Origin of the sequence: Pantoea sp. MQR6, assembly GCF_022761075.1 — a bacterium.
GTDB lineage: Bacteria > Pseudomonadota > Gammaproteobacteria > Enterobacterales > Enterobacteriaceae > Pantoea > Pantoea phytostimulans.
In genome coordinates this window covers 57672-519044 of record NZ_JAKYXB010000001.1, presented here as the reverse complement: position 1 = coordinate 519044, position 461373 = coordinate 57672, and the positions used below count along the sequence as shown (strand labels likewise).

Annotated in this window: 381 protein-coding genes, 8 tRNA genes, 2 other RNA genes, 4 pseudogenes and 1 riboswitch (2 of these 396 running past the window's edge); of the genes and pseudogenes, 148 read left to right on the top strand and 247 right to left on the bottom strand. The window is 52.2% G+C overall.

What is annotated here, in order from left to right; genetic code table 11:
- The 19 genes from MUG06_RS02245 to wbaP form a co-directional block, all read right to left on the bottom strand.
- Window positions 1-488 carry the 5' portion of an ABC transporter permease gene (locus MUG06_RS02245; RefSeq protein ID WP_279233904.1) on the bottom strand. It extends 310 nt beyond the left edge of the window, so only the first 488 of its 798 coding nucleotides appear in the window; it begins with the start codon at window positions 486-488; its stop codon lies off the left edge, out of view.
- A complete protein-coding gene (cpsG, locus tag MUG06_RS02240; RefSeq protein ID WP_243077589.1) occupies window positions 485-1864 on the bottom strand; it encodes a phosphomannomutase CpsG in 1380 nt (459 codons plus the stop codon). The genes MUG06_RS02245 and cpsG overlap by 4 nt, the downstream gene beginning before the upstream one ends.
- Before the next feature lie 17 nt (window positions 1865-1881).
- Window positions 1882-3294: a mannose-1-phosphate guanylyltransferase/mannose-6-phosphate isomerase gene (locus MUG06_RS02235; protein WP_243077588.1), complete on the bottom strand. Its 1413-nt coding sequence runs from the start codon at window positions 3292-3294 to the stop codon at window positions 1882-1884.
- Between the two features lie 544 nt (window positions 3295-3838).
- A complete protein-coding gene (gene galE / locus MUG06_RS02230; RefSeq protein ID WP_243077587.1) occupies window positions 3839-4852 on the bottom strand; it encodes a UDP-glucose 4-epimerase GalE in 1014 nt (337 codons plus the stop codon).
- 52 nt (window positions 4853-4904) lie between these two features.
- Window positions 4905-5801, bottom strand: coding sequence for a UTP--glucose-1-phosphate uridylyltransferase GalF (gene galF / locus MUG06_RS02225; RefSeq protein ID WP_215846269.1), 897 nt, complete (start codon window positions 5799-5801; stop codon window positions 4905-4907).
- Window positions 5802-6204: 403 nt separating this feature from the next.
- The gene (locus tag MUG06_RS02220) at window positions 6205-7545 is read right to left on the bottom strand and encodes a lipopolysaccharide biosynthesis protein (protein ID WP_243077586.1); all 1341 of its coding nucleotides are present in this window, start codon (window positions 7543-7545) and stop codon (window positions 6205-6207) included.
- On the bottom strand, window positions 7542-8765 hold the full coding sequence (locus MUG06_RS02215; RefSeq protein WP_243077585.1) for a glycosyltransferase: 1224 nt from the start codon (window positions 8763-8765) through the stop codon (window positions 7542-7544). Before MUG06_RS02215 ends, MUG06_RS02220 begins: the two co-directional genes overlap by 4 nt.
- 4 nt (window positions 8766-8769) lie before the next feature.
- Complete coding sequence (wcaK, locus tag MUG06_RS02210) at window positions 8770-10032, bottom strand: colanic acid biosynthesis pyruvyl transferase WcaK (RefSeq protein ID WP_215846263.1); 1263 nt, start codon at window positions 10030-10032, stop codon at window positions 8770-8772.
- 152 nt (window positions 10033-10184) lie between these two features.
- Window positions 10185-12401: a phage tailspike protein gene (locus MUG06_RS02205; RefSeq protein WP_243077584.1), complete on the bottom strand. Its 2217-nt coding sequence runs from the start codon at window positions 12399-12401 to the stop codon at window positions 10185-10187.
- A gap of 88 nt (window positions 12402-12489) precedes the next feature.
- A complete protein-coding gene (locus MUG06_RS02200) occupies window positions 12490-13524 on the bottom strand; it encodes a glycosyltransferase family 4 protein (RefSeq protein ID WP_243077583.1) in 1035 nt (344 codons plus the stop codon).
- A gap of 49 nt (window positions 13525-13573) precedes the next feature.
- Window positions 13574-14326 (bottom strand): glycosyltransferase family 2 protein, encoded by a 753-nt coding sequence (locus MUG06_RS02195; protein ID WP_243077582.1) that lies wholly within the window; start codon window positions 14324-14326, stop codon window positions 13574-13576.
- 78 nt (window positions 14327-14404) lie between these two features.
- Window positions 14405-15322: a glycosyltransferase family 2 protein gene (locus MUG06_RS02190; protein ID WP_215846260.1), complete on the bottom strand. Its 918-nt coding sequence runs from the start codon at window positions 15320-15322 to the stop codon at window positions 14405-14407.
- Window positions 15323-15397: 75 nt separating this feature from the next.
- Window positions 15398-16576, bottom strand: a complete 1179-nt coding sequence (locus MUG06_RS02185; protein ID WP_243077581.1) for an acyltransferase — start codon at window positions 16574-16576, stop codon at window positions 15398-15400.
- A gap of 33 nt (window positions 16577-16609) precedes the next feature.
- Entirely contained in the window at window positions 16610-17335 is a 726-nt protein-coding gene (locus MUG06_RS02180) for an SGNH/GDSL hydrolase family protein (protein WP_243077580.1), read from the bottom strand.
- Between the two features lie 15 nt (window positions 17336-17350).
- Window positions 17351-18487, bottom strand: coding sequence for an EpsG family protein (locus MUG06_RS02175; protein WP_243077579.1), 1137 nt, complete (start codon window positions 18485-18487; stop codon window positions 17351-17353).
- A 283-nt stretch (window positions 18488-18770) separates the two neighbouring features.
- Window positions 18771-20948 (bottom strand): tyrosine-protein kinase Wzc, encoded by a 2178-nt coding sequence (gene wzc / locus MUG06_RS02170; protein WP_243077578.1) that lies wholly within the window; start codon window positions 20946-20948, stop codon window positions 18771-18773.
- A gap of 12 nt (window positions 20949-20960) precedes the next feature.
- Window positions 20961-21395, bottom strand: coding sequence for a protein tyrosine phosphatase (locus tag MUG06_RS02165; RefSeq protein ID WP_215846254.1), 435 nt, complete (start codon window positions 21393-21395; stop codon window positions 20961-20963).
- Between the two features lie 8 nt (window positions 21396-21403).
- On the bottom strand, window positions 21404-22543 hold the full coding sequence (locus MUG06_RS02160; protein ID WP_215846252.1) for a polysaccharide export protein: 1140 nt from the start codon (window positions 22541-22543) through the stop codon (window positions 21404-21406).
- A 285-nt stretch (window positions 22544-22828) separates the two neighbouring features.
- Window positions 22829-24262 (bottom strand): undecaprenyl-phosphate galactose phosphotransferase WbaP, encoded by a 1434-nt coding sequence (wbaP, locus tag MUG06_RS02155; protein ID WP_215846251.1) that lies wholly within the window; start codon window positions 24260-24262, stop codon window positions 22829-22831.
- A gap of 790 nt (window positions 24263-25052) precedes the next feature.
- On the opposite strand from wbaP, the gene MUG06_RS02150 reads away from it, so the two are divergent.
- Window positions 25053-26627 carry a TerC family protein gene (locus MUG06_RS02150; protein WP_243077577.1) on the top strand — a complete coding sequence of 525 codons (1575 nt, stop codon included), beginning with the start codon at window positions 25053-25055 and terminating at the stop codon, window positions 26625-26627.
- A 12-nt stretch (window positions 26628-26639) separates the two neighbouring features.
- On the opposite strand, the gene asmA is transcribed toward MUG06_RS02150, so the two are convergent.
- The 3 genes from asmA to udk form a co-directional block, all read right to left on the bottom strand.
- Window positions 26640-28463 carry an outer membrane assembly protein AsmA gene (gene asmA / locus MUG06_RS02145; protein WP_243077576.1) on the bottom strand — a complete coding sequence of 608 codons (1824 nt, stop codon included), beginning with the start codon at window positions 28461-28463 and terminating at the stop codon, window positions 26640-26642.
- 16 nt (window positions 28464-28479) lie between these two features.
- Entirely contained in the window at window positions 28480-29061 is a 582-nt protein-coding gene (gene dcd, locus MUG06_RS02140) for a dCTP deaminase (RefSeq protein WP_243077575.1), read from the bottom strand.
- A gap of 77 nt (window positions 29062-29138) precedes the next feature.
- Window positions 29139-29780, bottom strand: coding sequence for a uridine kinase (udk, locus tag MUG06_RS02135; RefSeq protein WP_243077574.1), 642 nt, complete (start codon window positions 29778-29780; stop codon window positions 29139-29141).
- A gap of 284 nt (window positions 29781-30064) precedes the next feature.
- Here udk and MUG06_RS02130 point away from each other — a divergent pair, with 284 nt between their 5' ends.
- From MUG06_RS02130 to yegD, 3 genes are all read left to right on the top strand, one after another.
- Entirely contained in the window at window positions 30065-30679 is a 615-nt protein-coding gene (locus tag MUG06_RS02130) for a phosphatase PAP2 family protein (RefSeq protein WP_215846246.1), read from the top strand.
- Window positions 30680-30844: 165 nt separating this feature from the next.
- The gene (locus MUG06_RS02125) at window positions 30845-34183 is read left to right on the top strand and encodes a diguanylate cyclase (protein WP_243077573.1); all 3339 of its coding nucleotides are present in this window, start codon (window positions 30845-30847) and stop codon (window positions 34181-34183) included.
- A 71-nt stretch (window positions 34184-34254) separates the two neighbouring features.
- Window positions 34255-35607: a molecular chaperone gene (yegD, locus tag MUG06_RS02120; RefSeq protein WP_215846244.1), complete on the top strand. Its 1353-nt coding sequence runs from the start codon at window positions 34255-34257 to the stop codon at window positions 35605-35607.
- A gap of 197 nt (window positions 35608-35804) precedes the next feature.
- Here the strand turns inward: yegD and MUG06_RS02115 are convergent, their stop codons facing one another.
- Both MUG06_RS02115 and MUG06_RS02110 read right to left on the bottom strand, forming a co-directional pair.
- A complete protein-coding gene (locus MUG06_RS02115) occupies window positions 35805-37148 on the bottom strand; it encodes a carbohydrate porin (protein WP_215846242.1) in 1344 nt (447 codons plus the stop codon).
- A 238-nt stretch (window positions 37149-37386) separates the two neighbouring features.
- Window positions 37387-38349, bottom strand: a complete 963-nt coding sequence (locus MUG06_RS02110; protein WP_243077572.1) for an aldo/keto reductase — start codon at window positions 38347-38349, stop codon at window positions 37387-37389.
- Window positions 38350-38714: 365 nt separating this feature from the next.
- Between MUG06_RS02110 and MUG06_RS02105 the strand changes: the two genes are divergently transcribed.
- The 13 genes from MUG06_RS02105 (at window position 38715) to MUG06_RS02045 (ending at window position 58368) form a co-directional block, all read left to right on the top strand.
- A complete protein-coding gene (locus MUG06_RS02105) occupies window positions 38715-39947 on the top strand; it encodes an MdtA/MuxA family multidrug efflux RND transporter periplasmic adaptor subunit (protein WP_243077571.1) in 1233 nt (410 codons plus the stop codon).
- A complete protein-coding gene (locus tag MUG06_RS02100; RefSeq protein WP_243077570.1) occupies window positions 39947-43069 on the top strand; it encodes an MdtB/MuxB family multidrug efflux RND transporter permease subunit in 3123 nt (1040 codons plus the stop codon). The genes MUG06_RS02105 and MUG06_RS02100 overlap by 1 nt, the downstream gene beginning before the upstream one ends.
- A complete protein-coding gene (gene mdtC, locus MUG06_RS02095; protein WP_215846231.1) occupies window positions 43066-46143 on the top strand; it encodes a multidrug efflux RND transporter permease subunit MdtC in 3078 nt (1025 codons plus the stop codon). Before MUG06_RS02100 ends, mdtC begins: the two co-directional genes overlap by 4 nt.
- Before the next feature lie 11 nt (window positions 46144-46154).
- Entirely contained in the window at window positions 46155-47561 is a 1407-nt protein-coding gene (locus MUG06_RS02090) for an MFS transporter (RefSeq protein WP_215846229.1), read from the top strand.
- A complete protein-coding gene (gene baeS / locus MUG06_RS02085) occupies window positions 47558-48946 on the top strand; it encodes a two-component system sensor histidine kinase BaeS (RefSeq protein ID WP_243077569.1) in 1389 nt (462 codons plus the stop codon). The genes MUG06_RS02090 and baeS overlap by 4 nt, the downstream gene beginning before the upstream one ends.
- 6 nt (window positions 48947-48952) lie before the next feature.
- Complete coding sequence (gene baeR / locus MUG06_RS02080) at window positions 48953-49660, top strand: two-component system response regulator BaeR (RefSeq protein WP_243077568.1); 708 nt, start codon at window positions 48953-48955, stop codon at window positions 49658-49660.
- A gap of 132 nt (window positions 49661-49792) precedes the next feature.
- On the top strand, window positions 49793-51175 hold the full coding sequence (yegQ, locus tag MUG06_RS02075; protein WP_279233903.1) for a tRNA 5-hydroxyuridine modification protein YegQ: 1383 nt from the start codon (window positions 49793-49795) through the stop codon (window positions 51173-51175).
- 216 nt (window positions 51176-51391) lie between these two features.
- Window positions 51392-52291, top strand: coding sequence for a lipid kinase YegS (yegS, locus tag MUG06_RS02070; RefSeq protein ID WP_215846225.1), 900 nt, complete (start codon window positions 51392-51394; stop codon window positions 52289-52291).
- A 161-nt stretch (window positions 52292-52452) separates the two neighbouring features.
- Entirely contained in the window at window positions 52453-53667 is a 1215-nt protein-coding gene (manD, locus tag MUG06_RS02065; protein WP_215846223.1) for a D-mannonate dehydratase ManD, read from the top strand.
- A gap of 10 nt (window positions 53668-53677) precedes the next feature.
- Window positions 53678-54688, top strand: coding sequence for a Zn-dependent oxidoreductase (locus tag MUG06_RS02060; protein ID WP_215846222.1), 1011 nt, complete (start codon window positions 53678-53680; stop codon window positions 54686-54688).
- Window positions 54689-54768: 80 nt separating this feature from the next.
- Entirely contained in the window at window positions 54769-56052 is a 1284-nt protein-coding gene (locus MUG06_RS02055) for an MFS transporter (RefSeq protein ID WP_215846220.1), read from the top strand.
- A gap of 67 nt (window positions 56053-56119) precedes the next feature.
- On the top strand, window positions 56120-57580 hold the full coding sequence (locus MUG06_RS02050) for a mannitol dehydrogenase family protein (RefSeq protein ID WP_243077567.1): 1461 nt from the start codon (window positions 56120-56122) through the stop codon (window positions 57578-57580).
- A 101-nt stretch (window positions 57581-57681) separates the two neighbouring features.
- Entirely contained in the window at window positions 57682-58368 is a 687-nt protein-coding gene (locus MUG06_RS02045; RefSeq protein ID WP_243077566.1) for a GntR family transcriptional regulator, read from the top strand.
- A 261-nt stretch (window positions 58369-58629) separates the two neighbouring features.
- On the opposite strand, the gene fbaB is transcribed toward MUG06_RS02045, so the two are convergent.
- From fbaB to thiM, 3 genes are all read right to left on the bottom strand, one after another.
- A complete protein-coding gene (gene fbaB, locus MUG06_RS02040; protein ID WP_215846217.1) occupies window positions 58630-59682 on the bottom strand; it encodes a class I fructose-bisphosphate aldolase in 1053 nt (350 codons plus the stop codon).
- Window positions 59683-59827: 145 nt separating this feature from the next.
- Complete coding sequence (gene thiD / locus MUG06_RS02035; RefSeq protein WP_243077565.1) at window positions 59828-60628, bottom strand: bifunctional hydroxymethylpyrimidine kinase/phosphomethylpyrimidine kinase; 801 nt, start codon at window positions 60626-60628, stop codon at window positions 59828-59830.
- Complete coding sequence (gene thiM / locus MUG06_RS02030; RefSeq protein ID WP_243078475.1) at window positions 60625-61413, bottom strand: hydroxyethylthiazole kinase; 789 nt, start codon at window positions 61411-61413, stop codon at window positions 60625-60627. The genes thiD and thiM overlap by 4 nt, the downstream gene beginning before the upstream one ends.
- A gap of 34 nt (window positions 61414-61447) precedes the next feature.
- A riboswitch (TPP riboswitch) is annotated at window positions 61448-61538 on the bottom strand.
- A gap of 992 nt (window positions 61539-62530) precedes the next feature.
- Between thiM and MUG06_RS02025 the strand changes: the two genes are divergently transcribed.
- Window positions 62531-63058: a DUF2778 domain-containing protein gene (locus tag MUG06_RS02025; RefSeq protein WP_243077564.1), complete on the top strand. Its 528-nt coding sequence runs from the start codon at window positions 62531-62533 to the stop codon at window positions 63056-63058.
- Between the two features lie 264 nt (window positions 63059-63322).
- Here MUG06_RS02025 and MUG06_RS02020 read toward each other — a convergent pair whose 3' ends face one another.
- Complete coding sequence (locus MUG06_RS02020) at window positions 63323-63802, bottom strand: Hcp family type VI secretion system effector (protein WP_243077563.1); 480 nt, start codon at window positions 63800-63802, stop codon at window positions 63323-63325.
- A gap of 362 nt (window positions 63803-64164) precedes the next feature.
- Here MUG06_RS02020 and MUG06_RS02015 point away from each other — a divergent pair, with 362 nt between their 5' ends.
- Together MUG06_RS02015 and MUG06_RS02010 are read left to right on the top strand one after the other, a co-directional pair.
- The gene (locus MUG06_RS02015) at window positions 64165-64362 is read left to right on the top strand and encodes a yippee family protein (protein ID WP_243078474.1); all 198 of its coding nucleotides are present in this window, start codon (window positions 64165-64167) and stop codon (window positions 64360-64362) included.
- Window positions 64363-64481: 119 nt separating this feature from the next.
- Window positions 64482-65441 carry an AEC family transporter gene (locus MUG06_RS02010; protein WP_243077562.1) on the top strand — a complete coding sequence of 320 codons (960 nt, stop codon included), beginning with the start codon at window positions 64482-64484 and terminating at the stop codon, window positions 65439-65441.
- A gap of 51 nt (window positions 65442-65492) precedes the next feature.
- Here MUG06_RS02010 and ahpF read toward each other — a convergent pair whose 3' ends face one another.
- Window positions 65493-67061: an alkyl hydroperoxide reductase subunit F gene (gene ahpF, locus MUG06_RS02005; RefSeq protein ID WP_243077561.1), complete on the bottom strand. Its 1569-nt coding sequence runs from the start codon at window positions 67059-67061 to the stop codon at window positions 65493-65495.
- A gap of 71 nt (window positions 67062-67132) precedes the next feature.
- Window positions 67133-67696 carry an alkyl hydroperoxide reductase subunit C gene (ahpC, locus tag MUG06_RS02000; RefSeq protein ID WP_215846206.1) on the bottom strand — a complete coding sequence of 188 codons (564 nt, stop codon included), beginning with the start codon at window positions 67694-67696 and terminating at the stop codon, window positions 67133-67135.
- A 339-nt stretch (window positions 67697-68035) separates the two neighbouring features.
- On the opposite strand from ahpC, the gene MUG06_RS01995 reads away from it, so the two are divergent.
- Window positions 68036-68491 (top strand): GNAT family N-acetyltransferase, encoded by a 456-nt coding sequence (locus tag MUG06_RS01995; RefSeq protein WP_243077560.1) that lies wholly within the window; start codon window positions 68036-68038, stop codon window positions 68489-68491.
- Here MUG06_RS01995 and apbC read toward each other — a convergent pair.
- Window positions 68488-69600: an iron-sulfur cluster carrier protein ApbC gene (apbC, locus tag MUG06_RS01990; protein ID WP_243077559.1), complete on the bottom strand. Its 1113-nt coding sequence runs from the start codon at window positions 69598-69600 to the stop codon at window positions 68488-68490. The two genes, MUG06_RS01995 and apbC, sit on opposite strands and share 4 nt — an antisense overlap.
- Window positions 69601-69763: 163 nt before the next feature.
- On the opposite strand from apbC, the gene metG reads away from it, so the two are divergent.
- The 6 genes from metG (at window position 69764) to sanA (ending at window position 76890) form a co-directional block, all read left to right on the top strand.
- A complete protein-coding gene (gene metG, locus MUG06_RS01985; protein WP_243077558.1) occupies window positions 69764-71797 on the top strand; it encodes a methionine--tRNA ligase in 2034 nt (677 codons plus the stop codon).
- A 160-nt stretch (window positions 71798-71957) separates the two neighbouring features.
- Window positions 71958-72347, top strand: a complete 390-nt coding sequence (locus tag MUG06_RS01980; protein WP_215846204.1) for a CidA/LrgA family protein — start codon at window positions 71958-71960, stop codon at window positions 72345-72347.
- Window positions 72340-73032 carry a CidB/LrgB family autolysis modulator gene (locus MUG06_RS01975; protein WP_215846203.1) on the top strand — a complete coding sequence of 231 codons (693 nt, stop codon included), beginning with the start codon at window positions 72340-72342 and terminating at the stop codon, window positions 73030-73032. The genes MUG06_RS01980 and MUG06_RS01975 overlap by 8 nt, the downstream gene beginning before the upstream one ends.
- A gap of 117 nt (window positions 73033-73149) precedes the next feature.
- Window positions 73150-74040, top strand: a complete 891-nt coding sequence (gene cdd, locus MUG06_RS01970; RefSeq protein WP_243077557.1) for a cytidine deaminase — start codon at window positions 73150-73152, stop codon at window positions 74038-74040.
- Window positions 74041-74331: 291 nt separating this feature from the next.
- Window positions 74332-76029 carry an NAD-dependent malic enzyme gene (locus MUG06_RS01965; protein ID WP_215846201.1) on the top strand — a complete coding sequence of 566 codons (1698 nt, stop codon included), beginning with the start codon at window positions 74332-74334 and terminating at the stop codon, window positions 76027-76029.
- 135 nt (window positions 76030-76164) lie between these two features.
- Window positions 76165-76890 carry an outer membrane permeability protein SanA gene (gene sanA / locus MUG06_RS01960; RefSeq protein WP_243077556.1) on the top strand — a complete coding sequence of 242 codons (726 nt, stop codon included), beginning with the start codon at window positions 76165-76167 and terminating at the stop codon, window positions 76888-76890.
- A 39-nt stretch (window positions 76891-76929) separates the two neighbouring features.
- On the opposite strand, the gene mglC is transcribed toward sanA, so the two are convergent.
- The 7 genes from mglC to MUG06_RS01925 all read right to left on the bottom strand — a co-directional run bounded on the left by mglC (window position 76930) and on the right by MUG06_RS01925 (window position 85176).
- A complete protein-coding gene (gene mglC, locus MUG06_RS01955; RefSeq protein ID WP_215846199.1) occupies window positions 76930-77940 on the bottom strand; it encodes a galactose/methyl galactoside ABC transporter permease MglC in 1011 nt (336 codons plus the stop codon).
- A 19-nt stretch (window positions 77941-77959) separates the two neighbouring features.
- Complete coding sequence (gene mglA, locus MUG06_RS01950; RefSeq protein ID WP_243077555.1) at window positions 77960-79480, bottom strand: galactose/methyl galactoside ABC transporter ATP-binding protein MglA; 1521 nt, start codon at window positions 79478-79480, stop codon at window positions 77960-77962.
- Between the two features lie 70 nt (window positions 79481-79550).
- Window positions 79551-80546 carry a galactose/glucose ABC transporter substrate-binding protein MglB gene (gene mglB, locus MUG06_RS01945; protein ID WP_215846198.1) on the bottom strand — a complete coding sequence of 332 codons (996 nt, stop codon included), beginning with the start codon at window positions 80544-80546 and terminating at the stop codon, window positions 79551-79553.
- A gap of 313 nt (window positions 80547-80859) precedes the next feature.
- A complete protein-coding gene (gene galS / locus MUG06_RS01940; RefSeq protein ID WP_215846196.1) occupies window positions 80860-81900 on the bottom strand; it encodes an HTH-type transcriptional regulator GalS in 1041 nt (346 codons plus the stop codon).
- Window positions 81901-82047: 147 nt separating this feature from the next.
- Window positions 82048-83208, bottom strand: a complete 1161-nt coding sequence (gene yeiB / locus MUG06_RS01935) for a DUF418 domain-containing protein YeiB (RefSeq protein ID WP_243077554.1) — start codon at window positions 83206-83208, stop codon at window positions 82048-82050.
- A gap of 49 nt (window positions 83209-83257) precedes the next feature.
- Window positions 83258-83923, bottom strand: a complete 666-nt coding sequence (gene folE / locus MUG06_RS01930; RefSeq protein WP_215846194.1) for a GTP cyclohydrolase I FolE — start codon at window positions 83921-83923, stop codon at window positions 83258-83260.
- Between the two features lie 125 nt (window positions 83924-84048).
- Complete coding sequence (locus MUG06_RS01925) at window positions 84049-85176, bottom strand: YbfB/YjiJ family MFS transporter (RefSeq protein WP_243077553.1); 1128 nt, start codon at window positions 85174-85176, stop codon at window positions 84049-84051.
- A gap of 105 nt (window positions 85177-85281) precedes the next feature.
- Between MUG06_RS01925 and MUG06_RS01920 the strand changes: the two genes are divergently transcribed.
- The 3 genes from MUG06_RS01920 to fghA all read left to right on the top strand — a co-directional run bounded on the left by MUG06_RS01920 (window position 85282) and on the right by fghA (window position 88257).
- Window positions 85282-86193, top strand: coding sequence for a LysR family transcriptional regulator (locus tag MUG06_RS01920; RefSeq protein WP_215846193.1), 912 nt, complete (start codon window positions 85282-85284; stop codon window positions 86191-86193).
- Window positions 86194-86277: 84 nt separating this feature from the next.
- Window positions 86278-87402 carry an S-(hydroxymethyl)glutathione dehydrogenase/class III alcohol dehydrogenase gene (locus MUG06_RS01915; protein ID WP_243077552.1) on the top strand — a complete coding sequence of 375 codons (1125 nt, stop codon included), beginning with the start codon at window positions 86278-86280 and terminating at the stop codon, window positions 87400-87402.
- A 12-nt stretch (window positions 87403-87414) separates the two neighbouring features.
- Window positions 87415-88257: an S-formylglutathione hydrolase gene (gene fghA, locus MUG06_RS01910; protein ID WP_243077551.1), complete on the top strand. Its 843-nt coding sequence runs from the start codon at window positions 87415-87417 to the stop codon at window positions 88255-88257.
- A gap of 205 nt (window positions 88258-88462) precedes the next feature.
- On the opposite strand, the gene MUG06_RS01905 is transcribed toward fghA, so the two are convergent.
- The 5 genes from MUG06_RS01905 to MUG06_RS01885 all read right to left on the bottom strand — a co-directional run bounded on the left by MUG06_RS01905 (window position 88463) and on the right by MUG06_RS01885 (window position 93443).
- The gene (locus tag MUG06_RS01905) at window positions 88463-89251 is read right to left on the bottom strand and encodes an ABC transporter ATP-binding protein (RefSeq protein ID WP_243077550.1); all 789 of its coding nucleotides are present in this window, start codon (window positions 89249-89251) and stop codon (window positions 88463-88465) included.
- Entirely contained in the window at window positions 89248-90321 is a 1074-nt protein-coding gene (locus MUG06_RS01900) for an iron ABC transporter permease (RefSeq protein ID WP_215846189.1), read from the bottom strand. Before MUG06_RS01900 ends, MUG06_RS01905 begins: the two co-directional genes overlap by 4 nt.
- 189 nt (window positions 90322-90510) lie before the next feature.
- Window positions 90511-91977, bottom strand: coding sequence for an amino acid permease (locus MUG06_RS01895; RefSeq protein WP_215846188.1), 1467 nt, complete (start codon window positions 91975-91977; stop codon window positions 90511-90513).
- 209 nt (window positions 91978-92186) lie between these two features.
- Window positions 92187-93053 carry a DNA-binding transcriptional regulator YeiE gene (yieE, locus tag MUG06_RS01890; RefSeq protein ID WP_243077549.1) on the bottom strand — a complete coding sequence of 289 codons (867 nt, stop codon included), beginning with the start codon at window positions 93051-93053 and terminating at the stop codon, window positions 92187-92189.
- A gap of 9 nt (window positions 93054-93062) precedes the next feature.
- Window positions 93063-93443 (bottom strand): YkvA family protein, encoded by a 381-nt coding sequence (locus MUG06_RS01885; RefSeq protein ID WP_215846187.1) that lies wholly within the window; start codon window positions 93441-93443, stop codon window positions 93063-93065.
- A gap of 103 nt (window positions 93444-93546) precedes the next feature.
- Between MUG06_RS01885 and MUG06_RS01880 the strand changes: the two genes are divergently transcribed.
- Together MUG06_RS01880 and nfo are read left to right on the top strand one after the other, a co-directional pair.
- On the top strand, window positions 93547-94602 hold the full coding sequence (locus MUG06_RS01880; protein ID WP_243078473.1) for a YeiH family protein: 1056 nt from the start codon (window positions 93547-93549) through the stop codon (window positions 94600-94602).
- A gap of 54 nt (window positions 94603-94656) precedes the next feature.
- The gene (nfo, locus tag MUG06_RS01875) at window positions 94657-95502 is read left to right on the top strand and encodes a deoxyribonuclease IV (protein WP_215846186.1); all 846 of its coding nucleotides are present in this window, start codon (window positions 94657-94659) and stop codon (window positions 95500-95502) included.
- 58 nt (window positions 95503-95560) lie between these two features.
- Here nfo and fruA read toward each other — a convergent pair whose 3' ends face one another.
- The 4 genes from fruA to MUG06_RS01855 all read right to left on the bottom strand — a co-directional run bounded on the left by fruA (window position 95561) and on the right by MUG06_RS01855 (window position 99868).
- Window positions 95561-97258, bottom strand: coding sequence for a PTS fructose transporter subunit IIBC (fruA, locus tag MUG06_RS01870; RefSeq protein ID WP_243077548.1), 1698 nt, complete (start codon window positions 97256-97258; stop codon window positions 95561-95563).
- A gap of 16 nt (window positions 97259-97274) precedes the next feature.
- Window positions 97275-98213 (bottom strand): 1-phosphofructokinase, encoded by a 939-nt coding sequence (fruK, locus tag MUG06_RS01865; RefSeq protein WP_215846185.1) that lies wholly within the window; start codon window positions 98211-98213, stop codon window positions 97275-97277.
- Complete coding sequence (gene fruB, locus MUG06_RS01860) at window positions 98210-99340, bottom strand: fused PTS fructose transporter subunit IIA/HPr protein (protein WP_243077547.1); 1131 nt, start codon at window positions 99338-99340, stop codon at window positions 98210-98212. The genes fruK and fruB overlap by 4 nt, the downstream gene beginning before the upstream one ends.
- 273 nt (window positions 99341-99613) lie before the next feature.
- Entirely contained in the window at window positions 99614-99868 is a 255-nt protein-coding gene (locus MUG06_RS01855; RefSeq protein ID WP_243077546.1) for a YkgJ family cysteine cluster protein, read from the bottom strand.
- Window positions 99869-100031: 163 nt separating this feature from the next.
- Here MUG06_RS01855 and yeiP point away from each other — a divergent pair, with 163 nt between their 5' ends.
- The 9 genes from yeiP to yejF all read left to right on the top strand — a co-directional run bounded on the left by yeiP (window position 100032) and on the right by yejF (window position 110894).
- On the top strand, window positions 100032-100604 hold the full coding sequence (gene yeiP / locus MUG06_RS01850) for an elongation factor P-like protein YeiP (RefSeq protein ID WP_215846182.1): 573 nt from the start codon (window positions 100032-100034) through the stop codon (window positions 100602-100604).
- Between the two features lie 81 nt (window positions 100605-100685).
- The gene (locus MUG06_RS01845) at window positions 100686-101663 is read left to right on the top strand and encodes a GTP-binding protein (RefSeq protein ID WP_243077545.1); all 978 of its coding nucleotides are present in this window, start codon (window positions 100686-100688) and stop codon (window positions 101661-101663) included.
- A gap of 44 nt (window positions 101664-101707) precedes the next feature.
- Window positions 101708-102415 carry a phosphatase PAP2 family protein gene (locus MUG06_RS01840; protein WP_243077544.1) on the top strand — a complete coding sequence of 236 codons (708 nt, stop codon included), beginning with the start codon at window positions 101708-101710 and terminating at the stop codon, window positions 102413-102415.
- A gap of 515 nt (window positions 102416-102930) precedes the next feature.
- Window positions 102931-103506 carry a bifunctional murein DD-endopeptidase/murein LD-carboxypeptidase gene (gene mepS / locus MUG06_RS01835; RefSeq protein ID WP_215846177.1) on the top strand — a complete coding sequence of 192 codons (576 nt, stop codon included), beginning with the start codon at window positions 102931-102933 and terminating at the stop codon, window positions 103504-103506.
- Window positions 103507-103730: 224 nt separating this feature from the next.
- Window positions 103731-105293 carry a cyclic di-GMP phosphodiesterase gene (locus MUG06_RS01830; protein WP_243077543.1) on the top strand — a complete coding sequence of 521 codons (1563 nt, stop codon included), beginning with the start codon at window positions 103731-103733 and terminating at the stop codon, window positions 105291-105293.
- A gap of 65 nt (window positions 105294-105358) precedes the next feature.
- On the top strand, window positions 105359-107164 hold the full coding sequence (locus MUG06_RS01825; RefSeq protein WP_243078472.1) for an extracellular solute-binding protein: 1806 nt from the start codon (window positions 105359-105361) through the stop codon (window positions 107162-107164).
- Between the two features lie 11 nt (window positions 107165-107175).
- Window positions 107176-108267: a microcin C ABC transporter permease YejB gene (locus MUG06_RS01820; RefSeq protein ID WP_215846173.1), complete on the top strand. Its 1092-nt coding sequence runs from the start codon at window positions 107176-107178 to the stop codon at window positions 108265-108267.
- Entirely contained in the window at window positions 108267-109289 is a 1023-nt protein-coding gene (locus MUG06_RS01815; protein WP_243077542.1) for a microcin C ABC transporter permease, read from the top strand. Before MUG06_RS01820 ends, MUG06_RS01815 begins: the two co-directional genes overlap by 1 nt.
- Window positions 109290-110894 (top strand): microcin C ABC transporter ATP-binding protein YejF, encoded by a 1605-nt coding sequence (gene yejF / locus MUG06_RS01810; protein ID WP_243077541.1) that lies wholly within the window; start codon window positions 109290-109292, stop codon window positions 110892-110894.
- Between the two features lie 13 nt (window positions 110895-110907).
- On the opposite strand, the gene MUG06_RS01805 is transcribed toward yejF, so the two are convergent.
- The 3 genes from MUG06_RS01805 to rsuA form a co-directional block, all read right to left on the bottom strand.
- Window positions 110908-111228: a hypothetical protein gene (locus MUG06_RS01805; protein WP_243077540.1), complete on the bottom strand. Its 321-nt coding sequence runs from the start codon at window positions 111226-111228 to the stop codon at window positions 110908-110910.
- A 324-nt stretch (window positions 111229-111552) separates the two neighbouring features.
- Window positions 111553-112746, bottom strand: coding sequence for a Bcr/CflA family multidrug efflux MFS transporter (locus MUG06_RS01800; RefSeq protein WP_243077539.1), 1194 nt, complete (start codon window positions 112744-112746; stop codon window positions 111553-111555).
- A gap of 11 nt (window positions 112747-112757) precedes the next feature.
- The gene (gene rsuA, locus MUG06_RS01795; RefSeq protein WP_215846169.1) at window positions 112758-113477 is read right to left on the bottom strand and encodes a 16S rRNA pseudouridine(516) synthase RsuA; all 720 of its coding nucleotides are present in this window, start codon (window positions 113475-113477) and stop codon (window positions 112758-112760) included.
- 155 nt (window positions 113478-113632) lie between these two features.
- Between rsuA and MUG06_RS01790 the strand changes: the two genes are divergently transcribed.
- Both MUG06_RS01790 and rplY read left to right on the top strand, forming a co-directional pair.
- Window positions 113633-115387 carry a DEAD/DEAH box helicase family protein gene (locus MUG06_RS01790; protein WP_215846168.1) on the top strand — a complete coding sequence of 585 codons (1755 nt, stop codon included), beginning with the start codon at window positions 113633-113635 and terminating at the stop codon, window positions 115385-115387.
- A gap of 122 nt (window positions 115388-115509) precedes the next feature.
- Window positions 115510-115794, top strand: a complete 285-nt coding sequence (gene rplY / locus MUG06_RS01785; protein WP_215846167.1) for a 50S ribosomal protein L25 — start codon at window positions 115510-115512, stop codon at window positions 115792-115794.
- A gap of 85 nt (window positions 115795-115879) precedes the next feature.
- Here the strand turns inward: rplY and MUG06_RS01780 are convergent, their stop codons facing one another.
- Both MUG06_RS01780 and MUG06_RS01775 read right to left on the bottom strand, forming a co-directional pair.
- Complete coding sequence (locus tag MUG06_RS01780; RefSeq protein ID WP_243077538.1) at window positions 115880-116968, bottom strand: tartrate dehydrogenase; 1089 nt, start codon at window positions 116966-116968, stop codon at window positions 115880-115882.
- An 18-nt stretch (window positions 116969-116986) separates the two neighbouring features.
- Window positions 116987-118312 (bottom strand): MFS transporter, encoded by a 1326-nt coding sequence (locus MUG06_RS01775; protein ID WP_243077537.1) that lies wholly within the window; start codon window positions 118310-118312, stop codon window positions 116987-116989.
- Between the two features lie 130 nt (window positions 118313-118442).
- Between MUG06_RS01775 and MUG06_RS01770 the strand changes: the two genes are divergently transcribed.
- Window positions 118443-119351, top strand: a complete 909-nt coding sequence (locus tag MUG06_RS01770) for a LysR family transcriptional regulator (RefSeq protein ID WP_243077536.1) — start codon at window positions 118443-118445, stop codon at window positions 119349-119351.
- A 115-nt stretch (window positions 119352-119466) separates the two neighbouring features.
- On the opposite strand, the gene yejK is transcribed toward MUG06_RS01770, so the two are convergent.
- Entirely contained in the window at window positions 119467-120471 is a 1005-nt protein-coding gene (gene yejK, locus MUG06_RS01765) for a nucleoid-associated protein YejK (RefSeq protein WP_215846163.1), read from the bottom strand.
- A 158-nt stretch (window positions 120472-120629) separates the two neighbouring features.
- On the opposite strand from yejK, the gene MUG06_RS01760 reads away from it, so the two are divergent.
- The 4 genes from MUG06_RS01760 (at window position 120630) to MUG06_RS01745 (ending at window position 123030) form a co-directional block, all read left to right on the top strand.
- The gene (locus MUG06_RS01760) at window positions 120630-120857 is read left to right on the top strand and encodes a YejL family protein (RefSeq protein WP_215846161.1); all 228 of its coding nucleotides are present in this window, start codon (window positions 120630-120632) and stop codon (window positions 120855-120857) included.
- A gap of 14 nt (window positions 120858-120871) precedes the next feature.
- On the top strand, window positions 120872-122626 hold the full coding sequence (yejM, locus tag MUG06_RS01755) for an LPS biosynthesis-modulating metalloenzyme YejM (RefSeq protein ID WP_215846159.1): 1755 nt from the start codon (window positions 120872-120874) through the stop codon (window positions 122624-122626).
- A 73-nt stretch (window positions 122627-122699) separates the two neighbouring features.
- Window positions 122700-122776: transfer RNA gene (locus tag MUG06_RS01750), tRNA-Pro, on the top strand.
- A gap of 176 nt (window positions 122777-122952) precedes the next feature.
- Window positions 122953-123030 (top strand): hypothetical protein, encoded by a 78-nt coding sequence (locus MUG06_RS01745; RefSeq protein ID WP_243078471.1) that lies wholly within the window; start codon window positions 122953-122955, stop codon window positions 123028-123030.
- Window positions 123031-123070: 40 nt separating this feature from the next.
- Here the strand turns inward: MUG06_RS01745 and MUG06_RS01740 are convergent, their stop codons facing one another.
- Window positions 123071-123619 carry a GNAT family N-acetyltransferase gene (locus MUG06_RS01740; RefSeq protein ID WP_243077535.1) on the bottom strand — a complete coding sequence of 183 codons (549 nt, stop codon included), beginning with the start codon at window positions 123617-123619 and terminating at the stop codon, window positions 123071-123073.
- A gap of 206 nt (window positions 123620-123825) precedes the next feature.
- Here MUG06_RS01740 and MUG06_RS01735 point away from each other — a divergent pair, with 206 nt between their 5' ends.
- Window positions 123826-124029, top strand: coding sequence for a hypothetical protein (locus tag MUG06_RS01735; RefSeq protein ID WP_215846155.1), 204 nt, complete (start codon window positions 123826-123828; stop codon window positions 124027-124029).
- Window positions 124030-124100: 71 nt separating this feature from the next.
- Window positions 124101-124829: a 4'-phosphopantetheinyl transferase superfamily protein gene (locus tag MUG06_RS01730; RefSeq protein WP_243077534.1), complete on the top strand. Its 729-nt coding sequence runs from the start codon at window positions 124101-124103 to the stop codon at window positions 124827-124829.
- A gap of 141 nt (window positions 124830-124970) precedes the next feature.
- Here MUG06_RS01730 and MUG06_RS01725 read toward each other — a convergent pair whose 3' ends face one another.
- The 4 genes from MUG06_RS01725 to MUG06_RS01710 all read right to left on the bottom strand — a co-directional run bounded on the left by MUG06_RS01725 (window position 124971) and on the right by MUG06_RS01710 (window position 128641).
- Window positions 124971-126623 (bottom strand): multidrug ABC transporter permease/ATP-binding protein, encoded by a 1653-nt coding sequence (locus MUG06_RS01725; protein WP_215846152.1) that lies wholly within the window; start codon window positions 126621-126623, stop codon window positions 124971-124973.
- Between the two features lie 92 nt (window positions 126624-126715).
- Window positions 126716-127357, bottom strand: a complete 642-nt coding sequence (gene alkB / locus MUG06_RS01720; RefSeq protein ID WP_243077533.1) for a DNA oxidative demethylase AlkB — start codon at window positions 127355-127357, stop codon at window positions 126716-126718.
- A 17-nt stretch (window positions 127358-127374) separates the two neighbouring features.
- Window positions 127375-128412 carry an FAD:protein FMN transferase ApbE gene (apbE, locus tag MUG06_RS01715; RefSeq protein WP_243077532.1) on the bottom strand — a complete coding sequence of 346 codons (1038 nt, stop codon included), beginning with the start codon at window positions 128410-128412 and terminating at the stop codon, window positions 127375-127377.
- A complete protein-coding gene (locus MUG06_RS01710; protein WP_243077531.1) occupies window positions 128393-128641 on the bottom strand; it encodes a hypothetical protein in 249 nt (82 codons plus the stop codon). Before MUG06_RS01710 ends, apbE begins: the two co-directional genes overlap by 20 nt.
- A 177-nt stretch (window positions 128642-128818) precedes the next feature.
- Between MUG06_RS01710 and MUG06_RS01705 the strand changes: the two genes are divergently transcribed.
- Window positions 128819-128962 (top strand): hypothetical protein, encoded by a 144-nt coding sequence (locus MUG06_RS01705; RefSeq protein WP_243077530.1) that lies wholly within the window; start codon window positions 128819-128821, stop codon window positions 128960-128962.
- Between the two features lie 65 nt (window positions 128963-129027).
- On the opposite strand, the gene ompC is transcribed toward MUG06_RS01705, so the two are convergent.
- The 6 genes from ompC to MUG06_RS01675 form a co-directional block, all read right to left on the bottom strand.
- A complete protein-coding gene (ompC, locus tag MUG06_RS01700; RefSeq protein WP_215846143.1) occupies window positions 129028-130149 on the bottom strand; it encodes a porin OmpC in 1122 nt (373 codons plus the stop codon).
- A 597-nt stretch (window positions 130150-130746) separates the two neighbouring features.
- Window positions 130747-131916, bottom strand: coding sequence for an HlyD family efflux transporter periplasmic adaptor subunit (locus tag MUG06_RS01695; protein WP_243077529.1), 1170 nt, complete (start codon window positions 131914-131916; stop codon window positions 130747-130749).
- Window positions 131913-134078, bottom strand: coding sequence for a type I secretion system permease/ATPase (locus MUG06_RS01690; protein WP_243077528.1), 2166 nt, complete (start codon window positions 134076-134078; stop codon window positions 131913-131915). Before MUG06_RS01690 ends, MUG06_RS01695 begins: the two co-directional genes overlap by 4 nt.
- Before the next feature lie 26 nt (window positions 134079-134104).
- Window positions 134105-135460: a TolC family outer membrane protein gene (locus MUG06_RS01685; RefSeq protein ID WP_215846138.1), complete on the bottom strand. Its 1356-nt coding sequence runs from the start codon at window positions 135458-135460 to the stop codon at window positions 134105-134107.
- A 309-nt stretch (window positions 135461-135769) separates the two neighbouring features.
- On the bottom strand, window positions 135770-137686 hold the full coding sequence (locus MUG06_RS01680; protein WP_243077527.1) for an Ig-like domain-containing protein: 1917 nt from the start codon (window positions 137684-137686) through the stop codon (window positions 135770-135772).
- Window positions 137687-138050: 364 nt separating this feature from the next.
- Window positions 138051-156287, bottom strand: a complete 18237-nt coding sequence (locus MUG06_RS01675; protein ID WP_243077526.1) for an Ig-like domain-containing protein — start codon at window positions 156285-156287, stop codon at window positions 138051-138053.
- Window positions 156288-157023: 736 nt separating this feature from the next.
- Here MUG06_RS01675 and MUG06_RS01670 point away from each other — a divergent pair.
- Genes MUG06_RS01670 through rcsB form a run of 3 tightly spaced genes read left to right on the top strand, consistent with a single transcriptional unit; the run spans window position 157024 to window position 161504 of the window.
- Entirely contained in the window at window positions 157024-158178 is a 1155-nt protein-coding gene (locus tag MUG06_RS01670) for an MFS transporter (RefSeq protein ID WP_215846131.1), read from the top strand.
- 19 nt (window positions 158179-158197) lie between these two features.
- The gene (gene rcsD, locus MUG06_RS01665; protein ID WP_243077525.1) at window positions 158198-160852 is read left to right on the top strand and encodes a phosphotransferase RcsD; all 2655 of its coding nucleotides are present in this window, start codon (window positions 158198-158200) and stop codon (window positions 160850-160852) included.
- A 1-nt stretch (window position 160853) separates the two neighbouring features.
- Window positions 160854-161504: a response regulator transcription factor RcsB gene (gene rcsB, locus MUG06_RS01660; RefSeq protein ID WP_215846130.1), complete on the top strand. Its 651-nt coding sequence runs from the start codon at window positions 160854-160856 to the stop codon at window positions 161502-161504.
- 54 nt (window positions 161505-161558) lie between these two features.
- On the opposite strand, the gene rcsC is transcribed toward rcsB, so the two are convergent.
- Both rcsC and gyrA read right to left on the bottom strand, forming a co-directional pair.
- Entirely contained in the window at window positions 161559-164411 is a 2853-nt protein-coding gene (gene rcsC / locus MUG06_RS01655) for a two-component system sensor histidine kinase RcsC (protein WP_243077524.1), read from the bottom strand.
- A 334-nt stretch (window positions 164412-164745) separates the two neighbouring features.
- Complete coding sequence (gyrA, locus tag MUG06_RS01650; RefSeq protein WP_243077523.1) at window positions 164746-167421, bottom strand: DNA topoisomerase (ATP-hydrolyzing) subunit A; 2676 nt, start codon at window positions 167419-167421, stop codon at window positions 164746-164748.
- Window positions 167422-167598: 177 nt separating this feature from the next.
- Here gyrA and ubiG point away from each other — a divergent pair, with 177 nt between their 5' ends.
- From ubiG to yfaE, 4 genes are all read left to right on the top strand, one after another.
- Complete coding sequence (gene ubiG, locus MUG06_RS01645; RefSeq protein ID WP_243077522.1) at window positions 167599-168327, top strand: bifunctional 2-polyprenyl-6-hydroxyphenol methylase/3-demethylubiquinol 3-O-methyltransferase UbiG; 729 nt, start codon at window positions 167599-167601, stop codon at window positions 168325-168327.
- Window positions 168328-168795: 468 nt separating this feature from the next.
- Window positions 168796-171081 (top strand): class 1a ribonucleoside-diphosphate reductase subunit alpha, encoded by a 2286-nt coding sequence (gene nrdA, locus MUG06_RS01640; RefSeq protein WP_243077521.1) that lies wholly within the window; start codon window positions 168796-168798, stop codon window positions 171079-171081.
- Between the two features lie 77 nt (window positions 171082-171158).
- Window positions 171159-172289, top strand: a complete 1131-nt coding sequence (gene nrdB, locus MUG06_RS01635; protein ID WP_215846127.1) for a class Ia ribonucleoside-diphosphate reductase subunit beta — start codon at window positions 171159-171161, stop codon at window positions 172287-172289.
- A gap of 2 nt (window positions 172290-172291) precedes the next feature.
- The gene (yfaE, locus tag MUG06_RS01630) at window positions 172292-172552 is read left to right on the top strand and encodes a class I ribonucleotide reductase maintenance protein YfaE (protein ID WP_215846126.1); all 261 of its coding nucleotides are present in this window, start codon (window positions 172292-172294) and stop codon (window positions 172550-172552) included.
- A gap of 53 nt (window positions 172553-172605) precedes the next feature.
- Here yfaE and MUG06_RS01625 read toward each other — a convergent pair whose 3' ends face one another.
- Together MUG06_RS01625 and elaB are read right to left on the bottom strand one after the other, a co-directional pair.
- Complete coding sequence (locus MUG06_RS01625) at window positions 172606-173802, bottom strand: nicotinamide mononucleotide deamidase-related protein YfaY (protein WP_243077520.1); 1197 nt, start codon at window positions 173800-173802, stop codon at window positions 172606-172608.
- A gap of 252 nt (window positions 173803-174054) precedes the next feature.
- A complete protein-coding gene (gene elaB, locus MUG06_RS01620; protein ID WP_215846125.1) occupies window positions 174055-174366 on the bottom strand; it encodes a stress response protein ElaB in 312 nt (103 codons plus the stop codon).
- A gap of 335 nt (window positions 174367-174701) precedes the next feature.
- Here elaB and MUG06_RS01615 point away from each other — a divergent pair, with 335 nt between their 5' ends.
- A complete protein-coding gene (locus MUG06_RS01615; protein ID WP_215846124.1) occupies window positions 174702-176360 on the top strand; it encodes a glucan biosynthesis protein in 1659 nt (552 codons plus the stop codon).
- 57 nt (window positions 176361-176417) lie between these two features.
- Here MUG06_RS01615 and MUG06_RS01610 read toward each other — a convergent pair whose 3' ends face one another.
- The 16 genes from MUG06_RS01610 to lrhA form a co-directional block, all read right to left on the bottom strand.
- On the bottom strand, window positions 176418-176867 hold the full coding sequence (locus MUG06_RS01610) for a GNAT family N-acetyltransferase (RefSeq protein WP_215846122.1): 450 nt from the start codon (window positions 176865-176867) through the stop codon (window positions 176418-176420).
- 34 nt (window positions 176868-176901) lie between these two features.
- A complete protein-coding gene (locus MUG06_RS01605) occupies window positions 176902-178248 on the bottom strand; it encodes a hypothetical protein (RefSeq protein WP_243077519.1) in 1347 nt (448 codons plus the stop codon).
- 122 nt (window positions 178249-178370) lie between these two features.
- A complete protein-coding gene (nuoN, locus tag MUG06_RS01600) occupies window positions 178371-179828 on the bottom strand; it encodes an NADH-quinone oxidoreductase subunit NuoN (protein WP_215846119.1) in 1458 nt (485 codons plus the stop codon).
- A gap of 6 nt (window positions 179829-179834) precedes the next feature.
- The gene (nuoM, locus tag MUG06_RS01595; protein WP_215846117.1) at window positions 179835-181355 is read right to left on the bottom strand and encodes an NADH-quinone oxidoreductase subunit M; all 1521 of its coding nucleotides are present in this window, start codon (window positions 181353-181355) and stop codon (window positions 179835-179837) included.
- A gap of 213 nt (window positions 181356-181568) precedes the next feature.
- Window positions 181569-183404: an NADH-quinone oxidoreductase subunit L gene (gene nuoL, locus MUG06_RS01590; RefSeq protein ID WP_215846115.1), complete on the bottom strand. Its 1836-nt coding sequence runs from the start codon at window positions 183402-183404 to the stop codon at window positions 181569-181571.
- Window positions 183401-183703: an NADH-quinone oxidoreductase subunit NuoK gene (nuoK, locus tag MUG06_RS01585; protein WP_013509877.1), complete on the bottom strand. Its 303-nt coding sequence runs from the start codon at window positions 183701-183703 to the stop codon at window positions 183401-183403. Before nuoK ends, nuoL begins: the two co-directional genes overlap by 4 nt.
- Window positions 183700-184251: an NADH-quinone oxidoreductase subunit J gene (gene nuoJ, locus MUG06_RS01580; RefSeq protein WP_215846113.1), complete on the bottom strand. Its 552-nt coding sequence runs from the start codon at window positions 184249-184251 to the stop codon at window positions 183700-183702. The genes nuoK and nuoJ overlap by 4 nt, the downstream gene beginning before the upstream one ends.
- A 10-nt stretch (window positions 184252-184261) precedes the next feature.
- The gene (nuoI, locus tag MUG06_RS01575; protein ID WP_215846111.1) at window positions 184262-184804 is read right to left on the bottom strand and encodes an NADH-quinone oxidoreductase subunit NuoI; all 543 of its coding nucleotides are present in this window, start codon (window positions 184802-184804) and stop codon (window positions 184262-184264) included.
- 11 nt (window positions 184805-184815) lie between these two features.
- On the bottom strand, window positions 184816-185793 hold the full coding sequence (gene nuoH, locus MUG06_RS01570) for an NADH-quinone oxidoreductase subunit NuoH (RefSeq protein ID WP_215846110.1): 978 nt from the start codon (window positions 185791-185793) through the stop codon (window positions 184816-184818).
- Entirely contained in the window at window positions 185790-188513 is a 2724-nt protein-coding gene (gene nuoG, locus MUG06_RS01565) for an NADH-quinone oxidoreductase subunit NuoG (RefSeq protein WP_243077518.1), read from the bottom strand. The genes nuoH and nuoG overlap by 4 nt, the downstream gene beginning before the upstream one ends.
- 109 nt (window positions 188514-188622) lie before the next feature.
- The gene (gene nuoF / locus MUG06_RS01560) at window positions 188623-189963 is read right to left on the bottom strand and encodes an NADH-quinone oxidoreductase subunit NuoF (protein ID WP_215848237.1); all 1341 of its coding nucleotides are present in this window, start codon (window positions 189961-189963) and stop codon (window positions 188623-188625) included.
- 2 nt (window positions 189964-189965) lie between these two features.
- Window positions 189966-190481 carry an NADH-quinone oxidoreductase subunit NuoE gene (gene nuoE / locus MUG06_RS01555; RefSeq protein WP_243077517.1) on the bottom strand — a complete coding sequence of 172 codons (516 nt, stop codon included), beginning with the start codon at window positions 190479-190481 and terminating at the stop codon, window positions 189966-189968.
- 2 nt (window positions 190482-190483) lie between these two features.
- Window positions 190484-192283 (bottom strand): NADH-quinone oxidoreductase subunit C/D, encoded by a 1800-nt coding sequence (gene nuoC, locus MUG06_RS01550; protein WP_243077516.1) that lies wholly within the window; start codon window positions 192281-192283, stop codon window positions 190484-190486.
- A 117-nt stretch (window positions 192284-192400) separates the two neighbouring features.
- Complete coding sequence (locus MUG06_RS01545) at window positions 192401-193078, bottom strand: NADH-quinone oxidoreductase subunit B (protein WP_215846106.1); 678 nt, start codon at window positions 193076-193078, stop codon at window positions 192401-192403.
- A 15-nt stretch (window positions 193079-193093) separates the two neighbouring features.
- Window positions 193094-193531, bottom strand: a complete 438-nt coding sequence (locus MUG06_RS01540; RefSeq protein ID WP_215846104.1) for an NADH-quinone oxidoreductase subunit A — start codon at window positions 193529-193531, stop codon at window positions 193094-193096.
- Window positions 193532-194189: 658 nt separating this feature from the next.
- Window positions 194190-195113: a transcriptional regulator LrhA gene (lrhA, locus tag MUG06_RS01535; RefSeq protein WP_215846102.1), complete on the bottom strand. Its 924-nt coding sequence runs from the start codon at window positions 195111-195113 to the stop codon at window positions 194190-194192.
- Between the two features lie 963 nt (window positions 195114-196076).
- Between lrhA and MUG06_RS01530 the strand changes: the two genes are divergently transcribed.
- Window positions 196077-197294 (top strand): pyridoxal phosphate-dependent aminotransferase, encoded by a 1218-nt coding sequence (locus MUG06_RS01530; RefSeq protein WP_215846100.1) that lies wholly within the window; start codon window positions 196077-196079, stop codon window positions 197292-197294.
- A 70-nt stretch (window positions 197295-197364) separates the two neighbouring features.
- On the top strand, window positions 197365-197964 hold the full coding sequence (gene yfbR / locus MUG06_RS01525; protein WP_243077515.1) for a 5'-deoxynucleotidase: 600 nt from the start codon (window positions 197365-197367) through the stop codon (window positions 197962-197964).
- Between the two features lie 22 nt (window positions 197965-197986).
- Here the strand turns inward: yfbR and MUG06_RS01520 are convergent.
- From MUG06_RS01520 to yfbV, 3 genes and pseudogenes are all read right to left on the bottom strand, one after another.
- A pseudogene (locus tag MUG06_RS01520) lies at window positions 197987-198644 on the bottom strand (sugar phosphatase).
- Window positions 198645-198657: 13 nt separating this feature from the next.
- Entirely contained in the window at window positions 198658-199152 is a 495-nt protein-coding gene (locus MUG06_RS01515) for a YfbU family protein (RefSeq protein WP_215848236.1), read from the bottom strand.
- 150 nt (window positions 199153-199302) lie between these two features.
- Entirely contained in the window at window positions 199303-199755 is a 453-nt protein-coding gene (yfbV, locus tag MUG06_RS01510; protein WP_215846095.1) for a terminus macrodomain insulation protein YfbV, read from the bottom strand.
- 335 nt (window positions 199756-200090) lie between these two features.
- On the opposite strand from yfbV, the gene ackA reads away from it, so the two are divergent.
- The 3 genes from ackA (at window position 200091) to MUG06_RS01495 (ending at window position 205182) form a co-directional block, all read left to right on the top strand.
- Window positions 200091-201293 carry an acetate kinase gene (ackA, locus tag MUG06_RS01505; RefSeq protein ID WP_243077514.1) on the top strand — a complete coding sequence of 401 codons (1203 nt, stop codon included), beginning with the start codon at window positions 200091-200093 and terminating at the stop codon, window positions 201291-201293.
- A gap of 69 nt (window positions 201294-201362) precedes the next feature.
- Entirely contained in the window at window positions 201363-203507 is a 2145-nt protein-coding gene (gene pta, locus MUG06_RS01500) for a phosphate acetyltransferase (protein ID WP_215846091.1), read from the top strand.
- 412 nt (window positions 203508-203919) lie between these two features.
- Window positions 203920-205182 carry a 4-aminobutyrate--2-oxoglutarate transaminase gene (locus tag MUG06_RS01495; RefSeq protein WP_243077513.1) on the top strand — a complete coding sequence of 421 codons (1263 nt, stop codon included), beginning with the start codon at window positions 203920-203922 and terminating at the stop codon, window positions 205180-205182.
- A gap of 127 nt (window positions 205183-205309) precedes the next feature.
- Here MUG06_RS01495 and yfcD read toward each other — a convergent pair whose 3' ends face one another.
- Both yfcD and yfcF read right to left on the bottom strand, forming a co-directional pair.
- Window positions 205310-205825: an NUDIX hydrolase YfcD gene (yfcD, locus tag MUG06_RS01490; protein WP_215846088.1), complete on the bottom strand. Its 516-nt coding sequence runs from the start codon at window positions 205823-205825 to the stop codon at window positions 205310-205312.
- A 112-nt stretch (window positions 205826-205937) separates the two neighbouring features.
- A complete protein-coding gene (yfcF, locus tag MUG06_RS01485; RefSeq protein WP_215846086.1) occupies window positions 205938-206579 on the bottom strand; it encodes a glutathione transferase in 642 nt (213 codons plus the stop codon).
- 181 nt (window positions 206580-206760) lie between these two features.
- On the opposite strand from yfcF, the gene MUG06_RS01480 reads away from it, so the two are divergent.
- Window positions 206761-207660, top strand: coding sequence for a TIGR01777 family oxidoreductase (locus MUG06_RS01480; protein ID WP_215846084.1), 900 nt, complete (start codon window positions 206761-206763; stop codon window positions 207658-207660).
- A 30-nt stretch (window positions 207661-207690) separates the two neighbouring features.
- Here MUG06_RS01480 and MUG06_RS01475 read toward each other — a convergent pair.
- The 16 genes and pseudogenes from MUG06_RS01475 to MUG06_RS01400 all read right to left on the bottom strand — a co-directional run.
- Window positions 207691-207894: pseudogene (locus MUG06_RS01475) on the bottom strand (cytochrome C biogenesis protein CcdA); the annotation flags it as partial.
- Window positions 207895-207926: 32 nt separating this feature from the next.
- On the bottom strand, window positions 207927-208700 hold the full coding sequence (hisP, locus tag MUG06_RS01470; RefSeq protein ID WP_243077512.1) for a histidine ABC transporter ATP-binding protein HisP: 774 nt from the start codon (window positions 208698-208700) through the stop codon (window positions 207927-207929).
- Between the two features lie 9 nt (window positions 208701-208709).
- Entirely contained in the window at window positions 208710-209426 is a 717-nt protein-coding gene (locus MUG06_RS01465) for an ABC transporter permease (protein WP_243077511.1), read from the bottom strand.
- Window positions 209423-210109, bottom strand: coding sequence for a histidine ABC transporter permease HisQ (locus MUG06_RS01460; protein ID WP_215846081.1), 687 nt, complete (start codon window positions 210107-210109; stop codon window positions 209423-209425). The genes MUG06_RS01465 and MUG06_RS01460 overlap by 4 nt, the downstream gene beginning before the upstream one ends.
- 181 nt (window positions 210110-210290) lie before the next feature.
- Complete coding sequence (argT, locus tag MUG06_RS01455) at window positions 210291-211073, bottom strand: lysine/arginine/ornithine ABC transporter substrate-binding protein ArgT (RefSeq protein ID WP_243077510.1); 783 nt, start codon at window positions 211071-211073, stop codon at window positions 210291-210293.
- Window positions 211074-211332: 259 nt separating this feature from the next.
- Complete coding sequence (locus MUG06_RS01450) at window positions 211333-211902, bottom strand: UbiX family flavin prenyltransferase (protein WP_243077509.1); 570 nt, start codon at window positions 211900-211902, stop codon at window positions 211333-211335.
- A gap of 106 nt (window positions 211903-212008) precedes the next feature.
- Entirely contained in the window at window positions 212009-213526 is a 1518-nt protein-coding gene (purF, locus tag MUG06_RS01445) for an amidophosphoribosyltransferase (protein ID WP_215846080.1), read from the bottom strand.
- A 37-nt stretch (window positions 213527-213563) separates the two neighbouring features.
- Entirely contained in the window at window positions 213564-214049 is a 486-nt protein-coding gene (gene cvpA, locus MUG06_RS01440) for a colicin V production protein (RefSeq protein ID WP_243077508.1), read from the bottom strand.
- A 259-nt stretch (window positions 214050-214308) separates the two neighbouring features.
- On the bottom strand, window positions 214309-215049 hold the full coding sequence (gene dedD, locus MUG06_RS01435; RefSeq protein WP_243077507.1) for a cell division protein DedD: 741 nt from the start codon (window positions 215047-215049) through the stop codon (window positions 214309-214311).
- A complete protein-coding gene (gene folC, locus MUG06_RS01430) occupies window positions 215039-216310 on the bottom strand; it encodes a bifunctional tetrahydrofolate synthase/dihydrofolate synthase (protein WP_215846077.1) in 1272 nt (423 codons plus the stop codon). Before folC ends, dedD begins: the two co-directional genes overlap by 11 nt.
- Before the next feature lie 95 nt (window positions 216311-216405).
- On the bottom strand, window positions 216406-217317 hold the full coding sequence (gene accD / locus MUG06_RS01425) for an acetyl-CoA carboxylase, carboxyltransferase subunit beta (RefSeq protein ID WP_215846076.1): 912 nt from the start codon (window positions 217315-217317) through the stop codon (window positions 216406-216408).
- A gap of 148 nt (window positions 217318-217465) precedes the next feature.
- Window positions 217466-218128: a DedA family protein gene (locus tag MUG06_RS01420; RefSeq protein WP_215846074.1), complete on the bottom strand. Its 663-nt coding sequence runs from the start codon at window positions 218126-218128 to the stop codon at window positions 217466-217468.
- 29 nt (window positions 218129-218157) lie between these two features.
- Entirely contained in the window at window positions 218158-218961 is an 804-nt protein-coding gene (gene truA, locus MUG06_RS01415; protein ID WP_243077506.1) for a tRNA pseudouridine(38-40) synthase TruA, read from the bottom strand.
- The gene (locus MUG06_RS01410) at window positions 218961-219971 is read right to left on the bottom strand and encodes an aspartate-semialdehyde dehydrogenase (RefSeq protein WP_215846073.1); all 1011 of its coding nucleotides are present in this window, start codon (window positions 219969-219971) and stop codon (window positions 218961-218963) included. Before MUG06_RS01410 ends, truA begins: the two co-directional genes overlap by 1 nt.
- A gap of 196 nt (window positions 219972-220167) precedes the next feature.
- A complete protein-coding gene (pdxB, locus tag MUG06_RS01405) occupies window positions 220168-221301 on the bottom strand; it encodes a 4-phosphoerythronate dehydrogenase PdxB (protein ID WP_215846072.1) in 1134 nt (377 codons plus the stop codon).
- Between the two features lie 55 nt (window positions 221302-221356).
- Window positions 221357-222136 (bottom strand): helix-turn-helix transcriptional regulator, encoded by a 780-nt coding sequence (locus tag MUG06_RS01400; protein ID WP_243077505.1) that lies wholly within the window; start codon window positions 222134-222136, stop codon window positions 221357-221359.
- Between the two features lie 94 nt (window positions 222137-222230).
- Here MUG06_RS01400 and MUG06_RS01395 point away from each other — a divergent pair, with 94 nt between their 5' ends.
- Entirely contained in the window at window positions 222231-223130 is a 900-nt protein-coding gene (locus MUG06_RS01395; protein WP_215846071.1) for a DMT family transporter, read from the top strand.
- Here the strand turns inward: MUG06_RS01395 and MUG06_RS01390 are convergent.
- Window positions 223117-224499 (bottom strand): sensor histidine kinase, encoded by a 1383-nt coding sequence (locus MUG06_RS01390; protein WP_215846070.1) that lies wholly within the window; start codon window positions 224497-224499, stop codon window positions 223117-223119. The two genes, MUG06_RS01395 and MUG06_RS01390, sit on opposite strands and share 14 nt — an antisense overlap.
- The gene (gene tctD / locus MUG06_RS01385) at window positions 224490-225161 is read right to left on the bottom strand and encodes a transcriptional regulator TctD (protein ID WP_243077504.1); all 672 of its coding nucleotides are present in this window, start codon (window positions 225159-225161) and stop codon (window positions 224490-224492) included. The genes MUG06_RS01390 and tctD overlap by 10 nt, the downstream gene beginning before the upstream one ends.
- A gap of 119 nt (window positions 225162-225280) precedes the next feature.
- Between tctD and MUG06_RS01380 the strand changes: the two genes are divergently transcribed.
- The 4 genes from MUG06_RS01380 to flk all read left to right on the top strand — a co-directional run bounded on the left by MUG06_RS01380 (window position 225281) and on the right by flk (window position 229373).
- Window positions 225281-226261, top strand: a complete 981-nt coding sequence (locus MUG06_RS01380) for a tripartite tricarboxylate transporter substrate binding protein (protein WP_243077503.1) — start codon at window positions 225281-225283, stop codon at window positions 226259-226261.
- A 12-nt stretch (window positions 226262-226273) separates the two neighbouring features.
- Complete coding sequence (locus MUG06_RS01375; protein WP_243077502.1) at window positions 226274-226705, top strand: tripartite tricarboxylate transporter TctB family protein; 432 nt, start codon at window positions 226274-226276, stop codon at window positions 226703-226705.
- A gap of 10 nt (window positions 226706-226715) precedes the next feature.
- The gene (locus MUG06_RS01370) at window positions 226716-228221 is read left to right on the top strand and encodes a tripartite tricarboxylate transporter permease (protein ID WP_243077501.1); all 1506 of its coding nucleotides are present in this window, start codon (window positions 226716-226718) and stop codon (window positions 228219-228221) included.
- A gap of 111 nt (window positions 228222-228332) precedes the next feature.
- A complete protein-coding gene (flk, locus tag MUG06_RS01365; RefSeq protein WP_243077500.1) occupies window positions 228333-229373 on the top strand; it encodes a flagella biosynthesis regulator Flk in 1041 nt (346 codons plus the stop codon).
- A gap of 10 nt (window positions 229374-229383) precedes the next feature.
- On the opposite strand, the gene MUG06_RS01360 is transcribed toward flk, so the two are convergent.
- Window positions 229384-229839 (bottom strand): rhodanese-like domain-containing protein, encoded by a 456-nt coding sequence (locus MUG06_RS01360; RefSeq protein ID WP_243077499.1) that lies wholly within the window; start codon window positions 229837-229839, stop codon window positions 229384-229386.
- A gap of 87 nt (window positions 229840-229926) precedes the next feature.
- Between MUG06_RS01360 and MUG06_RS01355 the strand changes: the two genes are divergently transcribed.
- Entirely contained in the window at window positions 229927-231363 is a 1437-nt protein-coding gene (locus MUG06_RS01355) for a PLP-dependent aminotransferase family protein (RefSeq protein WP_243077498.1), read from the top strand.
- Here MUG06_RS01355 and MUG06_RS01350 read toward each other — a convergent pair.
- Window positions 231326-232510 carry an MFS transporter gene (locus MUG06_RS01350; RefSeq protein WP_243077497.1) on the bottom strand — a complete coding sequence of 395 codons (1185 nt, stop codon included), beginning with the start codon at window positions 232508-232510 and terminating at the stop codon, window positions 231326-231328. The genes MUG06_RS01355 and MUG06_RS01350 overlap by 38 nt on opposite strands.
- Window positions 232511-232745: 235 nt before the next feature.
- On the bottom strand, window positions 232746-233966 hold the full coding sequence (gene fabB, locus MUG06_RS01345; protein WP_215846062.1) for a beta-ketoacyl-ACP synthase I: 1221 nt from the start codon (window positions 233964-233966) through the stop codon (window positions 232746-232748).
- A 154-nt stretch (window positions 233967-234120) separates the two neighbouring features.
- Between fabB and mnmC the strand changes: the two genes are divergently transcribed.
- Entirely contained in the window at window positions 234121-236130 is a 2010-nt protein-coding gene (gene mnmC / locus MUG06_RS01340; protein WP_243077496.1) for a bifunctional tRNA (5-methylaminomethyl-2-thiouridine)(34)-methyltransferase MnmD/FAD-dependent 5-carboxymethylaminomethyl-2-thiouridine(34) oxidoreductase MnmC, read from the top strand.
- 23 nt (window positions 236131-236153) lie between these two features.
- Here mnmC and MUG06_RS01335 read toward each other — a convergent pair whose 3' ends face one another.
- Genes MUG06_RS01335 through prmB form a run of 6 tightly spaced genes read right to left on the bottom strand, consistent with a single transcriptional unit; the run spans window position 236154 to window position 240758 of the window.
- A complete protein-coding gene (locus MUG06_RS01335) occupies window positions 236154-236435 on the bottom strand; it encodes a YfcL family protein (protein ID WP_215846060.1) in 282 nt (93 codons plus the stop codon).
- A 32-nt stretch (window positions 236436-236467) separates the two neighbouring features.
- Window positions 236468-237013 (bottom strand): elongation factor P hydroxylase, encoded by a 546-nt coding sequence (locus tag MUG06_RS01330; protein ID WP_243078470.1) that lies wholly within the window; start codon window positions 237011-237013, stop codon window positions 236468-236470.
- A gap of 43 nt (window positions 237014-237056) precedes the next feature.
- Window positions 237057-237860, bottom strand: coding sequence for a sulfite exporter TauE/SafE family protein (locus tag MUG06_RS01325; protein ID WP_243077495.1), 804 nt, complete (start codon window positions 237858-237860; stop codon window positions 237057-237059).
- Between the two features lie 8 nt (window positions 237861-237868).
- On the bottom strand, window positions 237869-238690 hold the full coding sequence (gene mepA, locus MUG06_RS01320; RefSeq protein ID WP_215846056.1) for a penicillin-insensitive murein endopeptidase: 822 nt from the start codon (window positions 238688-238690) through the stop codon (window positions 237869-237871).
- Between the two features lie 4 nt (window positions 238691-238694).
- Window positions 238695-239780 (bottom strand): chorismate synthase, encoded by a 1086-nt coding sequence (gene aroC, locus MUG06_RS01315; RefSeq protein WP_215846055.1) that lies wholly within the window; start codon window positions 239778-239780, stop codon window positions 238695-238697.
- A 45-nt stretch (window positions 239781-239825) separates the two neighbouring features.
- Complete coding sequence (gene prmB / locus MUG06_RS01310) at window positions 239826-240758, bottom strand: 50S ribosomal protein L3 N(5)-glutamine methyltransferase (RefSeq protein WP_215846053.1); 933 nt, start codon at window positions 240756-240758, stop codon at window positions 239826-239828.
- A 159-nt stretch (window positions 240759-240917) separates the two neighbouring features.
- On the opposite strand from prmB, the gene smrB reads away from it, so the two are divergent.
- On the top strand, window positions 240918-241466 hold the full coding sequence (smrB, locus tag MUG06_RS01305; RefSeq protein ID WP_215846051.1) for an endonuclease SmrB: 549 nt from the start codon (window positions 240918-240920) through the stop codon (window positions 241464-241466).
- Window positions 241467-241500: 34 nt separating this feature from the next.
- On the opposite strand, the gene sixA is transcribed toward smrB, so the two are convergent.
- The 4 genes from sixA to MUG06_RS01285 all read right to left on the bottom strand — a co-directional run bounded on the left by sixA (window position 241501) and on the right by MUG06_RS01285 (window position 246072).
- Entirely contained in the window at window positions 241501-241983 is a 483-nt protein-coding gene (sixA, locus tag MUG06_RS01300) for a phosphohistidine phosphatase SixA (protein WP_215846050.1), read from the bottom strand.
- Between the two features lie 200 nt (window positions 241984-242183).
- Window positions 242184-244301 carry a fatty acid oxidation complex subunit alpha FadJ gene (fadJ, locus tag MUG06_RS01295; protein ID WP_243077494.1) on the bottom strand — a complete coding sequence of 706 codons (2118 nt, stop codon included), beginning with the start codon at window positions 244299-244301 and terminating at the stop codon, window positions 242184-242186.
- Window positions 244301-245611: an acetyl-CoA C-acyltransferase FadI gene (fadI, locus tag MUG06_RS01290; protein ID WP_215846047.1), complete on the bottom strand. Its 1311-nt coding sequence runs from the start codon at window positions 245609-245611 to the stop codon at window positions 244301-244303. The genes fadJ and fadI overlap by 1 nt, the downstream gene beginning before the upstream one ends.
- A gap of 164 nt (window positions 245612-245775) precedes the next feature.
- The gene (locus tag MUG06_RS01285) at window positions 245776-246072 is read right to left on the bottom strand and encodes a YfcZ/YiiS family protein (RefSeq protein ID WP_215846045.1); all 297 of its coding nucleotides are present in this window, start codon (window positions 246070-246072) and stop codon (window positions 245776-245778) included.
- A 358-nt stretch (window positions 246073-246430) separates the two neighbouring features.
- Here MUG06_RS01285 and fadL point away from each other — a divergent pair, with 358 nt between their 5' ends.
- Complete coding sequence (fadL, locus tag MUG06_RS01280) at window positions 246431-247714, top strand: long-chain fatty acid transporter FadL (protein WP_243077493.1); 1284 nt, start codon at window positions 246431-246433, stop codon at window positions 247712-247714.
- A gap of 101 nt (window positions 247715-247815) precedes the next feature.
- On the opposite strand, the gene mlaA is transcribed toward fadL, so the two are convergent.
- Genes mlaA through ccmA form a run of 10 tightly spaced genes read right to left on the bottom strand, consistent with a single transcriptional unit; the run spans window position 247816 to window position 255583 of the window.
- On the bottom strand, window positions 247816-248583 hold the full coding sequence (gene mlaA / locus MUG06_RS01275) for a phospholipid-binding lipoprotein MlaA (RefSeq protein WP_215846041.1): 768 nt from the start codon (window positions 248581-248583) through the stop codon (window positions 247816-247818).
- A gap of 35 nt (window positions 248584-248618) precedes the next feature.
- Window positions 248619-249830 (bottom strand): c-type cytochrome biogenesis protein CcmI, encoded by a 1212-nt coding sequence (gene ccmI / locus MUG06_RS01270; RefSeq protein ID WP_243077492.1) that lies wholly within the window; start codon window positions 249828-249830, stop codon window positions 248619-248621.
- Window positions 249827-250291 (bottom strand): cytochrome c-type biogenesis protein, encoded by a 465-nt coding sequence (locus MUG06_RS01265; protein ID WP_215846039.1) that lies wholly within the window; start codon window positions 250289-250291, stop codon window positions 249827-249829. The genes ccmI and MUG06_RS01265 overlap by 4 nt, the downstream gene beginning before the upstream one ends.
- Window positions 250288-250845, bottom strand: a complete 558-nt coding sequence (locus tag MUG06_RS01260) for a DsbE family thiol:disulfide interchange protein (RefSeq protein ID WP_215846038.1) — start codon at window positions 250843-250845, stop codon at window positions 250288-250290. Before MUG06_RS01260 ends, MUG06_RS01265 begins: the two co-directional genes overlap by 4 nt.
- Window positions 250842-252800, bottom strand: coding sequence for a heme lyase CcmF/NrfE family subunit (locus MUG06_RS01255; RefSeq protein ID WP_215846036.1), 1959 nt, complete (start codon window positions 252798-252800; stop codon window positions 250842-250844). Before MUG06_RS01255 ends, MUG06_RS01260 begins: the two co-directional genes overlap by 4 nt.
- Window positions 252797-253282, bottom strand: coding sequence for a cytochrome c maturation protein CcmE (gene ccmE / locus MUG06_RS01250; protein ID WP_215846035.1), 486 nt, complete (start codon window positions 253280-253282; stop codon window positions 252797-252799). The genes MUG06_RS01255 and ccmE overlap by 4 nt, the downstream gene beginning before the upstream one ends.
- Complete coding sequence (ccmD, locus tag MUG06_RS01245; RefSeq protein ID WP_243077491.1) at window positions 253279-253512, bottom strand: heme exporter protein CcmD; 234 nt, start codon at window positions 253510-253512, stop codon at window positions 253279-253281. The genes ccmE and ccmD overlap by 4 nt, the downstream gene beginning before the upstream one ends.
- Entirely contained in the window at window positions 253509-254249 is a 741-nt protein-coding gene (locus MUG06_RS01240; protein WP_215846031.1) for a heme ABC transporter permease, read from the bottom strand. Before MUG06_RS01240 ends, ccmD begins: the two co-directional genes overlap by 4 nt.
- Before the next feature lie 58 nt (window positions 254250-254307).
- Entirely contained in the window at window positions 254308-254967 is a 660-nt protein-coding gene (gene ccmB / locus MUG06_RS01235) for a heme exporter protein CcmB (protein WP_243077490.1), read from the bottom strand.
- Window positions 254968-254971: 4 nt separating this feature from the next.
- Window positions 254972-255583 carry a cytochrome c biogenesis heme-transporting ATPase CcmA gene (gene ccmA / locus MUG06_RS01230; protein WP_243078469.1) on the bottom strand — a complete coding sequence of 204 codons (612 nt, stop codon included), beginning with the start codon at window positions 255581-255583 and terminating at the stop codon, window positions 254972-254974.
- Between the two features lie 242 nt (window positions 255584-255825).
- On the opposite strand from ccmA, the gene MUG06_RS01225 reads away from it, so the two are divergent.
- The 3 genes and pseudogenes from MUG06_RS01225 to MUG06_RS01215 form a co-directional block, all read left to right on the top strand.
- On the top strand, window positions 255826-256755 hold the full coding sequence (locus tag MUG06_RS01225; protein WP_243077489.1) for a formate/nitrite transporter family protein: 930 nt from the start codon (window positions 255826-255828) through the stop codon (window positions 256753-256755).
- A gap of 73 nt (window positions 256756-256828) precedes the next feature.
- Window positions 256829-256903: transfer RNA gene (locus MUG06_RS01220), tRNA-Arg, on the top strand.
- Between the two features lie 136 nt (window positions 256904-257039).
- A pseudogene (locus MUG06_RS01215) lies at window positions 257040-257147 on the top strand (Arm DNA-binding domain-containing protein); the annotation flags it as partial.
- Window positions 257148-257182: 35 nt separating this feature from the next.
- On the opposite strand, the gene MUG06_RS01210 reads toward MUG06_RS01215, so the two are convergent.
- The 24 genes and pseudogenes from MUG06_RS01210 to MUG06_RS01095 form a co-directional block, all read right to left on the bottom strand.
- Window positions 257183-258568, bottom strand: a complete 1386-nt coding sequence (locus MUG06_RS01210; RefSeq protein WP_243077488.1) for a VasL domain-containing protein — start codon at window positions 258566-258568, stop codon at window positions 257183-257185.
- 46 nt (window positions 258569-258614) lie between these two features.
- Window positions 258615-258821 (bottom strand): annotated as a pseudogene (locus tag MUG06_RS01205) (GIY-YIG nuclease family protein); the annotation flags it as partial.
- The gene (locus MUG06_RS01200) at window positions 258760-258984 is read right to left on the bottom strand and encodes a hypothetical protein (protein ID WP_243078533.1); all 225 of its coding nucleotides are present in this window, start codon (window positions 258982-258984) and stop codon (window positions 258760-258762) included. The gene MUG06_RS01200 and the pseudogene MUG06_RS01205, both read right to left, overlap by 62 nt.
- A gap of 64 nt (window positions 258985-259048) precedes the next feature.
- Window positions 259049-259498, bottom strand: coding sequence for a type VI secretion system baseplate subunit TssE (tssE, locus tag MUG06_RS01195; protein WP_243077487.1), 450 nt, complete (start codon window positions 259496-259498; stop codon window positions 259049-259051).
- Complete coding sequence (gene tssJ, locus MUG06_RS01190) at window positions 259491-260027, bottom strand: type VI secretion system lipoprotein TssJ (RefSeq protein WP_243077486.1); 537 nt, start codon at window positions 260025-260027, stop codon at window positions 259491-259493. Before tssJ ends, tssE begins: the two co-directional genes overlap by 8 nt.
- Complete coding sequence (gene tssG, locus MUG06_RS01185) at window positions 260008-261108, bottom strand: type VI secretion system baseplate subunit TssG (RefSeq protein ID WP_243077485.1); 1101 nt, start codon at window positions 261106-261108, stop codon at window positions 260008-260010. Before tssG ends, tssJ begins: the two co-directional genes overlap by 20 nt.
- Entirely contained in the window at window positions 261063-262826 is a 1764-nt protein-coding gene (gene tssF / locus MUG06_RS01180) for a type VI secretion system baseplate subunit TssF (protein ID WP_243077484.1), read from the bottom strand. The genes tssG and tssF overlap by 46 nt, the downstream gene beginning before the upstream one ends.
- Window positions 262827-262850: 24 nt before the next feature.
- Window positions 262851-264446: a type VI secretion system protein TssA gene (gene tssA / locus MUG06_RS01175; protein ID WP_243077483.1), complete on the bottom strand. Its 1596-nt coding sequence runs from the start codon at window positions 264444-264446 to the stop codon at window positions 262851-262853.
- The gene (locus MUG06_RS01170; RefSeq protein ID WP_243078468.1) at window positions 264446-267820 is read right to left on the bottom strand and encodes an ImcF-related family protein; all 3375 of its coding nucleotides are present in this window, start codon (window positions 267818-267820) and stop codon (window positions 264446-264448) included. The genes tssA and MUG06_RS01170 overlap by 1 nt, the downstream gene beginning before the upstream one ends.
- A 59-nt stretch (window positions 267821-267879) precedes the next feature.
- The gene (locus tag MUG06_RS01165) at window positions 267880-268995 is read right to left on the bottom strand and encodes a hypothetical protein (RefSeq protein ID WP_243077482.1); all 1116 of its coding nucleotides are present in this window, start codon (window positions 268993-268995) and stop codon (window positions 267880-267882) included.
- A gap of 2 nt (window positions 268996-268997) precedes the next feature.
- Window positions 268998-269276 (bottom strand): PAAR domain-containing protein, encoded by a 279-nt coding sequence (locus tag MUG06_RS01160; protein WP_243077481.1) that lies wholly within the window; start codon window positions 269274-269276, stop codon window positions 268998-269000.
- Window positions 269277-269817: 541 nt separating this feature from the next.
- On the bottom strand, window positions 269818-270801 hold the full coding sequence (locus tag MUG06_RS01155; protein ID WP_243077480.1) for a T6SS immunity protein Tli4 family protein: 984 nt from the start codon (window positions 270799-270801) through the stop codon (window positions 269818-269820).
- Between the two features lie 107 nt (window positions 270802-270908).
- Window positions 270909-272438 (bottom strand): hypothetical protein, encoded by a 1530-nt coding sequence (locus tag MUG06_RS01150; RefSeq protein WP_243077479.1) that lies wholly within the window; start codon window positions 272436-272438, stop codon window positions 270909-270911.
- 1 nt (window position 272439) lies between these two features.
- Window positions 272440-274965: a type VI secretion system Vgr family protein gene (vgrG, locus tag MUG06_RS01145; RefSeq protein ID WP_243077478.1), complete on the bottom strand. Its 2526-nt coding sequence runs from the start codon at window positions 274963-274965 to the stop codon at window positions 272440-272442.
- Window positions 274966-275032: 67 nt separating this feature from the next.
- Window positions 275033-275353 (bottom strand): DUF1493 family protein, encoded by a 321-nt coding sequence (locus MUG06_RS01140; protein WP_243077477.1) that lies wholly within the window; start codon window positions 275351-275353, stop codon window positions 275033-275035.
- Complete coding sequence (locus MUG06_RS01135; protein ID WP_243077476.1) at window positions 275353-275805, bottom strand: STM2901 family protein; 453 nt, start codon at window positions 275803-275805, stop codon at window positions 275353-275355. Before MUG06_RS01135 ends, MUG06_RS01140 begins: the two co-directional genes overlap by 1 nt.
- Window positions 275806-275819: 14 nt before the next feature.
- On the bottom strand, window positions 275820-278456 hold the full coding sequence (gene tssH, locus MUG06_RS01130) for a type VI secretion system ATPase TssH (RefSeq protein WP_243077475.1): 2637 nt from the start codon (window positions 278454-278456) through the stop codon (window positions 275820-275822).
- A gap of 301 nt (window positions 278457-278757) precedes the next feature.
- The gene (gene hcp / locus MUG06_RS01125; RefSeq protein ID WP_215846017.1) at window positions 278758-279249 is read right to left on the bottom strand and encodes a type VI secretion system effector Hcp; all 492 of its coding nucleotides are present in this window, start codon (window positions 279247-279249) and stop codon (window positions 278758-278760) included.
- A 15-nt stretch (window positions 279250-279264) separates the two neighbouring features.
- Window positions 279265-280980: an OmpA family protein gene (locus MUG06_RS01120; protein ID WP_243077474.1), complete on the bottom strand. Its 1716-nt coding sequence runs from the start codon at window positions 280978-280980 to the stop codon at window positions 279265-279267.
- Window positions 280981-280983: 3 nt separating this feature from the next.
- Window positions 280984-281637 carry a type VI secretion system protein TssL, short form gene (tssL, locus tag MUG06_RS01115; protein ID WP_243077473.1) on the bottom strand — a complete coding sequence of 218 codons (654 nt, stop codon included), beginning with the start codon at window positions 281635-281637 and terminating at the stop codon, window positions 280984-280986.
- A complete protein-coding gene (gene tssK, locus MUG06_RS01110) occupies window positions 281634-282971 on the bottom strand; it encodes a type VI secretion system baseplate subunit TssK (RefSeq protein WP_243077472.1) in 1338 nt (445 codons plus the stop codon). The genes tssL and tssK overlap by 4 nt, the downstream gene beginning before the upstream one ends.
- Window positions 282972-282981: 10 nt before the next feature.
- Entirely contained in the window at window positions 282982-284529 is a 1548-nt protein-coding gene (gene tssC / locus MUG06_RS01105; RefSeq protein ID WP_243077471.1) for a type VI secretion system contractile sheath large subunit, read from the bottom strand.
- A 34-nt stretch (window positions 284530-284563) separates the two neighbouring features.
- Complete coding sequence (gene tssB / locus MUG06_RS01100) at window positions 284564-285061, bottom strand: type VI secretion system contractile sheath small subunit (protein ID WP_243077470.1); 498 nt, start codon at window positions 285059-285061, stop codon at window positions 284564-284566.
- Between the two features lie 668 nt (window positions 285062-285729).
- Window positions 285730-286599, bottom strand: a complete 870-nt coding sequence (locus MUG06_RS01095; protein ID WP_243077469.1) for an AraC family transcriptional regulator — start codon at window positions 286597-286599, stop codon at window positions 285730-285732.
- Window positions 286600-286777: 178 nt separating this feature from the next.
- On the opposite strand from MUG06_RS01095, the gene MUG06_RS01090 reads away from it, so the two are divergent.
- Window positions 286778-287677 (top strand): DMT family transporter, encoded by a 900-nt coding sequence (locus MUG06_RS01090; protein ID WP_215848233.1) that lies wholly within the window; start codon window positions 286778-286780, stop codon window positions 287675-287677.
- A gap of 36 nt (window positions 287678-287713) precedes the next feature.
- Here the strand turns inward: MUG06_RS01090 and MUG06_RS01085 are convergent, their stop codons facing one another.
- Complete coding sequence (locus tag MUG06_RS01085; RefSeq protein ID WP_215846009.1) at window positions 287714-287953, bottom strand: hypothetical protein; 240 nt, start codon at window positions 287951-287953, stop codon at window positions 287714-287716.
- Between the two features lie 267 nt (window positions 287954-288220).
- On the opposite strand from MUG06_RS01085, the gene MUG06_RS01080 reads away from it, so the two are divergent.
- Window positions 288221-289441 (top strand): MFS transporter, encoded by a 1221-nt coding sequence (locus MUG06_RS01080; protein ID WP_215846008.1) that lies wholly within the window; start codon window positions 288221-288223, stop codon window positions 289439-289441.
- 67 nt (window positions 289442-289508) lie between these two features.
- Here the strand turns inward: MUG06_RS01080 and MUG06_RS01075 are convergent, their stop codons facing one another.
- On the bottom strand, window positions 289509-290384 hold the full coding sequence (locus MUG06_RS01075) for an SMP-30/gluconolactonase/LRE family protein (RefSeq protein WP_243077468.1): 876 nt from the start codon (window positions 290382-290384) through the stop codon (window positions 289509-289511).
- Window positions 290385-290647: 263 nt separating this feature from the next.
- Here MUG06_RS01075 and MUG06_RS01070 point away from each other — a divergent pair, with 263 nt between their 5' ends.
- The gene (locus tag MUG06_RS01070; protein WP_215846003.1) at window positions 290648-290815 is read left to right on the top strand and encodes a hypothetical protein; all 168 of its coding nucleotides are present in this window, start codon (window positions 290648-290650) and stop codon (window positions 290813-290815) included.
- Window positions 290816-290886: 71 nt separating this feature from the next.
- Here the strand turns inward: MUG06_RS01070 and MUG06_RS01065 are convergent, their stop codons facing one another.
- The 4 genes from MUG06_RS01065 to MUG06_RS01050 form a co-directional block, all read right to left on the bottom strand.
- Window positions 290887-291168: a hypothetical protein gene (locus MUG06_RS01065; protein ID WP_215846001.1), complete on the bottom strand. Its 282-nt coding sequence runs from the start codon at window positions 291166-291168 to the stop codon at window positions 290887-290889.
- Window positions 291169-291421: 253 nt separating this feature from the next.
- Window positions 291422-292225 carry a hypothetical protein gene (locus MUG06_RS01060; protein WP_243077467.1) on the bottom strand — a complete coding sequence of 268 codons (804 nt, stop codon included), beginning with the start codon at window positions 292223-292225 and terminating at the stop codon, window positions 291422-291424.
- Window positions 292226-292234: 9 nt separating this feature from the next.
- Complete coding sequence (locus MUG06_RS01055; protein ID WP_215845998.1) at window positions 292235-292687, bottom strand: universal stress protein; 453 nt, start codon at window positions 292685-292687, stop codon at window positions 292235-292237.
- A gap of 7 nt (window positions 292688-292694) precedes the next feature.
- Window positions 292695-293480 carry an IclR family transcriptional regulator gene (locus MUG06_RS01050; protein WP_243077466.1) on the bottom strand — a complete coding sequence of 262 codons (786 nt, stop codon included), beginning with the start codon at window positions 293478-293480 and terminating at the stop codon, window positions 292695-292697.
- Window positions 293481-293631: 151 nt separating this feature from the next.
- On the opposite strand from MUG06_RS01050, the gene MUG06_RS01045 reads away from it, so the two are divergent.
- The 3 genes from MUG06_RS01045 to ypdK all read left to right on the top strand — a co-directional run bounded on the left by MUG06_RS01045 (window position 293632) and on the right by ypdK (window position 296542).
- A complete protein-coding gene (locus MUG06_RS01045; protein WP_243077465.1) occupies window positions 293632-295233 on the top strand; it encodes an MFS transporter in 1602 nt (533 codons plus the stop codon).
- A gap of 6 nt (window positions 295234-295239) precedes the next feature.
- Entirely contained in the window at window positions 295240-296268 is a 1029-nt protein-coding gene (locus MUG06_RS01040) for an HlyD family secretion protein (RefSeq protein WP_243077464.1), read from the top strand.
- 202 nt (window positions 296269-296470) lie between these two features.
- Complete coding sequence (ypdK, locus tag MUG06_RS01035) at window positions 296471-296542, top strand: membrane protein YpdK (RefSeq protein WP_006120362.1); 72 nt, start codon at window positions 296471-296473, stop codon at window positions 296540-296542.
- Window positions 296543-296581: 39 nt separating this feature from the next.
- On the opposite strand, the gene alaC is transcribed toward ypdK, so the two are convergent.
- Complete coding sequence (gene alaC, locus MUG06_RS01030; protein ID WP_215845992.1) at window positions 296582-297817, bottom strand: alanine transaminase; 1236 nt, start codon at window positions 297815-297817, stop codon at window positions 296582-296584.
- A 118-nt stretch (window positions 297818-297935) separates the two neighbouring features.
- Window positions 297936-298460: a GNAT family protein gene (locus tag MUG06_RS01025; protein WP_215845990.1), complete on the bottom strand. Its 525-nt coding sequence runs from the start codon at window positions 298458-298460 to the stop codon at window positions 297936-297938.
- A gap of 278 nt (window positions 298461-298738) precedes the next feature.
- On the opposite strand from MUG06_RS01025, the gene MUG06_RS01020 reads away from it, so the two are divergent.
- Together MUG06_RS01020 and MUG06_RS01015 are read left to right on the top strand one after the other, a co-directional pair.
- A complete protein-coding gene (locus tag MUG06_RS01020; protein ID WP_279233939.1) occupies window positions 298739-300409 on the top strand; it encodes a sensor histidine kinase in 1671 nt (556 codons plus the stop codon).
- Window positions 300406-301128 (top strand): LytTR family DNA-binding domain-containing protein, encoded by a 723-nt coding sequence (locus MUG06_RS01015; RefSeq protein ID WP_215845988.1) that lies wholly within the window; start codon window positions 300406-300408, stop codon window positions 301126-301128. The genes MUG06_RS01020 and MUG06_RS01015 overlap by 4 nt, the downstream gene beginning before the upstream one ends.
- Window positions 301129-301162: 34 nt before the next feature.
- On the opposite strand, the gene glk is transcribed toward MUG06_RS01015, so the two are convergent.
- Window positions 301163-302128 carry a glucokinase gene (glk, locus tag MUG06_RS01010; protein WP_215845987.1) on the bottom strand — a complete coding sequence of 322 codons (966 nt, stop codon included), beginning with the start codon at window positions 302126-302128 and terminating at the stop codon, window positions 301163-301165.
- Between the two features lie 162 nt (window positions 302129-302290).
- On the bottom strand, window positions 302291-303940 hold the full coding sequence (locus MUG06_RS01005; RefSeq protein WP_243077462.1) for a thiamine pyrophosphate-binding protein: 1650 nt from the start codon (window positions 303938-303940) through the stop codon (window positions 302291-302293).
- Window positions 303941-304158: 218 nt separating this feature from the next.
- On the opposite strand from MUG06_RS01005, the gene mgrA reads away from it, so the two are divergent.
- Both mgrA and MUG06_RS00995 read left to right on the top strand, forming a co-directional pair.
- Window positions 304159-305148, top strand: a complete 990-nt coding sequence (mgrA, locus tag MUG06_RS01000) for an L-glyceraldehyde 3-phosphate reductase (protein WP_243077461.1) — start codon at window positions 304159-304161, stop codon at window positions 305146-305148.
- 175 nt (window positions 305149-305323) lie between these two features.
- Entirely contained in the window at window positions 305324-305695 is a 372-nt protein-coding gene (locus MUG06_RS00995; RefSeq protein ID WP_243077460.1) for a DUF2502 domain-containing protein, read from the top strand.
- Between the two features lie 52 nt (window positions 305696-305747).
- Here MUG06_RS00995 and MUG06_RS00990 read toward each other — a convergent pair whose 3' ends face one another.
- Window positions 305748-306989 (bottom strand): Nramp family divalent metal transporter, encoded by a 1242-nt coding sequence (locus MUG06_RS00990; RefSeq protein WP_215845981.1) that lies wholly within the window; start codon window positions 306987-306989, stop codon window positions 305748-305750.
- Between the two features lie 368 nt (window positions 306990-307357).
- Between MUG06_RS00990 and MUG06_RS00985 the strand changes: the two genes are divergently transcribed.
- From MUG06_RS00985 to MUG06_RS00965, 5 genes are all read left to right on the top strand, one after another.
- Window positions 307358-308551 (top strand): NupC/NupG family nucleoside CNT transporter, encoded by a 1194-nt coding sequence (locus MUG06_RS00985; RefSeq protein WP_243077459.1) that lies wholly within the window; start codon window positions 307358-307360, stop codon window positions 308549-308551.
- 205 nt (window positions 308552-308756) lie between these two features.
- On the top strand, window positions 308757-309842 hold the full coding sequence (locus MUG06_RS00980; protein ID WP_243077458.1) for an LLM class flavin-dependent oxidoreductase: 1086 nt from the start codon (window positions 308757-308759) through the stop codon (window positions 309840-309842).
- Complete coding sequence (locus tag MUG06_RS00975) at window positions 309842-310822, top strand: ABC transporter substrate-binding protein (RefSeq protein WP_243077457.1); 981 nt, start codon at window positions 309842-309844, stop codon at window positions 310820-310822. The genes MUG06_RS00980 and MUG06_RS00975 overlap by 1 nt, the downstream gene beginning before the upstream one ends.
- Complete coding sequence (locus MUG06_RS00970) at window positions 310819-311409, top strand: cysteine dioxygenase (protein ID WP_309140142.1); 591 nt, start codon at window positions 310819-310821, stop codon at window positions 311407-311409. The genes MUG06_RS00975 and MUG06_RS00970 overlap by 4 nt, the downstream gene beginning before the upstream one ends.
- On the top strand, window positions 311402-313015 hold the full coding sequence (locus tag MUG06_RS00965) for a rhodanese homology domain-containing protein (RefSeq protein WP_243077456.1): 1614 nt from the start codon (window positions 311402-311404) through the stop codon (window positions 313013-313015). The genes MUG06_RS00970 and MUG06_RS00965 overlap by 8 nt, the downstream gene beginning before the upstream one ends.
- 101 nt (window positions 313016-313116) lie before the next feature.
- Here MUG06_RS00965 and MUG06_RS00960 read toward each other — a convergent pair.
- Together MUG06_RS00960 and MUG06_RS00955 are read right to left on the bottom strand one after the other, a co-directional pair.
- A tRNA-Ala gene (locus MUG06_RS00960) sits at window positions 313117-313192 on the bottom strand.
- Between the two features lie 46 nt (window positions 313193-313238).
- Window positions 313239-313314: transfer RNA gene (locus MUG06_RS00955), tRNA-Ala, on the bottom strand.
- A gap of 372 nt (window positions 313315-313686) precedes the next feature.
- Between MUG06_RS00955 and MUG06_RS00950 the strand changes: the two genes are divergently transcribed.
- Window positions 313687-314475 carry a formate/nitrite transporter family protein gene (locus tag MUG06_RS00950; RefSeq protein ID WP_215845976.1) on the top strand — a complete coding sequence of 263 codons (789 nt, stop codon included), beginning with the start codon at window positions 313687-313689 and terminating at the stop codon, window positions 314473-314475.
- Between the two features lie 110 nt (window positions 314476-314585).
- A complete protein-coding gene (locus tag MUG06_RS00945; protein WP_215845975.1) occupies window positions 314586-314939 on the top strand; it encodes a YfeC-like transcriptional regulator in 354 nt (117 codons plus the stop codon).
- A 35-nt stretch (window positions 314940-314974) separates the two neighbouring features.
- On the opposite strand, the gene gltX is transcribed toward MUG06_RS00945, so the two are convergent.
- Window positions 314975-316390 (bottom strand): glutamate--tRNA ligase, encoded by a 1416-nt coding sequence (gene gltX, locus MUG06_RS00940; RefSeq protein ID WP_215845974.1) that lies wholly within the window; start codon window positions 316388-316390, stop codon window positions 314975-314977.
- Window positions 316391-316661: 271 nt separating this feature from the next.
- Here gltX and MUG06_RS00935 point away from each other — a divergent pair.
- The 7 genes from MUG06_RS00935 to MUG06_RS00905 all read left to right on the top strand — a co-directional run bounded on the left by MUG06_RS00935 (window position 316662) and on the right by MUG06_RS00905 (window position 317935).
- Window positions 316662-316737: transfer RNA gene (locus MUG06_RS00935), tRNA-Val, on the top strand.
- A 51-nt stretch (window positions 316738-316788) separates the two neighbouring features.
- A tRNA-Val gene (locus MUG06_RS00930) sits at window positions 316789-316864 on the top strand.
- A 41-nt stretch (window positions 316865-316905) separates the two neighbouring features.
- Window positions 316906-316981: transfer RNA gene (locus MUG06_RS00925), tRNA-Val, on the top strand.
- Window positions 316982-316985: 4 nt separating this feature from the next.
- Window positions 316986-317061, top strand: a tRNA-Lys gene (locus MUG06_RS00920).
- 44 nt (window positions 317062-317105) lie between these two features.
- A non-coding RNA gene (locus MUG06_RS00915) (RtT sRNA) lies at window positions 317106-317242 on the top strand.
- Window positions 317243-317286: 44 nt separating this feature from the next.
- Window positions 317287-317423: non-coding RNA, RtT sRNA (locus MUG06_RS00910), on the top strand.
- A 167-nt stretch (window positions 317424-317590) separates the two neighbouring features.
- Window positions 317591-317935, top strand: a complete 345-nt coding sequence (locus MUG06_RS00905; RefSeq protein ID WP_243077455.1) for a FlxA-like family protein — start codon at window positions 317591-317593, stop codon at window positions 317933-317935.
- Here MUG06_RS00905 and MUG06_RS00900 read toward each other — a convergent pair.
- Entirely contained in the window at window positions 317932-318852 is a 921-nt protein-coding gene (locus MUG06_RS00900; protein ID WP_215845972.1) for a LysR family transcriptional regulator, read from the bottom strand. The two genes, MUG06_RS00905 and MUG06_RS00900, sit on opposite strands and share 4 nt — an antisense overlap.
- Before the next feature lie 95 nt (window positions 318853-318947).
- On the opposite strand from MUG06_RS00900, the gene MUG06_RS00895 reads away from it, so the two are divergent.
- Entirely contained in the window at window positions 318948-319958 is a 1011-nt protein-coding gene (locus MUG06_RS00895; RefSeq protein WP_243077454.1) for a bile acid:sodium symporter family protein, read from the top strand.
- Between the two features lie 36 nt (window positions 319959-319994).
- On the opposite strand, the gene MUG06_RS00890 is transcribed toward MUG06_RS00895, so the two are convergent.
- The 3 genes from MUG06_RS00890 to zipA form a co-directional block, all read right to left on the bottom strand.
- Window positions 319995-320213, bottom strand: coding sequence for a DUF3820 family protein (locus MUG06_RS00890; RefSeq protein ID WP_215845970.1), 219 nt, complete (start codon window positions 320211-320213; stop codon window positions 319995-319997).
- A gap of 1 nt (window position 320214) precedes the next feature.
- Complete coding sequence (gene ligA / locus MUG06_RS00885) at window positions 320215-322233, bottom strand: NAD-dependent DNA ligase LigA (protein WP_215845968.1); 2019 nt, start codon at window positions 322231-322233, stop codon at window positions 320215-320217.
- A gap of 74 nt (window positions 322234-322307) precedes the next feature.
- A complete protein-coding gene (zipA, locus tag MUG06_RS00880; protein WP_215845966.1) occupies window positions 322308-323294 on the bottom strand; it encodes a cell division protein ZipA in 987 nt (328 codons plus the stop codon).
- 217 nt (window positions 323295-323511) lie between these two features.
- Between zipA and cysZ the strand changes: the two genes are divergently transcribed.
- The 5 genes from cysZ (at window position 323512) to crr (ending at window position 328469) form a co-directional block, all read left to right on the top strand.
- Window positions 323512-324279, top strand: a complete 768-nt coding sequence (gene cysZ / locus MUG06_RS00875; RefSeq protein ID WP_243077453.1) for a sulfate transporter CysZ — start codon at window positions 323512-323514, stop codon at window positions 324277-324279.
- A 141-nt stretch (window positions 324280-324420) separates the two neighbouring features.
- The gene (cysK, locus tag MUG06_RS00870) at window positions 324421-325392 is read left to right on the top strand and encodes a cysteine synthase A (RefSeq protein ID WP_243077452.1); all 972 of its coding nucleotides are present in this window, start codon (window positions 324421-324423) and stop codon (window positions 325390-325392) included.
- Window positions 325393-325781: 389 nt separating this feature from the next.
- A complete protein-coding gene (gene ptsH / locus MUG06_RS00865) occupies window positions 325782-326039 on the top strand; it encodes a phosphocarrier protein Hpr (RefSeq protein ID WP_003848868.1) in 258 nt (85 codons plus the stop codon).
- Window positions 326040-326198: 159 nt separating this feature from the next.
- Entirely contained in the window at window positions 326199-327926 is a 1728-nt protein-coding gene (gene ptsI / locus MUG06_RS00860; protein ID WP_215845965.1) for a phosphoenolpyruvate-protein phosphotransferase PtsI, read from the top strand.
- Between the two features lie 42 nt (window positions 327927-327968).
- Complete coding sequence (gene crr, locus MUG06_RS00855; RefSeq protein ID WP_215845963.1) at window positions 327969-328469, top strand: PTS glucose transporter subunit IIA; 501 nt, start codon at window positions 327969-327971, stop codon at window positions 328467-328469.
- 98 nt (window positions 328470-328567) lie between these two features.
- On the opposite strand, the gene MUG06_RS00850 is transcribed toward crr, so the two are convergent.
- From MUG06_RS00850 to MUG06_RS00805, 10 genes are all read right to left on the bottom strand, one after another.
- A complete protein-coding gene (locus MUG06_RS00850; protein ID WP_215845962.1) occupies window positions 328568-329914 on the bottom strand; it encodes an ATP-binding protein in 1347 nt (448 codons plus the stop codon).
- Window positions 329911-330591: a response regulator transcription factor gene (locus MUG06_RS00845; RefSeq protein ID WP_215845960.1), complete on the bottom strand. Its 681-nt coding sequence runs from the start codon at window positions 330589-330591 to the stop codon at window positions 329911-329913. The genes MUG06_RS00850 and MUG06_RS00845 overlap by 4 nt, the downstream gene beginning before the upstream one ends.
- 170 nt (window positions 330592-330761) lie before the next feature.
- Window positions 330762-331643, bottom strand: a complete 882-nt coding sequence (cysM, locus tag MUG06_RS00840; RefSeq protein ID WP_243077451.1) for a cysteine synthase CysM — start codon at window positions 331641-331643, stop codon at window positions 330762-330764.
- A gap of 190 nt (window positions 331644-331833) precedes the next feature.
- Window positions 331834-332922, bottom strand: coding sequence for a sulfate/thiosulfate ABC transporter ATP-binding protein CysA (gene cysA / locus MUG06_RS00835; RefSeq protein WP_215845957.1), 1089 nt, complete (start codon window positions 332920-332922; stop codon window positions 331834-331836).
- On the bottom strand, window positions 332912-333787 hold the full coding sequence (gene cysW / locus MUG06_RS00830) for a sulfate/thiosulfate ABC transporter permease CysW (protein WP_215845955.1): 876 nt from the start codon (window positions 333785-333787) through the stop codon (window positions 332912-332914). The genes cysA and cysW overlap by 11 nt, the downstream gene beginning before the upstream one ends.
- The gene (cysT, locus tag MUG06_RS00825) at window positions 333787-334620 is read right to left on the bottom strand and encodes a sulfate/thiosulfate ABC transporter permease CysT (protein ID WP_215845953.1); all 834 of its coding nucleotides are present in this window, start codon (window positions 334618-334620) and stop codon (window positions 333787-333789) included. Before cysT ends, cysW begins: the two co-directional genes overlap by 1 nt.
- A complete protein-coding gene (locus tag MUG06_RS00820; protein WP_243077450.1) occupies window positions 334620-335636 on the bottom strand; it encodes a sulfate ABC transporter substrate-binding protein in 1017 nt (338 codons plus the stop codon). The genes cysT and MUG06_RS00820 overlap by 1 nt, the downstream gene beginning before the upstream one ends.
- A 282-nt stretch (window positions 335637-335918) precedes the next feature.
- The gene (locus tag MUG06_RS00815) at window positions 335919-336536 is read right to left on the bottom strand and encodes an RpoE-regulated lipoprotein (protein ID WP_243077449.1); all 618 of its coding nucleotides are present in this window, start codon (window positions 336534-336536) and stop codon (window positions 335919-335921) included.
- An 80-nt stretch (window positions 336537-336616) separates the two neighbouring features.
- Window positions 336617-337081 carry a DUF2919 family protein gene (locus MUG06_RS00810; RefSeq protein WP_243077448.1) on the bottom strand — a complete coding sequence of 155 codons (465 nt, stop codon included), beginning with the start codon at window positions 337079-337081 and terminating at the stop codon, window positions 336617-336619.
- Window positions 337071-337496, bottom strand: a complete 426-nt coding sequence (locus MUG06_RS00805) for a GNAT family acetyltransferase (protein WP_243077447.1) — start codon at window positions 337494-337496, stop codon at window positions 337071-337073. The genes MUG06_RS00810 and MUG06_RS00805 overlap by 11 nt, the downstream gene beginning before the upstream one ends.
- Before the next feature lie 223 nt (window positions 337497-337719).
- Here MUG06_RS00805 and amiA point away from each other — a divergent pair, with 223 nt between their 5' ends.
- Both amiA and hemF read left to right on the top strand, forming a co-directional pair.
- Window positions 337720-338571: an N-acetylmuramoyl-L-alanine amidase AmiA gene (amiA, locus tag MUG06_RS00800; protein WP_215845949.1), complete on the top strand. Its 852-nt coding sequence runs from the start codon at window positions 337720-337722 to the stop codon at window positions 338569-338571.
- A 39-nt stretch (window positions 338572-338610) separates the two neighbouring features.
- Window positions 338611-339531 (top strand): oxygen-dependent coproporphyrinogen oxidase, encoded by a 921-nt coding sequence (hemF, locus tag MUG06_RS00795; protein WP_243077446.1) that lies wholly within the window; start codon window positions 338611-338613, stop codon window positions 339529-339531.
- A 165-nt stretch (window positions 339532-339696) separates the two neighbouring features.
- On the opposite strand, the gene maeB is transcribed toward hemF, so the two are convergent.
- Window positions 339697-341976, bottom strand: coding sequence for an NADP-dependent oxaloacetate-decarboxylating malate dehydrogenase (gene maeB / locus MUG06_RS00790; protein WP_215845945.1), 2280 nt, complete (start codon window positions 341974-341976; stop codon window positions 339697-339699).
- A gap of 350 nt (window positions 341977-342326) precedes the next feature.
- On the opposite strand from maeB, the gene tal reads away from it, so the two are divergent.
- From tal to ampH, 3 genes are all read left to right on the top strand, one after another.
- Window positions 342327-343277 (top strand): transaldolase, encoded by a 951-nt coding sequence (gene tal / locus MUG06_RS00785; RefSeq protein WP_215845944.1) that lies wholly within the window; start codon window positions 342327-342329, stop codon window positions 343275-343277.
- A 63-nt stretch (window positions 343278-343340) separates the two neighbouring features.
- On the top strand, window positions 343341-345341 hold the full coding sequence (gene tkt / locus MUG06_RS00780) for a transketolase (RefSeq protein WP_243077445.1): 2001 nt from the start codon (window positions 343341-343343) through the stop codon (window positions 345339-345341).
- A 150-nt stretch (window positions 345342-345491) separates the two neighbouring features.
- Window positions 345492-346655: a D-alanyl-D-alanine-carboxypeptidase/endopeptidase AmpH gene (ampH, locus tag MUG06_RS00775; RefSeq protein WP_243077444.1), complete on the top strand. Its 1164-nt coding sequence runs from the start codon at window positions 345492-345494 to the stop codon at window positions 346653-346655.
- Here the strand turns inward: ampH and MUG06_RS00770 are convergent.
- Complete coding sequence (locus MUG06_RS00770) at window positions 346652-347725, bottom strand: DUF1176 domain-containing protein (protein WP_243077443.1); 1074 nt, start codon at window positions 347723-347725, stop codon at window positions 346652-346654. The genes ampH and MUG06_RS00770 overlap by 4 nt on opposite strands.
- Window positions 347726-348216: 491 nt before the next feature.
- Here MUG06_RS00770 and MUG06_RS00765 point away from each other — a divergent pair, with 491 nt between their 5' ends.
- The 8 genes from MUG06_RS00765 to MUG06_RS00730 are packed head-to-tail and all read left to right on the top strand — an operon-like array spanning window position 348217 to window position 356158.
- Window positions 348217-349047 carry a DeoR/GlpR family DNA-binding transcription regulator gene (locus tag MUG06_RS00765; RefSeq protein ID WP_243077442.1) on the top strand — a complete coding sequence of 277 codons (831 nt, stop codon included), beginning with the start codon at window positions 348217-348219 and terminating at the stop codon, window positions 349045-349047.
- 11 nt (window positions 349048-349058) lie between these two features.
- The gene (locus MUG06_RS00760) at window positions 349059-350039 is read left to right on the top strand and encodes a substrate-binding domain-containing protein (protein ID WP_243077441.1); all 981 of its coding nucleotides are present in this window, start codon (window positions 349059-349061) and stop codon (window positions 350037-350039) included.
- Window positions 350040-350041: 2 nt separating this feature from the next.
- A complete protein-coding gene (locus MUG06_RS00755; RefSeq protein ID WP_243077440.1) occupies window positions 350042-351550 on the top strand; it encodes a sugar ABC transporter ATP-binding protein in 1509 nt (502 codons plus the stop codon).
- A complete protein-coding gene (locus tag MUG06_RS00750; protein WP_243077439.1) occupies window positions 351543-352532 on the top strand; it encodes an ABC transporter permease in 990 nt (329 codons plus the stop codon). Before MUG06_RS00755 ends, MUG06_RS00750 begins: the two co-directional genes overlap by 8 nt.
- A gap of 14 nt (window positions 352533-352546) precedes the next feature.
- Window positions 352547-353611, top strand: coding sequence for an ABC transporter permease (locus MUG06_RS00745; RefSeq protein WP_243077438.1), 1065 nt, complete (start codon window positions 352547-352549; stop codon window positions 353609-353611).
- Entirely contained in the window at window positions 353611-354303 is a 693-nt protein-coding gene (gene alsE / locus MUG06_RS00740; protein WP_243077437.1) for a D-allulose 6-phosphate 3-epimerase, read from the top strand. Before MUG06_RS00745 ends, alsE begins: the two co-directional genes overlap by 1 nt.
- The gene (alsK, locus tag MUG06_RS00735; protein ID WP_243077436.1) at window positions 354300-355196 is read left to right on the top strand and encodes an allose kinase; all 897 of its coding nucleotides are present in this window, start codon (window positions 354300-354302) and stop codon (window positions 355194-355196) included. The genes alsE and alsK overlap by 4 nt, the downstream gene beginning before the upstream one ends.
- Window positions 355193-356158, top strand: coding sequence for a ribokinase (locus MUG06_RS00730; protein ID WP_243077435.1), 966 nt, complete (start codon window positions 355193-355195; stop codon window positions 356156-356158). The genes alsK and MUG06_RS00730 overlap by 4 nt, the downstream gene beginning before the upstream one ends.
- Here the strand turns inward: MUG06_RS00730 and nudK are convergent.
- From nudK to MUG06_RS00690, 8 genes are all read right to left on the bottom strand, one after another.
- Window positions 356148-356726 carry a GDP-mannose pyrophosphatase NudK gene (gene nudK, locus MUG06_RS00725; protein WP_215845934.1) on the bottom strand — a complete coding sequence of 193 codons (579 nt, stop codon included), beginning with the start codon at window positions 356724-356726 and terminating at the stop codon, window positions 356148-356150. The genes MUG06_RS00730 and nudK overlap by 11 nt on opposite strands.
- Before the next feature lie 122 nt (window positions 356727-356848).
- Window positions 356849-357433 carry a cytochrome c-type protein NapC gene (gene napC / locus MUG06_RS00720; protein ID WP_215845933.1) on the bottom strand — a complete coding sequence of 195 codons (585 nt, stop codon included), beginning with the start codon at window positions 357431-357433 and terminating at the stop codon, window positions 356849-356851.
- A gap of 7 nt (window positions 357434-357440) precedes the next feature.
- Window positions 357441-357872, bottom strand: a complete 432-nt coding sequence (napB, locus tag MUG06_RS00715; protein ID WP_243077434.1) for a nitrate reductase cytochrome c-type subunit — start codon at window positions 357870-357872, stop codon at window positions 357441-357443.
- Between the two features lie 11 nt (window positions 357873-357883).
- Window positions 357884-360370: a nitrate reductase catalytic subunit NapA gene (napA, locus tag MUG06_RS00710; RefSeq protein WP_243077433.1), complete on the bottom strand. Its 2487-nt coding sequence runs from the start codon at window positions 360368-360370 to the stop codon at window positions 357884-357886.
- Window positions 360367-360645 (bottom strand): chaperone NapD, encoded by a 279-nt coding sequence (locus MUG06_RS00705; protein ID WP_215845928.1) that lies wholly within the window; start codon window positions 360643-360645, stop codon window positions 360367-360369. The genes napA and MUG06_RS00705 overlap by 4 nt, the downstream gene beginning before the upstream one ends.
- Window positions 360638-361108 carry a ferredoxin-type protein NapF gene (gene napF, locus MUG06_RS00700; RefSeq protein WP_243077432.1) on the bottom strand — a complete coding sequence of 157 codons (471 nt, stop codon included), beginning with the start codon at window positions 361106-361108 and terminating at the stop codon, window positions 360638-360640. The genes MUG06_RS00705 and napF overlap by 8 nt, the downstream gene beginning before the upstream one ends.
- A 174-nt stretch (window positions 361109-361282) precedes the next feature.
- Window positions 361283-362788, bottom strand: coding sequence for an L-asparagine permease (ansP, locus tag MUG06_RS00695; RefSeq protein ID WP_243077431.1), 1506 nt, complete (start codon window positions 362786-362788; stop codon window positions 361283-361285).
- A 273-nt stretch (window positions 362789-363061) separates the two neighbouring features.
- Window positions 363062-363334 carry a YdgH/BhsA/McbA-like domain containing protein gene (locus tag MUG06_RS00690; protein WP_215845924.1) on the bottom strand — a complete coding sequence of 91 codons (273 nt, stop codon included), beginning with the start codon at window positions 363332-363334 and terminating at the stop codon, window positions 363062-363064.
- A gap of 247 nt (window positions 363335-363581) precedes the next feature.
- On the opposite strand from MUG06_RS00690, the gene narQ reads away from it, so the two are divergent.
- The 6 genes from narQ to MUG06_RS00660 all read left to right on the top strand — a co-directional run bounded on the left by narQ (window position 363582) and on the right by MUG06_RS00660 (window position 371580).
- Window positions 363582-365270, top strand: a complete 1689-nt coding sequence (gene narQ, locus MUG06_RS00685) for a nitrate/nitrite two-component system sensor histidine kinase NarQ (RefSeq protein WP_243077430.1) — start codon at window positions 363582-363584, stop codon at window positions 365268-365270.
- A gap of 68 nt (window positions 365271-365338) precedes the next feature.
- Complete coding sequence (locus tag MUG06_RS00680) at window positions 365339-365959, top strand: response regulator (RefSeq protein ID WP_215845921.1); 621 nt, start codon at window positions 365339-365341, stop codon at window positions 365957-365959.
- 184 nt (window positions 365960-366143) lie between these two features.
- A complete protein-coding gene (gene acrD / locus MUG06_RS00675) occupies window positions 366144-369260 on the top strand; it encodes a multidrug efflux RND transporter permease AcrD (RefSeq protein WP_243077429.1) in 3117 nt (1038 codons plus the stop codon).
- A gap of 613 nt (window positions 369261-369873) precedes the next feature.
- On the top strand, window positions 369874-370242 hold the full coding sequence (locus MUG06_RS00670; RefSeq protein ID WP_243077428.1) for an ArsC family reductase: 369 nt from the start codon (window positions 369874-369876) through the stop codon (window positions 370240-370242).
- Between the two features lies 1 nt (window position 370243).
- Entirely contained in the window at window positions 370244-371371 is a 1128-nt protein-coding gene (gene dapE, locus MUG06_RS00665; protein ID WP_243077427.1) for a succinyl-diaminopimelate desuccinylase, read from the top strand.
- Window positions 371372-371394: 23 nt separating this feature from the next.
- On the top strand, window positions 371395-371580 hold the full coding sequence (locus tag MUG06_RS00660) for a YpfN family protein (RefSeq protein WP_047715355.1): 186 nt from the start codon (window positions 371395-371397) through the stop codon (window positions 371578-371580).
- A 31-nt stretch (window positions 371581-371611) separates the two neighbouring features.
- Here MUG06_RS00660 and ypfH read toward each other — a convergent pair whose 3' ends face one another.
- From ypfH to dapA, 6 genes are all read right to left on the bottom strand, one after another.
- Entirely contained in the window at window positions 371612-372292 is a 681-nt protein-coding gene (gene ypfH, locus MUG06_RS00655) for an esterase (RefSeq protein WP_243077426.1), read from the bottom strand.
- 73 nt (window positions 372293-372365) lie between these two features.
- On the bottom strand, window positions 372366-374342 hold the full coding sequence (locus MUG06_RS00650; RefSeq protein WP_243077425.1) for a GNAT family N-acetyltransferase: 1977 nt from the start codon (window positions 374340-374342) through the stop codon (window positions 372366-372368).
- A complete protein-coding gene (locus MUG06_RS00645) occupies window positions 374339-375205 on the bottom strand; it encodes a neutral zinc metallopeptidase (protein ID WP_243077424.1) in 867 nt (288 codons plus the stop codon). Before MUG06_RS00645 ends, MUG06_RS00650 begins: the two co-directional genes overlap by 4 nt.
- A gap of 130 nt (window positions 375206-375335) precedes the next feature.
- Window positions 375336-376049, bottom strand: coding sequence for a phosphoribosylaminoimidazolesuccinocarboxamide synthase (purC, locus tag MUG06_RS00640; RefSeq protein ID WP_215845909.1), 714 nt, complete (start codon window positions 376047-376049; stop codon window positions 375336-375338).
- 144 nt (window positions 376050-376193) lie between these two features.
- Window positions 376194-377225, bottom strand: coding sequence for an outer membrane protein assembly factor BamC (bamC, locus tag MUG06_RS00635; protein WP_215845907.1), 1032 nt, complete (start codon window positions 377223-377225; stop codon window positions 376194-376196).
- Between the two features lie 14 nt (window positions 377226-377239).
- Window positions 377240-378118 carry a 4-hydroxy-tetrahydrodipicolinate synthase gene (dapA, locus tag MUG06_RS00630; protein WP_215845905.1) on the bottom strand — a complete coding sequence of 293 codons (879 nt, stop codon included), beginning with the start codon at window positions 378116-378118 and terminating at the stop codon, window positions 377240-377242.
- Between the two features lie 143 nt (window positions 378119-378261).
- Here dapA and MUG06_RS00625 point away from each other — a divergent pair, with 143 nt between their 5' ends.
- Together MUG06_RS00625 and bcp are read left to right on the top strand one after the other, a co-directional pair.
- Window positions 378262-378843 carry a glycine cleavage system transcriptional repressor gene (locus MUG06_RS00625; protein WP_215845903.1) on the top strand — a complete coding sequence of 194 codons (582 nt, stop codon included), beginning with the start codon at window positions 378262-378264 and terminating at the stop codon, window positions 378841-378843.
- A 157-nt stretch (window positions 378844-379000) separates the two neighbouring features.
- Window positions 379001-379468: a thioredoxin-dependent thiol peroxidase gene (gene bcp / locus MUG06_RS00620; RefSeq protein WP_215845901.1), complete on the top strand. Its 468-nt coding sequence runs from the start codon at window positions 379001-379003 to the stop codon at window positions 379466-379468.
- Between the two features lie 42 nt (window positions 379469-379510).
- On the opposite strand, the gene MUG06_RS00615 is transcribed toward bcp, so the two are convergent.
- The 4 genes from MUG06_RS00615 to MUG06_RS00600 form a co-directional block, all read right to left on the bottom strand.
- Window positions 379511-380578, bottom strand: coding sequence for an AI-2E family transporter (locus MUG06_RS00615; protein ID WP_215845899.1), 1068 nt, complete (start codon window positions 380576-380578; stop codon window positions 379511-379513).
- Window positions 380579-380644: 66 nt separating this feature from the next.
- Window positions 380645-382243, bottom strand: coding sequence for a sensor domain-containing diguanylate cyclase (locus tag MUG06_RS00610; protein WP_243077423.1), 1599 nt, complete (start codon window positions 382241-382243; stop codon window positions 380645-380647).
- Between the two features lie 274 nt (window positions 382244-382517).
- Window positions 382518-383126 carry a DsrE family protein gene (locus tag MUG06_RS00605; RefSeq protein WP_215845898.1) on the bottom strand — a complete coding sequence of 203 codons (609 nt, stop codon included), beginning with the start codon at window positions 383124-383126 and terminating at the stop codon, window positions 382518-382520.
- Between the two features lie 20 nt (window positions 383127-383146).
- Window positions 383147-383752 (bottom strand): DsrE family protein, encoded by a 606-nt coding sequence (locus tag MUG06_RS00600; RefSeq protein ID WP_215845896.1) that lies wholly within the window; start codon window positions 383750-383752, stop codon window positions 383147-383149.
- Between the two features lie 756 nt (window positions 383753-384508).
- Between MUG06_RS00600 and MUG06_RS00595 the strand changes: the two genes are divergently transcribed.
- Window positions 384509-385972, top strand: a complete 1464-nt coding sequence (locus MUG06_RS00595; RefSeq protein WP_215845894.1) for a M48 family metallopeptidase — start codon at window positions 384509-384511, stop codon at window positions 385970-385972.
- A 5-nt stretch (window positions 385973-385977) separates the two neighbouring features.
- Window positions 385978-386325, top strand: coding sequence for an arsenate reductase (glutaredoxin) (arsC, locus tag MUG06_RS00590; protein WP_243077422.1), 348 nt, complete (start codon window positions 385978-385980; stop codon window positions 386323-386325).
- A gap of 10 nt (window positions 386326-386335) precedes the next feature.
- On the opposite strand, the gene hda is transcribed toward arsC, so the two are convergent.
- The 3 genes from hda to upp form a co-directional block, all read right to left on the bottom strand.
- Window positions 386336-387037 carry a DnaA inactivator Hda gene (gene hda, locus MUG06_RS00585; RefSeq protein WP_243078467.1) on the bottom strand — a complete coding sequence of 234 codons (702 nt, stop codon included), beginning with the start codon at window positions 387035-387037 and terminating at the stop codon, window positions 386336-386338.
- A 93-nt stretch (window positions 387038-387130) separates the two neighbouring features.
- Window positions 387131-388414 carry a uracil permease gene (gene uraA, locus MUG06_RS00580; protein ID WP_243077421.1) on the bottom strand — a complete coding sequence of 428 codons (1284 nt, stop codon included), beginning with the start codon at window positions 388412-388414 and terminating at the stop codon, window positions 387131-387133.
- A 190-nt stretch (window positions 388415-388604) separates the two neighbouring features.
- Entirely contained in the window at window positions 388605-389231 is a 627-nt protein-coding gene (gene upp, locus MUG06_RS00575) for a uracil phosphoribosyltransferase (RefSeq protein WP_215845890.1), read from the bottom strand.
- A 229-nt stretch (window positions 389232-389460) separates the two neighbouring features.
- On the opposite strand from upp, the gene purM reads away from it, so the two are divergent.
- Together purM and purN are read left to right on the top strand one after the other, a co-directional pair.
- Complete coding sequence (gene purM / locus MUG06_RS00570) at window positions 389461-390501, top strand: phosphoribosylformylglycinamidine cyclo-ligase (RefSeq protein WP_243077420.1); 1041 nt, start codon at window positions 389461-389463, stop codon at window positions 390499-390501.
- Window positions 390498-391136 carry a phosphoribosylglycinamide formyltransferase gene (gene purN, locus MUG06_RS00565; protein WP_215845887.1) on the top strand — a complete coding sequence of 213 codons (639 nt, stop codon included), beginning with the start codon at window positions 390498-390500 and terminating at the stop codon, window positions 391134-391136. The genes purM and purN overlap by 4 nt, the downstream gene beginning before the upstream one ends.
- A gap of 39 nt (window positions 391137-391175) precedes the next feature.
- Here the strand turns inward: purN and pstB are convergent, their stop codons facing one another.
- The 3 genes from pstB to MUG06_RS00550 are packed head-to-tail and all read right to left on the bottom strand — an operon-like array spanning window position 391176 to window position 395683.
- Complete coding sequence (pstB, locus tag MUG06_RS00560; protein ID WP_243077419.1) at window positions 391176-391943, bottom strand: phosphate ABC transporter ATP-binding protein PstB; 768 nt, start codon at window positions 391941-391943, stop codon at window positions 391176-391178.
- 12 nt (window positions 391944-391955) lie between these two features.
- Window positions 391956-393590 carry a phosphate ABC transporter permease PstA gene (pstA, locus tag MUG06_RS00555; RefSeq protein ID WP_243077418.1) on the bottom strand — a complete coding sequence of 545 codons (1635 nt, stop codon included), beginning with the start codon at window positions 393588-393590 and terminating at the stop codon, window positions 391956-391958.
- Window positions 393587-395683: an ABC transporter permease subunit gene (locus MUG06_RS00550; protein WP_243077417.1), complete on the bottom strand. Its 2097-nt coding sequence runs from the start codon at window positions 395681-395683 to the stop codon at window positions 393587-393589. The genes pstA and MUG06_RS00550 overlap by 4 nt, the downstream gene beginning before the upstream one ends.
- A 150-nt stretch (window positions 395684-395833) precedes the next feature.
- On the opposite strand from MUG06_RS00550, the gene ppk1 reads away from it, so the two are divergent.
- The 6 genes from ppk1 (at window position 395834) to MUG06_RS00520 (ending at window position 402111) form a co-directional block, all read left to right on the top strand.
- Complete coding sequence (gene ppk1 / locus MUG06_RS00545) at window positions 395834-397894, top strand: polyphosphate kinase 1 (protein ID WP_243077416.1); 2061 nt, start codon at window positions 395834-395836, stop codon at window positions 397892-397894.
- 5 nt (window positions 397895-397899) lie between these two features.
- On the top strand, window positions 397900-399423 hold the full coding sequence (gene ppx / locus MUG06_RS00540) for an exopolyphosphatase (RefSeq protein ID WP_215845882.1): 1524 nt from the start codon (window positions 397900-397902) through the stop codon (window positions 399421-399423).
- Between the two features lie 35 nt (window positions 399424-399458).
- Complete coding sequence (gene tehB, locus MUG06_RS00535; protein WP_215848230.1) at window positions 399459-400064, top strand: tellurite resistance methyltransferase TehB; 606 nt, start codon at window positions 399459-399461, stop codon at window positions 400062-400064.
- A 97-nt stretch (window positions 400065-400161) separates the two neighbouring features.
- Window positions 400162-400347, top strand: coding sequence for a YfgG family protein (locus tag MUG06_RS00530; RefSeq protein ID WP_243077415.1), 186 nt, complete (start codon window positions 400162-400164; stop codon window positions 400345-400347).
- A 123-nt stretch (window positions 400348-400470) separates the two neighbouring features.
- Window positions 400471-401904, top strand: a complete 1434-nt coding sequence (gene mgtE / locus MUG06_RS00525; protein ID WP_215845880.1) for a magnesium transporter — start codon at window positions 400471-400473, stop codon at window positions 401902-401904.
- Between the two features lie 27 nt (window positions 401905-401931).
- Complete coding sequence (locus MUG06_RS00520; protein ID WP_215848229.1) at window positions 401932-402111, top strand: DUF2158 domain-containing protein; 180 nt, start codon at window positions 401932-401934, stop codon at window positions 402109-402111.
- 35 nt (window positions 402112-402146) lie between these two features.
- Here the strand turns inward: MUG06_RS00520 and MUG06_RS00515 are convergent, their stop codons facing one another.
- The 3 genes from MUG06_RS00515 to guaB form a co-directional block, all read right to left on the bottom strand.
- On the bottom strand, window positions 402147-402920 hold the full coding sequence (locus MUG06_RS00515; protein WP_243077414.1) for a DUF3750 domain-containing protein: 774 nt from the start codon (window positions 402918-402920) through the stop codon (window positions 402147-402149).
- Between the two features lie 103 nt (window positions 402921-403023).
- Entirely contained in the window at window positions 403024-404604 is a 1581-nt protein-coding gene (gene guaA / locus MUG06_RS00510; RefSeq protein WP_243077413.1) for a glutamine-hydrolyzing GMP synthase, read from the bottom strand.
- Between the two features lie 71 nt (window positions 404605-404675).
- On the bottom strand, window positions 404676-406142 hold the full coding sequence (gene guaB / locus MUG06_RS00505; RefSeq protein ID WP_215845877.1) for an IMP dehydrogenase: 1467 nt from the start codon (window positions 406140-406142) through the stop codon (window positions 404676-404678).
- 168 nt (window positions 406143-406310) lie between these two features.
- Between guaB and xseA the strand changes: the two genes are divergently transcribed.
- From xseA to MUG06_RS00490, 3 genes are read left to right on the top strand one after another with little or no spacing between them, the layout of a single operon-like run.
- Window positions 406311-407684, top strand: a complete 1374-nt coding sequence (gene xseA / locus MUG06_RS00500) for an exodeoxyribonuclease VII large subunit (RefSeq protein ID WP_243077412.1) — start codon at window positions 406311-406313, stop codon at window positions 407682-407684.
- A 48-nt stretch (window positions 407685-407732) separates the two neighbouring features.
- Window positions 407733-408746, top strand: coding sequence for a M4 family metallopeptidase (locus MUG06_RS00495; protein ID WP_243077411.1), 1014 nt, complete (start codon window positions 407733-407735; stop codon window positions 408744-408746).
- Window positions 408743-409075 (top strand): protealysin inhibitor emfourin, encoded by a 333-nt coding sequence (locus MUG06_RS00490; RefSeq protein WP_243077410.1) that lies wholly within the window; start codon window positions 408743-408745, stop codon window positions 409073-409075. Before MUG06_RS00495 ends, MUG06_RS00490 begins: the two co-directional genes overlap by 4 nt.
- A 47-nt stretch (window positions 409076-409122) precedes the next feature.
- Here the strand turns inward: MUG06_RS00490 and MUG06_RS00485 are convergent, their stop codons facing one another.
- The 13 genes from MUG06_RS00485 to MUG06_RS00425 form a co-directional block, all read right to left on the bottom strand.
- Window positions 409123-411564 carry a glucose/quinate/shikimate family membrane-bound PQQ-dependent dehydrogenase gene (locus MUG06_RS00485; protein WP_243077409.1) on the bottom strand — a complete coding sequence of 814 codons (2442 nt, stop codon included), beginning with the start codon at window positions 411562-411564 and terminating at the stop codon, window positions 409123-409125.
- 336 nt (window positions 411565-411900) lie between these two features.
- Window positions 411901-412122 carry a zinc ribbon domain-containing protein gene (locus MUG06_RS00480; protein ID WP_243077408.1) on the bottom strand — a complete coding sequence of 74 codons (222 nt, stop codon included), beginning with the start codon at window positions 412120-412122 and terminating at the stop codon, window positions 411901-411903.
- Window positions 412123-412195: 73 nt separating this feature from the next.
- Entirely contained in the window at window positions 412196-413683 is a 1488-nt protein-coding gene (gene der, locus MUG06_RS00475; protein WP_215845870.1) for a ribosome biogenesis GTPase Der, read from the bottom strand.
- Between the two features lie 172 nt (window positions 413684-413855).
- Complete coding sequence (bamB, locus tag MUG06_RS00470; RefSeq protein WP_243077407.1) at window positions 413856-415037, bottom strand: outer membrane protein assembly factor BamB; 1182 nt, start codon at window positions 415035-415037, stop codon at window positions 413856-413858.
- A 19-nt stretch (window positions 415038-415056) separates the two neighbouring features.
- Window positions 415057-415674, bottom strand: a complete 618-nt coding sequence (locus MUG06_RS00465) for a YfgM family protein (protein WP_215845868.1) — start codon at window positions 415672-415674, stop codon at window positions 415057-415059.
- 39 nt (window positions 415675-415713) lie between these two features.
- Complete coding sequence (hisS, locus tag MUG06_RS00460; RefSeq protein ID WP_243077406.1) at window positions 415714-416988, bottom strand: histidine--tRNA ligase; 1275 nt, start codon at window positions 416986-416988, stop codon at window positions 415714-415716.
- 105 nt (window positions 416989-417093) lie between these two features.
- Entirely contained in the window at window positions 417094-418215 is a 1122-nt protein-coding gene (ispG, locus tag MUG06_RS00455; protein ID WP_243077405.1) for a flavodoxin-dependent (E)-4-hydroxy-3-methylbut-2-enyl-diphosphate synthase, read from the bottom strand.
- A gap of 37 nt (window positions 418216-418252) precedes the next feature.
- A complete protein-coding gene (rodZ, locus tag MUG06_RS00450) occupies window positions 418253-419245 on the bottom strand; it encodes a cytoskeleton protein RodZ (RefSeq protein ID WP_215845865.1) in 993 nt (330 codons plus the stop codon).
- Window positions 419235-419981 carry a type IV pilus biogenesis/stability protein PilW gene (pilW, locus tag MUG06_RS00445; protein ID WP_243077404.1) on the bottom strand — a complete coding sequence of 249 codons (747 nt, stop codon included), beginning with the start codon at window positions 419979-419981 and terminating at the stop codon, window positions 419235-419237. Before pilW ends, rodZ begins: the two co-directional genes overlap by 11 nt.
- Window positions 419982-420062: 81 nt before the next feature.
- Window positions 420063-421232, bottom strand: a complete 1170-nt coding sequence (locus tag MUG06_RS00440) for a bifunctional tRNA (adenosine(37)-C2)-methyltransferase TrmG/ribosomal RNA large subunit methyltransferase RlmN (RefSeq protein WP_215845863.1) — start codon at window positions 421230-421232, stop codon at window positions 420063-420065.
- Between the two features lie 184 nt (window positions 421233-421416).
- Window positions 421417-421848 carry a nucleoside-diphosphate kinase gene (gene ndk, locus MUG06_RS00435; RefSeq protein ID WP_003848684.1) on the bottom strand — a complete coding sequence of 144 codons (432 nt, stop codon included), beginning with the start codon at window positions 421846-421848 and terminating at the stop codon, window positions 421417-421419.
- 177 nt (window positions 421849-422025) lie between these two features.
- Window positions 422026-424350: a peptidoglycan glycosyltransferase PbpC gene (gene pbpC, locus MUG06_RS00430; protein WP_243077403.1), complete on the bottom strand. Its 2325-nt coding sequence runs from the start codon at window positions 424348-424350 to the stop codon at window positions 422026-422028.
- Window positions 424351-424365: 15 nt separating this feature from the next.
- Window positions 424366-429261 carry an alpha-2-macroglobulin gene (locus MUG06_RS00425; RefSeq protein WP_243077402.1) on the bottom strand — a complete coding sequence of 1632 codons (4896 nt, stop codon included), beginning with the start codon at window positions 429259-429261 and terminating at the stop codon, window positions 424366-424368.
- A 147-nt stretch (window positions 429262-429408) separates the two neighbouring features.
- Here MUG06_RS00425 and sseA point away from each other — a divergent pair, with 147 nt between their 5' ends.
- On the top strand, window positions 429409-430251 hold the full coding sequence (gene sseA / locus MUG06_RS00420; protein WP_243077401.1) for a 3-mercaptopyruvate sulfurtransferase: 843 nt from the start codon (window positions 429409-429411) through the stop codon (window positions 430249-430251).
- 55 nt (window positions 430252-430306) lie between these two features.
- Here sseA and sseB read toward each other — a convergent pair whose 3' ends face one another.
- The 5 genes from sseB to trmJ all read right to left on the bottom strand — a co-directional run bounded on the left by sseB (window position 430307) and on the right by trmJ (window position 435205).
- The gene (gene sseB / locus MUG06_RS00415) at window positions 430307-431071 is read right to left on the bottom strand and encodes an enhanced serine sensitivity protein SseB (protein ID WP_243077400.1); all 765 of its coding nucleotides are present in this window, start codon (window positions 431069-431071) and stop codon (window positions 430307-430309) included.
- Between the two features lie 48 nt (window positions 431072-431119).
- Window positions 431120-432406: an aminopeptidase PepB gene (pepB, locus tag MUG06_RS00410; RefSeq protein ID WP_243077399.1), complete on the bottom strand. Its 1287-nt coding sequence runs from the start codon at window positions 432404-432406 to the stop codon at window positions 431120-431122.
- 164 nt (window positions 432407-432570) lie between these two features.
- Window positions 432571-433737, bottom strand: coding sequence for an IscS subfamily cysteine desulfurase (locus MUG06_RS00405; protein WP_243077398.1), 1167 nt, complete (start codon window positions 433735-433737; stop codon window positions 432571-432573).
- 88 nt (window positions 433738-433825) lie between these two features.
- On the bottom strand, window positions 433826-434323 hold the full coding sequence (gene iscR / locus MUG06_RS00400; protein WP_215845858.1) for a Fe-S cluster assembly transcriptional regulator IscR: 498 nt from the start codon (window positions 434321-434323) through the stop codon (window positions 433826-433828).
- Between the two features lie 129 nt (window positions 434324-434452).
- On the bottom strand, window positions 434453-435205 hold the full coding sequence (gene trmJ, locus MUG06_RS00395; RefSeq protein WP_215845857.1) for a tRNA (cytosine(32)/uridine(32)-2'-O)-methyltransferase TrmJ: 753 nt from the start codon (window positions 435203-435205) through the stop codon (window positions 434453-434455).
- A 120-nt stretch (window positions 435206-435325) separates the two neighbouring features.
- Between trmJ and suhB the strand changes: the two genes are divergently transcribed.
- Window positions 435326-436129 carry an inositol-1-monophosphatase gene (suhB, locus tag MUG06_RS00390; RefSeq protein ID WP_215845856.1) on the top strand — a complete coding sequence of 268 codons (804 nt, stop codon included), beginning with the start codon at window positions 435326-435328 and terminating at the stop codon, window positions 436127-436129.
- Window positions 436130-436217: 88 nt separating this feature from the next.
- Here the strand turns inward: suhB and MUG06_RS00385 are convergent, their stop codons facing one another.
- The 3 genes from MUG06_RS00385 to MUG06_RS00375 form a co-directional block, all read right to left on the bottom strand.
- Entirely contained in the window at window positions 436218-437231 is a 1014-nt protein-coding gene (locus MUG06_RS00385; protein ID WP_215845855.1) for a TIGR04086 family membrane protein, read from the bottom strand.
- 210 nt (window positions 437232-437441) lie between these two features.
- Window positions 437442-438422 (bottom strand): nickel/cobalt transporter, encoded by a 981-nt coding sequence (locus MUG06_RS00380; protein ID WP_243077397.1) that lies wholly within the window; start codon window positions 438420-438422, stop codon window positions 437442-437444.
- Window positions 438413-439039, bottom strand: a complete 627-nt coding sequence (locus MUG06_RS00375; protein WP_243077396.1) for a DUF1007 family protein — start codon at window positions 439037-439039, stop codon at window positions 438413-438415. Before MUG06_RS00375 ends, MUG06_RS00380 begins: the two co-directional genes overlap by 10 nt.
- 155 nt (window positions 439040-439194) lie before the next feature.
- On the opposite strand from MUG06_RS00375, the gene csiE reads away from it, so the two are divergent.
- Window positions 439195-440463 (top strand): stationary phase inducible protein CsiE, encoded by a 1269-nt coding sequence (gene csiE, locus MUG06_RS00370; RefSeq protein WP_243077395.1) that lies wholly within the window; start codon window positions 439195-439197, stop codon window positions 440461-440463.
- Here the strand turns inward: csiE and MUG06_RS00365 are convergent.
- Window positions 440445-441593 carry a 3-phenylpropionate MFS transporter gene (locus tag MUG06_RS00365; RefSeq protein WP_243077394.1) on the bottom strand — a complete coding sequence of 383 codons (1149 nt, stop codon included), beginning with the start codon at window positions 441591-441593 and terminating at the stop codon, window positions 440445-440447. The genes csiE and MUG06_RS00365 overlap by 19 nt on opposite strands.
- Window positions 441594-441721: 128 nt before the next feature.
- The gene (glyA, locus tag MUG06_RS00360; RefSeq protein WP_215845852.1) at window positions 441722-442975 is read right to left on the bottom strand and encodes a serine hydroxymethyltransferase; all 1254 of its coding nucleotides are present in this window, start codon (window positions 442973-442975) and stop codon (window positions 441722-441724) included.
- Window positions 442976-443305: 330 nt separating this feature from the next.
- On the opposite strand from glyA, the gene hmpA reads away from it, so the two are divergent.
- Window positions 443306-444490, top strand: a complete 1185-nt coding sequence (hmpA, locus tag MUG06_RS00355) for an NO-inducible flavohemoprotein (protein WP_243077393.1) — start codon at window positions 443306-443308, stop codon at window positions 444488-444490.
- Window positions 444491-444553: 63 nt separating this feature from the next.
- On the opposite strand, the gene glnB is transcribed toward hmpA, so the two are convergent.
- The 5 genes from glnB to purL form a co-directional block, all read right to left on the bottom strand.
- The gene (gene glnB / locus MUG06_RS00350) at window positions 444554-444892 is read right to left on the bottom strand and encodes a nitrogen regulatory protein P-II (RefSeq protein WP_007886217.1); all 339 of its coding nucleotides are present in this window, start codon (window positions 444890-444892) and stop codon (window positions 444554-444556) included.
- A 101-nt stretch (window positions 444893-444993) separates the two neighbouring features.
- Window positions 444994-446328 carry a two-component system response regulator GlrR gene (gene glrR, locus MUG06_RS00345; protein ID WP_243077392.1) on the bottom strand — a complete coding sequence of 445 codons (1335 nt, stop codon included), beginning with the start codon at window positions 446326-446328 and terminating at the stop codon, window positions 444994-444996.
- Window positions 446328-446996: a two-component system QseEF-associated lipoprotein QseG gene (gene qseG / locus MUG06_RS00340; protein WP_215845850.1), complete on the bottom strand. Its 669-nt coding sequence runs from the start codon at window positions 446994-446996 to the stop codon at window positions 446328-446330. Before qseG ends, glrR begins: the two co-directional genes overlap by 1 nt.
- A gap of 3 nt (window positions 446997-446999) precedes the next feature.
- Entirely contained in the window at window positions 447000-448427 is a 1428-nt protein-coding gene (locus MUG06_RS00335) for a HAMP domain-containing sensor histidine kinase (protein WP_243077391.1), read from the bottom strand.
- Window positions 448428-448999: 572 nt separating this feature from the next.
- Window positions 449000-452890: a phosphoribosylformylglycinamidine synthase gene (gene purL, locus MUG06_RS00330; RefSeq protein WP_243077390.1), complete on the bottom strand. Its 3891-nt coding sequence runs from the start codon at window positions 452888-452890 to the stop codon at window positions 449000-449002.
- A gap of 269 nt (window positions 452891-453159) precedes the next feature.
- On the opposite strand from purL, the gene mltF reads away from it, so the two are divergent.
- Complete coding sequence (gene mltF / locus MUG06_RS00325; RefSeq protein WP_215845848.1) at window positions 453160-454617, top strand: membrane-bound lytic murein transglycosylase MltF; 1458 nt, start codon at window positions 453160-453162, stop codon at window positions 454615-454617.
- On the opposite strand, the gene tadA is transcribed toward mltF, so the two are convergent.
- Entirely contained in the window at window positions 454614-455108 is a 495-nt protein-coding gene (gene tadA / locus MUG06_RS00320; RefSeq protein WP_243077389.1) for a tRNA adenosine(34) deaminase TadA, read from the bottom strand. The two genes, mltF and tadA, sit on opposite strands and share 4 nt — an antisense overlap.
- A gap of 66 nt (window positions 455109-455174) precedes the next feature.
- On the bottom strand, window positions 455175-455813 hold the full coding sequence (yfhb, locus tag MUG06_RS00315; protein WP_215845847.1) for a phosphatidylglycerophosphatase C: 639 nt from the start codon (window positions 455811-455813) through the stop codon (window positions 455175-455177).
- Between the two features lie 156 nt (window positions 455814-455969).
- On the opposite strand from yfhb, the gene MUG06_RS00310 reads away from it, so the two are divergent.
- Window positions 455970-456809 (top strand): MurR/RpiR family transcriptional regulator, encoded by an 840-nt coding sequence (locus MUG06_RS00310; protein ID WP_215845846.1) that lies wholly within the window; start codon window positions 455970-455972, stop codon window positions 456807-456809.
- Between the two features lie 54 nt (window positions 456810-456863).
- Window positions 456864-457112: a YfhL family 4Fe-4S dicluster ferredoxin gene (locus MUG06_RS00305; RefSeq protein WP_243077388.1), complete on the top strand. Its 249-nt coding sequence runs from the start codon at window positions 456864-456866 to the stop codon at window positions 457110-457112.
- Here the strand turns inward: MUG06_RS00305 and acpS are convergent.
- The 6 genes from acpS to lepB form a co-directional block, all read right to left on the bottom strand.
- On the bottom strand, window positions 457109-457489 hold the full coding sequence (gene acpS, locus MUG06_RS00300; RefSeq protein WP_243077387.1) for a holo-ACP synthase: 381 nt from the start codon (window positions 457487-457489) through the stop codon (window positions 457109-457111). The genes MUG06_RS00305 and acpS overlap by 4 nt on opposite strands.
- Complete coding sequence (pdxJ, locus tag MUG06_RS00295) at window positions 457489-458220, bottom strand: pyridoxine 5'-phosphate synthase (protein ID WP_243077386.1); 732 nt, start codon at window positions 458218-458220, stop codon at window positions 457489-457491. The genes acpS and pdxJ overlap by 1 nt, the downstream gene beginning before the upstream one ends.
- A 72-nt stretch (window positions 458221-458292) precedes the next feature.
- Window positions 458293-459021 carry a DNA repair protein RecO gene (recO, locus tag MUG06_RS00290; protein ID WP_243077385.1) on the bottom strand — a complete coding sequence of 243 codons (729 nt, stop codon included), beginning with the start codon at window positions 459019-459021 and terminating at the stop codon, window positions 458293-458295.
- 4 nt (window positions 459022-459025) lie between these two features.
- The gene (gene era, locus MUG06_RS00285) at window positions 459026-459931 is read right to left on the bottom strand and encodes a GTPase Era (protein ID WP_215845842.1); all 906 of its coding nucleotides are present in this window, start codon (window positions 459929-459931) and stop codon (window positions 459026-459028) included.
- Entirely contained in the window at window positions 459928-460608 is a 681-nt protein-coding gene (gene rnc / locus MUG06_RS00280) for a ribonuclease III (RefSeq protein WP_215845841.1), read from the bottom strand. Before rnc ends, era begins: the two co-directional genes overlap by 4 nt.
- A 131-nt stretch (window positions 460609-460739) precedes the next feature.
- A protein-coding gene (gene lepB / locus MUG06_RS00275; RefSeq protein WP_243077384.1) for a signal peptidase I crosses the window boundary here: on the bottom strand, window positions 460740-461373 show its 3' portion. It continues 341 nt past the right edge of the window; 634 of the gene's 975 nt are visible here — the last part of the coding sequence; its start codon lies off the right edge, out of view; the stop codon is at window positions 460740-460742.

Below are 461373 nucleotides of genomic sequence, written 5' to 3'. Positions count from 1 at the left end.
AAACCCATAGCAAACACAACCATAACAATTAATATAGGAATCAATGATAAGAACACAACTCCCGGAAAGTTCCCTGTAACCACCAGAAAGACTGTGAAAATACCAAATACTATTGAGAAATTTAGTAATGCATTTAAAATTATAGTTACAGGTAGACACAACCTGGGGAAGTTCACTTTTTTAAGTAGATTTGCATATTCTAAAAAAACATTTTGGCCCCGACCTACGATTTCAGCGAACAATCCCCAAGTAAGTATTCCAGAACATAGGTAAATACTGTAACCAAAAACATTCCCTACCCCTGGGATTTTTGAATGCATAACTTGTGAAAAAATTACCGTATACACTACTATCATGGACAATGGATTTAAAATATTCCAAGCTGCCCCGAGTAATGAATTTTGATACTTTGATTGAAATTCTCTTTTAACATTACCAAGAACAAAGCCTCGATAGTTCCACAGCGCCCTTCCAATTGCCATTATCATACGCTGCCCTTCATAAGCAATTCAATTTCTTTGACTTTTTGAAAAATTAAATCGGAATTTGATTTGCTCTCAATATTTAGCCTAAGCAGAGGCTCAGTGTTTGAAGTCCTCAAGTTCATCCGCCAATTATTAAATTCAAAACTGACCCCGTCAGTTTCATCAAATTTTTCCGCATAACTTTTATAACTTTGCTTTATAGTTGTTATTATATTTAGCGCATTTACCACTTTATAATTAATTTCGCCACTACAAGGGAATGCTTTCATCCTCTCAGATACCATTTGCGAAAGTGATAAACTCTTCACCGCTAATAATTCTGCGACAAGCAGCCATGGAATCATTCCGCTATCACAATAAGCGAAATCACGGAAATAGTGATGTGCGCTCATCTCTCCGCCATAAACCGCATCTTCTTCACGCATACGCTCTTTAATAAACGCATGTCCAGTTTTAGACATTACCGGAATGCCACCCGCCTTAGTGACCACATCGATCGTGTTCCAGGTTAAACGCGGATCATGGATAATTTTAGCGCCGGGCTCTTTTTTCAAGAATGCTTCAGCTAACAAACCAACGATATAATAGCCTTCGATAAATTCAGCATTCTCATCAAACAGGAAGCAGCGATCAAAATCGCCATCAAAGGCTATACCCAAATCGGCTTTATGTTCACGCACCGCATCAGCCGTATCTTTACGGCATTCAGGTAACAATGGATTAGGAATTCCGTTCGGGAAGTTACCGTCAGCTGCGTGATGTACTTTAATAAAGGAAACGGGTGCATTCGCTTGCTGAAAGCGTTTTTCAATCTCATCGATAACATGCCCGGCAGCACCGTTGCCGGAGTTAATTACTAACTTTATCGGTTGGGTAAAGTTAGCGAGATTGATGTAGCTCATCAAATGGTCAACGTAGGCATCCAATACAGAAATCTGTTTGTAGGTGCCGCGTTTGCTTGCTTCAACTGGAGCAAAGTCATTTGCTTCTGCCAGGCGCTGCACATCGCGTAGGCCGGTATCGCCGCTAATTGGTCGAGCACCTTCACGTACTAACTTCATGCCGTTATAGTTCATTGGGTTGTGGCTGGCAGTGACTTCAATGCCGCCATCAATACCTAAGTGGAACGTGGCGAAGTAAATCTCTTCAGTGCCGCTCATACCGATATCTAAAACATCGGTACCCGCGTCCCTTAAACCGTTTGCTAATGCAAGCTTCAATGGCTCGCTGGTAAGGCGCACATCACCACCAACCACGATGGTTTTAGGTTTGATGAACTCGCCGTATGCGCGTCCAATACGATAAGCAATATCTTCGTTTAGTTCAGTACCAAGCTCACCACGTATGTCATAAGCTTTAAAACAGGTCAGTGCTGCCATGATCTCTTCTGTCCTTACTAACTTGCAAACTGTTCTTTTATAAGAATAAGGTCGTCATCGCCCAAGTAAGATCCCGACTGTATTTCCAGAAGCTCTAAAGGGATTTTGCCTGGGTTTTCTAGCGTATGCGGATGGCCAATTGGAATAAAAGTAGACTGGTTTTCTGTCATTAACAGTGACTTGTCTTGAATAGTCACTTTCGCGGTGCCAGATAGAATTACCCAGTGTTCTGTACGGTGATAGTGCATCTGCAAATCGAAAGCTTCACCCGGTTTTACGGTGATGCGGTTAACGTTGAAACGGCCGGTATTCACCACCAAGTCACAGCGTCCCCAAGGCCAATAGGTTTCACGATGGCGGCGATACTCACTACGACATTCCCCTTTAAGGAATTCCACCACGCGTTTTACGTCTTGTACCTGGTCCTTACGTGCCACTAATACGGCATCTTTGGTGTTTACGATGACCAGGTCTTCCACACCAATCGCTGCAACCAACTGGTCTTCGCTGTTGATGTAGCAATTTTTAGTGTTGTGCAGAAAAGTGTCGCCCTTTAAGGAATTACCATGAGCGTCTTTATCGTTAACCTCCCATAATGCTGACCAGGAACCTACATCGCTCCAACCTGCTGCAAGTGGAACCACCACAGCGGAATCGGTCTGTTCCATAACGGCATAGTCGACAGACTCATCGGGGCAAGCGATAAAGTCATCTTTATCAATGCTGATGAAGTCATTGCCTTCCTTCACGTTAGCCATAGCAAGGCGGCAGGCTTCAAGAATATCAGGACGGTATTTTTCAAGCTCTTGCAGATAACGCTTAGCGCGGAACATAAACATACCACTGTTCCAATAATACTCCCCTGACTCAAGATACTGTTCAGCGGTTTTTAAATTCGGTTTTTCGACAAAGCGCTGTACTGCATAAGGTGCGTCTTCTTCACCCGGCAACGCTTCTCCACGTTGAATGTAACCATAACCGGTCTCTGGACCAGTTGGCACAATGCCGAATGTGACGAGTTTACCTTGCTTGGCATAGGCAGTAGCCGTTTTGATTGCATGATGAAATGCAGCGCGATCTTCAATCACATGGTCTGCAGCCAACACTAACAGAACCGGATCATCACCCTGCTCAACGGCGTTCAATGCCGCAAGCGCGATGGCAGGTGCAGTGTTACGGCCAACCGGCTCCAGAATTATATTGTGCGAGAGCTTATTAATTTGTCGTAATTGCTCAGCAACAAGAAAACGATGCTCTTCGTTACAAATCACCATGGGCGCGCGCGCCTCAATACCCGAAAGGCGAATGACCGTTTCCTGTAGCATGGAGTGTTCACCGTGAAGGCAAATAAACTGCTTTGGATACAATTCTCGGGAAAGGGGCCATAAGCGGCTGCCGGTTCCTCCGGCCATGATTACGGGAAGTAACATTCCACATCCTCTAACAGATTTAAACGTGCTATTGCATTTAAAGCGGGTCAATTTTTATTCAAATGAATAAAAAGCCACGCTACCGCCCTTGGCTTGCAGCAACCAATACGCTGTGTAAAAAACAGATCTATTGATGATTAACACCTTCATGTGTTGGTTATAATTTACACAACCCCATTCGAGTATTAAGACCACCGCAAATAGTACATTTTGTGCGGCAGAAATAACATGCCTATTGTTTATTTGTTAGCGATGAAAGCATTAGGCACATTTAACAAATATAATGAGCTAACAATGGGCAATAATTATCGAAAAAACAGCATAGTAGAACATTGCCTTTTTAGCCTTGATCGACAGCACAATGCGGCTATTCATGCTCTTTTTAAGTTAGATATGCCCAGGATAAATCCGTATTTGATACTTTCATCTGCTCTGGAAATTCACGAATACTCCTTAGATTGATACTGATTTATCGAATGATTTACATATTTTAGACATTAAAAAGCCCGGCATTTAGCCGGGCTGGTTGGGTAAAGCTTAACGGTTATTTAAAACCATTAGGATTCTTGCTCTGCCAGTTCCAGGTATCACGCATCATCTCATCGATGCCGCGCGTCACACGCCAGTCCAGCTCATCATTGGCCAGCGACGCATCAGCCCAGAACGCCGGCAGGTCACCGTCGCGGCGCGGTTTGATCTCAAATGGAATCTTCTTACCAGAAGCTTTCTCAAATGAATTGATCATCTCCAGCACTGAGAAACCTTTGCCGCCGCCAAGGTTATAGGCTTTATACCCTTCCACCTTGCTTAAGTGATCCAGCGCTTTTAGGTGCCCTTCTGCCAGGTCAACCACGTGAATGTAATCACGCAGGCAGGTGCCATCTGGCGTATCGTAATCACCGCCGAACACGCCCAGCTTTTCTAAACGTCCAATCGCAACCTGCGCAATGTAAGGCAGCAAATTGTTTGGAATACCTGTTGGGTCTTCACCAATTTCGCCTGATTCATGTGCGCCAACTGGGTTGAAATAACGCAGCGCAATCGCTTTGAAGTTTGAATCGGCTTTAGCGAAGTCACGCAGGATAAATTCAGTCATCAGCTTCGAGGTGCCATACGGGCTTGTCGTTCCGCCAATCGGCGTGGTTTCTACGTACGGAACCGGCGCATCTGCGCCATAGACGGTGGCAGAAGAGCTGAAAATAAAGTTCCAGACACCTGCGCTGCGCATCTCTTCCAGCAACACCACGGTGCCCGCTACGTTGTTCTCATAGTATTCAAGCGGCATACGCGTTGATTCACCTACCGCTTTCAACGCGGCGAAGTGAATCACGGCAGAGATATCATTAGATGCGAACAGATCGCGCAAGCAGGCGCGATCGCGAATGTCGCCTTCAACAAAGGTGGCTTTCTTGCCAGATAACTTCTCTACGCGACTGATGGCTTCGCGCGAGGCATTGCACAGGTTATCCAGCACAACAACGTCGTCGCCACGCTGCAACAATGCCAGCACCGTATGGGAGCCGATATAGCCTGCGCCGCCCGTTACTAAAATAGCCATGTGAACTCCTTTCAGTCTGCCGCGTAAACACGCGGCACGTGAATGTTGAAGGTTACTTCGCCAGGATCTTTTGAATAGCTTCGCGGAAATCGCGACCTTGTGCGTTGTTACGCAGGCCGTATGAAACGAATGCCTGCATGTAACCCAGCTTACGACCACAGTCGAAGCTTTTACCCGTTAACAGCGAAACGTCTACCGTTTTCTGCTTGCTCAGGCTGGCGATAGCATCGGTCAGCTGAATACGACCCCACGCGCCTGGCTCGGTACGCTCCAGTTCTGCCCAGATATCAGCAGAAAGAACATAGCGACCTACCGCAGCCAGATCGGAATTCAGTTCAGCCGGGTTTTCTGGCTTCTCAACAAAGTTGGTGATGCTGCTAACATCGCCTGGGTTGTCGATAGGTTCTTCAGTGGTAATCACCGAGTATTCAGAGAGATCAGAGTTTGGCATGTGTTTCGCCAGCACCTGGCTGTGACCGGTTTCTTCGAAGCGTGCAACCATCGCTGCCAGGTTATAACGCAGGTGGTCAGCGGTGGAATCATCCAGCAGCACGTCTGGCAGTACCACGACGAACGGATTATCACCAATCATTGGGCGGGCACACAAAATGGAGTGACCAAGACCTAATGGTTGTGCCTGACGCACGTTCATGATGGTAACGCCCGGAGGACAGATTGATTGTACTTCGCTCAGCAATTGACGCTTAACGCGCGCTTCAAGCAATGCTTCCAGCTCGTAAGTCGTATCAAAGTGGTTTTCCACCGCATTTTTGGAAGCATGGGTGACCAGCACAATCTCTTTGATGCCCGCTGCAACACATTCATCCACGATGTATTGAATCATCGGTTTGTCGACAACAGGCAGCATTTCTTTCGGAATGGCTTTAGTCGCAGGGAGCATATGCATACCGAGACCCGCAACCGGGATTACTGCTTTAAGCTTGGTCATGTTTATTCCGTTTAATGAAGTGAAGATGTGGATCGATTATGCAGGATCGGCCAGAGCTGCAAGTATAATCTTTATCTGAAAATCCTACACTAACTGACTGTCAAATCATGGAAATTCGGCTTTTTACCTAGGGACAGAACGTGCAGAATATGAGGAAAGACAATCAGTAATCGCCAAATGAAATTCGATCCGGTTGGACACAAATCCGATCCGTCATGAAATAAGAAAACGCCCTGAGGCCAGCCAAAAAAAGAAACGGGCGACACCGTGTCACCCGTATAATTTGATGTTATATACCCTGAACTTACATCGCCGGAGCTTAGCCGGGCTTGCCAGGTATTGCTCCGTTCGTCCCCTTGTTAAGCTGCGTTTCTACACACGGACTCTTCGGGGGAACAGGGCATTACAACCAGCGCTCAAACCACTCCGGCATTACGAACAAATTGAAGTGATTAATCAGCATCATTAGCCCAACGAACACCACTGAAACTGACATCCACTGACGCGCATAGGGCATAAAGCGAATACCAATCACCGGCTTGATAAAGAAAGGATGTGCCAGCGCGGAAATCAATACCTGAGAGATAGAGAGCGTTAATGCAACGTAGAGGACATTTGGCCAAAGGAAGGTCGTGGCTAATACCCCTAATACCACCAGGCTCGCGACAATGTTCCAGTAGAACTCCACGTTAGTGCGACCGTTCGCTTGCGAAATCGCCCCGGTCAAACCACCCATTGGACGCAGCATGCCGAACAACAACATCAGCGGGATCAGATGATAAACCTGCTCATGGGATGTGCCATACAGCACACGCACGATAACCGGAGAGAAGACGCCGATAACAAAATACATGGCGCTGCTGAACAACATAATCGCCAGCGTTCCCTTCAGGAACAGTTTCTTAAGCTGTTCAGGATCCTGCTGTTTCTCTGCAAAACGCGGTAGCGCTAAACGGTTAATCACCGGTGTAACCAGCTTCAGCGGTTGTAATACCAGCTCTTTCGCCAGTGAGTAAACCCCCAGCATCTCCGCGCCCATTACTTTACCCACCACGAGCGCATCGGCTTGGGTACGTAACTGATTGATCGTCTGCGATCCCAGCTGATAGCTACCGTAACGCACCGCGCCAATAAAGGTCGCTTTATCAAATTCCCACGTGGGACGCCATGATTTCTCGCCCAGCACAATCATGCAAATGATGCGGGTAAAGGCGTTGATGAATAGACCGAGAATGGCCGCGGCCACCGTAAGCGAGGTGTATTGCAGCATCGCCACTACGCACAGAAAGGCGAACAGCTTGGTGCCCATCTCAATTTTTGCCAGCGAGACCATCCGCTTGGTTTTGATGTAGTGCGCCTGGTATTGCGACAAATGCCCCAACACCAGAAAGTTCAGGCTGGTCAACATGATCAGACCAACCAGCTCTGGCAGGTGATAGAACCAGGCAACCGGAAAGGCAATCGCTAGCATGATCAAGCCAGTACATAAACTGAGTGAGACGTTCACCCAGTAAATGGTGCTCTGCTCGCGGCGAGTAATGTTCTGACGGTGCACGAGATAGCTGCTCATGCCCATATCCTGAAGTACACCCGCTACGGCCAGAATGGCGTTAATAATGGCTAAAAGCCCCAGTTCATGGGTTTCCAGCTTACGGGCGAGAAGGCTAAGTTGTGCAACCTGCAGCACCGCCGAAAAACAGGTGCTGCCAAACAACCAAATCGCCTGTGACTTAAATCCACTCACACCAATCGCTCCAGAATCTGTGCCAGCTCGCCATAAGCGATATGCTGATTAAATTCGGTCTCAACTTTGTGTCGAGCCGCTGCCACTACCGGCACGACATCCACTTCTCCCTGTGAGAGTTTCAGCAAGGTGTCCGCCAGCGCTTCCGGGTCATCTTCTTCAACTAACCAGCCGGAAACATTGTTTTCAATCAGTTCAGGGATGCCGCTATGAAAGGTAGAAACCACCGGCAAACCGACCGCCATGGCTTCCATCAGTGCCACGGGAATGCCTTCCATGTCACCATCGGCAGCCGTTTTAGACGGCAGCAGGAAGATATCAGCCTCGCTTAATGCTTTGCGGATCTCGTTCTGCGGCTTGAAGCCTGGCATCGTCACACAATCTTCCATGCCCTCTTCGGCAATAAAGCCGCGCATCATCTCATCCTGATCGCCATTACCAATAATGGTGTACTGGAACTGGCCACCGCGCTGTTTCAAAATTGCGCTCGCTTTCACCGCGACATCCAGTCCTTTCTTCTCAGTGAGACGTGCAACCGAGACAATCCGCAAAGGTTTATGAAATCCCTGACGCGGCTGAAAATTAAATTTCTCAGGCTCAATTCCCATGCGGGTAACATGAATTTTTTCTGGCGGGCAACCCATCTCAATCAGCTTGTTCTCCCATAAATGGCTGATCGGCAACATCAGTTCGCTCTGCTCAAACAGATTGATGTAATCGTGTTTGTGCTCCTCCAGAATGTGTCGACGTGAAATGTCAGCACCGTGAAACACGGTGGCCTGTTTGCCCTTCAGCACGCCCAACTCGCGTAACTTATTGGCGAGCGCACCTGCATAGCCAAAATGCACCAGAAACACATCAGCAGTGAAAATCTGGGACGCATTTGCCACAATTGATGGCAACAACAGTTTGCTGGATTGTGCGCCATAGCGGCGCACATTGAGCGAACGAAGCAGCGAAGATTTGGTTATCTTCGGCAAGACCAGCTTGAGGCGCTGGATCAGCTTATCCACCAGCGAGACTTTCTCTTCCGGCAACAGATAATGTGTCTTAGCCGCCAGCCCATACTCATCAAAGGCAGCGTGCCGATTCACCAAATCACCGGGAAATACCGAAATAATCTCCACATCGTAACCGGCATCAATAAAATGGGTTACCTGATTCAAAACAAAGGTTTCGGAGGCAACCGGGAAACGCATGGTGAAAAAAGTCAGCTTCATCTGATTACCCTAATACTTTGAGAATCTCTTCAGTGATCCGATTGCCAATTTCCCTTTCATTCGCAACGGCCGTGTCGACCTTGTGCTTGATGTTGTCGTAATCAGCAAGAACGGTCTTAACCTTGTCGATCAGCGAACCATCCATCAGGCTTTTGACGTCCGTTGCCATCTGCGGCAAACCAAGCTGATTCATCACACCCATCGACTTGTGCTCGTAGTTGATCGCAACGGCTGGCGTGCCGAAGTTCATGGAAATAATGGCGGAATGCAGGCGAGTGCCGATCGTCAAATGACAGTGGCTTAAAAGGATTCCCAATTCAAGGTCATTGAATTCGTCCATGATGACATGGTAATGCTCAGGCTGTGCAACGTGGTCGCGTAACGTTAACGCCACCATGCGGTCATCTTTCGCGTAGCTGTCAATGCCGGTACAGGTTGAGAAAGCCACAACCTGATAGCCTTCGGCAATCATCGCGTTAATGACGCGCCCAAAAGCCTCTTCATACTCTTTCTGGGTCACACCCAGACGCTTGTCAAACGGCGCCAGTTCACGCACGGTAATGGCGATCGTTTTGCGCGCGCTGATAATAGATTGCCAGTGACGCAAGTTATGACTTGGATTTTCAACTTCACGCGCTTTAACCAAAAACGCGGTATCAACGCCGGCAGCAACTTTAGAGCTAGTCACACCATCGCGCTTCATCAGATCAAGGCTGACAGATTCACGCAATACCAGGCTGTTTACGCGGTCAAACACAAAGTTCGCCAGGGCGTTAACGCGAGGATTCTGGAACGGGCCGACTGAGTGACCAATCATGTAAATCGGCTTCTTCGCCATCAAGGCACACAGCGCATGGTCAAACTGGGTAACGCCATACAGATCGACGAAGAATGAACCGCCAACCTGAATAATTGCATCGTACTGTTTCAGGCTTTCAGTAAAGGCTTTGAGGTGCGCTGGTACAGAAAAGGATTTATACAAGCCGCCTTTGCCCAAGTGCGCCATCATGATGTCAGGCATCAGACGGTTCGCGACTTTACGCTTTACTGAACCGACCAATCCTTTACCTGACTTGCTGTTGTGCAAAAACAGCGAGTCTTGCTGAATGTGTTGTTGAAGCAAATAACCAGAGCTGGTTGGATAACGGCTAATGACATCGATATCAAGATCACTACGCGCGGACTGCATCGAATCAATCAGTCCACGAAGAATCGCGCCATCCCCACGATTCCCACAGGTATGGTTACCCACCAATAAAATTTTCATAAAAACTCCAAATAAATTTTTTTAATTCTGCAAGCCGCCATCTTCCAAACTGGCAAAGTGAACTCTGTTAAAGCACTGCAATAAGGCAAATAAACCCAAAAACCCGCTCCTGAAACTGCAGGCCGCCTCCATTGTGGCGGCCCGTTTAAATGCTATGACTTGATGGCAAAATAAGGCATCGCGACCTGCTTGCCATTAATGACTACCGAGACAAATCCTGCAGGCTTACTGGTATCAACCTGATCGTCAGAAAGCGGACGCGAGGCAATAAGCAGATCGCCCTCTTCGTTCGCGCCAATGCCCGCTTTCCCGTTGTGCAGGCTGAAACGCTGAGGCGCTTTTTTGCTTTCCTCGCCGCCCGGCGGATTGGCGGGCACCATTTTGGCGTTAACGCGGGCGCAGCGGCCGGTATCAAAGCGCGTTTTGCCAGTGCTTTTCACCAATACCACTGCGGCAGGCGTCCAGCCTGCCAGCTTGACGAAAACACGCACATCGGTGTCGTGCTGCGCAACGTAGCGCACCTCAACCACCGGGCAACTTCCTTCGGCAGACCAGCTGGCTTCCGACTTGCCCTTTTTGCGTTGAACATGGATCACCGCACGGCCACCGGTTGTTTTGTCATTCACGACATTCATTAACGGCTGCGAGTCAGTACCGTTATTGAATTGCGACTGGCCAAAAATTTCGATTTCCCATGAATCACCGACATCAGGGGAATAAAGACTGCCCAGCTCAAACCAGGTTTGTTGGTTCGAATTATTTTCCAACCGCCAGCGCGATGTGATGTAGTTATAATTTAGGCTGCCATCAATGGCGACACCGTAAGATTCAACCCGCGTCGAACCCATTTCCCAAACACTGAGCCAGCGATCGCCCTGCGAAGAGTTATCAATCCAACTACCTGATTGCAGGCTGGTTTGACGCATGTTCAAGCGCGAGTTGTGCGCTATCAGCGGGTTTTTACAATCTTCCAGGCTGAGTGCATCAACGATCCATTGCCCGTTAGAGATGTCTCCGGGATAGTCGCAATGCTCGATCCAGCCATTATGAATGATGGACTGAGCGCAGCGCGGCAGATTCAATACCTTGCCGCCACGACAGTTTTGGGCGTTGAAATTCGACAGCTCAATCGCCGTACTGTGATCCCAGTTGCCTTTTTTCTGGCCAGACCAACCGGCTTTGATGACATCACCGGTACAGCGTGACGCGTACCATTGGTCGATTTTGCAATCCAGCGTATCCAGCAGGCTCAATGCCGTGCCACCCACATGCGTGAAGCGTAAACATGAGCCGCGGAAGAATTGTCCTCCCGGACAGCTGTTGCTAAACAAGCCTTGCTGGTTGGGATGGGTATCCGTGTTGCCGTTGAAAATCAGGTTGGAGATTTCCACCCAGCGAGCATTAACTTTGAAGATAAAATCGGATTTACCGTCGGACACCAAAGTGGTCGCAGGAAAATAACCGAAGTTCACCATCGCGCCCGAAATACGGAAGAAGCGCATATTATCTGGGCCAAAATCACAGGCCGTAACAAAGAAGGTCCCTGCCGGGAACTGCACGCAAATCTGCAGATCAGCGGCTAGCGACCATTGATACATCGCTTTAATCGCAGGCGCGGTATCTGTTTTGCCATCTGCAATCGCGCCAAAATCAAACAGCGTCAGGCGGTTGTAATCTTCAATAACGCGACGCCAGTGAAAACCCTGCCCTGCAAAATTAACGCCGTCATCATCTTTCGCATCCTGGAAACTGCCGACGAACTCACCGCCGCCAACTTCAAGGCCCGCGTGCCAGCTTTTCAGCTTGATTTTTGCTCCTTCAAACAGCGGACGCGTTTTACGCAGCTCTTCCACCGAAGGAATTTCGCCAATCAGCTGATAACCCGTGGGCTGTGCCAGCCGTTGGCTAAAATCCGCCTGCCCTGGACGGCTCACATCGGCAATGTTAAACAGCGTTTGACCGTTGCTGTCCTCAACAGCCATGGAATGCGACGGATCGGCGATCAACGCGGCATTGTCATGAATGAATTGCGCAAAATTGCCTTTGTTCAGCGAAATGGGCTGGCTGATCTCAGAGACTTTACCGTTGGCATCACGCAGAAAAACAGGAATTTGGTTACCTGGTTTACTGGCATCGCTGCCCGCTTTGCCAATCCATAATTTACCTTCAAAACCTTGCCAGAACTGAGGTGGCATGGCATAGACATTTTCTGGCGTTAAGATCGGTACGTCGCTTTTGGGTACAGCGGTGGCATCAACCGGCTTAAGCGCAATACCATTACTTTTTGCTGCGTAGCTGGAAAAGGTGCTCACAGAGAGGGCACCAACAATGGCTGAGGCTGCGCTTTGCAACACTTCTCTTCTTTTCATGCAACATATCCCGTGGTTAATGAGGCCGTGTTATCGGCCAAGGCTTAGTCCCTTGAGGCATTTTGCAATTGGGTAGGATTTACCCGAGTTAAACCAACGCCAGCCAGCTTTGCTTGATTTGATTACCGTCGAATTTCAGCGCGGTTTCTTTTGTTTTTTCACTCATGGCATAGAACAGCGCATCATCACTGGCCAGCTGGTTCATGCGTGCCAGAAAGTCCGCTTTGTCGTTCATGGGAACCAGAAATCCATCTTCACCGTGATTGATGATCTCTTGTGGCCCAGTTGGGCAGTCATAGGCCACCACCGGCAGCGACCATGCTTTCGCTTCGAGTAACACCAGCGGTAAGCCTTCATAGCGTGACGTCATCAGCGCCATATCGCTGTCGCGGTAGTAATCATTGATATTGCTGACTTTGCCGACAAAATTAACACTGTCTGTGATACCCAATACCGCGGCCTGATCGTGCAACTGCTGACGCAGTTCACCATCACCGGCAATCACCAGCGTCCAGTCAGGATGGGTTTTGGCGAAGTCGCGCCAGATATCCAGCAACAGATCAAATCCCTTTTGATGATCTAAACGGCCCACAGCTAATGCCTGACGGTTACGCGTCTGGCGCTGAAAGGCTTTAAACACCACAGGATTAGGGATTTGTTTGCTAGGAATGTGCCAACGATTAAAAACCTGATGATCTTTATCGGTCAGCACAATTACGCGATCGTAGTAGCGCAGCAGCAGATACTTGAGGAATTTGATGGGTTTACTGAAGGAATTAATTGCAATGTGTTCACACGCGTAGGCTTTGCCGCGTTTTTTCTTCATCGACATCAGGTTCCAGAAAGCGAACATCACACTCAGGCGACCCATGCTGATCAGGAAAACGGTATCAAAATCTTCCTCATGGATACGGCTGACGGCGCTTTTAATCGGATTACTGTGTCCCTCAAAGCTAACGATCTCTTTCACATGCTCAAAGGGATAGAAGGTTTTTCCGCTGCCTTCCAACGAGTAAACGGTGACATCGTGCGTTTCGCCAAGACACTCTGACATGAAGTTACAGATGTTCTCGGTGCCCGCATACGAGTAGGCATCTTTGATCACCAGGACAATTTTTTTCATGTAACGCAATCCACCTCAAAATGAGTAAAAGACAATCCTGCCGATCGGCTTAACGATGCTTCAAGGTAAACAGCACACCATTCACCATATACCAGCCGTAATAGTAATAGATTTTTAACGGATTGTTTTTATAGATAATTCTTAATAATTCAAGGTGCCACTTCGCCGCTTTGTTCTTATTGCGCGAAAGTGAATCACCTAATTCGTAATAATTGACAAGAATTGTCTGAATAACGCGTGCTTGCTTGTAGCGACTGAACAATTCGTAGAGAAACAGGAAATCTTCGTGGCCTTTGCGCTGGAAAAAAATACCCTGCGGCGGACGGCGGAAACAGACCGATGAAAAACAGACGCGGTACTGCTTCTTCACGAAATTTTCTTGTTGGAGGTAGGGTTTTGAATAGGTGATGTCGTGGTCAGCTTTTTGGGTTTTGTAGTGATACTCGGTGATCACAAAATCATCCCCGGCGGCAATCGCTGCGACTTGCTGCGCCAGCTTGTCAGCATGCCATTCGTCATCGCTGTCGAGGAAAGCGATGATCTCCTCTTTAGCCGCACGCAGCCCGACATTGCGGGTCTCGGCGGCGCCCATATTAACGGCGTTATCCAAAATGGTGATGCGTGCATCCTGACAATTTTCGCGCACGAACGCCAGCGAGTCATCGGTTGATTTATCGTTTATCAGGTAAAGGTGCCAGTCTGTGTGACTCTGATTGATAACCGATTGCACGGCGCGTAATACCGTCTGACGTGCATTGTACATAGGCATAACAATGCCGACGGTTCCAACTTGATTATTCATCTTCATACCTGAATAAAAGAAAAAAGTGTATCCAAAGGGTTGCTCCTGCGTTCAGGAGCAATGATGAGCAAAACTGCGTCAGGAAAGCGCTTTTTCTCCGCCAAAGCGCGCTCTCACCTTGTCTTTCAGGCGATTCATAAAGTAAGCGCGGTTGTCTTTATTGGTGAGGAAGAAATAGCGCGCAAAGCTCAGGCTCGCCATCAGCGAATTGCCGTCCATTTTGTAGCGCAGCGGCAGTTTAAAGGCTTTATAGGTGTGAATGTCACGCGAGGTAAGGTGCGGTTTCATCGTATCCAGCCAGAAAATCGAATACTTCACTGACTCGCCTTTGTGCTTGGAACCAAATTTGGTCACCAGATGATAATTAGCTAAAGGCGCAGCGATCATAACGAAGTCGTAGCCCATGCGATCGGCGCGAATACAGAAGTCATAATCCTGATGGCGAATATAGCGCGTATCAAACTGGATTTTGGCCGCATCTTCACGCTTCAACACGATAGTGCTGGTCTGAATAAAGCCGTAACAGCCGAACAGATACTCAGCAACCGTTTCATCTTTGCCCGGCGGCTGCATCGGCATCACTTTCAGAAAAGATCCATCCTGATAAATATTTACCTGACTAAAGATGATGAAGTTCTGCTTGCCCTGCGCGTCCAGCTGAGCAATTTTCTCGCTGACATGAAGCAGTTTATCTGCATGCCATTCATCATCGGCATCCAGAAAGCTGACGTAATCGCCGGTAGCTAACTCGATGCCTTTGTTACGTGCACCGGCACCGTTGAGCTTGACCTCAGAGAGCACCAGATTAATGTCCAAATCCTGATAACGCTCGCTGCGAACCACCTCTGCCAGCGCGGCAGCATCAATGGATTTGTCATCCACAATGATCACTTCGAAATTGCGATAGCTTTGCGCCTTGACGCAATCCAGCGTCGTCACAATCGATTCTGACGCATTATAAGCGGGAATTACGATGGAGAAGCGAATATCCTTCATTACCAGCACCTCATTAAAAACATTTCCAAATTCAAAGATATAACGTATGGATGACCAAGGATAACCGGTGATGTCCTAATTTGTTGGCGACGCTTTGATCGCCACTTTTTTCTTCTTATTACTGCCGATAAACGGCTTTTCCACGTAGAGATAAGTCAGCTTGGCTACATAGAAAGAAGCGACAAAAAAGCCGGTCGACAGCAAGGTGTAAACCAGGAACGAATGAGGAACCAGCGTCAGCGGGATCTGCTTAATGAAATACAGCACCACACCATGAATGAGATACAGGCTGTAGCTAATCTCGCCAATGGACATCAGGGTCTTATTTTCCAGAATGCCAAACACGGCGTTACCGCTGCTGACGATGAAAAATATTACCGTGAGGCAGCAAAGGAAAATCAGGTAAAAGAAGGTGTTGCTGGTAAATGAGAGCGAAAACAGGGTGAGTAAAATCACCGCTAAGGCTGCCAGGCTTGAGTGCTTATAGTGAACAAACAGCTCACGGTGTTTGTAGGCCATGTAACCCATCGCGAAGCCCAGCACGGGACGTGGATCGGTATAGGTTTTACCCCACAGGCGCAAGCCCACAGCCACACAGAAAATCACCCCAATTGAGCCGAGGATCAGCAACGTTTTGTATTTGCCGTTAGTGGCACGATTGATGACATAGATCAGCGGAATGGAGAGATAAAGCAGCCATTCCAGACGAAGCGTCCATTCGACACCTGCGTTGACGTCAGCCGTTGCATAATCGCCAATGTGATAACTGCCAATAAACAGTAACCACAGTACCGCATCTTTCACCGCTGTAGCACCGACGATCAGATCGCCTTTTACCAGCCCAATCACGATGATGACGAATGCGGAGAACCAGAACATCGGGACGATACGGCGAATACGCGATTTCAAGAGCTTATAGGTGAGCTGGCCGGGCGTCATGGTGTCATTGTCTAACCAGCGATAAAACAGAAACGCCGAGATCATGAAAAACAGCAACACGCCGAATTTTCCGGAGTTAACAAAGAAGTTACCTTCCGAGAACCAGGCAAAGTAGTCTTTATCGAATATCCACTTTCCATCAAGTGAATAAATGTAATGCGCAAAGTGGGAGAACGCCACGATGCTTGCTAAAAGGGCACGTAAGCCAGAGATACTTTTGATGCCACTTTCGTTATAGACCCCTTTATGAAAGGAGAATACACGTAAAATAATAAGCGCCAGACAAAATGACAGCACCATGATTAATACATACATGTCAGCTCCTAAAGCAACATAGTCTGGGTTGGGTTAGCTGCTGTGTTTAGATAAAGCGCTATCGAAAGTGGCGCTTAATACATCGAAGGTTCTTTGTGCTTTTTGTTTATAAAGCATCTCGGAAGGATGAATGCAATCCGGTGACATCTCAGATTGCCAGTCTCGATTTTCCTTTATAAGACTGAACTGTTTCACAATAGGAACTTGCTGTTCTTTCGCCACTTCATTTAATTGATAAACGTAAGGCCAGACATTCCAGCGTTCGGCGCGCCCACAGATTGGATTAGGCTCTTGCAGCACCACCAATTTGTTATTGGCTTTGGCTACCTTGACCAGTTCCGTCATGATGCGCTTGTACTCTTCCGGGCTTTCCTGATGAGCTTTCTTATCTTTAAAAAAGTAAATGCGCGCATCGTTAATGCCATAGTTGAGCAGAATCATATTGGCATCAGACTTCGCCATACGTTCTGCCCAGTCGAGATGGGGTTTGTTATCCTGGCTGTAAACCAGTTCAGCCGCCTGTGCGCCGGGAGAACCGTGGTTTTTCAACTGGATGTCTGCACCATATTTGTCTTTCAACATCTGATGCAGATAATTCATCTCATTATTTTTAGTAATGATGTTACGACCGCCAGATGAAATAACGCCGGCGGTCGTTGAGTCACCATAAGCCGCAATAACAAATGCGGCTTTGTTATCGGCAGCCTGCGCCAGCATAGGCGCAGCCACCAACAGAACTGCCATCAACTTCTTGCTCATATTTCCTCTCATCAATTAATGAAACAATTTGAATTCACGAGCAACTTCATAGCCAACCACGGCCTGCTTGAGTGAAATCGTGTTGTAATAGAGGTAATAAACAAGGAAGAAAGCAAACATCGCAAACATCGCCGGCTTGAGTATTTTCTTCGACTGATAAATAAGCGACGTTAAAATAATCGGCTCAACCTGCAACAAATAGTTCGATAAGCGTGCGCCGGATGAATAGTTATAAAAGAAGATCCTGACACCGCCGCCGATCGCAAAGCTCAAAATCAGCAAATAATTAAGGCGATACTGCGCGTAATTGTCTCGTTTTAACTGATTGCTCAGCATGAAATAGACAAAGATAAATACCAGCATGATGTTCTTGAGGTTAGAAACCGATACCACGCTGCCATCACCCGCATTGGATGCTTCATTACTGTATCCAGCCGCCCTTTCCCCCATCGATCCTAAATGTCCGGCAATCAGTGCAATGAAGCCGGTACCCCCTACGACGGAAAGCGGAATACTCGCAACGATAATGAGCACCGGCCACCAGCGGGAATCACGAATAAACAGAAACGGCACAATTGTTACGACCATGACCGCCGTGTTGTGGCTTAAGAATGAGAGGACAAAAAAGGCAAACGCCCACCAATACTGTTTCAGGTAGATTGTCCACAACACCCCAAGGAAGAGTGCGGAACTTAAGCCAAAGCGGATCTGGTTAACGTCTTTATTGATAAAAATGTGTGCTGAGTAGAGCACCAGTGCCAGCACTGGATAAGGCGACATCTTTTTAAAGAAAATAGCGTTGGTCGATACTGCCAGAATGCTGAAAACAAACAGAAACGCACTGGCATTGTGTGAAAACAGACTGGTCAGCCAGGCGATAGCAAAAATCAGCGGTTCGTAACGGAAAAAAGCAACCGTATTCGCAAAACCATTGACTTCAATGCGTCGAACGAAATCGACAAAGAAGCTGCGGTATTGGTAATCATCCATCCCGGTGCCAAGCCCACGAATACCGCCAAAAACAATCAGTGTGATAGTAGCAATGCAAAGCAGGTAGGTAAGAATATGCGTGGTACGTTCATCTTTTTTAAGCAGGATTTCGACCAGCGAAAGCAACAACAAAAACCCTGCTATATACCAATATGGAGCCATGGTGTGATTCCTTAATTCCACAAGTTGTCACGCTAACAGTGACTTACGCTGTTTGCCTTCCCGGCTACATTCTCAGCGTGTCGCGCCATTAATCATCATGGATGCGTGGGCGGACGTCAGTTCTGTTGCTGATGCATTCTGTGATTGACGCTTGTTATGCGACGTCACGTCTGTCGCGTTTTACGCGTTAAATACAGAATCACCTGTGTAAATCGTTGCGTGTCGTCGTTCAAACAGTGCGATAAAAAGGGGCGGTCAAACCGCCCCTTTATTCACTCAATGATTAACTTTTGGTTGGTTTGCCATACTCATAATCGTAATAGTCATAACCGTAACCATAAGCATTGGCCGCTTTACGGACCACGGCGTTAAGGATCACGCCTTTAATTTCAATGCCGTTTTGTGCGAAGCGCTTGAAGCTGACATCCACTTCTTTGGTGGTATTGGTTTCAAAACGCGCCACCATCAGCGAGGTTCCTGCCAACTTACCGATGATTGAGGCATCGGTGACGGCCAGAATCGGTGGTGTATCGATCAGAACCAGATCGTAGTTCTTGCTCGCCCAATCCAGCAGCTCACCCATGCGACGGTGCATCAGCAGCTCAGATGGATTAGGTGGCACCTGACCGCGTGGCATGAAGTCAAAGCCGTAAATGCCTTTCTGAATCATTGCTGGATTGAATTCAGTTTTGCCAGAAAGAATATTGGATAAGCCAGACTTGTTCTCTGCACCCAGCAGCTCATGGGTATAGCCGCGGCGCATGTCACCATCGATGAACAGGACGCGCTGGCCCGCTTTTGCAACCAGCGTTGCCAGGTTGGCACAGATAAAGGTTTTACCAATACCCGGGCTCGCACCGGTAATCATCAGGATGTTGTTCTTGGCTTCCATCATGGCGAAATGCAGGCTGGTACGCAGGCTACGAATCGCTTCAATAGAGAGGTCAGTTGGATTCCCTAATGCCAGCAGCGTGTCGTGCGGATCGGTTTTCACCTTATTGCCACGGCGCGCCAGCGCTTCGGTATCTTTCTTACGCTGCCATTCGGAAAGCGGGACGCTGGCATAGACGTTCATGCCCAACTCTTCCAACTGGTCCGGGTTTTCAATACCGTGATGCAGCAAGGCTTTCAGCAGCACCAGGCCAACCGAAACAAACAGACCAAAGATCAAGCTTGCAGCGATAATCAAGGCTTTCTTTGGTGCAACAGGCGAGTTAGCCGTTTCGGCGCCATCGATGATACGAACATCACCCACGGTGCTGGCTTTGCTGATGCCTAACTCTTGTTGGCGATTCAGCAACTGCATGTAGATTTCCTGACCTGACTGCACATCACGCGTCAGACGTAAGATCTCTTGCTGCGTCTGCGGCATGCCTGAAATTTTCTTGTTCAGCTGCGCCTGCTCACCTTCCAACGTTTTGCGTTTTTCCAGCAATGCGCGGTAGGTTGGGTGATCTTTAGTGAACAACTGAGAAACTTCCGCTTCGCGGAACGTCAGTTCATTCAATTGACTCTGCACGCTAACAGATGAATCTAAAGCCGATTTCGCTTCCAGTGACAGGTCAACCGAGTCGTTCTGACGACGGAAGGTGTTCAGCTTGTCTTCAGCAACGTCCAGTTTAGAGCGGACTTCCGGTAACTGTTTACGCAGGAACTCAAGGCTCTTCTCTGCTTGTTCAGACTTACGTTCTACGTTCTGTAACAGGTAGTTGTTAACGATTTGATTCAGGACTTTGCTGATTTTCTCCGGATCTTCACCCAGATATTCCAGACCTAACACGCCGGTGTCTTTGCCCTTGTCCGCAACGGACAAGTTAGCTAACACAGAGTTAATCGCCTGCAATTCGTTCAGCTTAGTGACATTAAAGCTCGTGCCTTCATCAGCATTAATGCCGCTCACCAGCATGGTGACATCGCCATGCGTTTCCAGCTGGCCAACTTTACCTTTGAACAGCTCATCACCATCTTTAGAAACGGTATAAGAGTCTGGTCCAGTTACTTCCAGTTCTACGGTACGTTTATCGATGGTGCGTGGAATTTCCAGACGCGAAATAGCCAAATCAGACGGCTTATTGCCCATCAGACGCGACAAACCTTTACCGATAACCGGGAAGTAGTTCTGCTCAACAACAGTATCTAATCCCAAATCAGCCACGGTTTTACCGATAACCATACGAGACTCAAGGATTTGAATCTCAGTATCGGATGCTGGCGTAGCCGGCATGAGGCTGTCCAGATCGTTCAGTACCGAGCTGGCATTTTTCTGCTCAACCTGAACTAAAGCGTCAGCGCTATAAATCGGTGTAGCGAACAGTGTGTAGAGCGTTGCCACCAGCATAAAGAAGGCGGTAACCGCAACAATGATCCAGCGGTGATCAATAAGCTGTCCCACAAGATGCGCCAGATCCCATCCATTCGAATCCTCTCTCGGCGCGGTCATAACCTTGTTTTTTATATTCATGGATAATCCCAACTATCGGCTTAATACGTTGACCCATTTCTGGGTAGCGTTTTCCAGTAACCCGTAAACCTCTTCAAAGGCCTCACGGCTTTTTCTGTACGGATCCGCAATTTCTCGTTGATTGAGCCAGTGCCCAAGCAACATGGTTTTGCCACGTGCGGCCGGGTCGATGCGATTGACCTGCTCCACATGACGCTTCTCCATCACCAGAATCAGGTCATAGTCACGGCACATCTCTGCCGTTAACTGCTGAGCCTCATGACCTTCAAGCGACAGCCCATGAATGGCGGCCACATCGCTGGCGGTCGGATCTGCCGGATAACCTTTTAGGGCACCTAGCCCTGCCGAGGCTACCCGAGTCTGAGGAAGCGCACGTTTGAGCAAGCGCTCCCCGGTGGGAGAGCGACATATATTGCCAACGCACACGACTAACACGGACGTAATCATGGTTGAACCTAGTTAGACCAGTTGCGGAAACGCAGTGCGGCCTCGCTCGCATCGTTGATGCCCGCGATGGTTGGCAGCAATTGCGAAATTACGCGGTTCCAACGCGTGAGCGGCGTGGAGGTGACATAAACGATGTCATAAGGTTCCAGTTGGAATTCGGTACCCATCACCATCGATGCCGCATCTCGGGTATTCAACTGATAGATGTTGGCGATCTTAGTGCGATTGGTGCCGCGGATCGGACGGATAACAAACACGCCGGTTGCATCAGACGTGGTCTGATCTACGCCCTGTGCGTTACCCAATGCTTCCGCCAGCGTCATGCCGCTGCGATCCATTTTGAGGGTAGTTTGCTGTCTGACTTCGCCCATGACGAAGACTTTGAGATCATCGTTACGAGGTACGTACAGAATGTCGCCTGGATAGAGCAGATGGTTCTGGCTCAGATCACCGTTTTGCATCAACGCCTGCAGGGAAACGCGTTGCTCGCTACCGTTGTGCGTAAGCACAACGTTACGCCAGTCTGCATCTGCAGTCAGACCGCCAGCGGCATTGACAGCATCAAGGATGGTCAATGGCACGTTGGTAATCGGCTGCTGACCTGATGTCGTTACCGAACCGGTCACGTAGGTTTTCTGTGATTTGAACGAGGCGATGCTGACATCAACCTGCGGGCTTTCGATGTACTGTGCAAGTCGGCGTGCAACTTCATTACGTACATCACCCACAGTGCGGCCCGCTACGCGAACTCGACCTATGTATGGGTAGAAAATCGTACCATCGGAATGTACCCAGTTGCCGGTATCGCTGGCGCTGCGGTATTGACCTGCTGGCGTGGTTAACTCAGGGTGATCCCACACGGTGACAGTCAGAACATCGCCGACACCGATACGATACTCATAGCTCTGAATTTCATTCTGCAACGCTGGGTTGGCTTGGGCAACCAGCGGCTTAGGACGCATCTGCTCGACCAGACGCGGTGTTAATGGAAAAACGTTGACGTATTTATCGATGTCAAAGTTGCTATCCTGTTGCTCAATGACATCTTTTCCCGATGTGGAAAGGTGCTGACCTGGTTGGATCGTACACCCTGAGAGAAAAGTGGCGGATACCAGTAAAGGTATCAATTTCATTTTGATTGTAATCATTTAGATCTTCGCTATCAGTTATTGATTGATAGAGGCGAATACGCCGCTGTGTAAGCGTCCAACAAAAAGTAAAAACTACCTAATTAAGCACTGAACTTGTCGTTCATTATCCTTGCTCCTGTCTTTTTTGTAGCCGCCGGTCAACAAGGCGAAATAAGGCGAACCCATCATTACCCGTTATAAATGACGACTTAACGCGTCCTTGAATAGGGCAGCTAACGACACACCTAACAACGGCATTAAATAAGAGAGCGCCCGTGTTACGCTCTCCTTCTCGCCCTCTGATCAATACGCGCCATCCCGCTTCAGTACGACACCCACTGTTTTAAAAAGAATGGCGATATCATTCCACAGAGACCAGTTTTTAACATACCACGAGTCGAAGTACACACGTGTTTCATAATCAACGTCATTACGGCCGCTGACCTGCCACAATCCCGTCATGCCTGGCTTTGCCATCAGGTAATAATCAACATCACCGGCATAACGACAGAGTTCATCTTCAATTACTGGGCGCGGTCCTACCAGGCTCATATCGCCACGCACTACGTTCCAGAGCTGCGGCAATTCATCGAGGCTGGTTTTGCGAATAAAGTGACCGACCTTGGTGATACGTGGATCGTTCTTCAATTTGAAGTCTTTGTCCCATTCCGCACGTGCGATGGGATCGGTACGCAGGACTTCTTCTAAAACTTCTTTCGAATTAATCACCATCGAACGGAATTTAAGACATTTGAATTTACGTCCACCCAAACCTACACGTTCATGACCATAAATTGGCGGACCACCGTCACGGCCCACCAGGAAGCCAAGTACCAGTAGTGCAGGCAGCAGCATCAAGATGATTGAGAGCGCACCGACGATATCGAAAGCCCGTTTCAGGAAACGCGATGTCCGTTTTGCAAGGTTATTCTGCACACGAAGAATCATCACTTCATGGCTGAAGATATAAGCCATATCCGTACCGTAAAGCGGCACGCCACGCAGCGTTGGAATAACAGAGACTGAACGGCAATTATGCATTGCCAGCGATTTCAGCCACATATCGCGGTACTGGCTCTGTTCGAACTCAACCGCCACGATAAACTGCGTTTCGCTATTCGTCAGATTCCACAGCTCTTGCTCGTCACGCAGCACCGGCACGCCAGACATGCTGCCATGAGGGCCGCTACCGTCGACGTCATAGAAGGCGATGACATCAAAGCCCATCACTTCTTCGCTTTGCAGCGCTTGCCAGGCTTCATGGGCATTTTTGTTGCTGCCGATGATGATGGTTTGCTTTTTCCACAAGCCATATTTATTTAACAGGCGCTTAGAAAGTGCGCGGCAGCTTGGAATTAAAATCAGCGCTAATATCCAGGTTAATATCCAAAGGAAGCGCGAAGTTTGCCATTGAGACAATGCCGTGATCGACAGATCAATAACAGAAAATATAAGAATGGTACGAAAAATTTCTTTTAATTCGAACCAGAAAGGTTTGCGGTAAGTATAATGACGCAACCTTACCCAGAACCAACCCACGCTAATAATTGATAAGCAAATGTGCGTGGCTATTTTTAAATTGAGTTCTTTTTCAGAAATATCTGCCAAAGGTGAATCAGACATCATATTAATAAGCGCCATCGCAATAAATAAAGCTGCGTTGAAACAAATTAAATCTGAACAAGCTAACAATAATTTGGTGATAAGACTTTTAAACGTAAATTCTGTATCGCGCATATTTAACTCTTTATTTTATTTCCTTAAACCCGTAACGCTCCAACCTTGTGTATTAAATGAGCAGTGATGAATGTTCAGGTTGAATCGTTTCTTAGGGGAGCTCCTGCGGCGTTTACGCCAATGCTCTTACCAATAAAAACAAGAAAATTGTTATAAATACCAACAGATTAGTCCGACTTTTTCCTGCGCGGTAATCGTCTGTTTAATAAACGAGAAAAGCAATTCAGGCACGCTACCGCCCTTGGCTGTCGCTGCCAATACCGCTGTTCGTCATATTTCCTTGCCGGTTATCCACTAAAATGAGATGCAAATCGCCACTTTTAGAGGACGAGATCACAATTCATGACATTAAACGCCGAATCACTGCGCGAATTGTCTCATTAGCGCAGACATTTACTAACCCGTTGCTATACTAGTTATTACTGGCTTGTTTACAAGTAGGCCCCGCCTTCCCTGCACTATTTTAGGAAAAAGACTACCAGCCATTAGTATTGATATCAGTCACGGCGTGCAATCTTTTCTCTAATTTTCAGATTTTTTCCATATCCCTACCCCCACCAAATCGTATAAGAATTACAGACAAATAAGATCCTCATGAATTTTATTTACTCGTCTACGCGTCCTTGTATTGTTTGCCAATTTAATACAACGTGATTAGCTCGATACGTTACAAGACAAGAACAATCTCAGGTCACTTAAGAGCATGCTAAGCCAGGCGCTATTTGTAGCCTGCTTTAAGCTCCACTATCATCAGATAAAACTCATTTTTATACATTCAGGTGAATAAGGCATGTTGGAGGGAATAACCGATCCTTCGCTTTGGGCAGGATTAGTCACGCTTATCGTTCTTGAGTTAGTGCTGGGGATTGATAACTTAGTTTTTATTGCGATTCTGGTTGAGAAGCTGCCAGGAAAGCTCCGTGATCGCGCTCGCGTGATTGGTTTGTTACTTGCGCTGGTGTGTCGGTTACTCTTGCTCGCCTCGCTCTCTTGGCTGGTTACGCTGACTCAGCCGCTGGTCACCCTCTGGAACCACGCTTTTAGCGCACGTGACCTTATGTTGCTGTTTGGTGGCGTTTTTCTGTTATTTAAGGCCACAACAGAGCTGAATGAGCGCCTTGAAGGCAGCGATAACGATGATGGTCAACAAAAAGGCGGTGCTAAATTCTGGCCAGTTGTGGCTCAAATTGTGGTTCTGGATGCCATCTTCTCGCTGGATGCTGTAATAACCGCCGTCGGCATGGTTAACGATTTGCCTGTCATGATGACCGCAGTCACTATTGCAATTCTGCTAATGCTTCTTGCCAGCAAGCCTCTCACCCGCTTCGTCAACAGCCATCCAACAATTGTCATTCTCTGTCTGAGCTTCTTACTGATGATTGGGTTCAGTCTGGTTGCTGAAGGTTTCGGCTTTGCGATCCCCAAAGGCTATCTGTACGCCGCTATAGGTTTCTCAGTATTGATTGAAGCCCTCAATCAATTAGCGCAATTTAACCGTCGTCGCGTTTTGTCTGCCGGTCGTCCTTTAAGGCAGCGTACCGCTGAAGCCGTACTGCATTTATTACGGGGTGAATCTGAACGCGCCGATCTGGATGCTAAAACGTCATCGTTGATCGCTGACAGCGAATCTCATGTGCTGTTTAACCGTCAGGAACGCGTCATGATTGCGCGCGTGATGGGCTTAGGTCAGCGACATGTAAACAGCATCATGACCTCACGTCATGATGTGGAACATATCGATCTGAATGACGACCCGGCTGAGATTATGGCGCGACTCGACCGCAACCAACATACTCGCCTGTTAATCACGGATAACGCCAACGAGCCGCTGGGTGTTGTACATGTTATTGACCTGCTTCATCAATCGCTGCATCAGAATTCTTTAGATTTACGCGCCCTGATACGCCAGCCGTTAATCTTCCCAGAGCGCTTAACATTGCTGCTGGCGCTTGAACAATTTCGCCAGGCGCATACGCACTTCGCTTTTGTTGTGGATGAATTTGGTTCTGTTGAAGGCGTGGTGACATTGAGTGATGTGATGGAAACCATCGCGGGTAATTTACCCAATGAAGCGGGGGAAATTGATGCGCGTTATGACATTCAGCAAAATGGCGAAGGCATCTGGATTGCTAACGGACACATGCCACTGGAAGATCTCGCGATGTATGTAAAATTGCCGCTGGATGATAAGCGCAGCTACCACACGCTGGCGGGTTTATTAATGGATAGCCTGCAACATATTCCCCAAGAGGGTGAAGAGCTACAGGTGGGCAATTACCTATTGCGTACCTTGCAGGTGGAAAACCATCGCGTGCAAAAGGTTGAGATCGTTGAACAGAAAACAGAGGCGGATTACGAAGTGTAATAAGCGCGCCCATTAAGGGCGCAATAAACTTTTAATATTCCGCTTGTCGTCATTATCTTGCTGCTGATCAATCCACTCATTCAACCGCGACTTCGCTTCATTTTGTAGCCGATTCCGAATGACATCATCAACAGGCAATGAATATTGCACATTGTCCCAGTGCCCAAACATGCGCAGTGGAATGGTCTGCTCTGAGAGCGCAGTGACCAGTTTATCATCACCCGTCCAGCCGCTGAGTTTCAAGCCGAGCGTAATATCCAGCAGTTGTTGCTGAAGATTCACCTGCCCTTTGCCTTGCAGCGCAAGATGCGGGCCGCTGCCCGTTAGCTCGCTAAAGTCTAATTCGCCGCGATTAAGTATAACCTGACCCGCAACCTGTTTAATGCCCTGCCCATCCTTGTCTTCACTGCTTACACGATTACTGATACGTGCCACAGCGCGGCGTACCATTTGTTGCAGATTGATTTGTGCCAGGGTGAGATCGTTGGCGCTGATTGCCGCCCTGCCCTGCCAGTTTCTTTTCGCGGCCTCAACGGTCAGATCTTCACCCGAAAGTTGTCCGGACAAGCTCACCGTCCCTTGCAGCGATTCGGGTAATTCCAGCGCTTTAAGCAGCGGCTGAATGGCAACCTGCTGTAACTCTGGCTGCAGACTGACACGCGTTTCAGGCTGACGAATATCAACGGTTCCCGGCAGAGAGAAACTGCCCGAACCAAGCGCCCCTTTCAAGGTACTCACCGTCATCAGACCTTGCTGATTACTGGCATCAAGCTGTAAATCACTGAGCGCCAGACCACGCCAAACCGCACTCTTAGCCTGAAGCTTCAGTGCCAGATCCAGGGTGTTAAGCGGTGAATTGGCATTGTTTCTTTCTCGCGGCTCGGCAATCACAGGCGCGCGTGCAACCGTGGCGTGCTGAGCACCTTCAGCCTCATTCACGGGGGCATTCGCCATCAAATTATCTAAATTCAGAGAGGTAGCCTGAAGATTAAGCGCTAAACGCTGTGACAGCGCCAGGCTTCCTTCGGCATTGCCGGTGAGTGCGCTGTCATTAGCTGTCAGCTGTAAATTAGCGACTGAAAATTGTTGGTTATCACCATTCCAGCTGCCTTCAAAGCTCAGCGAACCCTTTATTCCCTGTGGCGGGATATTGGCACCGGCAAGCGCGTAATCGAGCTGATCAACTTTTCCGTTCAGGCGATGTGGATATTGCGACGCATCCAGCTCACCTTTTAGGTTCACCGTTGCGCTGCGCTGATTACGCGTCACGCTGGTATTCAACGCAATCGTGGCCTGTTTATTGTCGTCTTGATCAAGGTTGAGATTAAAATTACGGAAGTTAAATTCGTCGCCGCCCGCTTGCTGCCAAATGAGCAGGCTATCGGCGATTTGCAATTGACCGATATTAAATGACCAACCGTTAGATGAAGTGGAAGTCTGCGCATTCCGCGGCCCTTGCGGCGCGTTTTGCGGCGCTTTTGCAGCGCTATCGGGCGTTACGCGTACCACGGCGTTTTTGAGCATCACCTGACTCACGCTCAGTTGATGCGACAGCAGAGGCCAGAGCTCCACGTCGAGCCGCATGTTTTCTGCTGAAACCACCGGCTGCGCCGCGCCAGGCGCGGTTAAACTCATGCGGCCGGCCAGAATGCTCATTTTCGGCCAGACGTGCCAACGCAAATCGCCTTGCAGTTCAAGGTGATAACCACTGCGTTGCTCAACCTGTTGCACCATATAGGCACGGAAGTCGTTGGGATTCACCAGTAATACTAATGCGGTCATTCCCGCTACGACCACCACTAACAAGATGGCCAGCGTGGTTATCACTCTTCTCATGACATCCTCAGTGAAATCAATCTTTGTCGATACGGCTGGCGTCAGCACCCTGCTGGCCACGGTATTTAGCATCTTCGCGGCGGTTATAAGGTCGCGCAGCGGGGCCGGAGAGCGGCTCGAAACTCAGTGCGCCAATCAGCATGCCGGGACGTAGCGCCAGCGGCAATTTACCGGAGTTATAAAACTCAAGCACGATGCGACCTTGCCAGCCAGGATCGATACGGTGTGCGGTCACGTGCACCATTAATCCGAGACGCGCCAGCGAGGAGCGGCCATCCAGCCAACCGACTAAATCGTCTGGAATAGTGACTGATTCCAGCGTGACCGCCAGCGCCAGTTCGCCGGGATGCAAGAAAAAGGCTTCCCCTTCCGGCAGCACAATTTCGTCGCTCATGACGCGATCCAGCGCCGCGCTAACTTCCTGCTTTGGCCCACTCAGGTCAATAAATGCCGCCGTGTGACCGCTAAAAGTACGGAACTGGTTGCCCAAACGCACGTCGACCGTGGCGCCATTAATACGCTCGACCGGTGGGCGCGGCGTAATCGCCAGCTTACCGTTATCAAGCCAGGCTTCGATGTCGCGGTCGCATAATCTCATTGACGTAACTCCATGACGTAAGTGTAGCGAACGGTTACTACAGCGCACCGTTCGCGTCACGTCCAGTTGGACGTGGGTTATTCGAAAAACTGATTGATTTTGGCTTTAAGGATATCAATCGCAATACGGTTTTTCCCGCCGCGCGGCACGATAATGTCGGCATACTGTTTGGACGGCTCAATGAATTGCAAAAACATTGGGCGCACCGTTTTCTGGTATTGGCTCATTACTGAATCCATCGATCGACCTCGTTCATTGACGTCACGTTTCATGCGGCGCATCAAACAGATATCGAGAGGTGTGTCGACAAAAATTGAGAAGTTAAGTTCCTGACGCAGACGCGAATCGGTCAGCAGCAAAATACCTTCCAGGATAATGACTTTTTTGGGTTTGAGGTGAATAGATTCCTGGGTACGCGTGTGCTCAACGTAGCTGTAAACCGGCAGATGAATATCTTCTCCGGCTTTAACTGCACGCAAATGCTGCAGCAACAAATCATGGTCCATCGCACTCGGATGGTCATAATTTGTTTTAACCCTCTCTTCCATGGTGAGGTGACTTTGATCTTTGTAATAAGCATCTTCAGGAATGACCCCGATGTGCTCGTCACCAACCTGATCACGGATTTCACGATAGAGCGTGCTGGCAATTAAACTTTTACCGGATGCGGAAGCACCGGCAATGCCAACAATCACGCACTGATGAGACTTGTCAGTCATACTTTTAAAGACCTGATAACTGGAGCCAATGACTGTACACGGAATGCGCGCCCAGCCAGCGGGCCTAAATGGAGAGGGTGAGTTCGCGCTAAGTATAGGGATTTCGGCGTTTTGATGCCAGAGAAATGGCGCCAGAAGCTTTTCAGAATTTCCCCTTTGGAAGCTAATCATTTCATCGATAAACTAGCTACCCTCTCGATTTGAATTTAGCGGCGTTGGCGAAACGCTTTTTTCGCCGAATGATTGCGGAAATCATCGTGCCTGACTAATTCACAAGGAGTCGTATGCTCTGGAAGACCTTGACCTATTTTGGCGACAGTATGTTGCTGATCCCGACGGCGGTGATCATCGCACTGATTCTGCCCTGGAAAAGTGACAATCGCCGCACGGTGCTCTATTGGATCGTGGCGTTTGGTTTGGCTGGCTTGTTTGTTAGCCTGTCAAAAATTCTGTTTCTCGGCTTTGGTATTGGCAGTGCTCATTATAATTTCACCGGTTTCAGTGGTCATAGCGCCATGTCCGCCACCTTATGGCCCGTGATGTTGTGGCTGATTTCTGGCCGCTGGTCGAGTTTATGGCGTGGGTTTGCTCTCGGCGTGGGCTACCTGATTCCGCTGATGGTGGGATTCTCGCGGCTGGTTATCCATGCACACTCAAAAAGCGAAGTCGTTACTGGTTTACTGCTGGGCTTTACCTTAAGCACGGCTTTCCTGATTTCTCAGCGCCGCACTGCCTTGAAAGGCTTTAGCTGGCCGCAGGTCAGCGTTGTGTTATTAGTCCCCCTGTTGCTGCTGGGACAGGGTCGCGTCGCCACAACGCAGCAGTTCCTTGAACGCTTTTCTGCGAATCTGGCAGGCTTAGAAAAACCGTTTTCCCGCGCCGATCTTTTCCGCCAATAATCAATGTGATGGCCTTTTTTTGATAAAAGGCCAGTCAATCCGCCGAATAACGCACAAAAGTGATTTCGCGACAGTATTCTTTGCTGAATGTGCTAGCATGCCCGAAAGAGAATAACAGGTGCATATTTCGCCACTGCGAAGCGGTGCACGCAGCTGGGTTTATGCATGACCATTGATATTTTGTCCTCGCAAAACAAAACACCAAACAGCGTCTTAAACGGATTGATGCTGGGCATCACCGCTTTTTTTCTCACGCTATTTTGCCTTGAGCTGATCATGGTGAGCGGCAAAATCTCCCCGCTGTGGTTCTCTACCGCATTAATGACGGTGGTGGTTTTTCGCTGTCCATCGCGTCAGGTTCCTTTATTATTGCTGTGTTGTGTCATTGGCACAGCTTTCGCTAACGCCTTGATTATTGGCCCCGCGTTTTCCAATTTGAAATTTGCTTTACTCAACTCAGTGCAAGCAGTGCTGGGTGGGATATTACTGCGTCTGCTGCTTGATCGCCGGGCACCGCTTAACACCTTGATTGACTGGGCACGGTTTATTTTTTCCGTTGGCATTGTTACACCGCTCATTGGCGGCGTATTAGCCATGTGGATGTTGCAGGTCAGTGGTAAGGCCTCGGTTCCCTTCTTTTATACTTGGGTCATTTCTGAAGTTATTGGCATGTTGGCACTTGGGCCAGTATTACTGCTATTTCCCTGGCCCCTAAAGCGACGTAACTTTCAAGAACACCACTCAGTTGAATTGCTGATCACCTTGCTGGTGACGCTTACCGCCAGCTATCTGGCACTGCGTTTTCTGCCGTGGCCGTTCACCTTTATTGTGGTGATCCTGTTCTGGTGTGCGGTACGTTTATCGAAACTTGAAGCCTTCGTGCTGTTTTTCCTCAACGCCTGTTTTATCTCAATGCTGCTGGCATTTGACCTCGTTACAGTGGGTCGCGGTAGCAGCCAGTTCGATCAAATCAGCAGCTGGCTGCCGTTCTTGCTGGTGTTGATTCCTGGCCATGTCATGTCGCTGGTGATGGATGCGTTTCGTCGTGAAAAGAACCATATCAGTGAAAGTGAAACCCGTTTCCGTCATGCCATGGAATATTCCGCTATCGGCATGGCGTTGGTCTCACCGCAGGGTGTCTGGTTGCAGGTGAACCATTCGCTGTGCCAGACGTTGGGCTTTCCTGAAGATGAACTAAAGCGCCTGACGTTCCAGCAAATGACGCATCCCGACGATCTCAGTAACGATCTCATCCAGGTCGACAAACTGTTAAAGGGTGAGATCTATTCCTACACCCTGGAAAAACGCTATTTCCGCAAGGACAATGAAATTGTGTGGGCGCGCCTGACGGTTTCGCTGGTGCGTGATGCCGCCTATCAGCCGCTCTACTTCATTGCACAGATCATTGATATTTCTGAGCTCAAGCAGAGTGAACAAGTTAATCGTCGCCTGATGGAACGTATCACGTTGGCCAATGAAGCCGGCGGCATCGGCGTTTGGGAATGGAACTTACTGACCGGTGAAATGTTGTGGGACAAGCGGATGTATGCGCTGTTTGGCCTCGCACCTCACGAATCGCCGAGCTACGATTTATGGCTGCACTTGATGAACCCGGCCGATCGTGAACATGCTGCGCTAACTATTCAACAGGCCATTGAGAAACGCAGTGCATTCCAAATGGAATATCGCATCACTTTGCCTGACGGCGAACGCTGGCTGCGTACGCAAGCCAATCGCATCCTGAGCCAGGAAGGCCGCATTGAACGTATGCTGGGCATTTGTCAGGACATCACTTCGCTGCGCAATCTTAACGAAGCGCTGTTCCAGGAAAAAGAGCGTATGGCGATCACGCTGGATTCCATCGGCGAAGCGGTCATCAGCACCGATGAAGAGATGCGCGTTACCTTTATGAACCCGATTGCTGAGCAGATTAGCGGTTGGTCGCAAGAGGATGCCGCAGGCAAACCGCTGAGTGAACTGTTGCACATCACGCAGGGACGCCACGGTCCACAAATTGAAAATCTGCTGCTGTGCCATTTGCCAACTGAAAAAACCACACCCGATTTAGTGGAAGATTTGGTATTGCATACGCCAGCAGGTGAAAAAATGGATATCCATTACAGCATCACGCCGCTTAAATCTGAGGCAGGCGCAGAAATGGGCGCCGTGATGGTTATTCAGGATGTCAGTGAATCGCGCAAAGTCATGAAGCGTCTGAGTTACAGCGCCTTACACGACACCTTGACGCGTTTGCCCAATCGCGCCAGTTTCGAGCACCAGCTCAAACTCTTACTGATGGATGCGGCTGAGCATCAGCACCAGCATGTTCTGGTCTTTATCGATCTCGATAAGTTCAAAGCGGTCAATGACACCGCCGGACACGCCGCCGGCGATGCCCTGTTGCGTGAGCTTTCAGAGTTAATGCAGCATCGTCTGCGCAGCAGTGATTTCCTTGCACGCCTTGGCGGCGATGAGTTTGCTCTGTTAATGCCAGAATGCCAGGTCGATCAGGCACGCGAAGTGGTGCAGCGTATCGTCAGCGCGGTGAATGATTACCGCTTTCAGTGGCTTGGGCGAGTTTATCATGTCGGTGCCAGCGCCGGGTTAACACAAATTTCCGCTGAAAACTGCCACAGCAGCGAAGTGTTATCGCAAGCGGATATTGCCTGTTACAACGCCAAGCGCAGCGGCCGTGGGCGCTATGTTGTCTATGAACAACATCAGTTGCCGTTAGCGGGCAGCAATCAGCGACTCGATGCCACAACGCTCAACGACTTGCAGGTTGAGCTCTCTGCCTGGGCAATTGCCCCGCCGCAAACGCCTAAACTCACCTCATTCTGGCTACTGGACGTTCAGCTGTTCACTGCTGACGGCACGTTTATCGACGAATCGCTGTTACGCAATAATTTGCCGGATGAAGCGCTGCAGCGTCTGCTCGATAGCAATATTGTTGAAGCCTTTTTCCGCCACGATATTAACGCACTGAATGACAACAACATCTCCGTGATTTTGCCGCTGAATACCAACGCGCTGCATGATGTTGAGTTCGTACAACGTCTCTGCAAACGTTTTAACGAAGCGGGTTTGTCATCCAGCCGTAGCGGTTTCGCGCTTAACGCGGCAAACGTAATAAACGGCAGCGATCGCCTTCAGGCTTCCCTACTCCAGTTACAGCAAAGCGGCTGTTGCATTATGCTTGAGCATTTTGGACGTAACCTTGACGCCTTCAATCAACTCACCGGCGACATGATCGATTGTTTGCTGCTGGCTCCTGAACTGGTGGCTAACGTGCATACCAATTTGATGGACGAAATGCTGGTGTCGATTATTCAAAGCCAGGCCGAACAACGAAATATTGCGCTTTTGGCCGGTCCAGTTACCGTGCCTGCGGTATTAAATACCTTGGCCAGCCTGGATGTTCATGGCGTCTGGGGCAGCGCCATCGCCGAGCGTCAGCCATTGAGCAGCCTGGCGGCCAGCGTGGTTTTATCCCAGGACGATTGATCAGACAGTGTCTTGCCAGCTTCTTAAAGCTGCGCTAAAGTCGCCCCCTTTTTTCCGGCATGGGGGCGAAAATGTTCATAGGATTTGATTACGGCACGGCTAACTGTTCTATTGCGGTAAGCGAAAACGGCGCGCCGCGTCTGTTGACGCTGGAAAATGGTCAGCGCCTGCTGCCTTCAATGATCTGTGCACCAACGCGCGAATCCATTAGCGAATGGTTGTATCGCCATCATCAAGTCGCTACCCCTGACAGTGAAACCACCGCGTTATTGCAGCGTGCGCTGCGTTATAACCGCGAAGAGGACATCGATGTCCTGCCCGGGAGCGTGCAGTTTGGTCTGACCGCGCTGCAACACTATATGGTTGATCCTGAAGATGTGTGGTTCGTTAAATCGCCTAAATCATTTCTGGGTGCCAGCGGCCTGAAGCCACAGCAGATCGCGCTGTTTGAAGATCTGGTTTGCGCCATGATGCTGCATATTCGCCAGCAAGGTGAGAGCCAACTCGATCAGTCGATCGATCAAGCCGTCATTGGCCGTCCAATTAACTTTCAGGGCTTGGGCAGTGAAGACGCGAACCAACAGGCAGAAGGTATCTTGCTGCGTGCAGCGAAGCGCGCCGGTTTCCGTGATGTGGAATTTCAGTTCGAACCGGTAGCGGCAGGACTTGATTTTGAAGCAACGCTGGAAAAAGAGACACGCGTGCTGGTCGTTGATATCGGTGGTGGTACGACAGACTGCTCAATGCTGCTGATGGGGCCACAATGGCGTAATCAATCCGATCGCCGTGAAAGCTTGCTTGGTCACAGCGGTTGCCGCGTTGGCGGTAACGATCTCGATATTACTCTCGCGTTTAAAACCCTGATGCCGTTGCTCGGGCTCGGCGGTAATACTCAAAAAGGCACCGCCCTGCCCGCTTTGCCTTGGTGGAATGCAGTTGCGATCAATGACGTTCCCGCTCAGAGTGAGTTTTACTCGGCAGCCTGCGGTAAGTTGCTGCGCGATCTCGTCCGTGATGCCGAAAATGGCGATGTTGTCGCACGCCTGCTGAAAGTGTGGCAACAGAAACTCAGTTATCGTCTGGTGCGTGCCGCAGAAGAGAGCAAAATTGCGCTGTCAGATCGCATCGAAACTGACGCAGCGCTCGACTTTATTGCGCCTTCTTTGCAGGCGGCAATCAGCGTAGAGATGCTGCGCGACGCAATCAACCAGCCGCTAGAGAAAATCCTTGAGCAGGTTCATCTGGCGCTTGCTACCAGCAGCATTAAACCCGATGTTATCTATCTCACCGGCGGTAGCGCCCGTTCTCCTCTGCTGCGCGCCGCGTTGCAGCAAGCTTTACCGGATACGCCAATCGCTGGCGGCGATGATTTCGCCTCGGTTACAGCAGGATTAGCGAGATGGGCTGAAGTGATGTTTGCTTAGCATTTGCATACTCTACATAGCGAAGCGGCCCATTCAAGGGCCGCTTTTTTTTACTTTGGCTTGAGAGAGAAGCCAAAGTTAGCGCATCTGCTTGCGAAGCGAGCTCACCTCCCTGTGGAACCGCCCCGCTAACTTAACTGAAGCGCTCTGTTGCTCTCTTTATGCGTGACAGCACTGCTCGCCTTTATGCTATCCAATCAGAACGCGATATTCGCGCTAATCCCACCAATAAACGCATCCTTCACTTCGCTCACTGCACCCGGCGCGGTGACATATTGCAGGTTAGGACGCAGCGACATCCAGTTAGTGACTTTCGCGTTGTAATAGACTTCATAGTTGTATTCAGAACCCTCCTGAACCGGCAGATAGGTTGGGCTATCAAAATCGGTTTCGCCGTTAGCGCCATTCTGCTGACGCAGCGAGCGGGTGTAATCGCTGTTCACATGAATGCGTGCGGCACCGATACCAATCTCATCCTTAGGACGCGCATCAAACGGCCCCTTCCAGGTAAACGCGATAGATTGATAGTTGTCGGTTTTTGAAGTTTTGTGGTCGTTCATTACCGCCTGAACGCGTACACCTATACCGCGATTAACGTCGCCATCCTGCGCCGTCAACTGTTGTTGCAACAACAGATAGCCGCCATAGGCGTGGTCTTTATCCTGATACGCGCCGTTGCGCCAGCTGCCATACACATCACCGTTGGCTGATGAGTAATAACCGCCAAGACGATAGTTACCTGGCAATTTTTGCGGGCCAAAGGTTGGCGTCCAGCCTAATTCTGCCGGCACCATATTGCCTTCAGAATTGCTGGTATCAAGGCGGAAACCATCACCGCGATCGTAGTTCGCTGCGTTCTGGTTATAGAAACCGACCTGGAAGAAGACCTCTGGCGTAATATTCAGCTTGATGCGGCCGCCCCATTGCGAAACCGGCCAGTTGAACCAGCGATCGCCACGCCAGTTCCCTGCCTGACCGCTGCCGAGCGCCAGGTTCTGGAACAGATTGCCATCAAAGTTATCGAAATCTTCGCCCACAGTGACGCGACCCGCTTTGATATCCACTACATTATCGAACAAGCCTTTGCGCAGCCAGAATTGCGTCAGACGCCAGGTTTGGCCACGTCCATAGACCTCCTGCACGGAGGACAACATACCGGTGCGCTTGTCAGCAACCTGCTCTGACAGGTTTTGTCCGTCACGATTAGTGACTGTCATCTGGAATTCCGCATCCTGCCAGTTAAGCAGTTTTTCCAGGTCGAAATTGGTGCCAAACGACCATTGGTCGCTGTAGCGCATGGTGGTGTTGGTGTCAGCGCCGCCCGCTAAGTTTGCCGCGCTTTCCATGGTGTAATTAACATCGAATTTAATGCCATCGTTTTGCAGCTGCGTTCGGTAACCGCCCCAATCACCAAACATCCACTCTGAGTCAGAACTCAGCGCGTCGGCTGCCATCGCCGATCCGCTTAACATCGCGAACATTAAGGTGCCGGTCGCGACGCGACGCAGCGGAAAGCGTTGCACTGCTTTTTTACTTTTCATGAGAATTATTCTTATGTGAGTTACTGGGAAGGACTCACGGAGGATAGTGCTAAGAAAAGTTCAATAATTATAAAAAAGTGCGCACGATTCAGCAAAATAGCAGTGCGTTAGCACATTTGTGAATGAGATCGCTTATTGGTCATTCTATGCAGACATTTCGCATTTTTTATCACACGCGATGTTGATAAAAAGAATCGGGATGATGACGAATAAAAAGGGGCGCATCCGCCCCTGTTGCTCATTTTTGGCTGGCTGTTGCCAGTTGTTCAATTTCTGACTGCGTTAACTTCAGTTGCGTGGCACCCACCAAGTCATCCAGTTGCTTAAGCGATGTTGCACTCACAATCGGTGCTGTTATGCTCGGACGGGCAATTTGCCAGGCAAGCGCAACCTGAGTGGGCGAAACGTGATGCGCGCTGCTGATCTCATCCAGCGCCGCAAGAATTTTTAATCCACGAGGATTAAGGTATTTTTCTATCACGCTTTGTCCGCGCGCGCTTTTAGAGGCATCTGCGGCAATACGATATTTACCGCTCAGAAAGCCGCTGGCGAGTGAGTAATAGTTGATGACGCCTAAACCGTGCTCCGTCACTACTTTTTCCAGCTCTGCTTCATAACCTGCACGATCGTAAAGGTTGTACTCGGGTTGCAACGTTTCATAGCGGGCTAACCCTTCGCGTTCACTGATCTGTAATGCTTCCTGCAATCGCGCTGCACCATAGTTTGAAGCGCCAATGGCGCGTACTTTTCCTTCTTTGATCAATGAATCAAAGGCGGTCAGCGTCTCCGCTAACGGTGTCTCTTCATCATCCCGATGCGCCTGGTAAAGATCGATGTAATCGGTTTGCAGGCGACGTAACGACTCTTCCACGGCCTGGCGAATGTATTGCGGTTTCAGCCCTTTTTTATCAGGTGAAAGCTCCATGCCCACTTTGGTCGCCAGCACAATGCTGTCACGCTTGCCGCTTTTCTTCAGCCAGTTGCCAATAATCGTTTCCGATTCACCGCCTTTGTTACCAGGCACCCAACGTGAATAAACGTCGGCAGTATCAATAAACCCTAATCCTTTCTCCACCAGCGCATCCAACAACGAAAATGAGGTGTTCTGGTCAACGGTCCAGCCAAAGACATTGCCACCAAACGTTAATAACGGAACATTGATGCCGCTATTACCTAACTGCCGGGTTTCAACGTGACTCATGAGTTTCTCCTGTAAGCGAATCGAGACGGTATGCAATCAGCCTGTACTCTGGTTAATTCAAGTTGCAGGAAGGCGGCAAACGTGTGAATCCTCGCGAACTGACTTAAGTCAGTGTCCGGGGCAACGCGTGCCGTTAACGTTCATGCAGCTTGAAGTCTGAAGGGTATCGCAAAGAGAAATGAATCGTTAATGCCAATTCCAGATGGAATAGTGTCAGAAAATGAATACTTACCCTGACCTGACAGTTATCCTTATTTCCTTCAACTTCTGCCTGGCAGAGGCGATTACAATGATGTCGTTTGCAGGTTGCCCTTTTTTTCACCTGCCTGATGGGACTACGACACCGCTGGAGAGCAATTAAAACGATGAGCACCCGAAATCCTTTTACTAAAAAAAGCCTGATTGTGCTGGTGGTAATTGCCGCAGCAGCAGGCGCTTATTACTGGTGGCAACACCCAACGCAACCGAATACCGACACCCAGGCTGTTGCGCAGCCGCAGCGTGGTAAAGGCGGAGCCAACGCTCGCCGTCCGCTTGCACCGGTACAAGCCGCAAGCGCGACGACGCAGAGCGTGCCGCAATTTATCAGCGGATTAGGGACAGTCACCGCAGCAAACACCGTTACGGTACGCAGTCGAGTGAATGGTGATTTAGTGGCTATTCATTTCACCGAAGGAGAGCAAATCAAAGCGGGCCAACTGCTTGCGGAAATTGATCCGCGGCCTTATCAGGTCGCCTTAACGCAGGCGCAAGGCCAGCTGGCGAAAGATCAGGCAACGCTCGCCAACGCCCGTCGCGATTTAGCGCGTTTTGAAAAGCTGGCGAAAACGTCGTTGGTTTCGCAGCAAGAACTCGATACACAGCGTTCGCTGGTGAATGAAACGTTGGGCACGCTGAAAGCCGACGAAGGCAGCGTGGCCAGTGCTCAACTTGACCTCACTTACAGCCGCATTACTTCACCCATTGACGGACGCGTTGGCTTGAAACAGGTCGATGTCGGCAACTATATCACCAGCGGTGATACCACTGGCATTGTCATCATTACGCAAACGCATCCGATTGATGTGGTCTTCAGCGTGGCGGAAAACAACATTAGCCAAATAGTAAACGCGCAAAAAAGCGGCGAGCCCTTGCTGGTTGAAGCCTGGGATCGCAGTAATCAAAACCTGATCACTACCGGTACGTTGTTGAGTCTGGACAACCAGATCGATGTCACCACCGGCACCATAAAAATCAAAGCGCGTTTTGATAACCAAGACGATCTGCTGTTTCCAAACCAATTCGTTAACGCACGCTTGAAGGTCAACACGTTACAAGATGCGATTGTGATCCCCACCGCTGCCCTGCAAATGGGCAACGAAGGTCATTTTGTCTGGGTAGTTAACAGTGAGAACAAGGTCAGCAAAAAAAGTGTGACCGCAGGATTACAGGACAGCCAGAAAGTGGTGATCACCGCTGGGCTAGATGCCGGTGAAAAAGTCGTCACCGACGGATTAGATCGCCTGACTGAAGGTGCGAAGGTTGAAGTCATTGCGCCGCAAAGCACCGCCGCGCGCAATAGCCGCGCAACCTTGCCGTCAAAAGGAGAGCGTGATTAATGCAGGTGCAGCCTCCTGAGTCCAGCGGTGGGCCGTCACGCCAGTTTATTCTGCGCCCGGTCGCCACCACGCTGTTGATGATTGCCCTATTACTGGCGGGCGTGCTCGGCTACCGTTTTTTGCCGGTGTCGGCGCTGCCCGAAGTCGATTACCCGACAATTCAGGTAGTCACGCTTTATCCGGGTGCCAGCCCTGATGTGGTGACCTCTTCTATCACCGCTCCGCTCGAACGTCAGTTTGGTCAGATGTCCGGTCTGAAGCAGATGGCCTCGCAAAGCTCCGGCGGCGCATCGGTGGTTACGCTACAGTTTCAGCTTACGCTGCCGCTTGATGTGGCTGAGCAAGAAGTTCAGGCCGCGATTAACTCGGCGACCAATCTGTTGCCGAATGATCTGCCAAATCCACCGGTTTACAGCAAGGTCAATCCTGCCGATCCGCCGATTATGACGCTTGCCGTCACCACCAGCAGTATGCCGCTGACGCAAGTTCAGGACATGGTGGAAACGCGCATCGCGCAGAAAATTTCACAGGTTTCCGGCGTTGGCCTGGTCACGCTTTCGGGCGGACAGCGCCCGGCGGTGCGCGTAAAAATGAACGCACAGGCATTAGCGGCGCTGGGATTAACCAGCGAAACGGTGCGTAGCGCCATCAGCAACGCCAACGTCAACTCAGCCAAAGGCAGCCTCGACGGTCCGACTCGCTCAATCACGCTTTCTGCTAACGATCAGATGAAATCAGCAGAAGATTATCGCCAGTTGATTATCAGCTATACCAATGGTGCGCCGGTTCGATTGGGCGATGTCGCGACCATCGAACAAGGAGCAGAAAACAGCTGGCTGGGCGCGTGGGCAAATCGCGATCCGGCGATTGTGCTGAATGTGCAGCGTCAGCCGGGCGCGAATATCATCGCCACCGCCGACAACATTAACGCTATGCTGCCAGCGCTTACCGCCACTTTGCCCAAATCGGTTAGCGTCAAAGTACTGACCGATCGCACCACCAATATTCGCGCCTCGGTCAGCGATACGCAGCATGAGTTAATGCTGGCTATGGCGCTGGTCGTCATGATCATCTACCTGTTTCTGCGCAACATTCCTGCCACTATCATTCCTGCGGTGGCGGTGCCGCTGTCGCTGATTGGTACCTTTGCCGCGATGTATTTCCTCGACTTCTCGATCAACAACCTGACGCTGATGGCGCTAACCATCGCCACCGGTTTTGTGGTGGACGATGCGATTGTGGTGATCGAAAACATCTCGCGCTACATCGAAAAAGGGGAGAAACCGCTAACCGCCGCGCTTAAAGGCGCGGGGGAAATTGGTTTTACCATTATCTCGCTGACCTTATCGCTGATTGCAGTGCTAATCCCGCTGCTGTTTATGGGCGATGTGATTGGGCGTCTGTTTCGGGAGTTTGCGGTTACGCTGGCGATAGCGATTTTGATATCAGGGATTGTGTCACTGACGCTCACGCCGATGATGTGCGCACGCATGCTTAGCGCCGAATCGCTGCGTAAGCAGAACCGTTTTTCCCGCGCCAGCGAAGCGATGTTTGATCGCATCATTGCCGTTTACGGCCGGGGTCTGACGCGCGTGTTAAATCATCCCTGGCTGACGTTATCCGTTGCGCTCGGCACGCTGGCTTTAACCGTTTTGCTCTGGATTGCGATTCCAAAAGGCTTCTTCCCACAGCAGGACAACAGCATTATTCAGGGCACGTTGCAGGCGCCACAATCTGTCTCCTACGCCAATATGGCGGAACGCACTCGCGATGTGGCGTCCGTTATCATGAAAGATCCGGCGGTGCAGAGCCTGACCTCCTTTGTCGGCGTTGACGGCACCAACGCAGCGTTGAACAGCGCGCGTTTGCAGATCAACCTCAAACCGCTCAATCAGCGCGAAGATCGTATTCCCGAAGTACAGCAGCGCCTGCAGCAGCAGGTGAGTCAGATTCCTGGCGTGCAGCTGTGGTTGCAAGCGGTGCAAGATTTAACCATTGAAACACAGGCCAGCCGCACGCCTTATCAATTCACGCTGCAATCGGGATCGCTGGAATCGTTAAGTACTTGGGTGCCCGCGTTATTAGCTGAATTGAATACCTTGCCGCAGCTGCGAGATGTCAGCAGCAACTGGCAGGATCAAGGACTGGAAGCCTACGTCAATGTCGACCGTGCCAGCGCCAGCCGGTTAGGCATCAGCATGGCCGATGTGGATAACGCGCTGTACAACGCCTTTGGTCAGCGGTTGATTTCAACCATCTATACGCAGGCCAATCAGTATCGCGTGGTGCTGGAGCAGGACAATCACGCCACGCCAGGGCTGCAAAGTCTGGATGCGATTCGTCTGGCCAGCAGTGAAGGCGGCAGCGTGCCGCTGAGCGCGATTGCCACGGTTGAGCAGCGTCATACGCCGCTTAGCATCAGCCATCTCGACCAGTTTCCCTCAGCCACCTTCTCGTTCAACATTGGCGAGGGTTATTCTCTGGAAGATGCCGTCAACGCCGTCACCCAAGCCGAAGCACAGCTTGGTATGCCTTCAGACGTAATGACGCAATTTCAGGGCAGCACGCTGGCCTTTGAAGCAGCGCTGAGCAGCACTGTTTGGCTGATCGTCGCCGCTATTGTCGCGATGTATATCGTGCTGGGCGTGTTGTACGAAAGCTTTATCCATCCGATTACCATTCTTTCAACGCTGCCAACCGCAGGCGTTGGCGCATTGCTGGCGCTGATGTTGAGTGGCAACGAGCTGGATGTTGTCGGCATTATTGGCATCATCCTGCTGATCGGGATCGTGAAGAAAAACGCCATCATGATGATCGACTTTGCGCTGGCCGCTGAACGAGAACAAGGTATGGCACCTTATGACGCCATATATCAGGCTTGTTTACTGCGTTTCCGCCCGATTTTAATGACCACGCTGGCGGCCTTGTTGGGTGCATTGCCGCTGATGCTCAGTACCGGCGTTGGTGCTGAATTGCGTCATCCGCTTGGCATTGCGATGGTTGGCGGCTTGATCCTCAGCCAGATTCTGACGTTGTTTACCACGCCGGTAATCTATCTGCTGTTTGATCGTCTGGCTCATGCTACGCGCCGCCGTTTTCATCATTCGGAGGCGCAAGGGTGAAATTCTTTGCGTTGTTTATCCATCGGCCTGTCGCCACCACTTTATTGACGCTGGCGATTGCGCTGGCGGGCATCCTCGGCTTCCGCTTACTGCCGGTTGCCTCACTCCCACAGGTTGATTTTCCGGTCATTGTCGTTTCCGCCTCGCTGCCAGGCGCGGCGCCGGAAACCATGGCGTCATCCGTTGCAACACCGCTGGAGCGTTCACTGGGGCGTATTGCAGGCGTCAGCGAAATGACGTCCACCAGTTCACTGGGCAGCACGCGCATCATTTTGGTGTTTGATTTTGATCGTGACATCAACGGCGCGGCGCGCGATGTGCAGGCCGCCATTAATGCTGCGCAAAGCCTGTTGCCAACCGGCATGCCAAGCCGTCCAACTTATCGCAAAGCCAACCCTTCTGATGCGCCGATCATGATCCTGACGCTGACCTCAGATACCTATAATCCGGGCCAGCTCTATGATTACGCCTCAACGCAGCTGGCGCAAAAGCTGGCACAAATTGAAGGCGTCGGCGATGTCACCGTCGGCGGCAGTTCGCTCCCTGCGGTACGCGTGGCGCTGAATCCACAAGCGCTGTTTAATCAGGGCGTTTCGCTGGATGCAGTACGTGAAGCGATCTCGAACGCCAACCAGCGCCGCCCGCAAGGTGCATTGGACGACCGCGAACAGCGTTGGCAGCTGCGCACTAATGACAAACTGCAAACGGCCAGTGAATATCAGCCGTTGGTGGTGCATTACAACAAGGGCGCAGCGGTAAAATTGTCGGATGTCGCCACCGTCGAAGACTCGGTGCAGGACGTGCGCAACGCCGGGATGTCGCGCGGTAAACCTGCGGTGCTGCTGGTGGTGCGAAAAACGCCAGAAGCCAACGTTATTGATACCGTGGATCACATCCGCGCGGAGCTGCCAGAACTGCATGAAGTGATCCCTGCCGCCATTGATTTGCAGGTGGCGCAGGATCGCTCACCAACCATTCGTGCGTCGCTGCATGAAGTTGAGCAATCGCTGGTGATTGCAGTGGTGCTGGTGATTTTGGTGGTGTTTGTTTTCTTGCGCTCAGGTCGCGCCACGCTGATCCCTGCGGCGGCGGTGCCGGTTTCGCTGATCGGCACCTTTGCGGCGATGTATCTGTGCGGCTTCAGTCTGAATAACCTGTCGCTGATGGCGCTGACCATCGCTACTGGGTTTGTCGTGGATGACGCGATAGTGGTGCTGGAAAACATTTCGCGCCATGTTGAAGCTGGCATGAAGCCGCTGGCGGCGGCGCTGAAAGGCGTGCGGGAAGTGGGATTTACCGTGCTATCGATGAGCTTATCGCTGGTTGCCGTGTTCCTGCCATTGCTGATGATCGGCGGCCTGATTGGTCGCTTTTTTGCTGAATTCGCGATTACGCTTTCCGTGGCGATTGTCATTTCGTTATTCATCTCCGTCACGCTAACGCCAATGATGTGCGCCTATTTGCTCAAACCCCACGCGCCGCGTAGCCAACCGCGCCAGCGCGGTTTTGGTCGCATCTTGATGGCGATCCAGCAAGGTTATGGACGTTCTCTAAATCTGGTGCTCAATCATGCCCGTTGGGTGCTACTGCTCTTTTTGGGCACCATCGCGCTAACGGTTTGGCTGTTTATCAGCATTCCCAAAACCTTTATGCCCGAGCAGGATACCGGCCGTCTTTCTGGCTTTATCTCTGCCGACCAGAGTATTTCGTTTCAGGCGATGCGCAGCAAGCTGCAAGACTTTATGACCATCGTAGGGGCCGATCCGGCGGTGGAAAGCGTGGTCGGTTTTACTGGCGGTATGCGTACCAACAGCGGCTCAATGTTTATTTCGTTGAAGCCGCTGTCGGAGCGCAGCGAAAGCGCGCAGGAAGTAATTGCACGGCTGAGAATCAAACTGGCGAAAGAACCTGGCGCAAACCTCTATCTCAATGCGGTGCAGGATCTTCGGGTTGGTGGGCGTGAATCCAATGCCAGCTATCAATATTCGCTGCTGTCAGACGATCTCAACGACCTGCGAACCTGGGAACCGAAGATTCGCCAGGCCTTTGCTGCCCTGCCCGAGTTAGCTGACGTGAACTCCGATCAGCAAGACAAAGGCAGCGAAATGGCGCTGACTTATGACCGCGAAAGCATGGCGCGTTTGGGAATAAACGTTACCGATGCCAATAGCTTGTTGAATAACGCCTTTGGTCAACGACAGATTTCCACTATTTATCAGCCGCTCAACCAGTACAAAGTGGTGATGGAAGTGGATCCGCGCTACACCCAAGACATCAGCGCCCTGGACCAGATGTTCGTGATTAACAGCGAAGGCAAAGCGATTCCGCTGTCGTGGTTCGCCAAGTGGCAGCCGGCTAACGCACCGCTGTCGGTAAACCATGAAGGGTTATCGGCGGCATCCACCATTTCATTCAACCTGCCGGAAGGCATTTCGCTGTCGCAGGCGTCTGAAGCGATTGATCGTACTATGACGGCGATCAGCGTACCCAGCAGCGTGCGCGGCAGTTTTGCCGGCACCGCGCAAATCTTCCAACAGTCACAAAGCAGCCAGGTTTGGTTGATGTTGGCGGCGATTGCGGCGGTGTATATCGTGCTGGGCATTCTGTACGAAAGCTATGTCCATCCGCTGACGATCTTATCGACTTTGCCTTCGGCAGGCGTGGGCGCCTTGCTGGCGCTAAAGTTGTTCGATACGCCATTCAGTTTGATTGCGCTGATCGGAATTTTACTCCTCATTGGCATCGTCAAAAAGAATGCCATCATGATGGTGGACTTTGCCCTGGATGCGGAACGCAACGGCAATCTCAGCGCGCGTGACGCGATTTTCCAGGCGTGCCTGCTGCGTTTTCGCCCGATTCTGATGACCACACTGGCAGCGCTGTTTGGCGCGCTGCCGTTGATGTTAACCAGCGGCGACGGCGCGGAGCTACGCCAACCGCTTGGCATCACTATTGCGGGCGGCCTGGTCATGAGCCAGCTGTTAACGCTTTACACCACGCCGGTGGTCTATTTAATGATGGATAAGTTGCGCCGTAAAAAACGACATCACGCCGTTAACGCTACACAAAATTAGGAGACGCCTTGATGAGTACGCAGAACGCGACAGTTCGCTGGCAGCTGTGGATTGTCGCTTTCGGATTCTTTATGCAGACGCTGGACACCACCATCGTCAATACTGCAATTCCGTCGATGGCGCACGATCTTGGCGTCAGCCCGCTGCATATGCACTCGGTTATTGTCTCTTATCTGTTAACGGTGGCGGTGATGTTGCCCGTTAGCGGCTGGCTGGCCGACCGCTTCGGTGTCCGTAATATCTTTTTTACCGCCATCGTTCTGTTCAGCCTCGGATCGCTGCTGTGCGCGTTTTCTGCCACCCTCGATCAACTGGTGATGGCGCGGGTGGTACAAGGCATTGGCGGTGCCATGATGGTGCCGGTCGGGCGCTTAACGGTGATGAAAATCGTCCCGCGTGAACAATATATGTCGGCGATGACGTTTGTCACGCTACCAGGACAAATCGGCCCGCTACTTGGCCCGGCGCTGGGCGGCGTGCTGGTGCAATACGCCAGCTGGCATTGGATCTTCTTAATCAATATTCCGGTCGGCATCATTGGCGCTATTGCGACTATCATGCTGATGCCGAACTATTCAATGCCGACGCGACGCTTCGATTTCCTCGGCTTTGTGCTGCTGGCCGCCGGGATGGCCACGCTGACGCTGGCGCTTGATGGTCAACGCAGCAGCGGCGGTTCAGCGTTGCTGCTCGGCGCAATGATACTGATTGGCTTCTTCTCGCTGATTTTTTATTTAATGCATGCACGCGGCAACGAACGCGCCTTGTTTAGCCTGAAACTGTTCGACAATCGCGTCTATTCCATTGGCTTGCTCGGCAGCTTCACTGGCCGCATCGGCAGCGGCATGTTGCCGTTTATGACACCCATTTTCTTGCAGATCGGCATGGGCTACAGCCCGTTTCATGCGGGATTGATGATGATCCCGATGGTGCTTGGTAACATGGGCATGAAACGCATCGTGGTACGCATCGTCAACGTGTTTGGCTACCGCAACGTGCTGGTCGGCTCCACCATTGGACTCGCGCTGGTGGTGTTGCTGTTTCCGCTGGTGGCAATAATGGGCTGGATTTGGCTACTGCCGCTGGTGTTATTCCTGCAAGGCATGGTCAACGCGATTCGCTTCTCCTCCATGAACACCCTGACGTTGAAAGAGCTGCCCGATGAGCTCGCCTCCAGCGGCAACAGCTTGCTGTCAATGATCATGCAGCTTTCCATGAGTATTGGCGTCACCATCGCCGGTTTGTTATTGGGCGCATTGGGTCAGGATGCGGCGAGCGACAGCGCAGCCAGCCACCAGATGTTTGTCTATGCCTACTTGTGTATGGCGCTGATCATTATCCTGCCCGCGCTGGTGTTCTGGCGTGTACCCAAAGATCTCAGTAAAAACGTCGATATGCGACGTCGGAGAAGTGAATGAAACCGACCTTGCGCCTCGGGATTGGCGCCAAACTTTTTATGGCGATTTTCGCCACCTGCATGCTGGTTTTGATCACCATGCATTGGGGCGTGCGCCTCAGTTTTGAACATGGCTTTGTCGATTACATCAAGCGTGGCAATGAGCAACGTTTGAATATGCTCAGTGATGCGTTGGCAGACCAATATGAGCAGCATGGTAACTGGGATTTCGTGCGCAATAACGATCGGCTGGTGTTTAATATTCTGCGCTCGCTGGAGCAAAATCCCGACAGCAACAACCAGCTGCCGCCGCACGGCTGGCGCACGCAGTTTTGGGTTATCGATCAGCAATATAAAGTGCTGGTTGGCCCGCGATCGCCGGTTCCACAAGAGGGATCGCGCCGCAATATCACGCTGACCAATGGCAAGATTGTCGGTTGGGTGATCGGGTCGCCACCGGAGCGCCTGACGCGTAGTACCGATATCAACTTTGATCAGCAACAGCGGCGAACCAGCTGGTATATCGTGGGATTGTCAGCGCTGCTGGCCGCGCTGGTGACATGGATCATCGCTCGCGGATTGCTGGCACCCGTGAAACGCCTTGTCGATGGTACTCATCATCTGGCGGCAGGCAATTTTGCCAGCCGGGTTGAAGTCAGCAGCCATGACGAGTTGGGTCAGTTGGCGCATGACTTCAATCGTCTCGCCAGCTCTCTGGAGAAGAACGAAAGCATGCGTCGCGCCTTTATGGCCGACATCTCGCATGAGCTACGCACGCCGCTGGCTATTCTGCGTGGTGAACTGGAAGCGATGCAGGATGGCGTGCGTAAGCTGACGCCCGAAGCGATCGGCTCGCTACAAAGTGAAGTGGTGGTGCTCACCAAACTGGTGGACGATCTTCATCAACTCTCGCTTTCAGATGAAGGTGCCCTCGCCTATCGTAAACAGGCCACCGATTTAGTGCAGCTGCTGGAAGTCACGGCGGGCAGCTTCGCCGAACGCTATCGTTCACATGGCTTAACATTGAATTTGTTTTTGCCAGCACAGGCGCCGTTCTTTGGCGATCCCGATCGGCTGATGCAGCTGTTTACCAATTTGCTGGAAAACAGCCTGCGTTATACCGATTCGGGCGGCAGCGTGCAGGTACGCATTGCTTATGAAGCACCTTACTGGACGCTGACCTTTGACGACAGCGCGCCCGGCGTTGATGGCGATCATCAGACGCAAATCTTTGAGCGCTTCTTCCGTACCGAAGGCTCACGTAATCGTGCCAGCGGCGGCTCCGGTTTGGGACTGGCGATTTGTAAAAATATCGCCGAAGCACACGGCGGCAATATTTCTGCAGAGCACTCTGATTTAGGTGGCCTGAAAATCACGCTACAATTGCGCTATGTTCCTCATGCGTAGCAGATTATGAGCCAGGAAAAACAAGACCCGCTAATTCTTATCGTGGAAGATGAGCCAAAATTGGCCCAGTTAATGATTGATTATCTTCAGGCTTCCAATTACCGCACGCACCATATCGCGCACGGCAACGAGGTGCTGGATTACGTTCAGCACTCGCCGCCTGATTTACTGCTGCTGGATTTGATGCTACCCGGCACCGATGGCTTAACGTTGTGTCGGGAAATCCGCCGCTTCTCTGAATTGCCAATCATCATGGTGACAGCGCGAACCGAAGAGATTGATCGCCTGCTGGGGCTGGAAATCGGTGCCGACGATTACGTGTGCAAGCCGTTCAGCCCGCGTGAAGTGGTGGCGCGGGTTAAAACTATTCTGCGTCGGGTAAAACGTTCGCCGGAAGAGGTGCAGAAATCGTCGCTACTGAAAGTTGATGAAGGCCGTTTCCAGGCAAGCTGGCGCGAGCAACCGCTGGATTTAACTCCCGCCGAGTTTCGCTTGTTGAAAACCCTGGCGCTGGAGCCGGGCAAAGTGTTTTCACGCGAACAACTGCTAAATCATCTCTATGACGATTATCGCGTCGTTACCGATCGTACCATCGACAGCCACATCAAAAACCTGCGTCGCAAGCTGGAGAATCTCGACAGCGAGCAACCCTTTATCCGTGCGGTGTATGGCATGGGATACCGCTGGGAAGCCGATCTCTGTCATTTGATCTAGATTGATTTGGATCAATTTATCTACGGCTGCTCACAGCCTACAATTCCGCACCTTTTATAGGGCCGTTATCCACGGCCCTATACGTGCTACCGTAGTCGGCGGCATGCTGACCTGACATCAGTGAGAAAACCTTTGAAACCAGAACTTCTTTCTCCAGCGGGAACGCTGAAGAACATGCGCTATGCCTTTGCATATGGTGCTGACGCGGTTTACGCTGGCCAGCCACGCTACAGTCTGCGGGTGCGCAACAATGAATTCACTCACGAAATCCTCGCTCAAGGTATCAACGAAGCACACGCGCTGGGTAAAAAATTCTATGTGGTGGTGAACATCGCGCCGCATAACGCCAAGCTTAAAACCTTTATACGTGACTTAACGCCAGTGATAGAGATGCAGCCGGACGCGTTGATCATGTCCGATCCAGGCTTGATCATGCTGGTCAGAGAGGCGTTTCCCCAGATGCCAATCCATCTTTCCGTGCAGGCTAACGCCGTGAATTGGGCGACGGTGAAATTCTGGCAGCAAATGGGATTAACGCGCGTCATCCTTTCTCGTGAGCTGTCGCTGGAAGAGATCGCCGACATCCGTCAGCAGGTGCCAGAAATGGAGCTGGAAGTGTTTGTGCATGGCGCGCTGTGCATGGCCTATTCCGGCCGCTGCCTGCTTTCTGGCTACATGAATAAACGCGACCCCAATCAGGGAACCTGCACCAATGCCTGCCGCTGGGAGTATAAAGTGGAAGAAGGCAAGCAGGATGAGGTAGGTAATATTGTTGAAATTTATCAGCCGGTTGAGGTGCAAAATATCACACCGACCTTGGGTAAAGGTCAGCCCACCGACAAGGTTTTCTTGCTGGAAGAGAAGATGAAGCCGGGCGAAGTAATGAGTGCCTTTGAAGATGAACACGGCACGTACATTATGAACTCCAAAGATTTGCGCGCTGTGGCGCACGTTGAGCGGTTGAGTCAAATGGGCGTGCATTCGTTGAAAATTGAAGGCCGCACCAAATCATTCTATTACTGCGCGCGCACCGCTCAGGTTTATCGTCGCGCCATTGACGATGCAGCCAGCGGTAAACCCTTTGATCCTGAACTGCTGATGACGCTGGAAGGCCTGGCGCATCGCGGCTATACCGAAGGTTTTTTACGGCGCCACACGCATGACAGCTATCAAAATTATCAGCAAGGTTATTCGATCTCCGAGCGACAGCAATTTGTTGGCGAGTTTACCGGCGAACGCCGTGGCGATTGGGCAGAAGTAGCGGTGAAAAATAAGTTTATGCTGCATGACAGTCTGGAAATTATGACCCCTTCAGGCAATCTGATCTGTACGCTGGATGCCCTGCAAAATTCGCGCGGCGAAGCGATCGATGTTGCGCCCGGTGACGGACATCGCGTCTGGATGCAGGTGCCAGAAACGGTTGATTTGTCATTTAGTTTACTGCTGAGAAATTTCACCGAAGGTCTAAGCACGCGTGATCCCCATGGCAAAACGTTAACTATTGGAAACATTTAGACGAAGTTAGAGTAGGATCACAGACCGCCGCTTCGCCCTGTTTTATAGTCGCGCCTGCTTCGAACGAGTAACAATAAAGCAAGTATTACCAGGAACCACCTCATTCACCCGCCCGGCTCCCCCGCGCGGGTTTTCTTTTTCTCCCATTCGCCAATCTTTTTACAGCCTCAGCTGTGCTATAACCTTTGCTCTGAGCTGATCTTCCAGGAAAAAATAATGGACAAAAATTCGCTAACGCTACTGATCCTTAATGGCAAAGGCGCAGGTAACGAAGATCTGCGCGCAGCTATCAATACACTGCGTGATGAAGGCTTTAATATTGCTGTGCGCGTCACCTGGGAGAAAGGTGATGGACAGCGCTATTTAGATGAAGCCATTACGCTGGAAGCTGAAACCGTAGTTGCAGGCGGCGGTGATGGCACCATCAATGAAATTGCAACTGCTCTGGCCGCTATCGAGGCTTCAGCACGCCCTGTTTTAGGTATCCTGCCGCTGGGCACCGCCAATGATTTCGCCACCAGCGTCGGCATTCCCGCCGAGATGGAACCGGCGTTGCGCCTGGCGATTCAGGGCAAAGCCAGCATGATCGATTTGGCTCGCGTGAATCAGGATCGTTATTTTATCAACATGGCAACCGGCGGCTTTGGTACGCGTATTACCACTGAAACGCCAGAGAAATTAAAGTCTGCACTCGGCGGCGTCTCTTACTTTATTCATGGGCTGATGCGCATGGATACCCTGAAAGCCGACAGTTGCGAAATCAGCGGGCCAGATTTTCACTGGCAAGGCGATGCGCTGGTGATCGGCATCGGCAATGGGCGTCAAGCAGGCGGCGGACAACGCTTATGTCCTTCGGCGTTGATCAACGATGGGCAACTCGATATCAGCATTGTTACCGCACAGGAACTGTTGCCCACATTGATGCACTCATTGACCGGCGACGATGACAATCCAGGTATTGTCAGAAAGAAGCTGCAATCGCTGCATATCCTTTCGCCGCATGAAATGACCTTCAACCTTGATGGCGAGCCGCTGTCGGGCCGTGAGTTTCATATCGATGTTCTGCCCGGCGCGCTGAGTTGTCGCTTACCACCACAGTGTCCGCTATTAGCCTGATGCTGGCTCAAGGGGCGGTGCGCCGCCCTTTTCTCTTTGCAGCTTCCCCTTACCTGTTAAGCACAGTGTGATTCTGTTCACAACTTCGCTACATCAACTTGTATGGTAGTATTAATGCGCGTATTTTTTCATCATTGAACGCTGGATAAAGGCTTACATCGATGAAAATTGTTAACGCGGAAGTGTTTGTAACCTGCGCAGGCAGAAACTTTGTCACCCTTAAGATCACCACCGATGAAGGCTTAACTGGCATTGGCGACGCGACGCTGAATGGCCGTGAATTACCTGTTGCCTCCTATCTGAAAGATCACGTTTGCCCGCAGTTGATTGGCCGCGATGCGCATCAAATCGAAGACATCTGGCAATACTTTTACAAAGGCGCGTACTGGCGTCGTGGCCCTGTCACCATGTCTGCGATTTCTGCCGTGGATATGGCACTGTGGGACATCAAAGGCAAAGCCGCCAACATGCCGCTTTATCAGTTGCTTGGTGGCGCATCGCGCACCGGCGTGATGGTCTATTGCCACACCACCGGGCATTCTATTGATGAAGTGATGGACGATTACGCCAAACATAAAGAGCTGGGCTTTAAAGCAATTCGCGCCCAATGCGGCGTACCCGGAATGAAAACCACTTACGGCATGGCAAAAGGCAAAGGTCTGGCTTATGAGCCTGCTACCAAAGGTAACTGGCCAGAAGAGCAATTATGGTCAACCGAAAAATACCTCGATTTTACGCCAAAGCTGTTTGAAGCGATCCGCGATAAGTTTGGCTTTGACGAGCATCTGCTGCATGACATGCATCATCGCCTGACGCCAATTGAAGCCGCGCGCTTCGGAAAAAGCGTGGAAGATTACCGCCTGTTCTGGATGGAGGATCCGACACCTGCTGAAAACCAAGCGTGTTTCCGTCTGATCCGTCAGCATACCGTCACGCCAATTGCGGTAGGCGAAGTGTTCAACAGCATCTGGGATTGTAAACAGCTGATTGAAGAGCAGCTGATTGATTATATCCGCACCACCATTACCCACGCAGGCGGCATCACCGGTATGCGCCGTATTGCCGATTTTGCTTCGCTGTATCAGGTTCGCACCGGCTCGCACGGCCCTTCGGATCTCTCGCCGGTTTGCATGGCTGCTGCGCTGCACTTTGACCTGTGGGTACCCAATTTCGGCGTTCAGGAATATATGGGCTTCTCCGAGCAGATGATGGAACTGTTCGACGCCAACTGGACGTTCGAAGATGGTTACATGCATCCGGGCAACAAACCGGGTTTAGGCATCGACTTCAATGAAAAACTTGCGTCGAAATATCCCTATGAACCTGCCTATTTACCCGTAGCCCGCCTCGAAGATGGCACGCTGTGGAACTGGTAAGGAGAACACAATGAAAAGTGTCGTTATTGAGCAACCTGGCGAGCTGGTGCTGGCCGAACGTCCAATGCCGCAACCCGCTGCGGGTGAAGTGCGGGTTAAGGTGCAGTTTGCCAGTATTTGTGGATCTGACGTGCATATCTGGCATGGTCATAATCCGTTTGCCAAATATCCCCGCGTCATTGGCCATGAGTTTTTTGGCGTGATTGATGCTTTAGGCGAAGGCGTTGATGCTGTGCGCCTCGGTGAACGTGTGGCGGTCGACCCAGTGGTGAGCTGTGGCGCTTGCTATCCGTGTTCAGTAGGCCGGCCAAATGTGTGCAAGGAATTACAGGTCATTGGCGTGCATCGCGACGGCGGCTTCAGTGAATATGCGGTGGCTCCGGCGAAAAATGCGTATCGTCTGCCCGCCTCAATTCCCGACAAACTGGCCAGTTTGGTTGAGCCTTTCACCATTGCGGCAAACATCACTGCGTTTCTCAAGCCGCAGCAGCAAGATGTTGCGTTAATTTACGGCGCAGGCCCGATGGGTTTAACCGCCATTCAGGTGCTGAAAGGCGTCTATAACGTGGATCAGGTATTGGTGGTGGATCGTCTGCCTGAGCGGCTGGAATTAGCGTTGCAGAACGGTGCGGATCGCGTCTTTAACAACGCTGACGTGCCGCTGGCAGCGCAGTTAGAAGGGTTACAGCCAACATTGATTATTGATGCTGCCTGCCACCCTACGATTTTGGCTGAAGCGGCCGCCCTCGCCTCACCGGCTGCGCGCATCGGTTTACTCGGTTTTTCCGGCGAGCCGTGCAGCATTACTCAGCAAAGTTTAACCAGCAAGGAGCTGTCGCTGTTTACCTCGCGTTTGAACAGCCATCGCTTTCCGCAGGTCATTGAATGGATGGAAAAAGGGTTAATCCAGCCGGAGAAGCTGGTCACACACTATTTCCCTTTGCACGACATCGAACGTGCGATGACGCTGTTCGAAAAAGATCCACGTACCTGCTGCAAGGTGATTCTTCAAATGCGTTAACCTAGCCTGAACACCAGGTGTCCTCTGCCGGTACGTACCCGCCGGCCTATTACAAGTAGAAAACAGATCACGGAGTTTCTATGTTCAAGAATCTGCGCTGGACCCTCGTATTGCTGCTGTTCCTTGTCTACATGATCAACTACCTCGATCGCGTAGCGCTGTCGTTGACTGTTCCAATGGTGGAAAAAGATCTGGCGATTAATGCTGAGCAGTTCGGCATGATTTTCGGTAGCTTCTTCTTCGGCTATGCGTTGTTTAACTTTGTTGGTGGCCTGGCGACCGACAAATTTGGGCCAAAAATCGTGCTCGCCGTGGCTGTTGGCGCTTGGTCAATTTTTTGCGGCATGACCGCATTGGCCACCGGTTTCTGGTCACTGTTGATTCTGCGCGTGCTGTTCGGCATGGCGGAAGGCCCAATTTGCGCCTCGGCGAACAAAGCCATTAACGGCTGGTTCCCGAAAAAACAGGCAGCAACCGCCATGGGTTTGCTGAGCGCCGGTTCACCGCTGGGCGGCGCGGTTGCCGGTCCAATCATCGGTTATCTGGCACTTGCTTACGGTTGGCGTCCAGCGTTTGTTATCGTCTGCTGCATCGGGTTGGTTTGGATGACCATCTGGCTGTTCTTTGCGGCGGATAACCCGGCAAAAAGCAAGCTGGTGACTGAAAAAGAGCGTGCGCTGATTGATCACATGAAGGCTGAAAACCCGAATGATGAAGCTGATCTTTCGCAAACTGCTCATCCCTTTGGCTATTATCTGCGTCAGCCCATTATCCTGGTCACCGCATTTGCCTTCTTCTGTTACAACTACATTCTGTTCTTCTTCCTGAGCTGGTTCCCGGCCTATCTGGTGCAGGCGCATGGCCTGGATATCAAGGCCATGAGCATCACGACGATGATCCCGTGGATTGTTGGCTTTGTCGGCCTGGCACTCGGCGGCTTGATCTCCGATAAAATCTTCAACATCACTGGCAAGTTGCTGTTGTCACGTAAAATTGTGTTAGTGGTCTCACTGTTTGCTGCCGCCATTTGTGTCGCACTGGCGGGTACGATAAAAGATGTGGTGCCTGCCGTGATGATGATGTCGATATCGATCTTCTTCCTCTACATCACCGGCGCGATTTACTGGGCGATTATTCAGGATGTCGTGCACAAAAGCCGCGTCGGCAGCATCAGTGGATTTATTCATCTGGTGGGCAGTTTGTCGGGCATCATCGGTCCCATCGTGACCGGCTTCATTGTGCAGCACACCGGCAAGTTCGACAGCGCCTTTATCCTGGCGGGATGTGTCGCCGCCGTGGGTGCATTCCTGGTGCTGTTTGTGATTCGCAGTCCGAAAACCATCGACAAACCGGTTTCGGTTTAAGCAGGACGCGGTTAATGCATTACTGATTACGGGGCGCATGGCGCCCCGTTTGCCATAAGGACAGACTATGTTAGATATCGATCGCCTTCCCGCTGACGTTCAGCGCCCGCGCTACGACCGTAGCAAACTTAAAACGCGTATGGTGCATATTGGCTTTGGCGCCTTCCACCGCGCCCATCAGGCGCTGTGCAGCGACAAGCTGGCTGAGCAAGGTTCAGATTGGGGCTATTGCGAAGTGAATCTCAACAGCGGCGCACTTATTCAGGCGCTGCGTGAACAGGATTTGCTCTACACCGTTACAGAGATGGCCGACGACTCGCTGAATACCCGCGTAATTGGCGTGATCACTGCTGCGCTGCACGGCAAAGGCGACGGAATCGAGGCGGTGATTGACGCCATGAGCCAGCCAGACGTCGCCATTATTTCGATGACCGTAACGGAAAAGGGTTATTGCCATTTACCTGCCAGCGGTGATCTCAATCCAGATCACCCTGATATCATGCATGACCTTGCCCAGCCAGACGCGCCACGCTCTTTGCCTGGCCTGATACTGGCGGCAATTCGCCGCCGTCGCGACGCCGGGTTAGCGCCGTTTAGCGTGATGTCTTGTGACAATATGCCGGAAAATGGCCATGTCTCGCGCAATGTGATTGTGCAACTGGCGCAGCGTCAGGATGACGATTTAGCCGAGTACATTCAGCACCACATCACTTTCCCTTCCACGATGGTTGATCGCATTGTACCTGCCATGACTGAAAGCGCTTTCCAGCAGCTCACCGCGCGTCTGGGTTCGGAGGATCCGGTGGCTGTAGAAGCAGAGCCGTTTTTTCAGTGGGTGGTTGAAGATAACTTTGTCAGCGGTCGCCCAGCGTGGGAAAAAGCCGGTGCCGAACTGGTAAACGATGTACTGCCTTTTGAAGAGATGAAGCTGCGGATGCTGAATGGTAGCCATTCATTCCTCGCCTATTTGGGTTTTTTGGCGGGCTACGAACACATCAGCGATTGCATGAATGACAGCCACTTCCGGGCCGCTGCTCGCGCATTAATGGTGGATGAGCAAGCGCCAACCTTGCGCACTCAAGGGGTAGATTTGCAAGCCTACGCCGACTCGTTAATCGCCCGCTATGAAAACCGCGCGATTAAACATCGTACTTATCAGATCGCTACCGATGGCACCCAAAAGTTGCCACAACGGATGTTGGATAGTCTGCGCTGGCACCTGCGTAACGGTAGCCGCTGCGACCTGCTGCTGCTTGGCATTGCCGCCTGGATGCGTTATGTCGGCGGTGTAGATGAACAAGGCCAGCCGATTGAGATACGAGATCCTCTGAAAAATGCGCTGGCCGAGTGTGTGAAAAACAGCGAAGACGGTGAAGCTCGCGTGCGGGCTTTGTTGGGGATGAACGCGGTTTTTGGCGAAGATCTGGCACAAAATGGTGACTTTCTTGCCCGATTAACGCATTTTTATCAGCAACTGGTGCAGCAAGGCGCCCGCGCTACCGTACATCAAATAATGAACGCGGCATGATTGTGCGGTAGCAAAAGCACTGGCGCAGATGCAGCGTGCTGATTAGACTGATTCTTTCTCTACGGGCTGGCTTATGTCAGCCGTAATATGGACATTGCCGCATGACGATCGCCTATACCATTACCACCAGCGAGCCAGTGAACCAGCAGATTTACCGTTATCTGCGCAAAGATATCGTCACCTGTGTGATTCAACCCGGTTCGTTGCTCTCTGAGAAAGAAGTTTCTGCTCGCTTCAATGTTTCACGTCAGCCGGTACGTGAAGCTTTTATTAAGCTGGCAGAAGCCGGATTGGTACAGGTGCTGCCACAACGTGGCACCTTCGTGCGTAAGATTTCCGCTAAACGCGTAGCCGATGGGCGTTTCATCCGCGAAGCAGTGGAGATTGCGGTGGTTCGCCGTGCCGCAGTGGAGATCGCGTCGCCGGCTTTGATGGCGCTGGAACACAATTTGCAATTGCAAAAAATGGCTGCTGAGCGGCATGACAGCCAGGCATTTCTTAGCCTGGATGATGAGTTTCACCGTTTAATTGCTGAAAGCATCAACTGCACGCTGGCGTGGGAAACGGTGGAAAATATCAAGGCGGCGATGGATCGGGTGCGCTTTTTAACCTTGAGTGAAGTTTCTCCCCCGGAAAGTTTGATTGAGCAGCATCAGGAAATTTTCGCAGCGCTACAAGCTCATGATGCTGATGCCGCAGAAGCAGCGATGCGCCGCCATCTACAAGAGATGATTTTCTCAATAACGCCCATTGCCGAACGCAACAGTGAATGGTTTGAAGGGCCTTGAGTCGTTTGTCCCCTACCTCAATCCTCTGAAGTGCGAGGTCGTTTGTCCCCCACCTCAATCCTCTGAAGTGCGAGGTCGTTTGCCCCCTACCTCAATCCTCTGAAGTGCGAGGCCGTTTGTCCCCCACCTCAATCCTCCCCCATAAATGGGGGAGGAAGATGCTGCTTTATGTGAGTGATGAGATGGCATGTGGCAGCGTCTCCTTCCCCCGCTTCGCGGGGGAAGGCCGGGATGGGGGGCAGCGCGCAGAGGACTCACCCCTTACGCAATCGTCACCTCTTTTGACAGATAAACATCCTGCACTGCATTTATCAGCGCGACGCCATCCTTCAACGATTTCTTAAACGCCTTACGTCCCAGAATCAATCCCATGCCACCGGCACGTTTGTTAATAACGGCGGTACGCACTGATTCGGCAATATCTGTTTCACCCGCTGACGCGCCACCCGAATTGATCAACCCGGCGCGGCCCATATAGCAGTTTGCTAACTGATAACGCACCAAATCGATGGGATTTTCAGTGGTCAGCTTGGTGTAAACGCGCTCATCGGTATGACCAAATTTCACCGCATTATAGCCGCCGTTGTTTTCCGCCATTTTCTGCTTAACGATATCGGCACCAATCGTCGCCGCCAAATGGTTCGCCTGACCCGTTAAATCCGCACTGGAGTGATAATCCACGCCATCCTTTTTGAAATCGTTATTGCGCAGGTAAGCCCACAATACTGTGACCAGGCCTAATTCATGTGCACGCTCAAAAGCCGCAGAAATTTCTTCAATTTGGCGGCGTGATTGCTCTGAACCGAAGTAAATAGTCGCGCCAACCGCTACTGCGCCCATGTTGAACGCCTGATCGACGCTGGCATACAGCGTTTGATCGTATTGCGCCGGATAACTCAGCGTTTCGTTGTGGTTAAGCTTCATTAAAAATGGAATGCGGTGCGCATAACGACGCGATACGGAAGCCAATACACCGTAGGTTGATGCTACGCAATTACAGCCCGCTTCGATCGCCAGTTCAACAATGTTTTTGGGATCAAAATAGTGCGGATTAGCGGCAAACGAGGCGCCAGCTGAATGCTCCACACCCTGATCGACCGGCAGAATAGAGAGATAACCGGTTCCCGCCAGGCGACCGGTGTTATACAGCGTTTGCATATTGCGCAGTACCGCAGGAGAACGGTTGTTGTCGATCATTACCCGATCAACGAAATCCGCGCCTGGTAAATACAGGCTTTCCGCTGGAAGGGTCATGCAGCGATGTTGAAGAAGGGAATCCGCTTCTTTGCCCAATAACTGTACGATGTCCGTCATGTCAACTCCTGTTAGCTGTCGAGGGTGAACCGGCACCCGCCGATTCGACCCCCACAGCCTGGACCTTATTCACGCTATGACGCAAATTGCTGACTCCATTTTTCAGACGGATCCCCAGGAAAAAGCCCCGTTTTAGTCTCTCTCCTTACCACCATTGATGGAAGTGATGCACCGGCCCAATGCCTTTGCCCACTTCCAGTGAATCAGCGTGTAACAAGGCTTGCTGCAACCAGGCTTTGGCTTCCGTTAACGTCTCCTGCCAGTTTTGATGGCGTGGACGCAGCGCCGCTAGCGCCGCCGAAAGCGTACAACCGGTGCCATGTGTGTGACGCGTATTCACACGAGGTGCGGTAAAACGTTGCTGAGCTGAGCGCGTAATCAGCCAGTCCGGGCTTTCCTCATTGCTCAGGTGTCCCCCTTTCATCAGCACCGCCTGACAACCCAACGCCAGCAGCGCTTCACCCTGCGTCAGCATTTCATCTTCGTTGTGCGCAATTGCACAATTCAACAGCGCGGCGGCTTCTGGCAAATTCGGGGTAATCAGTGAAACCTGTGGCAATAACAGTTCACGCACGCTGGCAATCGCATCCGGTGAAAGCAGTGCATCGCCGCTCTTAGCCACCATCACCGTATCCAGCACGATAAAGGGTAAACTGGCTCGTTTCAGGCGCTGAGCCACGCGCTCTACAATCGCGGTTTCCGCTAACATGCCGATTTTCGCACTATCGATGCGCACATCATCCAGCACTGAATCCAACTGCGCCGTGACAAAGTCAGGATCCACGCGGTAAACCGATTGCACGCCGCAGGTATTTTGCGCCACCAGCGCAGTAATAACGCTAGTGCCATAAGCGCCTAACGCAGAAAAAGCTTTGAGATCGGCTTGGATCCCGGCTCCGCCACTGGGATCGGTGCCGGCGATGGTTAAGGCGTTAATGCGCTTCATGCTGCCACCTCCAGCATCCATAACGCATCAAGGAACGCGGCGACAAAGGTGCCCGGCCCTTGCGCTTGCGCCGCCGCTTTTTTCCCTGCCAGCGCCATCACCCGACATGCGCAGGCAACGTTGAGCAAGCCATCACCCGGCAGGCTACTGAAAGCGGCAACCACCGCAGATAACGCGCAGCCCGTGCCGACTACACGTGTCATCAGTGGACTACCGCCGGAAATGGTTAAGGTGCGTGAGCCATCAGTGGCGTAATCGACTTCGCCGGTGACGATCACAAGGGTGTGATAATCGCGAGCAAGCTGCTGAGCGGCTGCCACTGCGGCATCGGCCTGATGCAAACTATCAACGCCTCGCCCGCCCGCAGCTTGCTGCGCTAGCGCTAAAATTTCAGAGGCATTACCGCGAATAGCGGCGGGTTTTTGACTCAGCAATTGCTGGCAGAATGCGCTGCGTAACGTGAGCGCGCCCACCGCAACCGGATCAAGTGTCCATGGCGTGCCAGCTTGATTGGCGGCGGTAACGGCGGCTTGCATAGCGAGTTGACGATCCTGCGTTAAGGTGCCCACATTAATCAGCAACGCGTCGGCAAAACCGCTGAATTGCGCAGCTTCTTCGGGATCAATAACCATGGCAGGCGACGCGTTGAGCGCCAGCAGTACATTGGCCGTGAAGGTTTGCACGACATCATTGGTCATGCAATGAACCAGCGGCGCGTGTTGGCGAAATTGATGCAGGATACGCGCGACGTGCGCGTCAGAAAGGTGTTCAGGTTGATGTGTCATCATAACTCCCAACCGGCGAACAAGAAGGCAAATGCGGTCAGGCATCAGACTTCCCTACGCTGGCATTAATCCAGATCAGGTTCAAAGGGTATATCTCAGCCTAAAAGGCACCCCTAGTCATTGATAGATAAGCATATTTTGATAATAATTGCTCAATCACTCAGTGCAATCATAGGTGAGTTGATCCCAGCTTGTAAACCGCTTTGTATCCCACTTTGACCGCTTTGATAACCCGCAGAAGCCCTATACAAAAAATCCCCGCAGTGCGAGGATCAATCATTAAGGCGTTTACTCTATTTTCTAACTGGCGAGTTAACCGCCGTAACCAAACTCCGGTAAGGCTTCTCTTCACCATCAATAAATGTTTTGCAGGTTCTTAAGGCTACAAGTTGCGGAGTTATTTTGTAATGTGCTACTAATCGGCTGATATTAATCAAGCTAACCAACATTCTGTCGTTGATTTTGTCGATGATAAGGCTATTTTCTTCGTCATCTTGAATATCAATCTTCGCCATTATGTTAGAAGTGAGTCTGTGATTTTAACTACGTCAACTGCAATGCCAGGCATTGTGAATGTTTTAACGTTGGGTAAGATTTCACGTCTCTGTGTAATGATATTTCCTTCATCAAGTGGACTAACATATTGGAATGCACTTTTCATCGACGTATGAAAACGTAACTTGCTGTATGCATCAGAACCTGCAAAAACAATCACACGGCGAAGGTTGCTATAGCGTCCTTTAGTTCCGTCGTTAACCTGCGATAAGAAACCATCAAATACCTCTAGAACGTCGATTGATGAATCTGTCAGGAATTGGGGCTAAGGCCCCAGCTAATTTATGTATTAAAAAGACGATCCTAAATTTTATCTCAGCAAATGTAATTTATTTCCCTTGCCTCCCTACCTACCCCTTATCAGGCAATACTCACCAAACGCGTTGTGATGAGGTTAACCAAGTACTCTTTAGGGAGCGTGACTGAGCCCCTGGCAGAGCCTACCACCGTGCTAAAAGCTTTTGAAATTGTAATTAATACACTGTTAATTCTGATGATTTCTTTAAATCAACAATAAAAACCTTATAATAAGAGTGGTTTACTAATAAGGGATTAAAGCCAAATGGCAATCAACGGAAAGTTTATTCTTACAGGCGCACAATTCTCTCCCCTCATACTACCAGGTATAGGGCACTTTATGGCGTTTTCTGGCAATGATCAGTATCGCAACAATGCCGCATGTGCCGCTATACCTTTTAAAGGGCCGATCCCGCTTGGTCGCTATCACATCGTGAAACGTCCTGTTAATGGGTTTAAGTCCATGCTGTACACAATGAGCCGTGAGGCCTGGACATGGCCAACAGATACCCCCGTAATTCACGCGGAATGGTTTGGACTATTTAGACAAGATTCACACGTTGATGACAAAACATTCATTGATGGCGTAGAAAGGGGGAATTTTAGATTGCATCCAATTGGTCCGGCAGGGATTTCTCAGGGATGTATAACATTACAGCACCGTAGTGACTTCATTAAAATAAGGCAGGCGCTAATGACTTATACATATGGAAATACAAACATCCCCGGAACACAATTGTATTCGTATGGAACAATTGAAGTAATCGACGGAGGAGTTTCCGGTGTGTGCTAAATCATCAGTGATTCCGAAGAAGACGCTATCCTTCGCCTTGATGTTTTTTTTATTTATGTGGTTGAACTATAAAATATTTATACCAGTAATTAAATCTAACACCTCGTGGTTTATTGATTTTACATCTGAATTAGGCTTTCACGATGCTGAAGGAGCATTTGGTCAAATGTTGGTGGCAATGTCTCTCATCGAAACAATAATAACTATGATTGCATCTCTGTTTTTATTAAAGAAATATAAAAACCGGGCTTAGCCCAGTTTATTTTATCTTTCATTCCATGCATCAGAGTGCTGGATATTGCCATCAGTGTAACGCCAGGTCACTTTTTCATACATCATTGCAACCGATTCAACGTGATTAGTTTGCCCGCTGCTAGCTTTGATGTTTGCCATCCCCGGCAAAACAGAAACGATCTTCACGCCTTCGAAGAGCATATTGAAATATTCAACCTCTTGGCCTGCATCGCTAATGCGATACCATTTGATTTCGGCAGATTTGAGTGTTTGTCCCGTTGTCACAGCCTTGAAAAGATACGGGCTTGATGCATCGAATTCCTTCTCAAAACTGATAGGCATATGTGAGCGAGTGGCGGTGATTTTGCCAGTGGTCGGGTCAACAGGAAGAGTTACACCGTGTGCAAAACCCTGCACTTCGATGCTGTTTTCACGTCCATGAACGTCAACAGAGCCTTTGATCAATGCGCCGCCATCGTCTTTAAGCCATAGATAAGCTGGAATTGGCATATGTTACTTCGTCCTTTTATTGTTAGTCCTTTCCTGGTAGAAAGCGGCACCCCGAGTCATTGTTACGGCTTGCAGCATAAGGAAGCGTGAAAACTAAAGCAAGGTAGATAAATGTTATCTTGAAGCGTATCGCATGATCTCGATCAACCCTTCCCCCCTTAAAAACAGGCTTAATGCAGCGGGTTTAAAAACGAACGGAAATAATTTAATCAGAAATAGCTTACAACGATAATTTAATTAAACCCCAGTGTTAGCTGAATTATAAATAATAAAGAACCTGCGCAAAACACAGAGCAAAGAGCACTTATTTCATGGAGTTAAGAAGATAATAAAGACGGAACTTTATACTTTCAGGAAGTATGATGCGATTCTTAGCGTTTATTCCCCATCGGCACCGCTGGCACGAGATTAATATCACCCGTCAGGGTGCAGTTTCGCCTAATGGCCGAACTTATCTTTCTACTTATATTACTGCCAGCTGCAAAAGCTGCGGTGAGATGATCCATCGGATTTATTACCGCGATATCAGCGATGAACAAGCACGTCGCTGGTTGGGTTAGTTTTACCGTTCAAGGATAGCGTGCCGACACGTTACCTACCTTAAGCCATTCAGCAGGTTACACCTTCAGCGACAACCTGTTAGTCTTAAAACTATTGAGACACTTACCTTCAGTCGCCTATGTCTACCTTGTTGGATACGCTAAGTCATCAGATCTATTTGTCAGCCCCGCTGTTTGTACTCATTTTTATCGGCTTTTGTCTGACCCGCTTTGGTAAATGGCCTGCCAGCATCAGTGAGGGTATGAACCGCTTTGTGTTCAACGTCGCCCTGCCCTGCATGTTATTTCGCGTCATGAGCGATTTTTATAAAAGCCCACCGGTGGACTTTCGCCTGTTGCTGGCTTTTTTCGGTAGCTGCTTGCTGGTGTTTATCGTTGGGCGTGCTCTCGCGACACGCTTATTTAAGCTAGATGGGGTTGCCGGTTCGGTGTTTGCACTCGGCGGCATTTTCTCGAATAACGTGATGCTGGGTATTCCCGTAGCAACGGCGCTGTTGGGAGCCGAAGCGCTGCCTTCGGTGGCGCTGGTATTGGTGTTTAACAGCCTGATTCTCTGGACGCTGCTCACCCTTTCTGTGGAATGGGCTAAGCACGGCAATTTATCCTTAAAAGGTTTAGGTCTTACTTTGATTAGCGTGCTGAAAAATCCGTTGATCATCGGCATTTTAAGCGGCACGATTTGGAGTTTTTTACAGCGCCCCCTGCCGTTAATTGCGGCGGAACCGCTACGCATGCTGGCCTCCATCGCCGCACCGCTCTCGCTGATCACGCTGGGCATGAGCCTGGCGCATTACCGGGTGCGTGAAGGATTAAAAGAGAGTTATACCATTTGTCTGCTGAAGCTGATTCTGCAACCGATGACGGTGTGGGCTATTGCGTGGTTAACTGATTTACCGCCGCTGGAGAGCAAAGTAGTGGTGTTGTTGGGTTCAATGGCGGTGGGTGTGAATGTCTATTTGATGTCGCAGAAGTTCAATGTCATTACCGGCCCGGCAGCGGCCAGCATGCTGTTTTCCACGATATTTGCAGCCATAACCACGCCGGTGTGGATGATGCTCATGTCGTTAGCGGGATACTAAAAAAAACCCCAGAACAGAGGTTCCGGGGTTATTGCGTAGCGAGTGTGTTAATTACTCAGCTGATTGCGTACGAATTAAATAATCAAAAGCGCTGAGTGAGGCTTTGGCGCCTTCACCGCTGGCGATGATGATTTGCTTGTACGGTACGGTGGTGCAGTCACCCGCAGCAAACACGCCTTTCAGAGTGGTTTCGCATTTTGCGTCGATGATGATCTCGCCCATCTTGTTACGCTCAACTGCGCCTTCCAGCCATGGTGTGTTTGGCAGCAAACCAATCTGAACAAAGATACCGGACAGCGGCAGCTCACGCGTGGTCTGGTTGGTGCGGTCAATATATTGTAAACCGGTCACTTTACTGCCATCGCCTTTTACTTCCGTGGTCTGTGCATTCAGAATCACGTCAACATTTTTCAAGCTGCGCAGTTTATCCTGCAGCACCTGATCGGCGCGCATTTCACCAGCAAACTCCAGCAGGGTGACGTGCTCAACAATACCTGCCAGATCAATTGCCGCTTCAACACCAGAGTTACCGCCGCCAATCACAGCTGTGCGTTTGCCTTTGAACAGTGGGCCATCGCAGTGTGGGCAGTAAGTCACGCCTTTAGTGCGATATTCTTCTTCGCCCGGCACACCCATATTACGCCAGCGTGCGCCGGTCGCCAGGATAATGCTGCGAGATTTCAGCACTGCACCCGACGCGGTTTCAATCGCATGCAAACCGCCTTCGACCGCAGCCGGAATCAGTTTGATGGCGCTCTGACTTTCAATCACATCAACGTTGTAATCATCAACGTGTGCGCGCAGTGAACCCGCCAGTTTTGCACCTTCCGTTTTTGGTACGGAGATGTAGTTTTCGATATCAACGGTGTCGAGCACCTGACCACCAAAACGTTCACCCATCAAACCGGTGCGGATGCCTTTACGTGCGGAGTAAATCGCTGCCGCTGCGCCCGCTGGGCCGCTGCCGACGATCAGCACTTCGTAGGCTTCACGTTTGTTTAACTCTTCTGCCGCACGCTTATCCGCGTTGGTGTCTACTTTGCTGACAATCTCCGCCAGGCTCAAACGGCCCTGACCAAACTCTTTACCGTTCAGGTAAACCGCTGGCACGCCCATGATGTTGCGTTCCTGAATCTCGTTCTGGAACAGGCCACCGTCAATCGCGGTGTGGCTGATGCGCGGATTCAACACGGCCATCAGGTTCAGCGCCTGAACGACGTCAGGGCAGTTGTGGCATGACAGCGAATAGTAAGTTTCGAAATGGAAGTCGCCATCCAGCTCAGTAACCTGATCTAACAGGCTCTGCGCTTCTTTGGATGGATGTCCACCGGTCTGCAGCAATGCCAGCACCAGTGAAGTAAATTCGTGGCCTAACGGCGAACCCGCAAAACGTGGACCGTGATCTGCGCCTGGATTAGTAATTAAAAATGAGGGTTTACGAACCTGACGATCGTTCTCTTCACGGAAGCTGACTTTCTCAGAAAGTCCCGCGATATCGACCAACAGATCACGAATCTCTGCTGATTTCGCGCCATCATCCAGTGTGGCAATCAACTCAACAGGCTTGGTTAATTTCTCAAGATAGGCCTTGAGTTGGGTTTTCAAATTTGTGTCGAGCATAGTGAGTTCCTGGTCAAAAAATCGGGTGCCGTAGCACCCGATGAGAGAAAGATCGAAGGGCTAAAGCGGGATTAGATTTTGCCAACCAGATCCAGAGATGGAGCCAGCGTTGCTTCGCCTTCTTTCCACTTAGCTGGGCACACTTCACCTGGGTGAGAAGCCACATACTGAGCCGCTTTAACTTTGCGAATCAGGTCAGATGCGTCACGGCCAATGCCTTCAGCAGTGATTTCGATTGCCTGAATGATGCCTTCTGGGTCAACGATGAAGGTACCACGATCGGCCAGACCTTCTGCTTCACGCATGATTTCGAAGTTGCGGGTCAGCGCGCCAGTTGGGTCGCCGATCATCGCATACTTGATTTTTGCGATGGTGTCAGAAGAACCGTGCCAGGCTTTGTGGGTAAAGTGGGTGTCGGTAGAAACAGAATAGATATCTACGCCCAGTTTCTGGAATTCTTCGTGATGATCAGCAACATCACCCAGTTCAGTTGGGCAAACGAAGGTGAAGTCAGCTGGATAGAAGAAGAAAACACTCCATTTACCTTCAACGTCTTTCTCGGTTACGTCGATGAATTCGCCGTTTTTGAATGCTGCGTTTTTAAACGGCTTAATTTTGGTATTGATAATAGACATGATGGCCTCCGTTAAAAGATGTGATGCACGTTACAGAATTTTTGGGCCAACATCTAATATGCAGTCGTTATCAATCAAATAAACGAAAGCTATCAAACGCCGATCTTATCAATCTTTACTCTACCTATCCCGCGTTGCAAAAAGGCGGCAAGCGCGCAAACCCTTGGGATTTGGCTCAAAGGGGATGCGTGCGAACAGCCAGCAGATCTGCAACGGGAAGTCAGACGAGTAAATGGCACCGCTGCGCAGTTTACACGTAATCTCGCTGTATTAACGCGGTTTATCATTTCTCAACTTAGCTGCTAGCTTTGTAGAAAAGATGTTTTTAGGAGCTGACTTGTGCACATTCGATTGTTTACTGAATCCGATCGCCCTTTCCTGCGCACCCTCTTTTTAGCTTCACGCCGTGAAAACTGGCACTGGATTGATGGCAGCCATTGGAAGCTTGAGGATTTCGATGCAGTGATTATTGGCGAAACGATATTGGTCGCTGAGTTAGAGGGACATCGTGTGGGTTTTGCAGGATTGCTAGAGAACGATAACTTTCTGCACAGCCTGTATGTTGATCCCGATTATCAAGGACGTGGCGTCGGCAGCGCCTTACTGGAAGCGGTGCAAGCGCGCTTTACCTCAACGGGCGCACTGAAATGCTTGCAAATGAATAAAGCGGCGCAGGCATTTTACCTGCAACACGGCTGGCAAATGATTGCGCAGGGTGAAGGCGATCAGGGGAAATATGTCTTGATGCATTATCCGCTGGCGTCAGCGTTCGCCAGCGGATCGGGCGTGGGTTAAATCGCGCGGAAGGCGATGTCGTCAGGAATGACGTCGCCTTGCCAGTAAAGCTGAGCGGCAACCCGCCCGGCTAACTGGCGATAGAGCGCAGTAAACTCACTCTCAGGGCGACGAATAACCGTGGGTTCACCGTCGTCCAGATCCTCACGCAGATTAATATGCAACGGCAGCTGCGCCAGCAATCGCGTACCGTAATCTTCTGCCAGTTTTTCAGCGCCGCCGGTACCAAAAATCGGTTCATGGAAGCCACAGTTGCTGCAAATGTGAATGCTCATGTTTTCCACAATACCCAGCACCGGCACATTCACTTTTTCAAACATGACCAAGCCTTTGCGTGCATCAATCAGCGCAATGTCTTGCGGCGTGGTCACTACCAGCGCACCCGTTACCGGAACATTTTGCGCCAGCGTGAGCTGAATATCACCGGTTCCTGGCGGCATATCCAGCACCAGGTAATCGAGTTCGGGCCACAAAGTTTCGTTCAACAGCTGCATCAGCGCTTTACTGGCCATCGGCCCGCGCCACACCATCGCGTTATCATCGGTGACCAGATAACCGATAGAGTTGGTGGCAAGGCCATGCGCCATAATCGGTGCCATGTGCGTGCCATCCGGCGAGGTTGGACGTTCATTTTCAGTGCCAAGCATGGTGGGCACTGAAGGGCCATAAATATCCGCATCCAGAATACCTACGCGTGCGCCTTCTGCCGCGAGAGCCAGCGCCATATTGACAGCGGTACTGGATTTACCGACGCCGCCCTTGCCAGAACTGACGGCAACGATATTTTTTACCCCTTTTACACCCGACTGACCTTTCACGCGCTTCAGGGTGGCAATATCGTGATTGAGCCGCCAGTCAATGGCGCGCGTACCGGTTAAACGCAGCAGCTCAGAGCTGGTTTGCGCTTTCAGCTCCTCAAAGGCGCTGGTCCAGGCAAAGGGCATAACCAGCTCGATATGCAGTTTGCCATCCAGCTGAGCAACATGGTGCAGCGCCTTGATCGCGGTAAGGTTGCGTTTGAGGGTTGGATGTTCAAAGCTGTTCAGCACGCCGACAACAACGGCGCGCAGAGCTTCAGGTGTATGCGGTTCTCGGGATTGTGATGTCATCCCCACTCCTTTTTCATTTTTCTAACGCTGTATTTCAGCGGTGTATTGTCAATACTATCAGAAGCCCACGATGATGAAGCGTACGCCGCTTGTGTTTACGCCGGAGTAGGCTTCGGTTAACATCTAAGCCCGTTTTTTCAATCAACAGAAAGCTACGCAAACTATGACTCAAGTCGCTAAAAAAATTCTGGTAACGTGCGCACTGCCTTACGCGAACGGTTCAATCCATCTCGGCCACATGCTCGAGCATATCCAGGCAGACATTTGGGTGCGTTACCAACGAATGCGTGGCAATCAGGTTTATTTCATCTGCGCTGATGATGCGCACGGCACGCCAATTATGCTCAAAGCGCAGCAGCTTGGCATTGAGCCAGAGCAGATGATTGCTGAAATGAAACAAGAGCATGAAGCGGATTTCGCGGGTTTCAATGTCAGCTATGACAATTATCACTCAACGCATGGCGATGAAAACCGTCAGCTGTCAGAACTGATCTATGGCCGCCTGAAAGAGAACGGTTTCATTAAAAACCGCGTCATTTCTCAGCTGTACGATCCTGAAAAAGGCATGTTCCTGCCCGATCGCTTTGTAAAAGGCACCTGCCCGAATTGTAAGTCACCCGATCAGTATGGCGATAACTGCGAAGTTTGTGGCGCAACTTACAGCCCAACTGAGCTGATTGATCCTAAATCGGTGGTTTCTGGTGCGACACCGGAAATGCGTGACTCTGAACATTTCTTTTTTGATCTGCCTTCGTTCAGCGAAATGCTGCAAGCCTGGACACGTTCCGGCGCGCTGCAGGAGCAGGTCGCTAACAAAATGCAGGAGTGGTTTGAGTCGGGCCTGCAACAGTGGGATATCTCCCGCGATGCGCCTTATTTCGGCTTTGAAATTCCCGATGCGCCGGGCAAATATTTCTACGTCTGGCTGGATGCGCCAATTGGTTACATGGGCTCATTCAAAAATCTGTGCGACAAGCGCGGCGACATCGACTTTGATGAGTTCTGGAAAAAAGATTCCACCACTGAGCTCTATCACTTTATCGGTAAAGACATTGTTTACTTCCACAGCCTGTTCTGGCCAGCAATGCTGGAAGGCAGCAACTTCCGCAAGCCAAACAACCTGTTCGTTCACGGCTATGTGACCGTAAACGGTGCGAAGATGTCCAAATCACGCGGCACCTTCATCAAGGCCAGCACCTGGTTGCAACACCTTGATGCCGACAGCCTGCGTTATTACTACGCAGCGAAGCTCTCTTCCCGCATCGATGATATCGACCTGAATCTGGAAGATTTCGTTCAGCGCGTGAACGCTGACATCGTGAATAAAGTGGTGAATCTGGCTTCACGTAACGCGGGCTTTATCACCAAGCGTTTCGACGGCAAGCTCGCCAGCGAACTGGCCGATCCGGCGCTGTATCAAACTTTCCTGGATGCCTCAGAGAAAATTGGTGAAGCTTGGGCGAACCGCGAATTCAGCCGTGCTATCCGTGAGATTATGGCGCTGGCCGATATCGCCAACCGTTACGTTGACGAGCAGGCTCCTTGGGTGGTGGCGAAGCAGGAAGGCCGCGATGCTGACCTGCAGGCGATCTGTTCTATGGGCATCAACATGTTCCGCGTATTGATGACCTGGCTGAAGCCCGTGCTGCCATCGCTGAGCGAACGCACCGAAGCGTTCCTAAACTCAGCGCTAAGCTGGGATGCCATTCAGCAACCGCTGCTGGATCATCAGGTGGCACCGTTTAAAGCACTTTATAGCCGCATTGAAATGACCAAAGTAAATGGTCTGATTGAAGCGTCAAAAGAAGATGCTGCAGTCGCGAACAAACCTGCGGCCAACGGCCCGCTGGCCGATGCACCGATTGGTGATGCCATTACCATTGATGACTTCGCTAAAGTTGATATGCGTGTTGCGCTTATCGAAAAAGCTGAGCTGGTCGAAGGCTCTGACAAACTGCTGCGTCTGGAGTTGGATGTGGGCGGCGAGAAGCGTCAGATTTTCTCTGGCATTCGCGCAGCCTATCCCGATCCTTCGGTATTGGTCGGCAAAATGACCATCATCGTTGCCAACCTGGCACCGCGTAAAATGCGCTTTGGCATCTCCGAAGGCATGGTGCTTTCTGCGGGTCCTGGCGGCAAAGATCTGTTCGTGCTCTCTGTGGACAGCGGTGCAGTGCCAGGCATGCCGGTTAAGTAAGCTTTTTCACTCTCTCCCTCAGCGGGAGAGAGTGTTCTTCAAATCCGTCTTTCTCCTTTTATTCCAGTCAGTAACGCAACGTTTCCCCACGTAAATGTGACCGCTAGCACGCTAAGCAGTTAATGCGTATGATGAAGCTCAGTAAAAACAGGAGCCTGTCATGCCCACCGTGCTGTCTGTCATCTGGCGCTACCTGCGCGCCTTCATCATCATTTATCTCTGTTTATATGCGGGAAATGGCATCGCGCTGTTACTGCCTATCACTATTCCCGGTAGCATCATTGGTATGCTGATCTTATTCGCCCTGCTGGCTTGTCGAATTTTGCCGGTAAAGTGGGTTAAACCCGGGTGTCATCTCATCATTCGTTATATGGCGCTGCTGTTTGTGCCGATCAGCGTAGGCGTAATGAGCTATACCGATATTTTGACCGAGCAGTTTGGTCCAATCGTGGTTTCCTGCGTCGTCAGCACTTTTCTGGTGTTAACGGTGGTGGGATTGAGCACACACAAACTGCATACGCGTCCTGTAAAGGAGCCGCGCGATGATTGATATTTGGTGGTCGCTGCCGCTGACCATCGCGGCCTTTTACATTGCACGTCGACTGGCTAAGCGATTGAAAATCTCATTGATCAATCCGCTGCTGGTCGCCATGGCGATTATCATCCCGATTCTGCTGCTGCTGCACATTCCTTACACCCGCTATTTTGCTGGCAGCCAGATCCTTAATCAGCTGTTGCAGCCTGCTGTTGTTGCGCTCGCGCTACCGCTGTATGAGCAAATGCATCAGATTCGTGCTCGCTGGAAATCAATTATCAGCGTCTGTTTTATCGGCAGCGTGACTGCCATGGTTTCCGGCACCGCAATTGCCTTATGGATGGGTGCAACACCTGAGATTGCCGCCACCATCATGCCTAAATCTGTCACCACGCCGATTGCGATGGCGGTTTCTGGCTCGCTGCAGGGTATTCCCGCCATCAGCGCTATCTGCGTGCTTATTGCCGGCGTTTTAGGGGCGGTGTTTGGCCACATGCTGCTTAACCTGCTGGGGGTTAAAACCAAGGCGGCACGGGGGCTAGCGATTGGCAATGCTTCGCACGCGCTGGGTACTGCACGCAGCGCCGAGGTTGATTTTCAGGAAGGTGCTTTCAGTTCGTTGGCGCTGGTGATCTGCGGCATTATTACTTCGCTGCTTGCGCCCTTTCTCTTTCCGCTGATGATGCACTGGTTTGGCTAAAACTTTGCGAGAGATCTCGCAAAGTTGAAACAAGCAAACTAGGTTGCATTGTCAGAGCGACGGGGATCACATATAACCGTTATCCGGCACCTTTTCCTGATGATTTAAGAGGCTTTCATGCACCCACGTTTCCTCGCTGCTTTCGACGCGTTGCCGTCAACGCTGCAAACTGCGCTTCGCCCGATTTTGGATGATCCTGATTTTCACGCTGTGCTGACAGCCACACAGGTCGCCAATCTGCAACAGCAAACGCAACTGGATACCGATAACCTGGCGCTTGCGTTGTTACCGCTGGCGGCTGCCTGCGCGGTAGCCACGGTTTCGCATTTTAATGTCGGGGCTATTGCGCGCGGTATCAGCGGCAACTGGTATTTCGGTGCCAATATGGAGTTCGTCGGTGCGCCACTGCAACAAACCGTTCACGCCGAGCAGAGCGCTATCACCCATGCCTGGCTGCGCGGTGAGCGTCGGCTGGAAACCATCACCGTAAATTACACGCCATGTGGTCATTGCCGTCAGTTTATGAACGAATTGAACAGCGGCACCGCGATTCGTATCAGCCTGCCTCAACGCGCAATCAGCACGCTGGCCGATTACCTCCCCGATGCCTTTGGCCCACGCGATCTGGCGATCACAGAATTACTGATGGATGAAGTGGATCACGGCTACCGCGCAGAAGGTGATGCCTTGGTACAAGCTGCCGTAGCTGCTGCTAACGCCAGCCATGCGCCTTATAGCCAGTCTCACAGCGGTGTTGCGCTGATCACCGCATCAGGGCGAACCATTACTGGCCGTTATGCTGAAAATGCGGCGTTCAATCCAAGTCTGCCGCCGTTACAGGCCGCGTTGATCCTGCTGAACATGCACGGTGAAGCCTGCGATCAAGTAAAAAGCGCCGTTTTAGCGGAAGTGAAAGATGCCACGCTGAGTCAGTTTGCCGCGACACAAGCAACGCTTAAGGCGCTGGGCTGCAACGAACTGTTGCAGGTTGAATTGCACAAAGCATAACCTTTTGTCATACCGCCAGCAGTTTTGTGACCTTTTATTAACAAGTGCTGTACTTCTGCGGGAAAATTACTAGGATCTGGCGCCAGAATTCACGTTATAACAATTACCCAGATTGATTTGCGCTGCATTGCAGTACTGCCAAACGCGTCTGCCCTTGATAGTTTGCTTTGGTTATTCATTGAGATAAATAAGCGCGGCCAATGCATCAGCAGCCTGAATCAGGATGGGAAAAAAACTGGCGTTACCTTTCCGGCGTCACGCCAGACACTACCGCAACCGGAGCATCATTGCATGGAACTCGACTACGAAAGTAAACGTCCGCTTTACATCCCTTACGCAGGCCCGATTTTACTGGAATTTCCCCTTCTGAATAAAGGCAGCGCCTTCTCCCTCGAAGAACGTAATGAATTTAACCTTAGAGGTTTGCTGCCTGAAGCGGTAGAAAGTATTGAAGAGCAAGCGCAGCGCGCCTGGCGTCAGTTCCAGGACTTCAAAAATAATAACGATAAGCACGTCTATCTGCGCAATATCCAGGACACCAACGAAACCCTGTTCTACCGCCTGCTGGATAATCATCTTGAAGAGATGATGCCGATCATCTATACCCCAACCGTCGGCGCCGCGTGCGAACACTTCTCAGAAATTTATCGTCGCGCGCGTGGCGTGTTCATCTCTTACCCGAACCGCGATCACATCGAAGACATGCTGCAAAACGCCACTAAACAGAACGTGAAAGTGATCGTGGTCACTGATGGCGAGCGCATTCTTGGCTTGGGCGATCAGGGTATCGGCGGCATGGGTATTCCAATTGGTAAGCTTTCGCTCTACACCGCTTGTGGCGGTATCTCTCCCGCTTACACCTTGCCGGTGGTGCTGGATGTCGGCACCAATAACCAGCAGTTGCTGAACGATCCGCTCTATATGGGCTGGCGTCATCCGCGCATTACCGGCGAAGAGTATGATGCGTTTGTGAATGACTTTATTCAGGCCGTTAAGCGCCGCTGGCCGAAAGTGCTGTTGCAGTTTGAAGATTTTGCGCAGAAGAACGCTATGCCACTGCTGGAGCGTTATCGTGATGAAGTCTGCTGCTTCAACGATGACATTCAGGGCACCGCCGCCGTTACCGTCGGGACATTAATTGCCGCCAGCCGTGCTGCAGGCAGTCGTTTGTGCGAGCAAAAAGTGGTATTCCTGGGCGCAGGTTCAGCCGGTTGTGGTATCGCCGAGCAGATTATCGCTCAGATGAAATCAGAAGGATTAAGCGACGACGAAGCACGCGGCCGCGTCATGATGGTTGATCGCTTTGGTTTGTTAACGGATAAACTGCCTAACCTGCTCAACTTCCAGAGCAAGCTGGTGCAAAAGAGTGAAAACCTCAAAGGGTGGGACGTTACCAACGACGCTATTTCGCTGCTGGATGTGGTGCGCAATGCGCAGCCAGACATTCTGATTGGTGTTTCGGGTCAACCGGGCCTGTTTACCGAAGAGATTATTCGCGAGATGCACAAACATTGCGCGCGTCCTATCGTCATGCCGCTCTCCAACCCAACGTCACGCGTTGAAGCGACGCCTGCGGATATTATCGCCTGGACTGACGGGGCCGCGCTGGTCGCCACCGGTAGCCCGTTCTCACCGGTAAGCTGGAACGGCAAAACCTATCCGATTGCGCAGTGTAATAACTCCTATATCTTCCCAGGTATCGGTTTAGGTGTGATTGCGTCAGGTGCCAGCCGCGTTACCGACACCATGTTGATGACCGCCAGTCGCGCCCTTGCAGATTGTTCACCGCTGGTGAATGACGGCGAAGGGCCGGTGCTGCCAGAAATCAAAGATATTCAGGGTGTGTCGAAAATCATCGCGATGGAAGTAGGCAAGGCCGCACAGCTCGCGGGCGTTGCTGTTGTTACGTCAGAAGATGTGCTGTCACTGGCTATTTCGAATAACTTTTGGCTGCCGCAGTATCGTCATTATCGTCGTACCTCAATTTAACGGCTTGAGTGCCGGGTCGAATCAGATCCGGCACTGCCTAATTTTGCATCAGCCAACCGGCGCAAACTTGCTTCCCCGATGTACCTCAAGTAGCCTTGACCCATCAAATTATCCTGACGTTGAGTGCCCACGCGCATGTTGAAACGCGTTTTCATTGGTCTGCTTTTCATCATCTTATTCATGGTGGGGACTGCTATTGGCCTCGATCGCTGGATTAGCTGGAAAACCGCTCCCTACATTTATGAGAATGTTTCGGCATTGCCGCATCGTCAGGTTGGTGTGGTATTAGGCACAGCCAAATATTATCGAACCGGCGTCATTAATCAGTATTACCTTTATCGCATGCAGGGTGCGCTCAATGCGTATAACAGCGGCAAGGTGAATTATCTGCTGCTGAGCGGGGATAACGCTTTACAGAGCTACAACGAGCCAATGACAATGCGCCGTGACTTAATCAAAGCGGGCGTCGATCCTGCTGACATCGTGCTGGATTATGCCGGTTTTCGTACTCTGGATTCGATTGTCCGTACTCGTAAAGTATTTGATACCAATGACTTCATTATTATTACTCAACGCTTTCACTGTGAACGCGCACTGTTTATTGCGCTGCACTTAGGGATTCAGGCGCAATGTTATGCCGTGCCCTCGCCTAAAAATATGCTGAGCGTTCGCGCACGTGAGGTTGCTGCGCGGTTAGGCGCGTTAAGCGATCTGTTTGTCATGAAGCGTGAACCGCGTTTCTTAGGTCCACTGGTGCCGATTCCGGCGGTGCGTGAAATACCTGAAGATGCGCAAAGCTATCCTGCAGTGACGCCGGAACAGCTGCTGGAACAAGAGCAGAAGCAGAAGCCAGCCAAATAAAAAAGCGACCCGAAGGTCGCTTTTTCGTTATTGCGGAAATTACTTTTTGCGCGAGTATTTCAGTGAATCCAGCGCGACGGCAAAGATAATAATGCCGCCCTTGATGATGTACTGCCAATATGGGTTCACGCCGATATAGGTCAAACCGTAGTTGATGACGGTAAAGATCAGCACACCGGTAACTACGCCCGCCACGGTGCCGACACCGCCGGCAAAGGAGACGCCGCCTACCACGCACGCTGCGATAGCATCAAGTTCGTACATAAAGCCAAGGTTGTTAGTCGCCGAGCCGATACGTCCCGCTTCCAGCATACCGCCGAAGGCATAGAACACCCCTGACAGCGCATAGATCATGATCAGGTTTAATGGCACGTTCACGCCGGAAACTCTTGCTGCTTCAGGATTACCGCCGATAGCAAAGATGTTTTTGCCGAAACGGGTTTTATTCCACAGGATCCAGACAAACACGATGGCAATCACGGCATAAAACGTAATAAACGAAAGCTTAAAGTCGCCAAAGCGCAGGAATCCTTGCGCAAATTTAGAGAAGCCTGCATCAAAACCGGCTATTGGCGATGCGCCAACATAGTCGTAATAAAGCGAGTTGATGCCGTAAACGATAATCATGGTGCCTAACGTGGTGATAAATGGCGTCACTTTCAGGTACGCAATAATCACGCCGTTCACCAGACCAATAACACCACCGATAATACACACGGTCACAATAACCAAGGGAATCGGTACGGTATCCATGTTAGGAAAAACTTTATTGGCGTTGTCCATCGCCTGTAGCAAAGTCGCTGCCACAACAGCCGCTAAGCCCACCTGACGACCCGCTGACAGGTCGGTACCCTGCGTAACAATTAAACCCGCTACACCCAGCGCGATAATAATACGCACCGAGGATTGGGTCAGAATATTACTCAGGTTCATTAAACTTAAAAATGTCGGATCCTGGAAAATAATAATGGCCAATAAAACCAGCAGCACAACGTAAATGCCGCCCTCTTTCAACCAGGTTAGCGCATTCTTTTTTGTAGTCGCTTTCATGTTAACAGCCCTTGCTTCATTAAAGGTGTAATGACGCTAAACGCAATATTTCGTTCTGCGTGGTCGTTTTAGTTTCAACAATGCCTGCTACCATGCCGTTACTCATTACCAAAATACGATCGGTAATGCCTAATAGCTCGGGCATTTCGGAAGAGATAATAATGATGCCTTTCTCTTTTTTCGCCAGCTCAGCAATTAACTGGTAAATTTCGAACTTCGCGCCAACATCAATGCCGCGTGTAGGTTCATCAAGCATCAGGATTTCAGGCTGGGTCAATAACCAGCGACCAATAATAACTTTTTGTTGGTTACCCCCGGAAAGGGAACCAATTTGCGTATGGTGGCCTGGCGTTTTAACACGCATGGCATCGATAACCCATTGGGTATCGCTTTTCATGCGTTTATTATCCAGCAGCCCCATACTATTTTTATATTTTTTGATATTGGAGATAAGCGAGTTAAAGCCAATATCTAAATACGCATAAATCCCGGTTGAGCGACGCTCTTCCGTTACCAGCGCAAAACCATGGTTAATGGCTTCGTTGGCGCTGTGGTTATTGATCGCTTTACCGTGCAGCTTAATAGTGCCGCCCGACTTTTCACGAATACCAAACAGTGTCTCGACAATATCGGTCCTTTTAGCGCCCACCAGACCGGCAATACCGAGAATCTCCCCTTTACGCAAATCAAATGAAATATCGCGAATCGAAGGCTGACGCAAGGAGGTCAAATGACGCACCTCAAGAATGGTCTCGCCAGGTACATTACTTTTATCGGGGAAGCGCTGATTCAATGAACGCCCAACCATCATAGCGATGATCTTGTCCATATCCAGCCCTTCCAGTGGCTGAGAGGCGATCCACTGACCGTCGCGCAAGATAGTAATTTCATCACACAGTTGGAATATCTCTTCCATCTTGTGAGAAATATAAACAATGCCACAGCCGCGATCTTTCAGTTTACGAATAATGGTGAAAAGGTGATTCACCTCTTTCTCGGTTAACGAGGAAGTCGGCTCATCCATAATCACAATTTTTGCGTCGTAAGAGAACGCTTTGGCAATTTCAATCATCTGCATTTGCGAGACGGAAAGATTAGCCACTTTGTCGCGCGGATCAATATCGATATCAAGCTCATCAAATATCGCTTTGGTATCGCGATACATTTTATCCTGATCGACAAAAAAGCCTTTGCGTGGATAACGTCCGAGCCACATGTTATCCATTACGGTGCGTTGAAGAACCAGGTTTAATTCCTGATGCACCATTGAAACGCCATTTTCCAGCGCCTCTTTAGAACTTTTATAATCTATTTCCTTACCCTGAAACAGGATACTTCCCGTGTCTTTCTTATAAATACCAAACAGGCATTTTAATAATGTTGATTTACCGGCGCCGTTTTCACCCATCAATGCATGAACGGAGTGAGGCCGCACTTTTAAATTCACATTATCTAAAGCTTTTACCCCCGGAAATGATTTACTGACATCAGTCATTTCCAGCAGATATTCACGCTGCGCGGTCGTATTATCACTGGCCATAATTTACCTGGCTTAAAAAAACGGTGGTCACGTGAAAAAGGCGCGGTATTCACCGCGCCCGGATTCAAATTTATTTCTGGAATTGCGACAGGTTTTCTTTATCAACCGGTACGTAAGGTACGCGGACGATTTTATCAACCATCTTGAAGTTAGTGCCTTCAAGTGCTTGCTTGCCATCAGCCAGGTTTTTAGCGATATCCAGCGTGGCTTTTGCCTGGTTTTCTGCATCATTCAACACAGTACCGGCCAGCGCGCCCGATTTAACCAGCGCTAACGCTTCTGGCAATGCATCCACACCGAATACCGGTACAGAAGTCATGTTGTGCGCTTTCAGCGCTTCAACAGCACCCATTGCCATCGCATCGTTGTTAGCGATAACCACTTCGATTTTTTTGGCGTTAGGACCCGATAACCAGGCATCCATCTTGTCTTTAGCCTGTGCGGTATCCCACATTGCCGTATCCATCGCTAACTGCTGGGTTTTCAGGCCGTCTTTGTTCAGCGTGTCGATCACGTATTTGGTACGTGCTTCGGCATCTGGATGGCCCGGTTCACCTTTCAGCAACACGAACTGAATCTGACCATCTTTGTTCAGATCCCATGCTGGCGTGGCTTTCCAGTGCTTCTCAATCAGCTGACCCTGGATGATGCCCGATTCTTTAGAGTCGGTGCCGACGTAGTAAGCTTTGTCGTAACCAGCCAAAACTTTGGCGTTAGGTTCTTTGTTGAAGAACACAATCGGTACGTCGTTGCTGCGCGCTTTATCCACGACTACGGCGGCAGCTGCTGGGTCAACCAGGTTGATAGCCAGCGCTTTCACGCCTTTCGCCATCAAAACGTCGATTTGGTCATTCTGTTTGGATTGGTCGTTCTGCGAGTCGTTCATCAGCAGCTGCACGCCGCCCACCGTTTTCGCTTCTTTCTCAATATCCTTGCGCACCATTGACATGAAGTTGTCATCGTATTTGTAAATGGTAACGCCGATACGGGTGTCAGCTGCGTGAGCAGTTGCACCAAACATCATGCTGGCAACCAGTGCTGTGAGCGTGAAAACCTTCTTATTCATGGTATCTCCGGTTTTTTATGCAGGGTCTTTTTAGCTCTACCGCGCCAGAGCGACGGGAGAACAATCGGTAAAATAATTTGGCAAGGCGGGATACGCTAAAACGTTATGCTAAGCCGCTGGATTGCCATCCAAACCTGACTTCCCTGTGCGCTAACGCTTCCTGAAAAATGTTGTGAACCCTTTTAATCGGCTGCTGAAACCACGCCCTTCGACGTTGCGGTGGCGTTACATAATGTTTCAGTCCGGTAAGACGCTGCCATCATAGTGAGGGCCATGTTAATTAACTGTGAATACAATCACAGATTGAAAACGGTTACATGGCTGAATCGCCTGAATTAGTGACGGAGTCCACATTTTGCTTTTGCGCCACTGAGTGACGACGCACTAACGTCGGCATGAAAATGTGCGTCGCACTTTCATCCAGTAAATCTGCAGCGCCTTGCAATGCCAACTCTGTCGCCAATTTAGCCATAGAAACAATGGGATAACGTACAGTGGTTAATTGAGGATCGGTGTAACGCGAGATAGGAATGTCATCAAAGCCAATGACAGAAAAATGCTGTGGCACCTGAATACCGTTGTCTTTGAGTGCCGTGAGCGCACCTGCTGCCATGCTGTCGTTATAGGCAAACACCGCACTCAAATTAAGATTGCGGCCTAAAAGCTCTACCATTGCTGCTTCGCCGCCCTGCATATCAGGCTCCGCGCTGGCAATCCAGCTCTCCTGCGGGCGAATGCCTTGCTCGCTCATCGCCTGCATCCAGCCTTCACGCCGCTGGCTTACGTCCTCAATAGGATGACTTGAGCAGAGATAGCCAATGCGCGTATGTCCTTGTTGCAAAAGCGTTCTGGAGGCCATTAATGCACCGGTGACATTATCCAGACTGACACAGCGTGATTCAAAACCCGGCACAATGCGGTTGATAACCACCATACCGGGAACCTGCTGCATGAAATTTGCCAGTTCATGGTCTGAAAGCGTTTTCGCATGCACCACCAATGCATTGCAGCGCTGACGTATCAACACCTCAATGGCGTTGCGCTCTCTCTCCTCCTGATGCCAGGAATTGCTGATCAAGACATGCTTGTGTACGCGCTGCGCCACGGTATCCACCGCTTTAACCAGCGCGCCAAAAAAAGGATCCGAGACGTCCATGACCACGACACCAATGGTATCGCTGATCTGTGTTGCCAGGGCTTGAGCATTGGCGTTAGGGCGATAACCCAGCGCATCAACCGCTTGTAACACGGCATCACGGGTTTCAGAGGTGACCGCGCTGCTATTATTTAGTACGCGCGAGACGGTCGCCACCGACACGCCAGCCTGACGGGCAACATCACGAATCGTTATCATGCAGCAGTTCCACAGAGGAAGAGAAAGGCATCACGCCGGTAAGAATACCGGCGCTATTTTGTCAGGGGCGAAGACGCTACAGCGTGAATTGCGTCACATCAATGAAAACGGTTACATACAATTCTGCAACCTTTGTGACCTCTGTCATTATCTGTTGGGAAGTTGCGCGGAGGGTTTACCCGCAGCCAGACGGGTAAGGAAACGCCAAATCCACTCACAAGGACCTTGCGGGAAGAAGCGTAACCAGATGACAGAAAACAGAATATTAACCAGCCAAATAGCCGGAACCAGCATCAGCAAGCCGAGCCGATCAAAATGCATGAATAATTCAAAACGATAAAACAGCGTGGTGCAGATCACCGTTTGCAGCAAATAGTTGCTCAATGCCATACGGCCAACGCATTGAATCATGTAACTGATGCGCCAACGGGAAATCTGTGTCCAGAAACCGAGGCACAGCGCAGCATATCCCAGGCTAATAAACGGGCTGGCGAGATCGCGTGGTGCTTGCAGGTAAAAAGCGGTCCAGCGAAATTCCCAGTGCAGCAGCCATTGCGCCAGCACGCCGGGAATCGCAATGGTAAAGCCAATGCCCAGCATTATCGCTGCGGTACGGCGATAATGCTGCGGAGAATACTCCCCTTTCCACCAGCCGCTGCGCATCAGCGCGGCACCGATCATCATTAATCCCGCCAGCTGCCAGCCATACTGCGAGGCCAGCGCCATTAAACCGGATGAAAGATGATCAAGGCGATTTTGTACCGCTTCCCATCCACCCTGCAATTTCCAAAACTGCTCATATTGTAAGTCTGAGGCGCCAGGCAGCCACGAACGCGTGGGTTCAGGATCGGAGATTGAACCAAATACCAGCAACACCGCGCAGCCAATCAAATAAAGCAGCACGCCCGTATGAAACAAGGCACGCGTCGCGGGGACGTCGCGTAGCATTCGCCACACCACCAAACCAATAATGCCGTAATCCAGCAAGATATCGCCTTCCCAGAAGAAGACGCCGTGAATAAAACCCAGCAAAACCAACAGGGATAAGCGTGCCGTCAGCCAGCGGCTTCCACGCGGCAGCTGCATTTGCAGGCCTGCACCAAACAGCAATGCAAATAAGGTCAGGAATTTTAGCTGGGCGAAAGCATCAAGCAGCGCCCACGTCCAGATATCTGGCGTGCTGAGGCTGTTGTGCCAGGCAGGATTGAGATAGGCGGCGGCGGGTAAGCCAAAGCCGACGATATTAAGCAGCAGGATGCCAAGAATGGCACATCCACGAATGAAATCCAGCGCGAGGTAGCGTTGCATGTGGCATCCAGAAATTAGGGGCGGATGAAGAACTCATCCGCCTTCAGACTCAGCTATGACGTACCGCGCGCAGGAACTCCTGACGGGTGTTTTGACTGGATTTAAACAGGCCGCCAAGCGAGGTTGTGGTGGTTGCACTGGTGGCATCTTTTACGCCACGCGCTTTCACGCAGTAATGCACTGCGTCAATCGACACTGCCACATTATTGGTGCCTAGCAGCGTTTGCAGCGCCACGAGCACTTGTTGTGTTAAACGCTCTTGCACCTGTGGACGCTGTGCAAAAAACTGCACGATGCGGTTGATTTTTGACAGGCCAATCACTTTATCTTTGGGAATATACGCCACGGTGGCTTTGCCATCGATGATCACGAAATGGTGTTCGCAAGTGCTGGTCAATGTGATGTCGCGCACTGTCACCATCTCATCTACCTTCATTTTGTTTTCAATGACGGTGATTTTTGGGAAATTGGCGTAATCGAGGCCGGAAAAAACTTCATCCACATACATTTTAGCGATGCGATGCGGGGTCTCCATCAGGCTGTCATCTTCCAGGTCCAGATTCAGCAGCTGCATGATTTCAGTCATGTGGCCAGCGATCAGGCTTTTGCGGGTTTCGTCATCCATTTCACGCGTTGGCGCACGTAATGGCGTTTCCAGGCCTCGCGCCAGCAGCGTTTCGTGAACCAGGGCGGCTTCCTGACTTAAGGTACTCATCTTACTCTTCTCCGGCAGGTGATGCGCCCGCTGGTGTTTCCCCGCGGGCCGAATTTCTGAGCGCGTATTGTGAAACTTTCCGCAGCGGTAATCCAGCAATCAATAAGATTGGTGATGAAAGCTTTTCACGCTGATCGTCGCCAAACCAACAGTCCCGCCACCAGCAATCCCGCACCCGCCACCCACAAGGCTGGCTCGAGGCGATGTAACCACGCGGTCGAAAGCGAAGACAAAATTGGCCCCACTAACTGCCCCAGCGCGTAACCGGTGGTGAGCATGCCTGCCATATAGCGCATGTGCTGTGGCGCTAATTCGCGTGCATAAAGCAGCGACAGTTGCACCACGGCCAGGAAGCCGCCCCCCACTAATAACGCGCCAATCAGCAAACCGCTAAATCCCGGCAGCGCAGCAGCAGCAAGCACGCCCAACGCCTGCGCCCACAATGCCAGCGCCAGGCGCGTATTGCTGCGACCCCAGCCACGCGTCAAGATAGCGATAGCAATGCCAATCACCGATGCCCCGCCATAGATTGGCCAGACAAACTGAGCGAAAACGCTGTCAGGAAAGCGCGCTGCGGCCATTTGCGATAAAAACGTCGCGGGCAGAATGTAACCAAATCCCGCCAGGCTATAACTCCAGACCAGGCGTTTAAGCTTGCCGTTCATAACTAACGGCTCAGGCATTTGATCGGGCCGATGTAACTCTCCACGGCGCGGTAAATGACGAGCAATCAACGCCACCAATACCAAGGCTAACGCGCCGTAAGCCGCCCACGCCAGCGACGCGCTGACCTGAAAGCTGTGTAACAACACCGCAAGCAAACCGCTGACAAAAATGCCGCATCCTGGTCCGGCAAAGACCGCGGCGGATAAGCCTGGACGACCATGATGATGCAACTGTTCGTTGCTCCAGGCCGCGACCAATACCATTGCCCAACCGCTGGCGCAGCCAATCACGAAACGGAGTAAACCATGCAGCCACGGACCGCTGGCGCAGGCAGAAAGCAGCGTTAAAACCACCGCTCCCCAGATGCCCATTTGCAAGCGAAGTTCAACGCGTCGATGCGCGCGCATGGCATCAAACGATCCACATAAATAACCGAGGTAGTTCAGCGCGGCCACCAGACTGGCGCTGGTTAGCGTCAGTTGATTCGCCTGAATCATCAAGGGTACCTGCGGTGTAAAGGCGAAACGTCCGATGCCCATCGCCACAAACAAAGTAATAAACGCGCTAAGCGCGACACGGAACGCCATTTCCCAGCTCCTGATGTTTTATTCTGACTTGCTTATACCATGCGCGATGTTTAAACTCACGGAAAGTGAATAATATTAACCAAGTTGTTTACGAGAAGAGAAGATATGGATTTAGTTCAGTTACGTATGTTCTGTTCCGTTGCCGAAAGCGGTTCGCTGGCGCGCGCGGCAGAACAACTGCATCGCGTGCCCTCTAATCTCACCACGCGTCTGCGTCAGTTGGAAGAAGAGTTGGGCGTAGATCTGTTTATTCGTGAGAAACAGCGCATTCGCTTATCGCCCATGGGCCACAACTTCCTTAATTATGCGCAGCGCATTCTGGCGTTGAGTGATGAAGCGATGAGCATGGCGCGTACCGGTGAACCTGCCGGTAATTTTTCGCTCGGCTCGATGGAAAGCACCGCTGCAACCCGCCTGCCCGGCTTACTGGCGGCTTACCATCAGCGCTTTCCCAGCGTGGCGCTCTCATTAATCACCGGCACGTCGGGTGAAATCATTGAGCGAGTCCGTGAAGGTACGCTGGCGGCCGCGCTGGTGGATGGCCCGGTTCAACACGACGATCTCAACGGCTGCATCGCTTTTCGCGAAGAGATGACATTGATCACCAGTCTTGATCATGCGCCGATCACCAACGCGCGCGATGCACAAGCCGACACGCTGTTCGCCTTTCGCAACAGCTGCTCTTACCGCGTCAAGCTAGAAGCCTGGTATCGCGACAGCCACACCGCGCCCAACAGCGTGATGGAAATTCAGTCTTATCATGCGATGCTGGCCTGTGTGGCAGGCGGCGCAGGCGTCGCGATGATTCCCTCTTCGGTGCTGAAACAAATGCCCGATCGCGGCCGGGTTCAAGCGCACAGCTTGCCGCCGGCATACCGTGATACCGCCACTTGGTTGATGTGGCGACGTGACGCCTTCACCCCCAACGTTGAAGCGCTGAAATATTTAATCATTGAACAATTTAAGGATCGTCCGCTTAACGATGAGCTGATGCATCCATTGAAAGCGGCGGAATAACGCTTCCGCCACTATTTTTAAACCATCACGACCATCCGTACGCGATCATTTCTGGCGCGTTACATTGATTGAAGAGGGATTTGCATGAACATGATTAAAACCCGTGCCGCTGTTGCCTGGGCTGCTGGCGAACCACTGAAAATTGAAGAAGTGGATTTGATGCCACCACAAAAAGGTGAAGTGCTGGTACGTATCGTTGCGACTGGCGTATGCCATACCGATGCTTACACCTTATCGGGCACAGATCCTGAAGGCGTGTTCCCGGCCATTCTCGGTCACGAAGGCGGCGGCATTGTCGAAGCCGTGGGCGAAGGCGTCACTAGCGTCGAAGTCGGCGACCATGTTATCCCGCTCTATACACCCGAGTGCGGCAAGTGTAAATTCTGTCTTTCTGGCAAAACCAACCTGTGTCAGGCGATTCGCACCACACAGGGTAAAGGTTTGATGCCAGATGGCACCACCCGCTTCTACAAAGACGGCAAGCCTATTTTTCACTACATGGGCACGTCTACCTTCTCTGAATACACCGTGATCCCAGAAATTTCGCTGGCAAAAATCAGTAAAGAAGCGCCACTGGAAGAAGTTTGCCTACTCGGCTGTGGCGTAACCACCGGCATGGGCGCGGTAATGAACACCGCTAAAGTGAAAGAAGGCGACACCGTTGCAATCTTCGGTCTGGGCGGCATCGGTTTGTCGGCAATTATTGGTGCGAAAATGGCGAAAGCCGGTCGCATCATCGGCATTGACCTGAATACCAGTAAGTTTGATCTGGCGCGCAAACTGGGTGCCACCGATCTGATCAATCCGAAAGATTACGAGAAACCCATTCAGGATGTGATTGTTGAACTGACCGATGGCGGCGTGGATTTCTCGTTTGAGTGTATCGGCAACGTCAACGTGATGCGTTCCGCGCTGGAATGCTGCCACAAAGGCTGGGGCGAATCAGTGATTATCGGCGTGGCGGGTGCAGGTGAAGAGATTTCTACCCGTCCTTTCCAGTTGGTAACCGGTCGCGTATGGCGCGGTTCCGCCTTTGGTGGTGTGAAAGGCCGTAGCCAGCTGCCAGGCATTGTGCAGGATTACCTCGACGGCAAATTTGCCCTGAATGATTTCATCACGCATACCATGCCGCTGGAAGAGATCAACGACGCTTTTGATTTAATGCACGAAGGTAAATCAATCCGTTCTGTGGTGCATTTTAAAAAGTAATCAGGAGGCGTTATGGCATCTACACTGGAGCTTTTGGAAGAGCACCGCATCTTTGGCGGCTGGCAGCAGCGCTGGCGTCATCAATCGGGCGTGTTAAATTGCCCGATGACGTTCAGCATTTATCTGCCGAGCCCCAAAGGCGACGCGCCACCGCCTGCGGTTTGGTTCCTTGCCGGGCTGACCTGCAATGATGAAAACTTCACCACCAAAGCGGGTGCGCAGCGCGTAGCGTCGGAACTGGGATTGATGTTGATCATGCCGGATACCAGTCCACGCGGTGATCAGGTGGCAAACGACGAAGGATACGATTTGGGTCAGGGCGCAGGATTTTATCTCAACGCCACCCAACATCCCTGGTCGAGCCATTTCCGCATGTTCGATTACCTGAGCAAAGAGTTGCCTGCGCTGATCGCTGACAATTTCAAGGTCAGTGAACGCCAGTCAATTATGGGCCATTCGATGGGGGGACACGGCGCACTGATGCTGGCGCTGCGTCTTGGCGGTCGCTTTGCTTCCGCTTCTGCGTTCGCACCCATTGTTAATCCAAGTGATGTGCCTTGGGGACAAAAGGCGTTTCAGGCTTATTTAGGTGAAGATCGTGATGCGTGGCGTGAATATGACAGTTGTCATCTGATGCGTGAAGTGCAGCACCGCTTGCCTATCCTGATCGATCAGGGCGACAGCGATCAGTTTCTTGCCGATCAGCTGCAGCCGGAACGTTTAGAAACGATCGCGCAGGAGATGGATTTCCCGCTGACGCTGCGGATCCAGCCGGGTTACGATCACAGCTACTTCTTTATCGCCAGTTTTGTTGAGGATCATCTGCGCTTCCATGCGCAGCATCTGCTCGTGTAAGTGCGCATACTTTTGGATGCTGGCACTTAGGGTTAGGTGCTCGCACTTAGGGTTAGGTACTCGCTGTCCCCCACCTCGGTCCTCCCCCACGCGTGGGGGGGGAAGACGCTGCCACATGCTGTCACCGAGTTTACATGTGGCAGCATCTCCTTCCCCCGCGTTGCGGGGGAAGGCCGGGATGGGGGACAAACGACTTTTCGCTAACTCAAACTAACGCTTCGCGCACTAATCCATCAATCATTACCTGCGGCATGCCGCGTGAGCAGTGCTCAATCCGCCCTTCTACACCATAAACTTGCGCCAGCGTTTCCGGCGTAATCACTTTGTCTGGCTGACCTTCAGCAATCAACCTGCCCTCTTTCAGCATCAAAGCATGCTGCGCGTGCCGTAATGCGATATTGATGTCATGCACTACCACCACGGTAACGATATTGCGCTGAGCGGTTTCGCGTCGGACCAGATCCATCACGTGAAACTGGTAATTCAGATCCAATGCGCTAAGCGGCTCATCCAACAGCAGCAATTCCGGACGCCGAATCAGCGATTGCGCCAACCCCACCAGCTGTTTTTGGCCGCCGGAAAGTTGATCAAGATAACGCATCGCCAGATGCGCAATACCCAACTGCTCCAGCAGATGCAAAATTTCCGCTTCACTGGCGGCACTGTGTAAACCGCCTGAAGCACGCTGTGCAACAATAATCGATTCCAGCACATGCAAGTGTACGCCTGCGGGCAGCGACTGCGGCAGATAAACCACGCGTTGTGCGCGACGGGCAAACGGCTGCGTCATTAACTCTTCGTCGTCGAGCCACATCTCGCCACGGCCCTTATTCAGCCCGGCGAGCGCGCGCAGCAACGTCGATTTACCGCAGCCGTTGGGGCCTAACAGCACGGTAATTTCACCACGCGGCAAAGGCGCCACGTCAAGATTCTCAATCACTTTGCGTTTAGGATAGCCGGTGCTAAAGCCGCGTAATGTCAGACCTGCCATCATACATTCCCCCGATGACGCAAAATAATACTGAGGAAAAACGGCACGCCGACCAATGAAGTCACAATGCCAACCGGAATGATAACGCCAGGAATCAGGTTCTTGGACGCAACGGAGGCCATCGATAACACCAGCGCGCCGGTTAATGCGCTGGCGGGCAGGTAAAAGCGGTGATCTTCGCCAAACATCATGCGAGCAATGTGCGGCGCAACCAGGCCAATAAAGCCAATTGGCCCAACAAATGCCACCGCCAGCGCGGAAAGAATACTGATGCGCAGCAAGGTCGCGAGGCGCAAACGGCGTACGTCGATACCAAAGCTCACTGCACGATCTTCCCCCAGACGCAGTGCGGTCAGCTTCCAGCTGCTTAACAGGGAGAACGGCACCAACAGGCCGAAAGCGAGGCTTAACACACCCAGTTTTTCCCATGATGCGCGGGCCAAACTGCCCATGGTCCAAAACACTAAACCTTGTAACGTATCTTCGCTGGCGATGAACTGCATCATTGAGACCAGCGCGTTAAAGGTGAAAACCAAGGCGATTCCGAATAGCACCACGCCCGAAGAGGAAACTCGGGTCCAACGTGTTACACCATCTAGCATCAGCGCGGCAAACAGCGCGAATACAAACGCATTGGCGGAGATAAACCATTGTGCGGGAATACCGGGAATGCCAATTCCCATCACAATCGCCAGCGCCGCGCCGAAGGCCGCCGCTGAAGAGACGCCCAGCGTGAACGGACTCGCCAGCGGGTTATTGAGGATGGTTTGCATCTCAGCACCGGCAAGGCCGAGTGAAAAGCCGACAACAATCGCCATCAGCGCATAGGGCAAGCGAATATCCCAGACGATGACGCGCGTACCGGCGTCCACGCCAGCGGGATGCAGCAGTGCGTTCCACAATGTAGGTAATGAAAGCCCGGCGGGTCCCAACGTGAAGTCGAGAATCAGCGAAGCCAAAATGGCTAAAAGCAGTACGCCAATCCACAACATGCGGCGACGCAGCGTCTGCCGATAACGGCTAATGGTGCTGTGAGAATCCCTTTGCGTAATCAGTGAAGATTCCGTTGTCATGATTAACCCTGTTGTTCTTACCAATGGTGAATAATTCCGAACGGAGCGAAATAGTGCCAGGCCGGACAGAAAACGCAGCCACAATAGTGCAGATGATAATAATTATCAATTTGACAGGCTAATCTGGTGCAAATAAAGCAAAAAAAAACGCGGTGCCTAAACACCGCGCTTTTTATTTTGCATCATCAATTAGTCTTTATGCGTCGGAAATTCCATTTCGTTGTATTTCACAAACCGGCTGCCGCGTGTCAACTTGTAGCCAAACCAGATAATCAGGAACAGCGGAATACCAATGTAGGTGGCCGCCACGCCATACCAGTCAATGCTGTCGTTAAGAAACGCCTGATAGTTTTGGCCTAGCGTGATAATCAGGCAGAGCACAAAGGCGAAAATCGGTCCCAACGGGAAGAAACCTGAACGATAAGGCAACGCGTTGAGATCGCGCCCTTGCGCCACATAGCCACGACGGAAGCGGTAATGACTGATCGCAATACCCAACCAGGCGATGAAACCTGTCATTCCTGAGGTATTCAGCAGCCACAGATAGACCTCTTGATTACCAAACTTCGACGTCAGGAAACAGAGGCCCGCGACTACGGTTGTGGCCCACAATGCATTACGCGGCACACCGCCTTTCGACAGTTTGGCGAAGATGCGCGGCGCTTTGCCTTCGCTCGCCAGGTTGTAAAGCATGCGTGTTGAGGCGTACATGCCCGAGTTACCTGCTGATAACACTGCAGTCAGAATCACCGCATTCATTACCGCTGCCGCTGAAAGCAAACCGGCATTCTGGAACACCAAGGTAAACGGACTGACGCTGATATCTTTGATGTCGTTGTGCAGCAATTGTGGATCGGTATACGGCAGAATCAGGCTGATAATCAGAATGGCAAACACATAAAACAGCAGGATACGCCAAAACACCTGACGCACCGCACGCGGAATGTTTTTCCCCGGATCTTCTGATTCACCCGCCGCAATCCCGATTAGCTCGGTGCCCTGAAAGGAGAAGCCGACAATCATCGCCACGCCTATCATTGCAGCAAATCCACCGGCAAACGGCGCATCGCCTACCTGCCAGTTATGCCAACCCGCGTTTTCTGCACCGCGCATAATGCCCGTAATCATCAGTACGCCAACCACGATGAAGATGACGACGGTAACGACTTTGATCAGTGAGAACCAATATTCTGCTTCACCAAATCCTTTTACAGAAATGTAGTTCATCAGGAACATCAGGCAGAGGAACAGCGCGCTCCAGATCCAGCCTGGCGTGTCGGGAAACCAGTAATTCATCACTAACTGCGAAGCGACCAGATCAACAGCGATGGTGACGGCCCAGTTGTACCAGTAGTTCCAGCCAAGGGCGAAACCAAAGCCTTCTTCAACATATTTTGCGCCATAGGTCGCAAAAGAACCGGAAACCGGCATGAAGGCTGCCAATTCGCCAAGGCTGGTCATCAGGAAATAGACCATCAAGCCAATCAGCGCGTAGGAGAGCAGCGCACCGCCCGGCCCCGCCTGAGAAATGGTGGCACCCGAAGCGACAAACAGGCCGGTTCCTATCGAACCCCCAATGGCGATCATCGTCAGATGACGCGCTTTCAACGCACGTCTTAACGCAGGCTGTTGTGTTGTATTTGAGTCGTTATGCATGTGTAAACGCTACGTCAGATAAAAATGAGGCGCGATTGTAGCAGCTAAGCCTGCTCTGTATAGCAAAGGTGCGCTGTTATAAGTTACCTTCATGATAGACGCGAAATTATTAGCACCCACTCTTTTTACCGGCAATATTCAGGCTTAAGGCCAGTGTTAAGCCAGAAGGTGGAGCCTCACGCATGAGGCTTACAGGTTGCTTGAACGCGTTATTCGCGGCAATAGGAGAGGAAACGCGTCAACGCTTTTGAGATATGTTTTTGACGATGATGAATACGATAAAGGGTGCGCGTCAGGCGCGGCAGCGGAATTTTCAGCTCCACCAGCGTTCCTGCATCGAGCAAATCACTGATCACCCGACGCGATAAACAGCTAATACCCATGCCATGACGTACTGCGTGTTTGATCGCTTCTGAATTGCCAAGCTCCATGCCCAGTTGGAAAGAGGGCAAATGCGATAACAGCAGATAATCGACAATTTCACGCGTGCCGGAGCCACGTTCGCGCAAGATCCATGGCGCCGCACCCAATGACTCCAGCGTTACTGGCTGCTGCAAAATCTCTGCATCTGGCGCGGCGAACACCACCAGTTCATCTTCAAGCCAGGCTTCACTGATCAAGTCAGTCATGTGGCACGGCCCTTCGATCAGCCCAACGTCGACCCTAAAATCTGACACTGCATTAATCACGTCCTGACTGTTGCCGACGCTTAGCTCCAGCGGCAAACCGGGGAAGTCACGGCGATAACCGGCAATCATGCCCGGCAGTAAATAGTTGCCAATGGTGCTGCTGGCGTAGATACGAATAGCGCCGTTATCTTCTTTAAACAGCTGCTCAATTTCTCCCGCCTGTTCTAACAAACCCACAGCGCGCGGATAGAGCAGCCGGCCATGTTCATTCAGCACCAGCCGTTTACCGACACGGTCAAACAACTGTACACCCAGCTGTCCTTCCAAATCGGCCAGCGCGGCACTGACCGCGGACTGCGATAACGCCAGCACTTGCGAAGCCTGCGTTGTCGAGCCGCTTTTTAATACCTCGGTAAACACTTCAACCTGACGCAGCGTAATATGCATGCGTTTCCCCTACATTGCGTAATGGTTTACAAGATAAACCAATACGCCGAGCCAAATCAGCAACATCAGGATCAATCCGAACCCGCTGACCACTTTTTTGCCACGCGCACGTTGAACTTCGGCACTTTCGATACTGCTGATACGTATTTCACGCGGCAGCAACTTTAGCAAGATCATCACGCCGAGCGGGATAATAATCGCATCATCCAGCAGACCAACGATGGGGATGAAGTCGGGGATCAAATCAATCGGGCTAAGCGCGTACGCGACCAATCCCACCGAAATTAATTTGAACCACCATGGCGTACGCGGATCGCGACAGGCAAACCACAAGGTTAAAACATCTCGTTTAATCAAGGCGGCCCAGCGGCGAAGTCTTCCAAACAGCATATTCCCTGCCTTATTACTTATACCGGTTAATATTAAATATATTATCAATTTCACTTTTAAGCTAGTGAGCCGCATGATCGAACTTCAAACAGGAGCAACGATGATGACCGAACTCACTTTCAACAAAACGCAGCTACCTTTTCAGCATTGGCTTCCCGGTTTACTGCTGACCGCGTCGATTGCCGCAGCGGCAGCCTGGCTGGCAAATCAACCCTGGCTTAGCGGCATTGGCCTCGGCGCGTTAACGTTGGCGATCATGCTGGGCATTGTCGTGGGCAACAGCATTTATTCTCCGCTGGCAACGCATTGCGATGCTGGCGTGGCGCTGGCCAAGCAAAAACTCTTGCGCCTTGGCATTATCCTGTTTGGCTTCCGTATTACCCTGCAGCAAATCACCGATGTAGGTGTGAGCGGCATTGTGATTGATGCGCTGACCTTAAGCAGCACCTTTTTTATAACCTGCCTGCTCGGTAGACGTTTGTTGAAACTGGACCGCGACACGGTGTGGTTGATTGGCGCAGGCAGCAGTATTTGTGGTGCCGCTGCGGTATTAGCCACAGAACCGGTGATAAAAGCAGCACCGTCTAAAGTCGCGGTAGCCGTCGCTACTGTGGTGCTGTTCGGTACGCTGGCTATTTTTATCTATCCTCTGCTGTGGCCGCTGGCGCACGCCCTTTTTCCAACTCTCAGCCTGACGCAGTTTGGTATTTTTACCGGATCGACCATTCATGAAGTGGCGCAGGTTGTCGCGGCGGGTCACGCGCTTGGCCCGGATGCAGAAAACAGCGCAGTGATTGCGAAAATGTTGCGCGTGATGATGCTGGCACCGTTTCTGTTATGCCTTGGCGGCGCATTACGTCGCCAGCAGCGCGGTACGCAGACGCAGGGACCCGTGACGTTCCCGTGGTTTGCTCTGTTGTTTGTGCTGGTCGCGGTGTTCAACTCATTGCATATATTGCCCGCCTACGCTGTCACCGCGCTTAATCAACTGGCAAATTTATTGCTGGCCATGGCGATGGCCGCGCTGGGATTAACCACGCGCTTCAGCGCACTGCGCAATGCCGGTATCAAACCGCTGCTGTTAGGGGCGATGGTGTTTAGCTGGCTGATCGTGGGCGGCGGTGGTATCAATCTGCTGGCGCAACATTTCATGGGCTAAGCGCATCGGGTATCATGCCGGTTCATCTGTGCATAGCCACTTCAGGAGAACGGCATGAAATATATCGGCGCACACGTCAGCGCGTCTGGCGGTGTGGACCAGGCAGTGATTCGCGCTCATGAGCTTGAAGCCACCGCCTTCGCTCTGTTTACCAAGAATCAGCGTCAGTGGAAAGCGGCTCCCCTTTCCACTGAGGTGATCGATGCTTTTCGCGCCGCCTGTGAAAAATACAATTACGGCCCGCAGCAAATCCTGCCTCACGACAGCTTCCTGATTAACCTGGGGCATCCAGTGATGGATGCGTTGGAAAAGTCACGCGACGCGTTTTTGGATGAGATGCAGCGAGCAGATCAGTTAGGACTGACCTTACTTAATTTCCATCCGGGCAGCCATTTGCAGCAGATTGAAGAGGAAGCCTGCCTGAAGCGCATCGCGGAATCGGTCAATATTGCGCTGGATAAAAGCCAAAACGTGACAGCGGTGATTGAAAATACCGCAGGGCAAGGTAGCAATCTGGGCTTCCGCTTTGAGCATTTGGCCACCATCATCGAGCATGTTGAAGACAAATCGCGTGTTGGCGTTTGTATTGATACCTGTCACGCCTTTGCGGGTGGCTACGATTTGCGCACTGAAGAGGACTGCGTTGCCACCTTCGCTGAATTTGAGCGCATCGTTGGCTTTAAGTATCTGCGCGGCATGCACCTGAACGATGCGAAAAGTGCTTTCGGCAGCCGAGTAGACCGTCACAACAGTCTTGGCGAAGGCAACATCGGTAAAACCGTGTTTAGCTGGTTAATGAAAGATTCGCGTTTCGATGGCATTCCACTGATTCTGGAAACCATCAATCCTGATATCTGGAAAGATGAAATTGCCTGGCTGAAGGCGCAGCAGCAAGCTTGAATAAAAAAGGGAGCCAACCGGCTCCCTTTCATTTTTGCTGATGCATTTCCCCAGAAAATCAGGCTTTCACCAACTCTTCTTCTGAACGTTTCAAAACTGCATAACTCAGGCCCGCGATTGCCGTACCAATCACAATCGCCAGCAGATAACCCAACACCGGGGTAATCGCGCCAGGAATCAACAGCACGAACAGGCCACCGTGCGGTGCCATCAGTTTGGCGCCAATTGCCATGGAGATAGCACCGGTCACCGCGCCGCCGACAATGCAGCATGGCAGGACGCGCATGGGATCACGCGCCGCAAACGGGATCGCACCTTCAGAGATAAAGCACAATCCAAGAACCAGCGCCGCTTTGCCGCCTTCCTGCTGACCTTTGTTGAACTTGCGTCGTGCAACCAGCGTGGCTAAACCCATCGCCAGCGGTGGAACCATACCGGCTGCCATAATGGCGGCCATTGGCGCATAGGTTTGTGAACTCAACAAACCCACACCAAAGGCATACGCCACTTTGTTCACCGGGCCGCCCATATCGGTACACATCATGCCGCCAAGGATCGCGCCCAACAGGACCGCATTCGCAGTGCCCATATTTGCTAACCAGGTTGTCAAGCCGCTCATGATGCCAGCAACCGGTTTACCGACCACATAGATCATCAGCAGGCCGGTAATCAAGCTCGCAAACAGCGGGATGATCAATATTGGTTTCAACGCTTCCATACTTTGTGGCAGCTTAACTTTGCTGCTGATCAGTTTGGCAGCATAACCGGCAATAAAGCCCGCGATGATTCCGCCAAGGAAACCGGCGTTGATGCTGGTCGCCAGCATGCCGCCAATCAAGCCTGGCGTCAGACCCGGACGGTCAGCGATAGAGAAGGCGATGAAACCTGCCAACACCGGCACCATTAAGGCGAAGGCGCTACCGCCGCCAATCTGCATCAAGGCCGCCGCCAGCGTGCCCTGCTCTTTAAACGCGGTGATACCAAAGGCGAAAGAGAGCGCAATGCTCAAACCGCCCGCTACCACCATCGGCAGCATGTAGGAAACGCCGGTTAACAGGTGACGATACGCGCCTGCGCCACCCTCTTTTTTGTCTTCCTGACTGTTACTGCCCTGCGCACCAGAAGGTTTATACGGTTTCGCTTCGACTTCTGCTTTATCCAGCTCTTGTGCCGTTTTCTTCAACGCTAAACCGGTTGATGTGCGGTACATCGGCTTACCGGCAAATTTCGCCAGATCGACTTCAATATCAGCGGCGACGATCACCAGATCGGCTGCGGCCACTTCTTCTGGCGTGATGGCGTTGCCCGCACCCACTGAACCGCGGGTTTCAACTTTTACCCACCAGCCGCGTTTAGTGGCTTCAGACTGGATTGCTTCGGCTGCCATAAAGGTATGCGCGACGCCCGTCGGACAAGCGGTTACCGCTACGATACGTTTTTGACCGCCAGCCTGCGCAGTGGTAGCAGGTGCCGCCACTTCCGCTGTCGCCTGCCAACTTTTGGCTTCGGCTTTTGCCCGGCTAAGGAATTGTTCTGGCTCACGTACAGCTTGCTGCACATCGCCCAGCCAGACAGATTTGCCGTTCAGCGCCGCGTCATTCGGAATTTCATGACCGATGACGATCGCCAGTTCGGCCTCTGCCGGGTTTTCAGTGATTGTCAGACCCGCCTGCGCCGCCGCGGCGGTAAGGCGCTGTTTTGCCATGTAAGCGGAAGCCAGACCCAGTGAAGGATCTTTTATCAGCAGCGTTTTCATTATCGCTCTCCTGCTGTTAGTTAACGGGTTTTAAGTCGACGCGCGCCATCATTGCGGCCAACTGAGTACGATCGGTTATGCCCACGTTACTCTGGCTGACGGCCATTGCCGCCACCGCCGTCGCAAGACGCAGTGTGTGTTCACTGGATTCACGCATCAGCAAACCATAAATCAAGCCGCCGACCATGGAATCGCCTGCGCCTACCGTGCTGACAACGTCACACACTGGCGGTTTAGCCAGCCATTCACCTGAAGCATTGACCCACAGTGCACCTTCAGCCCCCAGAGAAATGACGACATGCGCAATGCCCTGCTCGCGCAGTTCGTGTGCAGCACCAATCACATCCTGCAGCGTAGGCAGTTTGCGACCCGCCCAAATTTCCAGCTCGCGACGGTTTGGTTTGACCAACCATGGCGCCGCTTTCAAGCCTGCTACCAGCGCTTCACGGCTGCTGTCGAAAATGATGCACGGACAAAGGGTACGTAAGTCACTCATCCATTGGGTAAACGCTGCGGGATCAACGCCTTCTGGCAGGCTGCCGCTAACGCAGACCATATCAAACTGACCGAGCCAGGTTAGCGAGTCGCTGGTGAAGCGATCCCAGTCCTGTGAAGTCACGTTAAATCCTGAAAAGTTCAGGTCAGTTACATCACCGGTTTGCTCAGTGAGCTTCACGTTAATGCGCGTTCGGCCTGGCACTACCTGAAAGCGGTTAGCGATGCCCAACTCGCTGAATAACTGCTGGAAACCATCCTGATTTTCTTTACCCAGAAAGCCACCGACAGTCACATCAATGCCGAGATCTTTCAGTACTTTCGCAACGTTGATGCCTTTACCCGCCGCGTGCAAACCGGTGGTTTTTACCAGGTTGACTTCACCGCGTTCGATCTCTGGTGTATAGCCGACTAAATCGTAAGCGGGATTTAGCGTAATGGTTGCTACGCGTCTGCTCATGCTGCCCCCTCGCCTAAACCGCTGGTGATCGCTTCTTCAATGGCGGTTAGCGCTTGTTGTGCATCTTCGCCGCTGGCAGTAAAGCGCAGGCGGTGGCCTTTTTTCACGCCAAGTGCCACAACCTTCATCAGGCTACGGCCATTAGCTGGCTTACCGCTGCCATCAAGGTTAGTCACGGTAATGTCGCTATTAAATTGTTTGATCACGCTAACCAGCGCGGTGCCCGGACGCGCATGCAGACCATGTTCGTTACGGATAGTAAATTCGGCGGTTAAGACTTCTGCCTGCTCATCGACTTCACTGGTCAGTAACGCGTAAACGCCAGCGGCATCTGCTTTGATTAAACGATCGGCTTTGTTGTTGAGCAGCAGCGTGCTGAGATAGCCCAGCACCTCCAGCGGACGATCGTCAGTGGCTGCCACACTCACCAGCATGGCAACCTGCTCGCCCTGATGGTCAAACGGCGTTGCCGCACGGCTTACTGCTACACCGCTGCGCACATTACCGCTGGCGCTGTCACTCAGCCAGATGCCTTGACCAAGGCTTAACGGCGCAGCAGAAATTACGTTGGCAACGTAGCTCGCATCCACCACACCCGCAGCCTGTAAACGTCCGGCGTTAAGCGCCTGCAACGTGATTAAATCTTTTGCTGCCACATCGACGCTGATTAATGAGGTATCAAAACTGAATTCAGCAGCTTGTTTCTCCCCCATTAACAGCGCACGCAGCTCTTCAGCCGAGGCGGTTTTTAGCTGATCGGCAATGCTGTCATCGCTTAATACATGGGTGAGTTGACGCAGCAGCGCCAGGTGTTCGTCAGACTTCGCGGCGATACCAATAGCGACATAGGCGGTTTGATCTTCGCCCCAGGCAATACCCTGCGGAAACTGAAATACCTGCACGCCCGTTTTTAACACTAAGTCACGCGTGTCGGTGGTGCCGTGTGGTATGGCGATGCCATTACCGAGAAAAGTAGAGGTTTGCTGTTCACGCGCCAGCATGCCGTTAACGTAGCCTTCTGCGACGTTTCCGGCAGCGGTCAGCGCCGCAGCAACCTGACGAATAGCGTCTTCTTTGTTTTGCGCGCTGGCCCCGGTGTGGATAGCCTGCAATTCGAGCTGGAACATAATTCTCCTCGCTTGCTGAAATTGAATCGTTTCAGCTTGATGGCAAAAATAGACGCTGCCCACTACGAAGATGGTTTCGCAGACAACGCTGAAACGTTTCAAGTATTCTGGTACAGCGCATTCAAGCAGGCAAGAAAATGCGCAAACGGCGTAGCATATTTTTGAAGCCACGCACATTTCACAGTCTAATGAGGATTTTATTGAGGGTGTAGCTGACGCCCTGCTGTAAACGCAACGCGTTTAATCTTTGAAGAATCAGCAAACTTCAGCAAATTATGGCGCGGTGTCGGTTTCCAGTTGTATCAGATAAAGCATCGCATCGTGGCGCGAATTGCCGCACATTTCGCGATCGGGCTGTAAACCCGCGCACACTGCTGGACGTAAAGGCGAACCAAAAAGCTTGCAGCGCAAATCGTCATCAAGCTGAACACAGGGCGTGTTCGCGGGTTTGCCATTGGGCATGCCAGGAATAGGTGAAGAGATGGAGGGCGCCGTACAACAGGCACCGCACTGACTACGGCATTGCATGATGCACTCCAGCAGAGAATTTCGCCGCGACAATAGCAGCCCAGTTCGCTTTTTGCCATCCTTCTCTCAGCGTCCATAAAAATACCTGCGCGGCATATTGCCTGTTTTCACCGGCGCGAGTAACGTGTCGCGCAATTCAATCTCAGAGAAAGCGAGAACTGCAATGCCAAAAGCCAATGAAATCAAAAAAGGGATGGCGGTGACCCATAATGGAAAGCTGCTGCTGGTTAAAGATATTGATGTTCAAAGCCCAAGCGCGCGCGGTGCGGCCACGCTGTATAAAATGCGTTTCACCGATGTTCGTACCGGAATGAAAGTGGAAGAGCGCTTTAAAGGTGACGATCTGATTGAAGCGATTTCACTTAGCCGCCGTAGCGTGACCTTCTCTTATATAGACGGCGATGAGTATGTCTTTATGGATGACGAAGATTACACGCCTTATACCTTTAAAAAAGAGCAAATCGAAGAGGAGCTGCTGTTTATTCCAGAAGGCGGCATTCCTGGCATTCATGTGCTGACAATGGAGGGTCAGTTGCTGGCATTAGAGTTGCCGCAAACCGTTGACATGGAAATTGTTGATACATCGCCGGGCATTAAAGGGGCCTCTGCCAGTGCACGCACCAAACCGGCAGGAATGAGCACCGGTCTGGCGATTCAGGTGCCGGAATACCTCAGCAATGGCGATCGTATCCGCATTCATATCGCTGAACGCCGTTACATGGGGCGTGCTGACTAAATCACGCCACGATTCTCGCCAGGTGAAAATGTTATAAGATAACATCTTTAGCCTGGCGATTTTGTTATCGGAGCTTTTAGCATGACACGCGTTAACCTTCTTACCGGCTTTTTAGGCAGCGGCAAAACCACCACTTTGCTGCATTTGCTGGCCAATAAACCTGAAAATGAAAATTGGGCGGTGCTGGTTAATGAATTCGGTGAGATTGGCATTGATGGCGCGCTGTTAGCTAATCGTGGTGCGACGCTGAAGGAGATTCCTGGCGGCTGCATGTGTTGCGTAAACGGCTTGCCAATGCAGGTTGGCCTCAACATGTTATTAAAGCAGAACAAGCCGGATCGCTTACTGATAGAACCCACCGGTTTAGGCCATCCTCGCCAGCTGTTATCCATGCTGAGCGCAGAGGTTTATCAACCCTGGCTGCAACTTAACGCCACAATTACCCTGCTCGATGCACGTCAACTTGGGGATGCGCGAGTGGTTGCAAACGAGAATTTTCGCGATCAGCTGGTGGCTGCCGATATTATTGTGGGAAACAAAAGCGACCGTTGGCATGAGAGCGATCGCCTGGCCTTGCAACGCTGGCAGGAACAATTTCTTCAAGGTCGCCCGTTTGTGACGACGCAATTCGGTCAAATATCCCTATCATTATTAGACACGCCTCGCGGTTCACCTCGCCCTATTCCTCAACCAGAACATCACCATCACGCCCCGGCTCCCGCCAGCGGTATTGCTGCGCTGCGCCTGGAGGGCCAGTCACGCTGGCGTCGCGCCCTTAATGAAGGCCAAGGCTACGCTGCCTGCGGCTGGATTTTTGATAGCGAAACGATTTTCGATACCATTCCGCTGCTGGAATGGGCACGTTTAGCGCCGGTTGATCGGGTTAAAGGTGTGCTGCGAATTGCCGATGGTACGGTGAGCATTAACCGGCAAGGCGAAGATCTGCATATCGAAACGCACGCTTCTGCGCCTGTTGATAGCCGGGTGGAAATGATCCATTCACAGTCATCTAACTGGAATGAACTACAATCCGCATTGTTGAAGTGTCGTTTACGCTAACCAGGTTAGGTTCTGCGGTTATTTTTTAAATCATGAGTTGGACTATGCACGCTACTCGTCTTGTTACGATCCTTTTGCTTAACGCATTGGGTGTTGTGTTGTTTTTATCGTGGTATTTACCGCCTGAACATGGTTTTTGGTTCGGCGTGGATAAAACGATATTTTTTACTTTTAACGATCAGATGGTTGCGCATCCTGGGTTTGCCTTACTGGTAGCAATCACCAATTTTCGTGGCTTTGATCTTGTGTCGCTACTGGCGATGGGATTGCTCTATCTGTCGTTCTGGCGTCGCGAGACACCGCAAGGTCGCCGCAAGCTATTGGCAATTGGCATCACCATGCTACTCACAGCGGTTATCCTGAATCAGCTTGGTCATTTAATACCGGTGCAACATGCCAGCCCAACGCTGTTTTTTGACAATGTACATCGCGTCAGTGAGTTGACGGGCATTCCAGCTAAAGATGCATCGAAAAATAGTTTCCCTGGCGATCACGGCATGATGCTCATTATCTTTGCCTGCTTCATGTGGCGTTATTTTGGCTTGCGCGCCTTTCTCATCGCCGCGGCTATCGTGATTATATTTTCATTGCCACGCGTGATGGCCGGTGCACATTGGTTTACCGATGTGGCGGTGGGCTCACTTTCGGTGGTGTTAGTCGGGCTGAGCTGGTGGTTATTAACGCCGGCCAGTGATGCAGTAGTGAATTGGTTTTATCGAAAACTACCGGGCAAATATAAGCCACAGGCGTAATTGATTAGCGCGGGCGATAAACGGCAATTATTTGTACCGCCCGCGCTTATTAAAAACTTAAATATATTATTAGCAAGCTAACCAAAAAAGGGTAAAACAAAAAAGTTATGTCCTTTTTAGTGGGTAAATCTTCTGTCAATTACCCTGTCCAGCGTAAAAACTCTTAAAAACCCAGCTAGACCGCGAATTAGCGCCAGTTTAACGCGCTGTTCCCTCCATTATTTCCTGATAATTGCTGATAAAGTAGGCACTCTGTTACAGATTGATTCATATCAAAAAAACCTATAAGAATTTGATTAAAAGCTCTCGCCACGGCCTCTGTAATCGGTTAACCTCAGTCGCAGTGAGGCAACAGCAGCAGAAAATTCGGCCTTTTTTACCGAGAAATTGTGGTCATTAACACAATTTAGTAATTAAGGAATTGTCTTAGGCTGATTCGCTTATTAATCTCATTCCGTTTTGTCATCTGGCTAGCGACAATCTTGTCGTAAGGACATCGAAGGAAAACCCGAATAATGGTCAAGTCTCAACCAATTCTGAGATATATTTGGCGGATCGTGCCCGCAATGGCGCTGGCAACTCTGCTCTCAGCTTGTAGTAGTACGTATGATGGACATAACGCGAATAACGAGAATCATGAAGTTAACAACCAGAATGGTTTTTTACTTCAAGCGTCTCAGGATGAATTTGAAGAAATGGTGCGCAACGTCGATGTTAAGACGCGCATCATGGATCAATATGCCGTCTGGAAAGGTGTGCGTTACCGTCTTGGTGGTGATACCAAACGGGGTATTGATTGCTCCGCCTTTGTTCAGCGCACCTTCCGCGAACAGTTTGGCTTAGATTTACCGCGCTCAACTTCAGAGCAGCAAGATACCGGCAGAGAGATTTCTCGCACCAAGTTGCGTCCAGGCGATCTTGTCCTGTTCCGCGCAGGTTCTACGGGTCGTCATGTGGGTATCTATCTCGGTAACGACAATTTCGTTCATGCTTCCACCAGCAGTGGTGTGATGATCTCAAATCTGAACGATAATTACTGGAAGAAGCGCTACCGCGAAGGCCGTCGAGTATTAAGTCGTAACCCTACTTAACGCCTCGCTTCGAACACCTTCTCAGCCAGAGAAAATCTAACGCTGCTTTGCAGCGTTTTTTTTCGTCTTTAAATGCTAAATCCTCCCTGTAAATGTAAAAAAAAGTGATTGTTTATCAGAAGAATAACAAGACTTTGTCCGTCATCTCGTTATATTCTCATTCGCTTACATCAGAGCAGCTGTGTGCAGTTAAATAATAAAAACAGAATCAGAGGAAGCACCTCATGCCACTGTCAGCGGCGCTGATGCGCCATGCCACTTTTCCTCGTCGTATCGCCTGGAGTAGCGCGATTATCGGCGTTGTCTTCTTTGTTTTATTTACCTCAATATTATTAAATTTGACCTGGCATCATCGCGAAAAGCAGCACCACCAGTTATTAGTGAATAGCCGAGATGCACTGCAACATTCGTTGACGACCTTGATCGATAACACCCTCAATCCCCTTCTGCCTTTTAGTCATGCTAACTGCCACGCGATTAATCGTGAGTTAACGTCGCGCGCAGCTTTTGCCGGTAATCTTCGTGCTATCTTGCTGGTCAAAGACGGCAATGCCTTTTGCTCATCTGCCACCGGCAGCTTTTTTCTGCCGCTGAATATTATCTCTGCACAGACCGATCCCGCGCGCGACACCGATTTGCAGTTATTAAGCGGCACACCATTGCAACCGTCCAAACCGGCTGTGGCGATCTGGCTGAAAAATCCCGGCAGCACGCAGTCAGGCGTGTTTGCCACGCTCAATTTAAGTTTGGAACCGTATCAGCTGCTGGCTTCGTATCATCCTGAGATTTCAGGCATGGCGCTGGAAGCACAAAACAGTGCCATCACCAGTTGGCAGCAGGCAGTCACTAAAAATGATGATTTGCCGCCTTCGCTGATGCAGCTTCAGTTATCCGGCTTTCCGCTGCAATTTGTTTTGTATGGCTCAACCTTGTCACGCAGCGATTACCAGTTCATCTTTCTGAGTGGAACGCTGCTTTCGCTGCTGGTGGGCGGCGTCTGCTGGTTGCTGTTTTCGCTGTGTAAACAGCCGGGAAAAGAGATTCTGCAAGGGATTAAACGGGGTGAGTTTCATGTGGAATATCAGCCACTGATCACTTCTTATAACGGTCAGCCTTATGGCGCAGAAGCGTTGCTCCGCTGGACGCATCCTACTGAGGGCGCCATTCCGCCTGATGTGTTTATTAATTATGCTGAAACGCAAAATCTGATCATTCCGCTGACACGTCACCTGTTCCAGCTCGTTGCACGTGATGCACATCTGCTGAGCCGCCACGTTCCTGCCGGCACCATTATGGGACTGAATATTTCTCCGCTGCATCTGGCTTCCGAGACATTTCGCGATGACGTTCTGTGCTGGATGAAAGCCATGCCTGTCGATCATTTCAGCTACGTATTTGAAATTACTGAGCGCACCATTGTGCGTGATAAAAGCGCCGGTGAACTGTTTAGTTGGCTGCATCGTCAGGGCATCAAAATCGCCATAGATGATTTCGGCACCGGCCACAGCGCGCTGATCTATCTGGAAAGATATGCCTTCGATTATTTGAAAATTGATCGCGGTTTTGTGCAAAGCATCGGGACGGAAACCGTGACATCGCCTGTTTTGGACACCGTGTTGCAGTTGGCAAAGCAGCTGAAGATGAAAACGGTCGCAGAAGGGGTAGAAACCGGCGATCAGGCCGCCTGGCTGATCAATCGCGGCGTTACCCATCTGCAAGGCTACATCTTCAGCAGACCCTTGCGGCCTGAACCGTTAATCGACTACTTTGAGCTTCACAGCGCCTGACCTGCCGTTGGGATTAGGATACTGCTACGCTTTGTTGCTATGACCGACAAGAGAGCGCCATGCTTATACTGCTTCGCTTTTTAACCTTGCTGCTTTGCACTTTTATTGCCCCGCTATACGCGGCAACAATTCAGGAAAGTTATGCCATCGCCGATCTCGGTGAGCCAAAGTATGCCGTTAATTTCACGCATTACGATTACGTCAATTCCGCTGCGCCCAAAGGCGGTAAAATCACCATGGCGGTGGTAGGAACTTACGATAACTTCAATCGCTTCGCCTCGCGTGGCAATCCCGGCGTCAATACCGACACACTTTATGATCGCTTGTTCACCAACTCTGATGATGAACCCGGCAGCTATTATCCGCTGATTGCTGAATCCGCTCGCTATCCCAGCGATTTTAGCTGGATGGAAATCACCCTCAATCCACGCGCGCAATTCCAGGATGGTACGCCCATCACTGCCAATGATGTGGCTTTCACTTTTGGAAAGTTCATGAGCGAAGGCGTGCCGCAATTTCGTGTGGTTTACAGAGGCGTTAACGTGAAGGCGCTCAATCCTTTGACGGTGCGCATTGACCTGCCAAAACCAGACAGAGATTTATTGCTTGGCCTGATGACGTTGCCTGTGATTTCACAGAAATTTTGGCAAGATAAAAAGTTTAACGAACCGCTGAGTCGCCCGCCGTTATCGAGCGGCCCTTACCGTGTCAGTAACTGGAAATTGGGCCAATTTATTGAATACAGCCGGGTAAAAAATTACTGGGCAGCCAATCTGCCGGTGAATCGCGGACGCTTTAACTTTGATCAGATACGTTACGACTATTATCTCGACGATAACGTGGCTTTCGAAGCATTTAAAGCCGGTGCGTTTGATCTGCGCGAAGAGTCATCCGCTAAAAAGTGGGCTACGCAATATCGCGGGCGCAACTTCAGTAATCACCATATCGTCAAAGAGACCACGCCAAATACTGCATCAACCGACACGCGCTGGCTGGCGTTCAACAATGAAAAGCCGCTGTTTAGCGATCGCCGGGTGCGGCAGGCGCTGGGCTTAGCGTTTGATTTTGAATGGATGAACAAAGCACTGTTTTATGGCGCTTATCAGCGTGCCAGCAGCTATTTCCAGAATACGGAATATGCTGCCAGCGGTCTCCCCGATGCCGACCAACTGGCGCTGTTGGCGCCTTATAAAGCGCAATTGCCGCCTGAGTTGTTTACACAAAAATATGCCCCCCCCCATTCCGATGGCAGTGGTTACGATCGTGGTAATTTGTTGAAAGCGCTGAAGCTATTGAAAGAGGCGGGCTGGAGCATTAAAAACCGGCGCCTGATAAACGATAAAACGGGCCAACCCTTTACGGTTGAGTTGCTGCTGCGCGGCGGCACCAACAATGAGTGGGCGTTGCCGTTTCAGCACAGCTTGTCCCGCTTAGGGATCAGCTTGACGCTGCGTCAGATCGACAGCTCGCAATATCTGCGTCGCTGGCGTGAAGGCGACTACGATATGATTTCTACCGCCTATTTAGCCATGCCAACGCCCTCCTCCAGCCTGCAAACCAGCTGGCAATCGGAATACATCGCCTCATCGTGGAATACCGCACGCGTAAAAGATCCCATTGTTGATCACTTCGTGAAAACGATTATGGCGCATCAGGGCGATGCCAAAGCGTTGTTACCGCTGGGCCAAGCGTTAGATCGTATTTTACTGTGGAATGCCTATATGATTCCGATGTGGTTCAATGCTGAACAGCGGCTAGCCTACTGGGATAAATATTCTCATCCTGCCATCAAACCCGCTTACAGCAACGGGCTCGATACGTGGTGGTATGACGTGAACAAAGCCGCACGTTTACCGGCTGATCAACGCTAAGGAGAACGCAGTTGGCGGCATATTTCCTACGCAGGTTTTTACTGATCATTCCAACATTGTGGGCAATTATCACCCTCAATTTTTTTATTGTGCAGATAGCGCCCGGCGGTCCTGTTGATCAGGCGCTGGCAAACATTCAGTTTGGACAAACTACCGGATTACCCGGCGGCGGCGCAGATAACAGCGGCGCACGCGCCAGCCTCAATCATGTCAATCCTGGCGACAATCAATACCGCGGAGCACGCGGGCTTGACCCGGAAGTGATTGCAGAGATCAAACAGCGTTACGGCTTCGATAAGCCCTTATGGCAGCGCTACGTGGAGATGCTGTGGAACTATGTCCGCTTCGACTTTGGCGACAGCCTGTTTCGCAGCGCATCGGTGCTGCATCTGATCAAAGAGAGTTTACCGGTCTCCATTAGCCTGGGATTATGGAGCACGTTGATTATCTATCTGGTTTCCATTCCGTTGGGCATCAAAAAAGCGGTGCGCAACGGCAGCGCCTTTGATATCTGGAGCAGCACCTTTATCATCATCGGCTACTCCATTCCCGCTTTTCTGTTTGGCATCATGTTGATTGTGTTATTCGCTGGCGGCAGTTATCTCGACTGGTTTCCGCTGCGTGGATTAACCTCACCGCAGTTTGATAGCTTACCGTGGTACAGCAAAGTGCTGGATTACCTATGGCACATCAGCTTGCCGGTATTGGCGACGGTTATCGGTGGGTTTGCGACCTTAACCATGCTGACCAAAAACGCCTTTCTTGATGAGATTCGCAAGCAATATGTGGTCACGGCGCGCGCCAAAGGCGTGCCGGAACGGCGCATTCTTTACCATCACGTTTTTCGTAATGCGATGCTGCTGGTGATCGCCAGTTTCCCCGCCACCTTTATCAGTATGTTCTTCACCAGCTCGGTATTGATTGAAGTGATGTTCTCGCTGAACGGGCTGGGTTTACTGGGTTACGATGCCACCATTCAACGCGATTATCCGGTGATGTTTGGCACGTTATACATCTTTACTTTGATTGGCTTGCTGATGAATATTCTCAGTGATTTGACCTACACATTGGTCGATCCGCGTATCGATTTCGAGGGCCGCTGATGACATTATCTCCTATCAATCAGCAGCGCTGGCAGCGCTTTCGTGATAACCGGCGTGGCTATTGGTCACTGTGGGTTTTTCTCCTCCTTTTTTTGCTTTCACTCTGCGCCGAGCTGATCGCCAATGACAAACCCTTGGTCGTTCACTACCAGCATCGCTGGTATGCGCCGCTGTTTTTCAACTACAGTGAAACCGATTATGGTGGGGAGCTGGCCACCGCCGCCGATTATCAGGATCCCTGGCTACAGCAGCGCATTGCGCAGCAAGGTTGGGCAATATGGGCGCCGATACGTTTTAGCGACAGCACCATTAATTATTCCAGCCAGGTTCCGTTTCCTTCTCCGCCATCCGGGCAAAACTGGCTTGGCACCGACGCCAACGGTGGCGATGTGCTGGCACGCTTATTATACGGCACGCGAATTTCGTTACTTTTTGGCTTGATGCTGACGCTCTTCTCCAGCGTGATCGGCATTGTGATTGGCGCAATACAAGGCTACTTTGGCGGCAAAATCGATCTGGTTGGGCAGCGCCTGATTGAAGTCTGGTCTGGCATGCCGTCGCTGTTCCTGCTGATTTTGCTTTCCAGCGTAATCCAGCCTGGCTTCTGGTGGCTGCTTTTGGTGACGGTGATTTTTGGTTGGATGAGCCTGGTCAGCGTGGTGCGGGCCGAATTCTTGCGAACGCGTAATTTCGATTATATCCGCGCGGCGCAAGCGCTGGGCGTCAGCGATGGACGCATTATGCTGCGCCATATTCTGCCCAATGCGATGGTGGCTACGCTGACTTTCCTGCCGTTTATTCTTTGCGGATCGATTACCACCCTGACTTCACTCGACTTTCTGGGTTTTGGGCTGCCAATCGGTTCACCCTCGCTGGGTGAGCTTTTGCTGCAAGGTAAAAATAACCTGCAAGCGCCATGGCTTGGCTTGTCGGGCTTTTTCTCGCTGGCGATCTTGTTGTCGCTACTGATTTTTATCGGCGAAGCGGTGCGCGACGCCTTTGATCCCAGCAAAGGAATCTAAATGACTTCGCCGCTGCTTGCTATTAATCATCTGTCTGTGGCATTCCGCCGGGGCGAAACGCTTCGTCCGGTGGTCAATGATGCTTCACTGCAAATCCACGCCGGTGAAACGCTGGCGCTGGTGGGGGAATCGGGTTCGGGTAAAAGCGTGACCGCGTTGTCGGTGATGCGCCTGCTGCACACCTCATCGGTTGCCTATCCCAGCGGAGAGATTTTGTTCGAAGGCAACGATCTGCTGCATGCCGAGGAACGTGTGCTGCGCGGCATTCGCGGTAATCAAATAGCGATGATTTTTCAGGAACCGATGGTGTCGCTTAATCCTTTGCACCATGTTGAAAAACAGCTGTATGAAGTGCTTTCGCTGCATCGCGGCATGCGGCGGGAAGCAGCGCGAGCAGAAATTATCACCTGTCTCGATCGCGTTGGCATCCGCCAGCCCGCTTCGCGGCTTAATGATTTTCCGCATCAGCTTTCCGGCGGTGAGCGCCAGCGCGTCATGATTGCCATGGCTTTACTCACCCAGCCAAAACTGTTGATTGCCGATGAGCCCACCACAGCGCTGGATGTAACAGTGCAGGCGCAAATCCTTAATTTACTGCGTGAATTGCAGCGCGAACTCAACATGGGCATGTTGTTCATTACCCATAACCTGCACATTGTGCGTCAACTGGCAGACAACGTCAGCGTGATGCGTCACGGCAGTGTGGTTGAACACAATTGCTGCCAAACGCTGCTTAATCAGCCCCAACATCCCTACACGCAACAGCTGTTGGCCGCCGAGCCGGAAGGTCGTGCCCTGCCCCTTGCCAGCGATGCGCCCGTGATTTTGCAAGTGGAAAATCTGCGCGTGGCTTTCCCGCTGCGCCGCGGATTATTCAAGCGTCAGGTCGGCGAAAAGGTGGCATTAAATAACCTCAGCTTTAGCCTGAAACGGGGTGAAAGTCTGGGGTTGGTTGGCGAATCGGGTTCCGGGAAAAGCACTACCGGGCTGGCGCTGTTGCGGCTGATTCAGGCACAAGGCGAAATTTGGTTCGATGGACACCCGCTGCATCACATGCCGCGCAAGCAGCTGTTGCCACTGCGTCGGCGCATTCAGGTGGTGTTTCAGGATCCCAACTCTTCACTCAATCCCCGCATGACGGTGCAGCAAATTATCGCTGAAGGATTAGCCGTGCATCGTCCTGATCTCAGCGCTGTACAGCAGGAATCGCAGGTTATCGCAGTAATGGAAGAAGTCGGTTTGGAGGCCGAAAGCCGCCATCGTTATCCGGTTGAGTTTTCCGGTGGGCAGCGGCAACGCATTGCCATTGCGCGTGCGCTGGTGTTAGAACCGGATTTGATGGTGCTGGATGAACCCACATCCTCACTCGATCGCTCCGTACAAAAGCAGATCCTGACGCTGCTGCGTCGTTTGCAGCAGCAACGTCAGTTGAGTTATCTGTTTATTAGTCATGATTTAGATGTGGTGCGCACGCTCTGCCATCAGCTGATTGTGCTGCGCCAGGGCGAGGTGATTGAACAGGGAGAATGCGAAAAACTGTTTGCTGCGCCGGGTGAAGCCTACACGCGTGAGCTGCTGGCTTCTGCACAGCTGAGTGCCGGTTAGCTTTACCTGTAAATTAGTGCCCGTGAAAGGTCTCAGCAATCGCAACACCCTGATTTTTTAAGCAACAGTTGGTGGCGCTTTCGTCGCTGCGTTGGATGAATAAACAAGGCTGCCCTTCGCACTCAGCGACTTTGCCATCGACCTGAATTGCGGCCAGTACCTCTTTTAGCTGATGCAAAATTTCCCAGGCAGGATGCCCATCGTGGCTGATTAGACGTAGCGCAATAATATCCTGTTCATCTGTCACCCCATCATCAGCTTCGATGGCACTGTGATGATCGCTAACCCAGCGAAAACGCTGTGGCAGGCGATGCACAATCGAAAGTTGCCGCATAATTAGTTATGTCTCCCAGAGATCGACTCTCAATTCACGACGAATAGCGAGTAGCGCAGTGAATCCCTTTTCCCGGTCAAAACAGAATACGGACGTCAAGGCTTGTCTTCTCGTTTCAAAACACTGCATGTCGGAAATTTTATTTTTTGCGAGTGATCTCGCAATTTAGGCTATATGTACCGCGTTCAGCAGCACTTAACAATCATTTTAGACGCAATGCTATTACTTTTTTGGTTATATTTTTTCACATAAAAGAAACATCACACCCGATTCTGGGTGTGATGACGAAAGGGTTTGGTGCAGAACGAAACGGCTGTGCCTGGATCAGGCAGCAGCGCGTGGGCGGGAAGCGTAGAGAAACAGCAGAATAGAAATCGTCGAACACAATGCAATGGTGCCGACCATGGGCCAGGCGCTGGTAAAGCTCACCAGTGAAAGCAATGCACCCACTAACGCACCCACGCCAAAACGCAGCGTTCCCGCCAGCGAAGATGCCGTGCCAGCCATGTGCGGAAACTCATCCAAAATCACCGCCATGGCGTTTGATGAAACCATCGATACGCAACCAATAAACATCGCTATGCCGAAAACCAGCGGTAAAAATCCCAGATTCAACGCGCTGGCGACCAGCAGCCAAACACCCATGCAGAACTGAATCAACAGCCCTAAACGAAACATCGCGACTGGACCGAAACGGCGCACGGCGCGGCTGTTAATCAGCGTCATCACAAACAGGAAAATCACGTTGAGGCCAAAATAGTAACCAAAGTTTTGCGGCGAGACGTGGTTAAGCTCGATATAAACAAAAGGCCCGGCATTAAGAAAAGTAAACAAGCCGGCAAATGAGAAGCCGCTCGACAACATATAACTGAACGCGCGTTTATGGCGAAACAACGTGACAAAATTGCCGAGCGTGGTGCGCAGGTTAAAGCGCTGCCGCTGTTCCGGTTTTAACGTTTCACGGATCTGGGTGGCTACCAGTATGGCGGTAATCACACCGGCGAAAGAAAGTGCCCAGAAAATGGCGTGCCAGTTCCAAATCAGCAGCAACCAACCGCCAACAATCGGGGCCAATAGCGGTGCGATGGTGGTGATCAACATGACAAACGACATCATGCGCGAAAAGTCCTCTTTTGAGTAACTGTCACGCATCAAGGCGTTAATCACCACACTGGCGGCGGCGGCAGATAAACCATGGAGAAAGCGCATGGCAATCAGCTGATCGATAGATTGCGACAGCGCACAGGCTGCCGCAGCGCAGGAAAAAATCAAGGTGCCCAAGGTGATCACCGGCTTGCGGCCAAAACTGTCGGCCAGCGGCCCGTACACCAGCTGCCCAATGGCAAAGCCGAGAATGTACAGATTCAGCGTCATTTGCACGCTACCCGCCGACACCGCAAACTCACGGGCGATCTGCGGCATTGCAGGCAGATACATATCAATCGATAACGGCATTAACATCGCCAATAAACCGAGGATAACCACTAATCCCACCGGTGAATTTTTTTCCTTGCGCACAAAAACTCCCGCTATTTTTGTTTTAGTTCATCGGGCAAGCCGACGCTGGCAATCTCTTCTTCGGTCAGTGGACGGTATTCACCCGGCGCTAAATCCTCGCCCAGCGCTATCTCGCCAATCCGCTCACGATGTAATCCCACTACACGGTTGCCGACTGCGGCAAACATGCGTTTGACCTGGTGATAACGTCCTTCACTGATGGTTAGCAGCACTTCAGTGGGAGTAATAATTTCTAACTGTGCAGGCTGCGTCAGATTCTTTTCACCATGCAGCTGTACGCCCGCCGTGAACTGCGCTTCCGTCTCATCGCTGATCGGTGCTTCCAGCGTTACGCGGTAAGTCTTATCACAATGGTGACGCGGTGAAGTGATACGGTGTGACCATTGTCCATCATCCGTCAATAACACTAAACCGGTGGTATCAATGTCCAGGCGGCCAGCTGCGTGCAGCTTGAACGACATCGGTTCTTCAATGAAATAGAGAATGGTTGGATGATCGGGATCGTCGTTGGCGCAGACGTAGCCTTGCGGTTTATTCAGCATGAAATAGCGCGGGCCAGTCTGCATCTGCAGCACATTGCCGTCGAACTCTACCGCGTGATCGGGCAGCAGTTTGAAAGCGGTGTCACGCACCACTTCACCGTTGACGGTCACTTTATGATTACGGATTTCACGTGCAGCGATGGCACGGCTGACTTCCAGTTGCTGAGAGATGAATTTATCGAGTCGCATGAATTCGTTTTGCCTGTTACTGCGGAGGGAAACTGAAACGGTGTTTTTAACCGTTGAAATTGTGCGGGAAGTATAGCCTGAACCGACGCTGCCTGACAGAGCGTTTGCTGCGCTTTCATGGCATAATTACGGCTGTTTTTATAAAAGTGATGAGCATGTCTTTTACCTTACGCCCTTATCAACAGGATGCGGTTAATGCCACCGTGGCGTATTTCCGTCGTCATAATCAACCCGCGGTGATTGTGTTACCTACCGGCGCGGGAAAAAGTCTGGTGATTGCGGAACTGGCGCGGCTGGCGCGTGGCCGGGTGTTAGTTCTGGCCCACGTTAAAGAGCTGGTGGCGCAGAACCATGCCAAATATCAGGCGTACGGCCTGGAAGCCGACATCTTCGCGGCGGGCCTGCAACGCAAAGAGAGTCAGCGCAAGGTGGTGTTTGGCAGCGTGCAATCGGTGGCACGTAACCTTGCTCAGTTCGACAGCGCCTTCTCGTTGGTCATTGTCGATGAGTGTCATCGCATTGGTGATGACAGCGGCAGCCAATATCAGCAAATTTTCACGCATCTGCGCCAACACAATCCGCAACTGCGCCTGCTCGGCTTGACCGCCACGCCCTTCCGTCTTGGCAAAGGCTGGATTTATCATTTCCACTATCACGGCATGGTACGCGGCGATGAAAAAGCGCTGTTTCGTGACTGCATCTACGAATTACCGCTGCGTTACATGATCAAGCATCAGTTTTTAGTGCCGCCAGAGCGACTCGATATGCCGGTGGTGCAATACGACTTTAGCCGCCTGACTGCACAAGCCAACGGGTTATTCAGCGAAGCCGATCTGAATCGCGAATTGAAGCAGCAGCAGCGTGTGACCCCGCACATTATTCGTCAGATCGTCGAATTTGCTGAAGATCGCCTTGGCGTGATGATTTTCGCCTCAACCGTTGAGCACGCACGTGAGATTTTGCGTTTGCTGCCCGATAACAGCGCCTTAGTGTCGGCAGAAACACCGGCTAAAGAGCGTGATGCGCTAATCCTGGCGTTTAAAGCGCAGCAGCTGAAGTTTCTGGTGAACGTCGCAGTATTGACCACCGGTTTTGATGCACCGCATGTCGATTTGATTGCCATTCTGCGCCCGACCGAATCGGTGAGTCTATATCAGCAGATCGTTGGGCGCGGCTTGCGCCTGTCGCCGGGTAAAACCGACTGTTTGATTCTGGACTACGCTGGCAATCCCCACGATCTGTTTACGCCAGAAGTGGGCGCGCCCAAAGGGGCAAGCGATAATCAGCCGGTGCAAGTTTTCTGTCCGGCCTGCGGTTTTGCCAATACGTTTTGGGGTAAAACCACCGCTGATGGCATGATCATTGAACACTTTGGTCGCCGTTGTCAGGGCGTGCTGGAAGATGATGAGGGCGAACGTGAACAGTGCGATTATCGGTTTCGCTTTAAAAGTTGTCCTGACTGCGGAGCGGAAAATGACATTGCCGCACGTCGCTGCCATCAGTGCGACAAAATTCTGGTCGACCCTGACGACATGTTAAAAGCGGCGCTGAAGCTCAAGGATGCCTTGGTATTGCGCTGCGGCGGCATGACACTGGAACAAGGCCGCGATGACAAAGGCGAATGGCTGAAAGCCACCTATTTTGATGAAGACGGCACCAGCGTTAGCGAACGTTTTCGGCTGCAAAGCCCTGCGCAACGTAAAGCGTTTGAGCAGCTGTTTATGCGCCCGCATCAACGTGCGCCCGGCGTGCCGTTGGGTTGGCAAACCGCTGCGGATGTATTGGCTTTACAACCGCTGCTGCGTCATCCCGACTTCGTGGTGGCGCGCGCCAAAGGTCGTTTTTGGCAGATTCGTGAGAAGGTGTTTGATTATCAAGGCCGCTTTCGCCGCGCAAATGAACTGGGATAATCATTTGCCCGCCTTTGGCATAAGGGCTATAATGCCGCCCGCTTTTGCATGTGCATCAGCGATTTTGAATAACCCTCCTGTTGCTGGGTCGCCTGTAGCAGGAATCATAAAGAGAAATATCAATGTTCACTATCAATGCAGTAGAACGTAAAGAGCAGGGTAAGGGTGCGAGCCGCCGCCTGCGTACAGCGAACCGCTTCCCAGCTATCATTTATGGTGGTAATGAAGCCGCTGTTGCTATCGACCTGGATCACGATTCCGTAATGAACCAGCAGACCAAGCCTGGCTTCTACGACGAAGTCATCACTCTGGTTGTTGATGGTAAAGAAGTTAAAGTTAAAGTGCAGGCTGTTCAGCGTCACCCGTTCAAGCCAAAACTGCACCACATCGACTTCGTTCGCGCTTAATCGCCGAATGGGTTGAAAGTAGAGGGGCCGGTTGAGAAACCGGCCCTTTTATTTTGCCTGCAATCTTGCCGGGTTCGGTTAACGCTTACGCGATTTCTGCCACTTGCACCTTCGATTCAATAAATGCCACTACCGCCCGCGTCACATCCGCTGTTTTCGCCGTGCCGCCCACATCTGGCGTCAATATCCCTTTTGCACACACATTTTCGATCGCTTCCATAACCAACGCTGCCGCGTCATGTTCACCGAGATGCTGGAGCATCTGCACCGCAGTCCAGAAACTGGCAACCGGATTCGCCACGCCTTTGCCGGTGATATCAAAAGCTGAGCCGTGAATCGGTTCAAACATAGAAGGGAAACGTCGTTCAGGATCGATGTTCGCCGTTGGCGCGACGCCAAGGCTGCCCGCCAGCGCACCGGCCAGGTCAGAGAGAATGTCGGCGTGCAGATTGGTCGCGACAATGGTATCCAGGCTTTGCGGATGTAGCGTCATGCGATGCGTCATCGCATCCACCAGCATTTTGTCCCACTTCACGTCAGGAAATTCCAGTGCCACTTCAGCCGCAATTTCATCCCACATCACCATGCCGTGTCGCTGCGCATTCGATTTGGTGACGACCGTCAGCAATTTGCGCGGACGCGACTGAGCCAGTTTAAAGGCATACCGCATAATACGGGTGACGCCAACGCGGGTAAAAATCGCGACTTCTGTTCCTACTTCCTCCGGCAAGCCTTTATGTGTCCGACCACCGTTACCCGAATATTCCCCTTCCGAGTTTTCACGCACAATCACCCAGTCGAGATCGCCAGGTCCGCAATGACGCAGCGGTGGCGTAATCCCCGGCAGAATTTTGGTTGGGCGCACGTTGGCATATTGATCAAAGCCCTGGCAAATCGGCAAACGCAGGCCCCATAACGTGATGTGATCGGGAACGTCTGGTGCGCCCACCGCACCAAAGTAAATGGCGTCAAATTTCTTCAGCGTTTGCAGCCCCTGTTCCGGCATCATCACGCCGTGCTGTTTATAGTAATCCGAACCCCAGTCAAAGGTTTCAACGGCAAATTTCAAACCGCTGTTTTGACGCTCCAGCGCGCGCAGCACCTCAATGCCCGCAGAGATCACTTCAGGGCCGATACCGTCAGCAGGAATAGCAGCAATAGAATAAGTACGCATAGGATTCTCCAGAATCAATTAATGGGTTTTAGCATGAGGAGTTTTAGGATGAGCCAGCTCAGCCGCCTGCGGAGTTTTGCTATTGGCAGACAGCAGGAAAACGATCACAGCAGAGAGCGCCAGCAAACCGGCGACGAAATAGAGCCCCCACGTGTAGGCGCCAGTTTGCTGGCGAATAACGCCAATCATCATCGGTCCTACGAAGCCGCCCAGATTGCCGATGGAATTAATAGTGGCGATGCCTGCCGCCGCAGCCGGGCCTGAAAGAAACAGCGTTGGCATGCTCCACAGCGGCGGTTTTGAGCAACTGATCCCTACCGTGACCAGCGTTAAGGCCAAGATCACTGCCAGCAGCGAACTGACATTACCGGCGTAGATTAGCCCCGCCGCAGCCAGCAAACAGGCCCCTATCACGTGCCAACTGCGTTCACCGGTACGATCGGAATGACGCGCCCAGAGGATCATCGCGATTACGCCGATCACCGCTGGAAACGCATTGAGAAAACCAATGTTCATCGACGACGCGCCGAAGGAGTGAATGATCTGAGGCGACCAAATGCCCAGCGTGTAAAGCCCGGCTGAAGTGCCGAAATAGACCAGCGCCAGCGCGAATACACGACGATCGGCCAGGCCGCGCCAAACGCTGCTGTGGCCCTGTTTTACTGCCCTCGCCTGCTCTTCAGCCTGCATAGTGTTCTGCAACCATGCGCGCTCTTCGTCAGTCAACCATTTGGCTTTCGCCGGACGATCGGTCAGAAAAAACAGCACCACAACGCCAAAGATCACCGCAGGAACGGCTTCCAACATGAACATCCACTGCCAGCCGGCATAACCCAGCAAGCCGTGCATTTCCAACAGCGCCGCCGAAAGCGGGGAACCCAACGCCGTTGAGAGGGGAGCTGCCGCCATAAAAATGGCCGTGACCTGCGCACGGCGCGCTGCCGGAAACCAGAAACTAAGGTAAAGAATGATGCCGGGAAAAAATCCAGCTTCGGCCACGCCCAGTAAAAAGCGCAAGATATAAAAACTGGTCGTGCCTTGCACAAAAGCCATGCAGGCCGAAACCAATCCCCATGTGATCATCACGCGGGCAATCCAAATACGTGCCCCGACTTTATGCAAAATAAGATTGGACGGTACTTCAAACAAAAAATAACCCAGAAAAAAGATACCTGCGCCCAAACCAAATACCGTTGGTGAAAAACCTAAATCCTGATTCATGGTTAACGCAGCAAAGCCAATATTTACGCGGTCAAGAAAAGCGATGAAATAAAGCAGCATAATGAAGGGCACAATGCGTAGAGTTACTTTACGCATCACCCTTTTTTCGAGGTGAGAGTTCATATTAAAGTGCTCCAGGTTTGTGTAGGGAATGTTATTTTTTTGTGTTCGAGCTCAGTATGCCGATTTGCTGAGAGTTATCATTGGCGCGGGTTTATATAAATTATTTGAATAATGAGCGAGCGGAAAATTTATGGATATAAATCAATTGCGATGCTTCATTGCGGTAGGCCAGGATCTCCATTTTGGCCGCGCAGCACAAAGAATGGAAATGATGCCTGCGTCACTAAGTCGCTTTATTCGCTTGCTGGAAGAGGACCTTGGCGTGCGGTTGTTAAACCGTTCAACCCGCAACGTGGCATTAACCCAAGAAGGCGTAGAATTTTTTGATGAAGCGGTAAAGTTGGTGACGCAATTTGATGAGCTTGCGCTGAGATTTAGAGCAGCAAATAAACGTGGCAGGAAAATATTGCGTATTGGCGCCATTGATAGCGCAGCACAGGGTTTAATTCCCCACCTGTTAAATCACTTTATGCAAATTTACCCAGATACGGATATTCATTTAAGCGAAGACAAAACGGTTAACCTTATTCCCCGTTTAAAATCGGGTTGGCTGGATATGATTTTTATTCGGCCACCGGAAAGTCTCGATGCCCGCCTTGATATGCGCTTAATTACCCGCGAAACCTGCGTGCTTGCCGTGCCGGTGAATCACACCCTGGCGAACAGAGACGTGGTTAGCGTAATGGACTTTAAAGAGGAGTCGATGATTGTGCCGGAGCGCAGGACCCGACCGCATAGCCACGATTTGACCATGAATATCTTTAAATCTGCTGGACTTACGCCCCATATTGCGCAATTTGCTGAAGAGAAGCAGACCATTTTAAGCTTTGTCTCTGCCGGGCTGGGATTAGCGATCGTTCCCACGTCGTTTCGCAACATTAACAGCGAAGGCGTGACCTATATTTCACTCAGCATTGATGAAAAAGTAAAAAAACTGCCGCTGAGTGTCGCTTGGCTAAAAGGCAACGATGAACCCAACGTCATGGCCTTACTGCAGATTTTATCAGAGAACAAAGCGATGTTGGTTCAGCCACTCTGAGGGCAATGCTGATTTCAAATCATCTTTAATTTGTTTGAGATACTTCAAAAAAGTAGGTGAAAAGAAAATGTCCTGTTTCAAAGGAAACCGGGCGAGGATGTGCCCGGCTTTTCAGTTATTTGCTGCTGGTACGACGCTGTAGCTGATCGCGCAAATTCGGTGGCGTTCCTTTAATGGTCAGCGTGTCGGTGGCCGGATCCCAAAAGATTCGCTCGCCGAGCAGCATGGCATCAAAATTCAACGTTAATCCTCCACCGCTGCCTGCAAACTTGGTTAACTGACGCAACGTGCTGCGGTCTGCGGGGAAGTGTTCCTCCAGCTCGTAACCCTGCTCTTGGGTAAACGCCTGAAAGGTTTTTTCGCCTAATGGCGGCAGTTCGCTTGAAAGATCTTCCAAAGCAATTTCTTCGCCCGCCTGCAGTTGATCGTTGCAGTAGGTGTAAACCTGCTGACGATAATTTTGACGTTCGTTTTTATCCAGGTTCGATTCGTCGCAATAATCGTCTACCGCCTGCAGCAAGCCACGGTTTTGCGCTTTGGTATCTAAACCGACTTCTGCGCCGAGGAAGTCCATGAAGAAATCAGACACTTTACGCCCAACCCGACCACGCAGGAAGGTCAGATAGCGAGTCGATTCTGGATTGGTTTCCCATTCGGTTAAATCAATGCGTGCCACAATATCGGCATGATTAATATCCAGATAATGGGTGCTGCTGATATCCATCTGCTCATTAACACGCATGCTGGACTGGCTGTTCAGCACCGTTACCAGCAAATATTCCACCGCCAGATAGCGATACTGGATAAACAGCACCACGCCACCTTCGGCAAACGGATATTTTGCCAGCTCATCGCGCAGACGGCCGGTAGCTGCACGGCTGAAGGCGAGAAAATCATCGTTGCCTTTGCGGCAGTTGCGTAGCGCTTCCGCCAGTTCGCTGTCGGTATTAAACAGGCCGTAAGCTTTACTTTTGACGCTGTAAACGCGGTGCAACTCTTCCACCATCGACTCAACTGTTTTCGTCGCGGGCAGCAAGGAATCGCGCAGCAGCAGCTCTAACTGATTCTCATCACGTTTGATTAACTGATGCAGGGCAATCTGGTCGATATCCAGACTCATGGTAGACTCTCCTTTAAGCTCAGGCGCGTATTCAATCACCGCCTGCAATGGCTTTCAACTCCATGCGTAAAACCAACGGTGCGCTTTCGATAAAAGTGCGGAAAAAACCGCGTTGTTACGGTAATATATCGCCTTTTGAAACGAGATTAGACGACGATATGCCACAATCATCCCGTTATAGTGACGAACGCGTAGAACAACTCCTCGCGAAAATGGTGCAGGTTCTGGAAAAAGACCAGGCGCCAACCGACCTTTCCCTGATGGTGTTGGGGAACATGGTCACCAATTTGATCAACAACGATGTGGCCCCGGCTCAACGCCGTTCACTGGCCCGATCTTTCGCTGAAGCTTTGCAGTCTTCAGTCCGTGACGATAACGCTCATTAATTTGATCTCATAATATGGTAACCAACCGGCAGCGCTACCGCGAAAAAGTCTCCCAGATGATCAGCTGGGGGCATTGGTTTGCGTTGTTTAATATTTTATTCGCGCTGATTTTAGGCAGTCGCTACCTGTTGGTCGCCGACTGGCCCTCTTCGCTGACTGGGCGTATTTACGCCTATAGCAGCTGGATTGGCCACTTCAGCTTTATCGTCTTTGCGGCTTATCTGCTGATTATCTTCCCACTCACCTTCGTGGTGATGTCGCAGCGCCTGTTAAGGGTGTTATCGGCGGTGGTGGCCACTGCCGGATTAACATTGGTGATGGTGGACAGCGCGGTGTTTAGCCGCTTTCACTTGCACCTCAATCCCGTGGTCTGGGAACTGGTCATTAACCCCGACCAAAGCGAAATGGCGCGTGACTGGCAGCTAATGTTTATCAGCGTGCCGCTGATCTTCCTGGTGCAAATGCTGTTCGCTACCTGGAGCTGGCAGAAGCTGCGCAGCCTTAATCGTCGATCCTTTGGCAAGCCGCTGGCGGCGCTGTTTATCAGCGCCTTTTTCGCCAGTCACCTGATGTATATCTGGGCGGATGCTAACTTCTATCGTCCGATTACCATGCAGCGCGCCAACTTACCGCTCTCTTATCCGATGACGGCACGCCGTTTTCTTGAACGTCATGGCTTGCTGGATGCGCAGGAGTATCAGCGTCGACTGGTGCAGCAAGGCGATCCTGAAGCGCTGTCAGTGCAATATCCACTCAGTGATATCACTTTCCGCGACGCGGGTACGCGCAACAATCTGCTGGTGATTACGGTCGATGGCCTGAACAGCGCCAGCATGGCAAAAGCGTTGCCTGAACTGAACCAGTTCGCCAATGATAATGTGCGGTTTACGCAGCACTTTAGTGCAGGCGATACGCCTGAAAAAGGGCTGTTTGGCCTGTTTTATGGCATCTCCTCAAGCTATATGAATGGCGTGCTGGCGTCGCGTACGCCATCGGTGCTGCTCGGCGCGTTGAGCAGCCAGGGTTATCAGCTTGGTTTGTTCTCGTCTGACGGCTTTAATCTGCCGCTTTATCGCCAGGCATTGCTGACCGACTATTCGTTGCCCGCCAGCAACAGTCAGCCAAACAGCGCCACCGTGACGCAATGGCAAAACTGGTTAAATCAGCAGAAAGGCGAAGGTAATCCGTGGTTCTCATGGGTCGCACTGAATGGCGTCAATCTCAGCAGTGATAATGCCAAGGCGCGCCAGCGTAGCTATCTTCGTCAGAGCACCGCGATCGACGATCAGATTCATAATGTGCTGACCACGTTAGAGCAGCGAGATTTGCTGAAAAACACCGTCGTGGTGATAACCGCCCAGCGCGGACTGGCGTTGGAGGGTAATGTTGACAGCTCGGGTAATCGCGCAAATCTGCAGGTTCCGTTAGTCATACACTGGCCAGACACGCCAGCTCAGACGGTTAGCCGCCTGACCGATCATCAAGACGTGATGGCTACGTTGATGCAACGCCTGCTGCATGTGCGCACCAACCCGGTCAATTATTCTCAGGGCGAAGATCTTTTTGCTGTGCAACGCCGTCATGACTGGGTCGCCAGCAGCGAAGAGAACAAGTTAGTTATCACGACACCGCAGGTGACGCTGGTGCTGAATAACAACGGCAGCTATCGCGCCTATGATGCACAAGGAAATGCCCTCAAAGATCATAAACCGCAGTTAGCGCTGCTGTTGCAAGTTCTCACGGAAGAGAAGCGCTTTATTGCAAACTGATTAATTATGAGGCAGTTAGTCTGTTGAGAACTTGCATTCACAGCAATTTTCAGTAGACTCATTTCCCACAGTTCGGCACGTAGCGCAGCCTGGTAGCGCACGGTCATGGGGTGTCCGGGGTCGGAGGTTCAAATCCTCTCGTGCCGACCAAATTCCCTGAAAAGCAGCCTTTATGGCTGCTTTTTTTATGCCTGAAAGCGGTAATACAAAAAAACGCATTATTTCTTTAATACTTTCATCTGCTTGTCACATTTATCGTTGAAATCCCTTTTAACTGAGCATTCCTGTCTATACTCAAGGTTGTGTGGGTAACGAGAGGAGAGATTATGCATTTAGTCGAAAAAGACGATCCATCCGAAGCACCAGAGTCTGGCGATAAGAGTCCACAGCCAGACAAGAAGTAACCCACTAAAGGCCGCCAACTGTTGCGCGGCCTTTTTCATTTTATTCGCCGTGGCGGCGAAACCACTCTTCGCGATTGATTTCCCAGATTTCTGCGTCCATTTCGCCCGCGACATACGCTTTACGTCCCGACCAAACCAACCGCATACCGCTGCTTTCGGAAATTCGACGTGAAGCCAAATTATCGGCGGCTTTCGGCACCCGCAGGCACGTTTGCTGGAGATCGCGGAACCAGAAATCGGTAACGCGCTGACACGCCTCACTCATCAAGCCCTGCCCTTGCCACTCCGGGATCAACCAAAACCCGCGATTGTCCTCTTCACCCAGCCGCAGCGAAATCAGACCAATTAGTTTTTCCGGTTGAGTGCGTGGCCGAATGCTCCAGTGCCAGGCAACCCCTTTTTGCATATCAGGCAAGGCCGAGCCGCAAACAAACTGCTGCGCGCCATCTTCGGGATAGGGCCAGGGAACAAGATGGGTGAGATAACGCACCAGCTCCCAGCGAGGAAAAACCTGTTGAATCTGCACCGCATCCTCTCTGACCAGAGGACGTAATAACAAGCGAGATGTGTCCAGTTGCGGTATTTCCATATCCTCTCCTTTGTTGCTGAACTCACTTTCAGAAAAGTGCCACAGGTTGCGTCCATTCATTAATACATTCAAAGAGATAGTTTCGGCAAGCAACCGTGTTCAAGATCATATAACAGACACAATGTGACAGCATTTCATTAAAGTGAAACAAAACCGTCACATAACTACCCTACTCTAAAGTCCCCTGATTTTTGACGGAAAATTTTATGGTCATCAAAGCGAAAAGCCTAAAAGATGCAGAAGAGATGTTGCATTCAGGCATTAGCAAAGTTGAGTTGGCTTACGACATGGGTAGCGACGATTTCTTTCGTTTCGCGTCACACTGGTGCGATCGCGGTGCGCGCATTAGTAAAGGCCATCACCACTTTGTCGTTTCACTGAAAAGTTTTGCCATCCCGCCCAACGACTGACTTTTCCAGGCAACTTGCCCTTGCGGCAGCAGACTGATTAAATGCCGCTTTCGCCTTAATCGTGATGCCGCATGCGTTACCCTAAAATTCCCCTGCCGCTTCCTGCAAGCGGCTTTGTGCTTTCTCAACACATGAACGACAGCGATCCGCTGCTGGCGATCGGTCGCTTTGACGTTGCCCTCTATCAGGATGCACTCTGCGGAGAATGGCAGCTTCCTTTGCCGCTGCGCATCCAAAGTGCGGTTAAAAAGCGCCGAGCGGAATATCTTGCCAGCCGGATGCTGACCCGTGAAGTCTTCACGCGATTAGGCCAACCTGACTTTATCTTAAGTAATGCAGCAGATCGCTCTCCACTTTGGCCAGCCGGTGTGCAGGCATCGCTGTCGCATAGCACAGGAATTGTGGTATTGGCTGCGACAAAGCAACCGTTGTGTATAGGTGTGGATGTGGAGCAGCAGATGTCAGCAACGACCGCAGAGGAAACGACGGAAATGTTAATGGGTTCAGCAGAGCGCAGCTGTTTACAGCGCTTACCGTTGGATTTTCCGCTGGCCGCTACGCTGCTGTTTTCGCTGAAAGAGAGTGTTTATAAGGCTTTGTGGCCGCAACTCTATCAACCGATGGACTTTCATCACGCTGAGCTGGTTGACGTTGATTTAGCGGCACAGCGCGCTACGCTGCGATTAACTCACCGTTTTAATGACGTGTTTAACAAAGGGACCGAGTTAAGCGCGGAGTTTCACTTGCAAGATCGTGAGGTCATCACTCTGCTTGCCCATGAAATTAAAAAACCGGCTTAGCAAGTAGGCTAAGCCGGTATAAACACAGACGACAGAGGAATTCCAGGATAGCAGAAAAACAGACTTCCGCTGGCCTTAACCCTAACGCACTTGGCTGTCGCCTGACCAATATCTGTTTTCGCTAAGCTTTGCCATCTGGCGTTAAAGCCCGGTATCCGTACGTTTTACCGCGTCCAGCGTGGCTATATCACGCTCATTACCGGTGAGTTCACTTAGCTGCCCGTCACGCATTTCCAGCAGGCGATCGGCATGAGTGAAGTAATGATCGTCATGACTGATAGCAAACACGGTTTTGCCCGATTCTTGTAACCATGGCAGCAGCTCACGGTAGAAAATACGTCGGAAATGCGGGTCCTGATCGGCCGCCCATTCATCCAGCAACAGCACATCACGCTCTTCTGCCGCCGCCAGTAGCAGCGCCAAACGCTTGCTCTGCCCTTTCGACAACTGCAGATTCAGGACTTTATTGCCTTCAATCTTCAGCTTGTCCTGCATCTTCAGCTTCTCCAGCCACTGCTGCACCAACGCCGGGTTTGCTGGCACACCTTCGCGACTGATTAACTGATCAAACAGATGCACATCGGTAAATACTGCCGAAAAGTGCTTGCGCCAGTTATCGAGATCGCTAGCCTCTATCGCCCTTCCATCGAGCAGCAGTTGCCCAGATTGTGGCTGATAGAGGCCCGTCAGTAACATCGCCAGCGTCGATTTTCCGCTGCCGTTGCCACCAATCAGAAAAACTAATTCCCCACGACGCAGCGTCAGGTTAATCGGTCCCACCTTAAAGCCGTTTTCGCCGTAATGAAAACGCACATCGCGCAGTTCCAACGTTTGCCAGTCAGAAAGCGCGGGCAACGTGTGAAAGTCGGGTTCAAAGGGCGCTAAGTCGAAGGCGTTTAATTTACGGAAGGCGACCTGTGCGCTGAGTAAGGTCGGCAATGCGCCCACGGCAGAAAGCAGCGGCGTGCGCAGGAACAATAGCGTTAGCGAGAACGTTGCCGCCACGGCGGTGTTGGCCCAACCCAGGCTGTTGGCCATAAAAAATACCATGCCGATAGCACCCAACGTCATGATATTCGACCAGTTCACTGCGCTGAGGTGATAGGTATCGGCACGCACAATGTGGTGACGATAGGTATTGGCGTCTTCCTGATAAACCGTTTCGTAAACCAGCCTGGCGCGTTCGCGGTTGAGCTGAAGTTCTTTACGTCCTTCAATCACCGTTTGGTAATCGCGATAAAGGTTATCTTCCACTTCACGCAATTTGGCCATGTGCTGATAAACCCGCGACACCAGTAACCACCCGCCGATCAGCGTAATAGCCAACCATACGCTGGTGACCAGCAACATTTTGGGCGAGAGCCAGGCGAGATAAAACGCAGAACCCAGCGTAATGATAATGCCTTGAATCAGCTCCGGCAGACGCACAAAGGCGATGGTAATGGCGCGCACATCGCTGGTTAATCCTGCCAGCAACTGCGCATTGCCAATCTGCTCAATGCGCTCAACGTGGGTGTCCAAAATACGTTTAATAAACTGGCCCCGCATGCGCCAGACAAACTGATGTCCAAGCAGGGTCAGCGCCAACTGCGAGGCCAGCGTCACGGCCATCAGCAGCAATAGCTGAAACAGGAACTGTGGCAACACGCTGAAAGAGGTATTAATGGCGACGATCATTTCACGGTTGATGAAGGCGATCATGCCAATACCCAACACCGCGCTCAACAAGGTGAGAAAAATAACCCCGATAAATGGCCAGCGAAACTGGCGAAAAACAACGTTTAGCAACGTCATAAAAAGATCCAGCAGACAAAAACAGCCTGCAGTTTAAAGCGATGCGGAATGATAGCAATAGTTATTCGCAGCCCGCCCGCATGCGCCAAAGATCAATGGGCGCGGCGGAAAGTCAGGTTATAACGGAAGGCACCCACCAGCGGATGCACGCCCGGTTTCAGCGGTAAAATTCCGTGATAACGCAGCCGCGATGGGCCGCCCCACACCACGACGTCGCCATGCTCCAACAACACGCGCTGCGTGCTGTCGCCGCGTTCAAAACCCCCAAATTGAAACACAGCCGGTAAACCCAACGACACAGAAACAATCGGCTGACGCAGATCCTTCTCATCTTTATCCTGATGCAGCGTCAATTTAGCGCCAGGTTCATAACGATTGATCAAACACGCGTCAGGGTTAAACCGCGAAAAACCCGCTTCCTGCGCCGCTTCCTGAGCCAAACTGCGAAACAATGTCGGCATTGGCGGCCATTTCTGGCCATTTTGATTATCCTGCTCGCTGTATTGATAACCGCGTGAATCGGTAGACCAACCGAAATCCCCGCAGTTAGTCATGGCAACTGACATACGATGGCCGCCAGGCGTAATGCGATGAGCAAAAGGATTTTGCGCTTCGATTGCCAAAATGTCCTGATACAACACGCCAGCGATTTCGCGGGCGCGACGGCGCAAAATCACCGCGCCTTCTGCCAGCGGCTCTTGCCAGGGTTCATCTTCACTAAAGAGATCGAGCATCTTGGTTCTCCAACATATTATTCAGGCTTAATCAGGAAAGCAGCAAACTGCGGTGACATCCAGCTGACAAACTGATCTCCCTGCTTGCTGATCAAATAGACCGCGAGCTGCTCTTTTATCGCCAGCGCTTTGGCTTTTTCGCTGCCCAATACCATCAACCCGGTATCCCAGCCATCGGCTTCCAGCGCAGTGGTCGCAATAACCGTAGCGGAGACCAGTTTATGTTCGATCGGGCGTCCGGTCAGCGGATCGATCACGTGGGAAATACGTTTGCCATCCAGTTCATAATAGTTGCGGTAGCTGCCGGACGTGCTGATGCCGTGACCTTGCAGCGCGACACGCGCCTGTACTGCATTTTCACGATCGGTGGGTTTCTGGATCGCCACGCGCCACGGTTGGCCGCTGGCATTGTTACCGCGACTCAAAACCGCACCGCCGACTGACACCAGATAATTATTGATGCCCTGCTGTTCCATCAGGCGCGCCAGATGATCGGTAGCAAATCCTTCACCTACCGTCGATAAATCCACAGACAAACCCGGCAGATCTTTTTGCAGCCATTGCCCGTCAACACCCTGGATTACCCGCAAATGTTGTAAACCGGTCTGCGCTCTGGCTGCAACAATTTGTGCTTCAGTGGGCATCTGTGTCGGCTGTTTGTCAGGCCCAAATCCCCACAGATTCACCAAAGGCCCCACGGTGATATCCATCGCGCCGGCGGTTTTATTGCCGATACGCAATGATTCCGTAACGATATCCGCCATGTTGCTGCTTACCGGCTGCGGCGCGCTGCTGCTGTTTTGATTAAAACGAGACAGCGTTGAGTCCGGTTTCCAGGTTGAAAGCTCGGCGTCATCGGCATCAAGCTGGTGCTGAATTGCCTGCTGCAGCGCGGCTTTACGTCCTGCATCGATGCCTGCCATGCTTACCCGCCAGACGGTTCCCATGGTTTTACCTTCTAACACCATGGCCGACGATGTAGAAGCTTGCTCACAACTCACTGCTAAAAAAGTTGCCAACAGCACCAATAGCAGATTAATCTGAATACGCATCATTCCTCACCAGTAAAACTATATTCCAATCTAATACAAAGCATAAATATCTTGTAAAGCCGTGAAAATCATCTTGATCCTTTGGCAACCTCTTGCCAGCATGGAGGCTTCCGCTCGCAGCTGGGCGCTGAATCCAAAGAGGCAAAATATGATTTATATGATTCTCATAGTGGCTCTTGGCTTGTTCGCTTTTAGTAGCTACAAAATTTGGCAGCAAAAGCGCAACAGGCATATGGCTCCTTCTCAACCGCGCCAGCATTAAGCATACCCGCACCAAAAAAGGGCATTTACGCGCCTTAAACGCGGGCAAAGTCTATCAGAATCCTCACCGAAGCCGTGGCATTGTGAGCCTTCAAGCTGGCATGAATTCTGCACTGTTGAATCAGGGTTTATCTCTGAGAGGTGTGGAATGGAAAAATCATTATCGAAGCGTACAGGCTGGCAGCAATGGCTGAGTTTTTCAGCGTTCACACTGGCAGGTGCAGCATTTGAAGGAAGCGTTCCGCCGGCCAATACCGCGCCGAAGCCGAAAAAGTGGCGGGCCGAGGAATAGAATTCGAGTGATAGCGTAAGTCTATGAACGGGGGAGCGCGGCTTGCCGCCACGCTCCCTGACAGCTTAGAACTGGTAAACCAGACCCAGCGCCACCACGTCGTCGGTATTGATACCGGCTTGGTCGGTGAAGTTGTTGTCATCCAACAGGTTGATTTGATAATCCACATAGGTGGACATGTTTTTGTTGAAGTAGTAAGTCGCGCCTACATCAATGTATTTCTTCAGGTTCTGTTTGCCCTGACCTTCAATATCGGTACCGCGAGACGTCACGTAAGCCAGTGATGGACGCAGACCAAAGTCGAACTGATACTGCGCAACCAATTCCCAGTTCTCAGCTTTATCGGCATAACCGTAAAGTGCAGAATCGCTGGAACCGAAGCGGGTTGCGTTGTAGGACTTGGTATACATCGCGGCCAGGTAGATGTTGTTGGCGTCATATTTCAGACCGCCGGTGTAGGCTTCTGCTTTATCACCGCGACCCAGAACATCGGCATAAGTTGCGCTCTGACCATTTTGATCGTTAGTACGATCAGACTGGAATACAGACGCACCGATACCAAAACCAGAGCCCAGATCATAGGTCGTGCTCAGACCCCAACCATCGCCGTTCTGACCCAGAACGTCACGGCCATTAGGTGATTCATCACCGTCGCCGTTTTTGCCTTGATACTGCACAGCAAAGTTCCAGCCTTCAACCAGGCCGAAGAAGTTAGTATTGCGGTAAGTCGCCATACCATTGCCACGCTGGAACATGAAGTTGTCCGCGCCGTAGGTATCGCCACCAAACTCTGGCAGCACGTCAGTCCATGCGCCAATGTCATACGCCACGCCGTAGTTACGGCCATAATCGAATGAACCCGCGTCACCGAATTTCACACCCGCGAAACCAACACGCGTGAAGCTGTTAGCGGTGCCTTCAGACTCTGCGGTGTTCAGCGCAGCCTGATATTCCCACTGACCATAACCGGTGACTTGATCGCTGACTTCCGTTTCGCCTTTGAAGCCAAAGCGCAGATAAGACTGATCGCCATCTGAGCCGTCGTTATCAGAAAAATAATGCAGACCGTCAACTTTACCGAACAGGTCTAATTTGTTGCCGTCTTTATTGTAGATTTCAGCTGCGTTTGCTGAACCTGCGGCGACCAGCAACGCAGGGATCATCAGGGAGAGAACGCGACGTTTCATTTTATTACCCTCTGTAATGTGCCTTTATAATTTGCCACTGCTAACTGAACGATTAAAAATTCAGCCGGCAAGCCATTGTTCTTTTATAACGGGTAATAATCCATCACGAAAATGCTACTAAATTTCCGAAACTGTTTCAGAATGCGAAACAGTTATTTCCAAGTGTAAATTTTGGGGAACTAATAACCAGCACATATCGGTAAAAAATATAGCACAAAATGACAACCCATTTTTATAGCGTTTAATATCAACCATTTAATTAACAAGCCATCTGAGCACTGAATGATAAAACTTATGAGCCATCAGGGAATACAATAGATCCCGCTATCATCATTTATTTCATTATTACCTTCATTCACCCCGAATGATATGTTTACCCTTATTATCCGCCGGACATTGTTTGTCCGGCATTTTTTTGCCTGAAATTCACTCAAACCGTATAAAACGTAAACTTAATTAATTGGGTTAAAATAATGCCGCTTGTTATTCGCATAAAAAGTTAAATTCAGCACGCATTATTAATTGAGTTAGCAAATAATTCCCAACTTAATTTATCACCGTAATAAAGCATGCTGAATTAAACGCTGGATCGATATATCACCGCTCGCGCATTGATTCTTTTACCTTGTTCAGTGGCTTAAGCAGATAGTCCATCACCGATTTCTGACCGGTTTTAATTTCCACATTTGCCACCATGCCCGGCACAATAGGAAATTTGCGTCCCGCTCGGTTGGTTAATTCCGCTTTTTGCGTGCGAACGTAAACGCGATAGTAATATTGGTCACGTTTTACCTCATCTTGCAGGGTATCTGGCGAGACAATTTCGACCTCTCCGGGTAGATCACCGTATATGGACGAATCATAGGCGGTAATCTTAACCACTGCGGCTAAACCGGGACGAATGTAGGCGATGTCACGCGGGTTGATGCGTGTTTCAATGAGCAACTGATCTTCCAGTGGCACAATCTCCATTAACTTGCCGCCTGGCTCCAGCACGCCGCCTACCGTAGTGACCTGAATATCTTTAACGATCCCGCGTACCGGCGAATAGAGCGTAGCGCGGGTCAGCTGATCTTCTTTACCCGCCGCCACCTGCAATTGCGCATCCAGTTCCGCATTATTTTTGACCTGCTCTTCGTGCGCTCGCACCAGATAATCGTTGCGCGCTTCATCAATTTTGCCGCGCAAATCACTCACCTGACGTCGCAGACGGATCACTTCAACCTGCCCCGCAGCGCCTTTGGCGACCAACGGTTCCGTCAGACGCAACTCATCCTGCACCAGCCGCATTGACTGCTGTAGATTGCTAATGGTTTCGGTCAGGTTACGGCGGCGAGATTCATACAGCTGTGTTTCACGCACGACCAGTTGCGGCTCTTGCAGGGTTTCCGGGCCGAACTTCAAGGGTGTACCCGAAAGTTCGGCATCAAGGCGTTCAGATGAGGCGCGAAGCGTGCGCACCTTAGCCTGCGCTTCGCCAAAATTAGACTGAAAGCGAGTGGGATCAAGTTTTGCTAAAACCTGCCCTTTTTCAACGATATCGCCTTCGTGCACGTTAAGCTGTTCAACGATGCCGCCATCCAGACTATCAATGACCTGTCCACGGCTCGACGGCGTTACTTTGCCTGTTCCCACCGTGACTTCATCCAGAATCGCAAAGTGGGCCCAAATCAGAAACAGCGCCAGCGCAGCGGTGCAGAGCCAGATAATGGCCGAAGTCCGGCGTTCGTGGCGCGCAAGGTCTTTATCAATCATTACCAGACTCATGCGGCATCTCCTTTGGTGGGATCGGGCGTGGGATTCGATGCCGCTGCTGGCGCGGTGGCACGACGTAAAATTTCATCGCGTGGTCCATCAGCGATAATGCGCCCGTTGTCCATGACCACAATGCGATCGACCATTTTCAACAGCGCCGGGCGATGCGTCACCAGCACCAGCGTGCGGCCACTGATCCAACCCTGCATCTGGCGAATGACATGCTCTTCCAGCTGTTCATCCATCGCGGCGGTGGGTTCGTCCAGCAACACCACTTGCGGCTGACGCAAGATCAGCCGACTGAGCATCACCATTTGTCGTTGACCACCCGACAAGCCGCGCCCGCCCTCATTAATAATGCGATCAAGGCTGGCAGCGTCTTGCTGTACCAGCGACAGCGCACCGCTGATCCGTAACGCCTGGAGCATCTCTTGTTCACTGGCATGGGGATTTCCCAGCATCAGGTTCTGGCGCAGTGTGCCGAAGAACAGCCGCGAATCGTTGGAAAGCCAACCGAGCTGGCGGCGCAAATCGATGGGATCGATGCGTTCAATATCGACACCATCGACAATCACTTTGCCCTGCGTAGCCAGCGCCTGGCCGGCCAAAATCTTCAGCAAGGTTGACTTACCTGCTCCGACCTTGCCGAGAATGGCAATTTTCTCGCCCGGTTTGATAGTGAACTGCTGCACGCTGAGAACATTTTTCTCGTTCTCTTCGTCATAGCTGTATTGCACGTTACGCAGATCGTATTGTCCGGTAAGCGTCGGACAATGGGCCAGCGTGGCGGCATCGGGCTGGTCGATCGGTTTCTTGAGTAATTCATCCAATCCTTTCATCGCCGTTTTGGCATGCTGCCAGCGCGAGAACACCATGGTTAACTGCATCAGCGGTGCGATGGTGCGTGATGAAAGCAGGCTACAGGCCACCAGCGTACCGGTGGTGATTTGCGAATCGAGGATCAAATAGACGCCAAACACCAACATGCCCGCGTAGGTCAACTGCTGCACGGTTGCTGCCCAGCCAGTTAGACGTGCGCCCCATAACCGCTGCTGATTACTGATTGCCGCGCTGACTTCGTGCGTCTGTTCCCACTGACGCTGGAAATAGGGTTCAGCCTGCAGCGCTTTGATATCTTCGATACCTTCAATGGTTTCCACCAGCACCGCATTACGCAATGCCCCTTCACGCAACCCCTCTTTCGCCAGCCGCGCCATCGGAATCTGCACCAACAGGCCCGGAATGACGATCAGCGGAATAGCCGCCAGTGGGATTAACACCAGCCAGCCACCAATAAATGACATGATAAACAGAAACAAAATCACAAACGGCAGATCTGCCGCCGCGCCGACGGTGGTAGAAGTCAGCAGTTCGCGCACCTGATCGATCTCGCGTAATTGCGAGATAAAAGAGCCGGTGGATTTAGGCCGTGATTCGTTGCGAATACTCATTGCCCTGGCAAACAGCATGGCTGACACTTTCAGGTCAATGCGTTTTCCCATCAAATCGGAGACCTGAGTACGCATCAGGCGAATCAGATATTCGATGGCTGCCGCAATCAATACACCAGCAAACAGCACCCATAACGTCGCTTGCGATTGCGCCGGGATTACGCGGTCATACACTTGCATCGAAAACAGAATGCCCGCCAGCGCCAGCACGTTACTGATGACCGAAGCCAGTGAGATCTCGGTGATGCGCCGTCCCATACCGCGAAAGTTCTTCCAGAACCAGTGTTCCTCATACGGCTGAACGAACTCATCGATGCGTGCATCACGTCCGCGTGCAGCAACGCCGACCACACCGACGTCGCCTTGCGCACGTGCTAGCAGCTGCGCCAGCTCGCCTTCACGCACCACATCGCCGCCTTCGCTCAGCCAGTAACGTGCGCTGCCTTCAGCATCAATGCCTTCCAGCACCGCCACGCTGCCATTCTCCAACACCAGCACTACCGGCGTGATCTCCTGACGCCAGCGCAGTTTGTTCTGCGGCACCATGGTGAGATGCAGACCAAGCAGGCCAGAAAGCCGCTCTAACTGCTGTGCGACGGGAAGATGTTCAAACCAACGCATCTGCTGACGCAGCGTTTTGCCATCGGCGGGCTTACCGAAACGCGCCGCAACACGCAGCATGGCGGCAATCCAGTTATCGGTATTCAAATTTTGTGCACTCATAGTTAACGCCTTTAAACGGGAACGCGCTATTGCAGCGAAGGAAGAAGATCGCCGCTGCTCTTCTGACGATCGATACCCATGATATCGAGCAGATTATCCACGGCAGCGGCATAGCGGACGGTGGCATCCCAACCATCGTAAAGCGCGGTAATGCGCGAGCTGTCCGCCTGAAACACATCCTGCTCCACGCTGAGCAGATCGTTCAGGCTTCGTTTACTGAGGCGGTATTCATCCGCATAGACGTTGCGGGTGTGATCGGCACTTTCCAGCTGTACTTCGCCTGCCTGCTGGCGTTGTTGGGCGCCAATCATGTCGGCATAGGCGGTTGAAGCATTCTGATTAATGGTGAGTTTGGCTTGTTGGATAGCGGCTTGTGCAGCTTCACGTTCGCCTTCAGCTGACTGCGTTTTGGCGTTGACCGCACCGCCCTGGTATAGCGGTGCCTCAACTTGCAGTTGGACTTCATCATCCCAATAGGATTGCCGATCATTCTCGTAACGGGTGCGTCCGGCCTGCACTTTGATGGTGGGATAATGACCCGATTGCGCCTGACGTACCCGCTCGCGCGCCGCTTCCTGCTTAGATTGCGCGCTGCGCACCGCAGCGCTGTTTTCATAGGCAATTTTATCAAGCGTGATTTGTTGAGTCAGCAGTGCCTGCGGCAGCTCTGGCAAATTCTCCGGTACTACGCCGGTCAACACGGTGAGCTGTGCTTTAGCAGAACGCAGTTGGGCGCGATATTGCTCCAGCGTGGCGTGCATCGCCGCAATACGCGTTTGCGCTTGCAGTACATCAGATTGGGAGTTGAGTCCCGCATCGGCGCGCAGTTTGGCAATATCACGTACCCGCTCCAGCGAGGCGATATTGGTTTGCGCGGTGACGGAGAGCGTCTGATAACGTTTTACTTCGAGGTAAGCTTGCAGCGTATCTTCCGCAACGGTGGTCATGGAATCAAACAGGCTATAACGATAAGCATCAGACAGCGCATGCTGCTCGTCAATGGCGCCGCCGGTGCGTCCGAAATCATATAAAAGCTGGCTCAGCGTAATACCGCCGGAACCGTTATTGTTCAGGCTACCGGCTGAGTCAGTTTGATGTGAACGTCCCGCCGCACCTTGCAGTGAGATTTGTGGATACCATGCACTTTTTGCGGCATCTAAATCGCCTTCACCGACATGGATTTGCGCCGCCGCTTCCGATATTTTTGGATTGCGGGCAAAAGCACGAAGAATGGCATCCCGCAGCGTTAAGGTGGCAATTTGTTCTTCAGTCGGCGCAGCACGCCAGTTAAATTCCGCTTTAGGTAACGGTGCGGCTACGGCCGCGGTTAACACTACGCCGTTTAGGGCGCATAAAAACAAGGTCATTCGCGCTTTGTTCATTATTAACACCAACAGGTTTTCTTATCGTCATTGTGTTTTCCCGGTGATTTAAGCGTACGAAAAGAACCCGCCGCGTACGGCGTAGTACTTGATTGAATACCTTTATTTTTTATGGTTCGAAAGCCAAACGCTAAGCGACCTTTAACATTAATAGATCAGAATACGCGCTTAGTCCTGCTAAAAATGGCTGAAATTGTTAATATTTTTGTTTTTAGCGCGATTTTTGAGCGATGCCTTTTCCATTAATCCATGCAGACAGGCTTACCAAACCTGTCTGCATAGTGGCGTTTACTTTATATAACAGCAGGTTCAGGCCATTATCTGCGCTGCGCTGTGCTGCCATAAGTGATCGGCCAGGGTATAAGGCGAATCGGCAACCAAATTGCTGTCGATTGCTGTATGTGAGGCGGCTGCGGTGGCGGGTTCTGTGGTGGAGGTTGCGGCGGTTGACGTCACCGCCGCAGAGGTGCCAAATGCATCGATCACGTCATCCATCTTCAGCGTACTGAGCGTCGTTGCCGACGCGTCATGCGTATCCACCGTGACGTTCTGACTGGCACTGGCCACATTTCCCGCACTGTCTTTCGCCGTCACCTTCATCTCATATTGACCTTCATCCAACGGCGCCAGCTGACCTGCAAGAATAGTCAAAGCCCAGTTGCCGTCCGCCTTGACCGCCGCACTGTAACTTTGATCGCCCAGCGTTACCGTGACGATGCTGCCCTGATCAAGATGGCTGGAACTGCCTTGAATCAGATGCCAGGTATTCACATCAGCGGCATCAATGACGTTGTCATCAAACGGCGTGTTGAGCGTGAGCGTGGGTAAGTCATGTACCGCAACCTTGAAGAACTGATCCAGCGTTTGTGTATCGCTGTTGCCATAATCATCCCAACGATGAGCCGTTGCGGTGACGTCGCCATCCAACAACGCCATCAAATCATCCTTGGGAAGGGTGATCATCCCCTGCTCCGGCAAGTAGGTTTTGCCGTTTATTTCGAGTTCCTTAACACCTTCGATATAGAAAGTCAGACCATGCTGCGCTTCTTCATAGTTCAGCGTCATATCACCGCCAATATTCATCTCGTAATAGATCGGCGTTAAAACAGTATGAATATTAAGGTTAAGTATGTCGTCGGTGTAATTGTTCGCCGCATCAATGGCATAAACGCGCACTTCGCCGCTTGAGATAAATTTGTCGACATCTGCCGCAGCAATCAGCACCTGCCAATGGCCATCTGCGCCGATCGTCGCGTGATGTTCAACGCCATCACCGCCTTTCAATACCAACGCCTGGCCCGCTGCCACCGTTGAAAGCGTGCCGCTGAGCAACAGATCCTGTTTTGACTCAGCCAGGTTAATCACGTTGTCATCAGTGACTTTATCGAAATGGATTTTCGGCACGCTGCTCAAGTGAGTCAGCAGCGTTAAGTCGTGAGTCACCGTGCTGGATTTGCCGTTGGCATCAACAGCCGTGACTTTCAGACTGTAAACGCCATCCTGTAACGCTTGCAGATCGTCAGAGCTGAAGTGGCCGATCCATTGCCCGTTACTGCCCACCGCGCCGGTCACGGTTTTATCGCCTAGCGTCAGCTTGATGATTGAATTCGTCGCCATATGCGTGGCACTGCCGGTGATATCCACGCCGTAAACACCTTCTGTTATGCTTACCGCGTCATCACCGCTTATGGTGTCAACCGTGACCGTTGGCTTAATGGTTTTATCCACATAAAGTCCGAAGTCCACCGTGCTTTCGGTGCTGTTACCGGCTTTATCGGTGATAGTCAGCTTTAGGCTGTAGTTGCCATCTGGCAATCCTTTCAACGCTTCAGCCGGCATTGAGGCATTCCAGTAGCCCCATTTATTCACCGTGCTCTGCCAGCTTTGATCGTTAAACGTGAGGGTCACGGTTGATCCCGCTTCGCCCACCGCCTGGCCGCGTAAATGCACCCGATTGTTGGCTTCCCAACCCGCAATGACGCCATCCATCGCGATCGGTTCGTAGGGACGCAGCGCGGTCGGTGCCTGCGTATCTGCCGCGCTGACCGCCAGCGTATTCAGGCTAACCACTGATGTTTGCCCCTCTGAATCTGAACTGGCGACCACACTGCTGGCACGCGCCACAGAAGTGGATGTTGTTGCGACATCAGGCAGGGCAAAATCGCTGACGGCAGCCTGAAAGATCGACTCTAGCCGAACAGCACGATAATCATCACGTTGGGACATAGGTAACCTCGATTCAAAAGAACATTAGCCGCAAGCCATCAGAGATATTGATATTTACTCGCGGACAGGATTAGGTTCAGGCCAGACGCATCGGCCCGTTTCCGCTGGTCGGAACGGGTTACCCGTAGGTAACAAGGATTAATGAATAAGTCTCAGCAGAAGAGAAAAGTAAAATACCAACGTCCGGTTTTATGCATCACACAGCCTTGCACTGTGCAGTTGCACCTACCCTAATCTTTCATTCAATTGATGGATAGTGGCGAAAATCTGGAAAATTGATTATCACGAACCGCAAATAAAAAAAATCAGCGAGTGCTCACACACTCGCTGATTCATCAGTACACCTTACCGTTACAATGCGGGCTTACACCACATGTACCTGCAAGTTGTGTTGCACTAACACATCGCCCAAGGTGTTATCGCTGCTCAGCGCCGAGTTGTGATAAACCTCGAAGGTTTGTCCCTCCACGGTGCGCTGTCCAGTGACTTCCCACACGCCGCCATTGGTATTTGCCAACGTCACCTGACTGCCATCAGCCCCTTTGATCACCAAATCATCACTCTGCTTATCAGTAATGTTAAGTGCTTCATTGAGATCGAGTTTCACCGCGTTGGTGCCGGTTGTACCCAAATCCAGCACTTCAATGTGCTCTACTTTCAGGCCCAGCGAGGTAAGATCCAATGTCATATGATCGCCGTTGAGCACCAGGGTATCGGTGCCCGCACCGCCATCAATATGGGTGAAGTTCAGGGTGCTGACGTTAACCGTGTCATCACCTGCGCTACCCGTTACCGATGCGCCCTCTGCCGTGGTGCCGTCCGCCAGCGTGATCACCACGCCACCGATGGTGTAACTTTGATCATCGGCAACTGCTGTCACGCCTGCGGTTGCCGTGGCATCCTGGGTTTCAGTGCTGCTGGTGGTCGAGGTATCGCTGGCAGTGTCCGCTTCCGTGACCAGGCTGGAAGCCGCCACTGCAGCCACTTTGGCGTTTGTCGTCGCTTCCGTGCTGGTTGACGCAGTTGAGTTGTGATCGGCAACGGCAGCAGCTGTCGCGGTGTCATCCACAGAAAGCGTGCTGAAAGCTGTTGTCGCAGCAGGCACCGCCAGCAACGATCCCAGCAGCAGCGTGACATTCGACGCTGAGGTGTTGCCTGCCGCATCGGTGATTCTGATTTGCGCCGCAGTCAGCGCAGAAAGAACCAACCCACTTAACGACAATAACTGCCCGGAAGTGAACCTGGCGCTGTAGCGACCCAGAGCATCGGTGGTGGTGGTAACACTGACATTAGAAAGCCCGCCGGATGAATTGAGCAGCGTGACCTTCACGACTGAGCCCTGCGCTGCATATAACGATCCTCCGTTCACCGTAAATCCGGTTAGCAGCGAGGTCACTATGTTGAGCACCGGATCGGCTCCCACCAGCGGCGCATTATGCGACAAGGCATTAAAGGCGCTGTTGGTGGTGACGGTGTTGCCACCAATATCCCGTACGGTAACAACCATGTTCTGGCTGCCATCGGGAATCGCTTTCAAGACTCCTGACGGGACGCTGATGCTCCAGACACCGTTAGCCCCTATCGTGCCGGTTAACGTTGTGCTACCCAGCGTGACGCTCACTTGCCCACCCACCGCATTCGTGCTGGTGCCGCTAATGGTTTCCGCGACATTGGACTCAGCGATATTGAGGTAGCCATCCGTACCGAAGTAGCTGTTAAGCCCAACCGTTGGGGTGCTATGGCTGGCTACGCCCAATGTTGCTGTTCCACTGCCGCTGCTGCCCACGCTGTTGGTCACGCTGGCTGACACCGTGTAGGTTCCATCTGCAATCGCCGCAAGGTTAGCCGGCGATACCGACAAGCTCCAGGCACCACTGCCGTTAACTGTGGTGCTATACGTTTGTGATCCCACCGTAACGCGAATCACCGAACCTTCCGCATTGGTGGCGGTACCACTGATGGTTTGCGTTGTTTTCACATCGACAACACTGAGCGCGTTATCACCAAACAGCGAGGTGATGGCAACGGTTGGGGCGACATGGCTAATCACGCTGAGATTGCCGCTGCCGTTTGCCACGTTGCCGTAAGCATCCGTGGCGGTGACGGCCACTGTTTTAGTGCCATCAGCGATCGCGGCAAGATCGGCTTTTGGCACGCTGATGCTCCAGCTACCACCACTGACCACTTTGGTGGTGTAGGTTACGCCGTTCAGCGTTGCGCTCACGGTTGAACCCGCAGCCAGATTGCTACTGGAGCCGCTGATGGTTTGGTTAGAGGCCAAATCGCCTGCACTCAACACGCCATCGCCAAACACCGTATTAAGGGTTAATGTCGGCTGGTTGCCAATTGCCAGCTGAACACCGGCAAGGGTGGTGGTGGTGTTACCTACGACATCAGTCACCGAGGCGCTGACGGTAAAGTTGCCGCCTAACAGCGTACTGAGCAGGTCTGGCGTTAACTGCGTCGAGAAGGTGCCATCATTGTTGACTGTTGCGGTAGCGCTAATACTGCCAATCGCCAGTCTTACCGTGCTACCACCCGCCACGCCCGTGACCGTACCACTCACGGTTTGTGTGACCAATGACTCCACAAGGTTGAGTACACCATCGCCAAACAGCGGATTCAGTACCACTTTCGGTAGGTTATGAATGCCTACAAGCGCGCCTGCCGTGGTGCTGGTGGTGTTGCCTGCGGTATCGGTGACGCTCACGCCCACCGTCAGGTTGCCATCCGCAATGCCTTGTAACAGCGTTGGCGAGAGCGAAACGCTAAAGTTACCGCTGGCATCGGTTAGTGTTGCATATTGCTGACCGCCGATGGAAACCACCACGCGCGATCCCGCTTCCGCCCCGCCAACAACGCCGCCAATCACCTGGCTCACCAGTGCATCTGCCACATTTAACAAACCATCGCCAAACAGCGGATTGACCGAGATGGTGGGCAAAATCGTATCAACGCGAATACCTGCGCTGGTTGAGGCAGTGTTGCCTGCCGCATCCGTCACGCTGGCACCCACAGTGAGATTGCCTTGCGCCAGAGTAGAAAGAATGTCTGGCGTGACCGTCGCGCTAAAGGCTCCGCCGGTGCCGACTAGCGCCGTAACCTGGCTGTTGCCCACGTTCAGCGTCACCGTTGATCCGGCAGCGACGTTGTTTACCACACCGCTGATGGTCTGATTGGTCGCAATATCAACCAGATTCAGGATGCCATCACCAAACAGCGACGTCAGGCTGATGGACGGCTGCTGGGTAAAGATGCCGATGGTTGCGCTGCTGGACGCCACGTTACCCGCGACATCTGTCACGCTCACACCCAGTGACAAATCACCATTCAACAAGGAGGTCAGATCGCCCGTCGGCAGCGTGACGCTCCAGTTGCCGCCAGCCTGCACCGTCGTGGTATAACTGCGACTGCCGAAAGTCACGGTGACCTGCGAACCTTCCGCAGCGTTTTCAATGACGCCACCGATTAATTGGCCCGCCGCAGCTTCCGCAATATTCAGCAGGTTATCGCCACCAAACAGCCCGACGAGATTCCCCACCACGGGTACCGCATCAACAATGGCGGTGACCGTTTCACCTACGGTGCGACTGTTGCCAGCGGCATCGGTCAAGGTAACATCCAACGCTAACTGGCCATCCGTAAGCAGATCCAGCACGTTTGGCGGGACCACAATGGCCCATTTGCCATCCTGACCCACCGATGCAGTGAGCGAAGTGCCGCCCACGACCACGGAGACGATCGCTCCAACGCCAGCCGATTCTGCGGTACCGCTGATGATCTGCGCGACGGTGGTATCGACGGCACTCAAGGTTCCGTCGCCAAACACCGAGTCGACCACCAGATTCAACGCTGCGTTGACCACTTTGTTAACGGTCAATGTGGCATCCGTTTGGTTGCCAGCGTCATCGCTGACACGCACGCCAAACACCAGCGCGCCTTCCGTCAGGCTGCCCAGCACCTGTGGCGAGAGATCCAGACTAAACGTGCCATCAGCAGCCACCACCGCCGAGGCAAGGGGCGCGCTGTCGCCAGCATAGAGATAAACGGTTTCGCCTTCTGCGCCAGGTGCTCTGCCGGTTAACACCTGCGTTGCCAGAATATCGGCGGCGTTAATCAGGTTGTCGCCTAAGAACGCGTCCAGCTCAATCAGCGGTGCTGAGGTATCTACAGTGATGGCTTCGTTGGCATTGGTAACGTTACCTGCCGCATCGCTGAGCTGAGCGGTGATAGTTTGCGAACCGTCAGCCAGCGCCTGCATATCCGCTGCGGGAACATTGGTAGACCAGCTACCGTCACCCTGCACAATGGCGTTGTAGGTTTTGCCATTGAGCGTGACCACCACGGTGCGCCCCACTTCCGAAGTGGAAGCCGTCCCGCTGATGGATTGACGTACCTCGCTTTCATTGGCGTTGACCACGTTGTCAGTGGCGAAGTTGTTAATCGTCAACGTTGGCGGCGTAAGATCAACCACCACATTGCCGCCGGTAGTGACAGAACCGTTAGCGCCGCTGGCATTGACCGTTACCGCTACGTTTCCATCGCTATCGCCAAAAGCGGTGGCCGGCACGGAAGTGCTCCAGTTACCGCTGCCATCAATGGTTGTGGTGTAGGTTGTTGTGCCAATCACCACCTCAACCACGCCGCCCGCGCCCAGGTTTGCGGAGGTGCCAGTGATGGCTACCGATCCCTGCGCCTGATCAACCGTGCTGACAATGTTATCGCCAGAAACTGCACCCAGCGTTACCAATGGTCCCGGTGGCGGTGTGAGATCCACTGCATAGGTGACAGTTTCCGTCGCAGGGTTACCCGCCAGATCGCTAACGGTAAAGGTGACGGTGTTAGAACCTGAAGTGAAGGTTGCCAACTGCGCTGGCGTTAAAGTCAGGCTCCATGTGCCATCACTTCCTACCGTTGCCGTACCCAACGCCGTGCCGTTTAAGCTCACGGTTAGCACTGAACCCGTTTGCGCGCCCGTTGCCGAGCCACTCAGAACTTGTGGCAGGATACTTTCGGCATAATTCAGCGCATTGTCGCCAGCAAATGTATTAACGGTGATCGTCGGTGGCGTGGTATCGACCACCAAGGTATTGCTGATCGTCGCCGTATTGCCGTTAACGTCCGTTGCTGTCACCGAAACGGGATAACTGCCATCTGCAAAACCGGCCAGTTCTTCAGACGTGATGAGCACCGTCCAGCCGCCGTTTTCATCTACCGTTGCCGCATAGCTTTCATCGCCCATGGTGACAGTCACGGTCTGACCTGCTCCCGCTTTACCGGTGGTACCGCTCAGCGTGAAGTCTTCTGCGGCTTGAGCCGCATTAATGAAGCCATCATCAAACTGTGCGTCAACCGTTGGGCGCAGCGGGGTGAGATCGGAAGTAAAGGTAAACGGCGACGTCACGCTGTTACCTGCGGCATCAACTACCGTCACGTTCAGCGTATGGCTGCCATTGCCCAGCGAACTCAGCGCACCTGCCGGTATATTGACGTTCCACTCACCTTGCTCGCTTACGGTACCGGTATAACGCGTGCCGTTAACATCGACCGTGATACTCACTGCCTGATTGGCCCCGGTGCTACCTGTGGTACCGGTTAGTACCAGGCCACTGGCGGCCTCGCTGATGTTGAGCACGTTATCATCGCCAAACTGATTGGGCGCAAAGGTCGGTGCTGGAGCAGTGACAGCGGTAATCACCTCCTGTGATGTCGTGTCGCTGTTGCCCGCAATGTCTGTCGCCGTAACGCTGATGGTGTGCGTGCCATTCGCCAGGGTCGCCAAATCGGCGGGGCTTAACGTCAATGTCCATGAGCCATCTTCAAGCACCGTGGCGTTGAATGGCTGGTCGCTATTCAGGCCCTCAATGGTCACGCCGACCACCTGACCTGCGCCCGTGATACCCGTTGTCCCACTCAGCGTTTGCGCGGTTGCCGCTTCTGTCGCATCCAGCGCACCGTTACCAAAGGGCAGGTTCAGGGTTACGTCTGGCAAGGTGTTTACCACCACCTGCACCGAGCCGTCGATTGAGGCGGTATTCCCGACATTGTCGGTGACCATTACCGTGACTGGCCAGGTGCCATCGGGCAGGGTTTGCAGCAACTCTGTGGGCAATTCCAGTGACCAGGTACCGTCACCATTAATCGTGGCGGGGTAAACCGTTCCGTTCAGGCTGACACTCACTGATGCTGCATTATCAATGTTGAGATTGCCGGTAAGGCTTCCATCTGCCGCGGCTTCGTCAGCGTTGATGCGTCCATCGCCAAACGGTGTATCGAGCGTGGGTTGAGCAATGGCGGTGATGGCCGAGGTAAAGTCTTGTGTTGCCTCGGACGTGTTGCCCGCACGGTCGGTAGTGACCACAGTGAGGGTGTGCGTTCCGTTACCCAGGCTGGTGATCAGCGTTGGCGGCAAGCTGGCTGTCCAGTTACCGTTAGCATCAACGGTGACTGTGAGTGGATTGCCATCCACATTCACCGTCACGGTTTGCCCATCACTGGCGTCGATGGTGCCGGTAATCAACTGTACCGTTCCCGCTTCCGTGCTGTTAATCACGTTATCGCCAAACTGTGTCTCGCCAATTGTTGGCAGCGCTGGCGGCGTCTGAAGAACTTCCACACTGGCAGACGCTTGTGCCGGGTTACCCGCTGCATCGTTGGCCGTTACGGTAAGCTGAATAATGCCATCAGCGACAGCGGTCAACGTATTGGCTGGCAGCGTCAGACTCCAGCTGCCATCTGCGCCAACCTGCGTGGTGAAGCTGAGTTCGCCAATATCTACAGTGATTACCGTATTTTCAGCGAGTTCGCTGGAAGTGCCGCTCAGCGTTTGTTCAATACCCACATCGGCTTGACTGAGCAAGGCATCGCCAAACGGCAGCTCCAGCGTCAGTGTAGGGAGCGTATTAAAGGCCACGTTAAGATCAGCGGTATCGGTGGCGGTGTTGCCATCGGCATCCGTTACCGCAATGTTCAGGGTGGTTCCGCCATCCGCTAACTGTTGCAGATCGGCCGCAGGAATCGACAAACTCCAGCTGCCATTCTCTGCGGCTGTGGTGGTGTAAGTGATGCCATTGAGCGTCACTGAAACCGGAAGATTGGCTTCAGTGGTGCCGCTGACCACCAAATCCTGCAGCGACTCGGCAAGATTTAAGGTGTCACCTGCGCTGAGTGAAATACCACTCAAGGCGGGCAGATCGCTGTTCACCGTAACATCGTGGCTGATGTTTGCCGGGTTGCCCGCTTCATCATTCGCCGTAACCGTCAGGGTTAATGCCCCTTGCGGTAGATCAGCGACAACGTCAGCCGGCACTGAAACGCTCCAGTTTCCGTTTGCATCAATGGTGGTGCTGTAATCGATATCATTCAACGTGACAGTCACTTCCGTGCCTTGCAGCAGTAACGTACTGCTGCCGCTCAGCACCAAGGTTTCTCCCGCCTCGCTGGCGTTGATCACATCATCACCTGCTACCACATTGACGCTGAGCGTGGGCTGAACAGCCTCGCTGGCAACCACCACAAAACTGCTGCTGCTGCTGGCTGGATTACCTGAACTGTCTGCGGCAGTCACCACGATAACCTGCTCACCATCCGCCAGCGCGCCAACATCTGCAGCGGGCACTGTCGCCGTCCAGTTACCATTCGCCTCGACTGTCCCGCTGTAGCTCTGACCATTCAGCGTGACAGTGACAAGTTGCCCTTCAGCCAGATTGGTGCTGGTGCCACTGATCGTCAGCGCCTCACCCGCCTCAACGCGATTGACGTAGTTATCATCACTGATCGCACCCACCGATAAGGTAGGAAGATCAACGGCATCGGCATCACGCGTCACGGTCTGGCTGATGTTGGTGGTGTTACCCGCCGCATCGGTCAGCGAGATCCCCACCGGGTAATCGCCATCCGTTAAGCCCTGTATTGCACTGGCCGGTAAATTCACGCTCCAGGTGCCATCTGAAAGCACCAGCGTTTGATAAGCCTGACCATTAAATGTCACGGTCACGGTTTGTCCGACATCCGCTAACGACGCGGTGCCGCTGATTGGAATTTCCTGCAAAACTTCAATCGAGTTAATGACGTTATCATCCGCGATGTCATTAACGGTCAGCGTTGGCGCAACGAAATCAACCGTCACGCTGCTTTCCAGGCTGCCTGTATTGCCGGCGGCATCCGCAACGTTAACCACAAGCGTCGTGATACCTTGATCAAGCCCTTGCAGCACGCTGCTCTCTAAGGTCAGCGTCCAGTTACCATTGGCATCCACTTCAGCAGGATAATCCGTTCCTCCGAGCGTTACCGTAACGGTTTGTCCTTCACCGGTAACACCCGTAGTGCCGCTCAGCGTTTGGTTTTGCCCCGCCTCAGCCTGACTCAGATAACCCTCCGTAAACGGCGGTTCGATGCTGATCGCCAGCTCGCCAGTGGCAACATTGATCTCGCGTGTTTCAGTGAAACTGTTGCCTGCCGCATCGCTGACCGTGGCGGTCAACGTGTATGCACCAGCAGGCACACCCGCCAGCACACCGGCGGGCAGATCCAGGCTCCAGTTGCCATCGTTACCCACGGTGGTGGTCCAGACCTGATTATTCAAGGTAATGGTTACCGTTTGGCCCGTTGCATCGCTGTTACCGGTCAGGGTAATGACCTCAGCGCTTTCAGCCACATTGACGATGTTATCCCCCGCCACCGCACCCAGGGTAAGGGTGGGTGGTGTGAGATCTATATCGACGCTGCCGTTTACCGCGCTGGTGTTCCCTGCTGCATCACTTACCGTGACAACATAATCCGTGGTGCCTTCATCCAGTGCATCCAGCGCCTCAGCAGGAAGCGTGATGCTCCAGTTGCCGTTGCCATCGACCGTACCGCTGTAGTCAGTGCCGTTTAATGTCACGCTGACCGCTTGACCATCGCCCGTGACGCCAGTTGAGCCGCTCAGGGTTTGCGCAGAGCCGACATCCGTGGCATTCAGCGTACCGCCACCCAATTGCGTGGTTATGGCTGCATCAGGCAAGTTATTGATGATCACATTCAGCGTGGCGGTGCTGCTGAGGGTTGCGCCCGTTGAGTCTGCTGCTGTCACCGTCAGGGTCTGTGGTCCATCCGGCAGGTTTGCCAGCGCCTCGGCAGGCACAATGATATTCCAGGTTCCTGTCGCAAAGACCACGCCACTGTAGCCCACGTTGTTCAGCAACAGCGTGACGATGCCGCCTTCGCCGACGTTGGCCGAGGTGCCCGTCACAATCAACGGATCCGCGCTTTCATTCAGATTCAGATAGTTATCACCGCTTAGCGCATCCAGCGACAGGCCAGATGCCGTGCTGTTAGCGGTAATCGTCACATTACCCGATGCCACGTTGCCCGCCACATCACTGACGGCCACTGTATAAGTTGCCGTGCCATCGGCCAACGCCGTCAGCACACCGGAAGGGACAGTCAGGCTCCAGTCACCACTCGCTTGCACGACGCCAGTAAAGGGTTGACCGCCAATCGTCAACGTCACGATCTGGCCCGCCTCTACGTTCGTGGTGGTTCCGGAAAGGATTTGATCGGTTTGTCGTTCTGCGCCATCCACCGTGTTGTCACCGGCAAACGGATTCAGGGCCAACGTCGGCAGGCTGGCAGCATCGGCTTTCACCGTTAAGCTGCTGACTTCAGTGGTGACATTACCTGCCGCATTGCTGGCCGTGACGGTCAGCGGATAGCTACCGTTGACTACTCCGGCAAACGCTTCTGCCGGCACAGGCAGTGTCCAGTTGCCGTCTGCATCGGCGTTAACGCTGTAAGTGGTGCCATTGAAGGTGGCTGAAATCAGCGCATTGCCTTCACTGGTGCCGGTGAGATTCAGCGGCTGCGTGACTTCATTGGCATTGAGGATGCCGTCGCCCGCTGGCTCATTCAGGGTTAACGCTGGCGGCAGCGTATTGACCTCAAAAGTGCCCTGGGCGCTACTGCTGTTGCCAGCAATATCGGTCACGGTGACGCTGTATGGCGTGCTGCCATTGGGCAGCGCTGCCAACACTTCGGCCGGGATCGAAACCTGCCAGGCGCCTGTTGCGTCAGCCAGCCCACTGTAATCCACGCCATTCAGGGAGATAGTCACTACCTGGCCCGGATTGCTGACGCCGGTTGTGCCGCTGATCGCCCCGTTAGCAGCGGCTTCATCTGCATTGAGAATGCCATCGCCAAACGCCACACCTGCGGTAGCTGGTGGCGTGGTGGTTAGAACATTCAGCGTGTCAGTTTGTGAGGCCAATGTCAGGCCGTTAGCATCGGTGACGGTGGTGGTCACCGTCAACGCACCCTCCGCAACGTTGCTGAAGGTGCCCGCAGGCAGTGTCAGTGTCCAGTTTCCATCTGCGCCGACCGTGGTGGAATAATCCGCCCCGTTTACGTTCACCGTAACGATGCTGCCCGCCGCAATGTTGCTGGTGCTACCGCCAAAGGTAACCTCACCACCAACTTCAGCGGCGTTGAGATAGTTATCGCCGCTCACCGGTGCCAAAGCCACGCCACCCACGCTGCTATCAACAGTGAATGTCGCTTCACCGCTGCTGGTATTGCCCACGGCGTTGATCACATTCACTGTCAGTGTTTGGCTACCGTCAGCCAGCGTTGCCAACGCCGCCGGAGGTAGAATAATGCTCCATTCACCGTTTGCGCCCACTACGCCGGTGTAGGTTGTACCCTCCAGCGTGACGGAAACCTGCTGGCCTTGTTCAACATTGGTGGTTGAACCACTCAGCGTTTGCGGTTGCTGCTGTTCTGCGGCGTTTAAGATGCCATCACCGGCGAAGCCTGCGCTATCAACCGTAATGGTCGGCAGCACCAGTGGATCGGTCGCCACATTCAGGTCGCTGGTGACCGTTGTTTGGTTGCCCTGTGCATCCGTAAGGGTAATCGTCAGGGGATTCGTACCCGGCGGCAGTGCTTGTAGATCGGTGGGTGCAATTTGCAACGACCACAATCCATTCACACCCACCTGCGTACGGTAAAACTTACCGTTCAGGCTCACACTCACCTGATCGCCGTTTTGACCCGATCCGCTGATAGTCAGCGGTTGCGTCAGATCGTTGGTGTTGAGGTTGTAATCGCCGCTAACCGGGTTGACGACCAATGGCGGAGCGCTGGTATCAACCGTCAGATTACGGGTCTCGCTCGCGGTATTGCCCGCAGCATCGCTGACGATCACCGTAATGGGATAGTTACCATTAGTGAGGCCCGCCAGGTTGCTGGCAGGAATATCCAGCGCCCACTGACCGTTTTCATCTACCGTGCCGGTATACGTCACATTATCCAGCGTCAGACTGACGTTATCGCCAGCGCTGCCGCTGCCGGTGAAGGTGACGCCATTTGCCTGTTCGCTGGCGTTAAGAACGCCATCGCCAGCTGGCGAATTAAAGACGAAAGTCGGCGCAGTGGTATCAATAGTCAGTGCGGAAGAGGTGGTGCCGCTATTGCCGTTCGCTGTCGTCACCGTGACGTTCAGATCGTAGCGACCCTCCGCCAGCGCTTGCAGATCGGCGGCTGGCAAGGTGGCCACCCAACTGCCATCCTGCGCCACCGTGGCGGCGTAAGTTTCGCCGTTCAGTTCCACACTGACGCTGCTGCCAGGTGCGGCACTGCCGCGCACCAGCACATCATTTTCTGCTTCAGCCGCATTAATGATGCCGTCTCCAGCAACAGGGTTGATGGTGGCTGTTGGCGTACCGGTGTCAACCGTGATCGGCACGGTGGTGCTGGTGGCATTGCCAGCCGCATCACTGACCGTAACGATAACCGTGTTAGCACCTTGTCCCAGCCCCTGTAACGTGCTCGGTGGGATGTTAACGCTCCAGTTCCCCTGCGGGTCCACCGTGGTGGGATAGCTATTATCTCCCACCGTGACGGTGACGGTTTGCCCTGCCGCTGCGGTGCCGCTCAGGGTTTGAGGGACATTCACTTCGTTGCTGTTTAACACGCCGTCATCAAACGGCGTTTCAACAACGGGTGCGGCTAATGGCGTGGTCGCAATCAGCACGGTTTGCGTCACCTCTACGCCGCCCGCGGTAACGGTAATAGTTTGATTGCCCTGATCCAACTCACTGGCAATCGCCGCCGGTACGGTGATCGACCAGCCGCCGCTTTCATCCAGCGCACTGGAATAGCTCACGCCGCCGACATTAACGGTGACGATAGTCTCTGCGGGTAGATTCGCCGAACTGCCGCTGATGATCAGATCGCTGGCCGACTCTGCGGCATTATAGGCGTTGTCTTCACTGATGGGCGCAATCGCCAGCACCGGATCGGCGGTGGTAACGACTGAAAGTTCGCCATTGCCAGTGGCCTGATTGCCTGCTGCATCAGTAATGGTAACGGTATAAGCTTTGGTGCCAACGCCGCCCAGCGAACCGGCTGGCAGCGTGACGCTCCAGCTTCCGCCAGGCTGAACGACGCCATCATAAGTTTGCCCGTTAATTGAGAGCAGTACCGGCTGTCCTGCGGGTACGTTTGTTGTACCCGTAATCAATACATCGCTGAGTTGCTCGGCGCGATCGATAACATCATCACCCGTTACCGGCGCAATGGTTAAGGTACGTGCGGTTTCTGCTACTACGGTGACATCCGAGACCACGGTGGTGCTGTTGCCATATTGATCATCGATGGTGACGGTCACGGGATAGATACCATCACCCAACTGGCTGACAGCTTCTGCCGGTACGGTCACCGACCAGTTGCCATCATTGCCAACGGTGGTGGTGTAGGTGTCACCGTTAAACACCACCGAGACATTATTGCCTGGCGTGCCGCCTGCGCCATTCAGTTCTAAATCTTGGGTGTGTTCACCAATATTGATGTAGCCATCGCTGGCAGGCTGCGTCACTGTGGCTGGCGGTGGCGTCGTCGCAAACTCCAGCGTATCAGTAACCGTTGTGGTGTTGCCGTTGGCATCGGTTGCCGTGACGGCAACCGATTGTGGCCCGTTAGGCACTTGCGCCACATCCGCCGCAGGCACACTGACGCTCCAGCTGCCGTTATCGCCCACAACCGTGCTATAGGTTTGACCGTTCAGACTCACGGTAATGGTGTCGCCGCTGCTACCGACGCCGGTCACAATTAACGGCTGCTGAGCCTCTCCCGCATTGATGACACCATCACCGCCCAAATCACCCACCGTCAGCGGTGGTGGCGTCGTCGCCACGGTCAATGTGGTGTCTTGCGTGGTGCTATTCCCCACGGCATTCGTAATTGTCACGCTAACCGGATAAGAAGGATCGGTGAGCGCGGCAAGATCGGCTGTGGGTACAGAGGTGTTCCACTGACCATTATCCGCGACAATCGCGGTATAACTTTGGCCATTGAGCGTAACGGTCACGCTGTCGCCCGGTGAACCGGTGCCGCTGAGAATCAGCGGCTCTGACAGATCGTTGGCGCCCAGAATGCCGTCCCCGCCAGGCGCATTGATGCTGCCTGCTGGGGCGAGCGTATCCACGGTCAGCGTTTGTGACTGGCTGATTACGTTACCAATGGCATCGCTTACGGTAACGGTCAGGGTATAACTGCTGCCGTCTGCCAGCGTTTGCAACGCTTCAGCCGGCACGTTTACCGTCCAGTTGCCATCGTTGCCTACTACTGCGCTATAGTTTGCGCCGTTAAGCGACACTGTCACCACGTCACCCGGTGCAGAGCCTGAACCGGTAAGCGGCAGGCCGCTGGCTATTTCCTCACTGTTTAATACCCCATCATCACCCGCGACAGGGCCAAGATTTAGCACCGGTAACAGGCTGTCCACAGTGAAATTGATGGTTTCGCTGTTGCTGTTGTTCGCGGCATCCGTAACAGTAACCGTCAGGCTATTCGGCCCCTGCGCCAGCAAAGCGAGATCGGCTGCAGGCAGCGAAAGACTCCAGGAACCGTCCGCATTCACCACGCTGCTGTAAACTTTCCCATTGAGTTCGACTTCAACCCGCTGTCCTGCACCGGGCAAACCCGTCGTGCCGCTAAGAATTTGATCGCTACCGACTTCGGCATCGCTTAGCACACCGTCACTGAAGGCGGTTTCATCCAGATTAACTTGCGGTTGAGCAGTAACGGCAACCGTTAATCCCGCCTGGTCGCTGACCACTGCACCGTTAGCATCCGTCACGCTGGCGGTAACCTGCTGCAGCCCATCAGCAATATTTGCAAAGGCTGTAGACGGCAAGGTAATGGACCAACTTCCGTTAGCCGCTACGCTGCCGCTGTAGTTCACATTATTGAAGCTCACCGTTACCAGCTGGCCTTCCGCCACGCCAACAGCCGTTCCGGTGATGATCAGATCTTGCGTGGCGTCGTCAGCGTTCAGATAGCCATCGCTGCTTAAGGGTTCGCTGATGGTGATGATGCCCGGCAGACCTTCAGCTGGGGCAACACTAAAGTCATGGCTGCTGGTGGCGGTTGCGCCAGCAACGTTGGTGACGCTCACATCAACCGTTGCCGTGCCCGCGGCCAGTGCAATTAAGTCAGCCGTTGGGACGCTGGTGCTCCAGTTACCTTCAGCATCAACCTGTGCGCTGTAAGTTTGTCCGTTGAGCGTAAGCGTAACTACCTGTCCTTCTTCGACATTGGTGGTCGATCCAGAGAGCGTTTGGTCGGTGGCTTTTTCGCTGTTATCCAGCAGATCATCGTTAGCAAAGATGTTAACGCTGATAGTCGGTTCAGCTGGCGTGCTCGGACCGGTATCGACGGTAAAGTTCAGGGTTTCAACATTGGTGTTATTGGCTGCGTCGCGGGCAGTAATGGTGACGGTGCTCGCGCCCTGTGGCAGCGCCTGCAAATCTGCTGCTGGCAGCGTTAGCGTCCAGCTTCCATCTTCACTCACGGTAGCGGAGTAATCGGTACCGCCTACATTCACCGTTACCGTCTGGCCTGCGCCGGTTGCGCCAGTACTGCCGCTGAGATTGAGGTCGCTGGCAGCATCCGTGGCGTCCAGCGTGCCATCGGTCAGTACTGATGTGCCTACGCTGACATCTGGAATGTTCTCTACGACAACATTGAGCGTTGCACTGCTGCTGGCTGGATTACCGTTGCTGTCCGTTGCGCTGATTTGCAGGGTTTGGATGCCATCTTGCAAGCCGGTCAGCGCGTCAGCAGGGACGGTGACACTCCAGTTACCTTGCGCGTCAACCGTACCGCTGTAATCCGTACCGTTGAAATTAACCGTGATAACGGCGCCTTCTGCCACATTCTCTGCCTGCCCGGTAATTTGCAGCGGGCTGGCAGTTTCTTCCGCATTCAAATAGCCGTCATCACTGATCGGATTCACCGTTAATACGCCATCCGGCGCTTCGACAGTGAAAGTCCGTGACGCGGTTGCAGTGCCTTGAGTACTGGCTACAGAAACGCCAAGTGTGGCACTGCCTGCTGCCAGCGAGGCGAGCGCCTCAGCCGGAATGCTTACGCTCCAACTGCCATTGCCAGAGACCGTGGCGCTCCAGCTTTGGCCGTCCAGGCTAACGGTGACAACTGCACCTTGCTCAACGTTTTCAGTGGTACCGGACAACGTCTGGCTACTGCTTTTTTCGCCCACATCCAGCACGTCATCACCGGCGAAGGCGTTCACTGTAATGGTTGGTTCGGCTGTGACTGGCAGCGTAACGGTGAAGTTGTAATCACTGGAGGCCGTCTCACCTGCCACATTGGTGACACTGACCGAAGCGGTGTTAGTGCCTTCCGCTAACGTGCCAAGGGTAGCGGCTGGCAGAGTCACACGCCAACTGCCATCTGCGGCAACGGTGCTGGTGAACGATTCACCGCCCAGCGTGACCGTAACGATTTGACCCGCTTCAATGTTGGTGGTGTTGCCGCTCAGAGTTTGATCGCTGCCCTGCTCGATGCCGTCCAGCACGCCGTCGTCAGTAAAAGCATTCACGCTAAGGGTCGGCAACGGGGCATTTACAGTGACGTCATGGGTAACTGTGGCAACATCCCCCGCCGCGTTGCTCACGCTGACAGCGAAACTCGCAGTGCCGGTTGCCAATGCAGTCAGCGCAGAAGAAGGAACGTTAATGCTCCATGCGCCGTCACTTTCCACCGTGCCGCTGTAGCTTTGCCCGTTGAGCGTCAGCGTGACCACTTGCCCGGCTTCGACGTCAGTGGTAGTACCGCTTACGGTTTGATCGCTGCCCTTTTCGCTGTTATCCAGCACATCATCGCCGGTGAAAGCATCAACGCTAATAACCGGATCGCCTGGCTGTGGCTCAGGCGCGGCAACCGTGTAGTTAATTTGTTGCGTGGCTTCGGTGCCTGAATTATTGGTGACGATGACCACCAGCGATGCAGCGCCCGGCGCTACATCGGCCAAGACACCATCAGGCAGCGCAATGCTCCAACTGCCATCCGGCCCAACGATGCCCGTGTAATTATTGCCGTTGAACGTCACTGACACGGTATTTCCCGCTTCTACGCCCGTGGTTGTCCCACTCAACGTCAGCGGGCCAGCCGCTTCAGTGGCATCAAGCACACCATCGCCAGCAAACACTGCCGCCGCAATCGTCGGCGGTCCCGCTTCTACTGTGACGTCCACCGTTCCGGTGGCGGTGCCGCCAGACGCATTCGAGACACTCACGGCCAGCGTCAACTCTCCCGCTGCCAGCGACTGCAACAGCGCAGGCGGTAACGTAATACTCCAGTTACCCTCCGCGCCAACGGCAGCGCTATAAACCTGGCCGTTCAACGTTAAGGTGACAAACTGACCTTCCTCAACATTGGTGGTCGTACCGCTGAGAACTTGCCCAAGACCTTTTTCCGTTTCATCGAGAACGTTGTCACCGGCGAAGTTATCCAGTGTGATGGTCGGTTCCGTTACGGCTGGCGTGCCGACCAGGAAGTTGTAATCTTCGCTAACCACGGTTCCGTTCGCGGTGGTCACGCTGATAGTCAGCGTGGCATTACCCGCAGCCAGCGCAGCCAATGCGTCAGCAGGAAGCACCACGCTCCAGCTGCCGTCCTCAGCCACCAAGGCGGTATAATTCGTGCCATTGAGCGTAACGGTAACTGTCTGACCCGCTTCGATATTGGTGGTAGAACCGCTCAGTGTTTGTGCAATCTCTTTTTCACCCGGATCGAGTACGCCATCGCCAAAAGGTGTGGTGAGTGTAACGCCAGGCTCATTAGGGATTCCTGGCGCTTCCACAGAAACTTCGCGCGTTTCTGTCACTACAATCCCTGCGGCGTTGCTTACCGTCGCGGTGATCGTGACTGAACCTGCAGCCAGTGCTGACAAAACCTCAGGCGGGATAGTGACACTCCAACTACCATTGGCGTTAACCGTGGCGGAGAAGCTTTGCTCGCCAAGGGTGATCGTCACCACTCGACCCGCTTCAACATCGCTGGTTGTGCCAGAAAGTGTTTGCGCTGTCCCCTTCTCGCTGTTGTCCAGGATATCGTCGCCCGCAAACAGAGCAATGTTAATCACCGGTGAATCAGGCTCACTGTCCACACCATCCACTGTGATATTGAGACTGCTCTCAGCTGGCGTACCGGCTGCATTATTAACCGTAACGCTAATCACATTCGCGCCGCTTGCCAGCGCTGCCAGCGCCGTGGCGGGAACGCCTACGCTCCAACTGCCATTTGCGCCCACCGTCGCGCTGTAACTTTGTCCGCCCAACGTGATAGTCACCAGCTGGCCCGCCTCCACGTTAGAGGTGGTGCCGCTAATGGTTTGTGTTGCCGTCTTTTCAGCGTTATCCAGCACGTTGTCACCCGCAAATGGATTGATGCTGATGACTGGCGTGCCGGGTTCGGTCACAGGCGGCGCTTCCACTGTGATCGCCAGATCGCTGGTTGCTACGGTGCCCGCCGCGTTGTTAACGGAAACGCTGATGCTGGTGTTACCCGCGGCTAATGCAGCTAACGCATCGGCAGGTACGTTGATGCTCCAGCTGCCATCCGCACCGACAGTGGTGCTGTAGTTCTGACCGCCCAGCGTGATGGTGACCAGCTGGCCCGCCTCCACGTTAGTGGTGTTACCGCTGAGGGTTTGCGTCGCGGTTTTTTCCGCGTTATCCAGCACATTGTCACCGGCAAAGGGATTGATGCTGATAGTCGGTGTGCCTGGCGCAGGGTTGTCTGTGCCGCCGTCATTGCCACCACCGCCACCGCCACCACCACCACCGCCCGCTGCGCCGATGGCGATACCTGCCAGACCCAGCACACCTAAACCGCCGGCGGTTAAGACACCCGCTGAGATATTGGCATTTTCAGCCAGCAGCAGCGGATCTACGCTGTTGAGAGATTCATAGGTAGGTGTAACTGACGCAGCGGCCAGGTCTGTGCCTTCCGCTGTGGTGGGAAACAGCGCGTGTTCCGGGGGATTTACGCCATCATCAAAAACCAGTTCGCTGTGTTCGCCTTCGACATCGTCAAAGAAAAATTTCTGATAGCGTACGGTGCTGCCGTCGCGCATATGCAGAATAAGATCGTCACCCTGACGTTCGTATTGAACCACCATGGCGCGCGTGCCGTTGATGCGCACTATGCTGGGTTCTGCGAGGTTAATTGTTTGAGTTAAACCGCCGTTGGACTGAGAGATCAGTGTGCCGTTTTCACGAGAAATGATATCGACTCGGCCTTGAGTGAGTTCTGCCATGTTGTAACCCCTACTCCACCAGATTAGCTAATATACTGAATTCAAAATCATAAATTAGATTTATGCTTTTAAGATCCACGCATTACCTCACTTTCTGCGATGCAGAAAGCGTCTTGCCTGGTGAATGTAAAGGCCTTATGGCCAATTATTTTCAGCGACCGGCTATGAGCCTTGCTGGCTGGGTGAATTTTTAATTTAATTTATTTTTTTATACATAAATTTTCAGATTTCTACCTGATCAATCTTTGACGTAACGAACAGAAAAATCAACTTCAATGTACAGATTTTGTTATGTTTTAATTTGGTTATCATTAACAAAATTCGCGTTAGAAAGATGAATGGGTGCGCTTTATCTTTGTTTTCTCATATCAATTTGTTGCCAGCTGTTTCCTATAACTGCTTAAAGAGGTTGAAAAAGAGTGATTAAAAAGGTGGCAAGCGGCTAATAAAATTAGTTTCACCGGGTGATGCGGCGCACATTTTTGATCTCGGTTTACTTTTTTTTAATAAAGTAACGTACTGAAATTGCGCGAAGAAATTTGGGTTAAGTCCACCTTGTGGATGACGGTGATGCCAGGAAAGTTCTGGAAAAGAATCGCGACGCGAAAAAAGTCGGTAAACTCCCTTTTTTGCCGACAGTTCGCTATTGAAAATCGCCTAATAAAAGCGAATGGCGAGCAGATAAAAGCGGCTTCGATGTTACACTTGGCCGCTTTGCTACTAATGAATTTTACCTATGACCGCACTGGACGCCGCACAGCAAAATAAACAGAACAGCCGCCTTTATTGGGGCACGCGCATCATCTTTCTGATCAACGGATTAGGCATGTCTGCATGGGCGCCGCTGGTGCCTTTTGCACGCGATCGCTTGCAGTTAAGCGGTGCCTCATTGGGCGCGTTATTGCTCTGTTTAGGCATTGGTTCGCTGGCAGCGATGCCGGTTACCGGTACGCTGGTCGGTCGTTTCGGCTGTCGTCGCGTCATGCTGCTTTCAACACTTGTTGTGTTGTCAGTTATGCCTTTATTAGCCACGGCAGATTCATTGGCCTTAATGGCAGCGTCGCTGATGGTGTTTGGTGCGGGTTTAGGTACGCTGGATGTGGCAATGAACTACCAAGCCGTTGAGGTAGAGAAAGCGTCAGGTCGGGCAATGATGTCTGGTTTTCATGGATTTTTTAGCCTGGGCGGCATTTTGGGCGCGGGAACGGTGAGTTTACTGTTAAGCGCCGCGCTTACGCCGCTGACCTCCGTACTGATTGTCATGGTGGTCATGCTGCTGTTACTGGTTTGGCGCCTGCCAAATTTTATGAATGAACGGTTGCACCAGCCCGAACAACCTTGGTTAGTGATCCCGCGTGGCTGGGTCGCCTTTCTCGGTGCGCTTTGCTTTATTCTGTTTCTGGCAGAAGGCGCGGTGCTCGACTGGGGTGCGCTGCTGCTGCTGCAAAGCCCGGAGATGGCACCCGCTCACGCAGGTCTCGGCTATGCGCTGTTTTCGGTTGCGATGACGCTGGGACGTTTCAGCGGTGACAAAATCATTAACCGCTTTGGTCGCTATCCCGTGATGCTGACGGGCGCTTTGGCGGCGGCGGCAGGCATGACATTAGCGGTATTGTTACCCTGGCCTGAAATGGCGCTGTTCGCCTTTCTGCTGGTGGGTTTTGGCTTAGCAAACACGGTGCCTATGCTCTTCAATGCGGTAGGGAAACAACAAGATATGCCGGCAAATCTGGCGATATCCGCCATGACAACACTGGGATATGCGGGTATTCTCTCAGGTCCGGCCTTAATCGGATTCATTTCCCAATGGATCAGCCTCAGCGGCGCGTTTTTGCTGATTGCGCTGTTACTGTTAGCTGTGGCCGCCAGTGCGCGACTGGTTGCGCGATAATTCAGGTATCTGAGACGCTATGTTCTACAAGTTTCCCCTGACATCCGGCAATGTCACCCGCTTCTTTTTAGTGTTTAATCTGGTGCTGCTATTAGCGCTGGGCTTTGTTATCCACAACTCGGTTAATGCCTGGCTTACTGAGAAACGCTATGCCATGACTGATGTGGCGCGCGCAATGCAAAAGCGTATTGATGCGTATCGTTTTGCCACCTGGCAGATATACGAGAACCTCGCCACCAGCGCGGCAGGAACGGCGCCAAGCAGCAGCTTGCAAGAGACGCGTCTGCGCCCGGATGTCTATTATCTCGAAAAAACCCGTCGTAAAACGGAAGCGCTGATCTTTGGCTCTCATGACAGCAGCACGCTTGATATGACCATGCGCATGTCAAACTACCTTGATACGTTATGGGGCGCAGAAAATCCGACCTGGTCGATGTATTTCCTGAATGGTCAGGATAACAGCTTGATCATGATCTCTACGCTGCCGCTGAAAGATATGGCGACGCGCTATAAAGAGAGCGCGATTAGCTCGCTGGTGGATGGCCGCCGTGCCGAGATGCTTCAGCAGGCGAATGCGCTGGATGAGCGCGAAAGCTTCTCGCCGTTGCGCCATCTGGCGTTTCAAAACGATCACTACTTTACGGTGCGCACCACCTTTAATCAGCCGGGACATCTGGCAACGGTGGTGGCGTTTGATCTGCCGATTAACGATCTGATTCCGCAAAATATGCCGCTGGAAAATTTCCAGCTGCGTCAGGATACAGCGCTGACCAATAGCAGCGATGAAGAAACAGCAGAAAGCACGCAAATCACGTTAGCGAATCCCAATCTTGAAATTGCTGCCACGTTGCCCAGCACCTCGCTGCAGCTGATTTATCATGTCCCTGTTACCCGGTTATTTGTTGATACATTGCACAACCTATTGTGGCCGTTGCTGATTAATCTGCTGCTGTTCCTGCTCTCCCTTGCCGGGATGGCGCTGCTGCGTCAGCAATCACTGCGCCCCAGTGAGAATCAGACTGCAGAGCTTGATTCTCTGCGGGTGTTAAATGAAGAGATCGTCGCCAGTTTGCCGGTCGGTTTACTGGTTTATGACTTCGCCAGCAACCGCACCATTTTGAGTAATAAGATCGCAGAACATCTTTTGCCGCATCTTAATCTGCAAAAAATCATTAATATGTCCGATCAGCATCAGGGCGTTTTGCAGGCAACCATTAACAACGAAGTGTATGAGATTCGCCACGCGCGCAGCATGCTGTCGCCGCATACCCAACTGTTTATGATGCGCGATCAGGATCGGGAATTATTGGTTAATAAGAAGCTGCAAAAAGCGCAGCAAGTTCTGGATCGTAACCATCAGATGCGTCAGCAATTGCTGCAGAATCTGGGTCACGCGCTCAACCTGCCGCTGGAAAAAATGGTGACGCAACTGGTACAGCTGAGCCAGCGCGATGAAGACGAAACCGTGCTTGACGTGCTGGATGAGAGCCAGGGATTATCGCGCCTTGTCGATGATATTGTGCTGCTGAATCGCCTTGAAGCGCATGACTGGTCGCCAGATGCCACGGTATTTAATCTGCAAGATCTGCTGGATGAGATCGCGCTGGAAAGCTTGCCACTGATGCGCCGTAAAGGGCTTTCGCTGGTGATGAATAATCATCAGCCCAACGATGAGATGCGTTTCGGCGATCGTCGCGCATTGCGTAAGGTTTTGACCACGCTGATGCATTACGCCTTAACGACCACGCGCTGGGGCAAGATTTCACTAGATGTCAAAGCGCTGGAGCAGCGTGCCGATCGTCTGACTATCGAACTGGTTGATACCGGCGCTGGATTAACGGTTGATGAACTGGCAAACGTTGATTTCCCGTTCCTTGGCGACACCAGCCAGGATCGTTATGGACAAGCTTCCGGCATGGCATTTTTCCTGTGCAAACAGCTGTGCAAGCAGATGGGTGGCAGTCTGGAAATTGTGGCAAAAGCTGACATCGGCACACGCTACAATATGCAGTTGCCGCTGGCGCTGGAGCAAAAAAGCGTTGAGGAAGAAGAGAAAATTCTCGACGGCGTGACCGCACTGGTAGAAATTGCCGTGGAGGATGTGCACAAAATCGTATGTCGCCATTTAGAGAGCTGGGGCGCACGTTGTCTCACGCCGGATGAGCGTATTTCAGGACAAGATCATGACGTATTAGTGACTGACGATCCGGCGAAACTCAGCGGCTGGGCTTTGTTGCTGGCTGAGGATGAGTTAGGTTATCACGCACTGAACGAACAGCAATATCGGGTTAATTTCAATCTCAGCAGCGCGTTACTGGATGCGTTGCTGGCGCTGATTGAGAAGCAATTGTCCCATGATGTTATGGAGGATGACGCCGAAGAAGAGGCTGCTACACCGCTTATGAGCGGGGGCTATTTCCAGCTGTTTACTGAGACAGTACCGGATGATGTAAAGAGACTGTATACTGAGTCGGCGGAAAAGGACTACGCCTCGCTTGCTCAGACAGCGCATCGCCTAAAAGGCGTGTTTGCCATGCTCAATTTGACGCCAGGTAAACAGCTTTGTGAAGAGTTAGAACAACACATTAAAGCGTGTGACGATTCAAACATTACAAATACCACCAGTGATATTGACGCTTATGTCAAACAACTGCTGCAGCAAGGTAACCAATAAGATGAATAACTTAAACGTAATTATTGCCGATGACCATCCAATTGTTCTTTTCGGTATCCGAAAATCTCTGGAACAAATTGAATGGGTTAACGTTGTAGGTGAGTTCGAAGACTCAACAGCGCTGATTAACAACTTGTCCAAACTGGATGCTAACGTTCTGATCACCGATCTTTCAATGCCCGGTGAAAAGTATGGTGATGGCATTACACTGATTAAATACATTAAACGTCACTATCCAGACCTGTCGATTATCGTTCTGACCATGAACAATAACCCGGCAATTCTGAGTTCAGTATTGGATCTTGATATTGAAGGAATTGTGCTGAAGCAAGGTGCACCAACTGACCTGCCGAAAGCACTGGCTGCACTGCAGAAAGGCAAGAAATATACGCCAGAAAGCGTGGCAAAACTGCTGGAGAAAATCAGTGCCGGTGGTTATGGCGACAAGCGTTTGTCACCAAAAGAGAGTGAAGTACTGCGTCTGTTTGCGGAAGGTTTCCTGGTGACTGAAATTGCTAAGAAACTGAATCGCAGTATTAAAACCATCAGTAGCCAGAAAAAGTCGGCGATGATGAAGCTGGGCGTGGAAAATGATATTGCCCTGCTGAACTACTTATCTTCTGTTAGCGCGACGCAAGTCGAAAGAGATTAAGCTGTTCCTGAAGGCGGTGCACTCAGCACCGCCTTTTCATTCTGCCCTACCGCTCTACCCTTCCCGCGCTTTCCGTACCCGATCCGCATAAATCGCTAACGTAACCTTCAGTACATCTAACGTCACCGGTTTCGACAGACAATTGTCCATGCCCGCATCCATACAGCGCTGCTTCTCCTCCGCTAAGGCGTTGGCCGTGACGCCCACTACCGGGAACACATGGCCCAACTGGCGTAAGCGCTGCGTCAGGCGATAGCCATCCATATTAGGCATGTTAACGTCGGTTAGAACGATATCGATCTCATTGCGGCTCAATACATTAAGCGCATCCACACCATCCTGAGCCGTTTTGACCTGATAACCTAATGTGCCAAGTTGTTCAGAGAGCAACATGCGGTTTATGGGATGATCGTCGACGATCAGGACCATAATGTCGTCGTTGTTTACCTTCTCCTCCACGGCACCGGCTAACAACAACGCATCTGCGGCTTCGTTTTCTACTGGAATACGGTAGATACGCGCCAGCAGCGTCGGCAACTCATGCAGCGTGGCGGTGCTGTGAACCCAACGTCCCGACTGACGTTCGCGCGGCATATCAGCATGCCCGCCGTCAAAGGTGATAACCGCACGCAATGGCGCATCCATTTCCAACTCATAATCGGCCAGCAGCACGTCGTCATTGCCCACTTTGCCCAGATATTCAGCCACGCGAAGGCCCTGCTGCTGCAACTGCCGCGTGATAAATTCGGCTAAGTACTCATTGCGCATCGCCAGCCAAATGGTTTTGTCTTGCATACCCTCCAGCAGTGGCGGCGAGGGTTGCTGACCTTGGTAGATCGGAATACGCACAATGAATTGGCTGCCCATGCCGGGTTCAGAATCGACCTCGATATCACCATCCATCATGTTGATCAGTTTTTCACAAATTGCCAGGCCTAATCCGGTCCCCTGGAAATTACGCTGCACGCCATTACCCACCTGGAAGAAAGGATCGAACAGCCGTGGCATCTCTTTCGCGGGAATGCCCACGCCGGTGTCGCGCACGCGGAACGCCAGATAACCGTCCAATACATAGGCATGCAGAATAATGCAGCCGGTATGGGTAAATTTGATGGCGTTGTTAAGAAGGTTAGAGATGACTTGTTGCAGGCGCAACGGATCGCCATCCAGCGCCTGCGGCACGTCGTGTTCGATGAAGCAATAAAGCGTCAGGCGTTTTTTCACCACCAGCGATAAGTAGTTGCCGACAATATGGGTGATCACTTCACGTGGCGCAAATGGGCGCGGTTCAATCTTCAACTGTTCCGATTCAATTTTCGAGAAGTCGAGAATGTCGCTGATGATCTTAAGCAGCAGGCTGGAAGAGTTATTCATTGCCGTGACCAGCGCATCGACACTGCTTGGCAATTTCTTGGTTTGTAGCAGATCGAGGTTGCCGATAATGCCATACAGCGGCGTACGCAATTCATGGCTGACCGTGGCGAGAAACATCGATTTGGACTGGCTGGCCTGCTCTGCCGCGTGCGCCATTTCCTGCAATGACTGCTCCATGCGAACACGCGCGGAGACATCCACCAACACGCAAATCGCGACGTTCTCATTGCGATAGCGAGAGTGAACAAAGCTGATTTGCAAGTTGGTATTGCTGCCGGTAAGCACATCGACAAAATTGACCTGTTGGCCGCCAATGATTTCGTTGAGTCGCTGGCGATCTTCTTGCGTCAGTAAGGTCAGATAGTTATGAGCCAGTTCATTGCTGAGGATGTTGGTGCCATCGCTGGTACGCAAAATACAGATGCCCACAGGCGCCGACGCGACAATTTTACGGTTGAACTGTTCATGTTCTTCCAGCCGATGCGCGTTCTCTTCAGCAGGCAGGAACATGCGGCGCTCAAACAGCCAGGCTAAGGTAAATAACAGCACCGCGCTAAAAATATTGAGCAGCAGTGCGTTGATCATCATCAGCTTTAATTGGTCAACCAGCACATGGGTGGAGACCGACCACACCACATTTAAGTCTGATGGCGGCAGCGGCTTTTTCAGGACTAACTGGCGATAACCGTCGAGATAACCAAACCAGGTTTTATCATCCGGCAGGTCATCCATTGAGAAACCCACGCCACCACGCCGTGAAGAGATTAACGGTCGATTATTCTCATCGAGAATAGTGGCTACAACAGGTAAATTGCCCGGCTGAATGAATTCATCCAGGCGAATATTTTGTTCAACACCCAACAATGCCTGCAGTTTATTCGCCACATAAACCGGCACCACCATATAGAAGTTGCCCACGCCCGGTTGGGTACTGTTATTAATCCAGTACATCGGATTACGTCGCTCTTCTTCATTGCTGTTGCGATAGCGCAGTACGTGTTCACGCAATGACTTTAGGCTGCGCTCACGATCAATATTGCTGCTGCCAATGGTGAAATCAGCAAGACACTGATTTTCACCACCGATAAAGAACACCCGATTGAGTTCATAAGAAGAGGCGAAATTACTCTTCCAGTAATTAATGTAATAACTCAAAGAATCCAACGAATTGCGCCAGGTATTACTCATTGAGGTGCAATCGCCATCGGAAAACAGCGGTGTGAATTGAGGCTGCGTTGATTTGCCGGGCATCATACCGGTTAAGACATCCAGCCCGTTGCTGGCATTGGTTAAGCGGTTTTCGGTGATGAATTTCAGCTCACGCATCATGTCTGCTGAGTGGCGAATATACCACTCTGTCAGGCCGTAATTACTGGCGAATTCCTGACGCACCTGACTCTCTTTATCGTGCAGTACACTGATGATGTAAAACGAGGTCAGTACCGCGCCTAACAACCAGATCAGAAGCGCCAGCGCTCTGAACAGGTAGCGCGAAATGCGAAGTGTAGTGCGAAATGAGACAGGATATTTCAAAGGAAACTCGCAGTTGGCAAGATTAATCGCATGATGAATTTGGAATGCCCATACACTAGCTTTATCACGCGAAAAAAGCCAGCCGGGTGCGGGTTTGCCGGGCTATTTGGGAATCTTTGAATGTGCTTTTAGACAATTTGCCCGTCGGGAAAAAATGCGGGGCAGCCGATCCGTTTGGATGCGGAGTTCCTTAGCAATGGGATACGCTTCTCCGCTGGATTTATTCGGATATAAAGTGACCCTCATTACGCTGAAAAATAAACCAAAAAAAACGGCAGGCCGGGTTTCCCCTGACCTGCCGTTGTTATGACGAACCTAACTTGCTGCGGAAAGATTACTCTTCTTCGTCAGCAGCCGGTGCGTCATCTTCGTCTTCAAGATCGGCTTCGTCGATATCGGCATTATCGATATCCGCTTCCGGTGCGATGTCTTCATCACCTTCCGCGACGCTACCGTCGATTGAATCCAGCTCTTCTTCTTCAACCGGCTCGGCAACGCGCTGCAATCCAACCACGTTTTCATCTTCTGCAGTACGAATCAGTATCACACCTTGGGTGTTACGGCCCACGACGCTGACTTCTGAAACGCGCGTACGTACCAGCGTACCTGCATCGGTGATCATCATGATTTGATCGCTATCGACGACCTGTAACGCACCAATGACCGGACCATTACGTTCGGTAACTTTGATCGAAATAACACCCTGCGTCGCACGCGACTTGGTTGGGTATTCCGAGTTAGCGGTACGTTTACCGTAACCATTCTGCGTTACGGTCAGAATCGCGCCATCTTCACGTGGCACAATCAGCGATACAACGCGATCGCCTTCCGCCAGCTTGATGCCGCGAACACCCGATGCAGTACGACCCATTGCACGCACAGCGGTTTCTGCGAAGCGCACCACTTTACCTGCGGCGGAGAACAGCATGGTTTCATCGCTGCCGTTGGTCAACGCTACGCCAATCAGTTCATCATCTTCACGCAGATTGACGGCAATAATACCGGCGCTACGTGGACGGCTGAACTCTTTCAACGCGGTTTTCTTCACGGTACCGCTGGCGGTAGCCATAAAGATGTTGAAGCCTTCAGTATACTCACGCACCGGCAGAATTGCGGTGATGCGCTCGTTGGCTTCCAGCGGCAGCAGGTTGACGATTGGACGACCACGTGCGCCACGGCTGGCTTCAGGCAGTTGATAAACCTTCATCCAGTAGAGGCGACCACGGCTTGAGAAGCACAGAATGGTGTCGTGGGTGTTAGCCACTAACAGACGATCAATGAAGTCTTCTTCTTTGATTCGCGCCGCAGATTTACCTTTACCGCCACGACGCTGCGCTTCGTAATCCGTTAATGGCTGATACTTCACATAACCCTGATGCGACAGCGTGACCACAACGTCTTCCTGATTGATCAGGTCTTCGATGTTGATATCCGCGCTGTTTGCAGTGATTTCAGTACGACGCTCGTCACCGAACTGATCGCGCATCAGCTCCAGCTCTTCGCGGATCACTTCCATCAAGCGTTCTGCGTTTTGCAGGATATGCAGTAACTCAGCAATCTGGTCAAGCAGCGCTTTGTATTCGTCGAGCAATTTTTCATGCTCAAGTCCGGTCAGTTTCTGCAGACGTAAATCAAGGATCGCCTGCGCTTGCTGTTCGGTCAGGTAATATTGACCTTCACGAATACCATACTGCTCGTCAAGCCATTCTGGACGTGCTGCATCATCACCTGCACGCTCCAGCATGGCTGAAACGTTGCCCAACGCCCATGACTGCGAGATCAGGCCGCTTTTCGCTTCCGCCGGGTTTGGCGCACGGCGAATCAGCTCGATGATAGGATCGATGTTAGCCAGCGCAATCGCCAGGCCTTCAAGGATATGCGCACGGTCGCGCGCTTTACGCAGTTCAAAAATGGTACGACGCGTAACCACTTCACGACGATGGCGAACAAAGGCTTCCAGAATCTCCTTCAGCGCCATAATCTTAGGCTGGCCCTGATGCAGCGCCACCATATTAATGCCGAACGAGGTTTGCAGCTGCGTCAGTGAATAAAGGTTATTCAGCACCACTTCACCCACCGCATCGCGTTTGATTTCGATGACGATGCGCATGCCGTCTTTATCAGACTCGTCACGCAGTGCACTGATGCCTTCAACGCGCTTCTCTTTCACCAGCTCCGCAATCTTCTCAATCAGGCGCGCTTTGTTCACCTGATAAGGAAGTTCATGAATGATGATGGTTTCACGGCCCGTTTTTGCATCTGCTTCAACTTCACCGCGAGCACGGATATAAATTTTGCCGCGACCGGTGCGGTAAGCTTCTTCAATGCCACGACGTCCGTTGATGATGGCGGCAGTCGGGAAATCAGGCCCCGGAATGTGCTCCATCAGCCCTTCAATGCTGATGTCTTCATCTTCGATATACGCCAGGCAACCGTTGATCACTTCGCGCAAGTTATGCGGCGGAATGTTGGTCGCCATACCTACCGCGATACCGGACGAACCGTTCACCAGCAGGTTAGGAATTTTTGTCGGCAGAACTTCAGGAATTTGTTCAGTCCCGTCGTAGTTCGGTACGAAATCGACGGTCTCTTTTTCCAGGTCAGCTAACAGATCGTGGGCGATTTTGGACATGCGTACTTCGGTATAACGCATCGCAGCAGCGGAGTCGCCGTCGATGGAGCCGAAGTTGCCTTGACCGTCCACCAGCATGTAACGCAGGGAGAAAGGCTGGGCCATACGTACGATGGTGTCGTAAACGGCGGAATCACCGTGTGGGTGATATTTACCGATGACGTCACCGACAACGCGGGCAGATTTTTTATAGGGTTTATTCCAGTCGTTACCCAGTTCGCTCATCGCGAAGAGTACGCGGCGATGCACCGGCTTCAGGCCGTCACGCACATCGGGTAAGGCTCGGCCAACGATGACCGACATGGCGTAATCGAGGTAAGAATTTTTTAACTCTTCTTCGATATTGACCGGTGTAATTTCTCTCGCAAGGTCGCTCATGGAGCCGCTATCCCTCTACTTAATCCCGGATTTTAAAGGTGCGAAAGTATATCACACTGCATTCATCTGGTGAACGTTAACCACCTATTTCACCCGCTTTTCCTTATGTCTGAGAGGTGCGCCGCAACGGCTTAAGCGTTTATACTCAGTCAACATTTTGTCAGGAGTTACGATTCAATGAATGCACAGCCGCAGAATCATCAGCAGAACGTCGATGCGCAGGAAATTGCCAAGTTTGAGGCCGTTGCCTCACGCTGGTGGGATCTCGAAGGTGAATTTAAACCTTTGCACCGCATTAATCCGCTGCGCCTTGGTTATATTGCGCAACACAGCAACGGCTTATTTGGTAAAACCGTGCTGGATGTCGGTTGCGGTGGCGGCATTTTAGCCGAGAGCATGGCGCGCGAGGGTGCCGTGGTTACCGGGCTGGATATGGGCGCAGAACCGCTGGAAGTGGCACGTATGCACGCGTTGGAAACGGGCGTGAAGCTCGATTACATTCAGCAAACCGTGGAGGATCACGCGGAAACCCACGCCGGAAAATATGATGTGGTGACCTGCATGGAGATGCTGGAGCACGTTCCCGATCCGCGCTCGGTGGTTCATGCCTGCGCGCGTCTGGTGAAACCGGGCGGCGAAGTCTTCTTCTCCACCATCAACCGCAACCCCAAAGCCTGGCTGATGGCGGTATTTGGTGCGGAATATGTGCTGCGTATGGTGCCGCGCGGCACGCACGATGTGAAAAAGTTTATCCGGCCCTCAGAGTTATTGGGTTGGGTAGATGAAACCCCGCTGCGCGAGCAGAACATCATCGGCTTGCACTACAACCCGATAACCAATAAGTTTCGTCTGGGCCGCGGCGTGGATGTGAACTACATGATCCACACGCGTCACAGCAAAAACTAATCTGTGTGGCGCGCAACCCGTTTGCGCGCCCGCTGTCATTTATACTCCTCCCCTTTGCTTAGCGAATCCTTTACCCACCGTTTAAATGCATAACCCGCGCTGATTAACGATACGTTTTTCGATCCACTGAGTGAGCCGCTAGTCCATAGATTGGAAAAACGTCAGTAATGAATGAAAAATCAGCGGTCGCTCAAGAAAGGGAATTTTTTATCAAACCGGTTGACACGATGGCGAGCCTTACAACACGCGGCCTAGGAAATTTCGCAAAAAAAACAAGCCCAGAATCATCATTTTTTCCTCTTGTTAAGCTGCAGCAAATTACTAGAATATGCCCCCATATTGTTATGAATTTCCCCCTGAACCCCTAGATGTAGTGTTTATCCACAACATTATTCACAATGAATATGCTGTGTATAAACCGGGATTTCTTTTAATTTTTGGATACTCACGCAAAGGTAAAAACGCGACATGAACCAAAGTCTGCTCGTTACTAAACGCGATGGCCGCCAGGAGCGCATTGACCTCGACAAGATTCACCGTGTGCTGGACTGGGCAGCTGAAGGGCTGAACAACGTCTCCGTTTCACAGGTTGAACTGCGTTCCCACATTCAGTTTTATGATGGCATCAGAACCTCTGACATTCATGAAACCATTATCAAGGCCGCTGCAGACCTGATCTCTCGCGATGCCCCGGACTATCAGTACCTCGCTGCTCGTTTAGCTATTTTCCACCTGCGTAAAAAAGCGTACGGCCAGTTTGAACCACCAAAACTGTATGACCAGGTGGTCAGCATGGTTGATAAGGGCAAATACGATAGCCATCTGCTGGAAGACTACAGCGTTGAAGAGTTCGAGCAGATGGACGCGTTTATCGACCATTGGCGTGATATGAACTTTTCCTACGCGGCGGTTAAGCAGCTGGAAGGTAAATATCTGGTGCAGAACCGCGTTTCGGGCGAAATCTACGAAAGTGCGCAGTTCCTCTATATCCTGGTTGCAGCGTGTCTGTTCTCCGGTTATCCGCGTGATACCCGCATGGATTACATCAAGCGTTTCTACGATGCGATTTCAACTTTCAAGATCTCACTGCCGACGCCAATTATGTCTGGTGTGCGTACGCCAACGCGTCAGTTCAGCTCTTGCGTATTGATCGAGTGTGGCGACAGCCTCGACTCTATCAACGCCACCTCCAGCGCCATTGTGAAATACGTTTCGCAGCGTGCCGGTATCGGTATCAATGCAGGCCGTATTCGTGCACTGGGCAGCCCAATTCGTGGTGGCGAAGCGTTCCACACCGGTTGTATCCCGTTCTATAAGCACTTCCAGACGGCCGTTAAATCCTGCTCTCAGGGCGGTGTTCGCGGCGGCGCAGCGACTTTGTTCTATCCAATGTGGCATCTGGAAGTTGAAAGCCTGCTGGTGTTGAAAAACAACCGTGGCGTTGAAGGCAACCGCGTACGTCACATGGACTACGGCGTGCAGCTGAACAAGCTGATGTATCAGCGCCTGTTGAAAGGTGAAGATATTACCCTGTTCAGCCCGTCAGACACGCCGGGCCTCTATGACGCGTTCTTCGCCGATCAAGATGAGTTCGAACGTCTTTACACCAAATATGAAAAAGACGACAGCATCCGTAAACAGCGCGTTAAAGCGGTGGATCTGTTCTCCTTAATGATGCAGGAACGTGCTTCAACCGGCCGTATCTACATTCAGAACGTCGATCACTGCAACACACACAGCCCGTTCGATGCCAGCATCGCGCCGGTTCGCCAGTCCAACCTGTGTCTGGAAATCGCGCTGCCGACCAAGCCGCTGAACGATGTTAACGACGAGAACGGTGAAATCGCGCTGTGTACGCTGTCAGCGTTTAACTTGGGTGCAATTGAAAGCCTGGACGATCTGGAAGAGCTGGCAACGCTGGCAGTTCGTGCGCTGGATGCCCTGCTCGACTATCAAGATTACCCGATCCCAGCCGCACAGCGTGGCGCAATGGGCCGCCGTACCTTGGGTATAGGTGTAATCAACTACGCTTATTATCTGGCGAAAAATGGCGTGCGCTACTCTGATGGCAGTGCCAATGGCCTGACGCATAAAACTTTCGAAGCGATTCAGTTCTACCTGCTGAAAGCCTCGAATGAGTTGGCGAAAGAGCAAGGTGCTTGCCCGTGGTTCAATGAAACCACCTATGCGCAAGGCATTATGCCGATCGACACCTATAAGAAAGATCTCGATACCATCTGCAACGAGCCGCTGCATCTGGACTGGGATGGCCTGCGTGAGCAGATCAAAACCCATGGCCTGCGCAACTCAACGCTCTCTGCGCTGATGCCGTCTGAGACCTCTTCGCAGATCTCCAATGCCACCAACGGCATTGAACCGCCACGCGGTCATATCAGTATCAAAGCTTCTAAAGACGGGATTTTGCGTCAGGTGGTACCAGAGTATGAGCGTTTGAAAGATCAGTATGAACTGCTGTGGGAAATGCCAAACAACGACGGTTATCTGCAACTGGTTGGCGTGATGCAGAAGTTCATCGACCAGGCAATTTCGTCGAACACTAATTACGATCCCTCGCGTTTTGCCAACGGCAAAGTGCCAATGAAGCAGTTGCTGAAAGATCTGCTGACGGCGTATAAGTTCGGCGTGAAAACGCTTTACTATCAAAACACCCGTGACGGGGCTGAAGATGCGCAGGATGACATGGCACCTTCAATCCAGGATGACGGCTGCGAAAGCGGCGCGTGTAAAATCTAACGGTCAGGCGGGAGCTTATCCCGCCTTAGTCATTTCACGGGACTCTTGCGCGTCCCGTCTACTTTTGGACAGTTTTTATGGCCTACTCCACCTTTTCACAAAACAAAAATGACCAGCTGAAAGAGCCGATGTTTTTCGGTCAGTCGGTTAACGTGGCGCGCTTTGACCAGCAAAAATATGACATTTTTGAAAAACTGATCGAGAAGCAACTTTCCTTTTTCTGGCGTCCAGAAGAAATCGATGTTTCACGCGATCGTATCGATTATCAGGCGTTGCCCGAGCATGAAAAACACATTTTTATCAGCAACCTGAAATATCAAACGCTGCTGGATTCGATTCAGGGTCGTAGCCCGAACGTCGCGTTGTTGCCGCTGATTTCGATCCCAGAGCTGGAAACCTGGATTGAAACCTGGGCGTTCTCCGAGACGATTCACTCGCGCTCTTACACCCATATCATCCGTAACATCGTTAACGATCCCGCGGTGGTGTTTGATGACATCGTGACCAACGAGCAGATCCTGGCCCGTGCGGAAGATATTTCCGGCTACTACGATGACCTGATCGAGATGACCAGCCATTGGCACTTGTTCGGTGAAGGTACGCATGAGATCAACGGCAAAACGGTTGTCGTTAGCCTACGTGCGTTGAAGAAACAGCTCTACATCTGCCTGATGAGCGTCAATGCGCTGGAAGCCATTCGCTTTTACGTTAGTTTCGCCTGCTCCTTTGCTTTTGCCGAGCGCGAACTGATGGAAGGCAACGCCAAAATCATTCGTTTGATCGCCCGTGATGAAGCGCTGCACCTGACCGGCACTCAGCACATGCTGAACCTGCTGCGCACCGGTGAAGACGATCCAGAAATGAAAGAGATTGCGGCTGAATGTCGTGAAGAGTGTTTTGAGCTGTTCAAGAAAGCGGCGCTGCAAGAAAAAGAGTGGGCGGAATATCTGTTCAGTGGCGGCTCAATGATCGGCCTGAATAAAGACATTTTGTGCCAGTACATTGAGTACATCACCAATATTCGTATGCAGGCGGTCGGCCTTGATTTACCGTTCCAGACGCGCTCTAACCCTATTCCATGGATTAACTCATGGCTGGTGTCTGATAACGTTCAGGTTGCACCGCAGGAAGTAGAAGTGAGCTCCTATCTGGTCGGCCAAATCGACTCTGAAGTGGGTGAAAACGACTTCGACGACTTCCAGCTGTAAGCATGAGTCGCTCCATCGTTATTCTGCGCACTTCCGGCACCCGGCTGGAGTGCGCAGACGATCATCCCAATCTGCTGGCAATGCTTGAAGCACAAAATATTTGTGTGGAATTTCAGTGTCGGGAAGGTTATTGCGGATCGTGCCGTACGCGCTTGCTCAAAGGCGAAGTGTATTACGCCGAAACGCCGCTGGCGTTTGTGGAACAGGGCGAGATTCTTCCCTGTTGTTGCCGAGCCAAAGGTGAGATTGAGATCGCGCTATAAACACAACGGGCGCCTTACGTAGGCGCCCGTTGTGCTTTAGTTTACTGGGTTATTTAACGCTTCACCGTTTCAAGAATATCAATCCAGCCGTGACCGGTGCTGACTTCGCTGCCGTGTAGCCAGCGGCGCAGCATGTTCATTGCCATCATCGCCACCACTTTCTGCCGCGTCTCCTGATTATGCCGTCCGTGTGTAAACTTCACTCGCTGTCCCCACGTCGCTTCAGGCGTATGCAGTGCGATAGCGACTTCCCCTTCTTCTAATGCGCCCACAGACAACGCCAGCGGCGTCTGCTGCCGTGCTGCCACGCTTGCTGTGCGTGTTACCTGATCTTCCAGTGTTTCAGCCTGCTGCGGCAGAACTTCTGCGGCACTGAGCGGCACCTCAGCTGAGGCTAGCTGCCAGTTCAGCAGACCCGCCGTGAATTGTTCACTGATCGCCAACTGCAGATCCCGATCTTTTAATTCACGCGCTAACAAGGCGGGAAATCCTTCGGTGCCTTCAAAAATGGTGCATTCAGCCAGTTGCAGCCGAACCTGTTGCCAAACCTGCTCCATCGCGATGCGCTGACTGGCCGGCCCGGTAAGTTTGATTTCTATGATCGGCATGGAAGAGCGATAACCCATCACCACACCTTCTGGCAGGGCCAGCGGTTCTAGCTCCGCTGCCAGATCGCTTTCGCCGCGACCAAAGGTGGTCAGGCGCAGGCAAAGCGGCGGTTCAGGCAGTTCAAACTTACTTTTCAAACGCGGAATGATTTGCTGCTCAACCATAGTTTTGAATTCAGAGGGTACGCCAGGCGTAAAGAACATCCAGCAGCGATTGAGCTGTAGCGCAAAACCGCAGGCAGTGCCGACGGGATTATCCAGCATCTCAGCATTGGCCGGTATTTCCGCCTGCTTGCGATTGCTCGGTGCCATGATGCGGCCTCGACTGGCAAACCAGGCTTCCATGTTTTCCAGCCATTCTTGCTGCATTTTGAGTTCTACACCGCAGGCTTTTGCTGCAGCTTGCGCGCTGAGATCGTCGCTGGTGGGGCCAAGCCCGCCATTAACAATCAATACGTCGGCTTCGTGACTGCGTGCCAGCAAAGTCTCAACCAGTGAATCCATGGCGTCGCCTACCGTGCTTCGACTGGTCATGGGTAAACCTTGCTGGAACAGCACATCGGCCAGCCAGGCCGCATTGGTATCGACGATTTGGCCATGCAGTACCTCATCACCGGTTGACAGCATCTCTACTCTAATCACGTATCGTTCTCCTTTTGCCGAGGGTTCCACTTTAGAAAGCCTGCCGACGAAACACAATCGATCGCATGCGAATAGGCGGTTTTAGTGTATAGCGGCAGAGTTGTGCCACATTGGCGGACAAAACAGCAGTCAAATCGTGAGGGGAATCTTTCGGGGTAAACATCATGATACCGACGCTGTGCGTGGGTCAAAGTGACAGGCAACATAAAGCAACGGCGGGAAAACCCGCCGTTTTATAACGTCTGACGCAGCTTAACGACGCGCCAGCAGCAGCCCAAGCACCAGCCCGGCGGTGGCGCCAATACCGATGCCTTTCCAAGGCTGTTCATGTACATAATCATCAGCGCGGTAAGCGGCTTGTTTGGCGCGATAATAATAGCTATCTGACGCCTGGCTGACGCGTGATTTAACATCATGCAGCGCCTGCTCCGCTTTAGTTTTGAGCTCAATGTATTTCTGGTCGGCCGGATCGCCCGATGACTTCAACACTTCTTCCAGCGTTTCTGTCAGCAGCGCTAAATCATCATCCAGGCCAGTCTCAAACGGTTCAGTCTCTTTTACCATTGTTTCCTCCGTGTACATTGCAAAGCAGTTCCTTAACTATAGCCACTAATTTGCGCTCTGCCGCTTTCACTTACCAGGAATCACCCGAGTTTTCATTTGTTAACGTGATTTTTCTTTTCACGCTACGCTTTTATCGATGCAAAGAAGTGCAAGCCAGGCGCGTCAGCCGACAATTTCCCTTCGCTTCTTTGATTAATCTGATAAATTTTGTTCGGACTGAATTTTTCAACTACCCGGCTGTCGTACCCTCCTGTTGCCTGCGATTATCAGGCCATGAAAGTGCATTTCGCACGACAGTCACGACAAACTCGAACAGCTAAGGAAAGATCTCTGGCATGAATCGAAGAATGTTTATGAAAGCGTCAATGGCCTTCTCCGCTGTTAGCGGTATGACTGGCCTGTCGACGCTGTTTGCGCAATCCGCCTGGGCAGAAGATGGCATTGCTGACGGAACCGCAGTACGCTTCGATTTCGACGTATTGAAGAAGCAAGCGGCCAGTTTGGCGAAGCAACCTTGGGGTGGCGCGCCGGGTGCGTTGCCTGAAACACTGGCTACGTTAACGCCGCAGGCCTACAACGAAATTCAGTACGATGCGAATCACTCCTTGTGGAACACCATTCCTGACCGCGAACTGGATGTGCAATTCTTTCACGTTGGCATGGGCTTTAAGCGCCGCATCCGTATGTTCTCGGTGGATGGCGATAGCCGCCAGGCCCGCGAAATTCACTTTCGCCCGGAGTTGTTCAACTACAACAATGCCAAAGTCGATACCAAACAGCTTGAAGGAAAAAATGACCTCGGCTTCGCCGGATTCCGTGCATTTAAAAAGCCTGAACTGGCACGCCGTGACATCGTTTCATTTTTAGGTGCCAGTTACTTCCGCGCCGTTGATGACACTTTCCAGTATGGTTTGTCGGCGCGTGGTGTAGCGGTAAATACCTTCAGCAACGGCCAGGAAGAATTCCCTGACTTCACCGCGTTTTGGTTTGAAACGCCGGATGCAGATGACACCACCTTCACCTGCTACGCCCTGTTGGATGGTGCCAGCCTGACTGGCGCATACAAGTTCATCATCCATTGCGAAGAGAAGCGCGTGGTGATGGAGGTTGAAAACCACCTGTTCGCGCGTAAAGAGATTCGTCAGCTTGGCATTTCGCCAATGACCAGCATGTTTAGCTGCGGCACCAATGAACGCCGCATGTGCAATACCTATCATCCGCAGATCCATGACTCCGATCGCCTGGCGATGTGGACCGGAAAAGGCGAATGGATTGCCCGCCCCTTGAATAATCCGCAGCGCCTGCAGTTCAACGCTTATGAAGATGAAAACCCACGCGGTTTTGGTTTGCTGCAGCTGAACCATGACTTTAAGGATTATCAGGATGTGATTGGCTGGTATGACAAACGTCCAAGCCTGTGGGTTGAACCGGTGGGAAAATGGGGTAAAGGTGCCATCAATTTGATGGAAATCCCTACTACCGGAGAAACGCTGGATAACATTGTCTGCTTCTGGCAACCCACCGAACCGGTAAAAGCTGGTAGCGAATTCAGCTTCTCTTACAAGTTGTACTGGAGTGGCTTACCACCGGTTCGCAGTGGGCTGGCGCGCGTTGATGCTACGCGTACCGGTATTGGCGGCTTCCCAGAAGGCTGGGCTCCGGGCGAACATTTCCCTGATACCTGGTGCCGCCGTTTTGCTATCGACTTCGTCGGTGGCGATTTGAAAGCTGCTGCGCCGAAAGGGATTGAACCGGTAATTACCGTTTCTTCTGGTACGTTTAAGCAGGTTGAGATTCTTTATGTCGAGCCGATCAATGGTTATCGCATTCTGTTTGACTGGTATCCCAACAGCGACTCAACCAAGCCGGTCGAAATGCGTCTGTTCCTGCGTACCAAGGATGAGACGTTGAGTGAAACCTGGCTTTATCAATATTTCCCGCCGCCGCCAGATCAACGTAAACACGTTGATGATCGGCAGATGACGCCGGGCTAAACAGAACGGCGAGGAACATTCCTCGCCGTTTTTTTATCTCTTATTTCTGTCTACCGATTATTTCTGCATATCAATGTGCGGAATATCATCTTCGAGGTACTCCTCACTGACCGGGAGGAAACCGTGTCGTCCGTAAAATTTTTGCAGATGCGCCTGGGCAGAGAGAAACAGCGGGGAGTCCGGCCACTGTTTTTTACAGCTCACCAGCACCTGCTCCATCAGACGATTCCCCAGATTGATGCGACGAGCCTGATCCGAAACAATCACCCGACCAATTTTCACTGGGCTGATCTCATCTAACGGTGAAAGAATTCGTGCATAAGCCACCAGCTCATCGCCACGCATTCCTAACAAATGCCGATTTTCAGCCATTAAATCCTGACCATCAACGTCGAGATAGGGACACATTTGCTCAACCACAAACACTTCACAGCGTAACGCCAACAACGCATAAAGCTGCTGTACGGTTAAATCGCGATGATGAAGATCCAGCCAGGTAATTTCCATCTGTTTTCCTTATTGACGGTATTCGCTTTGAACGTCATTTGATAATACTGCGCGACGGCACTCTTTTCTGCTGCCACAGCACATATCGCAACCGTAAACTTTGCCACAAGCGAATCGGCCACAACTGGCTTGACTGAGGTTCAATGACCCTTTTCAGCAAACTGACATAATCCAATACCAAACCCGGCGTCCACGTCATCTCTTCAGCACGGCCACGTACCACGCCCAATAACCAAAAGTTGGGATCGCTTAACAGACGAAATCCAGCATAGGGCTGCCTGGCTAAAATGCCTTCCAGAGCCACGTCCAGCGCCTGAACTACGGTGGATGAGCAATTACGCGCCGTAAGGTTATAGGTACTGTCGGCGCTATAGCGCTGCCAGTAATGCTGCAATGCAATTAAGTTGTAGTGCGGAAAAATAACCTGTTTGTCAGGCCGACACCAGCCAGCAACTTCCTCTGCCAGCGAAGGCAGAAAACGTCCAGCAACATCATTGTGTTCTCCGGCACGCAGCACGGCGCGAAAATTACCGCTGTCGCGATCGATTTCGTCACGCGGATAGTGGCTGACATAGAGATTATCGCCCGCTTCTAGCGCCGCGTGGCCAGTGGAAATCACCCCATTGTGATCCACCGCAGCGATATAACGGTCAATAATACGATAACGCTCGCGTACCACACTGGAACCCACCGGTGTCCAGACATAGACCGTTAACGTTTGCGACGGCGGCAAATCGGGAAAGCTGGGATGATCGTAGCGGCTACCGTGCCAGCGCCGTAATCCTGCAGCCTGAAACAGCGGCAGTACGGTGACTGAACTTTCCTCGGTAAGCAAACGCGCCTGACGCGCCATTAACAATAAACTGGTCGCAATGCTTAACAGCAGCAGCGCAAAGCAAAGTGGTACCGCAATATGATGATGGAATGGCCAGTCGCTGATGATCACTACGCTGAGCAGCAATTCTATGGCGCCCGTAAAACAGTGCTTTTGCCAACGTACGCCGCGCAGTACCAGCGCAGCCGCGATGCGAAAACAGCCGTCGAGAAAGAAAGCGATGCCAAACAGCAACGCTGAAACATCATTGTTATCTTCCGGGATATCGAAGATCAGAAAGGCGATAAATAAAAACCCCACGCCTTTGAGCAGGGTTAGCCAGTCGATGAGCATCTCCTTGGTCATGGCCAAGACCATCTGCACCACGCCTTCGATGATGAACAAAATCGCCAGCGTGTCTAACGGCACCGATAACAAGCCATCGCTGCCAATGTCGTAAAGGATCAAGAAGGCAAAGGCTAACAGAATGACGCCGCCAATCGCCAGCCAATACCAACGCCTGCGCAGCACCTGTGCACCGGTTAATAGAAAGATCAGCTTGATCACAAAACCTCTGCGCGGCGAATTTAACACTGATTAAAAATTAGCAACGACAGGCAGGATTGTCAGATTACAGGCAAAAAAAAATCAGGCCCAAAGGGCCTGATTCGGCTATTTCACGGCTTTGCTTACATCAACGGCTGAGCCATCTGCACCAGATTAATCAGCGGCTGCGGATAAATACCTAACAGCAGTACCAATATCGCGGAGATCAGTACCACAACACCGCCAGCGGTAAACGCCCAGTTAGCCGGTGTATCACGGGTGTGCAGTTCCGGCGGGCTAAGATACAAGCTCACCGTAACGCGCAGGTAGTAATAGAGGCCAATGGCACTACCGGCGACGACCGCGCCGGTCAACCACCACAGATTCGCGCTGACGCCAGAGGCGATAACGTAGAACTTACCGATAAAGCCTAAGGTCATTGGTATACCTGCCAGTGACAACATCATCACTGTCATCACCGCTGACAAAATCGGACGATGCCAGAACAGACCTCGATAAGAGTAAAGCGAATCTGCGTCCGGGCCACGATAAGGGCTGGACATCAAGCTAACCACACCAAACGCGCCAAGACTGCTGAACAGATAACCGGCCAGATAAACACCGGCGGTTTCCAGCGACAGCTGATGTGATTTCACCGCGATCAACGCGACCAGCAGATAACCGAGGTGCGCAATGGAGGAGTAGCCCAGCAGGCGCTTGATGTTGCTCTGCGAGATCGCCATCAGGTTACCGAACAGAATCGACACAAAGGCGATGATGCCCAGCACCGTGCGAACTGCTTCACTATCAGTGACGGGTGCGTACATAAACAGACGCATGATCACGCCAAAAATGGCAATTTTACTGGCGGTGGCCAGGAAAGTAGAAACCGGCGCTGGCGCACCCTGATAAACGTCTGGCGTCCAAAGATGGAACGGCACCAGCGACAGTTTAAAGCCAAGACCGATGATCATCATGCCCAGGCCCACCAACAGCAGCGGCTCCTGAATCATGGTGTCATTCAGGCTCTTGCCCAGCTCAACGAAACTCAGGCTGCCTGAATCAGCGTAGACCAGTGCAATACCAAACAGCAGGAACGATGATGCTGCTGCCGACAGAATGGTGTATTTCAGTGCCGCTTCCAGCGAGCGTTTCTGTCGGAAAGCGTAACCAATTAAGCCAAACAGCGGCAGCGACAGCAGTTCAATACCGATGAACAACGAAGCAAGATGGTTGGCACTCGCCAGCACGACACCGCCCAGTGCAGCAATCAGCACCAGCAGGTAGAACTCATCCTTGTTGTCTGGGAACCCGACCAACCAAGGATAGGCGAAGGTACAGGTTGCCAGACTCGCCAGCATCACCAGCGCGGTATAGAACATGGCATAGCCATCCACGCGCATCAGCGGCGTGACGTCCATTGGGCCAACCTGGCCAACAAAGTAAAGCGAGAACAGCGCGAGATTGAGGCCAATCACCGTTAGCGTGGCGTTAACAAAATGGTTGCGTCGCCAGGCAATGGACAGCATCACAACCACCACCGTCAATCCGACGATCAACAGCGGCAGCAACGCGATCAATTGTTGAGGAGTTATTGTCATGGCGAATTACGGCCTTGTAGTTGAAATTGAAGCGGTAAACCACTGCTGAATATTGCTCATTGCAGCGTGCGAGGTGTCCAGAATCGGTTGTGGATAGATACCCAACAACACCAACAGCACCACTAACACACCAATCGTCCCGAACTCGCGTGGGGACATGCCCGGCAGCGGCTCTTTTGACTTCGCTTCGCCGTAATAGGCGCGCTGCATCATGATCAATGAATAAACAGAAGCAAATACCAGACCGAAGGTCGCAATCACGATAATGACCGGCACAACCTGGAAACTGCCGGTGAGGATCATGAATTCACCGACAAAGTTACCGGTGCCCGGCATACCCAAATTAGCGACCGCAAAGAACAGTGACAGACCAGGAATCCATTTAATGCGCGACCATAAACCGCCCATCTCACGCATGTCTCGCGTGTGTAAGCGCTCATACAGCTGACCACACAAGATGAACAGCGCAGCGGCGGACAGGCCGTGTGCAATCATCTGAATCACTGCACCCTGGAACGCCAACTGGCTTCCGGTATAGATCGCAATCAGTACAAAGCCCATATGCGAAATTGAGGTGTAAGCAATCAGGCGTTTGATATCGGTTTGTGCAAAGGCCATCCATGCACCGTAGAAAATGCCGAGAATACCCAGCCACATAGCGATAGGTGCAAACTCTGCCGACGCATTAGGAAACAGCGGTAGACTGAAGCGCAACAAACCGTAAGCGGCGGTTTTCAGCAAAATGCCGGCGAGGTCAACCGAACCTGCAGTAGGTGCCTGGCTGTGTGCATCCGGTAACCAGCCGTGTAACGGCACCACCGGCATTTTTACCGCAAAGGCAATAAAGAAGCCCAGCATCAGCAGATATTCAACGGTTTTTGACATCGGCGTGTTCAGCAGCAGTTCGTAATTAAACGTCCAGACGCCAGTCGCGCTGTAATGTACAAATACCAAGCCGAGAATCGCTATCAACATCACCAGACCCGAAGCCTGGGTATAGATGAAGAATTTGGTTGCTGCGGTAATGCGGGTTTTGCCGTCGGAGGCTTTATGACCCCAGAGTGCGATGAGGAAGTACATCGGCACCAGCATCATTTCCCAGAAGAAGAAGAACAGGAACATATCGATGGAGAGGAACACACCGATGACCCCACCCAAAATCCACATCAGGTTAAGGTGGAAAAAGCCCTGATACTTATTGATTTCGTTCCAGGAACAGAGCACCGCCATCAGGCCGAGCAAACCTGTCAGCACCACCATGAGCAGTGACAGGCCATCAATAGCCAGATGGAAGCTAATGCCGAAGCGAGGGATCCACGGCACTGAGAAACTCGATTGCCACTGCGGAATACCCGCTGCCTGCGTGAGTGAATAGCCTCCCTGCAACCACAATTGCAGCGAAAGCGCCAATGTCAGCCCCATGGTGATCAGGGCGATCCAGCGTGGCACCTTCGCGCCGAGGCGCTCGGTTAGCCAGCAGAGCAAGCCACCGACGAAGGGGATTATGATTAGCCAAGGTAGTAACACGGCGTTTTGTTCCCTTTTATGATCCTAAGCGGGCTATCTTGCTCGCCACTTTAGTTCCCGGCAGTGCCCGCATTCCTCACGTACGTTAGTACGCTCCGGTTGCTGTGCACTGGCGTTAAGTAAACTGGCTTCGCCGATGACGCCCTAATATCTCAGGTAATTTTACAATCTCGTTCTGGGATGAGATCGAGACCTCATCCCACGCATTAACCTTTAAATCACCAACATCAGCGCCAGCACCACCACGGCACCCACGCTCATTGATGCGACATACCAGCGCAGGTAACCATTTTCACTCACCACCAATCCTTTATTGGCGATACGTGAAAGCAGCGCAGGCAAGTTCATCAAACCATTGAGCGGATCACGCTTCAGCAGCCACGCAATGCCCAGATAAGGTTTAACGAATACTTTGTCGTAGAGCCAGTCAAAGCCCCAGGCAGCAAACCACCATGTGCCGAAGAAACGACCCGGCGCACTGTTGGCGATGCTGGTCACCAGCTGGCGTTTGCCCAGCCACAGCGCAGCGGCGATCAGAATACCAACAACCGCAACCACGCCTGAGGCGATTTCCAGACCTACCTTGCCTTCTTCACCAAACTCATTGGCGGGTAACACACCCGCTAATGGCGGCGTAATTAACGCGCCAATAAAGGTCGACAGCACCAGCAACACAATCAATGGCAGATGATGGGTAATGCCTTTGCCGGCATGCGCATGGATTTTCTCTTCGCCGTGGAAAACGATGAAGATCATGCGGAAGGTATAAATAGAGGTCAGGAACGCGCCGACCAAACCGGCAACCATGAGGTTGATATGGCCGTTGGCTAATGCACCAAACAAGATCTCATCTTTACTGTAGAAGCCTGCGGTAATCAGCGGCAGCGCAGCCAAAGCGGCACCGCCAACGAGGAAGCAGGTATATACCAGCGGAATACTTTTACGCAGGCCGCCCATTTTGAAGATGTTCTGTTCATGGTGACAGGCCAAAATAACGGAGCCTGAAGAGAGGAACAGCAACGCTTTAAAGAAAGCATGCGTCATCAGATGGAAAATAGCTGCATCCCACGCCTGCACGCCCAACGCCAGGAACATGTAACCAATCTGGCTCATGGTGGAGTAGGCGAGAACGCGTTTGATGTCGGTTTGCACCAGAGCAGCAAAACCTGCCAGCACCAGCGTGATAGCACCAATAATGCCAACCAGATGCAGAACTTCCGGCGTTAACAGGAACAAGCCGTGGCTGCGGGCAATCAGGTAAACACCGGCCGTGACCATGGTAGCGGCGTGGATCAGTGCCGAAACCGGTGTTGGACCTGCCATCGCATCGGCTAACCATGTCTGCAATGGCAGCTGAGCAGATTTACCCACCGCACCACCTAACAGCATCAAGGTTGCCCATTGCAGCATATGGTTATCGGCGGCGAAGTGTGCCGGCGCTAACTCCACCATCTCGCGGAAGTTCAGCGTGCCCAACTCGTTGTAGAGAATGAACAGCGCAAACGCGAGAAAGACGTCACCGACGCGCGTGATGATAAAAGCTTTCATCGCCGCTTTGCCGTTTTCTGGATTGCTGTAATAGAAACCAATCAGCAAGTAAGAGCAGAGACCTACGCCTTCCCAACCGAGATACATCAGCATCAGGTTATCGGCCAGTACCAAAACAACCATGCTGGCGATAAACAGGTTGGTATAAGCGAAGAAGCGAGAATAACCCTCTTCTCCGCGCATATACCAAGATGCAAACATATGGATGAAGAAACCCACGCCGGTTACTACCGACAGCATGGTCAGCGACAGGCCATCCAGCGTTAAATTCACTTTGATATCAAAGTTGCCGACCTGCATCCATGTCCACAGTGGCTGGGTGAAAATCTGCTGGCCGTTGGCAAAGAAATCAAAGCCCGCATACACCGTTACCAGCGCTGCCAGTCCAACCGATCCCATGCCAACCGCTGCCGACAAGTTCTCTGACCAGCGACCGCGAGAAAACGCTAACAGCAAAAAGCCAATTAACGGAAACAGTACAGTTAAATAGAGAAGATTCATCCGCGCATCTCGCTCACAGTATCAATGTTCAGCGTCTGACGACGACGATAAAGCTGGAGCAGCAGCGCCAGGCCAATACTGGCTTCGGCTGCAGCAAGGCTGATTGCCAGGATATACATTACCTGACCGTCGGCTTGTCCCCAGTAACTGCCCGCCACCACTAACGCCAGCGCTGCAGCATTGATCATGATCTCAAGACCAATCAGCATGAACAGCAGGTTGCGACGTAGTACCAGTGAAGTCAGTCCGAGGACAAACAGCACGGCGGCGAGAATCAATCCGTGTTGTAGAGGGATCATGCTTGCTCCTTATTCGCTTGCTGTGCATCTACTGAGCGATTACTCAGCACTTCGCCCTGACGCTCTTCGCGACCAATATGGAACGCGACGACCAGACCAGCCAACAGCAGCATTGATGCCAACTCAACGGCTAAAACGTAAGGACCGAACAGGCTAATGCCGACCGCTTTCGCATCGATAATTTTGCCGTCAATGCCTTGGTCGTTTGCCGTCAGAATGGCATAGACCATTACCGCTAACAGCAGTAGCGACACGATACCGGGACCAATCCACAACGAAGGCTTCAGCCATTCACGTTCCTGGCTCTCGGTGGCTTTGCCCAAGTTCAGCATCATCACCACGAACACGAACAGCACCATGATGGCACCCGCGTAGACAATGATTTCCAGCGCACCCGCAAAGTAGGCGCCCATCGAGAAGAACACACCCGCAATCGCCAACAGTGAAATGATCAGGTACAGCAACGCATGTACCGGATTAGTGTGAGTAATAACGCGCAATGTCGTTAGCACCGCCACCAGTCCGCAAAGATAAAACGCAAATTCCATGCCTCGCTCCTTAAGGTAATAAGCCTTTGACGTCGATAGGCTTAGCTTCATTTTCAGCTTCACCTTTATCTTTACCGTCAATCGCCATACCCGCCATGCGGTAGAAGTTGTACTCCGGATATTTACCCGGACCAGAGATCAGCAGATCGTTTTTCTCGTACACCAGATCCTGACGTTTAAACTCGCCGAGTTCGAAATCCGGCGTCAGCTGAATCGCTGTTGTCGGACAAGCTTCTTCACACAGGCCACAAAAAATGCAGCGTGAGAAGTTGATGCGGAAAAACTCTGGATACCAACGACCGTCTTTGGTTTCCGCTTTCTGTAATGAAATACAGCCTACCGGACAGGCTACTGCACACAGGTTACAGGCAACGCAACGCTCTTCACCGTCTGGATCGCGCGTTAACACGATACGACCGCGATAACGGGGTGGCAGATAAACCGGCTCTTCCGGGTACATTTGCGTTTCGCGTTTGGCGAAGGCATGCATGCCTATCATCCAGATACTGCGAACTGTCGTGCCGAAGCCAACGACAATATCTTTTAAAGTCATTTGTTAACCCCTTACTGCGCTGTGTAGAGAATCACTGCGGCGGTCGCCAGCAGGTTCAACAGCGTCAACGGCAGACACACTTTCCAGCCGAACGACAGCACCTGGTCGTAGCGTGGACGCGGAAGCGCAGCACGTATCAGGATGAACATCATCATGAAGAACGCCGTTTTCAAGGCGAACCAGATGAACGGCGGCAGGAAAGGTCCATGCCATCCACCAAAGAACAGCGTAACGATCAGCGCCGATACCGTGGTAATCGCAACGTATTCGCCGACGAAGAACAGACCAAACTTCATCCCGGCGTATTCAATGTGATAACCATCGGCCAGCTCTTGCTCTGCTTCGGGTTGGTCAAATGGATGACGGTGACATACCGCAACGCCCGCAATACAAAAGGTCAGGAAGCCGAAGAACTGTGGAATGATGTTCCAGAGATGGGTTTGGCTATTAACGATGTCATTCATGTTGAATGAACCCGCTTGCGCAACCACGCCCATCAGCGACAGGCCAAGGAATACTTCGTAACTCAGCGTTTGCGCAGAGGCACGCATGGCACCAAGCAATGAGTATTTGTTGTTACTCGACCAACCTGCGAACAGCACGGCGTAAACCGCAAGTCCCGCCATCATCAGGAAAAACAGCAGACCAATATTCAGGTCTGTCACCATCCAGGTCGGCGAAACCGGCACAATCGCAAACGCTAACAACAGCGAAACGAAGGCGATAACCGGTGCCAGAGTAAAGATGAAGCGATCGGTAAACGGCGGGACCCAGTCCTCTTTAAAGAACATTTTGATCATGTCCGCCACCAGCTGGAGCGAGCCGCCCCAGCCGACACGGTTAGGTCCGTAACGGTTCTGGAACAAGCCGAGCAAACGACGCTCGGCAAAACTCATAAACGCGCCACAGGCCACCACCACCAGCAAAATCACTACGGCTTTCACGATGGCCAGCAGAATGTCGATAACGTCCGGTGTTAACCAGCTCATTGCGCCGCCTCCTGCAGTTTGTCAATTTGGCCGTTTGCCAGGAATGGCGGAACGCCCGGCATACCCAGCGGCAGACCCACCTGCCCTGCTTGCAGCGCGGTTGAAAAACGTACCGGCAGACGCAGTGTTTCGCCGAAACAGGTGAACTCAACGGCTGCGCCATTGTTCACACCCAGTTTCGCTGCATCGTCCGGGTTAATCACCAGCATCGGCTGTGACATCCGCTTCTGGAAGGTTGGCGAACGCTGTGACATCTCTTCGCTACCGAACAGTTGATAGTAAGGCGCAACACGCCATCCATCATTACTTGCGAAGGAAGCAGGCACCGTACTGAACCACGGCAATTGCGCTTCGCTGGCTTCAAACAGACGTACACCCGGATCGCCATTACGCAATTTGCCCCCCACTTCAGCCTGGAACTTGTTCCACGCCTGCGGTGAGTTCCAACCCGGCGCCCAGGCAAAGGGAATCTGCGAGCGTGCGGCTGATGGCTGGTTATTCCCTTCCATAGAGAAGGCAAACATAGAGTCTTTGTCTTGCGGCTGACGTGGTTCATGCACGTTAATATTGGCGCGTGCAGCAGTGCGTCCACTTGAGCGGTGCGGAGAACGAGCCAGTTTCTGACCACGAATACGGAAGCTCGCATCAGGTGCCGCATCTTTAATGCCTTTCAGCTGCGGCAGCTTGGCCACTACTGCATCAATGACGTGATCTAATTGGGTCCAGTCAACGCGGCGGCTTTCCAGTGTGCTATGCAGCGAGTGCAGCCAGCGCCAGCTTTCCAGCATCACGATGCTATTATCGTAGTAGGCCGGATCGTAAACCTGGAAGAAGCGTTGAGCGCGACCTTCATGGTTGATTGAGGTGCCATCACTTTCAGCAAAGCTCGCGGTAGAGAAAACTAAACCCGCTTTTTCCAGCGTTGCTGTACGTTGATGATCGACCACGATGACGTTGGTTGCGTTGGACAAAGCATTATCCACCAGCGCTTTAGGCGCATGGCGATAGAGATCGTTTTCCAGCACGACCAGCGTATCAGCTTCACCATTACGCAGCTGTTCCAGCGCACTGTCCAGCGTCTGACCGCCCATCAAGCCCAATCCCATGCTGTTCGCATGTCCAGCCAGCAAGGTAATGCCAACATCGGCGCCGCGCGTTTTCAACGCTTTAGCGACGTTGGCAGCGGCTTCAATCATTGCGGTGCTGCCTGAATGGGTGCCCGAAATAATCAGCGGTTTTTTCGCGCCAGCCAATGCCTGCACGACAACATCCAGTTTACCGTTCAGGCTCTTGTCAAAATCGCTGACCACTGGCGCGGTTTCATCCAGCGCATTGGCAATTGCGAAGCCTAAACGCGCCTGATCTTCAACCGGCGCGCGATAACTCCACGCCGCAATATCATCAAGGCGAGTTTCGTCGACGTTAGTCACGAACAGCGGATGCTTAGCGTGTTGACCGATATTCAAAATGGCGGCGATTTGCCAATCAGCAACTTTCTGTGCCGCGGCCATATCACGCGCTTTGCCTTTTACCGCCTGACGCACAGAAAGCGCAACGCGAGCACCGACTTGAGTCAGATCTTCGCCCAACACCAGCACGGCATCATAGCTTTCTATTTCGCGCAGCGCTGGCGTGTAGATTCCGCCTTCACGCAATACTTTCAGCATCAGTTCAAGACGCTCTTGCTCACCTGCTGGCATGCCGGTAGAGAAGTTTTCAGCACCCACCAGTTCGCGCAGCGCAAAGTTGCTTTCAATGCTGGCGCGTGGTGAACCGATACCGATCACTTTCTTCGCCTGGCGTAATACGTCAGCACCCGCGTTGACCGCTTGCTCAGCATTGAGCGTGACCCAATCATTGCCACGTAACAGGACAGGATGACGTGGGCGATCTTTGAGATTGACGTAGCCATAACCAAAACGGCCACGGTCACACAGGAAGTAGTGGTTTACCGTACCGTTATAGCGGTTTTCAATACGACGTAATTCACCGTAACGCTCGCCCGGGCTGGTGTTACAGCCGACGCTGCATTGCTGGCAGATGCTAGGCGCGAACTGCATGTCCCATTTACGGTTATAGCGTTCTGAATGCGTTTTATCGGTGAACACGCCGGTTGGACAGATCTCGACCAGGTTACCGGAGAATTCGCTTTCCAGCGTGCCATCTTCCGGGCGACCGAAATAGACATTGTCATGTGCGCCGTACACACCGAGGTCGGTGCCATCCGCATAATCTTTGTAGTAACGCACGCAGCGATAACAGGCAATACAGCGGTTCATCTCATGAGAAATGAAGGGGCCGAGATCCTGATTGCGATGGGTACGTTTGGTGAAGCGGTAGCGACGGAAGCTATGGCCGGTCATCACGGTCATGTCCTGAAGGTGGCAGTTACCGCCCTCTTCACATACCGGACAATCGTGCGGGTGGTTGGTCATCAACCACTCAACCACGCTTTCACGGAATTCTTTGGCTTCGCCATCGTCGATAGAAATAAAGGTGCCGTCAGAAGCCGGTGTCATGCAGGACATGACAAGGCGGCCGCGGGTATCTTCGGCATTCTGGAATTGCTTCACCGCACATTGGCGGCAGGCGCCCACGCTTCCCAGCGCCGGGTGCCAGCAAAAATAAGGAATATCAAGGCCCAGAGAGAGACAAGCCTGCAACAGGTTGTCCGCTCCGTTCACATCATACTCTTTACCGTCTACATGGATTGTAGCCATAGTGAACATGCTTCCGTAAGGCTCGTCAGAAACGAGCGTTAATCATATTCTTGTTCCTGAACGCGTCAGGAACAGCGGCGCAAGGCCTGGTTCCGTGTGCTGCGGCGAATTACCAGCGTGCTTTCAGCAGGTTTGGCTGGATACCACCGATTGAACGGGTATTGCCAAACACCTGCGGCGCAATGCCAGCTTCAAACTCTTCACGGAAATATTTAATCGCGCTTTGCAGCGGCTCAACGGCACCCGGCGCGTGTGCGCAGAAGGTTTTGCCTGGGCCCAACTGACGGCAAAGCTGCAGTAAGGTTTCGATATCCCCCGGCTGGCCTTGCTTTTCCTCCAGCGCACGCAGGATTTTCACGCTCCACGGCAGACCGTCGCGGCAAGGCGTACACCAACCGCACGATTCACGCGAAAAGAACTCTTCCAGGTTACGTACCAGCGAAACCATGTTGATTTCGTGATCGACCGCCATTGCCAGCGCCGTTCCTAAACGACTGCCCGCTTTACCGATACTGGCAAACTCCATCGGCAGATCGAGATGCTCATCGGTCAGGAAGTCAGTGCCCGCACCGCCTGGCTGCCAGGCTTTGAAACGCAAACCATCGCGCATGCCGCCAGCATAATCTTCGAGAATTTCACGAGCGGTAATGCCAAACGGCAGTTCCCAAACGCCTGGATTTTTCACGCGACCGGAGAAACCCATCATCTTGGTGCCAGCATCGTCACTTTTCGAAATGCCTTTGTACCACTCTACGCCGTTGGCAAGGATGGCTGGCACGTTCGACAGCGTTTCAACGTTGTTAACACACGTCGGTTTACCCCATGCACCCGCGCTGGCAGGGAAAGGTGGCTTAGAACGCGGGTTAGCACGACGACCTTCCAGCGAGTTGATCAGCGCCGTTTCTTCGCCGCAGATGTAACGTCCTGCGCCGGTGTGAACAATCAACTCAAAATCAAAACCGGTGCCGAGAATATTTTTACCAAGGAAACCAGCTTCGGTGGCCTCCGCAATGGCACGGCGCAGATTCACTGCGGCTTCAATATACTCACCGCGCAGGAAGATGTAGCCACGGTAGGCTTTAAGCGCGAAAGCACTGATCAGCATGCCTTCCACCAACTGATGTGGCATCTGTTCCATCAACAGGCGATCTTTGTACGTGCCGGGTTCCATTTCATCGGCGTTACACAGCAGGTAACGGATGTTCATGGACTCATCTTTCGGCATCAAGCTCCATTTCAAGCCGGTAGAGAAGCCTGCACCGCCGCGTCCTTTCAGACCAGAATCTTTGACTTGCGCCACAATTTCGTCAGGCGCCATGCTATTTAGCGCTTTCTCTGCGCCAGCGTAGCCATTTTTGCTGCGATATTCTTCAAGCCATACCGGCTGCTTATCCTCGCGCATGCGCCAAGTCAGCGGATGCGTTTCGGCAGTACGAATGATCTGTTTGATTGTCATTGATACTGCTCCAGTAATGAGGCGATAGCTTCCGGCGTTAAGTGAACGTGGGTATCTTCATCCACCATCATGGTCGGCCCTTTATCACAATTGCCGAGACAACAGGTTGGCAGCAATGTAAAGCGGCCATCTGCGGTAGTTTGTCCCGGTTTGATACTCAGGTTCTGTTCCAGCGCAGCCTGAATACCTTGATAACCGGTGATATGGCAGACCACGCTGTCGCAATAACGAATCACATGGCGACCCACCGGCTGGCGAAAGATTTGGCTGTAAAAAGTCGCCACGCCTTCCACGTCACTGGCCGGAATTCCCAGCACCTTAGCAATGGCGTGAATCGCACCATCCGGCACCCAACCGCGCTGCTTTTGCACGATTTTCAGCGCTTCGATGGACGCGGCGCGCGCATCTTCATAATGATGTTTCTCGTGCTCGATGGCGTGATGCTCTTCCGCGCTCAGCACGAAGACCTCGTTTGGGTCGATCGTTTTAACGGCAATGTGTTGATCGTGCATAATTAGCGGTCCACGTCTGACATAACAAAATCGATACTACCGAGGTACACGATCAAGTCGGATACCAGGCTGCCTCGGATCACGGAAGGGATCTGCTGCAGATGCGGGAAGCTCGGCGTACGCACGCGGGTGCGGTAGCTCATGGTGCTGCCATCGCTGGTCAGGTAGTAACTGTTGATTCCTTTGGTCGCCTCAATCATCTGGAAGGATTCATTGGCTGGCATAACCGGGCCCCAGGAAACCTGCAGGAAGTGGGTGATCAGGGTTTCAATGTGCTGCAGCGTGCGCTCTTTCGGTGGCGGCGTAGTCAGCGGATGATCCGCTTTGAACGGGCCTGCCGGCATGTTTTTCAGGCATTGCTCCAGAATACGCAGCGACTGCCACATCTCTTCCATTTTCAACATCACGCGCGTGTAAGCATCGCTGATGCCTGCGCCCACAGGAATTTCGAAGTCGAAATTTTCATAACCTGAATAAGGGCGCCATTTACGCACGTCAAAATCCAGTCCGGTGGCACGTAAACCTGCACCGGTTGTGCCCCATGCCAGCGCTTCTTCCATATTGTAAGCGGCAACACCTTGTGAGCGGCCCATCAACACGGAGTTACGTAATGCTGCTTTGTCATACTCTTTCAGACGCTTCGGCATCCAGTCGAGGAAATCACGCAGCAAACGTTCCCAGCCTTTCGGCAGATCGTGCGCAACACCACCAATGCGGAACCACGCCGGATGCATACGGAAACCGGTGATTGCTTCCACCACATCGTAAATTTTTTGACGATCGGTAAAGGCGAAGAACACGGGCGTCATTGCGCCAACGTCCTGAATGAAGGTGGAGATGTAAAGCAGATGACTGTTAATGCGGAACAGCTCGGAAAGCATAACGCGAATCACATTCACGCGATCCGGCACGACGATGCCAGCCAGTTTCTCAACTGCGAGCACGTAAGGCATTTCGTTAACGCAACCACCGAGATATTCAATGCGATCGGTGTAAGGAATGTAGCTATGCCATGACTGACGTTCACCCATTTTCTCTGCGCCACGATGGTGATAACCCACATCTGGAACGCAGTCGACGATCTCTTCACCATCCAGCTGCAATATGATGCGGAAAGCACCGTGCGCTGAAGGATGGTTTGGACCGAGGTTAAGGAACATAAAGTCTTCGTTGGCGGTACTGCGCTTCATGCCCCACTCTTCTGGCTTGAAGGTCAATGCTTCCATTTCCAAATCTTCTTTCTGCTTAGTCAGCTCGAAAGGATCGAATTCGGTTGCACGAGCAGGATAATCCTTGCGCAGCGGATGACCTTCCCACGTTGGCGGCATCATGATGCGCGTCAGGTGCGGATGACCATCAAAGGTAATGCCAAACATTTCCCACGTTTCGCGCTCATACCAGTTGGCGTTCGGGAAAAGTTTGGTGAGGGTTGGCACGTGCATGTCGTTTTCTGATAAAGCGACTTTGAGCATGATGTCGCGGTTACGCTCAATCGACAGCAGATGATAGAAAACGGAAAAATCCGCAGCAGGTAAGCCTGCGCGGTGGGTACGTAAACGCTCATCCATGCCATGCAGGTCATACAGCATGACGTAAGGCTTAGCTAATTTACGAAGAAATTCAGTCATTTCCAGTAACTGTTCACGCCTCACCCAAACAACCGGAATGCCGGTGCGGGTGGCCTGAACGGTAAAGGCATCCGGCCCAAAACGGTTACGCAACTCGCCGATCACCGGATCATCCAGGTGATCCCGGGTTTGCCATGCTGGCTGAGCGAGATCTTGCGTGGTCAAATCTGTCATACGTTACTCACCATTCCGGCCTGTAATCAGGCGCTCAAATGAAGGCGTCAGGATGGGGCCGTGCATTAAATTTTAATATTATGCTGCGGGCGCTAAATCCATCCGTGTACGGTTAGCTTAAACTTCGTCTGGAGTACGCAGGTTGGTAACCGCGATACGCTCGCCACGCTTTCTTTCGCGCTCTGGCTGCATATTGGCGCGATACACGCCCTGATCACCTACCACCCATGAAAGTGGACGGCGTTCTTTACCAATCGACTCTTGCAGCAGCAGCAACGCCTGCATATAAGCTTCTGGACGCGGTGGACAACCTGGAATGTACACATCTACCGGCAGGAATTTATCCACACCCTGAACCACTGAATAGATATCGTACATGCCACCAGAGTTGGCACAGGCCCCCATCGAGATCACCCATTTCGGCTCCAGCATTTGGTCATACAAACGCTGAATTACCGGGGCCATTTTGGTAAATGGCGTACCGGCGATCACCATGAAGTCTGCCTGGCGCGGAGATGCACGCATAACTTCTGCTCCAAAACGCGCAACGTCATGCACTGCGGTAAAGGAGGTGGTCATTTCAACGTAGCAACAGGAAAGACCAAAGTTGTACGGCCAAAGGGAGTTTTTGCGTCCCCAGTTCACCATATCGTGCAGGGCATTTTCGAGTTTGCCCATGTAGACGCTGCGATGAACATGCTGCTCCAGCGGATCGCTGACGATTTCCTGCTTTTGCAGAGGATAACGGTCGTTGTCACCACCGTTCGGGTCTATGCGGGTGAGCGTATAGTCCATCTTATTGCCTCTCTTTTACTGCTTGTGAGGATTGGTGTGACTGATCGTGGTGGTCTTAACCACGATGCGGCGACGTGCAGGAGCCCAATCCAACGCACCAATGCGCACCAGATAGACCAAGCCCGCCAGGAGCACCAAAATGAAAATTGCGGCTTCCACAAAGCCGACCCAGCCGCTTTCACGGATTGAAGTCGCCCATGCGTATAAAAAGAGGGCTTCGACGTCGAAAATTACGAAGAACATCGCAACCAGATAGAATTTCGCCGAAAGGCGGAGATGGGTATCACCAACGGATTCGATACCAGATTCAAAAGGCGTGTCTTTGTAGCGGGCGCGTGCTCTGCCACCTAACAGCCATCCTCCGGTCAACATAAAAGCGCAAAGGCCAAATGCAATGACGATAAATACGATAAACGCCCAATGCTGAGCGATGATTTCGGTGGTTGTTGACATACTCTTTGCTTACTCATCAAAAGTGGCGCTGGCATCCTGCACGGGTTCTGGCAGCAAACTCACCACATCGATTCAAGGGAAGGATGAAAAACCTTATAAACTTTGCCGTCATTATCAAATAAGCAGCAATTTTATGGGGTTTTTTACTCCTTTCTATAACCTTTTGTCAACTTTGACAAAAGTATCCAAACATTATTTTACAGCTGCATCATATTATTAACAAATGATGCCCCTCATGCCAGCTAAATCGCTTCAGTCTGTAGGGTTAATTTTAGTGTAGCGGGTATTCACATGCATGGATCGTGCATTTAACAAACATATTTTGACAGGATTCGCGTCGTTTTCCTTCCCCTTAGCAGGGGTATTTTCTTGATCCAGGACACACTTCTGGCCTTTACGCACTAAAAACCAACAATCAGCACTGCGTTTTGGAATGTTTCTTCCGTTTTTTCGGATTGAAGGTTTCAACAAGCAGTAAAAATGAAAATAATTTCATTTGAGGATTATTACGGGACGTTAAAGGGGGACAAATAACGGATACGATGAGGAGAAAGGAATATAAAAAAAGCCTCTCATTCTGATAAAAGAACAAGAGGCTTATTTTGATCGCTTTTAACAATTGCTCAAAACGGAACCAGAGACAGTATTAGCAGCGAATTTACTCTTCGTCATCCAGTAATAAAGTACCGTCTGGATTAGCGCTGAGATTGTAGGGATCATTGGTTGACTGCATTGCGTTGAAGATAGCCAATGCGAGTTCATTATCACTATTAGGATTACGACACAGCAGATATTGTGTATCTGGCAACACTGGTAAGCCTTCGGCAGCACCCATAACACGCAGTTCTGGACTCATCATTTCTACCGGACGCGCTGTTACACCCAATCCCGCTTTAACAGCCGCACGTACTGCTGCCAATGTGGAAGCCACATACGATATACGCCATGGGATGCCCGCCTCGTTGAGATGATCAATAGCCATATCACGGTACGGACTTGGCTCGTCAAGCAGAACCAATGGGATAGCTTCACCTCGCTGGAAAATGTAATCCGCTGCGCAATACCACAACGTTGGCGATGTACGCAGAACCTGATAGGTAAAGTTACCTGGACTGGAGGTGGTCACTACCAAATCCACTTCACCCTGATTCAGCATTTCCATCATGAATGGATTGCGTTTAACGCGGACATCAATAGCGAGTTTTGGATAAACCGATGTCACGCGGTTCAACAAAAACGGCAGAATGGTGTCGGATGTATCATCAGATGCGCCAATGGTCAGGACACCTTGAATATTGCTATACATCAAAGAAGTACAGGCTTCATCATTGAAGCGGAGAATCTTTCTGGCGTAACCTAAGAGCTGAATTCCGTGTTCTGTTAACAGTTTGTTACGTCCATGTCTGGCAAACAGCTCTTTACCTACCAATTGCTCCAGACGTTGCATCTGCTGACTGACCGCTGACTGGGTTCGGCAGACCGCTGCAGCTGCAGCTGCAAACGTATTCAAATCCGCAACAGCCACAAAAGTTCTCAGCAGATCGAGGTCGAGATTGAGTATCGGACGATTTGCATTAGTCATGTTTTTTCTTCACTTATTAGATTTTTACGAACTACTACCCTGGTGTTATTACACATCTCATCAAAGTGATAAGCGGTAATGGTGCTTAATGGCAGTCCTGTGTGAAGACTGCCACAAAAAGTGGTCGAACGAATATTAACGAAAGCTCAAACCCGCATAATTGGGCAAAGCAGTATCGTTTAGACAGATACAACTTCTGAGCCGAAGGCGCTGGGTGCGCAAATGCAGTAAGCTGCGTAGTTGTCTAAATCCCGCCGAAACAGCGATTGCGGGACAAAAAAAGAACGGCGTACTTTTATGATGCTCGGTAAATAGTGGCATCAAATAATAAATTATACTTAATCATTTTTGACGTCAAAATGGAAATGTTTTTGTGAAAAGCGCTGTAAATTTTGTTGTAACCCCCTTTCTCACCTATCCTGCCACACTACTGGCTATTTTTTAACCTTTTCATTTCTGAAAAAACAAACAAAGTGAGAAGACATGCCTGAAGTCTTCCTTGCTACGCCCGCGCTGGACCTTACGACAGCGTACAATTCTGGTTATTCACTGCATGAATGACAATAATTACCAGCTGTAAATCACATTACATAAGTGCATCAATTCACCACTGCTCACAAAACACCCATCAATGCAATATCGCTTAACTATTTCAATTGGCATCTATCTTACTCAAGCCTTTTTTAAAAATTGAAAATGGCAAATTCACTATTAAAAATCTGGATTAATGACTTTACAGCCCCTTTTTATGGATTGGTTAAAAATGCCAAATAAAACAATATTATTAGTTCATTTGACTAAATTAAACGACTGAGAATATTTTTTGCGCCACGGCTCGCATGAAAAGATGCTTAACGCGCCAAAACCGGTTAGCACCCTTCTTTTGTGTTCAGCAGGAGAGTACATTGTGCTGGTTTGATTTCAGTGGCAGGTAAAAGGATTCTGCCCATAAAGGCGGTAATAATGACTTTTCAAATTGATAAATCCGGAAAGCTGGAAAATGTTTGCTATGACATTCGCGGTCCGGTCTTAAAAGAAGCTAAGCGTCTCGAAGAAGAAGGTAACAAAGTCCTTAAGCTGAACATTGGTAACCCAGCACCGTTCGGCTTTGAGGCACCTGACGAAATTCTGGTCGATGTCATCCGCAACTTGCCTAGCTCACAAGGCTATTGTGATTCCAAAGGTCTCTATTCAGCGCGTAAAGCCATCATGCAGCATTATCAAGCGCGTGATATGCGAGACGTTACGGTTGAGGATATTTACATCGGCAATGGTGTTTCTGAACTGATTGTTCAGGCCATGCAAGCGCTGCTAAACAGTGGCGATGAAATGCTGGTGCCTGCACCCGATTATCCGTTATGGACAGCGGCTGTGTCGCTATCCAGCGGAAAAGCAGTGCATTATCTTTGTGATGAGTCAGCTGGCTGGTTTCCTGATCTGGACGATATTCGCAGCAAAATCACGCCGCGTACTCGCGGTATTGTGATTATTAACCCGAATAACCCTACCGGTGCGGTATACAGCAAAGAGTTGCTGCTGGAAGTGGTTGAAATCGCGCGTCAGCATAACCTGATTATTTTCGCTGATGAGATCTACGACAAGATTCTCTACGACGACGCGCAACACCACTCAATCGCTGCGCTGGCACCCGATCTCCTGACCGTAACTTTTAACGGACTCTCTAAAACCTATCGCGTTGCCGGTTTCCGCCAGGGCTGGATGGTATTAAACGGTCCGAAAAAGCATGCTAAAGGCTATATCGAAGGGCTGGAGATGCTTGCGTCTATGCGCCTGTGTGCCAACGTTCCGGCACAACATGCCATTCAGACTGCATTAGGCGGTTACCAAAGCATCAGTGAATTTATTGTACCGGGCGGACGTTTATATGAGCAGCGCCAGCGTGCCTGGGAACTCATTAATGATATTCCCGGCGTCAGCTGTGTGAAGCCGCAAGGTGCGCTTTACATGTTCCCGCGTATTGATGCAAAAAAATTCAATATCTTTGACGACCAAAAAATGGTTTTGGATTTTTTACTGCAAGAAAAGGTGTTGTTAGTGCAAGGCTCCGCCTTTAACTGGCCTTGGCCGGATCATCTTCGTATCGTGACGCTGCCACGCGTTGACGATCTAGAGATGGCGATCAATAAATTTGGCCGATTCCTGCAAGGCTACCGTCAGTAATCACGCCCGCGTATACTGTTTGTATTTCGGGGAAAGCTGGTCTTTCCCCTGCCTGCAAACAGGATCATCCATGACTCAAAGCCATTTTTTCGCTCATCTTTCCCGACTCAAACTCATCAATCGCTGGCCGTTAATGCGCAATGTGCGCACGGAAAATGTCTCCGAGCATAGCTTGCAGGTAGCCATGGTGGCGCATGCTTTGGCTGTCATTAAAAATAAAAAATTTAATGGCAATCTCAACGCAGATCGCATTGCAATGTTGGCGCTTTATCACGATGCGAGTGAAGTATTAACTGGCGACTTGCCCACGCCAGTAAAGTATTACAATGCGCAGATTGCCCATGAATATAAAAAAATTGAGAAAATTGCGCAGCAAAAACTGATTGAAATGCTGCCGGCAGAGTTCCAGGACATTTACCGCCCGCTGATTGATGAACATCTGCATGGCGTTGAAGAACAAGCGGTAGTAAAGCAGGCGGACGCACTTTGCGCCTATGTAAAATGCCTGGAGGAGTTATCTGCAGGTAACAATGAGTTTTTACTGGCGAAAGCACGGCTGGAAAAAACGTTAGCGCAGCGCCGTTCGCCAGAAATGGATTATTTTGTAGAGGTGTTCATTCCTAGCTTCAGCCTGTCGCTGGATGAAATTTCACAGGACACGCCGCTGTAATAAAGGCGGCCTTAGCCGCCCCTTAGTTCTGTGTACTCAATGTAAATTGACCGTCAGCCAATTTCGTCACGACTAATGATTCGAGTGATGTCAGCTGAATTGTCACTTCATTAAGACGTGGCGTATCCGCTGGTGCATTAGCTGCAATCACGGCGCATCCCGCATTAAGTCCTGAAAACGCCGGCTGGTGCATCTTCAACGACGACGCATACATCAGGCGATAAGCCTAATTTCTTTGCACCTAAAAGGTAAGGATCGGGCTCTGGCTTGCCTTTCACGACTTGTTCAGCGGTGATGAAAACGGCAGGCTGCGGTAAACCAGCCGCTTTATGGCGTGCGTGGGCGACCGGAACGGAACCTGACGTCACAATTGCCCAAGGAATTTGCAATTCATTCAGCGTAGACAGTAGCGCCTTAGCGCCAGGTAATGCCTGTACGCCATCCGTGTCTTTCGCTTCGGTTTGTTCTAACGCCAAAAACTCAGCCTGAATAGCCTCCTCAGACTGACCAGCCATAAAATGACGTAACGACGTAATTGCCTGTTTGCCATGAATGAACGCCAGAACGTCGTCTGCCGCGATACCCTGCCGCGCTGCCCAGTTGCTCCACGCGCGCTCTACTGCAGGCAACGAGTCCACTAAAGTGCCATCTAAATCAAACAAAAAACCGCTGTACGTCACACGTCACTCCTCATCAGGCATTGATTACTTGCGCAATTTCATTCGCGCTCAAATGGTATTGACGAGGACAAGTCTGCCACAAAGCTAGCATGCGTTGATACTTTTCCCACATTGGCGTTTGTGCATTGAAGCCGTGCGTGCCTGAATCAAACTGGGTGTATCGCCCTTCGGTATTGACCATAAAACGGACATAACCGAGATAACGTGCTTCGGTGGCTGCATCAAAGCCGAGAAAGGCCAGGCGGCGCTCTTCAAGCTGCTCTTTTTCCTTGAGGTTTGACCAGGAAACATGCAGCGCGTGGTGCAACTCCATGATATCAATGAGGGTGCGGCAGGTTTCTTCAGTGAGCTCACCGAAATCTTTATCCAGCTCACGCATCTGTAAGCCGTAACCTCGTTCGATGATAGTTTGATAGCGACGGAAGCGTTCGGCGTTTTCAGGTTCCAGCATCGCCATAATTTTATATTGATTAGTCAGGATTAATCGCTGTGCATGGGTCATTTCCATCATTTACTCCGAGGCCTAAAAGGCGCTTAAGTTTTATACGATAGAGAAATGATTACACAGGGTTAGCAATACAGGTATGACAGCATCACTTTTCTTTGATTTAGACGCGGGTTCCAGGCGAATTCTTACCTGCGAAGAACCCATGTCCAATCAAAGATCGTCGAGAAAGGTGCGATCCAGCTGTTTAAAGGCGCGTTTTAAAACATCAGCTAATGCCTGATACGTTGGCTTGCCCTCGACCGGCGCAATTGCCTGCCCCGCCTCCTCCAGCCTGGCGCGAACTTCATGAAACCAGTTCAGTAGCGTGGGCGGCAAAGGTGTAACAGATCGCTTACCCAGCCACCACAAGCCTTGCATGGGTAGCGTGCAGGCAAACAGCGCAGTTGCAACAGCGGGCCCAAGCTGGCCGCCTAACGCAATTTGCCAGGTCAAGGTGAACACCGCAAGGGGCGGCATAAAACGAATGGCGAAGCGGGTTGCCGTCGACACGCGATTTTCAGGAAATATTGGCGCAAGGCGTTTGTCACTTGGCCAGGTCTTCATATAGTGCTGGCCGCGTTGAAAAATACGGAACCAGCTGGTACTGCCAGATTCATTCGCCATAGCGGACCTCAACTATTACTGCAAACTTTAAAAGATAGTTATAACCACACAACTTTACGTAACATCCTTCAAATGTTTTTGTCTTTAAACAGGACTCCAGCTATTCTGACGCCGTTTCGATACGGTTTTGGAAGCGGCTAGCACCACCGGGAAATGGCCTGAGTCCTGTTTCGACAAATAGACTTCAAATTTTTGCGTAAAATTACCGAAATTTTTTGCGTAAAGTCATCGTTTGACTAGCGCATGATGTTTATCATTAATCTACCAGCTTTCATGGGCTACGCTGATAGTCTGACTGCGTTTTTTTTAGCCACTTTTAACAAATAGGTACTTCCATGTCGAGTAAGCTAGTACTGGTCCTGAACTGCGGCAGTTCTTCTCTGAAGTTTGCCATCCTAAATCCTGCCAGCGGTGACGAGTTCCTTTCTGGCCTTGCAGAATGCTTCCATTTACCTGAGGCACGTATTAAATGGAAACTGGATGGTCAAAAACAGGAAGCACCATTAGGTGCTGGCGCGGCGCATAGTGAAGCACTCAATTACATTGTTAAAACCATTCTGGCACAAAAACCAGAGCTTTCGGCACAAATCGCTGCAATTGGTCATCGCATAGTTCACGGCGGCGAGAAACTGACCCAATCCGTCATTATTACTGAAGATGTGGTTCAGGGCATCAAAGATGCTTCTTCTTTCGCTCCATTGCATAACCCTGCGCACCTTATCGGTATTGATGAAGCGATGAAAAACTTCCCGCACCTGTCCGATAAGAATGTCGCGGTATTTGATACAGCTTTCCATCAGACAATGCCGGAAGAGTCATATCTTTATGCTCTTCCCTACAAACTTTATAAAGAACATGGCGTCCGTCGCTATGGTGCGCACGGCACCAGCCACTTCTATGTCAGCCATGAAGCAGCAAAAATGCTTAATAAACCGCTGGAAGAACTCAACGTTATCACCTGCCATTTGGGTAACGGCGGTTCTGTGTCAGCTATCCGCAATGGCGTGTGCGTTGATACCTCAATGGGTTTGACCCCGCTTGAAGGTCTGGTCATGGGAACACGTAGCGGCGACATCGATCCCGCTATCATCTTCTTCCTGCATGACACGCTGGGCATGAGCGTAGATGCCATCAATAAATTGCTGACCAAAGAATCTGGCCTGCTGGGCCTGACCGAAGTCACCAGCGATTGCCGTTATGTTGAAGATAATTACGAAACCAAAGAAGATGCTAAGCGCGCGATGGACGTTTTCTGTCATCGTCTTGCCAAATATATCGGCAGCTACACCGCCTTGATGGAAGGCCGTTTGGACGCAGTGGTATTCACCGGTGGAATTGGTGAAAACGCCGCCATGGTGCGTGAACTGGCATTGAAAAAACTGGGTCTGCTCGGTTTTGAGGCTGATCACGAACGCAACCTGGCGGCACGGTTTGGTAAGTCAGGTTACATTAATAAAGAAGGTACGCGTCCCGCACTGGTGATTCCGACCAACGAAGAGTTGGTCATTGCCCAAGACGCTGCGCGTCTGACCGCTTAACGCTTTTCTCCGTCAGCTCATGCTGGCGGAGTTGTTTTTGACACCCTGCAATACCTGAGAGGTTCAATCGTGTCACGTACAATTATGCTCATTCCGACCGGCACCAGTGTCGGCCTGACCAGCGTCAGCCTTGGCGTTATTCGTGCGATGGAGCGCAAAGGCGTTCGCCTCAGCGTCTTCAAACCTATTGCTCAGCCGCGTACCGGCGGTGATACACCCGATCAAACCACCACTATCATTCGCAAAAATTCCTCTATCCCAGCGGCTGAACCTTTACAGATGTCGCGCGTGGAATCGCTGCTCGGTTCTAACCAGCAAGATGTGTTGATGGAAGAGATCATCGCCCGCTACCATGCTAATTCGCAGGATGCGGAGGTGGTGCTGGTTGAAGGTTTAGTGCCGACGCGTAAACATCAGTTTGCTACCGCGCTCAACTATGAAATCGCTAAAACGCTAAATGCAGAAATCGTCTTTGTTATGGCGTTGGGTAACGACTCAACCGAACAGTTAAAAGAGCGTATTGAGTTAACCCAAAGCAGCTTTGGCGGCAAAAAGAACAAAAACATCACCGGCGTTATTATTAATAAACTCAACGCACCGGTTGATGAGCAAGGCCGCACTCGTCCTGATCTGTCCGAAATTTTTGATGACTCCTCTAAAGCCAGCATCGCGAATATTGATCCTAAGCAGCTGTTTTCCGACAGCCCGCTGCCGGTGCTGGGTTGCGTACCATGGAGCTTCGAGCTCATTGCGACACGCGCTATCGATATGTGCCGCCATCTGAATGCGCGCGTTATCAACGAAGGTGACATCCAGACTCGCCGCGTTAAGTCGGTGACGTTCTGTGCACGAAGCCTGCCGCACATGCTGGAACATTTCCGCCCAGGTTCATTGCTGGTGACCTCAGCCGATCGCCCAGACGTGCTGGTTGCTGCCTGTCTGGCCGCTATGAATGGCGTCGAAATTGGTGCCATTCTGCTGACAGGTAACTATGAAATTGACCCGCGTATCGCTAAATTGTGCGAACGTGCTTTTCAGACGGGATTGCCAATGTTCATGGTGAAAACTAACACCTGGCAAACCTCACTCAGCTTGCAAAGCTTCAATCTGGAAGTGCCCGCTGACGATACTCAACGCATCGAAAAAGTGCAGGAATACGTTGCCAACTTCATTAATGCCGACTGGATTGAGTCACTGACGGCGACTTCTGAGCGCAGCCGCCGCCTGTCACCGCCAGCCTTCCGTTATCAACTGACCGAACTGGCGCGTAAAGCCGGTAAACGCATCGTATTGCCAGAAGGCGATGAGCCGCGCACCGTTAAAGCTGCTTCGATTTGTGCCGAACGCGGTATTGCAACCTGTGTATTATTGGGAAATCCAGACGAGATCCAGCGTGTTGCTGCTGCACAAGGCGTTGAATTAGGCAGTGGCATTGTCATTGTCGATCCAGAAGTGGTACGTGAAAACTACGTACCGCGCTTGGTGGAACTGCGTAAGAGCAAAGGCATGACCGAAGTTGTTGCACAGGAGCAGTTAGAAGATAACGTGGTGCTGGGCACCATGATGTTGGAAAGCGGCGAAGTCGACGGCTTAGTTTCTGGCGCGGTTCACACCACTGCCAACACCATTCGTCCACCGCTGCAGCTGATCAAAACTGCGCCAAACAGCTCCCTGGTTTCATCGGTGTTCTTCATGCTGCTGCCAGAGCAGGTTCTGGTTTATGGCGACTGCGCCATCAACCCAGACCCAACGTCTGAACAGCTGGCAGAGATTGCAATTCAATCAGCTGATTCAGCAAAAGCCTTTGGTATCGATCCGCGTGTAGCGATGATCTCTTACTCAACCGGCAATTCTGGTGCCGGTAGCGATGTAGAAAAAGTACGCGAAGCCACGCGCATTGCGCAGGAAAAACGTCCTGATCTGGTGATTGATGGCCCGCTGCAATATGACGCGGCTATTATGGAAGATGTGGCGAAATCTAAAGCACCAAACTCAGCGGTTGCGGGTCGCGCCACCGTGTTTATCTTCCCGGATCTCAACACGGGTAATACCACTTACAAAGCGGTACAGCGTTCAGCCGACCTGATTTCCATCGGGCCAATGCTGCAAGGTATGCGCAAGCCGGTCAACGACCTTTCTCGTGGCGCACTGGTGGATGATATTGTCTACACCATCGCGTTAACCGCAATTCAGTCTCAGCAAGCTGAAGGCTAAAAATGTGATGAGGGCATGCAGCAATGCATGCTCTTTTTATTTAGATGACGCAAGTAAGTGATACGCCATTCAACCACGATCGCCAACGCTTCCACCCTGCATAATTAATTTACGCAGACATCATCCCCATCCCACTTTGCACTTCAGAATTTCACACCGTTCCCGCTCCGCGCTTTAAGCAACATTACTCACCCCTTTTCGGCATACCAGAAAACAAATGCAGCCCATTTCTGTGATGTGCTATTCATTCAGAACCGCGTGAGTCGCTGACGATTTGCATCAGCAAGGCAGGCGGCTGTATATCTGCCGTAGGCGATATAGAATTTGTTCAGCGTGCCGTTGGCAAGGGCTTCTTTTACCCTGGCGCCAGCAGATCGCCCAGTAAGCTTTGCAACCACAACGAGGTCAACTTATGAGCAACAGTGAAGTGCACGCACGTCGTCTCAAAGCCACACCGCGCGGCGTCGGCGTCATGTGTGATTTCTATGCAGTGAAGGCCGAAAATGCCACGCTGTGGGATCATCAAGGCCGAGAATATACCGATTTCAGTGCCGGTATCGCAGTTCTAAACACCGGGCATCGCCATCCAAAAGTGATCGCCGCAGTAAAAGAGCAGCTCGATTGCTTCACCCATACCGCTTTTCAGATCGTGCCTTACGAAAACTACATTAAGCTGGCAGAGCAACTGAATCAGCGCGTGCCGATTGCCGGTCCGGCGAAAACCACCTTCTTTTCTACCGGCGCTGAAGCGGTTGAAAACGCCGTGAAGATTGCTCGTGCAGCAACCGGCCGGCCGGGCATTATCGCTTTCACCGGCGCATTTCATGGTCGCACTTACATGACAATGTCGCTGACAGGCAAAGTGACACCTTATAAAACCGGTTTTGGTCCCTTCGCGGGTTCTGTATTTCATGCCCGCTATCCGAACGCGCTTTACGATTGCAGCGTTGAAGACGCACTGGAAAGCTTGCACGCTATTTTCCGTTGCGATATCAGCCCGCAACACGTCGCCGCCATTATTTATGAACCGATTCAGGGCGAAGGCGGCTTCAATGTTGCCCCCGCTGATTTTGTTACGGCGTTGCGTCAGCTATGCGATGAGCACAACATCCTGTTAATTGCCGATGAAATCCAATGTGGCTTCGCCCGTACCGGTAAACTGTTCGCCAGTGAATATTACCCTGACGTAAAACCCGATTTGATTACGATGGCGAAGAGTCTGGCCGGCGGTATGCCGCTCTCTGCGGTATCGGGTCGTGCTGAAGTCATGGACGCACCCTCACCGGGCGGTTTGGGCGGGACTTATGCCGGTAGCCCACCCGCAATCGCGGCTGCGCTGGCAGTGCTGGATGTCATTGCTGAAGAGAATTTGTGTGAGCGGGCCAATCAACTCGGCAGTGAACTGATTGAAACGTTGCATAGTGCAGGCTGTAAGGCGCTGGTTGAGGTACGAGGGCGCGGCTCAATGATTGCAGCTGAATTTCACAATGATAACGGGAAACCCTGTGCTGAGACGGCAAGAGCAATCCAGCAACAGGCATTGTCGCAGGGTTTATTGTTGCTAACGTGCGGCGTTCACGGCAACGTGATCCGCTTTCTTTATCCGCTTACCATTCCCGATACTCAGTTCCGCGCCGCCCTCACGCTGCTTAAAAATATTCTGCATGAATACTAATACTGAGCCACGCATTTGATGAGAGAGATTAAGGAGAAAGAAGCGTCCACCGCAGAACAGCGGCGGACGCAGTTGGGTTTATATCGTACTGGCGAAAATGCCTTTCACTGCGAGAAGAGTAAGCGAATTATTTTTCGCCGTTGCGGCTCATCCACAATGAAAGCGCCTTCAACGAATCATCGGTAAATTCGTCACAACGCGCAGTGATTTCATCCGGAGTCATCCAGTAAATCTCATCAACTTCGGCTTCTTGCATGGCAAAAGGGCCGTGAGAAACGCAACTGAACAACCCGCCCCACACGCGACAGTGCTGATCTTCGAAGTAGAATTTGCCATGCTCCGCGAATGGGACATCAGCAATACCTAACTCCTCTTCCGCTTCACGGCGTGCGGATTCCAACAGGTCTTCACCGCTCTGCACCACGCCGCCTGCCGTAGCATCCAGCATGCCAGGCATAAAATCTTTTGTCTCGGTACGGCGCTGTACCAGAATCTTACCCATGCCATCGTGTACCACGATGTAGGTGGCGCGGTGGCGCAGGCACTGTGCACGCATTTGCGCACGCGTTGCCTGTGCTACGACCTCATTCTCTTCGCTAACGATATCGACCCACTCAATGTCGCCACCCTTTTGATCCACCATCCGTAACCCTTTCCTGTTTGGCATGCCCTGTTGCACGCACTGTTATTGCCACGTCTTTATAATAGTGTGGCGTAAGGTAATCACTTCCGTTAGCTTGAGCAAGCCTCGATCTTTACCGTTTTTTGCCGCTTTCAGCCAACCACAACTGTACAGAGGCGCGTTGCCACTGAAATTCAGCGTAATGCTGTAGCTTTATCGGCAGGTTATCGCCATGCAGCGCCAGTCTATTCAACATCACCGCTAAATCGGTATCTGCAATAGACCATTCGCCAAACATGTTCTGTTGCCCTTCCGGTAACAAGCGTTCGCCAGCAGCAATCAGTTTTTCAGCCGCCTGTTGCGCTGCGGGCGTCAACGGCGCAAAGCGTTCGCCAGCAAATAACACTTCAGTGGGACGCTCCTGACGGATCGGCATAAAATCACTGCGCAGCCACGCCTGAACTTCGCGTGCTCGCGCACGATTTTCACGATTTTTTGGGTAAAGACGTTCAAATTCGGGCGCAGGAAATCGCTCTTCAAGGTACTCGCTGATAGCGGAGGATTCGCTCAGCACCAGATCATCGATTTGTAATGCAGGCACGCGACAGGTTAATGACAGCGCACGGTAATCGGCTGAGTATTGTTGGTCTTGAGACAAGTCGACACGCTTAAGGCTGAAGGGAACGCCTTTTTCCGTTAATGCAACGTAAACCGACATGGCGTAAGGACTAAAAAACGATGAATCAGACCACAGGGTGATGGACGGGTAATTCATCTGCTACCTCAAATAGCTATCAGGGTTGCATCATGTTTACCGATTTTTATTTACAAAGGCAACGCCCGGCTGGTCCGATGTTTGCCTGTTCCGCATGAAACCTCGAAGCGGCTCACGCTACTCCTCTCGCACTCTTCTATGCTGATTACAGCGGAAAACAAAAAGTATAAGGAGTCGCAACATGCATATTCTCATTACGGGTGGTACTGGATTGATTGGTCGCCACCTCATTCCTCGTTTACAGCTGCTGGGTCATCACATCAGCGTTGTCACGCGTGACGTCGTCAGCGCACGCGAAAAGTTGGGGGATAACGTCGCGTTTTGGTCTGGATTGGCGCAACAGCAAAACCTTGATGGCGTCGATGCCGTGATCAATCTCGCTGGCGAACCGATTGCCGATAAGCGCTGGACAGAAATTCATAAACAGCAATTGTGTGAAAGCCGTTGGCAAATCACCGAGCGAATTACCTCACTGATTAATGCCAGCACCACGCCACCAAAGGTATTGATTTCAGGTTCAGCCACCGGTTTTTACGGTAACACCGGTGAGTTGGTATTAACGGAAGAGGATCCGGGCCACGAAGAGTTCCAGCACACTTTATGCGCCCGCTGGGAACAGTTGGCGCTTAGCGCACAAAGCGATCGCACCCGTGTTTGCCTGCTACGAACCGGCGTCGTTTTAGCCAAGGAAGGTGGCGCATTAAGTAAAATGAAGTTGCCGTTCAAACTGGGTATTGGCGGCCCTATCGGCAGCGGAAAACAATATATGCCGTGGATCCATATCGACGACATGGTGAATGGCATTCTCTGGCTGTTAGATAATGAGGCGTTGAGCGGCCCGTTTAACATGGTTGCTCCTTACGCGGTTCGGAATGAACAGTTTGCTGCCACGCTTGGCCATGTTATGCATCGCCCCGCTTTTATGCGTACGCCAGCCAGCGCCATCAAGTTGATGATGGGTGAATCATCGGTATTGGTATTAGGTGGACAACATGTTTTGCCGAAAAGGCTGGAGTCGTCGGGCTTCGGCTTCCGCTGGTATGATCTGCAAGAAGCCCTGCAGGATGTCGTAAAAACGTAACTCATCGGGAGCCTGACGCTCCCGTTATTTTTACTGCAATGCCAGCGGTGAATTTACTGACTCGCGCAATTTACCGTGATTCGGCTGCGGTACGTGGTGAATAAACGTCAATAAGCCAGCAAACACTCATAGCCTGGTGTAAGCCTACACCGCACCAACGATGTCGAAAAACGGCAACATAACCGCTGGAATTAGCGCCATCCAAAAGTTGTGTCCGGCATACATTGGCAGGTAACGATCCCGCGCCCGAAGACGCGGGAAAACGTTTATTTCAGTGAACCTTTGAGGAATTGCTGCAAGCGTGTGCTTTTTGGGTTGCCAAACAGTTCGGCTGGCGGCCCTTGCTCTTCGATCTTGCCCTGATGCAGAAAGATAACGTGGCTGGAAACGTGACGGGCAAATTCCATTTCATGCGTCACCACCACCATGGTTTTGCCCTCTTCAGCCAGCTTTTGCATGATACGTAGCACTTCACCGACTAATTCGGGATCGAGTGCCGAGGTGGGTTCATCAAACAGCAGTACTTCCGGCTCCATCGCCAACGCGCGCGCAATCGAAACACGTTGCTGCTGTCCACCAGAAAGGTGTACCGGATATTTAGCGCAGGCTCGCGCATCAATGCCGACTTTATCGAGATATTTAATGGCGCGTTCGCGCGCCTCTGCTTTGCTCAGGCCCAACACCTGGATCGGCGCTTCCATCACGTTTTCCAGCACTGTCATGTGGCTCCAGAGATTGAAGTGCTGGAACACCATGGTCAGGCGAGTACGCAGGGAACGCAGCTGCTCTTTGTTAGAGACTTTTAGCTGTCCATCGGTGTCGCGCACCAGCGCAATCTGCTCATTGTTAACCACAATGGTGCCTTCACTCGGCTTTTCGAGGAAGTTGATGCAGCGTAAAAAGGTACTTTTCCCTGAACCGGATGACCCAATGATGCTGATCACGTCGCCAGCATCGGCCTGCAATGAGACCCCTTTCAGCACTTCATGTTCACCGTAACGTTTGTGCAATTCGGTGACGCTTAATTTATTTTCAGCCATATGTCTTACTCAATGCGATGAAGAGGGTTTCACGTGCGCCAGCCAGCGACGCTCCGCGAGGCGGAACAAGCTGATCAACACGTAAGAGATAATCAGATAAAGCACGGCGGCAATACCAAATGCGGTAAAGGGTTGATAGGTGGCGGAGTTGATATCACGCGCCACTTTCAACAAATCGGGCACCGTGGCGGTAAACGCCAGCGCCGTGGAGTGCAGCATCAAAATCACTTCATTACTGTAGGCCGGTAAAGCGGTGCGCAGCGCAGAAGGCAGAATGATGCAGCGATACAATTTGAAATTTGAAAAGCCGTAAGCACGCGCGGCCTCAATTTCACCATGCGGCACGGAACGAATAGCCCCGGCAAAAATTTCGGTGGTGTAAGCGCAGGTATTCAGCGTGAAAGCCAGTAACGTACAGTTCAGACCGCTACGAAAAAAAGCGTTTAGCAGCTCAGTTCCTTTCACAATCTCCAGCGTATACATGCCGGAATAAAATACCAGCAGCTGCACATAAAGCGGTGTGCCGCGGAAGATATACGTGAACAGCCATACCGGCGTACTTACCCAACGGTTTGGCGAGACGCGCGCAATGGCTAACAACACGGCCAGGCAGCCGCCAATCACGACCGAAAGGATCAACAGCCACAGCGTGATCGCCACGCCGGTGAAACGATAACCATCAGTCCAGAGCAGCGCTTTCCAGTATTCCTGAATAATATCAATCATAACTCTGCCCTTTTAACACCCACCGTGTAGCGGCGATTCAGCCACCACAACACACCATTCGACAGTGTGGTAAACACTAAATAAATCACCCCAGCGACAATCGCAAAATAGAACGGTTGCCAGGTGCTTTTGCCCGCCAGCTGCGTAGCCTTAACCACGTCTTCCAGTCCGAGCAGCGACACCAGCGCCGTCGCTTTCAAAATCACCTGCCAGTTATTGCCAATGCCAGGCAGCGCATAACGCATCATCGCCGGGAATAAAATACGGCGGAAAACCTGCGAACCGGTAAAACCGAATGCCGTTGCCGCTTCTATTTGCCCTTTTGGCACCGCTAAAAATGCGCCACGGAAGGTTTCGGTAAAGTAAGCGCCGTAGATAAAGCCGAGCGTAATAATACCGGCCACCATCGGATCGATATCAAACTGGCTTAGTCCGAGTGCATCGGTGAGTTGGTTAAGAGCGATCTGCAAACCGTAGAAGATCAGCAGCATTAAAACGAGGTCTGGAACACCACGAATCAAGGTCGTGTAGCCATTAGCGATCATCGCTAATGGACGATTGCGAGAGACTTTAGCGCCTGCGCCTAGCAGTCCAAGGACAACCGCGAGCACCACTGAACTAAGCGCCAGCTCCAGCGTGACTAAGGTGCCTCTAAGAATTACGTCAGAATAGCCATACAGCATGAAAATGATCCTGTCATGGGGTGAAAACGGATAGCTGCCCGCCATTCACAGCGGGCAGCTTTATCCCGGCAATCAGTATCACAGACGGTTGGTGCGCTTAGCCTCGTGGATCATGAGAGGATGGAGCGCAGCCAGCTCGTCGGTGTCACAAAGAACCAGGGATAAAGTAGACAGGTTTTACTCAGTCACCGTATACATTGAAATCAAAGTACTTTTTAGCAATTTTGTCGTAAGTCCCATCTTTGCGCATCTCATCGACAGCTTTGTCGATGGCGGTTTTCAGCTCGGCATCATCTTTGCGCAAGCCCATACCGGTGCCTACACCAAAGATTTTGTCATCTTTCACTGCTGGACCCGCAAAGGTGTAATTCTTACCAACCGGTTGTTTCAGGAAACCTTCGCTCGCCTGCACTTCGTCCTGGAAAGCGGCATCGATGCGGCCTGCATTCAGATCCTGATAAACCAGATCCTGATTAGCATAAGGCGTTACGGTAACGCCTTTCGCACGCCAGTTTTCATTGGCGTAGGTTTCCTGCGTGGTGCCTTGCAGCAGACCAATGTTTTTGCCTTTCAGCGAATCAATGGTCGGCTGAATAGTTGACCCTTTCGGCGCGACTAAACGCGCGTTAGCGGCATACAACTTTTCAGAAAAGGCGATTTCTTCCTGGCGTTTAGCTGTGATGGAAAGTGAAGAGATAATGGCATCAATTTTTTTCGCTTTCAGCGATGGGATCAGCGCATCAAAATCGCTTTCAACGTAGGTGCACTTGGTGTTGATACGTTTACAGATTTCGTTGGCGAGATCGATATCAAAGCCGACTAACTGTCCTTGCGCGTTTTTCGACTCAAACGGCGGGTAAGTTGGATCAGTTCCAATACGGATTGAACCCGGCACCGCGGCGAACACGCTGGCGGCGCTGGTCAAGCCCAGCATCAGAGAAAGAGCCAGAACACGCTTTTTCATAGATTACCCTCAAGTGAAGTGCTTTTTGTTATGTGCTACGTGATGTGTTTGCGCAAATTAATCTGCATGTTTCATGCCAGTTCTGCAAGTTATCCGCGCACTAAACGTTACGCTACATAGGCGAAATCGCTAGGCGTGTAGGAGGAATATATCAGTGATGTCATCCAGAAAAAGAGACGGTGTTAACTTTTGGTGCATCAAATGCACGAACAGTGATCTTCGGCGCGCTTACGCACCATAAAGGTGCAATTAATTAATGCTATGCACCTTGCCAGCGCGTGAAGAGATCTTGCGGTAATTCGATGTCAAACTGGTCAATAACACGGTTAACTGTTTGATCTACGAGCTGATCAATCGTAACGGGGCGATGATAAAAAGCGGGAACCGGCGGCATGATGATCGCACCGAGCTCAGCAGCGGTGGTCATCATGCGTAAATGACCGACATGCAGCGGCGTTTCGCGTACGCATAACACCAGCTTGCGCTGCTCTTTGAGTACGACATCGGCAGCGCGCGTTAGCAAGGAGTCGCTGTAGCTGTGAACAATGCCAGATAAGGTTTTCATTGAGCATGGCAGAATGACCATGCCAAGCGTTTTAAACGATCCTGAAGAGATGTTTGCCGCAATATCGCGCACGTCATGCACCACATTAGCCAGCGCTTGTACTTCGCGTACGTTGTAATCGGTTTCCAAACCCAGCGTTTGGCGCGCCGCATTGCTCATCACTAAATGCGTTTCCACCTCAGCGACCTGCTGCAAAACCTGCAACATGCGCACGCCATAAATCACGCCGCTTGCACCCGAGATGCCAATGATGAGTCGTTTCATAGTTCAGCCTTGCTATTTTTTGAGTGCGCCATCATAACGCGGCTTAAGGAATAAATAAAAAAGGCGAGATTTCTCTCGCCTTCTCTTTTTGCATCAACGCCAGAGATTACCCTTCGTTATGCAGTTCCAGATTCTCCACTTCGTTTTGACGTGCAATTGCTTTTGCATCGTCATTACGCAGCGACTGGAGATATTCCAGATACTGTTGATCAACATCTTTCGTCACGTAGATGCCGTTGAACACCGAGCATTCAAACTGCGTGATGTCTGGGTTCTCTTCACGTACCGCTTCGATCAAATCATCGAGATCCTGGAAAATCAGCGCATCCGCTTTGATCAACTGGCAGATTTCATCCACTTCACGGCCGTGAGCAATCAACTCAGTTGCGCTCGGCATATCAATGCCGTACACGTTCGGGAAACGGATTTCCGGGGCGGCGGAAGCCAGATAAACACGTTTTGCACCCGCTTCACGCGCCATCTCAATGATCTGTTCTGAGGTGGTGCCACGCACAATGGAATCATCGACCAACAAAACATTCTTATCACGGAACTCGGCGCGGTTAGCGTTCAGCTTACGGCGAACCGCGCTGCGACGTAACTGCTGGCCTGGCATAATAAAGGTACGGCCAACATAGCGGTTTTTCACAAAACCCTGGCGATACGGTTTATCCAGAATGCGCGCAATTTCCAGCGCGATATCGGTTGACGTTTCCGGGATCGGAATCACCACATCGATATCCAGATCTTCCCATTCACGTGCAATCTTTTCGCCCAGCTTGGTGCCCATGCGAACACGTGCGCTGTAGACAGAAATTTTGTCGAGGAAAGAGTCTGGGCGAGCGAAGTAAACATACTCAAACAAGCATGGATTGCTCTTTGGGTTTTCAGCGCATTGACGCGTTGAAAGCTGCCCTTGCTCAGTAACGTAGACGGCTTCACCCGGCGCAACGTCACGGATAAATTCAAAGCCTAGCGTATCAAGCGCGACGCTTTCAGAAGCGACCATGTATTCGGTGCGGCCATCTGCGATAACGCGTTTGCCCAATACCAGCGGGCGAATGCCGTTTGGATCGCGGAAGGCAACCATGCCGTGACCGATAATCATCGAAACCACAGCATAGGCGCCGCGCACCTGCTGGTGCACCGCAGCCACAGCGGCAAAAATATTGTCAGCTTCCAGCGGATCATGCGGGAAGCGATCCAGTTCTGCCGCAAAAATGTTCAGCAGAATTTCAGAATCTGAGGTGGTGTTAACGTGACGACGGCCCTTTTCAAACAGGCGTGCGCGCAGTTCATGCGCGTTGGTCAGGTTACCGTTATGTGCCAGAGTAATGCCGTACGGCGAGTTTACGTAGAATGGCTGTGCTTCAGAGGCACTGGAGCTGCCCGCCGTTGGGTAACGTGCGTGACCGATGCCCATATTGCCCTGCAAACGCTGCATGTGGCGTGCTTCGAAAACGTCGCTGACCAGACCGTTTGCCTTACGCAGGCGGAAGCAATTCAGCGCATCGATAGTACAAATGCCTGCGGCATCCTGCCCGCGGTGCTGGAGCACCGTTAACGCGTCATAGATCGACTGGTTTACCGGCATGAAACCGGTGATACCGACAATACCGCACATGTTGTCATTTCCTCATTAAGCCGCACTCCCGATGGCGTCACCGGGGTAAAAAACTCGACGTGCTTTTCAGGTAATCAAAAAACCACCTGATTATATAACTGAACTGGGGAACGAGTTGAGACTGTTGCCAGTCGGGGCTTTTTGAAAACCCCGTGAATGTATCGAGAAAGAAAAGCATAGCGGCTACGATCAGCACACCACGCAACGCCCCGAAACAGACGCCCAATACTCGGTCGGTTCCCGACAAGCCGGTTTTTTCTACCAGCGTGCCGATAACGTAGTTCACGATCGCGCCCACTATTAGGGTAGCAACGAACAGCACACCGATGGCGATACCGTTACGAACCAGTTCGTCGTCAAAACCTGTAAACCAGACTGCAAGAAAGGCGTAATAATGACTGGCGACAAAAAACGCACATCCCCAGGTAACGAGAGATAAGGCCTCCCGGACAAACCCGCGAACCAGGCTGACCAGAGCCGAAAAACCAACTACCGCAATAATGACGTAATCAATCCAGATCATGAATACTTCCAGCGCAATTGCGCCCCTGCATCCAGTTCGGGGCGCATTCTAACAGAAAAAGAAAACGTTTGCGTAGCGGTTTTCCAGTTCTGTTTCCATAAAAAAGGCGATGAAAAAATCTTCACTCGCCCAATGGACTTACAATTTATTAACCCGTTGAAAATCAAATCATTTCACCTGATTTCCACTCTTTAACCGTAAATGCTATCACTAAAAAGATGCTGCCTATTGTTGTTATAAGCAGCATCAATAACCCTTTTTAGTGTGCACTGTATGGCTTAACCACACCGCCTAAACCGGAGATACTTTTGAGCTCAGAAACCGCCTCTTGCATCTTGGCTTTTGACGCATCCGGGCCGACATAGATACGGGTAATTTGTCCCTGCACCGGCGAAGACGGAACGGTAAAGGCGCGATAACCCGACAAACGCAGCTGTGCGACAATTTCGTTTACCTTGCTGGCATTTTTCAACGCACCGAGCTGCACCACATAAGCCTGACCCGTTGGCGCACTGCTTTCCGTGGTTTTAGGCTGCTCTGCCGCCTTGGGTTGCTCAACCGGTTTCGGTTTTGGCTGCTCCACAGGTTTTGGCTTCGGCTGTTCCACAGGTTTAGGTTTTGGCGGCTCAATCGGCTTCGGTTTAGGTTGGCTGACCGGCTGGGACGGCGCAGTCTGATGCACCGGTGGTGGTGTCACCACACTCGGCTGGCTGTCATCGCCAGGTTTGATACTGCCATGCTCAGCCACGCTATTGGATTTACCACCGTTGTTATCAACGGCGGCACCCGCGCCTTCTGGCGGTTGTGCAGGCAGTGACTGCGTTACCGGCGGTACCATTTCGCTGTCCTGCTGATCGTCTGCCTTAGGCACCAACGGGATCGCGGCAAACTCTTCTTTATAATGCTTCTTCTGTCCATCCAGCAGCCCCGGCAGCACAATCACGCCAACCGCGACCAGAATAATGGTACCGACCAGACGGTTTTGAAACTTACTCGCCACGCCCTTTCTCCGTTTCCATCGATTCCATGACCTGTGCCACGGTGTGGAACGATCCACACACCAGTACGATGTCCTGTGGCTTCGCCTGCTCGCGTGCGTGCTGCCAGGCGTGCTCTACGTCAGCAAAGGCCTGCGCCTGCTGCGGTAAATGTGACATCAGCTGTTGGGCCGTTGCACCACGTGGGCCATCCAGTGGCGCGCAATACCAGTGATTAACCTGAGGCGCTAAAGCGGCCAGCGTGCCGGCAATATCTTTATCATGCAGCATGCCAACCACCGCATGCACCGCACCTTTATTCGCTAACGTCGCAAGGCGAGATGCAAGGTAAGCTGCCGCATGAGGATTGTGCGCCACATCCAGGATAACGCGCGGCGATTCGCTTACTGTTTGAAAGCGACCAGGCAAAATAGCCAGCGGTAAATTAGCGCGAATTTGGTCTTCGCTGACGTTTAAACCGGAAGCACGCAGCGCCACGATAGCGCTGGCGGCATTCGGCAACGGCACTTGCGGCAGCGGTAAATCATTCAGCTCGCCCCACGCATCTCGCAGCGACCAGCTTTCTGCCTGTTGACGATAAGACCAGTCACGATCGCGCTGAATCAGCTGTGCGCCCTTCTCATTGGCGACCGCAGCGATGCTAAGCGGCATATCCGGCTCACCAACAATAGCGGGCTTGCCTGCGCGAAACACACCTGCTTTTTCACGGCCAATGCTTTCACGATCCGGCCCCAGCCAGTCAAGGTGATCGAGGGCAATGCTGGTGATGACCGAAACATCAGCATCAACAATATTGGTAGCATCCAGACGACCGCCAAGGCCCACTTCGAGGATCACCACATCGAGCTGCGCTTGTTGGAACAGCTTCAGCGCCGATAACGTGCCGTATTCGAAATACGTCAGCGAAATATCGCCACGCCCGGCTTCAATTTCAGCAAAGCTGGCGGTGTGCAGCGCCTCAGTCAGCTCTTGTCCTTGCACGCGTACGCGCTCGGTATAACGCACCAGATGCGGCGAGCTATAGACGCCCACCCGATAACCCGCCGCCATCAGCAGTGTTTCAAGAGTGCGACACGTAGTGCCTTTGCCGTTGGTGCCGGCGACAGTGAAAATAAAAGAGGCAGGTTTCAACAGGTCCAGACGTTGCGCCACTTGGCGAATACGATCCAGCCCCATGTCGATAGCTTGAGAATGAAGGTGCTCAAGATAATAAAGCCACGTGGCCAAAGGCGACGTGGCTTGAGGAAGGTGAAGATTGTCCATATGTCCCGTTTTGCTCAATTATACCTGGCTGAATCAGCGCTGAGGTATGCGGTGCATTGGTGAAAGGCGCGACAGGCGTGCCTTTCTATCTCCTGTCAGGCGTCGTTGCTTTCTGGCTCAGTCGTTGATGCAGACTGGTCGCCATCGAGCAGCGGTGCCGGCAGATTCATCATTTTGGCCAGCAGGCTTGCCAGTTTGTAACGCATTTCCGGGCGGCGAATGATCATATCAATCGCACCCTTTTCAATCAGGAACTCACTGCGCTGGAAACCCGGCGGCAGTTTTTCACGTACGGTTTGCTCGATAACGCGAGGGCCGGCAAAGCCGATCAGCGCTTTCGGTTCCGCGATGTTGAGATCGCCCAACATCGCGAAGCTGGCAGAAACCCCACCCATGGTTGGGTCGGTCAGCACAGAGATGTACGGAAGACCACGCTCCTGCATTTTTGCCAGCGCTGCACTGGTTTTCGCCATTTGCATCAGCGACATCAGCGCTTCTTGCATACGCGCACCGCCACTGGCAGAGAAGCAGATCAGCGGACAGTTATCTTCCAGCGCCTGCTCAACTGCACGCACAAAGCGTGCGCCAACCACAGACCCCATTGAACCACCCATGAAGGTGAATTCAAATGCTGCCGCAACCACTGGCATGCTGTGTAACTGGCCTTTCATTACGATAAGTGCGTCTTTCTCGTCGGTGGCTTTTTGTGCGGCTACCAAACGATCTTTATACTTTTTCGAGTCACGGAACTTCAGGAGATCCTTCGGTTCCAGCTCGCTGCCCAACTCCACCAGCGTTCCCTGATCGAGAAAAGTGGTGAGACGTTCGCGTGCGCGCATGCGCATATGGTGGTCACACTTCGGGCAGACCTCAAGATTACGCTCCAGTTCGGCACGATAAAGTACCTGTCCACAGCTATCGCATTTGGTCCAAACCCCTTCCGGGATACTGGCGCGGCTAGCAGGCGTAATATTGCTTTTGTTAAGAATGCGTTCAATCCAGCTCATTGATGACCTTTCTGTTGAAACTGACCTGGTCCAGTCGTCTTGATGCTGCTGAAAACGGCTTCAGCAGACGGGAAATTTCGCTCATTAAACCACAACCCGTTCAGACTGTGGATAAAAATCTGGTCTTACCCCTGAGCAACCTTGCCGCTTACGGCTGTTTTTGCTGCTTCGCCTGGCGACGATGACGCCAGACTTCAATCACGCCCGGCAAAATTGAGACCACGATAATCCCGACGATCAAGAGTTTGAGGTTTTCCTGTACCACCGGCAGATCGCCAAACAGGTAACCCGCATAGGAAAAGAGTAATACCCATAACAACGCGCCGCTGATGTTAAACAACGCGAAGTGGCGATATGACATATGCCCCATCCCGGCGACAAATGGCGCAAAAGTACGCACGATAGGCACAAAGCGCGCCAGAATAATGGTTTTGCCGCCGTGACGTGCATAGAAAGCGTGGGTTTTATCCAGATAGCTGCGACGGAAAATTTTGGAATTCGGGTTGCTAAACAACCGCTCGCCAAACAGTCGACCTATGGTGTAGTTAACCGCATCGCCGAGAATTGCCGCAATCACCAGCAGTGTTACCATCAGATGCACATTGAGATCGTTACCCGGCAATGCCGCCAGCGCACCGGCCACAAACAGCAGTGAGTCGCCTGGTAAAAAAGGCGTTACCACTAAACCGGTTTCGCAGAACAAAATCAGAAACAGAATGGCGTAAATCCAAATGCCGTACTGCGCTACCAATTCAGCCAAATGCACATCAATGTGCAAAATAAAATCGACCACAAAATGGATAAACTCCATAACGCTCTCTTCCTGTCCTAAATTTTTGGTTAATCCGCGAGGAACAACGGTCCCATCGACGGCTGTGGTAACGCAAAGTGGGATGGATAATCCACCGCCACCAGATAAAGCCCTTCAGCTTTGGCTGTCGCCGCCGCCAGCGTGCGATCTTTGGCTGCCAGCAGCGTAGCCATCCACGATTCTGGCTGATTGCCGCAGCCAATTTCCATCAGGCTGCCAACAATGTTACGCACCATATGATGCACAAAGGCGTTGGCCTTGATATCCACGATGACGTACGGCCCTTGACGCGTCACGTTAAGGTGCAACATGTTGCGCCATGGCGTACGAGACTGACACTGCACCGCGCGGAATGAGGTGAAGTCATTCTCCCCCAGTAAACATTGCCCCGCACGCTGCATTTTTTCAGCATCCAGCGGATGATAAAAATGTGTCACGCCGCGGCTCAGAACGGCCGGACGCAAGCGCTGGTTGTATATCAGATAGCGATAGCGACGGGCGGTTGCACTAAACCGCGCATGAAACTCATCCGGCACCGATTTTACCCAACGCACCGCGATGTCTGCAGGTAAATTGGCGTTAACGCCCAACGTCCATGCGCTGTCAGCACGTTGCGATGTGGTTTCAAAATGCACGACCTGACCCGTTCCGTGCACGCCAGCATCGGTGCGTCCGGCGCAGAAAACAGTGACCGGATGATCGGCCACTTTTGACAGCGCACGTTCTAACTTTTCCTGCACGCTGCGCACTTCTTGCTGACGCTGCCAGCCGTAATAGCGGCTGCCGTCATACTCAATGCCGAGCGCCAGTTTTTGCGTCTGACTGTCGGACATTAGTACATATACTCCTGCACCAGCTTTTCCGCCGTTTTCACTGCCATTAACGCACCGCCAAAACGGACGTTATCGGCGACTGACCAAAACTGCAGCAGTTCAGGAATACCGTAATCGTTACGCACGCCGCCAATGCTTAATTCATTGTTGCCTGATGCATCGGTGACAGGCGTTGGCACCTGATCTTCTTCGCTCAGGATGATATCAGCGGTGAGCGCCAGTTCAGCACGCGCTTCTTCCGCAGAGAGCGGACGCAGATTCTCAACATGAACGATTTGCGCGTTGCCATAAAACACCGGCGCCTGAATGCTGGTGACCGCAATCGGTAAGCCTTCGTCTTGCAGCACTTTACGTACCTGATCGATAAGACGACGTTCGCTCTCCACGCTGCCTTCGGCATCGGCCTGTTGTGGCAGCAAGTTAAAGGCCAGCTGGCGGCCATAAAAATGGTTATCTGCCGGGACGCCATTCAGCAAACGCGCGCTTTCACCCGCTAATGCATCCACTGCTGCTTTGCCGTGGTTGGAAACCGAAATCAAATTTGTTACCTGCAAGCGGCCTAAACCGGCGGCGTCAGTCAGTGGTTTGAGTGCGGTAAGCAACTGGCTGACCAGGCTATCGGCCACGCAGATAATGTTGCGATTGCGATAATCCGCCAAAACGTGCGCATTCACATCTGGCACTACCAGCGGAATGTCTGGTGACAGCGCAAACAGTTCGCTGCTGTCGATAACCAAACAACCCGCGTTAGCGGCTTCATCTGCATAGCGCGAAGAGGCTTCACGACCGGCTACAAAAAACGCCAACTGCGCTTGTGACCAGTCAAAACCTGCCGCGTCCTGAACCAGAACAGAACGGCCTTCATAACGTTTAGTTTCACCTGCGCCGTTTTCACTCGCCAGCAAATACAATTCTCCAACCGGGAACTGGCGTTCAGCCAGCAGCTCCAGTAAAGCGTTCCCTACTGCGCCTGTTGCGCCTAATAGCGCAATATTCCAGCCGTCAGACATGTTGGTTTACTCCAGACAATGACATAAAAACAGAAGGCGGTGATATTCACCGCCCAAGGATTCGGATTTTTCCCGGTCATATTTCGTATTGCAGATACGTTGGCTACTCGCGCTTACCCTGTCCACTTACTGTGGTAAGTGCCTGGCGTTCACTCATTTGCCGACTTTCTGCAACGGAAATTACAAGGAAATGAGATTAGCTCTCCTGCAAATGCGCATCAAAACCCAGCTTCGCCAGCATCTCGGCAGCGTCGCGATCGTTGCAGATCACCTGCAACGAAGACCATTCGCGGCGCTCTTCATACTGCTTGCGCAGGCGATCAAATTCACCGGGTTGCGCCGCCACTTTACGTAAGGGCGCGTCGTCGCGGCGCACATCATACACCAGATGCACCAGCCGTTTCAGCGTTGGCTGATCAAGCGCGCCCTGCAGCGTAATGCTGCTGAACTCCGGTGTCGGTAATAACTCGCTCAGTGGCACCTGCTGCGGTTGCCCGATAAACGCGCTCCAGGCTTCAAACACTTGCGTGGTACCTCGCGCTTTACCTTCCAGCGTGTAGCCCGCGATATGGGCGGTGGCGATATCAACTTTATCGAGCAGCGCCAGTGAAAGATCCGGTTCCGGTTCCCATACATCCAGTATCACGCTGAGATCCGATCGCATGTTCAATACTTCCAGCAGCGCGACGTTATCGACCACCGGGCCGCGGCAGGCATTAATGAGAATGGTATTGGGTTTAAGAGCCATCAACAGTGCTAAATCAGCCAGATGCCAGCTTTTATACGGTCCGTCTTTAAAGAGTGGCGTGTGGAAAGTCAGGATATCAGCCTGTTTAACCACCTCATCCAGCGACAAAAAATCGCCGTCGTCGCCACGATCGGCGCGCGGCGGATCGCACAGCACGGTTTTCACGCCCCAGGCTTCAAGACGTTTCTGTAAACGTCCGCCGACATTGCCAACGCCGACGATGCCGACTGTGCGATCGCGCAGTTGAAAACCATCGCGTTCCGCCAGTAACAGCAGCGACGAAAAGACATATTCCACCACGGCAATGGCGTTACAACCCGGCGCGGCAGAGAAAGCGATCCCCGCCTGTTGCAGCCACACTTCGTCGATGTGATCGGTGCCCGCCGTTGCGGTACCAACAAATTTCACCGGTTTACCCGCCAGCAAGGCTTCATTCACCTTGGTAACTGAACGCACCATCAAGCCATCGGCATCTGCCAGTTCGGCTTCCGGTAAAGGACGACCCGGCACCGCCAGCACGTTTCCGGTGCGGCTGAACAGTTCACGGGCATAAGGCATATTTTCATCGACGAGAATCTTCACCACGGCTTTCCTGTCTGTTGTCTTTAAGGGCGTTATTCTGGCACAAAGCCACGCGTTAGCCTAACCGTGTGCGGTAGCGATCGGGCGTGGTGCCCGCTTGATGTTGAAACATGACAATCAGCGCAGAAGCGGAGCTATATCCGAGATCGTGAGCAATAGATTGCACGCTGTTGCCCTGCTCCAGCAGCGCAATTGCCCGCAAAAAACGCAGCCGCTGACGCCATTCGCTGAATGACATATTGAGCTGCTGATGACAGCGGCGCGCCAGCGTGCGTTCTGTGGTAAAAACGCGGGCCGCCCACGCTGCTAGCGTCGTGTTATCACCGGGGTTGGCCTCCAGCGCGTGCAGCACTGGCGCCAAAAATTTATCTTCCGACGTAGGCAAATAGCTTTCCTGAACGGCTGCGAGACGCAAGCGGTCGCGCAGTACATTACACAGCCGCAACTGCTCGTCGCTGACAGGCAGCACAATTTCCTCTCGGGCGAATTCATCCATAATGGCATGCACGATCGGATCGACAATCAGCAAGCACGCTTTGATCGGCAACCCTTCACACAGATCGGCGGCCAGGTTAAAGGTGCGAAATTGGGCCTGCCGATGATTATAGCTGCTGTGTACCAGCCCCGGCGGGATCCAGATAGGGATGTCGGCAGGCGTGAGCAGCCGTTCACCTTCTACCCGCATCTCCAGCACATAACTTTTCACAAAGATCACCTGGCCCCAGCTATGCGCGTGCGGCAAATATTCGGTTTGCGCATTGGCCTGCTCAAAACGAAAGAAGTAGCGCAGCGCATTGGCATCAACTGGCGCCTGGTAAATGATTTGTGAAGTCATTATGTCCGGTCATTAAAGATTTTTGTCCGATATTAACTATCTGAATAAAACCGGACAAGCGTACACTGCGCCCATTCTGTATCGGGAGAGCGTTATGAGTTTCTTGTTTCCGCTGATTGCGGTGATGATCTGGTCGATCAATTCGATCGTAAGTAAGTTGTCGGCGGATGCTATTGATCCCGCCGCCATCTCTTTTTATCGCTGGCTGTTAGCGCTGCTGGTGTTAACGCCGTTTATTTTGCCTGGCGTATGGCGTCAGCGGCGACAGATTAAACCGCATTTGGGGCAATTGCTGCTGCTTGGGCTGCTGGGTATGGTGTTGTATCAAAGCCTGGCTTATTACGCCGCGCACAGCGTAAGTGCACTGTTTATGGGGATCATCGGCGCATTAATTCCGCTGCTTACCGTGCTGTTAAGCGTAGTGATCCTGCGCATTGCCCCGACGGTGGGGATTCTTTTTGGCAGCATCATCTCATTTGCCGGTTTAGTTTGGCTGGTCAGCGAGGGAAATTTACCGCTGTTGCTGAGTCATGGATTAGGCAAAGGTGAGTTAATGATGCTGGCGGCTTCCGCCTCTTATGCGCTTTATGGTGTGCTGACCAAGCGCTGGGCAATACCGCTGCCGATCTGGCAAAGCTTATACATGCAGATCGTGTTTGGCGTACTGCTGCTGTTACCCGGTTTTTTATTTGCACCCGACGTAACACTGAATCTGCATAATATCCCGTTGGTGGCGTTCGCGGGCCTGTTTGCTTCAATCATTGCGCCTTTCTTGTGGATTCATGGCGTACAGCGTTTAGGTGCCAGCACCACCACTATATTTATGAATCTGATTCCGATATTTACTGCGCTGATTGCCGTGCTGTTCCTGCATGAGCAGTTGCACAGTTATCACTGGATTGGCGGAGGTTTGACACTGTTTGGCGTGATTTTGGCACAGCGTTTGAAAACACCGCTGTCAGGTCGTAAACCGAGCCGTATCACTCGGATTTAAACGCGATAGTGACGCGCAGTCCGCCCAGTAGCGGACTGCGATCCATGACAATCAACGCTCCATGCCATGCACAAATATCCTGCACCAACGCCAATCCTATTCCTGCGCCAGGCTGCAAGCTGCCATGATCAAGTCGGGAAAAGGGCTGTAAGGCTTTTTCCTGTTCCGCACTGTCGATGCCCGGCCCGCTGTCTTCTATTTCTAATGTTTTCCCCTGTAGCCTTGCCGTAATTACCCCGTTCAGCGGCGTGTATTTGATGGCATTGTCCAGCAGATTGGCGCATAACTCGCCCAGCAGCAGGCGATCCCCTTTGACTTCGCTGTTCTCATCACCTTCGTAACCTAAATCGATCTGCTTGTTCCGGGCCGCCGTGTAACCGCTGAAACAGGCATCCCGCAGGATCTCCGCTAAATCGACGCGCGGCAGCTGTTTCTCTTCGCCGTGACGCGCTTTTATTTGCGCCAGTTGCAGTAATCGATCGGTGAGCAAAATAGTGTCATCCAGCGTGTGTCGCATTCCTTGTAAACTCTCTCGCCACTGCTCGGGGCAATTGCTGCTCATCGCGACACCTACCTGCGTTTTGAGGATTGCTAGCGGCGTACGCAGTTGATGTGCTGCGTCAGCGCTAAAACGATCCTGACGCGCCATCATTCCACGCAACCGCTCAAGATAGCGATTAAAAGCAATAATCAACGGCTGTAATTCTGACCAAGGCAACGATGGAAGCGGCGTTAACTCGCTAACATCGCGGCGTAAAACAATGCGCGATAGACGTCGTAATGGACGCAGTACGCGTCGCAGCATCAATCCCGCCAGTAACAGCGTCATCAGCACCAGCACGCTTTGACTCAGCAGCGCCGTACGCATTAAACCTTGGGCAAACTCCTGACGCGAATTCAGTGTTTCAGCCACGATAATTAGCGCCATACCTTCTGCCCCCGCCTCGCTGATGGGTTGCCAAAGTGCAGCAATGCGAATCGGTTGCTGTCGATAGCGGCCATCATAAAAATGCACCAGCGCGGGCCAGTCGTTTGAAAGTGCGTGATGGGGTGGAATCGGCGGCAGGTCGTCATAACCTGACAGCGTTTTACCTTGCGGCGAAATCACTTGGTAAAACAGCTGATCGTTCATGTTGCGCTCAAAGCTGTCGAGCACGACCCAAGGCACATCCACTTCAAGATGACGATTACGTACCACCAAGCGTTCAGCAACGGTGCGCGCCGAGGCCAGCAATGAGCGATCATAAGCCTGATTGGCTGCAGCCAGCCCGCTTTGATAATGGGTATAAACCGACAGACCCCACAACAACGTGAGCGGCAAGCCCAACCACGCCAGTAATTCGCCACGCAGTGAACGGATTAGCCGCATGGCACCGTTTCCAGGCTGTATCCCAGACCGCGTAGCGTCACAATCGCGACATCGCTACCGGCCAGTTTTTTACGTACCCGGTGTACGTAAAGCTCAATGCTTTCCAGGCTGACATCATCAGCCAGGGTAAACGTTTGTTCATAAAGATGCTGGCGTGAAACCGGGCGCCCTCCTCGCTGCATCAAGGTTGTAAGTATGCTGGCTTCGCGCGGGGTCAACGCCAGCGGCTTGTCCGCCAGCAAAAAATAGCCTTCAGGATCGCGTGTCAACTGGCCTAGCGCCTGGTTTTGCGCAGAAAGCGTTTGGCTACGCCGCAACAGTGCCCGTAACCGCGCTTCCAGTTCATCCAGCTCAAAGGGTTTAGTGAGGTAATCATCGGCTCCCTGATTCAGCCCGCGCACCCGATCGTCGAGCGCGCTGCGCGCAGTCAGTAATAAAACCGGCACATTTTTTCCGCGCCGACGCAGTCGCGTTAGCACCTCAATACCATCCATACGCGGCAGCGAAACATCCAGTACCACCAGAACATATTCCTCGCTGTGCAGCATGTGATCCGCCGCTACACCATCCGCAACCCAATCCACGGCAAATCCTTTTTGCGTTAGCGCTTTCTGCAACCAGCGCGCCAGCTCAACCGTATCTTCAACCAGTAAGAGACGCATATCACATCCTGTCATTATTTCTGGGCAGTGAAAGGTAAATGAAAGGTAACTGTTTTAACAATTCAGCAACGCCGAATATTCGGCAGCAATCACACTCTGGAAGAACAAGGGAGCGAAAGATGAAAAAAATAATCCGCACCACCTTAGCCTCAACCCTACTGGCCTTACTGGTTCCCGCTACTTTTGCCGCCGATGCGCCCAAACGTACTGAATGTATTGCGCCTGCCAAGCCTGGCGGCGGCTTTGACCTGACCTGCAAACTCCTGCAAGTGTCATTGCAGGAGACAAAACAGATCGATTCACCGATGCGCGTCACTTATATGCCCGGCGGCGTGGGTGCGGTTGCCTACAACGCCATTATTGCGCAGCGCCCCGCCGAAGCGGGCACGGTGGTCGCCTTCTCCGGCGGCTCGCTGCTTAACCTTTCTCAAGGCAAATTTGGTCGCTATTCAGTAGACGACGTGAAGTGGCTGGCAGCAGTCGGCACCGATTACGGCATGATTGCAGTGCGTGAAGATGCCCCATGGAAAACGCTTGGTGAGCTGATGGAGGCGATGAAGAAAGATCCCACCAAAGTGGTGGTTGGCGCGGGCGCATCTATTGGCAGCCAGGACTGGATGAAAACCGCGCTGCTGGCGCGTGAAGCAGGCATTGATCCGCGCAAGATGCGTTACGTCGCGTTTGAAGGTGGCGGCGAGCCGGTTACTGCGCTGTTGGGTAATCATATTCAGGTGGTTTCTGGCGACATGAGCGAAATGGTGCCGCATCTGCAAGGTGGAAAAATGCGCGTGCTGGCTGTGATGGCGGATAAACGTTTGCCTGGCCCGCTGGCGAATGTGCCGACCGCTAAAGAACAGGGCTTTAACATCGAATGGCCGATTATTCGCGGCTTCTATTTGGGTCCAAAAGTCAGCGATGCCGAGTATCAATGGTGGCAAGACGCCTTTAAAAAGATGGTGAATACGCCGGAATTTCAAAAACAGCGCGATCTGCGCGGTCTGTTTGAATTCAACCTGTTTGGTGCAGAACTCGACAGCTATGTCAAAAATCAGGTCGCCTCTTATCGCGATCAGGCGAAATCTTTCGGCCTGGCTAAATAACCGGAGCACATGATGAGCGATCGTATTTTTGCGGCTATTTGGCTTGCACTTTGCCTCGGCGGCATGGTGATAGCCTGGCAAATTCAGAGCGAATACAGCTACGAACCGGTTGGCCCGCGCCCTTTTCCCCTGACGATTTTGGGTTTGATGGCGATCTGCGCCCTGCTGATGCTGTTTCGTAAACCAGACACTATTCAATGGCCTACTCAGGGCACATTAAAGCGTTTAGTCGCACTGGCGCTGATGCTGATGCTTTATGGCTGGCTGTTTGAAACTCTGGGTTTCGCGCTCTGCACCACGTTGTTGACGTTTGGCATCGGCATGCTGTTTGGTGCACGTTGGTGGGCGGCAGCGCTTTCCGGCGTGATCATGGGGTTGACGCTGTTTTACGCCTTTGACCGCTTGCTGGACGTGACGCTGCCCATGGGCAGCTGGCTGAGTTAAGGAGAATATCATGGATACCTGGTCTTTTTTGATGCAGGGTTTCGCCGTCGCCATGACGCCCGAAAACCTGATAATCGCCTTGATCGGCTGTTTTATTGGCACCATTGTGGGTTTGTTGCCGGGTCTCGGCCCGATCAATGGCGTCGCTATTTTAATGCCGCTGGCTTACGCGCTGCATTTGCCGGCGGAATCGGCGCTGATCTTGCTGGCAACGGTATATATCGGTTGTGAATATGGGGGTCGCATCTCATCCATTTTGCTGAATGTGCCAGGCGATGCCGGTGCCATTATGACGGCGCTGGATGGCTATCCGATGGCGCAGCAAGGCAAAGCGGGCGTAGCGTTGTCGATTTCTGCGGTGAGTTCCTTTGTCGGCTCTACCATTGCCATTCTCGGCATTATTTTATTCGCCCCGCTCCTGGCAAACTGGTCACTGGCATTTGGTCCGGCTGAATATTTTGCGCTGATGGTTTTCGCGATTGCCTGCCTCGGCAGCATGATGAGTCAAAATCCGTTGAAATCTTTTCTGGCCGCATTAATCGGTCTCGGCATGGCGACCGTGGGCGTTGATGCGAATACCGGCGTTTACCGCTTTACCTTCGACAGTGTGCATCTTTCTGATGGCATTCAGTTTGTGGTGGTGGTAATTGGTCTGTTCTCGGTGAGTGAAATCTTGTTGATGCTGGAATCCACCCATTCTGGGCAGAAAGCGGTGCGCGCCAGCGGTCGCATGATGTTCAACATGAAAGAGGCCGCGATGACGGCCGGTGCCACGCTGCGATCGTCGTTTATCGGTTTCTTCGTCGGTGTGTTACCCGGCGCAGGTGCCACCATCGCCAGCGCCATTGCTTACATGACTGAAAAGAAAATCAGCGGCAGCGACCAGTTTGGTAAAGGTGATATTCGCGGCGTGGCAGCGCCAGAAGCGGCAAACAACGCATCGGCTTGCGGATCCTTTATTCCAATGCTCACGCTGGGCATTCCCGGCTCAGGCACCACCGCAGTCATGGTGGGTGCGTTAACGCTCTACAACATCACGCCCGGCCCTGCGATGTTTATTGAACAGCCAGACATCGTGTGGGGATTGATCGCCGCACTGTTGATTGGCAACGTCATGCTGTTGATCATGAACATTCCCATGATCAACGTGTTTGCCCGCATGCTGACGATTCCGCTGTGGTTTTTGGTCCCCACCATTGCGGCCATCTCCGCCGTGGGCGTCTATGCGGTTCACAGCACCACGTTTGATCTGCTGTTAATGGTTGGCTTGGGTGTCTTTGGTTATATTCTGCGTAAAATGGATTTCCCCATGTCTCCGCTGATCCTGGGTTTTGTCTTAGGTGAAATGCTGGAACAGAATCTGCGGCGCGCGCTCTCAATCAGTAACGGTAATTTGCCGATCCTGTGGGAAAGTCTGATTTGCAAAGTGCTGCTGATCTTAGCGGTTGCCGTCTTGGTGGTGCCTTTTGCCTGGAAGCGCTGGCGCCGTATGCGCCTGAAGCTCATCCCTGAGTAATTCCACCGAAACGCGAGCGCCCCCGTGGGATTTCCCGGGGGCTTTTGTTATCATGGCGCATTCTCATTCCGGCGCACCCCACGCTGTTCTGTTTTCCCCAAGGAATCCGCCATGCAACCTGTTAGCGGCCCCGGTGTGCCGGTCGGCGATCGTTCATCTGTAAATCCGCAAACGGGCGCACCTCGTCCCGGTTCTGCGCCTGGAGAACAGCCACTCTCTCCTGCGCAACGCACCACGTTGGAACGCCTGATTGTGCGCATTTTGTCGCTGAGCAATCTTAAAGCGCCTGAGCTTTGGTCTGGTATACGCCGTGAAGTGAATGTGAAGAGTGACGCCGAGTTGCAGTCACGTCATTTTCCTGCTGCCGAGCAATACCTCACGGTGCGCCTGACGCAAGCACAAACCGGCCACGCGACGCGCCAGTTGATGACCCAGCTAACCGATTTACTGCCGCAGGGCAACAATCGTCAGGCGGTGAGCGACTTTATTCGGCAGCAGTTTGGTCAAACCGTTTTAAGTGCCTTGAGTCAGGATCAGCTACGTCAGGTGCTGACCATGCTGCAAAATGGCCAAATGGCGATTCCGCAGCCGCAGCAAACGCGCTCCAGCGATCGCAGCCTGTTACCGGCTGAGCATCACACCCTGAACCAACAGATCATTCGTTTGGCCGCCGCAACGGGCGAATCCAGCGGCAAATTGTGGGCCTCAGCGTTGAAACTGGTGAACCTTACCAGCGGCGATCCGATCCCATCACGCCATTTCCCGCTGCTGACGCAATATTTACAGGTGCGTCAAACCCTGAGTCAGCACAGCGCGCCAACGCTGCAACTGCTGGAAGCCTCGCTGAAGCAGCCGCTGGCGCAGACCGAACAGCGCATGATGGAGGATTACAGCCAGCAGCGATTCCAGGCGACACCGCAAACTGTGCTTACGCCTACCCAAACGCAGGATCTGCTGAACTTTTTGTTCTCACGTCGGGCTGAAAAAATGTCTGAGCAGCCTTTGGCCGCCAGTGAAATCAAACCTCAGCCAATCTGGGCACCCATTGCGGCCTCCTTGCCGCCGTCACTCCAACCGCTGGCGCAGCGGCCGTTGCTGGTCATCTTCATCGCCTTGCTGGTGATTGCATTTTTATTGTGGATCGTCCTTTAAAGACGCTGCATTAGCAGCCGCAGGATGCGGCATCGCCTGTAGTTGAAATTGCGCCTGGCCATTCGCCTGGCGCATTACCCCACGCCATCGGATGGCCATCGCGCTTCCAAAAATCCAGGCCGCCAATCAACTCTTTCACCTGAAAACCCAAGGTGGCGAGCTTATACGCCGCTTTCGTTGAGCCATTGCAGCCAATGCCATCGCAGTAAGTGACATAGAGTTTACTGCGATCTAACTGTGCTGTTGATGCTTCATCCATAATGCGATGAGGAAAGCTGATGGCGCCGCAAATGTGCCCAGCGCGATAGATCTCCGCTGATCGTGCATCGATCACCACAATTTCACTCATCTGCTGCGCCAAATCTTCGGCGAGATCCCACGCATCCGTGTAATAAGCCAATTTGGTTTCCAGGTACGCCAGACTTTGCTGCGAAGAAACGGGCGGAAAACGTAATACAGATGACATGGTGATTCTCCTGTTGTGAAGTGCAGCCAGTTTACGGCAAAGTGGACTGCTCATTGATACCCATTTATCTCTCACAATAAGACCAATATGAGCACACCGCTGCTGCAACTCTTCCATCATCAAGCGTCGGGCGGACTGCGTGAACGTTTGTGCGCCACGCTGCGTCTGGCGATAGCGAATCACCACTTGTCCGTGGATCAAAAGCTGCCCTCGACGCGACAAATGGCATCGGATTTAAACCTGTCGCGTGTGACGGTGGAAGCGGCTTACGCGCAGTTGGAAAGCGAAGGATATTTACGACGTGAAATCGGGCGCGGCAGTTTTGTGGCTATCACCATGCCCAATAAAGCGCGCAGCACGGCGTTAACGCAACTGCCTCACTTCTCCCTGCGCGGTAACCGTGTATTAGCAACCGGGGGTTGCCAGGATCCGCTCTTTCCACAGGCTTTTGCCGCCGGTTCGCCAGAACTTCGCGCCTTTCCTCAGCAAATCTGGCGGCGAATCAGCGCCACTGTGCAGCGTTCGCTTGGCAGCGCGGTGATGGGTTACGGCGATCCGCTGGGTTATCAGCCTTTACGCCATGCGGTGGCAGATTATCTGGCCTTGTCGCGTGGCATACATTGCCAACCCGAACAGGTGATCATGCTCACCAGTTCACAGCAGGCGCTACAGCTTCTGGCGCTGATGTTTCTCGATCCGGGTGATGAAGTCTGGCTGGAGGAACCGGGCTATCCCGGCGCGCGTAATGCTTTTCTCGCGGCAGGTGCAAACTGTCGCGGTATTGCGCTGGATCAGGAAGGCGCGAAACCCCACTCTGGGGCAGCAAAGTTGATGTATCTGACGCCTGCGCATCATTATCCAACGGGTGTCACCATGAGTTTAGCGCGCCGTTTAGCCTGGCTTGATTGGGCGCGGCGTCATCGCAGCTGGCTAATTGAGGATGATTACGACAGTGAATTTCACTATGACGAACGCCCGACGCCAGCGCTGCAAGGACTGGATTCGCATAGTCGCGTCATCACGCTAGGGACGTTTTCAAAATCACTGTTTCCTTCACTGAGGCTGGCCTGGATGGTGGTACCCCCTGAACTGGTGATACCTCTCGGTCAGGCGCGCAGCGTCATGGATGGACACAGCGCCCTGTTGCCGCAAGCGATTACCGCCGAGTTTATGCAGCAAGGTCACTTCACCAGCCATTTGCGTTTAATGCGGCAGCTTTATCGCAGTCGCCGCGACCTGCTAATAGAGCAAATTGAGCAGCGCCTTGCGCCGTGGATCACGCCAATGGCCCGCACAGGCGGCTTGCAAATGGCGGTATCACTGAAGCAGGGAGATGAAGCGAGGCTGACCAACCTCGCCGCGCAAGCAGGATTGCAACTGCCGAGGCTAAGCCCGTTATATACCAGTGATATTCGACAGCCAGGTTGGCTACTGGGCTTTTCTGCTCTCACACCCGGCGAAATCGTTGCCGGATGTGACAAGCTGGCTAAGCTGTTTGCGGCTGACGCGCAAAGCGCCAGGTAACTAAAATCCCGAGTACCGCGCAGCACGCACCTGCCAAATAGACAGAACCGTAACCCAGCGCGGTCGCCAGCAATCCGGTGAGCGGCCCGCTGGCTCCGTAAGCGACATCCTGGAATGCAGAAAAGCCCCCAAGCGCGGTGCCGCGCACCTGCGGAGAAACGCGTTTAATCACTTCTACGCCCAGCGCCGGGAAGATCAGTGAGCAACCGCAGCCGGTCAAAGCAGCCCCCATTAATGCCATCCAACTTTGCGTTGCCAGTCCCAGCAATAGCAATCCGCAGGCTTCCACCAGCAGCGAAATCATCGCCACTTTTACGCCACCCAACCGATCCGGCAAGCCACCAAAAAGGAGACGCACCAGCACAAACGCCAGGCCAAATGCGGTAAGGGTAAAGCCCGCATTGCCCCAGTGTTGTGCAGCAAAATAGAGCGAGGTAAAAGTACCGATCACCGCAAAACCGGCACCTTGCAGCGCGAGCGCGAGCCCCGGCTGAAAAATGCTGCGTACCACGCTGAACAGCGAAGGCCGCTCGCCGCCGACAACCGGCACGGCTTTGATCCAATTATTCAACCCCAGCGCAATCAGCGGCAGCACGACGGCAACCGCGCCCAACAGCGCAAAACCCCCCTGCTGATGCAGCAGCAAGCCGAGCGGCGCGCCCGCTGCCAGCGATCCATAAATCGCCATGCCGTTCCATGACATCACCAAACCAGAACGTTTTGGCCCAACTAAACCCATGCCCCATGTCAGATTACCGGTCAGCAGCAAACTTTCGCCAAAGCCGAGCAGCAAACGACCTATCGACAGCAAGCCGAACTTCGCCTCTATTGGCACCGGCAGCAGCGCAGCAGCGAGGTAAGCCAGCCCCACTAAGGCTATCGCTAACATGCCGTGTTGCGTGGTGAGTTTTGCGCCATGCTGATCGGCTCGACGTCCGGCAAAACCGCGCGTGAGTAAAGTGGCAAAGAACTGAATGCCAACCGCGATGCCCACCATCACGTTGTTCATTCCTAACTCTTGATGCACATAGAGCGGGATAACCGGCAAAGCCAGGCCCGCAGTGAGATAAGTCAGGAATACGGCCAGCGAGGTGCAAGCCAAAGGAAAGGTCGACTGAACTTGCGATTCAGCGGCTGAAGAGGACATTAACGTAACTCCTTGTTCTGAGACGTGCCATGACGGCAAAAACCAACGACGCGCGCGCCTTCTGTCGTAACAGAAGATTTACGCGTTGGTTAACGTGAACGCTTACGTAACGAGAATGGTCGTTAAGGCAGGACTACACCACAGTCGAGCGAAAGGGAATTCTGGCAAGGGGTTAGAATTATGTCAAAGAAAAGGGCCGGCAAGCCGACCCTTGAGGTAAAGATGAGGTGAAACCTTAAGCCTGATACTTACGCATCGTCAAAGTCGCGTTGGTGCCACCGAAACCGAAGCTGTTAGACATAACGGTTTTCAGCGCTTTTTCAGTCGGCTTAGTCACGATATTCATACCTTCTGCCGCTGCATCCAGCGAGTCGATGTTAATGCTTGGCGCAATAAAGCCGTGCTCCAGCATCAGCAGGGTATAAATCGCTTCCTGCACGCCCGCTGCACCCAATGAGTGACCGGTCATGGCTTTGGTTGCAGAAATGTAAGGCGTGTTATCACCGAACACTTCACGGATTGCACCCAGCTCTTTCACATCGCCCACTGGCGTTGAAGTACCGTGGCTGTTCAGATAATCGATTGGGGTATCAACGCCCTGCATCGCCATCTTCATGCAGCGCACTGCGCCTTCGCCTGATGGTGCAACCATGTCAGCGCCGTCGGATGTTGCGCCGTAGCCTACGATTTCAGCGTAGATGTGTGCGCCACGTGCCAGCGCGTGCTCCAGCTCTTCGACCACAACCATACCGCCACCGCCTGCGATAACAAAGCCATCGCGGTCGTTGTCATAGGTACGAGAAGCTTTTTCAGGCGTTTCATTATATTTGGTAGAAAGCGCGCCCATGGCGTCGAATTCGCAGGACATTTCCCAGCACAACTCTTCACCGCCGCCAGCAAACACGATGTCTTGTTTGCCCAGCTGAATTTGCTCAACCGCATTACCGATACAGTGTGAAGAGGTCGCACAGGCAGAGCTGATTGAGTAGTTCACACCGTGAATTTTGAAAGGTGTAGCCAGACAGGCTGAAACGCCTGACGCCATCGCTTTAGTCACGACATACGGACCTACTGCTTTCAGGCCACGCGGGCTACGCATTGCGTCTGCGCCGAACACCTGATAACGCGGAGAACCGCCACCTGAACCGGCAATCAGACCCACACGTGGGTTGTTCTGATAGGCTTCGTTGGTCAGGCCAGAATCTTTAATCGCTTCTTCCATGGAAAGATAAGCATAGATGGACGCATCACTCATAAAACGCACGATTTTGCGATCGATGAGGCCGGTGGTATCTAACTTAACGTTACCCCAGACGTGACTACGCATGCCGGAATCTTTCATCTCTTGAGAAAATGTGATGCCAGAACGGCCTTCACGCAGAGATGCCAGCACCTCTTGCTGATTATTACCAATACTGGAAACGATCCCCAAGCCAGTAATCACCGCACGTTTCATTCAATAGTCCTCTTCCACATCTTTTGGATTGACGTGCACTCTAGCTTACACTTGTACGCCGAACAAGTCCGATCAGCCATTTCCTTTTGTAAATTTGCGTCATGTCACGCTGGTCGCTAAAATCGCGCCACTGCCTGAAAAATGAGCCTTTGCCGTGAAATCAACGCCGGTCGAACACGCCGAACTAAGCTGGAATGAACAGGGTACACCTGTTTCCCGAGCCTTTGAAGATGTCTATTTCTCTAACGATAACGGCCTTGAAGAGACGCGTTATGTCTTCCTTGGCGGCAACCAATTTCCACAGCGTTTCGCCCATCATGAGCGAGATTTATTGATCGTTGCTGAGAGTGGATTCGGTACCGGGCTCAATTTTCTTACGCTTTGGCAAGCCTTTGAGGCATTTCGCATTGAGCAACCCAATGCCAGATTGCAGCGTCTGCATTTCATTAGCTTTGAGAAATTTCCTTTAACGCAGAATGATTTAATCGCGGCACTGCGGCATTGGCCTGAACTCGCCCCGTGGGCAGAACAATTGCAACAGCAATGGCCGATCGCTCTGCCCGGCTGTCAGCGCCTGCTTTTTGATGGCGGACGCATTACCCTTGACCTGTGGTTAGGCGATATTAATGCATTAATTCATAGCCTCGATGACAGCCTTTATCGTCAGGTTGATGCGTGGTTTCTGGATGGCTTTGCCCCCTCGAAAAACCCAGATATGTGGACGCCAGAACTGTTTAACGCCATGGCAACATTGCTACGGCATGGCGGCACGTTTGCCACGTTTACCGCCGCTGGTTTTGTCCGTCGTGGATTACAAGACGCCGGTTTCGCCGTCACGCGACGCAAAGGTTTTGGACCTAAACGCGAAATGCTATGCGGTCAACTCGCGGCCGCACCCGCGCTACCTGTGCGCCAACCCTGGTATTCTCGACCCGCCGCGCGACAGCGGGAGATCGCCTTAATCGGTGGCGGCGTAGCCAGCGCGACGCTGGCGCTGGCTTTGCTGCGACGAGGCTGGCGCGTAACGCTTTACTGCGCCGATGACGCGCCCGCGCTGGGCGCGTCAGGCAACCGTCAGGGCGCGCTTTATCCGTTGCTCAATCAACACGACCCCGCACTTGCGACCTTTTTCCCTGCCGCTTTCAGTTTCGCGCGTCGTTTATACGATCAATTACCGGTTCAATATGAGCACAGCTGGAGCGGCGTGTTGCAACTGGGATGGGATGAAAAAAGCGCGGCGAAAATTGACCAGATGCTGAAGATGGCCTTGCCCGATGCGTTAGCGCATGGCGTGGATCAACAGCAGGCTGAAGCGTTGGCCAATCTACCGTTGGGCTGCGGCGGGATTTTTTATCCGCAAGGCGGCTGGCTTTCCCCTGCAGAGTTGACTGCCGCGATGCTGGCTCGCGGTGAAGAACAAGGCTTGCGGATTCACTGGCTGCATCGTGTGACTGATATGACTTATCAGGAAGAAAGCTGGACGTTACAGTTTGCTGATTCTGCTGCAGTGCAGCATCACGCTGTGGTGCTGGCGAGTGGACACGCCTTAACGGACTTTTCGTTAACCGAGCAGCTTCCGGTTTACGCGGTGGCGGGCCAGGTGAGTCATGTGCCTTCTACGCCGGGACTGGACGCACTGCAAACAGTACTCTGTTACGACGGCTATTTAACGCCGATCAGCCCGCAATTTGGCACGCACTGCATCGGTGCCAGCTACCGTCGTGGTGAAACCGAATCTGATTATCGCGAAGCCGATCAGCAGGAAAACCGTACGCGTTTACTTCATTGCCTGCCTGAAAGCCCTTGGGCTAAGCAGGTTGATGTCAGTGCCGGGGAAGCGCGTATCGGCGTGCGTTGCGCAACCCGCGATCACTTACCGATGGTCGGTAGCGCGCCAGACTATGCCGCTACGCTGGCGCAATATCAGGATTTACCGGCACAGCGTGCGCAAAATGGCGATATCGCTGATGCGCCACATTATCCACAACTTTACCTGTTTGGTGCGCTGGGTTCGCGCGGTTTGTGCAGCGCACCTTTGGCCGCAGAAGTGCTGGCGGCGCAACTGGCAGGTGAACCGCAGCCGTTAGATGCCGCTACGTTAGCAGCGCTTAATCCGAATCGTTATTGGGTGAGAAAACTGCTGAAAGGTAAAAAAGTGGGTTGAGGGCGGCATGCCGCCCTGCATATTCAGGCCGATTTGCGCGCCTGCAAAAACAGATTGTCCCACATGCCTACCACCAGCGCTTGATCGCGCGGTGATAACTCGCCTGCGGCAATCGCATTCTGCAGACTGCGTGTAACGTGAATCTGTAATGCTTCAGGCGTGTGCTCATCCAGTCGTTCGATTTCGGCGACAGCCAGCGTGAGGTGGCCGCTTAAATAACCGCTGGCAAACAGCTCATCGTCGCTGGCGTGTTCAACCATGTCGTCAATGAGGGCCAGAATACGCGCTTCAAATTCTGCGATCATCTCAATTCCTCTTTTTGATGTGCCTTCACAGGTCACAGATCTTCCGGCCAGGGAAACTGTGAGGCCGTCAACGAAGGCCTGCCATAAAATTTAGCTAATGCTGCAATAAAACGCGCGGGTCGTGCGGGTATACCCTGCTCCAAATAAGACATGACCTGAGCATGAACCTTACGTTGGAAAGCAATGCGATCCGGCTCACAATCTCCCTCGAGATTGTCACAACTCACGTTGAAGGGAAAGCCTGCCGCAACACAAAACATCCATTCCAGCGCCTGCGGCTTCACTTCTACCGCTTCAAACTGACTTTGCGTCAACGCGTCGCGGCCATCCGGGCAATACCAATAACCAAAATCAACCAGTTTGCGGCGTGCTTCACCGGCAATACACCAATGTGAGATTTCATGCAGCGCGCTGGCGTAGAAACCGTGAGCAAAAACCACGCGGTTCCACGGCGATTCGGCATCTGCCGGAAGATAGATCGGTTCGTCATCGCCTTTAATTAGACGGGTCTGAAAGTCGTCGCTGAAGCAGCGATCAAACAGCGTAACCAGCTGCTCATAGTGATGTGTTGTGTTCATGCTGTCATTTTGAGAGGAAATAGGCGCCATTTGGCATCATCCATTACAAGTGCAGCGTGGCGAACCACGCCATAATGCTGCTACCGTGGCTGTCCCACAATAGTTTGATACTCATTACCGCTGAGACAATCACCACCATCGGACGAATCAGCTTCTGACCACGCGTCAGCACCAATCTTGCGCCGAGACGCGCGCCGCAGAATGCGCCGAGCATCATAATCACGCCGGTTCCCCACACCACTTTGCCGCCAAACATAAAAAACAGCAGGCTGCCAAAGTTGGAGGTGAAGTTAAGAATTTTGGCGTGGGCGGTGGCTTTAGCGAGGTTGTAGCCGCACAGCGTTACGAAAGCCAGCGCGTAAAAAGAACCGGCACCGGGGCCGAAGAAGCCGTCGTAAAAACCGATAGTTCCGCCACCTATCAACGCATACGGCAAACCGTAAAGGCGACGCGCGCGATCCTCTTCACCAATGCGAGGCATTAACAGGAACCACAACCCAATCGCAATCAGCAAGATCGGTAAAACCTGACGTAACATATCAGCCTGAAGCCGCTGTATCAGTACGGCACCGATCACCGACCCGACAAAGGTCATGGCGATGTTGAGCCATTGTTCGTTTAATTTGACCGCGCCGCGACGAATAAAATAGAGACTGGCAGAGAATGAACCGCCCACTGATTGCAGCTTGTTGGTCGCCAACGCCTGCGCGGGAGAAAGGCCAGCCGCCAGCAATGAAGGCACCGTTAACAAGCCACCGCCACCCGCAATAGAATCAATAAAGCCCGCCAGCATGGCAACAAAGAACAGCAGCCCAACCAGCAGCGGGCTGACGACGAACCAATCCATGACATCCCTTACAGTAAATGTTTATCCAGTAATGCCTGACAAGCCGCTGGCAGCGGCGGCGGTTCGCGTTTTACAGGCGCTGAACCGGGTTGTTTGGGTAAGAACCAGCTCTGTAGCTCTGCGCCACAACCATCGCCCGGCGGTGGCGGAGCTTGATCGAGACATTCACTGCTGCCTTGCGGACAACGCAGACGCACATGCATGTGAGCGCGATGCGCAAACCAGGGACGAACTTTATGCAGCCATTCACGATCGTTCCCTGCATCGGCACAAAGCTGCTTTTTAATCGCTGGATTGACGAAGATACGTGATACTTCTTCATCTTTCGCCGCCAGTTTGATCAAGCTGTCAATTTCTGGACGCCAATGGCGCGCGACAACGTTTTTATCGCCGGGCGCAACCAAATCCAGCGGTTGCGGCTTCAACAACTGCTGCGATGTCCAGCGCGTTTTGGGGAGCTGCAACCAAATATCCACATCCAATCCTGATTGATGACTGGCGTGTCCGCTGCTGAAACGTCCGCCCGCTGCCATGCCCATATCACCGATCAGCACATTGCCCAATTGCAAATTATGCGTCTGAGTACTTAAGCGCTGAATGAACTGAATCAAATCAGGATGTCCAAAATAGCGACGCTGATCCTGACGCATCACCTGATAATTTGGCGCATTAAGCGGCAAAGCCTGCGCACCCACAATACAGCCATTAGCAAAGCCGCCGACTGACTGCGGCGCACCCGCAATCGGCTGCTGAATGCGCTGCCAAGGCGTTGCCGCCAGGCTGGATGCGCTAATCACCAGCGCGGAAAGCGTGAGCAGAAGACGTTTCATTGAATTACCAGCGCGGCACAGTGGAATTGACATCAGCGCACTGCGCACGCTGACGCAGCAGATGATCCATCAACACGATCGCCATCATCGCTTCAGCGATCGGCACCGCGCGAATCCCTACGCAGGGATCGTGGCGACCTTTGGTGATCATCTCCACTTCTTCACCCTCGCGGGTAATGGTTTTACCGGGCACGGTAATGCTGGACGTCGGTTTCATTGCCAGGTTAGCGCTGATCACCTGACCACTACTGATGCCGCCAAGAATGCCGCCCGCATGATTGCTCTGGAAACCGTTGGCACGAATCTCATCACGATGTTCACTGCCACGCTGATTAACGACGGCAAAGCCATCACCAATTTCAACACCTTTTACGGCATTAATGCTCATAAGTGCATGGGCTAAATCAGCATCAAGACGATCAAACACCGGCTCGCCAAGACCTGGTGGAACGTTTTCAGCCATCACCGTGACTTTGGCGCCGATTGAGTCGCCCTCTTTTTTCAGACCGCGCATCAATTCGTCCAGCGCTTCCAGCTTGTCAGCATCCGGGCAGAAAAACGGATTTTCTTCCACGATGCTCCAATCTTTTAGCTCGCATGCGACATCACCAATCTGTGCCAGATAGCCGCGCACCACTACGCCGTGCTTCATGTGCAGATATTTTTTGGCAATGGCGCCTGCCGCTACGCGCATTGCGGTTTCGCGAGCGGAAGATCGTCCGCCGCCGCGGTAATCGCGCTGGCCATATTTCTGTTCGTAGGTGTAATCAGCATGGCCGGGACGGAACAGATCTTTGATCGCACTGTAATCCTGCGAGCGCTGATCGGTGTTTTCAATTAACAAGCCAATCGAAGCGCCGGTGGTGATGCCTTCGAACACACCAGACAAAATTTTCACCTGATCGGGCTCACGGCGCTGCGTGGTGTAGCGTGACGTACCCGGACGACGACGATCGAGATCGTGCTGAATATCGGCTTCGGTGAGCGGAATGCCCGGCGGCACACCATCAACAATACAGCCCAGCGCAATACCGTGGGACTCACCAAAGGTGGTTACTCGAAAAAATTGTCCGATGCTGTTTCCGGCCATTTTGATTCCTTGTTACGGTTCTCAGAGCGAGCACTCGCCCCGCTTTCAGTCTTTGAAAAAAGAAAAATGATGTTGTGCGTCGACAATCTGCTGGCGCGTCAGCATGAACACGCCGTCGCCGCCATTATCAAATTCCAGCCAGGTGAACGGCACATCAGGATATTGTTCGATCATGTGCACCATGCTGTTGCCCACTTCGCAAATCAACACGCCCTGCTCGCTCAGGTAATTTGGCGCGCAGGCAAGAATGCGGCGTACCAGTTTCAAACCGTCGCTGCCCGCAGCCAAACCAAGTTCCGGTTCGTGGCGATATTCGTTTGGCAGATCGTCCATATCTTCCGCATCCACATACGGCGGATTGGTAACGATCAGGTCATATTTTAATTCAGGCAGGCCACGAAACAGGTCAGCGCGGATCGGCGTGACGTGATGAATTAAGCCATGCTCTTCAATGTTTTGTTCGGCGACAGCCAGCGCATCGGTAGAGATATCTACCGCATCCACTTCGGCTTCTGGGAAGGCATAAGCGCAGGCAATGGCGATACAGCCGCTGCCAGTACACATATCCAGAATGTGATGTGGCGTTTCACTGATTAAACCGGCAAAACGGTTATCAATCAGTTCACCAATCGGTGAACGCGGCACTAAGACGCGCTCATCAACGTAAAATTCGTGACCACAGAACCAGGCTTTGTTGGTCAAATAAGCAACCGGAATACGTTCGTTAACGCGACGAATTACACGCTCAACGATGCGGTGACGCTCGCTGGCGGTCAGACGCGCGTTACGCATATCTTCAGGGATGTCGAGCGGTAGCCAGAGGGACGGCAGGACTAACTGAACGGCTTCGTCCCAAGGATTGTCTGTGCCATGTCCGTACCAAATTCCGGCAGCGGAAAAGCGGCTAACCGCCCAGCGCAGCATGTCCTGAATGGTGTGCAGTTCGTTCACTGCCTCATCGACGAAAATTTTGTCCACGTAGCCCTCCGCAGGCCTTTTGCTAAATCGGCCGATAGTGTGCCATGAAGCCGGAGAGAATTCAGCGCGGTGAGGTGAAAAAGCTGACATTTAATGACACTTAACGGTAAGGTAACGCCATCCGCTGAAAACAGCCTTTTCTGACATAATTTACCCGCCATGAGTAAAAAAACGCCCCTTAGCCAGGACGATAAATCGCTGTTTCGCCAGTTGATGACCGGCACGCGTAAGCTGAAACAAGACACGATCGTGCACAAACCGGTGGTGAAAACCCGCCAAGTGCCCACGAAACGCCTGCTTTCCGAGCAGGCAGATAATAGTCATTATTTCTCTGATGAATTCCAGCCGCTGCTGTCGACAGAAGGCGCAACGCGCTATGTACGTGCCGATGTCAGCCATTTTGAACTGAAAAAATTGCGGCGTGGCGACTATACGCCAGAGATATTTCTCGATCTGCATGGTTTAACGCAGCAGCAGGCTAAGCAGGAATTAGGCGCATTGATTGCAGCCTGTCGACGAGAACATCTGTTTTGCGCCAGTGTGATGACCGGCCACGGTAAGCATATTTTGAAACAGCAAACGCCGTTATGGCTGGCTCAGCATCCGTTTGTCATGGCTTTTCATCAGGCACCCAAGATGTTCGGCGGCGATGCTGCGCTGCTGGTATTGATTGAAATTGAAGAGTGGCAACCGCCCGAGCTACCTTGAGAAGGGATTGGGCCGATCATTCGGCCCATGGGCATTAAATAGCTTTCGCCAGTTTTGACGGACTGACCTGCCACTTTAATTTGCCTTCGCTCTGGCTGGCATCAAAATCCACACAGGCAATAGCAGAAGTGGCGAACATCGGCGGCGCTTCCTGCGGGCAGAGTTCAGAAACCAGATAACCCACCAACGGCAAGTGCGAAATCACCAATGCTGATTTCACGCCTTCATTTGCCAGCGTCTGTAAGTAGCACGCCACCAAACCCGGATCGCCGCCAGGCGTCAACTCAGGTAACACGTCCTCTTCGACAGGCAGAGACAACGCTTCACGAACTGTTGAGAGCGTTTGCCCCGCGCGCAAATAAGGGCTTACTAAAACACGTTCAATGTCTGGCGCTTGACTGTTGAGCCAGCTCGCCATTTGGCGTGATTCATTACATCCACAAAGCGTTAAAGGCCTGACTGAATCGCTTGCTGCTTCCAGAGCTGCATCGCCGTGACGCATGATAAAAACTTGCATAAAGCACCGCTGTAGTTTGTCGACATCGCCCGACGCTGAGCGTCTGACTCTTCATTCTGCGAATGAACGCTGTGTTGTACCTTAATGGCTTCAGTATAGTCAACCGGTTGTTTATTAAATAAGCACATCTCAGAACCGTGCGGTGCCGCAGACTTTTGCGGCACCGGTCTAACCCGCTGAATCGGTGCGGTTATTCCATTTTATAGAGAAATGTAAAATTTCTGCTGCTGTTGCGCTGCCTTTTCCAGCGCTTCACACGGGGTAAATCGCTCGCCATATTGTTGCTTAAGGCGGTTTAATGTGTTCAGGACGTGTGCTGCGCCAAGCTGGTCGAGATAGCGAAAAGGCCCTCCCAAAAACGGCGGAAATCCAATCCCAAATACCGCACCAATATCGCCATCGCGTGGCAGGCGAATCACCTGTTCATCCAGACAACGCACCGCTTCGTTCAGCATCATCATTACGCAGCGTTCAGCGATCTGTGCTTCATCGAGTTTTGCCACCGCTTTTACCTTCAACAAGGTATAGATCGACGTGTCGGGCTTTTTCTGTCTGCGATCCGTGCCATATAAATAGAAACCTTTGCCGTTTTTGCGCCCTTTTCGTCCCTCTTTTAACACAACGTCAAAAGCGTCGGGTGCCGCAAAACGCTCGCCATAAGCCTGCTGCAAAATCGGGATGATTTTACTGCCAACATCGATGCCTACTTCATCCAGTAGCTGGATCGGCCCAACGGGGAAACCGAATTTCACCAACGCACGATCAATATGATCAATCGGCTCACCTTCAAGCAGGCAACGCATCGCTTCATTTATATAGGGCGCTAAAATACGGTTAACGTAAAAACCCGGTTTATCGGCCACCACAATGGCAGTTTTGCCTTGCTTGCGCGCCAGCGCCACGGTGCTGGCCAGCGTGTGTTCAGACGTTGCTGCGTGTGGAATCACTTCAACCAACGGCATTTTGTCCACCGGGCTAAAATAGTGCAGGCCGATAACGTTCTCGGGACGCTGCGCGTTTGCCGCAATATGAGCAATCGGTAATGATGACGTGTTTGACGCAAAAATAGTGTGCGGCAGACAATGCTCTTCAACTTCGCTGACCATTTGCTGTTTTAAAGCCAGATCTTCGAAAACCGCTTCGATCACCAAATCACGCTGCGAAAAGCCCTGATAATCGGTGCCGCCGGTAATACGCGCCATCTGCTGATCGCGCTGCGCTGCGCTGAGATGGCGGCGTTTTACCTTGTTGCTCAACAGCGCCCAACTGGTTTGCAGGGCATGATTAACGCCAGCAAGATTGATATCTTTGATACGCACCGGCAAACCCGCGTTGATAGCGCTGACGCTGGCAATGCCGCCGCCCATCAAGCCGCCACCTAATACGCCAACACGCTGAATGACCCGTGCTTCAGCCTCTCCGCCACGCTCTTTTTTCAACGCTGTCGACGCGAAAAACAGGCTACGCAGAGCCGCAGATTGGGGACTCATTGCCAGTTCGCCAAAAGCCTGCGCTTCAGCGTCATGACCGGCGCGGCTGCCCTGCTCCAGCCCGATTCGCACGACATCGATAATCCGTTTTGCTGCAGGATAATTGCCGTGCGTTTTGCTTTCGGTTTGGCGTTTTGCTAGCGCAAACAGCGCCTGGCGGGCAAGCGGCCCTTGTAACAAACGATCGCGCATCGGCAAAATGCGGTGATTGCTCTTGCCTTGCTTCACACGTGCAATCGCGGTTTCGAGCAGGATCGCCTGCGGCACAACATCATCAACCACGCCAAGCTTACGCGCTTGCTTAGCGCGCAACGTTTTACCGGTCAGCATCAGCGGCAGCGCCTGTTGCACGCCGATCAAACGCGGCAGACGCTGTGTTCCGCCTGAGCCGGGAAGTAAACCCAGCTGCACTTCTGGCAGCCCCAGCCGGGTTTTATCATCCAGTGAACAGATGCGCGCATCACAGGCCAGCGCCAGTTCAAGACCGCCGCCCAGGCACGCGCCATGAATCGCCGCCACCACAGGAAAAGGCAGCGCCGCGATGGATGCCATCACTTCCTGGCCTTGTCGCGCCAGCGCTTCGGCTTCCTGCGCCGTCTGGCAGCGATCAATCATGCTAATGTCTGCACCCGCAATAAAGTTGTCTGACTTACCCGAGATCAGCACCAAGCCTGCCAATTGTTTATTGCGGCGTGCCTCACCAATAATGGCCGCTATCTGCGCAGCGAATTCTGCCTTTAGGGTATTCATCTTTTCGCCAGGCACATCGATAGTGATAATGCCAACGTGGTCGAGGCGCATCTGCAAATGAAAAGCGTTCTGTTCCATTATTCGACCTCCAAAACCATAGCCGCACCTAATCCGCCCGCAGCACAGGCGGTCACTAAGCCTAAGCCGCCACCGCGTCGCCGCAATTCCTGCAAGGTTTGAGTGATCATGCGTGCGCCGGTGGCAGCGAAAGGATGCCCATACGCGATAGAACCCCCGAGCACGTTGAAACGTTCTTCATTGACCTCGCCTAAGGCGTGAGGACGATTAAGTACGTCACGGGCGAAACGCTCATCGCGGAACATCTGCAAATTACTTAAGGTTTGTGCGGCAAAGGCTTCGTGCATATCTATCAGGGTCAAATCATTCAGAGTAATACCGGCGCGATCCAGCGCCAGCGGTGAAGCGTAAGCTGGGCCGAGTAACATATCTTGCCAGACATCAATGGCAGTAAACGCGTAGCTGCGCAGATAGCCCAGCGGTTTAAGCGAGAGCTCACGCGCACGCCCTTCTCGCATCAAAACCACCGCAGCAGCGCCATCGGTAAGCGGCGTACTGTTGGCCGCAGTCACTGTGCCATGCTGACGATCAAAGACGGGACGCAAACGTGCATAATCTTCTGCTTTGGCATCCATCCGCACCGTGTTGTCTTGATCAATCGGCGCTTTCCACGGCGGCACAAAAGCGGCCATCACTTCTTGATTCAGCACGCCTGATTGCCAGGCTTTTGCAGCGCGCTGATGCGATCTCAGTGCTAGCGCATCTTGTGCTTCACGCGTAATGCCATGGCTTTTTGCCATTTGCTCTGCTGTGTCACCCATGCGTAGCCCAGTTGAAAATTCCGCTACCGCAGGCGGTACTGGCAGTAAATCACGCGGACGCAAGCGACGCAGAATCTGCAATTTTTGCGAGAAGCTGCGCGCTTTGTTCATATCCACCAGCGCCCGCGCCAGGGTTTTACTCACGCCAATTGGCAACACTGACGAGGAATCTGCGCCGCCAGCAATGCCCGCCGAAATCGTGCCCGCCAGTAAACTTTCCGTAACGTTAGCGACTGCCTGAAAACTGGTCGCGCAAGCACGGCTGACACTGTAAGCATCGGTATGAACACTTAAGCCGCTGCTGAGAACGATTTCACGGGCGATGTTAGGCGCTTCCGGCATCTGTACCACTTGGCCAAACACCAGTTGCTCAATCACTTCAACCGGCAATTCGCTACGCGCCATCAGTTCGCTTATCAGCATGCGGCCTAATTCTACAGCGGGAATGCCATGAAAGCCGCTGGCCTGGCGTAAGAAAGGCGTGCGTAATCCGTGGGTTATGGCGATGCGCTCACCATCACGCGTCAGCAATGACTGCGCTTTACTCATTGTTTTCACCTGTGAATCGGGACCGAGGCATCATTGCCAAAAGAGGTCTGACCTGCTCATCAGTGTTAACCACAAGCGGTTCTGCCGCCAATACGGAAAGGATAAATTTGCGAAGGGAAACACGAAAATGAAAAACGCCGCACAGGTTGCGGCGTTGGAGAGGATTAGCGCAAACCGAGTTGAAAAATCATGGTTTCGGCCTGGCAGGAGAAAGTAAAATCAATATCAAGTTTTATGCCGCCTGCTTCTTCTGTGAAACGGGCATTAATGTCACAAGGTTCTGATTCAATTTGACGTGCTTTATCGCTGAGATATTGTAATTTTTTGTCAGCATCAGCCCGTTGCGAAAACCATTCTGACCAGGTTGCGGTGCAATCACTGTTATCCATGACGGTGCCGACATCGACACAACAGCAGGCTGCGGTTTCGGTTGCGCTACATTTTTTAATGGCATCAGTCATCGTTTTCTCCTGACGATTAATTCGTCGAGTTGCGTAATTTTACGCCCAAAATTTTACGCCTTCGGTATACTTTGCGCCATGACACTCTCGCTAAGTGACGAATATCACAATAAAATTTGATCCAAAACAAATTTGAGAGATTATGCTGCGTCTGTTATTTCTGGTTTTGTTAAGTAGATCGAAATTCCATCGATCAATTTGGAAATATTTCAAAAACAATATTGCAACATACACACAGGTCAGACCTATACTTGCCGCACTGGTCTGATAAGTGCGTTTTATGTCAGACCCTGGAATCCGCCGACCCTTGTTACGCGAATTTACAGCGTTAAATAATAATTCACATGAGGTTGTGGTCATGAACCATAAAAACCTGTTTGCAAAGTCAGCCGTGGCGGCTGCAGTAGCACTCGTCTCTTCACACGTTTACGCAGCTGGATTTCAATTAAATGAGTTTTCTTCTATTGGTTTAGGACGCGCATATTCTGGCGAAGGCGCAATGGGTGATACCGCCGCATCAGCCAGCCGTAATCCGGCCACTATGGCACTTATGGATCGCCCCGCTTTTTCAATTGGCGCAGTCTATATAGCACCTGATGTAAACATCAGCGGTACCAGTCAAAGCGGACGCAGCCTGGATGCGAATAATATTGCCCCTAATCAATGGGTGCCGAATATTCATTACGTACAACCCATTAACGATCAATGGTGGATTGGCGCATCCGCAACCTCTAATTATGGATTGGCGACCGAATTCAATGACGGTTACACCGCAGGCGCTTACGGCGGTAAAACGGACTTGTTGACCGGTAATTTCAATCTCAGTACAGCGTATCGTTTAAATGAACACTTCAGCTTCGGTGTGGGTTTTGATGCGGTTTATGCCAAAGCGAAAATTGAACGCTATGCCGGTGAATCTGGCCCGGCGCTGGGCGTGCCGGCAAATACGCAAATTGCTCATCTGAAAGGTGATGAATGGGGTTACGGCTGGAATGCCGGTATTTTGTATGAAGTGGATCAAAATAACCGCTTCGGCTTTACCTACCGTTCAGAAGTTAAAATCGACTTTGATGGCGATTACAAAAGTGACTTGCCAACCTACGTCAACGCTGTGAATCAGGCGCGTAATTTAGGTCTGCCTTACGCAACAGGCGGCTCTACGATTCCGGGTGCGTTAACCTTGAATTTGCCTGAAATGTGGGAGCTTTCGGGCTGGCATAAAGTGGCGCCACAGTGGGCGGTGCATTACAGCCTGGCGTATACCAGCTGGAGTCAATTCCAGGAGTTGAAAGCCACTGGCTCTAACGGTCAAACCCTCTTTTATAAAGATGAGAGCTTCCGCGATGCCTACCGCCTGGCTTTAGGTACAACCTATACCTACGATGAGAACTGGACGTTCCGTACCGGTATCGCCTTTGATGACAGCCCGGTTCCGGCTGATAAGCGTTCTATCTCCATTCCCGATCAAGATCGCCTGTGGCTGAGCGCGGGTACTTCTTACGCGTTTAATGAAGATGCCTCGGTTGACGTCGGTATTTCCTACATGCACGGCCAACACGTCACGGTTAAAGAAGGGCCGTATACCTTTAATTCTTCAGGTAAAGCCTGGCTGTATGGTGCGAACTTTAACTATAAGTTCTGATACCTTTCTTCATCCAAAAGAAGCGATCAAAAAAGGCGACTCAATGAAGTCGCCTTTTTATTTAATACCGTTTTCGGTCAATTCATCGCGTGCGAATAAACCTATTGCGAATCAATGTCACCTAAATCGTCTTGAATCGCTGCTGCATTTGGGTTCTCTTGCGGTTTCAGCTTGCCACCGTTTGCCAGGAAATCATGGCGCTGGAAATAAGCGTTACGAATAAAGGCATAAGGATCGTTTTGCTGCTTGAGAATCGCATCGGAATCCAGTAACTGCGCGCGCGTCTCAATACCTTCCAGCGTCCACTTACCGATCGACATTGGCCAGGTTAGCCAACCCAGCAGCGGATAAAGCGTATCAACATAGTCACCACCATCCTGACGGATAGTGAAGCTGCCGTAAGCGGGTAACTCAACATACGGGCCATAACCTACGCCGTAACGACCCAATGTCGTCCCGAAACGGTGCGGCTCTTCACGCGCCAACGCCGGGTTCGCCTTGCCCGCTACGTCAATGAATCCACCCAAACCTAACACGCTGTTCAGAAAGAAGCGGGTAAAGTGAATGCCTGCATCGCGCGGTTCGCCGACCAAAATGGCGTTGACCATGCTAGCCGGTTCTTCCAGGTTACCGAGGAAATTACTTAATCCAGTACGCGCAGGCACCGGCACATAATCACGCCAGGCAACCGCAACAGGGCGTAAGACGTAAGGATCCAGCACGTTGTAATTAAAGTTAAACATCGTGCGGTTAAAGCCTTCAAACGGATCGCTGCGCTGCGCAGGCTCATCGTTGTTATCCGGCTTTGAACTGGCACAACCCACCAGAAGTACACTGGCCAAAACCAAACTGGTCAGGCGGTAAACCATTTTTATCTCCCTGTGCGGATGAAAAATGTATCGCTTCAGGGCTGCTGCTGATTAATCTCCACAGCCATGTTCTGATGACCGTCCCAAGGTGTTTTCTCGCTCAGACCAAACCAATCACCTGTCTGCGGATTGGCACTGCCATCGCGGGAAATACGCACTCGAACTTGCACCTGATGCTGCGCCGAAAGCAGGCGATCTGGCATCATAGCGTTGCTGTCATCCAGCGTCAGCGATAACGGGAAGTGGCTTAGCGGCATACGCTTAACGGCCACAGGCACCGGTGAAACACCGTCAGAAACAGAAATATACATGACTCCGCCCTGCGGTAACATTTTTTCTGCCTGCGGAGAGAGAGTAACTGTCAGTGCCAGTTGGATATTTTGCTGTCCTGCGTCCGTTTTTGCTTGTTCAATGCTGCGTTCGATCATGGTACGACGATGATCGTCAGCCGGTATCAATTTCAGCATAGTTTGCCAGGCACCAATCGCCTGAACATATTGCTGTTGCTCAAACGCATTAAACGCCAGCAGGCTTAACGTACGCACATTACTGTGATCGTCTTTAAGCAGATCGCGCAGAATTAAACCCGCCTGACGGTTATCCTGTGGATCGCTGGAGCGGGTTAATACCTCAGCATAGTCTTGTTTCAAATCGATATTATTAGGCGCGAGCTGTAAAGCATGCTCAAAAGCCTGGCTGGCGGTAGTGGCATTATTCAGCACCATGCCGAGACGGCCCAGCATGGCCCAATCATTCATATTATTAGGTTCAGATTGCAACGCACTGCGCAGCCCTAGTTGCAGTTGCGCCAGCTCCTCCATGCTAAGCGGCTGAGCTTGCGGATCCATGACGCGTGCGCGCAGTGCGGGATACGCTTGCTTTACTTGCATCCATCCACTTGTCTGCGCCAGCCCACCCGTTTTCAGATAAGTGCCCAGCGACACGGCAATCAGCACTATCACGCCCGGTAAAAGTACCCAGCGGCTGCTGCTGTGAGCCTGTGCGGCATCGTTATCTGGAATATCGGATAACAGCGTTTGTTGCAGCTCGCGCTCCATTATTGGCCGTTCGGCCACTACACCTTGGGCTTCATCCTGCGCCAACTCATCCAGTCGCTGCTGGTAAAAATCTTTGTTCAGCTGATTGCGTTCGCCATCACTGGCCAGACGTTGTCGCCAACCGGCACCGATAAACAGCGCGCACGCCGCCAGCAATAACAGTAAAAGGGTGATCCAAAATGCACTCATTGCGGCTTCCTGTCTGACTTCAAAATCGCGTCAAGACGCTGCTGTTCGCTTTCGTCCAGTTCGCTTTCGCTGCGCGAATTGCGCTGGCGACTGCGCAGAATAATCATTAATCCGCCCAGCACCACAAACAGTGCGGGCCCCACCCACAGAATAAGGGTTGAAGGCGTGACCGGCGGCTCATAGGTCACAAAGTTACCGTAACGCGCCACCATGTAATCAATAATCTGCTGACGGCTTTGTCCCTGCTTCATCAGCTCATACACCTTCAAACGCATGTCTGCAGCAATCATCGCGTTTGAATCGCCAATGCTGTTGTTCTGACATTTTGGGCAGCGTAGCGAGGCGGTTAAATCACGGTATTGCTCTTCCTGCGCCACAGAATCAAATTTGTAGGTATCAATAGCCGCCCACAAGCTGATGCTAAATAACATTCCGCAGATCAGTAATACGAGACGTTTCATACTCCCGCCTCCTTGCTGTATTTGATCCACAGCGGCTTCACTTCTTGCAGCCAGACGCGATCGTTCATATCACCCGCGTGGCGATAGCGAATGATCCCTTTGCCGTCAATAAGAAAGGTTTCAGGCGCGCCATACACCCCAAGATCGAGACCGAGCATACCGTTGCCATCATACAAACTCAGCGCGTAGGGATTGCCCAACGTGTTAAGCCAGGTTACCGCTTTGTTGCGATCATCTTTGTAGTTCAGGCCAACAACGCGGATGCCCTGCTCCGCCAGCGTATTCAAATATTGATGCTCAGCGCGACAGGTTGGGCACCATGTTGCCCAGACGTTGAGCAGAATCGGCTTGCCATCCGTTAGCACGCGCTGGTCATACATCTTGCCTGGCTGGTCGAGCGCTTCGAGTTTGAACAGCGGCACCGGCTTGCCAATCAAAGCTGATTCCAGCCGAGTGGGATCGTCGCCCTCTGCGTTTTTCGACAGCTGCCACAACAGCGCAGCCGCCAGCAGCAGAAATAATACTAAGGGAATAAACAGGATTTTCTTGTTCATGCCAGCTCCTCGCGTTTGGCTTTTTTACGCGAGCGATAGCGCGGATCAAACAAGCAGAACAGACCGCCCACCGCCATAAACACGCCGCCGTACCAAATCCAACGCACGAAGGGTTTGTAATAGATGCGCAGCGCCCAGGAACCGTCATCTAACTGTTCGCCTAACGCGGCATAAAGATCGCGACTCATGCCGCCGTCAATGCCGGCTTCAGTCATCATGTTACGTGAAGCGGTGTAAAAACGTTTTTCTGCCTGCAGCATCGCTTCCGGCTTGCCATTGCGCGTAACCTCGATGGTTCCGACGCCGCCGCTGTAGTTCGGCCCTTCAAGATTCTGTACGCCACGGAAGATAAAGTGATAACTGTGGATGTCCACGCTGTCGCCAGCATTCATACGCACGTCGCGCTCGACGCTGTATTGGGTGCTAAAGGCAATGCCGATGACCGTGACGCCTACGCCTAAATGGCCCAGCACCATGCCCCAATGACTGCGCGTTAGATGGCGCAACCCAGCAAAGAAGCGGTGACGATGCGTAGCACGTTCATGCAGTTCCATCAGCGTCAGAACAATAATCCATACTGACATCAGCAGACCCACAACAGTCATCGCTTCAATACGATCTTGCAATAACCACGGCATGAAGATTGAAAAAGCCAGCGTCACGATCAGCGCCAGTGCCAGTCGCTTCGCCAGTTTCTGTGGCTCATCACGACGCCAGCGCACCAGCGGCCCGATGCCCAGCATCAGCGCTAAAGGTGCCATCAACCAAGTGAACATTGTGTTGAAGAAGGGTTCACCGATTGAGATGCTGCCAAGGCCAAGCTGCTTGTGAACCAGCGGTAACAGCGTGCCCAGCAATACCACCAGCATCGCTGCAATCAATAATACGTTGTTCCCCAACAAGAAGGATTCGCGGGACCAGGCTTCGTTTTGTACCCGGCTGCGCACCTGACCACCTTTGATTGCGTAGAGCAGCAGTGAACTGCCGATCACGATCACCAAAAATGCGAGAATAAACATGCCACGCGCGGGATCGGACGCAAACGAGTGAACCGATACCAGTACGCCCGAACGCACCAAAAACGTGCCCAGTAGGCTAAGAGAAAAAGCCGTGATTGCCAGCAATACCGTCCAGGCTTTAAAGGTGCCACGCTTCTCCGTCACCGCCAGCGAGTGCATCAATGCCGTGCCCGCCAGCCATGGCATAAACGAGGCATTTTCAACCGGATCCCAGAACCACCAACCGCCCCAGCCAAGTTCGTAATAGGCCCACGCAGAACCGAGTACGATACCAATAGTCAGAAACACCCACGCAGCAGTGGTCCATGGACGTGACCAGCGCGCCCATGCGGTATCGAGTCTGCCTGCCATCAGTGAAGCAATGGCGAAAGCAAAGGCCACCGAGAAACCGACATACCCCATATAGAGCAGCGGCGGATGGAAGATCAGCCCGATATCCTGCAGCATTGGATTAAGATCGCGCCCATCAATCGGAAAGTCTGGCAGCGTGCGGGTAAACGGATTTGAAGTCAGGATGATAAACAGCAGGAAGCCAAGATTAATCATGCCCATCACCGCCAGTACACGTGCCAGCGCGTCCTGTGGCATGCCTCGACTGAACAGCGCAACTGCTAATGTCCAGGTGCTGAGCAGTAAAACCCACAACAGCAGCGAACCTTCATGTGCGCCCCAGGTAGCGGCGATGCGGTAGTAGACCGGCAGCAGCGTATTGGAGTTGGTTGCCACGTAGCCGACGGTGAAGTCGTTAACAATAAAGGCGTAAACCAGCACCATAAACGCCGCCGCGATAGCGGCAAAAAGTCCGTAAGAGAGCGGACGCGCCATGGCCATCAGCCGGGCATCCTGACGCAATGCACCCCATAAAGGATAAACGCTCAGCAGCAGAGAAAGGCCTAAAGCCAGACAGAGCAGGAAACTTCCAATCTCTGGCATCATGACTGTTTACCCGGCTGTTGATACATTGACTGCGGGCCGTTGTGATTCTTTTTCATTGCGTCTTCGATTTCTGGCGGCGTGTATTTCTCATCATGCTTAGCCAACACCTCTTTGGCATTCACGAGGTTGCCCTCCTCCAGCACACCCTGGGCCACCACGCCCTGCCCTTCGCGGAACAGGTCAGGCAGAATACCCTCAAAGCTGACGCTGACCACGCCATTGGCATCGTAAAGCTTAAACGAAACGGCAAGTGATTTTGGATCACGCTTCACGCTGCCCGGCATCACCATGCCACCCACGCGCAAACGCTGGCCCGTTTCTGGCTTTTGGCGAGCTTCGCCTTTGCCATACAGGATTTCGCTTGGGGTATAAAACAGGTCGATATTGGAACGCAGCGCGTACATTACCAGCGTGGTGGCGAGGCCAAGTCCGACCAAAATCGCCACCACAACATAGAGGCGATTACGACGACGGATATTCACATTTTTTCTCCTGCCGCTTCAGTGACGGCTTTTTTCGTTTTCGCCGCACGGATACGGCGCTCCCTGGATTCACGCTGGCGAATTTCCGTCAGCAAACGGCGGCGAAGCAATAGCGTGTGTAACACCAGGCCCGTTAAAGGAATAACGGTGAAGACCACAGCCAGCCAGACATAAAAGGCGTAGCCGCCCATGGCAAAGAACGCTTGCCAGGAATTGAATGCGGGCATCATGCTTTGCGTCCTCCCTTAGCGATATCAGCGACCCAAGGACGATGACGTTCCGTTAACAGAATCAGGTTACGCAAACGCATTAACGTTAAAGAGGCGAACACCAGCAGATACCCAATGATTGACCAGCGCAGCGGTGTACGCATTTCAGGCGCGATTGCCTGCTGCATCATGCCCGATGAGCCTTGGTGCAGGGTATTCCACCACTGGACAGAGAAATGAATAACAGGAAGATTGACCACGCCAACCAAAATCAGGATCCCAGCTGCACGTCCGGCAGTACGACGATCGTCAAAGGCGTGATAGAGCGCAATCACACCCATATAAAGGAAAAGTAAAACCAGTTCGGAAGTGAGGCGTGCATCCCAAATCCACCAGGTTCCCCACATTGGCTTGCCCCAGGCGGAACCGGTAACCAGCGCAATAAAGGTGAATACCGCACCCACTGGTGCCATTGCCGCCGACACTAAATCGGCCATTTTCATCTGCCAGACCAAACCGATAAAAGCGGCAATCGCCATGGAAGCATAAACACCCATCGACCACATGGCTGCGGGAACGTGAATGTACATGATGCGGAAACTGTCACCCTGCTGATAATCCGCAGGCGCATAACCGAATCCCCACACCCAACCGAATAGCAGCGTGGCGATTGCCGCCACTGCGAACCACGGCACTAAGCGACCGCAGAACTGATAAAGCCGCTCAGGCTTCGCCAGTTGATGTAACCATTTCCACATGATGAATTGCTCACAGTAAAGATAAATTCGTTATCGACACGTCTAAGGCGTGCGCGATTTAATGCAGCGTAATGCGCAGCGCTGCGGCGGTAGCAAAAGGGGCCAGGGTGGCGCTCGCCACCAGCATTGCGCCAAGAATCGCCAGATAACCACTGATGGGTAATCCCTGCCCTGCCGCATCAATCGCTGCGCTGGCAAAAATTAAAACGGGAATCGCCAGCGGTAACACCAGCAGGCTAAGCAATACGCCGCCGCGACGCAGTCCTACCGTTAATCCGACGCCAATCGCACCCAAAAAACTCAGGGTTGGCGTTCCCAGCAGCAGGGTCAGCGCCATTGCGCTCCAGCCGCGAAAATCCAGCGATAACAGCAGCGCCGCCAGCGGTGATAACACAATCAGCGGCAAGCCAGTGACCAGCCAGTGGGCAATGACTTTGCCAACCACGGTCAGCGGCAACGGCGTGGGCAACAGCAATAACTGTTCCAGCGAACCATCCATAAAGTCATCGCGGAACAAGCGCTCCAGCGCCAGCAGCGAGGCCAGCAAGGCAGCCACCCAGGCGACACCCGGCGCGATGCGCGCTAACTGTTGCGGATCGGGCCCAATGCCCAGCGGGAACAGCGTAATCACAATCAGGAAAAACCACAGCGGGTTAATCACTTCTGCGCCGCTGCGAAAGGCAATACGCAGCTCGCGCTGGATAACACGGATTAGCATCACGTCACTCCGCGCCGCTCAGGCGAATCTTACGCACGCGTGCAAGGCTGTCTGGCAGATCCTGATGCGTGGTCAGAATGACCGCGCCTCCGTTATCGGCATGTTGAGCAAATTTCGCCATTAATTTTTCTACACCCGCTTTGTCGATGGCGGTTAACGGTTCATCTAAAATCCACAGCGAAGCGTGACTTAACCATAATCTGGCCAGGGCCACACGACGCTGTTGTCCTGCGGAAAGTTGCGTCACCGGCACCTCTTCGTAACCCAGCAATTCAACGCTTTCCAGTGCATCAAAAATTAGCTCGTCATCGCAATCGCGATGGTAAAAACGCAGATTTTCCAGCGGCGACAATACCGCTTTTACGCCAGGATGATGGCCGAGATAAAGCATCGCCTGATGCCATATTTCGCGCTGTTGGCGAATAGGCTGAGATTGCCACATTACGTCGCCCTGCTCAGCGCGGCTTAATCCCGCCAGCAGACGCAACAAAGAAGTTTTACCCGCGCCATTCGGCCCTTCAATTTGCACGATATCGCCTGCCGCCACGGAAAACGTCAGCCCATGAAAAAGAGCACGCTCGTCGCGGACGCAAGAAAGATTAATGACTTCCAACATGAAGGGGGAATCGCACCAGATAAATGAGGCGCGAATAATACCACAATGATGCTGTGGGCCGAAGTCTGAGCGGCCACCGCGTCCTACCTCAAAGGGCGTATTCGTGCGCATCAGATCAATAACTGCCCAAAAATCCAGCAACGTTAAAACCTTGTTACCCTTATTCGCGAATGCAGTTACATTTTTGATTAGCAAAAAACGTCTACGCTTATTACGCGTTGGCATTGTCACCAGGAGAAAATATGAAGGGTTCATCAGGTATAGATCACGGCCATAACGATGTTGATAGCGATGAAAAAGAAGAAGGCACCGATATTGAAGTAGATGAAGAAGCACTCCCTTCCCGCGCCGCCGCCATTCACGAAGAGATACGTCAGGATGGCGAGAAAGAGCTAGAACGCGACGGTATGGCCTTGTTGTGGTCAGCGATTGCCGCCGGTTTATCAATGGGTGCATCACTGATGGCCAAAGGGATTTTTCAGGTCCATCTTGACGGCGTACCGGGTGCATTTCTGCTCGAGAATCTGGGTTATACCTTCGGTTTTGTGATTGTCATTATGGCGCGGCAGCAGCTTTTTACTGAAAACACCGTTACCGCTGTTCTGCCTGTGATGCACAAACCCACGATGAGCAATGTTGGTCTGCTGCTGCGTTTGTGGGGCATCGTGTTGCTCGGTAATCTGATTGGCACAGCATTAGGTGCGTTAGCCTTTACCGAAATGCCCATTTTTGATGATGCAACGCGTCAGGCATTTACCGTCATTAGTCAAAAAGTGATGGAAAATACGCCGGGTGAAATGTTTGCCAATGCCGTTATTTCCGGTTGGATCATCGCCACCATGGTATGGATGTTTCCCTATGCAGGTGGAGCTAAATTGTTTGTGATTGTCATGATGACGTGGCTAGTGGCGCTCGGCGACCTGGCACACATTGTGGTAGGTTCGGTTGAAGTGCTTTATTTAGTGTTTAGCGGCGCTATTGAGTGGCAAGCGTTCTTTTGGCCTTTTGCTTTACCTACCCTGCTGGGCAATATTACGGGCGGCACATTGATTTTCGCCCTGATCAGTCATGCTCAGATTCGTAATGATATGAGCGAAACAGCCAAAGCTAAGATGCGAGCAGAAAAGAAAAAAGAGGAGAAGCGTCGCCAGAAACAGCAGTCTGAAGGCTAATTGTCGATGGAATGAGCAAACGCACCTCGGCGTGGTTAATTTGGCGCATAACTGCGCTATACTGCCCGCCGACGTCTCCTTAGTTAAATGGATATAACAAGCCCCTCCTAAGGGCTAGTTGCAGGTTCGATCCCTGCAGGGGACGCCATACCACGGTTCGCCACCTTCCGAAGTCGTTTGCCAAACCCTACTCACAAAGCACTCCCTCATAAATAGCAGTTCGCCATAGTTCGTTGACAGCCTGTCTTTTGCCTGGGCAAATTCTGGGTAAGAAATTTTACCCAATGCTCACCATTAAACAAACAGACGCGGCTAAGCCGAAAAATAAGCCCTACAGGGTTTCAGACGGTAATGGCCTGTACCTTTATGTGTCTGCATCAGGCAAAAAAATAACGAACTGAATCACTGATAATTCTTAGCACCGTTTTTATTCCGATAAGTTCTGTTTTATCTCAGCATAACGGGCAGTCAATTGTTTCAGATGCATCTCCAGTTGAGCCTTAGCAGCAGCAGGTAAAGGTACTCCAGCAGGGTTTTCTGACAATACCCGCAGTTGCTCCTCAGCCGGTATGGCCTGATTAAACGACTGCATAGTTGAAAATACTACTGACTTCAGTTCACTGACCGTCATGTATTTACCCTTCTGCTCATCAAGCCTGTTTAGCCTGTCACTCAGTTTCTGTAGCATTGTCATTCCCTGATACCAGCCATTCAGCTGCTCTGTTGGCAATGCGACAGCACTAAGCTGTTGTTGCCAATGCTGTATCAGGGGCTTAGCCTGTTCCGGCCACAGAGTCTGAGCCTGTTCTACAAGTTGTCGACTGTAGTCAATATTCCAGTCAGGAGGAAGCTGGTCCAGCAGGGCAAGCTTCTGCTGTGTTTGTGCAATTACTGTTTGTGGAAGCGGCGATTGATGACGTATCACATCCAACTGTGCAGGCGTGAGTGTTGCGGGTAACGGAGCCAGTGAAGCAGCAAACTGAGTCTGTAGCGGGTCTGACCGGTGAAGATACTGCCAGCTCCACACTGCGACTATGCTTATCACCAGCATGGAACACATCCCGGCAGTGAAAGATTTCCACTTTTTTACCGGTGCAGGTATTGCCGAGAGTACTTCCACATTTAGCTGTTGTTCCGGCTCCGCCACATACACCCACTTCACCGCATTGTTCGGCACGTTTTTCTCTGCATCTGGAATGCCTGGCAGTGTATCAACGGATGTTCCTGGGCTATTTATACCCGTTGTGGGGAGTACAACACCGGGTGCACCAGTACCGGATGCACCGACACTGTTGTTTTCCAGCCGGACAGCACTGTTATGCATCAGAGTACGCAGCGTGTCGAGCTGGCTCAGGTGCTTAAGCTCCAGGCGCTGCAGCACCTCCCCCAGACTGGTAAGCAGTTGCTCCACCCGATACAACTGGCTGAGGTCGCTGTAATTTAGCGGGAGCGAGCGCATAAGTTGCTGTAGACGCTGACTCAGACTGCTGAGGATTTCCATGCGGGCATGTACTGGCTGCGGCCACAGCGTCCCCCACTGATGGCTTATCAGCGCCTCCAGTATCGCCAGACCTTCATTCAGACCGAGCAGACCGGCCTGTTGCGCACGGGCCAGCGTGTACCAGGCCGCTGTCTGTAACTCCACACCATTTTGTTCAAACAGCGAAAGACAAAGTTTTTCGGCATAACGCCAGTTCACATCCGGGCGCGCCGGATGCGTCAGTTTGCTCAGTTCTTCGCGCAGGGCGGTATAATCCGGAAGCGTGCGTGGGTCGCCACCGGTTTTTATTTTACGTGGGGGGATGTCATTCATGACCAGTTGTCCATTTGTCGTGCCGGGAGCTATTGAAGGTTATCGTTTATGCGGCTTCGCTTTCTGCATAGTCGAGACTCTGCAGATACTGCAGTGCCATTGGGTCAGCAATGTATTCAACCCGCCCGTGGTGACGTTCCACCTCGTTAATGATTTTGCTGAGCTCTACGCGGAAAAACTCTTTACGTAAGTTAATCCTGTTGATGCGGTAACGTTCCAGATGGTCGTGCAGCGTTTTCTCCAGAGCTGGCGCCAAAGAAGGTAGCAATAATTCCGGCTGGCGTTGATACCGAATCAATAAAGCGCTCATTAACGTTAATCAGTGCTCTTACCGCGACGTAAATCCCCCAGGCGATAACGCCAAGAATAACCAGAATTACGCCCAGCGCATTATCATCTTTTTTTCTTCGTGCCACGCGTTATTCCCTTAATTTTCATTTGCATTTTTTGTGTCTGTTTAGCCGCTATTGCGCACTATGATTAAAAGGCCTGCTGGTCAATAAGCTGCTGTTGTTTCAGGTGCCGCAGCAGTATTTTCCCCTCAGGCATAAACTCCGTGCCATAACGCACCAACCCGAAGCCTTTCAGCTCTGCGTCGATGGCGTAACGTAATTCGCCGGGCTGAGTCTGCTCCAGTATCACCACCTCAACGTTTTTCAAGCGCGGCTCGTACTTCAACAGTACGTCTGAAAGCGTACCCATCAACTGGTGTGCCGTACCCGGCATGCCCTGCAGGATTTTCGTCATATCCGGCAGGCCATAATCGGGGAGATGGTCCAGCGTACCGGCACGGCAGTTGAGGATGCGCTGCATGTTATCGAGAACGGACAAAATGACCTGGCTTTCTTCGCTGACCTGATGTAAATCGAGCTCACCGATGAAGTTACCGTACAATATCTCGTACAAAGACGGGCGCGGCATGTCAGTCATCTCTCACGGGTATGAGCGTCAGGCGGTTATCACCGGCTTCGATGATGCGCGGCTTATCTGGGTCAAGCTCATTGCGGGAGAGCACCATCCGCCAGGTGTTATTCATGGTGTCAGGGGACATAAACATCCCCGCTATCGCCACATACTGCGCGTGCTCGTCCATCGGCATATCCACCATCACTGCGCTGCCTGGCCGCAGGTGAATATCTTTCGCTGCCAACAGGTCCGCCTTAAGAGCCTGACTGTCATCGGCGAAAAGGGACGAGTAATCCGTACTATCAAATGCTTTACGGTCTTTCAGTTGGTAAATACGCACCACGGTGGCAAGTGCCTCCCCGCGGGCATTGCTGTTCACCGCTTCACGGGTGCGGATATCAAGATGCAGGGTTTTCACCTGCTTATAAAAAATGGATTGGGTCACGGCCACCGTGCCGTCGGTCACTTTCTGAGTCAGTCCACAGCCAGCAAGCAGCAGCGTAAGTCCTGACGACAGAACCAGTCGCATGGCTTTACCAGTGATAATCGCCATCTTCATCGGCCTCCCTTCGATAAATGTTTTCCTGAACACGCTCATAGCGCCCCAGATTGATAATGAGGTTTTTGTTTGTCTGTACCCCTGCGGCTCCCAGCGGCTTCATTACCGCCGTGCGTCCCAGTTGCGCATCGGCAGGACCGGGTGTGCTGCACATTCGGGCATCGGGCAGCAGGGTTCTGTCCACGCACAACTGCAGGCGGACATCCAGGCGAGCCCCCAGATAAACATGCAGTAAGGCCATCAGGTCAGTGTGCAGGTCGCCGCCCGGTAGCCAGCCTCTGATTTCTGCCGGGTTGGTGCTGGTGAAACGCATCAACACCTGACTGTTAACGTCAGTCCCGTATGCCCCCATGACCGGGCGGCCCTTCAGGCTGACCGGCTGACGGACACTCATCGCCAGCGGCTTTTTCAGCGCAATACGCCGCCGGTCATGGTGCCAGACCTGCGCCCGGGTATCCGGTGCGAGCAGACTCACCAGCGAGATCATGCCTTCTGCGGTGCGGCCCGGCAGCAACATCACCGGCAGCAGTGCAAGGAAGCGGGAGAGCGGTGTGGCGATGCTTTCTGCACAACCATCGATGCCAAGCCCCGCCAGACCTAACAAGTATTGCGAAGTCCTGTCTTTTCCCCCGGCCTCAAACGTGGCCGGATACGAGTACTTGCGCCAGATGCGGTAATACTGGGCAATTAGACGATGATTGAAGATATCGAGGAAATCCGCCGTAGCCTCATGCCCTTCCCGCCTTTGGGTGATATCGTCGATATAATGCGTGGGCAGCGGCGACTCCACCCCGTAGAGCCCCATAAAGGTCACCCTGACGGTCGGTGGCAGATGCGGCTGTTCCGGTAACTCCAGCCCTTTGATTTCCGATGCCGGGAAGCCCATTCCCGGATGCGGACGGAAGCGTACCGGCTCGTGACGGACCTGCCAGTGACTGCCGATAACCGGCCGGTCCGGCTGGCTTTGTTCCAGCAGCTGGCAGAAACGGTAGAAGTGGGTGTGTGGCAGCCGGTCACCCAGCTGTGCCATCAGCCGGGCAGGCGCGGACAGTGATTCTCTTTCCACCGGATGCATTTTCCTTCTGGCTGAACAATCAGCGTGAGCTGGTTAAACTGATTCATATCGGTATAGAGGGCAAAGAAACGGTTGAGCAGCTCCCCGAACAGATGCACGTCCCCTTCGCCGGTAAAGCCGTTGCCGTCGAGCGTCACCTCGATATCGAGACCGCGCAGCAGGAAACCGTCCTCAAAGCGCTGAATACGGTGGTGCTCCACGTGCTGTATGGCCTCAAGGCGACGATTATTCAGCTCATCCTCCTGCCAGTTGTACAGCGCCAGCGTACCGCGCAGCACTTCTGCACTGCTCATCATGTTAAGAAAACCCGCCCCCAAATGACTGAGCACGCGCCAGTGAAAACGGTCTTCCGCCGGCGGATACACCGGCAGCGTGGGCTTGCAGAGGTTTCTGACGGAAACGTTTGTCTGCACCACCTGTTCACAACGGTCAAGTAGCGTGCTCTGTAGGGCACGACGCGGCAGCTGACCGTTGGTACCGGTGATACGTAAGGAGACCGTTTCCCTTGCCACGCTACGGTCGTTCTCCCACTGGTGCCCGCCCAGTATCAGCCAGGTATCGTGCAGGCCGGTGACCCCACGCTTCACGCGGGTGTGGTAATAGCGCGGAGGGGCATGTCGGCGCATCATGCCGCCTTTATGACGAAAACTGCTGAACGGCACATATTCGGCATCACCGGTACGGCCAGAGCCCATCACGGCATCAACGGTATAAATCTCGGTATGCCCGTCCTGCAGGCGTTTGGGTCTGAGCAGGTAGTCACTTTCCAGCCCGGTGATGGTGAGCGGGTCTGCCTCCAGCGTGAATAAGTTGATTACGGGAACACAGTGCAGACGAAGGGCGTCATCCGTAACCGGCAGGTCTGATGGCCATGGCTGACTCAGTACCACTTCAATATCAAAGTACGCCACACCCGCTGGAGGCGTAATGCCCTCCAGTCCGTTAAGATGGACGAACATGAATTTTTCACGGAAGGTGAAATACTCCAGCAGCAGCTGGTAACCGCTGAATGCGGTATCACCTTTAGGCCACAACCCCTCTTCTTCACCAAAACCGCCCGGCGAAAAATAGCCATCAATATGGATGCGGTCAGTCTGCCCCGGCAGACGCATATACATGGCCGCCTGCCGTCGGGTGAGCATCAGGTGCAGATGGCTGCTGACCGGCGCTTCAGCCGCCAGATAGAGACTCAGACGGCTCAAGTCAGCCTGCGACCAGTCGGCCTGCTGGCTGCAGGCAAAGCGTATCCGCAACAGTGAACGCCCATCCGGCTCGGTCGTCATGGTGACACCGGCTACGCTGAGCGGATTGAGCATCATTTCGCGGGTGGTCCGGTAGCGGCAGATGCTGTTTTTGGGCCCGATGGGTTGTGAGTAAACCTCAAGCCCGGCCGGCACCCGTTCGGCCATTTTCATTGACGGTAACTCGGGGGTGAACGCGACCACGGACAGCGACGGAATGGTCCTCAGATAGTGGGGCCAGAGCATGCTGACCAGCCCTTCGGTCAGTTCCGGCAGATCATCATCAATTTTCTCGCGCAGCCGCCCCATCGAGAAGGCAAAGCCTTCAAACAGGCGTTCGACATAAGGGTCCGGGGTTCCGGCTTTATCCAGGTCGAGCATGGCTGCCCGGTCCGGGTGCGTCTGAGCAAATTCTTTCGCGGCTTCACGCAGATAGCGCATTTCCGCATCAAAATAGCGCAGGGTTAAATCGTCCATTTTATTATCTTTCCTTGATGAGTATTAACCGCACAGAACGGCGGCACGGGCCGGGTCAAGCGCTATCAGTCCGGCAAGCAGGTGTTCCATTTCCGGCTGCAGACGGGTTTTGTCGCTTTCACTGCGCCCGGCTTTCATACGCAGCAGTTTCAGATGACGCGCAAGCACTTCAAACAACAGTCCAGGTTCCCACTGCGCAAGTGTCACCCCCTCCGCCTGTGAACCCAGTTCAGAGAACAGGTGTGTCGCCAGCTCATTTTTGCCATATTGTTCGGCAACACGCGCCATCAGCAGGCGCACCAGCCATTTCTGGCGGGCGGTGGTAATACCAGGCCGGTTCTGCAGCCAGTTCAGCGCAGCCTCAGTGCCGTCACTGTCAGCAAGGGCAAGTGCTTCCGGTTCCAGCTGCAGAATATCGCTGTCAGCGCTGCTGTCCGGGACGGCGGTCACTCCACCATCCCAGGCGCTGGCCGACTCCATAACACCCTGCTGTATCCAGTTCAGGGTCACCTCATCTGCGAACGGGGTACCATCATTAAAGGCCAGCGTTTCAAGTCCCTGCAGACGAGTCAGTAGCCCTTTCAGGTCGGCGGCAATCATGTCAGCCAGCACACTCTGACCCGACTTCACCAACCCCTGATGGATATACCACTGCAGGTCGAGCCACAGGTGATTGGCACCGCGAGAGAACAGGCTGTCGGCCTGCTCCAGTATTTCGCTCCAGCTCTGCTGCAAGTACAGGCGTTTAAGCAGCGCGCGCTGGTCCGCTTTGGGCGGCTCAATGCGGGTACGCCCGTCACCCGCCATCACAGGCAGTTCCGCCAGCGTGTCGTGTCGCAAGCTTTTCATCAGGTGGTGTGCAGCAAGCCAGCCGCCGGGCTGTTCCTGAAGGTAAGCGGTTAATGTACGCCCCTGTGCCAGCAAATCCTGCCCGGAGGTGATGCGGCCCAGTTCAGATGTGTGACCGTGGGGAGCTGAAGAAGAAGCTGTCGCGTCACTGGCGTTCTGCGGGACGACGGCATTAACACCGCCAGCACTCACCAGGCGGGAGGCCAGCGCGCTGTACAAACCGCCCAACTGTGGCCTGCTTTCCTCCGGCTCCTTTTCAGCTAACTGCGCCATCAGTAAAAGTGCGCCCACAGTACGGCGCGCATCGCTCCTGACCACTTCCGGATAAAGGGACAGGCTGTCCACCATCCGTGAACCCGCTAACCATTCGAGTGCGGCTTTGCGGCTACGTTCACGCCGGGGATGCAGTTGTGCACCAAAACGTTCCAGCAACCCGGCCAGCAGTTCCAGTCCGTCAGCAAGCCCACCTTCACCTTCCCGGTGCAGTTTCGCCCAGCAGTAGTAGGTGGCGACCCGGATATCTTTTGCCGTGGTGGTGAGCAGTTTCTCGGCAAGCCGGCAGACGAGTTCCGTGTCCGCACCGGTGAGCTTATTGACCTCTTCTCGCATCTGCTGGAAATCATCGTCATAGCTGGGGTCCTCTCCGGCCGGTGAAGTGCCGGACACCGGCAGCAGCCAGTTGCCCCACAGCGCAACCCGCTCCCGCGTCTGCTGTAGTAACGACACCTGTTCTGCCTGGCAGGCACTGAGCAGGGAATGAAGTGATGGCATCAGTACATCTCCTCTGCGTCTGACCCTGACAAGGAAGCCTGCATCTGCGAGGTATCCACACTAAAAATCTTCTCCGGCAGGCGGAAGTTGCGCAGCTTAAGCAAAGCCAGCGGACCTTCTCCGGCTTCGGTACGCAACGTGTAATTGAGGTTGCGCCCGTCCTGCGCTTTCCAACGCAGGTTGTAGCTACTGGCCACGCCCGAATTGCCGCTGACAGAGGCCTTATCCAGTAGGCGTATCCACCCCCAGGCCCCCGGAACATCGGCATACAGACGGGTGCCGGCCTGGGTACTTATCCAGCTTAATGTCGCGCCCGGCGCTTCGGTATCCGCAGGCCAGCTAAAGCGTTTCCATGCTGGCATCTGATTCACGTAGGTGAGTTTCTGGCTGTCGATAATCATGTCGGTCTGCATCACCCCACTCGCCGTGCCCGGACGCAGTTCGAAATGCATCCCGGCATTGCCCTGCGGGAAGGCAACGTCAGAGAGTCGGCTCAGCGTGTTAATGGCCTTCAGAAAGGCCGGGTTAAACGTGAGCCTCTGTGAATTCATGCTGTCTGGCACCCAGCGACTCCCTTCCCGGTGCAGCACGCCTTTAAGCCGCGTCTGCAGGAACTGGGCAATACGGCCCGAGTCGGTATTCAGGTATTTCGCCAGTAACGGCAGGGAAACCTCACTGCTGGCATCACTGAAGGGATAGCGCCCACCGAAAGCACTGTTCCAGTCGCTGACCACCGCCTGTTGCCACTGGGCGTTCAGGCTGTCTGCTGCCGGCGTCAGTACCTGCTGCCAGGCCTGCTCCATCGGGTTCACAAATACTGTCTGCCCAAAACCGCTCCACTCCTGCCCGAGGCCGGCGGCAATCAGGCTGCCGTAGTCACGGATTTCGGTCAGGTCGACCGCCTTGCCCTGGAATACCGTCTGAGCAAGGGTCTGGGTCATGGCCTGCGGGTCGGCCGCGTTGGTCACCTGTTGCAGGCGCAGGCGCACCTGCGTCATCCGGGTCAGATACGACTGGAGGCTCTGGACCTGCGTGCCGGAGCGGGTTTTGTCCATCAGCGCCAGCACCGGGCCAAAGGTCGCGTCCAGTGGCCCGTGAACGCCGGCGCTCTGGTCAATCGCATCCTTATTGTCCCCAACCAGCAGATTCTTTGCCGACTTCACCAGAGAATCCGAAATCGCTTCGCCGGTCTGACCGGTGCGCCCCTGCACGTTCAGGGTGTTCATCAGCGCCACCAGAGGCGACTGACGTACATCGGCCATCAGGGTCAGCTGATCAATCGAGTCAGACAGCGTGGCCGCGCGGTTAAGCCGCAGGCTGTTGAGAAACGCAAGCCATGCGCTGCTAAAATCGGCAAAGTAACGCTCCATCAGGCGCTTTTTCAGCGCTTCCGGCGAGGTTTCATCCTGTTTACTTACCTGACGCTTACTGTCAGTGAGTACCCAGTCGAGTTCGTCCCGGCGCGCTTTCACCACTTTCTGTATCGCGGGCTGTACCGCCTGCTCCCAGGCCTGCCGGGCAAACATTCCCGGCACGATTTCTGTGGTGCTGAACAGGCGGCCGGCGTCGGTATCGCCGGTCATGTCTTCGAGGCGCATATCGACATAGAGGTGTGCCACCTGCGAGAGCATCTTTTGGTACAGGGTCGATTCGCTGTTACGCACGCCCATCAGGCGAACCAGCAGGGAACGCGCCTGGCTGACCATGTTTTCATCAGCACGCAGTTTCCACTCAGGATGTGTGACCAGCTGTGCGCCATAAAACGACAGCAGCGACGGGGCCACGCCCTGCCAGACGCCGTCTTTCACACCCTCACGCTTCGGCCAGTCATGCAGCAGCGCGGTGCTGAACCAGGCCGCATCCATATGTTTCGGGCGGGCCAGCATCAGGTAAAGTTTGAGCTGGTCATAAGTGGTTTTTGCCATTTTCTCACGCAAGGGACTGTCCGGCGGCAATGAAACAAACGCATTCAGTTGAGCTGCCAGATGGTCAGCGGCCGCATCACGTAACAGCGGTTGTGCGCTGTCGCGATAGCGAGGCCAAAGGGCGGTAAGCAGTTCATCATTACGGTTTAGACCGGCACGCTGATACCAGGGGGCTCCCTGCTCTGAGCGGTACTGCAGGCGGGCTAGTGTTTTCTGTAATGCAGACAGCGCCAGTAGACGGTCAGCCAGCGGCTGTTTTTGCTCTGAGGCCAAGGCAGCCTGCGTCTGCGTGCTGACAATCAGGCTACGGTTGTTGATAAAGGAAACCACCATCCAGGCGCCCCACAACACCATCAACAGCGCAAGTACACAAAGCATGACCCGCCACCAGCGAATACCGGGCTGACGCGGACGAAGATCGGCGGGAAGGTCGCGGACAGAATCGGGTAACACATCCCAACGCTTATCCCTGCCCCAGTGGTGCTGCACAGCACGTTCAGCACCGGCAGAAACCTGACTGAACACCACGCCCGCTAGCGGCAGCGGACGGTACGGATTGAGCAACACCGACAGCGGCGCAGTCACGCTCTCCGGTTCGCGGCTAAGCAGGTCGGCAAGCATCAGCAGGAAGTTATGTTTCACCTCGCCGCAGGTCTGCTGCAGGCCCTGTGAGGTCAAGTCCGGCGTCAGGGCGGACAGTTGTTCTACCAGCCCTTCGGTGCGACAACCGGCAGGCAACAGACAACCGGTCGCCTGAGTAATGCGTCCTTCCTGCTTACCAGCACGCGGGTGCAGGGACCAGACATACAACGGGAGTTTCCAGCCCAGCGCATCCATACGATCGCTGATGGCATGTGCCAGCGTATCCATGGTGTTTTCAGATGGAACCGGCAGCGGCTGTTCCAGCCCGGGGGCTGAGAGCTGGTCAAACGCTGAAGTGACCCACACCATGCCATCCACCGGACGACGACGCAGTTTGCGCAGCGCGGTCAGCCAGGTACTGTCTGCTGGCGTATTGAGGTCACCGCCCCACAGCAGCAATGTGCCGCGATCCTCCTGCCAGAATTGAGTGGTAAGTCCAGGGGTCAGTTGTTCGGCGTCGGTAACACTACCTGTCACCAGCAGGATGCGAACTTTGCGGGACCAGCCTCGACCATACAGAGTGCGCATCGCCTCACGGATCTCAGCGACGGATGGAAAATGACTGGCGACAGGAGTCGTCTGCAAATTTTGTTTTTCGCTATGGATGAGAACATTTTCCGAACGGTACAGAGTCTGCTGCTTTTTATAGTGGTTGCATTGCAGGAAATAAAAAGCAACAGCCAGAATCAGTAAGAAAGAGAAAAAACATCCCCAAATAGTCCATGCTGTATATTTTGTTATATTCCAGTAAGCAAATTCACCCTGCCAAATAAATAGCAGGAAAGCAGTTATCCCTGCCAGACCCATGATGAGAATGATATACCCAGTAATACCATAACTAGCTTTTGGCAATGACACTTCCGTTGTCATGAAAATAACTCCCGGGTTATCAGACAAAGTGAATACAAATTTTTCTCATTTCGGGAAATATATAACTGCATTTCGCCGGTGTGCTTTGCTGCATCAGCCAAAAGGGAAATCATCACCGGAAACATCAGAGGACCACGTGGCCCGAATGAGTGGTCAAGGGAAATCAAAGGGCGTCTTTCTGGCAGAGACCATTGTTTTGATGTGATATGTTGAACTAGCTGTGTACGCTCATCAGCATCCATACCCGATAACCAGACGTAACGTATTGACTCTTTTTCCAGTCGGTTATATTCAGATAGCATATCCAGTGCCCCGGTCAAGGAGTCAGAAGACAGACTCCTCCCCACTCCGGCGATAACGGGAAGTGCATTCTGGCTGGCGAAACGGCTGGAGGTGATTAATTGTGCGGTGACAAATTCGCTGTACTTTTCAGCCTCGCTATCTTTCCAGTCCTGCAAGCAAAGTAAAAGATCCAAGCCGCTTGGCTCGTTCTCATCATCAGCACAGAAAGATTCTGGTGCATCCGCATATTCCGGGCACAGCTCCCATTGTTGATAAACAGTCTGTTCTATCGTTTCTTTCTGATATTTTTCTTGGTACTGGATCACTATTTTACTGAGGTGATGGCGGTAGCCTGGGTATTGCTTTTCAATTTCCTGATCGATAAATTTTAAACGTTCACTCAGACCAGATAAATCAGCAGAAAGGGGGCGTGCTTTTTCAGGATATGCAGGTATATCGGCAAGGTTTCCCAGCAATGCATTAATGCCTTTTTCCTCCGGGGTCAGTGCGACATTCCCCACCACAATCTGTTGTTTTCTGCTCCAATGCTGCCAGTGTTGTTTGGTTCTCGCTGTTTCTTCATTCCACAACAGGGCAGCATTTACAGACTGTTCATAGCGATGAAATGCCAGACCAAAAAAACACAACCAGAGTAATGTTGCAGGTAACATGCCATACAGTAGAGCCTGACCGTAACTTGTCGCTTTCCCCGGAAAAACCGCGAGTAATGTTCCTGCCATTGCCATAACCAACAAAATAATGACCCAGCGTCTGTAGTCCGGTTGGGGTACCACCGTCTTTACGGGTATTTTCGGAATAGGCCATGACATAATCAGGACTCAATAGCACAGTCGGTATGTGAGCCGATAATCCGGCAACCACATTCACAGAGACAATGATCAACCACAATTGACACACCATTTTCAAAAGCAGTGGGTTCTCCTTCGGTTATTCGATTGGTTCCGTGCTCAGGGCAAGAGACCAAGTCGCCAACCAGTGCGACCTGGATGCCGTTAACATATAAGGAAGATGAAGCTGAAATTATTTTACCACCATGCGTAGTGGCATCCCCCAGACAAGCCAGTGCTGGCATAATATATTCCTTATTCATTAAGTATATTACGTGGTAATTATAAAATTAAATGGTTATAACTCACAGAATAACTAGATGTCATATTAAAACACTGAGTTAAATGCACTAAAAATAACGCCATGAAAAATTAATACTGATTATATTTTACATAGCTAGATGAGTTAAAACACTTCACTGACACATTCAATGCGAATTTTAATCAATAAAATCTTAGCGCGCCGCCACCTAATAAAACCAAAAAAAGCCATACTGAGAGAGGGAGAAAAACACATCCCAACGTCCTGACCTGAGCGGGATTGCTTCGATCTCTAAGGGCTGAAAAAGAGAAACCAAGCCCTAACATTGATATCCATGTAAGTAATACTTCCAGCTCATTAAACATTGCTTACCATTGCTCCTAAATATTTATTGAAACCACCATTTATCATCTTAACTGAAAGGCCGCTTTAAATACCTATACTATCAATTCCATAAGAGTTTTCATGGCCTGCGCCCTTAACAGCTATAAGAAGAATTACAAATAGTTATACTTCCCCCTCAACGAGAATCGTATGATTTTTCAGAATGCATTTGGCCTGTATCTGAATGTCCTGGTTATTCTGTCCCATATATCAACCAGCTGTGGACCCGTATAATTCTTCACCTCATGGCCAGAGTTATGTAATTCTAATGAAAATACCGGGTGATTATAATCAGCAATCTTTTCATTACCATAAAGTGAAAATGTATAATAGGGGACGTTTTTATCCTCTGGCCGGTAAATGTCCTGATTCGCTTTAATCAGCCACTCTTCTGCATTTATACCCGGGAGGGTAACCGGCCCTTTTCTGAGCGTGTGCGCCCCAATCCTGATCATGACCGGAGTTATTTCGTTCCCCCGCTCCAGTAGCGTTTCGCCATTTCCAAGGGTGCTATTGCTGTTTACTATCAGTTCAAAACCACCCTGACGGTACAACATGTTAATCTTTTCATCCGATTTGATATTGGCGTCGCTAATAAAACCCTCTGGAATACAGGTTCCTGGTTGCGTGGGCACTTCATTATCTGCTCTTCCCTTCAGTCTCGAAAGCAAACTTTGCATTTCCGCCAGTTTTTGAGGTACATCGTTCAGATCACTTTCCCTGGAACCGCTTTTTAAATAATCCTCTCTATCCTTTTTATATTTTGGATCGGATAAATCGGTGATCTCAGTAGTAACATTGAATGCCACTCCATTATGATACAAATGCCCTTCAATAATCCGCCCAAATCCTGGGACACTTCCATTTACATTGCGATCGAAAATAACTGTATTTTCATTTATTCGGTACACCTGTTTCAGAAAAGGCTGATCTTCAGGGTCAACTGTGTGGCTGTTTCTCAGTTCCTGCTCACGCAAGCGAATACGCTGTTCAAATGCCGGGCGATATAACCGCCTGCTGGCAATACTGACGTCATTAATTTTCACCTGGTCCGCCAGAGTATTGGTAAATGAAACGGGGACATCAAAAAGGTAGCGACCAAGGCACTGAGGTTTCATCTGCTCAAAAAGCGTATCCGTCATCTGTTTTTCCTCTACGGTCAGTGGCGATACCGGCCACGCGCGGGTTAATAACCAGTACGCTGTGGATAACACAAGCGCAACGGCAAACAATCCAAGCCATAAATGCCTTACCCGCATGGCGTCACCTCCCTGACCATTTTTATAATCGACCGTAACGTGAACTTTATTGCGACAGAGAGTCCGTTTTCAGTGCCGGGATCTCCCACGGCATAGGCCCCCTCATGATCCACTTCCGTGGCCAGCAGCGAATGAATACCGGAAAATGAGATACGCCCTGCACGGACCGGTACGGTGCCGTCTCCCGGACTGCCGGAGGAGATCAGTTCAAGCGTGCTCCCCTGCACATGACGGTAGGAGGGCAATTCCAGCGGTACGCCAAACACCGGTCTTGGTGCCGGGATCTGCCGCCATATCAGATGATCGTCTGAGGGGTGTTTATTACTGGCACCGTAAAATGCGTAAGTATGGGGATGATATTGACCGTTTAATTTTTCGATAAATTTTTCGACATCCTTTTTTATTCTGCTCTGATAGGCTTTCCACTCCCTACCCACATCATCCAGCAACAACTCTTTCTCGCACAGTCGCCACCAGTCACGTTCATTAAGATAAATTTCCGTATAAGGGTCGGACTCCGGTTTATTCATAATCCCTTTGCTGGAGTGGATTTTCAGCCATCCCGTCCCGTAGGCCTTACCCGGCAGCAGCTGTAACGGTCCGGGCGATTGGGCCAGCACCGGCATCAGATTGGCCGCGTCAGCACCAATAACTGACCCGACTATGCCCCGTTCTCCGGTTTTCATACGCCGGTAGGCCGCTGGAGACCCCAGACCCGGCATGACACCATGCACAATGCCAAGGATATTTTCCCTGCCGTTCATGTTTTCTGAATAATGCCGGGCAACCAGACCGCCCATGGAGTGCGTGACGAGGATAACTTTACTGACAGCAAGCCTGCCGTGATAGGTGCTCAACACCTGACTGATATAGCGGTCAAGATGCTGGGCAGAGTCCGCGTTTGACTGCAGCCAGTTATAACCAAAGACGTGCAAGGGAAATAAAAAATCGTAACTCTGCCTGACCTCATCTTCTGTCAGCGGTTCTTCGCCTTTTTCTGCACCTAAGTCTTCACCAATAAGCCACTGTCGGGGAGTTCGTCTGTGGGTGCCATTAACCAGGTTATCAAGCAGAATATGACCGTCATTCAGCATGCATTGCAGGGTATGGAGTGACTCGCCATAACTCTTGTAAAGCGCACTGCCCCAGCCGCGTTCCTCTCTGCTGGGAAACATTTTTCCTTCGAGGTCGCTATAAAGTACCTTACCGGTTAAATCCACTTCGGTAGTCGCTGGATCCAACAATTCTTTCCTTTCTTTTTTTGCTTTAATTGTCCATGCCAGCGCATCAATCCCCTCATACAGATCGGCATGCCAGACTTTTTTATCTGAGCCGGCCTTTTTCAGGTTCGATCCCATTACGCCTGGCAGGAAAATTATCGGGATCACTTTCTCCGCAACTTTAGGACAGACGACCACCAGATTGTCTTCAGCTCTGGCATTAGGCAGGGTATAAAATGCCCGTCCATTTTCATCATATTCGGGCAAAATCACTACTTCGTTTTCCGCTGCTCCCGTCATTTTATTTTTCGTCCTTAAACCGCATTCTGTCAGTCACCACGTCAGCTTGCTTCAGTACAACACTCTTACCATCTTCAGCTGTTGATACGATTTTGCTGGCTGCATCTTCAGCTTGCATGTGCAGTGTTTGACCAGACAATGCCGCACTATCATAGAGATGGACAGCTTTAGGGGTATAAGCAAAATCGGCCTTATCCCACTTATGTGCCATCTCGCTGGCGCTCTGCCCGCCAAACTTCTGCCATACTGCCGCCCGCTGGATAATCTTGTCCGGGGCGCCACTCTCCACCTCGCCGTTGCCTATCCGCAAATAAGCACCACCGCTGCCCACCAGTAAAATGTCCTGCTCTGCACGAATGATCACCTTGCCTTCGCTGCTACTAATACGTACATCTTTCAGCGCATCCAACGCCATCTCATCTCCCTGCGCCTGGATTTCCACCTTTCCCTTAGCAGCAAAGACTTTTATTCCCATCTTCTGCGCAAACAGGCTGATAATCTCACCCGCCGCCACAGTGAAGGCTTTCAACACGCTAAAATCGGTGTTTTTCCCACTGGTTGCCATGAGGTTTTCCCCCGCAGACAGCTGCAGGCTTTTCGCTGTGGTCTGCGCAATGCCGGCCGGTGCAGAGAACAACAGTGCGGACTGTTTAAGTTCGGTAAGTACATCACTGAGCAGTGCTTTTTGCGTTTGTAAATCTGCCAGTTCTGCTTTTGCCGTCTCCGCCGCACTACGCAGGGATTCGGTCAGCCACTGTGCCTTCTGAAGCTCGCTGAGAGCAGCCTCTATCGCCAACATTTTCCCTTGCGCCTGGGACTGAGAGTCAGCACTGATAAACACCCCGGCACCACCACGAATGGCAACATGCTTATCAGTTCGCAGCTCGGCACCTTCACCGCGCAGTTCACGGGAGGCATCCACGTTGTGGCCTAAATTCAGCTGTGTCTTGCCGCCGTACTCCGTACTGAGTTTGATATGTTCTTCGCCGCGCTTGTCTTCCATCCGCAGCTTGTTCAGACCCGCGGTACGGATGACATTTCGCGTGCTGTTGGCTTCAGTAACGTGGTCAAGGTGGCGGGAATCATGCAGAGCATGAGCAATATACGGCCGGTCCGGGTCCCCTTCGTGGAAGGCAATCGCCACTTCAGTGCCCTGTATCAGCGGGAAGTGAAAACCGTATTTATCGCCGCCGTAGGGTTTGGCGAAACGCACCGGCATGCTTTCCATGCCTTGGCCTTTGTCATCGCGGTCGGCGTCAAATTTCACCCGGTACAGGCCGGCTTCATCCTGCCAGGCATACATATCATTGTCTTTAGCGCTGGTGACGCGGGCTGTCAGCGTACCGCTGATGACCGGGCGTTTTTTAGCCGGCGGACGCCAGCAGCGGTTCTCGTAGTACGGCATCGCCGCCCACTCCACTCGCAGAGCGTTCTTGCGGCTGGCGGTGTAACCGGCGCTGATGATGACGAGACCATTTTCAGTTTCACGGGGCAGCGTTGGCGGGATGGTCGTTTCGGTGAGGGTCAGCACCTGGGCCGGACCCAGTGTATGGTCGGTGCTGCTGCCGGTCACCGTGGTCTGGGTCGACAGGAAGCGTTCATGCTCCAGGCGCGCCCAGAAGTTACCGGTTTCCGCTGTCGGGTTAATCTTGTCGCCACGTTCAAGGTGGCGCGGGCGGTGGTGGTACACCTCCCCGTAGGTGATACCCTTCCCGTCGCCCCGGGTCATATCAGCCGGTACTGACGTCAGGATTTTCTGGGCTTCACGGTGGTTATAGTCACTGGCCGTGACCGAGCGCTCCACCACGTTGTGCCGGACATATACACCCCACACCGAGTCCACTGCATTATCACTCATTCCCGACGGGCTGCTGAGTGGCAGCGATTTACCGAACGTCCAGGCGCTCTGTTTATCCGCGAAGTGCACCACTTCAGTCTGCGTATCCGGCTGCAGGGTAAAGAAGTAAAAAATCCCCACTTCGGCCAGCAGACGCTCAATAAACGCGAGGTCATTTTCTTGGTACTGGTTAATCTGCTCCCGCTTTGGATAATCAGCTTTAAAGGTGAACGCATACTCCCAGTCTTTCAGACCATGCTCCTGGAGCACCTCTGCCACCACTTCCGGCACCGATTGGTTGACGAAAAAGCGGTGAGTACGGAACTGGTTTTTCAGTAGTGCCAGAAACGGCTCAAGCGTTATCATGTATTCGGCCTGGTCGGCAGAACTGCTTATACGCTCAAAGTGCGTCACCACGCCATGCACTACTTTCTGACCGGTCTGCATAGCGAGCATCCCGGTTCCCATGGTCAGGGTCGCCGGTTTGCTCAATATCTGGCTGGCAGCAATATTTTTATCTGTGCTGGTAAAACTAATGTCATAGCGATAGAGCTGGCTCAGCGATTCAGTTCCACAGAAATCTTCGACATCCAAAGAAGAATGACAGGAGGGAATATTAAGCTGATAGCGATTAAGCGTAGTATTAACCAGACCCGAAAAGGTTTTCTGTAACATGTCTGTCAGGCTCATTATAATAACTCCGTAGTGATAATCCGTTTGATGTCACCGCCAGTTAAAGTGGGGTAATAAAAACAAATTATTTATATAACCAGCGCCCAGCCCCGGCTGATTCAATAAACATTCGTATCGTTAGTGGCGATTTACTCTGCATTATTTTTTTGCATAAAAATGCAGATTTACCCTGCCAGGGATAGTAATTATCAACGGAAAAACCATCTGCCGGGATATGAAAGTAACGGAAAAATGCGTCGGCCATTTCAGTAATATCTTCAACTTCAAAGAGCTCCTGCAATACGGCATCATCATCTATGCCCACCCTTTTCAGAAAAAGCGTTGTGACCAAAGGGAGCTCATGGAGAATAAAGTCTCTTACTTTGTCATCAGTTACCCTATTCACTAGATTTTATCCTCTTCACGAACAATGATGTTGTATCGGGCGACCGTTCGATAACTGATAACGGAAATATCATGAGCCAGAATCACCCATCCCAAAACAGGAACCGCCCTCCCCACGAAAGCACCAAGATTATTAACCCAAAAAATCTTTATTCCTTTCAATGAAAATGACTTCTTTGTAAGTGTAGGTAATACTCTTTTGCGAAATTTATAGCTGATATGTCTGCGAAAAAATAACGAGGCTGGAGATGTTCCCTTGGTTGCCGTTTCCGGTTTACCGGGAATATCAATGATGTTGTTACCCAGTATTAAAGCGGCGATACCAGCGATATCCTGTACACCCAGTTGTTTTTCTGTTTCATCAACCAGTACCCAAAAAAGCAGCTCCCAGGCGGTCAGATTATTCATGCCATCAAAAAAATACGTTCCGTTAAGTTCTTCAACAGTATCCATATTATCTGCCCTGATTAGCCCCTAAATTCCAGCGCAATCCCTTCCTCATCACTCCATCCCAGCGTCAGCGATTTTGGTTTTTGCTTCGCGGCCATATGAGTAAGTAACTGCTGGCTCAGCACCGGCAAAACTTGCTGGTTTAGCAGGCTGTCGACATTACGCGCACCGGTATCCGGCAGCAGACAGGCAGCAGTCAGGGCGTCGAACAGACTCTCGTCGATATGCGTGGTCAGACCGTAATGGCGATGTAAGCGCTTGCTGACCTGGCCGAGCTTCATTTCTACAATGGTGCGCATTGCCGGCTCGCTCAGTGGGCTGTAAATCACCGTCTGAAAACGTGCCAGCAGCGCCGGCTGGAAGTGGTCGCGCAGGATCGGTCGCAGCAGTTCGTGCAGGTCGCCTTCGGTGGCATCCGGCTGTTCATCCAGCAGCTGCATCAGGTGGTCACTTCCAAGGTTCGAGGTCATCAGGATAACCGTATTGCGGAAGTCGATTTCACGGCCTTCACCGTCGCGCATGAAGCCGCGGTCGAACACCTGGTAGAACAGGTTCATCACGTCGCGGTGTGCTTTTTCCACTTCATCAAGCAACACCACGCTGTACGGGCGCTTGCGTACCGCTTCAGTCAGTATGCCGCCCTGACCATAGCCGACGTAGCCCGGCGGCGACCCTTTCAGCTGGCTGACGGTGTGCGGCTCCTGGTACTCCGACAGGTTGATGGTGATAAGGGACTTTTCGCCGCCGTACAGCACATTCGCCAGTGTCAGCGCGGTTTCGGTTTTACCGGTGCCGCTCGGGCCGACCAGCAGGAACACGCCCTGCGGGCCGTTCTCTGAGGTGAGTCCGGTTTTGGCGGCGCGCAGCCGCTGCGCAATGGCGTTCAGCGCCACATCCTGGCCCACCACGCGTTTGCCAATTTCATGCTCCAGACTCAGCAGTTCAGTCTGCTCATCCTTCATTAATGAGGAGAGCGGCACGCCGGTCCAGTCGGCAATCACGTTGGCGACAGTACGCGTATCCACATCCACCTGAATCAGCGCATTATCCTGCTGTAGCGTTTCCAGCTGTTGCTGCAGGTCGTGGATGTCGGCCTGACGGCTGACGTCCTGACGGCAAACCATCAGCTGTTCTGCCAGCGCTTTTTCTTGCACGAAACGCTGTTCCTGTGTAGCGATATCCGCACTCAATACCAGACGCAATTTTTTAATGGTATCCAGCCGCTCACCCTGGGAATGACCGCCGACAGCGGTATCTTCCAGCAGCGCCTGCTCTTCCAGCGTGAGCGCGGTCATCTGCGCGTTTAGATGAGTGATGGCTTCCGGCACGGTATCAAGACTCATGCGCACCCGGGCGCTCGCGGTATCCAGCAAATCGACCGCTTTGTCCGGCAACTGGCGCCCGGTCAGGTAGCGTCGGGACAGCGTGACGGCAGCACGTACCGCATCGTCAGTGATATACACACCATGGTGTTCGGCGTAGCGAGATTTTAGGCCCCTGAGCATCAGGCAGGCGGTCTCGTCGTCCGGCTCGTCGACTTTCACCATCTGGAAACGGCGCTCAAGGGCAGCGTCACGTTCAAAATACTGTTTGTACTCAGACCAAGTGGTGGCCGCGATGGTGCGCAGTTCGCCACGCGCCAGAGCCGGCTTTAGCAGGTTGGCGGCATCCGCCCCGCCCGCCTGATTGCCCGCACCGATAATGGTGTGCGCTTCGTCGATAAACAGCAGAATGGGAGTAGGTGACTGCTGTACCGCATTGATGACGTTTTTCAGACGCTGTTCAAACTCACCCTTCACCCCCGCGCCCGCCTGCAGCAGGCCAAGGTCGAGAGTGTGCAAACTGACGGCTTTCAGCGATTCCGGCACATTACCCTCGGCAATGCGCAGCGCCAGGCCTTCCACCAGGGCCGTTTTACCGACACCCGGTTCGCCGACCAGAATGGGGTTGTTCTTACGACGTCTTGAGAGAATATCCACCATCTGACGAATTTCAGTATCACGACCAAACACCGGGTCAATCTTGCCCTCTTTCGCTTTGGCGGTAACGTCGAGGGTGAATTTATCCAGTGCGCTTTGCAGCGCCGGGTTCAGTTCACCCTCTTTGATGTCAGCGCCCACCGGGCGGCCAACGAATTCGACCTCGCCGCCGTGCCTCTGCGCCAGCTCTGCTGCCTGCTGAACCTCCGGTCGCTCGTCCGACTGCGCATCGAGCAGCGGTCGCAGAGGCTCCAGCTGGCTCTGCCCCAGCGTCAGCAGCGGCCATAGGCCGTCGCAGCGTGCCAGTTTTGGTTTACCGACCAGCGCCATCAGCAGATGGACACTGCGGATTTGCGCTTCTCCGTTAAGTGACGCAATCAGCCAGGCTTGCTGCATCAGCGTCTGAATATTGTCAGACAGCTGCGGTCGCCCGCGCACCGAGCGTGGCAGTGTATCCAGCCAGCCGAGCAAATCCTGCCACAGCGCGTCCATATCCCATTCGTAGCGACGCGCCAGCACCGTGAGGTCGCCCTCGCCCTGTTCCAGCAGTTTCAGCAGCCAGTGCTCCGGCAGGATTTCCGCATGGGCGCGGGTCTGGCACAGGGAGGCCGCCCCTTCCATGGCGCGGGCGCAGTAAGGGTTCAGACGTCGCAACAGGATGGCTGGATTTTCCATAACTCTCTCTCTTTATTAACTGCCGGACACGCTACCGCCCCTCGCTGTTTCCCGTGCAGGGGGACCAAAGCGCATGCGGTCAGGCTGGCAGTTTGTGGGTTTCTTTGCTCAACGTCCGTCACGCAGGCGCTCAGCAAAGAAAAAGGCGGGCAGAACGGACTGCCCGTCTAAGGGGTTACTCTAAATAGTTCGTGCGCTAACAAGGCGGCAAGTGCGCAAATCCCCGGGAGCTTACAGCGGTAAGTGACCGGGGTAAGCGAACGCAGCCAACGCCGTTACCGCACGAAATATGACGAGTAACTTAGGCGGTGGCGCGTTCGTTCCACGAGTCGGAATGAATGATGTTGCCGTCTTTGTAGGTCCAGGTGATCTTCTCGTAACGCAGTTCGATCGCTTCGAGGTGGTTATGCTTCTCGTAGCCCGGGTCTTTGATGTCGTGCATTTTCGGCGCGACTTTCACCAGTTTCACGTTCTCAAGTTTGGTGTTGAAGTACTCTACTTCCTGGCCTGCGTCGTTGATTTTGTACCACTTGAACTCAGCAGATTTCAGCGTCTGGCCTGTCGTTACCGCTTTGTACAAATACGGGCTGGACGAGTCGATTTCTTTGGTGAACAGGAACGGGGTATGAATGCGGGTTCCGGTCAGCTTGCCGGTGTTGTTATCGGTCGGGATGTACAGAGTGTGTTCCTGTGCCACCACTTCGATGCTGCCTTCGCGGTCCTTAACGTCTACAGACCCTTTAATGTCCGCACCGCCATCGTCTTTGAGCCAAAGATAAACAGGAATTGCCATGGTTTACTTCTCCATTTATTGAGTTAAAACGTCACGTTCATCCGCTGACGCTGGTGTTGTATCGGGTATCTGACAGGCATCTGCCTGCGGTACCAGACTGATTTCGACACGGCGGTTAAGCGCACGGCCTTCCGGGGTATCATTGGTTGCAACAGGCCGGCTTTCGCCGTAGCCCTGCACCGCAAAACAGCTTTCGGGCACGTCGCCGGTATCGCGCATCCAGTTACGCACCGCTTCGGCGCGTTTCTGCGAGAGTGTCTGATTGAGGGGGGGATTGCCGGTGTTGTCGGTATGTCCGCTGACAACAATCAACCAGCCCGGCCTGGCCTTGATACCCACCAGGGAGTTCACCAGCAGTTTGGTGGACCCCGCCTTCAGATCCGCTTTGCCGGAGTCAAAAAGCGACAGGTTGTCGAGGCGAACCGTTTTCGGTCCCTGTACGATTTTCTGGATAACGGGTGCCGGGGGGACTGGCGGAGCCCAGTCACTGACCGCCGCCTCAACAGGTGCCACAAGGCGCAATCCCTGGTACAGGCCCATGCGATAACGCAGCGGTTCTCCCCGACGCTGCCAGTCATCCAGCAGGCGACCGTCAGCCTGCAGGCGCTGTTGAGCCTGCGATTTTGGTGCCGGAGGCTCGCCACTGAGGCGATAGTAGAGTGCAAGATGGTCGCCCACGCTGCGGATAAGACGCTGGTTATTGATAAAAGACGCCAGCATCACCAGCGCGAGGAAAACGCCTGCGAGCAGGCCCACATGACGCCAGAACGCCATCCGTCGACTGATACCCCTGCGACGCGGCAGACCCGGAAGCAGCAGCTCTGGCAGAGGAAGCGGGTCTGCAGAATCAACCCGCTCCGGCGGCAATGCCGTTATGCTGGCAATATGCTGTTGCCAGAGGCTATTAGCCTGCCCGCTGACCGGCACCATGCAAAAACCCTGTGCACAAATCTTCAGTGCGGGCAGTTCTCCCTGCCGGGCTGTCAGCAAACTATCTATCTGACCCCCCTGCCAGCCCAGCAGGCTGTTAAGCCACAGCGCCTGACTCAGGCGACTAAAGCGCCCGGAGGGCTCGATTTCATTGAGCCAGTCAGCAAGCTGCCGGTTTCCCTGCCCGGGCTGATGGACCTGCATACCAGCACGGTGACTGACCGTGGTAAACCAGACCGGCACTTCCTGCACACAAGCCCCTGGCGGTGAAACCCAGGTCACGGACCATACAGGCGGCAAACCGCCCAGCCACGGGCGACACTGCACCACAGCACGCTGCCAGCCCCGAAGACACTGGGTAAAATCATCCGGGCTGTGATGGTGTTCAGGCAACGTCGCCAGCAGTACGGAAATCTGTGACACCAGCGCCGGTCGCACGAGGCTCAGGTGTTGCACCAGCAAAGGGAGTTGTTCTGCATCATTGACCCGCAGGTACCACCCCTGGCGGGTTTCACGGTGTTGGGTTTCGGACCCGAACAGCGCCGCAGAGTCCCCGCAGGCGAGGATGACCGCCCCCTGGAAGTCCTCCGGCGGCAGACTGTCCTCGGTCACGTGATTAACCGTTCCGTGACGGCGTTGCGATACTCGCCACTCCCGCCACAGCACGACGCCACAGACCAGGACAACCAGCAGGCAAAGCGCCACCTGGCTACTCACAGAGAGTGGCCAGAACCCCAGTATCAGCCACAGGGCAAAAAGACCCGCCAGTGCTGGCAGCAGAGCCCGGTAAATATCACGCATCGCTTACCCCGGCCTGATTATCTGGTTCACCATCTCGGTAAGAGATGAGGAGAGGAAAAACCAGAGCGCGACCAGCACCACGGTGCCGGCAAACCAGGACAGCCAGTACCACCGGCGACCGCTGCGCAGGCGCGATGCCCTGACGATAACCGGCGCATCCTGGGCAAGCTGAAACGGTGGCACCCGCTTACCCAACCTGCGCACCACATCCTCACGGCGTTCGTCATCCTGTGCACGGTACTGCCCTACAAAGCCCAGTTGCACCGTACGGTACAGGCAGGTCAGCACCGCCGTATCGGGCGCAGTTTCTTTGAGAAGCATGCGGATCCTTTCCCATAACTCCTCACCGGCGTTAAGCGTGCTAAAGAAGTACGCCTGCAGCGGATCGCGGTGCCAGGTCAGATAACCATCATCAGACGTGCCCCGGTTGAGTACGCTTTCATCCAGCAGGGCACACAGGGCATACACCATGTGATCCCGTTGGGTTTCGCTGTACCCCGCATCGGCCAGCGCGGTACGGGCCTCTTCCACCAGGCGGCGGGCCTGCCGGTAGAGCCGTTCACCGTCCCGGACTTCCTGCCCACCGCGCAACTGGCTCGCCATCAGCCAGCCGGGGTAAAAAATGCGTTCTATCTGGCTCAAATCGGAGGGTTTCATGTACGCAGCACCGCATAAAGTTCCAGTTTCACATCCCCCAGCGATTGCGGGGTGTAGAAGGTACAACTGCCGGCCTCCAGCATGGCTCGGGCGGCAGTTGTACTCAGATCCAGCGCAAAATACTGGTTCTCCAGGCGCAGCGGGATGGCCGCAGGAACATGGCTGAGCGGTTTAATCACCATGCCGCTCAGGGCCACGTTCACCACCTCGGAAACATCATCAAAACTGCCGGCCTTACATAGCTGCGGGAATTTCACCTGCAGATCATGGTTCGGCATGGAAGCACGCACGGAAAGGTAGAAGTCCGCCCCTTCACGCAAACGCGCATCGTGCAGTAATCCTTTCCAGATCTGCTCGTCTCGCTCGAGATGAATGCTGATTACCCGCGATGGCAGGCTCGCCTCGAGCAGGTTATCGAGCAGCGTCAGCAACGGCGGGAATACCTGCTCCGGCGCTTCATGCCGGTAAACCGGAATATCGGCGGCGTCATGCTCCAGTGAGAACGTCAGCAGACTGCCCACCAGACGGGCCAGTTCGCGATACAGCAGTTCGGGGTGACGGGTGGGATTTTGTAGCAGTTCTGCCAGTACCGGCTCAGCGCTGTTCAGGGCATTCAGCAACCAGAACAGAGAAACATCCGCAACGGCAAAGTCGGCCATCCGTTCGTTGCTTTCACGCCGCATAGCCATCAGGCGCTGGCGTCGTGCCTGAAGGCGTTTATAAATGTCACCCAGTTCCGCTATCAACAGCGGGCTCGCGGAAAGAGAAAGCAACGGAGGAATGAAGGTCAGATCCCGACTCCATTGCCCCTGAGCATTGCGCACGAGGCGTGTTACCGGACAGGTCAGCCAGGCGGCATTTTCCTGTGTAGACAACCTTAGTGTCATCGCATGGCGAAGGATGGCCAGTTCGCCGCGTTCGTTTCCGGCCAGTTCCTGCACCGGCACCCGCTCGGCTTTCCACCTGCGGGGGCGTTCACTGTCTCTCCCGTCATCAAGATTGCCGCCGTTGGCACTCAGCAACGGCAGCGCCAGTAGCACTTCTACGGTATCCTGCGCCTGTGCGGCGGACAGATCACAGACCGGCGGCAGATTGTCCGACAGGTCGGTATCCACCAGCGTGCCATCCGCAAATCGCACCACCAGATGGGTGGCATTGAGGCGGGACAAGGCCAGTCCGGCATCATCAAACGAAGCGGCCACCACGCCCCAGGGGTGAGCCAGCCCCATACGTGCGACCGTGTCGGTCACATGCGCATCCCACAGCGCCTGCTGCTGAAACTGTTGTGGGGCCAAAAAGGCCCCGTCTTCCCACAGTGGACGATAAATTTTCATCGTTTTCTGTCTATGCCTTAGCCTTCGGCATCTGGGAAACCAGCGACAGGTTGACGTCCATGCCTTCAACCTGGAAGTGCGGGATCGCATACAGTTTCACGCGGAAGAAGCCCGGATTATCGTCAATATCCTCCACGGTCACTTTCGCATCGCGCAGCGGGTGTGACGCCTGAAGTGAATCGCCCGGATCGGTCATTTCAGTCACCAGCGTGCGTACCCAGGTGTTTAGTTCCAGCTCCAGCAGACGACGGTCTTTCGTCGTGCCGATATTTTCACGCTGAATAAGCTTCAGGTAGTGCGCAATACGCGACAGCAGGAAGATGTACGGCAAACGGGAATTAATACGGCTGTTAGCCGTCGCATCCGCCGTGTCATACAGCGTCGGCTTTTGCGCGGAGTTAGCCGAGAAGAAGCAGGCGTAGTCGCGGTTTTTGTAGTACGACAGCGGGATAAAGCCGAGGTTGGCGAATTCAAATTCGCGGGTTTCCGGGATCATCACTTCAGACGGGATCTTCACCTGATTGCCGGTGCCCAGGTCATACAGGTGGATCGGCAGGTCCTGCACCGCACCGCCGGCCTGCGGGCCGCGAATCTGCACGCACCAGCCGTTGCTGATGAAGCTTTTCACCATATTGGCTGCAAAGGCAAAGGAGGCGTTGGTCCACAGGTATTTGTCGTGGTCTGGGCCTTTCACCTCTTCGACGTAGTTGAAGCTGCGCACCGGCACAGTGTCCGGGCCGTACGGCAGGCGGCCCAGCACGCGCGGCATCACCAGACCGATGTAGCGGGAATCGTCCGTCTCGCGGAAGGATTTCCACTTGATGTATTCGGCGCGGTCGAAGTAGTTACCAATGTCCTTGATAGCCGCGACCTCTTCCATTTTGTCCTTAAGGAAAAATTTCGGACCCGCAGAACCGATGAACGGCATATGGGCGGCAGCGGACACTTTGGAGATATTACGCAGCAGCGCTATGTCCTGTGCAGAGGCATCAAACTCGTAGGCAGAAATCAGCGCGGCAATCGGCTCTCCGCCCGGAGAATCGTATTCTGCGGTATATGTGTGCTGGTATAATCCGCTCTGAATAATCTCCGGCGCGTCTTCAAAATCCTGACGGAGGTCATCTTTCGACACGTCCAGCAGTTCGATTTTGACGTTCTGACGGAAGTCAGTTTTGTCGACCAGGGACTTCACCCCGCGCCACAAAGACTCAACCTTTTGAAATTCCTGATGATGCATGACTGCATCCAACTGGCGGCTAATCTGAAAATCCAGCTCGGCGATATGGTGGTCAATCAGGGTTTTGTCCAGCTTTTCAACTTTTGAACCCGCTTTGCTCAGGCACTCCAGAAACACCTGCATGCCGGCGGTCAGACGCTCATCGGCCGTCGCATCCGACATTGCCTGGTTGTCCTGCCAGATATCAAGCGCACTCAGCTCTGACACCGGGTTCAGGTTGATTTTTTCAAACAGGGTGGCATACACACCACCTGCTTCCAGGCGATCCGGCACGATACTTTCCCCGCCGGCAGCATTTTCATTTTTCACAAACATCAGCATCTTCTCTTCGTTAATCCGTTAAACATCACGACCGTCAGGCTTGTTTTGGTGCCAGGGCAGACAGCTCATTGCGCAGTTCTGCGCTAAGCGTTGGGTCAAGCAGGATTTTTTCCAGCTCTTTGCGGAAGGTCGCGTTGTCCAGCAAGTTAGCCTTCAGGTCGCGCAGCAGATTACGCATGGCAAGCATCGCCTTGAGCTGCGGGATTTGACGGGCTACCTGCTCCGGCTCGAAGTCTTTCATCTGAGCGAAGGAGAGGCTGACGTTTTCCTCACTGCCGTCACCGGCCAGGGTGTTTTCTACAGAAAGATTGACGGAGGGGGAGAATTCGGCGAGCACGCTGTCGAAGTTGTTTTTATTGACGTCGACTTTTTCACGCTCAGACGCCGGACGTTGCTCGGCACCGTTGCTGTAATCGCCCATCACCATCAGTTTGAGAGGTAATTCGACTTTCTTCTGTGCACCGCCGGTATGCACACTCAGTTGGATATTAACGCGAGCCTTTGGGATCTCGGATTGATAGGAATTAGACATGGCTGATCCTGTTCTATGGAGTAATAGAAACGGTCAATACCAGTGAGAAATTAATAAGAACGGCTTACCATCCCAGCACAACCCCCCTGTTCACGTCATCCGACGTGAATCAAAAATCAGGCGTCAAAAGCAAGCACATTCCATTCACCAGCATGCTGACACTGTGTTTTTTTGGTATTTATCTGAAAAGGAAAAATTCGGATAAACCCCTATGGACGGAGTTTAGAAACGTTGGTTATGTGATTGGAAGTAAAATTATGTAACATAATATTTCAAATAATGCATGTGGCAAAAAAAGATCATCTTTCTGATTTATAAGAAATTTCTTACGACACCTCTGCAAGGCCCATGGAATAAGGGTGTGCAGCAAATGATCAATTTGACTTAGGGCTAAAAATTGCACAAAAAACTCAAATCTCATGAGGGAGCTGATTTTTTAGTTTTTTATTAAAAATGAGATCTCGTCCGTTACCGGGTAAACGGAAGATAGCGTGTGACCTAAGAAGCAATAGTTTTTATTTTTTCTTAAGTTAGGCTTATTGATAGTCGCCGGGGAAATCAGAAAGGTTGACGGTGTGGCTCGCTCATATCTCTTCCCGCAGTGAGAGATATGAGCCCGATAGACACGGCGCAGAACGCCTGAAGTGCACCGATATTTCTTATCAGCTTCAGCCCATCCCTTGGCGATAAACAGAGGGTGAAACACCGTGAACCTGGCGGAAGCGATTACTGAAGTGACTGGAAGAGTAGAACCCACAGCGTAATGCAATATCAGTAAGTGAAAGCTGCGGCTGTGCCAACAATTGCTGTGCGCGCTGCATGCGGCGACGCATAATAAATTGATGAGGTGCCTCGCCAACGGCGTGACGGAACATGCGGGCAAAGTGAAACTCACTTAAGGCTGCTTCCTGCGCCAGCTCCGTGAGCGTTAAAGGTTGCTCGAGATTCGCGTCAATAAACTCCATCACCCGACGCTGTACCGCTGGCGCCAGCCCGCCACGCACCTGCGGTAATTGCCATTGAACGTCACTGTACTGCTGCAACAGATGTGTCAGAAGCAGCGTTGAGGCACTGCTCAGCATGAGCTGGTTAGCGGGCTGTTGCCAGTCGCAGCTCAGCAAAAAATGGCGATAGAGTTGGGTGATACGATCGTCATCGGCGAACACTTTTTGATCGAGCGTGAGCCGCGCAGGACTGCGATCCCACGTCTGTTCCGCCAGCTGGCGCATCTGCGTTTCGGTACAGTAAAGGTGTACAAACGACAAGTTTGCTCGCACATCCCAGGTGGATTCGGTTCCTGCGGGCATTAAACAAAAGCGATCGGGACCGCCTCCGTTACGCCAGCCGTGCGGCGTTTTATGCCATGTGTCATAACCGTCGGCAACGTAGAGACTGAGCGTGTGATGATCGCTGAGGTTGGTCACCCGCACGCCACGGTTAAACCACGCCGCCAGCTGAACACCGCTATTTAAATGCACCGTATCGCGTAACTGCGCATTGGCGCGTTGCAGAATATCAAACGTCTGGTAGGTGCTCATCGTCGCATCGGTCCCTTAAACACATGCGGTGAGTTTACGGCGGAAGGCGGACAGAAAACAGGTCTCATCGGGACGACTGCGAAAAATGCGCAAGAATTTGCAAGTTCAGCGCAGCCCGGTGCAAGCCAGCCTGCCAGAGGCGGCATACACTGCGCCCATTCTGGTGTGGAGAATCGCAATGAACCTGTTTTTATACCTTTCCGTCGTCATTATTTGGGGCACCACCTGGATTGCCATTTACGCACAACAGGCTGCGGGCGGCAGTGCTGTCACCGTGGCGGTGTTCTGGCGATTTCTACTGGCTGCTGGGGTGATGTTGGTGGCGCTGCGTCTGTTCAAACGCCTGCAGAGCTTAACGCTGCGCGATCACCTGTTTTGCCTGTTACAAGGCTGCTGTGTTTTCGGCTTCAACTTTGTCTGTTTTTATCATGCAGCCGCGTGGATCAGCAGTGGACTGGAGTCGGTGATCTTTTCGATGGCGGTGCTGTATAACGCTCTCAACAGTTGGATCTTCTTTCGTCAACGACCTTCAGCACGCCTCTTCCCCGCCGCCTTGCTGGGTATTGGCGGTATCGTCGCCCTGTTTTGGCATGACCTGCGTGACACCCAAGCTTCAGCCGAGTTGCTGTGGGGCATTGGATTAAGCGCACTCGGTACGCTGGGCTTTTCGTTTGGCAATATGATCAGTAATCGCCATCAGCGCGTGAAACGCGATGTGTTGACCACCAACAGTTACGGCATGCTCTATGGCGCGTTAGTGATGGCGGCGTTATCGCTGGTGCAAGGTGAATCGCTGCAACCCACCTGGAACGTGCAATGGTTGGGGGCATTAAGTTATCTGGCAATATTTGGCTCGGTGATTGGCTTTGCTGCGTATTTTACGTTGGTAGGCCGTATTGGATCGAGTCAGGCCGCCTATTGCACGCTGCTGTTCCCGCTGGTCGCATTGGCATTATCAACCCGCTATGAAGGGTATGTTTGGCACGCAAGCGCCATCCTTGGCCTTGTCATGATCTTGCTGGGCAATTTAGTGATGTTTGCCCGCTGGCCGACGATCCGTCGCCGCGCTATTGCTTGACTGGATTGCGGGTTTCGGCCCGCATTCTGTTGAGTGTCAGGCCCATTGTTGTTGGTTTATATTAAGTTTCTGTGGTTGATTGATGGCTTTACGCGCAATCCAGTAAAGCAACACACGCTCATCGTCACTATCACGATCGGCCATCGACAGCAGCTTCAACGCCAGAGTCGACTTTGTTACCGGCTGTTGTTCTACGCTCAGTTCAATCACAGCCTGACCGATAATGCAGCACACTTCATTCTCGCTGGTAACGGATTCATATGTACGGTCTTTCATATTTCCTCCTGATAAGTGAACCCTTAGCCTGGCAAAAAAACTACAAACCTGCTTTCACAACGCGCTGATTGAAACATTATCTTACGGCTAATTACCGTTACTTATTACTTTGCCGCTTCGGTTACATTTAGCGGTCAAACCGTTCATACCCGCTTAGTGGCATTTCATTCCGTTTACCGTTGCGTTCATTCCGTTGTTTCTCCTGCGCGCGAAAGCCTGAAGTAACCTGAATGCAGTTTCCAGATTCCCAGGCGGGAGAGATAAGTCATGAATCAGACTCAACAAGCGTCTTACCAGCGTACGCGCTGGCTTACCCTGATCGGCACCGTGATTACGCAGTTTGCACTGGGTTCGGTTTACACCTGGAGTTTATTCAACGGGCAGTTATCACAAAAACTGGATGCCTCAGTCAGTCAGGTGGCGTTCTCGTTTGGACTGCTCAGCCTGGGTCTGGCTGTCGCGTCGTCATTGGCGGGTAAATTGCAGGAACTGTTTGGCGTACGTAACGTGACGATTGGCGCGGGCATTTTAATGGCGCTGGGCTTTTGGCTGACAGCCCATGCGGACAACCTAATGATGCTCTATCTCAGCGCCGGCATTTTAGTGGGTCTGGCGGATGGCGCGGGTTATCTGATGACATTATCGAACTGCGTTAAGTGGTTTCCTGAGCGGAAAGGCATGATTTCAGCCTGTGCGATTGGTGCATATGGTTTGGGAAGCCTGGGTTTCAAATTCATCTGTGGCGCGCTGCTCACACGCTTTGGTCTGGAGCAAACCTTCATTATTTGGGGTCTGCTGGCGATGTCGATGATTATCATCGGTGCCTTGATGATGCGTGAAGCACCACAACAAAGCGCAGCGAATGCCATTCGCGAACGAACACGTGATTACACGCTGGCGCAATCGGTACGCTTACCGCAGTACTGGATGTTGGCGTTGATGTTCCTGACTGCCTGCATGAGCGGTTTGTACGTTATCGGGGTGGCGAAAGATATTGGTGAAGGCTTGGTGCATTTGACAACGCAAACTGCTGCAAACGCGGTAACGGTGATTGCGATTGCTAACCTCAGCGGCCGTTTAATCCTCGGCGTGTTGTCAGATAAGATGGCGCGTATTCGCGTCATTTCACTGGCGCAGATTGTGTCACTGACCGGTATGAGCGTATTGCTCTTCACCCAGATGAATGAAACCACCTTCTTCTTATCAGTCGCCTGTGTCGCCTTTAGTTTCGGCGGCACGATTACCGTGTTTCCGTCATTGGTCAGTGATTTCTTCGGCCTGAATAATTTGACCAAAAACTATGGATTAATTTATCTCGGCTTTGGTATTGGTAGCGTGATGGGATCGCTGGTGGCTTCGCTGTTCGGTGGATTCACTGTCACCTTCAGCTTGATTATGACGTTATTAGTGATCTCACTGTTTTTGTCATTGACCGTTCGTCTACCGCAGCGTGATGCCCCCGGCAAGCAGCTGTTACAGCGCAACTGATCCGCACATACCCTGCGGCACAATAGTGCTGAAAAAAGGGCTGCATGCGTTGCAGCCCTTTTTCGTTTTAGCCGCGAAACAGCGGCTCAGCAAGACCTGCAATATCAAGCTCCACCGAAAAAATGTCGCCTGATTGCGGGTAGCGTGCCAGCTCTTCCTCGGTACGATCTTCACGTGAACTGGTGATATAGAGCGTCTTCAAATCCGCGCCTCCGAACGCCACCATGGTGGGCCATTTCACTGGCAGGGCGATTTCATCAACAATCTCTGCGCTGTTGGGATCGATACGCACTACGCGCCCGCCATCAAATTGCGCAGACCAGTAAAAGCCTTCACTGTCGACCGCGGCGCCATCGGGCAAACCGCCTTTTGCATCAAAACGGCGGAAGAGTTCGCGTTCGCCCGGTTCGCCGCTCTCATTCAACGGATAGCGATATAACACCTCGTTCGGCGTATCGCTGTGATACATCCAGCGGCGATCGGCGGAAAAAGCCAGGCCGTTTGAGATTTTTATGTCACGCGCTTTTACTTCCAGTTCCAACGCTGAATTGACTCGGCACAGCAGGCCACCGTTTTTGTCTTGTGGTTCCCAAAGACTGCCACACCAAAAGTTGCCCCAGGGATCGACGCGTCCGTCGTTGAAACGGCTTTTCGCCGCAATGCCCGGATTGTCTGCCACTTTGCGCTGTGGCTTGCCTTGCGCATCCAGTAACCACACACCGCTACGAAGCGCTGCAATCAAGCCGCCCTCTTCCCGTAAGCCAATGCATCCCACTTCTTCAACCTGCGGAAAGGTCTTCACTTCACCACTGCGTGGATCAAAGCAGTGGATAGCGGGTGCCAGAATGTCAACGCACCATAAAACCTGCTCCTTGACTGACCACAACGGGCATTCGCCTAATTCAGCTTGTAAAGCTAACGCTGTTTTAACTGTATGTGGCATTGCTCTCTCCCAATCAGATAACCTGATAATAATGTAGCGGCAATTTCGCCCGGAATGAGAATTATTTTCTCTTGATTTTAGGACTATTCTCGCCGATAGTATTTTCTATTCAGTGAATTCTGATTGGATTATATTTTCTTGCTGCAAAAAACCGCACTTTGTAATACTCCGAAATATCTCTCTAAATAACTCTACATTTTGTGCATCTTCACTCCATTTTTCCGGCGTAATGTCGTAGTCATCGGAAAAGAGGAGAACTTTCCATGAAAAATATTATTAAAGTCGCTTCGGTGTTTGCGCTAATTACTTTACTTAGCGGCTGTATCATTGGACCGCGACACGGCGGCGGATATCATGGAGGCGGAGGTTATCATGGAGGGCATCACGGCGGTTATCATGGCAATAACCATGGCGGGTATCATCGCCGCTAACGGGCAAAGATTTCACACAGCATAAAATAAAAATAAGATCAGGGCGGGACAATGTATCCCGCCCTTTTTTATTAACTCTTCACCGCATAATTACATTGATACCAAGCCTTCTTCAGACCTGGAATATGGCTATCCTGCGCCGGTAAAGATTCAACTTTATCAAATCCTTTCTTATTGCAATATTCCGCCAGATCAATGTCCAGCGCGTCTTTATTAACTTTCTCTGGATCAAAACGATATTGCACTGTATTTGAACGGGTATCTTCATCAATGCGTTCAAATGCTCCCGGTTTGTTGGCAGTACAACCGCTCAACAGAATAAGCGCCAGTGCGCCCGTTAATAATTTATTCATTTTTTCATGTCCTCACATTGCCGCGCAGTGTAAGCCGCTACAGCAGACGCATCCATAGGATTAATGCGCGAATTCTTTCAATATCACGAGATTTCACCGATTAAATCAATAAGATTAAACGGCTATATCTATCATCAACGGCGTGACAAGATGCATTCAGACAAAACGAAGTCTGTACCACACCAGGTAAAATCCAGAAGAAAAACTCATCTTGACCTTTCTAGCCCGCGCTGAGCGGGCTTTTTTTTGCCTGCTAGCCGGAAAGTGCAATCATTCTACGAAGCAAATTGGCCGCTTGCTTGTCAGGTAATGCGAGAATCGCGCTATAAAGATCGATCGACATCACGCACATTGATGAACGATCTACAGCGGTATCGGCTGGCATGTTCAATTGCTGCAGCTTATCTCCCCATTTTTTATAGAGATGTGCCACGATATTTTGCAGATCCCGCTGGGCTGTGACTTTATCCATTGGCTGTTCCGCGCCAGTGCTGGCCAGCAACAGCTGTTCCATCGCCTGCGCGTCCAGTTTATTCAACTCGGCAGAAAGGGTTTTCTCAACATTCACACCGCCGCTAACTTGCGGATAAAGATAGCGAAAGCAGAGCTGAGGATCGCGCTGGTTCAGCGCCTGCATCTCTTGCACTGAAACACCGATATAATTGACGACGGCTTTATCTGATGCGCGCATCAAACGCTGATTAATGACGTCCGCCAGCCAACCACGCAGTTCGCCAATCGCCTGCTGCGGTGATTCACCCGCACGGGTTTTGTGCAGGAACTCCTGTACCAGCAATTGCCACAGCGCAGGTTCCTGCTGTTGTAAAACGCGATAACCGGGCGTTTGTGACAGCAGCAGCACCGCTTTTTCGCGCTGCTGCGCTTGCTGCTGCTTGGGTTGTACCCAACTGAACCAGAGTAAATTCGCCAGGAGCAGCGGAAAAACAAAAATAAGCACGCCTTGCCAGGCTCGCAGTCGCGTCGTTTTTATCAGCACGATGATAATCAACGCCAGCAGCGCAAAAGCCACCAGCGTAATGATGAACAGAGAGGTCATGCGGAAAAGTTAGTCCTTACGAACGTCAATTAAAACCGGGCAATGGGCTCGTTCAATCACAGAAGCACTCACCGATCCTTTCAGTAAGCGATTAAAGGATGAAAGATGGCGACGACCCATAATAATCATGCTGGTTTGAAGCTGTTCCGACTGGGCAATGATGGTATCAGCCGCTTCGCCCGCCAGGATCATTCCGCGCGCATTTACGCCAGCACGTAACAGTAATGCCAATGCACGGCGCACCACCATCTCGGCACTGTTTTGCTCATCTTGCGCGGCAAGGAAATCAGCGGGATCTTCACCTGCATCAATCTCAATCGGTTGGTTGCAAGAGGAATAAGATGGGTCAATGCAGCACAGCACCACAACCTGCGCGTTATGCGCCAGCGCTTCATCAGTGGCCAACGAAATAACTTTTTCAGAGACCGGCGAATTATCAATGGCCATTAACAAGGTTTTCATCAAAGGGTTATCCTTCTACAGCGGCGATTTTGCCAATTTCGCGCACCAGCGCGTCTTTGCACTTGAGTATTTCTTCACGATAGCGAGCTTCGTGCTTAAGAAATCGTGCAGTCGGTACCAGTAAAGAGACAGAGAAACGGCCAAACAGCGTATCTAGCGCCACCGCCATGGTGGAGATGCCTTCCAGCGTTTCCCCCCGATCGTAAGAGATGCCGGTTTCACGTACTTCCGCGATTCGTTCAAGCAATTGAGGCAGGGTTTTCACCGTCATTTCAGTGAGTTCACGGTAAGCTTCACCCACCATAACCCGCACATCTTCATCGCTTTCTAACGCCAGCAATGCCCGACCACCAGACGTACTGTAAAGCGGAAGATTCAACCCTATACGCGGCACTACGCGCAGTTCACGCGTTGCCACCACATAATGCACGATAGCCAATTGTGTGCCGCTGGCGCGCGCCAGTGAAACGGTTTCGTTGATGTCGGCGCACAATTTTTCCAGCAGCGGCTTCGCTAAATCCACCACATCGGTGTGCACGCTTGAAATAAGTTTGAGCAGCGCCGGGCCAAGTCGCAAACCCCCTGCGCCGGTACTGCGTACCAATTGCGCACTGTCGAGCGCCGCAACAATGCGTTGTACCGTTGAGCGGGGTAAATCAACCGCCTGCGCGATTTCTCCCAAGCTCATGCCGCCTGGGTGTTCTCCCAGGGCGTTTAAGATTTTTGCTGCGCGAGCGATAACCTGAATACCACCGGTTTTTTCATCCTCGCGGCTGGATGGAAGTTGAGCCATAGCGTCGTCCTGTTTGAGCTGCCCTACTGTAACGCGAAAAAAACACTTTTTACAGCCTGTACCACATTGCAATACAGCATATCGGGATGTAAGATTACGACCTGTATCACATCGCAATACACTGCATCATAAAAACAAGAGATCACCTGCTATGACCGTCAAGCCAGCCCCCGCGCCGGCGCTCCATCCTTTTACTCTGCGCCTTGCGCTGGGTTTGATCGGCGTATTAATTGCTGCACTGACCACGGGATTAAACGATCGCGTTACCGATATCGCTTTAGCTGATATTCGTGCGGCTATCGGCATCAGCTACGATCAAAGTAGCTGGATAATTTCTGCTTATCAGGCCGCCGAAGTGGCGGCGATGATGATCGCGCCTTGGTTTGCCGTTACCTTCTCGCTACGCCGCTTCACATTAACGGTGGCGGCGGGTTTTATGCTGACCGGCATTCTGCTGCCATTGATGCCAACCCCGGCAATGTTTATCGGTTTACGCGTATTACAGGGTTTATTTGGCGGTGCGCTGCCGCCGATGCTGATGACCGTTGCGTTGCGCTTTCTGCCGCCACCGCTAAAACTGTATGGTCTTGGTGCTTATGCCTTAACCGCGACGTTTGGCCCTAATATGGCCGCATCGTTGGCAGCGTTCTGGACCGATGATGTCAGCTGGATGTTTGTGTTCTGGCAAGTCGTGCCCGCGATGCTTATCGCAATGGTATTGATTGGCTACGGATTGCCACAGGATCCCCTGCGTATTGAACGTTTTAAGCAGATTGATCTGTTTGGCATGCTCACCGGTTGCAGCGCCATGTCACTGCTGATCCTGGTGCTCACTCAAGGCGAACGCCTCGACTGGCTCGATTCGCCGTTAATTGCCGGCATGCTGCTGACCGCGCTGCCGCTGTTTGTGGTGTTCCTGATTAACGAATGGTTTCATCCGCTGCCCCTGTTTAAGTTACAGATGCTGCAACGCCGTAATCTGACACATGGATTACTGGCGCTGGCAGGCGTATTGATCGTTTCGCTTTCAGGATCTGCCCTGCCTTCCGCTTACTTTGCTCAGGTTGAAGGTTTCCGTACTGTGCAGTTTGCACCGCTGGCGTTAACCATCGGCCTGCCGCAGTTGCTCATCGCCCCACTGATTGCGGCGTTGCTCAATATTCGCTGGATTGACTGTCGCTGGATGCTGGCGGCGGGACTGGGATGTTTAGTGACTTCCTCTCTTTTAGGGATGCAGATCACCAGCGACTGGGCGCGAGAAAACTTTTGGCTGATTCAAATCCTGCAAGCTTTCGGACAGCCGATGGTGATCTTGCCGATATTGATGACCGCGACCAGCGTGGTCGCACCGCCGGAGGGGCCTTTTGCCTCAGCAATGTTTAATACCGTGCGTGGTTTTTCCAGCATTGCGGCATCAACGTTAGTGAGCTGGTTTGTCAGCCACCGTGAGCAGTTTCACTCCAATATTTTGATCAACAACGCGGCCAACCGTTCGTGGTTAATGACCGCATCAGAGAGTAGCCAGGCCAACAGTAGCCATCCGCTGTTGCCTGACGGCAGCGTTAGCGCGACCGAAAACCTCAGTGGTTTTGCAACATTAATAAAGCATCAGGCGCTGGTATTGAGTCTTAGCGATACCTGGCTGCTGCTGATTGGCTTTGCCGCCTTCCTGCTTTTATTGACAGCCATTGTGCCGAAGCGCGTCTGGCCACCACAAACTTTGATTCAACCCGTATCACCGACGTCGAGATAATTGAATATGCGTGCTTTAGTAATGAGAAAAACTGTGCTGCTGAGCCTGCTATTGCTGGTTTTACTGGTCATGGCCTTTTTTGTCTGGTCTGCGATGACCGACAACGATCACCGCACCAATGATGCTTACGTCAATGCCGACTACACGTTAGTTGCGCCAAAAGTGTCCGGCTATATCGCCAGTGTAAATGTGCAGGATAACCAGCAGGTAAAAGCGGGCGACGTGTTGGCAACGCTGGACGATCGAGATTATCGCGTGGCACTGGAAAGTGCCGCAGCAGATTTGCAAGTGAGCCAGGCCAAACTGCTCAGCAGTCAGGCGCAGCTAGAACAGCAGCAATCCGTGATTGATCAGCAAAAAGCCAGCGTTGCGGCCAGCCAGGCATCTGCGCAATACGCCGGACAAAGTGCCGATCGCTACAATCGCCTGTATAAAAGCGGCACTGTGGCGGCTGATGATCAGCAAAAAGCCAGTTCGACCCAGCGCTCAGCACAGGCGGCGGTGCGCCAAAGTCAGGCGGCATTAGCCTCAGCAATGAAAGAAGTGGGCGTGTTACAGGCAGCAGTGGGTTCGGCAGAAGCCGATGTCGCAGCGGCTAAAGCCAGCGTTGATCAGGCGCGACTTAATCTCTCTTACACGCGCATCACTGCGCCCGTGTCGGGTATGGTGGGTCAACGATCCGTGCGTTTGGGTGCCTACGTTTCTGCCGGCACTCGCCTGCTGGCGGTCGTCCCGCTGCAGCAAACTTACATCACCGCCAACTATCTTGAGACGCAATTAGCGGATGTCCGGCCAGGTCAGCGCGTTAACGTGACAGTGGATGCGCTACCCGGTAAAACCTTTGTAGGCCGCGTTGACAGCATTGCTCCAGCCACCGGCGCCACCTTTTCTGCCATCTCTCCCGACAACGCAACAGGTAACTACACTAAAGTCGTTCAACGCCTGCCAGTGAAAATTGTGCTGGATAGCGAGCAGCAAAATCTGGCGCAATTACGGGTAGGCATGTCCGCGATCCCTGAAATTCAGGTGCGTTAAATTTTGTGAGTAATATCTCAGTATCACCCTATTTCATTTACGACTGAATCCGCGTAAATTAGCGCCCGATCCTGTTCTGAGTTGCTCAGATCGACCCGAGAAAAAGCGTTTCGTGGTAGTAAGCGGAGACCTTGTTCTCAATCTGTTCGCGTTGCGCTGGCCGGGGATCGCCATCATCGTAACCGCTCAGAGGAGTTGTTTTGTGAAATATGCCTTGATGGGAATTTCGTTTTTCGTGTTGCTGTGGGTTGGCACTTTTGTGCTGATGCTGTAACGCCGCAGGGGGCGACATCGCTGTCGCCCCAGTTGGCTTTTACGCCTCTTCTTCCAGACTTTTTACGCTGCCCGGCAGAATGCCATCGGCGCGAAACATCGCTTTAATTCCCCGCACCGCCTGCCGAATACGATCGCTGTTCTCAATCAGAGCAAATCGCACATGGGTATCGCCGTAATCACCAAAACCGATGCCCGGCGAGACGCAAACTTTCGCTTCTTGCAGCAGATGTTTAGCAAACTCCAGCGAACCCAGATGCGCATAGTGATCGGGAATCTTGGCCCAAACGTACATTGAAGCTTTTGGATTATCGACCATCCAGCCCGCCTCGTGCAGCCCTTTTACCAGCACATCACGTCGACGTTTATACTGCTCGGCAATATCGCGCACGCATTGCTGATCGCCTTCCAGCGCCGCAATGGCAGCAACCTGTAGCGGCGTGAAGGTACCGTAATCGTGGTAACTTTTTATCCGCGCCAGCGCTGAAACCAGCTCTTTGTTGCCAACCATGAAACCGATTCGCCAGCCCGCCATATTGTAACTTTTTGACAAGGTAAAGAACTCTACCGCCACGTCGCGGGCGCCGGGCACCTGCATAATCGACGGCGCTTTCCAACCGTCATAGACGATGTCAGCGTAGGCAAGATCGTGAATCACCAGCACGTTGTACTGTTTAGCCAGCGCAATGACGCGCTCGAAGAAATCGAGTTCCACGCACTGTGCGGTGGGATTGGACGGGAAGCCCAGCACCATCATCTTGGGTTTGGGATAGCTTTCACGGATGGCGCGTTCCAGTTCGTTGAAGAAATCAACGCCCGCCACCAGTGGAACAGAACGCACCTGCGCACCCGCAATCACCGCACCATAGATATGAATCGGATAGCTGGGATTTGGCACCAGCACGGTATCGCCGTGATCGAGGGTAGCCAGCATCAGATGCGCCAGACCTTCCTTCGAACCGATGGTGACAATGGCCTCCGATTCTGGATCGATTTCAACCTCATAACGCTCGGCGTACCAGCGCGAAATGGCGCGACGCAGGCGTGGTATGCCTTTGGACGTTGAATAGCCATGCGTGTCGTCTCGCTGGGCAACCTGACACAGCTTTTCCACGATATGGGGCGGCGTTGGGCCGTCAGGATTTCCCATCGAAAAGTCGATAATATCTTCGCCGCGTCGACGCGCAGCCATCTTCAGTTCGGCAGTGATATTGAAAACATACGGAGGTAAACGTTCGATACGCGAGAAACGACGGGGTGTGCTGTTATCAGCCATGGAGTCCTCTGGATTACGTTAGCGCCCGGACCGTCCGAGCGACGCTGGTCACTGCGGTGACCTGAACAAGAACATAACGTGGCGATAACAAGTTTGTCGAGAGCCGCAGAAAATTATTTTATTTTTCCTGATTCAGCCGACCCAGCACCCAATCGTTTACCCAACGACCGTTTAGCAGATAATTATCCCGCAGTGTACCTTCAAGCTGAAAACCGTTTTTTTCCAGAATCCGCCGCGACGGCCAGTTGCCCTCAATCACCATCGCCTTGAGTTTGTGAAAATCAGCTCTGAGCAAAAACTCACACAGCGCCGCCAGCGCTTCACTGCCAAAACCCTGGCCGCAATGACGGCTTAACAGCATGTAGCCCACTTCCGCCTGACGATAAGGCGCCCATTCCGGGCTACAACCAAACAGGCCAATAGCTTCACCGTTATCGCGCCGCCGCGCGACCAGACACAACATGTGAAAACTGGTGGTTTGCCATGGTGCGAGGCGCTCGTGAAAACGCTGGCGCAGGTCGGCCTCATCAGGAATTTCACTCACCCACGTCATGGTGGTGTGGTCTTCATGTACGGCGCGAAACAGCTGCCAATCTTCAGACTTCAACGTACTTAAAATTAATCTGGATGTGGTTAAGTGCATTACTCTGCTCCCGTTCGCGGCGAGTTAGTGGTTACTGGCACGCTTTGTCCTGGCAACATAGCAAACCGGTTGATTGACAACCAGCGTCTCGCACATGAAAAACAGATCCCCTTTTTATCACTCAACCTTTCCTCTTTTGTGATTTTTAAGCAGATAAATTGATCTGGCGAAGAAACATCGCGCTTAACGTTGATCGCTGCTAGCGGATCGCGATCACATTTTTTATCATGGCTATCACCTTTTCCTACCAAGGGTCGCCTGTGTCTTCCCACTTCACGATGTTGCTGGCGGTGTTTGATCGTGCCGCGTTGATGTTGATCTGCCTGTTTTTTCTGACGCGCACTCGCCTTTTTCGCCAATTGCTGCAAAAAGATGAACACACGCCGCTGGAGAAAGTGGCAGTCACCGGCATCTTTTCACTGTTTGCGCTGTTCAGCACCTGGTCAGCCGTTGAGGTAGACGGTTCACTGCTTAATGTCCGCGTGATAGCGGTGATGGCCGGCGGCATTCTGTTTGGTCCTTGGGTCGGCATCGCCACCGGTATTATCGCGGGTTTGCATCGTTTCCTGATCGATATCCACGGCGTGACCTCGGTGCCTTGCCTCATTACCAGCATCATTGCCGGAGTTGTGGCTGGCGGCATTAATCGTCGGGTGTTAAAAGAGCATCGCTGGCGCGTCGGTATTCTTGGCGGCATGCTGTGCGAAAGCCTGACGATGCTTTTGATCGTGCTGTGGGCGCGCCCCACCTCTGTTGGTATAGCGATTGTGTCTGAAATCGCGCTACCGATGATTTTAGGTGCCTCCAGCATTGGCTTGATCGTGTTGCTGGTGCAAAGCGTCGAAGGTGAAAAAGAGGCAATCGCCGCACGGCAGGCCAAGCTGGCGCTGGATATCGCCAATAAAACCTTGCCGCTGTTTCGTCAGGTAAACAGCGAATCATTGCGTAAAGTTTGCGATATTATTCGACGTGATATCAAAGCAGATGCGGTGGCAATGACCAACAAACAGCAGATTCTGGCCTATGTCGGTTATGGCGAAAAAAACTATCAGCACGGCGACGATGACATCAGCCCCACCACTGCACAGGCCATTGCCAGTGGAAAAATAATCATCAGAAACAACGATGAAGCGCATCGAACCAAAGATATTCATTCGATGATTGTGATCCCACTGTGGGAGAAGGGCAAAGTCACCGGCACGCTGAAAATCTACTATCGCCGCGCTCACCGCATTACGGGATCGTTAAAAGAGATGGCGATTGGCCTGTCGCAAATCATCTCTACGCAATTAGAAGTGTCACGCGCCGAACAGCTACGTGAAATGGCCAATAAAGCGGAACTGCGTGCTTTGCAGAGTAAAATAAATCCCCATTTTCTGTTTAACGCACTGAACGCAATCTCCTCTTCCATTCGCTTAAATCCCGATACGGCGCGCCAGTTGGTGATCAACCTTTCTCGCTATTTGCGCTACAACCTTGAGCTTAATGACGATGAAATCATCGATATTAAAAAAGAGTTGTGGCAGGTCAAAGATTACATTGCGATAGAGCAGGCACGCTTTGGTGACAAGCTCACCATGATTTATGACGTTGATGAGGATTTGCACTTTTCACTGCCGAGCCTGCTGATTCAGCCGCTGGTGGAAAATGCCATCGTACACGGTATTCAGCCCTGTAAAGGCAAAGGTGTGGTCACGCTAAGCGTCAGGGATTTAGGCGATCGGGTGCGTATTTCAGTGCGCGATACCGGACAAGGAATCAGTGACGATGTGATAGCGCGAGTGGCACGTGATGAGATGCCTGGAAATAAGATTGGCCTGCTTAATGTGCATCACCGCGTAAAGCTGCTATCCGGTCAGGGATTAACCCTTGTGCGCCACCAACCCGGCACAGAAATTTCTTTCACCTTGAGTAAAAACGGCCAGTTACTGGTGGGGAGCCTTGCGTGAAAGCGATCATCGTTGAAGATGAATTTTTAGCCCAGCAAGAGTTAAGCTGGATGATTCAGCAACACAGCCAAATTCACATTGAAGCCTGTTTTGATGATGGACTGGATGTCCTGAAATACCTGCAACAACATCGCGTTGATGTGATCTTTCTCGACATCAATATCCCGTCGCTGGACGGCATGTTGCTGGCGAAGAATATTAATCAGTTCGCCCATAAACCGTTGATTGTTTTTATTACTGCCTGGAAAGAACATGCTGTGGAGGCGTTCGAACTTGAGGCTTTTGACTACATTCTTAAGCCCTATCACGAATCACGCATTGTCACTATGCTCAGCAAGCTGGAGGCGACCTGGCAACAGCAGCATACGCAAACGCCTGCCGCCCATGTCTCGCAGACCGTAAATTTGCAAAAGGATGAGCGCATCATCGTTACTGACGTCAATGATATTTATTACGTCGAAGCGCATGAAAAATTGACGTTTGTTTATACCCGACGCGAAGCCTATGTGATGTCGATGAACATCAGTGAATTTTGTTCCCGCCTGCCCGAGCAACAGTTTTTCCGCTGCCACCGCTCTTACTGTGTGAATCTCAATAAGATTCGTGAGATTGAGCCGTGGTTCAACAATACCTATCTGCTGAAACTGCGCGATCTTGAATTTCAGGTGCCGGTGAGCCGCAGCAAGGTGAAAACCTTCCGCCAACTGATGCGTTTATAGCGAAAAAAAACGGCCCACAGGCCGTTTCAAAACGTTAAAGCTCGCGTCCCAGCGTCTGACGCAAATGCGCGCCTGCGCCTAACAAGCCCGGCTGATCGTGGGTGATCATGTAGACGGGGATATCCGCCACGTAATCGCGGAAGCGACCCTTGTCTTCAAACGCGGCGCGGAAGCCAGACGCTTTGAAAAATTCCAGGAAGCGCGGCACGATGCCACCAGCGATATACACGCCACCGAAAGTGCCAAGGTTCAATGCCAGGTTACCGCCAAAACGGCCCATGATGACGCAGAACAGCGACAATGCACGACGGCAATCAATGCAGCTGTCGGCCAGGGCGCGTTCGCTGACATCTTTCGGTTTCAGGTTTTCCGGTACGCGATGATCCGCTTTCACGATAGCGCGATAAAGGTTCACCAGGCCAGCGCCCGAGAGCACGCGCTCGGCTGAAACGTGGCCCAACTCTTCACGCAGCACTTCCAGAATTTGATCTTCTTCTTCACTGTTTGCCGCGAAATCGACGTGGCCGCCCTCGCCCGGCAGGCTAACCCAACGTTTATCCACGTGGACTAAATGGCTGACACCTAAACCGGTACCTGCGCCATAAATCGCAATCGGCTTATCTTTGATCGGTTCTTTGCCGCCAAACTGAATCATGTTTTCAGCGCTTAACATCGGGATCGCCATCGATACCGCGGTAAAGTCGTTAATGATCTCAAGGTGTTCGAAACCGATGTTCTCTTTTAACGTGCGCGTTGAGAACGCCCAGTCGTGGTTGGTCATTTCAACCCAGTCATCGGTAATGGGGCAGGCAATGGCAATACAGCCATCTTTAATGTCCTGCTTTTGTTCATCAAGATAATGGCGGATGACGGCTTCGAGGCTGTCGTATTCTGATGTTGAGAATGTTTTGGCCTGGGAGATGCTGCCGCTTTCCACCTCACACAAGGCGAGACGGGCATTTGTGCCGCCGACATCGCCGACCAAGGCATAGGTTGTCATTCTTCTGTTGCTCCGCTTGGGGTCTTTAAGAGTTGGAGGACACTATAAAATCCTGCCCATAAAACAACAACGCTCACCGGTGGGAAAGGTGAGCGTCTAACTCAAGGTGATGCACAGCCTAACCGCGATAGCACGCAGTGCACAGCGGCAACTTTCTGAATCTTATCCGCTGTTACGTTGATTCAGGCACGCCGTGACTTTACGCAGCAGGGGCGGCAGGTCATCTTTCTGCATAACGACTTCCACCAATGTCAACCGCTGCGGCTCGGCAAGTCGCGCCATCACTGCTTGTAACTGTACGGTTTCACTGATGCGCCAACCCTGCGCCTGGCCGTGCAGGCTAAGGGCTTGCGGCAGCGCCGTCCAGTTCCACTGGGCGATATCATTGTAACGTTGTGTTGCGCCATGAATTGCACGCTCAACGGTATAACCTTCATTGTTCAGTAGAAAAATGATCGGCTGCTGATTATCACGCAGCATCGAACCGAGTTCCTGAATGGTTAACTGCGCCGAACCATCACCAATAATCAAGATAACGCGCTGATCAGGTTTGGCGGTTTGTGCGCCAAAAGCTGCCGGTAAAGTATAGCCGATTGAACCCCACAATGGCTGCACCAGCAATTGCGCCTGTGAAGGTAAACGCAACGCAGCCGCACCAAAAGCAGCGGTGCCTTGATCAGCAAGGATAATGTCGCCCGGCTGGATAAATGTTTGCATCGCACGCCAGAACGCGTTTTGGCTGATGTAAGCCGCATCTTCAACGGGTATGCAGGGTAAAGCCGCTGGCGCAAGTGACCAGCGTGATGCATAACGCTGAAACAGCGTGAGCAGTACTTCAAGCGCTTCATTCATGCCGATCGCGAAGTGTTGTCCCGCCACACTGGCGCTTTCAAGTTGCAAATCAATCAGCTTTTCGGTGGTAAACTGCTGGGTAAAGCCTGCTGTCAGGGTATCGGTAAAACGCACGCCAACGCAGATCGTGACATCAACCAGCTCAATTAACGCGCTGACATTGCCTTCGCTGGCTTTACCTGCGTAGGTGCCGACATAACCGGGCTGTTGTTCATCCAGCACCCCTTTACCCATCAACAAACTGGCGCAAGGAATGGCACGTTCAGCGCGCAGATCAGCCAGCGCAGCTTGTTGCTGGCAGCGCAACGCCAAAAAATCGGCTAACAATGAGACGCGCTGAGCTGAAGATAACAACGTTTCCGCAGCCAACTGGAAATCAACGCGTGCTTGCGGTGAGGATTGAAGAGTAAAATTCAGCGGCTGGGTTGGCGGTTTAACGTCGATTTGTGCCACATCCACCGACAACATCAAATATCCCGGCCGCTTTGCCTGCATCGCGCTAATAATGACCCGATCAATTTCTGCCGTGGCGTTTTCTGCACTGAGCTGTGCGGTGGCAACGCAGACTTCCTGCGCCATACGAATGAAATGGCCAAAGTCGCCATCACCCAACGAATGGTGAACGCAATCACCCTGCTGCTGTGCCTTGCTGGAAGGCGCGCCAACAATGTGGATCACCGGCAGGTATTCTGCGTAGCTCCCCGCAATGCCATTAATGGCGCTGAGCTCACCGACACCAAAAGTCGTCAGTAACGCCGCAGCGCCGTTGCAACGTGCGTAACCATCGGCGGCATAGGCCGCATTAAGTTCATTGGCGCAGCCAACCCAGGCTATTTCAGGGTGGCTGATGACGCGATCAAGGAATTGCAAGTTGTAGTCGCCTGGCACGCCAAAAAGATGGTTCACACCCATCTCCTGCAGGCGTTTCAGTAAATAATCACCAACGGTAAAAGAGGCCATAATCAGATCATCCTTTAGGAGATTGTCCTTTTGAGTATCCAACATGACGCTGATTCAGCGAGAAATTCGACGCGCATCGCCGGGGATTAGTTGGCAAGCTAACGTTACGATGGCAGATAATTCCGTAAATGTGAGATCCATGACGCGTTGCGACTAAGTGTAAACGTATACACTGCTATGCTTTCGGCTCATTATCTCGTTTGAGACAGGAACGCTGTATGACCTCTTTCCCGCATCCCGATCGTTATCAACAGATGGAATACCGCCGCAGCGGCCGTAGTGGCCTCAAATTGCCAGCCATTTCGCTGGGGTTATGGCATAACTTTGGCGACAGTACGCGCGTCGATAATAGCCGTGCGCTGCTGCGCCATGCTTTTGATCGTGGCATCACCCATTTTGACCTGGCTAATAATTACGGCCCGCCACCGGGTTCGGCGGAAGAGAACTTTGGCCGTATCCTACGCGAAGATTTTCGACCTTATCGTGATGAATTAATTATCTCGACCAAGGCGGGCTACACCATGTGGGATGGCCCTTACGGCGATTGGGGATCACGCAAATATCTGGTTTCTAGTCTTGATCAAAGCCTGAAGCGCATGGGGCTGGAATATGTCGATATCTTTTATCACCACCGTCCTGACCCGGAAACGCCACTGGAAGAAACGATGCGCGCACTGGATCATGTGGTGCGTCAAGGCAAAGCGCTGTATGCCGCTATTTCGAATTACCCCGCCGATCGCGCGGCTGAAGCCATTGCTATTTTGCGCGATCTCGGCACGCCATGCCTGATTCACCAGCCGCGCTATTCGATGTTCGAACGCACGCCGGAACACGGTTTACTGCACACGCTGAAAGATAACGGTGTTGGCTGTATCGCCTTTTCACCGCTGGCGGGCGGCGTGTTAACCGATCGCTATTTGCAAGGCATCCCGGAAGATTCACGCGTTGCCAGCGGCAGTAAATTCCTGCAGGAAAACCAGCTGACCGATGAGAAAATGGAAAAAGTGCGTAAGCTGAATGTGGTGGCGCAGCAACGTGATCAAAAGCTGGCACAGATGGCGTTGGCTTGGGTACTGCGTGATGAAAGCGTGACGTCAGTGTTGATTGGTGCCAGTAAAACTGCGCAAATTGACGATGCCGTTGAAATGTTAGCGCAACGCCAGTTCAGCGAAGCAGAACTGGCGGCGATTGAAGCTGCTTTAGCGTAATAAATCTTGTGTAACCGCTTTCTCGCCCGGTTTTCACCGGGCATATTCCCCGCCAGAAAATTCTCAATTAAGATTATCCCTACAACATTCAGACAAAATCTAAACGATACGCTGGCAGTAAAATGGCAGAATAGCGCCACGGTAGCGGTCACAAGCTACTGATTAGGAGATAATTATGAAACGTGCAATTCTGTTTGCCGCTTTGCTGGCAAGCCTGTCGCCGCTGGCGATTCACACAGCTCAAGCAACAAGTGCTTCAATCGACCTGGCGCCTGGCGTCACGCTGCATCTTGGCGATCGCGATCGTCGCGGTTACTTTTGGGACGGTGGTCGCTGGCGCGAACCGCGCTGGTGGAACGATCGTTACTCCTATAATGATCGCCGCTGGTGGCGACATGAAGAGTGGCGTCGCCATCAAGAAAGGGAGCGCGAACGCCACTGGCAAGCAAAAGAGCGTGAGCGCCGCTGGAAACATGAGCATCGTCGTGATCATCACGACCGCCACGATCGTCATGACCATCACGATCATTGGGACCATCGTCATTAATAAAAAAAGCCCGGTTAGCAATAACCGGGCTTTTTTTGTTTTGGCGGAAGGGCTACAGACCTAACACTTCACCGACCAAAAGATAGATATTCAACGCCACCACCAGCAGTACGATTAAACGTCCGGCGTTTTGCATCAAACGTGAATTCACCATCTCATCGCCCATAATTTCGCGATTACCGGTAAATGACAGCAGCGGAATCAGCGCCAGCGCGATACCAAAACTCAGCAGCACCTGACTGAATACCAGAATGCGCGTGGGATCCCAGCCGGCCCAAATCACAATAAATGAGGGTAACATCGTCACGGTACGACGCACCCACAGCGGAATGTGGAAGCGGATAAAGCCTTGCATCACCACCTGCCCCGCCAGCGTTCCCACCACGGTTGATGAAAGACCGGCAGCCACCAGACTCAAACCAAACACGGTGGCTGCGGCATGGCCCAATAACGGTTGCAGCGTGAGATAAGCCTGATCAAGATCGGCGATTCCGCTGTGGCCGCTGAAGTGAAATGCCGCCGCGGCCGTCGCCATCATGGCCAGATTCACAAAGCCGGCAATCGTCATGGCAATCGCCACATCTAACTTAGTTGAGGAGTATCGCTCGCCTTTAGTGCCGCGCGTGTCACCTTGGGTTAAGGCTGAATGCAGATAGATAACGTGCGGCATGATGGTTGCGCCTAATACGCCAGCCGCAAGGAATACCGCATCAGAAGTCGGTAATGATGGCAGCGCCATCCCCATTACCAGTTCGCTGACTTTGGGCTGCGAGAAGAACAGCTCAACGATATAGGCCGCTGCAACAAACAGCAGCAAGCCACCAATCACCAGCTCAAGCGGTTTTTGCCCACGGCTTTGTAGCATCAATATCAGGAAAGTGGCGATACCGGTGAGCACCGCGCCTTGCATCAGCGAGATACCTAATAATAATTTGAAGCCGAGTGCTGCCCCGATAAATTCAGCCAGATCGGTAGCCATGGCGATGATCTCCGCCTGCACCCAATAAAACCAGACTGCAGGCCGGGGAAAGCGATCTCGGATGTGCTCCGCCAGGTTTTTACCTGTGGCGATGCCCAGCTTGGCTGACATTAACTGGATCAACATCGCCATGATGTTGGCCCAGACCACCACCCACAGCAATTTGTAGCCATAGGCAGCACCAGCCTGAATATTGGTCGCAAAGTTACCCGGATCGATATAGCCAATAGCGGCGATAAAAGCGGGCCCTAACAATGCAAGTTTTACTTTTCTTGCTCCGCGAGCGGCTCGCTCGGCGGCACGGCTTTCAAACATAATTTCTATCCTGTCTGAACGTAAGTTCACCCGTGCAGTTTACGGGTCCGCCTTTACCATTAAAATTTGGTTATGATTATTGTTCTAATAGATAGTGCTATAAAGTATAGCCTTTGCTATACCTTGAGGCAAAGAAAGTGCCTGATAAAATGTGAACAACCGTTTCACTCTACTCGCGGTTCAAATTATAGACAATAAGTTTGTGGATATTCGCTGTGTACTTTTTGTAAACAAGACGTGATCGGTGAGAGTTTTCTGAGAAATAGCGTGATAGCGAATACTTATATTGTGGAACAGATCTCGTTTTTAAGTAACGCGTTACATAGAATACGCAGCAAAATACAACTCTCCTCAAATTTGGAGCAAACATGTCCCCTGTTTTGCATTTTCTTTTAGCACTGGTGGTAGTCGGCGTGTTGGCCTTGTTGGTCAGCCACGATCGTAAAAGTATTCGCATTCGTTACATCGTTCAGCTTCTGGTTATTGAAGTCTTGCTGGCGTGGTTCTTCCTTAACTCCGAAGCAGGTCTTGGATTTGTGCAAGGTTTTGCCGGGATATTTGACCATCTGTTGAAATACGCCGCAGAAGGGACGAACTTCGTTTTTGGCAACATGAGTGAGAAAGGCCTCGCCTTCTTCTTCCTTAATGTGTTGTGCCCGATTGTCTTTATCTCTGCGCTGATCGGTATTCTTCAGCACTTCCGCATTCTGCCGTGGGTTATTCGTGGCATCGGTACCGTGCTGTCAAAGGTTAATGGTATGGGTAAGCTGGAATCCTTTAACGCCGTTAGCTCTCTGATTTTGGGACAGTCAGAAAACTTCATCGCCTATAAGGATATTCTCGGCAAGATGTCACAACGCCGCATGTACACCATGGCAGCAACAGCCATGTCTACTGTGTCGATGTCAATCGTCGGCGCGTACATGACGATGCTGCAGCCAAAATATGTGGTGGCCGCGCTGGTGCTTAACATGTTCAGCACCTTTATCGTGCTGTCGCTGATAAACCCGTACCGCATAGACAGCGAAGAGGATCTGCAATTACAGGATTTACATAAAGGCCAGAGCTTCTTCGAAATGTTGGGCGAATATATCCTCGCCGGTTTCCGCGTCGCGATTATCGTAGCGGCGATGCTGATCGGTTTTATCGCCCTGATTTCCGGCCTGAATGCATTGTTTGATCTTATCTTCGGCATTAGCTTCCAGGGTGTGTTGGGTTACGTCTTCTTTCCGTTTGCATGGATGATGGGTGTGCCTTCGGGGGAAGCGCTGCAAGTGGGCAGCATCATGGCAACCAAACTGGTTTCCAATGAGTTTGTGGCAATGATGGATCTGCAGAAAGTGGCGGGTCAGCTGTCGCCGCACTCAGAAGGTATTCTTTCAGTGTTCCTGGTTTCCTTCGCTAACTTCTCCTCTATCGGGATTGTAGCCGGTGCCATTAAGGGTCTGAACGAAGAGCAAGGTAATGTGGTTTCGCGCTTCGGCCTGAAGCTGCTGTACGGCTCAACCCTGGTCAGCGTGTTGTCTGCCGCCATTGCCGGCCTGGTATTGGCTTGGTCATAAATTTCGATTCATAAAGACAAAGGGCGAGCCTGACTCGCCCTTTTCTTCTGAGTTATTCCCATCGGTTATATCCGCTATAAACGTTCTCCCGCCGCCGCTCGCCGCCTTTCGCCAGATAACGCAAATCCTTTGCACAATAACGAATTTCCATCCTGTGCCGCTCAGCCCGTAATTTTTCTTCATGACTTAACATCAGGAGAAAAAAATGAGCATTCAGTTTCTCGGTATGATTGGCCATCGCCTGGCTTCCGAAATCATTCCTGCCAGCGGACCGCTGTTCGATAAAAACTATATCGCCGATTTTGCCCGCGCTCATGAGCAGGCTGGATTCGATCGTATCCTGGTTGGATATTGGTCTGATCAACCCGATGGTTTCCTCGTCACCGCTCATGCGGCAGCTAATACGTCACGCATTAAATTTTTGCTCGCGCATCGCCCCGGCTTTGTCTCGCCCACGCTGGCAGCACGCAAGTTGGCAACGCTTGATCATCTGACTGATGGACGACTGGCGGTGCATATCATTAGCGGTGGCAGCGACAGTGAACAGCGTCGTGACGGTGATTACCTCAATAAAGCCGAACGCTATGCACGCACTGACGAATTTCTCAGTGTCCTGAAACAGAGCCTGACATCTGGTGAAGCTTACGATCACGACGGCCATTTCTATCAGGCTGAAAAGGCGTTTTCAGCCATCAAACCGGTGCAGAATCATCTTCCGGTTTACTTTGGTGGATCCTCTGAGGAAGCGATTGATGTCGCTTCACGCCATGCAGACGTCTTTGCTTTATGGGGCGAACCGCTGGCGGGTGCAGCCGAAACGGTTCGCAGCGTGCGCGCTGCTGCTGCAAAACATCATCGCGAGATTAAATTTAACATCTCGTTTCGACCGATACTGGGCAGCACGGAAAAAGAAGCCTGGGAGCGCGCCGAACATATCCATGAAACCGCGCGTCTGCAGCTGGCAGAAAGCGGCTATACCTTTGGCTTGCCAAAACCACAAAGCGTTGGCGCACAGCGTTTGCTGGATGCCGCTAATCAGGGCGATCGTCACGATAAAGTGTTGTGGACCGGCATCGCAAAACTGGTAAGCGGTGGCTACAACTCCACGGCGCTGGTCGGCACGCCAGATCAGGTTTCCGATGCTTTGCTGGATTACTATCGCCTTGGCATCGACAGCGTCTTAATTCGCGGCTTCGATCCGCTGAATGACGCATTGGAATATGGTCGTGAACTGATTCCGCTAACCCGCGAAAAAGTTGCCGCGTTGGGCAGCGAAAGAAGGAGCGCCTGATGCGACGGGCGGCCCTTTTTGCTGGTTTAACGCTGGCACTGAGTCTGAATCCCCTGTTTGCAGCGGAAAAAGTGGCACTACGCTTAGGCGATGTAAAAGGCGATCGCTTCGCCGCGCTTAAAGCCTCTGGCGAGCTGGATAATCTTCCTTATGAATTGAAACTCACCGCCTTTGATTCTGGGGCGCCGGTGCAGGAAGCGCTGAATGCTGGCGCCCTGGATGTTGGCTTTACCGGCGATTTACCGTTTTTGTTTGTTTATGCTGCGGGCGCACCGGTAAAAGCGGTCGGCGCCTGGCAGAATAATCCCGACAGCATTGCGCTGCTAACCCGTCCTGATGCGGGTATCAAAAGCTTGCAGGATCTCAAGGGCAAGCAGATTGCGGTAAACCGTGGCGGATGGGGACACTACTTGATCCTTGGCTTGCTGGAGCGCGCCGGACTTAAACCTTCGGACGTTACGCTGCGCTTTTTGAGCCCGGTTGACGGTCGTGCCGCGCTGACCTCCGGTGCAGTTTCGGCATGGGCGCCTTGGGAGCCCTATATTGCCACTTCAACCCAAGTTGATGGCACCGTTCGCGTACCCAATGGCGGCGGTAAAGGCGTGATGTCTGGCTATTCCTATGCGCTGGCGCGCAAAGAGGCGCTGAGCAATCCTGAAAAACGCCAGGCGATTGCGGACTTACTCACGCGCCTGGCGAAAGCGCAGGTCTGGGCAGAAAAGCATCCGCAACAGTTTGCCATTGTGCTGGGCAAAACCTTGAATATGCCGACCCGCATCACGCAGAGTTGGATTGCCGATGCGCGCATTCGACCGCTGGTTTTTGATCAATCACTCATTCCTACGCTGCAAAAATCTGCTGATTTCTTCCATCGCTACGACGTGTTGCCACACGTGGTTAATGTCAGCGATGCGTTTGACTTCAGCCTGTCAGCGGGAGCCAATCAAATTGCCAAACACGCTGCAGGAGACAAATCGTGAGTGAATTACAACATCACCGCTTACGCGACTTTGTCGCACAGCTTGCTGCCCTGCTGGATAGCCAGCCGCAGGAGGCAGAAATTCTGGAAAAAGGCAGCGAGCTGTTGCGTCCGCTGCTGCAACAGGATGACTGGCTGGATGAAACCTTTACTCAGCCACATTCTGAACATTATCAGCAATATTTGCTGCATGCAGACGCGCAGCAGCGATTTTCAGTAGTGAGTTTTGTCTGGGGGCCAGGCCAGCAAACGCCGATTCACGATCATCGCGTTTGGGGCTTGATTGGCATGCTGCGTGGCGCAGAAGTTTCACAATCCTTTTGCCTTACGCCGCATGGTTTGGCGGAAGAAGGCGTACCGGTGAGACTTGAACCAGGCCAGGTTGAAGCCGTATCACCTCGCGTGGGTGACATTCATCGCGTGAGCAATGCATTCGATGATCGCGTTTCTATCAGCATTCACGTTTATGGCGCAAACATTGGTGCCGTGAAGCGAGCGGTCTACCGCGAAGATGGCAGCGAAAAAACGTTTATCTCCGGCTACAGCAACCGTTACTTACCTAATATTTGGGACCTTTCACATGGCTGAACAGACTTTTCCCCTGCGCGATGCCGCAGACATTATCCAGGCACTGCGCCAACAGCAGGAAATTGCGTTAGTCGATGTGCGTGATGAAGCGCTTTATGCCACAGGTCATCCACTGTTTGCCGTCAATCTGCCGCTATCCAAACTGGAACTGGAATGGCTCGATCGGATCCCTCGTCGTGATACAGCCATCACACTTTATGACAATGGCGAGGGCTTAGCCCAGGCGGCGGCAGAACGTGTAACACGTTGGGGCTACAGCAATATTACGTTGCTAAAAGACGATCTTGACGGCTGGAAAGCTGCTGGTGGCGAGCTGTTTATTGATGTCAATTCGCCGAGTAAAGCGTTTGGTGAGTTAGTTGAGCATCACAATCAGACGCCTTCGCTGACGGCTGAAGATGTCAATGCGCTGCTGCGCGAGAAGGCTGATGTGGTGGTGCTGGATGCTCGCCGCTATGACGAATATCACACCATGAGTATTCCAGACGGTGTAAGCGTGCCGGGCGGGGAATTAGTGCTGCGCGTGCGAGATTTAGCCCCTTCACCCGCTACCACGGTGATTGTGAATTGCGCTGGCCGAACGCGCAGCATTATTGGAACGCAATCACTGGTGAATGCCGGGATTCGTAATCCGGTATTTGCGTTACGTAATGGCACCATTGGCTGGAAGCTTGCAGGATTATCGTTGGATCACGCTCAAACACGACGTTATGGCGCCACCAGCGATACTGCGCAACGTCAAGCAGCAGCTCAGGCGCGACGAGTAGCCGATCAGGCAGGCGTTTTGCGTCTTGATAAATCCGCGCTGGCGCGCTGGCAGCAGGAGGCAACCACTTATCTGTTTGACGTACGCGATGGCGAGGAGTTTTCTGCTGGTCACCTGCCCGGCAGTCGTTCAGTGCCTGGTGGGCAGCTAATTCAGGAGACCGATCATTACGCTAGCGTACGGGGCGCGCGGATTGTTCTGCTTGATGATGAAGGTGTTCGCGCCAATATGACGGCATCGTGGCTAGCGCAACTGGGCTGGCAGGTGGCCGTGCTGGATGGATTAACCGCACAAGACTTTAGCCAACAAGGCGGCTGGCAACCCCAGGTTCCATCCGCACCAGCGGCAGAATTTATCTCGCCTACGCAGCTTTCCGAATGGTTAGCGCAGAACAATACGCAGGTACTGGATTTCACTACCCGCGCTAATCACGTGAAAAGCCATATTCCTGGCGCCGCCTGGTTGCTTCGCTCGACGCTTCAGCAACAGGGAAACAGCGCACTGCCCGCAGCTGATCGTTATGTTTTAACCTGCGGCAGTAGCCTGCTAGCAGGATACGCAGTAGATCACGTCGCAGCGCTCACCGGTAAACCTGTTTATGTACTGGAAGGCGGAAACGCGGCATGGCGCAACGCCAATTTACCTACCGAAACGGGTGAGCAAAACCTGTTATCACCGGCAATTGACCGTTATCGTCGTCCTTATGAAGGCACCGATATCGAACCCGCCGTCATGCAGGCTTATTTAGATTGGGAATATGGTTTGGTTGCGCAGTTAGATCGTGATGGAACACACGGATTCCGCGTATTGAAAGTTCAGCAGGAAGGTGTGCCAGCGTAACGATATGGCGCAAAAAAGAGATATCACAACAGGGGCGGCAGCAATGTCGCCTTTTTTACAGATATTTTTTGAAATGCCTGAGAAATCAGGGCTTAAATGTTTGGTGGAGATAAGCGGGATCGAACCGCTGACCTCTTGCATGCCATGCAAGCGCTCTCCCAGCTGAGCTATACCCCCACATCTGAACATCGTTTTTACCGCGCCAAACTCTTGGGAAGAAGTTTGGTGGAGATAAGCGGGATCGAACCGCTGACCTCTTGCATGCCATGCAAGCGCTCTCCCAGCTGAGCTATACCCCCGAGCCGTAAAAACTGTCGCGTGAAGCGACGGACGGCATAATATGAAACCCCCTTCGGAGTGTCAACGGCAAAATCACTTTCTGTGTTCGATCGCTGAAAAAGGCGGCAATCATCCCGCAATGGCGCGCTACCGCTGCAGTAAGCGCCTCACTCCACTCAATTTTCTGCTTACATAACTGCAAATAAAGACAGAATATTCCAGCTACCTCAAGTTAAATAGCCGTTAAATATGTTATGGGAATTTTCTTGTTTTCACCGAAATGACATGTGAAACTTAGCGTGCTAATTAAGCGGCTGCTGGGAAATCTTCCTGTGCACCGCGCTTCTACCAGGCGTTTGACGCTCCACTATTCAAAAAACGATTGAGATAATATGTCGCTGCATACACCAAAAGAGATCGCTCAACTGGCGATTCAAGCCGGCGTGGTTAAAAGCCGTGCATCCTTCAGTACCTTAATGCTTTTAGGTTTCATGGCTGGGGCCTTCATCGCCACCGGTTTTCTACTTGATCTGCATGTTATTAACTCTTTACCCGCAGATTGGGGTTCGTTCGGCGGCTTTTTAGGCGCAGCCGTCTTCCCGGTAGGATTGATTCTGACGGTGTTGGCGGGCGGAGAACTGTTAACCGGCAACATGATGCTGCTGCCAATGGCGTGGTTCGCTCGCCGTATTAGCTTAGCCAGCGTACTGCGTAACTGGTTGTGGGTGACGTTGGCCAATTTCCTTGGCAGCGTTGCGGTTGCCTGGTTCTTTGGTCACATGCTTGGCATGACTGAGGGCGACTATTTAAAGAAAACCGTCGCCATCGCCACAGCGAAGGCCAATGCTGATTTTCTGCACGCCTTTATTTCTGGTATCGGTTGTAACTGGCTGGTGTGTCTTGCTGTCTGGCTGGCTTTTGCCAGCAAAGATGTTGTTGGCAAAATCTTTGGCATGTGGTTTCCGGTCATGGCATTTGTCGCCATCGGTTTCCAACACGTTGTCGCCAACATGTTTATCATTCCTGCGGCTATCTTTGCAGGACAGATGAGCTGGGCTGAATATTTCCCTAACTTTATTGCCGTGTTTTTGGGTAATGGCGTAGGGGGTGCAATTTTCGTTGGCCTCACTTATTTCCTTGCTTTCCGCCCTGCAAGCGAGCAAGCCAGCGCTGCTCAATAAATATTCCTGCCTTTTGTCGACAGGCAAAAGGCAATTTCCTCTTGAGTTACTTTCACACGTTACGATTTGCTGTAATATGTAGAGCTAATGTATTGAACAGGGACAGCATCGTGAAAAAGGAATGGCTAACCCCCGAAGAGCTTGCAGTTGAAACGGGTTACAGTCGGCAGACGGTGAATAAATGGATCAAGCGTGAGAACTGGACCACTACACCAAAGCCGGGTGTACAAGGCGGTAAGGCGCGATTGATTCATATTGATGAACGCGTTAAAAGCTTTATCCAGTCAACACGTAACCTGAATGAGCCCGCCGCCATTTATGGTGCTCAACCTAATTCATTACCTGCGTTATTAATAAGTTCTGTCCAGCAAATGACGTCAATTGAACAAGATATGTTAGCTGCATTGATTTTGCGGGAAGGAATAAAAGGCGTTTTGCAGCGTCTTGGAATTAGCGAAGAGTGAAAGAAGCCGGAAGCATGATGCTTCCGGCTTTATTTTTAGGCTTGTGCCTCGCGCTCACGAATAAAGGCCAGCGCTTTTTCGATACGCTCTACGCTACGACTACGACCAATCGCTTCTACGGTCACATCAAGACCCGGTGATTGGCCCACGCCAGTAACAGCGACACGCAGCGGCATACCTACTTTGCCCATACCCACTTCCAGTTCATCAGCGGCATCCTGAATCGCCTGATGGACATTCTCAGCATTCCAGTCGCTAATAGCAGCCAGTTTATCGCGAACCACTTCCAGCGGCTGACGCGCTACCGGACGCAGGTGTTTTTTGGCAGCATCAGCATCAAACTCAGCGAAATCTTCATAGAAATAACGGCAAGTGGCCGCCATCTCTTTTAGCGTCTTGCAACGCTCACCCAGCAGCGTCACCAGTTTCGCCAGTTCAGGGCCGGTACGCGTATCAATTTTCTGCTCTTCAATATGCCATTGCAGATGTGTCGCCACATATTCTGGCGCCAGCGTATTAATATAATGGTGATTCAGCCACTGGAGCTTTTCCGTATTGAAAGCGCTCGCTGATTTGCTAACAGCATCCAGAGTAAACAGCTCTTTCATCTCTGGAATGCTGAAAATTTCCTGATCGCCATGTGACCATCCCAGGCGCACCAGATAGTTGAGCAGCGCTTCAGGCAGATAGCCATCATCGCGGTATTGCATAACACCCACAGCACCGTGACGTTTTGACAGTTTTTTACCGTCGTCGCCCAGGATCATTGATACGTGCGCATAAACAGGTACTTCTGCGCCAATCGCTTTCAGGATATTGATTTGGCGTGGCGTATTGTTGATATGATCTTCACCGCGAATAACGTGCGTGATCCCCATATCCCAATCATCTACCACCACACAGAAGTTATACGTCGGTGATCCGTCAGTACGACGAATGATCAGGTCGTCCAGCTCCTGATTACTGAACTCAATCGGTCCACGAATCTGATCGTCAAAGATCACTGAGCCGTCTTGTGGATTGCGGAAACGCACTACGCAAGGTTCATCCGCAGCGTGATGATCATGACTGTCGCGGCAGCGGCCGTCGTAACGCGGTTTTTCACCGTTCGCCATTTGCGTTTCACGCAGCGCTTCCAGACGCTCTTTCGAGCAGTAACATTTATAGGCCGTGCCCGCTTCCAGCATTTCATCAATTACCGCGTTGTAGCGGTCAAAACGTTTGGTCTGATAATAGGGGCCTTCATTCCAGTCGAGGCTCAGCCAGTTCATACCATCCATAATAGCTTCGATGGCTTCCGGCGTTGAACGTTCAAGATCGGTATCTTCGATACGCAGAACAAACTCGCCTTGGTTATGACGAGCAAAAAGCCAGGAATAGAGTGCGGTACGAGCGCCGCCCACATGTAAATAGCCGGTCGGACTTGGCGCGAAGCGAGTTTTGATTTTCATTGAGTATTGCCTTAAATGCGCGGGTTCTCTGTCTGAATGACAAAAAACGGGTTAGACGCGAAAAACAGTGCGCACATTCTAGCATCTGGTGGTGAATCCTCAATGCATGCGAGCTAACTGGGCCTGATGAAAGGGTTCCTTTCTGCTAATAAAACCAGCACATTGGCTAAAAGCGCTCCAGGATGTTTAAATTTAAACCGAACGAACATTTAAGTTTTAAAAACCGTTGACTCAAAATCAACTATCCCTATAATGCGACTCCACACAGCGGGGGTGATTAGCTCAGTTGGTAGAGCATCTCCCTTACAAGGAGGGGGTCGGCGGTTCGAACCCGTCATCACCCACCACTCTTTAATTAATGTTTAGAGTTGGCCCGCAGTGAACAAGAGATAAGATATGGGTGATTAGCTCAGTTGGTAGAGCATCTCCCTTACAAGGAGGGGGTCGGCGGTTCGAACCCGTCATCACCCACCATATCTTAGTCAGATGACGCTCTTGTTAAGCAGTACCGAAGTGGGTGATTAGCTCAGTTGGTAGAGCATCTCCCTTACAAGGAGGGGGTCGGCGGTTCGAACCCGTCATCACCCACCACTTCGGGTCGTTAGCTCAGTTGGTAGAGCAGTTGACTTTTAATCAATTGGTCGCAGGTTCGAATCCTGCACGACCCACCAATTCAGAGAAAAGCGCCTTTCAGGCGCTTTTTTCGTTTCTGCTGCACAGGTTTCAAACGTGCAGGATGAGAACCTGCTGCAGGTTCGACTGAATCGCCGGGAGCGATTCAGGCTGATGCGTCAGCATCACCCGCAGGGCGAGGCCCCGGATGGGCCGAGGCATATCCTGCACGACCCACCAATTCAGAGAAAAGCGCCTTTCAGGCGCTTTTTTCGTTTCTGCTGCACAGGTTTCAAACGTGCAGGATGAGAACCTGTAGCAGGTTCGACTGAATCGTCGGGAGCGATTCAGGCTGATGCGTCAGCATCACCCGCAGGGCGAGGCCCCGGATGGGCCGAGGCATATCCTGCACGACCCACCAATTCAGAGAAAAGCGCCTTTTAGGCGCTTTTTTCGTTTCTGCTGCACAGGTTGTGCAGGTTCGACTGAATCGCCCTTCCCCACCTTTTCCAAATCTTAACACTCCAGGCACTCAAGCCATGATCGCCCTCGCCGATAACGATAATGTCTATTTGCAAGGAGAAAACCATGTCCTCAATATCTGGCATTTTAAGCAGTGCCGTTAGTACCGGCAGCAGTGGTGGTGGAAGTGTCACCTCTCAAATCTCAGCGTTGAACAAACAAATCCAAAGCGTCACCAAACAGATAAAAGAGTTATCTGACAATCAGGATCTTACTGACGACCAAAAATCTGAAATGGAGCAGATGTATGAGTCGCAAATTGCCATGTTGGAAGCGCAAATTGCACAGCTTGAGCAAAAACAGGCTGAACAAGCGCAGCAGCAAACCGACAGTGCAAAGCAAAGCAGTGAAATAAAGGCGGACGGTGTAAATCGCCCGACGAGCAGTAATCAGATAGATGTCTACATTTAAAACGCCGGTTTAAGCGCGCGTTGTTGCGTCAGCAGCGTGGCTTGCTGACGCACTTCTTGCCAGATCGCTTCCGCCGCAGGTGTTAACGAACGGTTTTTACGTTTAATGAGGGTCAGGCTGCGATTAATTTCGGGATATAAGCGTCGTACCGTTAATGCACGTCCTGCGGGTAAAGGCAAAGCAAGTGCAGGCAAAATGCTAATGCCAATGCCTGCTTCTACCATGGGGAAAAGTGTGGCGGGATGACCAATCTCCTGTACTACCTCGACATCAACACCTTGTGTACGCAGCGCTGCATCAATTAACACACGACTTCCCGACGCATAATCCTGCAATACCATTACGCGCTGATTGAGCATCGCCCACTGCGCTTGTTCAACACTCGCAAGCGGATCATCATTGCGGCACAGTAATAAGAAAGGTTCATCAAGAATCGCCAGACAGCTAAAATCCGCATCGTTAAGCGGACCAATAACAATACCGAAATCAACTTCTGCATTACGAACACTTTGTAAAACCCATTGTTGCACGCGGTCATGAAGGATCACTTTGATGTCAGGAAAGTTTTCCTGACTCGATGCCAGGCATTGCGGCATCAAATGCGCGGAGATAGTTTGGCTAGCGGCTATGCGTACAGTTCCACTACGTTGCTCGCCATAACTGCGAATATCTAACAGCGTCGTGTTCATCTCTTCCAGCAAGCGCTCCATGCGTGAAGCCAGTTGGTGTCCCGCCTCAGTCAACTTAACCTCACGCGTGGTGCGGTCCAGCAAACGCACACCAATTTCTGCTTCTAATTCTTTAATGCTGTGGCTCACTGCAGACTGGCTCAGTCCGATCGCCTGTCCCGCCTGGCTAAATCCGCCGTGATGGGCAACAGCGACGAAGGTGCGAAGTTGACGTAATGTGTAATTCATAGAAATTACTCATAGATTGATGCAATAAATCAATTTTATTTCTAAACCCAGTTATCGCACAATCGGTTCATTGTAATTTTAACCGAGTTTTAACAATGGGATTTTTACGCATCGACCCGATGATGATCAAACTCATCATTACCGTGCTGCTCGCCTCTTTCTTACCGGCAAAAGGAGGCTTTGTTGATTTCTTTGAATACCTGACCACCGCCGCAATCGCCCTGCTGTTCTTTATGCACGGCGCCAAGCTTTCACGTGAAAAAATTATTGCGGGTAGCAGCCACTGGCAGCTTCACCTGTGGATCATGTGTAGCACTTTTGTGTTATTTCCTGTTCTCGGTTTACTGCTGGTGTGGTGGCATCCGGTCAATGTCGGTCCAGAAATTTATACCGGCTTCTTATATTTATGCATTCTGCCGGCAACAGTGCAGTCGGCCATCGCCTTTACTTCCATGGCGGGCGGCAACGTGGCTGCAGCGGTTTGCAGCGCATCAGCGTCCAGTTTACTGGGTGTCTTTATCTCCCCGCTGTTGGTGAATTTGGTGATGGATGTTCACAGCAGCGCGCCGACCGACGGTCTGGAACAGATTGGCAAAATCATGTTGCAGCTGCTGGTACCGTTCGTGTTAGGTCATCTGTCGCGTCGCTGGATTGCGGGTTGGGTCGAAAAACATCGTGGTTTGATTGGAAAAACTGACCAGACATCCATCTTGTTGGTCGTCTACTCCGCCTTCAGTGAAGCGGTTGTAAACGGCATTTGGCATCGCGTGGGTATTGATACGCTGCTGTGGATCCTTGCAGGTTGTGTGCTGCTGCTGTTCTTTGCACTGCTGATCAACTACTTAGCGTCACGCCTGTTTGGCTTCAGCCGTGCCGACGAAATTGTAGTGTTGTTCTGTGGTTCGAAAAAGAGCCTGGCGAACGGTGTGCCAATGGCCAATATTCTGTTCCCGGCCAGCGCAATAGGAATGATTGTGCTGCCGCTGATGATCTTCCATCAGGTGCAGTTAATGGTCTGCTCGTTTATCGCCGGACGTTATAAGAAAACCAATGAAAAGCAGCTGGCGCAGCAGGTTAAAGCGACGGTTGTTGAATCTCAGAAATAATGACGCCAATAAAAAGCCCGCAGAAGCGGGCTTTTTTTATTCACTGCGTTTTAACGGCATCACCAGCCCTTCTAAACCTTCAATCTTAATCGCTAGCGTGAACTGCATCATTTCACCCAAGCGACCTGAAGGAAAGTCACCGCAGCGGGCAAACCACAGCAGATAAGGTTCGGGCAGATCGATCAGCATCCGGCCTTTATACTTGCCGAACGGCATGGCGGTATTGGCAATCTCAACCAGTTGCTGTTTGTCCAATTTATACTCCTAGCAGGCGAATCATTTCAGCTTCGTCAATGATCTCAATGCCCAGCTCTTGCGCTTTAGCCAGCTTAGAACCCGCGGCTTCGCCAGCAATCAGCAAGTCGGTTTTCTTCGATACGCTGCCGCTTACTTTGGCACCTAACGCAATTAAACGCTCTTTTGCATCATCACGGTTCATCTGTGAGAGCGAGCCGGTTAAAACCACCGTTTTTCCGGCAAACGGGCTGTCGATCTCTTCAGCGTTGACCACTTCAACCTGCGGCCAGTGAATGCCAATATCATCAGTTAGCTGGCGAATAACCTCCCGGTTACTCTCCTCTTCCATGAAATTGCGCACATGTGCTGCCACCACTTTACCGACATCCTGCACGGCAATCAGTGCATCCAGATCGGCATCCATGACTTTCTGCAGATCGCCAAAATGGCCTGCCAGGTTCGCCGCTGTGGCTTCACCGACTTCACGAATCCCTAAGGCATACAGGAAACGCGCCAGCGTAGTGGATTTGGCTTTTTCCAACGCATCAACCACGTTCTGTGCCGATTTTGGCCCCATACGATCAAGGCCAGTTAATTTACCGGCGGTAAGGCGGAACAGATCGGCGGGCGTTTTGACGTACTCTTTTTCCACCAGTTGATCGATGATCTTGTCACCCATTCCATCAACGTCCATGGCACGTCGGGACACGAAATGCTTAAGCGCCTCTTTGCGCTGCGCCCCACAAATCAGGCCGCCGGTACAGCGGGCCACTGCTTCCCCTTCAACACGTTCTACGTCGGAGCCGCACACCGGACAGTGGGTTGGGAACGTCACCTCACGCGCATCATCAGGGCGCTCCGTTGTCACGACATTCACGACTTGCGGAATAACGTCACCCGCGCGGCGAATCACCACTTTGTCGCCAATGCGTAAACCGAGGCGCTCAATCTCATCGGCATTATGCAAGGTAGCGTTGCTGACCATCACGCCCGCTACCTGGACCGGCTCAAGGCGCGCAACCGGCGTAATTGCGCCAGTGCGCCCCACCTGGAATTCCACGTCACGCACAAAGGTCATCTGCTCTTGCGCCGGGAATTTAAAGGCGATCGCCCAACGCGGCGCACGCGCCACAAAACCTAAACGCTCTTGCAACGCCTGTGAATCTACCTTGATGACGACGCCATCAATATCAAAACCCAGCGACGGACGCTGCTGCTCGACTTCGCGGTAAAATGCCAGTGCTTCTTCAGCATTACGTGCAAGGCGAATGCGATCGCTGACCGGCAAGCCCCAGGCTTTAAATTGTTGTAGCCGCTCCATGTGGCTGTGCGGCATTTCCCCACCCTCTAACAAGCCAAAACCGTAGCAGAAGAAGGTGAGCGGGCGTTTAGCCGTAATGCGCGGATCAAGCTGACGTAACGAGCCCGCAGCTGCATTGCGCGGGTTGGCAAACACTTTGCCATCGGTGCGGCGCGCTTCGTTATTCAACTTCTCAAAACCGCGCTGCGTCATGAAAACTTCGCCGCGCACTTCAAGACGTGCCGGGATGTTATCGCCTTTGAGACGTAACGGAATGGCGTGGATGGTGCGCACGTTGGCCGTGATATTCTCACCAGTGGTGCCGTCACCGCGCGTTGCCGCCTGGATCAACAAACCGTTTTCGTACAACAAACTCACTGCCAAACCATCCAGCTTTAGTTCGCAGCAGTAAGTAATGTCATCGCTACTTTTTAAGCGATCCTGCACGCGTTTGTTGAACGCGAGGAAACTGGTTTCATCGAAAGCGTTATCCAGCGACAGCATGGGAACTTCATGACGCACTTGCTCAAATACGGTCAAGGGTGCAGCACCAACGCGTTGCGTGGGCGAATCAGGTGTAATCAGGTCGGGATGCTGCTCTTCAAGCGCTCGCAACTCACGCATTATGCGGTCGTATTCAGCGTCCGGCACTTCCGGCGCATCCATAACGTGATAAAGATATTCGTGATGGCGCAGCGTAGTGCGCAGCTCGGTGATGTGATCCTGAACAGATTTCATAAAGCCCCATCAGATAAAAAACCCCCGACAAGCGGGGGTTTGCTAAAAACGTGTGTTAATTGTGCGCGTCGAACCTAAACGTCTACCACTTCGCGAATGCGAGCTTTGTAAGTTTCCAGCTTTTGCGGTGTCATCATGCGACGTTCATCATCCAGAACCACACCACCAACATCGTCTGCGATGCGCTGTGCTGACTGCAGCATCAGCTTAAAGTTCTGATGTGCGTCGCCATAGGACGGCACCATCATAAAGATGGAGATGCCTGGCGTGGAGAAGTCAGTCATGCCATCGGGATTGAATGAACCCGGTTTCACCATATTCGCCAGGCTAAACAGCACAGGGCCGCTTCCCGCTGGACTCAAATGACGATGGAAAATGTTCATTTCACCAAACTGGAAGCCCGCCTGCAAAATACCCTGCAACAGCGCTTCGCCGTTTAACTCACCACCAGAATGTGCCGCTACGTGCAGCACTAAAACCGCTTCTTTCGGTTTGTTCGCTGGCGCTTTCGCCGGTTCAGGCGCAGCAATCACTTCTGGCTCCGGCTCCGGCTCCGCCTGATAGGCAGGTTCAGGTTGTGCAGCTTCAAGTGGATCTAAATCCAACAGCGGATCGGCCTGAATAGATTGCGGAATGAACGGCGACTCAGCAGGCTGCTGAGGAACCGGTTCAGGACGCGGCTGCGGTTTTGGCTGCGGCGCGGGTGCCAGAAGCGGATCGCTTTCAGGCTGAGGCGCAACAGGGCGTGCCGCAGGTTGGCGAACAGGCTGCGTTGGCGCTGGCTTTTGCGGCGCCTCCGGCTGTGGCTCACGAATAGTGTCAAAACGCGGTTCCTGATGGCTTGGGCGCTCGTTGCGCACACGCACTTCGCCGACGCCTTCTTCATCGTCGTCGCTCAGGTTCTCATCATCATGTTCGTCACGTTGTTTTAGACGTTTGTGCGGGCGATCGCGGAACACTGACGAGCGCTCTTTACGGCTGGTCCACAGCCCGTGAAGAAGGAGCGCTATAATGGCGATCGCGCCAACAACGATTAATATCAGACGCAAATCCTGCATCATTGTATTCTCTGTTGTTCCAATACCTTGCCACCGCGGCAAACTTTATCCTCTAACTGTATTTGCCCTGCTACACAAGTGCAAGTCTGTGCAGTATTTTCTGACAAATAAGTAGGACGCCCACGCTTTTTCGCTGTTTTTTTACCCAAACGGCATCTTACCATGAGAAAAAGCCAGGTTATTATGCTCGTGCCTTAACATCTTCAGGAGAATTGCCTTTATGGATCGTGAGAATTCTGTCTCATCGTTTAACGGCGTGCATTACTTTAGTCGCGGTTGGAAGCTGGTGCGTATGCCAGGCATCCGCCGTTTTGTGGTTATTCCTTTACTCGTCAATATCGTGATATTAGGGGGCGCCTTTACATGGCTGTTCTATCGCCTTGGTAACTGGATCCCTGCGCTGATGGCACAGATTCCTGACTGGCTGCAGTGGCTAAGTTACCTGCTTTGGCCGTTGTCTGTTATTTCCATTGTGCTGGTGTTTAGCTACTTTTTCTCGACCATTGCAAACTTGATTGCTGCCCCCTTTTGCGGCTTGCTGGCCGAACAGTTAGAAGGTCGTTTAACCGGTAAACCGCTGCCGGACAGCGGTTGGCTCGGCATGATGAAAGATATTCCACGCATTATGAAACGCGAACTGCAAAAGCTAGGTTATTACCTGCCGCGAGCTTTGGGATTACTGCTGCTGTACTTTATTCCAGGCTTCGGTCAAACCGTTGCGCCGCTGCTGTGGTTTTTGTTCAGCGCGTGGATGCTGTCGATACAATATTGTGATTACCCGTTCGATAACCATAAAGTCAGCTTCCCGCGAATGCGTAATGCGCTACGCCAGCACAAAACGGCCAATATGCAGTTTGGCGCCTTGGTCAGCCTGTTTACTATGATCCCCATTATTAACCTTGTCATTATGCCGGTTGCCGTCTGTGGCGCCACGGCGATGTGGGTTGATCGCTACCGCGCTGACCTGGTTCGCGCTGACCTGCGTTAAACTTATCAGCCTGCCTTATGCATTTTTCTTCAGGGCTTATTGCCACCTGACATATAGATATGCGATTTCTTTCCTTCCGCAGGGGAGCAGAAAAGGTATGCTCTGAGGGTTCCCAATAATTCATACAGTTAAGGGCAGGCTATGAGTAAGATCTATGAAGACAACTCTTTGACAATTGGTCATACGCCATTGGTTCGACTGAACCGCATCGGTAACGGCCGCATCCTGGCGAAGGTAGAATCCCGTAACCCGAGCTTCAGCGTAAAATGCCGTATCGGTGCCAATATGATTTGGGACGCAGAGAAACGCGGTATTTTAAAACCGGGTGTTGAATTGGTTGAACCCACCAGCGGCAACACGGGCATTGCGCTGGCTTACGTGGCTGCCGCTCGTGGCTATAAGCTGACACTGACCATGCCTGAAACCATGTCCGTTGAGCGCCGCAAGCTGCTTAAAGCGCTGGGCGCAACGCTGGTGCTGACCGAAGGTGCCAAGGGTATGAAAGGTGCAATTGGTAAAGCGGAAGAAATCGTAGCCACCGATCCCGATAAATATGTGCTGCTGCAGCAGTTCAGCAACCCAGCCAACCCAGAAATCCATGAAAAAACGACCGGTCCAGAAATCTGGGAAGATACCGATGGCGACGTTGATGTGTTCATCGCCGGCGTGGGTACAGGCGGTACATTGACCGGCGTAAGTCGTTACATCAAAAACACCAAAGGCAAGAAAGAGCTCATTACTGTTGCTGTAGAGCCAACCGATTCACCGGTTATCGCTCAAGCGCTGGCAGGCGAAGAGATCAAACCAGGTCCGCATAAAATTCAGGGTATTGGCGCGGGCTTTATCCCAGGCAACCTTGATTTGGATTTGGTTGATCGCGTGGTTGCCATTTCTAACGAAGAGGCGATCAGCACGGCGCGTAAACTGATGGAAGAAGAAGGCATTCTGGCAGGTATCTCTTCGGGTGCCGCGGTTGCTGCAGCACTAAAACTGCAAGAAGACGAAGCCTTCGCCAACAAAAATATTGTTGTCATTCTCCCCTCTTCCGGCGAGCGCTATCTTAGCACCGCATTGTTTGCCGATCTCTTCACTGAAAAAGAGCTTCAGCAGTAAGGCTGATAGTCTGAAATTGCCGAAAAAAGCACCCAAATGGGTGCTTTTTTGTGGTGTAGATCTCACTTTCACTACCCTGCAGATTGATTTCAATGATGCGGCTCTGGTATTTAGACAGCCAATTATTTCGATGCCTGAAATTAATCCATTTTTGAAATGGATCAAGCTGAATCGATTTACGGATTTGGCGAAACGGCGAATCACGGCATAATTAAAAACAGAAAAGCCCTCGACTTGTTTTGTGATGCTTTTCTGGAATGAATAACTCATTCATGCGCATTAATTGGTCAGCTTGACGCTATACCAGCGCACCTACACAGGCTAAAGTGTTGGCTCCAGGCTAGACTTTAGATTCATAACACCAATCCTGATAACGTTGGGGAAATAGAATGTTTCAGCAAGAAGTTACCATTACCGCGCCAAACGGTCTGCATACTCGCCCAGCTGCGCAATTTGTTAAAGAAGCCAAAGCTTTTCAGTCAGAAATCACCGTGACCTCTAACGGTAAATCAGCGAGCGCAAAAAGCCTGTTCAAACTTCAGACTCTGGGTTTGACTCAAGGCACCGTTGTTACTCTTTCCGCGGAAGGTGAAGACGAGCAGAAAGCAGTTGAGCATCTGGTTAAATTGATGGCAGAACTGGAGTAATCTCCTTTTCGCTTTCAGAAAACTGACTCCTCTGCGCCATTGAGTGCAAACATCTTGATCGCGGACAACTTGTCCGCGATATTGCTTCCGTAGAGTACGTGTCCCGTGACAATGGCACCGCAAAGAGTCAATCAGCCATCGTGATTAAAAGGTAGGGTTATGATTTCAGGCATTTTAGCATCACCAGGTATCGCTTTCGGCAAAGCTCTGCTGCTGAAAGAAGACGAGATCGTCATCAACCGCAAAAAGATTTCTGATGACCAGGTTGAGCAGGAAGTTCAGCGCTTCCTCGAAGGACGCGGCAAAGCGGCCATTCAACTGGAAGCTATTCGAGTCAAAGCGGGTGAGTCCCTCGGTGAAGAGAAAGCTGCCATCTTCGAAGGCCACATCATGTTGCTGGAAGACGAAGAGCTGGAGCAGGAAATCATTGACCTCATCAAGAAAGAGCACGCCAGCGCAGATGCTGCGGCTTATTCGGTGATTGATGGCCAGGCGAAAGCGTTAGAAGAGCTGGATGACGAATACCTGAAAGAGCGTGCCGCTGACGTACGCGATATTGGTAAGCGTTTACTGCAAAACATCTTAGGTCTGCACATTGTTGATCTGAGTGCTATTCAAGACGAATCCATTCTGGTGGCTAAAGATTTGACCCCATCAGAAACCGCGCAGCTAAACCTGAAAAAGGTGCTGGGCTTTATCACCGATCTGGGTGGTCGTACTTCACATACCTCAATCATGGCGCGTTCTCTCGAGATCCCAGCGATTGTGGGTACCGGTAATGTTACCACTTCAGTCAAAAACGGCGATTTCCTGATCATTGATGGCGTAAATAACACCATTTATGTCAATCCAGATGAAGCAAAACTGGATGAGCTGAAAGCCGTTCAAACACAATATCTCTCTGAAAAACATGAATTAGCCAAACTGAAAGATCTGCCTGCTATCACGCTGGATGGACATCAGGTTGAAGTTTGCGCCAACATCGGTACGGTACGCGATATCGCCGGTGCCGAGCGTAACGGTGCTGAAGGCGTAGGCCTGTATCGTACTGAATTCTTGTTTATGGACCGCGATTCACTGCCAACCGAAGAAGAGCAATTCCAGGCGTATAAAGCTGTCGCTGAAGGCATGGGTTCGCAAGCGGTAATTGTGCGTACCATGGATATCGGCGGTGACAAAGATCTGCCTTACATGAACCTGCCGAAAGAAGAAAACCCCTTCCTCGGCTGGCGCGCCATTCGTATTGCTATGGATCGCAAAGAGATTCTGCATGCGCAGCTGCGCGCTATTTTACGTGCATCCTCTTTTGGTAAGCTGCGTATAATGTTCCCGATGATCATTTCGGTTGAAGAAGTTCGCAGCCTGAAAGCGGAACTGGAGCTGCTGAAAGCGCAATTGCGTGAAGAAGGCAAAGCATTTGATGAGACCATTGAAGTCGGCATTATGGTCGAAACACCCGCTTCTGCGGTCATTGCGCGTCATCTGGCGAAGGAAGTCGATTTCTTCAGTATTGGGACAAACGATCTGACGCAGTATACTCTGGCGGTTGATCGTGGTAATGATTTGATATCGCACCTGTATAACCCAATGACGCCGTCCGTGCTGAACTTAATCAAGCAAGTCATTGATGCTTCTCATGCTGAAGGCAAGTGGACTGGCATGTGTGGTGAGCTGGCAGGTGACGAACGTGCTACACTACTGTTACTGGGAATGGGGCTGGACGAATTCAGCATGAGTGCCATTTCTATCCCAAGCATCAAGAAAATTATTCGTAATACGAATTTTGAAGATGCGAAGGAGTTGGCGGAGCAGGCTCTGGCTCAACCTACAGCGGAAGATTTAATGAACCTGGTTAACAAGTTCATCAAAGAAAAAACGCTCTGCTGATCCGCTAGATGCTGGCCCCAAATTACTGCTTAGGAGAAGATCATGGGTTTGTTTTCTAAACTTTTTGGCGATAAAACAGATAGCGCTGGGACAATTGACATCGTAGCGCCTCTGTCAGGCGAAATCGTGAACATTGAAGACGTACCAGATGTGGTGTTTGCTGAAAAAATTGTAGGCGATGGAATCGCAATCAAACCGAGCGGCAACAAAATGGTTGCACCGGTTGATGGCAAAATCGGCAAGATTTTTGAAACTAACCACGCTTTTTCAATCGAGTCTGAAAATGGTATCGAGCTGTTTGTTCACTTCGGCATCGACACGGTTGAACTGAAAGGTGAAGGCTTCAAACGTATCGCTGAAGAAGGCCAGCTGGTCAAAAAAGGCGATGTGATTATTGAGTTCGATTTACCGTTGCTGGAAGAGAAAGCAAAATCAACCCTTACACCTGTTGTCATCTCCAACATGGATGAGATCAAGGAAATGATCAAGCTGACTGGCCAGGTCACCGTAGGCGAAACGCCGGTGATTCGCATTAAGAAGTAAGCGACATCAGAATTGAAAAACGGCACCTTCGGGTGCCGTTTTTGTTCATAATAAAACGTGACTACGCTTTATGCTGGGTTAACGCAGCAAAGAGAGTTTTAAAGCTGCCAACGCGGTAGGCGAATCGTTAATTCCAACCCGCCCTCTGGGCGATTCAGCGCTTTGATTTCACCATGATGCGCCAGAACGACTTTGCGGACGATCGCCAGTCCTAAACCATATCCTTTGCCCATCAGCGGTGAATTTACCCGAACAAAGGGATCGAAGATGCTAGAGAGTTTCTCTTCATCAACGCCCGGCCCTTGATCGCAGACGCGAATCGCCAACCATTGGTTTTCGGCCTGTAAACGCACCTCAATATGCTGTCCCTTCATTGAAAAGCGCAGCGCGTTTCGTAACACGTTCTCCACCCCACGCCGAACCAACTCAGCATTGCCGCGCACGGTATAATCTGCATTTTCATCGACAAAAAAATCAACTTTCACGCCAGGAATCTGCGCTTCATAACGCACATCCGTCACCACGGCATGCAGCAGTCCGGTCAGATCAAAGTACTGCTCATCCGGCATGCTTTCATGCTCAGCGCGCGAGAGCGTAAGCAGCTCGCCGATCATTTTATCCAGCCGCCGCGCCTCTTCATCAATGCGATCCAGCGATGCGTTAACGCTTTCAGGCGTTTGTCGCGCCAGGCCGGTTGCCAACTGCAAGCGCGCCAGCGGTGAACGCAACTCATGAGAAATATCATGCAGCAACTCTTCGCGGGTACGCACCAGGGTATCAAGCCGCTCTACCATCGCGTCAAACGCCTGCGCTACGCTTGAAAGTTCGTCATGGCGCTTACGCATTATCGGATAGAGTCGCACGCTTAAATCGCCGTCTGCGACGCGGGAGAATCCTTCCCGCAGTTGACGCATTGGTCGTGTCAGGTTCCACGCCAACAGCAAACTGAACAGCAGCCCTACCGCGCCGGCAAAAATAAACATCGGTGTGGGGATATTCAGAATACTGTGCGGCATATCCATTCGGCTATCTTCGCGCATGCCTTTGACGTCGTAGCGCAGCTCGTACTGTTTACCGTCTGCGCCTTTTACCCAGCGCACAATCACATCAGGAATATGCCCTTCAAAGGGCGGGTTGAATCCTTCCGGCAGCATTTCGCCTTGTACCGGTTTGTCATGCTGAAGGATTTTAAAGAACTGGCGATCGTTGGGTTCCCAATCCGCCATCATGTCATTCAACGAGCTTGGACCACCGCGCTCAAGCACTGAAACTACCGAGGCCATCTGCAAATTCACAATACGACGAATAGCGATGACTTCTGGCGGCTCATGATGATTACCCGAAATGGAAAACCCAAGCCATATCAACTGACTAATAATAACGAACACCACCCAGAAGCCGATGAGGATCTTCCAGAACATGCGTCCGCGATAGCTGTATTTCATCGAATGCGATAACCAATGCTGCGAACGGTTTCAATATTGACGCTATCTGCGGTTAATGCGCTGAGCTTCTGACGGATATTGCTGATATGCACATCAACGCTGCGATCATAAGCTTCACGCGGACGCCCTAATCCCTTCTCTGATAACTCATCTTTTGACACCACACGATCGGGCGCACGCAACAGCAGATCGAGCAGATTAAATTCTGAGGCCGTGAGATCGAAGGCATTGCCCTGCCATTCGGTCATGCGCGTAGCCGGATTCAGCGTCAACTCGCCCCAGCGCAGCAGCTCCTTTTTATCCGGCAAGGGTGCCTGCTCTTCAAAGCGACGCAGCACGGCGCGCAGTCGCGCAACCAGCTCGCGCGGATAGCATGGCTTGGGTACATAATCGTCAGCGCCCATTTCCAGGCCAATAACGCGATCAATATTATCGCCCTTGGCGGTTAGCATGATCACTGGCATGCGGCTGTTCTGGCGAATTTGGCGTAACACATCAATGCCGCTCATGTCTGGCAGCATGATATCGAGAATAATGGCGGTATATTGCCCAGAAAGCGCGCCTTCAACACCCGCACTTCCGGTTAAAACCAGATGTGCATCAAAGCCTTCCGTAATCAGATATTGGCTCAACATGGTGCCCAGTTCTAAATCGTCATCAACAAGCAGAATTTTCATTTTTATCTCTCGTACAAAATTGCGGCTATTCTGTCCTGAACCAGCCTCGGACGCAGCTGGTTTTACGCGATCCTTACGGATTTAGCGCCAGAAGATTCTCAAGCTGACTATAGACAAAAAAGGCTTGTTGGCCCTAATTGAGCCAACAAGCCTTTTTAGAAAGCGGGAAATTAGCGATAAATGCCGGTTGAAAGGTAACGATCGCCACGATCGCAAATAATCGCGACCACGACGCTGCCAGGATGCGCAGCGGCAATGCGTAAAGCGCCGGCTACTGCGCCACCTGAGCTTACACCACAGAAAATGCCTTCTCTTCTTGCAAGCGCACGCATGGTTTCTTCGGCTTCCTGCTGCGACATGTCCATGACATCATCCACTAAATCGGGACGATAAATACCAGGCAGATACGCCAAAGGCCAACGGCGAATACCGGGAATACTGCTGCCCTCGCTTGGCTGAAGACCAATCACTTGCACACCGGTTTTATGTTCTTTGAGGTAACGTCCCACACCGGTAATAGTCCCCGTGGTGCCCATGCTGGAAACAAAATGGGTCATGCGTTGGTGTGATTGTTGCCACAACTCCGGGCCGGTAGTTTGGTAATGACCCAGTGGATTATCAGGATTGTTGAACTGATCGAGCACCCTACCCTCGCCGCGTGCAGCCATTTCTTGCGCTAAATCACGCGCCCCCTCCATGCCCTGCTCGCGGCTAACTAATATTAACTCAGCACCGTAAGCACGCATCGCATCTTGCCGTTCCTGACTCATGTTTTCGGGCATCAGCAGACGCAGCGCATAACCTTTCATGGCGGCAATCATCGCTAAAGCGATACCGGTATTGCCGCTGGTGGCTTCTATCAAGCGATCGCCTGGTTTAATATCCCCACGCAATTCGGCCTGATTAATCATCGACCAGGCGGCGCGGTCTTTCACCGAACCAGCGGGATTATTGCCTTCCAGTTTAAGCCAAACTTCGCTGCCGTTGGCGGGTGTGAGGCGCTGCAATTTAATCAACGGCGTGTTGCCGATGGTATTTTCGAGAGTTGTCACGGTGCATTTCCCGGAAAAAAACCTTTTATATCCAAGTCACAAACGCGTTTTTTGCGCATGCTGATTCCAGCCAGTGGCTTCCGTCAGCTAACTCGCTTGCCGCCTTCCTGCGACTTGAATGGTTTAGGTTTTAAAGAAGAAAAGTAAAAAAGGGCGGGATTCGCTCCCGCCCTGTGTTGAAAAGAAAATATCAGGCGCTCTGAGCAAAGGCAACAGCGCGCAGCGGCGTTTTGTCTTGATAGAGACGCGCCTGTTGTAATCCGACAAACAGGCGTTCGCCACGGATTGGCGCCGTTTGGTCACCTTCAAACACCAGCGCGAAAGGCTCACTCTGCCAGCCGCTCGGCTGCACCACCAGCTGCCAGAAATGGCCGCGTGGGCTGACTTCTAAAATTTGTACCGGCAGCGGCGTTTCAAGGCTGCTCTGACGAGAAACGTCAATTTCCCATGGACGCAGGAACAGATCGACCTTGCCTTGATGCGCTGGCGTGTAGCCCAGCGGCCAATGATGCGCACCCACATGGAACTGCGAGCCGTGGATTTCGCCATCAAAGCGGTTCACTTCGCCCAGGAATTCCAGCACAAAACGGGTCGATGGATCGCGCCATACGTCGTCTGGCGTACCCACCTGTTCGATGTTGCCTTGGCTCATCACCACGACACGATCGGCCACTTCCATCGCCTCTTCCTGATCGTGAGTCACGAACACGCTGGTAAATTTCAATTCTTCATGCAACTGACGCAGCCAGCGACGCAACTCTTTGCGCACCTGCGCATCCAGCGCGCCGAAAGGTTCGTCGAGCAGCAGGATTTGTGGTTCAACTGCCAGCGCACGCGCCAGCGCCACTCGCTGCTTCTGACCACCCGACAGCTGAGCCGGAAAACGGTTTGCCAGATGAGCCAGTTGCACCATCTCCAGCAAACGCGTCACACGCTGTTTAATCTCTGCCGCAGAAGGACGCTCGCGGCGCGGCAGCACCGTCAGGCCAAAGGCGATATTGTCGAATACCGTCATGTGGCGGAACAGCGCATAGTGTTGGAACACGAATCCCACTTGACGATCGCGCGCATGCAGCGTGCTCACATCTTTGTTATGGAACCGAATTTGTCCGCTGTTTTGATGTTCTAACCCGGCAATAATACGCAGCAGCGTCGTTTTGCCTGAACCGGACGGCCCCAGCAGCGCCATCATCTCGCCAGAAAGAATATCCAAAGAGATATCGTTCAGCACCGATGTGCGACCGAATGATTTATTGATCTGTTTAATCTCAATGCTCATGATTTTCCTCCTGTTGCGAGCGGTTGTGCTGATGCTCTAAGCGCCATTGCACAATGCTTTTCAGAAACAGCGTCACTATCGCCATCAGGGTCAACAGCGCAGCAGCCGTAAATGCGCCTACCGTGTTGTAATCCTGATGCAGTAATTCAACCTGAAGCGGCAAAGTATAGGTTTCGCCACGAATCGATCCCGAAACCACCGAGACCGCACCAAATTCTCCAATTGCGCGTGCGTTGGTCAGCACCACGCCGTACAGCATTGCCCAGCGAATATTGGGCAGCGTTACGCGGCGAAACATCTGCCAACCGGACGCGCCCAGTAACACCGCCGCCTCATCTTCGTGGCTGCCCTGGCTCAGCATCACCGGCACCAGTTCACGCACCACAAACGGACAGGTGACAAAGATTGTCGCCAGCACCATGCCAGGCCAGGAGAACATGACCTGGATATTATGCGCATCCAGCCAGCCGCCCGCCGGGCCGTTAACGCCCCAGAACAGCAAATACATCAGCCCCGCCACCACCGGCGAAACTGCAAACGGAATATCGAACATCGTCAGTAACAGCTGGCGACCCGGAAAGGTAAAACGCGTTACCAGCCAGGCCAGCAGCGTGCCGAAGACTAAATTAACCGGCACGGTAATCAGCGCTACCAGCACCGTTAACCAGATGGCATGCAGCATGTCGCCATCCATCAAGTTGCTGAAAGTCAGGCCCAATCCTTTATGGAGCGCTTCGTAGAAGATTGAAGCCATCGGCACCACTAACAGCAAAATGGAGATCAGCGCACCTGTGCCAATCAAAAACCATTTGCCCCAATTCACCGGCTGACGGTCGGCTCGATTGATTTGCGTAATCTCTGCCATTACTGACCTCCCAGACGGCGACCAAAGCGGCTCTGCAAGGTATTAATACCAAACAGCAGCAGCAGCGACGCAGCAAGAATCACCGAGGCGATAGCGCTGGCCGCAGGATAATCAAACTCCTGTAAACGCACAAAAATCATCAGCGAGGTCACTTCGGTTTTCCACGCGATGTTACCGGCGATGAAAATCACGGCGCCAAACTCGCCGAGGCTACGGGTAAACGACAGCGCGGTGCCGGCCAGCAATGCGGGCGCCACTTCGGGTAGCACGACGCGGCGAAAGCTCTGCCACGGTGTTGCGCCTAAAGTTTCTGCCGCTTCTTCATATTCCGGGCCTAACTCTTCCAGCACCGGTTGTACTGTACGAACAACGAACGGGATGCTGGTAAACGCCATGGCGATGGCAATACCAATCCAGGTGTAAGAAATTTTGATATCAAACTGAGCAAACCATTGACCGTACCAGCCGTTGACCGAGAAGAGACCAGCCAGGGTTAAACCCGCCACCGCTGTTGGCAGCGCAAAGGGTAAATCCATCAAGCCATCAAGAATGGTGCGTCCTGGAAAACGGTAGCGCGTTAAAATCCACGCCATCAACATGCCAAACACGGCGTTAAACAGTGATGCCACACCGGCTGCAATTAACGTGACTTTATACGCCGCGATCAGCTGCGGATTAGTAATCACATCCCAATATTGCTGCAGCGTCATGTGAGATAGTTGCATGATCACTGCACTGATCGGCAGCAGTAGAATTAAACAGGTGAACAGCAGGCTGGTGCCGAGGCTGAGTCCGAAGCCGGGCAGAACCCGTTTTTGGCTAGCTGCAAACATTATCCACGCCCCGCCGCTAACAGTTTGTCCAGTTCGCCACCGCTGACGAAGTGGGTTTTCATTACGTTATCCCAACTGCCGAACGCATCCTCAACCCGGAACAGATCGGTTTGCGGAAAGCGGTCTTTCTGTTCAGCCATCAGCTGTGGATTGCTCACGCGATAGTAATATTGCGTGATGATTTTTTGCGCTTCCGGCGTGTACAGGAAGTTCAGATAAGCTTTAGCGGCCTCTGCGGTGTTGTTGTGCTCGACATTTTTATCGACCCACGCCACCGGAAACTCCGCCAGGATATTGGTTTTTGGCACCACGACTTCGTAGTCATCTTTGCCATATTGATTGCGAATGTTGTTCACTTCAGATTCGAAGCTGATCAATACATCACCCAAGCCTCGCTCAGCAAAGGTGGTTGTCGCCCCGCGTCCGCCGGTATCGAACACTTCTACATTCTTCAAAAACTGGGTCATAAATGCTTCAGTTTTGGCTTTATCACCGCCGTCCACTTTATTCGCTACGCCCCACGCGGCCAAATAGGTGTAACGCCCGTTGCCTGAGGTTTTAGGATTAGGAAAGATCAGCTTTACGTCTTTACGGGTTAAATCGGACCAGTCATGGATTTGCTTTGGATTTCCCTTACGGACCAGAAACGCCATGGTGGAATAAAACGGAGAACTGTTATTTGGCAGACGGGTTTTCCAGTCGGCTGGGATCAGATTGCCTTTGTCATGTAACACCTGCACGTCAGTGACCTGATTGTAAGTCACGACATCAGCGCGCAGACCTTGCAGAATAGCCAGCGCCTGTTTGGATGAGCCCGCATGTGACATCTTGATCGACAACTTATCGTTGGGGTGAGTAGCATCCCACTGTGTGGCAAACGGCGCATTCAGGGCAACAAACAGCTCACGTGAAACATCGTAAGAGCTGTTAAGCAATTCAGTTGCGTTAGCTGCGCCTGCCAGGCTCAGTGACAACGCGATACCGCTAACGATTTTTTTCATCGCTTTAAGAGTCATTTGGCACCCTGAAAAAGTTTGATGCGGATCTCGCCCGCTGAGGCACCAGTTTATTTATAACTCAGTGAAAACCTGTAACGGTTTTATATATCGTTTGATGATTTCAAAGTCGAAAAAAGCATAAGACACTGGCAAAGTTTATGTGGGATTCAGTAATGCCTGGCGGGGAATGAGGCTTTGCGCTTTTAATGCGGCGATATTGCAGACAGCGGCGATGTTAGTTCAGTGATTCAGTCCTTTCTGCACTGAATCACTGTTGAACAGTTTTAGTTGATTAAAGCATCAGCGCTGCCAAATTATTTTGCTCAGCTTCCACTTTTTCAGCGTGTCGTCTGACGGCATCAAGCCTTCTGGACCGTGCCCTTCACCGCTATAAACATAGCGTAAATGCTGGCCGGCCGGTGCGCGACACTCAACATCCCGGCTATCCAGACCGGAAGCCAACGCACAGTTGTTGAAGGCTTTGCTGTATTTATCGCTGAAAGCATCACCGATTTTGCTGCCATCGCTGCTAACGATATTGGCGTCCATGACTTCAACGCGCTCAACACGACTCTGGCCGTAAATCACCAGCTTAACCTGGCCTTCATCTAGCGCCTGCCAAAAGGAAACAACCTCACCATTCTGACCGCGCATGCCCTGACGCAAGTCGTAATTGCCGTTCAGCCCCTCTTTAATGGCGCTTTCGGTCATGGGTGTCGCGGCATTAAGGCCGCCGACGCCTTGTTCGGTAGCGGTTAGCGATGCGCCAAACCAGTTCCACGGCAACGCCGATGACCAATGATAACTCAGCGGATTCCACCAACTTACCTGCTGGCTGCTGTTAGCGCCGGAGCCGGAACTGGCGCAGCCGCTCAGCATAACGGCGACAATCAGTAGCGTGGAACGAACAGCTTTCATGCAAACTCCTGTTAATGAAATACTCAGTAAATGAAATGCTCAGTGGCGGAACTGATTGGAGTCGTAAAGCGGCAAAAAGTTTATTCAAGATGATGTTCAGGTGAAAAGCAGTCGCGCAGCCGGGTATTGAACTGGAGCCAGAGCAGCGCCAGCAGATCAAACAGCGTTAACAGCAGCGGCAGCGGAGAACTCAGTAGATCGCCCTGTGTGAACTGAACACCTTGCCACAGCAAATTAATCCACAGTGATAACAGCAGCACGTTGCGCCAGTATTGCCACAGGCGCGGCCAGCGGGTGCGATAACCGGTCAGTAGCATACCGAGCAGCGCCGGTGTGCCTAACGCCAACCCGATCCAAAAAGCCTGTCGATCGGGATAAAATAGCGCCAGGAGATCGTTACCTTGTTGTCGTGAAGCGCCCGCCATCACCAGCAGCAGCCAGGTTCGCGCCAGCAACAGCATTATCGGCCAAAAAAGAAACGGCAGCCGAAGCTGCCCTTTGCCGTCATATTCATCCGGCAGATATTTCAGCACATTAATACTCACGATCTTCTATCAATCGTTTGCCCAGCAGCATCGCGTCAACCGGTTCGTAATCCAGCTTCTCGTAAAACGCCACCACCTGATCATTCTCTTCGCGCACCATCAGATGGATTTTCGGACAGCCGCGCGCAATCAGTTTTTTTTCCAGGCGATTCATCAGCGCATTGGCAAAGCCACGTCCCTGATAATCGGGATGCACGGCCAGGTAATAAGCAGCACCACGATGGCCATCGTAACCGCCCATCAATGTGCCAACCACTTCCCCACCCACTTCGGCCACAAGGAAAAGTTCGGGGTCGTGATTCATCTTACGTTCGATATCCATTTCAGGATCGTTCCATGGACGTAACAAATCGCAACGTTCCCAGAGCGTAATCACTTCTTCAAAATCTTCCTGGCGGAAGGCGCGGATTTCCATCGTCTTTACCTGCAATTAAGCACAATTTGCTGATTATCACGCATTCTTTGCGCTGCGCAACCCTGGAAAAGCCGAGCGCGGAGAAAAACAACGGTTTTTTCTGTTCGCGAGCTGAAATACAAAGTAAAGCCCTGAAATAGTTCCGTGCTCGCGAGTGGCATAACGTTACGATATAACACTGGGCACTATTTTCGCTGTTCTCGCTACGCTAATGGATTTGCACATGAAATTGCTCAAGCATTTGACCAACCGCCGCCAACTGTTGCTTTCCGGCATCGCGTTGGCCATTTTGTCGCCGCGCGGCGTAATGGCGAAAGAACAAGAGACGACGCTGCGCGCCTCATCGCGTCACTCGCAGCCGGCTCCATCCGCTAAAAACGGCAAGCGTATCGTGATGATCGATCCGGGCCACGGCGGCATCGATTCCGGTGCGGTCGGCGGTGAAGGATCTGAAGAAAAACATATCGTGCTCGAAATTGCTAACAATGTGCGCCGCCAGTTGCAGGATCATCCGCGCATCGAAGTACGTCTGACGCGCGACAGCGATCACTTTATTCCGCTTTATCAGCGCGTGGAAATTGCCCATCAACACGGTGCCAATCTGTTTATGTCGATTCATGCCGATGGTTTTACCAGCCCAGACGCCAACGGCGCGTCGGTTTTCGCGCTCTCGAATCGCGGGGCCAGCAGCACCATGGCGCGCTATCTGTCAAAAAGAGAAAACGACGCTGATAAAATTGGCGGCGCGCAAGTGCAGCAGCAGGATCACTATTTGCAGCAAATTCTGTTCGATTTGGTGCAAACCGACACCATAAAAAATAGCTTAACGCTGGGTAAACACGTGCTCGATCAGATTCGCCCTGTGCATCATCTGCACAGTCAGCATACCGAGCAGGCGGCTTTTGCGGTGCTGAAGTCGCCTTCTATTCCCTCGGTGCTGGTCGAAACGTCTTTTATTACTAATCCACGCGAAGAGCAGTTACTCGGCACCAGCGCGTTTCGGCAAAAAATTGCCAGTGCCATCGCCAATGGCATCGTCAACTACTTTGATGAGTACGATCGTCGCCCGGCTTAGGTATAATCACGCCAAATTTTTTAACAGTAAGCGATATGCATGTCTGATATTTCCCGCGTAAAAGCCTTTCTGCTGCAGCTGCAGGAAGATATTTGTCACCGTCTCGCCGCCGAAGATGGCAGTGCCAAATTTGTCGAAGATAGCTGGCAACGCCCAGGCGGCGGCGGCGGACGTAGCCGTGTGCTGCGTAATGGCGCGGTATTTGAGCAGGCGGGCGTCAACTTTTCCCATGTACATGGCGACCAAATGCCCTCTTCGGCAACCGCACACCGCCCTGAACTGGCGGGACGCAGTTTTGAAGCGATGGGCGTTTCGTTAGTGGTCCACCCTAACAATCCCTATGTTCCTACCAGCCACGCCAATGTGCGCTTTTTTATTGCCGAAAAACCGGGTGCCGAACCGGTGTGGTGGTTTGGCGGCGGCTTTGATCTCACGCCCTTTTACGGTTTCGAAGAGGATGCGCTGCACTGGCACCAAACTGCCTTTAATCTGTGCCAGCCGTTTGGTGAAGAGGTCTATCCACGCTACAAAAAATGGTGCGATGACTATTTTTACATCAAGCACCGTGACGAGCAGCGCGGCATTGGCGGGCTGTTTTTTGATGACCTGAATGCGCCTGATTTTGAACACTGTTTCAACTTCATGCAGGCGGTTGGCAACGGTTTTCTTGACGCCTATCAACCGATTGTGGCACGTCGTAAAGATCATCCGTGGGGCGATCACGAGCGCCAGTTCCAACTGTACCGCCGCGGACGTTATGTCGAGTTCAATCTGGTGTGGGATCGCGGCACGCTGTTTGGTTTGCAGACTGGCGGTCGCACCGAATCGATCCTGATGTCGATGCCACCGCTGGTACGGTGGGAATATGATTACCAACCTGAAGCGAACTCGCCAGAAGCGGCGCTGTACCGTGATTTCTTACCCGTTCGCGACTGGCTTTCGCTTAATCCGCGAAAGTAACGGCATCCAGCTTGCCATTGCGCGATTCACTTGCGCTCAGCCTGCCAAAATAATGGGCGCTGTATCAAGGCGGCAAAAGCAATCATTCCGATGCGCTTACTGATGTCAGTGATTCGGATGATTGCTTGCAGCCAATGCAGAGACAGCGCCAAGTATGAAGGCAGGTTATAAAGGTTGGGTCTGTGCTTCTACCACCGCCAACGCCACCATATTGACAATCCGCCGCACCGAGGCGATGCGCGTCAATATATGCACCGGCTTGGTAATGCCCATCAACACCGGCCCGACCGTGACGCCTTCCGAACAGGATACGCGCAGTAGGTTGTAACTAATACGCGCCGCTTCGACGTTCGGCATGATCAACAGGTTCGCCGTCCCTTTCAGCGGGCTATCCGGCATTACGTCGCGGCGGATGCTTTCAATTAACGCCGCATCGCCGTGCATTTCACCGTCAATTTCTAGCTCTGGCGCGCGCTGTTTAATCAGCGCCAGCGCGTCACGCATTTTACGTGCGCCTGGCGCATTGGAGGTCCCATAGCTGGAATGCGACAGCAGTGCAATCCGCGGTTCAATACCAAATCGCCGCACGGTTTCAGCGGCCATCAAGGTGATATCTGCGAGCTGGTCTGGCGTTGGATCTTCATTGACGTAGGTATCAGCGATAAACGTATTGCCGCTGGGCAGCAGCAATGCGTTCATGGCACTCGCCACCTTCACGTCATCACGAAAACCAAATACATTTTCAATCACCTCATAATGCTTACGATAATCGCCGATAGTGCCGCAGATTAACGCGTCGGCTTCACCACGATGCACCATGATGGCCCCAATCAGTGTGGGATTGCCGATTACCGCGCGCTGCGCCTCTTCCGGTGAAACCCCACGCCGCTTCATGATCTGGTAATACTCATTCCAGTATTCTTTGAAGCGCGGATCGGATTCATTGTTCACCACCTCAAAATCTTTACCCGCCTCAATTTTCAGGCCCTGCTTTTGTAGGCGCATCGCAATGACGTTAGGACGCCCAATGAGAATCGGCTTTGCCATGCCAAGCGACACCAGCTCTTGCGTTGCATGCAGCACACGAATCTCCTCTCCTTCGGCTAACACCACGCGTTTTGGCGCTTTGCGTGCCTGGGAAAAAATCGGCTTCATGAACAGGTTGGTTTTATAAACAAACTCAGTGAGCTGTTCGCGATAGGCATCAAAGTCTTGAATGGGCCGTGTCGCAACCCCAGACTCCATCGCCGCTTTAGCCACGGCGGGCGCGATTTTCACGATTAAGCGCGGATCAAACGGTTTGGGGATCAAATATTCCGGGCCAAAGCTCAAATCCTGATCGTCATACGCCGACGCGACGACATCGCTCTGCTCAGCCTGCGCCAGCGCCGCAATGGCATGCACCGCCGCCAGCTTCATCTCTTCGTTGATGGCCGTGGCTCCGACATCAAGCGCCCCACGAAAGATAAAGGGAAAGCACAGCACATTGTTGACCTGATTAGGGAAGTCAGAGCGACCGGTACAGATAATCGCGTCAGGCCGCACCGCTTTTGCCAGCGGTGGCATGATTTCGGGTTCCGGGTTTGCCAGCGCCAATATCAGCGGATCTTTGGCCATTTTTTCCACCATCTCTGGCGTCAGTGCTTTTGGTCCTGAACAGCCAAGGAAGATGTCTGCATGAGTAATCACCTCTTCCAGCTTACGCTTGCCGTTGTCCTTGATGGCGTACTCCGCTTTGGTCTGCGCCATGTTCTCTTCACGACCTTGATAAATCACCCCTTTTGAATCGCAGACCACAATGTTGTGCTTCTGCAATCCCAGCGCCACCAGCAAATTCAGGCAGGCGATAGCAGAAGCGCCCGCACCGGAGACCACCAGTCGTACATCAGAAATGGCTTTATTGACGATGGTTAAGCCATTGATCACCGCGGCGGTACAGATAATTGCAGTGCCGTGTTGATCGTCGTGGAACACCGGAATCTTCATCCGTTTACGCAGCTGCTGTTCAATATAAAAACATTCGGGCGCTTTGATATCTTCAAGGTTAATGCCGCCAAATGTCGGCTCCAGTGCGGCAATCACTTCAATCAGCTTGTCAGGATCCAGCTCATCAATTTCGAGGTCGAACACGTCGATGCCCGCGAATTTCTTGAACAAGACGCCTTTACCTTCCATCACTGGTTTACCCGCCAGCGCGCCGATGTTACCCAAACCCAGCACTGCGGTGCCATTTGAGATCACCGCCACCAGATTGCCACGTGCGGTGTATTTGTGCGCCGCCAGCGGATCTTTAGCGATTTCCAAACAGGGTGCTGCCACGCCTGGCGAGTAGGCCAGCGCCAGATCGCGCTGCGTCGCTAACGGTTTAGTGGGTGAAACCTGAATCTTGCCGGGGGTAGGAAATTGATGAAAATCGAGCGCGCTTTGCTTCAGTTGATCATCCATTTGGCATCCTTAGTCGCCAGGGAAAGTCGCACCAGTATAGGAATCATTACGCAGCAAGACGGTGAAGGCGCTCAAAGAAGCTCATTGTTAAACGGCACAGATTGTCACAGCTCCCCCAGCGTCATTTGCTTCGGCTGCTATGCTTATAGGTGGAATAAGGCGCACCCCACGGTTTAACACCGCATGACGGCAATTTCGCTCCATTCCCCTGGCAACAATCAGAGAAACCGCATTTTCATACGAAAGTGTCTGTTGCAAGGTTATGAGCCTGTGTTACCGGAAACAGAACGGCTGCGAGGCCAAAGGTGTCCCCTTTTCGCTTTAATGATTTCTTTTCAAGGAGTTTAGAGATGAACCAGCTAGAAGCCCTAAAACAGTTCACCACCGTCGTGGCGGACAGTGGCGATATCGAGTCGATTCGCAACTACCATCCTGAAGACGCTACGACCAATCCTTCCCTCATCCTTAAAGCTTCCGGTCTCGACGCCTATAAACATTTGATTGATGACGCTATCGACTACGCCAAAAAGCAAGGCGGCAGCAAAGAGACGCAGATCATCAATGCCAGCGACAAAGTGGCCATTAACCTCGGTATGGAAATCCTGAAAAGCATACCAGGCCGTGTTTCGACCGAAGTGGATGCGCGCCTCTCCTTCGATCGTGGCATGTGTGTCACCAAAGCAGAAAAACTGGTTCGCCTGTACGAAGAGTATGGCATTGATCGCTCTCGTATCTTGATCAAGCTGGCGTCAACCTGGGAAGGTATTCGTGCCGCAGAAGAGCTGGAGAAAAACGGCATCAAATGTAACCTGACGCTGCTGTTCTCTTTTGCTCAAGCGCGTGCCTGTGCCGAAGCTGGCGTGTTCCTGATTTCACCGTTCGTGGGACGTATTTATGACTGGTACAACAGCCGTAAACCGCTGGACCCGTATGTAGCCGATGAAGATCCCGGCGTGAAATCTGTGCGTCGTATCTACGACTACTACAAAAAGCATCGCTATAGCACCATCATCATGGGCGCGAGCTTCCGTAAAGTAGAACAGATCATCGCACTGGCAGGTTGTGACCGCCTGACCCTTTCACCCAACCTGTTGGAAGAGCTGCAAAACAGCGATGCGCCGTTAGAACGTAAACTTGAACCTTCTACTGAAGGCTTCCACCAGCCGGCGTCGCTCTCTGAAGCGGAATTCCGTTGGGAACATAATCAGGATCCTATGGCAGTAGAAAAACTGTCTGAAGGCATCCGCCAGTTTGCTGTCGATCAGCAGAAACTTGAAGATGTGTTGGCTGCTCGTCTGTAGTTTTCATCACATTATTCGTGGGCGAGACCTTTCTCGCCCGCAGGTATAACAAGGGAGAACCCTATGTCATCACGCAGAGAGTTGGCGAACGCGATACGTGCATTAAGTATGGATGCGGTACAGAAAGCAAACTCAGGCCATCCCGGCGCACCCATGGGCATGGCGGACATCGCGGAAGTGTTATGGCGCGATTTCCTGAAACATAATCCAACCAATCCCGCTTTTCTTGATCGTGACCGTTTTATTCTTTCCAACGGTCACGGCTCAATGCTGCTTTATAGCCTGCTGCACCTGAGCGGCTACGATTTACCGATTGAAGAGCTGAAAAACTTCCGCCAGCTGCATTCAAAAACGCCGGGCCACCCAGAAATTGGTTATACACCGGGCGTAGAAACCACCACGGGCCCGCTGGGTCAAGGTCTGGCCAATGCCGTGGGCCTGGCGATTGCCGAGCGCACCTTAGCCGCCCAGTTTAACCGTCCCAATCATGAGATCGTTGACCACTTCACTTATGTGTTCATGGGCGACGGCTGTTTGATGGAAGGTATCTCACACGAAGTGTGTTCACTGGCCGGCACCTTGGGTCTGGGCAAATTGATTGGCTTCTACGATCACAACGGCATCTCCATTGACGGTGAAACAGAAGGCTGGTTTACCGACGATACCCATAAGCGCTTCGAAGCCTATAACTGGCATGTGATCGGCGATATTGATGGGCACGATTCCGAAGCCATCAGCAAGGCGATTAAAGAAGCGCAGAGCGTTACCGATAAGCCGTCGCTGATTATTTGCCGCACCGTTATCGGTTTCGGTTCACCGAACAAGGCAGGTAAAGAAGAGGCGCATGGCGCGGCGCTGGGCGAAGAAGAAGTCGCGCTGACACGTAAAAAGCTCGGCTGGAACTATCCGCCGTTCGAAATCCCACAAGATATTTATCAGCAATGGGATGCGAAAACAGCCGGTGCAGAGCACGAAAAAGCGTGGGATGCCAAGCTGGACGCCTACAAGCAAGCCCACCCGGAGTTGGCGCAGGAATTTCTCCGCCGCATGAATGGCGAAATGCCATCGACCTGGGAAGCGGATACCGCGAAATTTATTGCTGACCTGCAGGCAAATCCGCAAAAAATCGCCAGCCGTAAAGCGTCACAAAACTCGCTGGAAGTTTACGGCAAGCTGCTGCCAGAATTCCTTGGCGGTTCTGCAGACCTCGCGCCAAGTAACCTCACCATTTGGTCAGGTTCCAAATCGATTAAAGAGGATCACGCCGGTAACTACATTCACTACGGCGTGCGTGAATTTGGTATGACCGCGATTGCCAATGGTATCGCCCATCACGGCGGTTTTGTGCCGTACACCGCCACCTTCCTGATGTTTGTGGAGTACGCACGTAACGCGGCCCGTATGGCAGCGTTGATGAAAGCGCGTCATATCATGGTTTATACCCATGACTCCATTGGCTTGGGTGAAGATGGCCCAACGCACCAGCCGGTTGAGCAGCTCGCCAGCCTGCGTTTGACGCCTAATATGAGCGTCTGGCGTCCTTGCGACCAGGTTGAAACGGCTGTGGCGTGGAAAGCCGCCGTTGAGCGTCATCATGGTCCAACCGCGTTAATTCTGTCGCGTCAAAACCTGGCGCAACCGGAGCGTACGCAAGCGCAGATCGACAACATTGCGCGCGGCGGTTACGTACTGAAAGATTGTGACGGTACGCCGGAAGTGATCCTGATCGCAACAGGTTCCGAGATGGAAATCACGCTGGGCGCTGCGGAGAAGCTGACAACGGGCGGCCACAAAGTTCGCGTGGTGTCGCTGCCGTCAACCGATCTGTTTGATGCCCAGGACAGCGCCTATCGTGAATCTGTGCTGCCATCAACGGTGAGAGCGCGTGTTGCCGTGGAAGCCGGAATTGCCGATTACTGGTTCAAATACGTGGGTATTGATGGTGCCATCGTCGGCATGACCACGTTTGGTGAGTCTGCGCCTGCCAGCAAGCTGTTCACGGAGTTTGGCTTCACGATTGAAAATATCGTTAGCCATGCCGAAGCATTACTCAAGCCGGTTTAATGCTTTCGCCCTTCCCGCTTAGCCGGGAAGGGCCATTTCAGTTCATAGCCTGAAACATAAAAAAATCTTTTCTCCCCTCTTCCTGTCTCGCCCAAACTGATTACTATAGATTTCCATCCGATTCTTATAGCGAACTCTCGTCTGTTGAAAATGCGCACATCTTATTTACTGGCCTTAATGGTTTCTCTGCTTCCATTAAAAAGCATGGCGCAGGTCGCGCCCGATCCATTACTGGCTTCGCAGATCGTTGATCGCTATGCCGAACACATCTTTTACGGCAGCGGCGCAACCGGCATGGCGCTGGTTGCCATTGACGGTAATCAGCGCGTATTCACTAGCTTTGGTGATACCCGTCCGGGTAACAACGTTCGCCCACAAAAAGATTCCCTGATCCGTATCGCCTCGCTAAGCAAACTGATGACCAGCGAAGTGATGGTAAAAATGGCGGAGCGCGGTCAAATTCGCCTTGATGATCCACTGAGTAAATATGCACCGCCCGGCACGCGCGTACCCAGCTACAACGGTCAACCTATTCGTTTGATCAACTTATCGACTCACACCAGCGGACTGCCGCGTGAGCAGCCAGGCGGGAAACCTCATCGTCCCGTATTCGTCTGGCCTACGCGCAGCGAACGCTGGAACTGGTTGCCACAGGCAAACCTGAAAGCGGCACCGGGTACCGATGCAGCCTACTCCAATCTCGGTTACGATTTGCTAGGCGATGCGTTGTCACGCGCCGCAGGCATGCCCTATCCCGCGCTGTTTCAGCAATTGATTACTCGCCCGCTGGGCATGAAGGACACAACGTTTACGCCTTCACCAGAGCAGTGCGGACGTTTGATGGTAGCCGAGAAAGGTGCCAGCCCCTGTAATAATACGCTGGCGGCAATTGGCAGCGGCGGCGTTTACTCCACGCCCGATGATATGGGGCGCTGGATGCAGCAGTTCCTGAATTCAGCCGTCAGCCGACGTACGCCGCAGGTTGATCGTATGCAGACGCTGATTTATCAGCGCAGTCAGCTGCAGAAAGTGCAAGGTATGGATGTGCCGGGCAAAGCCGACGCGTTGGGCATGGGTTGGGTTTATATGGGGCCAAAAGAGGGTCGTCCGGGTATTATTCAAAAAACCGGCGGCGGTGGTGGCTTCATTACCTACATGGCGATGGTGCCGCAGCATAACATCGGCGTGTTTGTCGTGGTTACGCGTTCTCCGCTGACCCGCTTTACACCCATGAGTGATGGCGTAAATAACATGCTGGCTGAACTGGTCGGCAACCAAATCGGTTCACCCATGATGGTTCAAGCCATTCCTTAACGCTGCTGAGGAGTGGAACGCGACTGGCTCACCCACAACGTGGGCCAGTCATCGCTGCTGTGCCACGCGTCGCACGTTGATTCCTCAGCATATTCCGCCAGCACGAAACTGTTGCCATCGAACTGCCAGCGCGATGCTGAACCGCAATCGCCCAAACCGCGACCTTTTCCGAAGGTATAAAGCTGTCCAGTTGCCGCATCGTATTCAGCATTGATCAATTCAAGTTGACGTTCATTAATAGTTGGCGGTGTAAACGGCAGCGTCAGGCTAATTCCCCGCGCCACATAAGGCTGCTCGCGCGTCACTTCGAAAGCTAAATCAATCACGTTATATGCCCCCATTTCACAGCTCACCAACAGCAATGCCTTGGTATCAGTGAGCGGCGACACGCTGACTTCACGCCGCATCGGATCAAGCGAACAGGAATCGGTGTTAACGCGCCAGGTGCCGTAATCGATTAAACCGCTGGTTTCTTCTCGCGTCAGCGCCGCAGGTTGCGGTAGCGCCTCTGGCAGCGCAGGCACTTTAGGCTGCGGCGGCACATCCCAGATTGCGCGATCGCCGCGCTTTATCCAGGCGCTCATGCCGTTAACACGCCCTTGCACATCATCCATCAGCAGCAGCGCCGCCTTCATGCCGCGCAGGGAGATAAGGGCTTTGGGATCAAACGTGAGTTGCAGGCTTTTGGCTTCCATGACCAGATCAAGAAATTCGTCGATCGCGATGGCGTTGCTGGTAGCGAGATGATGGGGTTCGACCGTCCAATGTTTCAGGTCGGGTTTCAGGCGGCGTTGATCAATCAGCAGGTTGTCTTTCAGATCACCGCCAGGCAGCTCACCACTGTAGGCGCTGCCGTAGTCGATACGCAGCAACGGGCGATCGTTCACCCCGGCATGGCGCGAAATCGTCATGACTAATCCATTGTCGCCCGGAATATTGCGTGCCACGCAAAATGCCGCATTGTTGCAGGTCATCTGCCAGTCAGAAAATGACTTTTGCAGTGGATCGGCCCGCACGCTGGCAACAAAAAGAAAAGACAACACTAACAGCGATTTAATCCAATGCAACATTAAGAAAACCGGTCCCCAAATCTTTAAAGTGGAGATGATAACGCAACGGCGAACCCAAAGAAGACCGGAATCTGTGACCGCGCCCAGAAAGCGTTATTAACTGGCTAAAAAGCGTTCATCATCGTGATAAGCCGTAAAGAGTGAAGCTTAGGAAAACATCATCGTTTTTGCAGCGCTTTCGCTCAATCAGATTCATCGGACAATTTGCTCTGTTCTCGAATCGGTCAAATACACAGAAACGGTCAAATACGGTCATGCTATAGTCATTGCCCCTTTCTCGCTTATAACGTGAGTCGATCATGGACATCGCCGTTAATACCGCCTTTTTCGTGATATCAATCACATTTTATTTGTACGCCCCCTCCAAATTTTCATAAAAACTTAATAAACATCACTTTGCTCTCGCACAGCAAATATTGCCCTGTGGAGTCGTGTCCAGGACACATTTTTGCCGTGCGCCATCCAGTACTTTATTGTCATCGGAGGCCAGCATGTTGCCGATTGAACGCCAGCAGCGAATTATTGATGAATTAACAATTAATGGTCGGGTTATCGTCACCGAATTAGTTTCACTGTGTCATGTTTCGCAGGAAACCATTCGTCGAGATTTAAACCAATTAGAAAAACGCGGCCTGTTACAACGTAGCCATGGCGGTGCAGTACTGCCTAAAAGGCAAGCAGCCAATATTCAGGGAAATATCCGAGCCATAAATGAATATGAATTATCTTTTCGCCAAAGAATAAATGAACACGTCGATGCCAAAATGGCGATTGCCAAACGTGCGCTCGATTTTATCAGCGTGGGAGATTGTTTATTACTCGATAGCAGTACCACCTGTTTTTATTTGGCACGGCAATTACCCGATATTGAATTAACGGTATTAACCAATTCATTACGTATTGTGCAGACGCTGGCAGCACGCGGCAGTATTCGCACCATTTGCTTAGGCGGGGAATATTCTGACCGCTATGAAGATTTCCACGGCATTGTTGCCGAGCAGCCGTTAAAAGAGTTTCAAATAAACAAGATCTTTTTTTCCTGTAGCAGTTTAGGTAACGACGGTTATTTACGTGAAGGCAATGAACATAACGCGCATTTAAAACAGCAAATGATTCTGGCAGCAGAAAGAAAACATCTGTTGATGGACAGCAGTAAATTTTTACGACCCTCATTCGCGCGTATTTGTCATTATCGCGATGTGGATTTTCTCATTACTGACCAATTAAAAGATAAAGAGCTGGAACAAGAACTGGCGTGGAACGGCGTGAATATTATTGATTGTTCACAACGCTCGCAGTCAATGCAGCTAATAAAAAATTAAACGGAGTCTTTATGAAAAAACATCTTATCGCCTGTTCTCTCATCGCCTTGTTTGCTGTTCAGGCTCAAGCTGCGGACAAATTACGCATGGGCATCGTCGTGAAAATTGGTGGTATTCCCTGGTTTAACGCCATGGAAGCGGGCATTAAAAGCCAGGCGGAAAAAAGTGGCATTGATGCCTGGATGGTTGGCCCAACGGCGGCTGACCCAGCGTTGCAGGTACGTGCAATTGAAGATTTGATTGCGCAGAAAGTCGACATTATTGGTGTGGTACCCAACGATCCGAAAGTGCTGGAGCCGGTGCTGCAACGTGCCCGTGACGCCGGAATAAAAGTGATCACGCACGAATCACCGGGTCAGAAGTATGCCAACTGGGATTTCGAGCTGGTTGACGCACCCACGCATGGCATTAACCACATGAAAGCGCTGGCGCAGTGTATGCACGAAGAGGGCAAATACGCCATGTACGTCGGCAGCCTGACCGTGCCATTGCATCAGGAATGGACTGACGCTGCGCTGAATTACCAAAAAGAACACTATCCAAAAATGCAGATGGTGACCGACAAGTTTGGTGTGGGCGAATCGCTGGATGACTCAATTCGCACTACCAACGAGCTGATGTCTAAATATCCCGATCTGAAAGGCATCATGGCCTTCGGCTCCCAAGGCCCAATTGGTGCCGGTCGGGCCGTGATGAACCGCAATAAAATCAACCAGGTTTGCGTTATTGGTGCGTTTAGTCCGGGTCAAGGCGCGCAGTTGGTGAATCGCGGTGCGATCAAAGGTGGCTATATCTGGAACCCGGAAACGGCTGGCGAAGTGTTTGTACGGATCGCCGAAATGATGCAGAAAAACCAGCCGATTAAACAGGGTATGACTATCGAAGGCTTAGGCAACGTCAACGTGGATGAAGCTAATCACACCATCATCGGTAACAACACCGAAAGCCTGGACAAAGCCAACCTGCCGAAACTGATCAAACTGGGGCTGTAACCATGGAACGTGTCGAACCACAGACGCTCATCGTCCTCGACAATCTGTCAAAGACGTTTGGCGGTAACCGCGCACTGAGCGATATTTCGCTAACACTACTGGAAGGCGAAGTGCACTGCCTTGCCGGAACCAACGGCTGTGGCAAGAGTACGTTAATCAAAGTCATTTCCGGGGTGCATGCCCCGGACAGTGGCAGCCAGATCCGCCTTGGCAACAGCAGCCAGGGTTTTTCCAGGCTGACATCGCGTCAGGCGCGTGACTTTGGTATCCAGGTGATTTATCAGGATCTGTCACTGTTTCCGAACCTAAGCGTCGCCGAAAACATCGGTTTCGAACACAATCTGCGTGGTCTGTTTGGCTGGCATCGCGCAGGAAAACTGCGTGCCAGCGCACAGCGTATTGTTGAAGAGCTAAATTTCGACCTGAATTTAGATCTAAAAGTGGCGGAGCTTTCCATCGCTCAGCGTCAGCAGGTGGCGATTTGCCGCGCGCTGGTCGCAGATGCCCGATTGGTGATTATGGATGAACCCACCGCGTCGCTGACGCGCACCGAAGTCAACCAGCTGCTGCGCACCGTGCGCTATTTGAAAGAGAAGAACATTTGCGTGGTGTTTGTCAGCCATCGACTCGATGAAGTGCTGGAAATATCCGACCGCGTGACGGTTATCCGAGATGGTCGCAAAATGGGCTGTTGGTCAGCGCGTGATATGACTCCGCACCATCTGACCGAACTCATGACCGGCCTAAAGCTGGATTACTCGTTGAAATCCCCTTCTCACAATCCTGACCGCGTGATGCTCGAAGTCGAGCGACTAAGCCGCGCCGGGCAATATCACGATGTGAGTTTTCGTCTGTACGAAGGCGAAGTGTTGGGGTTATGCGGCCTGCTTGGCTCCGGGCGCACTGAACTGGCGCTGTCACTGTTTGGTATGACCAAACCGGACAGCGGTAAAATCTGGCTCGACAGCAAACCGGTACGTTTTCGTGGGCATGAAGATGCCATCAAAGCCGGAATCGGTTACGTATCCGAAGATCGGCTGACACTGGGTTTAGTGCAGCAGCAATCGGTGGCCGACAACATGGTGCTGCCGATCCTCGACAAGCTGCAAAACCGTTTTCACATTATTGACGAATACCGCAAGAACAAGCTGATCTTACAGTGGATTCAGCAGCTCGGCGTACGCGTGACCGATCCCAACCTGGCCATTTCCACCCTTTCTGGCGGTAATCAGCAGAAAATCGTGTTGGCAAAATGGGTGCTGACGCAACCCCGTATTCTGATCCTCGACTCGCCAACCGTTGGCGTAGATGTCGGTGCAAAAGCCAGCATCTATCAATTAATCCACGAACTGGCGCGTGAAGGATTGTCGATCATCCTGATTTCCGACGAAGTACCGGAAGTTTGGTACAACTGCGACCGTATTCTGCACTTTCGCGACGGCACCATTCATGCCGAATATCAACCCGATACCGTTGAACAACAACAGCTGGCGGAGGTGATCAATGCCTGACTTCTCTCGTTTACGCCCACATTCCAGTCAGGGTTGGCTCACTTGGGTGCTGCTGGCATTTATTGTTTTTTTCTCAGTGGCCAGCGACCAGTTTCTCAGCGTGCAAAATTTGTTAGACCTGGCGGAAAGCTATGCCGTAACCGGCATTTTCGCCCTCGGATTGTTTGTTGTCTTGGTCACTGGCGGCATCGATATCTCCTTTGCTGCGGTGGCTTCGGTGGTGCAGTACCTGATCGCCTCCCTGTTTGTGCACTACCAGTTTGATAACGCCCTTTTGAGCATTGTGCTGGCGGTCGTCTGCGGCACGCTGTTCGGTGTGCTCAACGCCTGGCTGATTACCACGCTGCGAGTGGTGTCGATCATCATCACCATCAGTATGCAATCGCTGCTGTTTGGCCTGCTGATGTGGATGACGGGCGGACGCAGTCTGTATGCGCTGCCGGATTGGTGGATCACGTTGCGTAACGTGCTGCCGTTTGAATGGCAGGGTCAAACTTTCCAGGTCGGTTTGCCGCTGATCACCATGCTGGTTATTGCCGCACTCACCGCCGTGATGCTGAACAAAACCCATTTAGGCCGTCAGCTCTATGCGGTGGGTGGTGATGCCGAATCGGCGCGGCGCGTGGGTATTCGGGTTGGCCTGATTCACCTGTTCGCTTACGGCTGGCTGGGTGCAATGGCGGCGATTGGCGGATTGGTACAGGTCTATCGCATGGGTGAAGTGGTACCGAATGCGTTGGTTGGCGGGGAGCTGGATGTACTGGCAGCAACGGTGCTGGGCGGCGCGAGCCTGATGGGCGGCAAAGGCACGGTTAGCGGCACACTGATGGGCGTGTTCCTGATCGCCATCCTAAAAAATGGCCTCAACCTTATTGGCGTCTCTAACTACTTCATGAACATTGTGGTCGGCAGCGTAATCATGGTGGCGATTGCTGTCACTCACTACAAAAAACGCAAAGAAACTGACGTTAGTTTTGTCTGACGGAAGGAGGCGCTATGAAAAGATTTTCTGCATCGTTATCGGCATTGAAACCGGACGGCACCAATATTGGACTGATGTTACTGATCGCGTTTGCACTGGCGCTGTTCAGTATCTTGCTGCCGGGCCGTTTTCTGACTGACTCGACCTTCCTCAGCATGGCGTTTCAGCTGCCGGAGCTGGGCTTGCTGACGCTGGCCATGTTCATCGCCATTTTAAGTGGTGGCCTGAATCTGGCGATTATTACCACCGCCAACCTGACCAGCTTATTTATTGCGTGGGTGCTGTTGAGCATGCTGCCAGAGGGTGCCAGCACAGGTCAGCAACTGTTATGGCTGGCGCTGGCGGTGATTGGCGCGATGATCATCGCCCTTGTGATTGGCGTGATAACTGGCGTGATGGTAACGCGTATTGGCGCTCATCCGATTCTGGTTACGCTCGCCACCATGATGACCATCAACGGCATTGGTATTTGGCTGACCAAAGGTGCAGCGGTAAGCGGTATGCCCGCCGTGGTGCGCGCCTTGGGTTCCAACACCTTGCTGGGCGTGCCGTTGCCGCTGTGGGTATTCCTGATTGCCGCCGCGCTGCTGGCTCTGTTCCTTGGTAAAACCCGTGCAGGTAAATGCATTTACATGGGTGGCAGCAATATCAACGCCACCTGGTTTAGTGGCGTGAATACGCATCGCATGGTGGTGCTGGTGTACGTCATTTCTAGCCTGCTGTGCGTGCTGGCGGGGCTGATCATGATGGCACGCTTCAATTCGGCGCGAATGGGTTACGGCGACGCCTACTTATTGCTGACCGTGCTGGCCATCATCCTCGGCGGCACCGATCCCAACGGCGGATTCGGACGCGTCACCGGCGTGGTGCTGGCACTGGTTGCACTGCAAATCCTCTCTACCGGCTTCAACTTAATGAACATCAGCCAGCACGTCAGCCTCGCCATGTGGGGAGCGGTGTTAATCGTGGTGCTGGCCTTTAAACAGGGTAAAGCCCGACTCAATGAAAGCCGTGCCGTTAAGCGCAGCAAACTGCTGAGCACGGCGTTAAATCCTCTGACTCACAAAAAGGAAGTATGATGCGTATTCAAATCTCTCCGTCATTGATGTGCATGAATTTAATGGAGATCAAGCAGCAATTGTCTGTGTTGAACTCGCGAGCAGACTTCCTGCACGTTGACATTATGGATGGTCACTACGTAAAAAATATTACGCTGTCGCCGTTTTTCATTGAGCAGATTCGCCCCCATACGCCAGTAGCCATTGATGTGCATTTAATGGTGGAGCATCCCAACGATTTTATCGAAGCCGTGGCCAAAGCCGGGGCAGATTATATTTGCCCACACGCTGAGACCATCAACCGCGACGCGTTTCGAGTGATTAATCACATCCGTAGCCTGGGAAAAAAAGTGGGTATCGTACTGAACCCGGCCACACCGGTTTCGTTTATTCATCACTACATTCATCTGCTCGACAAGATCACCGTGATGACCGTCGATCCGGGCTACGCCGGGCAGCCTTTCATTCCAGAAATGGTGCAAAAAATTCAGGAGCTAAAAGCGCTGAAGCTGGCGCATGGCCATCGCTATTTAATTGAAATTGATGGCTCCTGTAATCAACGCACCTATAGCACTTTGCTGGACGCAGGTGCAGAAGTGCTCATTGTCGGCACATCCGGCCTGTTTACTATTCATGACGATCTCGCTACCGCCTGGACCATGATGCGTGACAGTATCGATACGGCGCAGGGCTTGCAGCAGGAGTCGGCATGAAATCACGCTGGCTTGGCATTGACATTGGCGGCACCAGTACACGCTTGCAGCTGATGGAAGAAGGTCGGGCATGGTCCGGCTTTCGTAAAGTGTCCACCGCCAGCTGGGCGCAACAACCGGATGCGCTCGCCGCGCTGGGCAATGTCATCAGTGAAACCTTAGAACAGCAGCCGGTTAGCGGTGTGATGCTCGGTTTACCCGGCATTCTCAGTCGCGACCGGCAGCAGGTTATTTCACTGCCCTTTATTCAGGCGCTGGATAACCAGCCGGTTGCCGCCATGCTCAGTCACAGGCTAAAGGTTCCAGTGGCAATGGATAAAGACGTTAACCACCTGATGCTATGGGATTTAATGCAGCTCGATCCCGTGCCAAACTGCGCGGTAGGTTTGTATCCCGGTACGGGTATGGGTAACAGCTTGTGGCTGGAAGGTCGGTTTTATCACGGTCATCATGGTGGCGCAGGAGAATTGGGGCATGTGCCGTTGTCCGGTAATTCCCTGCCCTGCCCTTGCGGCAACATGGGATGCGCGGAAACCTTAACCTCCGGGCATTGGCTGAGCCGCTGGGCCGCTAAATATGCGGCTGAAACCGACATGTCGCAACTGTTCACCCTACAGGGCGCTCACCCGGATTTGCAGGCGTTTGTGCAACGCTTAGCGGAACTCATTGCTACTGAGATGAATATTCTCGATCCAGAATATCTGATTCTTGGCGGTGGCGTGCTGTCGATGACAGATTTCCCGCTGGCTAGCTTGCGCAGCCGTATTCAGCAACATCTGCGTCCACCGGTAACACGCGAGGGTCTGAAGATTATTTTCAGCCATGCTACCGATCATACCGGTTGTCGTGGCGCCTGCCTCGCAGCCGAACGGCGCTTCAGGAGTGAAGAATGAAAGGCAAAGTCTGTGTTTTTGGATCGTTCAACCTTGATGTTGTCGCCGGTATGACGCGCTTTCCGCTGCCGGGTGAATCACTGATTGCGCAACACAGCATGATGGGGCCCGGCGGTAAAGGCGCAAATCAGGCTACCGCCGCGTTGCGGGCAGGCGCTCGGGTGCATTACATCGGTAAAGTCGGCAATGATGATTTTGGCACGTTTGCCCGACGCCATCTGGAAAAGACCGGCTTTGATGCGATTACACTGTTTACGTGTAAAGAAAAACCCACCGGCAATGCGTTGATTTATGTCGCCGGTAACGATGCGGAAAATATGATTTCGGTTTATCCGGGCGCGAATTTAACCGTGTCCGCCGCCGAAGTGACGCGCTGCCAGCCAACGGTAGCCGCGGCAGATATTCTCTTGGTGCAGCTGGAGAATAATCTTAGTGCAATAACCCGCATGATTGATAATGCCCGTGCAGCGAACACGTTTGTCATTCTGAATCCAGCACCGTTTCAGAAGATCAGCGACAGGCTGCTCGCCAAGGTTGATTTACTGACGCCCAACAGCACGGAAGCGACGCTGTTAACAGGCGTGACGATAACCGATATCTCCTGTGCACAACGCGCCGCAGAAATATTGCATCGCAAAGGTGCGCGTCAGGTGATCATTACTTTGGGTACCGCAGGCGCGCTGCTTTCTACGGAAACACAGCAGTTACGTATACCCCTGTTTCCCGCCACGCCGCAGGACACTACCGGTGCAGGTGATGCATTTAACGGTGCGCTTGCTGCACGTTTGGCGGCGGGCGAATCGCTGGAACAGGCGGCTTTATTTGCGGCGGCGTTTGCTTCGGTGTGCGTAGAGCGCGCAGGCGCGGCACATTCTATGCCGTCCTACGCGGAAGCCTTGTCGCGTCTGCACGCGCATCCGGAATGCCAACCTAATCTGCTGGCCGAAGATGTTAAGGCTTAAGCCAGCCCGCAATCTGGGCGTGCTGCAATAGCATGATGGTTTTGCCGTCGCGGATGCGCCCATCTTTCACCATCGCGAGTGCATCAGGGAATGTCATTTCCAACACATCAATATCTTCATCTTCTACGCCGCCGCCCGCGTTGTCGCGCAGCGAATCATTATATTCAGCGGCAAAGAAATGAATCAGTTCCGTTACGCCGCCCGGCGACATATAGCAGGCATAGAGTTTTTCTACCTGGCCCACCGCGTAACCGGTTTCTTCTATCGCCTCTTTACGAATGCAATCTTCCGGCGAATCGTCATCGAGTAATCCTGCGCAGGCTTCAATCAGCATGCCGCTTTCATTACCGTTGATGTAGGTCGCGATGCGAAACTGGCGCGTCAGCACCACACTGTTTTTATCACGGTTGTAGAGCAGAATTGTGGCGCCATTGCCTCGGTCGTAAACTTCGCGTTTGTGGCGCAGCACTTCACCTTTTTTATCGGTGAGTTCATAGGTGAAGTTGCGCAGAACAAACCAGTTCTCAGACAGCAACTTATCTTTGATGATATTGATCTTTAACGACATGAGGTCTCCGCTACGTCTTTAAGGGGAGCCTGACATCATAGGACGGTACAGTTCAGAAAACTATCTGAAACTGGTGCTGAAAGAGAATTTAGCGCACCGCGAGCGGCGGTGCGCTAATGAGGTTAAAAGCCGTTTGGCTGATCTTTCATATCTGGCAAGTGGTGCGCGATGCCTTTGTGACAGTCGATACAGGTTTGCCCGGTTTCTACCGCTTTAGCATGCATTTTCGACGCAACGGTTTTCTGCTGGGTGAAATCCATGTAATCGAAGTTGTGGCAGTTTCGACACTCCTGCGAGTTGTTGTTCTTCATTCTGCGCCATTCGTTCTGCGCCAACTTGATACGGTGATCCTCAAACTTCTGTGGGGTATCAATCAGGCCAAAAATCTTGGCATAAACCTCTTTGCTCGCCTGAATTTTACGGATCATTTTCGGGCCCCATTCATGCGGCACGTGGCAATCCGGGCAGGTTGCGCGTACACCGCTGCGGTTGTTGTAATGTACCGTTTGCATATATTCCTGATAAACGTTGTTGCGCATCTCATGACAGCCGATACAGAACTGCTCGCGGTTGGTCAATTCCATGCCGGTATTGAAGCCGCCCCAGAAGAGGATGCCTGCGCCAAAGCCAATCAGCAGTAAAGTGCCAAGCGCAAGACGACTTGGACGTCGCCACCAGCGCCACAGGCGTAAAAGTCGCTGTTTCATCCTCGCCTCACCGGCCAAAACCGGCGGCAGGCCGGAAGCTGTTTTCGACAATCGGCTTGGCATCGGTTTGCGGTACATGGCACTGCAAACAGAAGTAGCGACGCGGCGATACACTGCTGCTTACGCTGCCGTCGCGATCGGTGAAGTGCGTTGGGCTGACACGCGGCGCACCGGTGGTGAGATAACTTTGTGTACCGTGACATTGCAGGCAACGGTTCACATTCTTCGTTACCTGATAACCTTCCACGCTGTGCGGGATCACCGGCGGTTGGTTAACATAGTTTAGTGGCATTCTGCCCTGCTGCTTCGGCTGAAAAATCGCGCCACGGTGCCCAGCGTTAACTTCCGGCGAGGAGGAGAGATCGGCGCTTTCGTTAGCCCAGACTGCGCCGCCCAGTATCAGGGCGGCAAGAGTGATAAAGGTAATGATCGTTTTCATTGCGTCCTGCCTTAAATTTTAACCAGCTTAACGGCGCATTTTTTATAATCGTTCTGTTTTGAGAGCGGATCGGTCGCGTCCAGCGTAATGTTGTTCGCCATCACACCCGCATCAAAAAACGGCATGAAAACCAGCCCCTGCGGCGGTTGGTTACGACCCCGCGTTTCCACATGAGCGAAAGTTTCCCCGCGACGTGAAACCACACGCACCTGCTCGCCACGGCGTAAACCGCGCGATTTCGCATCCAGCGGATGAATGTAAAGCAGCGCTTCCGGCACAGCGCGATGCAACTCCGGCACGCGGCGCGTCATGGTGCCGGTATGCCAGTGCTCCAGCACGCGACCGGTACAGAACCATAAGTTGTATTCCTCATCCGGCATTTCCGCTGGTGGCTCGTACGGCAGCGCAAAAATCACCGCTTTGCCGTCTGGCTGGCCATAAAAACGCACGCTTTCACCGGTTTTCACGTAGCTGTCGTAACCTTCGCGGTAGCGCCAGCGGGTCTCTTTTCCCTCCACCACGGGCCAGCGCAAGCCACGTGCTTCGTGATAAGCATCGAACGGCGCAAGGTCGTGACCATGACCGCGACCAAAGCTGGCGTACTCTTCAAACAAGCCTTTTTGCAGATAGAAGCCAAACGCACGCGCTTCATCATTCAGGCGATCGTCTGCCACTTCACTCAGCGGAAACCGGTCAACCTGACCATTTGCGTAAAGCACGTCATAAAGTGTTTTGCCACGCAGACTGGGATCCTGCGCCAGCAGTTCTTCCGGCCACACCTCTTCTAACCTGAAGCGTTTAGAGAAATTCACGATCTGCCAGAGATCAGATTTTGCTTCGCCCGGCGCTTTGACCTGCTGATGCCAAAACTGCGTGCGGCGCTCGGCGTTGCCATACGCGCCCTCTTTTTCTACCCACATTGCGGTAGGCAAAATGAGGTCCGCAGATAAGGCGCTGACGGTGGGATAAGGATCGGAGACAACTACGAAGTTTTGCGGATCGCGCCAACCTGGCATGCGATCTTCGGTGAGGTTTGGCCCGGCCTGCATGTTGTTGTTACACATTGACCAATAGGCGTTGAGCTTGCCATCTTTCAGTGCGCGATCTTGCGCCACTGCATGTAAACCGATTTTGGCGGGAATGGTGCCGCTCGGCAGCTTCCACAGCTTTTCAGCCAGCGCCCGGTGCTTATCATTGTTCACCACCATATCAGCGGGCAGCCGATGGGAAAACGTACCCACTTCACGCGCTGTACCGCAGGCGGAGGGCTGGCCGGTCAGCGAGAACGGGCCGGTGCCGGGACGCGAGATTTTACCGGTCAGCAAATGCAGGTTGTAGCAGAGGTTATTTGCCCAGACACCGCGCGTGTGCTGGTTGAAACCCATGGTCCAGTATGAAACCACTTTCACGTTTGGATCGGCATAAAGTTCAGCCAATGCCAGCAGTTGATCCTGCTCCACGCCGCTCATCTGGCTGGCTTTCTCAACGGTATATTCGGAGACGTGTCGGGCAAATTGATCAAAGTTGATCGGCGTTGAATCACCGCTGTCCGGGTTTTTTGCCGTGCTTTGACGTGGATCGCCAGGACGCAAACCGTAGCCGATATCCGTTGCGCCTTTACGTAAGGTGACGTGACGTGCCAGGAAATCTTTGTCGACCCGATTGGTTTGAATGATGTAGTTGGCGATGAAATTCATGATCACCAGATCGGTCTGCGGCGTAAAGACCATCGCATTGTCGGCTAATTCAAAGCTGCGGTGACGGTAAGTTGAAAGCACCGCCACTTTGACGTTTTCATTGCTGAGGCGGCGCGCTGTCAGGCGTGACCAGAGAATCGGATGCATCTCGGCCATGTTTGAGCCCCACAGCACAAAGGCGTCGGCCTGTTCGATATCATCGTAGCAGCCCATTGGCTCATCCATGCCGAAGGTGCGCATAAAACCCACCACCGCCGATGCCATGCAGTGACGCGCGTTAGGATCAAGGTTATTGGTACGAAAACCGGCTTTCATCAATTTAGAGGCGGCATAACCTTCCCATACCGTCCACTGACCTGAGCCGAACATGCCTACCGATTCTGGCCCCTTGGCTTTCAGCGCTGCTTTGAATTTTTCCTCCATGATGTCGAATGCTTGATCCCAGGAAACCGGGGAAAACTCGCCGTTCTTGTCATAACGTCCGTCGATCATGCGCAGTAAAGGCTGTGTCAGACGATCTTTTCCATACATGATCTTGGGCAGGAAATAGCCTTTGATACAGTTCAGACCGCGGTTCACTTCTGCTTGTGGATCGCCTTGCGAGGCCACCACACGACCATTCTGCGTTCCTACCAGCACGCCGCAGCCGGTGCCACAAAAGCGGCACGGCGCTTTTTCCCAACGAATCGGTTCACCCATGCCAGGCGTGGCTTGCGTCACCGTCGGGATGGTTAAACCGGCGGCCATCGCGGCCGCGGCCGCCGCGTTAGCTTTCATAAAATCACGACGACTTAAGCTCATGATGCTTCCTTACTCTGTTCCAGCTCTTCGTCCTGCTGGTGATAGACCAGCGAAACGGCTAACACGCCGGGAATCTCTCGCGTTGACTCAATATTTCTCAGCAGGCTGGCGGCATCGGGTGCGCCCAACGTCACGGCCAGCGAGCCTTTCTCTTCTGATGCCGCCGCGATTGCCGCGTCATCCATTGCCAGTAACGCTGACTGCACTGCGGCGATATCCGCCGCGCGCGCCTGAATTACCAGGCCGCAAACATGCCAGCTATTTTCATTACGCATGCGCTAATCCTGTTGCAGAGACCGGGCAAAGCGCGATGCAGGCGCCGCATCCGGTACAGTTTTCGGGGTGAACTTCCGGTTGCGCTACGCCCAACCTGTTGAAGTGGAATGTGATGGCTTGCTGCTCACAACTCTCCTGACAGCTGCGACAGTTCACGCCCTGAAAAGCGATACAGCGCTCATCAATTTTTATTTTGAGTGGCCAAGGCTGAGCATCACGTAAGGTGAATAACGGCTGTGGGCAAGCATCCGCGCAGGCACCGCAAAAGGTGCATTCACCTTGTGAAAAATCTATCTGCGGCTCGCTGCCAGAAAGCAGAACAATAATTTGCGTGTCGCACGCGTCAACACAGCGTGCGCAGCCATCACAGCCGGGTTGATGACGCCACCAAGGCAAAGTGAAACCGTTCGGCCTACTCGTGCGTCGTTGCCCGGTTAAAAATCCTCTGCGTGACAGCGCCATTGCGCCCTCGTCGAATGAACAGTGTGTTGGCGCGTAAAATAGCCCGAGGGTTTACAGGGGTATATCACTCGAAGGGAGTAATTCCTGAAGGTGGATCAAAGGAAGGGGAAGCAGTATGAGGCGAGATCAAAAAAGCCAGCCCGAAGGCTGGCTTTAACGGAGGATCAACGCAAATTAGTGCGAGGATTCATCGGCCAGTTTGCTGGGTTTAACATCATCATCATGGCTGTGCAGATGATCATGTTCGGTCTGAGCGATGGCATTAACGCGCTTGCGCACGCCAAACCAACCGAGCACCAGCACCACAGCAATCAACGGAATTGAGGCGATGGTGTAGGTACCGTTTGGATAATCGAATGCCATTAACACCAGGACGCTGAACAGGAACAGCAGCGTCAGCCACGAGGTAAACGGCGCGCCTGGCAGCTTAAAGCTAACATCATCCGCTTTGCCCTCTTTGATCGCTTTACGCAGGCGCAACTGACACACCACGATAAACGCCCAGGAAGAGATGATGCCCAGCGAAGCGATGTTCAGGACAATCTCAAACACCTGCGACGGCACATAATAGTTCAGCACCACGCCAATGATGTAAACGCCAATGGTGACCAAAATGCCGGCGTAAGGGACTTGCTGTCCACTCATCTTTGACATGAATTTCGGCGCCGAGCCGCCCATCGACATAGAGCGCAGAATACGGCCAGTTGAATAGAGGCCCGAGTTCAGACTCGACAGCGCGGCACTCAGCACGACGATATTCATGATGCTACCAATGTAAGGCATACCGAGTTTCGAGAAGAAAGTAACGAACGGGCTTTGACCCGCCTGATACGCATTCCACGGCAGTAATAACACCAGTAAAACAACCGAGCCAACGTAGAACAGGCCAATACGCCAAATCACGCTGTTGATCGCTTTAGGCAGCATGGTCTGTGGATCTTTACATTCGCCAGCGGCCGTTCCGACCAACTCGATAGAAGCGAAGGCAAAAACGACACCCTGAATCAAGACCAATGCAGGCAGCAAGCCGTGCGGGAACATACCGCCATTATCGGTGATCAAATGGAAGCCAGTGGTATTGCCATCCAACGGTTTGCCGGTGCCCAAAAACACCACGCCAACCACCAGAAAAACCACGATCGCCAGCACTTTGATCAGCGCAAACCAGAACTCCATTTCAGCGAACCATTTCACACCAATCATATTCATGGTGCCAACAATGGCCAGCGCGCCAAGGGCAAATACCCATTGCGGCACATCACCAAACGCGCCCCAATAATGCATATAAAGCGCCACGGCGGTGATGTCCACGATACCGGTCATTGCCCAGTTAACGAAGTACATCCAGCCAGCCACATATGACGCTTTCTCACCGAGGAATTCGCGTGCGTAAGAGACAAAACTGCCGCTGCTTGGACGGTGTAAAACCAGTTCGCCCAAAGCACGTAAGATAAAGAAAGAGAAGATACCGCAGACTAAGTAGATGATGGCTAACGCAGGGCCAGCCGCTTGTAAACGCGCACCAGCACCGAGAAACAAGCCGGTACCGATGGCACCACCAATCGCAATCATTTGAACGTGACGGTTGCCCATCGCTTTTTGGTAGCCGGTGTCATGAGAGTTCAGCCAGCGTCTTTTCGCAGCGCGCATCTCGGCTGCTGATTTTTTTGTAGATTTCATAGCTTTCCTGTTTGTCCTGACCATCAATCCACGGCAAACCAATCGTTTGCGTTAAACCGTGCGAAATGGGGTATTTTCCTCTGTGCGCCAGCCTGTGAGTGAGAAGAAAGCGGCGCGGGAATTTACGGCGATGAATCCTACCCGTTCTGCGTGAACGAAGCAAAATATACCGCTGGGATGCACAGGTTGAATTGTAAGAAGGGTTTTTAACGCACAAAAAAACCGGCCATTGGCGGGCCGGTAAAAGCTACAGGGATGGAAAGCGGATCGAGATTAACGATAAATTTCTGCGGTGCCGGTCCACAAGCTGGAATCGCCTGGATTATCAACACCTATAACACGGTAATGGCTTGCGCCCATCTCTTCGGCTTTTTGTGAAAGTTGTTCTGTGGCGTCATCCATAGAACCTCTTACACTGGAGACAGAAACGCTACCTAAACTTTGCATGCCTTGCGCCTGCTCTCGATCAATAGGCGCGGCCGCCAGGGCTGTAAATGAAGCAGAAGCCAGCAGGGCACCGGCCAGAACTGCAGTCAGTTTTTTCATGGGATGCTCCTAAGCAAGATGATTTCGGTTATTACGGTATGAATTATTAGCGCCATAATGAAAGCCAACATGGTCACACTGTAAACTTGTTTAATCTTTAACCACCACCAGGTTTTTAATCCTGGATACTGTCAGTTTAGGTTGTTTTTTGTACAACCTGTAACAGTCTGTCTGAATATTGCGGGGCGTTGCTTGGCGCGGTACGCCGACTCTTTTATAATCCCGCGCTCAAACCAGGGATATTAAGGTGATTGTGAAACGTTCTGTTACTCGCAGTATTGCCCAAGCGCTTACCGCTATCGTTCTGCTATCACTGTTGAGCACTGGCTTGGCCCTGATCACGCTTTCCAGCAGCCTGCGCGACGCGGAAGCCATCAATCTGGCCGGTTCTTTACGTATGCAGAGCTATCGTTTGGCGTGGGACGCCACGCGTGAACCGCAACAGCTCGCGCATCATTTAACTCTTTACCAGCAGACGCTGGACGCACCGGCATTACACAATCTTGATCGCCCTTGGGTACCGCAAGAAGTCATTAATCGCTATCACCGACTGCGCAGCGCCTGGCCGCAGCTGCAACAAAATCTGCAACAGGGTGATGCCAACCTCTACCAACAGCAGGTCGCAATTTACGTCAACGAAATTGATCGTTTCGTGCTGGGACTGCAGCATTACGCTGAAGTGAAGATGCATTTGGTCGCTGTCAGTAGTCTGGTGGGCTTGATCGCCATTGTGGCGCTGGCGTTGATGACGATTCGTTTTACCCGCCAGCAAGTGGTTGGCCCGTTGAACGCACTGGTTACTGCCAGTCGCTACATTGAGAGCGGTAATTTCGCTTTTCCTCCACTGAATGTCGTGCAGGAAAATGAACTCAAGGTGCTGTCGCAAACCTTTAGCGGCATGGCATCACGGTTGCAAACGCATTATCAGCTGCTGCAAAGCACGGTACGGACGAAAACAAGCGATCTAACCGAAGCTAATCGCACCCTTTCGCTGCTGTACAACAGCTCGCAAATGTTGACCGCCAGCCCGCTGCATCCCGCGCTATTTGAAAGTGTGCTAGCGAACGTGCTGGCGAATGAAAAGGTAGAGGCAATTCGGCTGGAAAGTGACAAGTTTTTGTTTTGCGCGGGTGTGAGTCGCAGCGAAAAAGCGTGGCAGCGCGTGCCATTGCAGCAGGACGAGCAGCAAATTGGCGAACTGCGCTGGCAAGCGTCTGATAGCGAACCACCTGAAGCGTTAATGCGCAGCCTGGCGGCCATGTTGGGGCGCGCCATCTGGATTTGGCAAACTCAAAAGCAATATCAACAAATGCTGCTGATTGAGGAGCGCGCCACTATTGCACGCGAACTGCATGATTCGCTGGCGCAGGGGCTTTCATTTTTACGTATCCAACTTACGCTGTTACGCCGCACCGTGGATAAATCTGATCATGCCGCACATACAATCATCGCAGACTTTGATCGTGCGCTAGCCGATGTTTATCGTCAGCTGCGAGAATTATTGGCGACCTTTCGTCTGACTATCGAACAAGCCGATTTAGTCGCAGCAATGCAGGCGATGATTTTACCGCTGCAAGAGCAGGTTGATACGCAAATCAGTTTTGATTATCAGCCGGGATTACAAAGCCTTGATGCACAGCAGCAGGTGCACGTGTTGCAGATTGCACGCGAAGCAGTCGTGAACGCCATTCGTCATGCTAACGCGAGCAAAATTGCGGTGGAGTATCAGCGAACCGACGAGGGTGAGCATCTGCTGACCATCACCGATGATGGCGTCGGCATTGCCAGCCTCGATGAACCGCCGGGACATTACGGCTTAACCACAATGGCAGAACGGGCTGCACGACTATCGGGCAGCTTAAGCATCAATGCGCAAGCGCAGGGAACACAGGTGGCGTTGCGCTTTTCGCCGCGTCCGCCTCATCCGCTTGAATAGCGAGATAAAAAGCGTAACCGCAAACAGACTGTTCAAGGCACGACAGCGCCTTTTTACCGGGAGTAAACATGCTGACCTTAATGATTGTGGATGATCATCCGCTCATGCGCCGTGGCATCCGCCAACTGCTGACGCTTGAGCCTCGGCTGGAAGTGGTAGCCGAAGCAAATAACGGCACCGAAGCGCTGGCCGAAGCGCGTCGCCTGACACCCGATGTCATCCTGCTCGACCTGAACATGAAAGGCATGTCGGGGCTGGATACCTTAAAAGCGCTGCGCCATGAAGGGATTTCATCACGTATTTTGGTGCTCACCGTTTCGGATGCCCGTAGCGATATTTACGCCATGGTGGATGCGGGTGCTGATGGTTATCTGCTGAAGGATAGCGATCCCGACATGTTGCTTAGTCAGATTATGCAGGCGGCGCAGGGGCAAAAAGTTTTCAGTGAAGCGGTTGAAAATTATCTCGCTACGCGTCAATACAGTGCCAATCCGTTTCGCCAGCTGACAGAACGTGAACTTGATGTGTTGCAGGAAGTGGCGCGCGGATTATCAAACAAAGAAATCGCTACCACCCTGCATATTTCTGAAGAAACAGTGAAAGTACATATCCGCAATATGCTGCGCAAACTTGATGTGCGCTCACGCGTTGCGGCTACTGTGATGTGGCTGGAGAGCAGAAATAATTAACCTACCGGGCTGTTTTACACTTTCTCCACAATTTCTCCACGATTTACCATAATGTCGCACGTAGAGTAGGTTACGGCAGGAAATCGTGGATGATAGCGTTTCCCTCCCCCCTGCTTCGCGTCCTTTTCATTAAGGAACCGTTTTTTATAATAATGACGATACGCTGCTAAGGAGTGTCGATTCGATGTCGAATTTTTTCATCGACCGTCCCATTTTTGCCTGGGTTCTGGCGATTTTGTTGTGTCTTTGTGGCACGTTGTCCATCATTTCACTTCCTATTGAGCAATACCCCGATCTGGCTCCTCCTAACGTTCGTATCACGGCTAACTATCCCGGCGCATCCGCAGAAACGCTGGAAAACACCGTGACGCAGGTGATTGAGCAAAACATGACAGGCATCGATAACCTGATGTACATGTCATCCAACAGCAGCAACACCGGCCAGGCACAAATCACGCTGACGTTTACCACCGGGACCGATCCTGATGAAGCCCGCCAGCAGGTGCAAAACCAGCTGCAATCTGCATTACGTAAGCTGCCGCAAGCCGTTCAATCGCAGGGCGTTACCGTCAATAAAACCGGTGACAGCAATATATTGATGGTCGCTTTCGTCTCAACCGATGGCAGCATGGACAAGCAGGATATTGCAGATTATGTCGCCAGTAACATTCAGGACCCGCTGAGTCGTATTGACGGTGTGGGTCAGGTAGATGCTTACGGCTCACAATATGCGATGCGCATTTGGCTTGATCCCAATAAATTAATTGCCTATTCCCTGACGACAGATGATGTTGTTAGCGCCATCGAATCGCAGAATGCCCAGGTTGCCGTGGGCCAGGTCGGCGGTTTACCGGCGGTGGATAAACAAGCCCTGAACGCCACGGTGAATGCGCAATCAATGCTGCAAACGCCCGCGCAATTCAAAGCGATCACGTTGAAGAATAATCCTGATGGTTCAGTCGTCACGCTGGGCGATGTTGCAAGCGTCGCGTTGGGCGCGGAGAAGTACGATTACCTCAGCCGTTACAACGGCCAACAAGCTTCTGGCCTGGGCGTTAAGCTCGCTTCCGGTGCCAATGAGATGAATACCGACAAGCTGGTGCGCGCGCGTATTGAAGAACTGTCGCACTATTTTCCTCATGGGCTTGAAGCCAAGATCGCTTATGAAACCACCCCGTTTGTCAAAGCCTCGATCACAGACGTAGTAAAAACGCTGCTTGAAGCGATCGTGCTGGTGTTCGCGGTGATGTACCTGTTTATGCAGAATTTTCGTGCCACCTTGATTCCCACCATCGCCGTGCCGGTGGTGCTGTTTGGCACATTCAGCGTGTTATACATCTGTGGGTTCAGTATCAACACATTAACCATGTTTGCCATGGTGCTGGCGATTGGTCTGTTGGTGGATGATGCCATCGTCGTCGTGGAAAACGTTGAGCGCATCATGAGCGAGGAAGGCTTATCGCCGCGGGCCGCCACGCGAAAATCGATGGGGCAAATACAGGGCGCGCTGGTCGGTATTGCTCTGGTGCTGTCGGCGGTGTTTGTGCCGATGGCTTTCTTTGGCGGCACCGTAGGCGCGATCTATCGTCAGTTCTCGATCACTATCGTGTCAGCGATGGTGCTGTCGGTTTTGGTGGCAATTATCCTCACACCGGCACTCTGTGCCACGTTACTGAAGCCAATAGCGCAAGGCGAAACCCATGAACGCCGTGGCTTCTTCGGCTGGTTCAATCGTCACTTCAACACCAATGCTGAGCGTTACGAACGTGGCGTGGCCCGCATCCTGATGAAAGGCGGCCGCTGGTTAGTGTTATACCTGGGCATTATTGGCGTGATGGCGTTTCTGTTTATTAAATTACCGACCTCGTTTTTACCGCTGGAAGATCGCGGCGTCTTCCTGACGCAGGTGCAATTACCCGCGGGTTCAACTTTGCAGCAAACCGCTAACGTGGTGGCCCAGGTTGAGAACTACTACATGACGCAAGAAAAAGAGAATGTGTTGTCGGTGTTTTCAACCATCGGTGCAGGTCCCGGCGGAAATGGTCAAAACGTTGCGCGTCTGTTTGTCCGTCTAAAAGATTGGGAAGCGCGTCCGGGCGCCGATCGCACCTCATTCGCTATCATTGAACGCGCCACTGCCGCATTCCAGAAAATCAAGGAAGGTCGCGTGATAGCCAGTAGCCCTCCAGCGATTACCGGTATGGGCAGCTCATCAGGCTTTGACATGCAGTTGCAAGATCATGCAGGTGCCGGACATAGCCAGTTAATGGCCATGCGCGATAAATTGCTGGAGATGGCGGGTAGCGACAAATTGCTTTCGCGCGTACGTCATAATGGTTTGGATGACAGCCCGCAGCTGCAAATTGATGTAGACGAGCGTAAAGCTCAGGCGCTGGGTGTTTCAATCGATACGATTAATGACACGCTGACCACCGCGTGGGGTTCAACCTATGTTAATGACTTCCTTGATCGCGGTCGCGTTAAGAAAGTCTATGTGCAGGCCGCACCTGAATTCCGCATGCTGCCCGGTGATATTAACAAATGGTATGTACGCAATAGCAGTGGGCGCATGGTGCCCTTCTCTGCTTTTGCCACCAGCCGCTGGGAAACCGGCTCACCGCGACTTGAACGCTACAACGGCTATTCCTCGCTGGAGATAGTCGGCGAAGCGGCTTCTGGCGTCAGCAGCGGTGCGGCAATGGACCAGATGGAAAAGCTGGTGAATGCGCTGCCGCTGGGCGTTGGCTTTCAGTGGACTGGCGCATCCTATCAGGAACGCTTGTCCGGTTCGCAAGCGCCAGCGCTGTATGCCATTTCTCTGTTGGTGGTGTTCTTGTGTCTGGCGGCGCTGTATGAAAGCTGGTCGATACCTTTCTCGGTCATGCTGGTGGTGCCGCTTGGTGTGGTGGGTGCGTTAATCGCGACCTGGATGCGCGGGTTGGAGAATGACGTTTACTTCCAGGTCGGATTATTAACTGTGATTGGCTTATCGGCCAAGAATGCCATTCTGATTATTGAGTTCGCTAATGAGATGAACAGCAAAGGCCGAGAGCTGATTGAAGCGACGCTGGAAGCCTCGCGGCAGCGCCTGCGTCCTATTTTGATGACCTCGCTGGCGTTTATTTTTGGCGTGCTGCCAATGGCAATCAGTTCAGGTGCGGGTTCCGGTAGTCAGCACGCGGTCGGCACAGGCGTGATGGGCGGGATGATCTCAGCCACAGTGCTAGCGATATTTTTTGTCCCGCTGTTTTTTGTTGTGGTGCGTCGCCGTTTTCCGGCGCGTGATAAACCGCATGATTAACGTCTGGCCAGCGTAAAGCGGCATCGTGAAGTAAATTCGAGACAGAGCTCAGCGAGCAAGATCAATGTGACCTGAGTTGTGTCATGAAAAAACAAAGGCAGCCATTATCATGGCTGCCTTTTTATGTGTGTAGTCAGAATTTCAGCAAGGGGGGAAATACCCTGCTTTTTTCATCACGTGTTACTTGTGGCGTAACATCGCTTCGATAAATTCTTTCCAGTTCCCCATTTCTGTATCAATCATAAAAACCTCTCTTATTGTGCTGATAATTTTACGCCTGTTTTTTCTTCAAGTGAATACGTTTACACCTGTTATCACTATCGGCAGAGGCGAATAAAAGCTTTACTTTGCTGGATATGATTGCTGACGCACATTTCAGCAACTTATTAAGGCGACAGGATTTATTTATTTTTAACCCAGCGGTAGCATAAATTTTGTACATGAGGAAATTCTTAGAATGATAATGATGAGGTAAGTAACAATTTAGGACGATATTGAAACCGCTTTCGCAGGGTTAGTTAAGCTTTGTTTTCCCTTCTCTAACAGAGGTCAGATGCCGCATAGGATCACACTATGTTAAACTCGCGCTTTACTTTTATGACAGGAATCAGCGATGACAGCGCATTGGACGATGTTTGGAATAAAAAATTGCGACACGATTAAAAAAGCCCGCCGCTTTTTAGAGGCTGCCAGCATCGACTATCGTTTTCATGATTACCGCGCAGATGGCCTGAACGATGAGCAGTTACAGCAGTTTATTGACACGCTGGGGTATCAAGATCTCCTGAACACGCGCGGCACGACCTGGCGTAAGTTACCGGAAGCCGAACGTGAAGCGATCACGGATGCTGATAGCGCCAAAGCGTTGATGCTGGCGCAACCCGCCATTATCAAGCGTCCATTGTTACGCGCGCCAGAGGGTTCGCTACTGCTCGGCTTTAACGAAACTACTTACCAGAACTTTATCCAGGAGAAGTCATAATATGTTTTGTCCGGTCATTGAGCTGACACAGCAGCTTATCCGTCGTCCTTCTCTCAGCCCAGATGATGCCGGATGTCAGGCGCTGCTGATTGCGCGCCTGGAAGCGATTGGTTTTCATATCGAAACCATGAACATTGATGACACCCTGAACTTTTGGGCGACGCGTGGACAAGGCGAAACGCTGGCGTTTGCCGGCCACACCGATATCGTTCCGCCGGGTGATGCGAACCGTTGGATTAATCCTCCTTTTGAACCGACTATTCGTGACGGCATGCTGTTTGGACGCGGCGCAGCAGACATGAAAGGCTCGCTGGCCGCAATGGTGGTGGCGGCTGAACGTTTCGTCGCCGCGCATCCGCAGCATAAAGGGCGTCTGGCGTTTCTGATTACTTCCGATGAAGAAGCCAGCGCGGCCAACGGCACGGTGAAAGTAGTTGAACGCTTGATGGCACGTAACGAACGCCTGGATTATTGTCTGGTTGGCGAGCCGTCCAGCACTGAAGTCGTGGGTGATGTGGTTAAAAATGGTCGTCGCGGTTCGATTACCGCCAACCTCACCGTTCACGGTGTTCAAGGCCATGTGGCGTATCCGCACCTGGCGGATAACCCGGTACACCGTGCCCTGCCTGCACTCGCTGAACTGACGGCCGTGGAATGGGATAGCGGTAACGAATTTTTCCCGCCAACCAGCATGCAGATTGCCAATGTGCAGGCCGGAACCGGCAGTAACAATGTGATCCCTGGCGAGCTGTTTGTGCAGTTTAACTTCCGCTTCAGCACAGAATCGACCGATGTGACGATTCGCCAGCGCGTCGCCGAACTGCTGGATCGCCATCAGCTGCGTTACACCATTGAGTGGAAATTATCAGGCCAACCGTTTCTGACCTCACGCGGCAAACTGGTCGATGCCGTGGTCAACGCAATAGCGCACTATAATGAGATTAAGCCGCAACTGTTAACCACCGGTGGAACCTCGGATGGTCGTTTCATCGCCCGCATGGGCGCGCAGGTGGTTGAGCTGGGCCCGGTAAATGCCACAATTCATAAAATTAACGAGTGCGTGAAGGCGTCCGACCTACAAATGTTGAGCCGAATGTACCAGCGCATCATGGAACAATTGATCGCCTGATCGCGATCGTAAGGAGTGGGGAAATGGAGTTTATTAAAGATTACTGGTGGATCTTAGTGATCCTGCTGATGGTCGGCGTGCTGATGAACGTCTATAAAGATCTGAAGCGCATTGATCATAAGAAATTTATGGATAACAAACCGGACCTGCCGCCGCATCGTGATTTCAACGATAAATGGGACGACGACGACTGGCCCAAGAAAAAGTGATTCAACAGCCCTCGCCAACGCGAGGGCTGTTTCACATCATCATGATGACATCATCATCACCCGGTTTCGCCCCACTTAACGCTTCATCAAAATAGCGCTTCGGTACGGTATAACGCAGATGATTTAATGCCAGCTGCATACTGCGATCGTCAATGGCATGCGCCAAATCCTCCACAATATCCAGAGTGACATCGCCACCCAACGCGGTCAGGGACTGCGCCGCTTTTTCGGCATGTTGCACTGGAATGACGTCGTCATCTTCTCCATGAATCAAATGAATCGTGGTGCGGGTGCTGGCCTTTTCCGGCAGGCTCGTAAAACGCCCACTGAAGATAACCGCGCGCCCCGCTAAATCGGTATGGGCTTTCACGCCTTCCAGCACCATGCTGCCGCCCTGCGAAAAACCGATCAGCGCCGTTGCTTCCGCGCGTACGCCGCTTTCCTGCTGCCAATGACGAACCGTATCCACAAATTGCGGCAGTGCGGCATTCACTCGCTGCTGCTCGCTTTGATCGTGGGTTGGCGCTTCAGCGAACCATTGACGACTCAAGCCTGGCGAACCTACCGATACGACCAAGGCTTCCGGGAACGTTCGGGCAAACCAGTTGCCGATTTCACCCATCGCATCAGGATTGTCGCCAACGCCGTGATAAAGCAAAAAGAGTTGTGCAGCCTTAACCGGCTGCTGAACGATAACGTATTGCAATGCCATATTGACCTCCTTCATTTACTTTACGCCGCGGCGCAGTAAATGATATTGGGAATATTTGAACGAGTCTGTGGAATTATTGCCATTGCTGACGCAGAGCCTCCGCGCTTTTTGCATCCAGCGCGACAAGCGCATCGGCTGCCTGTTGGCGTAACGCCGAGACGATCGCTTTGCGTCCGCTTAATCCAGCTTGCTTTGCCAGTGCGCTTAGCGCATCAGGCGTCTCAACGGCAGCCCGAAGCAGTGAAACCGGCTGATCCGTCGCGCTGATTAAACGCTGCAATACCGGCAAACTGGCTTCGAAGGGACGCAGCGCCCATGCAAAACCGGCGACCAGCGGTAAATCTTGAGCAGTAAACCATTGCTTTACGGGCACCAACGCGAGTTTGATATTGATATGGCGCTGTAAAACGGGCCAGTCGCGCGCAAGCTGCAACGCTGCAGCATCTTGCAAATTTTGCCCCGCGGGTGTGATGGCACGAATCGCCATCGCCGCATAGCAGCCGCTACTGGCCTCGCGCTGGCTACCGATACGCACCAAGGTAAAACCGCAGGCGCGCCAAAAAGCCCAGAGAGATTCAGTGTAGCCGAAGCTGACCGAAAGGTAATCACAGCCCAGTTCGGCAGCGCGCGCTGCCTCGACCAAGGCCAGCCCGATCTTTTGACGGCGACATTCTGCCGCGACGGCGATACGGCTAATGCGTAATGAATGCAGCGTGGCAGCCTCGACAAATCCGCTGTGTGCAGCCAATGATTGTGCGATCAGGTTGCCGCGTGGTCGCCGTCGCCCCGCCCAAACAGCGCGCGCAAGATCGACAGATAAACCGCCCTCCTCCACCAGCCATAATGCGCCGGTTAAACCTGGCGCGTCACCGGCTAGCCACAAATGCATGCCGGGAGCATCAAGCAGTCGCCGTAAATCTACTGGCGAAGTGCGATAATGCGCGCTGGTCAGCAAGCGGTAAGCCGTCTCAAGCAGCGTTTGGTTTTCGGGCCAGCTCGCCATGTTGAGCCGTTGAATGGATGCATCACGGTTTACTGGCGCCGGTAACGCATCTTCAAACATCAGCGCCTGATTAAGCCATTTTTCGAGCGGATCGGCACGCGACCAGCGCAACGGCTCATCCAGCGTGAAATAGGTAACGTGCGCCAGTTCGGCACAAAATTTCAGTATAAAACCCCGACCTGTGCCTTCGTAGCCTTGCACCGTGGTCGTCAGCAATACCCGCGGAAAACGCGCCAGCAGCGCATGCAGCAGCGGCGCAGGAATAGCAGCGGCCTCATCGACAATCAGCCAGTCAGCGTCTGGCGTTGTCGCCTGTTCGAGAATGGCGTCAGGTGCCATGAAGTGGTAATGCTCGCCGGCAAAACGCGCCAGCACCTCGGTGGACGCTTTTGCCGGCGCGGTGATTAAACAGCGGGTATTTTGCTGTGCCAGCATGCCTGCTAAGGCAGATTTACCGCGTCCGCGCGCTGCAGTGATAACCGCGACGCCACTGGATTGATTAATAAGCTGCGCGAGAATAGCTTGCTGTTGCTGCGGTGCCTGACATTGCCAGTTGGCTAGCATCGGCAAGGGGGTAATCTGCAGGTTCTGTTCTTGACGATGCAGTACAATATGCTCGTTTACGTCAATAAGCTGCTGCAGGCGATGAATGAAATTTGGCGTCGCAATCGGTTCTGCTACATCGCCCCAGCGCACGCTGTCATTGTCAGTGTGCCCGGGCCAATCGCGCCAGGCGGGCGCCAGCAGTAACAGCCAGCTTCCTGCTTTCAGCGTACCGACGAGGGCAGCAAAGGCTTCAGCATGAAATCCCTGACGGGCATCAAACACAGCGTGAAGAAATTCGCGGCCCAGCAAGGTACGTAGTGCGCCGGGCGCGCAGTGTAGCGTGGAAAACAGCGGCGACGCGCTGATACACAGCCAGTCACCGGTTAATCTGTTGAGCCAGTTTTGTGCCGTAGATAAACACCAATCCGCTTCGCCGCTGATAACGCAAAGCCGCCGAATGCCTGCTTGCTGCATCTGGCGGCTGATTTCCTCAAGCGTCATTTATTGTTCGCGAACGTATTACACTGGCCGGGATTGCCGCTGTCATAGCCATTTTTAAACCAGGTGTAACGTTGCTGCGACGTACCGTGCGTAAAGCTGTCTGGCACCACGCGGCCTTGGCTTTGCTGCTGTAAACGATCGTCGCCAATCGCTTCGGCTGCATTCAACGCTTCTTGCAGATCGCCCACTTCGAGGATTCTTTCCTGCTCCATGTAATGACCCCAAACACCGGCAAAACAGTCAGCCTGCAGTTCCATTTTCACTGACAGCTGATTAACCTGCGCCTGACTGGCATTTTGCTGCATTTCGCGCACTTTGGGTTCAATGCCAAGCAGTTTCTGCACATGGTGGCCGACTTCGTGCGCAATGACATACCCTTGCGCAAAGTCACCGCCCGCGCCGAGTTTGCTTTTCATCTCATCGTAGAAAGAGAGATCGATATAAACCGTTTGATCAGCGGGGCAATAAAAGGGGCCCATCACGGATTGGCCCGTGCCGCAGCCGGTACGGGTAGCACCGCGATACATCACCAGTTTAGGCGGTGCATATTGCTTGTTCATCTGCTTGAACAGCTTGCCCCACGTGTCTTCTGTGGTCGCCAGGATCACTGAAGTAAATTTTGCCGCCTCATCCTGATTGCTGTTGATGCTGCGCTGCTGTTGCTGACTGGATGGCGTAACTTGCTCACCCGTTAACAACGCTGTCAGGTCATAACCATAATATCCTGCCACTGCGACCACAATCAGCAGCACGATACCGCCTTTGCCGCGCGGGATTCGAATTTGGCGTCCTGTTCCATAACCCGACGACTGATTACGTCGATCTTCTACATTGTCACTTTCGCGACGCCCTTGCCAGCGCATGCTTCACTCCATTTCGCGTTTTGCTTAGATGGCATGATTTTAGTTGCACGCCGGAGCAATCACCAGCTTTGCTGCAAAATGAAAAAGAGGAGCCGAAGCGCCTCTTTTTACCGCATCAGATCAACGTCACTCAGTCGAGTTTCACGCCCAGACGCTGTGCAACCGCTTCATAGGCTTCAATCACACCGCCAAGGCTCTGACGGAAACGGTCTTTGTCCATTTTATCCAGGGTCTCTTTGTCCCACAGACGCGCGCCGTCTGGCGAGAACTCATCGCCCAGCGTCACTTCGCCGTTGAACAGACCGAACTCCAGTTTGAAGTCGACCAGAATCAGGCCAGCATCATCAAACAGTTTGCTCAGGACGTCGTTGGCTTTGAAGGTCAGTTCCTGCATGCGAGCCAGATTCTCTTTGCTCACCCAGCCAAAGGTTTCGCAGTAAGATTCATTGACCATTGGGTCGTGCTTGGCGTCATCCTTAAGGAAAAGATCGAACAGTGGCGGATTGAGTACCATGCCCTCTTCCACGCCCAGACGCTTAACCAGTGAACCTGCCGCACGGTTACGCACTACGCACTCAACCGGCACCATTTCCAGCTTTTTCACCAGCGCTTCGTTGTCAGAAAGCAGCGCTTCCATCTGGGTAGGAATGCCCGCTTCCTGCAGCTTGGTCATAATAAAATGGTTAAATTTGTTGTTTACCATTCCTTTACGATCGAACTGCTCGATTCGAGCCCCGTCACCTGCTGACGTATCGTTGCGGAATTCGAGTATCAGCAGATCCGGATTGTCGGTGCTGTATACGGTTTTCGCTTTACCGCGATACAACTCAGCTCGCTTTTGCATTTTGTTAACTCCAAACATGAAATAACCGGTGTTCAACGGCTTGAGCCGCTGCGGCGATTGCGCCTACGCAATCGTTTACTTCGCCGCGCGCTATTATGCCAAAAACAAAATAAAAAGGCCGGAGAATCTCCGGCCTAAAGCAATTTATTTGTTTAGCGCGCCTTGGAACACCGCGACCAACGCATCGTTTTGCGACTGGGTTAGCACGTGCCCTTTTGGATCGATAAACTGCAGGCTGCTGCGGTTGTCGAGATCGCCGACCTGCACTTTGTAATCACCGTTTGGCAGTTCAGGATCTTTGGCACCTACTTCATCCCACGTACTGCTGCCCGGCGCTTTGTAAGTCACGTTCAAGCTGCCTTGTGAGCGATTGCTGTCGGTGACCTCCATGCCGACGCGTTTCATCGCATCTGGCAGACGCTGCCAGGCTACGTTGAATGGCGTGCGCAGAACCAGCATGGGTAAACCGGTGTCATCGGCGCCGCTTTGCACATCGATGGCACCATTGACACGACCTGCGGCAGCATTGGCACTGGCGGTGTCAATTTTGTCCAACCCGGTGCTGATGTCATTTAACATCTGCGCGGTATAACGCTGGACTTGTACTGGCGAAGTGATGGTTTTGCCGTTCTGCTGCAGTTCGAGCAGACGCACGGTCAACACTTGCTGATAGCTTTGTGACTGAACGCTGATCTGGTAACGGCCACGATATTGTTCGTCTTCGTCGGCACGATTCCACTGTACCCAATCAGTGCTCAGCTCCTGACCCGCATCGTTACGTGAGGCAATCGGGAATTTGTAAGACTGCACCACGTTAACCACTTGCGGCCAGACCGAGCCACGGCTGTTTTCAATCATTAATGCGCCGGTATTGCTGCTGAACTGGGCACGCGTGCCGTTCATCAACGCCAAAGGCTGTGCCGGTGGACGAATATCAAGCTGTTTGCCAACAGCCGCATTGCTGGTCGTGCGTGGAACGTCGTAGTCACCACGCTGAACCGGCAAAATCATCCCGGCTGGCGCTTTAAGTTCGTGCAATTCGCTGGCCTGCAGATAGGATTCATCCCCACTGACCTGACGCTTATAACGCTGATCGCTCGAACATGCCGACAACAGCATCAGGGTGGAAAGCCCCACCACTGTGGCAACTGTTGACCGCTTAACTGAGTAATTCATTCATTCTCCCTAAATTATCGCAAACCCGCTTTAACCAGCGCCTGCTCCACCTTCGGCTGGCCTGCTGCTGTCAGTGGCGTCATCGGCAGACGCAGCGTGTCGTTAGCGATTAATCCCAGCTGTTTTGCAGCCCATTTCACCGCAATCGGATTGGGTTCACAGAAAAGCGTCTGATGCAGGTGCATCAGACGTTGATTCAAATGGCGTGCTTCAGCAAAGTTGCCTTGCTGCGCCAGGGTGCAAAGTTCAACCATTTCACGCGCAGCGATGTTCGCCGTCACGGAAATAACGCCTTTGCCGCCCAGTTGCATGAAGTCCAGTGCAGACGCATCGTCACCGCTGACCAGGATGAATTCATCATCAACCAGCTCTTGGATCTGACTAACACGCGATAAGTTCCCGGTCGCCTCTTTGATTCCGATAATATTTTTAATTTCAGCGAGGCGCGCCACGGTTTCCGGCAGCATGTCGCAGCCCGTTCGCGCAGGGACGTTATACAACATCTGCGGCAGGCTGGTGCTTTCGGCGATAGCTTTAAAGTGTTGATACAACCCTTCCTGCGTAGGACGGTTGTAATAAGGCGTGACGGTCAGGCAACCGACAACACCGGAATTTTCGAAGCGTTTGGTGAGAGAGATACCTTCTGCGGTGGCATTTGCCCCGGTTCCGGCAATCACCGGGATACGTCCATCAGCCAGGTCAAGCGTCTGCAGAACCACATCTCCATGTTCGTCATGACTTAACGTGGCGGATTCACCGGTGGTGCCTACAGAAACAATCGCCGCAGTTCCGCTGGCGACATGATAATCAATCAGTTTTTTCAGACTCGCACGGCAGACATTACCTTTGTCATCCATCGGCGTGATGAGTGCAACAATACTTCCCGTAAACATTGGCGATCCCCTCGACAAACAAGTGCTTCATGGTACGTTTTACGCTTAGTGAAAAGCAAGCAAGCCACGCCATTCCGGCGCTTGTCAGCAGTTTTTTTTATGTTTACCTTATAGTTATTAGCGAATGCATAGGAAAACCCATTTTGCCGCAATCTCAGCCCCACCATTTGGTCATCACTGCGTTGGGTGTTGACCGCCCGGGAATCGTCAATACGATTACCCGCCATGTCAGCAGCTGCGGTTGCAACATCGAAGACAGCCGTCTTGCCATGCTTGGGGATGAATTCACTTTTATCATGCTGCTTTCGGGCAGTTGGAACGCCATCACGCTGATTGAATCGACTCTGCCGCTTAAAGGCGCGGAGCTGGAATTGCTGATTGTGATGAAACGCACGAATGCAAAGGTGCGTCCGCCGATGCCGGATACTGCGCTGGTACAGGTTGAAGTGCCCGACTCGCCACATATCATCGAGCGCTTTACCGATTTGATCGATAAACACCAGATGAATATTGCTGAATTGGTTTCGCGCATTACACCCGCTCAACACAATCAGCCGCCAACGCTCTATATTCAAATGACTGCCCACAGCCCAACGCGAACCGAAGGTGCGCCATTTGAACAGGCGTTTAACGCGCTTTGTCAGGAGCTGAATGCCCAAGGCACGCTGCGACTTTACAGTATGTCGGATGTAGAAAGTGTCGAGCAGGTGACGTCCACGCGCTAAGCTGTGCACGTGCTAAACCGGAGCTATTTCTCCGCATTGCTGTCGCTTAGCGGCCTAAAGCTATGTGGTGAAATACCCCCTGATGGTAATTTCCATTTGGCAGTTTCTCGTCAGATGGTGTATTACCCACAGCATGATTAAAAAATGGAGAGATGTGATGAATCCACTGAAAGCCGGTGATACTGCACCGAAATTTAGCTTGTCCGATCAGGACGGCGAACAAGTAAATTTGACCGACTTCCAGGGACAGCGCGTTCTGGTCTACTTCTACCCGAAGGCAATGACGCCAGGTTGTACCGTTCAGGCCTGCGGTCTGCGCGACAACATGGATAAGTTGAAAATGGCGGGTGTGGAAGTGTTGGGTATCAGCACCGACAAACCGGAAAAGCTGTCACGCTTTATCGAGAAAGAGTTGCTGAACTTCACTCTGCTCTCTGATGAAGATCACCAGGTAAGTGAGCAATTTGGCATTTGGGGTGAGAAAACCTTCATGGGCAAAACCTATGATGGTATTCATCGCATCAGCTTTCTGGTTGATGCGAATGGCAAAATCGAAAAAGTGTTCGACGACTTCAAAACGTCAAATCACCACGACATCGTACTGGATTACATTCAGTCTGCCTGATGTACTGCGGGCGCGGCGATCATCGCTGCCGCGCCCCGTTTCTTACCGTTTATGCTCCTCCAGTAAATCATCGGGCCAGGCATGCACCACCGCCTTCACTAACGTCGCGAGTGGGATAGCAAAAAACACGCCCCAGAAACCCCACATTCCACCGAAAATCACTACCGAAAGAATAATCACCAGCGGATGCAGATTAACCGCCTCCGAGAACAGAACTGGCACCAAAATATTGCCATCCAGCGCCTGAATCACTAAGTAAACAATGAACATGGTCCAGAAATCGCTGCCGAGTCCCCACTGAAACAGCCCCACGCCAATCACCGGAATGGTCACTAACATTGCGCCGATATAGGGAATTAATACTGATATTCCCACCAATACCGCCAGCAACAAGGCGTAATTGAGGCCGAGAAACAAAAATGCCAGCCAGCTGACAATACCCACCACCACCATTTCCAGCACTTTGCCGCGAATATAATTGGTAATCTGCTGGTTCATCTCTTGCCACACCACACCGGCTAAACCGCGATTACGTGGCAGCACGCGTCGCACCGCATTCAGCATCTGATCTTTGTCTTTCAACAGGAAAAACACCATCAGCGGCACCAGCACCAAATAAATCATCAGCGTCATCAAGCCAACCAATGAGGCTAGGGAATACTTGACCAGCGAATCGCCAACGCCGCTTAAGCGGCTACGCAAATTCTCTACGATCAGATCGATAATGCCTGCGTCCACCAGTGCAGGAAAACGCTTCGGCAAGCCCGCCGCAAACACATAAAGTTTGTTGAGCATATTGGGCAGATCACGCGTCAGGTTGATGCCCTGTTGCCAAGCGACCGGGGCAACAATCAAGACCAGCACCAGCAAGATACCGGCAAACAGTACCAGCACAATCGTCGTGGCCCAGCTGCGAGTGCAGCCAACACGTTGTAAACGCGCGGTTGGCCACTCCAGCAAGTAAGCCAACACCAGCGCGACCAGCAGTGGCGCGAGTAATCCGCTGAGAAAGAAAAGGATGCAGAAACCGGCCAGCAGGATCACCAACAGGGCAATAGCCTGCGGATCGCTGAAACGGCGTTTGTACCATTGAATCAATAAAGCCAGCATACCTTTCTATCCATGACGTCATAAAGGACGACGATTGTACCGGATATTACTGGCCTGAAAAGGTGCTTAGTGCGGCGTCTGGCTTAACAGCGATACGCTTTTTCCTGATACGCATACACAGTTACGGCCCGCTTGTTTTGCCTGATAGAGCGCAGCATCGGCTTGCTTAAGCGTGACCTCAAGCGCAACGTCCTCCCCGCACCACGCCGCTACGCCAATGGAAAGGGTAATGTTACCCACTTCTTCTATCCAGGCATTGGCTATGCTTTTACGCACGCGTTCTGCCATGACGCTGGCTTCATCGGCGGCGCTGCCGGGCAGTAGCATCAAAAATTCTTCGCCGCCGTTGCGGCACACTACATCCGTTTGCCGGGCGCTGGCAGTTAATGTGCGGGCGACCTGTTGTATCACGTTGTCGCCAACATCGTGACCCCACGTATCGTTAACCCGTTTGAAATGATCGATATCCAATGCCAGCACCGCAAAAGGTTGGCGCATCGTTTGGTAATAATCTAATACCGCATTGAGTCCGCGGCGATTAAACAGTTGGGTAAGGGGATCGGTTTGCGCTTCCGAGTTAAGCCGCCCGATCTTCTCCTGCACCAGGCCAATGCCGGTTAACAGTGCGCGTTTTACCTGCGCCGCTTCAAAATACCAGGCGCGAATAACGCTGATTTCTGTGGATACGCTTTGCGCATCCATCTTGCTGGCTTTGCGAGCAAGCTGCCACAGCGGCAGCGCAATCAGCCGCGCCAATATTACCGCCACCAGCAGCGTTAACAGCGCAAAGGGTACGGAATGCTTGAGCACCTTCATTAATAAGCCGGAAAGCGGTTCCAATGTGACATCCATTGGTTTGAACGTCACAACCATCCAACCGGTGGTGGGCACAATGGCATATCCCGCTAACCGCGTTTTTTCGTCACGGCTGGAAATCTGCAGCGAGCCGTTGGGTTTCTCTTCTCGTTCGTGCTCGCTAATAATGGCTGGTAGCACTTTGCCAATCAGCTGGCTGTTCTGGTGATAAAGCACCTGATTATTGCTGTCGATGACATAAACGCTGGAGCCATCGCGATAAAATTGCTGGCCCAACAGCGCGTTCAGAATGCTTTTCTTTTTGAGATAAATGGTGCCGCCAATATAGCCAAGATAGCGCCCTTCCCCATCCCATATCGGCCAGGAGACAAAAACGATCAGATTGTTGGCGGCTGAAAGGGTCGGTTTACTGATAACAGGCTGGCGCACAGCCAGCGCTTCTTTTGAGGCATCGCTGGTGAGATGCATACCTTTCAACGTTAGCGATTCGGGAGAGATCGCTTTAACAATGCCATTTGCGTCTACCACCGCCACCGAGTTGAAGCTGCTGGTTTGCTCACGCAGCCGGTCGACCTCAGTTGTGAGCAATTTAACATCCTCGAAATCATTGCCGAGCAGTTTCGCACTGTAATGCAGCTGTGACTGCGCCAGTTGGAAAAAGATTTCAGTCGTCGACGCCAGCTTTGCCGCATAAGCGCGATTCGCCTCCAGCGTGCTGTCGATCAACACCATACGCTGCACGCGCCACGTGGCGTACATGGCATTGGTCAAAGTCACCACAATGCTGGCGATAACCAATACCGCGATCAGCGTGCGCAGGTCCGTTTTTGGACGTAGTCGCATTAGCATGGCGTTGCCGCCACAGTGAAATCATTCATTATTGGTCTGCCCGACTCTGTTATTTTTGTTAGTGTTTACAGCGTGCCCTGGTCATTTACGGTGTCAGTGTACACCTTGAAACCCAATAAGAGCACGTCTAAGCCGGACGACGCAGCCCGAAAGCAAGGATTTTACTGGTGCTAATTGCCTGAAGCTCTTTTAGGGCAAAACGTCAGAAGCGGGAAAATAAGGCGAGGAAAGCGTGAAAGGATGACAGCGGCAGTGACGCCGCTGTAGAGGAAAATTACAACATCAAGAAAGCGTAACCACTGTTTTGCAGGGTCGCAACGGTAGTACCGCTGGAAATTGTATGCGTCACCATGGGGTCAATCCAGTCGCGCTGATAATTGTGGAAAGCCACAGATTGATCGCAAATTGATACCTGAACACCGGCTTTTTTCAGTTCGCTGATCAGTTTGAGGTTTGGGTTATCTACGCCGTAGGTTTTGCGGAATTGATCATTGCTCAACGCCGCAGGAACCGCATCGCTGTTGATTGAGACGACAAATTTCAGTTGATCGAGCGGCACGCCCGCTGCGTAATAAAGATTGGTGACGCGCGCTACGCGCTCCAGACCGAGGTTAGGCTGACGAATATCGCCTTCGCTGCGGTTGATCTGGAAAACAATTTTATTACTCAGGCCATCTACTGACCCAGGTTTAAAAGCTGGCGTGTCAACATAATGTATTTTTCCAAACCCCTCAATTGCCGGTGTGCTCCAAAAATCGGCAGGCTCAGATTTATTATCTGCAAATTTCCCGCTGACCTTATCCACTAATTCCGGTAATTGTAAAACATTGCCACCAATAAATCCGGCTACCGCTGCCACCACAATATACGCTGCTGGACGCATCGCTTACTCTCCTGTTTACTTTACATTTGTAGCCATGCATAACCCTGATTTTGCAGAGTCGACACCGTGGTTGGGCTGGAAAGTGCATGGACGACTGATTTATCAATCCAGTCATTAGGGTAATGGTGGAATGCCACCGATTGATCACAGACGGAAACCTTCACGCCAACTTTATTAAGTTCATTGATCAGTTTGATATTCGGATTATCAATGCCGTAAAACTGTTTGAAATGCGCGTTATCCAACATGGCAGGCGTTGCGTCGCCCGTTACTGATACCACAAACTTCAACTGGTCCGCGGGCACACCCGAGGCGATATAAAGATTAACGACGCGTGCGACGCGCTCCAGACCTAAATTAGGGTCGGTCATTGCGCCATCGCTACGCGTAATTTGGAATACGATTTTATTACTCAATCCTGCGACCGGTTTAAAGGCTGCATCCGCTTCGTAATGTATTTTACCGTAACCTTCTACCGCTGGCGTACTCCAGAAACCTTCAGGGTCGCTGGGTTGTGCCGTGAAATGCCGCATGACCTTTTCATAAATTACGCCACTTTGCGTAACGCCCGCGCCAATAGCACCACCAATAATGGCAATCAGCGCGTAAGATACAGCTGAACGCATAGATATCCTCTCATGCAAATAACGCGTTGCAGATTCATTTTTTGAATAGGGCTTATCTATATCACAGCACAATGAAAGTGAGCGCCCTCACGAAATGCGCAAAATCAAATTATAGTTTCCACTAAATATTATTATCAGCGACAATTAAACAAAATCCTGGATGGTACATCAACCCTTGCTTGTCTTATTCATGGCCCTTAATTTGCCACGCAAGCAAAGATAAACTGAGCATCAATTAGCTTTTATACTACCAATTATTATTCCTGATAATTTTAAAAGTTGACGTTCACGATAAAAAACAGCAATACAACCTCAGTTAATTCTTTATCTTTTTGCGCTATTTTTTCAGAGTAAACCTGGAAAAAAACATGCCACATTCAATTTTTTTGAGTAAATTTACATAACTTTAATTCGAAGCAATTTCGAAGCTGACGCTGTTACTTGGGCAAGAACGCATATTTAAACTTTTTTGTTAATTAGCGATAAGAATACACCGCAATAATTCTCTGTATTCCTGAATAGCGTTGCAAAATATGACAAGTGTTTAACTTTCGTTGACGTTAGCAAGACATTCAATTTTTTGCTGCAACTTAGCCCATTAGGTTAGCAAGGAGCGCGTGCTTTGGCAGAAAACCACATTTCTTTCTTACCGGGCTGTGGTTAAGATAGGCGCGAAGCGTGATTACCCCCTTAAAAAAAAAGAACATTACCGCTGCGCACCTGTCCAATCTCAGGGCTTCTCTACAGGATTACATCATGTTGAACCGGTTAAAGAAAACGCTGCTCGCCGCGCTCATTCCCACTTTGATGCTGACCAGCCTGGCACCTGCCAGCGCCGATGTCAGTGATTCGTTGCCCGATATAGGCACGACTGCCGGATCGACCCTTTCCATTAATCAAGAATTACAGATGGGCGACTTCTACGTGCGCCAGCTTCGAGCCAGTGCACCGCTGATCAATGATCCTTTGCTTAACCAATATATTAATCAGCTCGGTCAGCGGCTGGTCGCACATGCAGATTCGGTAAAAACGCCGTTTCACTTTTTCCTGATTCAAAATGATGAACTCAACGCCTTCGCCTTTTTCGGCGGTAACGTGGTGCTGCATTCAGCGCTGTTTCGCTATACCGACAACGAGAGCCAGCTGGCTTCGGTGGTCGCGCATGAAATATCCCACGTCACCCAGCGCCATCTGGCGCGAGCCATGGAAGATCAAAAACGCAATGCGCCGCTAACCTGGGTTGGTGCGCTGGGATCGATTCTGTTAGCAATGGCGAACCCGCAAGCCGGAATGGCGGCGCTGACCGGTACGCTAGCAGGCACGCAACAAGGGATTATCAGTTTTACTCAGGGCAATGAGCAGGAAGCCGATCGCATTGGTATTCAGGTATTACAACGCGCCGGATTCGATCCCCAGGCGATGCCTAATTTTCTGCAAAAGCTCGCCGATCAGACGCGTTTCTCCTCCAAACCGCCCGAAATTTTATTGACACACCCGCTGCCCGATAGCCGTCTCGCCGATGCACGCAACCGAGCTAATCAGATGCGTCCGGTCGTTGTGCAATCTACCGAAGACTTTTATATGGCCAAGGTACGTGCGCTGGGAATGTATGCCACGGGGCGCAATCAGCTGACCGACGAACTGCTCAGCCAATATGCTAATGGCAACGCACGCGAACAAATGGCCTCGCAATATGGGAAAGCGGTACAATTTTTACAGGCTAAAAGTTATGGCGATGCGAAAAAGATCATCGCGCCCTTGCTGGCGAAGCAGCCGAATAACGTCTGGTTTCTCGATATCATGTCAGATATCGAGATTGGGCTGAATCAGCCGCAGCAGGCGATAGCCTTACTCAACGGGGCAAGCGGCGCGAAAAACAGTCCGGTGGTACAGCTCAACCTTGCCAATGCCTACGTCGAAGCCAAACAGCCCGCCAATGCCAGCCGCATCCTGAATCGCTATACCTGGGCGAATAAAGATGATCCTAATGGCTGGGATTTGCTGGCGCAGGCCTCTGCACAACAGGGTTTGAATGATGAAGAACTTTCGGCGCGTGCGGAAAGTCTGGCGCTTAACGGCCAGCTCGATCAAGCCATTTCTGCGTTGAGCCGTGCCAGCACCCAGGTTCCACTCGGTAGTCTGCAGCAAGCGCGTTATGATGCGCGCATTGACCAGTTACGTCAGCTGCAACAACGCTTTAAGCAGTATCAAAAAGGATAACGATAATGGTGGCCATTTATCACAACCCGCGCTGTAGCAAGAGCCGCGAAACGCTGGCACTGCTCATAGCACGCGGCATTGAACCGGAAGTAGTGCTTTATCTGGAGACCCCACCGGATCGTGAAATACTGCAAATTTTGTTGAAAAAGCTCGGTATGACCAGCGCACGGCAGCTCATGCGCAATAAAGAAGATCTCTATAAAGCGCTGGCGCTCGGTGAGGCTGACAAAAGTGAAAGTGAGTTAATTAACGCGCTGGTGGCGAATCCCAGGCTTCTTGAGCGGCCAATTGTGATCAACGGCGAGCAGGCGCGGCTGGGTCGACCACCGGAAGCGGTGCTCGACATTCTTTAAAAACGGAGTGTTAAAGGCCGAGCGTCTCTTTAACGAAAGGAATGGTCAGCTTGCGCTGTGCGCTGATGGAGGCGCGATCAAGCCGATCCAGCGTTTCAAACAGCGTTCGCATTTCACGATCGAGACGCTTGAGCAGGAAGCGCCCCACATCTTCCGGCAGTTCGAATCCACGCAAACCGGCGCGCAATTGCAGCGCTTGCAGTTTGTCTTCATCAGAAAGCGGCTGTAAACGGTAGATTTGTCCCCAATCGAGGCGCGAAGCCAGATCGGGTAAATGTAGATTGAGTTGTCGCGGTGGGCGATCGCCGGTGATCAATAAACGCGTATTACCGGTTTCCAGAATGCGGTTATAGAGATCAAAGATCGCCATTTCCCATTCAGCTTCACCTGCAATGCATTCAATATTATCGATACAGACCAGCGCCAACTGTTCCATGCCGTCTAAGACTTCCGGTACAAACCAGGTGCGTTTATCCAGCGGAACGTAGCCAACCGCTTCACCACGCGCAGACATTTCAGCGCACGCGGCGTGCAGCAAATGACTGCGTCCTCCGCCTTCGCGTGACCAGAAATAGAGATAGCTGCCATGATGTTGAGTGAGAGCACCCTTTAACGCAGCAATCAGCGACGGGTTTTCCCCTGGCCAGAAGCTGGCAAAGGTTTCGTCGTCAGGTAAATAAAGTGGCAATGATAATTGTGCCGGCGTGTTCAGAAGCACCTCAGCAAGCGAACAAGCTAAAAACCGGGGAAGTCTACCACAGTTTTTAAAAAGAGATGAATGAGGCTTCCCTGCCTCGCTTTGGTCTTAATGGCCGCTTTTTTCTTCGGCGTCCAGCACCACTTCTTCCGGTCGCAGTAGTGAGATGACGCGGAAAATCAACGCCAGCCCAACACCAACCAGCGTCGCTAATGCCATGCCTTTCAACTCAGCCGCGCCGATGTGCACTTTCGCGCCGCTCACGCCAATGATCAGAATCACCGAGGTGAGGATCAAGTTTTGCGCTTTGTTGTAATCCACTTTGGATTCGATCAACACGCGGATACCTGAAGCACCGATAACGCCATAAAGCAGTAACGATACACCGCCCATTACCGGTACTGGCACTGCCTGAATCGCTGCCGCAAGTTTGCCAACGCATGAGAGCAAGATGGCAAAGATAGCTGCGCCGCCAATGACCCATGTGCTGTAAACACGCGTAATCGCCATCACGCCGATGTTTTCGCCATAAGTAGTGTTAGGCGTAGAACCAAAGAAGCCGGAAATCATGGTCGATAAACCGTTGGCGAACATTGAACGGTGTAAACCGGGATCGCGGATCAAATCCTTTTTCACGATATTCGCTGTCACTACCAAATGCCCAACGTGCTCAGCAATGACCACCAGCGCAGCCGGTAGAATTGTCAGCATCGCCACCCATTCGAATCGTGGGGTATAAAAGGTCGGCAACGCAAACCATGGCGCGTTGTAAACGCTGGTCCAGTCGACAATGCCCATAAAAAAGGAGAGCGCGTAGCCCACCAGCACACCCACCAGAATCGGGATAATGGCGAGAAAACCGCGAAACAGCACCGAACCAAAAACCGTGACGGCCAGCGTAACCAAGGAGATGATTACCGTCTTGCTGTCTGGCGAACTGCCTTCAGCAGGTAACAATCCCGCCATATTCGCCGCTACGCCCGCCAGCTCAAGGCCGATGACCGCAACAATAGCGCCCATGGCTGCGGGCGGAAACATCACATCGAGCCAGCCGGTTCCTGCTTTTTTGACGATCAACGCCACCAGGCAGAATAACAAGCCACACAGGATAAAACCGCCAAGCGCCACTTCATAACCCAACGGTAACAGCAGCAGCACCGGTGAAATAAAAGCAAAGCTCGATCCTAAATAGGCGGGGATTTTACCTTTACAGATGAACAGATAAATCAGCGTGCCAATACCATTGAACAGCAACACCGTAGCCGGGTTGATGTGAAACAAAATAGGCACCAAAACCGTTGCGCCAAACATGGCGAACAGATGTTGCAGGCTGAGTGGAATAGTTTGCAGTAGCGGCGGTCGTTCGCTAACGCCAATGGCGCGACGTGTCATCAGTAATCCCCTGTCTCCTGTATACCGCGCATTGCCGTTGCGTTGGCTGCTCTCGCTCACCCGACCCACTTACTTAAGTAAGCTCAACGGTTTGAGATCGTTTGCCGCCTTGCTGCAGCGCGAGATATTTGGAGATAATGTTGTTTTATTTTTGCCAAAAAAAAGCCGACTCTCTCGCCGGCTGCTTTCTTTATTTGGTTCCGAAAATCTTGTCTCCGGCATCGCCGAGTCCAGGAATGATGTATCCCTTTTCGTTTAATCCCTGATCGATAGACGCGGTGTACAGCTCAACATCAGGATGCGCTTTTTCCAGTGCGGCAATCCCTTCTGGTGCGGCGACTAAGACCAACACCTTGATGCTGCTACAGCCCGCTTTCTTTAACAGGTCGATGGTGGCAATCATCGAACCGCCGGTGGCGAGCATGGGATCAACCACCAGTGCCAGACGCTCTTCAATATTAGAAACCAGCTTCTGGAAATACGGCACTGGCTCCAGCGTCTCTTCATCACGGTAGACACCCACTACGCTGATACGCGCGCTCGGAACATGCTCCAGCACGCCTTCCATCATGCCGAGGCCGGCACGCAGAATTGGCACTACGGTAATTTTTTTACCTTTGATTTGATCGACTTGCACCGGGCCATTCCAGCCCTCAATGGTCACGCTTTCGGTTTCCAAATCTGCGGTGGCTTCGTAGGTCAGCAAGCTGCCTACTTCCGAGGCCAACTCGCGGAAACGCTTCGTGCTGATATCGTGCTCACGCATCAAGCCCAGTTTATGTTTGACCAGCGGGTGTTTGACTTCCACGATCTTCATTGGTGTTCTCCCGGAATGAGTTGAGCTAAAAAAAAATCGCGGGATTATACCGCCTTTTCTTGTTTGCGCCATATGCCCTTGCGCAAAGAGGAAAGTTTTACCGCAATAAAATAAGGATTGATTAAAATCGCATGGCGCGCAATCTGAGACTCGCAAACGTTTGCCTGCGCTGTTAGAATTGCCGCGCTTTATTTTAACCACCAACCGCAACTCGCGTGGGGACCTCGCAGTGACCGACAAGACCTCTCTCAGCTATAAAGACGCCGGTGTTGATATTGATGCTGGTAACGCTCTGGTTGACCGTATTAAAGGCGTAGTGAAAAAGACTCGTCGCCCGGAAGTAATGGGTGGATTGGGCGGTTTCGGTGCGCTTTGTGCGCTGCCGCAAAAATACCGTGAACCCGTGCTGGTCTCCGGCACCGATGGCGTAGGTACCAAGCTGCGTCTGGCGATGGATCTCAAGCGCCACGATGCTATCGGCATTGATCTGGTTGCAATGTGCGTTAATGATCTGATTGTGCAAGGCGCTGAGCCGCTGTTCTTCCTGGATTACTACGCGACCGGCAAGCTGGATGTGGAAACCGCATCTGCCGTGATCACCGGTATCGCCGAAGGCTGTCTGCAATCGGGTTGTGCGCTGGTTGGCGGTGAAACCGCTGAAATGCCAGGCATGTATCACGGAGAAGACTACGACGTTGCGGGTTTCTGCGTCGGCGTGGTTGAGAAGTCAGAAATTATTGACGGCAGCAAAGTGCAAGATGGCGATGTGCTGGTTGCGCTGGGCTCTAGCGGTCCGCATTCCAATGGTTATTCGCTGGTGCGCAAGATTCTTGAAGTCAGCAACACCGATCCGCTGGTTGAACAGCTGGATGGCAAACCGCTGGCTGACCACCTGCTCGAACCGACCCGCATCTACGTGAAAAATATCCTCAGCCTGATCGAGCAGATTGACGTGCATGCTATCTGTCACCTGACCGGTGGCGGCTTCTGGGAAAACATTCCTCGCGTGTTGCCTGACAATACGCAAGCGGTGATTGACGAGAAGAGCTGGCAGTGGCCTTCTGTGTTCACCTGGATGCAGCAAGCGGGTAACGTTAGCCGTCACGAAATGTACCGCACCTTTAACTGCGGTGTGGGCATGCTGATTGCGCTGAGCCCAGCTGATGCTGACAAAGCGGTTGAACTGATGAGCGCAGCCGGTGAGAAAGCGTGGAAAATCGGTGTGATTAACGCCTCTGACTCTGAAGAGCGTGTGGTTATTAACGGATGAAAAAACTGGTTGTGCTGATTTCCGGTAACGGAAGTAATCTTCAGTCCCTCCTTGACGCCTGCGCAAGCGGGCGTGTTCACGGCAGTGTCGCTGCCGTGTTCAGTAACAAAGCCTCTGCCTTTGGTTTAGTACGGGCTAAAGAAGCCGGCGTGCCGACACATGCGTTAGCCGCCAGCGACTTCGCCGATCGTGAAGCTTTTGATCGCCAGCTGATGACAGAGATCGATGCTTACGCACCCGATCTGGTGGTGTTAGCCGGCTACATGCGTATTTTAAGCAGCGCTTTTGTGGCGCGTTATCACGATCGCCTGCTGAACATTCACCCTTCCCTTCTGCCGAAATATCCCGGCCTGCATACGCATCGTCAGGCGCTGGAAAATGGTGATGCCGAGCACGGTACGTCAGTACATTTCGTTACTGATGAACTGGATGGCGGCCCGGTTATTTTGCAAGCCAAAGTGCCGGTGTTTGCTGAAGACAGTGAGCAAGAGATTACGCAACGCGTTCAGCATCAGGAACACGCCATTTACCCGCTGGTGATTAACTGGTTTATCGAAGGACGATTGACGATGCGCGACGGAAAAGCCTGGCTGGATGGCGAACAGCTTCCGCCACAAGGGCACGCCCACGAATGATTTTCCAAGGAGAAGCCCAGGCTTCTCCTTTTGGTTTCCTCAACCGTAGCGCCCGGTAATGTAATCTTCCGTGCGACGCTCTTTCGGCGTAGTGAAAATCCGATCGGTTTCATCAAACTCTACTAATGCGCCGTTGTGCATAAAGGCTGTGTAATCAGATACGCGCGAAGCCTGCTGCATGTTGTGTGTTACCAACACCAGCGTGAAGTGCTGCTTTAGCGTGGTCATCAGCTCTTCAATCACCAACGTGGAGATCGGGTCCAGCGCGGAGGTCGGTTCATCCAGCAACAACACTTCTGGCTCGATAGCAATCGCCCGGGCAATCACTAATCGCTGCTGCTGACCGGTTGAAAGCTTTAACGCATTTTGACCCAGCTGATCTTTCACTTCACTCCACAGTGCCGCCGCTCGCAGCGCGCGTTCGCAGGCTTCATTCAGCACGCGCTTATCGCGCACGCCCTGCAAGCGCAAGCCATACACCACGTTTTCATAGATCGATTTAGGGAAAGGATTAGGCCGCTGAAACACCATGCCGACCCGCCGACGTAAGGCAGAAAGATCCTGGTTAGGATTCATAATCGCCCATTGGTCGAGCAAGATTTCGCCCTCAATACGGCAGTTATCGATCACATCATTCATGCGGTTGAAGCAGCGCAGCAGCGTTGATTTACCGCAGCCAGAGGGACCAATCAGCGCGGTGATGCGATTTTTAGGTACTTGCAGCGAGATATCTTGCAGCGCCTGGCGCTCGCCGTACCACAGCGAAAGATGGTTTACATGCAGCGCAATGTCAGTTTCGGGCGTCATAGTTATAGCCTGTTATTGAGTCATAAGGCGATAGCGCTCACGCAGACGGTGACGCAGGCCCATTGCCAGCAGATTTAGCGACAGAATGATCAGCACCAGCAGCAGTGCGGTAGCAAACACTACTGGCCGATCGGCTTCGATGTTTGGACTTTGAAACGCTAAATCGTAAATCTGAAAACCGAGGTGCATGAACTTGCGGTCAAGATGCAGATAGGGGAAAACAGCATCTACCGGCAGTTCAGGCACCATTTTTACGACGCCCACCAGCATCAGCGGTGCCGTTTCACCGGCAGCGCGCGCCACCGCTAAAATCAAACCGGTGAGCATTGCCGGAATCGCCATCGGCAAGACCACATGCCACAAGGTTTCGGCCTGCGAGGCACCCAATGCCAGCGAACCTTGGCGCAGGCTGTTTGGAATGCGCGACAAGCCCTCTTCGGTCGCGACGATCACCACCGGCAATGTCAGCAGCGCCAGCGTTAATGCTGCCCACAACAAACCTGGCGTACCAAAGGTTGGATTGGGTAATGCGTTACTGTAAAACAGCTGATCGAGCGTGCCGCCAACGCCCCAGACAAAGAAGCCGAGGCCGAATACGCCATAGACAATTGACGGCACACCCGCGAGATTCACCACCGCAATACGCACCAGACGCGTCAGCGCATTACGTCCGGCATATTCATGCAGCCAGACGGCAGCAACCACCCCGAACGGCATCACCACCACTGACATCAACAGCACCATTAATACCGTGCCAAAAATAGCGGGAAATGCGCCGGTTTCACTTTCGCCGTCTGCGGCTGAATCGCTGACAAAATGCCAGAGCTGTTGCACAAAATGCAGCAGCTTTTCATTAAGGTTGAGGGCATTGGGTGTCCATACGTCAACAATCTGCGTCAACGGAATCACATGATTATTGCCTTCCACATCACGCAGGATCAGCACGTCGCGCTGACTTTCATGCTGCAATCTCCCCAGCGTCGCGCTGAGGTGGTCAAAGCGCCGCTGTAATGCCGCCTGATTAGCCTGATATTCTGACTGCACCTGCATATCAAACTGATTAGCCTGTCGCTGGCGCTCAGCTTGTTCATCCAACATGTCTAATTGCTTGTTGAGCCGCGCCATATCGATGCGCCGAATCTGGTTTATCTCACGAATCATGGTATGAACCTGAGCCAAACGCTGACGCAGCAGCGCATGGATGTTCTGCGCAGTAAGCACTTCATTATCTTCACGCAGGCCAACTAACCAGCCGTAAGCATTGCCGTGGATGCGGCGTTGCAATACCAAAATATCTTTAGGTCTGCTCACCTCAGCCGGTTCGCGGCTGTAGGCAACGCGAAAATCGGGCGCATCCCAATCGCGGTTACCGGTTTTTATCAGATAACGATTCACATGGCCTGCGCTATTGCCCTGCTCATCCGCGGGGGCCGGAAACTGCTTTTGATGTTCCACGGTTTCGCCCAGTAAGCGGCTTTCGCTGCCATCAGGCTGAGTGAAGGTGTAAAGATCCACAGGCTGCGGCCAAAAAACGCGTGCGCCCTGCCATGCCAGCAAGGCAATCAGGAGCGCGAACGCCAACAGGCAAACCGTGACAGCGCCTGCGGTTAGCCAGCGCCAGCGGTTATTTTGTCTTATCGCCCTCATGCTTGTTCCTCATGCTGGCTGTAGCGCTGACGCAAACGCTGGCGGATCAGCTCGGCGATGGTGTTAATCACTAAGGTAAAAATCAATAGCATCAACGCACTTAAAAACAGAATACGATAATGCGCGCTGCCTACCGCCGCTTCAGGCATTTCAATAGCAATATTGGCGGATAAGGCGCGCAGGCCGCTAAATAAGCCACCCTCGCTTTGCGGCGTATTACCCGTTGCCATCAGCAGAATCATGGTTTCGCCAACCGCACGCCCAAAGCCGATCATCAGCGCGGCAAAAATACCGGCTGAGGCACCCGGTAAGACCACGCGGGTTAAGGTTTGCCATGGCGTTGCGCCTAACGCTAGCGAGCCCTGCCCGAGCTGAGCGGGCACGCTGAACAACGCATCTTCGGCGAGTGTGAAGATCAGCGGCACCAGCGCAAAACCCATGGCTAATGCGGCGACCAGCAAATTGCGCTGCTCGTAATGCGGCATCCACTCGCCTGCATCACGCATCACCAGGGTCGGCAGCCACAGCGTCAGCAAGGTGACAAGCAGCAACAACGGCAGCAGCAGCAAGACTTCACGTCCCGGTTGACGCCAGCGCGCGGGTAGACGCGCGCTGAGCACGCCACACAGCAGCAGGCTGGCGGCTAAGGTAAGCGGCAGCAACAGTACGCCAATCAGCGCCTGGCTGATATGCGGTGCCAGCCATAAACCGGCAATCAACCCAATCACCACGCTTGGCAGCGCGCCCATCATCTCAATGGCGGGTTTAACCCAGCGGCGTAGACCCGGCGCCATAAACCAGGCGGTGTACATCGCAGCGGCTAAGGCCAGCGGTGTGGCAAACACCAACGCCAGGCTGGCCGCTTTTAAAGTACCAACCACCATCGGCATTATGCTGAACTTGGCTTGATAACTGTCGCCTGCGGCGGTGGATTGCCATACCCAATCAGCTTTCGGATAGTTTTCGTACCAAATTTTCTGCCAGAAACTCCGCCAGGTGACATCGGGCCAGGGATTATCCAGCTTAACGGTCTGCCAACTGCCTTTGCGTTCTATCAGTAAACTGTTGCCACTCGGCGAGAATTGCGCGTGCAGAATTCCGGGTTCAAGCTGACGCTGCAAAATGGGGCCATTCTGCTTGCTGGCAAACAGCTTCACCCTGCCCGTTTCTGAGTAGGTGGCGAATACACGGCGCTGAGATTCGGTAATGATCTGCGTGTTGCCTGCGCTGTGCTCAAAGGTGCGAATTTGATGCAGACGCGGGCCTTGTTCTCCCGCAATTGAAAACCATTGAGTAATTCCCGTTTCATCCTGAATCAGCAATGTTTTTCCGCCGGTTAATATGTGCAGGCTCTGCGGCACCTGCGACAGCGTTTGGGTTTCACGCAGCAGCGCTTGCTGATTATCCAGTTGCCAGACGCGCAGGACATTGCCTTCGCTGGTGTACAGCAGATCGCCTTGCGGCGAGAGAATAAATTGATCGACATGGGACAGCGGCAAATTGATGGCATTTGCCTGACGATCGGTGCCTAGCGTCAGGATGCTCAGCCCATTTTCGGTCAGGGCCGCAATACGCCATTGGCCTTGATTCAGCGACGCCAGCGACATTTTCTTTACCGCGCCCTGCGGCAGATGAAAGGGTTTATCACCCAGCGGGAAACGCCATTGCGCCTCGCCGCTTTGCATTGTCGGTTGCAGCAGCAATAAATCACCCTGCAGGTTGAGCAACAGTGTTTGCCGATCGGCGCTGGATACCACGTCACGCGGCGCAGGCGTCAATGTCAAAGCATGATCGGCGGGTTGCCCATTGAGCGGAATAAAACGGGCGGTGCCTGAAGTACTGATACGCCAACCATTGCTGCCATCATTACCTATCGCCAACGCAGGCGCACGATCCCACAACTGTTGCGTATTAGCCGGCTGCATGCTGGGCGCGCTGAACAGCGGCGTCACCACCCAAATCAGCCAAAAGAACAGCAGCAACATCAGCAACAGGATTGCGATGCCACAAGACGTGACCAGTCGCCGCGTTAAACGGTCGATCGCACGACGTCGGCGGTCGCTAAACTGGACGGGAATGTGGTTTACGCTCATGCGGTCCTAAATGCAGCGGAAAATAAGCCGCTATGTTGCCCGTAGCTGGTTGATAAGACAACTATTGACGTTGGACAAGCTTGCCATACTCTCGCCATAATGATGTTGGATACTGGATCTTCAGTCCTGCAACCGCGATACGGAGTAAGAATGGGTCAGGTAAAGCTATATATTGAAAAAGAATTAAGCTGGTTATCCTTCAATGAACGTGTCTTGCAGGAAGCAGCGGACAAAAGCAATCCACTGATCGAACGCATGCGGTTTTTGGGCATTTACTCCAACAATCTTGATGAATTCTATAAAGTGCGTTTCGCCGATCTCAAGCGCCGCATTCTTATTGGTGAAGAGCAAGGTTCCGCCAGCACGCCGCGTCATTTATTCAAAAAAATCCAACAGCGAGTGCTTAAATCTGACCAAGAGTTTGATACGCTTTATAACGATCTGCTGCTGGAAATGGCACGTAATCAAATATTCCTGATCAATGAACGTCAGCTTTCACCGAATCAACAAGTCTGGCTGCGCCACTACTTCAAACACGAACTTCGCCAGCACATTTCCCCGATTTTAATTACCCATGAAACTGATCTGACCGAATTCCTTAAAGACGATTACACCTATTTGGCGGTTGAAATTATTCGTGGCGAAAACATTCGCTATGCGCTGTTAGAAATTCCATCAGATAAAGTACCGCGCTTCGTTAACTTGCCTGCTGAATCACCGCGCCGACGCAAGCCCATGATTCTTTTAGATAACATCCTGCGTTATTGCCTGGATGATATTTTCAAAGGCTTTTATGACTACGATGCGCTCAACGCCTATTCGATGAAGATGACGCGTGATGCGGAATATGATCTGGTGACAGAGATGGAATCCAGCTTGCTGGAACTGATGTCTTCAAGCCTGAAACAGCGTTTAACAGCAGAACCGGTGCGTTTCGTTTACCAGCGCGACATGCCCGATACCATGGTAGAACTGCTGTGTCATAAACTGTCGATTACCAACTTTGACTCCGTGCTACCGGGCGGTCGCTATCACAATTTCAAAGACTTCATCAGTTTTCCCAATGTCGGTAAAAACAATTTAGTCAACCGACCGTTGCCGCAAATTCGCCATATTGGCTTTGATGGATTCCGCAACGGCTTTGATGCAATTCGTAACCGCGATGTCCTGCTCTATTATCCGTATCACACCTTTGAGCATGTCCTGGAATTGCTGCGTCAGGCTTCGTTTGATCCCAGCGTGCTGGCGATAAAAATCAATATCTATCGCGTCGCAAAACACTCACGCATTATGGATGCGATGATTCACGCTGCTTATAACGGTAAAAAAGTCACGGTGGTGGTTGAGCTGCAGGCGCGTTTTGATGAAGAAGCCAACATCTACTGGGCAAAGCGCCTGACTGAAGCGGGTGTACATGTGATCTTCTCAGCGCCGGGCCTGAAAATCCACGCCAAGCTCTTCTTGATCTCGCGCCGCGAGGGTGAAGATATTGTGCGTTATGCGCACATCGGCACCGGCAACTTTAATGAGAAAACAGCCCGTCTTTATACTGATTATTCTTTACTGACGGCAGATGCGCGCATCACGAATGAAGTGCGTCGCGTGTTTAACTTTATTGAGAATCCCTATCGTCCGGTGACGTTTGAGCATTTGATGGTTTCCCCGCAAAACTCACGTCGGATGTTGTATCAGTTGATCGATGAAGAGATCGCTAACGCGCAGCAAAAATTGCCGTCCGGCATTACTCTGAAAATTAATAATCTGGTGGACAAAGGACTGGTTGACCGGCTTTATACAGCGTCCAGCGTTGGGGTTAAAGTCAACTTGCTGGTGCGCGGAATGTGCTCGCTGATCCCTGATCTGCCCGGCATCAGCGAAAATATTCGCGTCACCAGTATTGTTGATCGTTACCTGGAACACGATCGCGTTTATATTTTTGAGAACAACGGCGATAAGAAAGTGTTCCTCTCTTCTGCGGACTGGATGACGCGTAACATCGATTACCGAATTGAAGTGGCGGTGGCGATTCTCGACCCGCAAATTAAGCAGCGCATCCTCGATATCATTGCTCTTCAGTTAAGTGATACGGTGAAAGCGCGCATTATTGATAAAGAATTAAGTAACCAATACGTTTCGCGCGGCAACCGTCGTAAAGTGCGCTCGCAGCTGGCGATCTATGATTACATCAAGAAACTGGAACAACCTGAATAAATCCTATGCCAATTTCCCAGAAGAGTACGCCTAAACCTCAAGAGTTTGCGGCGATTGACCTCGGTTCGAACAGTTTCCACATGGTTATTGCCCGTGTGGTTGATGGCGCTATGCAGGTGCTGGGCCGCCTGAAGCAGCGCGTGCATCTGGCTGACGGGCTTGACGCGAATAATCGTCTGAGCGAAGAGGCAATGGAGCGCGGCCTGAGCTGTCTGGCGCTGTTTGCTGAGCGTTTACAAGGCTTCAGAGCCAGCAATGTCACCATTGTCGGCACCCACACGCTGCGTCAGGCCGTCAATGCGGAAACCTTCTTGCAGCGCGCTGCGGACGTGATCCCTTATCCGATTGAAGTGATTTCCGGCCATGAAGAGGCGCGTCTGATTTTCATGGGTGTGGAACATACCCAGCCGGAAAAAGGCCGCAAGCTGGTGATAGACATCGGTGGTGGTTCAACAGAACTGGTGATCGGTGAAGATTTCGAACCGCAGTTGGTGGAAAGCCGCCGCATGGGTTGCGTCAGTTTTTCTCAACTCTATTTCCCTAAAGGGGAGATCAATCGCGACAATTTCCGCCGTGCGCGTTTAGCCGCAGCGCAAAAGCTTGAAACGCTGGCGTGGCAATATCGCTTGCACGGTTGGCAGTATGCGCTGGGCGCATCTGGCACCATAAAAGCTGCCTGTGAAGTGCTGCAAGAGATGGGCGAGAAAGAGAAATTGATTACGCCTGAACGCCTTGAAATGCTTTATGACGAAGTCATGAAGCATAAATCTTTTGCAGCCTTGAGCCTGCCCGGTTTATCCGAAGAGCGTAAAAGCGTTTTCGTGCCGGGATTGGCGATTATTTGTGGTGTGTTTGATGCGCTGGCGATCCGCGAATTACGCCTTTCTGATGGTGCGCTGCGTGAAGGCGTACTGTATGAAATGGAAGGACGCTTCCGTCACCAGGATATTCGCAGCCGCACAGCGCAAAGTCTGGCTAATCACTATGCAATAGATAGCGATCAAGCCCGTCGCGTACTGGAAACCACCGAGCAGCTTTATCTGCAATGGCGCGATCAGCATCCCAAGCTGGCTAATCCACAATTAGCTGCGCTGCTGAAATGGGCGGCGATGCTGCATGAAGTCGGGTTAACCATCAACCACAGCGGCTTACAGCGCCATTCGGCCTACATTCTGCAAAACACCAACATGCCGGGTTTTAATCAGGATCAACAAATGCTGCTGGCAGCGCTGGTAAGGTTTCATCGCAAAGCCGTCAAGGTAGATGAACTGCCGCGAGTGACGCTGTTTAAGAAAAAGCAGTTTGTTCCGCTTATCTTTCTGCTGCGCCTGGGCACGCTGCTGAACAATCAGCGCCAGGCGACAACCCGCCCAGATTCACTCAAACTACGCTGTGATGATGGACACTGGACCTTAACGTTCCCGACGGGCTTCCTTAGCCAAAATAATCTGGTACAGCTCGATTTAGAGCGCGAACAGATTTACTGGAATGATGTAACCGGCTGGAAGCTGATTCTCGAAGAAGCCTGATGATGTGGGCGTTTAGCGCCTACAACACTGAAATAATGACTATGACGACATTAAAACAGAACATTTTTACTGAAAAATATGGCCTGACGCCAACCCACTCCGAAGTGCTGGAAGCCTTTCCTCAGCTCAAGGTGGGTAAAGCGTTGGATCTTGGCTGTGGCAATGGCCGCAACACGCTGTTTCTCAATCAGCAAGGCTTTGATGTCACCGCCTGGGATCATAATCCGCAGAGTCTGGCGCGCCTGAATAGCATTATCGCGGAAGAGGGTTTACAGGGGATTCATACCGAACAGCGCGATCTCAACAACACGCGTTTTAATGGCGGCTACGACTTTGTGCTGTCTACGGTGGTGATGATGTTTCTTCAACCAGAAACCATTCCGCAGTTGATCGCAGACATGCAGGCCAGCACGGTAAAATATGGCTTCAATCTGATTGTGGCAGCCATGAATACTGATGATACGCCCTGCCCGGCTGATTTTTCCTTTGCCTTTAAATCGGGTGAACTCAGCAATTATTACCGCAACTGGCACATTCTGAAGTACAACGAAAACCTCGGACAGCTGCATCGTACTGATGAAAATGGCAATCGCATTAACTGCCGTTTCGCTACGCTGCTGGCACAAAAAGCCAGCTACTGATTATTTTCGCTGTTTTTTTAGACAGCGATTGATTTCATCCGGCGACTGTGACTAAATATTGCAATCGCCCATTTGGGTCATTACAGGAACCACCCGCGTGAACAGCGCTTTATCCCCTCGAAGACGTCAGAAAACCGGCACCATGACCCGGATTGTTCTGTTGATCAGTTTTATCATCCTTGTTAGTCGCCTGATTTTTCTCCTGCCTGCTGCTTTCGAACATCATCAGCAAAAAAAATCCATGCATGAACCGGTAAGCCTTAGCGTCAACAATTCCCGTTAGCTAAACGTGTTTTTCACATGAATAAGTAAAACGCTGTCCAAATGACAGTGTGATTTTTTGCATCCCTTTTGCAAACGAAACGCTACACTTCGTGCTGGTGCTTTCAGACAAAAGGGACTCAATATGTCTGCCTCTCACTCTCAACTTTTAAGTGAAATACGTCATCGTATTCTGACGCTGCTGCTCAATGAGCACGATCTGGTTGATGCGCTGCTGGAGAAATCCACCGACTTCAGCCCTGAACAGCAACGTGAAAATTCGATTCAACGCGAAAAGCTCGAACAGGATATTATCCAACTGCATGCCGCAGATTTGGCCGATATTCTTGAAGCGTTACCCGAAGAAGAACGCCAGGCGTTGTGGCGTTTAGTGCCGAATGAACGACGCGGTCATGTGTTAGTTGAAGCCTCTGAAACGGTGTGGGCCAGCCTGACCGAAGAGATGAGCGATCGCGATATTTTGCGCGCCATTGAGCCGCTGGATATTGATGATCAAGTCTGGCTGGCACGCTATCTGCCGCGCGATCTCACTGGACGCCTGCTCACCAAGCTGGAACCCGGATTGCGCGCTCGCATGCTCAACGTGGTGCAGTTTGACCGCGATCGCGTCGGGCGAGTCATGGATTTCAATATCCTGACGGTCCGTGCCGATGTCACTTTAGCCACCGTGCAGCGTTTCTTACGTCATCGTAAGAGCATGCCGACCGGTACCGATAAACTGTTTATCACGACCAAAGAAAATCAGTTACTAGGCGAGTTGCCACTAACTGATATTCTGCTTAATCAACCGCAAAAACGTGTTTTTGAAGTGATGAACACGCGCCCCACGACCTTTCAACTCAATGACAAAGCCGAAGACGCTGCCAGCGCCTTTGAACGCTATAATTTAATATCCGCAGCGGTCATCGACGCCAAAGGCAAGCTTATTGGCCGCGTCACCATCGAAGACGTTATCGATTTGGTGAACGAAGAGAACGAAAGCAATATCCGTAAAATGGGCGGTATCAGCCAGGAAGAAGACGTTTTCGCGCCGGTGCGTAAATCTGTTCGCAATCGCTGGGCGTGGCTGGCACTTAATCTGTGTACCGCCTTTGTCGCCTCACGCGTTATCGGCTTGTTTGAGTCAACTATTTCACAACTGGTTGCGTTGGCAACGTTGATGCCAATTGTTGCCGGCATTGGCGGCAATACTGGTAATCAGACCATTACCATGATTGTTCGCGCCCTTGCTCTGCACCAGGTTGAGCCTGGTAACTTCTCTTTTCTGATTGTCCGTGAATTGGGCGTTGCCTTGATTAACGGTCTTTTCTGGGGTGGCATCATGGGCCTGGTAACGTGGCTGATGTATGACAATGTTGCGCTGGGTGGCGTGATGATGCTGGCGATGGTGCTTAACCTGCTGCTTGCAGCATTAATGGGCGTGCTGGTGCCCCTGGTGATGACCAAAATGAAGCGCGATCCGGCGATTGGTTCCAGCGTGTTGATTACCGCTATCACCGATACAGGCGGCTTCTTTATCTTCCTTGGACTGGCAACCGTTTTCTTAATAAACCATTGATTCACATAACAACAGGATGGAGAAATGATGTTTAATATTGATGATTTTGTACAAGCAAAAACCGGCGGACCAAAGATGTTAGTTCTGCGAGTGGAAGGCGATACGTTATGGTGCGCACGCGTAGACGACGCGACAAAAAAGGAAATTGAAGTAAAGGCCGACAGCGTGAATGTGTATCACGAAGACGGTGATTTCGGCGTCTGTTAATCAAAAAAGCCCCGCTTTTACGGGGCTTTTTTGCATTACGGATTATCTTGCTGAAGGTTGTCATTACCTATCCCGCCAATGAACGGTAAACGCAGACGAAATGGCGTAAAATCCAGCCCCATATTCAAGCCTAAAATGTTAAGTTCAAAGCCCTCTTCCGCACCAAGCGTAATGCCCGCCACGCCCAAAACAGAGACTTGCACACCTCTGCCAGACGGCGGCAAGCCAATCGGGCGCCACAGCGGACGGTAATCTTTTCCCAACGCATTAGCGGGCAGATCCAGTTTTAGCGCAGGAACGTCGCGGCCAATGTGCGCCAGAAAAGTGTTGCTGTTGGGCCCAGGCCACGCATGATATGTCTGCGGCCAGGGATACGATTTAATGGCTGCTTCAATCTGAGGAATCATCGCTTCAGCCTCAGGTCCGCGATGATTTACCAGCAAGCGCGGTTTCGCACCGTACCAATATCCATCGGCGATGTTGGTGTTGCGTCGTACTTTATCCCCGCTGCCCCAACTGATCACCTCGTAGCGGTTGTATTGCGTTTCCCCGGCACGTTTAAAGATAATCCATGGATGCACCGCCACCGCGCCCTTCCAGCCATAGGTCGGCGCAGCATAAACCTGCACAATCGCTAAGTTGGCGTAAGCACGTGGATCGGGCGCAATCCCGGCAGAATCACGTCGTGCAGACCACCAGCCGCCCTGACTTGGCGCGTCACTATGCCGTGTCGCCTGCGCAATACTTGCACCCAGTGATAGCAGCAATACAGCAAGAAAACAGAGACTGAACACTTTTAGTGGAAGCATGTGGTTATCCCGGTAAGTAAAGGCAGAGAAAGAAAATCGCCAGTCAATCTGGCGATTGAACTGGCGATTTAATCATCAACGCATCTCAGGATAAGTCAGAAACTTATTCCCATTCAATGGTCGCCGGTGGTTTGCCGCTAATATCGTAAACGACGCGGGAAATACCGTTAACTTCATTGATAATGCGGTTGGAAACACGGCCAAGGAACTCATAAGGCAGGTGCGCCCAATGTGCGGTCATGAAGTCGATGGTTTCAACAGCACGCAGTGAAACAACCCAATCATATTTACGGCCATCGCCCATCACACCCACTGAACGTACCGGCAGGAACACGGTAAAGGCCTGGCTGACTTTGTTGTAGAGATCGGCTTTGTGCAGCTCTTCGATGAAGATCGCATCGGCACGACGCAGCAGATCGCAATACTCTTTCTTCACTTCGCCCAGTACGCGCACGCCCAAACCTGGACCCGGGAACGGATGGCGGTAAAGCATGTCGTAAGGCAGGCCCAACTCCAGACCAATTTTGCGCACTTCGTCTTTGAACAGCTCTTTCAGCGGCTCAACCAAACCCAGCTTCATCTCTTTCGGCAGGCCACCCACATTATGGTGTGATTTAATCACATGGGCTTTACCGGTAGCAGAAGCAGCAGACTCGATAACATCAGGATAAATGGTACCCTGCGCCAACCATTTCACTTCAGTCAGCTTGGTCGCTTCTTCGTCAAACACTTCAACGAACACGCGGCCAATGGTTTTGCGTTTAGCTTCTGGCTCGTCAATACCTGCCAGCGCGTCAAGGAAGCGCATCTCAGCCGGTACGTGAATGATGTTCAGACCGAAGTGGTCACCAAACATATCCATTACCTGCTCTGCTTCATTGAGGCGCAGCAAACCGTTGTCGACAAATACGCAGGTCAGGCGCTCGCCAATAGCGCGGTGCAGCAGCATAGCGGTAACGGAAGAATCCACGCCACCTGATAAGCCAAGAATGACTTTATCGTCACCAATCTGCACACGTAGACGTTCAACAGCGTCTTCGATGATTTTTGCCGGTGTCCACAGCGCTTCACATTCACAGATATCGATGATGAAACGCTCAAGCATGCGCAGACCCTGACGCGTGTGCGTCACTTCTGGATGGAACTGCACGCCGTAAAAACGTTTCTCTTCATTGGCCATGATGGCAAACGGACAGGTTTCAGTGCTGGCAACGGTCACGAAGTCAGCGGGGATTGCCGTGACTTTGTCACCGTGGCTCATCCACACATCCAACAGCGGCTTGCCTGTGGCGCTGATCGCATCTTCGATGTCGCGAACCAAGGCACTTTTGGTGGTCACTTCAACCTGAGCATAACCAAATTCACGCTCGTTAGACCCTTCAACTTTGCCACCCAGCTGAATCGCCATGGTCTGCATGCCGTAGCAAACGCCCAGCACCGGTACGCCAGCGGTGAAGACATATTCAGGTGCGCGTGGGCTGTTGAGTTCGGTGGTGCTTTCCGGGCCACCGGAAAGGATGATGCCGCTGGGATTGAACTGGCGGATCTGCTCTTCGGTGACATCCCATGCCCAGAGTTCGCAGTACACACCCAGTTCACGTACGCGGCGTGCAACCAGTTGAGTATATTGAGAACCAAAATCGAGAATCAGAATGCGATGCTTATGGATATTTTCCGTCGTCATTGAGGTGTTTCCAGAACGGTGACTTGATAATAAAAGCGCCCGGGTTGAGCCGGGCGGGAAATCTTACGGGATTATGAACCCATGCGGTAGTTCGGTGACTCTTTGGTGATGGTCACATCATGTACGTGGCTTTCATTGATGCCCGCGCCGCTGATGCGAACAAATTCAGCTTTGGTACGCAGATCGTCAATGGTTGGGCAACCTGTCAAACCCATGCAAGAGCGCAAGCCGCCCATCTGCTGGTGAACGATCTCTTTCAGACGACCTTTATAGGCTACGCGACCTTCGATACCTTCCGGCACCAGTTTGTCTGCGGCGTTGTCAGTCTGGAAGTAACGGTCAGATGAGCCTTTAGACATCGCACCCAGTGAACCCATACCACGATAAGATTTGAATGAACGGCCTTGATACAGCTCGATTTCACCAGGTGATTCTTCAGTACCCGCCAGCATGGAGCCGACCATCACACAAGATGCGCCCGCTGCGATAGCTTTCGCAATGTCGCCTGAGAAGCGAATGCCGCCATCAGCAATAACAGGAATGCCGGTCCCTTCCAGGGCTTCTACTGCGTCGGAAACTGCAGTGATCTGAGGAACACCCACACCGGTAACGATACGCGTAGTACAGATTGAGCCAGGGCCGATACCGACTTTTACTGCGCTTACACCTGCTTCTACCAGCGCTAATGCGCCCGCTCCGGTTGCCACGTTACCGCCAAGGATTTCGAGATCTGGGTATTTTGCGCGGGTTTCGCGAATACGCTGAAGTACCCCTTCAGAGTGTCCATGGGAGGAGTCGATAAGCAGCACGTCAACACCTGCCGCCACCAGCGCATCAACACGCTCTTCGTTGCCAGCACCGGCGCCAACAGCAGCACCCACACGCAGACGGCCTTGAGCGTCTTTACAGGCGTTTGGTTTACGTTCTGCTTTCTGGAAGTCTTTTACAGTGATCATGCCCAGCAGGTGGAAGCTATCATCCACCACCAGCGCTTTCTCAACACGTTTTTCATGCATTTTTTGCAGAACCACGTCACGCGCTTCGCCCTCTTTCACCGTCACTAAACGCTCTTTCGGCGTCATGACCGCAGAAACAGGCTGCGTTAAATCAGTCACAAAACGAACGTCACGACCGGTAATAATACCAACCAGTTCGTTGCGGGTGTTTACAACCGGGTAGCCTGCAAAGCCATTGCGCTCAGTCAACGCCTTCACGTCTGCCAGCGGGGTAGTTGGCAGCACGGTTTGTGGTTCGGTTACTACGCCGCTTTCATGTTTTTTAACTTTGCGAACTTCATCCGCCTGGCGTTCAATCGACATATTTTTGTGAATGAAGCCCAGGCCACCTTCCTGCGCCAGCGCGATGGCCAAGCCCGCTTCAGTCACGGTATCCATGGCAGCGGAAAGCATAGGAATGTTTAAACGGATATTTTTGGTCAGCTGAGTGCTGAGGTCAGCCGTATTTGGCAAGACGGTGGAGTGTGCAGGAACGAGCAAAACGTCGTCGAAAGTGAGTGCTTCTTTAGCGATTCTTAACATGGCAATACTCCACCTCGGGTGAATGAGAATAGATAAAATATTGCCGCGGCATTATACAGGCCGTAATCGATTGCCTCCAGCTTTATTTAAGAAAAAGTCTTGATCCGCTGTATCAGCCCTGTAGTATCGACTAATTAACCTGCTGATTTGGAATTTGATCTTCGTCACATGTCGCTACCTCCAACTGCCAATATTTTTACTGTCAGCCGCCTCAATACCACGGTGCGTCAGCTACTGGAAAAAGAGATGGGCCTGGTTTGGCTGAGCGCGGAGATCTCAAACTTTACTCAACCCGCTTCGGGTCACTGGTACTTCACGCTTAAAGATGACGGCGCCCAAGTACGCTGCGCCATGTTCCGTAACAGTAATCGTCGCGTTACCTTTCGTCCGCAACACGGACAGCAGGTTTTAGTTCGCGCCAATATCACGCTGTATGAACCACGCGGCGACTATCAGCTCATTATCGAAAGCATGCATCCCGCAGGTGAAGGTTTGTTGCAGCAGCAATTTGAGCTGCTGAAAACCAAGCTAGCGAGTGAAGGCCTGTTTGAGCCACAGCATAAACAAGCCTTGCCGGACCCGGCGAAACAGGTTGGCGTGATTACCTCTTCCACCGGCGCAGCGCTGCATGATGTGCTGCGTGTGTTGCATCGCCGCGACCCTTCCTTGCCCATTGTGATTTATCCGACCGTCGTTCAGGGTGTAGACGCCCCCGCCGCGATTGTTCGTGCGATTGAAGTAGCAAACCTGCGCAACGAATGTGATGTCTTGATCGTGGGCCGCGGCGGTGGCTCACTGGAAGATTTATGGAGCTTCAACGATGAGCGTGTCGCACGCGCTATTTTTGCCAGTCGCATTCCTATCGTCAGCGCGGTAGGCCATGAAACTGACGTGACCATTGCCGATTTTGTTGCCGATCTGCGAGCGCCAACGCCTTCTGCTGCCGCAGAAATTGTCAGCCGCAATCAGATTGAACTGCTGCGTCAGTTGCAGGCTCAGCAGCAGCGGATGGAAATGGCCATGGATTATTATCTGGCGCGTCAGCAGCGCCTGTTTAGTCGGCTGGATCATCGCTTGCAGCAGCAACATCCACAGTTGCGTCTGGCGCGTCAGCAAACGGCCCTGTATCGCCTCCAGCAGCGTTTGGATGATGCCATTGACACACGTCTGCGTATGGCGACGCGCCAGCAAGATCGCTTAACGCAGCGGTTAAATGCGCAGCAACCTCAGCAGCGTCTGTTTCAGGCGCAGCAATCACTGCAAAACTGCCATTATCGTCTGCAACAAAGCATGGAAAAATTGCTGAACCGCGATAAACAGCGCTTCGGCACCTTAGCCGCTCAGCTTGAAGGCGTTAGCCCTTTGGCCACGCTGGCACGTGGTTTTAGCGTCACCACCGATACCGCCGGCCAGGTAGTAAAAAACCGTGGTCAGCTTCATGAAGGCGATTTGCTTCGCACCCGACTCGATGATGGTTGGGTAGAAAGCCAGGTCACAAAGCTTCTGCCCGAAAAACCGCGTCGCCGCAAAACAACTTCCTGAGGTCGTTACTATACTTTTTGGCACATTCATCGTGCCAAGGAGTTGGAAATGGCTTTCAGTGTTATTCCCCCTTACATCTTAAGCAAAATCATTGCGCACGGTTCTGGCCATCAGCAGGAAGAAGCGCGCCGTACATTAACCCATGTCCAACATTTGATGGCTGAACCCTGGCATAAACCCACTGGGGTAAAAACCGCTGTAGGCGGTCAGGTCGAACGTGAAATTTACGACGCGCAAAATGAGCAAACGCTGCCAGGCAAACTGATTCGTCAGGAAGGTCAGTCGTCAAATGGTGACATTGCGGCTGAAGAAGCCTGGAATTATCTTGGCACCACCTATGATTTTTTCTGGCAGGTTTATAAGCGTAACTCCCTCGATAACCAAGGGCTTAAGCTGCCAGGCACCATTCATTACGGCAAAAATTATCAGAACGCCTTCTGGAATGGTCAGCAAATGGTGTTTGGTGATGGTGACGGTGAGATTTTTAATCGTTTCACCATCGCTATTGATGTGGTCGCCCATGAACTGGCGCACGGCGTGACTGAAAATGAAGCCGGGTTAATCTATTTTGAGCAGGCTGGCGCACTGAATGAGTCACTTTCAGACGTGTTTGGCTCACTGGTCAAACAGTTCAGCAAGAAGCAGAGCGCCGATCAGGCTGACTGGATTATCGGTGAAGGCTTGTTGGCAGAGGGCATCAAGGGTCGTGGATTACGTTCCATGTCAGAACCCGGCACGGCTTATGACGATCCGATGCTTGGCAAAGACCCGCAACCCGCACATATGAATGATTACATTCAGACCCGCGATGATAACGGCGGCGTGCATCTCAATTCTGGTATCCCTAATCGCGCTTTTTATCTCGCGGCAAAAGCGCTGGGTGGTTATGCATGGGAACTGGCTGGTCAGGCCTGGTACGACACCTTGTGCGATAAAGAGCTGCCACAGGATGCCGATTTTAAAACCTTTGCTCAATTTACTGTGAAGCACGCTGAAAAGCGTTTCAATCGTTCAGTTGGCAGCGCAATTGAGAATGCATGGAAAGAGGTTGGCATATTATGAGTGACCTTCCCCCACTCACCGACGATGCGGTCATTGTCGTGGCACGTGAAGGCGGTATCGCTTTTTTCCCGGGTCTACGCGGTGAGCGACGTTTCACGCTAGGCCAGCTTCCTGATCCGCAAAAGCAGCGCGTGTGTCATGTGCTTGAACAGGCAATGCCATTGGGCGAGCCGGAGGAGAAAGCCGCTCAGGTTGGGCGCGGGGATCAGCGCTATTTTCGTATTCAAATTCACTATGCCACGCATCAAGAGGTCGGTACCCTGGTCCTGTTGATACCGGAACAGGTTGCGCCACCCGAACTCGAATCGCTCTGGCGTGACGGCGAATAGCCATAAAAAAAGGCCGACATTGCTGTCGGCCTTTTCATTACTTCACATTACTTGTTATCAGGTAATGTGTAAGCAATTACGTAATCACCACGATCTGGCGACTGGCGTGCGCCACCGGCCGAGATGAGGATGTACTGCTTACCGGTTTTCGGTGAAACGTAGCTCATTGGGCCGCCTTGGCTGCCCACTGGCAGACGAGCTTTCCATACTTCTTTACCGGTTGAGCTGTCGAAAGCGCGCAGATAGTAATCCTGCGTACCGGCGATAAACACCAGCCCGCCCTGCGTCGCCAGCGTACCACCCAGCGTTGGCATACCGACTGGCATTTTCACGCGCATTTTGATGCCAAATGGACCGGTATCCTGCACGGTACCCACTGGCACCTGCCAAACAATTTTCTGCGTTTTCATGTCAATCGCAGAGAGCGTACCGAATGGCGGAGCCTGGCACGGAATGCCCAGCGGTGACATGAAGCGGTTTTTGTTAACCGCATATGGCGTGCCTTTCAGCGGAACCGCGCCCATACCCGTATTGATGGCTTCACCGCCGTTGCTACCGCGTGAAATCTTACTGGTATCAGCTGGGATCATCTGCACCCACAGGCCCAGACGCATATCGTTAACGAACAACAGATTGTTATTCGGATCGGTCGACATGCTGCCCCAGTTCATCCCACCCAGTGAACCTGGGAAGCTCAGGGATTTATCCGTATCTGGTACAGTAAACAGCCCGTTATAACGCATTGATTTAAAGCCGATACGGCACACCAGCTGATCAAACGGCGTTGCACCCCACATGTCAGACTCTTTCAGCGTCTGGTTGCCAATCTGTGGCATACCGGTCGAATGAGGCTGAGTTTTGGTGTATTGCTCGTTCGGGATGTGGCCCTGCGGCATTGGCAGCTCTTCGACCTTGGTCAACGGCTTACCTGTCATGCGATCCAGCACGAAAATCATGCCAGTCTTACCACCGATAACCACAGCAGGTTTCGTGCTACCGTCCTTCATCGGGAAGTCGATCAGGCTAGGCTGCATCGGTAAGTCAAAGTCCCACAGATCGTTATGAACGGTCTGATAAACCCACTTCTCTTTACCAGTAGTTGCATCCAGTGCCAGCACAGAGGCGCCATATTTGTGATCAAGCTCGTTACGGTTAGCCCCCCACAAATCCACTGACGAACTGCCCATTGGGATAAACACGGTGTTCATAGCCGGATCATAGGACATAGGTGCCCAAGAGTTCGGCGTGCTGCGTGCAAAATCTTTACCTGGCATCAGGATCGCATTCGGATCCACATTACCTGGATCGAACGCCCAACGCATTTTACCGGTGATAACGTCAAATCCACGCAGTACGCCACCAGGCATATCGGTTTGAACGTTATCCGCCACGCGACCACCAACGACAACGGTGGTGCCCGCAAGCGTCGGGGCAGAAGTCAGCTGATATTGTGGATCAGGCGCCTGGCCCAGACCCGCTTTCAGATCGACCTGACCGTTGTTGCCAAAGGCCTGGCACAATTCGCCGTTGTCAGCATTGATAGCAATCAGGCGCGCATCGATCGTATTCATCAGGATACGGCGCTGACAGGTATCGCCGGCAGGCAAATTCACTGCAGTCACCGGCGTTGAGTCCGGTTTTGACGGCTGGGTCAAAGGTTTGGTCGCATCAAAGTACGCCAGACCGCGGCAGCGAGGCCATACTTCAGCCTGTGCATTGATCTCACGTTTCCAAATCTGCTTACCGCTGTCTGCTTCTACTGCAATGACGTTGTTATGCGGAGTACAGATATAGACCGTGTTTCCTACCTGCAACGGCGTTTCCTGATCTTCTGCACCGTTACCGGTTGGACTGTCTGGAATATCACCCGTGCGGAAAGTCCAGGCAACCTGAAGGTCTTTTACGTTGTCGCGGGTGATCTGATCCAATGCAACAAAGCGGCTACCTTCCGGCGTATTGCCGTAGTTATCCCAGTCTTTCTGTTGTTTCGCTTTATCAACAGGGATAAGCGGCAGCTGCTCGCCAGTGGCGGCGACAGTCGGATGAGGCTGGAACATTTGAACAAATGTCACCACCATACCAACAGCTAACACGGCAGACAGCACATAAGAAATCTTAGCCAGCGAGGCTTTGCCTTCACGCTTACGCAGCGCAGGCCACGTTAAGAAGGCCAGGATCATCAGCCCTGTTGGTACCATTAGACGCGAAACCAGCGGCCAGAACACCAAACCAGCGTCAAAAAGCGACCAAATCAAGGTGCCGATAAACATCAGCAGAAACAGCGTCACTGCGGAAGATTTACGGCGGAAGAACTGAATCGCCGACAAAATCGTGACGATACCCGCAATTAAGAAGTACCAGCTTCCGCCAAGACCGACGAGTTTACCGCCGCCGATAGCGAAGAACAGACCGATGGCAAGCAGCACCAGTCCGAGCAGTACAGACCATATTCCCAATCCTTTGCCGGAGCGGGACGATGTTTCAGCCATAACACTAACTCTCCTGAAAAAATAAAGCACCCGCGCCTCAGTAAACGAATGAAGACGTAACTGAGGCTAATGCATTGGATATCACTTTATTTTAAATCGAATTTGAACGGACTCGCGTCCGTGATGCAGGCTATGTGAGCCAGTAGACATAAAGAATCGTCTGGCTCTGCCTCACAAAGCGGCAGGATTGTACCACTTGGTACATTAAGAGGTGAACATCTATAACGCGGTAGTTACGATGCAATAGCATTTTTGCTACAAAGATGAGGTTAAGTGTTTAAAATTACACGCTTCCCGCCAACGGCAGCGTTTTGTTTATAGAAGTAAAAAAATGTGTCACGCGCTAAGCGGTATAAATTTCACTCTTTTTTTGGAAATTAACCCATGACCCTGAGGGCAAAAGTAATCCACTGCACCGCACGCTTTTAGTACGTTCAGTGGCTGGAGACAATCTGGACAGACCGCTTGTGCCGGCAAATGGAAGCCGCATGCTTCACAGATAAACACACCTTCTCTCAGCGTTAGCGTCTGCTGACATTTTTCACACGTTACATTCATAACCGCACCTCGCCTTATGAGTTGGCTGCTCAAACCAAAAAAAGAGGGCCAATTGGCCCTCTTTTATTAACGCTTATTTTTTATTTTTCTTGAGGTGCGCCATCAAACGTTTACGTTTACGCATCTGCGTTGGATTAAGCAGGTTACGTTTACCTTCGTACGGGTTATCACCCTCTTTGAACTGAATACGAATCGGCGTTCCCATCACATTCAGAGAACGACGGAAGTAGTTCATCAGGTAGCGCTTGTAAGAGTCTGCCAGGTCTTTCACCTGATTACCGTGGATCACGACGATTGGCGGATTATAACCACCAGCATGCGCATACTTGAGCTTCACGCGACGACCACGTACTAACGGCGGCTGATGATCTTCAGCAGCCATGTTCATGATACGCGTCAGCAACGAGGTGTTAACACGTTTAGTCGAACAGTCGTAAGCTTCGGTAATCGATTCAAACAGATTACCCACGCCGCTGCCATGCAGCGCAGAAATAAAGTGGATGCGAGCAAAATCGATGAAGCCCAAACGGAAATCGAGCGTCTCTTTCACTTCGTCACGCACTTCCTGTGACAGGCCATCCCATTTATTGACTACGATCACCAATGAACGCCCACTGTTCAGAATGAAGCCCAGCAGGGAGAGATCCTGATCAGAAATACCGGTACGCGCATCGATCACCAGCATCACCACGTTAGCGTCTTCAATCGCTTGCAACGTTTTAATAACTGAAAATTTCTCTACGGTATCGGAGATTCTGGCGCGCTTACGCACACCTGCAGTATCGATGAGTACGTATTCGCGCCCATCACGCTCCATTGGGATATAAATGCTGTCTCGCGTCGTGCCCGGCATATCGTATACCACCACGCGATCTTCGCCGAGGATACGGTTAGTCAGGGTAGATTTACCGACGTTAGGACGCCCTACAATAGCCAGCTTGATTGGCAAACCGGTTGGGTCGAATTCTTCCTCTTCCTCTTCCGCCAGCTCATCGCTCTCTTTCGCCGCCAATGCTGCCCAGTAAGCTTCGTTTTCTTCCTCTTCCGTGACTTCAACTGGCTCAACCTGCTCCATCCACGGCAACAGCGCGGTTTCTAACAGGCTGGTGACACCGCGGCCATGGGAAGCAGCGATAGCGTGAATTTCACCCAAACCCATCGAGTAGAAATCGACAACGGCTGAATCAGGATCGAGTCCGTCAGTTTTGTTCGCGACCACGAAAGTGGCTTTGCGACGTGAACGCAGATGATTTGCGATCTGTTGATCAGCTGGCATCATGCCTGCACGTGCATCCACCATAAAAAATACGACGTCAGCTTCTTCAATCGCGAGCAACGATTGCCCCGCCATACGCACTTCGACACCATCTTCAGTACCGTCAATACCGCCGGTATCGATGACAATAAATTCGCGCCCTTCCACTTCGGCGCGACCATATTTGCGATCGCGAGTCAGTCCAGGAAAATCCGCTACCAGCGCATCACGTGTGCGGGTTAAGCGGTTAAATAGCGTAGATTTTCCCACATTGGGACGCCCAACTAGCGCGACCACAGGTACCATAACAATGCCTCAATAAATAATTAATCGCCTGAATGGCGTGATTATAACGGTTCTTGCCGCTAAGTTCAGGCTTAAGGCGCAAAGAATACCATGCCTGACTAAAAACGAAACGGCCCCTGATCAGTCAGGAGCCGTTTTCATGGAAGGATTTCACCTACCTGACGCTTACCCTTTAGCGGGTAATCGCATAAACCTCACCATCTTTTGACTGGATCAGTAACTTGTCGCTGGCCACCACAGGTTCTGTCTGGAAGCCAGAGCTGTCCAGCTTCTGCTGGGCAACAAAGCGGCCATCCGTGGTGTTCATCCAGTGCAGATAACCTTCGCTGTCACCCACAACGATGTAGCCGTTGTACAATACTGGCGACGTTAGGTTACGGTGCAGCAGATCGCTTTGACGCCAAATCGCTACGCCACCATCTGTGTTCAACGCTATAACGCGGTCATCCTGATCAACCAGGTAAATGCGGCCCGCATCAACAATCAGATCTTTCACACCGCCGATTTCACGTTTCCACAAAATCTGACCTGAACGCAGATCTAACGCCGTTAAATCACCGTTGTAAGCCAGGGCGTAAACCACACCGTTAGCGACAACAGGCGTAGTATCAACATCGTTGAGACGATCAATTTCAGTTGCGCCACTTGGCTGCGAAATACGTTGCTGCCAAATCAACTGCCCCTGATTCAAGATCACCGCGCTGACGCGGCCGTTATCGCCGCCAACAATCGCACCGCCGAACGCCACGGCTGGCGCAGATTCACCACGCAGAGAGAGTGCAGGCATATCAAGGTTGACGCTCCACTTGATTGCGCCGCTGCTCTGATCCAGACCCTGCAACATGCCGTTGCTGGTATGAACCAGCACTAAACCATCGCTGACAACCGGACGTGATAGCGCTTCGCCAGCCACTTTAGTTTGCCAGGCAACCGCGCCGTCGCTGCTGTTTAATGCATAAACCTGTCCGCGCTCGCTGCCAACATAAACGCGATCGCCATTCGCTGTCAGGCCGCCGGAGAGCAAGGCTGAGCGATTACTGGAAAAGAAGCCGGTTTTCTCAGAAAGATCGATTTTCCATTTTTCTTTCCCGTTTGCTGCATCTAACGCTTTCACGATACCGAAGCGGTCGGCAGCATAAACGGTGCCATCCAGCCAGGCAGGATGCAGATTGGAATAGAAATCACCAATGCCATCGCCAACCGATGTGCTCCACGCTTCTTGTGGTGTGAATTGGTTTTCGACCTTAGGCAACGGGGCCATTTTTACTACATCTTCTTCGCCGCTAAACAGCGAACAACCGCTGAGCAAAGTGACTGAAATCAGCCCCGGCAGCAGGTATTTACGTAATTCCATGCGCTCTCTCTCGACTGGCTTAGCTTAAGTTATTCATCTTCATCTGCATCATTTGCTTCAATGCCGGAGAGGCGTCAGATTCTACCCCTTTACTCCATGCATCGCGCGCGCCCTGCTTGTCGCCTTTGCTCAGCAGCGCTTCGCCGCGAATGTCGGCGACAATGGCTGTCCAGCCATCACCCTTTACACCGTCAAGGGTTTTAAGCGCCGCATCAGCTTGATTCTGTTGCAGTTGAATGCGAGCCAGGCGCAGGTTAATGACTGCCTGCAGGTTGGCATCTTTAGTATCTTTCAGGCCGTTCTGTAACTGCGTTGCCGCTTTATCGAGCTGGTTGCTGTCAACATACTGTTTTGCCACATCCATAGAAGCCAGCGCACCGTAAGTGTTGCTGTTTTCATTGGCAAAGTTGCTGACAGCTTCCAGCGTCTGAGGCTTATCTGCCTGCATAGCGCTGGTAAGCTGCTGATACTGTGCCGAAACGGCTTTGGCCGAGCTTTCTTGCTGACTCGCCCAATAGCGCCAGCCACCCAACGCGGCAATGCCGATCACTACGCCAACGGCTAACGCCTTGCCATTGTTGGCAAAAAAGCGGCGAAGCGCATCAACCTGTTCGTTATCATTGCTATAAACTTCCACGCAATCCTTCTCCTTTCAATGGTCGTTGCTGTGACACGCTTACTGTAACAGCGTGCGCAATGCAGCAGCAGCCTCTGCCTGCGCCAGCGTTTGCTGATCGCCACTGCGCAGATCTTTAATCACCACCTGGCCAGCTTTCACTTCGTCTTCGCCCACGACCAGCGCGACGCGTGCGCCCCACTTATCAGCGCGTGCAAATTGCTTTTTGAAGTTGCCGCCACCGAAGTTGGTCATCAACTTCAGTTCTGGCACTTCATCACGCAGTTTTTCTGCCAGCTGCATCGCTGCTGACTGCACGCCCTGACCCGAAGCGATAACATAGACATCGACAACGCGAGTCGGTTCAAATTCAGGATTAACCGCCTGAACCAGTAACACCAGACGCTCCATGCCCATGGCAAAACCTACGGCTGGTGTAGCACGACCACCGAGCTGTTCAACCAGGCCATCATAGCGACCACCGCCACATACCGTGCCTTGCGAACCCAGGCTATCAGTAACCCATTCAATCACGGTGCGGTTGTAGTAATCGAGACCGCGTACCAGACGCTGGTTAACGGTATAAGCAATGCCTGCATCATCCAACAGCGCACAAAGACCATCAAAATGCGCTCGCGACTCGTCGTCGAGATAGTCGCCCAGTTTTGGCGCATCATTCAGTAATTGCTGGATATCAGGGTTTTTGCTGTCTAATACGCGCATGGGATTGGTGTACATGCGGCGTTTGCAATCTTCGTCCAGCGTCTCTTTATGCTGTTCAAGGAAAGCGACTAACGCATCACGATAATTAGCACGCGCTTCAAGTGAACCGATGGAGTTGAGTTCCAGGCGAACGTGATCGGCAATGCCCAACGCTTTCCACCAACGGGCATTAAGCATGATCAATTCAGCATCGATATCCGGTCCTTGCAGACCAAACACTTCGACGCCCATCTGGTGAAACTGGCGATAACGGCCTTTTTGCGGGCGCTCATAGCGGAACATCGGTCCCATGTACCACAAGCGCTGCTCTTGATTGTAAAGCAAACCGTGTTCAATGCCGGCACGCACGCAACCTGCGGTGCCTTCCGGGCGCAGCGTCAGACTTTCACCGTTGCGGTCGTCAAAGGAATACATCTCTTTTTCAACCACATCGGTGACTTCACCGATAGCGCGTTTAAATAACGGCGTTTGTTCAACGATCGGCATGCGAATTTCGCTGTAGCCATAGCTCGCCAGAACCTGTTTCAGAACGCCTTCAATCCGTTGCCAGATGGCTGTATCCGCAGGCAGATAATCGTTCATCCCGCGAATAGCTTGAATATTCTTCGCCACGTTAGAATCTCTTAATGCAAAAAAACCTGTGCGGCATCATACCTTATGAGGATGAAACCGCACAGGTTCAGTCAAAAAAGTCACGCGCGCAGCCTGCGCACGCCATTATTTTTCCAGGTGCTGTACGTCAATGCGACGGCTTTCGTCGAGCATTGAGGCTTTAGCGCGAATGCGCGCTTCCAGCTGATCGATCATATCGTCATTGTCGAGACGAACGCGCTGACGCACGCCATCTTCGTAAAAACCACTCTTCTTGCTGCCACCGGTTACGCCAAGCGTAGAAATAGTCGCTTCGCCCGGGCCGTTGACGACACAGCCGATAATCGAAACGTCCATCGGCGTGATCAGGTCTTCAAGGCGTTGCTCCAGCGCGTTCACCGTGCCAATAACGTCAAATTCCTGACGCGAGCAGGTTGGGCAAGCGATGAAGTTAATCCCACGCGAACGAATACGCAGCGACTTCAGAATATCGAATCCGACTTTTACTTCTTCTACAGGATCGGCTGCCAGCGAAATACGCAGCGTGTCACCGATACCTTCTGAAAGCAGCAGGCCTAAGCCAATCGCTGATTTCACTGCACCTGCGCGTGCGCCGCCTGCTTCGGTAATACCGAGATGCAACGGTTGTTCAATTTGTTTTGCCAGCAGGCGATAAGATTCAACAGCCAGGAAAACGTCAGACGCTTTCACGCTGACTTTGAACTGATCGAAATTCAGGCGATCAAGGTGATCAACGTGACGCATGGCGGATTCGAGCAGCGCCTGCGGCGTCGGCTCGCCATATTTTTCCTGCAGATCTTTTTCCAGCGAACCGGCATTTACACCGATACGAATGGGAATGTTGTGGTCACGCGCGCAATCAACAACCATACGAATACGTTCGTTGTTGCCAATGTTACCTGGATTGATACGCAGACAATCGACGCCATATTCAGCGACTTTTAGTGCAATGCGATAATCAAAATGGATATCGGCGACCAGCGGAACGTCAACTTGCTGTTTAATCAGCTTGAACGCTTCGGCGGCATCCATTGTCGGCACGGAGATGCGAACAATGTCCACGCCTACGCGCTGAAGGGCTTTAATTTGATTAACTGTTGCAGCCACGTCGGTGGTGCGGGTATTGGTCATCGACTGAACGGCAATAGGCGCACCGTCGCCGACTGGCACCTTGCCGACGTAAATACGTTTAGATTTACGACGGATAATGGGTGCTTCGTTATGCATATTTCTTCTCCACAATTGCCCGGTACGCAATACGCTGTTATTGCGCACCTAATGTCAGGCGAGCAACCTGGTTAGTACGGATAAAACGACTCAAATCAACAGGCTGGTTCTGGTATTGCACCTGAACTGCTGATGGCGCGCCAATTTTCAGGCGATACGGCGCAGTTCCGGCAAGGCTAAGTTTACCGCCGCTGCGTTGCAATCCGCTGAACAATTTTTTACCGGTCGCGTCTGTGACTTCTAACCAGCAATCCGCGTTAAACGTCATAACAACGGCATTAGGATCGGTTGCTGGTTCACTTACTGCAGCGGCACCCACCGGCATTTGTGGTGCGGTTGGTGCTGCTGATGTGTTTACCGGCGGCTGGCTAGGTGAAACCACAGCATTGTCTTGTGGCGACGGTACCGTGTTATTCGCGTTAGTCGCAGGTGCAGGCGTATTAGCAACGCTGTTTTCTGTTGCGGCAGGCGCGGTATTGCTTTCGTCTGGTGCGGCAGGCGCAGCGGTGTCATCCGCTCCGCCGTCGCCCGCGTTTTCACCCAACGGGATGGATTGACTGTTGTCACCGTTGCTGCTGCCGTTCTGATCGGCCATCGTGACCAGTTCATCTTGCGACGCTTTGTGGTTTTGCCACCACCAGGCGCCCGTCAGACCCACGACCACAAACAACACCAGCCAGGTGAAGATCATCAACCAACCGTCGCGCTTTTTGCGGCGCTTGCCCAAGGAGAAACTTTGCATCGGTTCGATTTTTGCTGCACGCACCGGCGTTTGTTTCGCCATCATTGGCAGCAATTCCTCTTCAGGAATATGCACCAGACGTGCGTAAGAGCGAATGTATCCGCGCAAAAACGTTGAGGCTAAATCAGCAGGCGATTTATCTTCCTCAATGTCTCGTACGGTAGAAAGTTTCAGACACAGGCGTTCAGCAACGTTCTGCTGCGTCAGTCCCATCTGCTCACGGGCCAGACGCAGGCGTTCGCCTGTAGAATGTACTGCAGAGTTCTCTTGAGTGGCTTCAGTATTCATTAGCTAAATAACGCTGGTACTGTATCGATTGTGGAAAACGTCGCGCTAACTGGTCGCCATAACGAGTAATGTCTGCGGCATTTTCCTGTTGCGCGGCGAAACGTATGTGTAACGCCAGACTGCGTGCCGTTTCTGGCAAACGTTGCTGGTAAATCTCTAACAATAACGGTGTGTTAACCGATTGGTGAGTCTCCACCAGCCTTTCAGCTTCGGCCAACATGGACTCTCCTTTGCCCCGATCCGCATCCAGCGCGTGCAGTATGGCTGAACGTGCTGACTCATCGTCGCCTGCCTGCAGATAACAATATCCCGACAGTTCGAAAGCATCGATGCGGGCGTCTCCTTCCTGCGCATCCATTGCCCGTTTAAACTGTTGATGCGCTTCGTCATACTGCCCTAAAGCGCAAAGAAACGCACCGTAATTGTTAGCAACGTATCCATTCTTTGGTGCCAGCCGCTGAGCCACAAGAAACTGCCTGGTCGCGGCAGCAGAATTTCCCTGTAGCCGCGCCAGTCGAGCCAGCGCCAAAGGCACCCGATAATCACGGGGCGCAGCAGCCTGAGCGCGCAGAAAGTTGCGCTGTGCTGCGGCATAATCTTCTACTGCTAAATAATGCATACCTAACTGTAGACGGACTTCTGCCGCGCCAGGTTGTGGTGTATTGCTGACACAACCGCTTACAACAAACAGCGCCACTAATTTTGCTAACACGCCTGCCGGTAATCCTTTACGCATTTTACTTCCCTCATGTCGCTTGATTAGCTGGCAGCAGCCTGCCACGAGCGACACCAACGGGGAATATTATGCGTCAGGGTTTCAGAGCGCCTTCACAGAGATCAGTTCGCCTGCCATTTTTTTCTTCAGGGTACGTTTGGTACGGTCAATGACTTCACCCGCCAGCTGACCACAAGCAGCATCGATATCATCGCCACGGGTTTTACGCACAATAGTGGTAAACCCGTAATCCATCAGGACTTTTGAGAAGCGGTCAATGCGGCTGTTTGAGCTGCGTCCATAAGGTGCACCTGGGAAGGGGTTCCATGGAATCAGGTTGATTTTACATGGCGTCTCTTTCAGCAGTGCGGCAAGTTCGTGCGCATCATCAGTGCTGTCATTAACGTGATCGAGTAAGACGTACTCGATGGTGACACGCCCCTGGTTAGCATTGGATTTTGCGATGTAGCGTTTTACCGCTGCCAGGAACATTTCAATGTTATATTTTTTATTGATTGGCACGATATCGTCGCGCAGTTTGTCGTTTGCGGCATGCAGCGAGATCGCCAACGCAACGTCAATCATATCGCCGAGTTTGTCGAGCGCAGGCACCACGCCAGAGGTGGAAAGCGTCACACGGCGTTTAGACAATCCAAAACCGAAGTCATCCAGCATGATTTCCATCGCCGGAACCACGTTGTTCAGGTTAAGCAGCGGTTCGCCCATGCCCATCATCACAACATTGGTGATCGGACGCTGGCCGGTCAATTTTGCGGCACCGACAATTTTTGCCGCGCGCCATACCTGACCGATAATTTCGGACACGCGCAGGTTGCGGTTGAAACCCTGTTGGGCAGTCGAACAGAATTTACACTCCAGTGCGCAACCTACTTGTGATGATACGCACAGTGTGGCGCGATCGCCTTCCGGAATGTACACGGTTTCCACCAGCTGATCGCCCACGCGGATCGCCCACTTAATGGTGCCATCGGCGGAGCGCCACTCTTCTGCCACTTCCGGCGCGCGGATCTCGGTCAGCTCCATCAACTTAGTGCGCAGCTTTTTGTTGATGTCAGTCATCTGCTCGAAATCATCGCAGCAGTAGTGATACATCCACTTCATAACCTGATCGGCACGGAAAGGCTTTTCGCCAAGCGAAAGGAAAAATTCGCGCATCTGCGGACGACTCAGATCCAGCAAATTAATTTTTTGGCTTTTTGGGGAAACAACAATGGGGGATGCGGACGATGGCGTCACAATCTGTTCGGACATAATGTTCTCTGGCCTCGTTGTTACACGTTATGGCTCTGGTTAAGAATAGGTAAAAAATTGCGCCCTCACTAAGAAAGCTTAATGAGGGCGCAATATTGTACAACATCTGCTGCCTGATGCCAGGCGGGATCGAAATCCTTGCGCAGATTTTTGTAAAGCCAGCTATCCGTTTATCGCGAAGCGATTAACGAGTGCGTGGGCAAATTTCGTTTTCGCCGAAGAAGTAAGCGATTTCACGTGCTGCGGATTCTGCTGAATCTGAACCGTGAGTCGCGTTCTCAGTGAAGCTGTCAGCGTAGTCTGCACGCAGCGTGCCCGCCAGCGCGTTCGCTGGGTTGGTTGCGCCCATCAGATCGCGGTGACGCTGAACGGCATTTTCGCCTTCCAGTACTGAAACTACTACTGGGCCAGAAGTCATGAACTCAACCAGACCGTCAAAGAAAGGTTTGCCCTGGTGCTCAGCATAAAAACCTTCAGCCTGCTCTTTGCTCAGCTGCAGCATTTTCGCGCCAACGATTTTGAAGCCTGCGCTTTCAAAACGGTTGTAGATTGCACCGATCACGTTTTTAGCGACGGCGTTTGGCTTGATGATAGAAAAAGTACGTTCGATTGCCATGATGACCTCTGTCTTGATGTCCTGAAGAAACCGGGAAGCGCACGCCCCGGCTAAGAAACGGCGCCGATTATAGGGGTTGAGTCAGGCATTGCCTATCAGAGATCCCATAATTTGTTGAAAAATATTGATCTCTGTCGAAGTAATGGCTCAGTAAGTGTGCAATCAGCCGGTTTGCCCTCATTGAACGGTAAAGTTCACCGAGGCGAGTTGACCGGTTTCATCCATCACCACCAATTGATATTCACCCGTGCTGTTCAGGGCCAGCGACTGCGTATTGGTTGGGCTCTCCTCTGCCAACGGCTCACCATTAAGAAACCACCAGCGTTGATTTCCCTGACCGCCTTGCACCGTAACCGGTAAAACCAATGATGTTTTCCCGGGCAGTGGCTGCACGATCTGCCCCTCAATCACCCCGGTTAAAATCAGTGGCAGCACATTTCCCTGCTGTAGCGGTGGGCATTGCAGATCAATAGGCGGCAACCTTTGGCTGCGACGCTCAGCTTTTGCCAACCATGGCTCCAGCGGCAGCGGCCACATAATTTGCTCGTGAGGTGTGGCTTGCGGACAATCCGCAGCAACACGTAACCCTTTGGCATTTTGCCAGTAGCGCAGCCGCAAACCGCTAAATCCCTCCTGGCCGGGCGCAAGCAGCGTGGGTGGCAGCGTATTATCCAGCACCCAGCTTTGTCGCCGTTGTCGGCAGTTTGTGTCACCCGCCGGTAAAGGTTGTCCGCCAGGCCAGCAAATGCTCACGCTGCTGACGGAGGCAGGACGCGGATCGCCCGGTGCGCGGTTGCCCGATAAGCGGCTCATCAGCACGCTATTCACCTGATTCAGTATCGGAATGGCGGTGGCAACGCCATATTGCCCTGCAACCGGGGTTGCATCGGGCCGTCCAACCCAGATTCCGATTAAATAACGTGGATTAATGCCTATCGCCCATGCATCACGATAGCCATAACTGGTACCGGTTTTCCACGCCAGCGGCACCACATCCGTCACAGTGCCATTTCCCGCAGGTTGTGCTTCACCGGCCAAAATGCGCCTTACAATCCATGCCGCGCCCGGCGAGAGCAAGGGACGCTCATGCAAAGGCTGATCCGCCAGCCAGCGCAAATTTGCCGCATTGCCATGACGAGCGAAAGCGCTGTAAGCCGCCAGCAGTTCATCCATGCGCGTGCCAGTGCCGCCAAGGATCAGCGAAAGATTGGGTTCTGCGGCGGGCGGAAAGCGCAAATTCAATCCTACGTTGCGCAAACGCGCAGTGACATTTTTTGGCCCTAGCGCTTCCAATAGTTGCACTGCTGGCAGATTGAGCGAGCGTTCCAGCGCGTCACTGGCGCTGACCGGCCCATGAAACCCGCTATCAAAATTGCCGGGGCGATAGTTACCAAAACGGCGAGGAACATCCTGCAACAGTGATTCCGCATGGATCAATCCGTCATCCAATGCCATGCCATATATAAAGGGTTTGAGCACCGATCCTGGCGAACGCACGCTGGAAATCATATCCACATGGCCAAAGCGGCTGTCATCGTTGAAATCGACTGAGCCAACGTAGCCACGCACCTTCATCGATGTATGATCCACCACGAGCATCGCTAACGAACTCCGGGGCGGCAGTTGCGCTTTCAGGTTTTCTGCCACCCTCTCCAGTTCACGCTGCAATGCGGGATCGAGGGTTGAGACGATTTTGTTTTCGTGGGTTTGCGATAGCAAACGTCGCGCCAGCAGCGGCGCCATTTGTGGCATTTGGCGTGGCGGCAGCCAAACCGCTTCCTGCCTGATTTCTGCCACCTCTTTTGGGGTCCAAACGTGGTATTCAGCCAAACGATCCAGCACTTTGTTACGCGCTTTTTCTGCACGTTGCGGCCAGCGATCGGGACGTAAACGGCTGGGCGCCTGCGGTAATACCGTCAACAATGCCGCTTCGCCTTTGGTCAACTGTGAAGGCGGCTTACCCAACCAGCTCCAGCTTGCCGCACCCACACCTTCTAAGGTGCCGCCGAAGGGTGCTCGGTTGAGATAAAGGGTTAAAATTTCCTGTTTAGAGAGATGCCATTCAAGCTGCACGGCACGCCACGCTTGAATGATTTTGCCACGCAGGGTACGCGGTTGAGGATCGACCAATCGCGCCACTTGCATCGTTAAGGTGCTGCCACCCGAGATGATTTCACCGCTGGAGAGATCTTGCCAGGCGGCACGAATTAACGCGAATGGATTGATACCCGGATGGTGCCAGAACCAGCGATCTTCATAAGTCAGTAGCGCTTCTACGTAAGCGGGCGCGACATCTTCCGGCGTGACGGGATAGCGCCAGATGCCCTGCCGATCGGCAAAGCGCCACAGCGGCGTGCCATCTTCCGCCACGACGACACGTGCAGGTTGCACCTGATGCAAGGGAAGAGGGAATAACCGATCCAACGCCAAAGGAAGCGCGAATAATGTCAGAAAAAAAAGCGGCAGCCCGAGCCACCGCTTGTTGAAGTGCACGCGCTTCACCCGCACGCATCCTGCTTAACGCACATGAAGCATCTCTGCCGTATTGCCCACCGCGCGCCATTCCGGCACATACATTGATTCCACCTGCGGCGGCGGCATTTTATAGCGGCCTGGCGTAACGGCACGTGCCAGATAGATCAGCGTGGCAGGCCGATAGGTATCCACAGCCAACGCCGCCACGAAGCGATCGTCACGAAACTCAATGTGTTTGATGTCTACCTGCTGCATATCCATCATGCTCTCCTTGAGAGCATCGGCGCTGTCGCCGAGGCTGGCACTGCTGTCAGCGAGGTTCTGATTCTCCAGTTCCAGACCCGCAGGCAACATATCGACCACCAGCGCATCGTTAACGCTTTTCTTCGCCGACACGGTTAAACGCACCATGATTAATTCACCGCTGCTCAAATTGTCGAGATTGGCGGCTTTGCCGTTGAGTGTGAAATACTCGCGCTTGATACCCAGCACGTTACTCATCGGTGCAGGCGATGAAGCGGGATACCCCACCACGTTGAGACTGGCATACAGCGGCGAACGACTTTCATTGCTAACCTCCACGCCACGCATCAGCTGCGTTTCATTCAGTGCGGTGTTCAGCAATCCGTTACTGCTCAGCGGTTCCCGATGACCGGTCAGTGTCGCCTGCCATTGGTCACCTTTACTGTTTTGCAGCGTTCGTGCCGCCAGGAACAACGCATTATTTTCTTGTGTAGAGAACCAGCGCTTGCCATGAACCGCTTTGGTCAGCGCCAGCAGCAGCGTGTTTTGTAAATCCGGTTGGAGATTATTTTCCGCCAGCAAAGCGATCATTAATGCGCGGTCGCGAACGTCACTGCCGTAATCACCAAATCCATCATTGTCTGGACGATTCATCGCAGCACCCTGCCCAATGGCCAGCTGCGCACGCTGTTCATCGCCCATCAGTTTTAACGCAATACCCAATTGCATGAGCGCCAGCCCTGATTTCGCCTTGTCGCGTTTTTCATATAGCGCACGCAACGCCCCTAACGGCGCTTTCTGCTGCCGTGCCAGCACCAGTCCCGCGTATGCCTGAACGCTAAAACGCAGCGCCTCAACGTCATTGCTCCAGCCTTTGTCAATTTGTGACGGATCTTGCAGATAGCGCAGCAGACGCTCATCGGCGCGGGCGATGACACCTTCTGGCAGCGCATACCCCGCTTCGTTGGCACGCAATAAAAAGTCAGCGACATACGCTGTCAGCCAAAACTCCTCTTCGCTTTGTTTGCTCCACAAGCCGAAGCTGCCGTTGGGCCGCTGCATTCCCGCCATGCGAGCAATACCGGTATCAATGGCGGCACGACGCGCATCGTCGCTGCTGCTTTTGATGCCCATTGCCATAAGTTGCGCATGGCGGGTAAATACCGACGGCCAGATTCCGCTGGCGGTTTGTTCCAGGCAGCCATAAGGATAAGCGTACAGCTCGCTGATGTAGCTGGCGATGTTCAGCCGTGGACGATTGCTGAGCGACAATCTGCCGCTTAAGGTCTCTTTCTCCATTCCGCTGAACGCAGTTGCCATCACTTGCCACGGCTGATTGGCCGTAATCACTGCATCGAAATTCAGTGTTTCCGCTGGATAAGCGGGCCGCACGCCTATTTTCCACTGCTGCTTGCTGGACTTGAGATTTTCACCCGGCAGATTCAGGCCAGACACTTCAACGTCTACGCTGCCATCACCAAAGCCGTTCAGCGCTTTAACCGGCACTTTCAGCGTGGTTCGCGCGCCTTTCGCCAGCGTCACGTTTTGTGTCACTGCGCCATTCAGTGCAACCAATCCGTTGGCAGAGAAATTCACTTTTAACGTTTGCGGGAGATCGGTGAGATTAGTGATATCCAGCGCCAGGTTCGCTTGGTCGCCGCCCGCCAGGAAGCGCGGTGTGGCGAGTTCGGTAATAAGCGGTGCAGCGACCACCAGCTTGCGCTCTGCTGCGCCAAAACTCTCCTCACTCCAGCCTTGGGCCATCAGGCGCAGCTCACCGTTAAAGGTTGGAATCGGCAGTTCCAGCGTGCCTTCCCCGTTTTCATCCAGCGTGACCGCCTGTAATTGCTGCGCCACAATATTGACCTGTGTGACCGGCTTTTTGCCGCCGCGCCGCATGGCATCTTCGCTGGCATCGCCGCCGAAGCGTAATGCCGCCAGCCGCCCTCCGCCTTCAATCAGCTGGCCAAATACATCATATTGATCGGCGTTGTAACGTTTACGGCCAAAGAAGGCGTCCCACGGGTTCGGGGTTGAATAATCCGTGATGCTGAGTACGCCGCTATCCACGGCCGACAGCAGCAGATGAATCTGCTGCGGTAGTGCGCCACCTTCCCGGCTGGCTTTTATGTTGATTTTCACCGTTTGATCGGGACGATCCTTGTCAGGTGCGTCGAGTGCCAGCGTTAAACGCCGCGCTTCTGTTGCCATGGGTAAATGCAGTAAACCCACCGCGCGTTTTGGCGTAGCACCGCTGACTTTATCCCCTTCACGCACCACGATGGCGCTGAGATAGAGATCGTGGCGCTGCCAGCTTTTATCGATGGGCACAGCGAGGGTGGTACCGCCAGCGGGAACATCCAGTGCCTGCCACCAAAGCGTGCCACTGCTCGATTCAACCAACAGATAACCTTTGCCCGCTGTGGGCGATTCCACCTGTATCTGTGCAGTATCACCCGGTTGATAAGCCGCTTTATCGAGCTTCAACTTGACCTGATCCGGGCGTAATGCGCCAGTGCCGTTGGTGTTATCCTGCCAGCTGTAACCGGCCTGGAATCGCACGCTACTAACAATTTTCTCACCGGCCTGCACTTCCAGACGATAGGCGCCCCACTCCACCGGGAAACTGACTTTGCTGCTACCGCCAGCAGGAATCGTGATGCGCTGTTCATCTTCCTGCAGATCTTTTTGATCGAAGCGTGATTGCCAACCTTCGCTGTCGGAAAAGCTCCAGTAATAGTCGTGGCGTTCACGAATGAGTCTGACATCCAGATTGTTTACGGCGAGCTTTTCACCCTTGCTGTTGGCATACAGGATATCAAACTCGGCCTGGCTATTTTCTGGCACCGTGGGTTCGTCATGGTAGCTGTCGTTGCGGTAGTCATAGACGGCTTTGCTGCTGAACAGCGGGCGAATACCCGGCAGCGCATCGGCTGGCCAAATCGCCTGGGTTACACGACGCGTGACCGGACGACCACCGGTTTCAAGCAGGCTGGCTTGTAGAATCAGATTGAGCGGCGAATGACTTTCTGCCCACTGACTTTCAACCGCCAGTTGCGCCTGACCTTTTGCATCCAGCTTGAGGTCGACGTCACCCAGGCTGCGCGTTAATTCCTCTTCGGTGATATCACCAAACTGATAACCTGGCAGCGCAGCAACTGCTTCACGTGCCGGACGAAGATAAAGCTGGCCTTGCAGCTGATTTCCCGCGGCGGGTGCGCCATAAAGATAACGCCCAGCAATATCAAAAGTAATGTCAGCATCAGCGTGTTGCGGCTGATCGCTGTTTTTCAGGGTAAGCGCCATGCGCTCTGGCAAAAAATCCTCTACCTGAAATTTCCACTGTCGCGGCAAATTGTCACCGGTATTCAGGCGCAATGACCATTCGCCGGTCATCGCAGAGGCTGATAACGTCAGACGCTGTTGGTAAAAACCCTTTTCCATCTGCCAGACAAAGCTGCGCGACACTTCACCATCCGGTTGCAGCAGCTCAGCTTTGATGGGCTGCGCGGGCAACGGATTGCCATCAACATCACGCAGCAGAGCGTTAACTATCACCGTTTCGCCTGGACGATACAGATCGCGTGGCCCAAATACGAACAGCTGTTTTTCGTAACCTTGCGGCCCGGCGACAGGAAATTCAGCCAGATCGAGCGCCGGGCGAGTGAGATCAATTAATGAAGTCTGTTCACCCAGGGTGGCGAGCAGCAGCTTGCCTTTGGGTTGAGCTTTGAAGCGTAAATGCCCGTTATTATCGCTCTCGCTTTTTTCCAGTTGCTGCCCTTTCTCATCCAGCAACTGCACGCTGACGCCTGAAAGCGGTGCGCCAGTTTCCAGGCTTTGGGTAAAGAGATCATATTGCGTAGGGAAGCGATGCAGCGACAGACCAATATCGCTGAGCGTAAACAACGTGGCGGGCGTGCTGTAGTGATAACTGCCAGCCTGTTTCATCACCGCCAGATAAACACCCGGCTGCTTGAGAGCATCCACGTTGCTCAGCGGTAGCTGCAATTTTTCACGTGTATTGCGTGCTGGATTGAGATCAAAGCGGCCGGTATAGACCAAATCTGCGTTTTTCAGTAAATCGTCAGATTGCCAACTCGACAAGTTGCTGCCGTAATTCCACTGAGCCAAAAAATCTGCCAGCGTGGCGTTTTTAACCCGGAAAAAATCCACATCAACGCGCGCAATATTTAGCGCAAGAACCGGTAAACCTTGCGTCAAACGCAGCGGCAACAATGAACCCCGGCTGGCAAATCCCACCATCGGTTGAATATCGCGGGTGGTAAGCTTTTGCGAGAAAGGCGCGCTAAGGCTTTCACCGCTGGCGGCACGCAGCGCGGCATCGACCTTCAGTGACAGCTTACGGGAGGGTTCAGGGTGACGAAAACGCAGCGCTTTACGGTTGTTTGAAAGCTCCCAACCGCCGTCAACTTTTCCGCGTTCATCATCGGTCAGTGTGACCAGGCGAGAGAAATCCTGCTTTTCATCGAGCGGAGCATTGAAGGTCAGCACTAACGTCGCTGCGCCGTCCAGCTGTAATTCAGAGAGATCACTCACCTGAAGCGGCTTGGCTAGCGATGTTGCCGTCACTGACTCAGCGGCAACAGCTGAAAAAGAAGTAAGCGCTGCGGTACTCAGCAGCACACTGCTCAACAGCATGCTGAGCAGCAGCCGGTTAATGCGTTTGTTCATGGTAAATCCTTCACCCAGACCCAGAAGAGGTTGTAAATAACGCTGCGCAATTTCACATCAACGCCGCCATTTAATCAACGCTTTCCCTTGAGATAGCGCGCCCATTACCGGAAACTGGCTCTTCCTGAATCTTGAGAAGAGGTTGCTATGACAGCTCCCCTGTTTGTATCCGCTGACTGGTTGAATGAACATTACACCGACAAAGACCTGCAAGTGCTGGATGCGCGAATGCTGCCGCCGGGCATGGAGGCGGTGCGGGATATTCAAGCCGAATACCTGACAGGCCATTTACCTGATGCGCCTTTTTTCAATATTGAAGCGCTCTCCGATCACACCAGCCCCTATCCGCACATGATGCCGCGCGCCGAAGGTTTTTCAGTGGCGATGCGCGAACTGGGCGTCAGCAGCGATAAACATTTAGTGGTGTACGATGAAGGCAACCTGTTCTCGGCACCCCGTGCATGGTGGATGCTGCGCGCTTTTGGCGTACAGCAGGTTTCTATTTTAGCGGGCGGTTTGCAGGGCTGGAAAGCGGCAGGCCTCTCGGTAGAAGCCGGCCCGGTTACGCTGCCAGAAGGCGAGTTTGAAGCCACCTACGATGAAAGCCAGGTTAAGCGTTTGAATGATGTGTTGCTGATCAGCCATGAAGGCGGTGCGCAGATTGTCGATGCGCGAGCCGCGAATCGCTTCAATGCAGAAGTGGATGAACCGCGGCCCGGACTGCATCGTGGTCATATCCCGCGTAGCCTGAATGTGCCGTGGAACAATCTGGTGGCGAACGGCGAGTTAAAGCCGGTAGCAGAGCTGCGCGACCTGTTTGTTAAAGCGGGTGTGGATATTGAAAAACCGGTGGTTGCCAGCTGTGGATCGGGTGTGACTGCGGTGGTGGTGATTCTGGCGCTGACTGCGCTGGGTGCGCGTAATGTCGCGCTGTATGACGGTTCGTGGGGCGAATGGGGCAGCCGCGACGACTTACCCATTGAGAAATAAACGTATTAATTGAAAAAGTGCAGCCTGTTTAACGATAAACAGTGCCGCACTTTTTTTAGATAATACGCTGGCTGCCCTTGAAGTCGCGTAGGAAACTGCCCCAGCGACGTTCATAAAATGGCGTAATGTGGGCGGTAAAAAAGTGGCTGATGCCGCGATCGTCCAGCGTCACTTCGCAAATATCGATGGGCGCATCATCCGGTAAGGTATCAGTCGCTACGCTGCCTGCAGCCTGAATGATGGCGTCAATATCGCTTTCCGCCTCGATGCCAATCAGCAGATTTGGCTCTTCTTCCGCACTTTCACGAATGCTGGCGACAAAGGCGCGTCGCACCTGTTTGTATTTGCTGAACAGCTGGGTCAGAGAATCGATCATCTGCGCAGGCGGTTCCGCCACTTCTGATAACAGCAGCGCATGCCCGCCTTCCAACACTGTTTGCTGGCTCAGCGCATCGCCCTGCTCGCCCAACAGATGGCTGATCTCAGCCGCAGAAAACTCTTTACCGCTCGGCAATTTTGGGTTCAGAAACAGCGCTTCGCCACGTGTCATTTCGAACAGCGTGCGAACCGGCAAACGCAGATAAGCTTGTTCAGCACTGATGGCTTCACTCATCGCGTGTTCAGAGGTGAAAAACGGAATGACGCTGCTGCCATCTTCTTTTTCCCAGTGCTGCAAATCGACCGGAGTATTGGCATCCAGCTGCTGTGCAGTGCTTTCACCTGGCACCCAGGCATCCGATTCTAGCAATAACTGGAAAAACTCGGGACGATGCGCAGGCTCGGTTGCCGCCAGCTTCAGCACTTCTTCAAGACGATTCATAATCTACTCTCAAAAAAGCGGCGGCCTGTTTGCCGCCGCCGGGATCGTTTACTTCAGTAACAGGTTTGCCAACGTACGTACGCCAAGACCGGTTGCACCCGCAGACCACTGATCCACTGCGCCTTTGCGATAGGTGGCGGAGCAGTCAATGTGCAGCCAACCTTGCTGATAATCGCTGACAAAATGCGACAGAAAAGCAGCCGCACTGCTGGCACCCGCAGCATGTGCTGGGCTGGCAATATTGTTCAGATCGGCAAAGTTTGATGGCAAATGGCTACGATGGAATTCTGCCAACGGCAAGCGCCAGAACGGCTCGTTCTCACTGACTGCGCTGCCCATCAGTGACTGCGCCATGACATCATCAAAAGTAAACAGGGCGTGATAATCGTTGCCGAGCGCCGTCTTTGCCGCACCGGTCAGCGTTGCCGCATCAATCAGTAAAGTCGGCTTTTGCTCGCTGGCATCAATCAGGCCATCGGCCAGGACCAAACGCCCTTCCGCATCGGTATTCATGACCTCAACGGATTTGCCGTTACGATAGCGAATGATATCGCCCAGTTTGAAGGCATTGCTGCTGACCATGTTATCCGCGCAGCAAAGATAGAGTTTTACGCGCTTATTAAGACCGCGTGAAATGGCCATCGCCAGCGCGCCAGTCACCGTTGCCGCACCGCCCATATCGGATTTCATTGAGTCCATGAAGCTGCTCTGCTTCATGCTGTAACCGCCGGTATCAAAGGTGATACCTTTGCCGACCAGACAAGCGTAAACCGGTGCTTTGTCGTCGCCGGTTGGGTTGAAATCCAGGGCAAGAAAAGCGGGTGGGCGATTTGAACCGCGTCCAACCGTATGCAAGCCCATGTAACCTTGCTCGCGCAGATCCTCGCCTTTGGTAATGCGATAGCTAACAGCATCGCCGCCCACTTCACTGATCAAATCCACTGCGCTGTGCGCTAAATCTTCTGGCCCCAACTCTTCTGCTGGCAGGTTAATGGTGTCACGTACCCAATCAACGATTTTCAGGCGGCGAGCAAACTCAGCTTGCTCATGCTCACCCAGTGTCGGCCAGTCAACCTGACGTTTGCCTTTTGGTCCACGATAGCCTTGCCAGAAAGCCCAGCACTGTTCGAGGTGCCAGCCCTCACCGACCAGCGCGACATGGCGAACGCCCTGACCATCAATTTTGCGTGCGCCGCGTTGAATCGTCATCAGCGCATCCGCGCCGGTAATATGCAGCGTCATACCGCTGTCGTTGCTGGTCAGAATAGCTTTTTCGCCCCAGCGCGCATCGGCGGGCTGGTTGCTAAGAGTGATGTTCATCGGTTGCGTGGTCATCGCGAAGCTCCGTATACGTTATAAGTGTCATCCAGGCAAAGTGTAGGTACGGCCTGTGAAGGTGTTACATGGAATGTGCAGACAATCCTGATAACAGATTATTTCAGGCGATGCCAGCGCATCCCGGACAATAGCGCCCTTTCCAGAATCATGCGGCTTAACGATTAGCGTGCAGCAGAATTCAAGGCGCGCAGACGTGTGACCGATTTTTGCACCAATGTGATGGCGTAATCGATCTCTTCTTCAGTGGTAAAACGGCCAAGCGAAAAGCGCAGCGAACTGTGTGCAAGTTCGTCGCTCAGGCCCAAGGCTCGCAGCACGTAAGAAGGTTCAAGACTGGCAGAAGTACAGGCTGAACCCGAGGAGAGCGCCAAATCTTTTAGGGCCATGATCAACGATTCGCCATCAACATTGGCAAAGCTGACATTAAGGATATTGGCAGAACTTTGCTGCAGATCGCCGTTGACGTAGACATTATCGAGCACGCTAAGCCCTTGCCATAAACGATCGCGCAGTTGCTGCAAACGCGCCATCTCTTGTTCACGCTCATCATGGGCGATACGGTACGCCTCACCCATGCCGACAATCTGGTGCACCGGCAACGTTCCCGAACGCATACCGCGCTCATGACCGCCGCCATGGATCTGGGCCGCAATTTGAATACGCGGTTTACGCCGCACGTAGAGCGCGCCAATGCCTTTCGGGCCGTAGATTTTATGCGCTGAAAAGGACATTAAATCGACGTTTAGTTTGCTGAGATCAATGGGCAATTTGCCGACGCTTTGTGTGGCATCAACATGAAAGAGAATATCGCGCTCACGACACAACTCGCCCATGGCAGCGATATCCTGAATGACACCAATCTCATTATTGACGTGCATGATTGACACCAACACGGTGTCATCACGCAGCGCCGTGCGCAGCGCATCCAACGTGATGATGCCATTAGCGGCAGGCGTTAAATAGGTCACGTCAAAGCCTTCGCGCTCAAGTTGTTCACAACTGTCGAGCACCGCTTTGTGTTCCGTTTTGCTCGTGATGATGTGTTTGCCGCGCGCCTGATGAAAATGGGCAGCGCCTTTTATGGCGAGGTTATCTGATTCAGTCGCGCCGGAGGTGAAAACAATTTCACGTGGATCGGCATTAACCAGTTCCGCCACTTGATTGCGCGCAACGTCGACCGCTTCTTCAGATTGCCAACCAAAACGGTGAGAACGCGAGGCCGGATTACCAAAGGTGCCGTCCAGCGTCAAAAATTGCATCATTTTGCTGGCCACACGCGGATCGGCCGGCGTGGTTGCGGCGTAATCCAGGTAAATCGGTAATTTCATTGCGCTACAGCTCCGTATAAAAATTCATACGTATTTATAGCAGAAACGGCCCTGACCGCGTTAGCAGTAAGGGCCGAAGAGGCAGGGATTAAGAGGCGCGCAGGTTAACGTTAATTTCCTGAGCACGCGGCTTCTGGAAGCGACGGTTGTCATTCGCATTTTGACGATCGGCAACATCAAGGATTTCCTGATTGTTGACCAATTCAGCCAGCGTAATGTTGTTCAGGAACTCACTAATGCGCACGCTCAGATCGCGCCACAGAACGTGAGTCAGGCAACGCTCGCCGCCCTGGCAACCTTCTTTGCCCTGACATTTAGTGGCATCGACAGATTCGTCAACCGCCGTGATCACTTCGCCTACCGCGATAGCATTCGACTCTTTACCAAGCAGATAACCGCCACCCGGGCCGCGAACACTGGCCACTAAGCCATTTTTACGTAAACGCGAGAATAACTGCTCCAAATACGACAGCGAAATGCCCTGACGCTCAGAAATATCAGCTAGCGGAACCGGGCCTTCATGGGAATGAAGGGCAACGTCCAGCATAGCAGTAACGGCATAACGTCCTTTGGATGTCAGTCTCATAGCGTACGACCTCAATAGCGTCCGGTTATCGGAGGATTAGCGAAAGATGTCCGAAGTCTGACATTCCCGAGTAAATTGGTCAACTATTTAACCGAGTATTTTAGTCAAGTATTTAACCAAGTAATTTACTCAACTATTATCGTCGCCATCCTTGCTGTTTTTACGCTTCTCAAATGAAGAAAGCATGCCGCGCAAAATATTGAGCTCATCACGTTCTGGACGCGCACGGGTATAAAGGCGACGCAATTTGCTCATTACCTGGCCCGGATTGGCTTCACGAATAAAGCCGCTGCGCAGCATCATCTGTTCCATGTGCTGATAAAAGCGCTCAAGATCGTCGACCAGCGGATAAGGTGACGCTTGATACTCTGGTTTTGGATCGGCTTTTTCTTGCGCCTGCAGCCATGCCATGCGCACTTCATAGGCGATGATCTGTACCGCCATCGCCAGGTTCAGTGAGCTGTACTCTGGATTAGCCTGAATCGCGACGTGATAATGGCATTTCTGCAATTCGTCGTTAGTGAGCCCCACGCGCTCACGACCAAACACTAGCGCGACCGGCGCTTGCTGGCCCTCTTCCACACTTTTGATGCCGCATTCGCGCGCATCGAGCATTGGCCATGGCAGCGAACGTGAGCGTGCGCTGGTGCCAACAACAAGGCTACATCCGGCGATCGCCTCGTCGAGCGAGTCAACGATTTTGGCTTCGCCAATAACATCGCTGGCGCCTGCGGCCAGGGATATAGCTTGGGAATCCGGCTTCACCAGCGGATTAACCAGATAAAGATTCGTTAAACCCATGGTTTTCATGGCGCGCGCAACGGAGCCCATGTTGCCGGTGTGGGAGGTTTCCACCAGCACAATTCGAATATTTTGCAGCATAATTGGGATTGGTCAGAAAATGATGGCGCTCAGCCTAACATAAAAACAGGACATTTACCGAACACGCTGATATACTCCGCGCCGTTTTCCCCGTTCTTTAACATCCAGTGAGAGATACCGATGCATCCGATGCTCAACATCGCCGTGCGCGCAGCGCGCAAGGCCGGAAATTTAATTGCCAAGAATTATGAAACCCCGGACGCCGTCGAGGCTAGCCAGAAAGGCAGCAACGACTTCGTTACCAATGTTGACCGCGACGCAGAACGCCTGATTATCGAAGTTATTCGTAAATCATATCCGCAGCACACCATTATCACCGAAGAAAGCGGTGAACTGGCGGGCGAAGATCAGGACATTCAATGGGTAATCGATCCGCTGGATGGCACCACCAATTTCATCAAACGTCTGCCCCACTTCTCTGTTTCTATCGCTGTGCGCATCAAAGGCCGCACCGAAGTTGCCGTGGTTTACGATCCAATGCGCAATGAGCTGTTCAGCGCAGTACGTGGTCAAGGCACACAGCTTAATGGATATCGTCTGCGCGGAAGCATCGCTCGCGATCTGGATGGCACTATTCTGGCAACCGGCTTCCCGTTCAAACTGAAGCAGCACGCGCCAACTTACATGAACATCGTTACCAAACTCTTTACTCAGTGTGCCGATTTCCGTCGCACCGGTTCAGCTGCGTTGGATTTAGCGTATGTTGCAGCAGGACGCGTTGATGGTTATTTCGAGATCGGCCTTAAGCCGTGGGATTTCGCAGCAGGCGATTTGCTGGTGCGTGAAGCAGGCGGTTTGGTCACGGATTTCACGGGTAATCACGGCTATCTGCACTCAGGTAACCTCGTAGCGGGTAATCCTCGTGTCGTAAAAGCGATGCTTTCCTCTATGCGTGAAGAACTGAGTGAAGCGCTGAAGCGCTAAAAGCAGAGATGTATCGCGCGACAGCGTGAACGAAAAAGGCGGCATTCCTATGCCGCCTTTTTTATTGCCTTTCAGTGACTAAAGAAGATTAACGACGTTCGTGGCTCAGAACCTGATGCGGCTGAGTACGACGGCCAATCATTCCCATCACACCGGCCAGGATAGCTTCAATAATTAGCATGAAGAAAGCGTACCAGCTGGCTTTTGCCGTAGCAGCGGCAGCTTGCTCAGCCGCTTCACGCGCTTTTTGCTCAGCCTGCTGTTTGAGTTCCTGATATTTCTGCATCGCCTGTTGGTAGCTCTGTTCAGTCTGGGCCACAATCTGATCGACTTCCTGATCGCTTTTCCCAGTACGCGCTTTAATGATATTTTTCAAAGCGTCACGATCGGCTGCTTGTAATGTATCTGAGTGACGATCCATGATGCCGCGCAGCCAGTTTGTTAAGTCAGTATCAGCATTTTGTGGCTGCTTAGCTGTATCCGCCGCTTGGTTCTCTGCATTTTGCGCTTCTTTATTTGCATCCTGCTGTAAGTTCTCTGGCTGTAATTCCGGCTTGCCCGTTTGGCGCAGCGTGGTTTCCAGCTCATTTTGCAGATCGCCTAAATTAATATTATTTTCTTGTAGCTTATCTTTTGCCATTTGCGTAACCGACGGCGCGGCGGCGGAAATACCACTACCCAATGCCTGAAATCCTGAACCCACAATATTCATTGCACCGCCTAATACGCTGCTGGCGAGTGAAACTGCGAGCCAAATGGTAAATAATGTGCTCAGGCCGAACATTAACAAACCATGCATTGCACCTTCACGCTGCGCTAAACGTCCGGCAACGTAACTACCTGCAGCCATAGCCAGCAGCATATTAATGGCAGTCCACACCAACGCACCTGTGCCGAGATGCTGCAGTGGATTCTTTTCTTCCATAGGATCGATGGTGGTGGCGCCAATTGCGGTTCCAAGCAGGGCTAATAAAATGTGCACGATCAAAGCACATATAACCCCTGCAAAAACAGCGCTCCAGGAAATACGTTTCAGTGGTAAGCCGGCAGGCGTTGTCGCCACCGTTTGCGTAGTACCATTACTAATCCGAGTTTCAGCCATAATGTATTCTCCTTGCGACAGACGTAAGTAAAAACTTTTAATTATCTAACCGAGTGAGTTAATACCCTTTGGTTGTTATTCAGCGTAGACAGAGAAAACTCATTTCACCAGCAAAGCGTGAAGAGATAAAAATATTACCGAGGCGTGAAAAAATAACTAGCGAGGAGAATAGCGCGTGGAAATATAAATTCCGCTGCGCTTTTTTAATAATTAGAAAGGGCGAATTCCGCCGGTTAATGCGGGTTGTACTGATTGCCATAATAGTGCTCCGGCAAATATTAATAGCAGGCTACACAACAGCGCCAGCAGGGGCATCAAAAGGCGTGCACTTTTCGCTACACCGCTGACGCGTGCCAACCGCTGGGCTAAAGCACGCGATCGCTGCACGAACAAGCCAATGGCGGAGATAGTCAGCGCGGTGCCCACGGCCATTACTGCTGCCGATGCCACGCCCCAGAGATAGACGCCGATGACCTTAGCGAACAGCAGCATCATGATGGCACCCGAGCAAGGGCGTAAACCCATCGACATCACCACCAGTAATTGCGTCTTGCCATTCACCGCCTCAGAAATTTGCTGCGCGCTGGGCAGATGCGCGTGACCGCAGCCGCAATGTGCATCGTGTTGATGATCAGGCCGTAAAGTATAGATTTTTAGTGCCGAACGCTGCTGCCGTTGCTGCCAAAGCGACTGTAGCGCGCGATAACCTATCCAAATGCCTAATCCAATCACCAGCAAATAGCTGCCCTTTTCAAGCCAAAAACTGCCGAGATGAAGCTGACGTGACGACGTTTGCAAAATAACCAGCATGAGCGTCACTAACACGATGGCAACTGTACCTTGCAGCAGCGATGCCAGCAGCGTGAGTTTCAAGCTGGTTTTTAGCTTTGCCGGATGGGTTGCCAAAAAAGTGGTGATGACGACTTTGCCATGTCCCGGGCCCAGCGCATGCAGCACGCCATAGAGCAGGCTGAATAACAGCAGTGAAAGGCCAGCCTGATGAGGTTGATCAGCTACCTGCTGCAACAACTGGGTCATTTCGCGGTGCAGCGTTTTCTGCCACAACACGCTCTGCAACAGAATCTGCGACCAGTGCAGCCAAAGGGTCACGCCCAGCACCATCAATAATGCAGCCAGTAACCAAAGCGGCCAGCTGCGCATCACGCGTGGCGACAAAGACATCAATGACATGTCAATATCACCGTTTGGGCAAATTGCCGTCCTAAATCGACTTCTTCCGGCGGCGCGTCTGCTTTGTCCAGGGACAAGGCATATTGCTTCAGCGAATCGTTTGGTTTGGGCGTGTTAAGGTCAAATGCACAGCGCGACTGCAAACTGGCTGGCAAGCTCAACGCGCCTGCATTGTCATAAAACATATCGACAAAATAGGTGGGATCGAATGTCAGGATTTCGAAGCGCTGGCCGCTGAGTATGGGGGGTTCTGCCAGCGGCAGGATGAATTCCAGCACCGCTTTGTGACCGTTACGTGAGAGCTGATACTCTTTTGGTAAATTCAAAAATTTCACCCGCTGTTTATTGTGCCAGATTTCAGAAAAATAGTGCTGGCCCAATACATTAGCCATGACGCCTGCCGCCAGTTTTTTCCAGACCACCGAACCCGGTTTCGCGTCACCCGCGTCATATAACAGATCAGCGGAGGTGATCTCATCCATCGTCCAGGTCATTTTCAGGCCGGTAAAATGATCACCATCAACGACTAATTCGGTTTTCATATCGATAAAGCTGTGCGGATGCGCTAACGCCGTCGAACTCATCAGTATCAGCAAAGCAAAAAGAGTGCGTTTCATAATGTTATAAAGTAACGTTCCTGATGAAAAGAATCCATAAGTAACAAAATTTTGTGACCCGCTTTAAACCTCTGAGCAAAAAACCGGACAATTTACGCGGTGTCGCAGGCGGTTGACTATTCTTAGCTCAAAATTACCCGCTGGAATTTTGATTGATGAGTTCTGCTACATCTTCAGCACCACTCTTCACCCGTTCCCAGCGCCGTTGCCATCTCTTGCTGCTGTTGTTTCTGCCGACTCCCGCATTAACGCTAGAAAAAATTTGCCAGCTTAATGGCGTAGATCCTGCGGTTGCCCGACAGGATATCGCGGATGTCGGTGACGAGATACAGCGCTACCACCAACTTGAACTGCATCAAATGGTGGACGGCAGCTTGCGCATCCATGGCACGGAGTTGGACCGACGTATCTGTTTGCTGCATAACCTGCGGCGTAGCTTGCGCTTGTCGGAAGATTTTGTTCGTGATCATTTCGCTGCGCCGCTGCGTCAACGCTTGAAAGTCATGAAAATTGAGAAAGTGCTCTACGATGAGATCAATTTGCAGGCGCTTATCCAACATTGTAGCCAGCGGCTGGCGCGTGATTTTACGCCACGCGATCGTCTTTTTTTACAGATTTTAATGAAATATGGGCTATGCCAGCGCCAGCCCGCACTTTTCAATGAACAGCAATGTGCATGGCTACTCAATAAAGCTGAACGGGACGTTGCAATGGATGTGATTCATCATTGGCAAAAGCGTTGCCACCTTGCACCGCATCCCTCCGAAGCTGAATTTTGGACGCTGCTGTTTAGCCTGATCCATGCGCCCAATGCAGAATCGTTGAAGCATCCCAGTGAATACCGTTTGATGATCTCCACCGACAGACTGATCGATGATTTTGAGCGCTGCGCCGAAGTCACCTTCGCTGATCGCAGCGAATTGCGGCAGCAGCTTTACACCCATTTAGCTCAGGCGCTGGATCGCCTCCATTTCACGATTGGCATTGATAACAGCGTGGCGCTTGACGTTGCTCACCTCTATCCACGTCTGCTGCGGACCACGCAACAAGCGTTAACTGCGTTTGAGACAGATTATGAAGTGGCGTTTAACCCGGAAGAGGTCAGCCTGATTACGGTGATTTTCGGCGCGTGGCTGATGCAGGAAAACGCGTTGCAGGAGAAGCAGGTGCTGCTGCTAACCGGCGAAAATCCTCAGCTTGAGCAAGAGGTCGAGCAGCAAATTCGTGAGATCACTTTGTTGCCAATTAATATCAAATATCAGGCAATACGTGATTTCCAGCGCGATGGCGCACCGCGCGAGATCGATATGGTGATCTCGCCCTATGCAACCTCGCTACCGCTGTTTTCACCGCCGCTGATCCATGCTGAACTGCCGCTGACCGCACATCATCAGCAGCGGATTCGTTATTTACTGGAGTCGTAACGCGGACGTAAAAAAAGAGCAGGCAGCGCTACCAGCGCCATGACCCAGAACAGATGCCCCTGCAAATGCGTGAACAGGACGCCGCAAATCATGGTCATTACCGCAATACCGCCGCCCATCGCCAACGCCGAGTAAAGCGACTGCAGGCGGATCACTTCCGCACCTTTGCGTGCGGCAATAAAACGCATCGCGGCCAGATGACACACCGTGAAACTGCCACAATGAAGAATTTGCGCCACAATGAGCAACGGTAGCGCGGTGCTGGCACCTAATAAGCTCCAGCGAATCAAGGCGCAAATACCCGACAACAACAATAAATCGCGTGCGCTCCAGCGGTGGAATAATCGATTACTCGAAGCAAACACGATGATTTCTGCCACAACGCCCAGTGACCATAAATAGCCCACCACCGAGGCAGAATAACCGCTTTCTTGCCACCAGATAGCACTGAAGCCGTAGTAAGCGGCGTGCGCGCCCTGCAACAGCGTGACGCATAACATAAAGCGCCAGACTGCATTTTCACGTAATAAAGATCGCCAGGCTTGCCAGCCGCCGTCTGCGGCACCTTGTCTTTCGCTGCCCTGCGGTCGTGTAGCGGGTGACAGCATCATGCCCGCCAACATACAAATCCCGCCAAGTGATAACAACGCTAAGATTGCCTGTGATGAGTACGCGCTGACCAGCAGGCCCGTTAATGCCGAGCTAATCACAAAGGCCAGCGACCCCCAAAGTCTTACAGGGCCGTACGCCAGACCAATTTGCTGCGTCCAGGTTGCGGCAAGCGCATCGCTAAGCGGCACCAGCGGCGAGAAAAACAGATTGAAGCCTACCATCACCATCAGCAGCCACAGCCATTGCTCTCCCACCCAAAAACCTACCGCAAACAGACAGGTCATTAATGCCAACAGGCGCAGCGCGGTAATGAGTTGAGCGGGATTTCGTACTTGTGAAGCAATCAGCAAGCTGCCGACAAAACGCGCCACCATGCCACAGCCGAGCAGCAGACCAATTTTCTCAGCATCAAGGCCTGTGCCTTTTAACCACACGCCCCAGAAAGGCAGGTAAATGCCATAACAAAAGAAGTAAGTGAAGTAGCTCAATCCGAGCCATTTGGCGGAGCCGATTGCCATATTCCCTCCAGCAAAGATGCTGCGACGCAGCAAGAATGGCCGCTACTTTGGCAGAGCACTGTAGTTGCGGCAATAAAAAAGGATGGCTTTCGCCATCCTTTTTTCTGCTAACCCTGCCGACTAAACGCTTACGCGTAAACCGGCAAACGGCTGCAAATTTCCAAGACTTTCTGCTTGATGCGTTCGATAGTTGCTTCGTCGTTGATGTTATCCAACACGTCAGCAATCCAGCCAGCCAGCTCACGCACGTCCGCTTCTTTGAAGCCACGACGCGTTACAGCTGGGGTACCGATACGCACGCCCGAAGTCACAAATGGACTTTTAGGATCGTTTGGTACGCTGTTTTTGTTCACGGTGATGTTCGCGCGACCCAATGCAGCATCGGCTTCTTTACCGGTCAGGTTTTTGCTCACCAGATCGATCAGGAACAGATGGTTATAGGTGCCGCCAGAAACGATGTTGTAACCGCGTTCAATCAGCACTTCTACCATCGCTTTCGCGTTTTTCGCAACTTGCTGCTGGTACGTTTTGAACTCAGGCTCCATCGCTTCTTTGAAAGCGACGGCTTTACCTGCAATGACGTGCATCAACGGGCCGCCCTGGCCACCCGGGAACACCGCAGAGTTCAGCTTTTTGTACAGCTCTTCGTCGCCGCCTTTTGCAAGGATCAAACCACCACGAGGACCCGCAAGGGTTTTGTGAGTGGTTGAGGTGACGATGTGAGCGTGCGGAATTGGCGTTGGATAAACGTCAGCTGCGATCAGACCCGCAACGTGTGCCATATCCACGAACAGATAAGCGCCTACGCTGTCTGCGATTTCACGCATTTTTGCCCAGTCGCAGATACCTGAATACGCAGAGAAACCACCAACGATCATTTTAGGCTGATGGGTTTTCGCCAGCTCAGCCAATTCGTTGTAATCAATTTTACCGGTTTCATCGATGCCGTAAGGCACCACGTTGTAAAGCTTACCGGACAGGTTTACCGGTGAGCCGTGCGTCAGGTGACCACCGTGTGCCAGGTTCATACCCAGAATGGTGTCGCCCGGCTTCAGCAGCGCGGTATAAACAGCGAAGTTAGCCTGGGAACCAGAATGGGGTTGCACGTTAGCGTAGTCTGCACCAAACAGCGCTTTTGCACGGTCAATCGCCAGTTGCTCAACGATATCAACGTATTCGCAGCCGCCATAGTAACGTTTGCCCGGATAGCCTTCCGCGTATTTGTTGGTGAGCTGAGAACCTTGCGCCTGCATAACACGCGGGCTGGTGTAGTTTTCAGAAGCAATCAGTTCAATGTGCTCTTCTTGACGCACTTTTTCTTGCTCCATCGCCTGCCACAACTCGGCATCATAATCGGCAATGTTCATATCACGCTTTAGCATCCGCATCTCCTGACTCAGCTATCTTTTTAACGGCAATTTAAGCCCCGCTAGGGGCGAAGGCCCACAGTGTAAACCGTTTTAACTAGTGACGGTAGCGCGAATCCCCTCTTTTTACGCAAACGTTTGGCCCCGCACTGGCAAAGGTTTTTTACGCCGTTTTACACGCCTTAAGCCTCACTATTTTTCCTCACGTTGTGAGGGAAGTTCTCTGACGATGCAACGAAAAGTTGCCAAATTTATCCCTGTAAAAAAGTAGGGGGTAATTTACAGTTAAACCAAGCGGCTATAAGATGCATTTAAAATACAACTTAACAAACCAAGGGATTCCTTATGCTTGATGCACAAACCATCGCTACCGTGAAATCAACCCTTCCTGCCGTTGCGGCCTGTGGCCCAAAACTTACCGCCCACTTTTATGACCGCATGTTGTCGCATCACCCTGAACTGAAAAACGTGTTCAACATGAATAACCAGCGCAACGGCGCGCAGCGCGAAGCGCTGTTTAATGCTATTTGCGCCTACGGTGCGAATTTAGAAAACCTTGCGGTGCTGTTGCCCGCCGTGGAAAAAATTGCGCAGAAACATACCAGCCTCAATATTCAGCCTGAGCAATATGCCATTGTCGGCGAGCATCTGTTAGCAACCATTAAAGAGCTGTTGAATCCAGGCGAAGAGGTATTGGCGGCTTGGGGACGTGCGTATGGTGTGCTTGCGCAGGTGTTTATCCAGCGTGAAGAGGCAATCTATCAAGAATCTGAGCAGCAGGTGGGCGGTTGGCGAGGCACGCGTGCTTTCCGTATCAGCGCTATTGAGCAACAAAGCGCCGTGATCAAAAGCATCACCTTGACCCCGGTTGATGGGGGTGCGGTAGCGACCTTCCAGCCGGGACAATATGTGACGGTACATCTGCATCCCGCAGCGTTTGAGCATCAGCAAATTCGTCAATACTCCCTGACCCACAGCAGCAACGGCCAAGATTATCGCATTGCGGTGAAACGTGAAGCGCAAGGCACGGTTTCTGGCTATTTGCATCAGCACGCTAAAGTAGGTGATGAGGTTCAACTGGCCGCCCCACACGGCGATTTCTTTATGCAGATTGATCCTGCCACGCCGGTTGCGCTGATTTCCGCCGGCGTCGGCCAAACCCCAATGCTGGCGATGCTGCATACCCTAGCCGACCAACATCACGCCGCGCCGGTAAGCTGGCTGCATGCCACTGAAAACGGTGAACAGCACGCGTTCAGTGAGGAAGTTACCACAACGGGCAAACGCCTGAATGATTTCGTTCAGCAGATTTGGTATCGCGAGCCTACTGAACAGGATGTGGATCGTTTTAATGCACAAGGCTTGATGGATGTGACGTTGATGTCAGCACGCTTACAAGATAAGAATACGCATTACTATCTTTGCGGTCCGCTAGGCTTTATGCAGTTTGTCGGCACTCAACTGCGTGACGCGGGTGTAGAGGCCGATCGCATTCATTATGAAGTCTTTGGCCCGCACAAAGTTTTGTAGTGAATGCCTTACAATAAAAAAGCCCGCAGCGTTGACCGTTGCGGGCTTTTTGTTGAACCTGGCTTAAATCGCTTCTTCGTCTTCTTCGCCGGTACGGATACGCACTACGCGCGCAACGTCGAATACAAAGATTTTACCGTCACCAATCTTGCCGGTTTGCGCGGTTTTCATAATGGTTTCGACGCAGGTATCGACGATATCATCCCCCACCACCATTTCAATTTTCACTTTTGGCAGAAAATCGACCATGTATTCCGCACCACGATAAAGTTCGGTATGACCTTTCTGACGACCAAAACCTTTGACTTCACTTACGGTCATCCCGGTGATGCCGACTTCAGCTAAGGCTTCACGTACATCATCGAGTTTGAATGGTTTGATAATTGCATCAATCTTTTTCATATCGGACCCTTTTCTCTCTCCCTCCGTGGTCGGAAGGGTTTCTCAAGTATAAATGTTCCTGGCGGTGCCGCGGGCTTATCGTGCTTTTTCGCGGCAGAAAACTACTCTTTAAAATCACTGGCGTCCAGTTCATGGCGCGACAGCAGCTTATAAAATTCGGTGCGGTTACGTCCAGCCAGACGAGCCGCATTCGTCACGTTGCCTTTGGTCATCTGCAACAGTTTACGCAGGTAGTTCAGCTCAAACTGATTTCGCGCCTCGACAAACGTGGGTAGCGCGCTGTTTTCGCCGGTCAGCGCTTGCTCAACTAACGCATCACTAATCACGGGCGAAGAGCTAAGCGCCACGCATTGCTCTATTACATTCACCAGTTGACGCACGTTTCCCGGCCAGCTTGCCGAGATTAATCGTTTCATGGCGTCCACTGAAAAGCTGCGAATCTGCGGTTTATGCCGTTCCGCGGCCTGACGTAACAGGTGATTAGCTAACAAAGGAATATCTTCCGTGCGCTGGTGCAGCGTAGGAATCTTTAAATTCACGACATTCAGACGATAGAAAAGATCTTCGCGAAATTCTTTCTTCTCCATCTCTTTCGGCAGATCGCGATGCGTCGCGGAGATGATGCGTACATTGATGGCAATATCATGGTTGCTGCCCAGCGGACGCACTTTGCGCTCCTGCAATACGCGCAGCAGTTTGACCTGCAGCGCCTGCGGCATATCGCCAATTTCATCAAGAAACAGCGTGCCACCTTCCGCAGCCTGGAACAACCCTTCACGTGCACTGACCGCGCCAGTAAAGGCCCCTTTGGCGTGACCAAACAGCTCTGATTCCAGCAACTGTTCCGGGAGCGCGCCGCAGTTAATGGCGATAAACGGTTGCGTCGCGCGTGGACTCGCCGCGTGAATCGCCTGCGCCAGAATCTCTTTTCCGGTTCCGCTTTGACCATTAATCAATATGCTGACATCGGATTGCGCCACCATGTGCGCCTGTTCAAGCAAATGCAGCATTTGTGGATTGCGCGTAACAATCGCTTCGCTCCAGCGGTTGTCGTTGATCGGTGCCCGCTGCGCCAGCGCGTCGTCGATAGCCTTGTATAAAGCATCGCGATCCACCGGCTTAGTCAGAAAACTGAATACACCTTGCTGAGTAGCAGATACTGCATCTGGGATCGATCCATGCGCGGTAAGAATGATCACCGGCAAACCGGTATGACGTTTCTGGATCTCGCCAAATAGTGCCAGACCGTCCATCTCATCCATACGCAGATCGCTGATCACCAGCTCGATCTTCTCTTTTTGCAGCAGACGTAACGCTTCTGGCCCGCTGGCAGCGGTGGTGACTTGATAACCTTCGCTGCTCAGACGCATCCCTAACAGTTTCAATAAGCTGGGATCGTCATCCACCAGCAACAGGCGCGCCGGTTGTTTTACCATTACTGATCCTCTTCTTGCGGCAAGGCTGTGCCGTGGGTGCTGTCGGAAACGTCCGGTGCTTTACGCGACGAGAGCTGGCGTTCGATGTCGGTCAGTCGCTCCAGCTTGTGCTGGGTGTCGGCTAATTGTTGACGCATTTGCAGTTGTTGCTGTCGCAGATGATCCATCTGCACGTCACTCGATTGTTGCAGGTGAGAATAGCGTGTACGCGTCTCGCTTAGATCAAGTTGCCCCGCCTGATTGCTGCGCCAGAGCTGAATAAGGGGACGAACCGCCGCTGGAAAGGTATTACTGAAGGCATCAAGCGTCACGACATAATCGCGTCGTTCTAACGGCGTGACGTTACCGTTAGCCAGTAATACGCCCTGTTTAAAGGCGCGCGACCAGTTTTCAGCTGGCCAGCGATGAGCTTCTGCTCGTGCTTGCGCAGGCGACAAACGTTCAGCGCAATCAATAGCACGCAGCCAGTAAAGTGGATTGCTCATGGCTGCGTCCGTTTCAATCTGCCAGACATTGTCGCAATCTGTAGCAAGGTAATCGGCTAATTTCACATCAGGCTCTGCAACCGGCTGTGTCGAAGCGTGCGAAGGTGAAGCGGGAGCAGTCTGGCATCCGCTGAGCAACAGGCCGCTTAACATGCTTAGCAACAAAGGTGTAAAGAGTTTCATCGATCAGACGTTCCCGGCTGTGGTGTTCAGTTCAATGCGAAAACAAACGTCGGCGTCTGGGCTATCGACCAATGTAAGATCGCCAAACATGCGACGAACACAATCTTTGGCGATGCTCAGTCCCAGTCCGCTGCCTTTGATCGGCCCCTGACGCTGTTGGCTACCTTGAAAAAAAGGTTCGAAAATCATTTTTTGCTCTTCTGCGGGGATCGGCGTACCGGTATTTGCGACCTCAATCCAAATTCTGTCGCCCTGCTGCTGGCTGCGCAGCCAGATGTTACCGGATTCGCTGCCGTAGTTCACGGCGTTGGAATAGAGATTATCAATAACGCGCATTAGCAGCATCGGCTCCGCCAGACAACGCGTCACCTTAAGCGCGATTTCGGTGTGCATCAGTTTAGTTCGGGCGGGCAAAGCATGTGCGCTGACGACCATATCGATGATCTCATCCAACGCTACCGTTTCAAGCGGCGTTGGGCTGTCGGCCAACTTACGATTGTAGTCGAGCAATTGTTCAATCAGTTGCTGCAAATGACGGCTGCTGCCATCCAATATCGCAACAACCTCTTTTTGATCGGTATTGAGCGAGCCGACGACTTCGTCAGCCAGCAGTTCGGCACCTTCGCGCAGGCTGGCTAACGGCGTTTTCAGTTCGTGGGAAAGATGGCGTAAAAATTCGTGCCGTTGGGTTTCTAGCCATGCCAGCCGTTCGCTTAGCCAGACAATACGTTGACCGAGTGAGCGCAGCTCGCGCGGCCCACGAAAAACCACGCTGCTGCCCAGTTCTCGCCCTTCGCCGAGTCGATTGATCATGCGTTCAACGCTTTTCACTGGACCGATAATCATACCGGTAAACAACAGCATCAACGCCAGGCTGATGATGAATAAAATCAGCGCCTGCCAGCCGAAAAACTGTCCACGATCGGCAATTTCACGCTGCAGTTGTAAACCCCGCGAGAATACAACCTGTCGCGTGTCCTGCACTAACTGCGCATTAGTGGCTGAAAAGCGATCCAACGCTTGCGATGCAATCGCAACGGGATTTCCATTGTCGCATTGCAGCTGGGTCAGCTGCGGCATGATAGCCTGCACCGTTTGGAAAGCGGGCAGTTCCGGCAGGCTATTCGCGTGCGAGCTTAGCATTTGGTTATAGCGGGTGAGCTGGGTTTGATAAAGACGTGACAAGGTGGCGTCGTCTAAAACGCAATATTGTCGATAGCTGCGCTCTAACTCCACCGCGGTGCGCGCCATCGCCTCACTACGACGCACATCGGTAAACGTGTTGCGATTGGTATTAGCCGCCTGCTCGCTCAGGGCTGAAAGGCTTTCCCATGCTTGCCATGCCAGCACCAACAGCGGTAAAAGCACCAGCAAAAATGCCATCAACACCAGTTGACGCAGTGAACGGGGAAATAAACGCCATTTTTTCACGCAATCGCTTCCTCTAAAAAACGCTTATCGGATGCTAGCGGACTCTGCTAAGGGAAGGAAGGGAAACAAATGAAAACGGCAGGCGCTAAGGCCTGCCGTTAACGCGACGCCGGGACATCGCGGTAAGAATAGGTGGAGCCTAACTCAACGTTGCGTCCGATGCTTGATAACGTTGCTAAGCAAGCGATTATCGGTGGGGTGGACGACAGGCTCCGTTTGGTGCGTCATTCGATTTTTATGAGCTCTGGGCCGTGAAGCCTGGCAATCATAAACAGGTGAATGAGCCGCACGTAAACATAAGCAATTTGCGTGCCAATATAATTAATGACTTTATTATCAGATAATTACTACAAGCTGGTTCGCGTCGCATCGCGAAGTGTTCCATTTGGTCTGAAAAAGTGTCGCCAATAGCCAACACTGAAAACCAATAATGAATTTAACATTTAAAATCAAAAGGATATGTGTCGCTGTTTGGAGACGCAACAAGTTGCCGTTTGTCGCCTTTTTCCTACAATTGCGATATTAAAAAAAAGGAGGCATCGCTGCCTCCTTGTTTTATAACGCTTTTATAATCAGCCCAACTGCTTACGCGCGTTGCGGAAAATGCGCATCCATGGGCTGTCTTCGCCCCACTCTGCCGGATGCCATGAATTGCTTACCGTACGGAATACACGTTCCGGGTGTGGCATCATGATCGTAACGCGACCACTTTCGTTGGTCACGGCGGTGATGCCGTTTGGCGAGCCATTCGGGTTAGCCGGATAGGTTTCTGTGACTTTGCCGAAGTTATCGACAAAACGCAACGCAACCAGACCTTTCGCTTCCAGCGCCGCGAGGTGCGTGCCATCACGCACTTCAACAAAACCTTCACCGTGCGAAACGGCGATGGGCATATGAGAACCGACCATGCCATCTAGCAACAGCGATGGACTTGCTGCAACTTCAACCAGACTAAAGCGTGCTTCAAAACGCTCTGACTGGTTACGTACAAAGCGTGGCCACAGCTCACTGCCTGGAATCAGTTCACGCAGATTAGACATCATCTGGCAACCGTTACACACGCCCAGTGCTAAGGTTTGCGGGCGATGGAAGAAGTTTTCGAACTCATCACGCACGCGGGTGTTGAAGAGGATTGACTTCGCCCAGCCTTCGCCTGCGCCCAGTACGTCACCGTAAGAGAAGCCGCCACAGGCAACTAAAGCCTGGAATTCTTCCAGACCGCGTCGACCTGCCAGCAAATCGCTCATGTGCACGTCAACTGCCGTGAAACCTGCGCGATCAAAAGCGGCTGCCATCTCAACATGTGAGTTAACGCCTTGCTCACGCAATACGGCAACACGCGGACGCGCTCCGGTAGCGATCATTGGCGCAGCAATATCCTCTTCCGGTTTGAAGGTCAGATGGACGTTCAGGCCCGGATCGTTGTCATCTTTTTTGGCTTCATGCTCTTGATCGGCACAAACCGGGTTGTCACGCAGGCGCTGCATCTGCCAGGTGGTTTCTGCCCACCAGGTACGTAACGTCGTGCGGCTTTCGCTGTATACAGCGCTGTCACCCGCGCGGATAACAAAGCGATCGCCCTGCTGTGCGCTACCCAATACATGGCTGCAAGCGGCTAATCCGTGATCGGCAAGAATCTTCTCTACCGCAGCACGATCGGCAGCATTAATTTGAATCACCGCGCCCAACTCTTCAGTAAACAAGGCCGCCAGCGCATCGCTGCCCAGTGCAGCAATATCAACATCCACGCCGCAATGCCCTGCAAACGCCATCTCTGCCAGCGTTACCAGCAAGCCACCATCGGAACGATCGTGATAAGCCAGCAGTTTCTGCTCAGCCACCAGCGCCTGAATAGCATTAAAGAAGCCCGCCAGCTGCTGCGCATCACGCACATCTGCGGGTTTGTCACCTAACTGACGATAAACCTGCGACAGCGCCGTTGCGCCCAAGGTGTTCGCGCCATTGCCCAGATCGATAAGCAGCAGCAGGTTATCCTGCTCTACCTGCAGTTCTGGCGTTACAGTGCGGCGTACATCATCAATGCGCGCAAATGCGGTAATCACCAGCGACAGCGGTGACGTCATTTCACGCTGCTCGGTACCTTCTTGCCAGCGGGTTTTCATCGACATTGAGTCTTTACCCACTGGAATAGTGATGCCCAGCGCCGGACAGAGCTCTTCGCCCACCGCTTTAACCGCTTCGTACAAACCGGCATCTTCACCCGGATGGCCCGCTGCAGACATCCAGTTTGCTGAAAGCTTAACGCGCTTCAGTGAACCAATCTGCGTGGCTGCAATGTTAGTCAGTGCTTCACCTACCGCCAGACGGCCAGACGCGGCGAAGTCTAGCAAGGCAACCGGCGCACGTTCGCCAAGGGCGAAAGCTTCACCGTGATAGCTGTCGAGGCTTGCAGTGGTGACCGCGCAGTTCGCAACAGGGATCTGCCAAGGGCCGACCATCTGATCGCGCGCGACCATGCCGGTAACGCTGCGGTCGCCGATCGTGATAAGAAAGGTTTTTTCAGCCACGGTAGGCAAATGCAGTACGCGATTGACCGCATCAGTCAATGTGATGCCATCGCGCTGTAATGCAGTGCCTTGCGCCTGCTGCTTAACCACATCGCGGGTCATTTTGGGCGTTTTGCCCAGCAGCACATCCAGTGGCATATCGATTGGCGTATTATCGAAATGGCTGTCAGCCAGACTCAAATGCAGTTCTTCGGTGGCTTCACCGATCACCGCATAAGGAGCGCGTTCGCGCTGGCAAATAGCAGCAAACTCAGCCAGTTTTTCTGGTGAAACCGCCATGACGTAACGCTCTTGTGATTCGTTACACCACACTTCCAGCGGGCTCATACCTGGCTCATCGCTGAGAATGTCGCGCAAATCAAAACGCCCACCGCGACCACCATCGCTAACCAGTTCAGGCATGGCGTTCGATAATCCGCCCGCGCCGACGTCGTGGATAAACAGAATCGGGTTGTCATCGCCCAGCTGCCAGCAGCGGTCGATCACTTCCTGACAGCGACGTTCCATTTCTGGGTTGTCACGCTGTACAGAGGCAAAATCGAGATCGGCGTCAGACTGACCCGATGCCATCGAAGACGCTGCGCCACCGCCCAAACCAATATTCATCGCCGGTCCGCCCAGCACAATCAGTTTGGCACCCACGGTGATCTCACCTTTCTGTACATGATCGGCACGGATGTTACCGATGCCGCCTGCCAGCATGATCGGCTTGTGATAACCGCGCAGCTCAGTACCGTTATGGCTATTAACTTGCTCTTCGTAGGTACGGAAGTAGCCATTTAACGCCGGACGACCAAATTCGTTGTTAAAGGCTGCGCCACCCAGCGGGCCATCGGTCATGATGTCCAGCGCGCTTACGATGCGCTCTGGCTTACCAAAATCCTCTTCCCATGGCTGTTCAAAGCCGGGAATACGTAAGTTCGATACCGAAAAACCAACCAAACCGGCTTTAGGTTTGGAACCTCGTCCCGTTGCGCCTTCGTCACGGATTTCACCACCGGAGCCGGTTGCTGCACCCGGCCACGGAGAAATGGCGGTTGGGTGGTTGTGGGTTTCAACTTTCATCAGGATGTGTGCTGCTTCCTGATGATAGGCATATTCGCCTTTATCGGCGTCTGCGAAGAAACGGCCCACTTCGGAGCCTTCCATCACAGCGGCGTTATCTTTATAAGCAGAAAGGACATAATCAGGCGTCTGCTCAAAGGTATTTTTAATCATCTTAAACAGCGATTTTGGCTGTTTCTCGCCGTCGATAATCCAGTCAGCGTTGAAGATTTTATGACGGCAGTGCTCAGAGTTGGCCTGCGCGAACATGTACAGTTCGATGTCGTTTGGGTTGCGACCCAATTTTGTGAAGGCGTCGAGCAGGTAATCAATCTCATCTTCTGCTAATGCCAGGCCCAGATTAATGTTCGCCTCAACCAGCGCCTGACGACCCTCACCCAGCATATCCACGCTTTTTACGGGCTGTGGCTCATGATGCACGAACAGCTGCTCGGCTTGCGCCAAGTCGCTATAGACGGTTTCCATCATGCGATCGTGTAGTAGCGAGGCCAGTGTTTGCCACTGCGCTTCGGTTAATTGCGGTGCTTGCACATAAAAGGCCATACCGCGCTCAAGACGACGCACCTGCGGTAAATCACAGTTATGGGCAATATCGGTCGCTTTAGATGACCACGGCGAAATAGTACCTGGGCGCGGCGTGACCAGCAGCAGACGCCCTTGCGGCGCATGTTCAGCGAGAGAAGGACCGTATTTAAGCAGGCGCTGCAAGCGGGCTTTTTCATCGGCACTTAGCGGCGCGCTGACATCGGCAAAATGGACGTACTCAGCGTAAATATCACTCACCGGCAGATGAGCGTCCTGAAAGCGGGTCAGCAATTTGTTTACACGAAAAGCCGACAGGGCGGGCGAACCACGCAGAATTTCCATCATTAAAGATCTCTCGTCTTCGAAGCGCCGGGCGACGCTTCATTGGGCGCAACAGGGAAAACGGGGCACATTATAGAGAAACAGCTCTCTCGACGAAACCGTTTGCGCAAAATTAATAGCCCACCGGATTTGCCTGAATTTTGCACAAAAGCTGCTTTATGAGTTGCTCTGCTTCGCTTTGTTGCGCAAAATGCCCCTCGCTCGGGGAGATCAAAAAAGATCAATACTGCCTATAAAAGACAGAGGCCTTAGAGCCATCGAGAGATAACTATTTGAAACGCCTAAAATTTAATTATCTGTTTATCGGTCTGGTTGCTGTGTTGTTAGCAATGGCTTTGTGGCCATCCATACCCTGGTATGGCGGCGGACAAGACACGATTTCACAGATTAAATCACGGGGAGTACTGCGTATCAGTACCATTAACTCCCCGCTGACTTACTACACCATCAATAAATCTCCGGCCGGAATGGATTACGAGCTGGCAAAACGCTTCGCCGACTATTTGGGCGTGAAACTGAAAGTCACTGTACGTCCTAATCTCAGTGACCTGTTTGACGACCTTGACGATGGCAAAGCGGATTTGCTCGCGGCGGGTCTGAACTACAACAGCGAACGTCTGGCTCGTTATCAAACCGGGCCAAGCTACTACAACGTTTCGCAGCAGCTGGTGTATCGCGTGGACAAACCGCGCCCTAAAAACCTCGGTGATTTGAAGGGGCGACTAACGGTTGCTTCGGGTTCAGCCTATTTATCGACATTGAAGAACGCTAAATCCAATCAATTTCCCGATCTCGACTGGGCAATCGCCACCGATCAGAGCCCGAAAGCCCTGCTTGAAGCAGTGGCTGACGGTAAACTCGATTACACCGTAGGGGATTCTGTCACTATCGCTTTGCTGCAGCGGATCCATCCTCAGCTGGCAGTGGCCTTTGATGTAACCGATGAAGAGCCGGTAACCTGGTATGTGCCACACAGCGATGACGATAGCCTGAATGCCGCCCTACTCGACTTCTTTAACGGCATGGGAGAAGAAGGTGCGATGGCGCGGCTGGAAGAGAAATATCTCGGCCACGTTGGCACGTTTGATTACGTTGATACGCGCACCTTTCTACGCGCCATCGACAGCACCTTACCAGACATCAAACCGCTGTTTGAAAAGTATGCAACCACTATCGACTGGCGTTTACTGGCAGCCATCTCTTATCAAGAGTCGCACTGGAATCCGCAGGCCACCTCGCCCACCGGCGTGCGCGGTATGATGATGCTCACACGTAACACTGCCGACAGCCTGAATGTGGATGACCGTACTGATGCTGAACAAAGTATTCGCGGTGGCAGCCAATATTTACAGAATATGATGGAAAAAGTGCCGCCGACAATTCCTTCAGATGAGCGCATTTGGTTTGCGTTGGCCGCTTATAATATGGGCTATGCGCATATGCTTGATGTGCGGAAACTCACCGCCAAACAAGGCGGTAATCCAGACAGCTGGGCGGATGTGAAGCTGCGATTACCCATGTTGAGCCAAAAACGCTATTACGCACAGACCACTTATGGCTATGCACGCGGTCACGAAGCGTATAACTACGTTGAAAATATCCGTAAATATCAAATCAGTTTAGTGGGGTATTTGCAGGAACAAGACCGACGCATTGCCCAGCAAGCGGCATTGGAAGCAGAGCTGGGCAAAGGTTATCCGGCCGTCGAGCCGAAAATAGCGATGAACTAAACCTCGCGCTGCGCCAGTCGCAGCGCTTTTTTTTGCTCACGCCGCATGCGGAAGAAATCACTGAGCATGCCAGCACATTCATCAGCCAGCACGCCGTTGACCATTTCGATTTGATGATTCATTCCCGGATGGCCCAGCACATTGATTAATGATCCTGCTGCACCGGTTTTCTCATCGCGAGCGCCAAACACCAAGCGAGTAATGCGGCTATGTATCATTGCACCCGCACACATTACGCAGGGTTCAAGCGTGACGTAGAGCGTGGTATCAAGCAGTCGATAGTTTTCCAACACTTTCCCGCCCTGACGCAGAGCCATGATTTCAGCATGCGCAGTAGGATCCTGTTGTCCGATGGGTCGGTTCCAGCCTTCGCCGATAACCCGATCGCCTTGCACCAGTACTGCACCAACCGGAACCTCGCCTTGCTCCCAGGCTAAACGCGCCAGCCCCAGCGCATGCCGCATCCAGTATTCATCTTGTTGTTGGTTCACGCTGGCCACTCCCGGCTGCAGAAAAGCGGCGCATTATAGCGATCTCTTCACCAGATTCGAAGCAGCTTATTCGAGTTGCTGCAACTCACCGCCTGGCGTCACGCGCCAGCGATGTTGGCAGAAAAACAGCAGTGGGTTATCTTGCTTGCTGTCGCTGTAACCGCTGTAAAGTTGTAGCGGTGTGCCAATCTTTTCTTCCAGTTGTGCCACTTTTTCATGGCCGAGACAGCGCATCGCGAGCACGCGACCACCCAATCCACGCTGCATTTGGCTGGCGATGAGTTTAACCCGTGGCAAGAAAGCAGAGTCGAAGTAGACCTGCTCGACCAGCGATTGTGGCGAGCCGGTAATTAACCACACGTCTGCATCATCGCTGCTGAGATAGTCAGTCAGCCGCTGCTGTACCACCGGAAAAGCTTTTACCCGCAGACGAAACCATTGCGCAAACTCTGCTTCCAGACGTAATAAGGTGTTTTCAGAGCGACCAAATGTAATTGACCATAGCAGCAGGCTCATCGGCCAGCGCGCTGCCCGCCCTTTAAAAAGCAAGCCCAGTCCTACCACCGGCAGCAATGGCACCACCAACAATACATTTAGCGGCTTACGCCGCAGCAAATAACGCATAAAGGTGCCGAACATGTCCTGTTGATGCAGAGTGCCATCCAGGTCAAAAAACACCACGCGACGTTGTGTACCTTTGGTCAAACAACTCTCCTTTTCGCTGATTTTGCGTTAACAGCCTTTATTGTAGCTATCATCAGGCGACGCGGCGATGACTGTCATTTTTAATTCCAATGACTACAATCCCCGATGAATAGTTTATTCTTCTCAGAATAATTCCTAATACCTTGAGGATCGGGCATGAGTTCATTGCTGCGTATACGCCAGCTCTATCCACGCCTGGCGCTGAACGAGCGCCGACTGGCAGATTTTTTGTTATCGCAACCGGATCGGGCTCGACATCTCAGTTCACAAAAACTGGCTGAAGAGTCGGGTGTCAGCCAGTCAAGCGTGGTGAAGTTTGCCCAGAAACTGGGCTACAAAGGCTTTCCGGCGTTGAAGTTAGCGTTAAGCGAATCGCTGGCAGACAAGGATGCGATTACCGTGCATAACCATATTTTAAGTGACGATCCGCTGAAAACCGTCGGCGAGAAATTATTGGCTGAAAAGCTTTCTGCGATCCGCGCCACGCTGGATATTAATAGCGAAGAGAAGCTTCGTGACGTCTTGCTGTTACTTAAAAATGCCCGGCGCACTTTATTAGTGGGTATTGGCGCGTCAGGTTTAGTGGCAAAAGACTTTTCGTGGAAACTGATGAAGATTGGGATTAACGCAGTCGCTGAGCAGGATATGCACGCATTGCTGGCAAGCGTTCAGGCGATGGGGCCCGGCGACGTTTTATTGGCAATCTCCTATACCGGCGAACGCCGTGAGATTAATTTGGCCGCACAGGAAGCCGCAAGCATAGGGGCAAGCGTGCTCGCTTTTACTGGCTTCACACCTAACACCTTACAACAGTGCGCAACGCATTGCCTTTATACCGTGGCAGAAGAACAAAGCACGCGTAGCGCGGCTATCTCTTCAACGACTGCACAGTTAGCACTCACCGACCTGCTGTTCATGGCGCTGGTACAAAACGATCCAGAACGTGCCTCCAGCCATATTCGTCACAGTGAAGCCTTAGTGAAAAAGCTGGTCTGATCAGACTCAACACGTATAATACCCGCGCTTTTTCTGTTGTTATCAGGTGAGATTATGGCGCTGTTGATCACGGCCAAATGCATTAACTGCGATATGTGCGAACCGGAATGCCCGAATCAGGCCATTTCGTTGGGTGATATGCTTTATGAAATTGACGTCAGCCGCTGTACAGAATGCGTTGGACATTATGATGTACCCACTTGCCAGAGCGTCTGCCCTATCGATAACACAATTATTATCGATCCACAGCACACCGAATCACGCGATGCGCTGTGGGAAAAGTTTGTCGAGCTGCATGGCTAACTTTCGATGATTACCGTGGCGCAAGCATAATGACGCTCATCTGCCAGCGTGACATGCACAGCGTTTACGCCCAGCCGCTGAGCCACTTCGGCAGCATGCTGAAAAAAGCGTAAACCTGGCTTACCCAGGTCATCGTTGTACACTTCAAACTGGTTGAAGGCTAAACCACCGCGAATACCGGTGCCAAAAGCCTTCGCTGCCGCTTCTTTCACCGCAAACCGCTTTGCCAAAAAGCGTACAGGCTGCTGATGCGCCTGATACTGCTGCCATTCTGCTTCACTCAACACGCGACGCGCTAAACGATCGCCAGAGCGTTCAATCACTCCCGCGATACGCTCAATTTCTACGATATCGGTGCCCAGCCCGAGAATAGCCATTAGCGACGCGCTTCTCTCAGCAACTGCTTCATCTCTTTTACTGCGTCTGGCAGACCGCTCATGACAGCGCGTCCAATGATCGCATGACCAATGTTCAGCTCGTGCATTTCCGGCAGCGCAGCAATCGGCAGTACGTTGTGATAAGTCAGACCATGACCGGCGTTTACTTTCAAACCGAGGCTGGCGGCAAAAGTCGCAGCCTTGCGAATACGTGCGAGTTCAGCCTCACGCGCTAAACCTTCTGGCGCTTCGGCGTAGGCACCGGTGTGAATCTCAATATAAGGTGCGCCGCTGGTCACGGCTGCTTCGATTTGACGATGATCGGCATCGATAAACAGTGAAACCAGAATACCGGCTTCGCTCAGCAGCTTAACTGCCGCATTGAGTTTGTCTTGCTGGCCAGCCACATCCAGCCCCCCTTCCGTCGTTACTTCCTGACGTTTTTCTGGAACGAGGCAGCAGAATTGCGGTTTGATTTCGCAGGCAATACCGATCATTTCATCCGTGACGGCCATTTCCAGATTCATGCGCGTCTGAATGGTATCACGCAAAATACGGACGTCGCGATCGGTGATATGACGGCGATCTTCGCGCAGATGAACAGTAATTCCATCCGCACCCGCTTGCTCGGCAATAAACGCTGCCTGCACCGGATCGGGGTAATGAGTGCCACGCGCGTTACGTACCGTGGCGATATGATCAATGTTGACCCCTAATAGCAACTCAGCCATGACAATCCTCAGTTCTTTAACGTCGAAATTATGAGTGTAACGTGTTGCAAGCCTTAAGCGGTATGACCAGCGCTATTCACTCGCCGCGTCGGGTTTCTTTTTCGGCACAAACTGGCGAAACAGTTCCTGACTTTTTAATGGCTTGCCCCCTAAATAGGGTTTCAGCGCCATGCGAGTAAAACGTTTAGCGGCACGTAAGCACGCCGCGTCGGGGAATTCACGCTCACACAACGCACGCAACTCTCGCCCGGTAAAGCTGCGCTGATTCACGACCAAACTGGCGATAAATCCCTTCTCTTCGCGATAACTGTAGGTCATTGCATCAGCAACAGGTTCGCCGCTACCGGCACAATGCAGGAAGTCCACGCCATAACCAAGATGGCCCAACATCGCCAATTCAAAGCGACGTAACGCCGGCTCCGGCGAGCCGCTGCTAGCAGCCAGTTCCTGAAGACAATTGAGATAATCGAAAAAGAGTTCCGAGAAGGGAATTTCCTGCTCCAGCACGCGAGACAACAGCTCGTTGACGTACAGGCCGCAGTAGAGCGTCGTGCCGTTTAACGGTAAAGCCAGCGACACGGCTTCTGCATTGCGCAGCGTTTTGACCTCACCACGCCCGCTCCAGCGAACTAACAGCGGTGTAAACGGCTGCAACGCACCTTTAAGCTGTGAACGCCGGGAGCGTGCGCCTTTGGCAAGGACACGCACCCGGCCCTGACTCTCGCTAAACAGATCGAGCAGCAGGCTGGTCTCGCTGAAAGGGCGACTATGCAGCACAAAGGCGCGTTGCCAGCCTTCCATCGGATTAGAGATCGTCTACATAACCCAGGCTACGCAGCGCACGTTCGTCGTCTGCCCAACCCGATTTCACCTTCACCCACAGTTCGAGATGCACTTTTGATTCAAACATGTCTTCCATGTCTTTACGTGCTTCGATACCAATGGTTTTGATTTTGGCGCCTTTGTTACCGATCACCATCTTCTTCTGCCCTTCACGTTCGACCAGAATCAGACCATTGATGTCATAACCGCCACGTTCATTAGAGACGAAGCGTTCAATCTCAACGGTGACCGAATAAGGCAGCTCAGCACCCAAGAAACGCATCAGCTTTTCACGAATGATTTCAGATGCCATAAAGCGCTGTGAGCGATCGGTGATGTAATCTTCCGGGAAATGATGCTCAGCGGGCTTGAGGTGCTTGCGGCAAATTGCGGCAATGGTATCGACGTTTTTACCGCTTTCTGCAGAAATCGGTACGATATCCATGAAGTTCATCTGTTCGCTAAGGAACTTCAGATGCGGCAGCAGAATGCTTTTATCCTGAACGTTGTCGACCTTGTTTATAGCAAGCAGTACCGGCACTTTGCCGTCGCGCAGCTTGTTCAACACCATTTCATCATCTGGTGTCCAGCGCGTGCCTTCTACAACAAAAATCACCAGCTCAACATCGCCGATTGAGCTGCTGGCTGCACGGTTCATCAGGCGGTTAATCGCGCGCTTCTCTTCCATGTGCAAGCCCGGCGTATCGACGTAAATCGCCTGATAAGCGCCTTCGGTATGAATACCCATAATGCGGTGGCGCGTGGTCTGCGGCTTACGCGAGGTGATCGACACCTTCTGCCCCAGCAACTGGTTCAGTAAAGTGGATTTACCGACGTTGGGTCGGCCTACAATTGCGACGAAGCCGCAATAGGTAACGTGTTCGCTCATTCGAGTCCTAACTTAATCAGCGCTTGTTCAGCGGCTGCTTGTTCTGCTTTACGGCGGCTGGAGCCTACGCCCACTACCGGTTCGGCCATGCCACTCACCTGACAGTGAATGGTGAATTCCTGATCGTGGGCTTCGCCACGCACCTGCACCACTAAATAACTTGGTAGCGGCAGATGACGACCTTGCAAATACTCTTGCAGGCGCGTTTTAGGGTCTTTTTGTTTGTCGCCAGGGCTGATTTCGTCCAGGCGCGTCTGATACCAGTCAAGGATCAGTTGTTCCACCGTCTGGATACTACTGTCGAGGAAGATACCGCCAATCAGCGCTTCCACCGTATCCGCGAGGATGGATTCGCGACGGAAACCGCCGCTTTTCAGTTCACCCGGGCCCAAACGCAGGCATTCGCCAAGATCGAACTCTCGTGCCATCTCAGCCAGCGTATTACCGCGTACCAACGTGGCACGCATGCGACTCATGTCACCTTCATCTACCCGCGGGAAGCGGTGATAAAGTGCATTTGCAATCACATAGCTGAGAATAGAATCGCCAAGAAACTCAAGACGCTCGTTATGTTTACTGCTTGCGCTACGGTGTGTGAGCGCTTGCTGTAACAATTCCGGATGAATAAAAGTGTAGCCCAGTTTGCGCTGAAGCTTGTTAATCAAGATGGGGTTCATGCGATTCCAGTTCTTTTTTGCGTCTGTGACTCTGCATACCAAACAGGGCTGAGATTCCAACACATTCTGTTTGGTGTGCAGTGGCCTCCCGCTGGAGGCCACTTGATTGCCTGAGGATCAGGCGATTACTGTCAGTGAATGCCGCCAATTCGACTGAGTCGAACACCGGTTGGCCACTGACCTTCTTGTTTATCAAAACTCATCCAGATAGCGACCGCTTTACCGACCAGATTGCGTTCTGGGACAAAGCCCCAGTAGCGGCTGTCGGCGCTGTTATCACGGTTATCGCCCATCATGAAATATTGCCCTTGCGGCACCACCCAACTTGACTGTGGATGGCCTGGCTGCTGGTAATACATCCCCGCCTGACTTTGTGCTTCGTTCACCAGCAGAATGTCATGAGTAACATTACCCAGCGTCTCTTTACGTGTACCCAGGCGCAAACCGCCGCGCATGTTCTCACCCTGAGGGACTTGGTAGAAACCATTACCGGCTTCGTTACCATCAAACCCGCTGAAGGTCTGAATAAAGCTGCTTGGTGCCACATCGGTATAAGTCACCGGCAACGCAGTCGTACAAGCTTTATCCTGGTTGCAGTTCGGATTCACCGTCAGCGTTTTACTGTAAGGATCGTAAGTGACTTTGTCGCCAGGCAAGCCAATAACACGTTTGATATAGTCCAGGCTTGGATCTTTCGGGTATTTGAATACCGCGATGTCACCACGCTTTGGCTGACCAGTGGGAATGAGTGTGGTTTGCGTAATG

Coding starts and splice junctions, on each gene's coding strand:
- cpsG (WP_243077589.1), bottom strand. CDS start 1,864: ATGGCAGCACTGACCTGTTTTAAAGCTTATGACATACGTGGTGAGCTT.
- MUG06_RS02235 (WP_243077588.1), bottom strand. CDS start 3,294: ATGTTACTTCCCGTAATCATGGCCGGAGGAACCGGCAGCCGCTTATGG.
- galE (WP_243077587.1), bottom strand. CDS start 4,852: ATGGCTATTTTAGTAACGGGCGGCGCAGGCTATATCGGCTCCCATACG.
- galF (WP_215846269.1), bottom strand. CDS start 5,801: ATGACCAAGCTTAAAGCAGTAATCCCGGTTGCGGGTCTCGGTATGCAT.
- MUG06_RS02215 (WP_243077585.1), bottom strand. CDS start 8,765: ATGAAGCTGACTTTTTTCACCATGCGTTTCCCGGTTGCCTCCGAAACC.
- wcaK (WP_215846263.1), bottom strand. CDS start 10,032: ATGAAAATTTTATTGGTGGGTAACCATACCTGTGGGAATCGTGGGGAT.
- MUG06_RS02205 (WP_243077584.1), bottom strand. CDS start 12,401: ATGAAAAGAAGAGAAGTGTTGCAAAGCGCAGCCTCAGCCATTGTTGGT.
- MUG06_RS02200 (WP_243077583.1), bottom strand. CDS start 13,524: ATGAAAAAAATTGTCCTGGTGATCAAAGATGCCTACTCGTATGCGGGC.
- MUG06_RS02195 (WP_243077582.1), bottom strand. CDS start 14,326: ATGAATAATCAAGTTGGAACCGTCGGCATTGTTATGCCTATGTACAAT.
- MUG06_RS02190 (WP_215846260.1), bottom strand. CDS start 15,322: ATGAAGGATATTCGCTTCTCCATCGTAATTCCCGCTTATAATGCGTCA.
- MUG06_RS02185 (WP_243077581.1), bottom strand. CDS start 16,576: ATGTATGTATTAATCATGGTGCTGTCATTTTGTCTGGCGCTTATTATT.
- MUG06_RS02180 (WP_243077580.1), bottom strand. CDS start 17,335: ATGAGCAAGAAGTTGATGGCAGTTCTGTTGGTGGCTGCGCCTATGCTG.
- MUG06_RS02175 (WP_243077579.1), bottom strand. CDS start 18,487: ATGGCTCCATATTGGTATATAGCAGGGTTTTTGTTGTTGCTTTCGCTG.
- wzc (WP_243077578.1), bottom strand. CDS start 20,948: ATGAATATAAAAAACAAGGTTATGACCGCGCCGAGAGAGGATTCGAAT.
- MUG06_RS02165 (WP_215846254.1), bottom strand. CDS start 21,395: ATGATTACGTCCGTGTTAGTCGTGTGCGTTGGCAATATATGTCGCTCT.
- MUG06_RS02160 (WP_215846252.1), bottom strand. CDS start 22,543: ATGATTACAATCAAAATGAAATTGATACCTTTACTGGTATCCGCCACT.
- wbaP (WP_215846251.1), bottom strand. CDS start 24,262: ATGCGCGATACAGAATTTACGTTTAAAAGTCTTATCACCAAATTATTG.
- MUG06_RS02150 (WP_243077577.1), top strand. CDS start 25,053: ATGTTGGAGGGAATAACCGATCCTTCGCTTTGGGCAGGATTAGTCACG.
- asmA (WP_243077576.1), bottom strand. CDS start 28,463: ATGAGAAGAGTGATAACCACGCTGGCCATCTTGTTAGTGGTGGTCGTA.
- dcd (WP_243077575.1), bottom strand. CDS start 29,061: ATGAGATTATGCGACCGCGACATCGAAGCCTGGCTTGATAACGGTAAG.
- udk (WP_243077574.1), bottom strand. CDS start 29,780: ATGACTGACAAGTCTCATCAGTGCGTGATTGTTGGCATTGCCGGTGCT.
- MUG06_RS02130 (WP_215846246.1), top strand. CDS start 30,065: ATGCTCTGGAAGACCTTGACCTATTTTGGCGACAGTATGTTGCTGATC.
- MUG06_RS02125 (WP_243077573.1), top strand. CDS start 30,845: ATGACCATTGATATTTTGTCCTCGCAAAACAAAACACCAAACAGCGTC.
- yegD (WP_215846244.1), top strand. CDS start 34,255: ATGTTCATAGGATTTGATTACGGCACGGCTAACTGTTCTATTGCGGTA.
- MUG06_RS02115 (WP_215846242.1), bottom strand. CDS start 37,148: ATGAAAAGTAAAAAAGCAGTGCAACGCTTTCCGCTGCGTCGCGTCGCG.
- MUG06_RS02110 (WP_243077572.1), bottom strand. CDS start 38,349: ATGAGTCACGTTGAAACCCGGCAGTTAGGTAATAGCGGCATCAATGTT.
- MUG06_RS02105 (WP_243077571.1), top strand. CDS start 38,715: ATGAGCACCCGAAATCCTTTTACTAAAAAAAGCCTGATTGTGCTGGTG.
- MUG06_RS02100 (WP_243077570.1), top strand. CDS start 39,947: ATGCAGGTGCAGCCTCCTGAGTCCAGCGGTGGGCCGTCACGCCAGTTT.
- MUG06_RS02090 (WP_215846229.1), top strand. CDS start 46,155: ATGAGTACGCAGAACGCGACAGTTCGCTGGCAGCTGTGGATTGTCGCT.
- baeS (WP_243077569.1), top strand. CDS start 47,558: ATGAAACCGACCTTGCGCCTCGGGATTGGCGCCAAACTTTTTATGGCG.
- baeR (WP_243077568.1), top strand. CDS start 48,953: ATGAGCCAGGAAAAACAAGACCCGCTAATTCTTATCGTGGAAGATGAG.
- yegS (WP_215846225.1), top strand. CDS start 51,392: ATGGACAAAAATTCGCTAACGCTACTGATCCTTAATGGCAAAGGCGCA.
- manD (WP_215846223.1), top strand. CDS start 52,453: ATGAAAATTGTTAACGCGGAAGTGTTTGTAACCTGCGCAGGCAGAAAC.
- MUG06_RS02060 (WP_215846222.1), top strand. CDS start 53,678: ATGAAAAGTGTCGTTATTGAGCAACCTGGCGAGCTGGTGCTGGCCGAA.
- MUG06_RS02055 (WP_215846220.1), top strand. CDS start 54,769: ATGTTCAAGAATCTGCGCTGGACCCTCGTATTGCTGCTGTTCCTTGTC.
- MUG06_RS02050 (WP_243077567.1), top strand. CDS start 56,120: ATGTTAGATATCGATCGCCTTCCCGCTGACGTTCAGCGCCCGCGCTAC.
- MUG06_RS02045 (WP_243077566.1), top strand. CDS start 57,682: ATGACGATCGCCTATACCATTACCACCAGCGAGCCAGTGAACCAGCAG.
- fbaB (WP_215846217.1), bottom strand. CDS start 59,682: ATGACGGACATCGTACAGTTATTGGGCAAAGAAGCGGATTCCCTTCTT.
- thiD (WP_243077565.1), bottom strand. CDS start 60,628: ATGAAGCGCATTAACGCCTTAACCATCGCCGGCACCGATCCCAGTGGC.
- thiM (WP_243078475.1), bottom strand. CDS start 61,413: ATGACACATCAACCTGAACACCTTTCTGACGCGCACGTCGCGCGTATC.
- MUG06_RS02025 (WP_243077564.1), top strand. CDS start 62,531: ATGGCAATCAACGGAAAGTTTATTCTTACAGGCGCACAATTCTCTCCC.
- MUG06_RS02020 (WP_243077563.1), bottom strand. CDS start 63,802: ATGCCAATTCCAGCTTATCTATGGCTTAAAGACGATGGCGGCGCATTG.
- MUG06_RS02015 (WP_243078474.1), top strand. CDS start 64,165: ATGCGATTCTTAGCGTTTATTCCCCATCGGCACCGCTGGCACGAGATT.
- MUG06_RS02010 (WP_243077562.1), top strand. CDS start 64,482: ATGTCTACCTTGTTGGATACGCTAAGTCATCAGATCTATTTGTCAGCC.
- ahpF (WP_243077561.1), bottom strand. CDS start 67,061: ATGCTCGACACAAATTTGAAAACCCAACTCAAGGCCTATCTTGAGAAA.
- ahpC (WP_215846206.1), bottom strand. CDS start 67,696: ATGTCTATTATCAATACCAAAATTAAGCCGTTTAAAAACGCAGCATTC.
- apbC (WP_243077559.1), bottom strand. CDS start 69,600: ATGACATCACAATCCCGAGAACCGCATACACCTGAAGCTCTGCGCGCC.
- metG (WP_243077558.1), top strand. CDS start 69,764: ATGACTCAAGTCGCTAAAAAAATTCTGGTAACGTGCGCACTGCCTTAC.
- MUG06_RS01980 (WP_215846204.1), top strand. CDS start 71,958: ATGCCCACCGTGCTGTCTGTCATCTGGCGCTACCTGCGCGCCTTCATC.
- MUG06_RS01975 (WP_215846203.1), top strand. CDS start 72,340: ATGATTGATATTTGGTGGTCGCTGCCGCTGACCATCGCGGCCTTTTAC.
- cdd (WP_243077557.1), top strand. CDS start 73,150: ATGCACCCACGTTTCCTCGCTGCTTTCGACGCGTTGCCGTCAACGCTG.
- MUG06_RS01965 (WP_215846201.1), top strand. CDS start 74,332: ATGGAACTCGACTACGAAAGTAAACGTCCGCTTTACATCCCTTACGCA.
- sanA (WP_243077556.1), top strand. CDS start 76,165: ATGTTGAAACGCGTTTTCATTGGTCTGCTTTTCATCATCTTATTCATG.
- mglC (WP_215846199.1), bottom strand. CDS start 77,940: ATGAAAGCGACTACAAAAAAGAATGCGCTAACCTGGTTGAAAGAGGGC.
- mglA (WP_243077555.1), bottom strand. CDS start 79,480: ATGGCCAGTGATAATACGACCGCGCAGCGTGAATATCTGCTGGAAATG.
- mglB (WP_215846198.1), bottom strand. CDS start 80,546: ATGAATAAGAAGGTTTTCACGCTCACAGCACTGGTTGCCAGCATGATG.
- galS (WP_215846196.1), bottom strand. CDS start 81,900: ATGATAACGATTCGTGATGTTGCCCGTCAGGCTGGCGTGTCGGTGGCG.
- yeiB (WP_243077554.1), bottom strand. CDS start 83,208: ATGCAACGCTACCTCGCGCTGGATTTCATTCGTGGATGTGCCATTCTT.
- folE (WP_215846194.1), bottom strand. CDS start 83,923: ATGAGTACCTTAAGTCAGGAAGCCGCCCTGGTTCACGAAACGCTGCTG.
- MUG06_RS01925 (WP_243077553.1), bottom strand. CDS start 85,176: ATGGCGTTCCGTGTCGCGCTTAGCGCGTTTATTACTTTGTTTGTGGCG.
- MUG06_RS01920 (WP_215846193.1), top strand. CDS start 85,282: ATGGATTTAGTTCAGTTACGTATGTTCTGTTCCGTTGCCGAAAGCGGT.
- MUG06_RS01915 (WP_243077552.1), top strand. CDS start 86,278: ATGAACATGATTAAAACCCGTGCCGCTGTTGCCTGGGCTGCTGGCGAA.
- fghA (WP_243077551.1), top strand. CDS start 87,415: ATGGCATCTACACTGGAGCTTTTGGAAGAGCACCGCATCTTTGGCGGC.
- MUG06_RS01905 (WP_243077550.1), bottom strand. CDS start 89,251: ATGATGGCAGGTCTGACATTACGCGGCTTTAGCACCGGCTATCCTAAA.
- MUG06_RS01900 (WP_215846189.1), bottom strand. CDS start 90,321: ATGACAACGGAATCTTCACTGATTACGCAAAGGGATTCTCACAGCACC.
- MUG06_RS01895 (WP_215846188.1), bottom strand. CDS start 91,977: ATGCATAACGACTCAAATACAACACAACAGCCTGCGTTAAGACGTGCG.
- yieE (WP_243077549.1), bottom strand. CDS start 93,053: ATGCATATTACGCTGCGTCAGGTTGAAGTGTTTACCGAGGTATTAAAA.
- MUG06_RS01885 (WP_215846187.1), bottom strand. CDS start 93,443: ATGCTGTTTGGAAGACTTCGCCGCTGGGCCGCCTTGATTAAACGAGAT.
- MUG06_RS01880 (WP_243078473.1), top strand. CDS start 93,547: ATGACCGAACTCACTTTCAACAAAACGCAGCTACCTTTTCAGCATTGG.
- nfo (WP_215846186.1), top strand. CDS start 94,657: ATGAAATATATCGGCGCACACGTCAGCGCGTCTGGCGGTGTGGACCAG.
- fruA (WP_243077548.1), bottom strand. CDS start 97,258: ATGAAAACGCTGCTGATAAAAGATCCTTCACTGGGTCTGGCTTCCGCT.
- fruK (WP_215846185.1), bottom strand. CDS start 98,213: ATGAGCAGACGCGTAGCAACCATTACGCTAAATCCCGCTTACGATTTA.
- fruB (WP_243077547.1), bottom strand. CDS start 99,340: ATGTTCCAGCTCGAATTGCAGGCTATCCACACCGGGGCCAGCGCGCAA.
- MUG06_RS01855 (WP_243077546.1), bottom strand. CDS start 99,868: ATGCAATGCCGTAGTCAGTGCGGTGCCTGTTGTACGGCGCCCTCCATC.
- yeiP (WP_215846182.1), top strand. CDS start 100,032: ATGCCAAAAGCCAATGAAATCAAAAAAGGGATGGCGGTGACCCATAAT.
- MUG06_RS01845 (WP_243077545.1), top strand. CDS start 100,686: ATGACACGCGTTAACCTTCTTACCGGCTTTTTAGGCAGCGGCAAAACC.
- MUG06_RS01840 (WP_243077544.1), top strand. CDS start 101,708: ATGCACGCTACTCGTCTTGTTACGATCCTTTTGCTTAACGCATTGGGT.
- mepS (WP_215846177.1), top strand. CDS start 102,931: ATGGTCAAGTCTCAACCAATTCTGAGATATATTTGGCGGATCGTGCCC.
- MUG06_RS01830 (WP_243077543.1), top strand. CDS start 103,731: ATGCCACTGTCAGCGGCGCTGATGCGCCATGCCACTTTTCCTCGTCGT.
- MUG06_RS01815 (WP_243077542.1), top strand. CDS start 108,267: ATGACATTATCTCCTATCAATCAGCAGCGCTGGCAGCGCTTTCGTGAT.
- yejF (WP_243077541.1), top strand. CDS start 109,290: ATGACTTCGCCGCTGCTTGCTATTAATCATCTGTCTGTGGCATTCCGC.
- MUG06_RS01805 (WP_243077540.1), bottom strand. CDS start 111,228: ATGCGGCAACTTTCGATTGTGCATCGCCTGCCACAGCGTTTTCGCTGG.
- rsuA (WP_215846169.1), bottom strand. CDS start 113,477: ATGCGACTCGATAAATTCATCTCTCAGCAACTGGAAGTCAGCCGTGCC.
- MUG06_RS01790 (WP_215846168.1), top strand. CDS start 113,633: ATGTCTTTTACCTTACGCCCTTATCAACAGGATGCGGTTAATGCCACC.
- rplY (WP_215846167.1), top strand. CDS start 115,510: ATGTTCACTATCAATGCAGTAGAACGTAAAGAGCAGGGTAAGGGTGCG.
- MUG06_RS01780 (WP_243077538.1), bottom strand. CDS start 116,968: ATGCGTACTTATTCTATTGCTGCTATTCCTGCTGACGGTATCGGCCCT.
- MUG06_RS01775 (WP_243077537.1), bottom strand. CDS start 118,312: ATGAACTCTCACCTCGAAAAAAGGGTGATGCGTAAAGTAACTCTACGC.
- MUG06_RS01770 (WP_243077536.1), top strand. CDS start 118,443: ATGGATATAAATCAATTGCGATGCTTCATTGCGGTAGGCCAGGATCTC.
- yejK (WP_215846163.1), bottom strand. CDS start 120,471: ATGAGTCTGGATATCGACCAGATTGCCCTGCATCAGTTAATCAAACGT.
- MUG06_RS01760 (WP_215846161.1), top strand. CDS start 120,630: ATGCCACAATCATCCCGTTATAGTGACGAACGCGTAGAACAACTCCTC.
- yejM (WP_215846159.1), top strand. CDS start 120,872: ATGGTAACCAACCGGCAGCGCTACCGCGAAAAAGTCTCCCAGATGATC.
- MUG06_RS01745 (WP_243078471.1), top strand. CDS start 122,953: ATGCATTTAGTCGAAAAAGACGATCCATCCGAAGCACCAGAGTCTGGC.
- MUG06_RS01740 (WP_243077535.1), bottom strand. CDS start 123,619: ATGGAAATACCGCAACTGGACACATCTCGCTTGTTATTACGTCCTCTG.
- MUG06_RS01735 (WP_215846155.1), top strand. CDS start 123,826: ATGGTCATCAAAGCGAAAAGCCTAAAAGATGCAGAAGAGATGTTGCAT.
- MUG06_RS01730 (WP_243077534.1), top strand. CDS start 124,101: ATGCGTTACCCTAAAATTCCCCTGCCGCTTCCTGCAAGCGGCTTTGTG.
- MUG06_RS01725 (WP_215846152.1), bottom strand. CDS start 126,623: ATGACGTTGCTAAACGTTGTTTTTCGCCAGTTTCGCTGGCCATTTATC.
- alkB (WP_243077533.1), bottom strand. CDS start 127,357: ATGCTCGATCTCTTTAGTGAAGATGAACCCTGGCAAGAGCCGCTGGCA.
- apbE (WP_243077532.1), bottom strand. CDS start 128,412: ATGATGCGTATTCAGATTAATCTGCTATTGGTGCTGTTGGCAACTTTT.
- MUG06_RS01710 (WP_243077531.1), bottom strand. CDS start 128,641: ATGCCTGTTGCGCTTTTGCTGCCAAATTTTGTAGCTACTAAAAGCGAA.
- MUG06_RS01705 (WP_243077530.1), top strand. CDS start 128,819: ATGGAAAAATCATTATCGAAGCGTACAGGCTGGCAGCAATGGCTGAGT.
- ompC (WP_215846143.1), bottom strand. CDS start 130,149: ATGAAACGTCGCGTTCTCTCCCTGATGATCCCTGCGTTGCTGGTCGCC.
- MUG06_RS01695 (WP_243077529.1), bottom strand. CDS start 131,916: ATGAGTCTGGTAATGATTGATAAAGACCTTGCGCGCCACGAACGCCGG.
- MUG06_RS01690 (WP_243077528.1), bottom strand. CDS start 134,078: ATGAGTGCACAAAATTTGAATACCGATAACTGGATTGCCGCCATGCTG.
- MUG06_RS01685 (WP_215846138.1), bottom strand. CDS start 135,460: ATGAACAAAGCGCGAATGACCTTGTTTTTATGCGCCCTAAACGGCGTA.
- MUG06_RS01680 (WP_243077527.1), bottom strand. CDS start 137,686: ATGTCCCAACGTGATGATTATCGTGCTGTTCGGCTAGAGTCGATCTTT.
- MUG06_RS01675 (WP_243077526.1), bottom strand. CDS start 156,287: ATGGCAGAACTCACTCAAGGCCGAGTCGATATCATTTCTCGTGAAAAC.
- MUG06_RS01670 (WP_215846131.1), top strand. CDS start 157,024: ATGACCGCACTGGACGCCGCACAGCAAAATAAACAGAACAGCCGCCTT.
- rcsD (WP_243077525.1), top strand. CDS start 158,198: ATGTTCTACAAGTTTCCCCTGACATCCGGCAATGTCACCCGCTTCTTT.
- rcsB (WP_215846130.1), top strand. CDS start 160,854: ATGAATAACTTAAACGTAATTATTGCCGATGACCATCCAATTGTTCTT.
- gyrA (WP_243077523.1), bottom strand. CDS start 167,421: ATGAGCGACCTTGCGAGAGAAATTACACCGGTCAATATCGAAGAAGAG.
- ubiG (WP_243077522.1), top strand. CDS start 167,599: ATGAATGCACAGCCGCAGAATCATCAGCAGAACGTCGATGCGCAGGAA.
- nrdA (WP_243077521.1), top strand. CDS start 168,796: ATGAACCAAAGTCTGCTCGTTACTAAACGCGATGGCCGCCAGGAGCGC.
- nrdB (WP_215846127.1), top strand. CDS start 171,159: ATGGCCTACTCCACCTTTTCACAAAACAAAAATGACCAGCTGAAAGAG.
- yfaE (WP_215846126.1), top strand. CDS start 172,292: ATGAGTCGCTCCATCGTTATTCTGCGCACTTCCGGCACCCGGCTGGAG.
- elaB (WP_215846125.1), bottom strand. CDS start 174,366: ATGGTAAAAGAGACTGAACCGTTTGAGACTGGCCTGGATGATGATTTA.
- MUG06_RS01615 (WP_215846124.1), top strand. CDS start 174,702: ATGAATCGAAGAATGTTTATGAAAGCGTCAATGGCCTTCTCCGCTGTT.
- MUG06_RS01610 (WP_215846122.1), bottom strand. CDS start 176,867: ATGGAAATTACCTGGCTGGATCTTCATCATCGCGATTTAACCGTACAG.
- nuoN (WP_215846119.1), bottom strand. CDS start 179,828: ATGACAATAACTCCTCAACAATTGATCGCGTTGCTGCCGCTGTTGATC.
- nuoL (WP_215846115.1), bottom strand. CDS start 183,404: ATGAATCTTCTCTATTTAACTGTACTGTTTCCGTTAATTGGCTTTTTG.
- nuoK (WP_013509877.1), bottom strand. CDS start 183,703: ATGATCCCTCTACAACACGGATTGATTCTCGCCGCCGTGCTGTTTGTC.
- nuoJ (WP_215846113.1), bottom strand. CDS start 184,251: ATGGAATTTGCGTTTTATCTTTGCGGACTGGTGGCGGTGCTAACGACA.
- nuoI (WP_215846111.1), bottom strand. CDS start 184,804: ATGACTTTAAAAGATATTGTCGTTGGCTTCGGCACGACAGTTCGCAGT.
- nuoH (WP_215846110.1), bottom strand. CDS start 185,793: ATGAGCTGGTTAACACCGGACGTTATCGACATTCTGCTGGCCATCGTG.
- nuoG (WP_243077518.1), bottom strand. CDS start 188,513: ATGGCTACAATCCATGTAGACGGTAAAGAGTATGATGTGAACGGAGCG.
- nuoE (WP_243077517.1), bottom strand. CDS start 190,481: ATGCACGATCAACACATTGCCGTTAAAACGATCGACCCAAACGAGGTC.
- nuoC (WP_243077516.1), bottom strand. CDS start 192,283: ATGACAGATTTGACCACGCAAGATCTCGCTCAGCCAGCATGGCAAACC.
- MUG06_RS01545 (WP_215846106.1), bottom strand. CDS start 193,078: ATGGACTATACGCTCACCCGCATAGACCCGAACGGTGGTGACAACGAC.
- MUG06_RS01540 (WP_215846104.1), bottom strand. CDS start 193,531: ATGTCAACAACCACCGAAATCATCGCTCAGCATTGGGCGTTTATCGTA.
- lrhA (WP_215846102.1), bottom strand. CDS start 195,113: ATGACTAATGCAAATCGTCCGATACTCAATCTCGACCTCGATCTGCTG.
- MUG06_RS01530 (WP_215846100.1), top strand. CDS start 196,077: ATGACTTTTCAAATTGATAAATCCGGAAAGCTGGAAAATGTTTGCTAT.
- yfbR (WP_243077515.1), top strand. CDS start 197,365: ATGACTCAAAGCCATTTTTTCGCTCATCTTTCCCGACTCAAACTCATC.
- MUG06_RS01515 (WP_215848236.1), bottom strand. CDS start 199,152: ATGGAAATGACCCATGCACAGCGATTAATCCTGACTAATCAATATAAA.
- yfbV (WP_215846095.1), bottom strand. CDS start 199,755: ATGGCGAATGAATCTGGCAGTACCAGCTGGTTCCGTATTTTTCAACGC.
- ackA (WP_243077514.1), top strand. CDS start 200,091: ATGTCGAGTAAGCTAGTACTGGTCCTGAACTGCGGCAGTTCTTCTCTG.
- MUG06_RS01495 (WP_243077513.1), top strand. CDS start 203,920: ATGAGCAACAGTGAAGTGCACGCACGTCGTCTCAAAGCCACACCGCGC.
- yfcD (WP_215846088.1), bottom strand. CDS start 205,825: ATGGTGGATCAAAAGGGTGGCGACATTGAGTGGGTCGATATCGTTAGC.
- yfcF (WP_215846086.1), bottom strand. CDS start 206,579: ATGAATTACCCGTCCATCACCCTGTGGTCTGATTCATCGTTTTTTAGT.
- MUG06_RS01480 (WP_215846084.1), top strand. CDS start 206,761: ATGCATATTCTCATTACGGGTGGTACTGGATTGATTGGTCGCCACCTC.
- hisP (WP_243077512.1), bottom strand. CDS start 208,700: ATGGCTGAAAATAAATTAAGCGTCACCGAATTGCACAAACGTTACGGT.
- MUG06_RS01465 (WP_243077511.1), bottom strand. CDS start 209,426: ATGATTGATATTATTCAGGAATACTGGAAAGCGCTGCTCTGGACTGAT.
- MUG06_RS01460 (WP_215846081.1), bottom strand. CDS start 210,109: ATGCTGTATGGCTATTCTGACGTAATTCTTAGAGGCACCTTAGTCACG.
- argT (WP_243077510.1), bottom strand. CDS start 211,073: ATGAAAAAGCGTGTTCTGGCTCTTTCTCTGATGCTGGGCTTGACCAGC.
- MUG06_RS01450 (WP_243077509.1), bottom strand. CDS start 211,902: ATGAAACGACTCATCATTGGCATCTCGGGTGCAAGCGGCGTGATTTAT.
- purF (WP_215846080.1), bottom strand. CDS start 213,526: ATGTGCGGTATTGTCGGTATCACCGGTTTCATGCCGGTAAACCAGTCG.
- cvpA (WP_243077508.1), bottom strand. CDS start 214,049: ATGATCTGGATTGATTACGTCATTATTGCGGTAGTTGGTTTTTCGGCT.
- folC (WP_215846077.1), bottom strand. CDS start 216,310: ATGGACAATCTTCACCTTCCTCAAGCCACGTCGCCTTTGGCCACGTGG.
- accD (WP_215846076.1), bottom strand. CDS start 217,317: ATGAGCTGGATTGAACGCATTCTTAACAAAAGCAATATTACGCCTGCT.
- MUG06_RS01420 (WP_215846074.1), bottom strand. CDS start 218,128: ATGGAGTTTATCCATTTTGTGGTCGATTTTATTTTGCACATTGATGTG.
- truA (WP_243077506.1), bottom strand. CDS start 218,961: ATGTCCGACAGTCAGACGCAAAAACTGGCGCTCGGCATTGAGTATGAC.
- MUG06_RS01410 (WP_215846073.1), bottom strand. CDS start 219,971: ATGTCTGACGGCTGGAATATTGCGCTATTAGGCGCAACAGGCGCAGTA.
- MUG06_RS01400 (WP_243077505.1), bottom strand. CDS start 222,136: ATGACTTCACAAATCATTTACCAGGCGCCAGTTGATGCCAATGCGCTG.
- MUG06_RS01395 (WP_215846071.1), top strand. CDS start 222,231: ATGAGTTTCTTGTTTCCGCTGATTGCGGTGATGATCTGGTCGATCAAT.
- MUG06_RS01390 (WP_215846070.1), bottom strand. CDS start 224,499: ATGCGGCTAATCCGTTCACTGCGTGGCGAATTACTGGCGTGGTTGGGC.
- tctD (WP_243077504.1), bottom strand. CDS start 225,161: ATGCGTCTCTTACTGGTTGAAGATACGGTTGAGCTGGCGCGCTGGTTG.
- MUG06_RS01380 (WP_243077503.1), top strand. CDS start 225,281: ATGAAAAAAATAATCCGCACCACCTTAGCCTCAACCCTACTGGCCTTA.
- MUG06_RS01375 (WP_243077502.1), top strand. CDS start 226,274: ATGAGCGATCGTATTTTTGCGGCTATTTGGCTTGCACTTTGCCTCGGC.
- MUG06_RS01370 (WP_243077501.1), top strand. CDS start 226,716: ATGGATACCTGGTCTTTTTTGATGCAGGGTTTCGCCGTCGCCATGACG.
- flk (WP_243077500.1), top strand. CDS start 228,333: ATGCAACCTGTTAGCGGCCCCGGTGTGCCGGTCGGCGATCGTTCATCT.
- MUG06_RS01360 (WP_243077499.1), bottom strand. CDS start 229,839: ATGTCATCTGTATTACGTTTTCCGCCCGTTTCTTCGCAGCAAAGTCTG.
- MUG06_RS01355 (WP_243077498.1), top strand. CDS start 229,927: ATGAGCACACCGCTGCTGCAACTCTTCCATCATCAAGCGTCGGGCGGA.
- MUG06_RS01350 (WP_243077497.1), bottom strand. CDS start 232,510: ATGTCCTCTTCAGCCGCTGAATCGCAAGTTCAGTCGACCTTTCCTTTG.
- fabB (WP_215846062.1), bottom strand. CDS start 233,966: ATGAAACGTGCGGTGATTACTGGCTTGGGGATCGTTTCCAGTATTGGT.
- MUG06_RS01335 (WP_215846060.1), bottom strand. CDS start 236,435: ATGATCGCAGAATTTGAAGCGCGTATTCTGGCCCTCATTGACGACATG.
- MUG06_RS01330 (WP_243078470.1), bottom strand. CDS start 237,013: ATGAACACAACACATCACTATGAGCAGCTGGTTACGCTGTTTGATCGC.
- MUG06_RS01325 (WP_243077495.1), bottom strand. CDS start 237,860: ATGGATTGGTTCGTCGTCAGCCCGCTGCTGGTTGGGCTGCTGTTCTTT.
- mepA (WP_215846056.1), bottom strand. CDS start 238,690: ATGAAACGTCTTCTGCTCACGCTTTCCGCGCTGGTGATTAGCGCATCC.
- aroC (WP_215846055.1), bottom strand. CDS start 239,780: ATGGCCGGAAACAGCATCGGACAATTTTTTCGAGTAACCACCTTTGGT.
- smrB (WP_215846051.1), top strand. CDS start 240,918: ATGAGTAAAAAAACGCCCCTTAGCCAGGACGATAAATCGCTGTTTCGC.
- sixA (WP_215846050.1), bottom strand. CDS start 241,983: ATGCAAGTTTTTATCATGCGTCACGGCGATGCAGCTCTGGAAGCAGCA.
- fadJ (WP_243077494.1), bottom strand. CDS start 244,301: ATGGAACAGAACGCTTTTCATTTGCAGATGCGCCTCGACCACGTTGGC.
- fadI (WP_215846047.1), bottom strand. CDS start 245,611: ATGAGTAAAGCGCAGTCATTGCTGACGCGTGATGGTGAGCGCATCGCC.
- MUG06_RS01285 (WP_215846045.1), bottom strand. CDS start 246,072: ATGACTGATGCCATTAAAAAATGTAGCGCAACCGAAACCGCAGCCTGC.
- fadL (WP_243077493.1), top strand. CDS start 246,431: ATGAACCATAAAAACCTGTTTGCAAAGTCAGCCGTGGCGGCTGCAGTA.
- mlaA (WP_215846041.1), bottom strand. CDS start 248,583: ATGGTTTACCGCCTGACCAGTTTGGTTTTGGCCAGTGTACTTCTGGTG.
- ccmI (WP_243077492.1), bottom strand. CDS start 249,830: ATGAGTGCATTTTGGATCACCCTTTTACTGTTATTGCTGGCGGCGTGC.
- MUG06_RS01265 (WP_215846039.1), bottom strand. CDS start 250,291: ATGAAACGTCTCGTATTACTGATCTGCGGAATGTTATTTAGCATCAGC.
- MUG06_RS01260 (WP_215846038.1), bottom strand. CDS start 250,845: ATGAACAAGAAAATCCTGTTTATTCCCTTAGTATTATTTCTGCTGCTG.
- MUG06_RS01255 (WP_215846036.1), bottom strand. CDS start 252,800: ATGATGCCAGAGATTGGAAGTTTCCTGCTCTGTCTGGCTTTAGGCCTT.
- ccmD (WP_243077491.1), bottom strand. CDS start 253,512: ATGATGCCCGCATTCAATTCCTGGCAAGCGTTCTTTGCCATGGGCGGC.
- MUG06_RS01240 (WP_215846031.1), bottom strand. CDS start 254,249: ATGTGGAAATGGTTACATCAACTGGCGAAGCCTGAGCGGCTTTATCAG.
- ccmB (WP_243077490.1), bottom strand. CDS start 254,967: ATGCTAATCCGTGTTATCCAGCGCGAGCTGCGTATTGCCTTTCGCAGC.
- ccmA (WP_243078469.1), bottom strand. CDS start 255,583: ATGTTGGAAGTCATTAATCTTTCTTGCGTCCGCGACGAGCGTGCTCTT.
- MUG06_RS01225 (WP_243077489.1), top strand. CDS start 255,826: ATGAAGGGTTCATCAGGTATAGATCACGGCCATAACGATGTTGATAGC.
- MUG06_RS01210 (WP_243077488.1), bottom strand. CDS start 258,568: ATGAATGACATCCCCCCACGTAAAATAAAAACCGGTGGCGACCCACGC.
- tssE (WP_243077487.1), bottom strand. CDS start 259,498: ATGACTGACATGCCGCGCCCGTCTTTGTACGAGATATTGTACGGTAAC.
- tssJ (WP_243077486.1), bottom strand. CDS start 260,027: ATGGCGATTATCACTGGTAAAGCCATGCGACTGGTTCTGTCGTCAGGA.
- tssG (WP_243077485.1), bottom strand. CDS start 261,108: ATGCATCCGGTGGAAAGAGAATCACTGTCCGCGCCTGCCCGGCTGATG.
- tssF (WP_243077484.1), bottom strand. CDS start 262,826: ATGGACGATTTAACCCTGCGCTATTTTGATGCGGAAATGCGCTATCTG.
- tssA (WP_243077483.1), bottom strand. CDS start 264,446: ATGCCATCACTTCATTCCCTGCTCAGTGCCTGCCAGGCAGAACAGGTG.
- MUG06_RS01170 (WP_243078468.1), bottom strand. CDS start 267,820: ATGGGTCTGGCAGGGATAACTGCTTTCCTGCTATTTATTTGGCAGGGT.
- MUG06_RS01165 (WP_243077482.1), bottom strand. CDS start 268,995: ATGTCATGGCCTATTCCGAAAATACCCGTAAAGACGGTGGTACCCCAA.
- MUG06_RS01160 (WP_243077481.1), bottom strand. CDS start 269,276: ATGAATAAGGAATATATTATGCCAGCACTGGCTTGTCTGGGGGATGCC.
- MUG06_RS01155 (WP_243077480.1), bottom strand. CDS start 270,801: ATGACGGATACGCTTTTTGAGCAGATGAAACCTCAGTGCCTTGGTCGC.
- MUG06_RS01150 (WP_243077479.1), bottom strand. CDS start 272,438: ATGACGGGAGCAGCGGAAAACGAAGTAGTGATTTTGCCCGAATATGAT.
- vgrG (WP_243077478.1), bottom strand. CDS start 274,965: ATGAGCCTGACAGACATGTTACAGAAAACCTTTTCGGGTCTGGTTAAT.
- MUG06_RS01135 (WP_243077476.1), bottom strand. CDS start 275,805: ATGGATACTGTTGAAGAACTTAACGGAACGTATTTTTTTGATGGCATG.
- tssH (WP_243077475.1), bottom strand. CDS start 278,456: ATGGAAAATCCAGCCATCCTGTTGCGACGTCTGAACCCTTACTGCGCC.
- hcp (WP_215846017.1), bottom strand. CDS start 279,249: ATGGCAATTCCTGTTTATCTTTGGCTCAAAGACGATGGCGGTGCGGAC.
- MUG06_RS01120 (WP_243077474.1), bottom strand. CDS start 280,980: ATGCGTGATATTTACCGGGCTCTGCTGCCAGCACTGGCGGGTCTTTTT.
- tssL (WP_243077473.1), bottom strand. CDS start 281,637: ATGAAACCCTCCGATTTGAGCCAGATAGAACGCATTTTTTACCCCGGC.
- tssK (WP_243077472.1), bottom strand. CDS start 282,971: ATGAAAATTTATCGTCCACTGTGGGAAGACGGGGCCTTTTTGGCCCCA.
- tssC (WP_243077471.1), bottom strand. CDS start 284,529: ATGCTGATGTTTGTGAAAAATGAAAATGCTGCCGGCGGGGAAAGTATC.
- tssB (WP_243077470.1), bottom strand. CDS start 285,061: ATGTCTAATTCCTATCAATCCGAGATCCCAAAGGCTCGCGTTAATATC.
- MUG06_RS01095 (WP_243077469.1), bottom strand. CDS start 286,599: ATGAGCACCTACCAGACGTTTGATATTCTGCAACGCGCCAATGCGCAG.
- MUG06_RS01090 (WP_215848233.1), top strand. CDS start 286,778: ATGAACCTGTTTTTATACCTTTCCGTCGTCATTATTTGGGGCACCACC.
- MUG06_RS01085 (WP_215846009.1), bottom strand. CDS start 287,953: ATGAAAGACCGTACATATGAATCCGTTACCAGCGAGAATGAAGTGTGC.
- MUG06_RS01080 (WP_215846008.1), top strand. CDS start 288,221: ATGAATCAGACTCAACAAGCGTCTTACCAGCGTACGCGCTGGCTTACC.
- MUG06_RS01075 (WP_243077468.1), bottom strand. CDS start 290,384: ATGCCACATACAGTTAAAACAGCGTTAGCTTTACAAGCTGAATTAGGC.
- MUG06_RS01070 (WP_215846003.1), top strand. CDS start 290,648: ATGAAAAATATTATTAAAGTCGCTTCGGTGTTTGCGCTAATTACTTTA.
- MUG06_RS01065 (WP_215846001.1), bottom strand. CDS start 291,168: ATGAATAAATTATTAACGGGCGCACTGGCGCTTATTCTGTTGAGCGGT.
- MUG06_RS01060 (WP_243077467.1), bottom strand. CDS start 292,225: ATGACCTCTCTGTTCATCATTACGCTGGTGGCTTTTGCGCTGCTGGCG.
- MUG06_RS01055 (WP_215845998.1), bottom strand. CDS start 292,687: ATGAAAACCTTGTTAATGGCCATTGATAATTCGCCGGTCTCTGAAAAA.
- MUG06_RS01050 (WP_243077466.1), bottom strand. CDS start 293,480: ATGGCTCAACTTCCATCCAGCCGCGAGGATGAAAAAACCGGTGGTATT.
- MUG06_RS01045 (WP_243077465.1), top strand. CDS start 293,632: ATGACCGTCAAGCCAGCCCCCGCGCCGGCGCTCCATCCTTTTACTCTG.
- MUG06_RS01040 (WP_243077464.1), top strand. CDS start 295,240: ATGCGTGCTTTAGTAATGAGAAAAACTGTGCTGCTGAGCCTGCTATTG.
- alaC (WP_215845992.1), bottom strand. CDS start 297,817: ATGGCTGATAACAGCACACCCCGTCGTTTCTCGCGTATCGAACGTTTA.
- MUG06_RS01025 (WP_215845990.1), bottom strand. CDS start 298,460: ATGCACTTAACCACATCCAGATTAATTTTAAGTACGTTGAAGTCTGAA.
- MUG06_RS01020 (WP_279233939.1), top strand. CDS start 298,739: ATGTTGCTGGCGGTGTTTGATCGTGCCGCGTTGATGTTGATCTGCCTG.
- glk (WP_215845987.1), bottom strand. CDS start 302,128: ATGACAACCTATGCCTTGGTCGGCGATGTCGGCGGCACAAATGCCCGT.
- MUG06_RS01005 (WP_243077462.1), bottom strand. CDS start 303,940: ATGGCCTCTTTTACCGTTGGTGATTATTTACTGAAACGCCTGCAGGAG.
- mgrA (WP_243077461.1), top strand. CDS start 304,159: ATGACCTCTTTCCCGCATCCCGATCGTTATCAACAGATGGAATACCGC.
- MUG06_RS00995 (WP_243077460.1), top strand. CDS start 305,324: ATGAAACGTGCAATTCTGTTTGCCGCTTTGCTGGCAAGCCTGTCGCCG.
- MUG06_RS00990 (WP_215845981.1), bottom strand. CDS start 306,989: ATGTTTGAAAGCCGTGCCGCCGAGCGAGCCGCTCGCGGAGCAAGAAAA.
- MUG06_RS00985 (WP_243077459.1), top strand. CDS start 307,358: ATGTCCCCTGTTTTGCATTTTCTTTTAGCACTGGTGGTAGTCGGCGTG.
- MUG06_RS00980 (WP_243077458.1), top strand. CDS start 308,757: ATGAGCATTCAGTTTCTCGGTATGATTGGCCATCGCCTGGCTTCCGAA.
- MUG06_RS00975 (WP_243077457.1), top strand. CDS start 309,842: ATGCGACGGGCGGCCCTTTTTGCTGGTTTAACGCTGGCACTGAGTCTG.
- MUG06_RS00965 (WP_243077456.1), top strand. CDS start 311,402: ATGGCTGAACAGACTTTTCCCCTGCGCGATGCCGCAGACATTATCCAG.
- MUG06_RS00950 (WP_215845976.1), top strand. CDS start 313,687: ATGTCGCTGCATACACCAAAAGAGATCGCTCAACTGGCGATTCAAGCC.
- gltX (WP_215845974.1), bottom strand. CDS start 316,390: ATGAAAATCAAAACTCGCTTCGCGCCAAGTCCGACCGGCTATTTACAT.
- MUG06_RS00905 (WP_243077455.1), top strand. CDS start 317,591: ATGTCCTCAATATCTGGCATTTTAAGCAGTGCCGTTAGTACCGGCAGC.
- MUG06_RS00900 (WP_215845972.1), bottom strand. CDS start 318,852: ATGAATTACACATTACGTCAACTTCGCACCTTCGTCGCTGTTGCCCAT.
- MUG06_RS00895 (WP_243077454.1), top strand. CDS start 318,948: ATGGGATTTTTACGCATCGACCCGATGATGATCAAACTCATCATTACC.
- ligA (WP_215845968.1), bottom strand. CDS start 322,233: ATGAAATCTGTTCAGGATCACATCACCGAGCTGCGCACTACGCTGCGC.
- zipA (WP_215845966.1), bottom strand. CDS start 323,294: ATGATGCAGGATTTGCGTCTGATATTAATCGTTGTTGGCGCGATCGCC.
- cysZ (WP_243077453.1), top strand. CDS start 323,512: ATGGATCGTGAGAATTCTGTCTCATCGTTTAACGGCGTGCATTACTTT.
- cysK (WP_243077452.1), top strand. CDS start 324,421: ATGAGTAAGATCTATGAAGACAACTCTTTGACAATTGGTCATACGCCA.
- ptsH (WP_003848868.1), top strand. CDS start 325,782: ATGTTTCAGCAAGAAGTTACCATTACCGCGCCAAACGGTCTGCATACT.
- ptsI (WP_215845965.1), top strand. CDS start 326,199: ATGATTTCAGGCATTTTAGCATCACCAGGTATCGCTTTCGGCAAAGCT.
- crr (WP_215845963.1), top strand. CDS start 327,969: ATGGGTTTGTTTTCTAAACTTTTTGGCGATAAAACAGATAGCGCTGGG.
- MUG06_RS00850 (WP_215845962.1), bottom strand. CDS start 329,914: ATGAAATACAGCTATCGCGGACGCATGTTCTGGAAGATCCTCATCGGC.
- MUG06_RS00845 (WP_215845960.1), bottom strand. CDS start 330,591: ATGAAAATTCTGCTTGTTGATGACGATTTAGAACTGGGCACCATGTTG.
- cysA (WP_215845957.1), bottom strand. CDS start 332,922: ATGAGCATTGAGATTAAACAGATCAATAAATCATTCGGTCGCACATCG.
- cysW (WP_215845955.1), bottom strand. CDS start 333,787: ATGGCAGAGATTACGCAAATCAATCGAGCCGACCGTCAGCCGGTGAAT.
- cysT (WP_215845953.1), bottom strand. CDS start 334,620: ATGTTTGCAGCTAGCCAAAAACGGGTTCTGCCCGGCTTCGGACTCAGC.
- MUG06_RS00820 (WP_243077450.1), bottom strand. CDS start 335,636: ATGACTCTTAAAGCGATGAAAAAAATCGTTAGCGGTATCGCGTTGTCA.
- MUG06_RS00815 (WP_243077449.1), bottom strand. CDS start 336,536: ATGAAAGCTGTTCGTTCCACGCTACTGATTGTCGCCGTTATGCTGAGC.
- MUG06_RS00805 (WP_243077447.1), bottom strand. CDS start 337,496: ATGGAAATCCGCGCCTTCCGCCAGGAAGATTTTGAAGAAGTGATTACG.
- amiA (WP_215845949.1), top strand. CDS start 337,720: ATGAAATTGCTCAAGCATTTGACCAACCGCCGCCAACTGTTGCTTTCC.
- hemF (WP_243077446.1), top strand. CDS start 338,611: ATGTCTGATATTTCCCGCGTAAAAGCCTTTCTGCTGCAGCTGCAGGAA.
- maeB (WP_215845945.1), bottom strand. CDS start 341,976: ATGGATGATCAACTGAAGCAAAGCGCGCTCGATTTTCATCAATTTCCT.
- tal (WP_215845944.1), top strand. CDS start 342,327: ATGAACCAGCTAGAAGCCCTAAAACAGTTCACCACCGTCGTGGCGGAC.
- tkt (WP_243077445.1), top strand. CDS start 343,341: ATGTCATCACGCAGAGAGTTGGCGAACGCGATACGTGCATTAAGTATG.
- ampH (WP_243077444.1), top strand. CDS start 345,492: ATGCGCACATCTTATTTACTGGCCTTAATGGTTTCTCTGCTTCCATTA.
- MUG06_RS00770 (WP_243077443.1), bottom strand. CDS start 347,725: ATGTTGCATTGGATTAAATCGCTGTTAGTGTTGTCTTTTCTTTTTGTT.
- MUG06_RS00765 (WP_243077442.1), top strand. CDS start 348,217: ATGTTGCCGATTGAACGCCAGCAGCGAATTATTGATGAATTAACAATT.
- MUG06_RS00760 (WP_243077441.1), top strand. CDS start 349,059: ATGAAAAAACATCTTATCGCCTGTTCTCTCATCGCCTTGTTTGCTGTT.
- MUG06_RS00755 (WP_243077440.1), top strand. CDS start 350,042: ATGGAACGTGTCGAACCACAGACGCTCATCGTCCTCGACAATCTGTCA.
- MUG06_RS00750 (WP_243077439.1), top strand. CDS start 351,543: ATGCCTGACTTCTCTCGTTTACGCCCACATTCCAGTCAGGGTTGGCTC.
- MUG06_RS00745 (WP_243077438.1), top strand. CDS start 352,547: ATGAAAAGATTTTCTGCATCGTTATCGGCATTGAAACCGGACGGCACC.
- alsE (WP_243077437.1), top strand. CDS start 353,611: ATGCGTATTCAAATCTCTCCGTCATTGATGTGCATGAATTTAATGGAG.
- alsK (WP_243077436.1), top strand. CDS start 354,300: ATGAAATCACGCTGGCTTGGCATTGACATTGGCGGCACCAGTACACGC.
- MUG06_RS00730 (WP_243077435.1), top strand. CDS start 355,193: ATGAAAGGCAAAGTCTGTGTTTTTGGATCGTTCAACCTTGATGTTGTC.
- nudK (WP_215845934.1), bottom strand. CDS start 356,726: ATGTCGTTAAAGATCAATATCATCAAAGATAAGTTGCTGTCTGAGAAC.
- napC (WP_215845933.1), bottom strand. CDS start 357,433: ATGAAACAGCGACTTTTACGCCTGTGGCGCTGGTGGCGACGTCCAAGT.
- napB (WP_243077434.1), bottom strand. CDS start 357,872: ATGAAAACGATCATTACCTTTATCACTCTTGCCGCCCTGATACTGGGC.
- napA (WP_243077433.1), bottom strand. CDS start 360,370: ATGAGCTTAAGTCGTCGTGATTTTATGAAAGCTAACGCGGCGGCCGCG.
- MUG06_RS00705 (WP_215845928.1), bottom strand. CDS start 360,645: ATGCGTAATGAAAATAGCTGGCATGTTTGCGGCCTGGTAATTCAGGCG.
- napF (WP_243077432.1), bottom strand. CDS start 361,108: ATGGCGCTGTCACGCAGAGGATTTTTAACCGGGCAACGACGCACGAGT.
- ansP (WP_243077431.1), bottom strand. CDS start 362,788: ATGAAATCTACAAAAAAATCAGCAGCCGAGATGCGCGCTGCGAAAAGA.
- MUG06_RS00690 (WP_215845924.1), bottom strand. CDS start 363,334: ATGAAAAAACTGACTGCAGTTCTGGCCGGTGCCCTGCTGGCTTCTGCT.
- MUG06_RS00680 (WP_215845921.1), top strand. CDS start 365,339: ATGCTGACCTTAATGATTGTGGATGATCATCCGCTCATGCGCCGTGGC.
- acrD (WP_243077429.1), top strand. CDS start 366,144: ATGTCGAATTTTTTCATCGACCGTCCCATTTTTGCCTGGGTTCTGGCG.
- MUG06_RS00670 (WP_243077428.1), top strand. CDS start 369,874: ATGACAGCGCATTGGACGATGTTTGGAATAAAAAATTGCGACACGATT.
- dapE (WP_243077427.1), top strand. CDS start 370,244: ATGTTTTGTCCGGTCATTGAGCTGACACAGCAGCTTATCCGTCGTCCT.
- MUG06_RS00660 (WP_047715355.1), top strand. CDS start 371,395: ATGGAGTTTATTAAAGATTACTGGTGGATCTTAGTGATCCTGCTGATG.
- ypfH (WP_243077426.1), bottom strand. CDS start 372,292: ATGGCATTGCAATACGTTATCGTTCAGCAGCCGGTTAAGGCTGCACAA.
- MUG06_RS00650 (WP_243077425.1), bottom strand. CDS start 374,342: ATGACGCTTGAGGAAATCAGCCGCCAGATGCAGCAAGCAGGCATTCGG.
- MUG06_RS00645 (WP_243077424.1), bottom strand. CDS start 375,205: ATGCGCTGGCAAGGGCGTCGCGAAAGTGACAATGTAGAAGATCGACGT.
- purC (WP_215845909.1), bottom strand. CDS start 376,049: ATGCAAAAGCGAGCTGAGTTGTATCGCGGTAAAGCGAAAACCGTATAC.
- bamC (WP_215845907.1), bottom strand. CDS start 377,225: ATGAATTACTCAGTTAAGCGGTCAACAGTTGCCACAGTGGTGGGGCTT.
- dapA (WP_215845905.1), bottom strand. CDS start 378,118: ATGTTTACGGGAAGTATTGTTGCACTCATCACGCCGATGGATGACAAA.
- bcp (WP_215845901.1), top strand. CDS start 379,001: ATGAATCCACTGAAAGCCGGTGATACTGCACCGAAATTTAGCTTGTCC.
- MUG06_RS00615 (WP_215845899.1), bottom strand. CDS start 380,578: ATGCTGGCTTTATTGATTCAATGGTACAAACGCCGTTTCAGCGATCCG.
- MUG06_RS00610 (WP_243077423.1), bottom strand. CDS start 382,243: ATGCTAATGCGACTACGTCCAAAAACGGACCTGCGCACGCTGATCGCG.
- MUG06_RS00605 (WP_215845898.1), bottom strand. CDS start 383,126: ATGCGTCCAGCAGCGTATATTGTGGTGGCAGCGGTAGCCGGATTTATT.
- MUG06_RS00600 (WP_215845896.1), bottom strand. CDS start 383,752: ATGCGTTCAGCTGTATCTTACGCGCTGATTGCCATTATTGGTGGTGCT.
- MUG06_RS00595 (WP_215845894.1), top strand. CDS start 384,509: ATGTTGAACCGGTTAAAGAAAACGCTGCTCGCCGCGCTCATTCCCACT.
- arsC (WP_243077422.1), top strand. CDS start 385,978: ATGGTGGCCATTTATCACAACCCGCGCTGTAGCAAGAGCCGCGAAACG.
- uraA (WP_243077421.1), bottom strand. CDS start 388,414: ATGACACGTCGCGCCATTGGCGTTAGCGAACGACCGCCGCTACTGCAA.
- upp (WP_215845890.1), bottom strand. CDS start 389,231: ATGAAGATCGTGGAAGTCAAACACCCGCTGGTCAAACATAAACTGGGC.
- purN (WP_215845887.1), top strand. CDS start 390,498: ATGAAAAAACTGGTTGTGCTGATTTCCGGTAACGGAAGTAATCTTCAG.
- pstB (WP_243077419.1), bottom strand. CDS start 391,943: ATGACGCCCGAAACTGACATTGCGCTGCATGTAAACCATCTTTCGCTG.
- pstA (WP_243077418.1), bottom strand. CDS start 393,590: ATGAGGGCGATAAGACAAAATAACCGCTGGCGCTGGCTAACCGCAGGC.
- MUG06_RS00550 (WP_243077417.1), bottom strand. CDS start 395,683: ATGAGCGTAAACCACATTCCCGTCCAGTTTAGCGACCGCCGACGTCGT.
- ppk1 (WP_243077416.1), top strand. CDS start 395,834: ATGGGTCAGGTAAAGCTATATATTGAAAAAGAATTAAGCTGGTTATCC.
- ppx (WP_215845882.1), top strand. CDS start 397,900: ATGCCAATTTCCCAGAAGAGTACGCCTAAACCTCAAGAGTTTGCGGCG.
- tehB (WP_215848230.1), top strand. CDS start 399,459: ATGACTATGACGACATTAAAACAGAACATTTTTACTGAAAAATATGGC.
- mgtE (WP_215845880.1), top strand. CDS start 400,471: ATGTCTGCCTCTCACTCTCAACTTTTAAGTGAAATACGTCATCGTATT.
- MUG06_RS00520 (WP_215848229.1), top strand. CDS start 401,932: ATGTTTAATATTGATGATTTTGTACAAGCAAAAACCGGCGGACCAAAG.
- MUG06_RS00515 (WP_243077414.1), bottom strand. CDS start 402,920: ATGCTTCCACTAAAAGTGTTCAGTCTCTGTTTTCTTGCTGTATTGCTG.
- guaA (WP_243077413.1), bottom strand. CDS start 404,604: ATGACGACGGAAAATATCCATAAGCATCGCATTCTGATTCTCGATTTT.
- guaB (WP_215845877.1), bottom strand. CDS start 406,142: ATGTTAAGAATCGCTAAAGAAGCACTCACTTTCGACGACGTTTTGCTC.
- xseA (WP_243077412.1), top strand. CDS start 406,311: ATGTCGCTACCTCCAACTGCCAATATTTTTACTGTCAGCCGCCTCAAT.
- MUG06_RS00495 (WP_243077411.1), top strand. CDS start 407,733: ATGGCTTTCAGTGTTATTCCCCCTTACATCTTAAGCAAAATCATTGCG.
- MUG06_RS00490 (WP_243077410.1), top strand. CDS start 408,743: ATGAGTGACCTTCCCCCACTCACCGACGATGCGGTCATTGTCGTGGCA.
- MUG06_RS00485 (WP_243077409.1), bottom strand. CDS start 411,564: ATGGCTGAAACATCGTCCCGCTCCGGCAAAGGATTGGGAATATGGTCT.
- MUG06_RS00480 (WP_243077408.1), bottom strand. CDS start 412,122: ATGAATGTAACGTGTGAAAAATGTCAGCAGACGCTAACGCTGAGAGAA.
- der (WP_215845870.1), bottom strand. CDS start 413,683: ATGGTACCTGTGGTCGCGCTAGTTGGGCGTCCCAATGTGGGAAAATCT.
- bamB (WP_243077407.1), bottom strand. CDS start 415,037: ATGGAATTACGTAAATACCTGCTGCCGGGGCTGATTTCAGTCACTTTG.
- ispG (WP_243077405.1), bottom strand. CDS start 418,215: ATGCATAACGAAGCACCCATTATCCGTCGTAAATCTAAACGTATTTAC.
- rodZ (WP_215845865.1), bottom strand. CDS start 419,245: ATGAATACTGAAGCCACTCAAGAGAACTCTGCAGTACATTCTACAGGC.
- pilW (WP_243077404.1), bottom strand. CDS start 419,981: ATGCGTAAAGGATTACCGGCAGGCGTGTTAGCAAAATTAGTGGCGCTG.
- MUG06_RS00440 (WP_215845863.1), bottom strand. CDS start 421,232: ATGTCCGAACAGATTGTGACGCCATCGTCCGCATCCCCCATTGTTGTT.
- ndk (WP_003848684.1), bottom strand. CDS start 421,848: ATGGCAATCGAACGTACTTTTTCTATCATCAAGCCAAACGCCGTCGCT.
- MUG06_RS00425 (WP_243077402.1), bottom strand. CDS start 429,261: ATGAACAAACGCATTAACCGGCTGCTGCTCAGCATGCTGTTGAGCAGT.
- sseA (WP_243077401.1), top strand. CDS start 429,409: ATGACAGCTCCCCTGTTTGTATCCGCTGACTGGTTGAATGAACATTAC.
- sseB (WP_243077400.1), bottom strand. CDS start 431,071: ATGAATCGTCTTGAAGAAGTGCTGAAGCTGGCGGCAACCGAGCCTGCG.
- pepB (WP_243077399.1), bottom strand. CDS start 432,406: ATGACCACGCAACCGATGAACATCACTCTTAGCAACCAGCCCGCCGAT.
- MUG06_RS00405 (WP_243077398.1), bottom strand. CDS start 433,737: ATGAAATTACCGATTTACCTGGATTACGCCGCAACCACGCCGGCCGAT.
- iscR (WP_215845858.1), bottom strand. CDS start 434,323: ATGAGACTGACATCCAAAGGACGTTATGCCGTTACTGCTATGCTGGAC.
- trmJ (WP_215845857.1), bottom strand. CDS start 435,205: ATGCTGCAAAATATTCGAATTGTGCTGGTGGAAACCTCCCACACCGGC.
- suhB (WP_215845856.1), top strand. CDS start 435,326: ATGCATCCGATGCTCAACATCGCCGTGCGCGCAGCGCGCAAGGCCGGA.
- MUG06_RS00385 (WP_215845855.1), bottom strand. CDS start 437,231: ATGGCTGAAACTCGGATTAGTAATGGTACTACGCAAACGGTGGCGACA.
- MUG06_RS00380 (WP_243077397.1), bottom strand. CDS start 438,422: ATGTCATTGATGTCTTTGTCGCCACGCGTGATGCGCAGCTGGCCGCTT.
- MUG06_RS00375 (WP_243077396.1), bottom strand. CDS start 439,039: ATGAAACGCACTCTTTTTGCTTTGCTGATACTGATGAGTTCGACGGCG.
- csiE (WP_243077395.1), top strand. CDS start 439,195: ATGAGTTCTGCTACATCTTCAGCACCACTCTTCACCCGTTCCCAGCGC.
- MUG06_RS00365 (WP_243077394.1), bottom strand. CDS start 441,593: ATGGCAATCGGCTCCGCCAAATGGCTCGGATTGAGCTACTTCACTTAC.
- glyA (WP_215845852.1), bottom strand. CDS start 442,975: ATGCTAAAGCGTGATATGAACATTGCCGATTATGATGCCGAGTTGTGG.
- hmpA (WP_243077393.1), top strand. CDS start 443,306: ATGCTTGATGCACAAACCATCGCTACCGTGAAATCAACCCTTCCTGCC.
- glnB (WP_007886217.1), bottom strand. CDS start 444,892: ATGAAAAAGATTGATGCAATTATCAAACCATTCAAACTCGATGATGTA.
- glrR (WP_243077392.1), bottom strand. CDS start 446,328: ATGGTAAAACAACCGGCGCGCCTGTTGCTGGTGGATGACGATCCCAGC.
- qseG (WP_215845850.1), bottom strand. CDS start 446,996: ATGAAACTCTTTACACCTTTGTTGCTAAGCATGTTAAGCGGCCTGTTG.
- purL (WP_243077390.1), bottom strand. CDS start 452,890: ATGATGGAAATTCTGCGTGGTTCGCCCGCCCTGTCGGCTTTTCGTGTA.
- MUG06_RS00310 (WP_215845846.1), top strand. CDS start 455,970: ATGAGTTCATTGCTGCGTATACGCCAGCTCTATCCACGCCTGGCGCTG.
- MUG06_RS00305 (WP_243077388.1), top strand. CDS start 456,864: ATGGCGCTGTTGATCACGGCCAAATGCATTAACTGCGATATGTGCGAA.
- acpS (WP_243077387.1), bottom strand. CDS start 457,489: ATGGCTATTCTCGGGCTGGGCACCGATATCGTAGAAATTGAGCGTATC.
- pdxJ (WP_243077386.1), bottom strand. CDS start 458,220: ATGGCTGAGTTGCTATTAGGGGTCAACATTGATCATATCGCCACGGTA.
- recO (WP_243077385.1), bottom strand. CDS start 459,021: ATGGAAGGCTGGCAACGCGCCTTTGTGCTGCATAGTCGCCCTTTCAGC.
- era (WP_215845842.1), bottom strand. CDS start 459,931: ATGAGCGAACACGTTACCTATTGCGGCTTCGTCGCAATTGTAGGCCGA.
- rnc (WP_215845841.1), bottom strand. CDS start 460,608: ATGAACCCCATCTTGATTAACAAGCTTCAGCGCAAACTGGGCTACACT.